Annotated in this window: 380 protein-coding genes, 3 pseudogenes and 1 riboswitch (2 of these 384 only partly in view); of the genes and pseudogenes, 157 read left to right on the forward strand and 226 right to left on the reverse strand. The window is 73.2% G+C overall.

The window, feature by feature from the left end:
- The 4 genes in view from O7613_RS11745 to O7613_RS11760 are tightly spaced (at most 55 nt apart) and all read right to left on the reverse strand, a layout consistent with a single transcriptional unit that may run on beyond the window.
- Nucleotides 1-580 carry the 5' end (the start) of an MMPL family transporter gene (locus O7613_RS11745; RefSeq protein WP_282293821.1) on the reverse strand. 1,646 nt of this gene lie to the left of the window's left edge, so the window shows 580 of its 2,226 coding nt (coding positions 1-580); it begins with the start codon at nucleotides 578-580; its stop codon lies beyond the left edge, outside the window.
- Nucleotides 580-1,293, reverse strand: coding sequence for a DUF2993 domain-containing protein (locus tag O7613_RS11750; RefSeq protein WP_282293823.1), 714 nt, complete (start codon nucleotides 1,291-1,293; stop codon nucleotides 580-582). The genes O7613_RS11745 and O7613_RS11750 overlap by 1 nt, the downstream gene beginning before the upstream one ends.
- Nucleotides 1,294-1,348: 55 nt before the next feature.
- Complete coding sequence (locus O7613_RS11755) at nucleotides 1,349-2,707, reverse strand: HAMP domain-containing sensor histidine kinase (RefSeq protein ID WP_281588792.1); 1,359 nt, start codon at nucleotides 2,705-2,707, stop codon at nucleotides 1,349-1,351.
- The gene (locus tag O7613_RS11760; protein WP_281588790.1) at nucleotides 2,704-3,390 is read right to left on the reverse strand and encodes a response regulator transcription factor; all 687 of its coding nucleotides are present in this window, start codon (nucleotides 3,388-3,390) and stop codon (nucleotides 2,704-2,706) included. Before O7613_RS11760 ends, O7613_RS11755 begins: the two co-directional genes overlap by 4 nt.
- An 84-nt stretch (nucleotides 3,391-3,474) precedes the next feature.
- Here O7613_RS11760 and O7613_RS11765 point away from each other — a divergent pair, with 84 nt between their 5' ends.
- The 4 genes from O7613_RS11765 (at nucleotide 3,475) to O7613_RS11780 (ending at nucleotide 5,672) form a co-directional block, all read left to right on the forward strand.
- Nucleotides 3,475-3,840 (forward strand): metalloregulator ArsR/SmtB family transcription factor, encoded by a 366-nt coding sequence (locus O7613_RS11765; RefSeq protein WP_281588788.1) that lies wholly within the window; start codon nucleotides 3,475-3,477, stop codon nucleotides 3,838-3,840.
- Entirely contained in the window at nucleotides 3,837-4,487 is a 651-nt protein-coding gene (locus tag O7613_RS11770) for an SRPBCC family protein (protein WP_281588786.1), read from the forward strand. Before O7613_RS11765 ends, O7613_RS11770 begins: the two co-directional genes overlap by 4 nt.
- Before the next feature lie 103 nt (nucleotides 4,488-4,590).
- The gene (locus O7613_RS11775) at nucleotides 4,591-5,151 is read left to right on the forward strand and encodes an NADAR family protein (RefSeq protein WP_282293825.1); all 561 of its coding nucleotides are present in this window, start codon (nucleotides 4,591-4,593) and stop codon (nucleotides 5,149-5,151) included.
- A gap of 11 nt (nucleotides 5,152-5,162) precedes the next feature.
- Nucleotides 5,163-5,672 (forward strand): NUDIX domain-containing protein, encoded by a 510-nt coding sequence (locus O7613_RS11780; RefSeq protein WP_282293826.1) that lies wholly within the window; start codon nucleotides 5,163-5,165, stop codon nucleotides 5,670-5,672.
- A 118-nt stretch (nucleotides 5,673-5,790) separates the two neighbouring features.
- Here O7613_RS11780 and O7613_RS11785 read toward each other — a convergent pair whose 3' ends face one another.
- The 3 genes from O7613_RS11785 to O7613_RS11795 all read right to left on the reverse strand — a co-directional run bounded on the left by O7613_RS11785 (nucleotide 5,791) and on the right by O7613_RS11795 (nucleotide 9,845).
- Nucleotides 5,791-6,339: an RNA 2'-phosphotransferase gene (locus O7613_RS11785; protein WP_282293827.1), complete on the reverse strand. Its 549-nt coding sequence runs from the start codon at nucleotides 6,337-6,339 to the stop codon at nucleotides 5,791-5,793.
- A 411-nt stretch (nucleotides 6,340-6,750) separates the two neighbouring features.
- A complete protein-coding gene (locus tag O7613_RS11790; protein ID WP_281588779.1) occupies nucleotides 6,751-7,800 on the reverse strand; it encodes an aldo/keto reductase in 1,050 nt (349 codons plus the stop codon).
- Between the two features lie 77 nt (nucleotides 7,801-7,877).
- Nucleotides 7,878-9,845, reverse strand: coding sequence for an ABC transporter ATP-binding protein (locus O7613_RS11795; RefSeq protein ID WP_282293829.1), 1,968 nt, complete (start codon nucleotides 9,843-9,845; stop codon nucleotides 7,878-7,880).
- A 214-nt stretch (nucleotides 9,846-10,059) separates the two neighbouring features.
- Here O7613_RS11795 and pgi point away from each other — a divergent pair, with 214 nt between their 5' ends.
- Nucleotides 10,060-11,694 (forward strand): glucose-6-phosphate isomerase, encoded by a 1,635-nt coding sequence (gene pgi / locus O7613_RS11800; RefSeq protein WP_282293831.1) that lies wholly within the window; start codon nucleotides 10,060-10,062, stop codon nucleotides 11,692-11,694.
- 45 nt (nucleotides 11,695-11,739) lie between these two features.
- Here the strand turns inward: pgi and O7613_RS11805 are convergent, their stop codons facing one another.
- The 27 genes and pseudogenes from O7613_RS11805 to O7613_RS11935 all read right to left on the reverse strand — a co-directional run bounded on the left by O7613_RS11805 (nucleotide 11,740) and on the right by O7613_RS11935 (nucleotide 40,148).
- Nucleotides 11,740-12,174 carry a type II toxin-antitoxin system Phd/YefM family antitoxin gene (locus tag O7613_RS11805; protein ID WP_282293833.1) on the reverse strand — a complete coding sequence of 145 codons (435 nt, stop codon included), beginning with the start codon at nucleotides 12,172-12,174 and terminating at the stop codon, nucleotides 11,740-11,742.
- 38 nt (nucleotides 12,175-12,212) lie between these two features.
- A complete protein-coding gene (locus tag O7613_RS11810; protein WP_281588771.1) occupies nucleotides 12,213-12,755 on the reverse strand; it encodes a GNAT family protein in 543 nt (180 codons plus the stop codon).
- A gap of 56 nt (nucleotides 12,756-12,811) precedes the next feature.
- Nucleotides 12,812-13,732: a carbohydrate ABC transporter permease gene (locus O7613_RS11815; RefSeq protein ID WP_282293835.1), complete on the reverse strand. Its 921-nt coding sequence runs from the start codon at nucleotides 13,730-13,732 to the stop codon at nucleotides 12,812-12,814.
- Nucleotides 13,729-14,742: an ABC transporter permease subunit gene (locus O7613_RS11820; protein WP_281588767.1), complete on the reverse strand. Its 1,014-nt coding sequence runs from the start codon at nucleotides 14,740-14,742 to the stop codon at nucleotides 13,729-13,731. The genes O7613_RS11815 and O7613_RS11820 overlap by 4 nt, the downstream gene beginning before the upstream one ends.
- Nucleotides 14,739-16,418, reverse strand: coding sequence for an extracellular solute-binding protein (locus O7613_RS11825; protein ID WP_282293836.1), 1,680 nt, complete (start codon nucleotides 16,416-16,418; stop codon nucleotides 14,739-14,741). Before O7613_RS11825 ends, O7613_RS11820 begins: the two co-directional genes overlap by 4 nt.
- Nucleotides 16,419-16,524: 106 nt before the next feature.
- Entirely contained in the window at nucleotides 16,525-17,214 is a 690-nt protein-coding gene (locus O7613_RS11830; RefSeq protein WP_282293837.1) for a dihydrofolate reductase family protein, read from the reverse strand.
- A complete protein-coding gene (ribA, locus tag O7613_RS11835; protein WP_282293838.1) occupies nucleotides 17,211-17,840 on the reverse strand; it encodes a GTP cyclohydrolase II in 630 nt (209 codons plus the stop codon). Before ribA ends, O7613_RS11830 begins: the two co-directional genes overlap by 4 nt.
- Before the next feature lie 68 nt (nucleotides 17,841-17,908).
- Nucleotides 17,909-18,844 (reverse strand): lysylphosphatidylglycerol synthase domain-containing protein, encoded by a 936-nt coding sequence (locus O7613_RS11840; protein ID WP_282294524.1) that lies wholly within the window; start codon nucleotides 18,842-18,844, stop codon nucleotides 17,909-17,911.
- Nucleotides 18,845-18,964: 120 nt separating this feature from the next.
- The gene (locus O7613_RS11845; protein WP_282293840.1) at nucleotides 18,965-19,771 is read right to left on the reverse strand and encodes an SAM-dependent methyltransferase; all 807 of its coding nucleotides are present in this window, start codon (nucleotides 19,769-19,771) and stop codon (nucleotides 18,965-18,967) included.
- Nucleotides 19,768-20,802 carry a glycosyltransferase family 4 protein gene (locus tag O7613_RS11850; protein ID WP_282293842.1) on the reverse strand — a complete coding sequence of 345 codons (1,035 nt, stop codon included), beginning with the start codon at nucleotides 20,800-20,802 and terminating at the stop codon, nucleotides 19,768-19,770. Before O7613_RS11850 ends, O7613_RS11845 begins: the two co-directional genes overlap by 4 nt.
- 4 nt (nucleotides 20,803-20,806) lie before the next feature.
- The gene (locus O7613_RS11855; protein ID WP_281588754.1) at nucleotides 20,807-21,205 is read right to left on the reverse strand and encodes a 6-carboxytetrahydropterin synthase; all 399 of its coding nucleotides are present in this window, start codon (nucleotides 21,203-21,205) and stop codon (nucleotides 20,807-20,809) included.
- A 2-nt stretch (nucleotides 21,206-21,207) separates the two neighbouring features.
- Complete coding sequence (locus O7613_RS11860) at nucleotides 21,208-22,185, reverse strand: dehydrogenase (protein ID WP_281588752.1); 978 nt, start codon at nucleotides 22,183-22,185, stop codon at nucleotides 21,208-21,210.
- 94 nt (nucleotides 22,186-22,279) lie between these two features.
- Nucleotides 22,280-22,558 (reverse strand): hypothetical protein, encoded by a 279-nt coding sequence (locus tag O7613_RS11865; RefSeq protein WP_281588751.1) that lies wholly within the window; start codon nucleotides 22,556-22,558, stop codon nucleotides 22,280-22,282.
- A 96-nt stretch (nucleotides 22,559-22,654) separates the two neighbouring features.
- Entirely contained in the window at nucleotides 22,655-23,032 is a 378-nt protein-coding gene (locus O7613_RS11870) for a DUF1622 domain-containing protein (RefSeq protein WP_282293844.1), read from the reverse strand.
- Between the two features lie 138 nt (nucleotides 23,033-23,170).
- Nucleotides 23,171-24,607, reverse strand: a complete 1,437-nt coding sequence (locus O7613_RS11875; protein ID WP_282293845.1) for a pectinesterase family protein — start codon at nucleotides 24,605-24,607, stop codon at nucleotides 23,171-23,173.
- 451 nt (nucleotides 24,608-25,058) lie between these two features.
- Nucleotides 25,059-25,595: pseudogene (locus tag O7613_RS11880) on the reverse strand (sigma-70 family RNA polymerase sigma factor); the annotation flags it as partial.
- A 103-nt stretch (nucleotides 25,596-25,698) separates the two neighbouring features.
- The gene (locus O7613_RS11885) at nucleotides 25,699-26,364 is read right to left on the reverse strand and encodes a TcmI family type II polyketide cyclase (protein ID WP_282293846.1); all 666 of its coding nucleotides are present in this window, start codon (nucleotides 26,362-26,364) and stop codon (nucleotides 25,699-25,701) included.
- Entirely contained in the window at nucleotides 26,346-27,611 is a 1,266-nt protein-coding gene (locus tag O7613_RS11890; protein ID WP_282293847.1) for a cytochrome P450, read from the reverse strand. Before O7613_RS11890 ends, O7613_RS11885 begins: the two co-directional genes overlap by 19 nt.
- On the reverse strand, nucleotides 27,608-27,904 hold the full coding sequence (locus tag O7613_RS11895) for an antibiotic biosynthesis monooxygenase family protein (RefSeq protein ID WP_281588743.1): 297 nt from the start codon (nucleotides 27,902-27,904) through the stop codon (nucleotides 27,608-27,610). The genes O7613_RS11890 and O7613_RS11895 overlap by 4 nt, the downstream gene beginning before the upstream one ends.
- A 23-nt stretch (nucleotides 27,905-27,927) precedes the next feature.
- Nucleotides 27,928-30,195, reverse strand: coding sequence for an FAD-dependent monooxygenase (locus O7613_RS11900; RefSeq protein ID WP_282293849.1), 2,268 nt, complete (start codon nucleotides 30,193-30,195; stop codon nucleotides 27,928-27,930).
- 134 nt (nucleotides 30,196-30,329) lie between these two features.
- Entirely contained in the window at nucleotides 30,330-31,490 is a 1,161-nt protein-coding gene (locus O7613_RS11905) for a glycosyl hydrolase (RefSeq protein WP_282293850.1), read from the reverse strand.
- The gene (locus O7613_RS11910) at nucleotides 31,484-33,355 is read right to left on the reverse strand and encodes a glycosyltransferase family 2 protein (protein ID WP_282293851.1); all 1,872 of its coding nucleotides are present in this window, start codon (nucleotides 33,353-33,355) and stop codon (nucleotides 31,484-31,486) included. Before O7613_RS11910 ends, O7613_RS11905 begins: the two co-directional genes overlap by 7 nt.
- Nucleotides 33,356-33,448: 93 nt before the next feature.
- A complete protein-coding gene (locus O7613_RS11915) occupies nucleotides 33,449-34,513 on the reverse strand; it encodes a glycosyltransferase family 39 protein (protein WP_281588735.1) in 1,065 nt (354 codons plus the stop codon).
- Nucleotides 34,514-34,658: 145 nt separating this feature from the next.
- On the reverse strand, nucleotides 34,659-36,983 hold the full coding sequence (locus O7613_RS11920) for a glycoside hydrolase family 3 N-terminal domain-containing protein (protein WP_282293852.1): 2,325 nt from the start codon (nucleotides 36,981-36,983) through the stop codon (nucleotides 34,659-34,661).
- Nucleotides 36,984-37,022: 39 nt separating this feature from the next.
- Complete coding sequence (locus O7613_RS11925; protein WP_281588731.1) at nucleotides 37,023-37,883, reverse strand: carbohydrate ABC transporter permease; 861 nt, start codon at nucleotides 37,881-37,883, stop codon at nucleotides 37,023-37,025.
- Nucleotide 37,884: 1 nt separating this feature from the next.
- Nucleotides 37,885-38,883, reverse strand: coding sequence for a sugar ABC transporter permease (locus O7613_RS11930; protein WP_281588730.1), 999 nt, complete (start codon nucleotides 38,881-38,883; stop codon nucleotides 37,885-37,887).
- Complete coding sequence (locus O7613_RS11935; protein WP_282293853.1) at nucleotides 38,880-40,148, reverse strand: extracellular solute-binding protein; 1,269 nt, start codon at nucleotides 40,146-40,148, stop codon at nucleotides 38,880-38,882. Before O7613_RS11935 ends, O7613_RS11930 begins: the two co-directional genes overlap by 4 nt.
- A 177-nt stretch (nucleotides 40,149-40,325) precedes the next feature.
- Between O7613_RS11935 and O7613_RS11940 the strand changes: the two genes are divergently transcribed.
- On the forward strand, nucleotides 40,326-41,330 hold the full coding sequence (locus O7613_RS11940; RefSeq protein WP_282293854.1) for a LacI family DNA-binding transcriptional regulator: 1,005 nt from the start codon (nucleotides 40,326-40,328) through the stop codon (nucleotides 41,328-41,330).
- On the opposite strand, the gene O7613_RS11945 is transcribed toward O7613_RS11940, so the two are convergent.
- Entirely contained in the window at nucleotides 41,327-42,811 is a 1,485-nt protein-coding gene (locus O7613_RS11945; RefSeq protein ID WP_282293855.1) for an RICIN domain-containing protein, read from the reverse strand. The genes O7613_RS11940 and O7613_RS11945 overlap by 4 nt on opposite strands.
- Nucleotides 42,812-42,989: 178 nt before the next feature.
- Here O7613_RS11945 and O7613_RS11950 point away from each other — a divergent pair, with 178 nt between their 5' ends.
- On the forward strand, nucleotides 42,990-44,183 hold the full coding sequence (locus O7613_RS11950; RefSeq protein ID WP_281588723.1) for an endo-1,4-beta-xylanase: 1,194 nt from the start codon (nucleotides 42,990-42,992) through the stop codon (nucleotides 44,181-44,183).
- A 7-nt stretch (nucleotides 44,184-44,190) separates the two neighbouring features.
- On the opposite strand, the gene O7613_RS11955 is transcribed toward O7613_RS11950, so the two are convergent.
- Nucleotides 44,191-44,751, reverse strand: a complete 561-nt coding sequence (locus tag O7613_RS11955; protein WP_281588721.1) for a hypothetical protein — start codon at nucleotides 44,749-44,751, stop codon at nucleotides 44,191-44,193.
- Nucleotides 44,752-44,868: 117 nt separating this feature from the next.
- On the opposite strand from O7613_RS11955, the gene O7613_RS11960 reads away from it, so the two are divergent.
- Both O7613_RS11960 and O7613_RS11965 read left to right on the forward strand, forming a co-directional pair.
- Nucleotides 44,869-46,443 (forward strand): FMN-binding glutamate synthase family protein, encoded by a 1,575-nt coding sequence (locus O7613_RS11960; protein ID WP_282293857.1) that lies wholly within the window; start codon nucleotides 44,869-44,871, stop codon nucleotides 46,441-46,443.
- A gap of 122 nt (nucleotides 46,444-46,565) precedes the next feature.
- Nucleotides 46,566-47,765 carry a sugar efflux transporter gene (locus O7613_RS11965; RefSeq protein ID WP_282293859.1) on the forward strand — a complete coding sequence of 400 codons (1,200 nt, stop codon included), beginning with the start codon at nucleotides 46,566-46,568 and terminating at the stop codon, nucleotides 47,763-47,765.
- 99 nt (nucleotides 47,766-47,864) lie between these two features.
- On the opposite strand, the gene O7613_RS11970 is transcribed toward O7613_RS11965, so the two are convergent.
- On the reverse strand, nucleotides 47,865-48,515 hold the full coding sequence (locus O7613_RS11970) for a class I SAM-dependent methyltransferase (protein WP_282293861.1): 651 nt from the start codon (nucleotides 48,513-48,515) through the stop codon (nucleotides 47,865-47,867).
- A 103-nt stretch (nucleotides 48,516-48,618) separates the two neighbouring features.
- The gene (locus O7613_RS11975) at nucleotides 48,619-49,488 is read right to left on the reverse strand and encodes an LLM class F420-dependent oxidoreductase (RefSeq protein ID WP_282293863.1); all 870 of its coding nucleotides are present in this window, start codon (nucleotides 49,486-49,488) and stop codon (nucleotides 48,619-48,621) included.
- 86 nt (nucleotides 49,489-49,574) lie between these two features.
- Here O7613_RS11975 and O7613_RS11980 point away from each other — a divergent pair, with 86 nt between their 5' ends.
- The 12 genes from O7613_RS11980 (at nucleotide 49,575) to O7613_RS12035 (ending at nucleotide 69,271) form a co-directional block, all read left to right on the forward strand.
- Nucleotides 49,575-49,682, forward strand: a complete 108-nt coding sequence (locus O7613_RS11980; protein ID WP_281588711.1) for a DUF2188 domain-containing protein — start codon at nucleotides 49,575-49,577, stop codon at nucleotides 49,680-49,682.
- Nucleotides 49,683-49,899: 217 nt separating this feature from the next.
- Complete coding sequence (locus tag O7613_RS11985; RefSeq protein ID WP_281588709.1) at nucleotides 49,900-55,365, forward strand: carboxyl transferase domain-containing protein; 5,466 nt, start codon at nucleotides 49,900-49,902, stop codon at nucleotides 55,363-55,365.
- A 144-nt stretch (nucleotides 55,366-55,509) separates the two neighbouring features.
- Nucleotides 55,510-55,902, forward strand: a complete 393-nt coding sequence (locus O7613_RS11990; RefSeq protein WP_281588707.1) for an SCO5389 family protein — start codon at nucleotides 55,510-55,512, stop codon at nucleotides 55,900-55,902.
- Nucleotides 55,903-56,059: 157 nt separating this feature from the next.
- Nucleotides 56,060-56,644 (forward strand): copper chaperone PCu(A)C, encoded by a 585-nt coding sequence (locus O7613_RS11995; RefSeq protein WP_282293865.1) that lies wholly within the window; start codon nucleotides 56,060-56,062, stop codon nucleotides 56,642-56,644.
- The gene (locus tag O7613_RS12000) at nucleotides 56,641-57,870 is read left to right on the forward strand and encodes a Dyp-type peroxidase (RefSeq protein ID WP_282293866.1); all 1,230 of its coding nucleotides are present in this window, start codon (nucleotides 56,641-56,643) and stop codon (nucleotides 57,868-57,870) included. The genes O7613_RS11995 and O7613_RS12000 overlap by 4 nt, the downstream gene beginning before the upstream one ends.
- Before the next feature lie 26 nt (nucleotides 57,871-57,896).
- Complete coding sequence (locus tag O7613_RS12005; protein WP_282294525.1) at nucleotides 57,897-58,514, forward strand: copper resistance CopC family protein; 618 nt, start codon at nucleotides 57,897-57,899, stop codon at nucleotides 58,512-58,514.
- A gap of 446 nt (nucleotides 58,515-58,960) precedes the next feature.
- Entirely contained in the window at nucleotides 58,961-60,907 is a 1,947-nt protein-coding gene (locus O7613_RS12010) for a bifunctional copper resistance protein CopD/cytochrome c oxidase assembly protein (protein WP_282293867.1), read from the forward strand.
- A 139-nt stretch (nucleotides 60,908-61,046) separates the two neighbouring features.
- Nucleotides 61,047-62,510 (forward strand): PepSY domain-containing protein, encoded by a 1,464-nt coding sequence (locus O7613_RS12015; RefSeq protein WP_282293868.1) that lies wholly within the window; start codon nucleotides 61,047-61,049, stop codon nucleotides 62,508-62,510.
- A gap of 124 nt (nucleotides 62,511-62,634) precedes the next feature.
- Nucleotides 62,635-62,846: riboswitch (cobalamin riboswitch) on the forward strand.
- A gap of 122 nt (nucleotides 62,847-62,968) precedes the next feature.
- On the forward strand, nucleotides 62,969-65,314 hold the full coding sequence (locus tag O7613_RS12020) for a ribonucleoside-diphosphate reductase subunit alpha (protein ID WP_282293869.1): 2,346 nt from the start codon (nucleotides 62,969-62,971) through the stop codon (nucleotides 65,312-65,314).
- A 38-nt stretch (nucleotides 65,315-65,352) separates the two neighbouring features.
- Nucleotides 65,353-66,330: a ribonucleotide-diphosphate reductase subunit beta gene (locus O7613_RS12025; RefSeq protein WP_281590259.1), complete on the forward strand. Its 978-nt coding sequence runs from the start codon at nucleotides 65,353-65,355 to the stop codon at nucleotides 66,328-66,330.
- Nucleotides 66,331-66,515: 185 nt separating this feature from the next.
- The gene (locus O7613_RS12030; protein WP_282293870.1) at nucleotides 66,516-68,750 is read left to right on the forward strand and encodes a hypothetical protein; all 2,235 of its coding nucleotides are present in this window, start codon (nucleotides 66,516-66,518) and stop codon (nucleotides 68,748-68,750) included.
- On the forward strand, nucleotides 68,729-69,271 hold the full coding sequence (locus tag O7613_RS12035; RefSeq protein ID WP_281588696.1) for a hypothetical protein: 543 nt from the start codon (nucleotides 68,729-68,731) through the stop codon (nucleotides 69,269-69,271). Before O7613_RS12030 ends, O7613_RS12035 begins: the two co-directional genes overlap by 22 nt.
- Here O7613_RS12035 and O7613_RS12040 read toward each other — a convergent pair.
- The 4 genes from O7613_RS12040 to O7613_RS12055 form a co-directional block, all read right to left on the reverse strand.
- Nucleotides 69,268-70,047, reverse strand: coding sequence for a helix-turn-helix transcriptional regulator (locus O7613_RS12040; RefSeq protein WP_282293871.1), 780 nt, complete (start codon nucleotides 70,045-70,047; stop codon nucleotides 69,268-69,270). The genes O7613_RS12035 and O7613_RS12040 overlap by 4 nt on opposite strands.
- 91 nt (nucleotides 70,048-70,138) lie before the next feature.
- Entirely contained in the window at nucleotides 70,139-71,365 is a 1,227-nt protein-coding gene (locus O7613_RS12045) for an MFS transporter (protein ID WP_282293872.1), read from the reverse strand.
- A gap of 39 nt (nucleotides 71,366-71,404) precedes the next feature.
- Nucleotides 71,405-72,844 (reverse strand): condensation domain-containing protein, encoded by a 1,440-nt coding sequence (locus O7613_RS12050; RefSeq protein ID WP_282293873.1) that lies wholly within the window; start codon nucleotides 72,842-72,844, stop codon nucleotides 71,405-71,407.
- 10 nt (nucleotides 72,845-72,854) lie between these two features.
- Nucleotides 72,855-73,970, reverse strand: a complete 1,116-nt coding sequence (locus tag O7613_RS12055; RefSeq protein WP_281588688.1) for a glycosyltransferase — start codon at nucleotides 73,968-73,970, stop codon at nucleotides 72,855-72,857.
- A 105-nt stretch (nucleotides 73,971-74,075) separates the two neighbouring features.
- Between O7613_RS12055 and O7613_RS12060 the strand changes: the two genes are divergently transcribed.
- From O7613_RS12060 to O7613_RS12120, 13 genes are all read left to right on the forward strand, one after another.
- Nucleotides 74,076-75,350, forward strand: coding sequence for a DegT/DnrJ/EryC1/StrS family aminotransferase (locus tag O7613_RS12060; protein WP_282293874.1), 1,275 nt, complete (start codon nucleotides 74,076-74,078; stop codon nucleotides 75,348-75,350).
- A 41-nt stretch (nucleotides 75,351-75,391) separates the two neighbouring features.
- Nucleotides 75,392-76,606 (forward strand): inositol-3-phosphate synthase, encoded by a 1,215-nt coding sequence (locus tag O7613_RS12065; protein WP_282293875.1) that lies wholly within the window; start codon nucleotides 75,392-75,394, stop codon nucleotides 76,604-76,606.
- 77 nt (nucleotides 76,607-76,683) lie between these two features.
- Nucleotides 76,684-77,904 carry an acyl carrier protein gene (locus O7613_RS12070; protein WP_282293876.1) on the forward strand — a complete coding sequence of 407 codons (1,221 nt, stop codon included), beginning with the start codon at nucleotides 76,684-76,686 and terminating at the stop codon, nucleotides 77,902-77,904.
- Nucleotides 77,901-79,397 carry an AMP-binding protein gene (locus tag O7613_RS12075; RefSeq protein ID WP_282293878.1) on the forward strand — a complete coding sequence of 499 codons (1,497 nt, stop codon included), beginning with the start codon at nucleotides 77,901-77,903 and terminating at the stop codon, nucleotides 79,395-79,397. The genes O7613_RS12070 and O7613_RS12075 overlap by 4 nt, the downstream gene beginning before the upstream one ends.
- A complete protein-coding gene (locus O7613_RS12080; RefSeq protein ID WP_281588678.1) occupies nucleotides 79,390-80,625 on the forward strand; it encodes an alanine racemase in 1,236 nt (411 codons plus the stop codon). Before O7613_RS12075 ends, O7613_RS12080 begins: the two co-directional genes overlap by 8 nt.
- Nucleotides 80,626-80,629: 4 nt before the next feature.
- A complete protein-coding gene (locus O7613_RS12085) occupies nucleotides 80,630-80,884 on the forward strand; it encodes a phosphopantetheine-binding protein (protein ID WP_282293879.1) in 255 nt (84 codons plus the stop codon).
- Nucleotides 80,881-82,038: an acyl-CoA dehydrogenase family protein gene (locus O7613_RS12090; RefSeq protein WP_282293880.1), complete on the forward strand. Its 1,158-nt coding sequence runs from the start codon at nucleotides 80,881-80,883 to the stop codon at nucleotides 82,036-82,038. Before O7613_RS12085 ends, O7613_RS12090 begins: the two co-directional genes overlap by 4 nt.
- 127 nt (nucleotides 82,039-82,165) lie before the next feature.
- A complete protein-coding gene (locus O7613_RS12095; RefSeq protein ID WP_282293881.1) occupies nucleotides 82,166-83,227 on the forward strand; it encodes an acyl-CoA dehydrogenase family protein in 1,062 nt (353 codons plus the stop codon).
- Between the two features lie 91 nt (nucleotides 83,228-83,318).
- Nucleotides 83,319-84,818: an amino acid adenylation domain-containing protein gene (locus O7613_RS12100; protein WP_282293882.1), complete on the forward strand. Its 1,500-nt coding sequence runs from the start codon at nucleotides 83,319-83,321 to the stop codon at nucleotides 84,816-84,818.
- Nucleotides 84,818-85,351, forward strand: coding sequence for a flavin reductase family protein (locus O7613_RS12105; RefSeq protein ID WP_281588669.1), 534 nt, complete (start codon nucleotides 84,818-84,820; stop codon nucleotides 85,349-85,351). Before O7613_RS12100 ends, O7613_RS12105 begins: the two co-directional genes overlap by 1 nt.
- The gene (locus tag O7613_RS12110) at nucleotides 85,348-86,190 is read left to right on the forward strand and encodes an inositol monophosphatase family protein (RefSeq protein WP_281588667.1); all 843 of its coding nucleotides are present in this window, start codon (nucleotides 85,348-85,350) and stop codon (nucleotides 86,188-86,190) included. The genes O7613_RS12105 and O7613_RS12110 overlap by 4 nt, the downstream gene beginning before the upstream one ends.
- The gene (locus O7613_RS12115; RefSeq protein WP_282293884.1) at nucleotides 86,187-87,143 is read left to right on the forward strand and encodes a Gfo/Idh/MocA family oxidoreductase; all 957 of its coding nucleotides are present in this window, start codon (nucleotides 86,187-86,189) and stop codon (nucleotides 87,141-87,143) included. Before O7613_RS12110 ends, O7613_RS12115 begins: the two co-directional genes overlap by 4 nt.
- A 101-nt stretch (nucleotides 87,144-87,244) precedes the next feature.
- Nucleotides 87,245-89,071 carry an AfsR/SARP family transcriptional regulator gene (locus O7613_RS12120; RefSeq protein ID WP_282293885.1) on the forward strand — a complete coding sequence of 609 codons (1,827 nt, stop codon included), beginning with the start codon at nucleotides 87,245-87,247 and terminating at the stop codon, nucleotides 89,069-89,071.
- A 56-nt stretch (nucleotides 89,072-89,127) separates the two neighbouring features.
- Here the strand turns inward: O7613_RS12120 and O7613_RS12125 are convergent, their stop codons facing one another.
- The 9 genes from O7613_RS12125 to O7613_RS12165 form a co-directional block, all read right to left on the reverse strand.
- Nucleotides 89,128-90,162: a hypothetical protein gene (locus O7613_RS12125; protein WP_281588662.1), complete on the reverse strand. Its 1,035-nt coding sequence runs from the start codon at nucleotides 90,160-90,162 to the stop codon at nucleotides 89,128-89,130.
- Nucleotides 90,163-90,422: 260 nt separating this feature from the next.
- A complete protein-coding gene (locus tag O7613_RS12130) occupies nucleotides 90,423-91,343 on the reverse strand; it encodes an ROK family protein (RefSeq protein WP_282293887.1) in 921 nt (306 codons plus the stop codon).
- Nucleotides 91,340-92,791, reverse strand: a complete 1,452-nt coding sequence (locus O7613_RS12135) for a lyase family protein (protein WP_281588659.1) — start codon at nucleotides 92,789-92,791, stop codon at nucleotides 91,340-91,342. The genes O7613_RS12130 and O7613_RS12135 overlap by 4 nt, the downstream gene beginning before the upstream one ends.
- Complete coding sequence (locus O7613_RS12140; RefSeq protein ID WP_281588657.1) at nucleotides 92,788-93,759, reverse strand: amidohydrolase family protein; 972 nt, start codon at nucleotides 93,757-93,759, stop codon at nucleotides 92,788-92,790. The genes O7613_RS12135 and O7613_RS12140 overlap by 4 nt, the downstream gene beginning before the upstream one ends.
- The gene (locus tag O7613_RS12145; RefSeq protein WP_282293889.1) at nucleotides 93,756-94,595 is read right to left on the reverse strand and encodes a creatininase family protein; all 840 of its coding nucleotides are present in this window, start codon (nucleotides 94,593-94,595) and stop codon (nucleotides 93,756-93,758) included. The genes O7613_RS12140 and O7613_RS12145 overlap by 4 nt, the downstream gene beginning before the upstream one ends.
- Entirely contained in the window at nucleotides 94,583-96,367 is a 1,785-nt protein-coding gene (locus O7613_RS12150; protein WP_281588653.1) for an iron ABC transporter permease, read from the reverse strand. The genes O7613_RS12145 and O7613_RS12150 overlap by 13 nt, the downstream gene beginning before the upstream one ends.
- The gene (locus O7613_RS12155; protein ID WP_281588651.1) at nucleotides 96,364-97,437 is read right to left on the reverse strand and encodes an ABC transporter ATP-binding protein; all 1,074 of its coding nucleotides are present in this window, start codon (nucleotides 97,435-97,437) and stop codon (nucleotides 96,364-96,366) included. The genes O7613_RS12150 and O7613_RS12155 overlap by 4 nt, the downstream gene beginning before the upstream one ends.
- 109 nt (nucleotides 97,438-97,546) lie before the next feature.
- Nucleotides 97,547-98,596, reverse strand: a complete 1,050-nt coding sequence (locus tag O7613_RS12160; protein WP_282293890.1) for an extracellular solute-binding protein — start codon at nucleotides 98,594-98,596, stop codon at nucleotides 97,547-97,549.
- A gap of 36 nt (nucleotides 98,597-98,632) precedes the next feature.
- Nucleotides 98,633-99,796: an ROK family protein gene (locus O7613_RS12165; RefSeq protein WP_282293891.1), complete on the reverse strand. Its 1,164-nt coding sequence runs from the start codon at nucleotides 99,794-99,796 to the stop codon at nucleotides 98,633-98,635.
- A 600-nt stretch (nucleotides 99,797-100,396) separates the two neighbouring features.
- Between O7613_RS12165 and coaD the strand changes: the two genes are divergently transcribed.
- Entirely contained in the window at nucleotides 100,397-100,906 is a 510-nt protein-coding gene (coaD, locus tag O7613_RS12170; RefSeq protein ID WP_282293892.1) for a pantetheine-phosphate adenylyltransferase, read from the forward strand.
- A 13-nt stretch (nucleotides 100,907-100,919) separates the two neighbouring features.
- On the opposite strand, the gene O7613_RS12175 is transcribed toward coaD, so the two are convergent.
- From O7613_RS12175 to O7613_RS12200, 6 genes are all read right to left on the reverse strand, one after another.
- A complete protein-coding gene (locus O7613_RS12175; protein ID WP_282293894.1) occupies nucleotides 100,920-101,162 on the reverse strand; it encodes a hypothetical protein in 243 nt (80 codons plus the stop codon).
- A 66-nt stretch (nucleotides 101,163-101,228) separates the two neighbouring features.
- Nucleotides 101,229-101,417, reverse strand: a complete 189-nt coding sequence (locus O7613_RS12180) for a DUF397 domain-containing protein (protein WP_282293896.1) — start codon at nucleotides 101,415-101,417, stop codon at nucleotides 101,229-101,231.
- 143 nt (nucleotides 101,418-101,560) lie between these two features.
- Nucleotides 101,561-102,115: a GCN5 family acetyltransferase gene (locus tag O7613_RS12185; RefSeq protein WP_282293898.1), complete on the reverse strand. Its 555-nt coding sequence runs from the start codon at nucleotides 102,113-102,115 to the stop codon at nucleotides 101,561-101,563.
- Between the two features lie 91 nt (nucleotides 102,116-102,206).
- Nucleotides 102,207-103,271 (reverse strand): Tat pathway signal protein, encoded by a 1,065-nt coding sequence (locus tag O7613_RS12190; protein WP_282293900.1) that lies wholly within the window; start codon nucleotides 103,269-103,271, stop codon nucleotides 102,207-102,209.
- 73 nt (nucleotides 103,272-103,344) lie between these two features.
- Entirely contained in the window at nucleotides 103,345-103,533 is a 189-nt protein-coding gene (locus O7613_RS12195; RefSeq protein ID WP_282293902.1) for a DUF397 domain-containing protein, read from the reverse strand.
- A complete protein-coding gene (locus O7613_RS12200; RefSeq protein WP_282293904.1) occupies nucleotides 103,523-104,371 on the reverse strand; it encodes a helix-turn-helix transcriptional regulator in 849 nt (282 codons plus the stop codon). Before O7613_RS12200 ends, O7613_RS12195 begins: the two co-directional genes overlap by 11 nt.
- A gap of 158 nt (nucleotides 104,372-104,529) precedes the next feature.
- Here O7613_RS12200 and O7613_RS12205 point away from each other — a divergent pair, with 158 nt between their 5' ends.
- The 3 genes from O7613_RS12205 (at nucleotide 104,530) to O7613_RS12215 (ending at nucleotide 106,836) form a co-directional block, all read left to right on the forward strand.
- Complete coding sequence (locus O7613_RS12205) at nucleotides 104,530-104,679, forward strand: hypothetical protein (RefSeq protein ID WP_281588632.1); 150 nt, start codon at nucleotides 104,530-104,532, stop codon at nucleotides 104,677-104,679.
- Nucleotides 104,676-105,821 carry a helix-turn-helix transcriptional regulator gene (locus O7613_RS12210; RefSeq protein ID WP_282293906.1) on the forward strand — a complete coding sequence of 382 codons (1,146 nt, stop codon included), beginning with the start codon at nucleotides 104,676-104,678 and terminating at the stop codon, nucleotides 105,819-105,821. Before O7613_RS12205 ends, O7613_RS12210 begins: the two co-directional genes overlap by 4 nt.
- Before the next feature lie 124 nt (nucleotides 105,822-105,945).
- Nucleotides 105,946-106,836 carry an SGNH/GDSL hydrolase family protein gene (locus O7613_RS12215; RefSeq protein WP_282293907.1) on the forward strand — a complete coding sequence of 297 codons (891 nt, stop codon included), beginning with the start codon at nucleotides 105,946-105,948 and terminating at the stop codon, nucleotides 106,834-106,836.
- Between the two features lie 485 nt (nucleotides 106,837-107,321).
- Here O7613_RS12215 and O7613_RS12220 read toward each other — a convergent pair whose 3' ends face one another.
- Together O7613_RS12220 and O7613_RS12225 are read right to left on the reverse strand one after the other, a co-directional pair.
- Nucleotides 107,322-107,864, reverse strand: a complete 543-nt coding sequence (locus tag O7613_RS12220) for a GNAT family N-acetyltransferase (protein WP_282294526.1) — start codon at nucleotides 107,862-107,864, stop codon at nucleotides 107,322-107,324.
- Between the two features lie 27 nt (nucleotides 107,865-107,891).
- Nucleotides 107,892-110,150 (reverse strand): annotated as a pseudogene (locus tag O7613_RS12225) (penicillin acylase family protein); the annotation flags it as partial.
- An 88-nt stretch (nucleotides 110,151-110,238) separates the two neighbouring features.
- Here O7613_RS12225 and O7613_RS12230 point away from each other — a divergent pair.
- The 10 genes from O7613_RS12230 to O7613_RS12275 all read left to right on the forward strand — a co-directional run bounded on the left by O7613_RS12230 (nucleotide 110,239) and on the right by O7613_RS12275 (nucleotide 122,998).
- Nucleotides 110,239-110,949 (forward strand): siderophore-interacting protein, encoded by a 711-nt coding sequence (locus tag O7613_RS12230; RefSeq protein ID WP_282293908.1) that lies wholly within the window; start codon nucleotides 110,239-110,241, stop codon nucleotides 110,947-110,949.
- Complete coding sequence (locus O7613_RS12235) at nucleotides 110,949-112,193, forward strand: MFS transporter (RefSeq protein ID WP_281588615.1); 1,245 nt, start codon at nucleotides 110,949-110,951, stop codon at nucleotides 112,191-112,193. Before O7613_RS12230 ends, O7613_RS12235 begins: the two co-directional genes overlap by 1 nt.
- 68 nt (nucleotides 112,194-112,261) lie before the next feature.
- The gene (locus tag O7613_RS12240; RefSeq protein WP_282293909.1) at nucleotides 112,262-113,767 is read left to right on the forward strand and encodes an aspartate aminotransferase family protein; all 1,506 of its coding nucleotides are present in this window, start codon (nucleotides 112,262-112,264) and stop codon (nucleotides 113,765-113,767) included.
- 8 nt (nucleotides 113,768-113,775) lie between these two features.
- The gene (locus O7613_RS12245; RefSeq protein WP_282293911.1) at nucleotides 113,776-115,038 is read left to right on the forward strand and encodes a SidA/IucD/PvdA family monooxygenase; all 1,263 of its coding nucleotides are present in this window, start codon (nucleotides 113,776-113,778) and stop codon (nucleotides 115,036-115,038) included.
- Nucleotides 115,035-115,604: a GNAT family N-acetyltransferase gene (locus O7613_RS12250; protein ID WP_282293913.1), complete on the forward strand. Its 570-nt coding sequence runs from the start codon at nucleotides 115,035-115,037 to the stop codon at nucleotides 115,602-115,604. The genes O7613_RS12245 and O7613_RS12250 overlap by 4 nt, the downstream gene beginning before the upstream one ends.
- Nucleotides 115,601-117,370: an IucA/IucC family siderophore biosynthesis protein gene (locus tag O7613_RS12255; RefSeq protein WP_282293915.1), complete on the forward strand. Its 1,770-nt coding sequence runs from the start codon at nucleotides 115,601-115,603 to the stop codon at nucleotides 117,368-117,370. Before O7613_RS12250 ends, O7613_RS12255 begins: the two co-directional genes overlap by 4 nt.
- Nucleotides 117,371-117,472: 102 nt before the next feature.
- Complete coding sequence (locus O7613_RS12260; RefSeq protein ID WP_282293917.1) at nucleotides 117,473-118,645, forward strand: siderophore biosynthesis protein; 1,173 nt, start codon at nucleotides 117,473-117,475, stop codon at nucleotides 118,643-118,645.
- Complete coding sequence (locus O7613_RS12265) at nucleotides 118,645-120,264, forward strand: IucA/IucC family siderophore biosynthesis protein (protein ID WP_282293919.1); 1,620 nt, start codon at nucleotides 118,645-118,647, stop codon at nucleotides 120,262-120,264. Before O7613_RS12260 ends, O7613_RS12265 begins: the two co-directional genes overlap by 1 nt.
- Entirely contained in the window at nucleotides 120,261-121,856 is a 1,596-nt protein-coding gene (locus O7613_RS12270; protein WP_282293920.1) for an IucA/IucC family protein, read from the forward strand. Before O7613_RS12265 ends, O7613_RS12270 begins: the two co-directional genes overlap by 4 nt.
- Nucleotides 121,853-122,998 (forward strand): alanine racemase, encoded by a 1,146-nt coding sequence (locus O7613_RS12275; RefSeq protein ID WP_282293921.1) that lies wholly within the window; start codon nucleotides 121,853-121,855, stop codon nucleotides 122,996-122,998. Before O7613_RS12270 ends, O7613_RS12275 begins: the two co-directional genes overlap by 4 nt.
- Nucleotides 122,999-123,021: 23 nt before the next feature.
- Here the strand turns inward: O7613_RS12275 and O7613_RS12280 are convergent, their stop codons facing one another.
- The 5 genes from O7613_RS12280 to O7613_RS12300 form a co-directional block, all read right to left on the reverse strand.
- The gene (locus O7613_RS12280; protein WP_282293922.1) at nucleotides 123,022-123,966 is read right to left on the reverse strand and encodes a siderophore-interacting protein; all 945 of its coding nucleotides are present in this window, start codon (nucleotides 123,964-123,966) and stop codon (nucleotides 123,022-123,024) included.
- Nucleotides 123,967-123,984: 18 nt separating this feature from the next.
- Complete coding sequence (locus tag O7613_RS12285) at nucleotides 123,985-126,084, reverse strand: iron ABC transporter permease (protein WP_282293924.1); 2,100 nt, start codon at nucleotides 126,082-126,084, stop codon at nucleotides 123,985-123,987.
- A gap of 5 nt (nucleotides 126,085-126,089) precedes the next feature.
- Nucleotides 126,090-127,076, reverse strand: coding sequence for an iron-siderophore ABC transporter substrate-binding protein (locus O7613_RS12290; RefSeq protein WP_282293925.1), 987 nt, complete (start codon nucleotides 127,074-127,076; stop codon nucleotides 126,090-126,092).
- A 28-nt stretch (nucleotides 127,077-127,104) separates the two neighbouring features.
- The gene (locus O7613_RS12295) at nucleotides 127,105-127,914 is read right to left on the reverse strand and encodes an ABC transporter ATP-binding protein (RefSeq protein WP_282294527.1); all 810 of its coding nucleotides are present in this window, start codon (nucleotides 127,912-127,914) and stop codon (nucleotides 127,105-127,107) included.
- Nucleotides 127,915-128,972: 1,058 nt separating this feature from the next.
- Entirely contained in the window at nucleotides 128,973-130,610 is a 1,638-nt protein-coding gene (locus tag O7613_RS12300; protein ID WP_282293927.1) for a cellulose-binding domain-containing protein, read from the reverse strand.
- A 347-nt stretch (nucleotides 130,611-130,957) separates the two neighbouring features.
- Between O7613_RS12300 and O7613_RS12305 the strand changes: the two genes are divergently transcribed.
- The gene (locus O7613_RS12305; protein ID WP_282293928.1) at nucleotides 130,958-131,791 is read left to right on the forward strand and encodes a hypothetical protein; all 834 of its coding nucleotides are present in this window, start codon (nucleotides 130,958-130,960) and stop codon (nucleotides 131,789-131,791) included.
- 111 nt (nucleotides 131,792-131,902) lie between these two features.
- Entirely contained in the window at nucleotides 131,903-134,743 is a 2,841-nt protein-coding gene (locus O7613_RS12310) for a BTAD domain-containing putative transcriptional regulator (RefSeq protein WP_282293930.1), read from the forward strand.
- 5 nt (nucleotides 134,744-134,748) lie between these two features.
- Here O7613_RS12310 and O7613_RS12315 read toward each other — a convergent pair whose 3' ends face one another.
- The 7 genes from O7613_RS12315 to O7613_RS12345 all read right to left on the reverse strand — a co-directional run bounded on the left by O7613_RS12315 (nucleotide 134,749) and on the right by O7613_RS12345 (nucleotide 145,653).
- Nucleotides 134,749-136,923, reverse strand: a complete 2,175-nt coding sequence (locus O7613_RS12315) for a peptidase domain-containing ABC transporter (RefSeq protein ID WP_282293931.1) — start codon at nucleotides 136,921-136,923, stop codon at nucleotides 134,749-134,751.
- Nucleotides 136,920-137,414: a hypothetical protein gene (locus O7613_RS12320; protein WP_282293932.1), complete on the reverse strand. Its 495-nt coding sequence runs from the start codon at nucleotides 137,412-137,414 to the stop codon at nucleotides 136,920-136,922. Before O7613_RS12320 ends, O7613_RS12315 begins: the two co-directional genes overlap by 4 nt.
- Nucleotides 137,407-140,757: a type 2 lanthipeptide synthetase LanM family protein gene (locus tag O7613_RS12325; protein WP_282293933.1), complete on the reverse strand. Its 3,351-nt coding sequence runs from the start codon at nucleotides 140,755-140,757 to the stop codon at nucleotides 137,407-137,409. Before O7613_RS12325 ends, O7613_RS12320 begins: the two co-directional genes overlap by 8 nt.
- Nucleotides 140,758-140,851: 94 nt before the next feature.
- Nucleotides 140,852-141,130, reverse strand: a complete 279-nt coding sequence (locus O7613_RS12330; RefSeq protein ID WP_281588580.1) for a mersacidin/lichenicidin family type 2 lantibiotic — start codon at nucleotides 141,128-141,130, stop codon at nucleotides 140,852-140,854.
- Between the two features lie 88 nt (nucleotides 141,131-141,218).
- Complete coding sequence (locus tag O7613_RS12335; RefSeq protein ID WP_281588579.1) at nucleotides 141,219-141,470, reverse strand: mersacidin/lichenicidin family type 2 lantibiotic; 252 nt, start codon at nucleotides 141,468-141,470, stop codon at nucleotides 141,219-141,221.
- Between the two features lie 71 nt (nucleotides 141,471-141,541).
- Nucleotides 141,542-144,871, reverse strand: a complete 3,330-nt coding sequence (locus O7613_RS12340) for a type 2 lanthipeptide synthetase LanM family protein (RefSeq protein WP_282293937.1) — start codon at nucleotides 144,869-144,871, stop codon at nucleotides 141,542-141,544.
- Nucleotides 144,868-145,653, reverse strand: coding sequence for a BTAD domain-containing putative transcriptional regulator (locus O7613_RS12345; protein ID WP_282293939.1), 786 nt, complete (start codon nucleotides 145,651-145,653; stop codon nucleotides 144,868-144,870). The genes O7613_RS12340 and O7613_RS12345 overlap by 4 nt, the downstream gene beginning before the upstream one ends.
- A gap of 326 nt (nucleotides 145,654-145,979) precedes the next feature.
- Here O7613_RS12345 and O7613_RS12350 point away from each other — a divergent pair, with 326 nt between their 5' ends.
- Complete coding sequence (locus O7613_RS12350; RefSeq protein ID WP_282293941.1) at nucleotides 145,980-147,140, forward strand: serine hydrolase domain-containing protein; 1,161 nt, start codon at nucleotides 145,980-145,982, stop codon at nucleotides 147,138-147,140.
- 51 nt (nucleotides 147,141-147,191) lie between these two features.
- On the opposite strand, the gene O7613_RS12355 is transcribed toward O7613_RS12350, so the two are convergent.
- On the reverse strand, nucleotides 147,192-147,854 hold the full coding sequence (locus O7613_RS12355) for a response regulator transcription factor (RefSeq protein ID WP_281588574.1): 663 nt from the start codon (nucleotides 147,852-147,854) through the stop codon (nucleotides 147,192-147,194).
- Complete coding sequence (locus tag O7613_RS12360; protein ID WP_281588571.1) at nucleotides 147,842-149,068, reverse strand: sensor histidine kinase; 1,227 nt, start codon at nucleotides 149,066-149,068, stop codon at nucleotides 147,842-147,844. Before O7613_RS12360 ends, O7613_RS12355 begins: the two co-directional genes overlap by 13 nt.
- Nucleotides 149,069-149,314: 246 nt before the next feature.
- Between O7613_RS12360 and O7613_RS12365 the strand changes: the two genes are divergently transcribed.
- Both O7613_RS12365 and O7613_RS12370 read left to right on the forward strand, forming a co-directional pair.
- Nucleotides 149,315-150,790: an arabinofuranosidase catalytic domain-containing protein gene (locus tag O7613_RS12365; protein ID WP_282293944.1), complete on the forward strand. Its 1,476-nt coding sequence runs from the start codon at nucleotides 149,315-149,317 to the stop codon at nucleotides 150,788-150,790.
- Nucleotides 150,791-150,884: 94 nt separating this feature from the next.
- Nucleotides 150,885-153,641: a beta-L-arabinofuranosidase domain-containing protein gene (locus O7613_RS12370; protein WP_282293946.1), complete on the forward strand. Its 2,757-nt coding sequence runs from the start codon at nucleotides 150,885-150,887 to the stop codon at nucleotides 153,639-153,641.
- 579 nt (nucleotides 153,642-154,220) lie between these two features.
- Here the strand turns inward: O7613_RS12370 and O7613_RS12375 are convergent.
- The 9 genes from O7613_RS12375 to araB all read right to left on the reverse strand — a co-directional run bounded on the left by O7613_RS12375 (nucleotide 154,221) and on the right by araB (nucleotide 166,421).
- Complete coding sequence (locus O7613_RS12375; protein WP_281588565.1) at nucleotides 154,221-155,210, reverse strand: LacI family DNA-binding transcriptional regulator; 990 nt, start codon at nucleotides 155,208-155,210, stop codon at nucleotides 154,221-154,223.
- Between the two features lie 261 nt (nucleotides 155,211-155,471).
- Nucleotides 155,472-157,538, reverse strand: a complete 2,067-nt coding sequence (locus O7613_RS12380; RefSeq protein WP_282293947.1) for an RICIN domain-containing protein — start codon at nucleotides 157,536-157,538, stop codon at nucleotides 155,472-155,474.
- A 234-nt stretch (nucleotides 157,539-157,772) separates the two neighbouring features.
- Complete coding sequence (gene araA, locus O7613_RS12385; protein ID WP_281588561.1) at nucleotides 157,773-159,275, reverse strand: L-arabinose isomerase; 1,503 nt, start codon at nucleotides 159,273-159,275, stop codon at nucleotides 157,773-157,775.
- 26 nt (nucleotides 159,276-159,301) lie between these two features.
- Nucleotides 159,302-160,294, reverse strand: coding sequence for a galactofuranose ABC transporter, permease protein YjfF (gene yjfF / locus O7613_RS12390; RefSeq protein WP_281588559.1), 993 nt, complete (start codon nucleotides 160,292-160,294; stop codon nucleotides 159,302-159,304).
- Nucleotides 160,291-161,361 carry an ABC transporter permease gene (locus O7613_RS12395; RefSeq protein WP_281588558.1) on the reverse strand — a complete coding sequence of 357 codons (1,071 nt, stop codon included), beginning with the start codon at nucleotides 161,359-161,361 and terminating at the stop codon, nucleotides 160,291-160,293. Before O7613_RS12395 ends, yjfF begins: the two co-directional genes overlap by 4 nt.
- On the reverse strand, nucleotides 161,358-162,896 hold the full coding sequence (locus tag O7613_RS12400) for a sugar ABC transporter ATP-binding protein (protein ID WP_282293948.1): 1,539 nt from the start codon (nucleotides 162,894-162,896) through the stop codon (nucleotides 161,358-161,360). Before O7613_RS12400 ends, O7613_RS12395 begins: the two co-directional genes overlap by 4 nt.
- A gap of 72 nt (nucleotides 162,897-162,968) precedes the next feature.
- Nucleotides 162,969-163,964, reverse strand: a complete 996-nt coding sequence (locus O7613_RS12405; RefSeq protein ID WP_282293949.1) for an ABC transporter substrate-binding protein — start codon at nucleotides 163,962-163,964, stop codon at nucleotides 162,969-162,971.
- Nucleotides 163,965-164,058: 94 nt separating this feature from the next.
- Nucleotides 164,059-164,742 carry an L-ribulose-5-phosphate 4-epimerase gene (locus O7613_RS12410; RefSeq protein ID WP_281588554.1) on the reverse strand — a complete coding sequence of 228 codons (684 nt, stop codon included), beginning with the start codon at nucleotides 164,740-164,742 and terminating at the stop codon, nucleotides 164,059-164,061.
- On the reverse strand, nucleotides 164,739-166,421 hold the full coding sequence (gene araB / locus O7613_RS12415; protein ID WP_282293952.1) for a ribulokinase: 1,683 nt from the start codon (nucleotides 166,419-166,421) through the stop codon (nucleotides 164,739-164,741). Before araB ends, O7613_RS12410 begins: the two co-directional genes overlap by 4 nt.
- Before the next feature lie 789 nt (nucleotides 166,422-167,210).
- Here araB and O7613_RS12420 point away from each other — a divergent pair.
- Complete coding sequence (locus O7613_RS12420; protein WP_281590253.1) at nucleotides 167,211-168,731, forward strand: ricin-type beta-trefoil lectin domain protein; 1,521 nt, start codon at nucleotides 167,211-167,213, stop codon at nucleotides 168,729-168,731.
- 50 nt (nucleotides 168,732-168,781) lie between these two features.
- Here the strand turns inward: O7613_RS12420 and mmsB are convergent, their stop codons facing one another.
- The 5 genes from mmsB to O7613_RS12445 all read right to left on the reverse strand — a co-directional run bounded on the left by mmsB (nucleotide 168,782) and on the right by O7613_RS12445 (nucleotide 175,750).
- On the reverse strand, nucleotides 168,782-170,032 hold the full coding sequence (mmsB, locus tag O7613_RS12425; RefSeq protein ID WP_281588551.1) for a multiple monosaccharide ABC transporter permease: 1,251 nt from the start codon (nucleotides 170,030-170,032) through the stop codon (nucleotides 168,782-168,784).
- On the reverse strand, nucleotides 170,029-171,567 hold the full coding sequence (gene mmsA / locus O7613_RS12430) for a multiple monosaccharide ABC transporter ATP-binding protein (RefSeq protein WP_281588549.1): 1,539 nt from the start codon (nucleotides 171,565-171,567) through the stop codon (nucleotides 170,029-170,031). Before mmsA ends, mmsB begins: the two co-directional genes overlap by 4 nt.
- Nucleotides 171,568-171,649: 82 nt before the next feature.
- A complete protein-coding gene (gene chvE / locus O7613_RS12435; protein ID WP_282293954.1) occupies nucleotides 171,650-172,789 on the reverse strand; it encodes a multiple monosaccharide ABC transporter substrate-binding protein in 1,140 nt (379 codons plus the stop codon).
- A gap of 200 nt (nucleotides 172,790-172,989) precedes the next feature.
- Nucleotides 172,990-174,312, reverse strand: coding sequence for a PHB depolymerase family esterase (locus tag O7613_RS12440; RefSeq protein WP_282293955.1), 1,323 nt, complete (start codon nucleotides 174,310-174,312; stop codon nucleotides 172,990-172,992).
- 79 nt (nucleotides 174,313-174,391) lie between these two features.
- Entirely contained in the window at nucleotides 174,392-175,750 is a 1,359-nt protein-coding gene (locus O7613_RS12445; RefSeq protein WP_282293957.1) for an endo-1,4-beta-xylanase, read from the reverse strand.
- Between the two features lie 230 nt (nucleotides 175,751-175,980).
- On the opposite strand from O7613_RS12445, the gene O7613_RS12450 reads away from it, so the two are divergent.
- From O7613_RS12450 to O7613_RS12475, 6 genes are all read left to right on the forward strand, one after another.
- A complete protein-coding gene (locus O7613_RS12450; RefSeq protein ID WP_282293959.1) occupies nucleotides 175,981-176,913 on the forward strand; it encodes an STM4015 family protein in 933 nt (310 codons plus the stop codon).
- 42 nt (nucleotides 176,914-176,955) lie between these two features.
- On the forward strand, nucleotides 176,956-178,035 hold the full coding sequence (locus tag O7613_RS12455; RefSeq protein ID WP_282293960.1) for an STM4014 family protein: 1,080 nt from the start codon (nucleotides 176,956-176,958) through the stop codon (nucleotides 178,033-178,035).
- Nucleotides 178,023-178,826, forward strand: coding sequence for an STM4013/SEN3800 family hydrolase (locus O7613_RS12460; RefSeq protein ID WP_282293962.1), 804 nt, complete (start codon nucleotides 178,023-178,025; stop codon nucleotides 178,824-178,826). The genes O7613_RS12455 and O7613_RS12460 overlap by 13 nt, the downstream gene beginning before the upstream one ends.
- Complete coding sequence (locus tag O7613_RS12465) at nucleotides 178,820-180,148, forward strand: STM4012 family radical SAM protein (protein ID WP_282293964.1); 1,329 nt, start codon at nucleotides 178,820-178,822, stop codon at nucleotides 180,146-180,148. Before O7613_RS12460 ends, O7613_RS12465 begins: the two co-directional genes overlap by 7 nt.
- The gene (locus O7613_RS12470; RefSeq protein WP_281588536.1) at nucleotides 180,145-181,014 is read left to right on the forward strand and encodes an STM4011 family radical SAM protein; all 870 of its coding nucleotides are present in this window, start codon (nucleotides 180,145-180,147) and stop codon (nucleotides 181,012-181,014) included. The genes O7613_RS12465 and O7613_RS12470 overlap by 4 nt, the downstream gene beginning before the upstream one ends.
- A 272-nt stretch (nucleotides 181,015-181,286) precedes the next feature.
- Nucleotides 181,287-182,756 (forward strand): arabinofuranosidase catalytic domain-containing protein, encoded by a 1,470-nt coding sequence (locus O7613_RS12475; protein ID WP_282293967.1) that lies wholly within the window; start codon nucleotides 181,287-181,289, stop codon nucleotides 182,754-182,756.
- 61 nt (nucleotides 182,757-182,817) lie between these two features.
- Here the strand turns inward: O7613_RS12475 and rph are convergent, their stop codons facing one another.
- Nucleotides 182,818-185,415, reverse strand: a complete 2,598-nt coding sequence (rph, locus tag O7613_RS12480; RefSeq protein WP_282293969.1) for a rifamycin-inactivating phosphotransferase — start codon at nucleotides 185,413-185,415, stop codon at nucleotides 182,818-182,820.
- A gap of 263 nt (nucleotides 185,416-185,678) precedes the next feature.
- Here rph and O7613_RS12485 point away from each other — a divergent pair, with 263 nt between their 5' ends.
- The 9 genes from O7613_RS12485 (at nucleotide 185,679) to O7613_RS12525 (ending at nucleotide 199,458) form a co-directional block, all read left to right on the forward strand.
- Nucleotides 185,679-186,782 carry a DUF4037 domain-containing protein gene (locus O7613_RS12485; protein ID WP_282293971.1) on the forward strand — a complete coding sequence of 368 codons (1,104 nt, stop codon included), beginning with the start codon at nucleotides 185,679-185,681 and terminating at the stop codon, nucleotides 186,780-186,782.
- Between the two features lie 183 nt (nucleotides 186,783-186,965).
- Nucleotides 186,966-191,120 (forward strand): SpoIIE family protein phosphatase, encoded by a 4,155-nt coding sequence (locus O7613_RS12490; protein WP_282293972.1) that lies wholly within the window; start codon nucleotides 186,966-186,968, stop codon nucleotides 191,118-191,120.
- Nucleotides 191,117-191,416 (forward strand): STAS domain-containing protein, encoded by a 300-nt coding sequence (locus tag O7613_RS12495; RefSeq protein ID WP_281588528.1) that lies wholly within the window; start codon nucleotides 191,117-191,119, stop codon nucleotides 191,414-191,416. Before O7613_RS12490 ends, O7613_RS12495 begins: the two co-directional genes overlap by 4 nt.
- 190 nt (nucleotides 191,417-191,606) lie before the next feature.
- Nucleotides 191,607-193,592, forward strand: a complete 1,986-nt coding sequence (locus O7613_RS12500; RefSeq protein ID WP_281588526.1) for an alpha-L-fucosidase — start codon at nucleotides 191,607-191,609, stop codon at nucleotides 193,590-193,592.
- A gap of 38 nt (nucleotides 193,593-193,630) precedes the next feature.
- Complete coding sequence (locus tag O7613_RS12505; RefSeq protein ID WP_282293973.1) at nucleotides 193,631-194,698, forward strand: sugar ABC transporter substrate-binding protein; 1,068 nt, start codon at nucleotides 193,631-193,633, stop codon at nucleotides 194,696-194,698.
- The gene (locus O7613_RS12510) at nucleotides 194,695-196,236 is read left to right on the forward strand and encodes a sugar ABC transporter ATP-binding protein (RefSeq protein WP_281588522.1); all 1,542 of its coding nucleotides are present in this window, start codon (nucleotides 194,695-194,697) and stop codon (nucleotides 196,234-196,236) included. Before O7613_RS12505 ends, O7613_RS12510 begins: the two co-directional genes overlap by 4 nt.
- Entirely contained in the window at nucleotides 196,229-197,269 is a 1,041-nt protein-coding gene (locus tag O7613_RS12515; RefSeq protein WP_282293974.1) for an ABC transporter permease, read from the forward strand. The genes O7613_RS12510 and O7613_RS12515 overlap by 8 nt, the downstream gene beginning before the upstream one ends.
- A gap of 24 nt (nucleotides 197,270-197,293) precedes the next feature.
- Complete coding sequence (locus O7613_RS12520) at nucleotides 197,294-198,607, forward strand: enolase C-terminal domain-like protein (protein ID WP_282293975.1); 1,314 nt, start codon at nucleotides 197,294-197,296, stop codon at nucleotides 198,605-198,607.
- Nucleotides 198,604-199,458 (forward strand): amidohydrolase family protein, encoded by an 855-nt coding sequence (locus O7613_RS12525; protein WP_282293976.1) that lies wholly within the window; start codon nucleotides 198,604-198,606, stop codon nucleotides 199,456-199,458. Before O7613_RS12520 ends, O7613_RS12525 begins: the two co-directional genes overlap by 4 nt.
- A gap of 17 nt (nucleotides 199,459-199,475) precedes the next feature.
- Here O7613_RS12525 and O7613_RS12530 read toward each other — a convergent pair whose 3' ends face one another.
- Nucleotides 199,476-200,171 (reverse strand): FadR/GntR family transcriptional regulator, encoded by a 696-nt coding sequence (locus tag O7613_RS12530; RefSeq protein ID WP_281588513.1) that lies wholly within the window; start codon nucleotides 200,169-200,171, stop codon nucleotides 199,476-199,478.
- A gap of 134 nt (nucleotides 200,172-200,305) precedes the next feature.
- Here O7613_RS12530 and O7613_RS12535 point away from each other — a divergent pair, with 134 nt between their 5' ends.
- The 6 genes from O7613_RS12535 to O7613_RS12560 all read left to right on the forward strand — a co-directional run bounded on the left by O7613_RS12535 (nucleotide 200,306) and on the right by O7613_RS12560 (nucleotide 205,727).
- Nucleotides 200,306-201,253, forward strand: coding sequence for an aldo/keto reductase (locus tag O7613_RS12535; RefSeq protein WP_282293977.1), 948 nt, complete (start codon nucleotides 200,306-200,308; stop codon nucleotides 201,251-201,253).
- Between the two features lie 33 nt (nucleotides 201,254-201,286).
- The gene (locus O7613_RS12540; RefSeq protein WP_282293978.1) at nucleotides 201,287-202,312 is read left to right on the forward strand and encodes an alcohol dehydrogenase catalytic domain-containing protein; all 1,026 of its coding nucleotides are present in this window, start codon (nucleotides 201,287-201,289) and stop codon (nucleotides 202,310-202,312) included.
- Nucleotides 202,309-203,067, forward strand: a complete 759-nt coding sequence (locus tag O7613_RS12545) for an SDR family oxidoreductase (protein ID WP_282293979.1) — start codon at nucleotides 202,309-202,311, stop codon at nucleotides 203,065-203,067. Before O7613_RS12540 ends, O7613_RS12545 begins: the two co-directional genes overlap by 4 nt.
- Nucleotides 203,068-203,125: 58 nt before the next feature.
- Nucleotides 203,126-203,953, forward strand: a complete 828-nt coding sequence (locus O7613_RS12550; protein ID WP_282293982.1) for a hypothetical protein — start codon at nucleotides 203,126-203,128, stop codon at nucleotides 203,951-203,953.
- A gap of 14 nt (nucleotides 203,954-203,967) precedes the next feature.
- Nucleotides 203,968-204,444, forward strand: a complete 477-nt coding sequence (locus O7613_RS12555) for a hypothetical protein (protein ID WP_282293984.1) — start codon at nucleotides 203,968-203,970, stop codon at nucleotides 204,442-204,444.
- 77 nt (nucleotides 204,445-204,521) lie between these two features.
- The gene (locus tag O7613_RS12560; RefSeq protein WP_282293986.1) at nucleotides 204,522-205,727 is read left to right on the forward strand and encodes an MFS transporter; all 1,206 of its coding nucleotides are present in this window, start codon (nucleotides 204,522-204,524) and stop codon (nucleotides 205,725-205,727) included.
- A gap of 58 nt (nucleotides 205,728-205,785) precedes the next feature.
- Here the strand turns inward: O7613_RS12560 and O7613_RS12565 are convergent, their stop codons facing one another.
- Complete coding sequence (locus tag O7613_RS12565) at nucleotides 205,786-207,963, reverse strand: carbohydrate-binding module family 20 domain-containing protein (protein WP_282293987.1); 2,178 nt, start codon at nucleotides 207,961-207,963, stop codon at nucleotides 205,786-205,788.
- 324 nt (nucleotides 207,964-208,287) lie between these two features.
- Entirely contained in the window at nucleotides 208,288-209,070 is a 783-nt protein-coding gene (locus O7613_RS12570; protein ID WP_282293990.1) for a methyltransferase domain-containing protein, read from the reverse strand.
- 48 nt (nucleotides 209,071-209,118) lie between these two features.
- Between O7613_RS12570 and O7613_RS12575 the strand changes: the two genes are divergently transcribed.
- Nucleotides 209,119-209,682 carry a GNAT family N-acetyltransferase gene (locus tag O7613_RS12575; RefSeq protein ID WP_282293991.1) on the forward strand — a complete coding sequence of 188 codons (564 nt, stop codon included), beginning with the start codon at nucleotides 209,119-209,121 and terminating at the stop codon, nucleotides 209,680-209,682.
- Nucleotides 209,683-209,744: 62 nt separating this feature from the next.
- Here O7613_RS12575 and katG read toward each other — a convergent pair whose 3' ends face one another.
- The 5 genes from katG to O7613_RS12600 all read right to left on the reverse strand — a co-directional run bounded on the left by katG (nucleotide 209,745) and on the right by O7613_RS12600 (nucleotide 215,854).
- Nucleotides 209,745-212,021 carry a catalase/peroxidase HPI gene (gene katG / locus O7613_RS12580; RefSeq protein WP_282293992.1) on the reverse strand — a complete coding sequence of 759 codons (2,277 nt, stop codon included), beginning with the start codon at nucleotides 212,019-212,021 and terminating at the stop codon, nucleotides 209,745-209,747.
- Between the two features lie 43 nt (nucleotides 212,022-212,064).
- A complete protein-coding gene (locus O7613_RS12585; RefSeq protein ID WP_281588494.1) occupies nucleotides 212,065-212,493 on the reverse strand; it encodes a Fur family transcriptional regulator in 429 nt (142 codons plus the stop codon).
- Nucleotides 212,494-212,612: 119 nt separating this feature from the next.
- Nucleotides 212,613-213,620, reverse strand: a complete 1,008-nt coding sequence (locus O7613_RS12590) for a glycoside hydrolase family 11 protein (protein WP_281588492.1) — start codon at nucleotides 213,618-213,620, stop codon at nucleotides 212,613-212,615.
- 432 nt (nucleotides 213,621-214,052) lie between these two features.
- The gene (locus tag O7613_RS12595; protein WP_282293995.1) at nucleotides 214,053-214,841 is read right to left on the reverse strand and encodes an aminoglycoside adenylyltransferase domain-containing protein; all 789 of its coding nucleotides are present in this window, start codon (nucleotides 214,839-214,841) and stop codon (nucleotides 214,053-214,055) included.
- Between the two features lie 44 nt (nucleotides 214,842-214,885).
- A complete protein-coding gene (locus tag O7613_RS12600; protein WP_282293997.1) occupies nucleotides 214,886-215,854 on the reverse strand; it encodes a PaaX family transcriptional regulator C-terminal domain-containing protein in 969 nt (322 codons plus the stop codon).
- 187 nt (nucleotides 215,855-216,041) lie between these two features.
- Between O7613_RS12600 and O7613_RS12605 the strand changes: the two genes are divergently transcribed.
- On the forward strand, nucleotides 216,042-217,412 hold the full coding sequence (locus O7613_RS12605) for a PHB depolymerase family esterase (RefSeq protein ID WP_282293999.1): 1,371 nt from the start codon (nucleotides 216,042-216,044) through the stop codon (nucleotides 217,410-217,412).
- A gap of 94 nt (nucleotides 217,413-217,506) precedes the next feature.
- Here O7613_RS12605 and O7613_RS12610 read toward each other — a convergent pair whose 3' ends face one another.
- Nucleotides 217,507-218,484, reverse strand: coding sequence for an aldo/keto reductase (locus O7613_RS12610; protein WP_282294001.1), 978 nt, complete (start codon nucleotides 218,482-218,484; stop codon nucleotides 217,507-217,509).
- 177 nt (nucleotides 218,485-218,661) lie between these two features.
- Between O7613_RS12610 and O7613_RS12615 the strand changes: the two genes are divergently transcribed.
- Together O7613_RS12615 and O7613_RS12620 are read left to right on the forward strand one after the other, a co-directional pair.
- A complete protein-coding gene (locus tag O7613_RS12615) occupies nucleotides 218,662-219,459 on the forward strand; it encodes a helix-turn-helix transcriptional regulator (RefSeq protein WP_281588484.1) in 798 nt (265 codons plus the stop codon).
- The gene (locus O7613_RS12620) at nucleotides 219,456-219,647 is read left to right on the forward strand and encodes a DUF397 domain-containing protein (protein WP_282294528.1); all 192 of its coding nucleotides are present in this window, start codon (nucleotides 219,456-219,458) and stop codon (nucleotides 219,645-219,647) included. The genes O7613_RS12615 and O7613_RS12620 overlap by 4 nt, the downstream gene beginning before the upstream one ends.
- A gap of 152 nt (nucleotides 219,648-219,799) precedes the next feature.
- Here O7613_RS12620 and O7613_RS12625 read toward each other — a convergent pair whose 3' ends face one another.
- The 5 genes from O7613_RS12625 to O7613_RS12645 all read right to left on the reverse strand — a co-directional run bounded on the left by O7613_RS12625 (nucleotide 219,800) and on the right by O7613_RS12645 (nucleotide 223,031).
- Entirely contained in the window at nucleotides 219,800-220,279 is a 480-nt protein-coding gene (locus tag O7613_RS12625; RefSeq protein ID WP_281588482.1) for a hypothetical protein, read from the reverse strand.
- Nucleotides 220,280-220,627: 348 nt separating this feature from the next.
- Nucleotides 220,628-220,975 carry a DUF202 domain-containing protein gene (locus O7613_RS12630; RefSeq protein WP_281588480.1) on the reverse strand — a complete coding sequence of 116 codons (348 nt, stop codon included), beginning with the start codon at nucleotides 220,973-220,975 and terminating at the stop codon, nucleotides 220,628-220,630.
- Between the two features lie 98 nt (nucleotides 220,976-221,073).
- A complete protein-coding gene (locus tag O7613_RS12635; RefSeq protein WP_281588478.1) occupies nucleotides 221,074-221,445 on the reverse strand; it encodes a DUF202 domain-containing protein in 372 nt (123 codons plus the stop codon).
- Nucleotides 221,439-222,164 (reverse strand): sulfite exporter TauE/SafE family protein, encoded by a 726-nt coding sequence (locus O7613_RS12640; protein WP_281588477.1) that lies wholly within the window; start codon nucleotides 222,162-222,164, stop codon nucleotides 221,439-221,441. The genes O7613_RS12635 and O7613_RS12640 overlap by 7 nt, the downstream gene beginning before the upstream one ends.
- Nucleotides 222,165-223,031 (reverse strand): hypothetical protein, encoded by an 867-nt coding sequence (locus tag O7613_RS12645; protein ID WP_282294003.1) that lies wholly within the window; start codon nucleotides 223,029-223,031, stop codon nucleotides 222,165-222,167.
- A 121-nt stretch (nucleotides 223,032-223,152) separates the two neighbouring features.
- Here O7613_RS12645 and O7613_RS12650 point away from each other — a divergent pair, with 121 nt between their 5' ends.
- The 11 genes from O7613_RS12650 to O7613_RS12700 all read left to right on the forward strand — a co-directional run bounded on the left by O7613_RS12650 (nucleotide 223,153) and on the right by O7613_RS12700 (nucleotide 234,527).
- Entirely contained in the window at nucleotides 223,153-223,935 is a 783-nt protein-coding gene (locus O7613_RS12650; protein ID WP_281588473.1) for a DeoR/GlpR family DNA-binding transcription regulator, read from the forward strand.
- 281 nt (nucleotides 223,936-224,216) lie between these two features.
- Nucleotides 224,217-225,383, forward strand: coding sequence for a mandelate racemase/muconate lactonizing enzyme family protein (locus tag O7613_RS12655; RefSeq protein ID WP_281588471.1), 1,167 nt, complete (start codon nucleotides 224,217-224,219; stop codon nucleotides 225,381-225,383).
- On the forward strand, nucleotides 225,380-226,831 hold the full coding sequence (locus O7613_RS12660; RefSeq protein WP_282294004.1) for an aldehyde dehydrogenase family protein: 1,452 nt from the start codon (nucleotides 225,380-225,382) through the stop codon (nucleotides 226,829-226,831). Before O7613_RS12655 ends, O7613_RS12660 begins: the two co-directional genes overlap by 4 nt.
- A gap of 1 nt (nucleotide 226,832) precedes the next feature.
- Nucleotides 226,833-227,936, forward strand: a complete 1,104-nt coding sequence (locus O7613_RS12665; RefSeq protein WP_282294005.1) for a 6-phosphofructokinase — start codon at nucleotides 226,833-226,835, stop codon at nucleotides 227,934-227,936.
- An 11-nt stretch (nucleotides 227,937-227,947) separates the two neighbouring features.
- Nucleotides 227,948-229,246 carry a sugar ABC transporter substrate-binding protein gene (locus tag O7613_RS12670; RefSeq protein ID WP_282294007.1) on the forward strand — a complete coding sequence of 433 codons (1,299 nt, stop codon included), beginning with the start codon at nucleotides 227,948-227,950 and terminating at the stop codon, nucleotides 229,244-229,246.
- A gap of 4 nt (nucleotides 229,247-229,250) precedes the next feature.
- Nucleotides 229,251-230,204 carry a sugar ABC transporter permease gene (locus O7613_RS12675; RefSeq protein ID WP_282294008.1) on the forward strand — a complete coding sequence of 318 codons (954 nt, stop codon included), beginning with the start codon at nucleotides 229,251-229,253 and terminating at the stop codon, nucleotides 230,202-230,204.
- The gene (locus tag O7613_RS12680; RefSeq protein ID WP_282294009.1) at nucleotides 230,201-231,016 is read left to right on the forward strand and encodes a carbohydrate ABC transporter permease; all 816 of its coding nucleotides are present in this window, start codon (nucleotides 230,201-230,203) and stop codon (nucleotides 231,014-231,016) included. The genes O7613_RS12675 and O7613_RS12680 overlap by 4 nt, the downstream gene beginning before the upstream one ends.
- A 5-nt stretch (nucleotides 231,017-231,021) precedes the next feature.
- Nucleotides 231,022-232,008: an alcohol dehydrogenase catalytic domain-containing protein gene (locus tag O7613_RS12685; protein WP_282294529.1), complete on the forward strand. Its 987-nt coding sequence runs from the start codon at nucleotides 231,022-231,024 to the stop codon at nucleotides 232,006-232,008.
- Nucleotides 232,005-232,865: a DUF2090 domain-containing protein gene (locus O7613_RS12690; RefSeq protein ID WP_281588460.1), complete on the forward strand. Its 861-nt coding sequence runs from the start codon at nucleotides 232,005-232,007 to the stop codon at nucleotides 232,863-232,865. The genes O7613_RS12685 and O7613_RS12690 overlap by 4 nt, the downstream gene beginning before the upstream one ends.
- Entirely contained in the window at nucleotides 232,862-233,512 is a 651-nt protein-coding gene (locus O7613_RS12695) for a GntR family transcriptional regulator (RefSeq protein ID WP_281588458.1), read from the forward strand. The genes O7613_RS12690 and O7613_RS12695 overlap by 4 nt, the downstream gene beginning before the upstream one ends.
- Nucleotides 233,499-234,527, forward strand: a complete 1,029-nt coding sequence (locus tag O7613_RS12700) for an alcohol dehydrogenase catalytic domain-containing protein (protein WP_282294011.1) — start codon at nucleotides 233,499-233,501, stop codon at nucleotides 234,525-234,527. Before O7613_RS12695 ends, O7613_RS12700 begins: the two co-directional genes overlap by 14 nt.
- Nucleotides 234,528-234,627: 100 nt before the next feature.
- On the opposite strand, the gene O7613_RS12705 is transcribed toward O7613_RS12700, so the two are convergent.
- From O7613_RS12705 to O7613_RS12720, 4 genes are all read right to left on the reverse strand, one after another.
- Nucleotides 234,628-236,280, reverse strand: a complete 1,653-nt coding sequence (locus tag O7613_RS12705; protein ID WP_282294013.1) for a class I adenylate-forming enzyme family protein — start codon at nucleotides 236,278-236,280, stop codon at nucleotides 234,628-234,630.
- 120 nt (nucleotides 236,281-236,400) lie between these two features.
- Nucleotides 236,401-237,165, reverse strand: coding sequence for an ABC transporter permease (locus tag O7613_RS12710; protein ID WP_281588452.1), 765 nt, complete (start codon nucleotides 237,163-237,165; stop codon nucleotides 236,401-236,403).
- A 2-nt stretch (nucleotides 237,166-237,167) separates the two neighbouring features.
- The gene (locus tag O7613_RS12715; RefSeq protein WP_282294015.1) at nucleotides 237,168-238,145 is read right to left on the reverse strand and encodes an ATP-binding cassette domain-containing protein; all 978 of its coding nucleotides are present in this window, start codon (nucleotides 238,143-238,145) and stop codon (nucleotides 237,168-237,170) included.
- A 60-nt stretch (nucleotides 238,146-238,205) separates the two neighbouring features.
- The gene (locus O7613_RS12720; protein WP_282294018.1) at nucleotides 238,206-239,396 is read right to left on the reverse strand and encodes a glycosyltransferase; all 1,191 of its coding nucleotides are present in this window, start codon (nucleotides 239,394-239,396) and stop codon (nucleotides 238,206-238,208) included.
- Nucleotides 239,397-239,428: 32 nt separating this feature from the next.
- Between O7613_RS12720 and O7613_RS12725 the strand changes: the two genes are divergently transcribed.
- The 4 genes from O7613_RS12725 to O7613_RS12740 all read left to right on the forward strand — a co-directional run bounded on the left by O7613_RS12725 (nucleotide 239,429) and on the right by O7613_RS12740 (nucleotide 242,641).
- On the forward strand, nucleotides 239,429-240,367 hold the full coding sequence (locus tag O7613_RS12725) for a 3-oxoacyl-[acyl-carrier-protein] synthase III C-terminal domain-containing protein (protein ID WP_282294020.1): 939 nt from the start codon (nucleotides 239,429-239,431) through the stop codon (nucleotides 240,365-240,367).
- A 175-nt stretch (nucleotides 240,368-240,542) separates the two neighbouring features.
- The gene (locus O7613_RS12730; protein ID WP_282294022.1) at nucleotides 240,543-241,232 is read left to right on the forward strand and encodes a hypothetical protein; all 690 of its coding nucleotides are present in this window, start codon (nucleotides 240,543-240,545) and stop codon (nucleotides 241,230-241,232) included.
- Nucleotides 241,233-241,253: 21 nt separating this feature from the next.
- On the forward strand, nucleotides 241,254-242,030 hold the full coding sequence (locus O7613_RS12735; RefSeq protein ID WP_282294024.1) for a hypothetical protein: 777 nt from the start codon (nucleotides 241,254-241,256) through the stop codon (nucleotides 242,028-242,030).
- A gap of 35 nt (nucleotides 242,031-242,065) precedes the next feature.
- Entirely contained in the window at nucleotides 242,066-242,641 is a 576-nt protein-coding gene (locus tag O7613_RS12740) for a GIY-YIG nuclease family protein (protein ID WP_282294026.1), read from the forward strand.
- A gap of 18 nt (nucleotides 242,642-242,659) precedes the next feature.
- Here the strand turns inward: O7613_RS12740 and O7613_RS12745 are convergent, their stop codons facing one another.
- Together O7613_RS12745 and O7613_RS12750 are read right to left on the reverse strand one after the other, a co-directional pair.
- Nucleotides 242,660-243,475, reverse strand: a complete 816-nt coding sequence (locus tag O7613_RS12745) for an aminoglycoside phosphotransferase family protein (protein ID WP_282294028.1) — start codon at nucleotides 243,473-243,475, stop codon at nucleotides 242,660-242,662.
- Nucleotides 243,476-243,650: 175 nt separating this feature from the next.
- Entirely contained in the window at nucleotides 243,651-245,120 is a 1,470-nt protein-coding gene (locus O7613_RS12750; RefSeq protein WP_282294030.1) for a glycoside hydrolase family 5 protein, read from the reverse strand.
- Between the two features lie 127 nt (nucleotides 245,121-245,247).
- On the opposite strand from O7613_RS12750, the gene O7613_RS12755 reads away from it, so the two are divergent.
- The 3 genes from O7613_RS12755 (at nucleotide 245,248) to O7613_RS12765 (ending at nucleotide 246,646) form a co-directional block, all read left to right on the forward strand.
- Nucleotides 245,248-245,571 carry a PadR family transcriptional regulator gene (locus O7613_RS12755; protein ID WP_282294031.1) on the forward strand — a complete coding sequence of 108 codons (324 nt, stop codon included), beginning with the start codon at nucleotides 245,248-245,250 and terminating at the stop codon, nucleotides 245,569-245,571.
- Between the two features lie 3 nt (nucleotides 245,572-245,574).
- Nucleotides 245,575-246,096 carry a PspC domain-containing protein gene (locus O7613_RS12760; RefSeq protein WP_282294032.1) on the forward strand — a complete coding sequence of 174 codons (522 nt, stop codon included), beginning with the start codon at nucleotides 245,575-245,577 and terminating at the stop codon, nucleotides 246,094-246,096.
- Nucleotides 246,097-246,178: 82 nt separating this feature from the next.
- Nucleotides 246,179-246,646 (forward strand): NUDIX domain-containing protein, encoded by a 468-nt coding sequence (locus tag O7613_RS12765; protein ID WP_282294034.1) that lies wholly within the window; start codon nucleotides 246,179-246,181, stop codon nucleotides 246,644-246,646.
- 40 nt (nucleotides 246,647-246,686) lie between these two features.
- Here the strand turns inward: O7613_RS12765 and O7613_RS12770 are convergent, their stop codons facing one another.
- Together O7613_RS12770 and O7613_RS12775 are read right to left on the reverse strand one after the other, a co-directional pair.
- Nucleotides 246,687-246,899, reverse strand: a complete 213-nt coding sequence (locus O7613_RS12770) for a hypothetical protein (RefSeq protein WP_282294036.1) — start codon at nucleotides 246,897-246,899, stop codon at nucleotides 246,687-246,689.
- Between the two features lie 701 nt (nucleotides 246,900-247,600).
- A complete protein-coding gene (locus tag O7613_RS12775) occupies nucleotides 247,601-248,455 on the reverse strand; it encodes a LysR family transcriptional regulator (protein ID WP_282294037.1) in 855 nt (284 codons plus the stop codon).
- 94 nt (nucleotides 248,456-248,549) lie between these two features.
- On the opposite strand from O7613_RS12775, the gene O7613_RS12780 reads away from it, so the two are divergent.
- Nucleotides 248,550-249,251: an SDR family NAD(P)-dependent oxidoreductase gene (locus O7613_RS12780; protein WP_348775407.1), complete on the forward strand. Its 702-nt coding sequence runs from the start codon at nucleotides 248,550-248,552 to the stop codon at nucleotides 249,249-249,251.
- 40 nt (nucleotides 249,252-249,291) lie between these two features.
- Here O7613_RS12780 and O7613_RS12785 read toward each other — a convergent pair whose 3' ends face one another.
- Entirely contained in the window at nucleotides 249,292-250,254 is a 963-nt protein-coding gene (locus O7613_RS12785; protein ID WP_282294039.1) for an ABC transporter permease subunit, read from the reverse strand.
- Nucleotides 250,255-250,259: 5 nt separating this feature from the next.
- The gene (locus O7613_RS12790; RefSeq protein WP_282294041.1) at nucleotides 250,260-251,147 is read right to left on the reverse strand and encodes an ABC transporter ATP-binding protein; all 888 of its coding nucleotides are present in this window, start codon (nucleotides 251,145-251,147) and stop codon (nucleotides 250,260-250,262) included.
- Nucleotides 251,148-251,264: 117 nt separating this feature from the next.
- Between O7613_RS12790 and O7613_RS12795 the strand changes: the two genes are divergently transcribed.
- The 5 genes from O7613_RS12795 to O7613_RS12815 all read left to right on the forward strand — a co-directional run bounded on the left by O7613_RS12795 (nucleotide 251,265) and on the right by O7613_RS12815 (nucleotide 254,423).
- Nucleotides 251,265-251,753 (forward strand): hypothetical protein, encoded by a 489-nt coding sequence (locus O7613_RS12795; protein WP_281588416.1) that lies wholly within the window; start codon nucleotides 251,265-251,267, stop codon nucleotides 251,751-251,753.
- A 10-nt stretch (nucleotides 251,754-251,763) separates the two neighbouring features.
- On the forward strand, nucleotides 251,764-252,918 hold the full coding sequence (locus O7613_RS12800; RefSeq protein WP_282294043.1) for a histidine kinase: 1,155 nt from the start codon (nucleotides 251,764-251,766) through the stop codon (nucleotides 252,916-252,918).
- Entirely contained in the window at nucleotides 252,915-253,568 is a 654-nt protein-coding gene (locus O7613_RS12805; protein ID WP_281588412.1) for a response regulator transcription factor, read from the forward strand. Before O7613_RS12800 ends, O7613_RS12805 begins: the two co-directional genes overlap by 4 nt.
- Before the next feature lie 59 nt (nucleotides 253,569-253,627).
- Nucleotides 253,628-254,026, forward strand: coding sequence for an MmcQ/YjbR family DNA-binding protein (locus O7613_RS12810; protein ID WP_282294044.1), 399 nt, complete (start codon nucleotides 253,628-253,630; stop codon nucleotides 254,024-254,026).
- 262 nt (nucleotides 254,027-254,288) lie between these two features.
- A complete protein-coding gene (locus tag O7613_RS12815) occupies nucleotides 254,289-254,423 on the forward strand; it encodes a hypothetical protein (RefSeq protein ID WP_281588408.1) in 135 nt (44 codons plus the stop codon).
- 140 nt (nucleotides 254,424-254,563) lie between these two features.
- On the opposite strand, the gene O7613_RS12820 is transcribed toward O7613_RS12815, so the two are convergent.
- The 8 genes from O7613_RS12820 to O7613_RS12855 form a co-directional block, all read right to left on the reverse strand.
- Entirely contained in the window at nucleotides 254,564-255,487 is a 924-nt protein-coding gene (locus O7613_RS12820; RefSeq protein ID WP_282294045.1) for an AEC family transporter, read from the reverse strand.
- A gap of 36 nt (nucleotides 255,488-255,523) precedes the next feature.
- Complete coding sequence (locus O7613_RS12825; RefSeq protein ID WP_282294047.1) at nucleotides 255,524-256,087, reverse strand: dihydrofolate reductase family protein; 564 nt, start codon at nucleotides 256,085-256,087, stop codon at nucleotides 255,524-255,526.
- A 96-nt stretch (nucleotides 256,088-256,183) separates the two neighbouring features.
- Complete coding sequence (locus O7613_RS12830; RefSeq protein ID WP_282294050.1) at nucleotides 256,184-257,200, reverse strand: aminotransferase class I/II-fold pyridoxal phosphate-dependent enzyme; 1,017 nt, start codon at nucleotides 257,198-257,200, stop codon at nucleotides 256,184-256,186.
- 6 nt (nucleotides 257,201-257,206) lie between these two features.
- On the reverse strand, nucleotides 257,207-258,475 hold the full coding sequence (locus O7613_RS12835) for an NAD(P)/FAD-dependent oxidoreductase (RefSeq protein WP_282294052.1): 1,269 nt from the start codon (nucleotides 258,473-258,475) through the stop codon (nucleotides 257,207-257,209).
- On the reverse strand, nucleotides 258,472-260,172 hold the full coding sequence (locus O7613_RS12840) for a prenyltransferase/squalene oxidase repeat-containing protein (RefSeq protein WP_282294054.1): 1,701 nt from the start codon (nucleotides 260,170-260,172) through the stop codon (nucleotides 258,472-258,474). The genes O7613_RS12835 and O7613_RS12840 overlap by 4 nt, the downstream gene beginning before the upstream one ends.
- Nucleotides 260,169-261,197 carry a UbiA family prenyltransferase gene (locus O7613_RS12845; RefSeq protein WP_281588396.1) on the reverse strand — a complete coding sequence of 343 codons (1,029 nt, stop codon included), beginning with the start codon at nucleotides 261,195-261,197 and terminating at the stop codon, nucleotides 260,169-260,171. Before O7613_RS12845 ends, O7613_RS12840 begins: the two co-directional genes overlap by 4 nt.
- Nucleotides 261,194-262,213: a polyprenyl synthetase family protein gene (locus O7613_RS12850; protein WP_281588394.1), complete on the reverse strand. Its 1,020-nt coding sequence runs from the start codon at nucleotides 262,211-262,213 to the stop codon at nucleotides 261,194-261,196. The genes O7613_RS12845 and O7613_RS12850 overlap by 4 nt, the downstream gene beginning before the upstream one ends.
- A 210-nt stretch (nucleotides 262,214-262,423) precedes the next feature.
- On the reverse strand, nucleotides 262,424-263,434 hold the full coding sequence (locus tag O7613_RS12855; protein WP_281588392.1) for a methyltransferase: 1,011 nt from the start codon (nucleotides 263,432-263,434) through the stop codon (nucleotides 262,424-262,426).
- A 138-nt stretch (nucleotides 263,435-263,572) separates the two neighbouring features.
- Between O7613_RS12855 and O7613_RS12860 the strand changes: the two genes are divergently transcribed.
- On the forward strand, nucleotides 263,573-264,436 hold the full coding sequence (locus O7613_RS12860) for a TauD/TfdA family dioxygenase (protein ID WP_281588390.1): 864 nt from the start codon (nucleotides 263,573-263,575) through the stop codon (nucleotides 264,434-264,436).
- Nucleotides 264,437-264,445: 9 nt separating this feature from the next.
- Here O7613_RS12860 and O7613_RS12865 read toward each other — a convergent pair whose 3' ends face one another.
- Nucleotides 264,446-265,618, reverse strand: a complete 1,173-nt coding sequence (locus O7613_RS12865; RefSeq protein WP_282294058.1) for a cytochrome P450 — start codon at nucleotides 265,616-265,618, stop codon at nucleotides 264,446-264,448.
- Between the two features lie 143 nt (nucleotides 265,619-265,761).
- On the opposite strand from O7613_RS12865, the gene O7613_RS12870 reads away from it, so the two are divergent.
- Nucleotides 265,762-266,937: a nucleotide disphospho-sugar-binding domain-containing protein gene (locus O7613_RS12870; RefSeq protein ID WP_282294059.1), complete on the forward strand. Its 1,176-nt coding sequence runs from the start codon at nucleotides 265,762-265,764 to the stop codon at nucleotides 266,935-266,937.
- 20 nt (nucleotides 266,938-266,957) lie between these two features.
- Complete coding sequence (locus tag O7613_RS12875; protein ID WP_281588385.1) at nucleotides 266,958-268,160, forward strand: cytochrome P450; 1,203 nt, start codon at nucleotides 266,958-266,960, stop codon at nucleotides 268,158-268,160.
- Nucleotides 268,161-268,193: 33 nt separating this feature from the next.
- On the opposite strand, the gene O7613_RS12880 is transcribed toward O7613_RS12875, so the two are convergent.
- On the reverse strand, nucleotides 268,194-269,603 hold the full coding sequence (locus tag O7613_RS12880; protein ID WP_282294060.1) for a condensation domain-containing protein: 1,410 nt from the start codon (nucleotides 269,601-269,603) through the stop codon (nucleotides 268,194-268,196).
- 66 nt (nucleotides 269,604-269,669) lie between these two features.
- On the opposite strand from O7613_RS12880, the gene O7613_RS12885 reads away from it, so the two are divergent.
- The 3 genes from O7613_RS12885 to O7613_RS12895 are packed head-to-tail and all read left to right on the forward strand — an operon-like array spanning nucleotide 269,670 to nucleotide 271,995.
- Nucleotides 269,670-270,407, forward strand: a complete 738-nt coding sequence (locus tag O7613_RS12885; RefSeq protein WP_282294063.1) for a 4'-phosphopantetheinyl transferase superfamily protein — start codon at nucleotides 269,670-269,672, stop codon at nucleotides 270,405-270,407.
- The gene (locus O7613_RS12890; protein ID WP_282294064.1) at nucleotides 270,401-270,682 is read left to right on the forward strand and encodes a phosphopantetheine-binding protein; all 282 of its coding nucleotides are present in this window, start codon (nucleotides 270,401-270,403) and stop codon (nucleotides 270,680-270,682) included. The genes O7613_RS12885 and O7613_RS12890 overlap by 7 nt, the downstream gene beginning before the upstream one ends.
- Nucleotides 270,683-270,684: 2 nt before the next feature.
- Entirely contained in the window at nucleotides 270,685-271,995 is a 1,311-nt protein-coding gene (locus O7613_RS12895; RefSeq protein ID WP_282294065.1) for a glycosyltransferase, read from the forward strand.
- Between the two features lie 13 nt (nucleotides 271,996-272,008).
- Here the strand turns inward: O7613_RS12895 and O7613_RS12900 are convergent, their stop codons facing one another.
- From O7613_RS12900 to O7613_RS12915, 4 genes are all read right to left on the reverse strand, one after another.
- A complete protein-coding gene (locus O7613_RS12900; protein WP_281588375.1) occupies nucleotides 272,009-273,253 on the reverse strand; it encodes a beta-ketoacyl-[acyl-carrier-protein] synthase family protein in 1,245 nt (414 codons plus the stop codon).
- 14 nt (nucleotides 273,254-273,267) lie between these two features.
- Nucleotides 273,268-273,528, reverse strand: a complete 261-nt coding sequence (locus O7613_RS12905) for an acyl carrier protein (RefSeq protein ID WP_282294066.1) — start codon at nucleotides 273,526-273,528, stop codon at nucleotides 273,268-273,270.
- A 39-nt stretch (nucleotides 273,529-273,567) separates the two neighbouring features.
- A complete protein-coding gene (locus tag O7613_RS12910) occupies nucleotides 273,568-274,842 on the reverse strand; it encodes a cytochrome P450 (RefSeq protein ID WP_282294068.1) in 1,275 nt (424 codons plus the stop codon).
- A gap of 107 nt (nucleotides 274,843-274,949) precedes the next feature.
- Nucleotides 274,950-275,810 (reverse strand): endonuclease/exonuclease/phosphatase family protein, encoded by an 861-nt coding sequence (locus O7613_RS12915; protein WP_282294070.1) that lies wholly within the window; start codon nucleotides 275,808-275,810, stop codon nucleotides 274,950-274,952.
- Between the two features lie 96 nt (nucleotides 275,811-275,906).
- Between O7613_RS12915 and O7613_RS12920 the strand changes: the two genes are divergently transcribed.
- Nucleotides 275,907-276,248: a GlsB/YeaQ/YmgE family stress response membrane protein gene (locus O7613_RS12920; protein WP_281588370.1), complete on the forward strand. Its 342-nt coding sequence runs from the start codon at nucleotides 275,907-275,909 to the stop codon at nucleotides 276,246-276,248.
- Nucleotides 276,249-276,544: 296 nt separating this feature from the next.
- Entirely contained in the window at nucleotides 276,545-276,763 is a 219-nt protein-coding gene (locus O7613_RS12925) for a hypothetical protein (protein WP_281588369.1), read from the forward strand.
- A 7-nt stretch (nucleotides 276,764-276,770) separates the two neighbouring features.
- Here O7613_RS12925 and O7613_RS12930 read toward each other — a convergent pair whose 3' ends face one another.
- Together O7613_RS12930 and O7613_RS12935 are read right to left on the reverse strand one after the other, a co-directional pair.
- Nucleotides 276,771-277,712, reverse strand: coding sequence for an acyltransferase domain-containing protein (locus O7613_RS12930; protein WP_281588367.1), 942 nt, complete (start codon nucleotides 277,710-277,712; stop codon nucleotides 276,771-276,773).
- A gap of 61 nt (nucleotides 277,713-277,773) precedes the next feature.
- The gene (locus O7613_RS12935) at nucleotides 277,774-278,955 is read right to left on the reverse strand and encodes a transcriptional regulator (protein ID WP_281588365.1); all 1,182 of its coding nucleotides are present in this window, start codon (nucleotides 278,953-278,955) and stop codon (nucleotides 277,774-277,776) included.
- A gap of 186 nt (nucleotides 278,956-279,141) precedes the next feature.
- On the opposite strand from O7613_RS12935, the gene O7613_RS12940 reads away from it, so the two are divergent.
- Complete coding sequence (locus O7613_RS12940) at nucleotides 279,142-280,443, forward strand: hypothetical protein (RefSeq protein ID WP_281588363.1); 1,302 nt, start codon at nucleotides 279,142-279,144, stop codon at nucleotides 280,441-280,443.
- A 73-nt stretch (nucleotides 280,444-280,516) separates the two neighbouring features.
- Here O7613_RS12940 and O7613_RS12945 read toward each other — a convergent pair whose 3' ends face one another.
- A complete protein-coding gene (locus O7613_RS12945; protein ID WP_282294071.1) occupies nucleotides 280,517-281,554 on the reverse strand; it encodes an acetylxylan esterase in 1,038 nt (345 codons plus the stop codon).
- Between the two features lie 69 nt (nucleotides 281,555-281,623).
- On the opposite strand from O7613_RS12945, the gene O7613_RS12950 reads away from it, so the two are divergent.
- The 6 genes from O7613_RS12950 to O7613_RS12975 are packed head-to-tail and all read left to right on the forward strand — an operon-like array spanning nucleotide 281,624 to nucleotide 289,551.
- A complete protein-coding gene (locus tag O7613_RS12950) occupies nucleotides 281,624-282,613 on the forward strand; it encodes an ABC transporter permease subunit (RefSeq protein WP_281588359.1) in 990 nt (329 codons plus the stop codon).
- Nucleotides 282,610-283,536 carry a carbohydrate ABC transporter permease gene (locus tag O7613_RS12955; protein WP_281588358.1) on the forward strand — a complete coding sequence of 309 codons (927 nt, stop codon included), beginning with the start codon at nucleotides 282,610-282,612 and terminating at the stop codon, nucleotides 283,534-283,536. The genes O7613_RS12950 and O7613_RS12955 overlap by 4 nt, the downstream gene beginning before the upstream one ends.
- Before the next feature lie 36 nt (nucleotides 283,537-283,572).
- On the forward strand, nucleotides 283,573-285,216 hold the full coding sequence (locus O7613_RS12960; RefSeq protein ID WP_282294072.1) for an extracellular solute-binding protein: 1,644 nt from the start codon (nucleotides 283,573-283,575) through the stop codon (nucleotides 285,214-285,216).
- The gene (locus tag O7613_RS12965) at nucleotides 285,216-286,766 is read left to right on the forward strand and encodes a xylan 1,4-beta-xylosidase (protein ID WP_282294074.1); all 1,551 of its coding nucleotides are present in this window, start codon (nucleotides 285,216-285,218) and stop codon (nucleotides 286,764-286,766) included. Before O7613_RS12960 ends, O7613_RS12965 begins: the two co-directional genes overlap by 1 nt.
- Complete coding sequence (locus tag O7613_RS12970; protein WP_282294076.1) at nucleotides 286,763-287,452, forward strand: hypothetical protein; 690 nt, start codon at nucleotides 286,763-286,765, stop codon at nucleotides 287,450-287,452. The genes O7613_RS12965 and O7613_RS12970 overlap by 4 nt, the downstream gene beginning before the upstream one ends.
- Nucleotides 287,449-289,551 carry an alpha-glucuronidase gene (locus tag O7613_RS12975; protein WP_281588350.1) on the forward strand — a complete coding sequence of 701 codons (2,103 nt, stop codon included), beginning with the start codon at nucleotides 287,449-287,451 and terminating at the stop codon, nucleotides 289,549-289,551. Before O7613_RS12970 ends, O7613_RS12975 begins: the two co-directional genes overlap by 4 nt.
- A gap of 12 nt (nucleotides 289,552-289,563) precedes the next feature.
- Here the strand turns inward: O7613_RS12975 and manD are convergent, their stop codons facing one another.
- Nucleotides 289,564-290,772, reverse strand: coding sequence for a D-mannonate dehydratase ManD (manD, locus tag O7613_RS12980; RefSeq protein ID WP_282294078.1), 1,209 nt, complete (start codon nucleotides 290,770-290,772; stop codon nucleotides 289,564-289,566).
- A 93-nt stretch (nucleotides 290,773-290,865) separates the two neighbouring features.
- Entirely contained in the window at nucleotides 290,866-292,518 is a 1,653-nt protein-coding gene (locus tag O7613_RS12985; protein WP_282294080.1) for a cellulose binding domain-containing protein, read from the reverse strand.
- Between the two features lie 257 nt (nucleotides 292,519-292,775).
- On the opposite strand from O7613_RS12985, the gene O7613_RS12990 reads away from it, so the two are divergent.
- Nucleotides 292,776-294,326: a glycoside hydrolase family 43 protein gene (locus O7613_RS12990; RefSeq protein WP_282294082.1), complete on the forward strand. Its 1,551-nt coding sequence runs from the start codon at nucleotides 292,776-292,778 to the stop codon at nucleotides 294,324-294,326.
- Nucleotides 294,327-294,367: 41 nt separating this feature from the next.
- Here the strand turns inward: O7613_RS12990 and O7613_RS12995 are convergent, their stop codons facing one another.
- Nucleotides 294,368-294,538 (reverse strand): hypothetical protein, encoded by a 171-nt coding sequence (locus tag O7613_RS12995; RefSeq protein ID WP_281588344.1) that lies wholly within the window; start codon nucleotides 294,536-294,538, stop codon nucleotides 294,368-294,370.
- A gap of 107 nt (nucleotides 294,539-294,645) precedes the next feature.
- Here O7613_RS12995 and O7613_RS13000 point away from each other — a divergent pair, with 107 nt between their 5' ends.
- From O7613_RS13000 to O7613_RS13010, 3 genes are all read left to right on the forward strand, one after another.
- Entirely contained in the window at nucleotides 294,646-295,014 is a 369-nt protein-coding gene (locus O7613_RS13000) for an SCP2 sterol-binding domain-containing protein (protein WP_281588342.1), read from the forward strand.
- Entirely contained in the window at nucleotides 295,011-297,074 is a 2,064-nt protein-coding gene (locus O7613_RS13005; protein ID WP_282294084.1) for a glycogen debranching N-terminal domain-containing protein, read from the forward strand. Before O7613_RS13000 ends, O7613_RS13005 begins: the two co-directional genes overlap by 4 nt.
- Nucleotides 297,075-297,143: 69 nt before the next feature.
- Nucleotides 297,144-298,730, forward strand: a complete 1,587-nt coding sequence (locus O7613_RS13010; protein ID WP_282294085.1) for a beta-1,3-glucanase family protein — start codon at nucleotides 297,144-297,146, stop codon at nucleotides 298,728-298,730.
- Nucleotides 298,731-298,778: 48 nt separating this feature from the next.
- On the opposite strand, the gene O7613_RS13015 is transcribed toward O7613_RS13010, so the two are convergent.
- Genes O7613_RS13015 through O7613_RS13065 form a run of 11 tightly spaced genes read right to left on the reverse strand, consistent with a single transcriptional unit; the run spans nucleotide 298,779 to nucleotide 308,336 of the window.
- The gene (locus tag O7613_RS13015; RefSeq protein WP_281588338.1) at nucleotides 298,779-299,552 is read right to left on the reverse strand and encodes an SDR family oxidoreductase; all 774 of its coding nucleotides are present in this window, start codon (nucleotides 299,550-299,552) and stop codon (nucleotides 298,779-298,781) included.
- A complete protein-coding gene (locus O7613_RS13020) occupies nucleotides 299,545-300,423 on the reverse strand; it encodes an acyl-CoA dehydrogenase family protein (protein ID WP_282294088.1) in 879 nt (292 codons plus the stop codon). The genes O7613_RS13015 and O7613_RS13020 overlap by 8 nt, the downstream gene beginning before the upstream one ends.
- Complete coding sequence (locus tag O7613_RS13025) at nucleotides 300,420-301,523, reverse strand: acyl-CoA dehydrogenase family protein (RefSeq protein WP_282294089.1); 1,104 nt, start codon at nucleotides 301,521-301,523, stop codon at nucleotides 300,420-300,422. The genes O7613_RS13020 and O7613_RS13025 overlap by 4 nt, the downstream gene beginning before the upstream one ends.
- On the reverse strand, nucleotides 301,520-302,656 hold the full coding sequence (locus O7613_RS13030; RefSeq protein WP_281588332.1) for a CoA transferase: 1,137 nt from the start codon (nucleotides 302,654-302,656) through the stop codon (nucleotides 301,520-301,522). Before O7613_RS13030 ends, O7613_RS13025 begins: the two co-directional genes overlap by 4 nt.
- Nucleotides 302,653-303,411, reverse strand: coding sequence for an enoyl-CoA hydratase-related protein (locus O7613_RS13035; RefSeq protein ID WP_282294090.1), 759 nt, complete (start codon nucleotides 303,409-303,411; stop codon nucleotides 302,653-302,655). The genes O7613_RS13030 and O7613_RS13035 overlap by 4 nt, the downstream gene beginning before the upstream one ends.
- Nucleotides 303,408-303,926 (reverse strand): heme-binding protein, encoded by a 519-nt coding sequence (locus O7613_RS13040; protein WP_281588328.1) that lies wholly within the window; start codon nucleotides 303,924-303,926, stop codon nucleotides 303,408-303,410. Before O7613_RS13040 ends, O7613_RS13035 begins: the two co-directional genes overlap by 4 nt.
- Entirely contained in the window at nucleotides 303,923-304,240 is a 318-nt protein-coding gene (locus tag O7613_RS13045) for a NifU family protein (RefSeq protein ID WP_281588326.1), read from the reverse strand. Before O7613_RS13045 ends, O7613_RS13040 begins: the two co-directional genes overlap by 4 nt.
- Nucleotides 304,227-305,273 (reverse strand): amidohydrolase family protein, encoded by a 1,047-nt coding sequence (locus tag O7613_RS13050; RefSeq protein ID WP_282294093.1) that lies wholly within the window; start codon nucleotides 305,271-305,273, stop codon nucleotides 304,227-304,229. The genes O7613_RS13045 and O7613_RS13050 overlap by 14 nt, the downstream gene beginning before the upstream one ends.
- A gap of 2 nt (nucleotides 305,274-305,275) precedes the next feature.
- Complete coding sequence (locus tag O7613_RS13055; RefSeq protein ID WP_281588322.1) at nucleotides 305,276-306,370, reverse strand: ABC transporter permease; 1,095 nt, start codon at nucleotides 306,368-306,370, stop codon at nucleotides 305,276-305,278.
- On the reverse strand, nucleotides 306,370-307,143 hold the full coding sequence (locus O7613_RS13060; protein ID WP_282294095.1) for an ATP-binding cassette domain-containing protein: 774 nt from the start codon (nucleotides 307,141-307,143) through the stop codon (nucleotides 306,370-306,372). The genes O7613_RS13055 and O7613_RS13060 overlap by 1 nt, the downstream gene beginning before the upstream one ends.
- A complete protein-coding gene (locus tag O7613_RS13065; RefSeq protein ID WP_281588319.1) occupies nucleotides 307,140-308,336 on the reverse strand; it encodes a substrate-binding domain-containing protein in 1,197 nt (398 codons plus the stop codon). The genes O7613_RS13060 and O7613_RS13065 overlap by 4 nt, the downstream gene beginning before the upstream one ends.
- Before the next feature lie 337 nt (nucleotides 308,337-308,673).
- Between O7613_RS13065 and O7613_RS13070 the strand changes: the two genes are divergently transcribed.
- Nucleotides 308,674-309,879 carry a CoA transferase gene (locus O7613_RS13070; RefSeq protein ID WP_281588317.1) on the forward strand — a complete coding sequence of 402 codons (1,206 nt, stop codon included), beginning with the start codon at nucleotides 308,674-308,676 and terminating at the stop codon, nucleotides 309,877-309,879.
- Nucleotides 309,880-309,904: 25 nt separating this feature from the next.
- Here the strand turns inward: O7613_RS13070 and O7613_RS13075 are convergent, their stop codons facing one another.
- The 5 genes from O7613_RS13075 to O7613_RS13095 form a co-directional block, all read right to left on the reverse strand.
- The gene (locus tag O7613_RS13075) at nucleotides 309,905-311,128 is read right to left on the reverse strand and encodes a multidrug effflux MFS transporter (protein WP_281590243.1); all 1,224 of its coding nucleotides are present in this window, start codon (nucleotides 311,126-311,128) and stop codon (nucleotides 309,905-309,907) included.
- Between the two features lie 174 nt (nucleotides 311,129-311,302).
- Complete coding sequence (locus O7613_RS13080; protein WP_282294097.1) at nucleotides 311,303-312,448, reverse strand: serine hydrolase domain-containing protein; 1,146 nt, start codon at nucleotides 312,446-312,448, stop codon at nucleotides 311,303-311,305.
- Between the two features lie 4 nt (nucleotides 312,449-312,452).
- Nucleotides 312,453-313,280, reverse strand: coding sequence for a carbohydrate ABC transporter permease (locus O7613_RS13085; RefSeq protein ID WP_281588313.1), 828 nt, complete (start codon nucleotides 313,278-313,280; stop codon nucleotides 312,453-312,455).
- A complete protein-coding gene (locus O7613_RS13090) occupies nucleotides 313,277-314,194 on the reverse strand; it encodes a sugar ABC transporter permease (protein WP_281588311.1) in 918 nt (305 codons plus the stop codon). Before O7613_RS13090 ends, O7613_RS13085 begins: the two co-directional genes overlap by 4 nt.
- Nucleotides 314,191-315,546, reverse strand: a complete 1,356-nt coding sequence (locus O7613_RS13095; protein ID WP_282294098.1) for an extracellular solute-binding protein — start codon at nucleotides 315,544-315,546, stop codon at nucleotides 314,191-314,193. Before O7613_RS13095 ends, O7613_RS13090 begins: the two co-directional genes overlap by 4 nt.
- A gap of 211 nt (nucleotides 315,547-315,757) precedes the next feature.
- Here O7613_RS13095 and O7613_RS13100 point away from each other — a divergent pair, with 211 nt between their 5' ends.
- Both O7613_RS13100 and O7613_RS13105 read left to right on the forward strand, forming a co-directional pair.
- Nucleotides 315,758-316,783, forward strand: a complete 1,026-nt coding sequence (locus tag O7613_RS13100; RefSeq protein WP_282294099.1) for a LacI family DNA-binding transcriptional regulator — start codon at nucleotides 315,758-315,760, stop codon at nucleotides 316,781-316,783.
- A gap of 63 nt (nucleotides 316,784-316,846) precedes the next feature.
- Complete coding sequence (locus tag O7613_RS13105; RefSeq protein WP_281588306.1) at nucleotides 316,847-317,773, forward strand: glycoside hydrolase family 68 protein; 927 nt, start codon at nucleotides 316,847-316,849, stop codon at nucleotides 317,771-317,773.
- Here O7613_RS13105 and O7613_RS13110 read toward each other — a convergent pair.
- From O7613_RS13110 to O7613_RS13145, 8 genes are read right to left on the reverse strand one after another with little or no spacing between them, the layout of a single operon-like run.
- Nucleotides 317,763-318,584, reverse strand: coding sequence for an IclR family transcriptional regulator C-terminal domain-containing protein (locus O7613_RS13110; RefSeq protein ID WP_282294101.1), 822 nt, complete (start codon nucleotides 318,582-318,584; stop codon nucleotides 317,763-317,765). The two genes, O7613_RS13105 and O7613_RS13110, sit on opposite strands and share 11 nt — an antisense overlap.
- Nucleotides 318,581-318,961, reverse strand: coding sequence for a 4-carboxymuconolactone decarboxylase (gene pcaC / locus O7613_RS13115; protein ID WP_282294103.1), 381 nt, complete (start codon nucleotides 318,959-318,961; stop codon nucleotides 318,581-318,583). The genes O7613_RS13110 and pcaC overlap by 4 nt, the downstream gene beginning before the upstream one ends.
- Nucleotides 318,958-319,737, reverse strand: coding sequence for a 3-oxoadipate enol-lactonase (gene pcaD, locus O7613_RS13120; protein ID WP_282294104.1), 780 nt, complete (start codon nucleotides 319,735-319,737; stop codon nucleotides 318,958-318,960). The genes pcaC and pcaD overlap by 4 nt, the downstream gene beginning before the upstream one ends.
- Nucleotides 319,734-321,074, reverse strand: a complete 1,341-nt coding sequence (pcaB, locus tag O7613_RS13125; RefSeq protein WP_282294105.1) for a 3-carboxy-cis,cis-muconate cycloisomerase — start codon at nucleotides 321,072-321,074, stop codon at nucleotides 319,734-319,736. The genes pcaD and pcaB overlap by 4 nt, the downstream gene beginning before the upstream one ends.
- A complete protein-coding gene (gene pcaG / locus O7613_RS13130) occupies nucleotides 321,049-321,621 on the reverse strand; it encodes a protocatechuate 3,4-dioxygenase subunit alpha (protein ID WP_281588297.1) in 573 nt (190 codons plus the stop codon). Before pcaG ends, pcaB begins: the two co-directional genes overlap by 26 nt.
- Nucleotides 321,614-322,363 (reverse strand): protocatechuate 3,4-dioxygenase subunit beta, encoded by a 750-nt coding sequence (gene pcaH / locus O7613_RS13135; protein WP_281588295.1) that lies wholly within the window; start codon nucleotides 322,361-322,363, stop codon nucleotides 321,614-321,616. Before pcaH ends, pcaG begins: the two co-directional genes overlap by 8 nt.
- Complete coding sequence (locus tag O7613_RS13140) at nucleotides 322,360-323,121, reverse strand: CoA-transferase (protein ID WP_348775415.1); 762 nt, start codon at nucleotides 323,119-323,121, stop codon at nucleotides 322,360-322,362. The genes pcaH and O7613_RS13140 overlap by 4 nt, the downstream gene beginning before the upstream one ends.
- A gap of 26 nt (nucleotides 323,122-323,147) precedes the next feature.
- Complete coding sequence (locus O7613_RS13145) at nucleotides 323,148-323,963, reverse strand: CoA transferase subunit A (protein WP_282294111.1); 816 nt, start codon at nucleotides 323,961-323,963, stop codon at nucleotides 323,148-323,150.
- 204 nt (nucleotides 323,964-324,167) lie between these two features.
- Between O7613_RS13145 and O7613_RS13150 the strand changes: the two genes are divergently transcribed.
- The 6 genes from O7613_RS13150 (at nucleotide 324,168) to O7613_RS13175 (ending at nucleotide 329,762) form a co-directional block, all read left to right on the forward strand.
- Nucleotides 324,168-325,340 carry a 4-hydroxybenzoate 3-monooxygenase gene (locus O7613_RS13150; RefSeq protein ID WP_282294112.1) on the forward strand — a complete coding sequence of 391 codons (1,173 nt, stop codon included), beginning with the start codon at nucleotides 324,168-324,170 and terminating at the stop codon, nucleotides 325,338-325,340.
- Nucleotides 325,341-325,429: 89 nt separating this feature from the next.
- A complete protein-coding gene (locus O7613_RS13155; RefSeq protein WP_281588288.1) occupies nucleotides 325,430-326,404 on the forward strand; it encodes an ABC transporter substrate-binding protein in 975 nt (324 codons plus the stop codon).
- A gap of 5 nt (nucleotides 326,405-326,409) precedes the next feature.
- Nucleotides 326,410-327,210 (forward strand): ABC transporter permease, encoded by an 801-nt coding sequence (locus tag O7613_RS13160; RefSeq protein ID WP_281588286.1) that lies wholly within the window; start codon nucleotides 326,410-326,412, stop codon nucleotides 327,208-327,210.
- Nucleotides 327,207-328,031, forward strand: a complete 825-nt coding sequence (locus O7613_RS13165; protein WP_282294113.1) for an ABC transporter permease — start codon at nucleotides 327,207-327,209, stop codon at nucleotides 328,029-328,031. The genes O7613_RS13160 and O7613_RS13165 overlap by 4 nt, the downstream gene beginning before the upstream one ends.
- Nucleotides 328,024-328,836 carry an ABC transporter ATP-binding protein gene (locus O7613_RS13170; protein WP_281588282.1) on the forward strand — a complete coding sequence of 271 codons (813 nt, stop codon included), beginning with the start codon at nucleotides 328,024-328,026 and terminating at the stop codon, nucleotides 328,834-328,836. The genes O7613_RS13165 and O7613_RS13170 overlap by 8 nt, the downstream gene beginning before the upstream one ends.
- 38 nt (nucleotides 328,837-328,874) lie before the next feature.
- The gene (locus tag O7613_RS13175) at nucleotides 328,875-329,762 is read left to right on the forward strand and encodes a PaaX family transcriptional regulator C-terminal domain-containing protein (protein ID WP_281588281.1); all 888 of its coding nucleotides are present in this window, start codon (nucleotides 328,875-328,877) and stop codon (nucleotides 329,760-329,762) included.
- Here the strand turns inward: O7613_RS13175 and O7613_RS13180 are convergent.
- The 8 genes from O7613_RS13180 to O7613_RS13215 form a co-directional block, all read right to left on the reverse strand.
- Nucleotides 329,686-331,209 (reverse strand): long-chain fatty acid--CoA ligase, encoded by a 1,524-nt coding sequence (locus O7613_RS13180; RefSeq protein ID WP_282294114.1) that lies wholly within the window; start codon nucleotides 331,207-331,209, stop codon nucleotides 329,686-329,688. The genes O7613_RS13175 and O7613_RS13180 overlap by 77 nt on opposite strands.
- Before the next feature lie 13 nt (nucleotides 331,210-331,222).
- A complete protein-coding gene (locus O7613_RS13185; RefSeq protein WP_282294115.1) occupies nucleotides 331,223-331,675 on the reverse strand; it encodes a MaoC family dehydratase in 453 nt (150 codons plus the stop codon).
- Nucleotides 331,676-331,692: 17 nt separating this feature from the next.
- Nucleotides 331,693-332,574, reverse strand: coding sequence for an amidohydrolase family protein (locus tag O7613_RS13190; RefSeq protein WP_281588277.1), 882 nt, complete (start codon nucleotides 332,572-332,574; stop codon nucleotides 331,693-331,695).
- Nucleotides 332,575-332,611: 37 nt separating this feature from the next.
- Nucleotides 332,612-333,538, reverse strand: a complete 927-nt coding sequence (locus tag O7613_RS13195) for an SDR family NAD(P)-dependent oxidoreductase (RefSeq protein ID WP_282294118.1) — start codon at nucleotides 333,536-333,538, stop codon at nucleotides 332,612-332,614.
- Between the two features lie 76 nt (nucleotides 333,539-333,614).
- Nucleotides 333,615-334,385: an IclR family transcriptional regulator gene (locus tag O7613_RS13200; protein ID WP_282294120.1), complete on the reverse strand. Its 771-nt coding sequence runs from the start codon at nucleotides 334,383-334,385 to the stop codon at nucleotides 333,615-333,617.
- A 30-nt stretch (nucleotides 334,386-334,415) separates the two neighbouring features.
- Nucleotides 334,416-335,369 (reverse strand): PDR/VanB family oxidoreductase, encoded by a 954-nt coding sequence (locus O7613_RS13205; RefSeq protein ID WP_282294122.1) that lies wholly within the window; start codon nucleotides 335,367-335,369, stop codon nucleotides 334,416-334,418.
- Nucleotides 335,366-335,572, reverse strand: a complete 207-nt coding sequence (locus O7613_RS13210) for a hypothetical protein (RefSeq protein ID WP_281588269.1) — start codon at nucleotides 335,570-335,572, stop codon at nucleotides 335,366-335,368. The genes O7613_RS13205 and O7613_RS13210 overlap by 4 nt, the downstream gene beginning before the upstream one ends.
- Nucleotides 335,569-336,612 (reverse strand): aromatic ring-hydroxylating dioxygenase subunit alpha, encoded by a 1,044-nt coding sequence (locus tag O7613_RS13215; protein WP_281588267.1) that lies wholly within the window; start codon nucleotides 336,610-336,612, stop codon nucleotides 335,569-335,571. Before O7613_RS13215 ends, O7613_RS13210 begins: the two co-directional genes overlap by 4 nt.
- Nucleotides 336,613-336,741: 129 nt before the next feature.
- Here O7613_RS13215 and O7613_RS13220 point away from each other — a divergent pair, with 129 nt between their 5' ends.
- Nucleotides 336,742-337,338 (forward strand): TetR/AcrR family transcriptional regulator, encoded by a 597-nt coding sequence (locus O7613_RS13220; protein WP_281588265.1) that lies wholly within the window; start codon nucleotides 336,742-336,744, stop codon nucleotides 337,336-337,338.
- A complete protein-coding gene (locus tag O7613_RS13225) occupies nucleotides 337,332-338,000 on the forward strand; it encodes a lysophospholipid acyltransferase family protein (protein ID WP_281588264.1) in 669 nt (222 codons plus the stop codon). Before O7613_RS13220 ends, O7613_RS13225 begins: the two co-directional genes overlap by 7 nt.
- Before the next feature lie 8 nt (nucleotides 338,001-338,008).
- Here O7613_RS13225 and O7613_RS13230 read toward each other — a convergent pair whose 3' ends face one another.
- The 14 genes from O7613_RS13230 to O7613_RS13295 form a co-directional block, all read right to left on the reverse strand.
- The gene (locus tag O7613_RS13230; protein WP_282294124.1) at nucleotides 338,009-339,193 is read right to left on the reverse strand and encodes a radical SAM protein; all 1,185 of its coding nucleotides are present in this window, start codon (nucleotides 339,191-339,193) and stop codon (nucleotides 338,009-338,011) included.
- A 91-nt stretch (nucleotides 339,194-339,284) separates the two neighbouring features.
- On the reverse strand, nucleotides 339,285-339,518 hold the full coding sequence (locus tag O7613_RS13235; RefSeq protein ID WP_282294125.1) for a hypothetical protein: 234 nt from the start codon (nucleotides 339,516-339,518) through the stop codon (nucleotides 339,285-339,287).
- Between the two features lie 113 nt (nucleotides 339,519-339,631).
- Complete coding sequence (locus O7613_RS13240) at nucleotides 339,632-340,591, reverse strand: hypothetical protein (protein WP_281588259.1); 960 nt, start codon at nucleotides 340,589-340,591, stop codon at nucleotides 339,632-339,634.
- A 64-nt stretch (nucleotides 340,592-340,655) separates the two neighbouring features.
- A complete protein-coding gene (locus tag O7613_RS13245) occupies nucleotides 340,656-343,127 on the reverse strand; it encodes a CHAT domain-containing protein (protein WP_282294128.1) in 2,472 nt (823 codons plus the stop codon).
- 52 nt (nucleotides 343,128-343,179) lie between these two features.
- Nucleotides 343,180-343,668, reverse strand: coding sequence for a hypothetical protein (locus O7613_RS13250; RefSeq protein WP_281588256.1), 489 nt, complete (start codon nucleotides 343,666-343,668; stop codon nucleotides 343,180-343,182).
- A complete protein-coding gene (locus O7613_RS13255; RefSeq protein WP_281588254.1) occupies nucleotides 343,665-344,255 on the reverse strand; it encodes a sigma-70 family RNA polymerase sigma factor in 591 nt (196 codons plus the stop codon). The genes O7613_RS13250 and O7613_RS13255 overlap by 4 nt, the downstream gene beginning before the upstream one ends.
- A 4-nt stretch (nucleotides 344,256-344,259) precedes the next feature.
- Nucleotides 344,260-345,456: a S8/S53 family peptidase gene (locus O7613_RS13260; protein WP_281588253.1), complete on the reverse strand. Its 1,197-nt coding sequence runs from the start codon at nucleotides 345,454-345,456 to the stop codon at nucleotides 344,260-344,262.
- Nucleotides 345,457-345,586: 130 nt separating this feature from the next.
- Nucleotides 345,587-346,882 (reverse strand): MFS transporter, encoded by a 1,296-nt coding sequence (locus O7613_RS13265; protein ID WP_282294131.1) that lies wholly within the window; start codon nucleotides 346,880-346,882, stop codon nucleotides 345,587-345,589.
- Nucleotides 346,879-348,144, reverse strand: coding sequence for a lysine 2,3-aminomutase (locus O7613_RS13270; RefSeq protein ID WP_282294133.1), 1,266 nt, complete (start codon nucleotides 348,142-348,144; stop codon nucleotides 346,879-346,881). The genes O7613_RS13265 and O7613_RS13270 overlap by 4 nt, the downstream gene beginning before the upstream one ends.
- Before the next feature lie 97 nt (nucleotides 348,145-348,241).
- Complete coding sequence (locus O7613_RS13275) at nucleotides 348,242-348,454, reverse strand: MbtH family NRPS accessory protein (RefSeq protein WP_281588247.1); 213 nt, start codon at nucleotides 348,452-348,454, stop codon at nucleotides 348,242-348,244.
- Nucleotides 348,455-348,551: 97 nt separating this feature from the next.
- The gene (locus O7613_RS13280; RefSeq protein ID WP_281588245.1) at nucleotides 348,552-349,772 is read right to left on the reverse strand and encodes a cytochrome P450; all 1,221 of its coding nucleotides are present in this window, start codon (nucleotides 349,770-349,772) and stop codon (nucleotides 348,552-348,554) included.
- Nucleotides 349,769-356,983, reverse strand: coding sequence for a non-ribosomal peptide synthetase (locus tag O7613_RS13285; protein ID WP_282294134.1), 7,215 nt, complete (start codon nucleotides 356,981-356,983; stop codon nucleotides 349,769-349,771). The genes O7613_RS13280 and O7613_RS13285 overlap by 4 nt, the downstream gene beginning before the upstream one ends.
- On the reverse strand, nucleotides 356,980-364,869 hold the full coding sequence (locus O7613_RS13290) for a non-ribosomal peptide synthetase (RefSeq protein ID WP_282294135.1): 7,890 nt from the start codon (nucleotides 364,867-364,869) through the stop codon (nucleotides 356,980-356,982). The genes O7613_RS13285 and O7613_RS13290 overlap by 4 nt, the downstream gene beginning before the upstream one ends.
- The gene (locus O7613_RS13295; protein WP_282294137.1) at nucleotides 364,866-371,126 is read right to left on the reverse strand and encodes a non-ribosomal peptide synthetase; all 6,261 of its coding nucleotides are present in this window, start codon (nucleotides 371,124-371,126) and stop codon (nucleotides 364,866-364,868) included. The genes O7613_RS13290 and O7613_RS13295 overlap by 4 nt, the downstream gene beginning before the upstream one ends.
- 937 nt (nucleotides 371,127-372,063) lie before the next feature.
- Here O7613_RS13295 and O7613_RS13300 point away from each other — a divergent pair.
- Nucleotides 372,064-372,582, forward strand: coding sequence for a hypothetical protein (locus O7613_RS13300; protein WP_282294530.1), 519 nt, complete (start codon nucleotides 372,064-372,066; stop codon nucleotides 372,580-372,582).
- A 47-nt stretch (nucleotides 372,583-372,629) separates the two neighbouring features.
- Here O7613_RS13300 and O7613_RS13305 read toward each other — a convergent pair whose 3' ends face one another.
- From O7613_RS13305 to O7613_RS13355, 11 genes are all read right to left on the reverse strand, one after another.
- Complete coding sequence (locus tag O7613_RS13305) at nucleotides 372,630-374,216, reverse strand: tannase/feruloyl esterase family alpha/beta hydrolase (protein WP_282294138.1); 1,587 nt, start codon at nucleotides 374,214-374,216, stop codon at nucleotides 372,630-372,632.
- 117 nt (nucleotides 374,217-374,333) lie between these two features.
- Nucleotides 374,334-375,539 (reverse strand): CoA transferase, encoded by a 1,206-nt coding sequence (locus tag O7613_RS13310; protein ID WP_281588235.1) that lies wholly within the window; start codon nucleotides 375,537-375,539, stop codon nucleotides 374,334-374,336.
- 2 nt (nucleotides 375,540-375,541) lie between these two features.
- Nucleotides 375,542-377,011: a dihydroorotase family protein gene (locus tag O7613_RS13315; protein ID WP_281588233.1), complete on the reverse strand. Its 1,470-nt coding sequence runs from the start codon at nucleotides 377,009-377,011 to the stop codon at nucleotides 375,542-375,544.
- Nucleotides 377,008-378,405 (reverse strand): FAD-binding protein, encoded by a 1,398-nt coding sequence (locus O7613_RS13320; RefSeq protein ID WP_282294139.1) that lies wholly within the window; start codon nucleotides 378,403-378,405, stop codon nucleotides 377,008-377,010. Before O7613_RS13320 ends, O7613_RS13315 begins: the two co-directional genes overlap by 4 nt.
- Nucleotides 378,402-379,046, reverse strand: coding sequence for an aspartate/glutamate racemase family protein (locus O7613_RS13325; RefSeq protein ID WP_281588230.1), 645 nt, complete (start codon nucleotides 379,044-379,046; stop codon nucleotides 378,402-378,404). The genes O7613_RS13320 and O7613_RS13325 overlap by 4 nt, the downstream gene beginning before the upstream one ends.
- Nucleotides 379,047-379,055: 9 nt before the next feature.
- Nucleotides 379,056-380,390: an MmgE/PrpD family protein gene (locus O7613_RS13330; protein WP_282294140.1), complete on the reverse strand. Its 1,335-nt coding sequence runs from the start codon at nucleotides 380,388-380,390 to the stop codon at nucleotides 379,056-379,058.
- A gap of 1 nt (nucleotide 380,391) precedes the next feature.
- The gene (locus O7613_RS13335) at nucleotides 380,392-381,093 is read right to left on the reverse strand and encodes an ABC transporter ATP-binding protein (protein ID WP_281588226.1); all 702 of its coding nucleotides are present in this window, start codon (nucleotides 381,091-381,093) and stop codon (nucleotides 380,392-380,394) included.
- A complete protein-coding gene (locus O7613_RS13340; protein WP_281588224.1) occupies nucleotides 381,080-381,811 on the reverse strand; it encodes an ABC transporter ATP-binding protein in 732 nt (243 codons plus the stop codon). The genes O7613_RS13335 and O7613_RS13340 overlap by 14 nt, the downstream gene beginning before the upstream one ends.
- Nucleotides 381,808-382,857, reverse strand: a complete 1,050-nt coding sequence (locus O7613_RS13345; RefSeq protein WP_282294142.1) for a branched-chain amino acid ABC transporter permease — start codon at nucleotides 382,855-382,857, stop codon at nucleotides 381,808-381,810. The genes O7613_RS13340 and O7613_RS13345 overlap by 4 nt, the downstream gene beginning before the upstream one ends.
- On the reverse strand, nucleotides 382,854-383,885 hold the full coding sequence (locus O7613_RS13350) for a branched-chain amino acid ABC transporter permease (RefSeq protein ID WP_282294143.1): 1,032 nt from the start codon (nucleotides 383,883-383,885) through the stop codon (nucleotides 382,854-382,856). Before O7613_RS13350 ends, O7613_RS13345 begins: the two co-directional genes overlap by 4 nt.
- Nucleotides 383,882-385,129 (reverse strand): ABC transporter substrate-binding protein, encoded by a 1,248-nt coding sequence (locus O7613_RS13355; RefSeq protein WP_282294144.1) that lies wholly within the window; start codon nucleotides 385,127-385,129, stop codon nucleotides 383,882-383,884. The genes O7613_RS13350 and O7613_RS13355 overlap by 4 nt, the downstream gene beginning before the upstream one ends.
- 204 nt (nucleotides 385,130-385,333) lie before the next feature.
- On the opposite strand from O7613_RS13355, the gene O7613_RS13360 reads away from it, so the two are divergent.
- The 11 genes from O7613_RS13360 (at nucleotide 385,334) to O7613_RS13410 (ending at nucleotide 395,204) form a co-directional block, all read left to right on the forward strand.
- Entirely contained in the window at nucleotides 385,334-386,110 is a 777-nt protein-coding gene (locus tag O7613_RS13360) for an IclR family transcriptional regulator (protein ID WP_281588217.1), read from the forward strand.
- Nucleotides 386,107-386,949 carry a CoA ester lyase gene (locus O7613_RS13365; protein ID WP_282294145.1) on the forward strand — a complete coding sequence of 281 codons (843 nt, stop codon included), beginning with the start codon at nucleotides 386,107-386,109 and terminating at the stop codon, nucleotides 386,947-386,949. Before O7613_RS13360 ends, O7613_RS13365 begins: the two co-directional genes overlap by 4 nt.
- The gene (locus O7613_RS13370) at nucleotides 386,946-387,791 is read left to right on the forward strand and encodes a cyclase family protein (protein WP_282294146.1); all 846 of its coding nucleotides are present in this window, start codon (nucleotides 386,946-386,948) and stop codon (nucleotides 387,789-387,791) included. The genes O7613_RS13365 and O7613_RS13370 overlap by 4 nt, the downstream gene beginning before the upstream one ends.
- Before the next feature lie 37 nt (nucleotides 387,792-387,828).
- Nucleotides 387,829-389,238 carry an MmgE/PrpD family protein gene (locus O7613_RS13375; protein WP_282294147.1) on the forward strand — a complete coding sequence of 470 codons (1,410 nt, stop codon included), beginning with the start codon at nucleotides 387,829-387,831 and terminating at the stop codon, nucleotides 389,236-389,238.
- The gene (locus tag O7613_RS13380) at nucleotides 389,235-390,113 is read left to right on the forward strand and encodes a DUF3891 family protein (RefSeq protein ID WP_281588210.1); all 879 of its coding nucleotides are present in this window, start codon (nucleotides 389,235-389,237) and stop codon (nucleotides 390,111-390,113) included. Before O7613_RS13375 ends, O7613_RS13380 begins: the two co-directional genes overlap by 4 nt.
- The gene (locus O7613_RS13385) at nucleotides 390,113-390,634 is read left to right on the forward strand and encodes a hypothetical protein (RefSeq protein ID WP_282294149.1); all 522 of its coding nucleotides are present in this window, start codon (nucleotides 390,113-390,115) and stop codon (nucleotides 390,632-390,634) included. The genes O7613_RS13380 and O7613_RS13385 overlap by 1 nt, the downstream gene beginning before the upstream one ends.
- Nucleotides 390,631-390,984, forward strand: coding sequence for an EthD domain-containing protein (locus O7613_RS13390; RefSeq protein WP_281588206.1), 354 nt, complete (start codon nucleotides 390,631-390,633; stop codon nucleotides 390,982-390,984). The genes O7613_RS13385 and O7613_RS13390 overlap by 4 nt, the downstream gene beginning before the upstream one ends.
- A complete protein-coding gene (locus tag O7613_RS13395; protein WP_282294165.1) occupies nucleotides 390,981-391,583 on the forward strand; it encodes a hypothetical protein in 603 nt (200 codons plus the stop codon). Before O7613_RS13390 ends, O7613_RS13395 begins: the two co-directional genes overlap by 4 nt.
- Nucleotides 391,580-392,515, forward strand: a complete 936-nt coding sequence (locus O7613_RS13400) for an LLM class flavin-dependent oxidoreductase (protein ID WP_281588203.1) — start codon at nucleotides 391,580-391,582, stop codon at nucleotides 392,513-392,515. The genes O7613_RS13395 and O7613_RS13400 overlap by 4 nt, the downstream gene beginning before the upstream one ends.
- Nucleotides 392,512-393,876, forward strand: a complete 1,365-nt coding sequence (locus O7613_RS13405; protein WP_282294167.1) for an MmgE/PrpD family protein — start codon at nucleotides 392,512-392,514, stop codon at nucleotides 393,874-393,876. Before O7613_RS13400 ends, O7613_RS13405 begins: the two co-directional genes overlap by 4 nt.
- A gap of 80 nt (nucleotides 393,877-393,956) precedes the next feature.
- The gene (locus tag O7613_RS13410; RefSeq protein ID WP_281588200.1) at nucleotides 393,957-395,204 is read left to right on the forward strand and encodes a PP2C family protein-serine/threonine phosphatase; all 1,248 of its coding nucleotides are present in this window, start codon (nucleotides 393,957-393,959) and stop codon (nucleotides 395,202-395,204) included.
- Here the strand turns inward: O7613_RS13410 and O7613_RS13415 are convergent.
- Nucleotides 395,180-396,253, reverse strand: a complete 1,074-nt coding sequence (locus O7613_RS13415; protein ID WP_281588199.1) for a LacI family DNA-binding transcriptional regulator — start codon at nucleotides 396,251-396,253, stop codon at nucleotides 395,180-395,182. The two genes, O7613_RS13410 and O7613_RS13415, sit on opposite strands and share 25 nt — an antisense overlap.
- A gap of 464 nt (nucleotides 396,254-396,717) precedes the next feature.
- On the opposite strand from O7613_RS13415, the gene O7613_RS13420 reads away from it, so the two are divergent.
- The 4 genes from O7613_RS13420 (at nucleotide 396,718) to O7613_RS13435 (ending at nucleotide 402,675) form a co-directional block, all read left to right on the forward strand.
- A complete protein-coding gene (locus tag O7613_RS13420; protein ID WP_282294170.1) occupies nucleotides 396,718-398,796 on the forward strand; it encodes a cellulase family glycosylhydrolase in 2,079 nt (692 codons plus the stop codon).
- Between the two features lie 114 nt (nucleotides 398,797-398,910).
- Entirely contained in the window at nucleotides 398,911-400,167 is a 1,257-nt protein-coding gene (locus O7613_RS13425) for an ROK family transcriptional regulator (RefSeq protein ID WP_281588197.1), read from the forward strand.
- A gap of 21 nt (nucleotides 400,168-400,188) precedes the next feature.
- Complete coding sequence (locus O7613_RS13430; RefSeq protein WP_282294174.1) at nucleotides 400,189-401,049, forward strand: substrate-binding domain-containing protein; 861 nt, start codon at nucleotides 400,189-400,191, stop codon at nucleotides 401,047-401,049.
- Between the two features lie 75 nt (nucleotides 401,050-401,124).
- Entirely contained in the window at nucleotides 401,125-402,675 is a 1,551-nt protein-coding gene (locus O7613_RS13435; RefSeq protein WP_282294175.1) for a cellulase family glycosylhydrolase, read from the forward strand.
- Nucleotides 402,676-402,730: 55 nt separating this feature from the next.
- On the opposite strand, the gene O7613_RS13440 is transcribed toward O7613_RS13435, so the two are convergent.
- Both O7613_RS13440 and O7613_RS13445 read right to left on the reverse strand, forming a co-directional pair.
- Nucleotides 402,731-403,852 carry a glycosyl hydrolase 53 family protein gene (locus O7613_RS13440; protein WP_282294176.1) on the reverse strand — a complete coding sequence of 374 codons (1,122 nt, stop codon included), beginning with the start codon at nucleotides 403,850-403,852 and terminating at the stop codon, nucleotides 402,731-402,733.
- 23 nt (nucleotides 403,853-403,875) lie between these two features.
- Complete coding sequence (locus tag O7613_RS13445) at nucleotides 403,876-405,066, reverse strand: cellulose binding domain-containing protein (protein WP_281588193.1); 1,191 nt, start codon at nucleotides 405,064-405,066, stop codon at nucleotides 403,876-403,878.
- Nucleotides 405,067-405,210: 144 nt separating this feature from the next.
- Between O7613_RS13445 and O7613_RS13450 the strand changes: the two genes are divergently transcribed.
- Nucleotides 405,211-409,437 carry an FG-GAP-like repeat-containing protein gene (locus O7613_RS13450; protein WP_282294177.1) on the forward strand — a complete coding sequence of 1,409 codons (4,227 nt, stop codon included), beginning with the start codon at nucleotides 405,211-405,213 and terminating at the stop codon, nucleotides 409,435-409,437.
- 59 nt (nucleotides 409,438-409,496) lie between these two features.
- Here O7613_RS13450 and O7613_RS13455 read toward each other — a convergent pair whose 3' ends face one another.
- A complete protein-coding gene (locus O7613_RS13455) occupies nucleotides 409,497-410,270 on the reverse strand; it encodes a hypothetical protein (protein ID WP_282294178.1) in 774 nt (257 codons plus the stop codon).
- A 103-nt stretch (nucleotides 410,271-410,373) separates the two neighbouring features.
- Entirely contained in the window at nucleotides 410,374-411,840 is a 1,467-nt protein-coding gene (locus O7613_RS13460; RefSeq protein ID WP_282294180.1) for an endo-1,4-beta-xylanase, read from the reverse strand.
- Between the two features lie 536 nt (nucleotides 411,841-412,376).
- Here O7613_RS13460 and O7613_RS13465 point away from each other — a divergent pair.
- Together O7613_RS13465 and O7613_RS13470 are read left to right on the forward strand one after the other, a co-directional pair.
- Complete coding sequence (locus tag O7613_RS13465; protein WP_282294181.1) at nucleotides 412,377-413,261, forward strand: RNA polymerase sigma-70 factor; 885 nt, start codon at nucleotides 412,377-412,379, stop codon at nucleotides 413,259-413,261.
- Nucleotides 413,262-413,345: 84 nt separating this feature from the next.
- Nucleotides 413,346-413,702, forward strand: a complete 357-nt coding sequence (locus O7613_RS13470) for a nuclear transport factor 2 family protein (protein WP_281588188.1) — start codon at nucleotides 413,346-413,348, stop codon at nucleotides 413,700-413,702.
- Between the two features lie 649 nt (nucleotides 413,703-414,351).
- Here O7613_RS13470 and O7613_RS13475 read toward each other — a convergent pair.
- The gene (locus tag O7613_RS13475) at nucleotides 414,352-415,086 is read right to left on the reverse strand and encodes an NAD(P)H-binding protein (RefSeq protein WP_281588186.1); all 735 of its coding nucleotides are present in this window, start codon (nucleotides 415,084-415,086) and stop codon (nucleotides 414,352-414,354) included.
- Between the two features lie 269 nt (nucleotides 415,087-415,355).
- Nucleotides 415,356-416,192, reverse strand: coding sequence for a methyltransferase domain-containing protein (locus tag O7613_RS13480; RefSeq protein ID WP_282294182.1), 837 nt, complete (start codon nucleotides 416,190-416,192; stop codon nucleotides 415,356-415,358).
- Between the two features lie 140 nt (nucleotides 416,193-416,332).
- Between O7613_RS13480 and O7613_RS13485 the strand changes: the two genes are divergently transcribed.
- Nucleotides 416,333-416,962 carry an XRE family transcriptional regulator gene (locus O7613_RS13485; RefSeq protein WP_282294531.1) on the forward strand — a complete coding sequence of 210 codons (630 nt, stop codon included), beginning with the start codon at nucleotides 416,333-416,335 and terminating at the stop codon, nucleotides 416,960-416,962.
- A 79-nt stretch (nucleotides 416,963-417,041) separates the two neighbouring features.
- Here the strand turns inward: O7613_RS13485 and O7613_RS13490 are convergent, their stop codons facing one another.
- From O7613_RS13490 to O7613_RS13550, 13 genes are read right to left on the reverse strand one after another with little or no spacing between them, the layout of a single operon-like run.
- Entirely contained in the window at nucleotides 417,042-418,130 is a 1,089-nt protein-coding gene (locus O7613_RS13490; protein WP_282294184.1) for an alpha/beta hydrolase, read from the reverse strand.
- Nucleotides 418,131-418,135: 5 nt separating this feature from the next.
- Complete coding sequence (locus O7613_RS13495; RefSeq protein WP_282294186.1) at nucleotides 418,136-419,134, reverse strand: LLM class flavin-dependent oxidoreductase; 999 nt, start codon at nucleotides 419,132-419,134, stop codon at nucleotides 418,136-418,138.
- Nucleotides 419,131-419,460 (reverse strand): TIGR04076 family protein, encoded by a 330-nt coding sequence (locus O7613_RS13500; protein WP_281588182.1) that lies wholly within the window; start codon nucleotides 419,458-419,460, stop codon nucleotides 419,131-419,133. Before O7613_RS13500 ends, O7613_RS13495 begins: the two co-directional genes overlap by 4 nt.
- Entirely contained in the window at nucleotides 419,457-420,461 is a 1,005-nt protein-coding gene (locus O7613_RS13505) for a zinc-binding dehydrogenase (RefSeq protein ID WP_282294188.1), read from the reverse strand. The genes O7613_RS13500 and O7613_RS13505 overlap by 4 nt, the downstream gene beginning before the upstream one ends.
- On the reverse strand, nucleotides 420,458-420,871 hold the full coding sequence (locus O7613_RS13510; RefSeq protein ID WP_282294190.1) for a nuclear transport factor 2 family protein: 414 nt from the start codon (nucleotides 420,869-420,871) through the stop codon (nucleotides 420,458-420,460). The genes O7613_RS13505 and O7613_RS13510 overlap by 4 nt, the downstream gene beginning before the upstream one ends.
- Nucleotides 420,868-422,133, reverse strand: a complete 1,266-nt coding sequence (locus O7613_RS13515) for an amidohydrolase family protein (protein ID WP_281588179.1) — start codon at nucleotides 422,131-422,133, stop codon at nucleotides 420,868-420,870. Before O7613_RS13515 ends, O7613_RS13510 begins: the two co-directional genes overlap by 4 nt.
- The gene (locus O7613_RS13520; RefSeq protein WP_282294192.1) at nucleotides 422,130-423,800 is read right to left on the reverse strand and encodes a hydantoinase B/oxoprolinase family protein; all 1,671 of its coding nucleotides are present in this window, start codon (nucleotides 423,798-423,800) and stop codon (nucleotides 422,130-422,132) included. The genes O7613_RS13515 and O7613_RS13520 overlap by 4 nt, the downstream gene beginning before the upstream one ends.
- Nucleotides 423,793-425,481 carry a hydantoinase B/oxoprolinase family protein gene (locus tag O7613_RS13525; protein ID WP_282294195.1) on the reverse strand — a complete coding sequence of 563 codons (1,689 nt, stop codon included), beginning with the start codon at nucleotides 425,479-425,481 and terminating at the stop codon, nucleotides 423,793-423,795. Before O7613_RS13525 ends, O7613_RS13520 begins: the two co-directional genes overlap by 8 nt.
- Complete coding sequence (locus tag O7613_RS13530; protein WP_282294198.1) at nucleotides 425,478-427,529, reverse strand: hydantoinase/oxoprolinase family protein; 2,052 nt, start codon at nucleotides 427,527-427,529, stop codon at nucleotides 425,478-425,480. Before O7613_RS13530 ends, O7613_RS13525 begins: the two co-directional genes overlap by 4 nt.
- A complete protein-coding gene (locus tag O7613_RS13535) occupies nucleotides 427,526-429,556 on the reverse strand; it encodes an ABC transporter ATP-binding protein (RefSeq protein WP_281590237.1) in 2,031 nt (676 codons plus the stop codon). Before O7613_RS13535 ends, O7613_RS13530 begins: the two co-directional genes overlap by 4 nt.
- A gap of 2 nt (nucleotides 429,557-429,558) precedes the next feature.
- Entirely contained in the window at nucleotides 429,559-430,443 is an 885-nt protein-coding gene (locus O7613_RS13540) for an ABC transporter permease (protein WP_282294200.1), read from the reverse strand.
- The gene (locus tag O7613_RS13545) at nucleotides 430,443-431,453 is read right to left on the reverse strand and encodes an ABC transporter permease (RefSeq protein WP_282294202.1); all 1,011 of its coding nucleotides are present in this window, start codon (nucleotides 431,451-431,453) and stop codon (nucleotides 430,443-430,445) included. Before O7613_RS13545 ends, O7613_RS13540 begins: the two co-directional genes overlap by 1 nt.
- A 15-nt stretch (nucleotides 431,454-431,468) precedes the next feature.
- On the reverse strand, nucleotides 431,469-433,124 hold the full coding sequence (locus O7613_RS13550) for an ABC transporter substrate-binding protein (RefSeq protein WP_281588173.1): 1,656 nt from the start codon (nucleotides 433,122-433,124) through the stop codon (nucleotides 431,469-431,471).
- A gap of 375 nt (nucleotides 433,125-433,499) precedes the next feature.
- On the opposite strand from O7613_RS13550, the gene O7613_RS13555 reads away from it, so the two are divergent.
- Nucleotides 433,500-434,732 carry a cellulose binding domain-containing protein gene (locus O7613_RS13555; protein WP_282294204.1) on the forward strand — a complete coding sequence of 411 codons (1,233 nt, stop codon included), beginning with the start codon at nucleotides 433,500-433,502 and terminating at the stop codon, nucleotides 434,730-434,732.
- Between the two features lie 75 nt (nucleotides 434,733-434,807).
- Here the strand turns inward: O7613_RS13555 and zwf are convergent, their stop codons facing one another.
- The 3 genes and pseudogenes from zwf to O7613_RS13565 form a co-directional block, all read right to left on the reverse strand.
- Complete coding sequence (gene zwf / locus O7613_RS13560; protein ID WP_282294205.1) at nucleotides 434,808-436,301, reverse strand: glucose-6-phosphate dehydrogenase; 1,494 nt, start codon at nucleotides 436,299-436,301, stop codon at nucleotides 434,808-434,810.
- Between the two features lie 41 nt (nucleotides 436,302-436,342).
- Nucleotides 436,343-436,432, reverse strand: a pseudogene (locus tag O7613_RS30805) (MmcQ/YjbR family DNA-binding protein); the annotation flags it as partial.
- A gap of 119 nt (nucleotides 436,433-436,551) precedes the next feature.
- Nucleotides 436,552-437,379: an SAM-dependent methyltransferase gene (locus tag O7613_RS13565; protein ID WP_282294207.1), complete on the reverse strand. Its 828-nt coding sequence runs from the start codon at nucleotides 437,377-437,379 to the stop codon at nucleotides 436,552-436,554.
- 273 nt (nucleotides 437,380-437,652) lie between these two features.
- Here O7613_RS13565 and O7613_RS13570 point away from each other — a divergent pair, with 273 nt between their 5' ends.
- A complete protein-coding gene (locus O7613_RS13570; RefSeq protein WP_282294209.1) occupies nucleotides 437,653-440,256 on the forward strand; it encodes a tetratricopeptide repeat protein in 2,604 nt (867 codons plus the stop codon).
- 71 nt (nucleotides 440,257-440,327) lie between these two features.
- Here O7613_RS13570 and O7613_RS13575 read toward each other — a convergent pair whose 3' ends face one another.
- Both O7613_RS13575 and O7613_RS13580 read right to left on the reverse strand, forming a co-directional pair.
- Nucleotides 440,328-442,055, reverse strand: a complete 1,728-nt coding sequence (locus O7613_RS13575) for a VWD domain-containing protein (RefSeq protein ID WP_282294211.1) — start codon at nucleotides 442,053-442,055, stop codon at nucleotides 440,328-440,330.
- Between the two features lie 431 nt (nucleotides 442,056-442,486).
- Nucleotides 442,487-443,500: a LacI family DNA-binding transcriptional regulator gene (locus tag O7613_RS13580; RefSeq protein ID WP_282294212.1), complete on the reverse strand. Its 1,014-nt coding sequence runs from the start codon at nucleotides 443,498-443,500 to the stop codon at nucleotides 442,487-442,489.
- Nucleotides 443,501-443,685: 185 nt separating this feature from the next.
- On the opposite strand from O7613_RS13580, the gene O7613_RS13585 reads away from it, so the two are divergent.
- Together O7613_RS13585 and O7613_RS13590 are read left to right on the forward strand one after the other, a co-directional pair.
- A complete protein-coding gene (locus O7613_RS13585; protein WP_282294214.1) occupies nucleotides 443,686-446,040 on the forward strand; it encodes an AbfB domain-containing protein in 2,355 nt (784 codons plus the stop codon).
- A 195-nt stretch (nucleotides 446,041-446,235) separates the two neighbouring features.
- Nucleotides 446,236-447,771 carry a ricin-type beta-trefoil lectin domain protein gene (locus tag O7613_RS13590; protein WP_282294216.1) on the forward strand — a complete coding sequence of 512 codons (1,536 nt, stop codon included), beginning with the start codon at nucleotides 446,236-446,238 and terminating at the stop codon, nucleotides 447,769-447,771.
- Nucleotides 447,772-447,872: 101 nt separating this feature from the next.
- Here O7613_RS13590 and O7613_RS13595 read toward each other — a convergent pair whose 3' ends face one another.
- From O7613_RS13595 to O7613_RS13650, 12 genes are all read right to left on the reverse strand, one after another.
- On the reverse strand, nucleotides 447,873-448,739 hold the full coding sequence (locus tag O7613_RS13595) for a chitosanase (RefSeq protein ID WP_282294218.1): 867 nt from the start codon (nucleotides 448,737-448,739) through the stop codon (nucleotides 447,873-447,875).
- Between the two features lie 135 nt (nucleotides 448,740-448,874).
- A complete protein-coding gene (locus O7613_RS13600) occupies nucleotides 448,875-450,458 on the reverse strand; it encodes a cellulose binding domain-containing protein (RefSeq protein ID WP_282294220.1) in 1,584 nt (527 codons plus the stop codon).
- A 118-nt stretch (nucleotides 450,459-450,576) separates the two neighbouring features.
- Nucleotides 450,577-451,965 (reverse strand): metallopeptidase TldD-related protein, encoded by a 1,389-nt coding sequence (locus O7613_RS13605; RefSeq protein WP_282294222.1) that lies wholly within the window; start codon nucleotides 451,963-451,965, stop codon nucleotides 450,577-450,579.
- Complete coding sequence (locus tag O7613_RS13610; protein WP_282294223.1) at nucleotides 451,962-453,479, reverse strand: TldD/PmbA family protein; 1,518 nt, start codon at nucleotides 453,477-453,479, stop codon at nucleotides 451,962-451,964. Before O7613_RS13610 ends, O7613_RS13605 begins: the two co-directional genes overlap by 4 nt.
- Complete coding sequence (locus tag O7613_RS13615; protein ID WP_281588152.1) at nucleotides 453,476-454,345, reverse strand: homocysteine S-methyltransferase family protein; 870 nt, start codon at nucleotides 454,343-454,345, stop codon at nucleotides 453,476-453,478. Before O7613_RS13615 ends, O7613_RS13610 begins: the two co-directional genes overlap by 4 nt.
- A 25-nt stretch (nucleotides 454,346-454,370) precedes the next feature.
- Nucleotides 454,371-455,513: an aminotransferase class I/II-fold pyridoxal phosphate-dependent enzyme gene (locus O7613_RS13620; RefSeq protein ID WP_281588151.1), complete on the reverse strand. Its 1,143-nt coding sequence runs from the start codon at nucleotides 455,511-455,513 to the stop codon at nucleotides 454,371-454,373.
- 5 nt (nucleotides 455,514-455,518) lie between these two features.
- Complete coding sequence (locus O7613_RS13625) at nucleotides 455,519-456,805, reverse strand: cysteine desulfurase (RefSeq protein WP_282294226.1); 1,287 nt, start codon at nucleotides 456,803-456,805, stop codon at nucleotides 455,519-455,521.
- Nucleotides 456,802-457,590 carry a crotonobetainyl-CoA--carnitine CoA-transferase gene (locus O7613_RS13630; RefSeq protein ID WP_282294228.1) on the reverse strand — a complete coding sequence of 263 codons (789 nt, stop codon included), beginning with the start codon at nucleotides 457,588-457,590 and terminating at the stop codon, nucleotides 456,802-456,804. The genes O7613_RS13625 and O7613_RS13630 overlap by 4 nt, the downstream gene beginning before the upstream one ends.
- Nucleotides 457,591-457,854: 264 nt before the next feature.
- Nucleotides 457,855-458,577 carry a winged helix-turn-helix transcriptional regulator gene (locus O7613_RS13635; RefSeq protein WP_281588146.1) on the reverse strand — a complete coding sequence of 241 codons (723 nt, stop codon included), beginning with the start codon at nucleotides 458,575-458,577 and terminating at the stop codon, nucleotides 457,855-457,857.
- Nucleotides 458,578-458,645: 68 nt separating this feature from the next.
- Nucleotides 458,646-459,941, reverse strand: coding sequence for an AarF/UbiB family protein (locus O7613_RS13640; RefSeq protein ID WP_282294230.1), 1,296 nt, complete (start codon nucleotides 459,939-459,941; stop codon nucleotides 458,646-458,648).
- Nucleotides 459,938-460,576 (reverse strand): hypothetical protein, encoded by a 639-nt coding sequence (locus tag O7613_RS13645; protein WP_281588143.1) that lies wholly within the window; start codon nucleotides 460,574-460,576, stop codon nucleotides 459,938-459,940. The genes O7613_RS13640 and O7613_RS13645 overlap by 4 nt, the downstream gene beginning before the upstream one ends.
- Nucleotides 460,576-461,373: the 3' portion of a class I SAM-dependent methyltransferase gene (locus O7613_RS13650; protein WP_281588141.1), read on the reverse strand. The gene runs 102 nt beyond the window's last position; only the last 798 of its 900 coding nucleotides appear in the window; the start codon falls outside the window, past its right edge — the gene reads right to left on this strand; its stop codon occupies nucleotides 460,576-460,578. The genes O7613_RS13645 and O7613_RS13650 overlap by 1 nt, the downstream gene beginning before the upstream one ends.

A 461,373-nucleotide genomic window follows, 5' to 3' on the forward strand; every position in this document is an offset into this window, starting at 1 on the left:
GCGCGGCGACCGCCAGGCCGAGCAGCTCGCTGTCCCGGGAGCCGCCGCGTTCGGCCGCCGAGGCGAGCACCCCTCCGGGGGTGACCTCGATGCCGGCCGCCCCGGCGGGCGCCGCCGCGTCCGTGACCGCGCGGGCGAGCGCCTTGTCCACCTGCCGCGGCGACACGTCGAGCCGTACGGTCAGCCAGCCGGTGCGCCCGTCGGGGCTGAGCGTGCCCGCGGCGGCGTCCACCCCGTCCACGTCTGTCACGTGGGGCACCCCGGCGATCTCCCGGATTGCCCGCGCGAGCGCGTCCTGCCGGGCCGGGTCGTCGAGCCGGCCGCCGTCGGCGTACAGCACGAGCTGGCCGTCCGTGCCGTCGCCCGACCCGGCCCGGCCGAGCAGGTCCCGGGCCTGCTGGGCGTCGCTGCCGGGCAGCGCCACGTCGTTGTCGACCGGCCGGCCGAGCACCGCCGCGGCGCCGACGAGCGCGACCGCGAGGAGCAGCCATCCCGCCAGCGCCGTGCGGGGGCGGCGGGCGCAGAACCGGCCCAGCCCGCCCAGGGCGCGGTGCACCAGATTTCCGTCGTCGACCCGCATCATGCTCCTCCGCAGCGTGCGCCGGTGCGGCCACCGCCCGCCGGCAGGGTGAGATCGTGTCCATCGACCCGGACGAGGAGCCCGTCGGCGGTCGCCGTCACCGACCGGTAGGACAGGCCGGTTGGCAGGGCCGGTAGGTCGCGCCCCAGGTCGGGGCCCCCGCCGAGCCGGTCGAGCAGTTTGCCGGCCGGACGTCGGATCCCGAACACCTCCACCTCGCTCGGGGTGAAGGTGAGCCGCCCACCGGTCAACGTCGGTCGGACCAGCAACGTGACCGGCACTGTCGACATCTGCGTCTCGACGCCGAGCAGCCCGTCGGCGTAGCGGTAACGCAACGTCCGTCCCGCCGCCTCGGTGGGCAGCGCCGCGTAGCCGACGAGCACCTCCACCGCCGCGGCGCCGATCCGCGCCGGCCCGTCACCGGACCGGACGTTCCGCAGGTCGGCGTCGGCACGGGCGACCCGCAGCCCACCGGCCCGGGCGTCGGTCACGCCGACCCGGAGCCGGTCCAGCCGGCCGCCGAGCACCTGCGGCAGCACCGGGAAACCGGACAGCTCCACCGAGGGCCGGGGCACCCCGGCCGCACAGGCGAGCCGGTCGGCGAGCCGCCCGGCGACGAGCCGGGCCGCCACCCGGTCGGCGACCACCGCCGCCACGACGAGGAACAGGACCGCCGTTCCGGCCAGCAGCCGGCGGCGGGTGAATTTCCGCATGTCCCGAGCACACCAGCGCCGGCTGGGCGTCCGACCGGAGCCGGATGAGAGAACGTCAAGAGTCGGCCCCGGGCAGGCGGACCCGGACCGCCGTGCCGGTCCCCTCGACGGTGTCCAGGCCCAGCTCGCCGCCGTGCGCGGCGACGATCTCGGCGACGATGGCCAGCCCGAGCCCGCTGCCGCCGGCGCCGCCGTGGCTGAACCTGTCGAACGCCCGAGCGGCCAACTCGGGCGGCATCCCGGGGCCGGTGTCGCGGACCGTCATCTCGACCCGGTCGCCGCGACGGCGCACCTCGACGACGGTCGGGGTGCCCGCCGGGGTGTGCGCGCGGACGTTGGCGAGCAGGTTCGCCAGCACCTGACGCAGCGCGTCGGCGTCGCCGCGTACCGGGGCCGCGTCGGGTGCGTCGACCCGCAACGGGCGGCCGGGCTGCACGGCGAGCGCGTCGGCCACCGACTCCCGGGCCACCTCGGCCAGGTCGACGTCGCTGCGGTCGAGCCGGGGCTCGGCGTCCAGGCGGGCCAGGTAGAGCAGGTCGTCGAGGATCCGGCTCATCCGGGTCGCCTCCTCGTCGCCCCGGCGCAGCACCTCCGGCCGGCGCGCGGGCTCGACCATGTCCCGGCGCAGCAGGTGGAGGTAGCCGCGGATGGAGGTCAGCGGCGTACGCAGCTCGTGCGAGGCGTCGGCCACGAAGGTGCGCAGCCGTTCCTCGGACCGGACCCGGGCGGTGATCGCCGACTGGAGCCGGGCGAGCATGCCGTCGACCGCGCGGGTCAACCGTCCCACCTCGGTCCGGTCACCGCCCTCGACCGGCACCCGGCGGTCCAGGTCGCCTCCGGCGATCGCGGTCGCCGTGTCGGTGATCCGGTCCAGCGGGCGCAGCCCGCGCACCAGCAGCACCCGGGCGAACGCGGCGAGCAGCACCAGCACGGTCACGCCGCCGGCCACCTGCACCAGGACCAGGCGGCGCACCGTCTCGCGTACCGGTGCCAGTGGAAGCGCGATGAGCACGACCGTCGCGCCGGCCCGCACGGTGACCGCCCGCCAGTCCCCGTCGCCGAGCGTGGTGGCCGGGCCCGGAGCGCCGCCGGCGGGCGGCGCGGGGGCCCGGTCGAGCAACGGTACGGCCGGCGGTGACCCGCCGAGCCGGGTCAGCGTGCCGTCCGGGTGTCGGATCTCCACCAGGTAGTCCGACGGCGCGACGATCGCGCGGGCCACCCCGCCGGGCTCGCGCTGCAACACCCCGACCCGTTGGGTGGCGAGCGTCGCGCCGGCGCGGAGCTGGTCGTCGGTCCGGTCCAGCAGGTACGACCGCAGCGCCGTGACGCTGACCACGCCGGCCACCAGCAGCGCCACGGCGGTCAGCGCCACCATGCCGGTGAGCAGGCTGCGCCGCAGCGGGAGCCGGGTCATCCGCCGGCCCGGAGCGCGTATCCGAACCCGCGTTGGGTGACGATCAGGGGTGGCCCGAGCGGGTCGAGCTTGCGGCGCAGGTAGCCGATGTAGGTGTCGACCACGTTCGACGCGCCGCCGAAGTCGTAGCTCCACACCGCCTCGAGGATCTGGGTGCGGCTGAGCACCCGGCCGGGGTTGAGCATCAGGTAGCGCAGCAGTTTGAACTCCGTGGGCGAGAGCGCGAGCAGCTGCCCGGCGCGGCGGGCCTGGCAGGTCTCCTCGTCCAGCTCCACGTCGGCGTAGCGGAGCAGGCCGGCGCCGGTGTCGGCGTCCGGGCCGATCCGGCGCAGCACGGCCCGCACCCGGGCGACCAGCTCGTCGACCGAGAACGGCTTGGTCACGTAGTCGTCGCCGCCCCAGGTGAGCCCGGCGATCTTGTCTCGGGGCGCGTCCCGCGCGGTGAGGAAGACGATGCCGAACCGGTGCCCCGCGGCGCGCAGGCGGCGGCAGAGCGCGAACCCGTCTCCGTCGGGCAGCAGCACGTCCAGCACCACCAGGTGCGGCGGCTTCTCGCCGGACAGCCGCTCCGCCTCGCGCGCGGTGCCGGCGGTGACCACCTCGAAGTCGTGGAACCGCAGCACCGTCGCCACCATGTCGACGATGTTCGGCTCGTCGTCAACCACCAGGACCGTCGTACGCATCAGGGCCAGCAGAGCACAGTTCGATGAGAGTTCGATGAGATTATAGCGCTCGCTTATATAAGCCGAGTCTGATAGAAACAGGTCGTGCACGCTTTCGACGTCCTCGGCGATCCGGTCCGCCGCCGGATCCTGGAGCTGCTCGCCGACGGCGAGCAGTCGGCCGGCGCGCTCGGCGACACCGTGCGGCGCGAGTTCGGCATCAGTCAGCCGGCCGTCTCCCAGCACCTCAAGGTGCTGCGCGAGCACGGCTTCACCACCGTGCGCGCCGAGGGCACCCGCCGGCTCTACGCGGTCGACCCCGGCCCGCTGCGCGAGATCGACGCCTGGCTGGCCGGGTTCCGTCGCTTCTGGGCCCCGCCGCTGGCCGCGCTCGCCACCGAGCTGGCCCGGGGCCGCCGCGAACGGCGACTGCGCGAGGACGACACCGACGAGAGGAAGACCAACCCATGATCGACGTGACCGGGCAGATCAGCGCCGTCGAACGCCGGATCGGCGACCGTACCCTCCCCGCCGGCCAGGCGCGGGTGCTGACCATCAGTCAGACGTATGACGCGCCGGTGGCCGACGTCTTCGACGCCTGCACCGATCCGGCGCGGATCCCACGCTGGTTCCTGCCGGTCTCCGGCGACCTGAGCGTCGGCGGCCGGTACCGGCTGGAGGGCAACGCCGAGGGCACGGTCGAACGCTGCGACCCGCCGCACGGTTTCGCCGCCACCTGGGAGTTCGGCGGCGAGATCAGCTGGATCGAGGTGCGCCTGAGCGACGCCGGCCCCGACCGCACCCGGTTCGAGCTGGAACACGTCGCGCACGTCGACGACAACCGGTGGGCCGAGTACGGTCCGGGCGCGGTCGGCATCGGCTGGGACCTCGCGCTCCTCGGCCTCGCCTCGCACGTCGGCGCCGCACACGTCGCGGCCGGCACCGGCGTGGACCCGGCCGCGGCGGCCGAGTGGATGGGCTCCGACGAGGGCCGCCGGTTCGTCACGGAGTCCAGTGACCGGTGGACGGCAGCCAGCGTGGACGCCGGCACCCCGGTCGACGAGGCGCGCGCCGCCGCCGAGCGGGTCACCGCCTTCTACACCGGCGCTGAGGTGTAAGGCGGGGCCCCTTCTTAACGCATTCGGTAGGGGAAGGGGCCCCGCTTAACACCACGCCGCCAGGCGTGGCGGGGATGTCGGTGGGGGTGGGCAGAATGCCGGTGTGCTGATTCGATCCGTCGCCGAGCTGACCGTCGCGCTCGACTCCGGCGCGCCGGTCAGGTTCCTGCACTTCTGGGGGCACCGGCCGCAGCGCGACGGCGGCGTCGGCGCCGGCTGCCTGAGCCAGTGGTGGCCGGCGGCGTTCACCGTGGACGGTCGGCACTTCGCCACCGCCGAGCACTGGATGATGTGGCACAAGGCCACCCTCTTCGGCGACCACGCGATCGCCGAAGAGGTGCTCGCCGCCACGCATCCGCACCGGGCCAAGGCGTTCGGCCGCCAGGTGCGCGGCTTCGACGAGGCCGTCTGGACGGCCCGCCGCTGGGAGATCGTGGTGGCCGGCAGCGTCGCCAAGTTCGGCCAGCACGAGCCGTTGCGGCGGTTCCTGCTCGGCACCGGGGATCGGGTGCTGGTGGAGGCGAGCCCGACGGACCGGGTCTGGGGCATCGGCCTGGCCGCCGGTGACCCCCGCGCCACCGACCCGGCGACCTGGCGGGGCGCGAACCTGCTCGGCTTCGCCCTGATGGAGGCGCGCGCCACGCTGGCCCGGCGGGGCGGGTAACGTGCTGCGGCGTGACGGCGTACTCGCACTGCTCGTTCTGCGGCGCGGCCTATCCGGCGGACGCCGGGTGGCCGCGTGTCTGCCCGGCCTGCGGGGAGACGGTGTGGCGCAACCCGCTGCCGGTCGCGGTGGCGGTGCTGCCGGTCCGCACACCCACGGGGCTCGGCGTGGTGGCCGTGCGCCGCGACATCGAGCCGGCACGGGGTGAGCTGGCGCTGCCCGGCGGCTTCGTCGAGTACGGCGAGGAGTGGTCCGAGGCGCTGGTCCGCGAGCTGCGCGAGGAGACCGGGCTGCGGGCCGAGGCCGGCGAGGCGCGGCTGTTCGCGGTGTACGGCGCGCCGGCCGGCGGCACGATGATGCTCTTCGGTGTGCTGCCCGAGCGGCCGGTGGGTGACCTGCCGCCGTCCGCGCCGACCGAGGAGGCGACCGAGTGGGTGGTGCTCACCGAGCCGGTCGAGCTGGCGTTCTCCACGCACACCCGGGTGCTCGCCGACTTCCTGGCCGGCCAGCGCCCGGCCTGACCCGACCCACGCCGGCCCCGGCCGGGATGCCCTCGAACCCGGCGCCGCTCAAAACACTCGCCACGCCGGTGTCCTCCGGCCGCACCGGGAAGCACCGGGGGCGAGGCAGCCCACCCCGTCACGATGTGCTGACCGCCAGGTAGGCCGGCGGGACGGTGTCGGTCAGCCACACCCCGTTCGCGGACCGGTAGAACAGGTGGCCGTGCTCGGCCATCGCGGCGGCGTCGACCGACAACACCACCACCGCGCCCGCGCGCCGCGCGCCGACCCGCCGGGCCGTCGCCACATCTGGCGACAGGTGTACGTGGTGTCGATGGCCCCGGCGCAGCCCCTGTGCCCGGATGGCGGTCAGCACGGCCTCGCCGGTGCCGTGGAAGAGCCGGCCCGGCGGCACGGCCGGGGTCAGACCGAGGTCGACCGGAACGGAATGCCCCTGGTTGGCGCGGACCCGGTCGATCCCGTCCGGGCCGGGCTCGACGGCGAACCGCTGCTTGTCGTTGCCGGCGACCACGGCGTCCAGGTCGGCGCGGCTGATCCGCAGCGCGGCGAGCAGGTCGGCGACCGGCGCCCAGCCGGCCCGGTCGAACGTCAGCCCGAACCGGTCGGGGCGGTGGCGCAGCGCCAGCGACATCCGCTTGCTCACCCGCACCAGGTCACGGTGTTCCATCCGGACAGTCTGGGCGCTCAGCCGGCCGGCGTCGACCGGGTTCCACGACAGGCGGCGAGTGCAACGGGCGGCACCGGCGGCGGTTGGTTCCGCGGTGCCCGGACAGCTCGGCGCGCTCTCACACTCCACGATCCTCGTTCCGCCCAACAGGATTGGCGTAGATCTGACCGGTAAACAGACCCAGCTTGCACCCGTTTGGCCGTCTTGATGCCCGCGGTGCTCGGGAGACGTCGGTAGGCCGGACGCCAGTTCGGTGATGTGGCGGTATCCGACCACCGGCGATGCCCCCACTTCACCGAACTGGTGTTGATCATGGCCAAACGATCACCGCCCGCGCTTCCTCGCACGAGACCCGGCCGGAGAGCAGGCCACCGTGCGGCCGGTTGCCCGTTTTCACGCACGCGAGCGCCGTCAGGCGGCGGCGCGTTCGGACCGCGGACGGCGGCGCAGGGCGGGATCGGTGAGCGACGGCGGGGCCCACGCTCCGTCGGGCTGGTAGAGGTTCGTGCCGGGCGGCACGATCTCGTCGATCCGGTCGAGCACCGCGTCGTCGAGCGTCAGCGTCGCGCCGGCGAGCAGCGCGTCGAGCTGGTCCATGGTGCGGGGTCCGATGATGGTGGAGGTGACCGCCGGGTGCGCCGCGGTGAACGCCACGGCCAGTTCCGGCAGCGTGCAGCCGACCTCGTCGGCGAGCGCCGCCAGTTGCTCGACGGCGGCGTACTTGGCGGCGTTGCCCGGCAGCGCGGGGTCGAACCGGGCCGGGGTGAGCGCCGGTCGACCGGTGGTGAGGTCGACCGGCCGGTCGCGCCGGTAGCGCCCGGACAGGAAGCCGGAGGCCAGCGGGCTCCAGACCAGCACGCCCATCCGGTAACGGTGGCAGACCGGCAGCACCGACGTCTCGATCCCGCGCGCCAGGATCGAGTACGGCGGCTGCTCGGTGCGGAACCGGCCGAGCGCCCGCCGCTCGGCGACGTGCTGCGCCTCCACGATCTCGTCGGCCGGATAGGTCGAGCAGCCGAAGGCGCGGATCTTGCCGGCGCGAACCAGGTCGGTGAGCACGCCGAGCGTCTCCTCGACGTCCGTGGTGTGGTCGGGCCGGTGGACCTGGTAGAGGTCGATCCAGTCGGTGCCCAGCCGGCGCAGGCTCTGCTCGACCTCGTGGACGATCCAGCGCCGCGAGTTGCCGCCCCGGTTGGGGCCCTCGCCCATCGGGAAGTGCACCTTGGTGGCGAGCACCACGTCGTCACGCCGGCCGCGCAGCGCCTTGCCGACGATCACCTCGGACTCCCCCGCCGAGTACATGTCGGCGGTGTCCACCATGTTGACGCCGCGGTCAAGCGCCGCGTGCGTGATCCGCACGCAGTCGTCGTGGTCGGGGTTGCCGACCGCGCCGAACATCATGGTGCCGAGACAGTGGACGCTGACCTCGATGCCGGTGCCGCCGAGGACGCGGTAGCGCATGGGAACTCCAGGGGTGACGCCGCGCTGACCGGGCGGCGGCCGGTCCGGTCACGGTAGGGGTTCGAGTGCGCTGGAGGTCAACGGTCGGCGGCCGGCTCTCCGGCGCCGGCCAGGTAGTCGGCCGCCTGCAACTCGAACAGCTCCCGGTAGGGACCGTCCTGGGTCATCAGCGTGTCGTGGTCCCCGGACTGCACCAGCCGGCCGTGGTCGAGCACGAAGATCCGGTCGGCGTGCCGCACGTTGGCCAGCCGGTGGGTGATCAGCACGACGGCGCGGTCCGGGTGCCGGCGCAGGTGCTGGAAGAGGGCGTGCTCGGCGCGCGCGTCAAGCGCCGCGGACGGCTCGTCGCAGATCAGCAGCCGGGCGTCGCGGTAGAGGCCGCGGGCGGCCACCAGCCGCTGCCACTGCCCGCCGGACAGGTCTTGGCCGTCCTTGAACTGCCGGTCCAGCAACGTGTCGTACCCGAACGGCAGCTCGCTGATCATGTCGTGCGCGGCGGCGTCCCGGGCGGCGGTCTCCACGCTGGGGCCGGGCCGGCCGGCCCGGTCGTGGCGGCCGACGCGGATGTTCTGCCGGGCGGTGAACGGGAACTTCCACCAGTCCTGGCTCATCACCGCGACCTGGGCGGCGATCTGGCGCGGGTCCAGCTCGGCGGCGTCCACCCCGTCCCACCGGATCGTGCCGCCGGTGGGCCGGTAGAGGCCGGCGATCAGCTTCGCGAGCGTGGTCTTGCCGGAGCCGTTCTCGCCCACGAGCGCGACCACCTCGCCGCGCCGGAAGCTGAGGCTGACCTCGTCGACGGCGGCGCCGTCGGTGTCCGGGTAGCGCAGGCTGACCCGGTCGAGGTCCATCCGGTCGAACCCGTCGACCGGCCGGTCGCCGCCGGACGGGATCCGCCGCCCGGCCCGGTCGAGGAAGTCGCGGTAGTCCTGGTAGTAGAGGGCGTCCTCGTAGAGCGAGTTGGTGGCGAAGATCGCGGTGCGCAGGTTGCCGCGCGCGGACTGTAGGGCGAGCAGCGCGGTGGCCGCGGCGGCGAGGGCGACCACGCCGCCGGTCAGCAGCGTGCCGAGCACCAGGTAGAGCCCGAACGTGGCGATCCCGGTGACGGACAGCCCGATCCCCCGGGTGATCGTCTGCGCGCGGGCCAGGCGCAGCTCGGCCCGCGTCTCCAGGCGCGTCATCAGGCGGTATTCCGAGAGCAGGAAGTCGCGCATCTGGTAGGCGCGGATCTCGGCCGCGGTGTGCCGGTTGGCCATCAGGTCGCCGAGCATCCACTTGCGGCGGCGTCGGGTGATCCGGGCCAGCCAGTCGACGTGCTGGCGGCGGGCCATCCGCACCGCCGTCACCGCCTCCGGCGCGGCGGCGACCAGCAGGCAGGGCAGCAGCAACGGGTGGATGATGGTCACCGCGGTGGCGGTGGCGACCACGCCCACCACGCCGGTGACCAGGTTGACCGTGTCGTTGACCAGGGCCCCGGCCTCGACCAGCCCGCGGTCGCGGGCGCGGTCCATCTCCTCGGCGAAGCCGGCGTCGTCGAAGGCCGCCAGCTCGACCTCGGAGGTGGTCTCGAACAGCCGCCGCTCCACCGCGAAGTTGATCTGCGGGATGAGTCGGGCCTGCGCCCACCCGGCCGCGACGGTGAGCGCGCCGCGCCCGGTCACGGCCGCCGCGGCCACCGCCAGGGCGGGCAGCGCCGCCCGGATCCGCGCCGGGGTCGGTCCGGCCGCGAAGAGCTGCTGGAGTACGCCGGTGGTGGCGAGCAGGCCGAGCGTGGTGAGCACCCCGGCGGCGATGTTGAGGCCGAGCGACGCCGCCGTGTCCCGCCGGCTGGTCGACCAGGCCAGGCTGGTCGCCTCGCGCACCAGCGCGGGCAACCGCCGCGCCACCGACCAGAAGCCGGTGTGGGCCAGCTCGGTGGCCCGGTGCATCCAGTGCGGATCGACGAGCTCCGGCAGCGCCGACCCGCCGACCGGCTCGCCCGGGTCGGACGGATCGACCGGATCAGCCGGGTCGGACGGGGGACGAGGGTGGGCGACCCCGGCCATGGCACCTCCCGCGAGTGGTCGAGCAGCAGGATCTTACTGTCGGCAATCGTGGACTGTCAGCTAGTAGTCGGCGTGTCGAACGGGTGTCCGAAGCGCGTGTCGTGCCGGTCGCGCGACGCGGGTCGCGTCGCGGCGGCCGGCGCCGGGTGGCAGGCTTGTGGGGTCGTGGGCGGATGCCCGCCGACCGCCCGTCGTGAAGGAGAAGATCGACCCGATGGCTGTGGACGTCACCACCACCGACGAATGGCAGGCGCTGCGCAAGCACGCCGAGGCGATGCGCGGCACCCACCTGCGTGAGCTCTTCGCCGCCGACGGGCAGCGGGGCGAACGGCTCACCGGCGAGGTCGCCGACCTGCACGTGGACTACAGCAAGAATCTGGTCACCGACGAGACGGTCGCGCTGCTCGTCGCGCTCGCCGAGCGGGTCGGCCTGACCGGGAAGATCGCGGCGATGTTCGCCGGCCGGCACATCAACGTCACCGAGGACCGGGCCGTGCTGCACACCGCGCTGCGCCTGCCCCGGGACGCCTCGCTCACCGTGGACGGCCAGGACGTCGTCGCCGACGTGCACGCCGTGCTGGACCGGATGTCGGCCTTCGCCGAGCGGGTCCGCTCCGGCGCGTGGCGCGGTCACACCGGCGAGCGGATCACCACCGTGGTCAACATCGGCATCGGCGGTTCCGACCTCGGCCCGGTGATGGCGTACGAGGCGTTGAAGGCCTACCGGGACGCCGGGATCAGCTGCCGGTTCGTGTCCAACATCGACCCGACCGACATCCACGACAAGACCGCCGACCTGGACCCGGCGAGCACCCTGTTCGTGGTGGTCTCGAAGACCTTCTCCACGCAGGAGACGCTCGCCAACGCCGACCAGGCGCGGCGCTGGCTGCTCGCCGGGCTGGACGCCGACGACGATGCCGTCGCCCGGCACTTCGTCGCGGTCAGCACCAACGAGCAGCGGGTCCGCGACTTCGGCATCGACCCGGAGAACATGTTCGGCTTCTGGGACTGGGTGGGCGGGCGTTACTCGCTGCCGTCGGCGGTCGGGCTGTCGGTGATGCTGGCGGTCGGCCCGGACCGGTTCCGCGAGATGCTCGCCGGCTACCACGCCGTCGACGAGCACTTCCGCGCCAGCCCGGTCGAGCGCAACGTGCCGGCGCTGCTCGGCCTGCTCAACGTCTGGTACACGGATTTCCTCGGCGCGGAGACCCACGCCGTGCTGCCGTACGCGCAGTATCTGCACCGGTTCCCGGCGTACCTCCAGCAGTTGACGATGGAGAGCAACGGCAAGTCGGCGCGGGTCGACGGCTCACCCGTGACGTGCCCGACCGGGGAGATCTTCTGGGGTGAGCCCGGCACCAACGGTCAGCACGCCTTCTATCAGCTCATCCACCAGGGCACCCGGCTGATCCCGGCGGACTTCATCGCGTTCAGCCACCCCAACCACGACCTGGGCGACATGCACGACCTGTTCATGTCGAACTTCTTCGCCCAGACCGCCGCGTTGGCCTTCGGGCGGACCCGGGAGCAGGTGGAGGCCGAGGGCACCGCGGCCGACGTGGTGCCGCACCGGGTGATGGCGGGCAACCACCCGACCACCTCGATCCTCGCGCCGAAGCTCACCCCGGCGACGCTGGGGCAGCTCATCGCGCTCTACGAGCACATCGTGTTCACCGAGGCCGCGGTCTGGGACATCAACGCGTTCGACCAGTGGGGCGTGGAGTTGGGCAAGGTGATGGCCAACCAGCTCGCGCCGAAGCTCACCGGGACCGACCCGGACCTCGCCGAGGTGGACACCTCCACCGCCGAGCTGATCCGCCGCTACCGCGCCGAGCGCGGCCGGGGCTGACCCCGCGTCCGCCGTCTCCGGCCGAAAGCGGCCGGGGACGGCGGGTCAGGGGCGCAGCAGGTCGGCGTGGGCGGCGCGGAGCCGGTTGAGCGCCGGATCGCCGGCCGGCGCGCGTCGCTCCAGCTCGGCCCACGCCTCGGCGAGCGCGTCGGTGAGCGCCCGCAGCTCGGCGGCGTGCCGCCGGCTGGACTGCCGGTGCAGCTCCTCCAGGCGACGGGCCCAGCCGGCGCTGACCGCGGCGACCCGATCGGCGCTGACCGCGGCGACCCGATCCGCGTCGGCGCGGGCCTGGGCGCCGGTGCGGGCGGCCGGGGCGGGCACGATCGCGGCGATCGGGCGGGGGTCGCCGTCGCGGGTGACGAGGGTGACGGTGTCGGTCAGCTCGGCCAGGGAGACGAGCTGGGTGAGCCGGGTGCGGACCTCGCGCAGCGGCAGGGCGCGCGGCTGCGGGGACCGGTCGGCCAGTGCGGGAACAGCCATGGACACATGTTGACGTCCGGGTGTGACAAGAATTCGCCTCAGGCCGTCCACTCCGGCGCCAGCACCGACCAGACCTCCATGTCGGCCCGGCCCTCAGGCGTCGGCGCGGCACCCCGGAGCACGCCGTCGCGGCGCATGCCGAGCCGCCGGGCGACCGCGATGCTGCGTTCGTTGCCGGCCCGGGTCACCCACTCGACGCGGTGGATGCCGCGCTCGACGACCGCCCAGTCGATGACCACCCGGGCGGCGCGGGTGACCAGGCCCTGCCCCTCGGCCTCCGCCTCCAGCCAGCAGCCGGCCTCGCAGACCCCGCGCGCGGTGCTCAGCGACACCAGCAGCACTCCCCCGACGAGCGTGCCGCGCTGCCAGATGCCCCAGATGCCGCCGTCGTCGCGGGCCCAGCGGTCGGCGTAGTTCTGGAGCACCCGGCGGGCCGAGTCGGCGTCGGTGGCCACGAAGGACGCGCCGACCCAGGGGGCGATGTGCTCCCGGCAGCGGTCCAGGTTGGCGAGGAACTCGTCGGCGTGCCACGGCTGGAGTGGCCGCAGCTCGGCGTCGTCGGTGAGCGCGATCGCGAACATGCGTGCAACCTACCGGCCGGGCCCCCGGGAGGCCGACCGCCCGGTGCGCGGGCGGCTCAGCCCTTGACCGCGCCGATCAGCACGCCCTTGATGAAGTGCCGCTGGACGAACGGGTAGACCGCGACGATCGGCGCGACGGTCAGCACCACCACCGCCATCTTGACCGCCTCGGTCGGCGGCATGTTCACCCCGGTGGTGCCGCCCGCGGTGTGCGGCGCCTGCCCGGCCAGCAGGTAGCTCTGGAGCACCCGCTGGATCGGGTACATGTCGTTGCGGTCGATGAACAGCAACGCGTCGAACCAGACGTTCCAGTAGCTGACCGCGTAGAAGAGGCCGACCACGGCGATGACCGCGCGGGACAGCGGCAGCACGATCCGGGCCAGGGTACGGAAGTCGCTGGCCCCGTCGATGCGGGCGCTGTCCAGCAACTCCTGCGGGATGCCCTGGAAGAAGCCGCGCACCACGACGAGGTTGAACACGCTGATCGCCGGCGGGAGGACCAGCGCCCAGATGGTGTCCTTGAGCCCCAGCCCGGTGACCACCAGATAGCGGGGCACCAGCGGGGGGTAGACCAGGAACGGGATGAGGAAGTAGGCGAGCAGCCAGCGGTGCCCGAGCGACCCCGGCCGGGACAGCCCGTACGCGGCCAGCACGGTGACGGTGAGCGCGATCGCGGTGCCGCAGACGGTGACGAGCGTGCTGACCCACAGTGCCCGGGTGACCGCGCCGCCGGCGAGGATGGTCTGGTAGGCCGAGGTGTCGATGCCCTTCGGCACGATCACCAGGCCGCCGGCGTCGGCGATGGTCTGCCGGGAGGAGAGGCTTGTCACCAGCACCACCCAGAGCGGGAAGAGCACCCCGAGCACCAGCAGCGTGAGCACGAGGGCCTTGAACCCCTGACCGACCGGGGTCGGGGGCTCCTCCCAGATCGGGCGGCGGGCGCGGGCGCCGGACGGCCGGCGGGTGAGCACGGTCATGACTTCGAGTAGACCCCTCGCTCGCCGAGCATGTGCGCCACCCGGTTGGCGGCCAGGATCAGCACGAGGCCGATGACGGCTTTGAACAGCCCGGCCGCCGCGCCGTAGCCGTAGTTTCCGGTGGCGATGGAGAAGTGGTAGACGAAGGTGTCGAGCACCTCGGCGGCCTGCCGGCCGACCGCGTCGCGTTGCAGCAGGAACTGCTCGAAGCCGACCGAGAGCGCGTCGCCCAGACGCAGGATGAGCAGCAGGACGATCACCGGACGCAGGCCGGGCAGCGTGATGTGCCACAGCCGCCGCCACCGCCCGGCGCCGTCCGCGGCGGCTGCCTCGTAGAGGTTCTGGTCGATGGTGGACAGCGCGGCCAGGAAGACGATGGTGCCCCAGCCGACGTCCTTCCACACCGCCTCCGCGGTGACCAGGACGATGAACGTGTCCGGGTTGGTCATCACGTGCCACGGCTGCATGCCGGCTTCGCGCATGGTCTGCGCCAGCAGCCCGGCGCCGCCGAGCATGGCGACGAAGAAGGTGACCACAAGCACCCAGCTGAAGAAGTGCGGCAGGTAGACGACGGTCTGGACGAAGCCGCGCAGCCGGCTGGAGAGCAGGTTGTGCAGCATGACCGCGAGCAGGATCGGCAGCGGGAAGAAGAACACGAGTTGGAACGCGGTGATGGCGAGCGTGTTGCGGAACGCGTCCCAGAACGCCGGGTCGTCGAAGAGGAGCTGGAACTGGCCGAACCCGATCCAGTTGCTGTGCGTGAACGCCTGCCAGGGGTTGTCGCCGAGGTAGGGGTTGTAGTCCTGGAACGCGATGACGTTGCCGGCGATCGGCAGGTAGCTGAAGACCAGCAGGATCCCGAAGCCGGGCGCCACCATGGCCAGCAGTTGCCAGTCGCGCCGCAGCCGGGTGCCCAGCGGCACCCGACGACGGCGGGGCGCGCGTACCGGTGGGGCCGGCTCGTCGGGTCGGGCCCGCTCGGGCCCGACCACGACGGCCGGCTCGCTCACTTGGCCGCCTTGGGCAGCGAGTCGGCGAGCAGCTTGCGGGCTTCCTCCCCGCCGTTCGACTTCCACTCCGCGACGATGGCGTCCGCGTCGCTGAGCGGGCGTCGGCCGCGCAGGACGTCGGTGAACTTGTCCTCGGTGGGCACCTGGTTGGCCTTGAAGGCGGCCGGCATCTCCAGCTTGACCCCGGCCCAGGGGTTCTTCTCCAGGAACTTGACCATCTGGTTGGAGTAGTTCAGCACGTCCGGCACATAGCCGGGGGTTTCCGGGTACGGCCCGATGGTGGGGTTGCGACCGCTGATGAAGAAGTATTGATTCGCGATCTCCTTGAACGCCAGGTCGGTCTTCACCGGCCCGTTCGGCGACGTGGTGTGGTGCTTGCCCTCGACGCCGTAGTCGCGGAGCTGGGCCTCCTGGCTGCCGAGCGGCGCGGAGCACCAGTTGATGATCCGCAGCAGCTCCTGGACCCGGTCCTTGCCGAGGCCCTTCTTGACGAAGGTGTAGGAGATCGGCTTGTCCTCGCCCCAGACCAGCGGGTCGCCGCCGGTGGCGGAGAAGATCGGCACCGGCTGGATGTTCAACTTCGGGTTGGTCTTCTGGTGCTCGGCCTGGGCGCCCTGCCACATGCCCATGCCGTCCTGCTTGAACACGATCGCGCCGTTCTTGGCGAACAACTGCTTGGCGTCGGCGCCCCGGCTGGCCACGATGTCCGGGTGGACCAGGCCGTCCTTGTAGATCTTGGCCATCACCTCAAGCGCCTGGCGGAACTCCGGAGTCTCGTACTTGAACTCCGGCGTCCCGTCGGAGCGCAGCCGCCATCCCTGGTTGGCGCCGGGCACCCGGTGGAACATCTGGATCATGGCGAAGACGTCGTCGAACGCCCACACCTTGCGGGCCGGGTCGGTGACCTGCTTGGCGATGGTGAGCAGGTCGTCGAGGTTTGTCGGTATCGACAGGCCGCGCGCGTCGAGCACATCCTTGCGGGCGAACAGCGCCCACGGGAACGGCGAGTCGGTGGGATTGGGCACGGACACCAGTCGCTCGTTCCACACCGCCTGGCGCCAGGCCCCGGTCGGGAAGCTCGCCAGCATCGGGTACGCGGACACGGCGTCGCCCTTGAGGTGGTCGGTGAGATCCTCGAAGAGCGCCTTGATCGCCTCGGCGAAGCGCGGGATCTTCTCCACCTCCCAGCTCGGCACGCAGAGCAGCTCCGGCACGTCCCGGGCGCTGAGCATCGCGTTGAGCTTGTCGGCGTAGGTGATGCCGTCCTGGATGGTGAAGTTGACGGGCGTGCCCAGCTCGGCGTTGACGGCCTGGAGGTAGGCGCTCTGCGCGATGCCGGTCGGCGCCGGCCCCCACGCGGGCGTCATCGCGGTGACCTGCTTGCCGCTGGTGCCGGGCTTGTCGGTGATCGCGTCGACGAGGGTGGCCGGATAGCTGGTGTAGCCGTCGGCCACCGGGCGGGTGCCGACGATGTCGGGCTTGATGGCGCCGGTCAGGTCCTTGTGCGTCGGCAGCAGGCCGGAGACGGCGTCGAGCTGCTGGGCGCCGCCGGAGCCGGCGGGTTTCTCGGAGCAGCCGGCGAGCAGCGGGCCGGCGGTGGTGGCGGCCACGCCGAGGCCGACCAGGCCGAGGAAGCGGCGACGGGAGGAGCCCGGATCGGGGTGGTGCTCGCTCATCGGTCCCCCTTCGGGAGGGATGCACGGTGGAGTGTTCGTATGGATGGTCAACAAACTAACTTCGACCGTGAGCTTGCACAAGAGCGAACCGGGAGCGGCGTTGTGGTCAGGCCGGACAGCGGTCGGACAGCGCGTAACGGGTGAGCACCACGTCGCCGATCTGGCGTACCTCGATCACCCGGGCGCGGCGGCCCGGATGCCACGGGAAGCGGCCCTCCCCGACGAACCGGGGCGCCCGGCCGTCCCCCACGAAGAACGGCGCGACCACCAGATGCAGCTCGTCGGCGAGGCCGGCGGTGAGGAACTGGCGGTGCATCATGCCGCCGCCCTCGACCATCAACCTGCCGATCCCCCGCCCGGCCAGGTCGGCGACCACCACGGCCGGGGTGGCCGGCTCACCGGCGTCGACCACGGTGGCCACGGCGCCCACCTGCTCCCGGGCCTTCTCCACCACCCCGCTCGGGCAGTAGACGAGCTTGAGCCCGTCGCCTGTGGTGAAGAACCGGGCCCCCGGGTCGAGGTCGCCGCTGCCGGTGACCGTCACCTTCACCGGCGACGGCGGCAGGCCCCGGGCGACCCGGACGGCCCGCCGCCGCTCGCTGCGCACCAGCAGCCGGGGATCGTCGCGGCGGACCGTGGCCGCGCCCACCATGATCGCGTCGCAACCGGCCCGCGTCGCGTCGACCCGGTCCAGGTCGTCGTCGTTGGAGAGCAGCAGCCGCTCGGTGGTCGCGTCGTCGATGTAACCGTCGATCGACATCGCGCAGCTCAGCAGCACGTACGGGCGGGTGGTCACGGCACGAACGGCAGGTCGAGGGCATGGTCGGCGCGGGTGACCTTGGCGGCCAGATAGCCGGCGTTGGCCGGGGACAGGTGCACGCCGGTGGCGACCCGGTCGGCCACGGTGATGCCCAGCCGCTCGATCTGGTCGGCCTTGTCCGGGTTGTTGCTGAGCAGGGCCACCCGGTCCACACCCAGCGCGGCGAGCATCTGCGCGGCCACGGTGTAGTCCCGCTCGTCCGCGCCCCGGCCCAGGGCCAGGTTCGCCTCGTACGTGTCGAGGCCGTCGTCCTGGAGGGCGTACGCGTCGAGCTTGGCGTACAGGCCGATCCCCCGCCCCTCCTGGCGCAGGTAGAGCAGGTAGCCGCCGGCCTCGGCGATCCGCTCGACCGCCTCGCGCAACTGCGGGCCGCAGTCGCAGCGCTGGCTGCCGAACACGTCACCGGTGAGGCACTCGCTGTGCGGGCGGACCAGCGGCGGGGCGGCCCCACCGGGCTCGCCCAGCCCGAACGCCAGATGCTCCCGGCCGTCCACCAGGCCGTGGAAGGTGTGCACCCGCGCGGTGGTCACATATCCGTCGGGGAACCGTAGCGGGACCGTGACCCGGGTCCGGATCGTCGCGCTGGGCAGGGGCTCGTCCATGGTTCTCCTCCGTTCGGTCGCCGGGCAGGCCCGACGACGCACACCTCGCACCCTCACCGTATGCGGGATCACCGACAGTTGCCGGGCTCCCGGGTCGGCAGCCTGCGGGCCAGCAGCACCACGGCGCCGGGCAGGCTGGCCACCAGGACCAGCGCCCCGTAGACGGTGCCGGTGGCGACGCCCTGCGCGGCGGTCAGGCCGGCCGCCGCGAACGCCCAGGCGGCCACGCCCTCCCGCGGCCCGAAACCGCCCACGTTCAGCGGCACCGCCATGGCCAGCAGGGCGAGCAGGGTCAGCGGCAGCAGGCGGGACAGCGGCGCGTCGACCCCGGCGGTGCGGGCCGCCACCAGGAACGTGGCCAGGTGACCGGCGAACACCACGGTCGAGGCGATCACCACACCGGCCCAGGTGCGCCGGGCCAGCAGCCCGGAGCGGACGTCGGCGAGCGCGGTCCGGGCCAACCGGGCGGGCCGGGACGCCCCCGACCGGGGCACCGCGCGGGCGGCCAGCACCAGCGCCACGGCGACCACCGCCAGGACAACCGCCAGCACCGGCAGGTAGGGGCGGACCGGCGACGGGAACGCGGCAAGCACGGTCACCGCGATGACCACCTGCACCACCTGTCCCGCGGTGCGCTCCCACACCACGGCCCGCACTCCCCGGGCCACGTCACCGGCGTCCCGGCCGTGCCGCACCGCCCGGTGCACGTCGCCGAGCACACCGCCGGGCAGGGTGGAGTTGAGGAAGATCGCCCGGTAGCAGTGCGCGACGGCGGCCCGCATCGGCAGCCGTACGCCCAGCCCGCCGGCGACCAGCGACCAGCGCCAGGCGCAGCACACGGTGGTGACCACACCGATGGCGAGCGCGGCGGCGAGCGCCGGGGCGTCGATCAGCCGCAGCCCGGCCAGGAACGGGCCGGTGCCCACGTACCCGACGAGCGCGACGAGCACGGCCAGCCCGGCGGCCGGACGGACCCAGGCCCCGCGTACCCGGGTGGTGCGCATCCAGGCCGGTCGCGCCCGGAGCCGGCGGAGCCGGGCCGGTACGGGCGCGGCGATGGCGACATGTGACAAACGGTCCTCCCTCGTTCCCACCGGATGTCACGTGTCGGCGGGCCGTACGGTTCACCCGGCGAGCAGGTCGGCATGGTGCAGCACCACCTCGACCCGGCCGGCGGCGGCCTCGGCGAGCCGCCACTTCCTATACGTCGCGGCGGGGCCGGCCAGATGCGGGCGTTCCTCGACGGCCGCGTCGACCCAGCCGGACAGCCACTCGGCGGTCAGCGCGGCCCGCTCCGGGCCGAGCCGCCACGGGGTGGACCGCACCGCCACCCCGACGCCGTGGCGGCCGAACGCGGCCACGGTGGCGTCCACCGCGTCCGGCCCGAGCAGGACCCGCCCGTCGACGGTGCGCCGCTGGTGGGCGTTGAACGCGTCGGCCAGGTCGGCGTCGAGCGGGTCGGCCGGGGTGAACTCGGCCCGGCCGGACACGCTGAGCGCGAACAGGGTCGGGTGGCCGGCGCAGGCCGTCACCATCCGGTCGACCTCGTCGGCGGTGAGCATGTCCAGCAGCGCCGACGCGGTCACCAGGTGGGCGTCGGCCAGGTCGGCGGCGGTCAGCCGGGTGATGTCCGAGCCCCGGGTGGTCACCGTGACCGGGGCGCCGTCGGCCGCGGTGAGCCCGCCGCCGGCGAGCGCCAGCAGGTCCCGGTCGCGCTCGTGCAGCATCCAGTGCTGCGGGCCGGGCAGCCGGGGAGCCAGCCAGCGGGCCATCGAACCGGTGCCGCTGCCCAGGTCGTGCACGACGAGCGGCCGGTCGGCGGGCAGCCGGTCGCGGACCGCGTCGACCAGCTCGACCGAACGGGCGTCGGCGTCGGCCGGCTCACGCAGCCGCAACCAGTCCGCGAAGTCGGGTGGGAGCGAGGTGGTCATGCGGTCGCCTCCTTCAGCGCCGTCGCCAGCCGGTCCACGGTGACCGGCCAGCCGGTGAGGGTGTCCCGCCGCTGCCGGGCCGCGCGACGCAGCCGGTCCCGCAGGCCGGGGTCGGTGAGCCAACGGCGCAGCGCGCCGGCGGCGGCGCCCGCGTTGTCCGGCGGCACCAGCAGGCCGGGCCGGTCGCCGCCGGGGGCGCGCCCGAGGGTGGCCGGCAGGCCGCCGGTCTCGCTTGCCAGCACCGGTACGCCCCGGGCCAGGGCCTCGGTCACCACCATGCCGTAGGTCTCCCGCCGGGACGGCAGGACCAGCAGATCGGCGGCGGCGTACGCGTCGGCCAGGTCTGCTCCGGCGCGCGGGCCGGCCAACCGGACCCGCCCGGTCAGTCCGGTGGCGGTGAGCCGCCGGCGCAGCCGGTGCACGAACGCCGGGTCCCGGTCGAGCGGGCCGATCCAGTCGCAGGTCCAGTCCAGGTCGGCGATCTCGGCGAGCGCGGCGGCCAGCAGGTCGTGCCCCTTGATCGGGGTGACCGCCGCGACGCAGAGCAACCGGCCGCCGCCGGGCGTGCCGGGGGCGAGCGGCGCCGGGTCGACCCCGGGCGGGGCGACACTCACCCGGTCGGGGGCGAGCGGATAGCGCGCCAGCAGCCGGCGGCGGGTCCACTCGCTCGTGGTGACCACCGCGGTCGCCGCCGCGAGAGCCCGCCGCTCGGCCTCGTCCTCGATCGGCAGGTGCACGAGCACCGCCAGGCGCAGCCGGGCGGCGTGCGGGGCGAGCACGTCCGGCACGGTCGAGGCGACCAGGCCGTCGAGCAGGACCGTCGCGCCGTCGGGCAGCGCGCCGAGCAGCCCGGCCAGCGCGGTCCGTTCCGGCTCGCCCGGGTGCGGCCAGCCGCCCGGCACCTGGTGCTCGCGCACCGTCCAGCCGAGCGCGGCCAGCCCCCGGCAGACGTGCCGGTCGTACGCGTTGCCGCCGCTGGGGTTCGCCGGGTCGTCGATGTCGCCCGGCAGCACCACGTGGACGGCGGTCATCCGGTCACAGCGACCGCTCGTAGCTCGCCCACGCGACGTGCGACTCGTGCAGGGTGACGGTGATCCCGGCCAGGCCCCGCGCCCCCTCCCCCAGCCGGCCGGCGTGCGTCGCGTCGGCGAGCCGGTCGGCGACGGTGCGGGCCAGCACCTCGGTGGTGGTGTTCACCCCGGCGAAGGCCGGCTCGTCGTCCAGGTTTCGGTAGGTCAGCTCGCCGAGCACCGCCTTGAGCTGCTCGGTGGCCAGCCCGATGTCGACCACGACCCCGTCGGCGTCCAACTCCGGCCGGCGGAACGTGGCGTCGACGACGAAGGTGGCGCCGTGCAGCTTCTGGGCCGGGCCGAAGACCTCGCCGCGGAAACTGTGGGCCACCATCATGTGGTCCCGGACGGTCACGCTGAACACGATCACTCCTCGCCGTAGGTGATGAGATGGCAGAGCGCCGGCAGCTCGCCCGAGGCGAGCCGGTCCAGCACGTCGGGCAGGTCGGTGAAGCGGGACCGGCCGGTGAGCAGCGCGTCGAACGCCGGGTCGGCCAGCAGGTCCAGGGCGAGGGCGAGCCGGTCGGCGTAGCTTCGGTCGGCGCGCCGGGGCGACACGGTGCCGACCTGGCTGCTGCGGATGCCGAGCCGCCGGGAGTGGAACGCGCCGCCGAGCGCGAGGGTGACCGGGCGGTCGCCGTACCAGCTCAGCTCCAGCACGGTGCCCTCCGGGCGGAGCAGTTCCAGCCCGCGTTGCAGGCCGGCGGCGCTGGCGCTGGCGTGCACCACCAGGTCACGGTCGCCGGTCGCGTCGGCGGGCGAGGCGAAGTCGACCCCGAGCGCCGCGGCCACCGCGGCCCGGGCCGGGTCGGCGTCAACGAGCTCGACCCGCACGCCGGGGAAGCGGGCCAGCAGGGCGGTCACGCTGAGGCCGACCATCCCGCCGCCGATCACGGTGACCCGGTCGCCGACCAGCGGCGCGGCGTCCCAGAGCGCGTTCACCGCCGTCTCCACGGTGCCGGCCAGCACGGCGCGCTCCGCCGGCACGCCGTCCGGCACGACCACCACGGCGTCGGCCGGGACCACGTACGCGCTCTGGTGCGGGTACAGGCAGAAGACGGTACGGCCGAGCAGCCGTTCGGCGCCGGCCTCGACCGTGCCGACGCTGAGGTAGCCGTACTTCACCGGCGCCGGGAAGTCGCCCTCCTGGAAGGGTGCGCGCATGGTGGCGTGCTGGTCGGCGGGGACCCGGCCGGTGAAGACGAGTGTCTCGGTGCCCCGGCTGACCGCGGAGAACCGGGTGCGGACCAGCACCTCGCCGGGGCCGGGCGGGGCGAGCCGGACCGGCCGGAGCTCGCCCTCGCCGGGGGCGCGGAGCCAGAAGGCACGGGCGTCGACGGTCACGAACCCTCCTCAGGTCCCGCATTCCGGTCAGGTTGTCGATCATAAACACGGGACCGGGAGGCACATGGTTCAGACCGCCCGACGGGCCGGCCGTTCAGGCGGCCCGCCGCCGTTCCCCGGCCGCACGGCCGGTCGACTCGTCGCGGCCGGCGCGGCGGCCGGTGTCCCCGGCCAGTCGCATCGCCCGCCGGGCCGAGTCCAGCGGCTCGCAGGGCGCCGGCCGGCCGGCGCAGAGCAGGCTGGAGCACCGGCCCTGGGCGTCGGGCCGGTGGTTCGCGGCCACGTCGTACGCGGCCCGCCACAGCAGTGGGTCGGTGACGCCGTACGGCAGCGCGGCGTCCTGACTGGACCTGGTCCGGATCGTGTCGGGCACCGGTGTCCCCTCTCGGTCGTCACTCCCGGTATCAGTGACCCGGTGAGCCGGGATCAAACCTCTCACCTGCGCAGTTGTGCCCGCCAGCGAGCAATGTCACGTCCGGCCCGCGCCCGGGGCGCTGCCCACCGGGGGCTTGCCCTGCCAGGGCCAGCGACCGTCCAACTCGACCTCCAGCGAGAAGCTGAGGAACGTCCGGACCGCCACGATCAGCGCCAGCACGCCGACGCTGGTGAAGGTGGGCGACACCGCGACGGTGCGGATGATGTCGCCGCCGACCAGGAACTCCAGGCCGAGCAGGATGGCCCGCCCCACCCCCTGCCGGTACGCCCGGTAGTGCGCCACCACCTGCCGGGTCCGGCCGCAGCGCACCGCGTACACCACCGTGGCGACCATGACACCGACCCCGATGACAAGCACCCCGGCGAGGTCCAGCAGCGCCCCGATGTGCTGGATGATCTGCTTGGTCGGCACCCGACACCCCCGTACGCCTCGGCCTCAGCCTCGCGCATCCGGCGCCGTCGGCGGGCCGGTTTGCCGGTGACGGACGATCGGCCGGGACGGCGGGGAGCTGACCCGCCCGCCGTCCCGGCCGCCGACCTCAGGCGACGGTCACATCGGGTTCCAGCCGTCGGTGCCGGCCAGGTACCTCTGCGGGGTGTAGTTGGCGGCCTGGGCGTCGCTCATCTGGGGGCGGTTGCCGTTGACGGTCGCGCCGGGGCCGGTGTTGCGGTATTCGGAGAAGCGGGCGTTCTGCCAGGTGTTGCCGCTCATGTCGGTCCATGGCTGGCTGGTCTTGATGGTGTTGCTGAGCGTGGACTCGCGGTAGAGCACCTGGGCGCCCTGGCCCCAGGGGCGGCCGAGCGTGGTGTTGTTGCTGCCGGTGCCGGTGATGGTGGACCGGTAGATCAGGAATCCGTAGGGCTTGGCGGGGTCGGTCCGGGCGGCGGTGATGGGGGCGCCGGTGGAACGCTTCTCGTGGATGGTGGAGGCGTGGATGACGACGGTGCCGTCGCCGAAGATGAAGTCGACGGTGCCCTCGATGTAGGAGTCGACCACGTAGGCGCGGGTGCGCACGTTGACCAGGAAGGTGTCCTGGTCACCGAGGAGCCGCACGTTGCGCAGCACGGCCCGGTCGGCGTTGAGGTGCAGCGCGACGGCCTGCTGGTCGACTGTCGTGTTGTTCTCGACGTAGTCGTTGGCGATGGTCAGGTTCTCCGCGACGAAGTTCGCGCCGTCGACGAACACGCTGGCGCTGGCGAAGGTGCCGTTGCTGCCCGCGGAGTTGTTGAACACGAGCACCGTGTTCGACGGGGACGAGCCGAGGCCCTGGAAGGTGATGTTCGGCTTGTTCGACGGCACGCGCACCACCTGCCGGTAGGTGCCGGGCTTGATGGTGATGACCCGCCGGGTGGTGTTGTTGGCCGGCACCGCGTCCACCGCCTCCTGCACGGTGCGGTAGCTGCCGCTGCCGTCCGCGGCCACGGTCGGCCTGCCGGCCGGCGGGGTGGTCGGCGGCGGGGTGGTCGGCGGCGCAGTGGTCGGCGGCGCAGTGGTCGGCGGCGCAGTGGTCGGCGGCGCAGTGGTCGGCCCGGAGGTCGGGGTGGATGTCGGTGTGGGGGTGGACGAGTCGCCGCAGGCCACGCCGTTGAGCGTGAACGCGGTCGGGCTCGGGTTGGTGGTGCCGCTGGACACGCCGTTGAAGCCGACGTCGACACTCGCGCCGGCGGCGATGGTCGCGTTCCAGTCGACGTTCGTGGCGACCACGGCCGCGCCGGACGACGTGGCGGTGAAGCCCCACGACTGCGCGACGGTCTGCCCGGCCGGGAACGTCCAGCCGAGACGCCAGCCGGTGAGCGTGTCACCGAGGTTGCGGATGGTGATGGCCGCGCTGAAACCGCCGGGCCACTGCGCGGTGACCCGGTAGTCGACCTGGCAGCCCGCGGCGGCCTGGGACGGGCGGGCGGTGACGACGCCCACGGCGGCGATGGCGGTGGTGACGAGGACGGCCAGTACGGCCGCCGTCTGTCGTCGGACGAGATGTCTCACGGTTCTCCCGGGTTCGGTGCGGATGCGGTGTGGTCGCCCCCACCGGCACCGCCATCGCTGGCGGCGGCCCTCGCGGCGGGGAGCGGTGCCCGGAACGGGTGCTGCCCGGCGACCCGTCAGCACACAGACGGGCCCACCGCGACCGCGACAACGGGTTTCCGCGGATTTCCCAGAAGGCGGTCGGGCCGGCGCCGGTCCCGGCCGGCCGGACCCCGACCGCGGCGCGCCGCCCGGCCGGGGCCGCCGGCCCGGCAGGCACCGGCCGCGCCTGCTCCGGCCCGGCCCGATGTCCGCCGGCCGCGAGGCAGCGCGGGCAGGCAAGCACGTGCCGGCCCAGCCGCTTGCGCCAGAGCGGGGCGAGCGCACCGTCCCAGCCCCGCGCGGCGAGGGCCAACTCCGGGCAGCGCGGCGTGGCCCGCCACGCGCCCAGCACGGTGTACGCCTGCGCCAGACGGGTGCGCATCCGCTGGATCCGGACCGCCGCGTGGGCCGGGCCGACCGCCAGCGCCGCGGCCAGGTCGGCGCGGTTGAGCTCGCCGTTCAGCTCCCGCCACCACAGGGCGAGCACCTCGCGGTCGTCGGGGTCGAGCCACTCGACGGCGCAGTGCACGTCCCGCCGCTCCGCGTCCCGGCCCACCCCGGCCAGCGCCGCGCCGGCCACGTCCGCGGCCGGGTCCGGCGGCTCCGCGGACGGATCCAGCGGCACCTGCCGGGACGCGGCCCGCCGGCGGGCGTGTTCCCGGACCTGACGGATGGCGATGGTGACCAGCCAGGCCCGGAAGCGTTCCGGGTCGCGAAGCGCGGGCAGCCGCTCGACCACCCGCAGCATGACCTCCTGGGTCACGTCGTCGACGTCCGCGTGCCCGGCGAGCGCGCGTCCGACCACGCGGTACACGAGCGACAGGTGCGCGGCGAGCAGCGCGGCGAGCGCGCCCCGGTCGCCCCGGCGCGCGGCCGTCACCAGCTCGACGTCCACCGGCGCCGCCACGACGCACCGCCCTCCGGCCCCCGGGGATGCCGACCACCGGCGATCGTGGGAGCGCGCCCAGAGGCTGACACACCGTCACCGGCGTGTAAACCTCCGGCGACGCTCAGTCCTGGGCGCGCCAGCGGTAGAAGACGGTTGCCACCTGGTCCTGCGGGCCGCGGCAGAGATCCGGCCGGTACGGCTCGACGTACGGGCCGAGGTCCTGCATCACCTTGCCGAAGGCCGGCTTGGCGGCGTGCTGGTCGCGGGTGGCCTCGGCGGCCGACGACTCCTGCTCCAGCAGGTGGACGTAGACGTCGTCGATCGAGTAGAGCCAGCGGCCGGTGACGCCCAGGTCGGTCGGGAGCGACCCGGCGTCGGACTCGCCGAACACCCGGGCCACGTCCGGTTCGGCGCCCGGCTTGATCCGCCCGACGATCACGGTGAGCGTGGTGTCCGCCGGTGGCTGGCCGGCGGGCGTCCAGTGGTAGAACTCCTTGGCCACCGAGTCCGACGGGTTCTTCCAGTACCGCGGGTACGGCGTCACGTACGGGCCGATCTCCTCGGCGATCTTCTGGAACGCGGGCAGCCCGCGGGTCTGCCCGGAGATCCGCGGGTCCTGCTCCCGCTCGATCACGTGCAGGTAGAGGTCGTGGTGGGAGAGCAGGTAGCGCCCGACGACCCCGAGGTCCTGCGGGCGGGTGACCTGGTCGTAGTGGCCGAAGACGTTGCCGACGACCTCGTCGCTGCCGGGGACCATGTGGCAGACGATCACGTTCCGGAAGACCATGACTGCTCCTTGGGTGAGTGCGGCACGGAGAAGGTGACGGGCAGTTCCAGCAGGCCGCGGAACGGCGAGGCGGCGGGCAACCGGCGCACCTCGGCGGGCGGGACGGCGAGGCGCAGCCCGGGCAGCCGGCGCAGCAGCGCGGAGAGCGCGAGCAGCGCCTCCATCCGGGCCAGCGAGACGCCGAGGCAGTAGTGCACGCCGTGCCCGAAGCCCAGGTGCGGTCCCCGGACCCGGCGCAGGTCGAGCCGGTCGGGGTCGGTGAAGTGGTCCGGGTCGTGGTTGGCCGCGTTGATCGCCACCCCGACGATGGCGCCGCGCGGGATGCGTACCCCGTGGTAGTCGAGGTCCTCGGTGGCGATGCGCGGGCTGGCCACCGGCAGCGGGCCGTCGAACCGCAGCAGTTCCTCGATCGCGGTGGGCAGCAGGCGCGGCGTGGTGCGCAGCAGGTCGAGTTGTTCCGGGTGGGTGAGCAGCGCCAGCACCGCGTTGCCGAGGAAGTCGGCGGTGGTCTGGTGCCCGGCGAACAGCAGCAGGAAGGTGGTGGTGACCAGCTCCGCCTCGGACAGCGTCCGGTCCCGGTCGACGGCGTCCACGAGCGCGCCGATGATGTCGTCGGCCGGGTCGTCGCGCTTGGCCCGGACCAGGTCGGCCAGGTAGTGGTGCAGCCGCAGCTGGGCCTCCTGCACCGCGGCGCGTTCCTCGGCGGGCGGCCGGCTGGTGGAACCCGAGGTGCGGATGACCTGGGTCCAGTCGAGCACCCGGTCGTGGTCGGCCGGCGGCACGCCGAGCAGCTCGCAGATGACAGTCATCGGCAGCGGGATGGCGAACTCGCGCATCAGGTCCGCCTCGCCCCGCGGGATCATCTTGTCGATCAGGTGGTCCACGATCGTGGCCACCCGGGGGCGCAGCGCCTCGATCCGCCGCGGCGCGAACGCCTGCGACACCACCCGACGCAGCCGGGTGTGCTCGGGCGGGTCGGAGTTGAGCATGTTGCGGTTCAACCCCTCCGAGTTCGGGCCGAAGATCCGCAGGTAGTGCTGGTCGGGCCCGTAGAGGTCCTTGGACAGGCGCGGGTCGGTGAGCGCCGCCCGCGCGTCGTCGAACCGGGTGATCAGCCAGGAGTCGAAGCGCGGCGAGCCGACCGGGCAGACCGGTCGGTGCGCGCGCAGCCGGGCGAAGGTCGGGTAGGGGTCGGCCGCGAACGCGTCCGTGTACAGCTCGGCGGCGGGCACGACGTCCTCGGTCATCGGGCCTCCTCCCCCGGCTCGCCGGACACGCTGTGCAGCACCTGGTATGTGTGCCGCTGGGCGGACTCGCGCAGCTCGCGGACCACCCGCAGCAGCCGGTCCCGGTGCGCGCTGCGGCCGAACGCGTCCAACCGTTCCCGGTCCGCCCAGTCGCTGATGATCAGATAGCTGCGCGGGTCGTCGGCGTCGCGGACCAGGTCCTGGTGCAGGCAGCCGTCCAGGGTGCGGATCTCCTCGGCGGCGGTGCGCCACTCGGCCTCGAAACGCTCCGCGCAGCCCTCCCGGGTCCGCATCGCCAGGACCGTGCGGACCCGGCTCACCGGGCGCCGCCGAACACCAGGCCCAGGTGCTTGCGGAGCGCGTCGGCGTCGACCGGGGCGCCCCGGAAACCGACGTGCCCGTCCGGGCGGATCAGGTAGAGCCCGGTGCCGGCCAGGCCGTACCCGGCCCGGAACCGGCGGTCGGCGTCGCGCAGCACCGGCGGGTCGGCCAGTCGCGGCTCGTCGACGTCCGGGTCCAGCAGCAGGTACGCGTCGAGCTCCCCGCCGGCCTGCCGACGCGCGTCGGCGCAGAGGTCGGCGAGACCGGCCAGCTCCGCCGCGCCGGCCGTGGCGTCGGCGTAGAGCAGCAGCGTGTGCCGGGTTCCCCGGGTCAGGTCCCGGAGCCGCAGCGGGTGGCCGACGCCGCGCCGGCGCAGGCCCTCGACGTCCGGCGCGCGGTCGCCGGGCCGGGGCGCGTCGCCGAGCGCGGCCGGGTCCGCGACGGTCTCCCCGACCAGCGGGCTGCCGGCGTAGCTGAGCAGCAGCGACATCTCCTGGCGGAACTGCCGTTCCAGATCGGCGCGGTCCAGTTCCTCGGTGCCCGCCAGCCGCACCGCCCGGCCGACGATCTCCTCGCCCTCCGGGCGCCGCTCGGCCTCGTAGCTGTCGAGCAGCCCCGGCGCGGCGAGCCCGCGTACCGCCAGGGCCAGCTTCCAGGCCAGGTTCCAGGCGTCCTGGATGCCGGTGTTCATGCCCTGCCCGCCGGCCGGCGGGTGCAGGTGGGCGGCGTCGCCGGCGACGAAGACCCGGCCGTGGCGGTAGCGGTCGACGATGCCGTGGCTGATCCGGAACACCGACGACCAGCGCAGGTTCGACGCCCGGGTGCCGGGCGGCGCGAGCCGGTCGAGGGCGGCCTGCACGTCGTCGAGGGTCGGTGAGGCGAGTTCCTCGCTGAACCCGGGCGGGGCGTCCTGCCCACCGGTCTGGGCGAAGAACCGGGGCGGGGCCAGGGTGGCGATGCGGTAGCGGTGCTCGCCGCGCAGCGGCACGCAGACGAGCATCCCGTCCATCTGCCCGTCGGTGGTGTGCAGGAACCGCAGCAGGTGCCCGTCCGGCATGTCCCAGTCCACGTCGACGTCGACGAGCATGAACAGTTGCGGGAAGCGGCCCAGCCCGCCGGTGAAGGTGAGCCCGAGCCGCTCGCGCACCCGGCTGTGCGCGCCGTCGCAGCCGACGAGGTACGCCGCCCGTACCGTCTCGGTGGCGCCGTCGGCGGTGCGGACGGCGGCGGTCACGCCGTCGGCGTCCTGGGTGAAGTCGACGAGCTCGGCGCCGCGTCGCGGACGGACGCCGAGCGTGGCGAGCCGGGCGGTGAGGATCCGCTCGGTCTCGTACTGCGGCAGGCCGAGGTGGGCGTAGGGCAGGCCGGGCAGCTCCCAGCTCATCCGGTGGGTCTGCACGCCGTTGACGAAGACCATGTTGCCGGTGAGCCAGATGCCGGCGTCCATCGCCTCCCGGACGACGCCCTGCTCCTCCCAGATCTCCATGGTGCGGCAGTGCACGCCGATCGCCTTGTCGGCCTGGCCCGGCGGGGCCGCCAGCTTCTCGATCACCTGGCAGTCGACGCCGCGGCGGGCCAGCTCGACGGCGGCGGTCAGCCCGGTGGGGCCCGCCCCGACGACAAGTACGTCAGTTGTCCTCTGCACGTCGGCCTCCCTGACCGTGGTGTGGTGTCGGCGGTCCCCACCGTCGGGCACGACGTGGAAGAGGCGGCGCCGGATGTCCAGCAGGAACGGTGCGATCGGCCCGGCCTGCGCCGAGGCGTGGGCCGGATCGGCGATCCAGTCGAGGAACTCGGCCGCGCCGTCCCACTCGGCGACGATGTGGTGCGTGTCCGAGCCGGGTTCGCGGAGCAGTTGCTCGCGCCGGTAGCCCGGCACGGCGGTCATCCGCCGCACCACCTCGGGGTAGCCGCGGTGGAACTCGGCGAGTCGGGCGCACGGCACGGTCAACTCCACGTCCACGTAGACCGGGCCGGCGCCCTCCTCCGTCTCGGTCAGCAGCGGATAGTCGGGCGGCCCGGCCGGGTCGGTCAGCGGCCGGAGCAGGTCGGCCAGGCGCGTCGCCACCGGACCGTCCCGGTACGCGCGCAGCGCCGCCTCGTCGGTCCACTCGGTGACCACGACGAAGCCGTACGGGTCCAGGGCGTCGCGGAGCAGCTCGTGGCGCAGGCCGCCGCTGAGGGCGCGGAGCTGCCCGACCACGTCCGCCCAGGCCGGACCCACCGCCGGCGCGCAACCGGGACGCGCCCGAAGCCGACGCATCGTCCTGATCATGCCGCCCCCTCGCGCCGTGCCGTCCTCGTGCCGCGACCCTGCCGCAGGCCGCGTCACCAGGTCGTCACCGGCACGACGGGACGTGTCGCCGGGCGGTGACGCCACCGAAACGACCGCGCCTGTCAGTCCGCCGCGGTCCGTGGCCGCATCGCCGGTGACCAGGTCACGTCGTACCGGTCGGCGGCGACCGACTCGGCGAACGCCGCCGAGGCGTCCGGCGAGCCGGCCACGCGCCAGTCCTGCTCCTTGTCCACCTCGAACCAGATCAACCCGATCAGGTACGGATAGCGGGGCAGCGCCTCGAACGTGTCCCGGATCCACCGGGCCTTGCGCCCGCCGGTGTCCGCGGCGCCGGTCTCGGTGACGACGAGCGGCCGGCGCGTCACGGCGCGGATCTCGGCGATGGTCGGCCCGAAGATCTCATCGAAGGTCGAGTAGGACGTGGTGAACGCGCCCATGCCGTAGTAGCCGGTGACGCCGACCCAGTCGACGTAGTCGTCGCCCGGGTAGAGCCCGGTCAGCCCGGCGGTGGTCTTGTCCCACCGCGCGTTCGGGCTCCACACCCAGGTCACGTTCGTGGCCCCGGCGGCGGTGAAGACGTCGTGCACGTGCCGCCAGGCGCGCACGTAGTCGCCCGGGTGGTTGCCGTTGGCCCGCTCGCACCACGGGTACCAGTCGCCGTTCATCTCGTGCGCGAACCGGATCGCCACCGGATAGCCGAGCGACCGCACGCCCTCGGCCCACGACCGCAGGTAGCCGTCGAAGTCACCGGCGGCGATGCGGGCCAGCCGGTAGTCCGGCTGGGTGGAGCGGAGCCGGTCGACCTGGCGGGCCGGCAGGCCGGTGTCCCGGGCCGCGACGTCCACCGCGTGGTCCCACGGCTCCCAGCCCAGCATCGGCATCATGTGCCGCTCGGCGATCCGGTCGAACAGGCTCCGGTCGAAGGCGGCGGACGCCCAGCCGGCGCTGAAGAGCATCACCTGCGGCGCCCGCCCGGCGGCGTCGGCGAACCGGTCCACGGCGGTCAGGTCGTACGGTCCCTTCTCGGTCATCACCCCGACGAACGTCCGGCCGGCCGGCGGGAACACGCCGGCGGGACCGGTCGTGGCCGCCGCCGGGGCGTCGGCCGTCGCCACCGCCTCCGGCGCGGTTCCCCCGGCGCGCCGGTCCGGTACGTCCGCGCCCGGGCCGCGCCACACGCCGGGCGCCACCACGAAGGCGTACGCCAACAGCAGCGCGCCGGCCAGCGCCAGGCCCACCCGGGGCACGCTCAGCCTCAGCACGGCGCACCCCCGCCGGTCGGCGCCGACGACCCCGGCGGGTCGTCCCGCCGGGAGCGCACGTTCTCCGCCCAGGCGATCAGCGGTGGGGCGAGACCGGTGACGAGCGTCAGCGCCGGCCACACCCGCAGCAGCGGGTGGCCGTGGTCGAACGCGAAGCTCGCCGCGAGCAGACCGGCGGACGCGCCCGCCCAGCACAGGTGCAGCCGGAAGGTGCGCAGCGACTCCGCGGTGCGCAGCGACCCCTTGGCGGTGACCACGAAGCCGAGCCGGCGGCGCAGCACCGCGCCGGCCGCGGCGGCCAGGTAGACCGGCCCGGCGAACAGCGCCAGCGCCATACCGACCATGCCGACCTCCTCCCGTTCGTGCGGCGCGATGTTGAAGCGGCGCAACCACAGCCAGAGCAGGAACCAGGTGCCGATCGTCGCTCCCCACAGCGTCGCCCACATTCGCGGGTCGAGCCGGCCCGCCTCGACGCCGGTGAGCAGGTACAGCGCGGTGGCGGCGTTGCCCAGCAGCAGGCTGACCGCGACGCTCGGGTAGTAGAACTGGAGCAGGCGGTACTGCCAGCGGCGGCGCGACGGCAACTCGCGCGGGGCGCGCAGGTTCCGCCGGAGCAGGATCTCGCAGACGCCGGCCGCCCAGCGTCGCTGCTGGTTGAAGTAGTCGGCCCAGGAGGTCGGGCCCTCCCCCAGCGCCACCACGTCCGGGGTGTAGACGCCCTTCCACCGGCGGCCGGTGGCCGGGTTGACGGCCGCGTGGATCCGGATGCTCGTCAGGTGGTCCTCGATGATCGAGTCCTGGTAGCCGCCGATGGTCCGCCACGCCGCCGGGCGGTAGAGGTGGCCGGTGCCGGTGAGCAGCGGCGCGTCCAGCCCGTTGCCGCCCCGGGCGATCAGGCCGTTGTAGAGGTACTGCTGCACCGAGGCGCCGTGGGCGACGAAGTTCTGGTGCATGTTGCCGTACACCTGGGGGGTCACCACGAACGCCACGTCGGGGTCGCGGAAATAGCCGAGCGTGCGTTCCAGGAAGTGGGGCAGCGGCACGTGGTCCGGGTCGACGTTGGCGACCACGTCGTAGCGGTGCTCGTGCTCGGCCCGCCAGGCGTTGTGGTTGCCGGACTTGGTCCGGGCCCGGAACTCCCCGCGCGGCTGGTTGTACTCCGGCCGGCCCCGGCGGCTGAAGTGGCGGACGCCCAGCCGCGCCGCCATCGCCCGCACCGCCGGGTCGTCACCCTCGTCGAGGATCCACACGTCGACCTGTCCGCAGTAGACGATCTCCCGGAGCCGGCGCAGCGTGCGCTCCGCGACGGCGAGCGGCTCCCGGCTCGGCACGATGGTGGTGAGCAGGGCCACCCGCAGGCCGACCGGCGGATCGACGGGCACCGGATCCTTGGCGTGGAAGGCGAACACCCACACCACCAGGTTCTGCGCCAGCCGGATCAGCTCGATGCCGACGACCACGCAGAACGCCAGCCGGGCGGCGACCGTCGACCAGCCGCCGAGCCCGATCACCCCCGGGCCGGGCACGTGCCGCGGCAGCAGCAGCCAGCCGACGAGGAGCAGGCCGGCGGCGCTGTTGACGAGCACCAGCAGGGTCAGCACCAGCCGCGCGGCGACCGAGGCGGCCGGGCGCAGTTGCACCGTCGCGTCGGGGTGGCGGGGTGGGCGCAGCGGCCCGGCGACGGCGCCGCAGCGCGCGTACGCGAGGCGGGCCCGGATGTTGCGCTGCCGGCGCTCCGGCGCCGGCCGGCCGGCCGGTCCGGGCGGCGCGGCCGGCGGCGGACCGACCGGCGGTGGCCCCGGCGCCCTCGGCGTCGCGGCGCGGGACAGGCGTGAATCGGCGGCGACGGCCAACGTTTCCCCCATGGTCTGCATCGGGCTCGCCCGGAACCCCGACCGATGCTAAGCCGGCAATAACCACCAAAGTGGGCGATCAGCCGCATCCGGACCGTTCGGCCGTCAGGAGGAGGCCGCCCCGGGGCGCAGCCGGGCCAGGGCGACCGCGCCGAGCACCGCCCAGGCCGGCACCGTGAAGAGCAGGGCGTCCGGCGACCAGACCGGGGCCGCCCGGGCGACGACGAGCAGGCCGAGCGCCGGCACCAGCGCCCACGCGGTGCAGATCGCGGCGGCGTACCGGAGGGGAAGGCTGAACAGGGCCAGGCCGGCGAGCGTCGCGCCGAGCGCGGCGGCGCCGAACAGCTCCCGGGGCGTCGCCGCCAGCGCGGCCGGATCGATCCGCACGCCCGGCGGGAACAGCCCGTCGGCGCGCACCCCGGACCCGACCAGCGCGGCGACCGCGAGCACCCCCGGCGCCGCGGCGGCCAGCCACCGGCCGGCGGCGCGGCGACGGAAGGCGAACACCACCCAGCCGTGGCCGGCGAGCAGCAGCAACGCGCCGACCTGGCACAGGCCGAGCAGGACCACCGCGCCGGCGTAGGCGGCGAGCCGGCGCGCGCGCGGCCGGTCCAGGACCGGCAGCAGCAGCCAGGTGGCGAGCACGGCCGCGAACACCGCCAGGGCGTACGGCTGGGCCTCGCGCGCGCACCGCGCCGAGACGGGCAGCGCCGCGAGGAGCACGCCGGCCAGCACGCCGGTGCCGGGCGCGAACATCCGGGCGGCAAGCGCGCCGACGAGCGCGGCGGCCCCGACCATCGCCAGCAGCGAGGGTACGCGCAGGGCGACGGGGTCGGCGCCGAAGAGCGCCGCCCAACCACGCATCAGCAGGTGGTACGGCACGAGCGGGACCGGACCACCGCCCAGCGCGTCGGGCCACGGCGACGTGGCGGCGCGCCAGGTGGCCGCCTCCCCGGCCCGCGGCCCCGCGGTCCCGAGCCCGGCGCCGCCGAGGCCGCCCATCAGCAGCGCCGGCAGCAGCCACGCGGCCACCCGCCACCGGGCGGCGCGGGCCGCGGCGCGGGCGGTGGACCGGCGCGGACGGGGCGGCCCGTCCTCACCCCACGGGTCCTCGACGCCGACCTCGGCCGACCCGAGCCGGGGCAGGACCATGGTGTCCGCGTCGTTCACGGTGACTCACGCATCCCTTGAGGGCCGGCGCCGGCTGACACCCAGGAGCCTACGGAGACAAAACGGGCCATATGGCCGATATGCCGCTAAACCGCTCAGGGAACGAGGGTCCGCCGGCCGCCCCGAGACGGCCGGCGGACGGACGTCAGCCCAGCTTCGTGGTCGTCCAGCGCGGAGAAGCGTTGGTGACCTCGACGACGTCGCCGACGAGCGTGGTCGACGCCTGCGTGTCCTGCCGGACGCTCGTGCCCACCCACAGCTCGACGTCGCCGGGCTCCACCACCCGGGTGAGCGTGCGGTCGGAGAAGGCCAGGCGGGTGGTGGGCACCGTCAGCTCGACGGTCACCGACTGCCCCGGCTCCAGGCGCACCCGCTGGTAGCCCAGCAGCTGCGCCACCGGCCGGGTCACCGAGGCCACCACGTCGCGGCCGTAGAGCTGGACCACGTCGTCGCCGGCGACCGCCCCGGTGTTCGTCACCCGCACCGTCACGCGCAGCGCCCCGTCGGCCGGCACGGTGGCCGGCACGGTGAGGTCGGAGTGCGCGAACGTCGTGTACGACAGGCCGTGACCGAACGACGCCACCGGCGTCGCCGGTAGGTTGGTGCCGTTGCTGCCCTCGCCGAGCGTCGGGTGCAGATACGAGTACGGCTGCGCGCCGGCCGAGCCGGGCAGGCTCACCGGCAACCGGCCCGACGGGTTGACCCGCCCCGACAGCACCCCGGCGATCGCGCCGGCGCCCTCCTCGCCGGGGAAGAACGTCTGCACCACTGCCGCGCACCGGGACAACGCCCAGCCGACCGCGTAGGGCCGGCCGGTGAGCAGCACCAGGACCACCGGAGTGTCCGTGGCCAGGACCGCCTCGACCAGCTCCCGCTGGACGCCGGGCAGCTCCAGGTCGTCCCGGTCGCAGCCCTCCCCGACCGTGCCGCGCCCGAAGAGGCCGGCGTGGTCGCCGACGACCAGGACGGCGACGTCGGCGGCGGACGCCGTGGCGACCGCCTCGTCGAAACCGGACCGGTCGTCGCTGTCCACGTCGCAGCCCCCGGCCCAGGTGACGTGGTCGGCGCCGAACTCGCCCCGCACCGCGTCGAGGACGGTCGGCACCTCGATGCCGGTCTCCACGCCGGGGTGCTGGACGAGCACGTGGTTGAGGAAGGAGTAGCACCCGAACAGCGCGCCCTGCCGGTCGGCGTTCGGACCGACGACCGCCACCCGCCGACCCGCGGGCAGCGGGAGGACGCCGTCGTTGCCGACCAGGACGACCGACTCCTCGGCGAGGCGGCGGGCGATCGCCCGGTGCTCCGGCGGGTCGAGGTCGATCGCGCCGGGCGGCTCCTCGGTGAACGTGGCGTCGAGCAGCCCCAGCTCCAGCTTCTGGCGCAGGATCCGCAGCACCGCCCGGTCGACGAGCGTCTCGTCGACCACTCCGGCCCGCACCGACGCCGGCAGCGTCAGGTAGGCGTCGCCGGTCGGCAGCTCGATGTCCAGGCCCGCGGCCAGCGCCTGCGCTGCCGCGTCCGCGTTGTCGGCCGCGACGTGGTGCAGCAGGTTCAGGAAGGCCACCCCGAAGTAGTCGGCCACCACCGTGCCGTCGAAGCCCCACCGGTCCCGCAGCACGCCGGTCAGCATCGCCGGGTCGGCCGCCACCGGCACGCCGTCGACCTCTGCGTAGGAGTGCATGACGCTGCGCGCGTCGCCGTCGAGGATCGCCATCTCGAACGGCGGCAGCAGCACGTCGGCCATCTCGCGGGGGCCGGCGTGGACCGGGGCGAAGTTGCGCCCGGCCCGGGAGGCGGAATAGCCGGCGAAGTGCTTCAACGTCGCGTGCACCCCCTGCGACTGGAGGCCCCGCACGTACGACGTGCCGATGGTGCCGACCAGGTAGGGGTCCTCGGCGATGCACTCGTCGACCCGGCCCCAGCGCGGATCCCGGATCACGTCCAGCACCGGGGACAGGCCCTGGTGGATGCCGAGCGCCCGCATCGACGCCCCGATCGCCGCCGCCATCTCGGTCACCAGATCGGGGTCGAACGCGGCGCCCCAGGCCAGCGGCGTGGGGAACGTGGCCGCCTTCCACGCCGACAGGCCGGTCAGGCACTCCTCGTGGACGAGCGCCGGGATGCCCAGCCGGGTGCCGGTCACCAGGTCCCGCTGGAACTTCCACAACCACGCCGCCCGGGCGGCGGCGTCAACCGGGCGGGTGCCGTAGGCGCGGGTGAGGTGACCGAGCCCGTGCCGGGAGAAGTCCTCGAGTCGGCCGCTGTCGGCGAACTCGCCCTGCAGGGGCGCGACCGCCTCGCCGTCCTCCTTCTCCCAGAACCCGACGAGCTGCGCGACCTTCTCCTCGATCGTCATCCGGCCGAGCAACTCCCGGACGCGGGCCTCACCGGCCGGTGCGTCCCGCCGGTCGTGATCCGGACCTGCCTGGGCCGGCACCGGCCCGCCCACCACCGCGTGGACCTCTGTCATGGTGTGCCTTTCCCTGTGTTGTGCGCTGACCGCTGCCGCTCAGCCCTTGACCGCGCCCTGGAGACCGCCGACGATCTGCTTCTCGGCGAGCGTGAAGAAGAGCAGCGCCGGCAGCATTGCCAGCGAGGTGAAGGCGAGGACGCCGGCGGTGTCGGTGGTGTACTGGCTGGAGAAGTTCTGCACGCCCAGCGGCAGGGTGTGCAGGTTGACGTCGCCGAGGACGAGCAGCGGCAGCAGGAACGCGTTCCAGCTCGCCACGAACGCGAGGATGCCGACGGTGACGAGCGCCGGTCGGGACAGCGGCAGCACGATCCGCCAGAGGAACCCGAGGCGGTCCGCGCCGTCGATCGCGGCGGCGTCCTCCAACTCCCGCGGGATGGCGGACAGGAACGGCCGCAGGATGACGATCGTGATCGGCAGCGAGAACGCGACCTGCGGCAGGATCACCGCGTAGTAGGAGTTGATCAGGTTCAGGTCCCGCAGCATCAGGTAGAGCGGCAGGATGGCCGCGCCGGCCGGGAAGAGCAGGCCGAGCGTGAAGAACGTGTGCAACGCCTCCCGGCCGCGGAAGGTGTAGCGGGCGATCACGAACGCGGCGCAGAGGCCGAGCACCACGACACCGAGCGTGGTGCCGAGCGCGATCACCGCGCTGTTGAACGCCTGCCGCCAGAAGTCGCTCTGGGTGAGCACCCGGGAGTAGTTGTCCCAGACCCAGGGGTCGGGCAGGCCGGCCGGATCCGCCACGATCTGCGGCGTGGTGCGGAAACCGCCGATGATGACGTAGACGATCGGCGCGATCGACACGGCCGCGACCGCGAGCGCGAGCGCGTACGTCAGCGGGGTGCCCCAGGACAGCGGACGGCGGCCGGCGGGCCGGGAGACGACGGTGTTAGCGCTCACGTCAGTTCGCCCTTCTCGTGATGGCGCCCTCGATGTCCCGACGGAGCAGGAAACGCTGGAACAGCAGCGCCGCGACGAAGGAGATGACGAACAGGATCACGGCAATCGCGTTGCCGTAGCCCCAGAGCCGGGCGAAGAACCCGTTGTCCACCATGTACGTCGCCATGGTGGCCGACGCGCCGAGGGACCGCACCGCGGGCACGGAGGTCACCCAGACCACGTCGAAGACCTGCAACGAGCCGATCATGGACAGGAACATCCAGATCCGGATCGTCGGGCCGAGCAGCGGCAGGGTGATGTGGCGCTGGATCTGCCACCAGCTCGCGCCGTCGATCGCGGCGGCCTCGGTCAGCTCGTCCGGCACGTTGGACAGGCCGGCGAGCAGGAGGATGATGGCGAAGCCGACGTACTTCCAGGTGAGGACGGCGAGCAGCGTCCAGATGACCACGTCGAGGTCGGCCAGCCACGCCTGCACCAGGCCGCCCAGGCCGACCGACCGCAGTAGCACGTCGACGGTGCCGTCGCCGGTGAGGATCAGCTTCCACATGATGCCGACGGTGACCTCGGCGAGCACGTAGGGCACGAAGGCCAGCAGGCGGAACGCGGAGCGCCCGCGGAAGCGGCGGTTGAGCAGCAGCGCGACGCCGAGCGCGACCGGCCCCTGGATCAGCAGCGAGCCGAACACCACGATGGCGTTGTTGCGCAGCGCGTCGAGGAAGATCGGGTCCTGGAAGGCCAGGGTGTAGTTCTTGAAACCGATGTACTCGGTGGGTGGGCCCACCCCGCGCCACCGGAAGAGGCTGTAGTAGAACGCGAAGCCGATCGGCACCAGCACGAACATCACGTAGATGATCAGCGCCGGCGTGGTCAGCCCGATGATCTCGTACCACTTGCGCCGGGTCTGCGCCCGGCGGTTGGACGGGCGTGCGGCGGGCCGGAGGCCCGCCGGCGGCGCGGAGACGCCGCCGGCGGGGAACCGGGTCTGGTCGGTGGAGGTCACTTGCTCGCGGCCGCCTTCATGGCGTCGACGACCTTCTCCGGCGTGCCGTTGCCGGCGAAGATGGCGATGATGGCGTCGTTCATCGCGGTGCCGACCGTGCTGCCGAAGGCGGTGTCCAGCCAGAGCTGCACGTAGGTGGCCTCGGACGTGGCGGTCAGGATCGACTTCAGGGCCGGATCGCTCACCCCGTCCGCCGCGGCCTTGACCACCGGCAGGCCGGTGCCGGTCGCCGCGTAGCCCTTCTGCACCTCGTCGCTGACCAGGTACTTGAGGAACTCGACGCACTCGGCCGGAGCGTTCTTGGCGCAGGAGAAACCGTCGCCGCCGCCGAGGGCCGCCTTCGGGTCACCCGCCGAACCGGAGATCGCCGGCACCGGGAACCAGCCGAGGAACTTGGCCAGCTTCTCCTTGTCCGTGGCGACGGTGTCGAGCGTGCCGCGGTTCCAGTCGCCCATCAGCTCCATCGCGGCCTTGCCGTTGGCCAGCAGGCCGTTGGCGCTGGTCGGGTCGTTCTGCCCCGGCGTGGCGATGAAGTTGTTCTGGAACGGCTTGGTGTCGATGAAGGCCTTCAGGTCCTGGCCGGCCTTCACGAAGCACGGGTCGTCGAAGTTGCGGTCGGTGGACGCCTTCTTCAGCGTGTCGACCGAGCAGGCGCGCAGCGCGAAGTTGTACCACCAGTGGGCGGCCGGCCACTTGTCGCCCGCGCCCAGGGCGATCGGGATGACGTTGATGGCCTTGAGCTTGGTGACCGCCTCGTTGAGCTCCTCGAAGGTGGTCGGCGGCGCGCTGATGCCCGCCTGGGCGAACATGTCCTTGTTGTACCAGACGCCTTCGATGCCCATCCGGAACGGCAGGCCGTACTGCTTGCCGTTCACCTGCCAGATCTCCGCCGCGCTGCCGATGTCGCCGACCTCGTCCTTGACCTGGTCGGTCACGTCCTTGAGGTAGTCGGCCTCGACCTGCTCGCGCATCTCGCCGCCGCCCCACGCCTGGAAGATGTCCGGCGGGTCGTTGCTCAACAGCGCGGCGGGAAGCCGGGTGCGCTGGAGCTGGTTGGTCTCGATCGCCTCGATCTCGATCGTGACGGTCGGGTGGGCGGTGGAGAAGTCCTTGGCGACCTTCTCCCAGTAGGTCTTGCCGGGGCCGTCCTGGGAGGCGTTGTGCCACCAGGTCAGCGTCACCGGGTCCTTGTAGAGCTCGCCACCCTTGTCCGCGTCGTCCTCGCCACCGCCGCCGCATCCGGCGGCGACGAGAGCGGTGGTCATAAACAGTGCCAGGACCGCGCCGGCACGTCGTTTCATCACCATAGAGATTGTCTCCTCGACCACAGTCGGGTTACCTGACGGGGAGTGTTACAGCCACGTAACTCGAAGTCAATCGGTATCGATAACGTTTTCGACACCGTCGGGACACGCTCCCTGACGCCCTCTATCATCGTCGGCGTGGCCTACCCGCAGCGCGTCAAGATGTCCGACGTGGCACGTACCGCCGGCGTCTCGGTGGCGACCGTATCAAAGGTTGTTAATGGCCGGTACGGCGTCGCCCAAGCCACCGTCGAGCGCGTGCAGCAGGTCATCCGCGATCTCGGGTACGAGGCCGACCTCGGTGCGCAGAGCCTGCGCAGCCACCGCACGCACGTCCTGGGCATCCTGGTCGCGGAGTTCGAGCCGTTCTCCACCGAGTTGCTGAAGGGCGCCTCCCGGGAGGTCGCCGGCAGCGGCTACCAACTGCTCGCCTACTCCAGCGGCGACGGCGAGGCCGCCGCCGTCGGCTGGGAACGGCGCTCCCTGGCCCGCCTGTCCGGGACGCTCATCGACGGCGCCGTGATCGTGACGCCGACCGTGGTCGAGACCAAGCACGGCTTCAACGTGGTGGCCGTCGACCCGCACACCGGCCCGTCCGGCCTGCCCACCGTCGACTCGGACAACTTCGCCGGGGCCGTGCTCGCGACCAACTACCTGCTCTCCCTCGGCCACCGCCGGATCGGGCACATCAGCGGTCGACCCGACCTGGAGTCGGCCCGCCTGCGGGAGGCGGGTTACCGGCAGGCCATGGCGGACGCGGGCGTCGCGGTCGACGAGCGGCTCGTGCGCGTCGGTGGCTTCCGGATCGAGGGCGCCGCCGGCACGGCGGCCGAGCTGCTCGCGCTCCCCGACCGGCCGACCGCCATCTTCGCCGGCAACGACCTGTCGGCGATCTCCACGCTCGACGTCGCCCGCACCATGGGCATCCCGGTGCCGGACGACCTGTCGGTGATCGGCTTCGACAACGTCCCGGAGTCGTCGCTCGTCAACCCGCCGCTGACCACGATCCGGCAACCACTGCAACGCATGGGCGCCGAGGCGCTGCGCCTGCTGATCGACCTGATCGCCGGCGTCGACCGCGACGCGCACATCCGGCTGCCCACCGAGCTGGTGGTGCGGGCCTCCTGCCGGTCGCTCGACTAGACAGCCGCGCGTGACCACTGCTGGTTGGCGCCGGCGTTGCACGTGTACTGCTTGAGCACCACGCCGTCCGCGGTCGACAGGGCCGGCACGTCCACGCACTTGCCGCTGTGTCGCGCCCGGAGCTGGAACCACCCGCCGTTGGCGACCATCTGGAACTGCTGGTTCGCGCCGCCGCCGCAGGTGTACTGGATCAGCTCGGCGCCGTCGGCGGTGGACGCGCCCACCACGTCGAGGCACTTCCCGCTGTTGCGGCTGACCAGACGCCAGTAGCCGCTGCCGGCGTCGGCGAACTGCCACTGCTGCCACGGGTTGCCGTTGTAGGTGTACTGGCCGACGCGGGCGCCGTTGTCGGTGTTGGGCGACTGGACGTCCATCGCCTTGCCGCTGTGGCGCACGGTGACCCGGTAGAACGTTCCGGTCGTCGGTGGCGGCGTCGTGGTGCCGCCGTCGACGGTGTCGCCCCATCCGTAGCGGATCCGGTCGGCGCCGGAGGCGTTGCGGACGGTCAGGTTCAGGTCGGTGCCGCCGCCGCTGAGCGAGTACATCGAGTACCAGTCGTACCCGATGGTGCCGGGCTTGCCGCCGAGCGCGGGCCAGTAGGTGCCGCCCATCCGGTTGTCCCGCATGACCTGGGCCATGGCGCGGATGTACCGCACGAAGTTGTCGGTGCTGCCCGCGTCGGCGTAGTTGCGGCCGTCGTTCATCGGCGCGCCGAACTCGGTGGCGACCGCGCGGGAGGCGCAGTTGCCGAGGCGGGTCTGGATGTGGCTGCGGAAGGCGTCGTAGGTCATCTCGCCGTAGAAGAACGCGTAGTAGTGGAACGAGAGCAGCGTCGCGTTGAAGCGGGAATCGTTGCAGATGTCCCGCAGGTCCTGGCTGAAGCCGGTGCCGCCGATGAGCACCCGGCCGGGCACCGCCGAGTAGTGGTAGCTGAGCCAGTCGGCCGCGACGTTGCGCCACTCCGCCGAGCTGTAGCCGTGCGGCTCGTTCATCGGCTCGAAGTAGACGTTGGGGTTCGCCCCGTACGTGTTGGTCACGGTGGACCACATCGCGTTCCACGCGGCGAGGTTGGTGATCCGGCCGCCGGAGGCGGCGCCGTCCTCCCAGTAGGCGAGGATGACCTTGAACCCGCGGGCGGTCGCGGCGTCGATGGCGCCCCGGTACGCCTCCCACCACGCCGTCCCCACCGTGTGGGTGTTGATGGGCAGCCGGACGGTGTTGACCCCCATGGTGGCGGCCATGTCGTCGTAGAGGGCGTTGGCCTTGGCCCGCACCGTCGCGTTGCTGTCGGACGAGCTGAGGCCCTGCACGACGAGGGGCCCGGTGCTGAAGTTGTCACCGAGCACGGCCCAGTTCATGCCCCGGAACCCGTCGGTGGCGGCGGCGGCCGGCGACGACGACGCGACGACGACGCCCACGAGCGCGGTCACCACGGCCACCAGCGCGACAAGCAACCGGCGTGTCGGCCTGCTGCACGTCATCTCGTCCACGCGAACGACCCCCTTAGACAGATGAGTATCGATGTTTGCGTTAACAACGCGACATGTCAAGGTTTCGGGCCGACGAATTGATTGACGTGAGCACGTCACCCGTCGTAACGTGCCGATCGAGTTTCGGAAATGTTCCCGGAAGTTTCGCCACGCTTACCGGAAGGCACCCATGAAGCCGAGCCGCTGGATCGCCGCCGGCGTCGTCGCCGTCGCGACCGCCGCCGCCCTGAACGTCGCCCCCGCCACCGCCGGCAAACCGTACGACCCGACCGCGCAGAGCCTGCGCGACCTAGCCAAACGCCACGGCCTGTACGTGGGCACCGCGGTCGACATGGACACCCTGGGCAACGCCGCCGAGCCGCGCTACCGCGAGCTGGCCGGCTCCGAGTTCTCCACCGTCACCGCCGAGAACGTGATGAAGTGGGAGAGCCTGGAACCCACCCGGGGCACCTACAACTGGGGTCCGGCCGACGAGCTGGTCGCCTTCGCCCGCCAGCACCACCAGCGGGTCCGCGGCCATGTGCTGGTCTGGCACAACCAGCTACCGACATGGCTGACCAGCGGCGTCGCGGACGGCTCGATCGACACCGCCGAGCTGCGCCGGATCCTGCGCGACCACATCACCGCCGTGGTCCGGCACTTCAAGGGCCAGATCTGGCAGTGGGACGTGGTGAACGAGGCGGTCAGCGACCCCTGGGACACCCCGTCCACCCTGCACTACAAGGGTTTCTGGGCCGAACACCTCGGCCCCGGCTACGTCGCGGACGCGTTCCGCTGGGCCCGCGCCGCCGACCCGAAGGCGCTGCTGTTCTACAACGACTACAACATCGAGGCGTTCGGCTCCGGCAACCCCGCCGACGACAAGACGCAGTTCGTCTACGAGATGGCGCGGGACCTGCGGGCCCGGGGCGTGCCGATCGACGGCGTCGGCAGCCAGGGCCACCTGGGCACCCAGTACGGCAACTACGACACCCTCCAGGTCGTCGCCGCGCTGCGGAAGTTCGCCGGCCTGGGGCTGGCGACCGCGTTCACCGAGGTCGACGTGCGCAGCCAGATGACCGACGGCGTCCAGGCCGGTGACTCCGCCGAGATCAACCCGCGCCTCCAGGCGTCCGCGGCCAACTTCAGCACGCTGCTGCGGGCCTGCCTGGCCGAACGGCACTGCCTGTCGTTCACGCTCTGGGGCTTCACCGACAAGCACTCCTGGGTGCCGGGCGCGTTCTCCGACCCGCCGGAGGGCCTGGCCACCGTGTACGACGAGAACTACCAGCCGAAGCGGTCGTACCAGGAGTTGAAGGCCGACCTCATCTACTCCGGGCCGCCGTTCGTGCTGCCCCGCGTACCGCAGCGGCCGCACCGGTAGGCCGTGCTCACGCTGACCGGCGGCGACCGAGTTCCGACTCCAGCCGCCGGATCAGCGTGCGGCGGGCCTTGCCGCGGCGCTCCCGGCGCAACGCCGCGTCGAGCTGGCGTTTGTCGAGACCCCGCACCAGCTTGACCCCCTCGGCCACCGGCAGCTCGTCCACCCGCGCGGCGGCGGTCGCGTCCCGGCGCGCCCGCTTCGCCGGGCCGGTGTTCGACACGTACTGCCGGCCGGAGCGGGAGGCGCGACGCTTGCGGGTGTCGGTGGCGCGCCGGTCGGACTCCGACAGCTCCTCCCATGCCTGTTTGGGCAGGTAACGCTCGGTTTCGCCGTCGTGTCGCGCGCGCGTGCCACCCGATCGGGTCTGCCACCGCTCGCCGCCCCACCGTTGCAGGGAGCGCTGCCGCGCGTCCTTCGGCCCCTCGAAGCCGCCGCCCTGTTTCTTGTACTCGTTCGTCAGCAGTTGCGACTTGCGGGCCGACCACTGCCCGGGCCGCCCGCCCTTGTCGGCGGCCTTGATCTCCTCCTTGAGCCGCTCCCGCAGTTCCGGCTTCGTGTACTTCGCCATGGCGCAGCGTTACCCGCACCGGGCGCGGCCATGCCCCGCCTCACCTCCGCGGCACCGCCCATGCCGGCCGGGTTCCCGCCGAGTTTGACCGGCGGCCGGGGCGGAAAGAGAGGCGGGATGAGCTGGGCCAGAAGAGCCGTACCCACCGCCGTCGCCGCCGTCGCCGCACTCGCCGCACGGGACCTGCTGCAACGTGACCACGCGCTGCGGCGCAACTTCCCCGTCCTGGGCCGCGCCCGCTACCTGCTCGAGTCGATCGGACCCGAGCTGCGCCAGTACATCGTCGCCGGCAACGACGAGGAACGGCCCTTCACCCGCGACCAGCGGCGCTGGGTGTACGCCTCGGCGAAGCAGGAGAACAACTACTTCGGGTTCGGTACCGACAACGACATCGAGCACACCCGCGGCTACCCGATCGTCAAGCACCGCACGTTCGGCCGGGCCGTGCCGCCGTCGACGCCCGCCGCCGGGCACGACGTGGCGCTGCCCTGCGCCAAGGTGCTGGGCGCGGCCCGTGGGCGGGCGCGGGCGTTCCGGCCGGAGTCGGTGGTCAACATCTCCGGGATGAGCTTCGGTTCGCTCTCCGGCAACGCGGTCGAGGCGTTGAACCGGGGCGCCGCGCTCGCCGGCTGCCTGCACAACACCGGCGAGGGCGGGCTGTCGCCGTACCACCGCCACGGCGGTGAGCTGGTTCTCCAGCTCGGCACCGCCTACTTCGGCTGCCGGGACGAGCACGGCCGGTTCAGCCTGGACCGGCTCAAGGACCTGGTGGCGGGCGCGCCGGTGCGGGCGCTGGAGATCAAGCTCAGCCAGGGCGCCAAGCCGAGCCTGGGCGGCCTGCTGCCGGCGGCGAAGGTCTCCGCCGAGATCGCCGCCACCCGGGGCATCCCGGTGGGCCGGGACTGCGTCAGCCCGTCGCGGCACGCCGAGTTCTCCGACTGTGACAGCCTGCTGGACTGGGTGGAGCTGCTCGCCGCCGAGACCGGCCTGCCGGTCGGCATCAAGTCCGCCGTCGGCGACCTGGGTTTCTGGGACGAGCTGACCACGTTGATGCGCGACACCGGCCGGGGCGTGGACTTCGTGACCGTGGACGGCGGCGAGGGCGGCACCGGCGCCGCCCCGCTGATCTTCAGCGACTCGGTGTCGCTGCCGTTCCAGCAGGGCTTCTCCCGCGTCTACCGGACGTTCGCCGAACGCGGCCTGCACGAGCAGGTGGTGTTCGTCGGGGCCGGCAAGCTCGGCCTGCCGGACAACGCGGTGGTCGCGTTCGCGCTCGGCGCCGACATGGTCAACGTCGGCCGGGAGGCGATGCTGGCGATCGGCTGCATCCAGGCGCAGAAGTGCCACACCGACACCTGCCCGACCGGCGTCGCGACCCAGAACGCCTGGCTGGCCCGGGGCCTCGACCCGGCCCGCAAGTCGGTGCGGGCGGCCAACTACATCCGCACGTTGCGCCGCGACCTGGTCAAGGTGGCCGAGGCGTGCGGCGTGGAGCACCCCGGCCTGATCGGCACCGACTCCGTCGAGATCGTCGACGGCCGGACCGCCTCCACCCCGCTGGACCAGGTGTACGGCTACCGCCCGGAGTGGGGCCTGCCCTCTCCCGCCGACCAGAAGGAGATCGCCGCGCTGATGACCCCCGCCGCACCGCGCGGCAGCAGCGCGCCCCCCTCCCCCACCGCCGCCGGCTGAGCGGTAAGGCGGGGCCCCCGCTTAACGCCTTTTGCATAGGCGGGGGCCCTTCTTAACGTCCGGTCCCGCAGGGCCGGGAAACCGCTTCGGTCCGCGCGGGGTCAGCGCGTAGCGTGCGCCGCATGGCTCTGGACACCCGGCCGGCGGTGCGCGCCGGCCCCTTCCGGCTGCTGCCGCTGGCCCTGCTGTTCCTCACGGTCGGCCTGTCCGTCGCCGTGGTCATGCCGTTCCTGTCGCTGTTCCTCAACACCGAGGTCCAGGCCGATCCGGTGCGGGTCACCGTGATCCTGGTCGTCGCGCCGCTGTCCGGGGTGGTGGTCGCCTCGCTCGTCGGGCGCCTGTCCGACCGGTGGCCGATCCGGCGCAGGCTGCTCATCGGGGCGGCGCTGGCCGGGGTGGTGGGCACCGGCCTGATCGCGGTCGTCCGCGACTACTGGATCCTGCTGGCGCTGACCGTGACCGCCATGGCGTTCGCCAACTCGACGTTCCCGCAGTCGTTCGCGTACGCCCGCCAACTCCTCGACCGGGACAGTCCCGGGCGGGCCGCGCTGGGCATCAGCGCCATGCGTACCGTCTTCTCGCTGGCCTGGGTCGCCGGGCCGCCGCTGGCCGCGGTGCTGCTCTCGAGCGGCGGCTTCCGGCTGCTCTACGCCACCGCCGCCGCGATGTACGCGCTGGCCGCGCTCGTGGTCGTGGCCCGGCTGAAGGAGCTCCCCCTGCCGCCCCGGCCGACCGCCGACGAGCGGGGTGCCCTCCCGGCCGAGGCGTCGCGGTGGCGGCTGGCGCTGACCGTGGTCACCTTCACCATGTTGCAGTGCCCGATGACGCTCGGCGTGCAGGTGCTGCCGCTGTTCATCGGCCGGGACCTGCGCGGCGACCCGGCGGACGCGGGTCTGGTGCTGGGCCTCTGCGCGGCGCTGGAGATCCCGCTGATGCTGGGGCTGGGCGCGCTCACCGCGCGGTTCAGGCTGCGCGCGCTGATCCTGGTCGGCGCCGGCTGCGGCGTCGTCTACTACCTGATCGCCGCCGGGGCGTCGAGCGTCGGGGTCCTGCTGCTCGCGCAGCCGGTCAACGCGCTGTTCATCGCCGCGGTGTCCGGCGTCGCCATCGCCTACGTGCAGGACCTGTTGCCGGGGCAGCCCGGCCGGGCCACCACGCTGTTCACCAACTCGTTCCCGATCGGCGCCATGCTCGCCGGCCCGTTGCTCGGGCTCTCCGCGCAGGTCGGCTTCCGGTGGGCGTACGGCATGAGCGCGGCGTTGTGCGCGGGCGGCCTGCTGGCCCTGGCGCTGACCCGGCCCCGGCCGCCCGTGCCGGCCTGACGGCGCGCCGCGGCCCCACCGCGCCGGCCCGACCGCCCGGGTTCGGGTACGTCGGTGGTCGCCGGGGCGACCATCGACGCGGCCGGACGGCGTGCGCGGTCAGCGGCGGCGGGCCAGCACCACGTGGTCGACGAGTTCCCCGGTGTGGCCGTCGTGGGTGGCGATGCGGCGGAACTCGCCCAGCCGCTCGGTCTCCCAGCTCTCCGGGTCGAGGGCCATCGCGGCCAGGATCTCGTCCGGGGTGGCGAACCGCGGGTCGTCGGGGTCGAGCCCGGACCACGGCGGCGGCGCGCCGTGTTCGACGACGAGCAGCCGCCCGCCGGACGCGACCGCCCCGGCCGCCAGGGGCAGCACCTGCTCCCGGGGCAGGATCAGCGGGGACTGGAAGAACTGGGCCGACACCAGGTCGAAGCGGCCGGCCGGGAAGTCGTGCAGCACGTCGTGCCGGGCGGTGGTGATCCGGTCCGCCACGCCGGCCCGCGCGGCCTCCACCGCGAGCCGTTCCAGCGCGACGGTCGAGATGTCCACGGCGGTGACCCGCCAGCCGCGGGCGGCCAGCCAGATCGCGTCGCCGCCCTCACCGCAGCCCAGGTCGAGCACGGTGCCGGGGGTCAGCTCGGCGGCCACCTCGGCGAGCACCGGGTTCACCTGGCCGCTCCAGATCCGGTCCGACTGTCCGTAGCGCTCGTCCCAGAACCGGGTCGGATCGGTGTCCGCCGGCGGGTTCTGCTGGTGGTGGTGCCCGGTCATGCCTGCCTCCTTCGCCCCGGGCGCTCCAGCGGCCCGGCCCCGCCATCGTGCGCCCGGGTAAACCCGGCGGCAAGGATCCTTGCCGTTCCGGCAAATACCGCGCTCAGGGAAGGGCGGTGAGCCTGGGGAGGACGTCGTCGGCCAGGCGGCGGGTGAACTCCACCGGATCGCGGTCCGGCACCGTCTGCACCTCGGTCACCCCCAGCTCCGCGTACGCGGCGACGTCGGCGAGGAACGCGTTCACGTCATCCAGCGGTGAGCGGCTGACCAGGACCGTCTTCTCGATCTCGTGGTAGTCCCGCCCCTCGTCGGCGCAGTGCCGGCGCAGCACGTCGAGCTTGTGCGCCACCTCGTCGCGGCCGGCGCCGAACAGGTTGCAGGCGTCGCCGTAGCGGGCCACCAGCAGCAGCGTCTTCTTCTCGCCGCCGCCCCCGACCATGATCGGCGGGTGTGGGCGGGTCAGCGGCTGCGGCGAGTTGAGCGTCTCGGCGAGGCGGTGGTGGCGGCCCTCGAACGGACCGTCGTCGTCGCTCCACATCTGCTTGCAGATGCGCAGCGTCTCCTCCAGGCGCTCGAACCGCTCCGCCATCGGCACCACCGGCACGCCCAGGCCACGCTGCTCGCGTTCGTACCAGGACGCGCCGATGCCGAGCCGGGCCCGGCCGCCGGAGAGCACGTCGAGCGTCGACACGATCTTGGCGAGCAGGCCCGGGTAGCGGTACATCACGCCGGTGACCAGCACGCCGAGTGTCATCCGCCGGGTCAGCGCCGCCACGTACCCGAGGGTCGTGTACGCCTCGAGCATCGGCTCGCTCGCCGGCGCCATCGCCTCCATCTGGAAGTAGTGGTCCATCACCGTGAACGAGGCGACCCCGGCCTCCTCGGCCAGGGTGGCGGTCTGGGCCAGGGTCGGCGCGATCGCCGCCGGGTCGGCCGGCGTGGAGTAGGTCCAGTAGTGCAGTCCGAGCTTCATCTTCGGCACCTCCGGATCGAGCCTAGGCAGGATTAGCCCACCGCGCGCGGGGGCAGACATTTCCCATCGACCACGGATCGAGGGACATGGCGGCCGACCGTGGCACCGAGCACGTGATCAAGAAGCAGGACGGCACGATCGGGGAGAAGAACACGTACCCCCGCAGCCGCGACCCTCGGGAGATCCCGGGCTGAACCGGTACGTCCCGACCGCCGCGCGACGCCGGACCCGATGGGGCCCGGCGTCGTCCGCGTTTTGGCTAAAAAGTTTTGTGCGGTTCCTACAACGGTCCCCGCTCCGGTTCGGCGGTTACGGCATGGCGCCGCCCGCTGGCAGACGGAAAGGTGAGGCAGGCCGGAGCATCGCCGCCACCCGGCGTTCCACCGTGGGTCTACCGAAGGGGACGGTCACGTGTTCACCCGTGTCGCCATCGTCAACCGGGGTGAGGCCGCCATGCGGCTCATCCACGCGGTCCGTGAGCTGGCCGCGGAGACCGGCAGCCGGATCGAGACCGTCGCGCTCCACACCGACGTCGACCGCACCGCCACCTTCGTCCGCGAGGCGGACGTCGCCTACGACCTGGGGCCCGCGTCCGCCCGCCCGTACCTCGACCTGAAGGTGCTGGAGCGCGCGTTGGTGGAGACCGGCGCGGACGCCGCGTGGGTCGGTTGGGGTTTCGTGGCCGAGGATCCGGCCTTCGCCGAGCTGTGCGAGAAGGTCGGCGTCACGTTCGTCGGGCCGAGCCCGGAGGCGATGCGCAAGCTCGGTGACAAGATCGGCTCCAAGCTGATCGCCGAGGAGGTCGGCGTGCCGGTCGCGCCGTGGAGCCGAGGCGCGGTGGAGAGCCTGGAGGCGGCGCTGGCCGCGGCGGCGCAGATCGGCTACCCGCTGATGCTGAAGGCGACCGCGGGCGGCGGCGGGCGCGGCATCCGGGTGATCCGCAGCGACGACGAGCTGGCCGACGCGTACGAGCGCACCAGCCAGGAGGCGGCGCGGGCGTTCGGCAGCGGCGTGGTGTTCCTGGAGCGCCTGGTCAGCGGCGCCCGGCACGTCGAGGTGCAGGTGATCGCGGACGGGCAGGGCACGGCGTGGGCGCTCGGCGTCCGGGACTGCTCGGTGCAGCGGCGCAACCAGAAGGTGATCGAGGAGTCGGCGTCGCCGGTGCTCGCCCCGGAGCAGGTCGCCGAGCTGAAGGCGTCGGCGGAGCGGCTGGCGGTGGCGGTCGGCTACCGGGGCGCGGCGACGGTGGAGTTCCTCTACCACCCCGGCGACCGGCTCTTCGCCTTCCTTGAGGTCAACACCCGGCTCCAGGTCGAGCACCCGATCACCGAGGCGACCACCGGCTTCGACCTGGTCAAGGCGCAGCTGCACGTGGCCGGTGGCGGTCGGCTCACCGGCGGGCCGCCGGCCGAGCGCGGGCACGCCATCGAGGCGCGGCTCAACGCCGAGGACCCGGACCGGGACTTCGCCCCCTCCCCTGGCCGGATCACCCGGCTGGACCTGCCCGCCGGGCCGGGCATCCGGGTGGACACCGGGGTCAGCGAGGGCGACACCATCCCGGCCGACTTCGACTCCATGATCGCCAAGATCATCGCGTACGGCCGGGACCGGGACGAGGCGCTCGGCCGGCTGCGCCGGGCGATGGCGAACACCACCGTGGTGATCGCCGGCGGCGCGACGAACAAGAGCTTCGTGCTCGACCTGCTCGACCAGCCCGAGGTGATCGACGCCAGCGCGGACACCGGCTGGATCGACCGGGTCCGCGGCGAGGGCCGGCTCGTCGCGCACCGGCACTCCGCGGTGGCGCTGGCCGCCGCCGCGATCGAGGCGTACGAGGAGGACGAGGCCGCCGAACGGCAGCGGCTGCTCTCCACCGCGGCCGGCGGTCGGCCCCAGGTACAGCACCGCAGTGGCCGGCCGCTCGACCTCAAGCTGCGCGGCGCGACCTACCGGATGCGGGTCGCCCGGGTCGGCGCGCACCGGTTCCGGGTCGGCGTGGAGGCCGGCGGCGACACGGTCACCGCCGATGTCGAGCTGGACCGGTTCGACAGGCACACCGGGCAGATCGTCGTCAACGGCGTCCGCTACCGCCTGCTCACCGGCACCCACGGCCCGGTCCACCTGGTCGAGGTGGACGGCGTCACCCACCGGATCAGCCGCGACGAGGGGGGCGTGCTGCGGTCCCCGATGCCGGCGCTCGTCGTCGCCACCCCGCTGGAGATCGGCGCCGAGGTGGAGGCCGGCGCGCCGGTGCTGGTGCTGGAGGCGATGAAGATGGAGACGGTGCTGCGGGCGCCGTTCCGGGCCCGCCTCAAGGAGTGCGCCGTCGCGGTGGGCACCCAGGTGGAGGCCGGCGCGCCGCTGCTGCGCCTGGAGCCGGTCGCCGAGGAGGAGGCCGGGGCCGTCGCCGCGGTCGAGCCGGCGGCCGAGCTGGACCTGCCCGCCGCCGCCGGGGACGTGCCGGCGCGGAGCCGGGCCGAACGCGGCCGGGAGGACCTGCGCGCCCTGCTGCTGGGCTTCGACGTCGACCCGCACGACGAGCGCCGGGTGCTCGACGACTACCTGGACGCGCGGCGGGCGGCCACCGACGCCGGGCACCGGCCGCTGGCCGAGGAGCTGGAGCTGGTCGAGGTCTTCGCCGACCTGGCCGAGCTGAGCCGCAACCGGCCCGGCGGCGAGGACGTCCCGAGCGGCCACCTGCACAGCGCCCGCGAGCACTTCCACACCTACCTGCAGAGCCTCGACGTGGAGCGGGCCGGGTCACCGGAGTCGTTCCGGGCCCGCCTGGCCAAGGCGCTGGGCCACTACGACGTCACCGAGCTGGACCGTACCCCCGCCCTTGAGGCCGCGGTGTTCCGGATCTTCCTGGCCCAGCAGCGGGCCGCCGTCGACGCCACCGCGATCGCCGCGCTGCTGCGGTCGTGGCTGCGGGAGCCGCCGCCGGACGAGGCGCTGCGTGAGCCCGCCGGCCTCGCGCTGGAACGGCTGGTCTCGGCCACCCAGGTCCGCTTCCCGGTCGTCGCCGACCTGGCCCGGGGCGTGGTGTTCGCCTGGTTCGCCCAGCCGCTGCTGCGCCGCAACCGGGCCAAGGTGTACGCGCGGGTCCGGGCGCACCTGCGGCACCTCGACGACCGGCCCGACGCGCCGGACCGGGCCGAGCGGATCGCCGAGATGGTCCGCAGCACCGAGCCGCTGGTCCGGCTGCTCGGCCAGCGGCTGGTGCGGGACAACCTGGACAACGTGCCCATGCTGGAGGTGCTGACCCGGCGCTACTACGGCAACAAGGCGCTCACCGGCGTGCGCACCCACACCGCCGGGGACTGCGTGTTCGTGGTCGCCGGCCGGGCCGAGTCGACGGTGGTCTCCACGGCGGTACGGTTCGACGCGCTCGGCGACGCGCTGCGCGGCCTGGCCGAGGTGGCCGGGGACGCCGAGGCGGTCGACGCCGACGTCTACCTGGCCTGGGAGAGCCAGCCGGAGGACCTGGCCGCCATCGCCGCCGCGCTGCTCGACGTGATCAACGCGCATCCGCTGCCGGACCGGGTCCGCCGGCTCACCATCACCGTCGCCGGTCGCAGCGGCGCGGTCATGCACCACCACTTCACGTTCCGCCCGGACGGGTCCGGGAGCCGGATGGTCGAGGAGCGGCTGATCCGCGGCCTGCACCCGTACATCGCGCAGCGCATGCAGATGGAGCGGCTGCACGGCTTCGACCTGACCCGGCTGCCGTCGCTGGACGAGGAGGTCTACCTCTTCCAGGCGGTCGCCCGGGAGAACCCGTCGGACCAGCGGCTGGTGGCGTTCGCGCAGGTGCGCGACCTGACCGGGCTGCGGGAGCAGGACGGGCGACTGGTCGCGCTGCCGACCGCCGAGGACACGGTCGCCGCCTGCATCGACTCGATCCGCCGCGCGCAGTCCCGGCGGCCGTCGAAGGTCCGGTTCCCCACCAACCGGATCGTCATCTACGTGTGGCCGCCGAGCGAGCTGACCCGCGAGGAGATGGAGTTGATCGCCGGGCGGATGCGCCCCACGACGGTCGGCGCCGACCTGGAGGAGGTCCTGTTCATCGCGCGGCAGCGCGACCGGCGCACCGGCGAGCTGACCAAGGTCGGCGTGCGGATCACCTTCGACGTCACCGGACGGGCCGAACTCACCATCGGCGAGCCGCCGACCGGGCCGGTCGAGCCGCTCGACGACTACCGGCTCAAGGTGCTGCGGGCGGCCAGCCGCAACACGGTCTACCCGTACGAGCTGACCGGCCTGCTCGGTGACTTCGCCGAGCACGACCTGGACGCCGACCACGTGCTGGTGCCGGTGGACCGCCCGAAGGGACGCAACGCCGCGGCGATCGTGGCCGGCGTGGTGACCACGCCGACGCCCCGGCATCCGCAGGGCGTGACCCGGGTGGTGCTGCTCGGCGACCCGACGAAGTCGCTCGGCGCGCTCTCCGAGCCGGAGTGCCGGCGGGTCATCGCCGCGCTCGACCTGGCGGAGCGGTTGGGGGTGCCGCTGGAGTGGTACGCGCTCTCCGCCGGCGCCCGCATCTCGATGACCTCGGGCACCGAGAACATGGACTGGGTGGCCGCCGCGCTCAAGCGGATCGTCGAGTTCACCCAGGCCGGCGGTGAGATCAACATCGTGGTGGCAGGCATCACCGTGGGCGCCCAGCCCTACTGGAACGCCGAAGCGACGATGCTCATGCACACCAAGGGCGTGCTGGTCATGACGCCGGACTCGGCCATGGTGCTCACCGGCAAGCAGTCGCTCGACTTCTCCGGCGGCGTGTCCGCCGAGGACAACTTCGGCATCGGCGGCTACGACCGGGTGATGGGCCCGAACGGTCAGGCCCAGTACTGGGCGCCGGACCTGCCGGCGGCGCGCGACGTGCTGATGGCGCACTACGACCACACGTACGTGGCGCCGGGCGAGGACGCGCCACGCCGGGCCACCACCACCGACCCGGTGGACCGGGACGTCTCCACCTTCCCGCACACGGTGGCCGGCAGCGACTTCGCCACCGTCGGCGAGATCTTCTCCGCCACCGCGAACCCGGACCGGAAGAAGCCGTTCGACATCCGTACGGTGATGCGGGCCCTGGCCGACCAGGACCACCCGGTGCTGGAGCGGTGGGCCGGCATGGCCGACGCGGAGACCGCGGTGGTGCAGGACGTGCACCTCGGCGGCATCCCGGTGTGCCTGCTGGGTATCGAGTCGCGGTCGGTGCCCCGGCGCGGTTTCCCGCCCACCGACGGCCCGGACACCTACACCGCGGGCACGCTGTTCCCCCGGTCGTCGAAGAAGGCGGCGCGGGCGATCAACGCGGCAAGCGGCAACCGGCCGCTCGTGGTGCTGGCCAACCTGTCCGGCTTCGACGGCTCGCCGGAGTCGATGCGCAAGCTGCAACTGGAGTACGGCGCCGAGATCGGCCGGGCGATCGTGAACTTCCGCGGCCCGATCGTCTTCTGCGTCATCTCGCGCTATCACGGCGGCGCGTTCGTGGTGTTCTCCAAGGCGCTCAACCCGAGCATGACGGTGCTGGCGATCGAGGGTTCGTACGCCTCGGTGCTCGGCGGCGCGCCGGCCGCCGCCGTGGTGTTCGCCGGCGAGGTCGCCGCGCGCACCGCCGCCGACCCCCGGGTACGCGACCTGGAGGGCCGGGTCGCGTCCGCCGCCGGCACCGAACGCGCCACGCTCACCGCGGAGCTGGACGAACTTCGCTCATCGGTACGCGCCGAGAAGCTGGGCGAGGTGGCCACCGAGTTCGACCGGGTGCACAGCATCCAGCGCGCGGTCGAGGTCGGCTCGGTGGACGCGGTGATCCGCGCCGCCGAGCTGCGTCCCCGGGTCATCGAGGCGATCGAGGCGCGCCGGGGCTGATCTCCGCTGACACCGCTGCGGCGGACGGGCCCTGGCCCGTCCGCCGTTTCGGCGTGTGCCGGTGCCTGACCGCTCCCCGTCCCCGTGGTGTGCTCGTCACAACAGATGGAAACGATTTCCATTACCGAGTAGTGGAGGACCGCCATGTCGCTCACCGTTCCGCCCGCCCTGCTGCACGCCGCCGAGACCGGCGCGATCGACGAGGAGGCGTTCGTCACCTGCGTCCGCGACTCCCTGCCGTACGCCTGGGAGACGGTCAGTCGGGTGGTCGCCGACCTGGAGACGTCCGACGCCGACTTCACCGACAACCTCGTCCCGCCGCCGGGCGAGACCGAGCGCGGGCAACTGCTGCGCGCCCTCGCCAGCGACGCGATCCGCGCCGGCCTGGAACGCCACTTCGGGGTGAAGCTGGCGTTCCAGAACTGCCACCGGGTGGCCGCGTTCCGGCCGTCCGCCGCCGACTCCGAGGCGTACCGCCGCTTCACCTCCAGCCGCGGCCAACTGCTCAACCAGTCACCGACGCTGCGCAACTGCTGACCGGCGGCTCTGGGTGCGTCTGTTGTCGCCCGGGCGACAACAGACGCACCCGGACCTCGCCCGGGCTGTGCGTGAGGTGATCGAGCGCACCGGGCGGAACTAACCGCCCCTCGACCTCGACCAACGGTACGAAGACTCATCGTCGAGGGGAAACATCATGCCCAGCACCACCAGCGGCCGGCTCCGGCGCCCGGCGGCCCTGATCGGCGCCGCCCTGCTGGCCGCGTCCGTCGCCGCCTGCGGCTCCGCCGACGGCTCGACCACCGCCGCACCGTCGGCGACGGCTTCGGCTTCGGCGAGCGCGGCAGCCGGGGTGCTCGGCATCAGCGACCCGTGGGTGAAGGCCGCCGACAAGGGCATGACCGCCGCGTTCGGCACCCTGGTCAACGACGGCGACGCGGATGTGACGATCACCAAGGCGGCCACCGAGGTCTCCCCGATGGAGCTGCACGAGATGACCATGAAGGACGGCAAGATGGTCATGCAGCCCAAGGAGGGCGGCATCGTGGTCAAGGCCCACTCGCGGGCCACGCTGGAGCCCGGCGGCGACCATCTGATGCTGATGAACATCGCCAAGCCGGTGCAGGCGGGCGACGAACTCAGCTTCACGCTCACCTTCGCGGACGGCCGCACCCAGACGTTCACCGCCGTGGCGAAGCCGTTCACCGGCGCCCAGGAGTCCTACGCCCCCGGCGACGGCGAATCCCCGATGCCGGAGATGAGCATGAGCCCGGCCTCATGACCGAGGGCTCCGCCACGGCCCGCCCGGTGAGTCGGCGCGGCCTGCTCGCCGGCGGCGCGCTCACCGTCGGGGGCGCGCTGGCCGGCGCCGGCGCGGTCGCCGCCGCCGGTCCCGCCGATCCCGGGGTACGCCCGGAGCCGGTTCCGGTCGCCCGGGTCGGTGACGCGGTCGAGCCGTTCCACGGCGCCCGGCAGTCCGGCGTGACCACCGAGCCGCAGGCGCACGCCGCGTTCGTGGCGTTCACCCTGAAGCCCGGCACCGACCGGGCCGCGCTCGGGCGGATGCTGCGGCTGCTCTCCGACGACGCGGCCCGGCTCACCCAGGGCCGGCCGGCGCTCGCCGACACCGAACCGGAACTCGGCCTGCTGCCGGCCCGGCTGACCGTCACATTCGGCTTCGGCCCCGGCCTCTACGCCGCCGCCGGGCGCGACGACCGCCGGCCGCCGTCCGTGGCCGAACTGCCGGCGTTCCGCGTGGACCGGCTGCAACCGCGCTGGTCGGGTGGGGACCTGCTGCTCCAGATCTGCGCCGACGACCCGCTCACCGTCGCCCACGCCCAGCGCGTCCTGGTCAAGGACAGCCGCCCGTTCGCCACCGTGCGCTGGGTGCAGCAGGGCTTCCGGCGGGCCGCCGGCGCCGAACCGGGCCGCACCCAGCGGAACCTGTTCGGGCAGCTCGACGGCACCGCCAACCCGAAGCCGGGCACGCCGTCGGACACCGCCGTGTGGGTCACCGACGGGCCGGACTGGCTGCGCGACTCCACCACCCTCGTGGTGCGGCGGATCAGCATGAACCTGGAGACCTGGGACCTGCTCGGCCGCACCGACCGGGAGGTCGCGGTGGGCCGGCGGCTGGACACCGGCGCACCGCTGACCGGCGTCGCCGAGCACGACGAGCCGGACTTCGCCGCGCTCGGCGCGGACGGGCTCACCGTCATCCCGGACTTCTCGCACCTGACCCGGGCGCATGTCACCGACGACCGGCAGAAGATCCTGCGCCGGCCCTACAACTACGACGGCGCGCCGACCGCCGACGGGCACGCGGACAGCGGGCTGGTCTTCGCCGCGTACCAGGCCGACATCACCCGCCAGTTCCTGCCCATCCAGCGCCGGCTGGCCGAACGGGACCTGCTCAACGAGTGGACCACCCCGATCGGCTCCGCCGTGTTCGCCGTACCGCCCGGCTGCCCCGACGGCGGCTGGATCGGCCAGCAGGTGCTCGGATGACGACGACCCGGAAGGCCCGGTCCGACATGCGTACCCGTACCGTCGCCACCCTCGCGGTGGTGCTCACCGCGCTGCTGCTGGCACCCGCCGCGCCCGCCGCGGCGCACAACTCGTTGCAGGCCGCCACGCCGGCCCAGGACGCCCGGCTGACCGCCGCGCCGACCACTGTCACGCTGCGGTTCGCGCAACGGCTGAACCCCGAGTTCACCACCATCGTGCTCAGCGACGCCGACCGGCGGAAGGTGCCCACCGGCGCGCCCACCGTGGACGGTACGGCGGGCCGCGTCACCATCGACGGACCGCTGCCCAACGGCGCCTACACGGTCGCCTACCGGGTGGTCTCCGCCGACGGCCACCCGGTGCAGGGGTCGTACCGCTTCACGGTCGCCGACCCGGCCGCGCCCACGCCGCCGGCGGTGCCGGGCGGGTCCGGGGCTTCCGGAGCGCCTGGCGCGTCCGGGCCCGGCGGGGAGCCGGCCGCGTCCGGGGCGCGCGCGAGCGGCGTCGACGCGGCGGGGAGCCCGGTGTCCGGCGGTGACGCCGGGGACGGCCCGCCGGTGGTCCTGCTGGCCGGTGGGGTGCTCGTCGCCCTGGCCCTGGCCGGCGCGGTCGTGCTGCTGCTCCGGCGTCGCCGCGCCTCCTGAACACCGAGGCCGGGCCGCCCCCGGCCGACCGATCCGAAACCAGGTTCCGCACCGTGTACCAGTCCACGTCATCGTCCCCGCAGTCCCCCGAGCGGCCCGACCGGGCCGAACCGGTCCCCGCCGAGACGCTTCCCGCCGAACCGGCGACCGCCGAACCGGGACCGACCGAACCGGCGACCGCCAAACCGGGACCAACCGAACCGGGACCAACCGAACCGGGACTGACCGAACCGGCGACCGCCGAACCGGCGACCGCCGAACCGGGACCGATCGAACCGGCGACCGCCGAACCGGGACCGACCGAACCGGCGACCGCCGGACCGAGACCGACCGAACCAGGATCGATCGGACCGGGAACGGCCGGACCGGGAACGGCCGGAAGGACGACCGCCCGACCGGGGGCAGGTGGTGGGACGGGGCCGGTCGGCGGCTGGCTCGTCGGGCTGGTGGCGGTCGGCTCGGCGGTGGCCGTACTGCTGCTCGCGCTGCGGGCCGGCGGCGCGCTCGCCGCCGCGATCCCCGGTCTGCCCGACCCCGGGCCGGTCACCACCTGGGCCCTGCCGCCGGTCCGGCTGCTCGTCGACGGGCTGGCCACGCTCACCGTCGGGTTCGCGGTGACTGCCGCGTTCCTGCTGCCGGGCGACGGTACGAGCGTGTCCGCGCACGGCTGGCTGCTGCTGCGCCGCGCCGGGCTGGCGGCGGCCGGCTGGGCGGTGGCGGCCCTGGCGTTGCTGGTGCTCACCGTTTCCGACCTGCTCGGCGTACCCCTGGACCGGCTCGGCACGGCGAGCGTGGTCAGTTTCGGCACGGACATCTCGCAGGGGCAGTCGCTGCTGGTGCAGGCGGGCCTGGCGGCGGTGGTGGCGGTGGCCGCCCGGGTCGGCGTGTCCCGCCGGACGGCCGCGCTGGTGTCGGCGCTCGCGCTGGTCGGGCTGCTGCCGCCGGCGTTGACCGGGCACGCCGCCGGGGCGGGCAACCACCAGATCGCGGTGTCCAGCCTGGCCCTGCACGTGCTCGCCGCCGCGCTGTGGGCCGGCGGCCTGGCCGCGCTGCTGACCATCAGGCGCAGCCGGCACCTGCCCGGGGCCGCCGCGCGCTACAGCCGGCTCGCGCTCGCCTGCTTCGGGACCGTCGCGGTCAGCGGGCTGGCGAACGCCGCGGTGCGCCTCGGCGCCGTCGACCAGCTCTGGCGGTCCGGGTACGGCGCGCTGGTGCTCGGCAAGCTTGCCGCGCTCGTACTGCTCGGCCTGCTCGGCGCCGCGCACCGGCGGCGTACCCTGCCGGACCTGGCCGCCGGGCGACGCGGCGCGTTCATCCGCCTGGCCGCCGGGGAACTCGTCGTCTTCGCCGCCACGATCGGCCTGGCGGTGGCGTTGTCCCGCAGCCCGACGCCGGTGGTGGAGCCGGCGGACGCCGACCCGGTGACCGCGGTGCTCGGGTTCGCGATGCCGGCCGCGCCCACCGCGGCGCACCTGCTCGGGCAACCGCTGCCCGACCTCTTCTTCCTGACCGTGACCGTGGTCGGCGTCGGCGGCTACCTGGCCGGGGTGCGCCGGCTGCGCCGGGGCGGGCACCACTGGCCGGTGGCCCGCACCGCGAGCTGGATCGGTGGTCTGCTGGTGCTGGCCGCCGCCACCGGCCTCGGCTTCGCCCGCTACGCGTACGTGCTGTTCAGCGCGCACATGGCCCAGCACATGGTGCTGTCCATGGTGGTGCCGGTGCTGCTGGTCGGTGGCGCCCCGGTGACGCTCGCCCTGCGGGCGCTGCGCCGCCCGACCGAGCCGGGGGTACGCGGAGCCCGGGAGTGGCTGCTGCGCGCCCTGCACAGCCGGGTAACCCGCCTGCTCACCCATCCGCTGGTGGCGCTCGGCGTCTACGTGGCCGGGCTGTTCGGCCTCTACTTCAGCGACCTGCTCGGCACGCTGATGCGGTCCCACCTCGGCCACCTGGCCATGCTGGGTCACTTCGTGCTCTCCGGTTACCTGCTGTTCTGGGTGCTCATCGGCATCGATCCGGGGCGGCCCCGGCTCCCCCACCCGATCCTGGTGCTCCTGCACCTGGCCGCGATGATGGCGCACGGCTTCTTCGGCCTGGCGCTCATGCAGACCACCACCGTCATCGCCCCGGACTGGTATCTCGGCGTCCACCCGGACTGGGCGTCGTCGCTGCTGACGGACCAGAAGCTGGGCGCGGGCATCGCCTGGGCGTTCGGTGAGATCCCCGCCGCCGTCGTGATGGTCCTGCTGGTCCGGCAGTGGATCCGGGCCGACCAGCGCGAGCAGCGCCGGGTCGACCGGGCCGCCGACCGGGCCGAGGCGACCGGCGAGGACGACGACCTGGCCCGGTACAACGCGTTCCTGGCCGCCACCGCCCGCGGTGACGACCGGAACTGATCGGGACATCGGCGGGAACTTCCGCCCGGCGCGGGCCGACCATTCCACCGGGAGGCGGCAACCGCGCACCACGGCACGGCTCGACGGGCAGCGGGCCGGCCCGTACCCCAATTCCTTTTTCCCGATCGGAGTTGCCCAGATGTCCGTGACCGAACTGCCCGGCGACCGCGCGCCGGACTCATCCACCACCCCGGCCGGTCCCGTCCGGCCGGCGCGCCGATCCGCGGCGGTGGCGCTGCTGACCCGCCTGCACTTCTACGCCGGCGTCCTGGTCGCGCCGTTCCTGCTGGTCGCCGCGCTCACCGGGCTGGCCTACACGCTCACCCCGCAGCTCGACGACGCGCTCTACGGCGACAAGCTCACCGTCTCGACCGTCGGCGGGCAGCCCCGGCCGCTCGCCGAGCAGATCGCCGCCGCCCGCGCCGCGCACCCCGACGGCACGCTCACCGAGGTGCAGCCCGGCGACGGCGACCGGACCACCCGCGTGGTCTTCGCCCGGGACGACCTCGGCGACCGGCAGCACACCGTCTACGTCGACCCGTACACCGCTCGGGTGTCCGGCCGGTTGACCACCTGGTTCGGTTCGACGCCGGCCACGACCTGGCTCGACGACCTGCACCGCAACCTGCACCTGGGCGCGGTCGGGCGGCACTACTCGGAGATCGCGGCGAGCTGGCTGTGGGTGCTGGCGCTCGGCGGTGTGGTGCTGTGGTGGCGCCGGCGCGCGGCGGGCCGGTCCCGGGCCCGGCACCTGCTCGTGCCCGACCTGTCCGCCGCCCGGGGCGTGCGCCGGACCCGGGGCTGGCACGCCACCACCGGTGTGTGGCTCGCCGTCGGCCTGCTTTTCCTCTCCGCCACCGGCCTGACCTGGTCCCGCTACGCCGGGGCGAACTTCGGCGCCGGGCTGGACGCGCTGCGGGCCCGTACCCCGGAGATCTCCACCGCGCTCGCCGGCGCGCCGCCGGCCACCGGCGGCGGCGAGCACCAGCACGGCGGCGCGGCCACCGCGACGGCGACGGACCCGGCGACGTACGACCGGGTGCTCGGCGGCGCCCGCGCCGCCGGCCTGTCCGGCCCGGTCGCGATCACCCCGCCCGGCGAGGCCGGTGCCGCGTGGACGGTCGCCCAGACCGACGACAGGTGGCCGGTCGGGTACGACCGGGTCGCGGTCGACCCGGCCACCGGGACGGTGACCGCGCGCAGTGACTTCGCCGACTGGCCGGTGCTGGCGAAGCTCAGCAAGCTCGGCATCCAGGCGCACATGGGCCGGCTGTTCGGGCCGGTGAACCAGATCCTGCTCGCCGCGCTCGCGCTCGGCCTGCTCTGCGTCGTCGTCTGGGGCTACCGGATGTGGTGGCAGCGCCGACCCACCCGCGCCGACCGCCGCGCGCCGCTCGGCGCGCCGCCGGCCCGCGGGGCGGTACGCGGGCTGCGCTGGTGGACGCTGCTTGTCGGCGTGCCGGTCGTGGTGGCGCTCGGCTGGGCGCTGCCGTGGTTCGGTGGCCCGCTGCTCGGCTTCCTCATCATCGACGCCGTGGTCGGGTTGCGCCAACGTCGCCGCCGCCCGGCGGTCCCGGTCTCGCCCGCCCCGGCCGGCAGCTGACGCGCGCGCCGGGGTGTTAAGCGGGGGCCCCGCCTCTACCGAATGCGTTAAGCGGGGCCCCTTCCTTCGGGTTGACACGCCGGGGGGCGACATGTGGTGTTGCGTGCGGGCCTTCATCGCCATATATGGTGGTGCCGCAGCTGGTTCGGCCGCGCCTTCGGGGGTGGTCGAGGCAAGAGGGAACCCGGTGCGAGTCCGGGACTGCCCCGCAGCGGTAAGTGGGAACGACCGCCGTCATCAGCACTGGGCCACCGGCCTGGGAAGCGACGGCCAGTAGGCGACCGAACCCGGTCCGGCCCGCGAGTCCGAAGACCTGCCAGCGCGCCGCGCGCCACCGCGCGCGGCGGTCGAAGGTCGCGCGGGACGACCGACGCCAGCAGCCGGGCCGGCCGTCGTGCCGCGCCCGTTGGCGTTCTCCCGCCGTCCGAGGCCATCGCCAGTGACAGCGAGGAGAGGTCATGACGGTCGTGCGGGAGAGCCCCCCGGAGCAGCGCCGGTCGGCGATGCGGGTCCGCAAGCGGGACGGCGACACCGAGCCGGTCGACGTCAACCGGATCGTCCGGGCGGTCGAACGCTGGGTCGCCGACCTGGACCAGGTGGACCCGTTGCGGGTCGCCACCAAGACGATAAGCGGGCTGTACGACGGGGCGAGCACCGCCGAGCTGGACCGGTTGTCGATCCAGACCGCGGCGGAGCTGATCGGCGAGGAGCCACAGTACTCGAAACTGGCGGCCCGGCTGCTTGCCGCGTACGTGCACGAGGAGGTCCGCGGGCAGCAGGTGGCGACCTTCAGCCAGTCGATCGCGTACGGGCACGCCCTCGGGCTGGTCGGTGACGACACCGCCGCGTTCGTGGCCCGCCACGCCGGCGAGCTGGACGACGCCGTGGACCCCGCCGGTGACCTGCGCTTCGAATACTTCGGACTGCGCACGGTGGCGGACCGCTACCTGCTGCGGCACCCGGAGTCGCGGCTGGTGGTGGAGACACCGCAGTACTGGCTGCTGCGGGTGGCGTGCGGGCTGTCGCACACGCCGGCCGAGGCGGTCGGCTTCTACCGGCTGATGTCCGCGCTGGCCTACCTGCCCAGCTCCCCCACGCTGTTCAACTCCGGCACCCGGCACACCCAGATGTCGTCGTGCTTCCTGGTCGACTCGCCGCGCGACGAGCTGGACTCGATCTACGAGCGCTACCACCAGGTGGCGAAGCTGTCGAAGTTCTCCGGCGGCATCGGCATCTCCTGGTCGCGGATACGCGGCCGGGGCGCGTTGATCCGGGGCACCAACGGGCGCTCCAACGGCATCGTGCCGTTCCTGAAGACGCTCGACGCCGGGGTCGCGGCGGTCAACCAGGGCGGCCGGCGCAAGGGCGCGGCCTGCGTCTACCTGGAACCGTGGCACCCGGACGTGGAGGAGTTCCTGGAGCTGCGGGACAACACCGGCGAGGAGTCCCGGCGGACGCACAACCTCAACCTGGCCAACTGGATCCCGGACGAGTTCATGCGCCGGGTCGAGGCCGACGAAGACTGGTCGCTGATCGACCCGTCCGACGCCCCGGAGCTGCCCGACCTGTACGGGGAGGCGTTCGACGCCGCGTACCGGGCGGCGGAGAAGAAGGCGGTCCGCACGGTGAAGGCCCGGGACCTGTACGGGCGGATGATGCGCACCCTGGCGCAGACCGGCAACGGCTGGATGACGTTCAAGGACGCGGCGAACCGGCTGTCCAACCAGACCGGCGAGCCGGGGAACGTGATCCACCTGTCCAACCTGTGCACCGAGATCCTGGAGGTCAACGACGACGCCGAGACGGCGGTGTGCAACCTCGGCTCGGTCAACCTCGGCGCGCACGTCACCGCCGACGGCGTCGACTGGGAGAAGCTGCGGGCCACGGTGCGCACGGCGGTGGTCTTCCTCGACCGGGTGATCGACATCAACTACTACCCGGCCGCGCAGGCGGCGGCGTCGAACCCGCGCTGGCGGCCGGTCGGGCTGGGGCTGATGGGTCTTCAGGACGCGTTCTTCACGCTGCGCCTGCCGTTCGACTCGGCGCGGGCGCGGGAGCTGTCCACCCGGGTGCAGGAGGAGATCTTCCTGACCGCGTTGGAGACGTCCGCCGGGCTGGCCGAGCGGTTCGGCCCGCACCCGGCGTACGACCGGACCCGGGCCGCGAAGGGCGACCTGCACCCGGACCTGTGGGGCGCGGAGCCGGCGCGGACCGCCCGCTGGACGGCGCTGCGCGAGCGGATCGCCGCGCACGGGCTGCGCAACTCGCTGCTGGTGGCGATCGCGCCGACCGCCACCATCGCCTCGATCGCCGGCTGCTACGAGTGCATCGAGCCGCAGGTGTCCAACCTGTTCAAACGCGAGACCATGTCCGGCGAGTTCCTCCAGGTCAACACGTATCTGGTGCGGGAGCTGAAGGCACGCGGGCTCTGGACGCCGGAGATCCGGGACCGGATCAAGCGGGCGGAGGGCTCGGTGCAGGGCATCGACGAGTTGCCCGCCGAGGTGCGGGAGCTGTTCCGCACCGCGTGGGAGCTGCCGCAGCGGGCGCTCATCGACCTGGCCGCCGCGCGGGCGCCGTTCGTCGACCAGTCGCAGTCGCTGAACCTGTTCCTGAGCGCGCCGACGATCGGCAAGCTCTCCTCGATGTACCGGTACGCCTGGCAGGCCGGGCTGAAGACCACCTACTACCTGCGGTCGCGTCCCGCGACCCGGATCCAGCAGGCCACGGTGCTGGCCCCGGTCGTGGACGCGGCGGCGGCCTGTTCCCTGGAGAACCCCGAGAGCTGCGAGGCCTGCCAGTGACGCACACCGAGACCCGGCCCCTGCTGCTCGACCCGGGCATGAACCTGACCCTGCGACCGATGCGCTACCCGCACTTCTTCGACCGCTACCGGGACGCCATCCGCAACACCTGGACCGTCGAGGAGGTGGACCTGCACGCCGACCTGGCCGACCTGGACCGGCTCTCGCCGGCCGAGCGCCACCTGGTGTCCCGGCTGGTGGCGTTCTTCGCCACCGGCGACACCATCGTCGCCAACAACCTGGTGCTCAACCTCTATCAGCACGTCAACTCCCCGGAGGGCCGGCTCTACCTGTCCCGGCAGCTGTTCGAGGAGGCGGTGCACGTCCAGTTCTACCTGAACCTGCTGGACACCTACGTGCCGGACGAGACCGAACGGTTCGCCGCGTTCGCGGCGGTGGAGAACATCCCGTCGATCGCCCGCAAGGCCGAGTTCTGCTTCCGGTGGATCGACTCCATCTTCGAGCTGCGGGAGCTGCGCACCCGGGCGGACCGGCGGGCGTTCCTGCTCAACCTCATCTGCTTCGCCGCCTGCATCGAGGGGCTTTTCTTCTACGGCGCGTTCGCCTACGTCTACTTCCTGCGTTCCCGGGGGCTGCTCAACGGGCTGGCGTCGGGCACCAACTGGGTGTTCCGCGACGAGTCGATGCACATGGCGTTCGCCTTCGACGTGGTGGACACGGTGCGCGCCGAGGAGCCGGACCTGTTCGACGACGAGATGGAGCGGCAGGTCCGGGACATGCTCGCCGAGGCGGTGGAGTGCGAGGCGCAGTTCGCCGAGGACCTCCTCGGCCAGGGCGTGTCCGGGATGTCGCCGACGGACATGCGCGCGTACCTGCAACACGTCGCCGACCGTCGGCTGGCCGCGCTGGGCATCGCGCCGATGTACGGCAGCGGCAACCCGTTCGCGTTCATGGAGTTGCAGGACGTGCAGGAGCTGTCGAACTTCTTCGAGCGGCGGGTGTCGGCGTACCAGGTCGGGGTGACCGGCAGCGTCACCTTCGACGACGACTTCTGACCGTCGTCGGTCGTCCCGGCCGCGCCCGCGGCGGCCGGGACGACCGACCGCACACCGCCGCCGGGTCCGCAGTCCGGCCGGCGACATCCCCGGTACGCGCATGCGCGTATCGCCCGCGTCCACGCCGATCCGCACAGTTGTCTGCGCCGGTCCCGGGCGGGCGTCGGCGGACGAGGGGGGAACGCGTGAAACGGATACGTCAACGGCTGCGGCCGTTCCTGGCGGCGGCGCTGGCCACGGTGGTCGGGGTGGCGTTCGCCGCCGCGCTGCCGGCCGCGCCGGCCGTGGCCAGCTACGGCTCCACGGTCACCGTCACGGTCGACGAGATGCACACCACCGAGTGCCTCGACCGGGTCTGGTTGGTCATCTGCGACCCGCCGGAACTGTTCGGCGTCGCCGTCATCACCCAGGACAACGGCCAGCAGCAGCGCTGCGAGATGGCGCTGCCGGCCACGTCGGGGACGGACATCGTCACGCCGAGCACGGTCTGCGCCGGGCGTTCGGTCACCGGCGACTTCCGGGTCACCTTCGAGCTGTGGGAGGACGACTCCACCGAGGGCGGCAGCCGCGAGCAGGCCGACCTCAACCCCGGCGCGGCGAAGGACTGGGCGACCACGAGCCTGCTCGGCGGCCGGAGCGGCACGTCCCGGTGGAGCACCAGCGGCGGGCCGTCGCGGGCGATCTTCACGGTGACGGTCGCGCCCCGGCCGACCACGATCGGCATCACGTCGCCGCCGCCGACCGGCACGCCCCGGGAGTTCGACCCGCGGCTCGGCGAGCGGCTGACGATCAGCGGTTCGCTGTCGGTGCCGTCGGCGCTGCGGTTCACCGTCACCGCGCAGGCGACAGGCGCGTCGTTCACGCTCTACGAGGCCCCGTTCTACGGCGGCGCGTTCAACGTGGACTGGGACGGCCGCTGGTCCGACGGGTCGTACGCGGCGGTCGGCGGGTACGACATCACGGTCGTCGACCCCATCGACGCCGGCTCGGCGAAGCGCACCCAGGCGCGGGTGATCCAGCGGGTCGCGCTGGCCTTCACCGACATGTCGAGCCAGCCGGCCACCAACTGGCAGTACCGCAGCGGTCCGATCGTGGTCAGCGCGGTGGTGCCGACGGCCGGCACGTTCCGGATGCGGGTGCTGCGCGGCGGCGTCGAGGTGTTCCGCAGCCCCGACGTGCGCCGTGCCGCCGGCCCGCTGTCGTTCTCCTGGACCGGCCGGCACGCCGACGGCTCCTGGGCCACACCCGGCAGCTACGTGTTCACGCTCGAGGGCGCCGCCGACGACGGGCGGACGTTCCCGGCCGCCTCGCGTACCGTGCCGGTGTCCGACCCGCCGCCGGGCCTGGAGGTGTACGCGCTCGCCGAGCCCGGTGTCCCGGCGGTCAACCCGCAGGCCGTGCCCGGCACGTCGATCCGGGCCAGGGTGGTCGCGACCGACCACACCGCCCGGCCGGCGGCCCGGATCACGGTGGAGATGAGCCCGGCCGGCTGGATCGGCCGGCCGGTGGCGCTCGCGCCCCGCGTGGTGCGGACCTGTGAGCAGGTGAGCGAGTGCCAGGCGGTGATCCCGGCGGACATCCTCGCCGGCGCGGCGGTGGCCTACCGGGTGACCGCGAGCGAGGCCGACGGGGTGCCGGAGGCGCGCACGGCGGTGGCGGACTGGCGGATCACCGACCTGAACCCGCCGGAACCGTCGCAGACGCCGGAGGTCACCCTGGTGCCGCTGTGGCGGGCCAGCGTGCCGGCGGTGGTGGACGCGGGCGGGCGGGTGAACACCCGGCCGCTGAACCAGACCATCGACGTGGCGTACGCGCCGGGCACCGGTTACGACACGTCCACGCTGACCGGCGCGCGGCAGTTCGGCAACGCCGTCGACGACAACGCGTGGCAGTTGCTCGGCATCCGCTCCCGGGTGTTCCCCAGCTCGATCGGCACGCACTGGTCGCAGGTGGGGATCTGGGTGCAGAACGTGCCGGTCGAGGTGACGGTCAGCCCGGACGGCGACGCGCTGTGCCGGCGCGGCGGGTTCAGCCCGGTCAGCTTCGCCGAGACCAACGGCGTGCTGCACACCGTGAACTGCCGGGACAACGCCTCCGGCAATTCGTTCAGCGCCGACTCGCCGATCGTGGGTTGGCACGAGCTGCACCACAGCGCTTACCACGAGGGCGACGAGTACTGCTGCGACGGCGGCTACTGGTACGGCGAGGGCAAGAACACCTACCACTCGCTGCGGGACTGCCAGCGGGGCGGGTCGGACCCGAGCACCTGCAACGAGATCACCGACGGGGTGAGCCCGACCGGCTGGTGGCGCAGCGACGGGCCGATGGCCGACGTGATGATCAACAACTCGGTCGAGCGGGCCGACGACATCCGGGCCGCCGAGGCGACCTTCGCACGATGCGGGAGTGGACAGTGCTGAACCGACGGATCCGTACCCTGGTGGTGGCGGCGCTCGCGCTGCCGTTGCTCGGCGTCGTCGCGGTCGCCGCGCCGGCCGCCCCGACGCCGGCCGGCGCGGCGCCCGTCGTGCCCGCGCCGACAGTCGACCCGGCGAACCCGACCACCGGCACCCACCTGCGGCTCGGGCTGCGGGTGTCGACGCGGAGCGCCACCGCGAACCTGTTGGAGATCGACCGGGGCTTCCCGTCGTCGCTGCGCGGCGCCGGCGGGCCGCTCCAACTGGTCGTGCGCGACACCGCCGGCGGCGTGCTGGACACGCTCGCGCTCGACGACCCGCTCGCGGTCCGGGTGTACGGCAGCAAGGAGAACGCGCACGACACCCCCCGGGTGAAGGAGGCGGACGTGGTGGTGGACCTGCCGGTCGGCGACACCGCGGCCGTGGTGGACGTGGTCCTGTCCGACAGGCGGATCGGCCGGGTCGAGGTCGACGCGCTGATCCGGGCCTGCCGGGGCGCGCCGCTGCCCTGCGCCACCATCTAGGACCGCGGGCCGGGCACCTCCAGGATGCCGAGTTCGACCGCCCTCATCACGGTGGCGACCGGCCCGGAGGTGCCCAGCTTGCGGTGCACGTTCTCCAGGTGCTTGCGGGCCGTGCCGGCGGCCAGGCCGAGCCGGCGCGCGGTGGCCGGCACGGTCAGCCCGTCGGCGATGCCGCGCAGCACCTCCACCTCCCGCCCGGTCAGCGCCGCGCCGCCGGGAAGAGCCGCGCCGCCGGGAAGAGCCGCGCCGGGCCGGCAGTCGCGCCCGTGCACCGCGATCAGCGCCGGTTGCAGGCGGGTGAGCAGGTCCATCTCGCGCGGGTCGAAGGCACGGTCGCGGTTGAACTGGTACCAGCGCAGCACCGGGGTCGGACCGACCACGAGCGCGACCGTGTGCGCCCCGATGCCGCGCGGCGCGAGCACCTCCCGGTAGAGCGCGTGCTGCCGCCACCGCCGCTCCGACACCACGTCGGTCACCTGCGTCGGCGGCCCCGGGTACGGATGCGACAGGCGCACGGTCGGCGCGAACAACGGATGGTCGGTCACCTGGTGGTGCATCCGGCGCACGAGCGCCCGGTCCACCGGCCGGTCGGCGGCGAGGTCGGGCAGCCGCAGCGTGGCCAGGTCGAGTTCGGCGTACGTGGACAGCTCGCTGTCGAGACGGCGGGCGACGGCGGCCAGGACCGTGTCGACGAGCGCCCGGCCGCGCAGCGCCCCGATCCCGGTCGCCGTCTCGCGCACCCACGCCTGGTCCGCCGCGGTGGTGGAAAGCGTCACACGGGGACCATAGAAGACCGCGCGGGATTCCCACGTCAGCAAATGGACACCGGTCGCCTTTTCCCCACCGCGCGGGCCGGAGCCGCGCCGGTCAGGCCGCCGTGCTCTCGCCCGGCAGCGCCCGGGCCTGGACCCGGCCCATCAACGCCACGATGGCGAGCGCCAACACGGCCACCACCACGAACGCGGTACGCAGGTCCAGCGCGCCGGCGAGCAGGCCGATCACCGGCGCCGCGAGCAGCGCACCCGGCCACTGCCCCATCGCCACCACCGAGACGCCCTCCCCCGAGGTCAGGCCGGGCTGCTCGCCGGCGAAGCCGAGCACCGTCGGGGTCACGCAGGCCAGCCCGAACCCGAGCAGCCCGAAGCCGGCCATCACCGCCGCGGGATGCGGGTACGCCACCGGCAACGCCACGCCGGCGGTGGCGACGAGCGCCGACGCCCGGACGAAGCGGACCCTCCCGATCCGGCCGGCCAGCCGGTCGCCGACGAGCCGGGCCACGGTGGCGGCGAGCGACAGGCAGGTGTACGTGGCGGCGGCCAGCACCGCCGCGGCGCCGGCCACCTCGGTGGCGTAGAGCGCGCTCCACTGCGCGCCGGCCATCTCGACGAACGAGGCGAGGAACGCGATCGCCGCGAGCAGGACGAGCTGCGGGGTGAACCGCTCGCGTAGCCCGCGCCGGGCCTCGCCGTCCTTCGGCTCCTGGCGGGGCGTGTCCGGCAGCCAGCGCTGGGTGCCGATGAGCAGCGCGCCCAGCAGCACGCTCGTGACGGCCATCTGCGCCGACGGGGACAGGCCGACCGCGGCGGCGCCGGTGCCGCAGAGCCCGCCGGCGAGCATGCCGATGCTGAAGCCGGCGTGGAAGGTGGACAGGATCGGCCGCCCGTAGCGCTTCTGCACCTCGACCGACTGGGCGTTCATCGGGGTGGCCAGCAGGTTCGCCGCGAAACCCCAGACCGCGAGCCCGGCGACGAGCGCCACCAGGCTTGTGGACGCCGCCAGCAGCGGCGCGTTGACCAGGATCAGCGCGGCCCCGGCCAGCGCCAACCGGCGGGTGTTGATCCGGCTGATCAGCACCGCGACCACGACCAGGGAGATCAGTTCCCCCGCGTTGGTGGCGATGTTGGCCAGGCCCCAGCCGGTGTTCCCGACGCCGACCGCGTCGCGGACCTCGGGCACCCGGGCGGACCAACCGCCGATGGCCAGGCCCATGATGACGAAGAGCAGCACCACCGACCAGCGGGCCCGGACAGCCGTCCGGGGCACCGGTGGCGTGGGCGACTCCGTCGTGTGCGGGTGCGTCGAGGTGTCCGTCATGGTCGTCGTACCTCTCTCGGATCGGTCCCGGTCAGTGTCCTACCCCGTGGCGTGGTCGAAGAAGCACGCACCGTCAGGCAGGCGCAGCCGCGCCGGGGGCAGGTCGGGGTCGGTGACGAGCGCCGACACCACCGCCACGTAGTCGTCGATCAGCCCGGCCACGAGGTCGTCGCCGAAGACGCCCCGGTTACGGATGATCACGCCGCCGGCCCGGTCGTCGTCCACCACCACGATGGGCGAGCCCCGTTTCACCCAGACCGGCAGGCAGTCGGGTGGCACGTCGGCGGCGAGCACCGGGGGCGGGGTGCCGGGCGCGGGCCGGGCGGTGATGTCGACCGGCTCGACCCGCAGCTCCGGGCAGCTCAACACCGGCGAGGCGGACGCGGCGGACTGGAACCAGGCGTCGAACAGGTGGTTGTCCGGCCAGGGGCGCACGCGCGGGAAGTCGGGCCGGACCGCCCGGGCCACCCGGTGGAACGGGGCGGCGTGGTCGATCGCCTCGGCCAGGGCGGCGTGCGCGGCGGCGACCACGGCGCGCATCGGCGCGTCCGGGTCGACGGTGGCCGGCAGGTAGACGTTGTTGGTGAACTGGCCGATGAGCTGCCGCGACAGCGGGCTCTCCCGGCCCAGCGTGGTGGTGCCCAGCACCACCCGCCGCCGCCCGGCCCGCGTCGACAGCACCACCAGGTAGGCGGCGAGCAGCAGGACGTACGGGCTGGTCCGGGCCCGGCGGGCGGCCGGGCGCAGCCGCGCGGTGACCTCCGGCGGGAACGCGAAGCGGGTGGCCACCTCGGCGCTGAGTTCGACGTCGGGGCCGGGTGGCGGCGCCGGGAAGAGCTGGTACGGCTCCACCGGGCGCAGCCGGTCGGCCCAGTAACCGGCTCGGGCGGCGGCGTCGATCCCGCCGCCGGCCAGCTCCGCCTCCTGGAGCGCGGCGAGCCCGGCGAAGTCCACGCCGAGCGGCGGCTGCGGGTCGGCCGCGCCGAGCCGGGCCGCGTACGCGTGGCAGAGGTCCTCCACGAACACCCGGCAGGACCAGCCGTCGGAGACCATGTGGAAGAAGCAGAGCGCGAGCACGTGTTCGGTCGCGGAGAGTCGGACCAGCGCGGCCCGCCACAGGGGCGCCCGGCCCGGGTCGAACGCGACGTTGCGGTGCGCGTACGCGATCTGCTCGACGCGGGCCTGCTGCTCGTCCGGCGGGAGGCCGGACAGGTCGACCTCCTCCAGCGGCGAGTCGACGTGCGGCAGGATCGTCAGGGCCGGTTCGGGGCCGATGCGGTCGAACCGCATCCGCAGCGCGTCGTGCCGCCGCACCACGTCCCGCATCGCCTGCCGCAGCGTGTCGACCCGCAGCGTGCCGCGCAGCCGGCGGAACTCCACCACCACGAGCCGGGCGTCACCCGGGTGGGCCGGGTCGAGCGCGGTCATGAACTCCCACATCATCTGCTGGCTCGGCGCCAGCGGCAGCGTCGTCGGCATGGCGTCCCCCTCAGGCCGCCACCGGCTGCGCCGCCGCGGGCGTGACCGGCTGGTAGTCGGCCTCGTCCGGCGCGCGGAAGCCGGTGAAGAGCAGGTCGGGCCGGCCCAGGCGGAGCGCGGTGACGAACGCGGCGCCGTCGAAGAGCGTCTCGATCGCCGCGCAGGCCGCCGACTCGGCGACCGCCCGCGGCCCCCGGTCGCCGCCGAGCCGGCCGGGTGTCTTCGCGGCGATCACGGCCGCCGCGACGGCCGGCACCGCGAGCAGGCTGCGCCCGGAGCTGCGCCGGGCGGTCAGCAGCCCGGCCAAGGCGGTGGCGGCGAGCAGGCTCGCGGTGTTGAGCACGAACCGGCGCCGGCGCGGGTGGGCCAGGCAGAGCCACTGCTCGGAGCGGCCGTACGTGGTGAACCGGTAGGCCACCGCGCGGAACGAGTCGGCGACGCCGGTGTCGTGGGTGACCACCCCGTCCGGCTCGGCGAGCAGCACGTAGCCGGCGTCGGTCAGGAGCAGCCCGAGGTGCAGGTCCTCCCCACCGATCGGCATCGGGGAGTCCTCCGGGAACCCGCCGACCGCGTCGAACGCGGCGCGCTTGAGCGCCGTGTTAGCCCCGGCGCCCCAGGAGACCCGCTCGTGGTGCAGCGGTCGGGTCAGGTCGCCGAGCAGCAGGTAGGAGCGGCTCATCACGCGGAAGAACGCGCTGTCACCGGGGTCCACGAGCACCGGGCCGGCGACACCGGCGACCTCCTCGCCGCTGGCGCGCAGCCGGGCCGCGTACCTGGTGATCAGGTCGGCCGGTACCCGGCAGTCGGAGTCGGTGAAGAGAAGCAGGTCGTGGCGGGCGTGCCGGACACCCAGGTTGCGCTTGGCGCCGACGTGCCGTGGCCCGCGCACGTAGCGGGCGCCGTACTCGGCGCAGGCGGCGCGGTGCGCGGCGGCGGCGGCGGGCGCGGAGTCGTCGACCACCACCACCTCCACCGGCTCCGGACAGTTCGGGGCGGCGTCGCGCAGGCTGCGGAGCTGGCGGCGCATCTCCGGCACCCGGTCCTTGACCGGGATGACGACGGAGACGCCGCGCGTGACGGCGCGGGGTTCGGTCGGTTCGCCCACGGGCGATGCGGATCGGCTCATGCCTGAAGCGTCGGCCACATCGATACAGGATTGATACACGGCAACCTCTTGCGCAGGTATCCGGCGTGTATCGCCGATGTATCGACGGCCATCAAGGTCGAAGGCATGACGACCTCCATTCCGCTCGACCGGCGGCTCGCCGTCGACGGCGGCCGGCCGGTCCGTCCGCCGGACCGACCGTGGCCGCGCTGGCCGATCCCCGCACCGGACGCCGCCCCCAACCTCGCCGCCGTGCTGCAGGGCGGGCGGTGGGCGATCAGCAGCCCGACCGTCGGCGACGGCGTCCTGTTCGAACGCCGCTTCGCCGCCGACTTCGCCCGTTACGTCGGCACCCGGCACTGCGTGCCCGTCGACCATGGCTCCAGCGCGCTCGTGGTGGCGCTGGAGTCGCTCGGCCTCGGCTACGGCGAGACCGTGCTCGTCCCGGCGCTGACCTGGACCGCCTCCGCCACCGCGGCGCTGCGTGCCGGCCTGGTGCCGGTGCTCGTCGACGTGGACCGCGACACCGGCTGCGTCGGGCCGGACGACCTCGACCTGTCGGTGGACCCGCGGGCCGTGGTGGCCGTGCACTGGGCCTCGAACATGGCCGACATGCCGGCGCTCGACGCGGTCACCGGGCCGCGCGACATCTCCATCGTGGAGGACTGCGCGCAGGCGCACGGCGCCACCTGGCAGGGCCGCCAGGCCGGCTCGTTCGGCCGGCTGGGCTGCTTCAGCTTCCAGCACGGCAAGGTCCTCACCTGCGGCGAGGGCGGGGCCGTGGTCACCGACGACGACCGCCTGGCACCCGTCCTGGAGGAGTTGCGGGCCGACTCGCGTCGCTACCGCGGCGACCGCACGCCCCCGGGTGAGCTGGATCTGGAGGAGAGCGCCGGGGTGCAGGGCGCCAACTTCTGCCTGAACGAGTTCTCCGCCGCGGTGGCGTGCGCCCAACTGGCCACCCTGGACGCCCAGCACGAGGTGCGCAACCGCAACTACCGGCTGCTCGCCGAACTGCTGGCCGACGTCGACGGCGTCCGGCTGCTGCAACCGGCGACGGCGCAGACCCGCATCTCGATCTACGAGGGGACGCTCGTCCTCGACGACCTGCCCACCGGCATGGACAACGCCGCCGTGGCCGCCGCGCTCACCGCCGAGCTGGGCAGGCGGTTCTACCTCACCGACGAGCCGCTGCACCGCAGCAAGCTGCTCCAGCCGTGGACCAAGCCGCTGCTCGCGCCGCTCGCCGAGCGCTTCGCGGCGATCCACGCCGACCGCACCTACCCCAAGACCGAGTGGCTCGCCGCGCACACGGTCCAGACGCACCACAGCACCTTCCTCGGCACCGAGCAGGACATGCACGACGTGGCCACCGCCGTCACCAAGGTGCTGACCCGCTGATCCGCGCCACCGCCGGCGCACCCACCAGAAGGGACCTTCCCGTGACCGTCACCCAGCGTGAGACCTCGCACAATCCGACCCCCGAGGCCGACGGACCCGTCGGCGTGTGGCTCAACGGCGCCCGCGGCTCGGTCGCCACCACCGCGATCACCGGCCTGCTGGCGCTGCGGGCCGGCATGACCGACTCGACCGGCTGCGTCACCGACACCGGCATGCTGCGCGACGCGCCGCTCGCCGACTGGGCCGACCTGCTCGTCGGCGGGCACGACATCGTCGACACCCCGCTGGAGAAGAAGGCCGAGTCGCTCGTCGACTCCGGCGTCATCCCGGCCCCGGTGCTGGCCGCCGTGCGGGGCAGCCTGCCCGAGGTCGAGCGCGACCTGCGCACCGGCTACGACGCGCGGACCGAGACCGGTCCGCTGGCCGAGGTGATCGACCGGCTGGCCGGTGACATCGAGGAGTTCCGCACCCGCCACGGCCTGTCCCACGTCGTCGTGATCAACGTGTCGTCCACCGAGCCGCCGGTCGAGCACCGGCCCGAGCACGACGACCTGGACGCGCTGACCCGCAGCCTGGCCGACCCGGCGGACCGGGCGCTGCCGGCCAGCGCGGTCGTCGCGTACGCGGCGTTCCAGGCCGGATGCGGCTTCGTTGACTTCACCCCGTCGACCGGGGCGCGGCTGCCCGCGCTGGAGATGCTGGCGCAACGCGAGCGGGTGCCGTTCGCCGGCTCGGACGGCAAGACCGGGGAGACGCTGCTGCGGACCGCGCTGGCGCCGATGTTCACCTGCCGCGCCCTGCACGTGCTCTCCTGGGCCGGAGTCAACCTGCTCGGCGGCGGTGACGGCGCCACGCTTGAGGACCCGCGCAACGCCCGGAGCAAGCTGAGCTCCAAGTCGGGCGTGCTGCCGGCGCTGCTCGGCGAGGACGTCACCGCCCCGCTGCACATCGACAACGTGCCGGACCTCGGCGACCACAAGACCGCCTGGGACCACGTCTCGTTCGAGGGGTTCCTCGGCGTCCGGATGTCCATGCAGCTCACCTGGAGCGGGGTCGACTCCACCCTGGCCGCCCCGCTGGTGCTCGACCTGGCCCGGCTGACCGCCGCGGCGCACCGCGCCGGGCACGTGGGCGCGATCGAGGAGCTGGGGTTCTTCTTCAAGGACCCGATCGGCTCCGACGAGCACGCCCTCGCCGAGCAGGCGTCGGTGCTCTCCGCCTGGGCCAGCGGGCTGGACGGCCGTACCAACCGCTGACCTTCGTCCCGGCCGCCGGCGCGGTCCGTTCCGCGTCGGCGGTCCCCGCCCCCTGTATCCGTTCCGAGGAGCCCTCCATGTCACACGTCCCGAACGCGCCCGACCCGCCGACCACGGATCCGGTGTGGACACCGATCCTGACCGGCCTGCGCGCGACCGCGCTGGACTGCCTCCAGACGAGCTTCGCGCTGCTGGCCGACCACGTGAACGGATCCGGCAGTCACCTCGCCCTCGGCGCCCGCTTCGGGTTCGCCACCCGGGAGCGGGACGGCCTGGTCACCGTCGAGGCCACCTCGGACGACCGGGCCGCCGAGGCGGCCGACCTGCTGGGCCTGTGGGTGGAGGGCCGGTGGATGCAGCTCGACGGCCCGCAGGTGCGTCAACTGTGCGGCCCGGGCCAGCCGCTCTACGTCATCGCCGACGCCTACGACCTGCCCTGGTGCCCCTATCACGGGCACGAGCACATGCGGCACAGCTTCCTGGTCACGGCCGCCACCACGGACGAGGTCACGGTGGTCGACGCCTACCACAACGACACCGCCTGGGGCGCCGCCCGGCCGGGCGTGTGGCGGCTGCCCACCGCCGGGTTCGACGCGGCGCTGGCCGGCGGCGCGCACACGCCCGCCGTGGCGGTGCACCCGGCGCCGGCGATCGACGTGCCGGCCATGCTCGCCGGCAACGCCGACCGGGCCCGCCGGGCCCGCCCGGAGATCGCCGCCTACCTGGACCGGACCGCCGCCGCCCTGGGCACCGTGGCCGGGCTGCACCGCTTCGTGCTCGACGTCTGGTTGCTGGCACGCGGTCGCGACCTGCACGAACACTGGCTCGCCGCGGCGGCGCCGGACGCCGCCGCCGCGCTGGCCGGCCAGGGCCCGCGCTGGCAACAGCTCGCCACCCGCAGCTACGTCGCGCTGCGCCGCGCCCAGGCGGGTCGACCCGCCGCGCCGGAGCTGGCGGACGCGCTCGGCACCCTCGTCGAGAGTCACCTGACAGCGCTGGAGTCGGTCGGCGCCGACGCCGCGCCGGCCGGCGCGGGTCCGGCGGGCGGGGACGGCGTACGCGCGGCCGTGCTCGGCGCGCTCGGCGACACCCTGCACCTGGACGGGTCCGAGCTGCACAGCACCGACGTGCTGCGGGAGCTGCCCGGGTTCGACTCGTTCCGGCTGGTGGACGTCATCGACCGGGTCGAGCAACGCCTCGGCGTCGAGGTGCCGGCGACCGCGCTCTCCGCCGCCGACCTGCGGGACGTCGGCTCGCTGTGCGCCATGTTCGGCGCCGCCGCCGGGGGTGCCCGATGAGTGCCGACCTGCTGCCCGACCTGCTCGACGGCACGGCCGCCGCGCGTCCCGACGCGCCCGCCGTCGACGACGGCACCGCCTGCCACACGTACCACGAGGTCCGGACCGCGAGTTTGCGCCTGGCCGGCTGGCTGCGCGCGGCGGGGGTCCGGCGCGGCGACCGGGTGCTCGTCGCGCTGCCGACCGACGCGACGCTGCCGGCGCTGCTGTACGCGGTCGCCCGGGCCGGCGCGGCCTTCGTGGTGGTCCGGACCCCGGCCCCGGAGGTCGCCCTGGCGCACGTGCTCGACGACGCGGAACCGGCCCTGGTCCTCACCGACGACGCCCCCCTCGGCGAGCTGTCCCGGGCCCGGGGCGTCCCGGCGCGTGGCGCCGCCGACGTGGCGCACGCGGCGGCGACCGGCGACGGGGACGCGCCGGCCGGCGACGGCCCGCTCCCGGTCGACCCGGTCTGCCTGATCTACACCTCCGGCAGCACCGGGATGCCGAAGGCGGTGGTCTCCACGCACGCCCAGGTCACCTTCGCGGTCCGGGCGATCCAGTCGGAGCTGCGTTACCGGCCCGACGACGTGGTGCACGACGTGCTGCCCACCTCGTTCGACTACGGCCTCTACCAGATCTTCCTGAGCACCGTGGCGGGCGCCCGGCTGCGCCTGGGTGACCCGGCCGAGACCGGCGGCCGGCTGCTGGCGAGCCTGGTCGGCTCCGGCGCGACAGTGCTGCCGTGCGTGCCGTCGCTCGCCATCAACCTGCTGCGGCTGCTCGGCCGGCCCACCGCGCCGCGCCCACGGCTGCGCCTGCTGACCAACACCGGGGCGGCCATGCCGCCGGAGGTGCTGGCCGGCCTGCGCGAGCTGCTGCCCGGCCTGAGCGTCCAACTGATGTTCGGCCTCACCGAGTGCAAACGCGCGGCGATCATGCCGCCGGACGAGGACCTGCGCCGGCCCGGCGCCTGCGGCCGGGCGCTGCCCGGCACCGAGATCTTCACGGTCGACGCCGACGGGCGGCGCCAGCCGGCCGGGAGCACCGGCGAGCTGGTGGTCCGCGGCCCGCACGTGATGGCCGGCTACTGGCGGCGGCCCGAGCTGACCGCCGAGCGGTTCCGGCGCGTGCACGGGCTCTTCCCGCAACTGCACACCGGCGACCACGGCCACGTCGACGCCGACGGGTACGTCCACTTCGCCGGCCGGCGCGACGACGTCTACAAGGAGAAGGGCACCCGGGTCAGCGCCACCGAGGTGGAGGCCGCCGCCCACCGGGTCGACGGCGTGGACGCGGCGGGTGTGCTGCCGCCGGCCGCCGGCTGCGACGGAGCGACGCTGTTCGTGGTGGCCGAGCTGACGCCGGGCGACGTCCTGCGCCGGCTGCGGGACCAGTTGGAGGAGATGAAGGTGCCGGCGCGCTGCGTCGTGCTGCCGGACCTGCCACTGACCGGCAACGGCAAGGTCGACCGACGGGCGCTGGCCCGGCTGGCCGGTGAGCGCCGTGGCTGACCTGCCCTTCGACACCCCCGCCTACCGCTACGACCTGGCCGGGGTACGCGCCAACCACGCCACGCTGCGCGCGGCGCTGCCCGCGCCCAGCCGGCTCTACTACTCGCTGAAGGCCAACCCGCACCCGGCGGTGGTGGCGGCGCTGCACGAGGCCGGCTGCGACGCCGAGATCTGCTCCCCCGGTGAGCTGGCCGCGGCGCTGCGCGCCGGGGTGCCCGGCGACCGGATGCTCTACACCGGCCCCGGCAAGCGGGACGCCGAGGTGGCCGGCGCGGTCCGGGCCGGCGTCCGCTGGTTCTCCGTCGACTCGCCGGTCGGGCTGGACCAGGCCGACCGGATCGCCGCCGCGCACGGCGTGGATCTGCGCTGCCTGCTCCGGGTCAACGACCGGGTGCCGAACCCCGGCCAGGGGCTGACCATGACCGGTGTCGCCTCGCAGTTCGGCGCCGACGTCGACTGGATCGAGCGGGCACCGGAGAAGTTCCGCTCCCGCCCGTCGGCCCCGGTACGCGGGTTCCACCTCTACACCGGCAGCAACGTCGACTCGGTGGACGCGCTCGTCGCGCAGTTCACCACCGCCGCGACCACCGCCCGCCGGCTGCGCGACCTGCTCGGCGTCGACCTGACCGTGCTCGACCTGGGCGGTGGCTTCGGCGCGCCGTTCGCCCGGCCGGGCCGCAACGCGGACCTGTCCGGGCTCGCCGACGCCGTCGGCGCGGCGCTCGACGGGCTCTTCCCCGGCTGGCGCGACGGGACGCCGACCGTGGCGTTCGAGTCGGGGCGGTTCCTCACCGCCACCGCCGGCACGCTGCTGACCCGGGTGCTCGACGTCAAGCGGTCGCAGGGCACGCCCGTGGTGGTGCTGGAGTCCGGCATCAACCACCTGGGCGGGATGTCCGGCCTGCGCCGGCTGCCGCCGCTCGTGCCCGCGCTGCACGCCGCCGACGACCGCGACGGCGAGCCGCTCGACGCCGCGATCGTGGCCGGTCCGCTGTGCACGCCGCTCGACACCTGGGCCCGCGCCGCGAGCCTGCCCGACGTACGGCCGGGCGACGTGCTCGCCGTGCCGAACGTCGGCGCGTACGGGCTCTCGGCGAGCCTGCTGGCGTTCCTCGGCCATCCGGCCCCGGTCGAGGTGATCTGCGACGGCGACCGGATCGTCGAGACCTCCCGGCTGACGCTGACCCGGCAACCCGCCGGCCACGAAGACCCACGAGATGAGAGGTGACGTCATGAACGCCGAATTCACCGAGTTGCTGCGGCCGTTCCTCAAGTTCGCCGGCCCGGACGAGATCACCGAGGAGGCGCGGCTGCGCGACCTGGGCCTGGACTCGATGCGCGAGATCGAGCTGCTCTTCACCATCGAGGAGACGTTCGGGGTGGCCGTGCCGGACGACAAGCTCGTCGACTCCACGTTCGCCACCGCGGGCGGGCTGTGGGGCGTGATCGAGGAGCTGCGGACCCCCGTGGGCGGTGGTACCCGATGACCGCCGCCGGGTGGGCCCCGGCCGTCGAGACCGTGTCCGAGGTGGCGGCGGCGCACGCGCGCCAGTCGGACGAGAACGCCACGTTCCCCACCGAGGCGCTCGCGGCCATGCGGCGTACCGGGCTGTTGGGGCTGCTCGTCCCGACCGCCGAGGGCGGCGCCGGCGGCACGCTGTCCGACCTGGTCGACGTCACGCTGGCGCTGGGCCGGGTGGACATGTCGGTGGCGATGGTCTTCGCCATGCACTGCCAGCAGGTCGCCGCGATCACCGCCTTCGGCGGGGAGAAGCTGCGGACCGAGGTGCTGCCGGCGGTGGCCCGGGGCGAGCGGTATCTCGGCTCGGTCACCACCGAGGCCGGCAAGGGCGGTCACCTGCTGACCGCCGAGTCGGCCCTGGCACACGACGGCGAGATGCTGCGCGTCGACCGCCAGGCGCCGATCGTGACCGGCGGCCCGTACGCGGACGCCTTCCTCATCACCACCCGCGCGCCGGGCGCCGAGTCGGCGTCCCAGGTGGACCTGGTCTACGCCGCCCGCGACCAACTTGAGGTCGAGGTGACCGGCGGGTGGCGTCCGCTGGGCATGCGGGCCACCCACAGCGTGCCGATGCGACTGCGCGGCGCGGTGCCGCAGTGGCAGGTCGTCGGCGAGCACGGCGGGTTCCGGGAGATCGCCACCACGGTCTTCGCGCCGCTGGCGCACGTCGGCTGGGCCGCCGCCTGGCTCGGCACGGCGGCCGGGGCGTACGAGCGGTTGCTGCGGCACGCGCGCGGCGAGGCGGGCCGGCGACAGTTCAACCCCTCCTCGGAGCTGGTGCTGCTGCGGCTGGCCGGGATCCGCATCCGGCTGGACGCGGCGCACGCGCTGCTGCGGCACACCGTCTCGGTGGTCGCCGACGCGCCGGACATGTCCGCGGCGCCGGTGCAACTCCTGCTCAACACGTTGAAGATCCGCGCGGCGGAGGAGTCGTTCGCCGCCGCCGACGAACTGGTCGAGCTGTCCGGGCTGCGTCACGGCTACCTGACCGACTCGCCGCTGGCCCTGGAGCGCACGTTCCGGGACCTGCGCTCGGCGTCGCTGAACTACGCCAACGACCGGCTGCGGCTGGCGAACGGGGCGCTGGCGCTGCGCGACCAGGCGGTGCGTCTTGCCTGAGCCGACGCCGACGCCGAGGGCTGCGACGCCGACGCCGACGCCGAGGGCCGCGACGCCGACGCCCCTGACGCCGACGCCGACGCCGACGAAGGCGTCCGCGACGCCGGCCGGGAACCATGCCGCGCGGGTGCGCGTGGCCCTGGCCGGCGTGGACGTCGCCGACCCGCGCGCCGTGTGGCGGGCACTCGGCGCCGGCGGCGTCACCGCGGCCCTCTACCCGGACGGCGAGCAGCCGGACCCGGTTCGGCTGTCGGCGCTGCTCACCGAACTGGACGCCCACTGCCCGCTGGGCGTGACGCTGTCGGTCTGCGTCCAGGTCGCCACCGTACTGCCGCTGCTGGCCGGCGCCGGTGGGCCGGCGGAGACCGCGCGCCGTGGCATGTTGCGCGGCGAGACCGTGGTGGCGCTCGCCGTCACCGACGCCGCCGGGTCCGGCTCGGACCTGCTCGACGCCACCACCCGGGTGAAGCTGGGCGAGGGCACGGCCACCCTGGACGGCGGGAAGACCTGGATCACCAACGCGACGACGTGCGACGCGGCGCTGGTGCTCGCCCGGCACCGCGAGGCGCGCCACTTCACCAGCTTCTGCTGGCTGCTCACCCCGGCCGCCGCGCCGGGCGTGACGGTCTCCTCCGCCGGACGGGCGTTCGCCGGCGCCGGCACCGGTCACCTGCGGTTCGCCGCCGTCGCGCTCGACCCGGACGCCGTGGTGGGCCGCCCCGGCCGGGCGCTTGCCGGCTTCGCCCGGCAGGCCGGCGTGGAGCGGCTGGCGAGCGCGCTGTGGGCGCGGGCGATGTGCCACCGGATGCTCGCCGGCCTGCGCGACTGGCTGCGCGGCCGGCCGGCCGCCGAGGGGACGCTGTGGGACCGCCCGGCGATCCGGGAGCGGTACGCCCGCTGCCTGGTGGCGGTCCGGCAGCTCGACGCGCTGTGCGCGCCGCCGCTGGCCGCGCCGGACGCCGTCCCGTCCCCGGTGACCGGCATGCTTCTCAAGATCACCGCCGCCGAGACGGTCGAGCGGGTCGCCGCCGAGGCCGTGCACCTGCGCGGCGCGGACGCCTTCCGCGACGGCGGCGAGGCGCACCTGCGCACCGAGGCGGCCATGTTCGGCATCGCCGGCGGTGCCACCGGCGCAATGCTCGCCGGCATCGCCGACCACGCCGACGAACTTGTCGACGCCGGGCGCTGACCGACGACGCCAACCGCGCCGGCAGCACCGACAACGCGGACCGCACCGACCGCACGAGGAAGGCCGACAGCACGAGGAAGGGAGTACCGCCGTGAGTCTCTACAAGTGGTTCCAGTGGAGTGTGGAGCGCGCGCCCGAGGCGGTCGCGTTGGAGGTCGACGGGCAGTCGGTGACGTACCGCCGGCTGCACGACCTGGCCGGCGGCCTCGCCGGGCGGATCCACGCCGAGGTGGGGCGGCGTCCCCGGGCGGTCGGCCTGCTGGCCGCCCGCAGCCTGCCCGCGTACGCCGGTTATCTGGCCGCGCTGCGTGCCGGCGCCGTCGTGGTGCCGCTCAACCCGGCGTTCCCGACCGCCCGCAACGCCGGGCTGTGCCGCGACGCCGGGGTGGACGCCGTGGTGGTGGACGCCGCCGGCGCGCAGGTCGCGGCCGGGGTCGCGGGCGGCGCCGCCACGGTACGGCTCGACGACGCGCCGGCCGGACCGGCGCCGGAGCCGGCGAGCGGTCCGGACGACGTGGCGTACCTGCTGTTCACGTCCGGGTCGACCGGGCGGCCCAAGGGTGTGCCGATCCGGCACCGCAACGTCGACGCCTACCTCGCCCACTGCCTCGACCGCTACCCGGTCGGCCCGGGCGACCGGCTGTCGCAGACCTTCGACCTGACCTTCGACCCGTCGGTGTTCGACATGTTCGTCGCCTGGGGCGGCGGCGCGACGCTCGTGGTGCCGCAGCCGGACGAGGTGCTGACGCCGGTGCGGTTCGTCAACGAGCGGCGCATCACCCACTGGTTCTCGGTGCCCTCGGTGGTGTCGCTGGCCCGCCGGATGCGGATGCTCTCCCCCGGCGTCATGCCCGGCCTGCGGCACAGCCTGTTCGCCGGTGAGCAGCTCACGCACGAGGCGGCGCGGGCCTGGGCGGTGGCGGCGCCGAACAGCGTGGTGGAGAACCTCTACGGCCCCACCGAGCTGACCGTGACCTGCGCCGCCCACCGGCTGCCGGCCGACCCGGCGGACTGGCCGGCGACCTCGAACGGCACCGTGCCGATCGGCGACGTGTACGACACCCTCGACGCGATCCTGCGCGACGAGGACGGCGGCACCGGCGGCGACGACGGCGAGCTGTGCGTCCGGGGGCCGCAGCGCTTCGCCGGCTACCTCGACCCGGCGGACGACGAGGGCCGGTTCGTCACGCACGCCGGGCAGCGGTACTACCGCACGGGCGACCGGGTCCGCCGCGAGCACGGCACGCTCGTGCACCACGGACGCCTCGACGACCAGGTGAAGCTGCGCGGCTACCGGATCGAGCTGGGCGAGATCGAGATGGTGCTGCGCGGCCACCCCGGCGTGGAGGACGCGGTGGTGCTGGCGCTCGGTGAGGGCGACGCCGTCACCCTCCAGGCGGTCTACACCGGCGCCGCCGGGATCGCCGCCGAGCTGGCCCGCCGCTGCGCCGACCGGTTGCCCGGCTACATGGCGCCGGCCCGGATCCACCACGTGGCCGCGTTGCCCACGAACGGCAACGGCAAGACCGACCGACGCCGCACCGCCGCCCTGGTCGGCGACGGGGCCGGCGGGACGAGAGGAGAACGGTGATGACCGGGATCAGCGAAGCGGACGAGCAGCAACTGGCGTTCCGGTCCGTCGCCGGGCGGTTCGCCACCGGAGTGGCGGTGACCACGGCGGTCGGACCCGACGGGCCGCTCGGGATGACCGTCAACTCGTTCACCACCGTGTCCCTGTCCCCCCGGATGCTGCTGGTCTGCCTGCGGCGGGACTGCCGGTTGCTCGGCGCGGTCCAGCGCACCGGCCGGTTCGCGGTCACCGTGCTCGCCGACGACCAGCGCGAGGACGCCGCCTGGTTCGCCAGCCGGGGCCGACCGACCGGCGCCGAGGGTTTCGCGGGTGTCGCGTACGACGCGGAGCGGGCGACCGGCTGCCCCCGGCTGACCGACGGGGTGGCGTACTTCGGGTGCGAGGCGGTGTCGGCCGAGCCGGTCGGTGACCACGCCGTGCTGATCGGGACCGTCCGCGCCGCCGGCCTGCTCCGGTCCGCGCCGCCGCTGCTCTTCGTGGACGGCCACTACGCGCAGGTCGCCGACCTGCGGGAAGCGGAGGTGGCGCGATGAGCGTCGGCGGCGCCCCCGGCGACCTGCGCCATCTCAGCCTGCGCGCGGCCCGGGCCGGCGCGGACGCGATCCGCCAGACACGCCACCACGGTTTCCGGACCGCCTACAAGGGAGGCGCGGCCCAGGATCCGGTGACCACCGCGGATCACGCGAGCGAACGTGCCATCCTCGACCTGCTGGCCCGGGACCGCCCGCAGGACGCCGTGCTGGCCGAGGAGTCCGGGCTCAGCGCCGGTTGCTCCGGCCTGCGGTGGATCGTCGACCCGCTGGACGGCACGTTGAACTTCAGCCACGGCGCGAGCCGGTACGCGGTGAGCGTGGCCGTGGCGGCCGGTTGCGACGTGGGCGACGGCGACGGCCGGGTGGTCGCGGCCACCGTCCTGCAACCGGCCAGCGGCGCCTTTCTGGTGCTCGACGGCGACGGCCCGCACGACGGCGACGCCCCGGTGGCGGTCAACCGGGAGGCGACGCCGGGGCACGCGCTGGTGGCGTTCGCGGTGCCCAACGCGCCCGCCCCCCGGCGGCGGGCCTACCAGGCGCTGGTCGACCTCGCGCCGCGCGTCGCCGACCTGCGCAACTCCGGCTCCACGGTGTGCGACCTCGCCTCGGTGGCCACCGGCGAGCTGGACGCGTTCGTCAGCTTCGACCCGGCCCCGTGGGACATCGCCGCGGGCACCGCGCTGGTCGAGGCCGGCGGCGGGGTGAGCCGGCGGTGGCGCCGGGACCGGACGACCGTCTTCGCCACCGGCGCGCCGGCCGTGGTGGAGGCGCTCGCCGACTGGCTGGGACCGGACCGTACCGGCCCGGAGGGCACCGACGAGGAAGGGGAACGACGATGACCAGGAATGACGAGTTCCGGCTGGCGCTCGTGGGCGCGGGCCGGATGGGCCGGCACCACCTGGCGGCGCTGGCCGGCAACCGGACGGTCCGGATCGGCCACGTGGTCGATCCGGTGCCGGCGGCGCGCGCGGCGGTCACCGCCGCCGGGCTGCGGGCGTACCCGAGTGTGTCGGATCTGCTCGCCGAGACCGTGCCGGACGGGCTGCTGGTGACCGCGCCCACCGGCCGGCACGGCGAGCTGGCCGCCGCCGCCGCGAAGGCGGGGGTGCCGGTGCTGTGCGAGAAGCCGGCGGGGCTGGACGCGGCCGAGGCCGCCGAGGCCGGGCGGGTGGCCGCCACCGCCGGCATCGGGTTCCAGGTCGCCTACTGGCGACGGTACGTGCCCGAGCTGCGGCGACTACGCGAGCGGATCGCCGGCGGCGACCTCGGTGAGGTGCTGTTCGTGGCGGCGTCGCAGTGGGACGGCGAGCCGCCCGCGGCGGCGTTCCGCACCGGCAGCGGCGGGATCTTCGTGGACATGGGCGTGCACGAGTTCGACCAGATCCGCTGGCTGACCGGGCAGGACATCGTCCGCGTCGCGGCGCAGCCGGCCGGGCCGGTCACCGACCCGGCGGTACGCGGACACGACGTGGACAGCGCGCAGGCGTTGCTCGGCCTCGCCGCCGGCGGCACCGCGCTCGTCTCGCTCGGGCGGCACTTCCCCGGCGGGGACATGGCCACGGTGGAGGTCTTCGGCACCCGGGGCCACCAACGGCTGATGTTCCTCGACCCGGCCGACGGCGACGCCACCATGTACGCGGCGCTGGCCCGCCAGGCGGAGGACTTCGCCGAACTGGTCCGCACCGGCCGGTCCGCGGGGGCCGGGGTGGCGGACGCGGTCGCCGTGCTCGACGCGGCGCACCTGGCGACGGCCCAGCTCACCCGGGCTCAGGAAGATAGCCCCGATCGGTGAGTCCTTTCACCATCTGGGGGCGGGTTAATCCCTAGTCACAGGTGGGAATTTCATCCGCCACAACACTGTGGACGGTACCGCGGAGCGAGGGACCAAAACCCATGCAGTTCAGTGTTCTCGGTCCGCTGACCCTGTCTGCGGACGACCACGCGATCACCCTGACCGGCACGAAACCACGCCTCCTGCTCGCCGTGCTGCTGCTCAGCCCGGGTCGTACCGTCTCCACCTCCCGGCTGGTCGACGGCCTCTGGCCGGACGCGCCGCCCGCGTCGGCGGTGCGCAACCTGCGCACGTACGTGCACCGGCTGCGGCAGTCACTCGAACGCGGCGGCGACTCGGCCGACCGGCTGGTCCACGACGGCCCCGGCTACCACCTACGGGTCGACGAGCACGAGCTGGACCTGCTCCGGTTCACCCGGCTCGCCGACGACGCGCGCCGGGCCGCCCGGGAGGACCGGCCGGAGGACGCCGCCGACCTGTTCGAGCGGGCGATCGAGCTGTGGCGCGGCCATCCGCTGGAGGACCTGCCGGAACTCGGCACCGAACTGGACGCCACCGTCACCGCCCTGCGGGAGCAGCACCGGGAGATGACCACCGAGCTGACCGACCTGCGGCTGCGGCTGGGCCAGCCGGCCCGGGTCATCCCGGCGCTGCGCCGGATGGTGACCGAGGAGCCCCTCGACGAACAGCGGCAGGCGCAGCTCGTCGTCGCGTTGACACTCGAGGGGCGCGTCGCCGAGGCGCTGGCCGCGTACCAGCAGGCCCGGCGCGGCATCGTCGACGAACTCGGCGTCGAACCCGGTCCCACGCTCCAGGGCGCGCTGCGCGTCGCGCTGGACGCCGACTCGGCCGCGATCCGGCCGCCGTCCGGCTGGCCGGCCGTGGTGGCCGGCCCCGGTCCCGCCGCGCCGCCGCCCGCCCCGCCCGGCGGCCGGCAGGCGCTGCCGATGAAGCCGCCGGCCCTGGTCGGCCGGGACACCACGGCCAGCCAGCTCCGCGCCATCGCCGAGGGGATCGCGGATCCGACCGGCGCGGACGAGCACGCCGGCGTGGTGCTCGTCTCCGGCGCGCCGGGGGTCGGCAAGTCCTCCTTCTCCGTGTCCAGCGGCTACGACCTGGCCGATCTCTTTCCCGACGGGCAGCTCTTCGTCAGCTTCGACGGTGGCGGGGAGCCGGCCCGCGGCAGCGGCGAGCTGATCCGGGAGCTGCTGGTCGAGCTGGGCGTGCCGCTGACGGACATCTCCGACGACCTCCGGGAGCGGGCCGCCGTGCTGCGCTGCGCGCTCGCCGGTCGTCGCCTGCTGCTCATCATCGACGACGTCGACTGCGCGCAGCAGGTGCGCCCGCTGCTGCCGGGCGCGGGCCGCAGCCTGGTGCTGGTCAACAGCCGGCAGCGCCTGCTGGACCTGGACGTCGGCTGGCGGCTGACGCTCGGCGCGCTGGACCGGGCCGAGGCGGTGGAGCTGCTGGCGGCGATCGCCGGCGAGGGCCGGGTCCGGGACCAGCCGGAGGTGTTCGGCCGGATCGCCGACGCCTGCGACCAGTTGCCGCTGGCGTTGCGGATCGTCGGCAGCCGGCTGGTCGCCCAGCCGGACGGGGCGCTGTCCGGCTTCGCCGAGCACCTGGAGGACGAGGAGCACCGGCTCGCGGAGCTGGTCGTCGGCGACATCTCGGTGCGGGACAGCCTCTCGGTCAGCTACCGAGGGCTGGACGTGGACGCCCGCCGGGCGCTGCGCGCGCTGGCCGCCGCCGACGCGCTGATCACCGCGACCAGCGCGGTGGAGATCCTGCGCCTGCCCCGGCAGCAGGCCAACCGGCTGGTCGAGCACCTGGTCCACCACAACATGCTGCTGCCGGTCGACTCCGGGTCCGGCCAACGCTTCCATCTGCCGGAGCTGCTGCGCATCTTCGCCAACGAGTGCGTGTAAGGAGGGGGCCCCGCTTAACGCTTCGCGTATAGGCGGGGCCCCCGGTTAACACTCGTCTACTTCAGGAAGCGGTCGAGCGCCGCCTCGATGGTGCCGCTGTCCGGCGCCGCGTACGACTTCATCGTCGTCTTGTTGTAGGAGATGAAGCTGGGGCAGCGGGCGGTGGGCGCGGTGACCGTGCCGCCGTCGCCGATCTTCTCGCCGGTCTTGGCGGCGTGGAACGTCAGCGTGTAGCGGGAGGAGATGTAGTCGACCGTGACGATCTTGCCGTCGGTGGCCTTGTACTGGCACTTCTTCGGCGTGCCCTCGCTGCCGTCGACCACCTTCAGGCAGCCGATCACCGACGCGCTGGCGAAGTCCGCCGACTTGACGTAGTAGCGCTTGTCCGAGCTGAACGACTTCTGCGACCAGTATGTCGGCCGGTCCGGGGCGTTGGAGAAGACGTACGCCTTGGCGTTCGACGGCCCGGTGTACGGGGCGGCGTTGAGGATCGAGCCGCCCTCGCACACGGCGGACATCTCGCTCGAGTAGCGGGCGGTCAGCGCGTCGTTGCTGGACGGCTCCTCCGGCCCGGTCGACTCCGGCGCCGACTCGGTGGGGGCCGGCGTCGAGCCGTCCGGCCCCGGGGTGGTGCTGCCGGACGCGACGGGCGTCGGGTCGTCCTTGTCGTCCCCGCCGAACGCGACGTAGGCGAGCCCACCACCGCAGCAGAGCAGCGTCAACGTCACCGCTCCGGCGGCGAGGCCGACGATCAGACCCTTCTTCGACCGGCCGGGCGGCGGGGCCGGCGCGAACGGCGCCGGCTGCCCCGGGTAGCCGGGCTGGCCCGGGTACGGCGCGCCGGCCTGCGCGCCGAACGGCGCGCCGGACCCCGGCTGCGCGCCGTACGGCGCACCGGAGGCGGGCGGCGTGCCGTAGGGCGCACCCGACGCCGGCTGCTGGCCGTACGGCGCGCCCGAGGCGGGCGGCGTGCCGTAGGGGGCGCCGGAGGCGGGCTGCTGGCCGTACGGGGCGTTGGGGTCGGGCTGGTTGCCCCACGCTCCGGCGTTCGGGTCCGGATAACCTCCGTAGGGAGGGTGATTGTCACTCATCTGAGGTTCTTCCACCTGTCGTCCGTGGTTCCGGCGATCAACCACCCGCAGCGTAATGACGGCTGCAAACTGACGCTCGCCGAAGTTCGATCACTCTTCACCGGCGGTGCCGGAGCCGTTCCGGTGCGTGCCCGACCGGCCTCCGCACCGGCCCGGCATCCGGGTGTCACCTGGTGGGATCCGTTGTCGCGCAACGGATCCCGGGTCCAGCGGCGGACATGTTCTGTGTCAGAAATGTGACGCACTTGACACCGGCCCGGTCAACGCGGCACCGGCACCGTGTCCCGCGCCAGGGCCAGCGCGCCGTACAACGCGGCGTCGTCGGCGAAGCGGGACCGCACCACGTCGGGCGGGTGCGGCAGGGCCTCGGTCAGCCGGTCGACGAGCATCCGCCGGATCAACGCGCTGCGCGTCACGCCGCCGACCAGCACGATCCGCTGCGGGTCGAGCAGCAGGCAGCAGGTCGCCAGCGCGCGGGCCGCCTCGTCGACCCGGGCGGCGAGCGCGTCGCGGGCCGCGCCGGGCCGCTCGGCGGCGGCGGTGAGCCCGGCCGCCCCGTCCGGCACGCCGAGGTCGGCGGCGAGCCGGTCCAGCGCCCGGCCGGAGAAGTCCAGCTCCAGCATCGTCCCCGGCCAGGGCGCGCCGGCCACCGCGTACCCGATCTCGCCGGCCGCGCCCCGGTGGCCGGGCAGCACCGCGCCGCCCACCGTGACGGCCGCCGCGATGCCGGTGCCGATCCCCACCACCAGGCCGGGGTCGACGCCGCGCAGGTCGCCCAGCCGCAGCTCGGCCAGGGCGGCGGCGTTCAGGTCGTTGTCCACCGCGACCCGCGGCACGTCCAGCGCCTCGCCGACCGCGTCGGCCAGGCGCAGCCGCTCCCAGCCGGGCACGTTCGGCGCCAGGTCGATGCCGTCCGGGCGGACCACGCCGGGCGAGGCCACCCCGGCCGCCGCGAGCGGGCCGCCGACCTCGCCGACCAGGTCACCGGCGAGCGCCAGCGCCCGGGCCAGCGCCTGCGGCGCGCCCTGCTCGGCATGGGTCGGCACCCGGCGGTGGGCCAGCAGCCGGCCGTCGGCGTCGGCCACTCCGACCGCCATCTTCGTGCCGCCGAAGTCGATGCCGAGCAGCAGTCCCGCGCCGCGCGTGTCGGCGGCCGGCGGGCCGGACAGCCGCACGCTCACCGGATCGAAATCTCGGCGGCGACGGCGTCCAGTTCCTCATCCGCCCGGCGCAGCAGGTCGCGTACCCCGGCCAGCCGGTCCGCGACCGGGTCCAGCGCGGACCGCAGCACGCCCACCTGGGCGCGGACCGCGGCGGCGCCCGGCCCGTCGGCCTGCGCCCGCTGGAGCACCAGCTCCGGCCGGACGGCGGCGGCGATCAGGTCGGCCACCGCCGCGTCGTCCAGCTCACCGGTGGTGTCGGCGGCGGCGGCGCGTACGCCCTCGGCGGTCCAGGTGTCCGGCCCGCCGGCCCGGACCAGCCGCCCGACGAGCGAGTGCGCGGCCCGGAACGGTACGCCGTGGCGGGTCAGCGCGTCCGCCGCGGCCGTGGTGGTGGCGCCGGAGGCGACGATCTCCTCCCGGCTGGGCGGGTTCAGCGGCGCGATCTCGGCGAGGAAGCCACCGACGAGCGCGAAGAAGCGTTCCGCCCGCTCGTTGCTCTCCCAGAGCCGCACCTGCACGTCGGTGGTGGCGTTGTTGGAGTCCTCCCACCAGGCGGCGCCCACGTTGTTGAGCACCGAGGCGGCGTCCGCCGCGGCCTGCCCGGCGTAGGAGACCAGGTGTTCCAGCACCACCGGATTGCGCTTCTGCGGCATGATGCTGCTGCCCTGGGTGAAGTCGCCCGGGGTGGTGACCCACTGCCAGCTCAGCCAGTCCATGAGCGTGCGGGCCAGCCGCGCGCCGGTGGCGAGCGCCCGCGCGTTGATCGTGCCGACCCGGACCAGGTGGTCGGCGCCGGCGACCGCCTCGTACGAGTTGGTGACCAGGCCGGCGAAGCCGAGCAGCTCGGCCAGCCGGGCCGGGGAGATGTCCAGGTCGGTGCCGGCGAACGCGCACGAGCCGAGCGGCGAGACGTTGAGTTGGTCGATCACGTCGGCGTAGGTGGCGGCCTGGCCGGCGAGCGCCTCGGCGTAGCCGGCGAGCGCGTGCCCGATGGTGGTGGGCTGGGCCGGCCGGCGGTGGGTGTAGCCGGTGATGACCACGTCGGCGTACCTGTCGGCCTGGTCCAGCGCGGCGCGGCCGGTGTCAAGCACCCGCTGGAGCACCTCGACGAGCTGGTCGCGCAGCAGCATCCGGAACACGCCGGCGTCCAGGTCGTTGCGGCTGCGGGCGAGCTGCACGTCCAGCTCGGACGTGGGGATGCCGCACGCCGCCGCGAGCCGCTTCTCCAGCAGGTAGTACGTGTCCTCGAAGCTGCCGTCGTACGCCGGCGGGGCGGTGGTGTCGGCGCGCAGCTCGGCCAGCCCGCGCAGCAGGCGGGCGCCGCGCTCGGCCGGGATCAGCCGCTGTTCGGTAAGCATCACCACGTGCGCCTGGCTGGCGCGCACCATCGCCGGGTAGAGGTGCCCGACGTGGTGGTCGTACGTCGGCGCCAGGTGGTTGCGCTGGTAGGTGGTCAGCGTGCTCATCGGGTTTCCTTCCGGTTCGCGGTCGGGCCGAGCAGCCGCTCGGCGTTCCCGGCGAAGATCGCGCGCAGGTGGTCCTCGGGCAGGCCCAGCTCGTGGCAGACGCGGAGCTGGTCGTCGAGGTAGCGGGTGACGTAGCCGCGCGGGAACCAGGACGAGTCGCTGCCGTAGACGATGCGCTGCGGCCCGATCGTCTCGTAGCAGCGGCGGAACAGGTCCTCGAGTGTGAGCTTGTACGGCATCCAGCGCACCCACTGGTTCGAGCCGGACGTGTCGATGTGGATGTTCGGGCAGCCCCAGGCGGCGAAGGACAGCTCCTGCACGTGCTGGACGCCGAAGTGCGGCACCACCACGGCCAGCTCGGGGAAGCGGCGGGCCATCCGGACCAGCTCGTCCGGCCCGCCGTACCGGCCCACGGGCAGGCCACCGGCGCTGCCGTAGTGACCGATGTGGATCAGAACCGGGACGCCGAGGCGCTGGGCGGTGGCCCAGAGCGGGTCGAGGTCGGTGTGGTCGAGCGGGCCGCGCAGCAGCGGCGCGAACAGCTTCAACCCGCGCAGCCCGCGCTCGGTGACCGCGCGGTCCAGCTCGGCGGCGGCGTCCGGGCCGTACGGGTCGTGGTGGGCGAAGCCGAGCAGCAGGTCCGGGTGCCGGTCGACGACGTCGGCGAGCGCGTCGTTGCCGCCGCCGGTGACGAAGACCGCCCGGCGCACCCGCGCCGCGCGCAGTTCCTCGGCCCACCGGTCCGCCTCGTCCTCCCAGCGCTCGGCGGGCGGCTCCGGGTCGGGGAAGCTCCAGGCCCGGCGCCACTGCCGGGAGTACGGCGCGGACCCGGCGGCCCGCACCGCGCGCTCGGGTGCGCCGCCCGGGTGCATCCCGGCGGCCTCCTCGCAGGCGTGGATCGTCTCGTCGGCGCCGATGCGGAAGTGCATGTGGAAGTCGACGACGTCAAGCCCCCGGTCGACGGTCATGCGCGCTCCTCACCCGATGAGTCGGGCAGCGGGTCGGCGGTGGGCGGGGCCGGCATCGGGGCGGCCACCCAGGCGGTGACGATCTCGCGCAGCCGCTCGCCGGCCGTGGCGCGCACCGTGCGGCCGGCCTCCTCGGTGGCCCGCGAGACGTGCCCGGACCAGCCCTGCCACGGGTCGGGCCGGGACTCGACGAGCACGTACGGGTGGGTCACCGGCAGCTTCGGGCGCGGCGGCAGGTCGGTGGCGGCGTCCAGGCGTACCGTCTCCGGCGCGAAGCCGAGCACTCCGGACGTCTCGTACGCGCCACCGTGTCCGCGAGCGATCACGTCGCCGTACAGCTCGCCGGTCTCCGCCGGGGTGACCAACTGGAACCAGTTGACCAGCAGCAGGCTCGCGGTGCGCCGCCCGGAGACCCACTCCATCGCGGCCCGGACGGTGGACATGTTGGCGTCGTGGCCGTTGACCACGAGCAGGCGGGGGAAGCCGGCGGCCACGATGCCCTCGATCACGTCGGCGAGGTAGCCGACCGCGATCTCCGGTCGGATCGCCACCGTCCCCGGCCAGGGCCGGGTCTGCCCGGGGCAGGCCGCGTAGGCCACCGGCGGGAACAGCACGCCGCGCGGGCCGGGGCCGGGCGCGGCGCTCTCGGAGGCGAAGCCCTCGGCGAGGATGAGGTCGGCGCCGAGCGGCAGGTGCGGTCCGTGCCACTCGACCGCGCCGACCGGCAGCACCGCGAAGTCGGCCGCCGCGACGACCGCGGCGAGTTCGCCGCCGGGGATCCCGGCGGCGGGCAGCAGCCCACCGCCGGCCGGCCAGAGGTTCGTCACGCTGTCCATTTCACTGCCTCCCGGGCCGCCCGGCCGCCGCTCTGGAGCCGGCCGGAGATCACCATCACCACGAAGATCAACACCACCTGGAGCATGCCGTACGCGGCGGCGGTGCCGACCTCGAACGAGTACATCCGGTTGTTGATCTCCACCGAGATCGGCGCGGTCTCCGAGGTGTAGATCAGCACCGAGGCGACGAACTCCCCGACGCCGTTGACGAACGCGAGCAGCGCGCCGGCCAGCACGCCCGGCAGCATCAGCCGCAGCGTGACCGTGCCGAACGCCCGCCACCAGGACGCGCCGAGGTTGCGGGCGGCCTCCTCCAGCGACGGGTCGAGCTGGGCCAGCGTGGCCGAGCTGGACCGGAACACCAGCGGCAGGAACCGCACGAAGTACGCCAGCGGCATGATCCAGAAGGTGCCGATCAGCACCTGGCCGAAGCTGAACGCGTTGCCGGTGCTGAACGCCGAGATCAGGTTGATCGCGACCACCGTGCCGGGCAGCGCCCACGCCAGCATGACCGCCACGTCGAGCAGGCCACGCCCGCGGAAGTCCAGCCGGCGCACCGCGTACGCGATGAGCACGCCGACCACGACGCAGCCGAGCGTGGCGAGCAGGCTCATCTGGAGCGAGTTGACGATCGGCCGGTAGGCCCCCGGGTCGGAGAAGATGGTGGTGAAGTTCTGCGTGGTGTAGCCGGACGGGATGACCTCGGTGGTCCACGAGCCGTCCTGCGAGAACGCCACCAGCGCGATGGTCGCCACCGGGGCGAGCAGCACCACGACGGCGAGCAGCGAGGCGGCCAGCGCCAGCCAGCGGGCGAACGGGTTGGTCAGCTCGCGGCGGTGACTGGCGACGCCCTTCGACTGGGAGCGGTAGCTGCGCCGCCCCTCGTACCAGCGCATGCCGAGCAGGAACAGCACCGACACCACGGCCAGCACCGACGCGTAGGTCGAGGCCATCGGCAGGTCACCGTTGGTGCGGTTGATGTAGATCTGCATGGTCATGGTGCGGTCCACCCCGAACAGCAACGGAGCGGTGTACGACGCCAGCGACGTCATGAAGACCAGCAGCGAGGCGGAGACCAACGCCGGGGTGAGCATCGGCAGCAGCACGGTGCGCCACACCCGCACCCGGCCCGCGCCCAGGTTGTAGGCGGCCTCCTCCACCGACGGGTCCATGCCGGTCAGCGCGGCGGACGCGGCCAGATAGAAGAACGGGTACATGGTGAACGTGTGCACCACGAGCACACCGGCGATGCCGCTGAACGGCAGCACCGGGTTCTCCGTGCCGAAGAGCTGTTGCAGCGCGCGCGGCAGGATGCCGGTCTCGCTGTAGAGGAGCTGGAACGAGATCGCCCCGATCAGCGGCGGCAACGCCGCCGGCACCAGGATGATCGCCTCGATCAGCCGGCGGCCGGGGAAGGAGAACCGCTTGAGCAGGAACGCCATGGCGACGCCGACGATGCCGCAGAGCAGCACGCTGGCGGCGGAGATCAGCAGCGAGGTGAGCAGCGCGGAGCGGGCCACCCCGTCGCCGGTGAGGAAGCGGGACCAGTTGTCCGGCCCGTCCACCCCGACGCTCTCGCCGAACGTGGCGAGCATCGGCTGCACCACGTAGCCGAAGAGGATCAGCACCAGCGGGAACACCAGGACGTACGGGAACCAGCGCGAGTTGGCGCCGATCGTCGGGCGGCGGAAGCGCCGGCCGCCCGGGGGCGTGGGGTCCTCGGTGACCGGCGGGACGGTGGCCGCGCTCGGGGTCGCGGGGATGGTGCTCATGCACTCACCACCCACATCCGCTCCGGCGGCAGCCGCAGCCCGACCTGGTCGCCCACGGCCAGCCCGCCCGGCACGTCGATCGCGGCCACCTGGACCGCCTCGCCGCCCACGTCGACGAGCAGGTTGGTGGCCATGCCGGTGAACTCCAGCTCGGTCACCCGGCCGCTGAGGATGCCGTCGTCGGTGGGCGGGCCGAGGGTGATGTGCTCGGGGCGTACCGACACCAGGGCGGTGGCGCCCTCGCGGAGCCCGTGCTCGGCGGGCGCGGCGACCGGGACCTGCCAGCCGCCTGGTAGCGCCACGGTCACCGTGTCCGGTCCGGCGCTCACCACCGGCAGGCTGAGCACGTTGCTGCGGCCGATGAACCGGGCCACGAACGAGGTGGCCGGCCGGTGGTAGATCTCCTGCGGCGTGCCGACCTGCCGGACCCGCCCGGACTCCATCACCGCGATCCGGTCGGACATGGCCATCGCCTCGGACTGGTCGTGCGTGACGTAGAGCGCGGTGGTGCCGGAGTCCTTCTGGATGCGGCGGATCTCGACCCGGGTCTCCTCGCGCAGCTTGGCGTCGAGGTTGGACAGGGGTTCGTCGAGCAGCAGCGTGCGGGGCCGGATCACCAGCGCCCGGGCCAGCGCGACGCGCTGCTGCTGGCCGCCGGAGAGCTGGTCGATCCGCCGGTCACCGTAGCCGCCCAGGTGGACCTCGCCGAGCACCTCGTCGACCCGCCGCTTGGCGTCGGCCCGGCCGACCTTGCGGATCTTCAGGCCGTACGCCACGTTCTGGGCGACGCTCATGTGCGGGAAGAGCGCGTAGTTCTGGAACACCATGCCGGTGTCGCGCTTGTTCGGCGGCCGGTTGGTGACGTCCTCGGCGCCGAAGCGGATCCGGCCCGAGCTGGGGAAGTAGAAGCCGGCCACCATGCGCAGGGTGGTGGTCTTGCCGCAGCCGCTCGGGCCGAGCAGGGTGAAGAACTCCCCCGCGCCGATGCGCAGGTCGACGTCGTCGACCGCCGCGGTGTCGCCGGCGCGTGGGAAGCGCTTGCTCACCGACTCCAGCGTGACATCGATCATGATGTCTCTCCTTGCGTCCGGTAACCGGGTCCGACCGGTGACGGGTGGGGGCGGTTCGGGAGGCGACGGCGGTACGCCGGGCGCGTGGTGCGCCCGGCGTACCGTCCGGTCAGCCCTTGTTCTTGATCTCGCTGTTCCAGTGGTTGATCCACTCGGTCTCGTTCTTGCCGACCACGTCCCAGTCGACGTTCATCGGCTTGAGGTTGAGCTGGGCCAGCCACTCCGGCTTCTCGGCGATGTCGATGGCCGGGATCTGGAAGTAGTCCTTGGCCAGCTCGGCGCGGAGCGAGTCGTCGAAGAGGAACTCCAGGAACTTCTGCGCGCCCTCGCTGTTGCCGCCCTTGACCTGGGCCAGGCCGTCGACCAGCACCGGAGCGCCGGAGGCCGGCATCACGTAGCCGAACGGCATGTTCGCCTGGTTGGCCTGGAGCAGGATGTCCTGGAGGTTCCAGGCGCTGAGCGTGCCCTGCTGGCGGGACAGCTTGAGGTAGAGGTCGGTCGGGTTGGCCGCGTACGCGCCGGTGTTGGCGTCGAGCTTCTTCAGCCAGTCGTAGCCGGGCTGCGGGTTGCTGCCGTCGGGCGACTTCTGCTGGATCATCGAGGCGTAGATCGACCGCATGGTGCCGGACGCCGCCACGTCCCGGATGATGATCTTGTCTTTCCACTCCGGCTTGAGCAGGTCGTCCCAGTCCTTCGGGGCCTGCTCCGGGGTGAGCGCCTTGTTGTTGTACATGATGACCTCGGGCAGCAGGATCTCGCCGAACCACCGGCCCTGCGGGTCCTTGTACGCCTCGTCCATCTTGTCGGCGAACGCCGGCTGCCAGCCGGTGAGCAGGTCCTCGGACGCGCCCGCCGCGAGGCCCTGCTGGGTGCCGCCCCACCAGACGTCGGCCTGCGGGTTGGCCTTCTCCGCCCGGACCCGCTCCAGGATCTCCTGGGCGCCGAGGTTGAGCACCTCGACCTTGCCCTGGTACTCGGGGTACTTGGCGGTGAACTTGTCGACGACGAAGGTGGTCACCTTCTTGTCGCGGGCCGTGTAGATCGTCAGCTTCTCGGCCTCGCCGGAACCGGAACCGGAGTCACTGGAGCCGCCGCCGCAGGCGGTGCCGGTGGCGAGGACGGTGGCGAGCGCACCGGCGAGCAAAAGTCGACGTCTCATGGGGTACCTCCGAGGGTGTTTTGAGTGGTCAGGCGGTCAGGGAGCGGGTAACAGGGTGGACAAACCGGACGCGGCGGCGGAGAGCGCGTAGCTGATCGCGCCGTGCAGCACCGCCTGGTCACCGAGGACCGCACGGCGGACCTCGGTCGGGCTGGGCGCGCCGAGGGACACCAGCGCCTGGAGCCGCTCCACGGCGTCGTCGTCGAGGTCGGCCGCGGCGCCGCTGAGCAGCACCCGTCCGGGGTCGATCACGCACGCGCAGGAGACGATGAGTCGGGCCCAGGCGGTGAGCACCTCGGCCAGGTACGCGGCGGCCCGCTCGTCGGTGGCGGCCAGCTCGACGAGCGCCCGCACCGGCGCGGACGGCCGGCGGCCCGGCGCGAGGGCCACCACCCGCTCGGCGATCGCGCCGGCCGACCAGCGCGCCTCGAACGGGCCGATGCCGTCGTGCCCCCGGTCGGCCGGGTCGAGCGGCAGGAAGCCCACCTCGCCGGCCGCGCCGCCGGCACCCCGGCGGACCTGCCCGTCGAGCACCAGGCCCGCGCCGATGCCGTCGGCGACGTGCAGCAGGAGCAGGTCTGCCACGTCGGTCCCGGCGCCGGCGGCGTGCTCACCGGCGGCCATCAGGTTCACGTCGTTGTCGATCACCACCGGCACGCCCAGCCGCCGCTGCACCGACTCCCCCACCGGGCGCGCCTCGACCAGCCCGACCGAGGGGGCGAGCCGGACCGCGCCGCCGGTGGAGACGCCGGGCGCGGCGATGGCCACGCCGCGCAGCGCGGGCAGCCCGTCGCCGGCCAGTTCCGGCACGGCGGTGCAGATGAGGTCGACGATGTCACCGGTACGCCGCACCGCGCGGTGGCCGATCACGGCGCCGTCGCTGTCGGCGATCTCGCAGCTGATCCGGGCCGGCTCCAGCGCGACGGCGGCGACCAGCTCGGCCCGGGGGTTGAACTCCAGCATGGCGCGGGGACGGCCGGCGCGGGAGGCGCCGGGGCCGCGCTCGATCAGGTAGCCCTCGGCGATCAGGTCCCGCACCAGCGGGGTGAGCGTGGCGGGGCTCAGCCCGGTCAGCTCGGTCAGCTCGGCACGGGACAGCACCCGGGCCGAGCGGGCGGCGGAGATCACGCTGCTGCGCTTGATCTCCTTCGACCGCTCTCGGCTCACCGGGCTCGTCGGTGGGGTCACCACGTCTGTCACACTTCCTTCCTACGGCGAACGAACTATTGCGTCAAGTCACGATCTGGTCTCGCGGGCCCGGCACCTCGGCCCGCGAACTGGACAAATGGCAGCGATGAGCGCGTCCGGACGAGTCTGGCTCCGCCGATGCCACCACCTCGGCACCCACGATCAACCCGCCTTTAGTTCGCGTCACGAAGAAATACCGTCGCGCCCTTCTCCTGAGCGCCGTGATGACCCTGCCATTGAGGACAGTCACCCTTCCGGCCGGGGCGTCGACCAGCCGCCGGCAACTCTCCGGCGCCCGGCTCTCCGGTGCCCGGCTCTCCGGTGCCCGGCGCCCGGCGCCCGGCTCTCCGGTGCCTTTCGAGCTGAGAGCAGAAACGACTCACCCGACCGCACCCTCGACCAGGCCCCCTTTGGGTGCGCTTGTTGTCGCTCCCGCGACAACAAGCGCACCCAAAGCCCTCGCTCGTCGCCGCCCGCCCCCCGCTGCAAGAAACGGGCGATGCCGCCCGCACCGCTACCGTCGCGACCGAGATCCTCGCCGGTCCCTGCCTCACGCCGGCCGGCGATCAGGTCGGGACACCAACCGCCGGTGGCGGCACCTACAGTCGGGCCATGCGGACCGAGACAGCCGAACCGGTGACACGCTCACGCCCGGCGCGGCGGACCGCGGGGCGCGCGCCCGTCCGGGCCGTCTATCCCGGCACCTTCAATCCCTTCACGCCCGGACACCTGGACGTGGTGGAGCGGGCACGCGCCCTCTTCGACGAGGTGATCGTGCTCGTCGCGGTCAACGGTGACAAGCAGCCGGGCAGCGACCCGGAACAGCGGGCCGCCGCCGTTCGGGCCGTCCTGCCGACCGGGTGGACCACGGTGACCGTGGCGGCGTGGAGCGGGTTGACCGCCGCCTACTGCCGTCGACACGGCGCGGGAGTGATCGTGCGAGGTGTGCGGAACACCACCGACCTCCAGGCCGAACAACGGCTCGCCGCGATGAACCAGTCGTTGGGCGTCCCCACCGTCTTCCTACCGGCGCGGCCCGAGCTGGCCGCCACATCTTCCACTGCGGCACGAGCGACCGGACAGGGGACTCTCCGAGGTCATCGCCGTCGAGGCGCCGCTTGACGTACCTGTGGAACTATGCGGATGGGATCGTCCGGGTGGCTTGGACGGCGCGGCGCAGCCGACCGTCGGCAGCCAACTCCCCGAACATGTAGACGGTCAGCATGTCCCGTACCGCGTCGATCTCCCGGGGACCGACGGCGACGTTGCCACCCTGCGCACGCCGGCCCCGATCCGCGATCTCCTGCCAGGATTCCAGTGGAACAGCGAGCGCCGCCAGCGAGTACAGGGCGGTGAGCCCGAACGCTCGTCGCTCCAAGTTGGCTCCCGACTGTCAGAAGATCGTGGGGACCGCGAACAAGCGCTCTGCAAGGCGGTAGTCAGGCTACGGGCGCTCGCCTCGCAGCTTCAGGTTGTCGACGAACGCGCCCCAGGCCGCGGTGTCGAAGCTCAACATCCCGGCCGCGGGGGCCTTGGAGTCGCGCACGTCGACCACGACGCCCCGGTCCCGCACCTCGACGCACTGCCCGTTGCTTCCGGATCGGCTCGACTTGCGCCAGGCGTCACGTTCCATGCTTGCTCAGCTCCTTGATGAACGTCACCGACTCGGCCGGCGACCGTGCCAGCGTCTTCAGATTGTCGTACGCCGCCGACAGCCACACCAGGTCACGGCTCGATCCTCAGGCAGATCACGCATCGACGGATGACTCGGCCCGCTCAGGCTGCCTCGGTCTTGAGTCGGCCGTCCCGATAGGGCTGGGAAGGCCGCTGAAAGCACGCACCGGAGACGCGCGACTCGATGGTGCGAACGTGCCGGAAGCTCTGTCGGCGGTAGTAGTCATGCAGGCGGCGGTTCGTGGTCCAGGCGTCGAGCCGCAGCCAGGTCAGCCCGGCGTCGTACGCCCGACCGCCGGCCCAGTCCAACAACTCGCCGCCGAGATTCTGGCCCGCATGAGCGAGTGGGATGATCATTTTGGCTGCGTACAGCGCGTCGGCCGGGTCATCCTCCGGATACCACAGCGCCTCCGGATCCCGGTCCGGCTTCCACAAGCCGTCCACGTCCACATAGGCGGTGAGCGTGATGGTGGCTACCGGCTCGTCACCGTCCCAGACCATCCACGTCTGCCCGGCGGAGACGGTAGCCGCCACAGCAGTTCGCGGTAGCGCGATCGACCACTGCTCCTCGCCCCGACCGGACAACCATGCCACCCGCTCGCGTCGCCAGCGCATGATCTGGTGGACTTCCCTCAGAAGCGCCGGCGCGATGATCATTTGCTCATCGCCCGGGGAGTAGGGTCTGCGAACCGGCCGGACCGCAGCACCCGCGCTTGGAGACATCAACTTCGGTACTCCCCTCCTGGCTTCAGGGCGTCACCTGCCCTCCCGTGGTCGTTCCCTTGGCGAACGCGGCGGCCCGCTGATCGAGTCGCTTGGCGAAGGAGGGCAGCCGTGCGCCGAGGCTGCCGAGTCGCGTCCTGATGTTCTTTACCGCTGCGGACGCCCGCCCGGACTGAACCCCCGCCATCGCGTCCATTGCACGGTTCCAGTTCTCGACCGCGCCCCGCAGCCGTCCCTGAGCGCATTGGACGTCGGCGAGGTTGGCAAGGGTCAACGTGTGAGTGCGGCGGTACGCCTCGGTGTCCCGGGTCGCGATCGACCGCCGGAGTTGGGCCTCGGCCGCCGGGAGGTCGCCAAGGTCCCGCAAGGCTTGACCGGCTTGGCTGGCGAGGGAGGTTTCGGTGAACCCGCTGGTCCTGATCCAGGTCGGCTCGTCATCGGGTGAGGCGTCCGCGAGATGCGCTTCGGCCGCACGAATCGCCGCCGACGTGCGGGTGCTGTCGCCCGTTGCCCCATGTCCCCGGGCGCTGACGATGGTGAACAGCGCGGTCGCGGCCGGCGTTGTCCTACCCTTCGACCATTCGATGGACGAGTTGGCGAGTTGAAGGGCCTCCTGGCCATGGCCGAGGTCGACCGCCTGGTGTGCCATCGCGCGCAGCGTGAAGCCGGCGAGGGCGCGATCGTCTGCTTCGTTCGCGAGGCGCAGCGACTGGACGTAGTAGCGCTGGGCGAGCCCGTGCAGGGATGAGTCGAAGGCTTTCCAGCCGGCGAGGTAGGTCATCTCGGCGGCGGCACTGAACATCGCCACCCGGTCGCGGTCGGAAGAGAACCGCCCCTGGAGAAAGCCAGCCACGTCGGAGGTGAGGTATTGGACCACGGCGAGCCGGGCGTGTCCTCCCCCGAACCGTTCGTCAGCGTTGCTGAACACGGTCAGCATGTCCCGTACCGCGTCGATCTCCCGGGGACCGACGGCGACGTTGCCACCCCGCGCACGCCGGCCCCGGTCCGCGATCTCCTGCCAGGATTCGAGTGGCACAGCGAGCGCCGCCAGCGAGTACAGGGCGGTGAGCCCGAACGCTCGTCGCTCCACAGAGGCCCTCCCTACTGTCAGGAGACCGGTTGGGGGACCACCAACACGCGCTCTACAAGAGCGGTGGGCAAGGCTACGGACGCTCGTTTCGCAGCTTCAGGTTGTCGACGAACGCGCCCCAGGCCGCGGTGTCGAAGCTCAACATCCCGGCCGCGGGGGCCTTGGAGTCGCGCACGTCGACCACGACGCCCCGGTCCCGCACCTCGACGCACTGGCCGTTGTTTCCGGAACGGCTCGACTTGCGCCAGGCATTACGTCCCATGCTTGCTCAACTCCTTGATGAACGTCACCGACTCGGCCGGCGAACGTGCCAGCGTCTTCAGATTGTCGTACGCCGCCGACAGCCGCGCCAGGTCGCGGCTCGATTCAAGGAACAACTCCCCCGCCAACGTCTCGATGTAGCCCAACGGCGGGTCATCCTGCTCGAAGGTGAGCAGCGCGAAGCCGCTGCTGATCGCCAGGTGCGCGCCGGCCTCGAAGCGCAACACCTGGATCGTGACGTTCGGCAGGCGACTCAGCTTGACCAGGTGGTCGAGCTGCTCACGCAGCACGTCCGGACCGCCGACCTCGGTCCGCAGGGACGCCTCGGACAGGATCGCGTGCATCCGCAGCGGCCTTGGCTTCCGGCGCAGCACCTCCTGCCGGGTCATCCGGGCGGCAACCCGCTCGTCGACGGTCTCCGGGTCGGTCTCCCGGCCGATGACGTTGACCTCGCGGGCGTAACGCTCGGTCTGGAGTAGACCGGGCACCAGCATCGGCTCGAAGTTCTTGAGTTCGGCGGCCTCCGTCTCGTACGCGATGTAGGTCGCGTACTTGCCGCCCAGGCGTTGCCACCAGCCGTCCTCGCGCAGCCCACGCGCCTGCTCCAGCAGTGCGACGCCGGGCTCCTGGTCAATCTTGACGCCGTACGCGACCAACAGCTCCATCACGTCGCCGACGCGGGGCCTGATCTCGCCGGACTCGATCCGGCTGATCCGTGACGGTGAGCAGCGGACGACGTCGGCCGTCGCCTCACCGGTCAGACCGCTGGCTTCGCGGAGCTTGCGGAGTTCCCGGCCGAGTCTGCGGGAGCGCGGTGTCGCGGGCGTGAATCGAGGCATGTCATCGATTCTGCACCCCTGAGCCTCTGCTCACATAGCACGCCGCACGTGCGTGTCGATGTGGATCACGCAAGGAAGCTTGATTTGCATCATGTGATGCGAAAAGCTGTGAAGCGCACACTACAGAACGTCATCACGATCCCCGGAGGTGCGCGCTCGTGGTTTCCCACGCCGTGTCGGTGGTGTTCGGTGGGCTGGTGCCGGGTTTCCTGCTCGGCCTGCTCGCGTTCCGGGTGAAGTCCCGCTGGTGTCCGCGCTGTGGACAGTCCACCGAGGCCATGCGCCCGCCCGTGGAGCGGCAGCGGTGACCGGACAGCGGCTGCGGGACACCGACGAGGCGCCGATCGGGCGGCGGGTGGCCCGCTGGCGGGCCCGCCGGCGGATGACCCAGCAGATGCTCGCCGACCGGCTCGGCAAGTCGAAGAGCTGGGTCGACAAGGTCGAACGCGGCGTGCGCGCCCTGGACCGCTACTCGGTGATCCAGGAGATCGCCGAGGTGCTCCGCGTGGACCCGGCGGTCCTGCTCGATCCGCGCCGGCCCGCGCCGGCTGCGGCGTCCGGGTTGGACGGCGTGGAGGCGGTCCGCGCCGCGCTCGCCCGCTACCACCGCCCGGCCGAGCCGACCGCATCACCGGACACGGTCCAACGGCACGTCGCGCACGCCTGGCTGACCTACCAGCACGCCCACTATGCCCAGCTTCTGCGCGCGTTGCCCGCCCTGCTGGACGCCGCCCACGGCACCCCCGCCCTGCTGCCGCCGGCGTACCGGCTCACCGCCTCGGTGCTGGTCAAGCTCGGCGAGGCCGACCTCGCCTGGCTGGCCGCCGACCGGGCCGTCGCCGCCGCCGGTGATCCGGCTCGCGCCGCCGCCGCGGCCATCGCCGTCGCCGAGGCGCTGCGCGCCCTGGGCCGCGACCACCTCGCCCGCACCGCCGCCCTCGCGGCCGTCGACACCACCACCGATCATGGGGTACGCGGAACGCTGCTCGTCCAGGCCGCCGTAGCCGCTGCCGGTGGTGGCGACCGCCGCCACGCCGACGACCTGCTCGGCCGCGCCGCCGCGCTTGCCGATCGGGGTACGGCCGACGACGGCCCGCATCACACCGAGTTCAATCCCACAGTCGTGCTGCTGACCCGCTTCCTCGCCGCGCTCGCACTCGGCGAGCACGCCGAGGCGGTGCACCGGCACGAGCATGCCGTGCGCACCGACGGGTGGCGTCGACTTCCCGCCGAGCACCGGGCCGCCCACCTGGTCGACACCGCCCGCGCGTACCTCCAGGCCGGTGATCTCACCGCCGCCGGGCAGGCGCTCGTCGACGCCGACCGGATCGCGCCCGCCGAGGTCCGGTGCCGGCCGGTCGCGCGTACCCTGCTCGCCGAGATCGCCCCGCGCGACCCGGCGGCGGCCGACGTGGCCCGGCTCGCGGCCCTCGTCGGCCTGGCCCGCTGAACGAGCCCCGACGGCCCACATACCCGGCTCGCATTTAGTGAGGGCCATCTATATTGACGGATCTCATAGGCGCGGACAGACTCTCGGCACCACCACCCCCATGATCCCGCTCCGGGAGGGCGCCATGAACCGTCCCCGCCTGCCGTTCGCGCGTACGGCCGCACGACTGGCCGCGCTCGCCGCGGCCACCGCCGGCGTGCTGCTCGCCGTCACCGCACCCGCGCACGCCGCCGTGCCCTCCGGGCGGTACGTGGCGCTCGGCGACTCGTACACCGCCGGCCCGCTCATCCCCACCCAGGTCGACCTGAACTGCCTGCGGTCCAACCGCAACTATCCGTCCCTGGTCGCCGCGTCCGCCGGCTCGTCGTCGTTCGCGGACGTGAGCTGCTCCGGCGCCACCACCGACGACATCCTGTACGGCGGGAGCGGGCAACTCGGCATCAACCTGCCGCCGCAGCTCAACGCCGTCACCTCGAACACCGCTCTGGTGACGGTGCAGATCGGCGGCAACGACATCGGATTCTCGGGGATCATCAGCGCCTGCGCGGAGGACAGCCTCAGCAGCCCGCTCGGCTCACCGTGCAAGAACCGGTACACCGCCGGCGGCACCGACCAGCTCCGGGCCCGGATCGCCGCCGCCGCCCCGAAGGTGACCACGGTGCTGCGGTCGGTGCGGCAGGCCGCGCCGAACGCGCGGGTGGTGGTGCTCGGCTACCCGGCGATCGTGCCGGACAGCGGGTACGGCTGCTGGCCGGTGGTGCCGATCGCCTACCAGGACGTGCCCTACCTGCGCGGCGTCGCGAAGGCGCTCAACACGATGCTGTCCGACACCGCGGCGGCGAACGGCGCGAGCTACGCCGACGTCTACACCCCGTCGATCGGGCGGGACGCGTGCAAGAGCAGCGGCACCCGCTGGGTCGAGGGCCTGGTGCCGCAGAACTCGGCCGCCCCGTTCCACCCCAACGCCCGAGGTGAGCAGGGCATGGCCACCGCCCTGCTGGCACACCTGAACTGAGCGGGTTCCTGGAGCCGGTCCCGCCGCGCTGCGGGACCGGCTCAGACCGGGCTCGGACCGGGCTCGGACCGGCTCGGACCGGGCCTGGCCGGCGCAGGGTGGCCGCAGCACGACGCCTCCCGCCCACAATGAGGGATTTCCCTCCCACTTTCCAGGACGCTTGTAGATCTTGGAAGCAACGTGCCCCCATAGGGGCCAGCTCCTTCCAAGATCCTTAGACGACGGGTGTCGTCGCGTCACCGCGAGACGCCGGACCCAGCCGAGGAACCGGTCGTGGAGCGCCGCTCCAGGTGTGACCTCCCGGGACGGGTCGGGTTCGCGGATGGCGCCCCGTCCCGCCGGGCGTCGCCTCCAGCGGCACGGGGCAGGGCTGAGCGCGCCCTCGACACCAGCTCGGCGAAGTGGCGGGGTCGGAGGGGCCGGGATGCCACCACCTCGCCGGAGTGGAGTGGATCAAGGGAACGCGCTCGCCGGACCGGCTTCGGTCAGGTGGTCTCGAAGCGCTCGCGGGTGAGGAACGCCAACTGGGCGCGCTTGTCCGGCATGTCGATCTCGTCGGCGAACGTGAAACCCTCCGTCCGCAGTCGACGCAGCGCCGCCTCGTTGCGCACGTCCGGCTCGACCACGATGCGCCGCGCCGCCGGGTCCCGCAGCAGGAAGCGGGCCAGCGCCGGGGCGACGGCGGCGGTCAGCCCGCGCGCGTACCGCCGGGGCGGGTTCAACAGCAGGTGCATTCCCACGTCGCCGGGCTGGACCGGGTACCGCTCCCCCACCGGGTCCGCCTCCGGGCGGTAGGTCTGGAACAGCCCGATCGGTTGCTCGTCGAGCAGGATCAGGTAGGCGTGGTGGGTGTCCAGCCCGTCCAGGAACGTGTAGACCTCGCGTACCTCGTCGAGGGTGTGCGACCCCATCCCCCAGAACGCGTTGCGGGGCAGCGTGACCCAACTGTGCAGCAGCTCGGCGTGCCGGTCCGGCCGCACCGGCTCCAACGCGAGGTCGCCGAGGGGAGTCCGTTCCAGGGGGATCACGATGGTGTCGTCCTTTGCGAGAGGGCCGGTGGGCACCGGGATCAGCGTCCCGGCCGCCCAGTGGGTCAGTTGGTCGGTGAAGTGCGCGTCTCCGGGCCGTCCGGACGCGCCGAACGGGACGATCCAGCGGCTGGCCGCCCGGTCGGTCAGGTCCCACACGTAGCGGGCGACCGGGCCGCGCCAGCAGTCGTCGGAGACACCCGGCACGCTGGCGGTGGCGAGAACGCAGTCGGTGTCACCGGCGAGCGCCACCCGCTCCCGCATCGCCGCGACGGCGTCCACCGTTGCGGCAGCCACGCCCAGGTGCACCGGGTGCGGCAGGTGCCGCCGGCCCCACGCCCCGGGCGGCGGCGCGGCGGCCACCTCGACAAGCGCGTCGCCACCGAGCGACCCGACATCGAACCCGGCAATCCCAGGCGACCCGACATCGAACCCGGCAGCCCCGGGCGACCCGACATCGAACCCGGCAGCCCCGGCATCGAGCCCGGCAGCGCCGGCATCGAACCCGACAGCCCCGGCATCGAGCCCGGCAGCCCCGGCGTCGAGCCCGGCCTCGACGAGCTGGTCCAGGGCCAGGCCGATCCGGGTCGCCGGGTCGGTCCAGGGGGTGAACAGCTCGTCGTACCCGGACGGTTGGTGCAGCGCCCGCAGCGACGGGTGGGCGGCCAGCCGGCGGGCGAGCGCGGACCGCCAGGCCGCGTACGCGCCGGCCTCGATCGAGTCGGCCGCCATCTCCCGGTCCCAGGACAGCAGCCGGTCGCGCAGCGCGCGGGCCGGCGCGTCGAGCCGGGCCGGGTCGAGCCGGCGTAGCAGCCGGTACGTCGGTGTCTCCGGGAGTCGGGCGTCGGTGTGCACGGTGGACGACCCGACGCCGTCGGCGAGCAGGGCGCGGATCCGCCGGGCGCGGTGCGGCGGCGCGAAGTCGACCCCGTGTCCGGCGACATCCGCGCGCCGGTCGTTGGCGCAGACCGCGACACCGCCGAACGCCGGGCCCGCGCGACCATCGACAGCGCCGCCGAACGCCGGGCCCGCACGACCATCGACAGAGCCGTCGAACGCCCGCCCCGCGCGACCGTCACCGCCCGACACGGTCTCGTCCACCATCGGCAGGTGGTCGCCGCGCCAGTGGTGTCGCGGCTCCCAACCGGGCACCGGCTGCCGGCGGCACCGCTCGTCGCGTACCGGGACCAGGCCGGCGACCAAGCGGCGGACCGCGCCCCCGGTGTCGGCGGCGAGCACGCTGTTGACGGGCTCGACCCAGCCGCGCAGCGCGTCGGCCACGTCGCCGGCCCGGCGGGCGCGCAGCAGCGGCAGCAGCGCCTCGAAGCCGAGGCGGGCCTCGACCCGGCTCGGCGTGCGCAGGCTGATCGCCTCGCCGGTGACCCGGTCGTGGTCGATCACCGGGCCGCGCGGCGTCTCGATGATCTCGACGGTCTCCGGGGCGCCGCCGCGCACGGCGATCTCTTCGACGTGACGTGCGACCGGCAGCCAGCCGGACGGGCCGCGTGCCAGCACCCGGTCGCCGTCGCGGCGGAGTTGCTCGCGGTAGAGGTCCTGGTAGTCGGCCATCGCGTTGGTGACGGCCCAGGCCACGTGCCCGGCGTGGCCGAAGTGCGGCAGCCCGGGTACGCCGGGGAAGGCGAGCCCGACCACGTCGAACTCCGGGCAGGCCAGCCGGATCTGCTGGTAGATGCCGGGGAGTTCGAGCAGCCGGTGCGGGTCGCCGGCGAGCACCGGGCCGCGTCCGGTGGCCGGGTCGGCGGGCAGCGCCCAGGCGTTACTGCCGGACGACGCCGGCCCCTCCACGGCGAACAGGCCGACCGCCTCCGGGCCGAGCGTGCGGGCGACGTGCGCGTGCCAGAGCTTGTTCGGGAAGGTGGAGAAGAGCACGTGCTGGACGAGGAAGACGCCCAGCGGGGTCCACGGCTGCCAGGGTTCGGGGGCGCTGCCGGTGGCGGCGAACTCGGGTGCGGCGGCGGCGCCCTCGGCGAGCCCGGAGTTGACGCCGTCGACGTACGCCCCGACCCACCGGCGGGTGTCCGGGTCGAGTCGTTCGTGGCAGCGCCGGGCCGTGTCGTCCAGCCGGGCCCGCCGGGCGAAGCGGTCCCAGGCCAGCTCGGTCGGGCCGACCCGGGCGGCCAGCCGGCCCTCGGCGCGCCACCGCTCCACGCAGATCTGCCACGCCCGGTCCAGGGCGGCGACGCGGCCCTGGAGGCGGGCCAGCGCGTCGGTGTCGCCGGCCCAGAGTTGGGGCACGCCCCACCGGTCGCGATCGACGCGCGTCACCGGCTCGGCCCGACCGGACGGCAGTTCCCTCGACTAGACACTTAGGTTACCCTCCCCTAACTGAGGTCGACCTTACCGGGAGGGATTCGTGAAACGGAACTGGGAGGGCCTGGTGCTGAGGGCCATGGGCGGCCGGGACTTCCGGCTCACCGTGCTGGGCACCGAGTCGGTCGACGGGCACTACCAGCGCCTGCTCCTCGACGACGGCGGCCTGCTCACAGCGCACGGTACGCACCCCACCATGTGGATCCGGCTCTGGTTCGACAACGGCGGGCGGGCGCACCAGCGCGCGTACACGCTCGTCGACCCGGATCCGGCGACCGGACGGTTCACGCTGGAGTTCGCCCTGCACGACGGCTGCGCCGCCAACTGGGCCGCCGCCGCCACGGTCGGCGACACCATCGACGCGACGCTGCAGGGCAGCGCGTTCCAGTTTCCCGATCCGGCCCCGGAGCACCTCTATCTGGTCGGCGACGCCGCGTCGCTGCCGGCGGTCAACAGCCTGCTCGACGCGGGCGCCGACATCCCGGCGACGGTCTGGTTGGAGTACGCGCACGAGGGCGAGAAGGCGTTGACCCCGCGCGCCCGCGCCCACCACGACGTGACCTGGGTGCCACGGCGCGACGCGGGGCGGCACCTGGTCGACACGGTCCGCGCGGCGCTGCCCGCCGCCGGGTCCGCGCACTACTGGCTGGCCTGCGAGGCGGCCACCACCCGCGACCTCACCCGGCACCTGCGGCGCACGCTCGGCGTCGGCAAGCACCAGCTCACCTCGCTCGGCTACTGGCGGGCCGTCTGATGGGGCGTCTCGGCACGCTGACCGCGCTCTACGTCACGCAGTATCTCGGGGTCGGCTTCATCACCGTCGGGCTCACCGCCATCCTGCGCGACGGCGGCACCTCGCTGGACACGCTCGCGCTGGTGCAGGTCGTCGGCCTGATCTGGCCGATCAAGTTCCTCTGGGCGCCGATCCTGGACCGGTACGGCTCCCGGCGCCGCGGCCACTACCGGTCCTGGCTGCTGGTGTTGCAGACCGCGCTGGTGCTGACGTTGCTGGCGCTGCTGCCGTTCTCCCGCCCGGCGGACCAGCTCGGCCCGGTCGTGGCGGTCTGCGCCGCGTTCGTGTTCTTCTCGGCCACCCAGGACATCGCCGCCGACGCGGTCGCGGTGCGGCTGCTGACCGCCGCCGACCGGGGCACCGGCAACGGCATCCAGGTGGCGGCCAGCTATCTGGGCAACCTGCTCGGCGGTGGCGCCTGCGTGCTGGTGTACGACATGTTCGGCTGGGCGCCGGCGATCGGCCTGCTGGCCGCGCTGACCGCGGTCGGGCTGCTCGTGGTGTGGCGGTTCCGGGAGCCGGAGCGCACCGACCGGGCGGTCCGGATCGGCGCCGCGTACCGGGCGCTGGTGTCGGTGTTCGGCCAGCCCGGCTGCCGGTGGTGGACGTTCGGCGTGGTGCCGCTCGTCTACGTCGGCGCCGGCATGGCGTACGCGCTCGTGACGCCCGCGCTCGTCGACGCCGGCTGGTCATTGGGGCGGATCGGCGTGGTGACAGGCGTGGTGACGAGCGTGCCGGCGATCGTGGCCGGGCTGGTCGCGGGGATCGGCGTCGGCCGGTTCGGCCGGGCCGGTGTGCTGGTCGCAGGCGGGGTGACCCTGGCGCTGTCCACGGTGGCGCTGCTGCCGCTGATGAACGGTCGCGCGCCCCTTGGTGGCACGGTCGCCGCGCTGTCCTTCTTCCTGGTCGCCTACACGATCGCCAACGTGGTGCTCTACACGGTCAACATGGACTACTCCCGGCCCGGCAGCGGCGGCACCGACTTCACCGTGTTGTCGTCGTTCGGGCTGGTCTGCTCGTTCGTGGCCGCCTCGGTCGGGCTCGCCGCCGCCGAGCGGTTCGGTTATCCGGCGGTGGCGCTGGCGTCCCTTGTGCTCGTCGCCGCGGGAGTCGTGGTGGGTGTCGCACACCAGCGGCGGTTCCCGCCCTCCGGGGCGGTGTCGCGGCCGACTTCCGTGCGGGAGCCGGACTTGATTGTTAGGTAAGGCTACCCTAACCTGATGTCCGCGTGGCCATGGCCGCGTTCCTGTCCGCACGACTACCGGGAAGTCGCATGAGTTCGATCGGCACCGCAGCGCGCGCCCACCTGTTCAACGCCGACTCGCTCGGGCGATACCGGGACGTGCTGGCGCGCGGCGTCGACCGGGTCGCCCGCCGGGTCGGCGAGGTGGACCGCCCGTGCACCGGCATCACCCCGGAGGCCCTCGCCCCGCTGGTCGGCGGCATCGACCTGGACCGACCGCTCGGTGACACCGACGCCGCCCTGGACGAGCTGCACGACGTCTGGTTGCGCGACGCGGTGTACTTCCACCACCCGCGCTACCTGGCCCACCTGAACTGCCCGGTGGTCATCCCGGCGCTGCTCGGCGAGGCGGTGCTCAGCGCCGTCAACTCCTCACTGGACACGTGGGACCAGAGCGCCGGCGCCACGCTGATGGAACGGCGGCTGATCGAGTGGACGGCCGGACGGATCGGCCTCGGCGCCGCCGCCGACGGCGTGTTCACCAGCGGCGGCACCCAGTCCAACCTCCAGGCGATGCTGCTGGCCCGGGAGGAGGCGTACCGCCGGGAGGTGGGCTCCGCGGCCACCCGCCCGGCCCGGCCCGAGGTGCTCGCCCGGCTGCGGATCATCACCTCCGCCGCCGGCCACTTCAGCGTGCAGAAGGCCGCCAAGCTGCTCGGCCTGGCCGCCGACGCGGTGCTCACCGTGCCCACCGACGCCGGCCGCCGGATGCGCACCGACGAGCTGGCCCGCGCCATCGACCGCTGCCGGCGCGACGGGCAGGTGGTGATGGCCGTGGTCGCCACCGCCGGCACCACCGACTTCGGCACCATCGACCCGCTGCCGGAGATCGCCGACATCTGCGTCGCCGCCGGCATCTGGCTGCACGTGGACGCCGCGTACGGCTGCGGGTTGCTGGTCTCCCCCACCCGCCGGCACCTGCTCGACGGCATCGAGCGGGCCGCCTCGGTGACCGTCGACTACCACAAGTCGTTCTTCCAGCCGGTCAGCTCCAGCGCGCTGCTGGTACGCGACGGCCGCACGCTGCGGCACGCCACCTGGCACGCCGACTACCTCAACCCGGCCCGGGCGGTCGAGCAGGGCATCCCGAACCAGGTCGACAAGAGCATCCAGACCACCCGTCGGTTCGACGCCTGCAAGCTCTGGCTGACCCTGCGGATCATGGGACCGGACGCGGTCGGCGCGCTCTTCGACCAGGTGGTCGACCTGGCCGCCGACGCCTGGCGGCACCTCGACGCCGACAGCCGCTTCGAGGTGGCGGCCCGGTCCGCGCTCAGCACCGTGGTCTTCCGGTACGCGCCGCCCGGCGCGGCCCCGAACCTGGTCGACGAGGCCAACCTGCACGCCCGCGAGGCCCTCGCCGCCTCCGGCGCGGCGCTTGTCGCCGGCACCAAGGTCGACGGCGCGCACTGGCTGAAGCTGACGCTGCTCAACCCGGAAACCACGGTGGACGACATCGCCGCCGTGCTCGACCTGATCGCCGAGCACGCCGCCTGGTACGCCGGGACCGCCGCCACGCTGTCCCCGGTCGGGTGAGGAGAGACATGCCGGACTTCATCGCGATCGGCCTCGGCCCGTACAACCTCGGCCTGGCCTGCCTCACCGCGCCGCTCGACGACCTGGACGGGCTGTTCCTGGAGGCCCGCGACGGCGTCGACTGGCACCCGGGGATGATGCTCGACTCGACCCGGTTGCAGACGCCGTTCATCGCCGACCTGGTCACGCTCGCGGACCCCACCTCGCCGTACTCGTTCCTCAGCTATCTGAAGGAGACCGGACGGCTCTACCCGTTCTACATCCGGGAGAGCTTCTTCCCGCTGCGCGCCGAATACAGCGACTACTGCCGCTGGGCCGCCGCGAAGCTGCCGAACCTGCGTTTCCGGCACGCCGTCACCCGGGTCGAGCACGACGGCGACCACTACGTGGTGCACGCCGACACCCCGGACGGGCCGGTCACCCACCGGGCCCGGCACCTGGTGCTCGGCACCGGCACCCCGCCGTACCTGCCGCCGGCCTGCGCCGGCCTCGGCGGCGACCTGATCCACAACTCCCGCTACCGGGACCACCGGGAGGCGCTGCGCGCCAAGGGCAGCATCACCGTCGTCGGCAGCGGCCAGAGCGCCGCCGAGATCTACGCCGACCTGCTCGCCGACATCGACACGTACGGCTACCAGCTCACCTGGGTCACCCGCTCGCCCCGGTTCTTCCCGCTGGAATACACCAAGCTGACGTTGGAGATGACCTCACCGGACTACGTGGACTATTTCCACGCGCTGCCCGAGCCGACCCGCTACCGCCTGGAGGCGGCACAGAAGCCGCTGTTCAAGGGCATCAACGCCGACCTGATCAACGACATCTACGACACGCTGTACGCCAAGAGCCTGCGCGGGCCGGCGCCGACCCGGCTGCTGACGAACACCGAACTCGTCGACGCCGAGCACGTCGACGGCCGCTACCGGCTCGGGCTGCGCCACACCGAGCAGGACCGGGCGTTCACCCTCGACACCGAGGGCCTGGTGCTTGCCACCGGCTACCACTACCGGGTGCCGGAGTTCCTCGCGCCGGTGCGCGACCGGCTGCGCTTCGACGCCCACGGCCGTTTCGACGTGGCCCGCAACTACAGCGTCGACCACACCGGCCGGGGCGTGTTCCTCCAGAACGGCGGCACGCACACGCACAGCATCACCTCCCCCGACCTGGGCATGGGCCCGTACCGCAACTCGTGGATCATCCGGGAGCTGACCGGCCGGGAGCACTACCCGATCGAGAAGACGATCGCGTTCCAGGAGTTCGGGGTGGCCTCGTGAGTACGTTCTCGCATCGGGACGACCGGCTCGGCGCGTTCACGCTGCGCCCGCTGGACGCCGACGCGGACGCGCCGCTGCTGCACCGCTGGGTCACCCATCCGAAGGCGGCGTTCTGGCTGATGGGCGACGCCGACGTGGCGGGTGTGGCCGAGGCGTACCGGCTCATCGCCGCCCATCCGCACCACGCCGCGTACCTCGGCTCGTGGCGCGGCCGGCCGGCGTTCCTGGCCGAACGGTACGACCCGGCCCGGGTCGAGCTGGTCGGGTTGTACGACCCGGAGCCCGGCGACGTCGGCATGCACTTCCTCTGCGCACCCACCGACACCCCGGCGCACGGCTTCACCCACGCGGTCCTCACCACGATCATGGCCTGGCTGTTCGCCGACCCGGCGACCCGCCGGGTGGTGGTGGAGCCGGACGTGCGCAACACCGCCGTGCACGCGCTCAACGCCGCCGTCGGCTTCACCGTCGTCGGCGAGATCCGCAAACCGGAGAAGGACGCGCTCCTCAGCGTCTGCACCCGCGAGCGGTTCCGGAAAGCCATCGAAGGAGACCAGCGGGCATGATCGACCACCTGACCCCCGAGGCGTGGGCGACGGCCAACCGGCTGCTGGTGCGCAAGGCGCTCGCCGAGTTCGCCCACGAACGCCTGATCGTCCCGGAGCCGGCCGGGCCCGGACGGTGGGTCGTGCGCGGCGACGACGGCACGGTGGAGTACCGGTTCGCCGCGCGGCGGCTGGCGCTGGACCACTGGCAGATCGACGCCGCCAGCATCACCCGGCACCGCGACGGCGCGGAACTGCCGCCCGACGCCGTCGACCTCTGCGTGGAGCTGCGCGGCGCGCTCGGCCTCACCGACGCGGTCCTGCCGGTCTATCTGGAGGAGATCACCTCCACCCTCGCCGGCACCGCGTACAAGCTCGGCAAGCCGCCGGTCACCGCCGCCGAGCTGGCCGCCGCCGACTTCCAGGCCATCGAGACGCAGATGACCGAGGGACACCCCTGCTTCGTGGCGAACAACGGCCGGCTCGGCTTCGGCGCGCACGACTACCACCGGTACGCCCCGGAGGCCGCCGCCCCGGTCCGGTTGCTCTGGCTGGCCGCGCACCGCGACCACACCACGTTCACCGCCGCCGCCGACCTCGACTACGACACGCTCGTCCGCGCCGAGTTGGGCGACGAGACGCTGGACCGGTTCGCCGCCACGCTCACCGGGCTCGGCCTCGACCCGGCCGACTACCTGCTCATCCCCGTGCACCCGTGGCAGTGGTGGAACAAGCTCGCCGTGACGTTCGCCGGCGAGGTGGCCACGCGGCGGCTGGTCTGCCTCGGCGAGGGGCCGGACGAGCACCTCGCCCAGCAGTCCATCCGTACCTTCTTCAACGTCACCGACCCGGCGAGGCACTACGTCAAGACCGCGCTGTCGGTGTTGAACATGGGCTTCATGCGGGGCCTGTCCGCCGCGTACATGGAGGCCACGCCGGCGATCAACGACTGGTTGGCCGCGCTGATCGACGGCGACCCGGTGTTCCGCCGCGCCGGCCTGACCATCCTGCGGGAGCGGGCCGCGGTCGGCTACCGGCACCGGCAGTACGAGGCGGCCACTGACCGCTCCTCGCCGTACCGGAAGATGCTCGCGGCGCTCTGGCGGGAGAGCCCGGTGCCCGGCCTGCCGCCCGGCCGGCGGCTGGCCACCATGGCGTCGCTGCTGCACCTCGACCGGGACGGTCGCCCGCTGGCCGGCGCGCTGATCGACGCCTCCGGGCTGCCGCCGGCGGACTGGCTGCGCCGCTACCTGGACGCCTACCTGGTGCCGCTGCTGCACAGCCTGTACGCCCACGACCTGGCGTTCATGCCGCACGGCGAGAACGTCATCCTGGTGCTCGACAACGGCGTGGTGGAACGGGTGATCTTCAAGGACATCGCCGAGGAGATCGTGGTGATGGACCCGGACGCGGAGCTGCCGGAGCAGGTCCGGCGGGTCCGGGCGGCGATCCCGGAGGACGAGAAGATCCTCGCCATCTTCACCGACGTGTTCGACTGCTTCCTGCGGCACCTGAGCGCCGCCCTGCACACCTGCGGCGTGCTCGACCAGGACGACTTCTGGCGCACCGTGGCCGAGTGCGCCACCGGCTACGCCGCGACGGTGCCGCACCTGGCCGACCGGATGCGCCGGCACGACCTGTTCGCGCCGGAGTTCACCCTGTCCTGCCTCAACCGGCTCCAGCTGAGGAACAACAGGCAGATGGTGGACCTGGCCGACCCGTCCGCCGCGTTGCAGTTCGCCGGCACCCTCGCCAACCCGCTGGCCCGGTTCGCACCGCCCCGATGACCGACGCCCCGGTGACCGATGCCCCCGACGGTCGACGTGGCGAACCTCGCAGAATGGGATGTTTAGGATAGGCTTGCCTAAACGTGAGCGCGAGGAGGCGGGATGCGGCTGTACCTGACCGCGTTGAACCCCACCGACGCCGTCCTGGAGGGCTTCCTCCCGGCGGCCGACGCGCTCGACCGGCCGGTCACCGTCCTGACCGACCGGCCGGGCGAGTGGCCCACCGGCACGCCGGTGCGGCGCTGCGCGGTCCGCGACGCGGCGGCTGTCGTGGCGGCCACGGCGGCCGAGCCGCCCGCCGCGTTGCTGTCCAACAGCGACCACCTCCAGGAGGCGACCGCCGTCGCCGCCGGCAAGCTCGGCCTGCCCGGCAAGGACCCGGACGCGGCCCGGCGGTGCAAGGACAAGGCGGCCATGCGCCGCGCGCTCGCCCGCGCCGGCCTGGACCCGGTCCGCGTGGTGACAGTCGACCCGGGCGCGCCGCCCGACGTGCCGGACGGCCTCCTCCCGGCGGTGGTCAAGCCCCGCGACGGGGTGGCGAGCGAGGACGCGTACCTGGTCACCGACCGGGCCGACCTGGCGGCCCGGGTCGCCGCGATCCGCCGGCGACGACCGGAGGTGGCTCTCGTCGTCGAGGAGTACCTGACCGGGGACCTGCACACCTACGACACGCTCGGCGACGGACGCTCGCTCGCGACGCTTGGCGGCTGGCACACCGGCCTCGGCCCGCCACCCACCTTCACCGAGGTCAGCCTCGACTGGTCACCCCCGCCGCCGGCCCACCGCGCCCGGCTCGGCACGCTGCTCGACGCGCTCGGCGTCGGCTTCGGGGCCTGCCACACCGAGTACGTCGTGCGGGGCGACCGGATCCGGCTGATCGAGGTGAACGACCGTCTGATCGGCGACCGGATGGACCTGATCCTCACCGACCTGCTCGGGGTGCCGCTGTTCGCCCACGTCATCCGGCTGCACCTGGGCGAGCCGCTGGCCGCGCTGGACCTGCCCGACCCGGCCACGCTCGACCGGCACGCCCGGGTCGAGTACGTCTGCGCGGACCGGTCCGGCCGGCTCGTCGCGGCACCCGGACGGCGGGACACCGTCCGCGACGGCGTCCGGCTGTCCTGCCGGCCGATGCGTCAGGTGGGCCGGGTCGCGGAGCACACCGGCACCAACCGCGACTACCTGGCCGCGCTGCACGGCATCGGCCCCGACCCGGACGGGGTGCGGGCCGCGCTCGCCGCGTTCCGCCGCGAGCTGAGCTGGACCATCACCTGATGATCGACGCCAGCGAGCGGCAGGTGTTCGCCCGGGTGCTCGACGCCCTGCTCCGCGAGGACCACCTCGGTCTCCTGCGTCACGGCCGGCTCGTCGGCGACCGGTGGGAGACCCCGTGCCCGGCCGGGCTGCTGCGCGTACCGGTCCGGGTGGACGGTTTCCAGGCGGCGCTGCGCTGCGCGACCGCCGCCGTGGACGTCCGCGTCGCGGGCGGCGGCGACCGCCGGGTGGACACCCTCGACGGCCTGCTCGTGCTGCTCACCCCGAGCGGCGACGCCGAGGCCGAGGCCGGGTGGCGCACGTTCGCCGCCGAGTGCCACGCCGACCTGCAAGCCCGCCGGCTCGCCGCCCGGGTCCGACCGGCGGTGTTCGCCGCGGTGGCCGCCGAGCGGGCGACCGCGCCGGCCGGCATGGCGGCGGCGCTGCTCGACGACGTGCTCGCCGCGCACGCCGGCCACCCGGTCTACCCGACCGACCGCTGCCGGCACGGGCTCCACGACGACGACCTGATCCGGTACGCCCCGGAGCACGCGCCCCGCTTCACGCTGCGCTGGCACGCCGCGCCCCGGGCGGCGGTGCGGCTCACCGGCCCGCTGCCCGCCTGGTGGCCGGCGGCGGAACGGGCCGGCGACCTGCTGCTCCCGGCGCACCCGCTCACCGCGGCCCGGCACGCGCTGCCGGTGACGGACCGGCCGGCGGTGACCGTGCGGCCCACCCTCTCGATGCGGACGGTGGCGCTCGCCGACGACCCGTACACCCACCTCAAGCTGCCGCTGCCCACCGCCACGCTCGGCGCCCGCAACCGGCGCGGCCTGCGACCGGACACCCTCGCCGACGGCGCGGCGGTGGCCGGGCTGCTCGACCGGATCGCCGCCGCCGAACCCGCCTTCGCCGGCCGGATCCGGCACGCCGACGAGCACACCTACGGTCACCTCGGCGACGCCGACGGACCGGCGTTCCTGCTCCGCCGGTTCCCCCGGGACCTGTCCGGCACCCGGGTGGTGCCGGTGGCGGCGCTCGCCGCGCCGGACCCGGCGGGCGGCACCGTGCTGGAGCGGATCGGCGGCGACCGTCCCGTGGCCGTGCTGGAGTCCTATCTGGACCTGCTGCTCGACTGGCACGTCTGCCTGTGGCTGCGCTACGGCGTGGCGCTGGAAGCCCATCCGCAGAACATCCACCTGCTGCTGCGGCCGGACGGGACACTCGGCCTGCTCTACAAGGACGACGACGGCGCGCGGCTCGACCGGCGGCACCGGGACGGGGTGACCCTGCGGGACGCCCGGATGTGGGCGGCCGACCCGGGCGAGCTGGCCGACGTGTTCGTCACCATCACGCTGCACCTGGCCGCCGCCGCGCCGCTGCTGGCGCTTGCGGCCCGGGGCGTGCCCGTGCCGTCGCCGGCCGCCGCGCTGGCCCCCCGGCTCGTCGCGGCGCGGGACCGGTGGGGCGACGGGCCGGCGGCGCGGACCTTCACCGAGCGGGTGCTGCGGGCCGACCGGTTGCCGGTCAAGGCGATGGTCACCGCCGGCACCCTGCTGCCGAAGCAGCGGCTCGGCTGCGCCGACGTGAACAAGTACTACCGGCGCACCGGCCCGAACTACCTGCGGGAGACGCGATGACGAGCACGGGCCTGCGCCGCCGGGCGGCGCCGCACACCCGCCCGGCGGACCTGGCCACCGCGCACGCCGTGTTCGGCTGCCTGGTCCGCGAGGTCGCCGCGCCGGCCGGCGCGGTCACCGTGACCCCCGACGAGGTACGGGTGCGGCTCGGCGCGACCGGGGTGGTGCTGCGGTGCGCGGTGACCCGGGTGTCGCCGGTCGGCGCGCACCGCTACCACGGCCCGGTGCGACACCGGCTCGACGGCGGCCGGTGGGCCGGGGTGGACGCCGAGCGACTGGCCGGGCTGGTGGCGGCGGAGCTGACCGCGCGCACCGGCCGCGACAATCCCGAGTTCATCGGGCAGGTGCTAGCCAGCCGGGACGTCGTGGCCCGGCTGCTGGCCGGGCGGCCGGCCGCCGACCCGACGCCGACCGGTGACGCGGCCCTCGACGCCTACGTGGCGTCCGAGCAGTCGCTCGTCCTGGGCCACCCGCACCACCCGACGCCGAAGTGGCGCAGCGGCGATCCGGACGGCTGGCGGGCGTACGCGCCGGAGCTACGCGCCGCGTTCCGGTTGCACTGGCTCGCCGTGCCGGACGACCTGGTGGCCGAGGCCGGGCCGGTCGAGGAGCTGCTGGCCGCCCTGGACCCGCCGCGCCCACCGGCCGGGCACCTGGTGCTGCCGGTGCACCCGTGGCAGCTGACCCTGGTGCCGCCGGCGGATCCCCGGGTACGCCGGCTCGGCCCGGCCGGCGCGCCGGTGCGGCCGACCGCGAGCGTCCGCACGCTCTACTCCCCCGACGCGGACCTGTTCGTGAAGACGAGCCTGCACGTGCGGATCACCAACTGCCTGCGCAAGAACGCCAGGTACGAGCTGACCGGCGCGGTCGCGCTGACCGGACTGCTCGCCGGGATCCCGCTGCCCGACGGCGTGGCGTTGCTCGCCGAACCCGCCTACCGGACCGTCGACTGCCCCGGCGCGGACGAGGCGTACGGGACGATCCTGCGCACCGGGCTGCGCGCCCACCTGCGGCCCGGGCAGACCCCGGTGCTGGCGGCGGCGCTCGCCGCCGCGCCGCTGCCGGTCACCGACCCGGTGGGCTGGTGGCGGCGCTACGTCGGGCTGCTGGTGCCGGCCGTGCTGTGCGCCTGGCTGCGGCACGGCGTGGTGCACGAGCCGCACCTGCAGAACGTGGTCGTGGTGCGCGACGCCGACGGTCACCCGGCCCGGATGCTGCTGCGCGACCTGGAGGGGGTGAAGCTCGACACCAGCCGCTGGACCGCCTGGCCGGACGGGGTGCCGCGGCAGGCCGGGTACGGCCCGGACGACGCCCGCCGCCGCGTCGTCTACTGCCTGTTCGTCAACCACCTGGCCGGCGTCTGCGGCGCCCTGGCCGACGCCCGGCCGGGGATCGAGCCGGCCCTGTGGCGGGAGGTGCGCGCGGTGGTCGCGGCGGTGGCCGCCGAGCTGGGCGATCCGCCGGAGTTGCGCGCGCTGCTTGCCGGTGATCCACTTGTGGCGAAGGCGAACCTGCTGGTGCGGTGGCGGCGGGACGCGGACCGGGCCGCGCCGTTCGTGCCGGTGCCGAACCCGTTCGGCGGTCCCCGGTGACCCGTCCGGTGTACGTGCACGACCTCGACGCGCTGACCGGGCACGCGCGGGCGATCCGCGCGGCGCTGCCCCGGCCGGTCGAGCTGCTCTACGCGGTCAAGGCCAACCCGGAGCCGGACGTGCTGCGCACGCTCGCGCCGGTCGTCGACGGCTTCGAGACCGCCAGCCGCGGCGAGCTGTGCCGCCTCGCCGAGGTGCTGCCCGGCCGGCCCGCCGCCGGGTACGCCGGGCCGGGCAAGACCGACGCGGACCTGCGCGCCGCGCTCGGCGCGGGGGTGGCGCGGATCCACGTGGAGTCCCCGGCCGAGCTGCGTCGCCTCGGCGCGCTTGCGGTGGCCACCGGCCGGACGGCACGGGTGCTGCTGCGGGTGAACCTGCCCCTGGACGTGCCCGGGGCGAGCCTGGTGATGGGGGGACGGCCCAGCCCGTTCGGGATGGACCCGGCGGACGCGGTGGCGTGCGCCCGCCGTCCCCCGGCCGGGGTCGAGGTGCACGGCGTGCACGCCCACCTGGCCAGCGGGCTGGACGCCCCGCTCGCCGGGGCGGTGGCCGAGGCAGTGGTCCGGTGGTCGGTCGCCGAGGTCGGGGCGCGGGAGGTCGACGTGGGCGGCGGCATGGCCGTCGACTACGGCGACCCGGCGGCCCGGTTCGACTGGGCCGGTTACGGCCGGGCGCTCGGCGACGTGCTCGACGCGTACCCGGGGGTGCGGCTGCGGATCGAGCCGGGCCGGTCGGTCACCGTCCACTGCGGCGCGTACCTGACCGAGGTGATCGACGTGAAGCGCTCGTACGGCGAGTGGTTCGCGGTGGTGGCCGGCGGCACGCACCACCTGCGGACGCCGGCGGCGAAGGGGCACGCGCAGCCGTTCACCGTGCACCGGCGGCGCGACGGCGGTGGCCCGCGCACCGACGGCGGGCCGGTGACCGTGGTCGGGCAACTGTGCACGCCGAAGGACGTGTTGTCCCGGTCGGCGGACGCCGGCCCGGTGGGCGTGGGCGACGTGCTGGTGTTCGCCATGGCGGGCGCCTACGCGTGGAACATCAGCCACCGGGACTTCCTGCTGCACGAGCCGCCGGAGTTCCGGGTCGGCGACCCGGACCGGATCGCGGCGGAGTGGGCCGCCCGGCCCGTCGACGGCTGACCGGCGACGGTGGCCCGACCGCCTCAGCTCTCGGCCCGACCGGCCCGCCAGTAGCCCATGAACGCCACCGCCCGCCGGTCGAGCCCACGTTCACTGACCAGATGCCGGCGCAGGCCGCGGATCACCGCCGCCTCACCTGCCAGCCAGGCGTAGAGCGCCGCGCCGTCGGCCCGGTCCGGCACCTCCCAGAGGATCTCCGGCTCCGCCTCCCCGCCCCCGCCCGCCGGCGCGTCGGCGGACGGACCCGCCGGCCGGTCGGCTGACGGCGCGGCGGGCGCGGCGGTCGGCGCGGGCAGCAGCCGGGCCGCGAGGGCGGTCACGGCCGGGGTGAGCCGACTGCCGTGCGGGGCCCCGTCGCGCGGCAGCCAGGTCACGGTCACGCCGACCGGCGCGCGGCACGGCAGCTCGTCCCCCGCCGCCGGCACCTCCACCACCGCGTGGCCGCGCGCGCCGGCCGGCAGCCGGTCCAGGATCGCGCAGATCGCCGGCGCGGCGGTCTCGTCGCCGGCCAGCAACAGCGTCGCGTCGGCCGGCGGCCGGAACTCGACCCCACCGTGCTCGCCCGCGTAACCGGCGTCCGGGCCGACCACCGCGAGCCGGTCACCGAGGCGGGCCCGCCGCGCCCACCGGGTCGCCGGGCCGCCGTCGCCGTGCAACGCCATGTCCACGTCCATCTCGTACGCCTCCGGGCGGACCGCCCGGACCGTGTAGGTGCGGATCGGGCTGCGCCGCTCCGCCGGCAGGTCCCGCCACCGGGAGAACCAGTCCGGCCCGTCGGGCAGTTCCCCGGCCGCTCCGTCGACCACCGGCAGGGCCAGCTTGATCCGCTGGTCGTACCCGTTGTCGGCGAACCGGTCCAGGTCCGGCCCGGTGAACGTGACCCGTAGGAACGACGGGCCGAGCCGGCGCAGCGCGCGGACCTCCACGGTGAACACGCGCCACGGCGCGACGGCGAGCGTGCTGGTCATGATGACGTCCTCTCGGTCTCAGTGGCCACTGGCCGCGGTGCGGGAACGCCACAGCAACCAGACGAAGTAGGGAGTGCCGATCATGGCGGTGACCAGGCCGGCGGGGATCTGCGCCGGCGCGATGACGGACCGGCCGAGCGTGTCCGCGAGGCTGACGAGCGTGGCGCCGAGCAGCACCGCCACCGGCAGCACACGGGTGTGCCGGCCGCCGACGAGCGCCCGCGCGGCGTGCGGCGCGACCAGGCCGACGAAGCCGATCACGCCGACCGCGGACACGGCGGTGGCGGTGAGCAGCGCCGCCAGGCCGAGCGCGACCAACCGGGCGCGCTCCAGCCGGACCCCGAGCACCCGGGGCGTGTCGTCGTCCAGGGCGAGCAGGTCCAGCTCCCGGCGTACCGCGGCCACCACCGGGACGGCGAGCAGCAACGCGAGCGCCACCGGCAGGACCTGCGGCGCGGTGCGCCCGTACGTGGAGCCGGACAGCCAGGTCAACGCCTTGCCGGTGTTCCACGGGTCGGAGGACACCACGATGAACGTGATCACCGCGGCGCCGCCCTGCCACACCGCGAAGCCGATCAGCACGAGCCGGTCCGAGTTCAGCCCGCGCCGCCGGGCCAGCCCGTAGACCAGCGCGAACGCGGCGACCGCACCGAGCCCGGCCGCGCCGGAGAGCGCGAGCACGCCGGCCATCGGGGCGAACGTCAGCAGCGACACCGCGCCGATCCCCGCGCCGCCGGTGATGCCGAGGATGCCCGGCTCGGCCAGCGGGTTACGGCAGACCGCCTGCACGGTGGTGCCGGCCAGGGCGAGCGCCGCGCCGGCCAGCAGCGCCGCCGCGACGCGCGGCCACCGCGCGTCCAGCACGAAGGTGTACGCCGGCCCGGTGCGCCCCTGCACCCAGTTGACGATGTCGCCGAGCAGCACCCAGGTGTCCCCGGCGAGCATGCCGAGCGCCAGCGCCGCGACCGCCGCCACCGCGACGGCCACCACCACGGCGGTGTGGAAGGCACGCGAGCGTACGGCGGCGTGGCCGCCCGGCGGTTGCCGGGTGGGCCCGGCGTCGCGGTGCCGGCGGGCCAACCAGACCAGCAGCACCGCGCCGAAGAGCGTGGTGACCACGCCGGTCGGCACCTCCACCCCGGCCTGCCCACCGAGCACGGCGCGCAGCAGGACGTCGGAGCCGAGCACGACGATCACGCCGACCATGCCGGACAGCGGCAGCAGCACCCGGTGCCGGTGCACCTCGGGCACCCAGCGGCCGAGCAGCCGGACGATCACCGGCGCGCCGAGCCCGACGAACCCGATCGGGCCGGCCAGGGTGACCGCCGCGGCGGAGAGCAGCACCGCGAGCAGCACCACGCCGAGCCGGGTGCGGCGCACGTCCAGCCCGAGCACGGTGGCGGTGTCGTCGCCGAGGGCGAGCAGGTCCAGCTTGTGCCCGAGCGCGACGAGCAGCATCGCGCCGACCCCGATCACGGGGGCGAGCTGGGTGAACGCCACCAGGTCGCCCTGCACGAGCGAGCCGTTGCCCCAGGCGAACAGCCCGATGGTGGCCTGCTCGAAGAGAAGCAGGAGCAGCATGGTCAGCGAGGCGAGCGCCATCGCGGTGGCCGAGCCGGCGAGGATCAGCCGGGTCGTCGCGGCCTGACCGCCGGCCGACAGCAGCATCACCAGTCCGGCCGCGGCGAGCCCGCCGCAGAACGCGAGCCCACCGGCGGGCAGCGCCGGCAGCGCGATGCCGAACGCGGCGGTGGCCACGATCGCCAGGTGCGCCCCGGCGTTCACCGCGAGGGTGTCCGGCGAGGCGAGCGGGTTGCGGGTGGTCGACTGGAGCGCCCCACCGGCGAAGCCGAGCGCGACGCCGACGGCCAGCCCGGTCAGCAGTCGGGGCAGGCGGGAGGCGACGAGCACCCGGGCGGTCTCGTCGTCGCCGCCGGTGAGCAGCCGGAGCAGGTCCAGCGCCCCCACCGCGGAGGTGCCCTGGGTGAGGTGGACCGCGGTGATCGCCACCAGCAGCGCGGCGGCGAGGGCGAACGCGCCGGCGACCCGGCGGCGGGCGGGTGGCGGCCCGACCGGGGCCGGCCGGGTGGCCGGCTCCGGCGGGGCGGTGGCGATCATCGGGCTCAGGCCGTGTAGACGGCGACGAGCTGGTCGACGTACTGCTTCGCGGAGAGCGTGCCGCCGAAGGTCCAGATGCCGTTCGGCATCTTGTGCAGCTTGTTCTGCTGCACGAACGGCAGCGAGCGCCAGATCGCGTTGCCGGCGAGCCCGTCGGCGAAGACGTCCTCGCCGTCCGAGGCGTTGTAGAAGAAGTGCAGGTCCTGGCCCTTGAGGACGGTCAGCCCCTCGACGTCGGTCTGCCCCAGCCCCCACATCGGGTCGGTCTTGCCGGTCCACGCGTTCTTCAGGCCGAGCTGGATGCCGAGCTGGGAGACGAGCGCCCCCTGGCCGAACATGCGGATCGACACCGTGCTGCCCTCCTTCCAGCCGTCGGCGAAGGCGAACTGCCGACCGGCCGCGCCCGCGTCGGCGATCTTCTTCCGCCCGTCGGCGAGCGCGGCGTCGAAGTCGGCGAGCAGCTTCTCCGCCTGCGCGGTGCGGCCCGTGGCGGTGGCGATCATGGTGAGGTCGGACCGCATCCGGCCGAGGTTGTCGGTGGCGTCACTGCCCTTGGTGACAAGCACCGGGACGTACTTCTCCAACTGGGTGACGATCGCCGCGCCGCGTTCGGCCTCCATCACCACCAGGTCCGGCTGGAGCGCCACGATGGAGTCGACGCTCGGCTCGCCGCGCGTACCCACGTCCTTCACGCCCGGGTCCAGCGACGCGGCGGTGACCCAGGTGGCGTACCCCTTGGGGTCGGCCACGCCGACCGGCATCACGCCGAGGCCGACGAGCATCTCGACCTCACCCCACTCCAGGCCGACGACCTTGGCCGCCGGGCTCTTCAGGGTGATCGCCTTGCCGCGGCTGTCGGTGACGGTGACCGGGCCGGTGGCCGGCGCGTCCGAGGCGGAGGGGGCGGCGGCGGGCGCCTCGGTGGTGCCGCAGCCGGCGATCAGCAGCGCGGTCGCGGCGGCGGCCAGCAGGGTGAATCGGGTACGCAACATCGGTTTCTCTTCTGTGGCAGGGATGGATTCAGTGGGTGGCGCGGCTGGTGTGCCGGCCGACGGGGCGGGTGGAGAGCAGGCCGGTGACCGCGTCGACGGTCACCTCGACCCGGATGCCGTACGCCTCGGTGAGCGCCGCCTCGGTGAACACCTCGCGCGGGACGCCGGCGCCCCGCACCCGGCCGGAGTGCAGAAGCACGACCTGGTCGGCGACGGCGGCGGCCTGGTTGAGGTCGTGCAGCACCACGCCGACGGCGACACCGGCGGTGTCGGCGAGCTCCCGCAGCAGGTCGAGGATCTCCACCTGGTAGCGCAGGTCGAGGAAGGTGGTCGGCTCGTCCAGCAACAGCACCGCGGTGTCCTGGGCCAGGCAGGTGGCCAACCAGACCCGCTGGAGCTCACCGCCGGACAACTCGTCGACCGGACGCCCGGCCATGCTGTCGACGCCGGTGACGGCCATCGCCCGAGCGATCGCGGCCGGCCCGTCCGGGTCGCCGGCCCGCCACCGCTGCCGGTACGGGTGCCGGCCGTAGCCGACCACGTCCCGCACGGTGACCCCGCTCGGGGTGGGGCGGCTCTGCGCCAGCAGCGTGACCCGGCGGGCGAAGTCCCGGGCGGACAGCGCCCGCGCCGGGGTGCCGTCGGCGAGCACGATCTCGCCGTGCTCCAGCGGGTGCAGCCGGGCCAGCCCGCGCAGCAGCGTCGACTTGCCGCTGCCGTTCGGACCCACGAGCGCGGTCACGGCCGCCGGCCGTAGCGTGATCGCGGCGTCGTGCACCACCGTGGTCCCGTGGTAGCCCAACCGCAGCTCACTGCCCCGCAGGCCGTCCGCCCGCACCGTTCCGCTCGTCACGAAGGTTAGGCTAACCTAATCCCCAAGAGCGATGTCAAGCCGCCCTCGGCCTTCCCTCATTCCGCCGACCCGACTCGCCCGGCTGATCGACGTTGCACCCCTCCCTCCCCCGAAGCGCGCGGGCGCTCGTCCCGCCAGGCCGACAGCGGAACCCACACCACCCTCGCCAGCGGGCCGCCCTCGCCACCCTTGCCAGCGCCACCCTCTCGCCGGCGCAACCCTCCTCGCCCCGCCCGCGCCGACCCACACCCGGACTCGCGCGCGGTCACGGAGAGTAGCATTGACAGAGAGTAGCGCCCCGCCGGAGCACCTCCCGAATTCAGCGCGGACAGATAACCCACAAAGGACAAAAACGCTCGACGCCGGCCCGCGCGCCCCTCCCCTCCCGCTGCCTTTGCTCTGCACCCATAGACGCATCGCTAACGGAAGGTGTCCGATGCGTCTATGGCTGCAGAGCAAAGGCGACGGAGGAGGAGTCAGCCGTCCGGAGGAAAAGTTACGCAGGGTCACAGTCGCCCGAGGACTGCCGGCCCCGTGACCCGCCCGGCCCATTCACTTGCTCGGCCGGAACGTGGCCGGCGCCGGCTACCGTGATGCGGGAGCCAGTGCCGCGAGCCGCTCCGAAACCACGGCACGGCGCCATGCTCGACCCTCCCCCGCCCGACCCCGCCGCCCCTCGCCGCCGTCCCGCCCCGCCGCACCGCCGCACCGCCGCGCGGGAGCACCGCCGCGCGGAGGGGGGCGGTCCGTGCCACGATTCGGGCCACTGGACGATCTGACCGGTAAAACAGGCCCCACCTTGTACCCATTTGCCCCGTCTTGATGCCCGTGGTGTCGGGGAGACATCGGTAGGCCGGACGCCAGTTCGGTGAAGTGGCGGTATCCGACCACTGGCGATACCACCACTCCACCGAACTGGTGCCGATCACTGGCCAAACGATCGCCGCGCACGAGACCCGGCCGGAGAGCAGACCACCCCGCGGCCGCCCGTCGATGGGACCGACGGGACGGCGGTGGGACGGGATGGCACCAGGGGGAAGGGGCTACAGGGAGACCACCCGGCCGCCCAACGTCACGACCAGGCGCCCGTCCGAGGCGAACGACCAGCCGAGCGCGCCCGACCAGCCGGAGCAGCGGGAGCCGTTCGAGCCGGACCAGAACTGGTTCGAGCTGTCCACGTTGCCGACCGTCTTGTCGTTCGAGCCGCTGCCGCTGCGGCAGGACGTGTTGCTCCGGAAGACCGAGGTGCCGGCGTCGAACGAGAAGTTGCGCTCGCCGTTGTCGATGCTCAGGTTGTTGGAGATCGTCATCGAGCCCGGGTTGCGGTTGTAGGTGAAGCCGTGCTTGCCGTTGCGGTACGCGATGGTGCGCCGCACGGTGTGGTTGACCGCGATGTCCTCGCCGCCGAGCTTGAAGCCGTTGCGGTCACCGTTGGTGTTCTGGGTGCCGTTGCTGAGCGTGCCGTTGTTGTAGGACAGCGAGTCCTCGATGGTCACCGGCCCGATCGCGCCGGTGTCGGTCTTGGTGTAGAGGTCCCAGCCGTCGTCGATGTTGTTGTGCGAGACCGCGTACCGGAACGTGTTGCCACTGCCGACGGTGAGCTTGGCGGCGAACCCGTCGGCGTCCTCGCCGTCGGAGTCGGCGTTGTCGTGCGACTCGACGCTGATCATCAGGTTGTTGGCGGGCCACTGGTCGCGCGGAGTGCTGGAGGAGATCCGGGACAGTTGCAGGCCGGTGTCGCGGTTGAACCGGGTCACCGTACGCTCGATGATGTTGTTGCTGCCGCCGACGGCGATGCCGTTGTCGCCGGCGCGTTCCACCACGATGCCCCGCACGTGCCAGTAGGACGCGTTCAACGCGAGGCCGCGGTTGGCCGAGTCCTCGCCCATCGCGGAGAAGTTGAGGATCGGCGTCTCGCCCGGGTAGGCGTACAAATTCTTGCGGGCGCTCGCGGTGCCGTTGTTGCCGGCGGCGATGGTGACGGTCTGGGCCAGGCTGTAGGTGCCGCCGCGCAGGTAGATGGTGCCGCCCGCGCTGACCCGGGTGATCGCCGCGGCGATCGTGGTGGGGCTGGCCTGGGTGCCGGGCGCGCTCGCGCTGCCGTTCGGCGCGGCGTACACCGCTCCGGTCGTCGGCGGCGGCGTGGTCGGCGGCGGAGTCGTGGGCGGCGGCGTGGTCGGCGGCGGAGTGGTGGGCGGCGGGGGTGCGGTGGTCGGTCCCGGCGGCGGGGTGTTGGTCCCCCCGGGGTCGGTGGGTATCGCCCCGCCGCAGGTGACGCCGTTGACCGCGAACGACGTCGGCTTCGGGTTGCTGGCGTTGTTCCAGGTTCCGTTGAAGCCGAACGACGTGGTCGCGTTGGTGCCGAGGCTGCCGTTGTAGCTGACGTTGGCGGCCCGGACCGAGGCGCCGGTCTGGGTGATGTCGGCGCTCCATGCCTGGCTGACGGTCTGTCCGGCATCGAAGGACCAGGTGACGGTCCAGCCGTTCAGCGGGTCGCCGAGGTTGGTGAGGTTGACGTTGGCGGTGAAGCCGCCGGACCACTGCGCGGCCACCGTGTAGTCGACCCGGCAGCCGGGCGCCGCCTGGGCGGCGGTCGCGCCGAGGGCCAAGCCGGAGGCGACGAGCGTCGCCGCCGCGGCGGTGGAGGTCCACAACGCCGTACGGCGCTGTCGGTTGATCATGAGGTTCTCCTGCGGGTGGTGGTACGGTGCCAAGCCGACATCGACACCGATGCCCTGTCGGTGTCGCCGGCTGGCCTTCCAGCCCGGACGCCAGTCCCCTCGCGCGCCTCTCGCGCAGAAAGCGCTTTCAGCGCAGACTACTGACGTACCTCGATGCGGTCAATCGGATCAGCGGACGGTGAACGATCCGGCCGCCGCGCCCGTACCCATGCCCGACAGGGACATCGTCCGGAACCGCGATGCCGGAGCGGGCACGAGCACGATTCCTGCGTCTCACTTCGCACCGCGGAGTGGCGGAGCGGCACGCACGCCGCGCCGACCCTCCAGGTCAACCAAAGGAGAGGTGCATGGCCAGGGGTACGCGCAACAACGCGGTCCTGAAACTCGGTGGGGTGGGCGCCCTCGCGGCGCTCCTGCTCGCCGGCGGGCTCCAGCTGGCGTCCGCCGACGAGAACGGTGGGTCGGCCGCGTCGGCCGCCGCGCAGACCGTCAACTGCCCGACGGTACGCGACAAGCTGCCCGCGGTGCCCGCGGCGGCGAACGCCGAGGTGGAACGGGAACTGGCCAACCTGGACCAGGAGATCGCCCGGCAGAACGAGCGGCTGGCCCGGCTCGCGGTCCGGCCGGAGGGCGGGCCGGCCTTCATCGACAACGCCATCCTCGGCCCGCTGAAGAGCAAGCGCACCGCCGCGCTCGACCGGATCGAGATCGCGTTCAACCGGATCGGCGCGCAGCGCCCCAACCTGGACGCGCTTGCCACCTGCGGACTCAACGCCGCCGGCGTGCCGAGCGCCGTCAACGGCAACGCTGGCCAGAACGGCGGCGCTGGCCAGAACGGCGGCGCTGGCCAGAACGGGGGCGCGCAGAACGGTGCGGCGGCGCCCGGGCAGGCCCGGACCGTCAACTGCCCCGGCGTACAGCTCGCCGCGGTCCCCGCGGCGGCGGCCGGTCAGGTGCAGGCCGAGCTGGCCGCCCTGGACAAGCAGATCGCCGAGGCGAACGCCCGGCTGGCCCAGCTCGCGGTCCGGCCGGAGGGCGGGCCGGCCTTCATCGACAACGCCATCCTCGGGCCGTTGAAGGACAAGCGTGGCGCCGCGCTCGACCGGATCGAGATCGCGTTCAACCGGGTCGGCGCGCAGCGCCCGAACCTGGACGCGCTGGCCGCCTGCGGCCTGAACTGAGGTGTAAGGAGGGGCCCCCGCTTAACGCATTCGGTAGAGGCGGGGGCCCTTCTTAACGCACGCCGGAAATGGGACCGCCGAGCCGGGGTGGTCCGCTCGCCGTACGCTGCGATGACCATGCATCTCCACTTCGCGTTGCTCGGGCCGTTGACGCTGGCGAAGGACGGCGTCCTGGTCGCGCTCGGATCGGCGAAGCAACAGCTGGTACTGGCGGCGCTGCTGCTGCGCCCGGGCGAGGCGATCCCCGCCGACGAGCTGGCGGCGATGGTCTGGGGTGACCGACCGCCCGCCTCGGCCGCGGCCAACATCCGCACCTACCTGCGTGGCCTGCGCATGGTTCTCGGCGGTGCGGCCGGCACGGACCGGATCCGTACCACGCCGGGCGGCTACCTGCTGTGGGTCGGACCCGGCGAACGGGACCTGGACCGGTTCGACGCGGCGGCGGCCCGGGGCCGGGCGGCGCTGGCGGCGGGTGACCCGGCGGGGGCGCAACCGGAGCTGGCGGACGCGCTCGGCCTGTGGCGCGGGCCGGCCCTGAGCGGCCTTCCGCTGCCCCGGGTGCTCGCCGGCCGGGTCGACCGGCTGGAGGAGCGGCGGCTGCTGGTCGAGGAGGACGCCGCGGCGGCGGGACTATCGCTTGGCGACGCGGCCCGGGTGGTGCCGAGGCTGCGTGCGCTGCTCGACCGTCACCCGCTGCGGCAGCGCGCCTGGGCCCAGCTCATGACCGGTCTCTACCAGCTCGGTGACGTGTCCGGGGCGCTGGCGGCGTTCCGGCAGGCCCGGCAGGTGCTGGTGGAGGAGACCGGGATGGATCCGGGCCCCGAACTCACCCGGCTGCACGACGACATCCTGCACCACCGCCTCGGGCAGCGGCCCGCCACGACCGGGGCGGCCGGGGCGACAGTGGTGCCGGCCGGCGCGACGATGGTGCCGGCCGGCGCGACGGTCGTGCCGCCGCGCCAACTACCACTCGCGGTCGCCGGGTTCGTCGGTCGCGGCGCGGAGATCGCCGTGCTCGACGCGGCACTCGGCCGCCGGATCGAGCAGCCCGGCGCCGTGGACATCGTCACCGTCAGCGGCATGGCCGGCGTGGGCAAGACGACGCTCGCGCTGCACTGGGCGCACCACGCGGTGGACCGTTTCCCGGACGGCCAGCTGTACGTCAACCTGCGCGGCTACGACGACGGTGACGCGGTGCTCCCGGCCGATGCCCTGCTCGCCTTCCTGGAGACGCTCGGCGTGCCGACGGGTCGGATGCCGAGCAGCATCGACGCCCGGGCCGGACTGTTCCGCAGCCTGCTGGCGTCGCGCCGGATGCTCGTGCTGCTCGACAACGCGCGGGACGCCACGCAGGTGCGCCCGCTGCTGCCCGGTGCGGGCCGGTGCGCCGTGCTGGTGACGAGCCGCGACCAGCTCACCGGGCTGGCCGCGGCGGAGGGTGCCCGACCGGTGACGCTCGGGGTGCTGACCGCCGGCGAGTCGACGCTGCTGCTGCGCCGCCGGCTCGGCGACGGCCGGGTCGCCGCGGACCCGGCGGCGACCGCTGAGATGATCGAGTCGACCGGTCGGCTACCGCTCGCCCTCTCGATCGTGGCGGCGCGCGTCGCCGCCCGGCCGGCGTTTCCACTCGACGCCGTGGCGGCCCAGCTACGCTCGCCCGACAGCCGGCTGCGGCTGCTGGCCGGCGGCGACGTCAGGCGGGTCTTCTCGTGGTCCTACCGGGCGTTGAGCGCCGACGCGGCCCGGCTGCTGCGGCTGCTGGGCCTGCACCCCGGTCCGGACCTGACCGGTGACGCCGTCGCCGCGCTCGTCGGTGGCCCCGGGGCCGCGGTCGCGCCGCTGCTGGCGGAGCTGACCCGCCTGCACCTGCTGACCGAGCACCGACCCGACCGGTACGCGCTGCACGACCTGCTCCGGTCGTACGCGGTCGAGCTGACGCAGTCGTACGACCGGCCGGAGGAACGGCGGGACGCCCGACACAGGATGTTCGACCACTACCTGCGCGTCGGGCTCTCCGCCGCGGCGCTGCTCCAACCGACGTGGACGCCGGTCGGGCCGATGCCGCCGCAGCCGACGGACGTTTCGGTGCCGATGTCGGACCGGGCCGCGGCGGAGGCGTGGTTCCAGGCCGAACGGTTCGTCCTGCTGCGGGTGCTGCGGCAGACCGCGGCGACCGGTTTCGAGCGGCACACCGGCCAGTTCGCCTGGGCGCTGGCCGCCTACCTCGCGCCCCGTGGCCTCTTTCAGGACCAGTTGGCGGTCCAGCGGGTGGCGCTGGACGCGGCCAAACGGGTCGGTGACCTGGGGGCGCAGGCGCTGGCGCGACGCATGCTGGCCCGCGCCCTGATGCGCCTGGGCGACCAGGACACGGCCGAGCACCACCTGCGGCGGGCGATCGAGTTGTACGAGCAACTCGGCGACCTGGACGGTCTCGCGCTGATCCTGCGGCACCGCACCGAGCTCTGCACCCAGACCGGCCGGCTGGCGGAGGCGCTCGGGCACAGCGTGGAGGCGCTGCGCGTGTCCCGCCTCATCGGCAACGACTACGCCGAGGCGCGGGCGTTGAACAACAAGGGTTATCTGCACGCGCTCACCGGCGACCACCGGCAGGCGGTCGTCGACTGCACCGAGGCGCTGGCCCGGCAGCGACGATCGGGTGACCGGGTGGGGCAGGCGTCGACGTTGGACAGTCTCGGCTTCGCCTATCACCGGCTCGGCGACCCGGCCCGGGCCGCGGCCTGCTACGAGCAGGCGGTCCGGCACTTCGTCGAGTCGGCCAACCGGTTCCACGAGGCGCTGACCCTCATCCGTCTCGGTGAGGCCCGCGCGGCGATGGCGGACGTGACCGGGGCCGTCGAGGCGTGGCAGCGGGCGCTGCGGATCTACGACGACCTCGGTGATCCGGCCGCCGAGGAGATACGGGGACGGCTGGCCGGACTGCCACCCGGCTGACCCGGTCAACCGGGTCGGGCGGTCTGGAGCTGGTCGCGGATCAGCGCCTCGTAGTGGCGCCCGTGTGCGATCAGCTCCTGGTGGGTGCCCTGCTCGACCAGCTGCCCGTCCTCCATCACCCCGATCAGGTCGGCGTTGACCACGGTGCTGAGCCGGTGCGCGATCACGATCCGGGTGCACGACAACGCGGTGAGCACCTCGTCCACCTGGCGTTCGGTGACCACGTCCAGGTGGCTGGTCGCCTCGTCGAGCAGCAGCAGCGGCGGCTTGTGCACGAGGGCGCGGGCCAGGGCGAGGCGTTGCCGTTGCCCACCGGAGAGCCCGCCGCCCCCCTCGGTCAGCTGCGTCTCGTACGCCATCGGCATCATCATGATCTCGTCGTGGATCTGCGCCCGCTGCGCGGCGAGGACGACCTCCTCGTAGGTGGCGGAGGGGTGGCCGAGCGAGATGTTGTCGCGGATCGAGCCGGCGAACAGGGCGGGCTCCTGCGTCACCATGCCGCACGACCGGCGCAGGTCCCGGAAGTCGAGGTCCTGCAGGAGGCGGCCGTCGAAGCGGACCTCCCCCTCGGTGGGCACGTACAGCCCGATGATGGTCTTGGCCAGCGTCGTCTTGCCGGATCCGGTCCGGCCGACCAGTGCCACCTTCGCGCCGGCCGGGACGGCCAGGTCGATGCCGCGTACCGCCCACGGCGCGTTGGTGCTGTAACGCATGCCGACGCCGGTGAGGGTGACCTGGCCGGTGATACGTCGCGTCGGGCGGCTCGTCGACGCGTCCTGTTCGACGGCCTCGTCCATGACGTCGCGGATCCGTTCCAGATGGGTGCCGACGGTCTGCAACTGCCGGGCGGTGTTGACCAGGCCCATCAGCGGGGTGAGCACCGCGGCGGCGAGCGCGTTGAGCGCCAGCATGGTGCCCAGCGACATCCGTCCGGCCACGACCTGGTGGGCGCCGACCCACAGCAGCAGCATCGGCGAGCCCATCCGGAACGCGGTGAGCAGCGCCTCGACGCCGGTCTCCAGGCGGCGGCGGTGCAGGGACGCGAACTGGCGGCTCTGGAACAGCCCGGACCAGCGGCCGAGGACCTGCTGCTCGGCGCCCATCGCCTTCACGGTCTCGGCGCCGGCCAGCACCTCGACCGCGTAGTTCTGCTCGTCGGCCTGGGCGGCGATGTCGCGGTGGGTACGTTCGCGCATGGCCCGGTAGGTGGCCACGATGGCGGCGAGCTGGGCCAGGCCCAGCCCCAGCACCAGCGCGGCGTAGAGCGGGGTGAGCGCCAGCAGCAGGCCGACGTAGGCGACCACGAACAGCCCGTCGAGGACCAGCGACATGGTCTGACTGGTCAGCATGTCGCGGATGACGGTGTTGCTGGACATCCGCATGAGCAGGTCGCCGCTGCTGCGGAGCTGGAAGTAGGAGTACGGCAGGGCGAGCAGATGGTCGAAGAAACGCCGCATCATGGTGTCGTCCATGCGGGCGTGCAGCACGTTGAGCGCCAGGCCCCGGGTGTAGGTGCCGACACCCTGGACCGCCAGCAGCAGCACCATCCCGGCGCCGAGGACGGTGAGCGCGTCCACCTGCCCCTGCCCGATCACCACGTCGACGGCGAACTTGGTCACCAGCGCGGGCAGCAGCACCGCCAGTTGCAGCAGCAGCGAGACGAGCAGGACGAGGCCGAGCAGCGGGCGGGAGAAGGTGAGCATGCCGTGGGCGAACCGCAGCGAGGCCAGCCGGCCCGGTCCGGGGCGACGCGCGAACCGTTCGTCGGGGGTGAGCTCGATGGCGATGCCGGTGAAACCGGCACCGAACTCCTCCCGGCTCAGCCGCCGCCGGCCCATCGCCGGGTCGACGACGACCGCGCCACGTTTGTCCCAGCGTTCCAGCACCAGGTAGTGGCGGAAGTTCCAGTGCACGATCGCGGGCAGTTCGAGCTGTGGCAGCGCGTCGAGGTCGACGCTGACGCCGCGGGCCCGCATGCCGTTCTCGCGGGCGAACTGGGCCATCTGCAACGCGGTGGCGCCGTCGCGGCCGACGCCGAGCCGGTCGCGGCACTCGGCGACCGAGGTCCAGCGGCGGTGGTGGGTGAGGACCATGGCGAGGCACGCGGCGCCGCACTCGGTGGCGCTCATCTGGAGCATCACCGGCACCCGGCGGCGCGGCCGGGGCGGGGTCCCGCTCACCGCAGCGCCCCGGTGACCTCGGGCAGCATCTGCAGCAGGGTGGGTTCGGCCACCACGAGGCTGAGCCGGCCGTAGGCGTGACCGGCGGGCGCGCCGGACAGCAGGACGACGGTGGCCGGGCGGGCCACCTCGGTGGGGATCCGCCAGCGCCGGGCGGCTGCCTCGTCGTCGACGATCTCCGAGCGGACCACGCGCACCGTGGTCCGTCCGGTGTCCTGGTTGAGGGTGACCTCGGCGCCGGGCGCCGGGTCGACGCGGCCGGCGAACACCGCGACCAGGTGCGGCCCGTCGGCGCTCAGGACGGCGCCGTCGACCGCCCTGGGCACCCGGGTGACCGCCGCGAACCCCACGCAGACCATCAGCAGGGCGGCGAGCGCGACGAGCGGCCGGCGCGAGGACCGGATCGTACGCCGGGCCGGTTCGCCGGGCGGGCGGTGGTGGTAGGTCGCGAGCGCCTGTGGACGGTAGGGCCAGATCGGCGCTTCAGCCACGGTTGTCACGCTCCCCGGCCGGTCGTGGCGGTTCGACGAGCAGCACCGACGGGACCCGGTCGGGCGCGGCCAGGCGGAGCAGGTTGTAGCCGATTCCCGCGATGCCGCTCATCAGGCCGGGCGTCTCCGCGCCGAGCGGGACTCCGCACAGCCAGCCGTCCTGGTCGATGTAGTCGAGGATGCTCGCCGCGACCAGTTCGGCCTGCCGGGCGGCGGCGTCGTCGCCGAGGACCCGGGCGGCGGCCAGCACCGCCTCGATGTTGCCGAGGTCGCCGTGGCAGATGCTGTGGTTGCCGGTGCCGGTGATGACCTCGCCGGTCAACCCGAAGCGGAGCATGCCGGCCAGGGCGTCGCGCAGGTCACGCTCGACCGGTTCGCGGTCGTCGACGTAGCCGGCCAGGTCGGCGCGGGCGAGCGCGATCCCGGGACCGCCGTGGCACCAGGCGATCATCGAGTATCCGTCCGGTGTGGTGTCGCGCAGGTCGAGCCAGCACGTCTGCTCGGGGTCGAAGGCGGAGCGCTCGTAGCGGATCGCGCCCTCGACCAGCGGCAGGTGGTCGCGGTGGCCGAGGACGCGGTCCAGCCGGGCCAGGGCGACGGCGATGCCGGACCCGCCGTGCGAGAAGCCGGCAAGCGGACGGCTGGGGTTCACCGAGCCGGCCCAGCCGACCCCGTCACCGGCCGGCTCGGCCTTCGCGCGCAGGATGGCGGCGAACGTGCCGGCCGCGTCGAGCAGGTGCGGCGACGGGCGCGCCGCGTGCAGCGCCAGCAGCCCCAGGATGGCGCCGGCCGAGCCGCTGATCACGTCGTACGCGTCGTCGGCGGGGGCGAGGTGCAGCAGCACCGGCACGATCCGCTCGGCGGCGTCGAGCAGGTCCTCCCGCCGCCACAGCGCGCCCAGGTGACTCAGCGCGTACAGCGGGCCGCCCAGCTCGTTGAACGCGCCGACGGTGAACTTCTCCAGGTTCGCCTTCGGCGTCTCGTCGAGCAGGTCGACCTGGCGGGTGAGCATGGTCGCGACGACCTCGGCCGCCGCCCGGAACCGCTGCTCGCCGGTGACCTCGCCGAGCTGGCCGAGGAACAACGCGATCCCGGACAGCCCGTTGTAGAGGTCGATCCCCACCGGGCCGAGCTGCCAGATCCGGTCGGCGACCAGGGTGTGCCCGAGCCAGGCCAGCGAGTCGTCGCCGGCGTCGGCGGTCAGCAGCAGCCGGTCTCCGGCGGCGCGGGCGGCGGCGAGGAACCGGTCGGCGGGGGCCGGGGTGGTGGCGGCGGTGACCCGGTACTGCGACCACTGGCCCTGGCTCTCCACGCCCATCGTCAGCGCGGCCAGGGAGCTGCGCAGGATCCACGTCTGCTGGGCCAGGTGCGCCTCGGAGAGCCCGCCGATGCGCTGCCGGGAGCGGTCCAGGCCGCTCGTGGTGAGCACGTCGGCGATGACCGTGCCGTCCCCGGCGACGAAGTCGCGCGAGGCGGGCGTGGTGCCGAAGATGGGGATGTCGCCGCGGCTGAGCTGCGCCTGCTCGGCGGCGGCGATCCGGGTCTCGGCGCCGGGCCAGTCCTCCTGGAGCCAGAGGAAGCTGAGGAACCGCTCACGGTCCAGCGCGTTGCGCAGCAGGTCCGGGTGCCGGCTCTCCTGGAGCAGGTTGCCGTAGGTGCGGGTGGCGCGCAGGATCACCCGTACCTCGTCGCCGGCGAACGCCGCGACCGGCCCGTCCGGGGCCAGGAGGTCGTCGCGGTGGCGGTGCAGCAGCCGGTACGTCCGGTCGAAGCCGGCCAGGATGTCGTCGCTGAAGTCGAGCGTGTGGTGCGTCGCGCCGTCGAGGCTGGGGAGGTTCTGCCCGCCGCCCATCTCGATCCGCTTGCGGACCAGGCGCATCCGGTCGGTGCCGGACTCCTCCCAGGTGGCCACCGGGGCGGGGGTGAGCTGACCGGCGGTGCCGGCCAGGCCGCTGAAGTCGACCCCGCCGATGCCGTCGTCGTCCTGGTAGATGATCGGCCGGGGCAGGAGCCCGACCTCGAGCACGGACTCGCGCATGGTGCGGAACGACTCCACCGAGACGCCGACCTGCCGGTCGGTGTGCTCGCTCTCGGGGTGGAACAGGGCTTCCAGGTCGACGAGCATCGGGTGCTCGCCGGCGGCGATGACGTTCTCCAGGTGGAAGTCGACGGCGGCGAGGCTGTGCAGCAGCGCCAGGTAGCCGCCCTGGCGGGTGTAGAAGCGGCGCAGCGCCTCCTGGTCGGCGCACGGCCCGGCGGCGACGAACTCCGACCAGCCGTACTCGCCCCGGTCGAGCACCCACATGGTCCGCAGCGGCGGCTGCGCGCCGCGGTCGTTGAGCCAGTCGAGCAGTTGCTGGAAGTGCAGCTCCACCTGGAGTCCGCGCGGCTTGTAGACGGCGCGGGCGCCGTTGGCGAAGCGGACGAAGCCGACCGAGCGCCCGCCCCGGTGCGAGTCGCCCGCCCCGAAGGACACGCCGGTCACGGCGCCGAGCCCGGCCGGGTCGCCGAGCCGGTCCGCGAGCGCGGCCTGGTCGGCGACGAGGCGGCGGGCGAACTCGACCCGGGCGTCGACCCAGTTGTCGACCAGGACGGTGGCGTCCCGGGCCAGCACCGGGTATTCCATCAGGACGTCGAGGGCGTATTTGGGGTCGCGCAGGCGTCGGGTGAAGTCCTGGAATCGTTCCTGCGGCGTGTCGCCGGTCAGTTGTCCCTGGACCCGCAGCACGTTGAGTTCGAGCACCAGCACCCGGCCGACCAGCAGGTTGATCGCCGCGGTGGGCGGGTCGCAGAGCTGGTCGGCGAGCAGGTCCGCGTCGACGTGCGGTCCCGGTGCGGCGGCGCACGCCTCGCGCACGGCCGCGCGTACCCGGCGCAGCCCGTCGTCGACGAGCGGGCGGACCAGTTCCACGAAGGCCGCGTGCGGGTGCGGGTCGTGCCGGTGCTCGTGGTCGTGGTCGTGGTCATGCTCGTGGTCGTGGTGGTGCTCCTGGTCGGCGGCGGTCCCGCGGGGGCGGTGGTCGTGCCAGGCCCGCTCGATGGTGCGCACGTGGTCCGGCACGTCGGCGAACCGGCTGCGGACCGTCTCCGGCATCTCCCCGAGCACCCGGACCAGGGCGGGCTCGTCGAGGCCCAGCGCGCGCAGCCAGCTGTCGAACAGCTCCGAGTCGCCGGCGAAGACCGGCTCCTCCCGCCACCGCCGCAGCCGCAGCCGGCCCCGCTCCTCGTCCACCGGACCGACCGGCGCCCCGGCGCCGAGCCGCTCCGACAGGGAGTACGCCAGATACCAGTCGGGGTGGGAAACGTCCACCGGTCCATCGCCGGTCAGGTGCGACTGCGTCATCGGTGCTCTCTCTCGCGCGGCGGTCGGGTCTCGCGGGTCCGACGGCGCCCGGGCGCGTCCCGTACGCCCGGGCGCCGTCGGTGTGGTGGATGGATCAGGCGGTGCACAGCCCGCAGGTCGACTGCGTCTGGCAGGTGCCGCAGGTGGTGCCGCCGCAGGTGGCGCCGCAGGAGCCGCACGGCGTCTCGCGGGCGGTGAAGCCGCCGCAGCAGCCGAGCGTCAGCAGGTACTCGGTGCGCGCGCCGGCGATGTGCGCGAGCACCTCGTCACCCAGCTCGACCACGCCGCAGGGGTGCTCGGGCAACGCCGCGAGCTGCTCGGCGGACAGGCTCGCCCGGTACTCGGGGTCCTTCCAGGCTTGCACGATGTTCATCGGGGTTCTCCTCGGTGAATTCTTCGATGGCCGGCGGCGGAACGCGCCGTGGAGGGCGGGTGCGCGTCGGGCCGCCTCGGTGGATCGGTCAGCCGCAGCAGCCGACGGTCAGCGCCGCGCAGGTGCCGTTGCAGACCGTGCCGTTGATGGTGAAACAGCCGGCGACCCCGGTGACCGCGGTGATGGTCGGGGTCGGGGTCCACGTGCCACCGGGTGCGGTGTCGAGTTCCTGGTCGCTCAGTTCGACGAAGCCGGCCGGGTTGGCCGGCAGGGCCGCCCGCTCCTCGTCGCTGAGCGACGCCCGGTAGACCGGGTCCTTCCACGCCCTGATGTAGTCCATACGAGTCTCCGATCGAAGTGGTGATGCATGGTGTCCGGGTGGGCCTCCACGGCCGGAACCGTAGGGCCGGCCTATGGCAGATCGATGGCACCGCGATGGTCACGCGGCGGCTCCAGCAGCAACACCGACGGCACGCCCGCCGGATCCGCCCGGCGCAGGAACGCGTAGCCGACGCCGGCGAGGCCGCTCATCAGCCCGGGCGTCTCCACGCCCCGGGGTACGCCGCACCGCCAGGCGCCCGCCTCGACGTCCGCCACCGCCCCGGCCGCGACCGTGGCGGCGTGCCGGGCCGCCGCGTCGTCGCCGAGGACCGCCGCCGCGGCCGACCCGGCCTCGGCGTTGCCCAGGTCGCCGTGGCAGATCGAGTGGTTGCGCAGCAGGTTCCGCGGATCACCGAGGGCCGTCAGCGCGTGCCGCAGGTCGGCGCGGACGAGCGCGTCATCGCTGGCGTAGCCGAGCAGCTCGGCGCGGGCCAGCGCGATCCCGGCCGCGCCGTGGCACCAGGCGACCATGCCGTCGCCCGTCGGGGCGTCCGGGCGCAGGTCCCGCCAGTTGCCGGCGGCGTCGTCGTAGACCGTGTGTTCGTAGCGCAGCGCCGCGTCCACGGTCGCGCGATGCTCGTCGACGCCGCGGTGACGGTCCCAGCGGGCCAGCGCGGTGGCGATGCCGGACGCGCCGTGGGAGAAGCCGGCGAGGGGCCGGTCGCCGGAGAGCGCGCCGAGCCAGCCGAGGCCGCCGGCCACCGGGGACGCGCCGCCGGTCAGGTGCCGGGCCATCGCGCCGGCGCCGGCCAGCAGGTCCGGGTCGTCGGTCATCCGGTGCAGCGAGAGCAGGGCGAGCAGCCCGCCGGCCGTGCCGCTGATGATGTCGTACTCCCGGCTGTCGGCGGTGTGCGCGACCATCGCGGCGGCCAGCCGGGTGGCGACGTCGAGCAGGTCGTCACGGCGCAGGTCGGCGGCGAGGTGGCTGAACGCGTACACCGAGCCGCCCAGGTGGTCGAAGCCGCCGACGCCGAGGGTCTCGGCGACCGGCGCGGCGAGCCAGGCCCGCGCCTCGCGGAGCATCATCGTGGCGGCCCGGTCGGCGGCCCGCCGGTAGGTCGGGTCGCCGGTGACGGAGGCGAGCCGGCCGAGGAACAGGGCGATGCCGCTGATGCCGTTGTAGAGGTCCATGGCGCTGGGCCCGAGCACCCACACCCGGTCGGCGACCAGGCCCAGGCCGAGCCAGCAGATCCGGTCGCCGTCCTCGAGCGCGGTGGCCAGCAGCCGGTCCCCGACGAGGCGCGCCGCGTCGACGTACCGTTCGGGTGGGACCGGTCCGGGCGCCGGGCTCGCCGGGCTCGCCGAAGCCGGCGGTCGCCAGGTGCCCGCGTCCCCCATGATCAGGGCGGTCAGGGAGGCGTCGATGATCCAGCTCTGCTGAGCCAGGTGCTCCTCCGACATCCCGGCGAGGCGGTCCCGGACGGCGTCCAGCCCGGTCTTCCGCAGCGCGCCCGGCAGCACGGACCCGTCCCCGGCGACCAGATCCGTCGACGACGGCGTGGTCACGAAGATCGGCACGTCACCGGCGTGCATTTGCGCCAGTTCCGCGGCGACGAGCGCGTCCCGCTGCGGGCGCCGGTCGTGTCCGGCCCAGAGGTTCTCGAACCAGCGGTCCCGGTCCAGGGCATCGCGCAGCAGGTCGGGGTGGTGCGCCTCGGTGAGCAGCCGGACGTACGACTCGGTGGCGCGCGCGACCACGCGGACCTCGTCCCCGGCGAACGCCGCCAGCGGGCCGGCCGGGGCGAGCAGCTCGTCGCGGTGCGCCAGCAGCAGCCGGTAGAGCCGGCGGTAGCCGTCGACGATCTCCGGCGCGAACTCGGTCACGTCGACCGCGCCGTCGCCGAGCGTGGGCAGGTTCGCCGAGCCGGGCAGCGCCACCCGCCGCCGCTCCAGGCGCATCTCGTCGGTGCCGAGGCCGTCCCAGACCGCCACCGGCCGGGCGGTCAACTGCCCGCCGGCGCCGGCCATCCCGCTCATGTCGAAGCGGTTGACCTGGTTGCCCTCGGTCCAGATCACCGGGGCGGGAAGCAGCCCCACGGTGACCGCCGAGCGGCTCATCAGCTCCACCCCGACGGCCTGGAGGTAGCCGGCCTGATCGTCGTCGCCGGCCGGCCGCTCCCACTGCCAGTTGTGCAGCATCGCCTCCAGGTCGATGAGCATCGGGTGCTCACCGGCGGCGATCACGTTCTCCAGGTGGAAGTCGGTCGCGCCGAGCGTCTGGAGGAGGGCCAGCAGGGCGCCCTGCCGACGGTGGAACCGGCTCAGCGCGTCCCGGTCGGCGCAGGGTCCGCCCGCCACGAACTCGGTCCAGCCGTACGCGCCGCGGTCGAGCACCCAGAACGTCCGCAACGGCGGCTGCGCGCCGCGCTCGTCGAGCCAGCGCAGCAACTGCTGGAAGTGCCGGTCCACCTGGAGGCGGCGGGGCTTGTACATGACCCGTACGCCGGAGGTGAAGCGCACCACCGCGACGGAGCGTCCGCCGCGGTGGCTGTCGCCCGCGCCGAAGCTGACCCCGGCCAGGTCGCCGAGGGCGTCCGGGACGCCGCAGCGGTCGGCGAGGGTGGCGTGGTCGGCGACGAGACGCCGCGCGAACTCCAGCCGGGCGGCCTCCCAGTTGTCGACCACCCGGACCAGGTCGCGGGCGAGCACCGGATACTCCCGCAGCAGGGCCAACGCGTGCTCCGGTTGCCGCAGCCGGCGCAGGAAGTGGTGGAAGCGTGCGTGCGGGTCGTCGCCGGGCAGGTCGCCGCGCACGCGCAGCACGTTGAGCTCCAGCGCCATGACGCGGGCCAGCATCCCGTTGAGCGTGTCCGACGGGCCGGGCCCCAGGTGCGCGGCGAGCGCCGGCGCGGTCAACTGTGGATGGCCGGCGACGAGGGCGTCGATCCGGGACCGGAGCCGGTCCCGGGCGCTCGCGACGAGCGGCGCGGCGATCGTGGCGAACCCCGCGGCGTCGTCGTCGCCCTGGTCGGCCGGTGGGTGGCGGCGCCACGCGTCGGTCAGCCGGCGCGCGTACCCGGGCTCCTCGTCGAACCGCTCCCGGACCGTCTCCGGCGCCTCGCCCAGCATCCGGGCCAGGCCGTCGGAGTCGAGGCCGTGCTCGGCCAGATGCCGCGCCATCAGGTCGGGCCGCCTGGTGTGCACGGGCTCGTCCCGCCACATCTTCAGCCGGATCCGGCCGACCTCGACGTCGACGGGTCCGGCGGGTGACCGGCCGGTCAGCCGCTCCCGCAGGGAGTGCCCCAGGAACCAGGCGGCGTCCCCGGGCCGCACCGGGTCGGTGCTGTCGTGCATCTGCTCCGCCTCACTGCGCGGTTCGTCGCGCGTCACGTGCCGGCCGCCCGGATCCGGGCGGCTCATCTCGGGATGGGACCGGACGGCGCGGCGAGACCGCCGCGAAGCATCGAGGTGTACGCGTCGCTGAGCGCCGGGGTCGGCTCGACGCCGAGTTCGGCGTCCAGGCGGCTGCGGAAGGCGCCGAAGACCTGGACCGCCTCGTCCTGCCGGCCGGCCTGGTAGAGCGCCGTCATCAGCATGATCGCCAGCCGCTCCCGCAGGGGATATTCGGTACGCAGCGCGAGGAGCGCCGGGATCGCCTCGTGGAAGTTGCCCAGCCGCAGGTGCAGTTCCATCCGGTGTTCCAGGCACACGACGCGGCGTTCCAGCAAATGGTGTCGGCGGCTCTGCGCGTACGGACCGGGCAGGCCGGCGAGTGGCTCACCGGCCCAGATCTTCTCCGCCACGGCGAGCGTCGCGGCGGCGGCGGCCAGGTCGCCGGACGCCTCCGCCGCCGCGGCGCGCTCCACCGCCTCGTCGAAGTCGCCGAGGTCGATCCGGGCGCCGCCGAGGCGCAGGCGGTAACCGATGCGCAGGGTGTCGATCACCGGCCCGTCGGGACCTGCGGAGGCCGCCCGCAGGGTGCGCCGAAGCCGGTAGATGTAGGGCGGGATCAGCTTCGTGCCGGTCGGCGGGGCGTCACCGCCCCAGACGCCCTCCAGGATCGACGTCGGGGTCACCACCCGGCCGGCGTTGAACAGCAGCAGGGCGAAGACCGCCTGCTGGCGTACCGGCCCGAGGTCGAGCCACTCGCCGCCGACCTGGGCGTGCAGCGGGCCCAGGACGAAGAACCGGGTCCGCGTCACGGATTCGCACCGCTCACACCTGGCACCGCCATCGCTTCTCCTCCCCTGACCGCGAACCTGGCCGCCCCCCGGCCGCCACGAAGATCAATGCGTTCGGGGATGCTACGGGGGCCCGCGTACAGCCCGTGCACAATGCGCGTACGAACGGCGCGCGTGGACGACGTCGACCTGCTATGCAATTGATGCTTCTTGATGGCTGCCGCCATTCCCCGACGGTGTCGGTAGTGCCTGCGCCACCATCGCTCCGGCAGCAGGCGGGATGGAGGACGGACGCCGGCCCGACAAGGCTGGAAGCCGTACCCGTTTCCCGCCGACGAGGAGTTGCGATGAACCGCCGAACCTTTCCGGTCGCCGGCGCGGTGGCCGTGCTGACCGCCACCGCCCTGGGCGTGCCCACCGCGTCCGCCGCGCCCACCCACGCCGGGCGGCCCGACGCCGTGCAGGGACACCTCGACCGGCTGGTCTCCGACCAGGGCTTCCCCGGGGCGCTGGCCTCCGTCCGGGGCGCCGGCCACCGGGTGCGTGACTACACCGCCGGGGTCGGCGACCGCACGACCGGCCGCGACGTGCCCACGAACGGCACGGTGCGGATCGGCAGCAACACCAAGACCTTCACCGCCGTGGTCGTCCTGCAACTCGTCGGCGAGGGCCGGATCGACCTGGACGCCACCGTCGAGCGCTACCTGCCCGGGATGGTGCGGGGCCACGGCAACGACGGGCGGCGGATCACCGTACGCCACCTGCTCCAGCAGACCAGTGGGCTGCCCGACTACGACGAGGTGCTGTTCACCGGGCCGCAGGACCTGGTGGACCGCGCGCACGCGTACCTCGAGCCGCGTTCTCTGGTGGACGCGGCGCTGACCCGGCCGTCGCGGTTCGCCCCGGGCGCGAAGTGGGAGTACAGCAACACCAACTACGTGCTGGCCGGCCTGATCGTCGAGCGGGTCACCGAGCGTCCGGTCGGCGAGGAGATCACCCGGCGGATCATCGAGCCGCTGCGGCTGCGCGGCACCTCCTGGCCCGGCGTCGGCGAGCAGCGCCTCGCCGGCCGGCACCCGCGGGGCTACGTGGCGGTCGCGCCGGGCGCGCCGTGGGTCGACGTGACCGAGATGGACCCGTCCTTCGGCTGGGCCGCCGGTCAGCTCGTCTCGACCCCGGGCGACCTGCGGACGTTCTTCGAGGCGCTGCTGGCCGGCCGGCTGCTCAAGCCCGCGCAGCAGGCCGCGATGATGCGGACCGTGCCCGCGCCGGAGTTCGAGCCGGGCGGCGTCTGGGCGTACGGGCTGGGCATCGCCCGGCACGACCTGCCCTGCGGCGGGCACGCCTGGGGGCACGGCGGCGACATCCAGGGCTTCGAGACGCGCAACCTGGCCACCACGGACGGACGCAGCGCCGTGGTCGCGGTGACCGGGCTCCCGACCTCGCTGGAGATGACCGAGGCGGTCTCGGACAGCGTGGACGCGGCGATCTGCGCCACGCCCCGCTGACCCCCGCGCCACGCCACACCGCACCGCGTCACGGCCGGCGCGTCGCCTCGCTCAGGCGGCGCGCCGGCCGTCGTTCAGGTAGCGCAGCACGGCGGTGACCCGGCGGTCGGCCCGGTCGTCCGGCGGCAGGTGCAGCTTGGCGAAGATGTTGCGGATGTGCTTGTGCACCGCGCCCTCGGTGACGAACAGCCGCTCGGCGATCGCGGTGTTGCCGAGCCCCTCCGCCATCAGCGCCAGCACCTCCTGCTCGCGCGGCGACAACTGGGCCAGCGCGCCGTCGTCCCGGCGGTTACGGGCGAGCAGCTGCCCGACCACCTCGGGGTCGATCACGCTGCCGCCGGCCGCCACCCGGTGCAGCGCGCCGAGGAACTCCTCGACCCGCCCGACCCGTTCCTTGAGCAGGTAGCCGAGCCCGGTGGCGCCGACCGAGAACAACTCGGTGGCGAACGCCTGCTCGACGTACGCGGAGAGGACCAGCACGGCGAGGCCGGGCCGGCGCCGGCGGGCCTCGACCGCGGCGACGATGCCCTCGTCGGTGTGGGTGGGCGGCATCCGCACGTCGACGATCGCCACGTCGGGCCCGTGCGCGTCGACCGCGGCCAGGAACTCGTCCGGGTCGCCGGCGGTGGCCACCACGTCCAGGTCCTCGGCCCGCAGCAACAACGCCAGCCCCTCGCGCAGCAGCGCGTCGTCCTCGGCGATCACGATCCGCATGGCAGCTCCACGTGCATTCTCGTCGGCCCCCCGGTGGGGCTGGTCAGTGTCATCCGGCCGTCGTACGCCTCGACCCGCCGCCGGATGCCGGTCAGGCCGGACCCGCGGGTCTCGTCCGCGTCGCCGTGGCCGTTGTCGGAGACGGTCACCAGCAGCCGGTCCCGCTCGCGGCGCACCGCGACGTCGACCGCGCTCGCGCCGCTGTGCCGGACCACGTTCGTGAGCGCCTCGGCCACCACGAAGTAGGCGGTGGCCTCGACCGCGGCGGCGCAGCGCACGGAGACGTCCACGGTGAGCCGGCACGGCACCGTCGATCCGCCGGCCAGGCCGGCGAGCGCGCCGGCGAGCCCCCGGTCGTCGAGCACCGGCGGCAGGATGCCGCGCACCACCGTACGCAGTTCACCGAGCGCCTGCTCGGCGGCGTGCTGCGCCCGTTCGAGGATCTCGTCGGCCCGGGTCGGGTCCCGCCGCAGGGCCCGCCGCGCCGCCCCGAGCAGCACGTTCACCGCGACCAGCCGGTTCTGGGTGCCGTCGTGCAGCGACCGTTCGATGCGGCGCAGCTCCACCGCGTGCGCGTCCAGCGCGGCGGCCCGGGTGGCGGTGAGCTGGGCGACCCGCATCGACAGGTCGACCCCGGGTGGCGGGGCGAGCAGCCACCGGCCCGGCCACGCCTGGACGCGCGCCAGCGCCGGGCCGACCGCGACGCCGAGGACCAGCCCGGCCAGGCCGAGCAACCCGACCGCCAGGGCGTCGGGCAGTCCGTCGATCCGCCACCAGACGATCCCCGGCGCGCCGTCCTCGGGTCGCAGCAGCCGGAACCACAGCGGGAACGTGACGTCCTGCACGGCGGTGAGCGGAAGCGCGAGGCCCACGATCCCGGCGCCGAAGCCGAGGGGCGCGTGCAGCGCGGTCCAGCCGAGTTCCCGCCGCACGACCGGGTCGCGCAGCGCCGCGCGCAGGTCGGTCGGCGCCGGCCCCGGCGTGGGGAGCGGGCCGCCCCAGCGGGACAGCCGGGCGCGTTCCCGGTCGGCCACCGAGCGCACCCCGCGCAGCGCGCCGGGCGCCAGCAGCAGCCCGACGCCGACCAGGCAGGCGGCGGCCACCGTGAGCGCCCAGAGCAGCACGCCCCACGCCAGCACCGCGGTGCCCAACCCGCCGACGAGATGCTCAAGCGCGTCCACCGCGGCGCGGACCCGCCTCCGCACGTACCCCACGTCGGCCCACCCCCGGCGTCACGATAGGTGATGGCGGCCGTCGCCGGCAGCGTCGGCGGCGGAAAGTACAGCCTGCTGTACCAGCAGCGGTACGTGAGAGCGCTAACATCGCCGCCTTTGGATCTTTTGTCGCGCCCGGCACCGCGTCCATCCGATGACCGACGTGTTGACAGTCGCCTATATGAACGCCAGGCTAAGGGCAATTGTTAGCGTTAACTCGATCGTCATCTCCGTGGAGGAGGATCGATGGGCCCCACCACCCGTCGCCATCGCCTGGCCGTCGCCCTCGCACCCCTGGCCCTGTTCGTCGCGGTCACCGCGGCGGTGGTCGCTCCCAGCGCCGCGGCGCGTGCCGCCGGGACCGGCCCCTGCGACATCTACGCCTCCGGCGGCACCCCCTGCGTCGCCGCGCACAGCACCACCCGCGCGCTCTACGGCGCCTACGCCGGGCCGCTCTACCAGCTGCGACGCGCGTCCGACAACACCACCCGCGACGTCGCCCCGCTCGCCGCCGGCGACGTCGCCAACGCCGCCACCCAGGACGCGTTCTGCGCCGGCACGAGCTGCCTGATCAGCGTCATCTACGACCAGTCCGGCCGCGGCAACCACCTCACCCAGGCCCCACCCGGCGGGTTCTCCGGCCCGGCCGCCGGTGGCTACGACAACCTCGCCGACGCCACGCTCGCCCCGGTCACGCTCGGCGGACGCAAGGCGTACGGCGTCTTCGTCGCGCCCGGCACCGGCTACCGCAACAACAACACCAACGGCATCGCCAAGGGTGACCAACCCGAAGGCATGTACGCCATCTTCGACGGCACCCACTACAACGGCGGCTGCTGCTTCGACTACGGCAACGCCGAAACCAACAGCCGCGACAACGGCAACGGCACCATGGAGGCCATCTACTTCGGCAACATCAAGGTCTGGGGGTACGGCACCGGCAACGGCCCCTGGATCATGGCCGACCTGGAGAACGGACTCTTCTCCGGCGTCAACCCCGGCTACAACGCCAACGACCCGTCGATCAGCCACCGGTTCCTGACCGCCATCGTCAAGGGCGAACCCAACCACTGGGCGATCCGCGGCGGCAACGCCCAGTCCGGCGGCCTGTCCACCTTCTACGACGGCAAGCGCCCCAACGCCTCCGGCTACAACCCGATGAAGAAGGAAGGCGCGATCATCCTCGGCATCGGCGGGGACAACAGCATCGGCGCAGCCGGCACCTTCTACGAAGGCGTGATGACCTCCGGCTACCCGTCGAGCGCCACCGAGGACGCGGTCCAGGCCAACATCACCGCCGCCGGTTACGCGGCGAGCACCGGCGGCAGCCGGCAGAACGTCGAGATCGTGGGCGGCCAGTCCGGACGCTGCGTCGACGTGCCGAACGGCACCACCACCAACGGCACCCAGACGCAGCTCTACGACTGCCACGGCGGGACCATGCAGCGCTGGACCTACACGTCGGCGCGGCAACTCCAGGTGTTCGGCAACAAGTGCCTCGACGCCAACGGCCAGGGCACCAGCAACGGCACCGCCGTGATCATCTGGGACTGCCACGGCCAGGCCAACCAGCAGTGGAACGTCAACAGCAACGGCACCATCACCGGCCAGCAGTCCGGCCTGTGTCTCGATGCCAACGGCGCCGCCACCGCGAACGGCACCAAGCTGATCCTCTGGGCCTGCAACGGCGGCGCCAACCAGCAGTGGAGCCTGCGCAACTGAGCCACCGGCCGGGCGGAGCACCTCCGCCCGGCCCCGGCCCGCGCCGCCGGCCCGTACCCCCGCCACCAGCCCGTCCCGTCACGAAAGGCCCCTCATGCCCGCTCCTTCGATGAACCGCCGGATGCTCCTGCGCGCGACCGGCGCCACCGCCGTCGCGACCGCGGCCGGCGCCGCCGTCGGTTCCCTCGCCGGCGGCGGCCCGGCCGGCGCCGCCCTGGCCCCGGCCCGTCCGGACCTCGGCGTCTCCGCCTACACGTTCGACCCCGGCCAGGTACGACTGACCGCCAGCCGCTGGTTGGACAACCAGAACCGCACGCTGAACTACCTCCGGTTCGTCGACGTCAACCGGCTGCTCTACAACTTCCGCGCCAACCACCGGCTCTCCACCGCCGGCGCCGCCACCAACGGCGGTTGGGACGCGCCGAACTTCCCGTTCCGCACCCACATGCAGGGCCACTTTCTCACCGCCTGGGCGCAGGCGTGGGCGGTGGCCGGCGACACCACCTGCCGGGACAAGGCGGTCACCATGGTCGCCGAGCTGGCGAAGTGCCAGGCGAACAACGGCGCGGCCGGCTTCAGCACCGGATACCTGTCCGGCTTCCCCGAGTCCGACTTCAGCGCGCTCGAAGCCCGGACGCTCAGCAACGGCAACGTGCCCTACTACTGCATCCACAAGACGCTCGCCGGCCTGCTCGACGTGTGGCGCCTGATCGGCAGCACGCAGGCCCGCGACGTGCTGCTGGCGCTCGCCGGCTGGGTCGACTGGCGCACCGGCCGGCTCAGCTCGGCCCAGATGCAGGCCATGCTCGGCACCGAGTTCGGCGGCATGAACGCGGTGCTGACCGACATCTACCAGCAGACCGGCGACGCCCGTTGGCTGACCACCGCCCAGCGCTTCGACCACGCGGCCGTGTTCAACCCGCTCGCGGCCAACTCCGACCAGCTCAACGGGCTGCACGCCAACACCCAGGTGCCCAAGTGGATCGGCGCGGCCCGGGAGTACAAGGCCACCGGCACCACCCGCTACCGCGACATCGCCACCAACGCCTGGAACATCACCGTCGGCGCGCACACGTACGCCATCGGCGGCAACAGCCAGGCCGAGCACTTCCGCGCCCCCAACGCCATCGCCGGCTACCTGAGCAACGACACCTGCGAGGCGTGCAACACCTACAACATGCTCAAGCTGACCCGGGAGTTGTGGCAGCTCGACCCCGACCGCGTCGCGTACGTCGACTTCTACGAGCGGGCGCTGCTCAACCAGATGATCGGCCAGCAGAACCCGGCCGACAGCCACGGCCACATCACCTACTTCACCCCGCTCAAACCGGGCGGGCGGCGTGGCGTCGGCCCGGCCTGGGGCGGCGGCACGTGGAGCACCGACTACAACTCCTTCTGGTGCTGCCAGGGCACCGGGCTGGAAACCAACACCAACCTGGCCGACGGCATCTACTACCACAACGGCACCACGCTGACCGTGAACCTGTTCCTGCCCTCGGTGCTCACCTGGAGCGAGCGCGGCATCACGGTCACCCAGAGCACCACGTATCCGGCCTCGGACACCACGACGCTCACCGTCACCGGCTCGGTGGGCGGATCCTGGACGATGCGGATCCGGATCCCGTCGTGGACCACCGGGGCGACGGTGAGCGTCAACGGCACGGCGCAGGGCATCGCCACCACGCCGGGCAGCTACGCCGTGCTGACCCGCGACTGGGCCTCCGGCGACGTGGTCACCGTGCGGCTGCCGATGCGGGTGACCACGGTCGCCGCCAACGACGACGCGGCCGTCCAGGCGGTCATGTACGGGCCGGTGGTGCTCTCCGGCAACTACGGCAACACCACGTTGAGCGCGCTGCCGACGCTGGAGACCGGCTCGGTCACCCGGACCGGCGCCGACTCGCTGGCGTTCACCGCCCGGGCCAACGGCGCCACCGTCAACCTCGGGCCCTTCTACGACGCGCACGGATTCAACTACACGGTCTACTGGCGGGCCGGCACGAGCAGCGGCGGTGGCGGCGAGGCAAGCTTCCGGCTGGCGAACGCCGCGAGCGGTCTCGTGCTCGGCGTCCAGAACATGTCCACCGCCGACGGCGGGCTCGCCCTCCAGTGGGGCGACACCGGCACCGCCGACCACGACTGGCAACTCGTCGTCGACGGGTCGGCGCTGAAGCTGCGCAACGTCAACAGCGGCAAGGTGCTCGGCGTGGAGAACATGTCCACCGCGGACAACGCGCGGATCCTCCAGTGGGCCGACAACGGCACCGCCGACCACCTCTGGACCGTGGTCGACGTCGGCGACGGCACCCACAAGCTGCGCAACTCGCACACCGGCAAGCTGCTCGCCATCTCCGGCGGCTCGACCGCGCAGGGCGCGATGGCCGTGCAGGACCCGGACAACGGCAGCCCGGACAACCAGTGGCGGTTCCTGCCGAACGGGGCCCGCCGGTTGCAGAACCTCGGCAGCGGGCTCGTGCTCGGCGTGCAGAACATGTCCACCGCCGACGGTGGCCTCGTCATCCAGTGGGGCGACACCGGCACCGCCGACCACCTCTGGACCGCGCTCGTGGACACCGGCGGCTACCTGCGGCTGCGTGCCTCGCACAGCGGCAAGGTGCTCGGCGTCGAGGGCGCCTCCACCGCCGCCGGCGCCCGGATCGTGCAGTGGGCCGACAACGGCACCGCCGACCACCGGTGGCGGCTGCGCCACGGCGGCAACGGCTACTTCCGGATCCAGTGCGCCAACGGCGGCCGGGTCCTCGGCCTCAGCGGCGGCTCCGGCAGCCAGGGGGCGCAGGCCGTGCTCGCCGACGACACCGGCGCCGCGCACCAGCGCTGGCGGTTCGTCTGAGATCCCGGGTACGCGGGTCCGGCCGTCGCGGCCGACCCGCGTACCCCCGGAGACGCCGTCGTCGCCGGGCCGGGCGACCCGGCGACGACGGCTCCGCCCCACGGTCGACGGCTCGGGCTCGGGCTCGGGCTCGGGCTCGGGCTCGGGCTCGGGCGGGATCTTGGTACGAAGTGGCCCTCATGGGGGCCATTTCGTACCAAGATCTACTTTCGTCCCATTCAGTGGAACACGGTCCCGAAGGGCGGGAGTTTCAGCGCTGATCAACTCCACTTCGCCGAGGTGGCGGGGTGGAGGCATCTGGGATCACGCCACTTCGCCGAGGTGGAGTCGATCAACTGCTGGACGCCGGTGACCGTGGGCCGGCATCGACAGCGTGAGTCGATTCACGCCATCAGCTCTCAACGCACCGAGCGGGCCAGCACCATCCAACCGGCACGGCGGCGAGTCAGATCGCCGTAGCGAGGTCAGAACGATCTCGACGACCTCCGGGTGGACGTCGGCCGCCGGACGGAGTGCCGCCGGAGCAGGGTGGAGCCGACCGACAAGGATGGGAGCTGACGACCGCCACCCGGCGAGGGGTCAGCGCCGGGGCGGCGGCCCGACGCTGCGCCGGGGCACGAGCGTCGGGGCCACGGTCCGCCGCAGCGGCCCCACGCTTGCCGACTCGATCTGCGCCAGCAGCAGGCCGAGACTCGCCCGGGCCACGGCCGCGAAGTCGGGTCGCACAGTGGTCAGCGGCGGGATGAAGTAGGCCGCTTCGGGCACGTCGTCGAACCCGACCACGCTGAGGTCGTCGGGCACCCGCCGGCCGTGCTCGTGCAACGCGCGCAGCACCCCGAGCGCCAGGTGGTCGTTGGCGGTGAAGACCGCGGTGACCTCCGGCATCCGGGCCAGCATCTGCCCGCACCGGTAGCCCGCCGCCGCCGACCAGTCCGCCGGGACCAGCGGGGGCACCTCGGCCCCGGCGAGCCGCAACGCCTCACGCCAACCCTCGATCCGGCCGGCGCTGTCGAACCAGTCCGACGGGCCGGACACGTGCCATACCGTGCGGTGCCCGGCGTCGAGGAGATGCTGGGTGGCGGCCCGCGCGCCGGCGACCTGGTCGACCGTCACGAGCGGGATCGGCCGGCGGGGATCGCCGTCGACGGTCACCAGCGGCACGTCGTGGGGCAGCCGTTCGAGCGCCTCGCCGGCCGACTCGACCGGCGCGATCACCACGATGCCGGCCACCCGGTGCGCGAGGTGGCGTTCCACCGCCTCGGAGATGGATCGGTGGTCGAGGTCGCTGACGCTGCCGATGCTGACCGCGAAGCCGGCTTCGGCGGCGGCCTGTTCCAGCGCGGCCAGAAGTGAGGCCGGGCCGTAGAGCGTGGTGTTCTGCGCGACCACACCGATCACCTGGGACCGGCCGGTCACAAGCGTCCGGGCCGCACGGTTGGGCCGGTAGCCGAGTTCGGTGATGGCCGCCTGCACCCGGAGCCGGGTCTGCTCACGCACGTTCGGATGCCCGTTGAGAACCCGGGAGACCGTCTGGTGCGAGACACCGGCGAGGCGAGCCACATCAGTCATCGCAGGACCGCGCACGGCCACCTCACTTTCGCACATGCCCGCGTGGCCGAGACGGGTCGCCGTCGACCGGGTCGACCCGGGTGGCGACAGTCTACGCCAGAGGTCGCGCCGGTCACGGTGCGATCGATCACCATTCGAGTGGCGGCATCGGAATGTCGGGGAATTGACGGCCGAACCCGGGGCGGGGCAATTCCGATAACTTCGGAACCCCCGCCCCGGGCAATTACCGGACGACTCAACGGCGGATAGCGGTGGCCCGTGTCACGGCGTCGTCAGCGAGAACTGCCGCACCGTCACCGCGCCGCCCAGCGCCTGGGTCGCGTAGTTGAACATGCCGAACCGGTATCCCATGAAGAACTGCCATGCGTTGTTGAGCGTCAGCGCGTTCCCCAGCGGCACGAACGTGACCCCGTCGGTGCTGTAGGAGAACGTCGCCTGCCGGCCGGAGCCGGGCCGGATGTCGGCCTTGGCCCGCAGCCATATCCGCCCGCCGGAGACCGGAGCGCTGGCGATCTCCGACCCGGTGGAGGTGGTGTTCCAGGCGCCGCTGGCCATGGTCAGGCCGTTGGTCATGACCACCCGGGTGGCGCCGTTGTCCCGCCGGACGCCGATCCACGCCGAACTGTCGCGCAGCATGGCGAGTCCGGACCGGTCGCCGTCCCGCATGGCCGAATAGTCCAGCTCGACGGTCGCGGTCGAGGTCGGGCCCTGGATCCGGTGGGTCAACGTGTTGCGGGCCTGGTAGAGGTCGTTGGTCACGCTGGCGGTCTGCAGGCGGAGGCCGTTGTTCACCGACCACCGGCTGTTGTCCGGGTTGTGGTTCCACTCGTACTGCACGCCGAGCGTGGTGCCGGCGAACGTGTCGGTGCCGGTGAGCGGCTTGACCGGATGCAGCGGCAGCGGGTTGGGGTAGCTCGCCCCCCACGCCCCGTTCACGGTCTGCACCTGCGGCCAGCCGTCGGCGGTCCAGGTGATCGGCGCCAGCGTCGGCATCCGGCCACCCGGGTACGCGTCGGTGAAGGCCATGTAGTACCAGGAGCCGTTCTGCGTCTGCACCAACCCGCCCTGGTGCGGCACGCCGCCGCCGGAGATCGGGCCGGGCAGGTTGAGCAGCACCTGCCGCTGCTCGTACGGGCCGAACGGGCCGTTGGTGGACTTGAGCACATACTGGCCGTTCGCCGGCCGGGTCAGCCAGATGTAGTAGGCGCCGTTGCGCTTGTAGAAGCGTGCGCCCTCCAGCGTGCCGATGTTCGACGGGGTCTGGTAGACCTGCTGGGCCCGCACCTGGGTGCGGCCGTCGGCGGAGAGCTGCGCGACGCTGATCGTGCCGTTGCCGTACGCGACGTACATGGTGTCGTTGTCGTCGATCAGCATGCCGGCGTCGTAGTAGCAGTTCGGGATGGTGGTGAGCTTGCTCCACGCGCCGTCGACCGCGCCGGCGGTGTAGATGTGGGTCTGGGCGAAGTCGATGCACCCGGCCCAGTAGTAGGTACGGTTGCTGGGCCGGTAGTTCAACGTCGAGGCCCAGATGCCGTCCACGTACGCCCGGCTGCCGGGAGGCAGGTCGTACTTCGTGCCGAAGTCCAGCCGGGGCACCGAGTGCCCGGCGAACTCCCAGTTCACCAGGTCCCACGAGCGCAGGATCGGAGCGCCGGGCGAGTAGTGCATGGTGGAGGCGGACATGTAGTAGACGTCGCCGACCCGGATGATGTCGACGTCGGCGAAGTCCTGCCAGACCGCCGGGTTGGTGAAGGTGCCGCCGGGCGGCGGGTCGGTCGGGGTGCCGCCGCCGTCGACGCGGACGAGCTGCCACTGCTGGTTCGCGCCGTTCCAGTCGTCGTACTGGACGATGTTGCCGCCGTCGGCGGTCGAGGCGTTCTGCACCTCCAGCGCCTTGTTCGAGTTGCGGTTGATCAGCCGGACGTAGCCGCCGTCCGAGTCCGCCAGCCGGAACTGCTGGTTGGTCCCGCCGTGGTCGCTCCACTGCACCACGGCCGTGCCGTTGGCCGTGGAGGCGCCGGTCACGTCCAGCACCTTGCCGGAGTGCCGCGAGCGCACCCGGTAGTAGCCGCCGCCGGAGTCGACGAACTGCCACTGCTGCCAGGCCCCGTTGTTGCGCGTCCACTGGGTGATCCGCGCCCCGTCGTTGGTGGCCTGGTTGTACAGGTCCAACGCCTTGCCGCTGTTGCGGTTCACCAGCACGTAGTACGCGGTGGTGTCCACGGTCGCCGCCGAGGCCGGCCCGGGGGCCACCCCCACCAGCACCCCGCCGACCACCATCGCCACCAACCCCGCCAGGAGCCGGGACAGCCGACCTGTCGCCACCATGACCCTCCTCATGTGATCGTTAACAGCGGCCCCCGCCTGAGGGGAAACCGGACGCACGGCAACCGCGGCGCATGCTGAGCACGGAACGGCCCGCGGAAGGCGCCGGCGATCCCAATGCATCGACTGTGAGCGATAACATGCCGTACGTCAAGCCGTAACGTCCCGGACACGAACCGGGTGGCGCGCCCCGACGCGAACGTCGGCGCACGCCACCCGTGGCGGTGGTCCCGGCGGTCAGAAGCCGCGAGCGAGCCGGTAGTACGCCTGGTTCCAGCGCAACTCGTCGGCGAACCGGTGCGGCTCGGTGTCGCCGTCGATGACCGCCAGCTCGGTACGCGCCATCTCGGCCAGATCGCGCAACTCCTCCACACCCACCGCCTGGGAGAGCACGGTGTGGTGCGGCGCGCCCGCGGTGATCCACGCCTCCGCCGAGCCGGCCAGGTCGGGGCGGGGCCGCCAGACCGCCCGGGCCACCGGCAGCCGGCGGAGCGGCTGCGGCGGCGGCACCACGTCGACCACGTTGGCCACGAGCCGGAACCGCTCCCCCATGTCGGCCATGCCGAGCACGACGGCCGGGCCGGACGCCGCGTCGAAGACCAGCCGGACCGGGTCCTCCCGGCCGCCGATGCTCAGCGGGTGGATCTCCGCGGTCGGCACGTCGGCGGCGATGCTCGGGCACACCTCGAGCATGTGCGCGCCGAGGACCACCTCGTGTCCGAACGTCAGGTCGTAGGTGTAGTCCTCCATGAAGGACGTGCCGCCCTCGACGCCGACCGCCATCGTCTTCAGCGTCCGCACCAGGACCGAGGTCTTCCAGTCACCCTCGCCGCCGAACCCGTACCCGTCGGCCATCAGTCGCTGCACCGCGATGCCGGGGAGCTGGCGCAGGCCGCCGAGGTCCTCGAAGTTGGTGGTGAACGCCCGGAAGCCGCCGGCGTCCAGGAAGGAACGCAGACCGATCTCCTGGCGCGCGGCGTACCGCAGGGAGTCGTGCCGGTCCCCGCCCGGCCGCAGCGCGGCGTCCAGCCGGTAGGCGTCGTCGTACTCCTTGACCAGGTCGTCCACCTGCGCGTCGGCGACCTGGTCGACGGCCGCCACCAGGTCGTTCACGCCGTAGGTGTTGACCGAGACGCCGAACCGCAGCTCCGCCTCGACCTTGTCCCCCTCGGTCACCGCGACGTCGCGCATGTTGTCGCCGAAGCGGGCCAGCCGCAGCGTCCGCAGCGACGACCAGCCGATGGCCGCGCGGGCCCAGGCCCCGACCCGACCCACCACCCGCGGGTCGGTGACGTGCCCGGCGACGGTCTTGCGGGCCACCCCCAGGCGGGTCTGGATGTACCCGAACTCCCGGTCGCCGTGCGCGGCCTGGTTCAGGTTCATGAAGTCCATGTCGATGGTGTCCCACGGCAGCGCCACGTTCGCCTGGGTGTGCAGGTGCAGCAGCGGCGTCTGCAACGCGTCCAACCCGGAGATCCACATCTTGGCCGGCGAGAACGTGTGCATCCAGGCGATCACCCCGACCGCGCCCTGCACCGCCGCGTCCCGGCAGGCCGCGAGGATGTCCGTGCTGGTGGTGAGGACCGGCTTCCAGACCACGCGGACGGGGATGTCCGGCGACTCGTCCAACCGGGCGGCGATCTGCCGGGACTGGTCGGCGACCTGCCGGAGCGTGTCCTCGCCGTAGAGGCCCTGGCTCCCGGTGAGGAACCAGACCTCGGGCTGGGGGTGAGTTGCCATGTTGTTGCCTTCCGCGCTAGTTGCCGTCACTTGAACCGGATGCCGATGAGGCGCTGGAGGAGGATGAACGCGAAGAGCAGCCCGCCAATCACGATCTTGGTCCACCAGGAGTTGAGGCTGCCGTCGAAGGTGATCAGGGTCTGGATGACGCCGAGCACCAGCACGCCGAGGACGGTGCCGAAGACGTATCCGGACCCGCCGGTGAGCACGGTCCCGCCGATCACCACCGCCGCGATCACGTCCAGCTCCATGCCGACGGCGATCAGCGGCGCGCCGGACAGCGTGTAGAACGACAGCAGAAGGCCGCCGATGGCCGAGCAGAGCCCGCTGATCGTGTAGACGGCGATCCGGGTCCGCCCGACCGGCAGGCCCATCAGCAGCGCCGACTGCGCGTTGCCGCCGACCGCATACACGTTGCGGCCGAACCGGGTGTACGCCAGCACGTACGCGGCGACGAGCACCACCGCGAACGCGATGAGCACGCTGATCGAGACGAAGTTCCCGGCCGGGTTGCCGATGCGCTCCTGGGACATGCCGGTCCAGAAACCGTCGGTGATGGAGATCGAGGAGCCGCTGATGAACGTGCACATGCCCCGGGCGAAGAACATCCCGGCGAGTGTGACGATGAACGGTTGGATCTCGAAGAAGTGGATCGCGCAGCCCATCAGGAACCCGAGCGTGGGGCCGATGAGCAGCGCGATGACCAGCACCAGGGCCGCCGGCATGCCGTCGCGGAGCAGGGCGGCCGACACCATCGCGGTCATCGCGACCACCGAGCCGACGGACAGGTCGATGCCGCCGGTGAGGATCACGAACGTCATCCCGACCGCGACCACGAGAACGAAACCGTTATCGATGAAGACGTTGAAGATCACCTGGACGTTGGAGAAGGCGCGGTACTGGGACACGCCGATGCCGTACATGACCAGCAGCAGCGCGAGCGTGGCCAGGACCGGGACGTGTCGCCGGGGCAGGCTGGGCCGCCAGGACCGGACGGCGGACAACGACGTGCTGCTCATGCCGAAACCTGCTCCTTCTCCCGCTGCGGCGTGGCCGGACCGGGCTCGACGCCGCGCCGGCGCCGCCGGAACCGGGCCCGGAACGCCGGGGCCTGCACCAGGCAGACGGCGATGACGACGACGGCCTTGAACAGCAGCGACGTCTGTGGCGAGATGTTCATGGCGTACACGGTGGTGGTCAGGGTCTGGATGATCAACGCGCCGAGGACGGTGCCGCCGAGGGAGAACCGGCCGCCGGCCAGCGAGGTGCCGCCGATCACCACCGCGAGGATCGCGTCCAGCTCGATCCAGAGCCCGGCGGCGTTGCCGTCGGCGCTCGACACGTTCGCGGTGACCATGAAGCCGGCGAGCGCGGCGCAGGCGGCGCTGACCACGTAGACGAGGAAGACCACCCGGCGCGACCGGATGCCGGCCAGCCGGCTGGCCTCGGCGTTGCCGCCGACCGACTCGACGATCAGCCCGAGCGCGGTGCGGCGGGTGAACGCGGCCACCAGCAGCGCCGCGGCGAGCGCGATCAGGATGGCCAGCGGCAGGGTCAGGAAGTGCCCGAGCCCGATCGCCCGGTAGGGCTCGGAGTTGATCGTGATGATCTGCCCCTCGGTGACCAGCTGGGCGATGCCCCGGCCGGCCACCATCAGGATCAGCGTGGCGATGATGGGCTGGATGCCGATGACGGAGACCAGCACGCCGTTCCACGCGCCGAGCACGAGCGCGGCCCCGAAGGCCAGGGCCAACGCGGTGAGCACGGTGGACGGGCTGTTCTGGTCGGCCGACTCACTGATGTGCAGGCAGGCGATCGCGCCGCTGATGGCACAGAGCGAGCCGACGGACAGGTCGATGCCGCCGGTGGCGATGACCAGGGTCATGCCGAGCGCGACCAGGATCAGCGGCGCGCTCAACCGGAGGATGTCGATCGGCGTGCCGTACAGGTGGCCGCTCTTGACCTCCACGGCGAGGAAGCCGGGCCGGTAGACGGTGTTCGCGGCGAGCATCACCACGAGCACCAGGACCGGCCAGAACAGGCGGTGCCCGGTCAGCGGGCGGAGGCGGTCGGTGACGGTGTTCATCGGTTCACCTCCTCCCGGGGGGTTCCGCTGGCGATGGTGCGCATGACGCGGTCCGCGTCGAGCGAGCTGTCGTTGTCGAGCTGGGCGACCATCTCACGGTCGCGCATGACCGCGACCCGGTGGCTCAGGCGCAGCACCTCCTCCAGCTCGGCGGAGATGAACAGCACCGCCATGCCGCCGTCGGAGAGCTGCACCACCAGCTTCTGGATCTCGGCCTTGGCGCCGACGTCGATGCCGCGGGTGGGCTCGTCGAGGATGAGCAGGCGCGGCTCGGTGATGAGCCAGCGCGCCAGCAGCACCTTCTGCTGGTTGCCGCCGGACAGGTTGCGCACCGGCAGCTCCGGGTTCGCCGGCCGGATGCTGAGCGCCTCGACGTACTTCTGGACCAGCTCGTCCTGCCGGCGGCGCGGGATCGGCCGCAGCCAGCCGCGCGCCGCCTGCATCGCCAGGATCATGTTCTCCCGGACCGACAGCTCGGGCACGATGCCCTCGGCGCGGCGGTTCTCCGAGCAGAAGCCGATCCCCCGGCCGATGGCCTGGATCGGGGTACGCAGCGGGGCCCGGCCGCCGTCGACGAGGACCTGACCGTGGTCGGCGCGGTCGGCGCCGAAGAGCAGCCGGGCCACCTCCGTCCGGCCGGAGCCGAGCAGACCGGCCAGCCCGACCACCTCACCGGCGTGGATGCGCAGGCTGAACGGGGCGACCGCGCCACGGCGGCCCAGCTCGGCGGCGTCCACGAGCGGGGCCTTGTCCGACGCGACGGTGGCGCGCTGCTGCTGCACGTCGAGCCCTTCCAGCACGTCCAGCTCCTGGCCAATCATCTTTTCCACCAGGCTGAACTGCGGCAGTTCCTCGGTCCGGTACTCCCCCACCAGGCTGCCGTTGCGCAGCACGGTGATGCGGTCGGCGATGTCGTAGACCTGGTCGAGGAAGTGGGTGACGAACAGGATCGCGATCCCGTCGTCCCGCAACTGGCGCATGATCCGGAACAACTGGGCGACCTCGCCGGCGTCCAGACTGGACGTCGGTTCGTCGAGGATGAGCACCCGGGCCTGGACGTCGATGGCGCGGGCGATGGCGACCATCTGCTGCACGGCGAGGGAGTATGTCCCGAGCTGCGCGCCGACGTCGAGGGCGAGGTCGAGCCGGGCCAGGAGCTGACGCGCCCGCCGGCGCATCTCGCCCCACCGCACGGCGCCCAGGCGGCGGGGTTCGCGGCCGATGAAGATGTTCTCCGCCACCGACAGGTTCGTGCAGAGGTTGACCTCCTGGTAGACGGTGCTCACACCGGCCGCGGCGGCCTGCATCGGCCCGCTGAACGACACCTGGTCACCGGCGAGCGTGACGGCGCCGGCGTCGGTGCCGTAGACACCCGTCAACACCTTGATCAGGGTGGACTTGCCGGCGCCGTTCTCACCCATGAGCGCGTGGACCTCGCCCGGGAACAGCCGGAAGTCGACGTCGTGCAGCGCGCGGACGCCGGGGAAGGACTTGCTGATTCCGGTCATGGTCAGGACCGGACGGTCACCCGTCATGCCATCGGACCTCTTCTGGGAACGTGGTGGCACGGGGGCCGCCGTCGGTGTGACGGCGACCCCCGGTGTGGATCAGTACTTGCGGTTGGGGAGGGCTTCCTTCGCCGTCGTCTGGGTGAAGGTGGTCTCCTCGGTCTCGATCCGGGCCGGCACCTCCTCGCCGGCCTTGACCTTCTTGGCGAGGTCCATCAGCTGCGGGCCGAGCAGCGGGCTGCACTCGGCGATGAAGTTGAACTTGCCGTCCGCCAGGGCCTGCATGCCGTCCTTCACCGCGTCGACGGTGATGATGGTGATGTCCTTGCCCGGCACCTTGCCGGCCGCGGTGATCGCCTCGAGCGCGCCCAGGCCCATGTCGTCGTTGTGCGCGAAGAGCACGTCGATCTTCGGGTTGGCCTTGAGGAACTGCTCCATCACCTGCTTGCCGCCGGCGCGGGTGAAGTCACCGGACTGCGACGCGACGATCTTGAGGTTGGGGTTGGCCGCGATGGCCTCGCCGAAGCCCTTCTTCCGGTCGTTGGCCGGCGCCGAGCCGGTGGTGCCCTGAAGCTCGACGATGTTCACCGGGCCGGTGGCGGACTTCTTCTCCTCCACCAGCCACTCGCCGGCGAGCCGGCCCTCCTTGACGAAGTCGGAGCCGAGGAACGTCTTGTAGAGCGACTTGTCGGCCGAGTCGACCGCGCGGTCGGTCAGGATGACCGGGATCTTCGCGTCCTTGGCCTCCTTGAGCACGGTGTCCCAGCCGGACTCCACCACCGGCGAGAAGGCGATCACGTCGACCTTCTGCTGGATGAAGTTCCGGATCGCCTTGATCTGGTTCTCCTGCTTCTGCTGCGCGTCGTCGAACTTCAGCTCGATGCCGGCCTCGCCCGCCGCCTCCTTGATCGAGGTGGTGTTGGCGGTACGCCAGCCGCTCTCCGCGCCGACCTGGGAGAAGCCCAGGACGAGCTTGTCGTCGCCGCCGCCGGAATCGCCGCCGGTGTCGCTGTTGCCGCAGGCGGCCATGCTGCCGGCGAGCAGCACGCCGGCAAGGGCCGCGATGACCGTACGGGTCATACTCCTGGTTCGCATCGTTCTCCTCGTGGGTGGGGTGATCCGGGCGCGCGACCGGCGGGGCCGGGGCGACCGGTTGTGGTGGTGGGATGAGAGGTGGTGCTGGTCGGGGTCACCCGGTGGGCGGGCGCTGGCCGTACACGTTCTGGTAGCGGTCGTGGAGCGCGTCGATGTCGGCCGGCGCGATCGGCAGCGGCTGCCCGAGCGCGCGGGCCAGGTGCGCCGTGCGGGCGACGTCCTCGCACATCACCGCGGCCTTGACCGCCGCGCGCGCGTCCTTGCCGATGGTGAAGACGCCGTGGTTGCGCATGAGCACCGCGGGTGACCGGTGCCCGGACAACGTGCTGACGATGCCCTTGCCGATGTCGTCGCCGCCGATCAGCGCGAACGGCCCGACCGGGATCTCGCCACCGAACTCGTCGGCCTGCGCGGTCAGCCAGCACGGGATCGACTCGCCCCGGGCCGCCCAGGCGGTGGCGTACCCGCTGTGCGTGTGCACGACGCCGCCGACCTCGGGCATCGCGCGGTAGACGTAGGCGTGCGCGGCGGTGTCGCTGGACGGCGAGCCGCCGCCGTCGACCACGACGCCGTTCAGGTCGCAGAGCACCATGGTGTCGGCGGTCAGGTCGTCGTAGTCCACCCCGCTCGGCTTGATCACCATGAGGTCCTGCCCGGGGACCCGCGCGGACACGTTGCCGGCGGTCCAGGCGACCAGGTTGTAGCGGGTCAGCTCGCGGTGCAGGCCGGCGACCGTCTGCCGCAGCGCGGCGATCTGCCGGGCGACGTCGGTGTTCATCCGACCACCTCCAGGGTCGAGTCGTGCGGCGCCGCGGCGGCGTCCACCGCCGCGTTCCGGATCGCCCGCAGGCGGAGCATGACGTCGTTCCCGCCGCGACCGAAGTGGTCGTGCAACGCCCGGTATTCGGCGTAGAGCGCGTCGTAGGCGCGGACGTTGTCCGGGATCGGCCGGTAGACGCCCTCGTCGACCCGGCCCATGGCCGCCGACGCCTCGTGCACCGTCGGGTACGCCCCGGCGGCGACCGCGGCGTGGATGGCGGACCCGAGCGCCGGCCCCTGGGCCGAGCCGATGATGCCGAGCGGCCGGTTGGTGACGTCGGCGTAGATCTGCATCAGCAACCGGTTCGAGGTCAGCCCGCCGGCCACCACCAGGTCGTCGACCGGCACGCCCGCCTCGGCGAACGCCTCGATGATCATCCGGGTGCCGTAGGCGGTGGCCTCCAGCAACGCGCGGTAGACGTCCGCCGGGCGGGTGGCCAGGGTCAGCCCGACGACGAGCCCGCTGAGGTCGTGGTTGACAAGCAGCGAGCGGTTGCCGTTCCACCAGTCCAGCGCCACCAGGCCGTGCACGCCGACCGGCTGGGCGGCGGCCAGTTCGGTGAGCCGCTCGTGCGAGTCCAGGCCGGCCGGGGCGGCGTGCCGCACGAACCAGCCGAAGATGTCTCCCACGCCGCTCTGCCCGGCCTCGTAGCCCCAGGCGCCGGGGCTGATGCCGCCGTCGACCACACCGCACATCCCGGGCACCTCGGCCGGGTGGGTGCCGTTGAGCACGTGGCAGGTGGAGGTGCCCATGATGGCCACCAGCCGGCCCGGGTGCAGCGCCTGGGCGGAGGCGGAGGTGACGTGCGCGTCGACGTTGCCGACCGCGACCGCGATGCCCTCGGGCAGCCCGGTCCAGGCGGCGGCGCGCGCGCTGAGCGTGCCGGCCCGGTCGCCGAGCGGCAGCAGCGGGCCGTCCAGCTTGGTCACGAAGTCGGTGAAGTCCGGGTCGAGCGCGGCCAGGTAGTCCTGTGACGGGTACTGGCCGTCCTGCCGGATGCCCTTGTAGCCGGCGGTGCAGGCGTTGCGGGTCTCCGCGCCGCACAGCTCCCACACGATCCAGTCGGCGGCCTCGATGAAGCGGTCGGCCCGTCGGTAGACCTCGGGGTCCTCGGCCAGGATCTGCAACCCCTTGGCGAACTGCCACTCGGCGGAGATCTTGCCGCCGTAGCGGCCGATCCACGGCTCGCCCCGCTCGTGCGCCAGCGCGTTGATCCGGTCGGCCTGCGGCTGCGCGGCGTGGTGCTTCCAGAGCTTGACCCAGGCGTGCGGCCGGTGGCGCAGCTCCGGCACCTCGCACAGCGGGGTGCCGTCGGCGAGCGTCGGCAGCACGGTGCAGGCGGTGAAGTCGGTGCCGATCCCGATCACCCGGGCCGGGTCCACGCCGGCGGCGGCCAGCGCGGCGGGCACCGCCTCGCGCAGCACGTCCCGGTAGTCGTCGGGATCCTGCAACGCCCAGTCCGGCGGCAGCGGCGGGCCGCCGTCGGGCAGGGCCGTCTCGATCACCCCGCGCCGGTATTCGTGCACCGCCGTGCCGAGTTCGGCGCCGTCGCGGACCCGCACCACGAGCGCCCGCCCGGACAGCGTGCCGAAATCGACCCCGATCACGTACCGGTCGGCCGCGTCCACCTCGCTCATTTGCACCTCTCCCGTGTCACGGAGTTAGTGTTAGCGCTCACATATACATCCGTCAAGACACCCGAACGCAACGGCTACGTAACGGGAACGGTCGCCGCGCGACACCCGCCGCGGACGGCGCGGGTACCGGCCCGCCCACCCCTCGCGCGAGATCCACGAGAGCGACCGGCGGTCGGCGGATCCGGACCCGCGCGCCGCAGTGTTAGCGAGAACAATCGATGCCTTGCGTGGACACTCGTCGATCATCCGCCCGCGCCCCGGTACGGACACCGGGCCAGCCGCCCGGCGGGCCGGCAGAGGGGCTCTCAACGGCACTTTTTCCGTCCGGCCGGGTTCCCGTCGACCCGGTCGGCAAGCGTTGCGAGACGCCTTCAACTATTTACACAGTTTGATGTCAGCGATAACATCCGCGGCATCACTGCACCGGCGTGCCGATCCCCGGGCGGACGCAACCGGCACGCAGCGAGGTGGCGGCCGGCGGCGTCCCGGCCATCGCCGAATCCACCACCGAAGAGCGGCTGCCGGCGGTCCACCGGTCCCCTCGACGCCACGGCCTCCCCGGTGCCCACCGACGATCCGTGGCACGGGCCGCGGCCGGCGGTCGCTCCCTGAAGGACGCCGGCTTCGTCGGCGCCCGTCAACCGAGGAGGACCTGTGCGCAGAAGGACACGATGGATGCTCGCCGCCCTGGGAGTGGCGGCGGTCGCCCTCGCGGCCACCGTCACCGACGGGGTCGTCACCCCGCACCCGGCGCGGGCGCTTGACAACGGTGCGGCTCGTACGCCGCCGATGGGGTGGAACAGTTGGAACACGTTTGGTTGCAATATCAGTGAGTCGTTGATCCGGCAGATGGCGGACGCGATGGTGAGTTCCGGTATGCGGGATGCCGGGTATGAGTATGTGGTGGTGGATGACTGTTGGATGAACCCGAATCGGGATTCGGCGGGGAATCTGCAGGGGGATCCGGGTCGGTTTCCGTCGGGGATGAAGGCCCTGGGTGACTACATTCATGCGCGGGGGTTGAAGTTCGGGATCTATCAGGGTCCGTTGACGAAGACGTGTGCGCAGTATTTCAACAGTTATCCGGGGTCGACGGGGGCGCAGGGGCATGAGGTGCAGGACGCGCGGCAGTTCGCGTCCTGGGGGGTGGACTATCTGAAGTACGACTGGTGTTCGCCGTCTGGGTCGATCGATGAGCAGGTGCGGGTGTTCAACCTGATGCGTGATGCCCTGGCGGGGACGGGTCGGCCGATCGTGTACAGCATCAACTCCAACAGTGTGCATTCGAAGACGGGTCCGCAGCGGGACTGGGGTGATGTGGCGAACATGTGGCGGACCACGGAGGACATCACGAACACGTGGAACTCGGGGCAGACCAACGGGTATCCGATGGGGATCCAGAACATTGTGGACGTGACGGTGCCGCTTGCGGGGCGGGCGAGGCCGGGGGCGTTCAACGACATGGACATGTTGGAGGTGGGTCGGGGTGGGATGACCGACACGGAGATGCGGAGTCATTTCGCGTTGTGGGCGGTGTTGGCGTCGCCGTTGATCGCGGGTAACGACCTGCGGAACATGAACGCGGCGACGCAGACGATCTTGAAGAATCCGACGTTGATCGGGATCAGTCAGGATGCGTTGGCGTTGCAGGCGGCGCAGGTGTCGTTCGACGGTACCCGCCGGGTGTTGGCGAAGCGGTTGGCCAACGGTGATGTGGCGGTGGCGTTGTTCAACCAGGGCAGTGGCACCACCACGATCTCCACCACCGCGGCGGCGGTGGGTAAGAGCGGCACCTCGTTCACGCTGCGCGATGCGTGGACCGACACGACGAGCACCACCTCCGGCGCGATCTCGGCGAGCGTCCCCGGCCACGGCACCGTCGTCTACCGGGTCAGCGGGGGCGGCACCACCACCCCGCCGCCCACCCCGACCACGTTCCGGCTGCGCAGCGAGTCGGCCGGCCGGTGCCTCGACGTCGACAACGGCGGCACCGCGAACGGCACCGGCACGCTGATCTGGGACTGCCACGGCAACCCGAACCAGCAGTTCACCGCCAGCGGGCAGACGCTCCAGGTGCTGGGCAAGTGCCTCGACGTGCCGACCAACGCGACCACCGGCACCCGGGTGCAGATCTGGGACTGCAACGGCGGCACCAACCAGCAGTGGACGTTCAACAGCAACGGCACGGTGAGCAACGGGCGCTTCCCGTCCCTGTGCCTGGACGTCGACGGCGGCGCCACCGCCAACGGCACCCGGGTGATCCTCTGGACCTGCCACGGCAACACCAACCAGCGGTGGAGCCGGGCGTGACCGTGCGGCCGGCCGGACGGCTTCCCCGCCGTCCGGCCGGCCGGCCGGGCTCAGCGGCTGCCCGCGGCGCGGCGCTTGTTCCAGATGTCGAACGCCACGGCGGCGAGAAGCACCAGGCCCTTCACCACCGACTGGATGGACTGGTCGACGCCCATGAGCTGCATTCCGTTGCTCATCACCGCCATGATCAGGCCACCGACCATCGCGCCGACGACGGTGCCGACCCCACCGGTCACCGCCGCGCCGCCGATGAAGGCCGCCGCGATCGCGTCCAGCTCGAACATGTTGCCGGCCGCCGGTTGGGCCCCGTTGGAGCGGGACGAGTAGATCACCCCGGCCACGGCGGAGAGGAAGCCCATGTTGACGAAGACCCAGAAGTTGACCGTCTTCACCCGCACACCGGACAGCGTCGCCGCCGGCAGGTTGCCGCCGATCGCGTAGACCTGACGGCCGAAGACGGTGCGGCGGGTGAGCAGGCCGTAGATGAGCACCAGCACGGCCAGGATGATCAGCACGATCGGCAGGCCACGCGCGTGGGCGAGCTGCCAGGCGAACCACATGACGACGGCGCCGACCACCACCACCCGGACGACGAACAGCGGGAACGACTCCACCGGCTGCTCGTGGCGGATCCGGGCCAGCCGGGTCCGGAAGACGCTCGCCGCGTACCCGACCACCGCGAAGACACCGATCAGCAGCGTGAAGGCGTCGAAGCCCTGCCCACCGAGGAGCCCGTTGAGGAAGCCGGCGGCGACCCGCTGGTATTCGGACGGGAACGGCGACAGCGAGATGTTGTCGAGCACACGCAGGGTCAGGCCGCGGAACAGCAGCATGCCGGCCAGGGTGACGATGAAGGCCGGGATCCCGGCGTACGCGACCCACAGGCCGTGCCAGGCGCCCACCGCGACGCCCACGGCGAGCGCGGCCAGGATGCCGACCCACCAGGGCATGCCCTCGCGGATCACCAGCACGGCGGAGACCGCCCCGGTGAGCGCCACCACCGAGCCGACAGACAGGTCGATGTGCCCGCCGATGATCACGATGACCATGCCGATCGCGAGCACCAGGATGTAGGAGTACTGAAGGACGATGTTGGTGAGGTTGCCGGGGCTGAGCGAGACGCCGTCGGTGAGGATCGCGAACAGCGCGACGATCACCACGAGGGCGATGTAGATGCCGCTCTGACGCAGGTTGCCGAGGATCAGCGTCCGCGGGTCACTGGTCCCGGTGTGCAGGGTGGCGCCCGCCCCGGCGTCGGGCGCGGTGGCCTTCGGCGAGGTGGAGGGCTTCGTGCTGGTCATCCGACGAGATCCCTGTCCTTGGTCATGAGTTCCATCAGGTTCTCCTGGGTGGCCTCGCCCACCGGCAACTCCCCGGTGATCCGACCGGCCGCCAGGGTGTAGATGCGGTCGCACATGCCGAGCAGCTCGGGCAGCTCGGAGGAGATGATGACGACGGCCTTCCCGGCCGCCACCAGGCGGTTGACGATCGTGTAGATCTCGAACTTCGCGCCGACGTCGATGCCCCGGGTCGGCTCGTCGAGGATCAACACGTCCGGGTCGGTGAACAGCCACTTCGCCAGCACGACCTTCTGCTGGTTGCCGCCGGAGAGCTTGCCCACCACCGACATGACGGTGGGCGCCTTGATGTTCATCTCGCGCCGGCCCTGCTCGGCGACCTTGATCTCCTCGTTGCCGTCGATCCAGCCGTTGCGCGCGAGCTTGCCCAGCGCCGCGGCCGAGATGTTGCCCCGCACGTCGTCGATCAGGTTGAGGCCGTAGTGCTTGCGGTCCTCGGTCGCGTACGCGATGCCGTTGGCGATCGCCTCGGCCACCGTCCTGGTCCGCACCTCGCGGCCGTTGACGAAGATCCGGCCGGAGATGTCCCGGCCGTACGCGCGGCCGAACACGCTCATCGCCAGCTCGGTGCGGCCGGCGCCCATCAGCCCGGCGATGCCGACCACCTCGCCGGCGCGGACCGAGAGCGAGGCCCGGTCGACCACCAGCCGGTCCTGGGTCGGATGGCGCACCGTCCAGTCCTCGATCCGCAGCACCTCGTCGCCGGGCGTCGAGGTGCGGGTCGGATAGAACGCGGCGAGGTCGCGGCCGACCATGCCACGGATGATCCGCTCCTGGGTCGCCGTGCCGTCGCTCATGTCGAGCGTCTCGACCGTCCGGCCGTCCCGGATCACCGTGGTCGAGTCCGCGATCGCGGTGATCTCACCGAGCTTGTGGGAGATCATGATGCAGGTGATGCCCTGGTCCCGCAGCCGGCGCAGCAGGTCCAGCAGGTGCGCCGAGTCGACCTCGTTCAGCGCCGCGGTCGGCTCGTCCAGGATCAGCAGCCGCACCTTCTTGGACAGCGCCTTGGCGATCTCCACCAGCTGCTGCTTGCCCACGCCCAGTTGGATGACCGGGGTCAACGGGTTCTCGTCCAGCCCGACCGACCGCAGCAGCGCCGTGGCCTCGGCGTTGGTGCGGTGCCAGTCGATCAGCCCGCTGCGACCGCGCCGCTCGTTGCCGAGGAAGATGTTCTCCGCGATCGACAGGTACGGCACCAGCGCCAGCTCCTGGTGGATGATGACGACGCCGCGGGACTCGCTGTCCCGGATGCCCCGGAACTCGACCGGCTTGCCGTCGAGGACGATCTCGCCGTCGTAGCTGCCGGTCGGGTACACCCCGGACAGCACCTTCATCAGGGTGGACTTGCCGGCGCCGTTCTCGCCGCAGATCGCGTGGATCTCGCCGCGCCGGACGGCGAGCGAGACGTCCTGGAGCGCGGCCACTCCGGGAAAGGTCTTCGTGATGTTCCGCATTTCGAGGATGTGATCGCTCATGGAAACCGTCCTGCTCGTGGCCGTCGCGTCGGTGCGCCGGTGGACCCGGTGACGCGGTGCGCCACCGGGTCCGCCGCACGGATCAGCCGGCCCGGCCGGCGGCGACTTCCTGCTCGGTCAGGTAGCCGGAGTCGATCAGCGCCGACTTGATGTCTTCCTTGTAGACGGTCTGCACCGGCAGCAGGAACGCGGGCACGACCTTGACACCGTTGTCGTACGCCTTGGTGTCGTTCGCCTTGGGCTCCTCCTCCTTGAGGAACGACTCGGCGGCGGCCACGGCCTGTTCGGCGAGCAGACGGGTGTCCTTGAAGACGGTCGAGCTCTGGACGCCGTCGTTGATGAGCTTGACCGAGGCGACCTCGGCGTCCTGGCCGGTGATCACCGGCATCTTCTTGGCCCCGCCGCGGTAGCCGGCGTTCTGCAGGGCGGTGATGATGCCCCGGGAGATGCCGTCGAACGGCGACAGCACACCGTCGATCTTGGTGCCGTCGTTGTAGCTGGAGGTGAGCAGGTCCTCCATCCGCTTCTGCGCGGTCTCCTGCTGCCAGCGCAGGATGGCCATCTGCTCGATCTTCGTCTGACCCGACTTCACCTTCAGCGTGCCGGCGTCGAAGTACGGCTTGAGCGTGTCCATCGCGCCGTTGTAGAAGAAGTGGGCGTTGTTGTCGTCGAGCGAGCCGGCGAACAGCTCCACGTTGAACGGACCGGTCGCGCTGCCCTTCGAGCCGTCCTTGTTCTGCAGCCCGAGGCCGACCAGGAGCGCGTTGGCCTGCGCCACGCCGACCTTGTAGTTGTCGAAGCTGACGTAGAAGTCGACGTTGGGGCTGTTGCGGATGAGCCGGTCGTAGGAGATGACCGGGATCTTCGCCGCCGCGGCGGCCTGGAGCTGACCGCTGAGCGCGGTGCCGTCGATCGGGGCGATCACCAGCACGTCCGCGCCCTGCGTGATCATCTGGTCGATCTGCTGCGACTGGGTGGGGATCTCGTCCCCGGCGTACTGCAGGTCGACCTTGTAGCCCTTGGCCTGGAGCTTCTCCTTCACCGAGTTGCCGTCGGCGATCCACCGCTCCGAAGTCTGGGTCGGCATCGACACGCCGATCGTCAGGTCGCTGGGCTTGGCCGAGCTCTTGTCCTCGCCGCCACCCGCGCCGTCACCGCTGCACGCGGCCATGCTGACGGCGATCGCGACGCCGCCCAGCGCGGCCAGAAATCGTCTGCGCACGAGCTTTCCTCTCCCCTACGTACTCCACGAACCGCACAGGTATTCCTCCCGGCGAGTGTTAACGCTCACAAGTTGCAACGTCAACCGATCGGGCGAAACGCGCATGTCTCGTTCTCGTAACAAGACCGCCGTGCGGAGGAGAGGAAGCCGCGGGGCGGCGCGACGACGGGCCGTCGCACCGCCCCGACGGGCCGGTGGATTCAGGAAGCCGCGCAGGTCGGGGTCAGGCCCGACGCGCTGCCGTTGCCCTGGAACCCGAACTCGGCGCTCTGGCCGGCGCCGAGCTGGCCGTTGTAGTCCACGTTCGCGAACCGCACCGTGCCGGTGCTGCCACTGGCGGTCGCGCTCCACGTGTTGGTGACACTCGCGCCACCCGGCAACGTCAGGCTGACCGTCCAACCCCGGGTACCACCGGAACCGGCCGTCACCTTCACCGAAGCCACGAAACCACCGGTCCACGAGTTCACCGACACCGACGCCGAACAACCACCCGTGCTCGGCGGCGGGGACGTCGTGCTCGGCGGCGGCGTGGTGGGACTCGGCGGCGGCGTGGTCGGGCTCGGCGGCGGGGTCGTCGGGCTCGGCGGCGGCGTGGTCGCGCCGGTGCCGTCGAAACCGAGGAACCGCACCGCCTGGGCGGCGTCGAACGGGATCGAGTGGCCGTAGCCCTGGAGGCTGATCGCCTCCACCGGCGGCATGCCACCGGTGCCGCCGTAGCGGGTCCGGGTGGCGCTGGCCTGCGGATAGTCGGTCATGCTCGGCGTCTGCGACACGCCCAGCACGTTCGTCCACTGCTTGATCTGCTCGCCGAAGTTGACGTAGCTGAGCGTGGTGTCCGTGGTGCCGTGCCAGATCTGCATCCGGGGCCGCCGGCCGGTGTAACCGGGGTAGGCGTTGCGGACCAGGTCGCCCCACTGCTGCGGGGTCTTGGTGATCCGCCCGCCGGAGCAGTCGCTGTTCCACTCCGAGCCGTTGGTGGTGGCGAAGCAGCCGTACGGCACACCGGACGAGCTGACCCCGGCGTGGAACACGTCCGGGTACACGCCGGCCATCACGTTGGTCATCATCGCGCCGGACGACGCGCCGGCGACGCCGATGCGGGCCGGGTCGACCGGGTAGCGGCTCGTCACGTAGTCGATCATCGACTTGAGACCGACCGGGTCGCTGCCGCCGCCGCGCCGCAGCGCCTGCGGCGACGACACGTCCCAGCACTTGCTGCTGCGGGTGACCGACGGGTAGATCACGATGAACCCGTAGCGGTCGGCCAACGGGCTGTAGCCGGAACCGGTGTGCATCGCCGGACCGCTGCCGGTGCAGTAGTGCAGGACCAGCAGCAGGGCCGGCCGGGCCGGGAGCCGGTCCGGCACGTACAGGTGCATCTGAAGGTTCGTCGGGTTGGTGCCGAAGTTGGTGACCTGGGTGAGCGCGGCGGCGGACGCCGGGCCGGCGGCGGTGACGACGGCGACCGCCGTCGTCAGGACCGTCGCCAGCACGGCCGCGAGCAGCGCGATCTTCGCTCTCATCGGCGGTTCCTCCATGGTGGGGTACGGACGGAGGCCGCCGGCCCGGCCCACGGTGACGTGGGCCGGGCCGGCGGGTGGATCAGCTGGCGGAGCAGGTGGGCGTGATGCCCGACGCGCTGCCGTTGCCCTGGAACCCGAACTCGGCGCTCTGGCCGGCGCCGAGCTGGCCGTTGTAGTCCACGTTCGCGAACCGCACCGTGCCGGTGCTGCCACTGGCGGTCGCGCTCCACGTGTTGGTGACACTCGCGCCACCCGGCAACGTCAGGCTGACCGTCCAACCCCGGGTACCACCGGAACCGGCCGTCACCTTCACCGAAGCCACGAAACCACCGGTCCACGAGTTCAGCGTCACCGACGCCGAACAACCACCACTGCTCGGCGGCGGCGTGGTCTGGTTCGGCGGCGGCGGCGTGGTCGTGTTCGGCGGCGGCGTGTTGGTGCCGCCCGCGTTCAGCGCGTTCAGCACCGACGTGTACGCGGCCTTCTTGTTGCCGGAGCAGTCGAAGAGCAGCGCGTTGTCCGAGCCACGCCACGAGTCGCAGTCCCGCACGCCCCACACGGTGATGCCGGTGCAACGCGACACCGCCAGGCAGGAGCGGGTGACCGTGCCAAAGATGTTGGCCTGGTTCCCGCCGGTCATCACGTCCAGCTCGGTGATCTGCACGTCCACGCCGAGGTCGGCGAAGCGCTGGAGGTTGGCCTGGTAGTCACCGGGGATCGTGGTGCCCAGGTGCGACTGGAAGCCGACGCAGTCGATCGGCACGCCACGGGACTTGAAGTCCCGCACCATGTTGTAGACGCCCGTCGACTTCGCGTTGATGCCGTCGGTGTTGTAGTCGTTGTAGCAGAGCTTCGCGCCCGGGTCGGCGGCCCGCGCGGCCCGGAAGGCCGCCTCGATCCAGTCGTTGCCGGTGCGCTGGAGGTTGGAGTCGCGACGCCCACCGCTGCCGCCGTCGGCGAACGCCTCGTTCACCACGTCCCAGGCGTAGATCTGGCCCTTGAAGTGGGTGGCCACCTGGGTGACGTGGTTGATCGCCGCGTTGCGCAACGCGGAGCCGGACATGCCCTGCGCCCAGCCCGGCTGCTGCTGGTGCCAGAGCAGGGCGTGGCCGCGGACGCTCATCCCGTTCGCCCGGGCGTGGCTGACCAACCGGTCGCCGCCGGAGTAGTTGAACCGCCCCTGCTGGGACTCGGTGGCGTCCCACTTCATCTCGTTCTCGGCCACCACGGAGTTGAACTCACGGTTCAGCACCGTCACGTACGTGTTGTCGGACAGCTTGTTGGTGGCGACCGCCGCGCCGAAGTAGCGGCCCTTCTCGGCCGCCGACGCGCGCAGGGTGGTGCCGGCGCTGGCGGTGGGGGCCAGGGCCACCGCCATGCCGGCGGCGAGCACCCCGGCCAGCAGGCCGGTGGACAGCAGGGCTCTCGTGGGTCTCATGCAGGATTCCTCTTCCGGGTTACAGCGGTGGTGACACGACCAGCGCGGCTCGCCCGGAGAGCCTGTGCTGCGGATGCCCTGCCATCGACTGTGAGCGATAACATGCCCCGCGTCAAGTCCGGCGTCACGGGTGTGCGCCCTCGTGCGCCCGCCGATGGTCGGCCGACAATCGTGTCGGGGCAGCCTGTTACGGTTCCGCCGCCCTTGCCGCTGCCGCACCGGAGGTTGGTGTGATCAACTCTCACGTCTCGTCGTTCGCCGGGTTGCCGGTGCTGCCGTTCACACCGGGGGCCCCGCTGCCGGCGGATCCGTCCGCCGTCGCCTGGCGGCTGGAGGTCGAGGAGTTCGACGCCGATCCGGCCGAGTTCGCCGGCCTGCTCGCCGCCATGCTGGACGAGGTGCCGGCGGAGGCGGTGCGGGCCGTGGTGGTGGGCGAGTGGGGCGAGGCGTACGAACGCCCGTTGCCGGTGGACGTGCTTGTCGACGCGGCGCGGCGGTGGACCGGGCTGCGGGCGCTGTTCCTCGCCGACCTGGTCGCCGAGCAGTGCGAGATCTCCTGGCTCACCCACGGGGACGTCACCCCGCTGCTGGCGGCCTGCCCGGCGCTGGAGGTGCTGGGCATCCGCGGCGCCCAGGGCCTGCGGCTGGAGCCGGTCCGGCACACCGGGCTGCGCGAGCTGCGCATCGAGTCGGGCGGCCTGCCGGGCACGGTGGTGCGCGCGGTCGGGGAGTGCGACCTGCCGGCGCTGCACCGGCTCGACCTGTGGCTCGGCGTCGCCGACTACGGCGGTGACGCCAGCGTCGACGACCTGGCGGCGGTGCTGGCCGGCGACCGGCTCCCGGCGCTGCGGCACCTCGCGTTGTGCAACGCGGAGCACGCCGACGCGATCGCCGCCGCGGTGGCCGACGCGCCGGTCGTCGACCGGTTGGACGTCCTCGACCTGTCCATGGGCGTGCTGGGCGACACCGGCGCGGCGGCGCTGCTGGCCGGTCGGCCGCTGACCCACCTGCGCCGGCTCGACCTGCACCACCACTTCCTGTCCGACGAGGTGGCCGCGTCGGTGGTCGCCGCGCTGCCGGGCGTCGAGGTGGACGTCTCCGACCCGCAGACCGCCGACAAGCACGACGGCCGGTTCTACTACTTCACCGCGGTCGGGGAATGACCGCCGCCGGCCGCCGCCCGCGCGAGCGGAAACGCCTGTGACATGCGGCTGACCGTCGTGGGTAACCCCGCCAACCGCCGGGTGGCGATGTTCACCCGGGCGGTGTGCGGCGCGGGCCTGCCCGCCCCCGACGTGCTCCCCTGGGCCGACGTGCTGACCGGGGCCGCGCCCCCGCCGGCCGGCGCGGTGGTCCGGGTGGACTCGGCGGGCGAGGACCCGACGGTCGACCGGCTGCTGCGGGGTGCGCCCACCGCCGCCCGCCACGGTGAGCTGGTCGGCCTCGCCGGCGCGTACGCCGGTCTGGTCGCCGGCCTCGCCCGGGTCGCCGCCGGCGGCGCGGAGCTGCTCAACGCGCCGGCGGACGTCGCGACGCTGTGCGACAAGCGACGCTGCCACGCGGTGCTGTCGGCGGCCGGCGTGCCGGTGCCGGCCGCGCTGCCGCCGGTCACCGGCTACGCCGCGCTGCGCGACGCGATGGCCGCCGCCGGCTGGCCCCGGGTGTTCGTCAAGCCGGCGCACGGCTCGTCGGCCGCCGGGGTGCTCGCGCTGGCGGTCGGCCCGCGCGGCGTGCGGGCCGACACCACTGTCGAGTCCACCCCGGACGGGCTGTTCAACTCACTGCGGGTGCGCCGCCTCACCGACGAGTCGACGGTCGCCGCGATCGTCGACCAGTTGGCGCCGGACGGGCTGCACGTCGAGCGGTGGCTGCCCAAGGCCGGTCTGCGCGACCGGGTGGTCGACGTGCGGGTGCTCGTGGTCGCCGGCCGGCCCACGCACGCGGTGGTCCGCGCCGCCCGGGGGCCGCTGACCAACCTGCACCTCGGCAACGCGCGCGGCGACCTCGCCGAGCTGCGGGCGGCGGCGGGGCCGGCGGCCTGGTCCGCGGCGATGGAGACCTGCGAGCGGGTGGCCGCCTGCTTCGCCGGCTCGCTGCACGTCGGTGTCGACCTGATGTTCCGCACCGGGTGGCGCCGGCACGCCGTCGCCGAGGCCAACGCCTTCGGCGACCTGCTGCCCGGCGTGGTCACCGACGGCCGGGACAGCTACGCCGAGCAGGTGCACGCGCTGACAAGCGGCCGATGGCGGCAGTGGCGGGCGGAGGTGGCCGGGTGCGCGGCCTGATCGGCAGCCACGACCTGCTCCTGGTCACGCTCGACACGTTGCGTTACGACGTGGCGGCCGAGCTGGCCGCGGCCGGGCGCACGCCACGGCTGGCGCGGGCGCTGCCCGGCGGCCGGTGGGAGCGGCGGCACTCCCCCGCCAGCTTCACCTACGCCGCCCACCACGCCTTCTTCGCCGGTTTCCTGCCCACCCCGACCGTGCCGGGGCGGCACGAGCGGCGGTACGCGGCGGCGTTCCCCGGCAGCGAGACCGCCGGCGCCGACACCTGGGTGTTCGACGCGGCGGACCTGCCGACCGCGCTCACCGGCGCCGGCTACCACACGCTCTGCCTGGGCGGGGTGGGCTTCTTCAACCGGCGCAGCCCGCTGGGGTCGGCGCTGCCCGACCTGTTCGCCGAGGCGCACTGGGAGCCGGAGTTCGGGGTCACGTCCCCCACCTGCCTGGACGCGCAGCTCGACCGGCTGGGTGAGGTGCTGACCCGGCTGCCGGCCGGCCGCCCGCTGTTCACCTTCCTCAACGTCGCCGCGCTGCACCAGCCCAACCGGCACCACCTGCCCGGCGCCGAAGCCGACAGCCGGGCCACCCACGCCGCCGCGCTGGAATACGTGGACGGGCGCGTCGACCGGCTGTTCCACCTGGTGACCGGCCGGGGCCGCCCGGTGTTCGCGATCGTCTGCTCCGACCACGGCACCGCGTACGGGGAGGACGGCCACACCGGTCACCGGATCGGCCACGACGTGGTGTGGACCGTCCCCTACGCCGATTTCGTCCTGCACCCGGGAGCATGGTGACAAGCACCGATCCGAGCCTCGACGGCTCCGCCTACCAGCAGTACCTCTACGCCTACCCGCACAAGACCTCCTACCGGCCGCTGCGTCCCCGGCCCCGGCTGGCCGACGTGTGGCGAGCCGAGGCACGCGAGGCGCTCTTCCTCTACCTGCACGTGCCGTTCTGCGAGATGCGGTGCGGCTTCTGCAACCTGTTCACCCGCGCCAACGCGCCGGCCGAGCAGGTCACCGCCTACCTGCGGCAGCTCCGCCGGCAGGCCGGGCAGGTCGCCGAGGCGCTCGGCGACGACGCCGGGTTCGCGCGCGCGGCGTTCGGCGGCGGCACCCCCACCTACCTCACCGCCGACGAGTTGACCGAGCTGTTCGCCATCGCCACCGGCACGCTCGGCGCCGGCCTGCCGGGCGTACCGCTGTCGGTCGAGACATCGCCGGCCACCGCGACCCCGGACCGGCTCGCGGTGCTCGCCGCGCACGGCGCCACCCGGGTGAGCATCGGCGTGCAGAGCTTCCTCGACGTGGAGGCGCGCGCCGCCGGCCGGCCGCAACGCCGGGTCGAGGTGGAGGCGGCGCTGGCCGCGATCCGCGCGGCCCGGTTCCCGGTGCTCAACATCGACCTGATCTACGGCATCGACGGGCAGACCGCCGACACGTGGCGGCAGAGCCTGGACGCGGCGCTGGCCTGGCAGCCGGAGGAGTTGTTCCTCTACCCGCTCTACGTCCGGCCGCTGACCGGCCTGGGGCGACGCGCGCACGCCCGCGCCGACTGGGACGCCCAGCGGCTGGCGCTCTACCGGCAGGCGGTGGAGACGCTCGGCGCGGCCGGCTACCGGCAGGAGTCGATGCGTCAGTTCCGCCGCGCCGACGCGCCGACGCCGGACGGCCCGGGCTACTGCTGCCAGGACGACGGCATGGTCGGCCTGGGCTGCGGCGCCCGTTCCTACACCACGGCGCTGCACTACTCCTTCGACTACGCGGTGAGCGTCACGCAGGTACGCGCGGTGCTCGACGACTACCTCGCCCGCCCCGCCGCGGATCTCGCGCACGCCGAGTTCGGGTTCCGCCTCGACGGCGCGGAGCAGCGCCGCCGCTGGCTGTTGACCTCGCTGCTGCGCGCCGAGGGCGTCGACGCCGCCGCCTACCGGGCCCGCTTCGGCCGCCCGCCGTCCGAGGACTTCCCGCAGCTCGGCCGGCTCGTCGAGCGGGGCTGGGCCACCGACGGGGGGCTGCGGCTCACCGCCGCCGGGTTGGCCCGCTCCGACGCCGTCGGCCCGTGGCTCACCTCCGCCGAGGTGCGGCACGCGATGACCGGGTACGCGCTGCGGTGAACCTGTCCATCCTCTATCGGGGGCCGTTGGCGAGCTGCAACTACGACTGCCCGTACTGCCCGTTCGCCAAGCGGCGCGATCCGCCGGAGCTGCTGCGCGCCGACCGGGCGGCGCTGGCCCGCTTCACCGACTGGGTCGCCGCGACCACCGACGTGCGGCTGTCGGTGCTGTTCACGCCCTGGGGCGAGGCGCTGACCCGCAGGTGGTACCGGGACGCGATGGTGTCGCTGTCCCACCTGCCGCACGTCGACCGGGTGGTGGTGCAGACCAACCTGGCGGCCCGGGTCGACTGGCTGGCCGACGCCGACGCCGGCGCGGCGGCGTTGTGGACGACCTACCATCCGGGGCAGGTCGACCGGGCGCGGTTCCTGCGTCGCTGCGCGCGCCTGGCCGAGTTGGGCATCCGCTACTCGGTCGGGGTCGTCGGCCTGCCGGAGCACCTCGACGAGGCGCGGGCGCTGCGCGCCGCGTTGCCGCCCGCCGTCTACCTGTGGGTCAACGCGGCCGAGGGGCGCCGTTACACCGCCGACGAGGAGGCGGTGTGGACCGCCCTGGACCCGCACTTCGGTCACAGCGTCCGCCCGCACCTGTCCCTCGGGCAGCCCTGCCACGCCGGCGAGACGGCCGTCTCGGTGCTCGGCGACGGCACGGTTCGGCGCTGCCACTTCATCGCCGAGCCGATCGGCAACCTCTACGACGGGTCGTGGCGGGCCGCGCTGCGACCGCGGGCGTGCGGCAACGCGGTCTGCGACTGCCACATCGGATATGTCCACCTGAAGCCGCTCGGGCTGCGCGAGGTGTTCGCCGGTGGGGTGCTGGAGCGCATTCCGGCCGCCTGGCCGCCGAGGGCCACGGCGCCGCGCTGACCGGCGACGCCCGGCGCGGCGCGCCGTTGACATCCATGCAATGTTAACGCAAACATAGATGAGCGGGCCTCCCGGAGAGGCCGCCGGGAGCTTGCCACCTCGCACCACCGCCGGTCCAGGGCAGACCGGTGCCGTTCGACGCGCATGGCTGACGGGCCGCCGGGGTCGACACCCGGCCGCCTCCGGAGCGCGATCCACATCGGACCGACGCACGTGAGCGTCAACCGTGGTCAGCCGGGCGTGCCGTCCCCCTCACGGACCGGGAGGTCCCCGTGCCACTCACCAGCCGTTCCCGCCGACGCTGGGCGTCGATCGCCGCCGCCGCCGCGCTCACCCTCACCGCCGGCCTCACCGGCACCCAGCTCGCGTCCGCCGCCGCGGCCGGCTGCTCCGTCACCTACACCGTCTCCTCGTCCTGGCCCGGCGGCTTCGGCGCCAACGTCACCGTCACCAACCTCGGCGACCCCGTCAGCAGCTGGCGTCTGACCTGGAACTTCACCGCCGGACAGACCGTCACCCAGTACTGGAACACCACCCTCACCCAGACCGGCGCCGCCGTCACCGCCGCCAACGTCTCCTACAACGGCGCCATCCCCACCGGCGGCAGCACCAACTTCGGCTTCAACGGCGCCGCCACCGGCAGCAACCCCGCACCCACAAGCTTCGCCCTCAACGGCACCACCTGCACCGGCGGCGTCAGCACCCCACCGACGACAACGCCACCGACGTCGACGCCACCGACCAGTGCCCCGCCCACGACGCCACCACCCACCACGCCGCCGCCGACCGCCAACGGCCCCTGCGACATCTACGCCGCCGGCGGCACCCCCTGCGTCGCCGCGCACAGCACCACCCGCGCGCTCTTCCGCGCCTACAGCGGCCGGCTCTACCAGGTCCGCCGTTCCTCCGACAACACCACCCGCGACATCACCACGGTCAGCGCCGGCGGCCCCGCCAACGCCGCCGCGCAGGACTCCTTCTGCGCCAACACCACATGCGTCATCACCTGGATCTACGACCAGACGACCCGGGGCAACAACCTCGGCTACCAGGGCTCCGGCGGCATCGGCGGCGCGGTCCAACCGGCCGTGGCGAACCGCGAGTCGATCACGGTCGGCGGGGCCAAGGCGTACTCGCTGTTCATCCCCGGCAACAGCAGCTACTGGCGGAACGGCCGGGACACCGGCATCCCCACCGGCAGCGCGCCCGAGGGCATGTACATGGTCACCAGCGGCACCCACGTCAACAGCGGCTGCTGCTTCGACTACGGCAACAGCGAGACCACCCGCCGGGCCGACGGGGCCGGGGCGATGGACGCGATCAACTTCAGCACCAGCTGCTGGTTCGGCGGCTGCTCCGGCAGCGGCCCCTGGGTGCAGGCCGACCTGGAATGGGGCCTCTACCCCGGCGGCAGCCAGTCCTGGAACCCCAACCAACGCGCCTTCACCAGCAAGTTCGTCACCGCCACGCTGAAGAACAACGGCACGTCGCGCTTCGCCATCAAGGGCAGCAACGCCCAGTCCGGCAACCTCTACACCCTCTACGACGGATCGCTGCCCCCCGGCTACAGCCCGATGAAGAAGCAGGGCGCGATCATCCTGGGCAGCGGCGGCGACTGCTGCATCGACAACCGGAACCAGAGCGTCGGCACCTTCTACGAGGGGGCCATGGTGGCCGGTTATCCCTCGGACGCGACCGAGAACGCGGTCCAGGCCAACGTCGTGGCCGCGGGTTACCGCTGAGCCGACCCGGCCGTCGCCTCCCGGGCGGGGGAGGCGACGGCCGGGTCCCACCGGACCGGGGTCAGGACAGCAGCTCGACGTACCCGCCGGAGCCGTGCACCCGGATCCGCTGGCCGTCCCGGATCAGCCGGGTGGCCCCCGGCACGTTCACCACAGCCGGCAGGCCGTACTCCCGGGCGATCACCGCGCCGTGGGTCATCTGGCCGCCCACCTCCGTGACCAGGCCGGCCACGGCGACGAACAGCGGCGTCCAACTGGGGTCGGTGTGGGCCGTGACGAGGATGTCGCCCGGGTCGAGGTCGGCCCGGGCCAGGTCCAGGACGACCCGCGCCCGCCCCTCGACCGTCCCGTGCGAGACCGGCAGGCCGGCCAGGGCGCCGCTCGGCACGTCGTCACGACGGTACGCCCCGGTGACCGCCTCGCCGTCGGAGGTGAGCACCCGGGGTGGCGTCAGCGCCTGGTGGGTCCGGAACGCGTCCGCGCGCTCGCGGATCAACCGCCGGTCCACCCGCCGCGTGCGCACGGCGTCGCGGAACTCCGGGAAGGTCAGGAAGAAGACGTCCTCCCGGTCGGCCAGCACGCCGGCGCGCACCAGCGTGTCGGCCTCCGCCATCAGCGCCTGCTTGTAGACGAGGTAGCGGCTCACGATGCCGTACTTCGGATACTCCCGGTAGCCGATGAAGGTCCGGACCCGGTCGATCATCCGCCGCGCCTGGTCGGCCTTCTCCGCCCCGTCCGGCAACGCCCGCAGTCGCGCCAGCACCTCCCGGGCCTTCCGCTCCGCCGCCCGCCGGCCCTGCTCGAAGCGCCGCGCGGCGGCCCCGGGCGCGAAGTTCCGGACGTGGTCGAGGATCAGCGGTACGAGGGTGTCCGGCCGCTCGCTCCACCGCGGCCTGGTGATGTCGATCTCGCCGACGCAGCGCATGCCGTACCGGTCCAGGTAGGCCGAGATGGCGTCGCGCGCCTCGACCCCGCCGGGGAGCTTCGGCAGCTCGTCCAGGAAGCCGCCCCCGCCGGCGTCGCGCAGGAACGCCACCACCTCGGGGTACGGACGGATGACGTCGGCGACGTCGAGCAGCGCCAGCCCCATCTCCGAGGTGACGTTGCCGGGGGCGGACAGCGTGAGCGTGTCGGCCGCGTTGGGCTCGCCCAGCCACTCCCCCAGCTTGTCGTTGAGCCACCAGGTGGCTTCCATGCCCGCCATGATCGCCTGAATGCTCAGTGGATCGGTGAGCACCCGCTTGTGCTCCTCGAACGCCTCGGTCAGGAAGTCGAACAACGCGGGCCCGGACCGGGTCCGGATGTCGCGCCGCAACGCGGCGAGGCTGTCCTGGCTGCCCTCGATCAGCGCCGTGACGATGGCCGGATCCGTCTCGATCGTCGCCGGCGGCAGACCGGCCGGCGGACCGGCGGGACCCGCGTCCGGCACCGTCGGCACGAAGTCACCACGTTCCAGGATCGTCTCCAGCGCGTCCCGGGTCAGCGGATCGGACCGCGTCATGAGGTCCAGGAAGGCGGCGCGGCCGGCGGGCGTCGCCAGGTGCCGGGTGGCGTCGACGAACAGCCGGCCGCCGGCGGAACGCATGGGCGCCATGGCGGTCAGCTGCCACATCGACAGGCCCAGCGGCTTCATCGCGTCGGTCATCATCTGCTGGTGACCGACCGACAGGTAGACGTGGTTCTGTCCGTCGTCGACGGCCGGGACGGGGAACAGCGTGGTGATCGGCCGGCTCTGGAGGATCTGGAAGTCGCCGTCGACCAGACCCCACTCGATGTCCTGCGGGCGACCGAACCGGGCCTCGATCAACCGGCCGAGCCGGACCAGCCTCAGGACCTGCGCGTCGGTGAGCGCGGGCCGCTCCTGGCGGGCCGGGTCGATCGTCTCGATCCGCGTGCCGCCACCGGGCACGGCGCGTACGGCCCGCCGCTTGACGGCGATCGTCCGGCGCTCGATCGCGCCGTCACGCACCGTGAACACATCCGGGTTCACCAGCCCCGAGGCCAGCGCCTCGCCGAGGCCGACGCCGGCGTCCACCGAGGCGACCTTCCGGTTGCCGGTGACCGGGTCGGCGGTGAACAGGATCCCGGCCGCCTCCGGCAGGACCATCCGCTGCACCACCACGGCCATCCGCACGGAGCGGTGGTCGATGCCGTTACGGAGGCGGTAGGTCACCGCCCGCTCGGTGAACAGCGACGCCCAGCACCGGGCGACGTGGGTGCGGATCGCGGCCGGACCCACCACGTTGAGGTAGGTGTCCTGCTGCCCGGCGAACGACGCCGTCGGCAGGTCCTCCGCGGTGGCGCTGGACCGGACCGCGTAGGCGGCGTGCTCGCCGAGGTCGGCCAGGGCGCGGGTGATCGCCGCCGCGACGTCGTCGGGAACGCCGAGGCCCTCGACGACGCGGCGGATCTCCGCGCTGATCGTGCGGATGGTCTCCCGGTCGTCCGGCCGCGTGCGGCAGAGCTGGTCGAGCCGGTCGTCGAGCGCCGGCACCTCGGCCATGGCCCGCCGGAAGGCGTCGGTGGTCACGCAGCAGCCGGCGGGCACGCTCACCCCGTCCGTCCGGGACAGCGCCCCGAGATGCGCGCCCTTGCCGCCGACGACGGCGACCTGCCCCTCATCGATCTCGTCGAATCCGACCACATAGCGTCCGGTCATTCCGTGCCCCCGTTTTCCCAGGTGAACCGCGTCCGGCCGACGATTCTGCGGCACCACCCGGGTCTTGCCGCAAGACCCGGGGTGCGATATACGTTAGAGGTGGCAGGGAGTGGTCTCCCTGCCTTTGCCGTGTGCGGCGCGGCCTTTGCCGTGTGCGGCGCGGCCTTTGCCGTGTGCGGCGCGGCCTTGCCGTGTGCGGCGCGGTCGGCCTCCGACGAGGAGCGGCGAAAATCCGTCACCGGCAGCCGGTCCGCGTTGCGAGAATGCCGAGCGTGCCCGTGGACTTCATGCCCGGCGTCGAGCTGTCCCGCCGGCTTCACGACGACGCGGTCCGGCCCCTGTTCTCTCGTCACCTGCCCGACCTCACCTACAGCGCGGCGTTGATCGGCACCGGGTCCGAGGTCCTCGGCTTCGACACCCGGCGGTCCACCGACCACGACTGGGGTCCGCGACTGCACCTGTTCCTCACCGCCGATGACCTCGCCCGCCACGGCGCCCGGGTCGACCACCTGCTCGGCGAGCGGCTGCCCGCCACGATCGCCGGCTATCCCACCAGCCTGGTCCGCACCGGGCACGGCACCCGGCACCTGCGACACACCACCGGGCCCGTCCAGCACGGCGTCGTGATCGCCGAGTTCGGCGACTGGCTGACCGGCCACCTCGGCTTCGACCCGCTGAGCGGCGTCACACCGGAGGACTGGCTTGCCACTCCCACCCAGACCCTGGCCGAGGTCACCGCCGGCGCCGTGCACCACGACGGACTCGGCGTCCTGGCCGCGGCGCGACGCGCGCTGGCCTGGTATCCCGACGACGTGTGGCGCTACGTGCTGGCCTGCCAGTGGCAGCGCGTCAGCCAGGAGGAACCGTTCGTCGGCCGCTGCGGCGAGGTCGGTGACGAACTGGGCTCGGCGGTCGTGGCCGCCCGCCTCGTCCGCGACCTCATGCGGCTACGCCTGCTGATCGACCGGACCTACCCGCCCTACAGCAAGTGGCTCGGCACCGCCTTCGCCCGCCTCCCCGACAACGACCAGCTCGCCGCCACGCTGGCCGCCGCCCTGGGCGCCGACAACTGGCGCGACCGCGAGCGCCACCTCGTCACCGCCTACGAGACCATCGCCGCCCGGCACAACGACCTCGGCCTGACCGCGCCGGTCGACCCGCGTACCCGGCACTTCCACGGCCGGCCCTTCCGCGTCCTGCACGCGGAACGCTTCGCCCGGGCGCTGATCAACGCCATCGAGGACCCCGCCCTGCGCGCGTTGCCGTTGACCGGCGCCATCGACCAGTTCGTCGACAGCACCGACGTGCTCGGCCACCGCACCCGCAGCCGTAAACTCACCGCCGCCCTCTACCCGCCCGACCGGTAGCCACGCGCCCGCGCGGCCCGCCCGGCCAGCGGGGACGTCCGCGAGCGGGCCGCCGCTCCGGCCGCACGGCCGAACTGTGGCACTCCCGACGCCGGCCGGCGGCATGGCGGGTACGCCGTCGGGGCAAGACCCACCCGGAGAGCTGATTGGGCACGACCCGAGACGGTGAGGGAGACTCAGGCGATGACCGGCGCTGGCACCGACCCGCGGGCACGTGCCGACGTGTTCGCCGTCGACGGTGAGATCGGCCCGGACCTGGCCCGGGTCGACTGGTCGGCCCACCCGCTGGGGCAGCCCGGCGACTGGCCGCACAGCCTGCGCACGGCGGTACGCATCCTGCTGTCCTCCCGCTTCCCCATGTGGATGGCCTGGGGACCGGAGCTGACCTTCTTCTGCAACGCCGCCTACCGGCGCGACACGCTGGGCCGCAAGTATCCGTGGGCGCTGGGCCGACCGGCGAACGAGGTGTGGGCGGAGATCTGGGACGACATCGGCCCGCGCATCGACACCGTGCTGCGCACCGGCGAGGCGACCTGGGACGAGGGGCTGCTGTTGTTCCTGGAGCGCTCCGACTACCGTGAGGAGACCTACCACACGTTCTCCTACAGCCCGCTGCGCGACGACGACGGCGCCCTGGTCGGGATGCTCTGCGTGGTGAGCGAGGAGACCGAGCGGGTGATCGGCGAGCGGCGGATGGCCACGCTGCGGGATCTCGGCTCGGACCCGAGCGTGATCCGCACCGAGCAGGAGACGCTCGCGTTCGCCGGCCGCCAGTTGGCGCGTAACCCGCAGGATCTGCCGTTCACGCTGACGTACCTGTTCGGCGACGACGGCGACGCGCGACTGGCGGAGGCGACAGGCGTCGCCGCCGATCACCCGGCGGCCCCGGCGACGCTGTCGCCGGACGACCCCGGGGCGCTCTGGCCGGCCCGGGCCCTGACCGAGGGGGAGTCGGTCCGGGTGCCGCTCGACGGCGACGCGTTCGCCGGCCTGCCGACGGGCGGCTGGCCGGACCCGCCGACCGAGGCGCTGCTGGTGCCGCTGCGCCAGCAGGGCGGCACGCCGTACGGCTTCCTGGTGGCCGGGCTCAACCGCTACCGGGCCCTCGACGACGGCTACCGCGGGTTCGTGGAGCTGACCGCCGGGCACGTGGCGACCGGGATCGCCAGCGCCCGCAGCTACCAGGCCCAGCAGCGGCGGGCCGAGGAACTCGCCGAGCTGGACCGGGCCAAGACCGCGTTCTTCTCCAACATCAGCCACGAGTTCCGCACCCCACTCACGCTGATCATGGGCCCGGTGGACGAGCTGCGCGGCCGGCTGCGGGACGCCGACGGGCCGGTCCGCGAGGAGCTGGAGGCCATCCGCCGCAACGGGCTGCGCCTGGGCAAGCTGGTCAACAGCCTGCTCGACTTCTCCCGCATCGAAGCCGGCCGGATGCAGGCCCGCTACCAGCCGGTGGACCTGGCCGCGGTGACCGCGGACCTGGCCAGCGCCTTCCGCTCCGCGATCGAGCGCGCCGGCCTGGCGTTCGAGGTCGACTGCCCGCCCCTGCCCCAGCCGGTGCACATCGACCCGGCCATGTGGGAGAAGGTGGTGCTCAACCTGCTCAGCAACGCGTTGAAGTTCACCTTCCACGGCGCCGTACGGGTGGTGCTGCGCGCCGAGGACGGGCAGGCCGTGCTGCGGGTCGTCGACACCGGCATCGGCGTCGCCGAGGACGAGATGCCCCGGCTGTTCGAGCGGTTCCACCGGATCGAGAACGCCCGGGCCCGCTCCGACGAGGGCAGCGGGATCGGCCTGGCGCTGGTCAAGGAGCTGATCGGCCTGCACGGCGGCACGATCAGCGCCACCAGCGCGCCCGGTCGCGGCACGGAGTTCACGGTCCGGCTGCCGTTCGGCGCCGCCCACCTGCCCGGCGACGCGATCACCCCGGCCGCCCCGGGTCGGCCGACGGTGTCCGCCGAGCCGTTCGTGCAGGAGGCGCTGCGCTGGCTGCCCGACGACCCGACCGCCGAGATGGTCCCGGCGGACCCGCCGCCGGTCGACGGGCCGACACCGGCGATGCCCGGGCAGGCGCCGGCCCGGGTCCTGATCGCCGACGACAACGCCGACATGCGGGAATATCTCACCCGCCTGCTGCGCTCCGCCGGCCACCGGGTGCAGGCCGTGGCGGACGGGCAGGCCGCGCTCGACGCCGCCCGTACCAACACGCCCGACCTGGTGGTCAGCGACGTGATGATGCCCCGGCTCGACGGCCTGCAACTGGTGTCGGCGTTGCGCGCCGAGACCCGGACGGCCGGCACCCCGGTGCTGCTGCTGTCCGCCCGCGCCGGGCAGGAGGCCGCGATCGAGGGGCTGGAGGCCGGCGCCGACGACTACCTGGTCAAGCCGTTCCCGGCCGCCGAGCTGCTGGCCCGGGTGCGGGCGAACGTGGAGCTGGCCCGGCTGCGCAACCACCACGCCCGCTGGCGCACCGCGCTCGTCGACTCGTTGCAGGAGGCGTTCTTCGTCTGCGACTCCGACGGCTCGGTCGTCGAGATCAACGCGGCGTTCACCGACATCCTGGGCTACGGTCCCGAGGGTCTTCCGTACCGGCCGGTGCAGCCGTGGTGGCCGGACCCGGACGCCGAGCCCGAGGCGCACCGTCAGGTGTCCGCCGCGTTCTCGGAGTTGATCGGCCAGCCCCGGGGCAGCTACACCATCCCGGTGACCCACCGCAACGGGCACCGGCTCTGGACCGCGGCGGCGTTCAACCAGGTCGACGACCCGGACACCGGGCGCCGGGTGATCGTGGGGACGTTCCGCGACGTGACCGCCGAGCACTACGCCGTGCAACGCGAGACCGCCCTGGCCGGGCTGAGCGTGCGCCTGTCCCGGGCGGACGACCTGGCCGACGCCCTGCACGGGGCGCTGGACGAGATGCGCAAGCTGTGGCGGGCCGCCGGCGTGGTGACCGCCGTCTTCAGTGACGCCGCCGTGCCCGAGGTCCTCGCCACCGACCCCGCGCTGCGCTGGGAGTCGCTGCCCGACGAGCGCCGGCAGGCGCTGCTCGCGCTGCGGGACACGCCGCTGCTGACTCCGGTGGCGACCCGGGCGCACGGTGCCGGCATCGCGGTGGAGCACCCGTACGGCACCATGGGGCTCTGGATCGACCTGGGTGAGAAGCGGCCCTTCACCGAGCAGGACCAGACGTTGCTGGCGCTTCTCGCCGGCCACCTCGGTCAGGGCCTGCACCGCGTGCACCAGATCGACCAGCAGCGCGAGACCGCGCTGGCGCTGCAACGGGCGATCCTCGGACCGGCCCGGTTGCCGGCCGGCTTCGCCGTGCGCTACTCCCCCGCCACGCTGCCGCTCAAGGTCGGCGGCGACTGGTACGACACGGTCGAGTTGCCCGACGGGCGGATCGGCATCGTGGTCGGCGACTGTGTCGGCCACGGCCTCCGGGCCGCCACCGTGATGGGGCAGTTGCGCAGCGCCTGTCGGGCGCTGCTGCTCCAGGACGCCAGCCCCGCCCCGACGCTGATGGCTCTGGACCGGTTCGCCGCCCTGCTGCCGGGCGCGCAGTGCGCCACCGTCTTCTGCGGTGTCCTCGACCCGGCCACCGGGCTGCTGCGCTACTCCAGCGCCGGGCACCCACCGGCCATCGTGGTGCACGCCGACGGCACGCCCCGGTTCCTCGACCAGGGTCGGTCCCGGCCGCTCGCGGTGCGTACCGGGCGGGAACGCCCGGAGGCCGAGACGGTCGTGCCGGCCCGGGCCACGCTCATGCTCTACACCGACGGTCTCGTCGAGCGCCGACGCCAGCCGCTGACCGCCGGCATCGACCGGGCCACCACCGCGATCCAGGAGGGTCGGAGCATCCCGGTCGAGGCCCTGGCCACCGAGGTGATGGAGCGGCTCACCCCGGCGGGCGGGTACGACGACGACGTGGCCCTGCTCCTCTACCGTCATCCGGGTCCGCTGGAGTTGGACTTCCCCGCCGAGTCGACCCGTCTGGCCGAGGTCCGCACCGCGCTGCGCGGGTGGCTGGACCGGTGCGGGCTGGCGCCGGCGTACTCCTACAACGTGCTGGTGGCCGCCGGGGAGGCGTGCGCCAACGCGATCGAGCACGGCCACCGGGACAGCCCCGGCGGCCGGATCCGGCTGCGCGCCGCCGCCACCGCCGACGCGCTGCGGCTGAGCGTGACCGACAGCGGGCACTGGCGGGAGCAGAACCGGCCCGCCGACCCGAGTCGCGGTCGGGGGCTGGCGCTCATGCGTGCTCTCATGGACAGCATCACCGTGACGCCGGGAGCCACCGGCACGACCGTCGACATGCAGGCAAGGATCATCCGATGAGCACGGCCCTGAAGCTCACCACAAGCAGCGGTCCCGATGGCGCGCGCGTGCTGATCGCGGTCGGCGAGATCGACCTGAGCAACGCGGCTTCCTTCGCCGCCGCGCTCGACGACGCCCTACGGCCCGACGGGAAGCCCCTGGTGGTGGACCTGACCGAGGTCGAATATCTGGACAGCGCCGGCCTGGCCGTGCTGTTCCCGCACGCCGAGCGCATCGCGCTCGTCGCCGGCCCGTTGCTGGAGCCGCTGCTCACCATCTCCGGGCTCGCGGACCTGACGACCGTGCGGAGTCGCTGACGCGTCGACGAGCCCGATTCCGATGCTTTTAGAATCGTCGATGTTAACGTTAACCACGATGGTCCAGCTCACCGGTGAGACATAAGATGTATGACCGGGCTTTTCCCTCAATCCATCATTGACGTTACCTGCCGGAAACGCTTAACGTCTGATGTCTGAGACACCATCACCGTGTTCTGGAGGGATCCCCATGTCCCGTCCGCACTACCCCCGTCGCTCGATTCTGACCGCCCTCGGCGCGAGCGGCGCCGCGATCGCCGTCGGCGGCGTCCTCCGCCCCGGGTCCGCCGCCGCCGCCATCCCCGGCCCGTCCTCCTACGCCGAGACCTGGGCGTCGGTCGGCCAACACCCGGCCGCGCCGGAATGGTTCCAGGACGCCAAGTTCGGCGTCTACTTCCACTGGGGCGCGTTCAGCGTTCCGGCGTACGCCAACGAGTGGTACCCGCGCAACATGTACAACAACGGCTCGAACGAGAACAACCACCACAAAGCCGTCTACGGCGACCCGTCTGCCTGGCCGTACCACAACTTCATCAACGGAGCCCGCGACAAGGCCGGCAACCTCGTCCAGTTCGCCCCGAAGCTGAAGTCCGCCGGTGGCAACTTCGACCCGAACGAGTGGGCGCAGTTGTTCGCCGATGCCGGGGCGCGCTTCGCCGGCCCGGTGGCCGAGCACCACGACGGCTTCTCCATGTGGAACAGCCAGGTCAACGAGTGGAACTCGGTGGCCAAGGGCCCCCGCCTCGACCTGCTCCGCCTGCACACCGACGCGATCCGCGCGCGTGGCCTCAAGGTCATGGTCGCCATGCACCACGCGTACAACTTCACCGGGTTCTACCAGTGGGCGCCGCAACAGTCCGACGCCAGCCTGCGCAAGCTCTACGGGCAGCTCGGCACCGCCGCGCAGGAGCAGCTCTGGTACGACAAGCTGCGCGAGGTCATCGACCAGGCCCAGCCGGACATGATCTGGCAGGACTTCAACCTCACCCGGATCAGCGAGGCGCAGCGGCTGCGGTTCCTGGCCTACTACTACAACCGGGCGGTGGCGTGGGACAAGGAGGTCGTCGCCACCTACAAGGACGGCCTGGACCTCGGCGGCACGGTCTTCGACTACGAGCGCGGCGGTCCCGCCGCCCTGCGCCAGCCCTACTGGCTCACCGACGACAGCATCAGCAGCTCCAGTTGGTGCTACACGGTGGGGATCGGCTACTACTCGCTCCACCAGATGCTGCACTCGCTGCTCGACCGGGTGAGCAAGAACGGCAACATGGTGCTCAACATCGCGCCGATGGCCGACGGCACCATCCCCGCCGGGCAGCGCACCGTCCTGCTCGGCATCGGCGACTACCTGGCCCGCTTCGGCGAGTCCGTCTACGCCACCCGGGCCTGGACCACGTACGGCGAGGGCCCGACCCAGATGGGCGGCGGATCGTTCAGCACGCCGCGGGCCGGCACCGCCCAGGACATCCGGTTCACCCGCAGCAAGGACAACCGGGTGCTGTACGCCACCGTGCTCGGCTGGCCGGGCAGCACGGTCACCATCACCACGCTCGCCTCGAACCGGATCGACCTGAGCAGCCTGGCCGGCGTGCAACTGCTCGGGTCCACCGCCGGCAGCTACGTCAACCTGCCCACCCGGAGCCAGGACACCGGCGGCCTGCGGATCACCCTGCCCTCGGCCGCGGCGCCGTTCAGCGCGCCCGCGTACGTGCTCAAGCTGACCTTCAACGGCCCGATCCCGGCGTTGGGCGGCGGCAGCACGACCACCTGGCGGCGGATCACCAACGTGACGAACGGCCTCGCGCTGGACAGCGGCGGCAACGTCGCCTCCGGGTCCACGCTCAAGCAGTGGAGCTGGGACGGCAGCCCCAACCTTCAGTGGCAGCTCGTCGACCTGGGCACCGGCTACCACCGGATCGTCAACCGGACCAACGGCATGGTCGTCGACGGCTTCGGCCGCACCGGCAACGGCGTCGCCGCCGCACAGGCGCCGTGGAACGGCGGCAACACCCAACAGTGGCAGCTCACCGACCAGGGCAACGGGCGGTACCGGATCGCCAACCGGGCGACCGGCCTGGTGCTCGACGGTGGCGGCCAGGTCGCCTCCGGGTCCCCGGTCAAGCAGTGGACCTGGGACGGCAGCGCCAACCTGCAGTGGACGATCACCGCCGTCTGAACCGCGTGACGACTCCCCCGGAGGATGGAGGCAGCACCATGACCCGTAGGGCTCTCCTGAGCGCGGGCCTGACACTGATGCTCGCCGCGTCGGTCGTGTCCGCGGCCGGCTGCGGTGACCGCACGACCGGCGGCGGATCGGACGGCTCCCGTCCCCTCGTCGGCGTCGACTACCCGCGCTCCGACACCGACTTCTGGAACTCGTACATCAGATATGTGCCGCAGTTCGGTGCCGAGCTGAAGGTCGAGCTGAAGACCACCAACTCGCAGAACGACATCGCGAACCTCATCTCCAACGCCCAGACGTTCATGAGCCAGGGCGTCCGGGGCGTGGTGATGGCGCCGCAGGACACCGCCGCCATCGCGCCGACGCTGAGCCAGCTGGAGAGCAAGAAGATCCCGGTGGTCACCATCGACACCCGGCCGGACACCGGCAAGGTCTTCATGGTCGTCCGCGCCGACAACCGCGCCTACGGCACCCGGGCCTGCCAGTTCCTCGGCACCAAGCTCGGTGGCAAGGGCAAGGTCGTGATGCTCCAGGGCGGCCTCGACTCGATCAACGGTCGGGACCGCACCGAGGCGTTCGGCGAGTGCATGCGCAAGGACTTCCCGGGCATCACCGTGTTCGGCGAGGCCACCGACTGGAAGGCCGACGTGGCCGCGACGAAGTTGCAGACCCGGTTCGCCTCCGACCCGGACGTCAGGGGCGTCTACATGCAGTCGTCGTTCGCGCTGTCGGGCACGCTCCAGATCCTCAAGCAGCGGGGCCTCCAGGTGCCGCCGACCGACCCGAAGCACGTCTTCGTCGTCTCCAACGACGGCATCCCGGAGGAGCTGACGAACATCGGCAAGGGGCTGATCGACGCCACCGTCAGCCAGCCGGCCGACCTGTACGCGAAGTACGGGCTGGAGTACGTGCGGGCGGCGATCGAGGGAAAGACGTTCCAGCCCGGCCCCACCGACCACGACAGCACCATCATCCAGGTCCGGGACGGGCTGCTGGAGGACCAGCTCCCGGCGCCGCTCGTGACGCTCGACGGCGCCCCGGTCGGGGGTCAGCCCACGCTGAAGTTCGACGACCGGTCACTGTGGGGCAACCAGGCATGAACGCCGACCCGCGGACTCTCGACGACGGGCCGGTAGGCGAGCGCCGGCCCGTCGTCGAGGCGGTACGCGTCACCAAGCGCTTCGGCTCGACGGTCGCCCTGTCCGACGCGGGCATCGTGGTCCGGGCCGGTGAGACGCACGCGCTGGTCGGGCGCAACGGGGCCGGCAAGTCGACGCTCGTCGGCATCCTCACCGGGTTGCAGGCCCCGGACGGCGGGGCGGTGGCGTTCGACGGCCGCCCCGCGCCGCCGCTCGGTGACCGCGACGCCTGGCGGCGGCGGGTGGCCTGCGTCTACCAGAAGTCCACCATCATCCCCACGCTCACCGTCGCGGAGAACCTGTTCCTCAACCGGCACGCGCGAGGCCGGGACGGGCTGATCCGCTGGTCGCGCCTGCGCCGCGAGGCGGAGCGGACGCTCGCGGCGTGGTCGGTCGAGGTGGACGTCCGCAGGCCCGCCTCGACCCTGTCGGTGGAGCAACGGCAGTTCGTGGAGATCGCCCGGGCGCTCTCCTTCGGCGCCCGGTTCATCATCCTCGACGAGCCGACCGCGCAGCTCGACGCCGCGGGCATCAGCCGGCTGTTCACCCGGATCCGGGACCTGCGCGCCCAGGGGGTCACGTTCCTGTTCATCAGCCACCACCTCCAGGAGATCTACGACATCTGCGACCAGGTGACGGTCTTCCGCGACGCCCGGCACATCGTCACCGCGCCGGTCGCCGAGCTGAGCCGCCCGGCGCTGGTGGCGGCCATGACCGGCGAGGACGTGACGTTGCCCCGGGCGGACCACCGGCCGCTGCCGGCCGACGCGCCGGTGCGCCTGTCGGTGCGCGACCTGGTCACCGCCTCCGGCGTCGAGCTGTCGGTGCAGGCCCGGGCCGGCGAGGTGGTCGGTCTCGCCGGCGGCGGTGGCAGCGGCAAGGTCGAGGCCGCCGAGGCGATCGTCGGGCTGGCCCGGCGCGCGGGCGGGACGGTGCACGTCGACGGGCGCGCGGTGCGGCCGGGCAGTGTGCCCGACGCCCTCGCCGCCGGCGTCGGGTTGGTGCCGCAGGACCGGCACCGGGAGGGCCTGGTGCCGTCGCTGTCCATCGCGGAGAACGTCACCATGACCGTGCCGGACCGCATCGCCCGGCGTGGGCTGATCTCCCCCGAGCGGCGCGACGCGCTGGCCCGGCGGACCATCGCCGACCTGGCGGTCAAGGCGGGCGGGCCGCACGTCCCGGTCGCCGACCTGTCCGGCGGCAACCAGCAGAAGGTGGTCATGGGCCGGGCCCTGGCCAGCGAGCCGAAGGTGCTGGTCCTCATCACCCCGACCGCCGGGGTCGACGTGCGGTCCAAGCAGACGCTGCTCGGGGTGGTGGAGGGCGTACGCCGGCGCGGCGCGGCCGTGCTCGTCGTCTCCGACGAACTCGACGACCTGCGGATCTGTGATCGCGTGCTCGTCATGTTCCAGGGCCGGGTGGTCGGCGAGCTGGCGCACGACTGGAGCGACAACGACCTGGTAGCCGCCATGGAAGGGGTGGATCTCCACCATGTCTGAGACGCTGTCCGCCGCCACCCCGTCCCCGGCCCCGCCGGCGTCGCCACCGACGCCCTCGTCGCGGAGCCTGGCCGTCGCCCGGCTCCGCGACCTGGCCCTGGTGCCGGCGATCGTCGCGGTCGCGATCGTCGGGTGGGTCGTCAGCCCGGTCTTCCTCAGCCCCGACAACATCATCAACGTGCTGCAGAGCATGTCGGAGATCGCCATCGTGGTCCTCGCCCAGACGATCGTGCTGATCGCCGGCAAGATGGACCTGTCGTTGGAGTCCACCTTCGGCCTCGCGCCTGGCATCGCGGCCTGGCTGACCGTCGACCCGGCGCTCACCCGAGGGCTGGGGCTGGATCTGCTGCCCGGCGCCTGGGCGGTGCCGGTGGTCCTGCTCGTCGGCGCGCTCGTCGGCGCGTTCAACGGGCTGCTCATCGTGCGCTTCGGGCTGAACGGGTTCGTCGTCACGCTGGGCATGCTCATCGTCCTGCGCGGCCTGCTCACCGGCATCTCCGGCGGGCAGACCTTCTTCGCGCTGCCGGAGTCGATGACGTACCTCGGCTCCACCACCTGGCTCGGGGTGCCGGCGTCCATCTGGGTGTCGCTGCTGCTGTTCGCCGCCGGAGTGGTCGTCCTCGGCTTCACCCGCGCCGGTCGGGCGCTCTACGCGATCGGCGGCAACACCGATGCGGCCCGGGCCGCGGGCATCCGCACCGACCGGGTGCTGTGGATCGCCCTGATCGTGGCGAGTGTCCTCGCCGCGCTGGCCGGTCTGCTGATCAGCGGTCGACTCGCGGCGGTGCCGGCCGCCCAGGGCAGTGGCGCGATCTTCCAGGTCTTCGCCGCCGCGGTGATCGGCGGTGTCAGCCTCAACGGCGGCCGGGGCAGCGTCTTCGGCGCCTTCACCGGCGTCCTGCTGCTCTTCATGATCATAAATGTGCTGACCCTGGCCGGGGTGCCCGCGCAGTGGACCAACTTCCTCAACGGCACCGTCATCCTGGTGGCCCTGGTGGTCTCCCGCATCACCGGTGGCAAGGCACAGACCTGAGACCGTCCGACCCCAGGAGACCCGTTGAGCGAGCGCATCACGTCCGTAGAAGCCATCGACGTACGGTTCCCGACGTCCCGCCAGCGCGACGGGTCGGACGCGATGAACCCCTTCCCCGACTACTCGGCCGCCTACCTGCTCCTGCGCACCTCGGCCGGCGCCGAGGGTCACGGCCTGGTGTTCACCGTCGGGCGGGGCACCGAGCTCGTGGTCGCGGCGCTGCGGTCACTCGCGCCGATGGTGGTCGGTGAGCCGGTCGACCGGCTCCTCGCCGACCCCGGCGCGCTCGCCCGCCGGCTCGTCGGCGACAGCCAGATGCGCTGGCTGGGCCCGGAGAAGGGGGTCGTGCACATGGCCGCCGGCGGCCTGGTCAACGCGGTGTGGGATCTCGCCGCCCGGCGCGCCGGCAAGCCACTGTGGCGGCTGCTCGCCGACCTCACCCCGGAACAGGTGGTGGCGCAGGTCGACTTCCGCTACCTGCGCGACGCCCTCACCGAGGAGGACGCGCTGGGGCTGCTCCGGGCCGCCCGGGACGGACGCGCCGAGCGGGAGCGCCGGCTGCTGTCCGAGGGCTACCCGGCCTACACCACCACACCGGGCTGGCTCGGTTACGACGACGACAAGCTGGCCCGGCTCTGCAAGGAGGCGGTCGACGCCGGATTCCGCCTGATCAAGCTCAAGGTCGGCGCCGACCTCGGCGAGGACGTCCGCCGCCTGGGCATCGCCCGGCAGACCGTCGGGCCGGACGTCCGCATCGCGGTCGACGCCAACCAGGTCTGGGGCGTGCCGGAGGCGATCCGGTGGATGCGCGCGCTCGCGCCGTTCGACCCGTACTGGATCGAGGAGCCGACCTCGCCCGACGACGTGCTCGGGCACGCCGCCGTCCGCACCGCCCTGGCGCCGGTGAAGGTCGCCACCGGCGAGCACGCGCACAACGCGGTGATGTTCAAGCAGTTGTTGCAGGCCGGCGCCGTCGACGTGGTGCAGATCGACGCCTGCCGGGTCGCCGGCGTCAACGAGAACCTGGCGATCCTGCTGCTCGCCGCGAAGTTCGGGGCGCCGGTCTGCCCGCACGCCGGCGGGGTGGGGCTGTGCGAGTTGGTGCAGCACCTGGCCATGTTCGACTTCCTCGCGCTCAGCGGCAGCACCGAGGACCGGGCCATCGAGTACGTCGACCACCTGCACGAGCACTTCGCCGACCCGGTGGTCGTCCGGGACGGCCGCTACCACGCGCCCCGGGCGCCGGGCATGAGCGCGGAGATGCTCGCCGCCTCGCGGGCCGCGTACCGGTTCCCCGACGGCGCGCGGTGGGCCGCGGCGAAGGAGGCCCGCACGTGATCATCGACGCGCACCACCACCTGTGGCGGCCCGAGCACGGGTACGACTGGCTCGACGGGCCCGGGCTGGACGCCATCCGCCGTCCCTTCACCCCGGCGGACCTGACCGCCGAGCTGAGCGCGTCCGGCGTGGACGGCACCGTGCTTGTCGAGGGCGGCCGGTGCCACCGCGACGAGGCGCCCGAGTTCCTCGGGTACGCCGCCGACACGCCGCCGATCCTCGGCGTGGTGGCCTGGCTCGACGTCGCGGCCGACGACGTCGCGGCCACCGTCGCGCGCTACCGGGGGTTGCGCGGGGGCGAGTTCCTCGTCGGCGCGCGCTCCCAGGTGCAGGGAAAGGCGGACCCGGACTATCTGGACCGCCCCGAGGTGCTGCGGGGTCTCGCCGAGGTCGCCGCCGCCGACCTCGCGTTCGACCTGGTGATCCGCGCCGACCAGTTGCCGGCGGCGGCCCGGGCCGCGCGCGCGGTCCCCGGGCTGCGCCTCGTGCTCGACCACCTCGGCAAGCCCCGGATCGACCAGGGCGCGGCGGGGCTGCGGAGCTGGCGCGACCCGCTCGCCGCGCTCGCCGCGAACGCCAACGTCACCGCCAAGCTGTCCGGCCTGGTCACCGAGGCCACGCCGGGCTGGGCACCGGCCGACCTGGCGCCCTTCGTCGACGTCGCGGTGGACGAGTTCGGCCCGGATCGTCTGATGTTCGGCTCGGACTGGCCGGTCTGCCTGCTGCGGTCCGACTATCCGGGGGTGCGCCGGGCGTTGGAGAGCGCGCTGCCGCCGCTGCCGACCCGGGACCGCCAGGAGATCTTCGCCGGCACCGCCGTGCGGACCTACCGCCTGGGGTCACCGGCGTGACCACACGCCGCCGCGCCTCACTCGGCCGCCGCCTTGGCCGCCAGCACCGTACGCAACCACGCCTCGGAGGTGTTCACATGCAGCAGCGCGCTGGCCTGGGCGAGCAGTTGGTCCCGCGACCGCAGGGCGAGGTAGATCGCGTGGTGCTCGTCGATCGTCGTGTGCGCGGCGTTGGCCTCGATCAGGCCGCGCCACACCCGGGCCCGCAGGGTGCGGCCGGACAACCCGTCCAGCAGCGAGGTGAGCGTCTCGTTGCCGGTCGACGCCACGACGGTGTGGTGGAAGGCGGTGTCGAAGGTGATCAGCTTCTCGGCGTCGCCGGCCGCCGCGCGCATGTCCTCCAGGATCCGGGCCAGCTCGTCGAGGCCGGCGTCGGTCATCCGCAGCGCCGCCATCCCGGTCGCCACCGGCTCCAACATCCGGCGTACCTCCATGACCTCCAGCAGCGTGTCGTCGCGCAGCAGCTCCACCGCGACGCCGAGGCCCTCCAGCAGCAGCCGGGGCGCGAGGCTCGTCACGTACGTCCCGTCGCCGCGGCGCACGTCGAGCACCCGGGCCGACTCGAGCACCTTCACCGCTTCCCGGACACCGCTGCGCGACAGGCCCATCTGCGCCGCCAACTGCGGCTCCGGTGGCAGCCGCGCGCCCGGGGGCAGCTCACCGCTGGAGATCATGCCGCGGATCCTCGCGATCGCGTCGTCGGTAAGTGCCATCCACGCCCCCTCCGGACCGGCTCGCCGTGCGCGGTAGCCCCGACCGCGTGCGGGGTGGCGAGCCTCGGCGACGCTCCCCACTATAGAGACGTCGGATCTTTGACCCGGTCGTGGCCGAAGGGAGCGTGATCGGCGTGCGGTACCGCCCCCTCGGCCGGACCGGCCTGGACGTGTCGATGCTCGGCTACGGCGCCTCGCCCCTCGGCGGGGTCTACGGCCGGATCGACGAGCGGGACGGCATCCGCGCCGTCCGTACCGCCCTCGACCTGGGCGTGAACATCATCGACGTCTCGCCCTACTACGGCGCCACGGTCGCCGAGACGGTGCTCGGCCGGGCGCTGCGCGGCGTCGACCGGTCCGGCTACGTCCTGGCCACGAAGGTCGGCCGGTACGGCGACGCGGCGTTCGACTTCTCCGCCGCGCGCGTCACGGCGAGCGTGGAGGAGAGCCTGGGCCGGCTCGGCACCGACCACCTCGACCTGATCCAGTGCCACGACATCGAGTTCGGCGACCTCCACCAGATCATCGCCGAGACGCTGCCCGCGCTGGAGAAGCTGCGCGAGGCGGGGAAGGTCCGTTTCCTCGGCGTCACCGGCTATCCGCTGGCCGCGCTCACCCGGGTCGCCGCGGCGACGCCGGTGGACACCGTGCTGTCCTACTGCCGCTACACGCTGCTGGACCGCGCGCTCGCCGACAGCGCGCCCGGGTTCGCCGCCCTCGGCACGGCGGTGATGAACGCGTCGCCGCTGGCCATGGGGCTGCTCTCGCAGCGGGGCGCGCCCGACTGGCACCCGGCGCCACCACCGGTGCGGCGGGCCGCCGCGACGGCGGCCGAACTCTGCGCCCGCCGGGGCGTCGACATCGCCCAGGTGGCGCTGAGCTTCGCCGCCGCGCCGTCGGCGTTCGCCACCACCTTCGTCGGGACCGCGAGCGCCGGGAACATGGCTCGCAACGTGCGCTGGGCGCTCACCGAGACCGACCCCGACCTGCTCGGCGAGATCGAGGCGGTGCTGGCCCCGGTGCTCGGCTACGCCTGGACCAGCGGTCGGGACGAGAACAACCCGGCCACCGGAAGGGCGTGACGTGCGACGACCAGGCGACATCGAGGAGGCGGCGTGAACCGCAGCGCACACTACGTCGGCGAGCGGAGCTTCGTCGTCGAGGACACCGAGTCGGTGCCGCCCGGCCCCGGCCAGGTGCGCATCGCGGTCGCGTACACCGGGATCTGCGGCACCGACCTGCACATCGCGCACGGCGCGATGGACCAGCGGGTCCGCCCGCCGGCGGTGCTCGGCCACGAGATGTCCGGCCGGATCGCTGAGCTCGGGCCGGGCGTGGACGCGTACCGGGTGGGCGACCCGGTGACCGTGATGCCGCTGGACTGGTGCGGGCAGTGCCCGGCGTGCCGCGCCGGCCACCCCCACGTCTGCCACCGGCTCACCTTCGTCGGCGTCGACTCGGCCGGCGCGATGCAGCGCTCCTGGACGGTCCCGGAGCGCATCGTGGTGCCGCTGCCGGCGGACCTGTCCCTGCCGCGGGCCGCGCTCGTGGAGCCGACCGCGGTGGCCGTGCACGACGTCCGCCGCTCCCGTCTCGCCGCCGGCGAGCACGCGGTCGTCATCGGCGCCGGGCCGGTGGGGCTGCTCATCGGCGTGGTCGCCCGGAACACCGGCGCCACGGTGACGGTCCTGGAGATCGACCCGGACCGGCGTGCGCTCGCCGCCGACCTCGGGCTCACCACGCTGGACCCGGCGGCGGTCGACGTGCCGGAGGCGATCCGGGAGGCGACCGGCGGCGCGGGCGCCGACGTGGTGTTCGAGGTGTCCGGCTCGGCCAGCGGGGTACGCCTCGCCACCGACCTGCTGGCGGTACGCGGACGCCTGGTGGTGGTGGCGATCCATCCCACTCCGCGGCAGGTGGACCTGCACCGGGTCTTCTGGCGGGAGCTGGAGCTGATCGGTGTGCGGGTGTACGAGCCGGACGACTACGCCGAGGCGGTCCGCCTGGTGCACGGCGGCCGGGTGCCCGCCGACCGGCTCATCTCCCGGATCGTGCCGCTGGACGAGGTGTCGCGGGCGTTCGAGGCGCTTGCGGCCGGCGGCGACGTGAAGGTGCTCGTCGACTGTGGAGGGGACGCGTGAACCCGTTCGATCTCAGCGGCCGGGTGGCGGTCGTCACCGGCTGCCGGCGGGGCATCGGCCTGGCCATGGCGGAGGCTCTGGCCGCGGCCGGCGCCGACGTGGTCGGGGTGAGCGCCGCCCTGGAGAAGACCGGCAGCGAGGTGGCGGAGCGGGTGGCGGCGCACGGGCGGGAGTTCGTGCCCCGCCGCGCCGACCTGTCCGACCGGGCCGCCGTGCGTGAGCTGGCCGAATGGCTGCTCGCGCGCGGCCCGGTCGACATCCTGGTCAACAACGCCGGCACGATCCGCCGCGCGCCGGCCGCCGAGCACTCCGACGACGACTGGGACCACGTGCTGGAGGTCGACCTGTCCGCGCCGTTCGTGCTGGCCCGGGAGGTCGGCCGGGCCATGGTCCGACGTGGCTCCGGCAAAATCATCTTCACCGCGTCGATGCTCAGCTTCCAGGGCGGCGTGACCGTGCCGGGTTACGCCGCGGCGAAGTCCGGCATCGCCGGGCTGACCCGGGCGCTGGCGAACGAGTGGGCGCCGCACGGCGTGAACGTCAACGCGATCGCACCCGGCTACATCGCCACGGACAACACCCGCGCGCTGCGCGAGCAGCCGGAACGCAACCGGGCGATCCTGGACCGGATCCCGGCCGGACGCTGGGGGCGACCCGACGACCTCGGCGGCGTCACCGTCTTCCTCGCCTCCGACGCGGCGGCCTACGTGCATGGCGCGGTGATCCCGGTCGACGGCGCCTGGCTGGCCCGCTGACCGCGGCCCGCGGTGGCCGGGACCGCTGCGGTGGCGGCGCGGCGGTAGCGTGTCGCCCGTGAGCGGGGCATGGGTACGCGAGACGCCGGGATCCGGCCGACGAAGGCTGGGTGCCGTCGCGGTGACCGTCGCGCTGGCGCTTCTCGGGTGCGGTGGGCACCGCGGCGCCGGCCAGGAGAGGGACGACGCGTGGATGTCGGACGCCGCGCGGAACACCGACCCGGCGACGGACGCGGCGGAGCGTCTCAACCAGTCGCTCGGGCACCGTGACCGGATCCGGGACGCCGCGTCGATCGCCGCCACCGAGGTCGTGACGGACGTCGCGACGCCGCCGCCGGGCGCCGACCCGGCCGTCCGGCAGGAGGCCCTGGCCTGGTCGGGTCGCGTCTACGCGGACGAACTGGCGACCATCGACGTCCGGTTCGTGTCCCTCGGGGAAGGGCCGACGGCCCGGCCCGGCGAGAGCAGCCAACCCGCCGGCCGGACCACCCGCTGCTACCGCTACGAGCTGCGGCTCTACCGCTACACCACCTACCGGGAGATCGACTGCCCGCCCGGGGCCGCTCCCCCGCCGCCGAGCGCCGCGCCGGTGCCGGCGCTGCCGGCGGACGGACGCAAGCGGCTCACGACGGTGCTGCGCGCCGCCACCCCCGCGACGCTCGCGGGCGCGGTGCGGGCGGCGTTCCCGCAGGAGTGGATCACCGTGGACACGGTCACCCACGAGGGCGCGCTCGTCGCCGCCGTGGGCGTACCGCCGGAACGGCAGTGCCTCCTGCTGGTCCGCACGCCGGCTGGCAAGATCGAGGAGCCCGGGTACGACCGGATCTGGTTGGAGCCCGGCGAGACGGGCTGCAAGACCGGCCTGTACGTCGCCCCACCGCGCTGACTGTCACGGTGGCGGTGACGGATCTGTCCCTCCTGTCCGAGATCGGGGTCGCCCGCGCCCGGCTGGACGAGCGGGAGCTGGAGCTGATCGACCGGGCCCGGCACGACGGCGTCACCTGGGCGGAGATCGCCGGCGCGCTGGGGTTGAGCAGCCGGCAGGCCGCCGAGCAGCGCCGGCAACGGCTCGTGGCGGCCCGGCGCGCGCGGCTGGGGCGACTCGACCGGGCCTGGTCGACAGAGGTGGTGGCGCTGCGGGTCGCCGTGACCGACCTCGGCCGGTGGATCGGGGCGGACCGGGCGTGGGACGGCCGCTTCCGCCGGGCGGCGCTGGTGCGTCGTACCTGCGCGTCGGCCCTGGACGCCGCGCCGGGACCGTTGTTCGCGCTGGCCGCGTACCTCGTCGGGGACCTGGCCGGGGTCGGACCGCGACTGCCGGCGCCGGCCCGCGAGGCCGCCGGACGGATCGCCGCCGCGCTGTCAACGAGAGATTGACATACGCCAGCAGTATTGCGTCGATTCCACTCAGGATTTGAGGATGTGAGTCTTCCCCGCTCAACTCCGGAGGGCTCATGCGCCGCAACGCCGTGCTGTTCGTGGCCATCTCGGTGCTCTCCGGGCTGGGCGGCAGCGCCATGGCGCTCGTCGCCGGCATCTGGGTGCTCGACCTCACCGGCTCGACCGGCCTGGCCGCGCTCGCCGGGCTCTGCGTCTACGCCCCGGTGCTCGCCGGTCCCTGGCTCGGCGGGCTGCTCGACCGGGCGCCCCGGCGACCGCTCGTCGTCGCCGTCAACCTGGCGCTGGCCGCCGCCCTGCTCAGCCTGCTCGCGGTGCGCGGGCCGGGCCAGACCTGGCTGATCTTCGCGGTCACGCTCGCCTACGGCGTCAGCTACGTGGTGATCGACGCCGGCGAGACGGCGTTGCTGCCGGCGGCGCTGCCCCCGGCGCGACTCGCCGACGTCAACGGCTGGCGCTCCAGCGCCCAGGAGGGCATGAAGCTGGTCGCGCCGCTGGCCGGGGCGGGCCTCTACGCCTGGCGGGGCGGGCACCCGGTCGCCGTGCTCAGCGCCGCCGTGCCGCTGTTGGTCGCCGTGCTCTACGGCGCGCTGCGGCTGCGGACCACCGACGCGGCCCCGGCCGACCGGCCCGCGGCGGGCGACCCGGCGCCGGCCCGTCCGCCCGGCCTCCGGGTCGGGCTCGCCGTCCTCCTCCGCCGGCGCGCGGTGCGCGTACCCGTGGCGTTGGCGGCGGTGTCGATCGCGATGTCCGGCTTCACCACCGCGGCGCTCTACGCCGTGGTGACCGAGGAGCTGGCATTGCCGTCCACGTTCCTCGGCGTGCTGGCCAGCGCGCAGGGCGCCGGTTCGGTGCTGGCCGGGCTGGTCGTCGGCCGGCTGGTCCGCCACCGGGGCGCGTCCGCCGTCGGCGTGACCGGCGCGGCGCTGTTCGCCGCCGGCTGCCTGGGCCGTTGCCTGCCCTGGTGGCCGGCCACGGTGGCCGCCTCGGTGGTGATCGGGGTCGGCCTGCCGTGGACGCTCGTCGCCGCCGTCACCGCGGTACAGACGCACACGCCGCCGGAGCTGCTCGGACGGGTGTCCGGCACCGCGAACACGGCGATGTTCGGGCCGATCACGCTGGCCATCCCACTCGGTTCGGTGGCCGTGCACGCCGGCGGCCGACCCCCGTTCGTCGCCGCCGCCGCGGTGTGCCTGGCCGCCGCGCTGGTCGCGGTCGTCGGACGGCCGGTGGCCCGGCTCCGGACGCGTGCGGGGGCATGACCTCGGGGTACGACGCAGCCCGCCCTCGACGAAGGAGGACGGGCCGCGCCGTCGGCCGCTACCGCCAGGTGTCGGTGTTGGCGCGGGTGCCGCCGGCCGGGGTGGTGAAGGTCCGGTTCGCGCCGGACTCCCAGGTCACCGTGCCGTCCGGGTTCTTCTTCACGTACTTGTACGCGACCGCGGTGTTCGGCGGCAGGTCGACGGTGGCCCGCCAGACCGGGTAGGTGGCCGGGGAGAGCGCGACCGCGTTCGCCGGGTTCCACCCGCCCAACGCCGCGACGTCACCGACCACGAACACGTTCTGGCCGTACGTGGTGGTCGCGGTGACCGCGAACGAGGTGGCCACCGCCGTGGAGACGGTGTCGCCACGGAACGTCCCGGTCACCGCGTACGTGCCGGCGGCCGGCGTGGTGAAGCTCCGGTTCGCGCCGGACTCCCAGGTCACCGCCCCGGCCGTGCTGATCTTGACGAGCTTGTACTCCACGGCCGTCGACCGGGGCAGGTCGACCGTGGCACGGTACGCGCCGCCGCCCTGCGCGGCGAGCTTGACGCCGTTGGCCGGCGTCCACGAGCCCAGCTCGGCGACGCTGCCGACGACGTACACGTCCTGGCCCGCGGCCGGGGACGCGCTCACGGTGAACGTGGTGGCGACCCGGTCGGTGGGGTTGCCGGTCGGGCTGGTCGTCGGCGACGCGGTCGGCGACGGACCGGTGCCAGGCCGCGCGTTGACGTGGACCGCGACGGCGTTGTTGGCCGGGATGGTCACGGTCGCCCGGCCACCGGAGACGGTGATCGTGCCGCCGGTGCAGCCACCGGCGGTGGCGCTGCCGGAGACGACGTCACAGTAGCTGCCGTCGGCGAGACCCGTGGTGAACGTGGCGGTGGCGGCGGAACCGGAGTCGTTGATGCCGATCCAGGCCCGGTCGCCGCGGTGGAAGCCGATCACGTTGCTGTTCACGGTGGTGAAGTCCGAGACCGTCTTCACCTGCCGCGCCGCGTTGGCCCAGCCGACCATGCCCTTGATGCCGGCGCTGCGGGTCAGGCAGTTCCACGCGGCGCCGCAGACCGTGTCGGTGACCCGCCCGGTGCCGTCGCTCGGCGGGGACTGGTTCCGGTTCGACCAGGTGAAGCTGTCGTAGACCGACGGCTTGCCGTGCGGGTAGGCGAGCGCGAAGTAGTTGGCGAGCACGTAGTCGGCGCCGTTCTGGTACGACAACACCACCCCGTCGCGCTCCAGGTCGTGGTTGGTGACCATGGCGAAGACGTTGGCGCTCGGCGCGTCGAGGTTCCAGTTCGGCACGTTCGCCAGCGTGGAGATGGAGCCGAGGAACGCCGAGCGGATGCCCTTGGCGTACCCGAAGTCGAGCACGTCGCCGTTGCCGACGTACGCCCGGGCCTGCAACGCCGGGTTGCTCGCGCCGTCGAAGATCTCCTGGGCGACGTACGGGCGGCGGCCCTCCGCGACGGTGTTGCTCAGCTTGCCGAGGATCGCCGCGAAGTCGTCCTTCTTGACGTGCTTGACCGCGTCCACCCGGAACCCGTCGACCCCGAGGCCGATCAGGTCGTTCAGGTAGCCGGCGATCTTGGTGCGGACCGCCTCCTTCTCGGTGTAGAGGTCGGACAGGGAGAGCAGCTCACAGCTGGTCACCTGGGCTTCGTTGTTCCAGTCGCTGATCCCGCCGCCGGTCGGGCAGTTGTCCCCCGGTCGGTGGAAGTCCCCGCTGCCGTAGGGCACCGCCGGGTAGCTGTAGCCGGAGAACTCGGTGCCGGCGTAGCCGCGCGTGCCGGCCGGGTTGTTGGTGCCGGCCATGTGGTTGACCACCGCGTCGACGTAGACCCGGACGCCGGCGGCGTGGCAGGCGGTGACCATGGCGGCGAACTGCTGCCGGTTGCCGAACCGGCTGTCCAGCTTGTACGACACCGGCTGGTACACCTCGTACCAGGGGTGCACGCCGTCGGGGCTGTTCGGCAGGCTCACCGACTCCTGCGGCGGGGCCACCTGCACCGCGCCGTACCCGGCGGGGCCGAGGTGGTCGGTGCAGGCGGCGGCGATCGACGTCCAGTTCCATTCCCAGAGGTTGGCGGTCACCTCGCTGTCGTTGAGGACGGTGGCGGCGCGGGCGGGGGTGGCGGTGGTGGCGGCGGCGACGACGGCCGTGCCGCCGGCCGCGACGAGCGCGGCGGCGAGCAGCAGACGACCGGCGCGGCCACGGGGGTGTGGCCTGACGGATTCCATGACAGGGGGACCTCTTCCGGTGCTCGAAAGGGCTCACAGGGGGAAGGACGGCCGTCCAGGTGCGACCACGATGCGGCATCCATGAAAGTCTTTGCAATACCTTGCGGCAAACTTTTTGAAACTTGCAAGCAACACCCGCGCCCGCCTTCCCCGCACTCTTTCCGTGAATCTGCACGGAGGTCAGCCGAAGAAGGGGGTGATCATGAAGTTGACGCCGCCTACGGAGATCAACGCCGCCGTCAACCTCATGATCGCTCCCCGGCGGCCACCACACCCACCGGTGCGGCGTTCGTGCCGTTCGCGGCATCGGCGGCGGGCCGTCAGTCAGGTGACCGTCGCGGCGGTCAGGAAGAACGTCACCGCGTAGGTGAACCGGCGCGCAGCGACGGCATCGTCGAACTGGTCTTCGAACGCGCGGGCGTCGGCCGGGTCGAGTGCTCCGCGTCGCGCGGCTGTGGCGGCCCAGCTGCGGAGGCCGAGCACGTTGTCGACGGCGGTCGGGTTCCGCACCACCAACGTCCGGGGCTCCACGGTGACGTCGACCAGGCCGTGCGCGGCCAGAAGGCCGGCATGCTGGTGAGCCAGCGCGCCGTTGCGCAGGAGGACGTCGGCCCGGAACCTCAGCACGCGCCGCGCCAACCCCTGGTCGGCGATGTCGAGCGCCTGGGTGTCGTAGTCCGGGTCGGCGAGGACGACACGGCCACCCGGGCGGACGACCCGGACGAGTTCCCGGATCGCGGCGTGGGGATCGGCGAGGTGTTGCAGCGTGCGGTCGGCCCATGCCCCGTCGCAGGAGTCGTCGGTGAACGGCAGGTGATGGGCGTCGGCGACGGCGCACCGGGGCAGACCGCGCGCCCGCATGGCGGCGGCCATGGTCCACGCGTGATCGACGGCCACCACGCTGACGTCGTATTCGTCCGTCAGGGAGGCCGCGCCTGCCCCGGTGCCGGCGCCGACGTCGAGGTAACGACCACCGGGCAAGGGGTCGAGCAGCTCCCGGACCCGCCGCTGGTACGACCGGTAGAAGGGCTCCTCGCCGAGACGGTCGAGCACGCCGACCCAGGCGTCCGGGGTCGGTTGACGGTCGACGTCGGTGAACCCGTGCATGCGCGAAAGCCTATTGGCTGCCGGACGCGCTTCCCGCATGATCGACTCGTGGACACCTACCTGGAGACCGAGCGCCTGGTCCTGCGCCGTTTCACCGCCGACGACGCGGAGCTGCTGATCGAGCTGGACAGCGACCCGGCGGTGATGCGCTACCTGACCGGCGGCACACCGACCGCGCCGGAGATCATCCGCGAGCGCTATCTCCCGAACATCCTCGCCGGTTACGAGAGATGGGGCGGCGACCTCGGGTTGTTCGCCGCGCACGAGAAGGACGGCGGCGCGTTCATCGGCTGGTTCATCCTGCGTCCCGCGCCGCAGGGCCCGCTGGACGAGGTCGAACTCGGCTATCGGCTGCGGCAGGCGGCCTGGGGCAACGGCTACGCCACCGAGGGCTCGCGGGCGCTGCTGGGCACGGCGTTCACGAAGCTCGGCATACGCATGGTCTGGGCGGAGACGATGGCGGTGAACCACGGTTCGCGCCACGTCATGGAGAAGCTCGGCATGACGCTCGTGGGCACCCTCCCCACTCCCCCGGACCTGGAAATGATCGAGGGCGCCGAGCACGGGGACGTACGGTACGAGATCACCAAGGAGCGGTGGGAGCGGCAGTAGCCGGACGAGCCCCGATCGGTCCGTGACGGATCGACCGGGGCTCGTCGGGTGGAACAGGCGGATCAGGACCTGTCGAACCGGTCCAGCTCCATCACCTTGGTCCAGGCGGCGACGAAGTCGGTCACGAACTTCTCCCGCGCGTCGTCGCTGGCGTAGACCTCGGCCAGCGCCCGGAGCTGGGAGTTCGAGCCGAAGATGAGGTCGACCGCGGTGGCGGTCCACTTCACCGTGTCGGTGGCCAGGTCGCGGACCTCGTACACGTGCTCCTCGGACTCCGACGCCTTCCACCGGGTGCCCGGGGAGAGCAGGTTGGTGAAGAAGTCGTTCGTGAGCACGCCGGGCCGGTCGGTGAGCACGCCGTGCGCCGCGCCGTCGACGTTGTTGCCGAGGGCGCGCAGGCCACCGACGAGGACGGTCATCTCCGGCGCGGTCAGGCTGAGCATGTACGCCCGGTCGACGAGCAGCACCTCCGGCTCGGTCTTCTCGCCCGGCCGCAGGTAGTTGCGGAACCCGTCGGCGCGCGGCTCCATCACCCGGAACGACTCGACGTCGGTCTGCTCCTGGGTGGCATCGGTGCGCCCCGGGTGGAACGGCACCGTCACCTCGACCCCGGCGTCCCGCGCCGCCTTCTCGACCGCGGCCGAGCCGGCCAGCACGATCAGGTCGGCCAGCGAGATCCGGGCGCCGCCGGCGGCGTTGAACTCCCGCTGGATGCCCTCCAGGGCCGCCAGCACGGTGGCGAGCTGCTCGGGCTGGTTGACCTCCCAGTTACGCTGCGGCTCCAGCCGGATCCGCGCGCCGTTCGCGCCGCCGCGCTTGTCGGTCGAGCGGTAGCTCGCGGCCGAGGCCCAGGCGGTGGAGACGAGCTGGGCGGTGGTGAGGCCGGAGTCGAGGACCTTCGCCTTGAGCGCGGCGACGTCGGCGTCACCGACGAGCTCGTGGTCGGCGGCCGGGACCGGGTCCTGCCAGAGCTGCGCCTCCGGCACCCACGGGCCGAGGAAGCGGCTGACCGGACCCATGTCGCGGTGCAAAAGCTTGTACCACGCCTTGGCGAACGCCAGCGCGAACTCGTCCGGGTTCTCCAGGAAACGACGCGAGATCTTCTCGTACGCCGGGTCGACGCGCAGCGACAGGTCGGTCGTCAGCATCGTCGGCCGGTGCTTCTTGGCCGGGTCGTGCGCGTCCGGGATGATCGCCTCGGCGTCCTTGGCGACCCACTGCTTGGCCCCGCCCGGGCTGGTGGTGAGCTCCCACTCGTAGCCGAAGAGGATCTCGAAGAAGCGGTTGCTCCACTGCGTCGGCCGGTCGGTCCAGGTCACCTCGAGGCCGCTGGTGATCGTGTCACCGCCCTTGCCGGTGCCGTGCGTGCTCAGCCAGCCGAGGCCCTGCGCCTCCAGCGGGGCGCCCTCGGGCTCCGGGCCGACGTGGTCGTCGGCGACGCCGGCGCCGTGGGTCTTGCCGAACGTGTGGCCACCGGCGATGAGGGCGACGGTCTCCTCGTCGTTCATCGCCATCCGGCGGAAGGTCTCCCGGATGAAGTGCGCCGCCGCGAGCGGGTCCGCGTTGCCGCGGGGGCCCTCCGGGTTGACGTAGATGAGGCCCATCTCGGTCGCGCCGACGCCGGCGGTCATCTCCTTGTCGGAGGCGTAGCGCTCGTCGCCGAGCCAGGTGTCCTCCGGGCCCCAGAAGATCTCCTCGGGCTCCCAGACGTCCTCGCGGCCGAAGCCGAAGCCGAAGGTCTTGAAGCCCATCGACTCCAGCGCGACGTTGCCGGCCAGTACCAGCAGGTCGGCCCAGGAGATCTTCTGGCCGTACTTCTGCTTGACCGGCCAGAGCAGCCGGCGGGCCTTGTCCAGGTTGGCGTTGTCCGGCCAACTGTTCAGCGGGGCGAACCGCTGGCCGCCGTCACCGGCGCCACCGCGGCCGTCCTCGATGCGGTAGGTGCCCGCCGCGTGCCAGCTCATCCGGATCATCAGCCCGCCGTAGTGGCCGAAGTCGGCCGGCCACCACTCCTGCGAGGTGGTGAGCACCTGGGTGATGTCGCGCTTGAGCGCCTCGACGTCGAGCTTGGCGAACTCCCGGGCGTAGCTGAACTCCGGCCCCAGCGGGTTGCCCTTGGACGAGTGGGCGTGCAGCACCGACAGGTCGAGCTGGTTGGGCCACCAGTCCCGGTTGGTGCGCGGGCGGCCACCGGTCTTCGGGGTCGGCGAGTCGATCGCCGGGTTCTCGCTCTCGCTGCCCTGGGCGGTCACGGAGTCGTGCGCGACCGGGCAGCCGGCCGCCTCCTTGGCGTCCACGCCCTGGGCGCTGACGGGCCCGTTGTCCTGGGTGTCGCTCATCTGTTTCCTTCCGAACTGGCGGATCACTGGCCGAACTGGCTGATCACTTGGTGGTGCGGTCGGTCGCGCAGTCGGGGCAGGTGCCCCAGTAGACGACTTCCGCCTCGTCGACCACGAACCCGTGGTCGTCGGCGGCGGTGAGGCAGGGGGCATGACCGACGGCGCACTCGACGTCGGCGATCGTGCCGCACGAGCGGCACACGATGTGGTGGTGGTTGTCCCCCACCCGCGACTCGTAGCGGGCGACGGCGCCGGCGGGCTGGATGCGGCGCACCAGCCCGGCGTCGGTGAGCGCCCGGAGCACGTCGTAGACCGCCTGGTGGGAGACCGTGGGCTGGTCCGCCCGGACCAGTGCGATCACGGTGTCGGTGTCGACGTGCGGATGGTCCCGCAGGGCGGCGAGCACCGCCAGGCGAGGCCGGGTCACGCGCAACGAGACCGCCCGCAACTGGGTCTCGAAGTCGGACGTCATGCCACGACCTTAGTCCAGTCTTCTGGAATCAATCAAGTTTCGGCCCGGGTGTGTCGGCCGGCACACGCGACGGTGGGGGCGCCGCTGTCGCGGCGCCCCCACCCGGGCGAAAGGTCGGCTCAGCTGGCCGAACAGGTCGCCGTCGGCGTGTTGCTGTTGCCGTTCTTGTAGAGCGTGATGCCGAAATTGTTGCCGTTGCCGTTCGGACGTGCCGTGAGCGTGCCGCTGTTGCCGCTGATCGACGCGTTCCAGCTGTTCTGCAGGCTCTGCCCGCCCTGGGTCTGGATCCGCACCGTCCAGTTGCTGCTGCCGCTGACCGAGAACGTCGTGTTGAACCGGTCACCCCACTCCTCGGCCCGGTTCACGCTGACCGTGCAGCCGCCACCGTTGTTCGGCGGCGGGGTGGTCGGGTTCGAGCCGCCGGTGCCGTCCACCGTGACGTTGGAGTTTCCGCTGCTCTGGTAGCCCTCGGTGGCCAGAATCTGGTAGTCGTGGTTGCCGAGGTTCATGCCGAGCCGGGACCAGGCGCTGAAGTGGTTGCCCGCGGAGATGGTGCCGCCGACCCGCTTCGACTGTCGGACGCTCCAGTACTGGTAGAAGGTCTTGTTGTCGCCCTCGATCGACGGCGCGTTGACCCGCTGGGTGCGGTAGATGTCGTACGTGCCGCCGTCCGAGCTGACCGAGCCCATGTAGCCGCTGCCCGGCGGGCGCCAGCTGCCCCAGCTGTCGACGATGTAGTACTCGACCAGGGGGTTGTGGGTCCAGCCGTACAACGTGAGGTAGGCGTTGCCGGACGGGTTGAAGCTACCGGAGTACGTGACGTTGCGCGCGGTGCCGGGATTCCAGCCCTTGCCGGCCACGAAGTTGTTGATGCCGCTCCACTGGGTGCTGTACTGACCGCCGTTCCCCATGGTCATGGAGACGTTGCCACTGTCCTTCCAGAAGGAGAAGAAGTAGCCGTTGTTGGTGCCGGTCTGGTTCGACGTGACGGTCGTGTCGGCGTAGGCCGGACTGGACAGGACCGCCGTCGTGCCGGCGGCGGCGAGCGCCACGGCGCAGGCGCCGCCGAGGAGCATCCTGAGGCGTCCGCGCCTGCGGCTGCCCGAGCGGACGGGGGCGTCGTTCATGGGCGTGTTACCTCCCTGTGGTGGCGGGGCGCGGCCGGCGGGTGGCAGCACCACGACCGGCCGACGAACCTCGATCGCCATCGAGGCGAGTCGATGGCCACAGTATTGGAGACGTCGTTCATTGTGTCAACAACTTCCGGAAACATCATGGAAACCGATGACCGCGGCAGAGGGGCCATGGAGACGGCATAGGTGCTGGCAGACGGTCAGGTGAAGCGCTTCGACACCGCACGTCCGGTGGGCCCTGACGGAGATCAGGTACCGAAACTTTCGGAGACTTTCCGGTCCAGAAGATCGGGACCGGGGCCTTCGGTCGCCTGCCGCTCCGGCCGCCGCGCTCACCGCGGGTCAGCCCGCCTGACCGGGCCGCGCCGGCCGGCGTGCGGGGACGCGAAGCCCGCGGACGCCGGCCCACGTTCGGTACCCGGCTGATCAGCGAACACGGTCTCGAATGTCGGGTTCTCCGGCCAGGACGGCGGCGCTCACCTCGCGCACGAACGCGGGCACGTCGCCGGCCCGGCCCGGATCACTGTCCAGCCCGGATTCGTACCACCAGTCGCGCGCCCAGCCGATGAGGCCCGCCCAGTGCGGGAACGCGGCGGCGGTCGGTTCGGCGGCCTGCCGCTTGGACAACTGCCGACCGCACCGGAGGCGCTGGTAGGCACGGCACAGGGTGAGCACCGCGTAGGACTGCGCGCCGACGCCGGTCATCTCGACCACCCAGTCCGGCCAGTCGCGCACGTGGTCGAGCAGGGCCGCGCGGACGCGACCGGGATCGATCTCCGGCAGCAACGCGTCGGCCGCCGGGCCGAGCAGCGTACGGCCATGCTCCCGCACCGATGACCAGGTGACCACGCGATGGCTGGTGGCGGGCAGCAGGTGCAGCAGTTCGCCGGGACTGACCCGGGCGATGACGTGCTGCCGGTCGGCCTGCCCGCGAGCGGCGTCGCGGACCGCCGCCACCGAGACGTACTCCACCTCGATCCGGCCGGCCCACTCCGGATGCCGGCGGTCCAGGTCGGCGTGCAGCACGGCGAGCACGCCGAGGAGCGGCTCGTCCGGGTCGCGGTCGAGCACCGCCAGCAGGTCGAGGTCGCTGCGCCCCGGGGCGAAGTCGCCGCCCACGAGCGACCCGTGCAGGTAGAGACCGGCCAGCCGGTCGGAGAGCTCGTGCGCCCAGGCGGTACGGAGGTCGGTCAGAACGGGTTCTGGCGAGATCACTTCGCCATCCTGCCCGACGCCGGAGCGACGGGACCCCGCGCTCGTCACCCCGGCGGTGCGGCGCACGGGTTCGCGCGTACCCCGGCAAGCAGGTCGGCGGTGGTGTGCGCCCGGACCTCCGGCGACGCGCCGCCGGCGTGCCCCGCGACGACGTCCCGGACGTGCCGCTCGGCGGGTTCGGCCAGGCCGTCGTAGACGGCCGCGAACAGGTCCCGGGCCGCCTGCCGGGGCCAGCCGGCCGGCAGCAGCTCCAGCGGCAGTTGCGGGTCGAGCGTGGGGAACCGCCGGTAGGTGTCCATCACCTCGGTGCGCGCCCGCACCGCCGCCGCGCCGTCGACCGACCCGGTCCGGGACGCCAACGGGGTCCACCGGCGCAGGAACTCCTCGTACTGCCGGCTGATGGCGGTGATGTCCCAGGCTTCGATCGGCGGGCGTCCGCCGGCCGCGTCCAGCTCCGCGTGCCGACCCCGGAACACCGTGACCGCGCCCAGGGTGAGCTGGGCCAGCCGCGCACGCGCCGCCCGGGTCAACTCGTGCGGCGAGATCCACAGCCCGTCGTACAGCGGCGCGTAGCCGAGCCAGCGGAGCTGGCCGCGCAGCGCCCGCCGCTGCGCGCTGTGATCCTGCGGCAGCGAGAAGGCGACGATCGTCCAGCACCCGTCCCACGGCGCCGCGGGCGAGGTGGAGTCGAGGATCCAGTGCCCGCCGGCGGAGAGGTTCGCGGCGACGGATTGGCTGAGCCGGTAGGAGCTGTTGCGGCCCGCCCGGCTGCGCTCCAGCACGCCGCGGCGGGCCAGCCGGCTGATCGCGGTCCGGGCGCCGGCGCTGCTCACCCCGGCCTCCGCGAGCAGTGCCACGATCGCCGCGGACGGAAGAGCCGCCCGGGTACGCAGGGTGTAGTCCGCCATCAGCGTCACCGCGACGCCCTGCGGCGCGGTGCCGGACTGCCTCCGGGGCAGCCGCACCGACGGCTCGTCCGGGTAGATCTCCTCGATGTCGAACGCGCTGGCCACGGGCGCTCCGGACTCGGCTCGGGGATGGGACCTCGACTGTAGACGGATCACGCCGGTGTCATGCACATCGTGATACGTCGATTGACACTTCGCGGACCGGCGAGAACACTATGTGCTACCCGACGCGGAGCCGGGCAGGGCGCACCACCGACGACCCCAACCTGCACAGGTGATCGAAGGAGTCTCCGTGAAAATCAGAGGGAAGATGCTGCTCGCGCTGGCCGCCACGCTGGCGGGCGCCGGCCTGGTCATCCCGGCCATGCAACCCGCGTACGCGGCGTCGCTGACCGAGGTGACCAGCTTCGGCGACAACCCGGGGCGGATGCGCATGCACGTCTACGTCCCGGACAACCGGCCGGCGCGACCGGCGACCGTGGTGGCCATGCACGGCTGCGGCGGCTCCGGACCGGGCTTCTACTCCGGCAGCGAGTTCGCCTCGCTCGCCGACCGGTACGGGTACATCGTGATCTACCCCAGCGCGACCCAGCAGGCCGGCTTCGGCAACTGCTTCGACACCTGGTCCGACGCCGCCAAGCGCCGCGGCGGCGGCAGCGACCCGGTGTCGATCGTCTCGATGGTCCGCTATGTCCAGCAGCAGTACGGCGCCGACCCGGACCGGGTCTACGCCACCGGCAGTTCGTCCGGCGGCATGATGACCAACCACATGCTGGCGCTCTACCCGGACGTGTTCAAGGCCGGCGCGGCATTCATGGGCGTGCCCTACAACTGCTTCGCGAACGCGGCGGACTACCCGCCGGGCAGCAGCCAGTGCACCGGCGGCAACATGAACCGGACCCCGCAGCAGTGGGGCGACGCGGTCCGCGCGGCGTACCCCGGCTACTCGGGGCCCCGCCCCCGGGTGCAGCTCTGGCACGGCACCGCCGACACCCTCGTGCCGTACTCGCTGCTCCAGGAGACCATCGAGCAGTGGACGAACGTGTTCGGCCTCAGCCAGACGCCCACCTCCACCGACACGCCGCAGGCCAACTGGAACCGGCGGCGCTACGCCGACGCCAACGGCACCGTCCAGGTCGAGGCGTACAGCGTCCAGGGCGCCGGGCACAGCCTGCCGTCCGGCGGCATGGCGGCGGTCGCCATCGCGTTCTTCGGCCTGACCGGCACGAACCCCACCACGTCGCCGACCGTCTCGCCCAGCCCGACCGTCTCGCCCAGCCCCACCACCTCGCCGAGCCCGACCACCTCGCCGACGCCGCCCCCGACCACGCCGCCGCCGGGCTCCGGCGCCTGCCGGGTGAGCGTCGACCTGAACGCCTGGAACACCGGGCTGACGGAGAACATCACCATCACCAACACCGGATCCGCCGCGGTGAACGGCTGGTCGCTGGGGTTCACGCTGCCCGGTGGACAGAACATCACCTCGGGCTGGAACGCGTCGTACTCCCCCAGCTCCGGCCAGGTGACGGCGCGCAACGTCAGCTACAACGGCACCATCCCGGCGAACGGATCGACCACGATCGGATTCCAGGCCACCCACACCGGTAACACCGGCCGCCCGAGTTCCTTCACCCTCAACGGCGCCACCTGCACCCTCGCCTGACCCCGTCCCGCTGATTCCCGGAAAGAGTGGCTGTCCAGGCTCGGACAGCCACTCTTTCCGGGAATCCGGCAATGGCGCGCGGGGGCACGGGGTGTCAGGGCAGTGGGGCGCCGCGGGCGGTAACCCAGAGGTCGTACCAGTCCTCGCGGGTCAGTTCCGGGTCGCGGCGGGCCGCGTCCCGGCAGGCGCGGATGCGGTCCGGGTCCGCGGTGCCGATCACCGGCGCCACCCGCGCCGGATGCCGCTGGATCCACCACAGGACGATCGCCTCCGGCGTGGTGCCCTTGGCGCCGGCGAGCGCGGCGACCCTCTCGGCGGTCTCCCGGTCGGCCGGGGTACGCCCGGCGCCGGTGAAGCGCCCGCGCGCCAGCGGACTCCATGCCTGGACGCCGATCCGGTGCGTCCGGCAGTGCTCCAGGGTGCCGAGCGGGAACCCGGTGCCGGTGGACTCGGCGGTGTTCACCAGGACGCCGGCCTCGACCCAGTCGCGGCGGGCGAGGCTCATCTCCAACTGGTCGACGACCAGCGGCAGGTCGAGCGACGCCTGGAGGTGGGCGATCTGCGCCGCCGCCATGTTCGACACGCCGAACTGCCGCACCAGGCCCTGCCGGTGCAGCGAGGTCAGCGCCTCGGCCACCTCGTCCGGGTCGGCCAGCGGATCCGGCCGGTGCAGCAGCAGCACGTCGAGCACGTCGGTGCGCAGCCGGGCCAGGCTCCGTTCGACGCTGTGCACGATGTGCGTGCCGCGCAGGTCGTAGCGGCCCGGCCCGTCCTCGCCGGCCAGGCGGATGCCGCACTTCGTCTGGATCACGACGCGCGAGCGGAGTTCCGGCGCGCGGGCGAGCACCTCACCGAAGACCGCCTCGGCCTTGCCGTTGCGGTAGATGTCCGCGTGGTCGAACGCGGTGACGCCGATCTCCAGGGCGGCCTCGACGGCCGCCTGGGCCGCCGCGATCTCCGGCGCGCCGTACGGTTCGTCGTCCCACCCGCCGCCCAGCCCCATGCAGCCATAGATCAGTCGGTGGTCGCGGATGTCGGCACCCGCGGGGAAAACGTGCTGGTCGTCGGCCATGCGTCGTGGATAGCACAGGGCGGTCCCGCACCAAGATCTCGGGGACACGATCCACGACGGCTCGCCTCGATGACATTTGGTAATTGTTCGACTACCGTGGATCAACGCCCGGTGCGTCCGTACGGGTCAGGACCGGCGGCATCGGGGCAGTCGGGCCGGGCGGAGATCGGGGAGACGATGGGGAACGCGACGAACTATGTGATCGGCGAGCTGCGCCTGTTCCGGGCGTCGGTCGAGATGAGCCAGGAGGAATTCGCCCGGAAGATCGACTACTCGGGGTCGCACGTCAGCGGGGTGGAGACCGCCGGACGCGCCCCGACCAAGGAATACATGCGGACGATCGACGAGCGGTTCGGCACCGGCGGCCGGTTCGAGCGGATGCTGCGCGCGCTGGGGTCGCTCGACGCCGATCCGGCGTGGCTGCGGGAGTGGATCGTGTTCGAGCGGGAGGCGACCACGCTGCGCTGGTTCGAGCTGGCCTACCTGCCGGGCCTGTTCCAGACCGAGCGGTACGCCCGCGCGACGCTTGCCGGCGGCCGGTTCACCCCGGAGGAGTGCGACCGCATCGTGACGAGCCGTCTCGGTCGGCAGGCGGTCCTGACCGGGCCGCATCCGCCGCAGCTCATCGCCGTCATCGACGAGTCGGTGCTGCGCCGGCCGGTGCTCGACGCCCCAGGGCTGATGGCCGAGCAGTTCGACCGGCTGGTGGAACTGGCCGTGCTGGAACACGTCCAGGTGCACGTGGTGCCGGTCGACGCCGGCATGTACCTGGGCCTGGCCGGGCAGTTCATCATCGCGGAGCTGCCCGACGGGAGCCGGGTGGTTCATGCGGACAACCAGCTCACCGCGCAGATCGTCGAGGCGCCGGCCGACGTTGCTAGGCTCGCGAAGACGTGGGAGATCGTGCGGAACGAGGCACTCCCCCGCCGGCAGTCCCTCAAGCTGATCAAGGAAGTGGCGAAGTCATGGAACTGACCACCCCTCAGTGGCGGAAGTCGACCCGGTCCGGCGGCAACGGTGGCTCCTGCGTCGAGGTCGCCGACAACCTGCCGGGCGTCGTGCTGGTCCGCGACACCAAGGACCGCGACGGCGGCACCCTGCACGTCGACGCCGCGTCCTGGCGGTCCTTCGTGGACCTGGCCAAGCGGCTCGGCCCCGCCTGACCCGTCCGCGTCGATGCCCTCCGGCGTCACACCGGAGGGCATCCTTGCCGTCGGGTCGGCACCGACCACATCGACCTCCCGACCCGGCCGGAGCAGCGCTCGCGCAGACCTACGCCGTGGTCACCGCGCCGGCTCGGGCGGCTTCGGGTCGGTCAGGTGGAGGTGAGGCCGCCCGAAATCAGCCCGACCACTCCGCAGCAGAGCGGCACCATGACGGCCAGCGCGACGAGCGCGACGGTGTAGTTCGACCAGAGGCCGAAGCGGGTCACGTCGGTGCCGTAGCCGTCGTGCACCCGGTTGCGCCACGCGCCGAAACGGAACGACAGGTGATGCGCCGCCCCCGGCTGGGCCACCAGCGACGTGGTGACGATCGGGATGCCCATGAAGTCGGTGTACCGGACGTCGTGCGGGCCGGGCGGGACCGCGATGTGCCAGGTGCCCTCGCCGGGGATCGGCACCGCCAGCTTGTCGACCTTGAAGCGGCTGGTCGTCGGCACCGGGATCGCGTACGGCCCCCGGTTCACCGAGACGACGAGCACCGCGTGGCCCGGCGGCGGCGTGATCGGTTGCGGGTAGGCGGTCAGTGGGGCGGCCGGCATCGGCTGGTACGGCTGTGCGGGTAGGTAGGACACGGCTGCCGATTCTGGCACGTCCGCGCACCCCACGACCGATCAGTGGTCGGTCGGAACCTTGAGCGCGGGCCCGGTGCGTTCGTCGGTGGGGGGTCGGGAACCCACCGCGCGTGCACCGGATTGCCGACCTCCCGCCCGGGGCCAGCGCCGTGGCCGCATTCCCGCGCCGCAGACACCCATGACGTTCCACCCACCCTCCGATCAACCCACGAGTGGAACGCCACGGGTGCATCAGGCCGCCCAAGACACCCATGACGTTCCACCCACCCTCCGCGCAGCCCGCGAGCTGGTGACGCCGGTCGGCGTGGCCGGTGGCCGTCCATCGGGACGCGGACTGTCCGGCTCCGGTCAGGGTGAGCCGACGAGGACGGCGAGCGCGACGCCGAGCCCTCCGACGAGAGTGGCGACCGTCACCGCTGCCAGCCAGCGGGCGGGTGTACGGGCGGCGTCCGGGGCCGCCGGCAGGTCGGTGACGGGGTGGCGGCGGCGCAGCGCCACCGCCGCGGCGACGACGATCGCGGTCGCGCCCGTGACGGCGGCCAGGAAGAGCCACCCGCCGCGGTGCGGCAGCAGGAGCCGGCCGGCCACGGCCGCCGCCACGACGAACGCAGCCGCGGTACGCCGCCAGGCCAGCACCGTCCGTTCCACCTGGAGCCCCCGGTCGGTGGGCGCGTTGGCCGCGGGGCCGGACGACACAGGGCCGGACGACGCACGGCCGGACGACGCACGGCCGGACGACGCACGGCCGGACGACGCACGGCCGGACGAGACGGGTGGCGGGAGGCCGGGTCGGGTCACAGCACGAGCCCGAGGAGAACCAGGACGCCGACGAGCAGGAGACCGGCGCCGAGCGGCACCGCCATCACCGGTGGCGGCAACCCGCTCCCCCGCCGCAGGGCCAGCTCGGTGCGGAGCCACCCCAACCACGCCTGGGCCGGGGCGGCGGCACCCAGCACGATCAGCGTGATCGCGGCGGCCCGGCGCAGCCCGGGCACCATCGGCAGGTGCACCGCCTCCAGTGCCACGCCGGCCGCGAACAGTGCGAGGGAGGTGCGGATCCAGGCCAGGAACGTGCGTTCGTTGGCCAGGCTGAAGCGGGGGTCCGGGTCGCTGCCCTGCCCGAAGACGCGGTGCGGCCAGCGGGTCGCCGGTGATCGTCTCACCACGCTGCCACCCCCTTGCCGATCGCGATGACGCTGCCGGCGAGAGCCAGGGCCAGCATCCAGCGTCGGGCCGCCCGCTCCGGCAGCCAGCGTCCCAGCCAATGCCCGCCGCCGATGCCCACGGCCATGGCCGCCCCGCAGGCCAGCAGCATCCGCCAGGACAGGGTCGGTGGGCCCTTCGCGGCCAGCGACAGCACGTTGGTGACCAGCCCGACCAGTTGCACGGTCGGGACGAAGCTGCGGTGTTCCCAGTCGGTGGTTGCGGCGTACACGGCCAGGGGCGGTCCGCCCGTGCCGGCGGTGGTGTTGAAGAAGCCGGACGCGAAGCCGGACGCCACCGCCCCGCCCCGGTTCCGCAGGAACGGCATGCTCTGGCCCAGCGCCACCCAGCCCACGGAGCCGGCGGTGATCAGGCCGATGCCGACGAGCAGGACCGGACCGGGGAGTTCCCGCACCACCCAGACGCCGAGCGGCAGGGCCAGGATCACTCCGGCGATCATCTGGAGGGCGAGGCGACGGCGCAGCGCCCGGGCGGTCACGCAGAGCACGATCAGGTTGATCACCGCGGAGAGCAGGTTGGCCAGGGTCACCCCGGAGAACGGCCCGAGGATGACGACCAGGAACGGCGCGGCGACCAGGGCGAAGCCGAGACCTGTCGCGCGCTGCATGGCGGCGCCGACCGCGACGGCGCCGACGGCGAGCAGGTCACCGACGGGCAGCATCTAGCGCGACACGGCGTCGTCGACCACGTCGGCCAGGCGGCGCAGCCGGTCCACGGAGATCGTCCGGAGGTCGTCGGCCATGGTGGGGCTGCCGACCACGGAGGCCCAGACGGCCCGGCCGGCGAGGAAGCCCGAGGCCCCGGCCCGGCAGGCGAGGCGCACCGCGTCGGGGAAGACCTCGGCGGGTACGCCGGAGGACAGCACCACCCAGGGGCTGCTGATCGCGGACGTGAGCGCCGCGCAGCCGGCGGTGATCTCGTCCGGGGTGCCCTTGCCGTGCGTGGGCACCTCCGACTTGTAGAGGTCGGCGCCGAGGTCGCCCAATTCGCGGGCGGCGGCGAAGATGCCCGCCTCGTGGTCGTAGGCGCCGCCGTCGCGCGGGCCACGGGACACGGGTTCGACGATGCTCACCAGGCCGGCCTCGCGGCAGCGGGCGACGAAGTCGGTGACCAGGGCGACGCGGGGCTCCGGCGCCTCGTCGGGCCGGTAGAGCACGAGCAGCTTGAGGGCCTTCGCGCCCTCCTCGCGGACGGTCGCGGGGTCGACCTCGGGGTCGATGGTCACGTCGGCCACGAACTCGGTGGCGCTGGGCGTGAACGCGTCGGCCGCCGCGATCAGGGCGCAGCCAGGGTCGACGGCGTCGTTCGCGACGACCGCGTCCCAGCCGAACTGCTTGTCGACGAGGAGCGCCGACGCGTAGGGGCTGAGGGCGCGCGCGGCGTCGACCTTGAACGCGGTGAGCTGCGCGTCGGACACCGGCTCGTCCTGGTGAGCGGCGAACATGGCCCGCAGCGCCTCGCGCTGGTCGACGGCGAGCATGGCGTAGCCGCCGGACGGGCGGGCGAGGATCGAGGGGTCGACGGTCACGGTTCCTCCAGGGGACGGCCGCGACGCCGCCGGGGGTCGGCGACGTCGAGTCGGCTGAATCAACGGTTGTTCGAAAAATAACATCCGTTGGTAGTCGAAGAACAGGGGCTACACTACCGCCGTGTCCCTGGAAGCCATGCGCTACGACGGCGCCCCGCAGCGTCGGACGCACATCATGGCGGCGCTGCGCCGCGCCGGCTTCCTCTCCGTCGCCGACCTCAGCGCACAGCTCGGCGTCTCCCAGATGACCGTCCGCCGTGACCTGCGGCGACTCGCCGACGGTGGCGAGGTCCTGCTGGTGCACGGCGGGGTCAGCCTGCCGCCGGGCGGCGCCGTGGGCCAGGGGTACGCCTCCCGCGCGCTCAGCCACGCCGGCGCCAAGCGGGCGATCGGCGCCGCGGCGGCCCGCCTGGTCCAGCCGGGCGACACGATCGGCGTCGACAGCGGCACCACCGCGGCCGAGGTGGCGCACGCGCTCCCCGAGGACTTCGACGGCTGCGTGCTCACCCACTCCGTGCCGGTCCTCGCCCACATGCTGTCCCGGCCCAGGTCACGGGTGATCGGCATCGGCGGGGAGCTGCTGCACGACAACCAGGCGATGGTCGGTTTCGCCGCGCTCGACCTGGTCCGGCGGATGCGCGTGCGCCTGCTGTTCCTCGGCGCGAGCGCGATCGACGAGCGGGGCGCGTACGTGCGCTCGGAGGTCGAGTTGAGCGCCAAGCACGCCCTGATGGACATCGCCGACGAGGTCGTGCTGCTGGCCGACACCAGCAAGCTGACGGCCACCGCGCCGGTCCAGGTGTGCGGGTTCGACCGGATCGACACACTCGTGGTGGACGGTCCGCTGCCCGAGCCGGTGGCCACCGCGGCCCGGCGCACCGGCACCCGCGTCCTCACCGCCTGACCTACCGTCCCGCCGCGGCCAGCGGCAACGCCGCATCCTGAGCACCACCATCGGCCCGGTCTGGGACACCGCCAGCAGCGAGCTGCGGCGCAGCGGCGCCACCAGCAGCGCCACCGGCAGCAGCGTCACGCCCCGTCGAGGATCACCCGGAAGCGCCCACCCCGGCACGGATCTCCCCCGGCGGGCCGCCGGCCGGCGAATTCTTTGTTTCCGGCTCTTGACGTTCCGGTCACGCACGTTCAACACTGCATGCAGTTAACGTCGAACGTGAGAGAAGGCACATGGACCTCGATGTCAACCCCGCAGTCGGGCGGAGCCGCGCCGTCGCGCTGCCCGACGCCGCGGTGGTGGACGTGCGGTGCCGCGTCTTCCGGGCGCGTCCCGCCGAGCGGATCGCCATGTCGTTCGCGCCGCTCACCCACCGCGTGATGGTCCTGGTCGAGGTCGAACTCGCCGACGGCTCGGTCGGCGTCGGCGAGAGCTGGGCGAACTACCCGTCCTGGGCGTGGCGCGAGCGGGACGCCACGATCCGCCACGGCATCGCGCCACTGATGACCGGCCACCGCTTCCCCGACCCGGCCACCGCCCAGCGGGCGCTGCTCGCCCGGCTGGTGCCGCTGGGCCGCCAGTGGGGCGCGCCCGGCCCGGTCCACCAGGCGGTCAGCGGCGTCGACATGGCGCTGTGGGACCTCGCCGCCCGCCACGCCGGCACCAGCCTGGCCCGGCTGCTCAGCGCGAGCCCCCGCACCGAGCTGCCCGTGTACGGCTCCAGCCTCGGGCCCACGGGCGTCGCCGAGGTGGCCCACAGGTGCGCCGCGCTCGGACTCACCGCCGTCAAGGTCAAGGTCGGCTTCGGCGCGGACACCGACCTGACGAACGTCGGCGCCGCCCGCCGGATCCTCGGTGACCGGGTCCAGATCTTCGCCGACGCCAACCAGGCGTGGACGCTCCCGGACGCGCTGGAGATGGTCCGCGCGCTCGCCGACCTCGGCGTCGCCTGGGTCGAGGAGCCCCTCGCCGGCGACCGCCCCGCCGACCTGGCCGAGCTGCGGCAGCGCACCGGCATGCCGTTGGCCACCGGCGAGAACCTCTACGGCGCGGCGGCGTTCACGCCGTACCTGGAGGCGGTCGACATCGTGCAGCCCGACCTCGGCAAGGTCGGCGGCGTCACCGAGTATCTCGACGTGCTGACCGCGGCGGAGGCCGCCGGACGGACCGTCAACCCGCACCTCTACAACGGCGCCGTCGCCACCGCCACCACCGTCCAGGCCGGCGCGATCTCCCCCGCCACCCGGCTCATCGAGTGGGACATCCGCTCGAACCCGCTGCGTCGGGCCGCCGACGACCTGCTCACCGACCACGGCACGGTCCGCGTGCCGGACGGGCCCGGCTTCGGCATCGCACTCGACACGCACCCGCTCGACGCCTACGAGGAGCAGCTACCGTGACCGACCCCATCGTCAACGACGTGCTCGCCGCCGCCACCGCCGTCCGGGTGGCCGACCGGACGGCCGACGGGCCACGCCTCGCCGTCCTCGACCCGGCCACCGGCCAGGCGTACACCGAGGTCACCACCGGGTCCGGCGCGGACGCGAGCGCCGCGCTCGACGTCGCGCGGCGGGCCCTGCCGGCCTGGGCGGGCACCCCGCCCCAGGCCCGGTCGGCGGCGCTGCGGGCGATCGCCGCGGACGTGGAGACGCTGGCCGCCGAGCGCGAGTGGCCCGCGCTGATCACCCGGGAGACCGGCAAGCGGCTCGCCGAGTCCACCGCCGAGCTGGGGCTGACCGTCGCCTACTTCCGGATCATGGCCGACCTGCTGGACCGGCAGGAGACCGAGCGCCTGTCCGTCGTACCCGGGATCGCGCACCGGGTGACCGCCCGGCCGGCCGGCGTCGCCGCGGTGCTCACCCCCTGGAACTTCCCCGTCTCCATCCCGGCCCGCAAGATCGCGCCGGCGCTCGCCGCCGGGTGTCCGGTGCTCTTCAAGCCCTCCGAGCTGAGCCCGCTGTCGTCGGTGGTGCTGGCCTCGGTCGTGGAACGGCACGTGCCCGCCGGCGTGCTGTCCACCGTGCTCGGCGCCCCGGGTGACGTGGTCGACCCGTGGCTCGCGGACCCGGCCGTCGGGGTGGTGTCCTTCACCGGGTCGACCCGGGTGGGTCGGCTGGTGGCCGCCGCCGCGGCGCCGCGCTTCCTGCGCACCGTGATGGAGCTGGGCGGCTGCGCGCCGTTCCTGGTGCTGCCGGACGCGGACCCGCAGGCCGCCGCGCAGACGCTGCTGGTCGCGAAGTACCGCAACAACGGCCAGTCCTGCATCGCCGCCAACCAGGTCCTGGTGGCCCGCGAGGTGGCGGCCGAGTTCACCGAGGCGTTCGTCGCGGCCACCGGGAAGATGGTCGTCGGCGACCCCACCGACCCGGCCACCGACCTCGGTCCCCTGGCCCCGGCCGGCGACCCGGCCCGGATGGCCGCGCTCGTCGACGAGGCGGTCGCGAAGGGCGCGCGCCGGATCAGCGGCGGCGCGCTCCCCGACCGGGGGCACTTCGCCCCGGCGACCGTGCTGCTGGACGCGCCGGTGCACGCCCGGGTGATGACCGACGAGATCTTCGGGCCGATCGCGCCCGTCCACGTCTACGACGACCTCGACGACGCGCTGGCCCTGCACCGGGCCACCGGGTACGGCCTGGCCGGTTACGTCTGCGGCACCGACCTCGACCGGGCCCACGCAGTGGCCGAGCGGCTGCGCGCCGGGATCGTGGGCATCAACACCGGCACCCCGAACACGCCGTGGATCCCGTTCGGCGGGGTGGCCGACTCGGGGCTCGGCTACGAGGGCGGTCGCCCCGGCCTGGAGGCGTTCCAGACCTTCCTGTCCGTCGGCGCGAAGGCGCAGGTGTGACATGCGCCTGCTGATCGGACAGACCGGCGCGCCGACGAGCGTCGTCAACGCCAGCCTCCGCGGCTTCCTGGAGGCGGCGGCGGAGCACGACGTGCTGGCGTTGCGGGGCGGCCCGGACGGTCTCGTCGAGGGCCGGTTCACCCCGGTCACCGCCGCCGACGTGCCGGTCGCGGTCACCCGGCACGGCGGGTCCTGGCTCGGCGCCGGGCGACGGGCGGTCACCGGGGCCGACCTCGACACCGCCCTCGACGTGCTGACCGCCAACGGCGTCGACGGCCTGGCCCTGATCGGCGGCAACGGGACCATGGCCCTGCTGCACGCGCTCGCCGGCCGGGCCGCCGCGACCGGCCGCGACCTCGCCGTCGTCGGCGTCCCGAAGACCGTCGACAACGACCTCGTCGGGGTGGACCACTGCCCCGGGTACGGCTCCGCCGCGCGCTACCTGACGACAGTCGTCCCGGACCTGGCCCGCGACCACGCCGCCATGTCCGGCATCGAGCCGGTCCGGATCGTGGAGACCCTCGGCCGTTCGGTCGGCTGGCTGGCGCTGGCCGCGACCTGGCACCGCGACGACCCGGCGTACGCGCCGCACCTGGTCCTGATCCCGGAGCTCGCGTTCGACCGGGCGGCGTTCCTCACCGCCGTGCAGGACGCCCTGCGCGTCCACGGCCGGGCGTTCGTGGTAGTCAGCGAGGGCGCGGCGAGCGGGCTGACCGACGATCCGTTCGAGGCCGTCAACCATGCCCGGATCATCGTCGGCGGCGTCTCCCGGGCGCTCGCCGGGCTGGTCGGCGCCGAACTGGGGGTCACCGCCCGCGGCGAGGTGCTCGGCATGGTCCAGCGCAGCAGCGGCGCGCTGGCGAGCGACGTCGACCGGGCGGAGGCGACGCAGGCCGGGCGGCACGCGGCCACGCTGCTCGCCGACCGCGCCACCGGACTGATGGTCGGCCTGCACCGCAGCGCCGGCGCCACCACGTACGACCCGGTGCCACTCGCGGAGGTGGCCGGCCGGACCCGGCCGGTGCCCCCGCGGTGGCGCAGCACCAACCCCGCCGACCTCGGCGACTTCCATGACTGGCTCGCCCCACTCCTCGGTCAGAACTGAAAGGCACACTGATGCGGAACAAGATTCTGAGCGCCGGGTTCGCCCTGGCCCTCGTCGGCGGGCTCGCCGCCGGCTGCGGTGGCGGCGACGCCTCGGGCGACGGCGCCGACGAGATCACCCTCGTCATGTCCAACCACCCGTGGCAGAAGGCCATCGAGCCGCTGATCCCCGAGTTCGAGCAGGAGTCGGGCGTCCGAGTGAAGGTGCAGACCTTCGCCGAGCAGCAGGCCCGCGACAAGATCTCGCTGACGTTGCAGTCGCGCAGCTCGTCCATGGACGTGTTCATGACGCTGCCGTCGCGGGAGGGCCTGCAGTTCAGCAAGGCCGGCTACTACGCCCCGCTGGACGACTACATGAACAAGTCGGCGGAGTACGACGTCGCCGACTTCCCGGCCGCGGTCAAGACCGGCATGACGATCCAGGACAAGACCATCGCCGCGCCGGTGAACGTCGAGGGCGTCGTCCTCTACTACCGCACGGACCTGTTCGAGAAGTACGGCATCACCCCGCCGAAGACCCTCGACGAGCTGCCCACGGTCGCCGCCGCGATCAAGCAGAAGTCCGACGGCAAGATCACCCCGATCGCCCTGCGCGGCCAGTCCGCCGCGCTGCCGTTCACGTTCGGCCCGTTCCTGCACTCGCAGGGCGTGGAGTGGACCAAGCCGGACGGCACCCCGAACTTCGACTCGCCCGGCGCCGCCGACGCGATCGCCCGGTACGCGACCCTCGCCAAGGACTTCGGCCCGCCCGGCGTGGTCAACAACACCTTCACCCAGTCGTCGGCGCTCTTCGCGGCCGGCAACGCGGCGATGGAGCTGGAGTCCAGCAACGAGATCAGCGCCATCAACGACCCGAAGACCTCCAAGGTCGTCGGCAAGATCGGCGTGCTGGACTTCCCGGCCGGCTCGGCCGGCTCGAAGTCGACGGTCCTGAACTGGGGCGTCGCGATGTCGTCGTACTCCAAGAACAAGGACGCCGCCTGGAAGTTCATCGAGTGGGCGACCGGCAAGGCGACCCAGCTGAAGCTCACCGAGGGCGGCATCGCCCCGCCCCGGACCTCGGTGGCGCAGGACAAGAGCTACACCGACACGCTCGACACCGACACGCTCAAGCAGTGGAGCGCTGCCCTGGCGAACGTGCAGGCCAACGGCTCCACCGAGGTCGGCCCGGTGGGTGTCGCCGCGCCCGAGATGCGCAAGGTCGTCGGCGACGCGGTCGGCAAGGCGATCCTCGGTCAGGCGGACGCGGCCACCGCCGCCAAGGAGATCCAGGACGGACTGACCCCGCTGCTGGCGAAGAACGCCGGATAGCGCCATGAGTGACCTGATGACGAAGCCCTCCGCCGCCTCCGGACCCGCCACCGCGGGCCCGGGGGCGGGGGCGGCCCGCCGTAGGCGCCGCCGGCACGATCCGACCGCGCGGGGCGTGTGGCCGTTCGCGCTCCCGGCGGTGCTGGTCACGGCCGTGCTGGTGCTGGTGCCGGTGGGGTACGCGATCTGGCTCTCGGTGAGCGACCGGCAGGCCGACGGGACGAACTCGGGCTTCCTCGGGTTCGCCAACTACGCCGATATGTTCGGCAACCCCGAGTTCTGGAACTCGCTGAAGATCACGCTGTTCCTCTTCGTGGTCTGCCTGCTCGTGGAGACCGTCCTGGGATTGGCGCTCGGCTACGTGATGAGCCTCGACGTGCCCGGCCGGCGGATCTTCCAGGGCATGATGCTGATCCCGGCGATCACCGCGTCGGTCGCGGTCGGCCTGGTCTGGTTGCTCATCATGGACCCGACGCTCGGCGCGGCCAACCAGCTCCTCGGCAAGGTCGGCATCGACCCGGTGGTGTGGCTCGGCGACCCGGACATCGCGCCGTGGTCCATCGCGCTCGTCGACATCTGGCAGTGGACGCCGTTCATGGCGCTGATCATCGCGGCCGGGATCCGGTCGCTGCCCGAGGAGCCGTTCGAGGCCGCCGCCATCGACGGGGCGAGCGGCTGGCGTACGGCCTGGAACATCGGCCTGCCGCTGCTGCGCCCGGTGCTCACCGTGGCGATGCTGCTGCGCACCGTGGACCTGGTGCGCTTCTTCGACACGATCTACATCATGACCCAGGGGGGTCCGGTGAACTCCACGAACACCCTCAACGTGTACGGCTACAACGCCGGCTTCGTGGACCAGGAGCCGAGCTACGCCGCCGCCCTCCAGATCGCGCTGCTCGCCCTGGTGGTCGTCATCGCCGGCGCGTTCACCTGGTTCCGGCAGCGGGCGTCGCAATGAGCAAGCGACTCAGCGGCGTGTACGCCGCGTACCTCGTGTTCACCCTCGTGTTCTTCGGCCCGGTCCTGTTCATGCTCTGGTCGTCGCTGCGGAACAACGTCGACATCACCGGCTCGCTGTTCGACGTCGGGTCACCGCTGACGCTCGAGAACTTCACCAACCTCTTCGAGCGCTTCACCTTCGGCCGCTACATCGCCAACAGCTTCATCGTGGCCGGCGGCTCGACGATCCTCGGGCTGGTCCTCGGCGCGCCGGCGGCGTACGTCATCGTGCGCCGCAAGCTGGCCGCGCTCGGCTTCCTCACGCTGCTGGCCCGGATGGCGCCCGGCGTGCTGTTCGTGCTCCCGCTGTTCGTGCTCTCGGTGCGTGTGGGCGGCCCGGACAGCGTGGCGCTCAACTACACCCTGCTGATCGTCGCGCACCTGATCATCACGCTGCCGCTGTGCATCTGGCTGCTGGTGCCGTTCTTCGAGGAGATCCCGATCAGCATCGAGGAGTCGACGCTCATCGACGGCGCGAACGCCTGGCAGCGGTTCCGCCGGATCGCGCTGCCGCTGGCCCTGCCCGGGGTGTCGGTCGCGCTGACGCTCAGCTTCGTCTTCAGCTGGAACTACTTCCTGTTCGCGCTGGCCCTGGCGAACGACCGGACGCTGCCACTGACCGTGATCGCGTTCAACTTCATCGGCCAGGGATCCAACGACTTCGGCGGCCTGATGGCCGCGAGCACGCTCATCTCCGCGCCCGCCCTGCTGCTGACGATCTTCGCGCAGCGCTGGTTGGTGCGCGGCATCACCGGAGGAGCCGTCAAGTGACGTCCATGCGGGCCCGGTTCCGGGGCCACGGCGAGATCGAGTTCGAGAAGGCGCCGCTCGGTGACATCGCCGACGGCGACGTACGCCTACGGGTCGACGTCTGCGCGCTCTGCGGATCGGACAAGCGGCTGCTGCACAGCGGCTCGCCGGTCGTACCGGGCCACGAGATCGGCGGCACGGTCGTCGGGGGCGCGCTGCCCGAGGGCACCCGGGGCATCGTCTACATCCCCGTCTTCTGCGGCGCCTGCGTCCGCTGCGTCGCCGGCCGCACCAACCAGTGCCTGCACCTGTCGGAGCTGATCGGCTGGCAGCGCGACGGCGGTTTCGCCGAACACGTGGACGTGCCGGCGCGGTGCGTCCTGCCGGTGCCGGACGACATCCCGCTGTCCGTCGCGGTCCTCGGCCTGGACACGGTCGGCACCGCGGCGCACGCCCTGCGGCTGGCGCTGCGCACCCAGGACACGGTGGACCGCGCGCTCGTCGTCGGGGCCGGGCCGCTCGGCCTCGGTGTCGTCGCGGTCGCGCAGGCCATGGGCGTCGCCGTGGACGCCTTCGACCCGAACCCGGCGCGCCTGGCGACCGCCACCGCGCTCGGCGCCCGCCCCGCCGGCGACCTGTCCGCCGAGAACCAGTACGACATGGTCGTCGAGGTCAGCGGCGCCGACGCGGCCCGGGAGACGGCACAGCGGGTGGTCCGGCCCGGCGGCACGGTCGTCGCGCTCGGCGAGTCGAACGAGCCGTACACCATGCCGGCGACGCCGCGCTGGCGGCGGACCGACTGCTACACGGTGCGGTCGTTCTACTTCCCCGTCGACGAGGTCGACGCGAACTGGGACCTGCTGCGGGGCGTCGGTGCCGCCCTGCGCGACCTGATCGTCAAGCCCCTCACCCTGCCCGAGCTGCCCGAGGCGTTCGCCCGCTTCGTGGCCGGCGACCACGTCAAGCCCTGCATCGTGTCGACGGACGCCCATCTCACGGAGGTAACCCGATGAGCCTGTTGATCCTCGCCGTCGACCAGCGTCCCTGGCTCACCCAGGCGCTCTACGGTCACACCCGGACCGCGCTGCCGGCCGAACGCGCCGCGGTCACCGACGGCAAGCACATGGTCCTGGACGGGCTGCTCGCCGCGCTCGACGCCGAGCCCCGGCTGGCCGAGCACGCCGGCATCCTGGTCGACGAGCAGCTCGGCGCCGGCGTACCCGAGCGGGCCCGGGCCCACCACGTGACGCTGAGCATGCCGGTGGAGCGTGGTGGCCGCGAGCTGTACGAGACCGAGCCGGACGACCTGCCGGGTTTCCTCGCCCACTTCCGACCCGAGCTGCCCAAGGTGCTGGTCCGCTACCAGGTCGAGGGATCGGCCGCGGACAACCGCGAGCAGCGGTCCCGGCTCGCCAAGGTCGCCCAGGCGGTACGCGACGCCGGCGGTCGGTTCCTCTTCGAGCTGCTCGTCCCGCCGACGGCGGAGCAGCGGGCCGTCCCGACCGAGGTGTTCGAGACCGAGGTACGGCCGGCGCTCATCCACCGGGCCATGACGGAGATCGCCGAGGAGGTGCCCGTCGACGTGTGGAAGCTGGAGCACCTGGGCGCGCCGGAGCACTACCGGACCGCCGCCGCCCTCGCCGCGCAGGCCGGCGGCGAGTGCATCCTGCTCGGCGCGAACGCGCCGCGGCCCACCCTGGACCGGTGGCTCACCGACGCGGCGGACAACGGATTCACCGGCTTCGCGATCGGCCGTAGCATCTGGTGGGAATCGTTGCGCGGACTTCTGGCCGGCGAGTTGACGCGGCCCGAGGCGGTCGCGGCGGTCGCCGCCAACTACCGCCACTTCGCAGGGACGTTCCTCAGGTGACAAGTCTTCTCCAGGCCGACCAGCAGCGCGTCGGCGAGGTGCTCTACAAGACCCTCCGCGACCGGATCATCTCCGGTGAGCTGCGGCCGGGCACCCGGCTGAGCGTCCCGGCCCTCGCCGAGGAGTTCCGGGTCAGCCGCAGCCCGGTCCGGGACGCGGTGATCCGCCTGGTGCAGGAGAACCTGGTCACCGAGACGATGAACCGTGGCGCGGAGGTCGCCCGCATCTCCCCCGCCGAGCTGGTCAGCCTCTACGAGGCGCGCGAGGTGCTGGAGGGCGCGGTCGCCCGGCTGGCCACCGGGAAATACCACGCGACGCTGCGGCGGACGCTGCTCGCGCTGCTCGCCGAGCACCGCACCGTCGCCGCCACCGGCGACTTCGCCCGCCACATCGAGCTGGACGCCGCGTTCCACCGGGAGATCCGACAGGCGGCGCAGAGCCCGGTGCTGGCGCAGATGCTCGACAGCGTCCAGACCCGGGTGCTGGTGGCGATGCGCTCGACCAGCCTGACCGGGGGCATGGTCCAGGCCGTCCACGACCACCAGGCCATCTTCGAGGCGATCGGGTCCGGCGACGCGGAAGCCGCCGAGGAGGCCGCCCGCGCCCACATCCGGCGACTCAAGGAGCTGCTGCGTGCTGCTGACTGAGGCCCGTTTCTTCGGCGCCGGGGACGTCCGGCTGCTCCGGTCCGCGCCGCCGCCGCTGGGCCCGGCCGAGGTGGCGATCGCGCCGCTCGCGGTGGGCGTCTGCGGCACCGACAGCCACATCGTCGCCGGCAGCTTCCCGGCCGCGCCGCAGGTCGTGCTCGGGCACGAGGTGTGCGGCCGGGTCACCGAGGTGGGCGCCGAGGTCGACGAGCTGACCGTCGGCGACCTGGTCACCGTCGAGCCGCACGACTACTGCACCAGGTGCGCCTACTGCCGCCTCGGGCAGGAACACCTCTGCGACCGCAAACGCGGCTACGGCGTCAAGCTCGACGGCGGGATGACCGAGCGGATGACGGTGCCGGCGCGGATCGCGTACCGGCTGCCGGACGGGACGCCGCCGTGGATCGGGGCGCTCACCGAACCGCTCGCCTGCTGCCTGCACGGGGTGGACCAGTTGGACCCGCGTTCGGGGCTGCCGATCCTCATCTTCGGCGCCGGACCCGCGGGCGCCATGATGGTCGCCCTGGCCCGGGCGCGCGGGCTCGCCCCGATCGTGGTGCTCGACCCGCGCGCCGACCGGCGCGACGCCGCCCTGCGGATGGGCGCGGACGCCGCCCTCGACCCGGCGGCCCTCGCCGAGGCGGTCGCGCTCACCGACGGCCTGGGCTTCCCGCACGTGATCGACGCGGTCGGGTCCGGCCGGATCCTGGAGTCGGCGGTCACCGCGTCGTCGCGCGGCGGCCGGATCCTCGTCTTCGGGGTGGCCCGGCCCGACGACGAGGCCCGGGTACGCCCGCACGACATCTTCTCCCGGGAGCTGACGCTCGTCGGCGCGGTGATCAACCCGTACACCCATCACCGTGCCGTGCGGATGCTGCCGACCCTCGGCCTGGACCGGCTGCGACCGGCGTTCTACGGCCTGGACGACCTTCCGGCGGCCCTGGACGCGCAGCGCGCCGGCACGGCCGACAAGGTGTTCGTCGCGCCGCACGGCGTCGCCGCCGCGCGCGGCTGACGGCGACTTCGGAGCGGACGCCGGCTGTCCGCGCGCGGCTGACCGGGCCGACGCCGGCTGTCCGCGCGCGGCTGACCGGCGGGTCCGGGGCCGACGCCGGCTATCCGGCGGCCGGCGCCCCGGCGTCGGCCAGCAGGCGCTGGCGCATGAGGAACTTGCGCACCTTGCCGGTGGGTCCCATCACCACGCCGTCCTCGGGGACGGTCACCACCCGCCGCAGCGTCGCGGCCACCGCCGGGCCCAGCGCCGCCCGGACCCGCTCGGTGCGGTCGAGCGTGGGATCGGCGTCGTCGGCGAGCAGGAGCAGCACGTCGGTGACCGTCCCGCCGCCGTCGGCGGTGGCGGCCACGACCGTGCAGTCCCGCACGTCCGGGCAGTGCGCGAGGATGCGCTCCTCGGACAGCGCGGTGTAGAGCCACGCGCCGTCGCCCAGGTCGACCGCGTCGCTGGCCCGGTCGACGTGGTGGTAGTCGCCGTTCGGATCGCGGTACATCAGGTCGCCGGTCAGGTAGTAGCCGTTCAGCCGGGTCCGCCAGGTGGTGACCGAGTCGTTCCAGTAGCCGATCGCCAGCGTCGGCGACTTCAACCCGACGTGCCCGACCTGCCCCTCCGGGACCTCCTCGCCGGTGCGCACGTCCAGCAGGGCGATCTCGGCGAACGGGTACGGCTTGCCGACGCAGCGGTCGTAGCGGTCGCTGCCGAGCCGGTGGGTGATCCGGAACGCGCCGTGGCCCATCTCGGTGGAGCCGAGCATGTCGACGAACTTGGAGCCGGGCACGTCGACCATGCCGTCCCGGGTCCAGGTGGGGTGGCTGCCGACGGCGACCAGCCGGCGTACGTGCGACTCGTGCGCGCAGTCGCCGGTGTTGAACCAGTTGCGCACCGAGCTGAGGTCGCGGGTGCTCAGGTCGACGCGGGCCAGCTCCGACCAGGTCACGGCGAAGCCGAACACGCCGGTCGGACGCCACCGCTCGATCGCGTCGAGGATCGTCTCGGCGCTGCGCGCAAACGGGCCGCCCTGCGCCGACAGGCAGAGCAACTGGTAGCCGTTGCAGAGCGCCTGGTTGAGCGTGATGATGCCGGCGGCGTGCGCGGCCGGCAGCGCGGACAGCTCCCGCACCTCGCCGTACGGCCGGGACTCGGTGAGCCGTACCGCGCGGATCGCGGCGAACAGGCCGTGGTGCGAGTGGACGATCGCCGCCGGCACCCGGGTGGTGCCCGAGGAGTGGGTGATGACGACCGGGTCCTCCGGGTGGTGGCGGTGGTGCGGCGGGGCCTGCGCGGGGTCACCGGCGCCGATCTCCGCCGCGTCGCCGAGGATCGGCACGCCGAGGTCGTGCTCGCGCAACGCGGCGTGGTCGGCGTCCACCACGACACCGACGCCGCGCAGCCGGCGGACGAACTCGGCGGCCAGCTCGACCGGCATATTGCCGTTCATCAGCGCCGGGATGGCACCGAGCCAGGTGAGGGCCAGGAAGGTGAGGAACACGTCCGGCGCGGAGGTCACGTACACCGCGACCGGGTCCCGCCGGCCGATGCCACGCGCGGCGAACCAGGCCGCCCGGGCGGCCACCCGCTCGGTGAGCGTGGCGAGTGACAGCGGGGTCCAGGCGGGGATCCCGTCCACGTCGACGTCGAACGTCACCCGGGGCATCCGCATGTCAGCCCCGTGCTCGGCCAGCCGCAGCAGGACGTTGCCCGCGCCCAGTTCCTGGTCCGCCGCCAGGGTCGCCCGGAAGTTGTCGGCACCCAACGCGTTGCCTCCTCTGTGTGACACGCCCACCGAAGCCACGCCCCCGCGCGCCCTCACCGCGCGAGGACACGATCAGGCTAGAGCGCCCGTCACGGCGAGACAATGGTCTATATAGGACGGTCAGGAGACCTCGCGGTTGAACAGGTGCGACGACCAGAGGAGGCTCGCGGCGGCCAACCCGACCATGATGAGCGCGCCCTGCCACACCACGGTCTGGAAGATCTGGCCGGCGAACAGCGCCCGCATCCCGTCGGTGGCCCAGGCGAACGGGTTCCAGAGCGCGACCCGCTGGATCCACATCGGCGCGAGCACCAGCGGAATGAGCACGCCGGCGAGCAGCGAGATCGGCTGACCCACGGTGTTCACCAGCACGCCGAGGCTGTTCTCGTTGCGGACCAGCAACGCGATGTCGTACGAGATGGACGTGCTCAGCAGCACCATCACGCCCAGCAGCCCGTACGAGACGAGCAGGTTGACCAGGTGCACGCGCAGGCCGAACGGCAGCGCCACAAGCGTGACCACGACCGCCTGCGTCACGTTGAGGCACACGTGCATCAGCGCCCGGCCGAGCAGCAGCGCGGTGCGGCTCACCGGCGTCACCCGGCACCTGTCGATGATGCCCGCGCGCAACGCGCTGAGCAGCCCGTAGCCGGCGAACAGGCCGCCGAACAGCCCCATCGCCACGAACAGGCCGGGCACATAGATGCGGTAGGCGTCGGCGTACGTGGACGCGCCCCGGTCGACCATCACCACCTTGAGGAACGGGGCGAAGAGGATGAGGTAGGTGATCGGCTGGGCCAGGCTGAACGCGACCATCACCGGGTTGCGCACCATCAGGCCGGCTTCCTGCTGGAAGATCAGCCAGGTGTCACGGACGAGTCGCACCGTCACTCCTCAAGCGAACGGCCGGTCTTGGCCAGGAACACGTCGTCGAGGCTGGGCCGGCGGGTCTCGATCGCGGCCGGCTCGACGCCCCGGTCGTAGAGCGCCCGCATGATCTGCGGGATGGCCGTGGCGGCGCTGTCGACGTAGAGCCGCAGGGTGGCGTCGACCGGCTCCGCCGCGCGGACGTAGGGCGCCTCGGCCAGCAGCTTCGTCGCGGCCGGCAGGTCACCGCCGGCCGCGTCGACGAGGTCGGGCGCGGCGAAGTCGATCGCGACCACGTCGCCGGAGATCTCGCGCTTCAGGTCGGACGGCGTGCCCTCGGCGACGATCCGGCCGGCGTCGATGATGGACACCCGGTCGCACAGGCTGTCCGCCTCGTCCAGGTAGTGCGTGGTCAGGAAGATCGTCATGCCCTCGTCACGCAGCCGCCGCACCTCCTGCCACATCCGGGTCCGGCTGGGCGGGTCGAGCCCCGCGGTGGGCTCGTCCAGGAACATCACCTGCGGCGAGTGGATGACGCCGAGCGCCACGTCGAGCCGGCGGCGCTGCCCACCCGAGTAGGTCCTGATCTTCCGGTCGGCGAAGTCGTCGAGCTGGAACGCGCGGATCGCCGCCGCCGCCAGCTCCTGCGCCACGCTCTTCGACCGGCCGTGCATCCGCGCCTGGAGCACCAGGTCCCGGCGGGCCGTCGAGTCGTCGTAGGTGCCGCTGGCCTGCGCCACGAACCCGATCCGCCGCCGCACCTGGGCGGGCGAGCGCAGCAGGTCGACGCCCGCGATCGTGGCCGCTCCCCCGCTGGGCTTCAGCAGCGTCGCCAGCATCCGCAGGGTGGTGGACTTCCCCGCGCCGTTGGGGCCGAGGAAGCCGACGATCTCGCCGCGCCGCACCGCGAAGTCGACCCCGCGTACCGCCTCGACCGTGTTGGCGCCACGGCCGCGACCCACCTGGAACGACTTGCGAAGGCCGGTGGCCTCGATCATCGAGCCTCCTCGTGCGGCGGCCACGCCGGGCCGACCCGCCACGGCGCTCGCGCGGGTGCGTCAGGTCAGGCTAGTGGGGCCCGGAGCGTTGGACAACGGTCGATGTGCGCGGGCCAGCTCGGCGAGGTGCGCGGCGGCGGCCCGGGCACCGCCCGCCGCCGCGAACGACTCCCCCACCCGACACGCCCCGGCCCGGTACGCCGGGTCGTCGAGCACGGCGGTCACCGCCGTGGTCAGCTCCGCCGGGGTGGCCGCGTGGAAGGACACCTCGACGCCGGCCCCGGCGCGCGTCACCTGCCGCGCCACGGCCGGATGGTCGTGCCGGATCGGCGCGACCACCACCGGCACGCCGTGCGCCATCGCCTCGGTGACCGTACCCAGCCCGCCGTGCGACACCACGGCGTCCAGGCGCGGCATCAGCTCCAGCACCGGCACCCGGGGCGCGACGAGCACGTGCGCCGGCGGGTCCGGCACCAGCTCCGGCGAGGCGGTAAGGACCACCTGGAGGCGGTCGGCGAGCGGCGCCGTGGCGGCGAGCGTGCGGTGGAAGAAGTCGCGGGCCAGGTGCTCGGCCATCGTCCCGACCGTGACCAGCAGATGCCGACGGTCCGGATCCCAGGCGTCCCAGGCGAAGCCGGGCGCGTGCGGGCGCCGGCCCAGGGCCGGCCCGACGAGCACGCACCGCGCCGGCATCGCCGCCGGACCGGTGAGCGCCGCCGTGGTCAACCCGATCACCAGGTACGGCGAGAAGCGCAGATCCAGCGTCCCGTCGACGGGCAGGTCGGTCATCGCCCACACCCGCGTCAACTGCGCCCGCACGTAGTCGGCGAACTCCGGCATCTCCTCGCCCGGCGGCGTCAGCTCCAGCATGCCGACGCAGAACGTCGCCCACGGCAGCCCGTGCCGGTGCGCGGCGAGCGCGCCGGCCAGCGCGTACTGGTCGGCGACCACCACGTCCGGCCGGTAGTCGACGACCGCCCGCTCGGCGGCGTCCCGGATGAAGCGGTTGGCCGGCAGCACGTGCCCCTCCCAGAGGCTGCGCACCGAGGCCATCCCCGTCCCGCCGTCCGCCCGGTAGTGACGCTTGCCGGTGGGATAGAGCGTGGCGTCCGCGCCGATCATCGGCCGCAGGTCGCTGCGCGGCCCGCACCACGCCACCTCGTGCCCGGCGGCCTCAAGCTGCTGGGCGATGGCGTAGGGCGCGTTCAGATGCGAGTGCACCGGCAGCACCACGAAAAGGAACCGAGCCACGTCGATATGATGGCACGCGTGACGGTGTACGGATGACGGCGATCGACGCCGTCTCGGTGTTCCTGCCGAGCCACCGGGTGCCGATCGAGACCCTGGCCGCGCCGCTGCGCCTGACCGAGATGCAGATCCGGCTGTTCCGGCGGTTCCACGGCCTGACCGAGGTGCGCCGCGACCCCGCCCGGTCCCTGCCCGACCTGCTGCTGCGCGCGGCCGACGGCCTCACCGCGCTGCGCGGCGCCGAACACCGGGTGCGGTTCGTCCTGTACGGCCGCGCGTTCCCGGTGGTGGCCCCGTACCCGGCCAACCCGCTGCACGACGTCTGCCGGGCGCTCGGCCTGGGCCACGCGCTCGCGTTCACCCTGACCCAGCAGTCCTGCGCCAGCGCGCTCACCGCGATCGAGGTGGCCGGCCGGCTGCTCGCCGCCGAACCGCACCAGCCGGGCGAGGAGCCGCTCGCGCTCGTCCTCACCGGCGAGAAGGCGTTCACCCGCGACGCCCAGTTCATCCCGGAGACCTCGGTGTTCAGCGAGGGCGCGTCCGCCTGCCTGGTCAGCGCGCACGGCGACCGGGACCGGCTGCTGGCGTACGCCTGCGCCCAGCGCGGCGAGTTCGACGTGGCCGGCGGCGAATCCCCGGCCCGGTTCCAGCGCGCGTACCGCCCGGCGCTGGCCGACGTGATCGGCCGCGCCCTGGCCGACGCCGGGGTGGGGCTGGCGGACCTGCGGCTGGTGCTACCGCACAACGTCAACCTGATGACCTGGAAGCGGCTGTGCAAACTGATCGGGCTGCCGCTCGACAAGGTGCTGCTGGACAACATCACCGGGGCCGGGCACGTCTACTGCGCGGACGCGTTCGTCAACTACCGCACCGCCCGGGAACGCGACCTGCTGCGCCCCGGCGACCGCTACCTCGTCGCGGCCGTCGGCGCCGGCGACGGGGCGACGTTCGCCGCCATGGTGTTCGAACACTGACCTGGGAGGCGTCCTGCTGCACCTGATCCGCGCCGCGCGCCGGGAGTTCACCGGCGCGGCCGACCTGCTCGCCGACCCCGACCTGCGGGACCGGACCGCCGAATACCTGACGGACCTGACCCGCCCGTACGGCCTGCCGGTCGACCCGGCGGCGCTCGGCCAGTCCTACGGGGAGATGGCCGCTTCGCTGATCCCGGCGCTCGTGCCCGACGACGAGCCGGTGGACCTGCTGGTGCTGGCGTTCGCCGTGCACGACGCGCTGCCCGGCCGGGCCACCGCCGCGTACCTCAGTCACGTCTGCCCGGGCACGCCGATGTCGTTCGCGCTCTGCGACCAGGGCTCGGCGGCGGCGTTCACCGGGCTACGGATCGCTGGCGCCCAGCCGGCGGGCCGCCGTTCGTTGGTGCTCGCCGTCGAGCAGTCCGTCCTGCCGTACGACCCGGGGGTTGCCGTGCCGGAGCGGCACCGGGCCGTGGCGCTGCTGCTCGGCGGCGGCCCGGCCGTCGGGGGTGACATGGCGCCGGGCGACGGGCCGGCTGCCGGCGCGGGCGCGCGGGTGACCGCGTTGCGGCAGCACGCGGACGTCGGGCCGGACGACGTGGCCGGGCTGGCGGCGGCCGAGCTGCGCGGGCTCGGCGCCGGCCGGGCGGATGTGGCGGTGGTGCTTGGCGCGGGCCTCGCCGGGGTCGCGACCGGTGCGAGTCCGGTCACGGTCGTGCCGCCGGGGCAGCCGATGACCGGCGTGTGGTGGGCGCTGCTGGACCGGCTCGACGAGGGCCCGGGACGGGACGGGACGGTGGTGGCCGCCGACTACGACCCTGAGCTGCGCTACCTGTGCCTGGCCAGAAGCGAGGGCGGCGTATGACCACCACGATACTGTCGTGAGATGATCTCCCCTGCTCGTCCGCCGTTGCCACCCGATGTCGACCCGCATTTGTGGTTCGACACCGAGCGATGCGGACGGCACTACCTCCTCGATGGCAACCCGCACACGTTCGCCGGGCGCATGCTTGCCTATTGTGCGGAGCGCGGCATCCGCACCGCGGTGTCGAGGGGAGAGATCGGCGCCTGCTCCGAGCAGACCCGGTACTTCGTGCGAGGGTTCCTGTCCGGCAACGAGCCGGCACCGCCAGAGTCCGGCGACATCGAAACCGCCGCGTCGGAGGAGACCGAGGCGCATACCGCTGGCGGGGTGGCCAGCGAGGCGGAGTCGGAACTCCCCGACGAGTTGCGGGCCGTGATGCGAGAACAGGCGACCGCGCGGGTGGCACTCGTGGTCGACGTGCCGAACAGCGACGCGGACCGCGCCGTCGAGGTGGCCACGACACTCGCCGAACGGGTTGGTAGGCGGGCCTGTGACGGTCCCGGTCCGGTCGAGATCAGTCGGCCGGTGTCGTTCGCCCGGGTGTACGCGCTGGTCGGCGTCACCGGACACCGCCCGTGGGTGGCGGTGCAGGCGGCGGTGACGGCACTGGGCCGCAGCGGCTGGGCTCCCTCGACCGCGGTCGAGGGCGAGCAGTACGTGACGGCGGAGTTCAAGGCGCACCGCGCACTCAACCGAGGTCTCGACGCGCTGGGAGTCAGCGCGGTGGAGATTCACGCCGGATATGGAGTGGGCCACGACCCGTCGCGTACGCCGGGGAGTCGGTGGCCGGGCGAGTGACGGCGGCGGTCGGGCCCGGACCTACGATGGCCTCGATGACCATTCCTGCACGTCGACCCGACGACGTACCGACCGACGAAACCCGGATCGACGAGGCCCTACGGCTGCTCTCCGGCATGCCTGTCGAACTCGATGTCGCCGTCAAGCGGCTCAGCCGTGGCAGCGGTCTCTATGCCTGGTGGGCTGCTCCTTCGGTCTTTCCCGGCCTTCCCGGGCCGCCGAACGAGAACATCCCGTCGTTACGGCTGCTGTACCTCGGACGGGCGACCAGCCTGCGGGGGCGGATCCTGCGCAACCATCTGCGGCGTTCGGGCAGCTCGACTCTGCGCCGTACCCTGGCGGGACTCCTTGTCTCCGAGGGATACCGAACGACCTGGACCGACCGGGTCGTCCTGGTCCCCGAGGATGAGGCGCGGCTGACCGCGTGGATGCACACGCACCTGCGCCTGACGTGGGCGGAGGATGCGGAACCCGCAACGATCGAGGCCGAAATCGTCAGGCGTGTGCACCCGCCGCTCAACGTCCACGGAGTGGATCCCGAGCACATCCAGGCGGCCGTCGTCGCCGCCAAGAACTCGTACAACGCCAGCAGCAGCCCGACCGAGCCATGACCTCCTCACGCCATGGGCTCAGTCGTGGGCGCGGATCTGGCGGAGCCACTCGGCGGCGAGCCGGCGTCCGGCCGGGAGCCGGTCGTGCCGGTCCCAGCGCCAGGTGGTGACCATGGTCAGCGTGAGCGTCCGGCAGGCGCGCAGCAGGTCGTGGTCGACATCCGGATAGTGCTCGGCCACCTCCTCGGGCGCGTGCGCGAGATCGAACTCGACCGGTCCCCGGCAACAGGTCTCCAGGTCGATGAAGAGCGGCCCGGTCCCCGTCGACACCAGATTGCCCGGGTGCGGCTCGCCGTGCAGGATCTGCTCGACACGGCCGCGTTCGGCGACAGCGCGACGAAGCCGGCGCAGGGTCGCGTCGAGAAACTCACGGTCCGCGTCGACGAGGTCGGGCGTGCGATCCCGGTCGGCCACCAGCCGCTGTGCCTGCTCGACCCGGTCCGTGTAGTGCGGTGTCGGAAGGCGCAGGTCGCGCATCCCGGCGTGCAGCCGTAGGAGCGCCCGGGCGTAGTCGGGCGGCGGGATCGTACGAGTCGACGGCTCGTAGTAACTCCACAGCGTGACCGCGTAGCCGTCGTGTTCGTGGACGCGTGGCCGCACGCGGGGATCGGGAACCGCGACCGGGCTTCCCTCGGCGGTCAGTCGCCGTGCGATGTCGAGTTCGAACCGGGCGGCGCCGTGGTCCGCCGCCGGTGACACCCGGGCCACCACGTCACTCGGCAGCAGGCGCAGCGTGGTCCGGTTCGAGTCCTGGAGGATGATCGCATCCCGACTCGGCAGACCGAGCGACGACGCAACCGATCGAGCCGCGGCTACGGCATCCGTCGTCGCCAAGTCAGACTCCGGGACGCGTGGCCCGGTGCCACGACGATGCGGCACGGGCGACGAACGCGTTGTCGAGATCGAGCAGGATCACTCGCACGCACCGATGGTAGCGGCCTCGGCAGTTGACCGGGACCGCGCGGCCCGGATCCGGCAACCGGGATCCGGGCCGCGCGCCGTCGGGCGATCAGCCGTTCGGGTTGCCGACGCCGGTGAGGATCCGGCTGCGGAGATATCGGCCCGCCTCGGTCAGCACGCCGTTGCCGGCGAAGCTCGTACCGGCGCAGGTACCCTGCTGGAACGCCGAGTTGGTTTCCCGGCCGTCGGAGAAGCTCCACATCCCGTACGAGATCTTGTTGCTCTTGAGCAGGTCCAGCCAGGCGGTGGTGCTGGCGAAGTCGTTGGTGCCGTCGCCGGTGAAGGTCTGCGTGCCGAACTCGCTGACGAACAGCGGCAGGCTCTTCGCCGCCCGAGCCACCACCGCGCGCCGGTCGGCGCCGTGCGAGGCCGCGTAGAAGTGGAACGTGTACATGACGTTCTCGGCGTCGACCGGATCGTTGACGACCTCGGTCTCGTCGCTGCCCTCGCTGAGGCCCAGCGACGAGAAGCCGCGGGTGCCGACCAGCACGACGCTGTCCGGCGAGTTCTTCCGGATCACCGGGATCACCTGCTCGGCGTACGTCTTGATGCCGTCCCAGCTGACCCCGTTCGGCTCGTTCGCGACCTCGTAGAGCACGTTGTCGTTCGCCGCGTGCCGGGCCGAGACGTCCGCGAAGAACGTCCTGGCCAGATTGAGGTTCACGTTGGGGTCGCCCGGGGTGAGGATGTGGAAGTCCACCAGGACGTAGAGCCCGAGCCGGGTGGCCTCGTCGACGAGGCCGTTCACCTTGGCGGTGAAGCCGACCGGGTCGGTCTCCAGGCCACCCTCCTGCACGTACATCGACAGCCGGATGAAGTCGGCGTTCCAGTCGGTGCGCAGCGCCGCGAGCGAGTCGGCGTTCACGCAGTTCGGGAAGAACTGCAGGCCGTGGCTACTCATGCCGCGCAGTTGGATCGCCTCGCCGGCCTCGTTGCACAACTGCACACCGCACACGCTGAGCTGACCGTTGACCGCCACGGGCGTACCGGCCGGCGCGGACGTGGATGCCCCCGGCACGGCCGCGGATTCGGCGGGTGCCGGCTCGGCCGCCGCGCCGGTCGTCGGGGCGGTGGTGGGCTTGGTGACCGGTGCCGCCCTGGTGCCGTCGCTGAGCGCACAGGCCGACAAGCCCTCGGCGTCGAGGTCGGGCTTCGCGGCGTTACGGCCGATCGCCGTCTCGATCCGGTTGATGGTGGCGAATCGCTTGTCCCGCAGCGGGCCGAGGACCGCGTTCCGGGCGAAGTCGGGACCGCCCTGACCAACCGCGTCGCGCAGCCGCTTGTCGGCCTCGGTGATCTGGGTGTCGAGCAGTTCGAGGTTGCGCTGCACCTCGGCCTGCTGTGGAGCCGGGATGTTCACACCGACGGTGACCTTCGGGCAACTGACGGTGGGCGCCGACTCGTCGGCGGAGGCGATGCCCAACCCGACGCCGACGGCGAGAACCGCGACCCCGGCGACGGCGCCGAGCCGCCAACGACGCTCTGAACTGCGTGACCTGCCGAACCTCGAACTGCCCATCGGAACCGCCACCTCTCGCCGGGTGTCTCACATCCGTACCGAGGGGTTTACGGGAGCGCTCCCGCCACGGATCAGCCCGCACCCTTGTCATGTTGCGACAGGTACCTTGTTATGGCAAGGTATTGGTATGCAGACCGATCCGAAGCTCGTGGCGCTGCGGCGCGGCCTGCTGGAGCCACTCGTCCTGGCCGCGGTCGAGTCCCGGCAGCGGTACGCGGCGGAGATCCTCGCCGCGCTCCAGGAGGCAGGCTTCCCCACCCAGGAGGGCACGCTCTACCCGCTGCTGAGCAGGCTCCGACGAGACGGCCTCGTGCACCACGAGTGGCACGAGTCGCCGTCCGGGCCGCCCCGGAAATACTTCTCCCTCACGGATGCCGGCAGAAGCCAACTCACCGCGTTCCGCGACTACTGGAACGAGCTGACCCACATGATCAACACGATGGGACGATGACCCGTGAACGAGCCGACAGCCATTCGTCTCACCGGTCACGTCGCGGCCTATCCCGCCACCCGCGAAGCACACGACGCCCTGCGGCACTATCTCGACGAGGCGCGGCGCGCGCTGCGCGGCGACCCGGACGCCGACGAGATCGTCCGAGATCTCGAATCCGCGATCGGCGACCGGTTGGGCGCGCTCACCGGCCCGGGCCACGAGCCGGTGACCGGCGCCCAGATGGCGACGGTCCTGGCCGAGCTGGGGCCGGTGAGCCCGGCACGCCCCGCGCCGCCCTCCCCCGCCGAGGGACGGCCGCGTGGGCGGTTCTGGTGCCGGATCGACGAGGGTAAGTGGTTCGGCGGCGTCTGTCTCGGCATCGCAGCGTACGGCGGGTTCGGCGTCGACTGGGTACGAACCGTCGTGTTGCTGCTGACCCTGCTCACCGGCGGCGCGCTCGCCGTGCCGTATCTGGTCCTGCTGCTCCTGCTCCCCGTCGTCCCGACGGTTGCCGACTACGAGCGCCAACGCGACGGCAGGTGACCAGGGCCGGGCGGACGCCTGGACGCGGCCCGGCACCGAACTGCCTCGTTGAGCACGTCCTGTCGGCGGCTACCGTGCCCTGATGGCCATGTCGTCGCATCTCGCCCGGCTGCGGGCCATGATCGGCCACGAGTTGATCCAGCTCCCGTCGGTGTCGGTCCTCGTCGTCGACGACCACGCCCGGCTCCTGCTGGTGCGCCATGCCGGAAACGCGGACGGATGGGCGGTGCCCGGCGGCGCGGTCGACGTCGGCGAGTCACCGGCCCAGGCGGCCATCAGGGAGATCCGCGAGGAAACCGGCATCCAGATCAGCACGCCGCGACTGCTGGACGTGCTCGGCGGCGCCGACTACGAGGTGACCTATCCCAATGGCGACCGGGTCGCCTACGTCACCGCCGTCTACCAGGCCGGCATCACGGACGGGACACCGGCGCCCGATCACGACGAGATCAGCGAGCTGGGCTGGTTCACCCCGCCGCAGCTTCCCGGCGTCGACCTCAACCGGTTCGCCCGCGCGCTGCTGTGGGCCACCGGCCACCTCACCACCTGATGACGGCGAGCCGCACGGCATAGGGAATTCCGCGGAACCGTCAGGGCTGCTCGTCGTCTCCGCCGCGGAGTTGGTTCGGCCGATACTGCCTGATCCACGCTTCCACGTCGGCGCGGTCCCACACACGGACCTTGCCGCTCGCCACCGTGTCGATGGGTGCCGGGAAGGTCGACCGGTTGGTGATCTCGGTCGCTCGCGTCCGCGACACGCCGCCGAGCATGTCCGCGATATCGGAGAGCGCCACAAGCCTCACGTCGTGACCGTATGCACGTGGCTCCTGCGCACGTTGCCACTTCCAACCTTGACGGTGTGCACGTTGAAGGGGAGGCTGGTGAGGCACATCCGGTGAGCGGTCCGGGTATCTGAACGGGGTTCGGTGCCCGGATCTGCCTGTCTCGGGAGACAGCCATGATCGAAAGGGAAGCGCCCCGGTCGGAGTGGGTGCCGGACCTGGCGAAGCGGATCATCCGGCGACACTGGATCCTGGGCTACTGCCATCGGTGCCCGGACAGGGCGGGCGAATGTTCGTCCCTACGCTGGGCGCGGGACCGCCTCAAGTCGCGGCGACTGGACGGCAACGCCCGGGCTCAGCCCTGACTGAGCGGACCGCACCGCCGCCTGCATGGCAAGCGTGCCGCCGGCAAGGCACTCTCATGCCGATGAGCGCGCACGTGATCTTGGCTGGATGGGCTGTCCGGCGTTCGGGATCGGACCGCGCGTGCCACGTCGTGTCGGAGAATGCGTTGATGTCGCACCCACGGGTCCTCGTCTCCCCTTCGTCGTTGGGCGCACGTGCGCAGAAGTTTTGACCGCGCACGCGCGGGTGGTGCCAGTCGAGGCGGGCCCGAGTGACGACGAGTGCCGGGATGCGATGCGCTCGGCGCTCGGGTACAGCGACGAGAGTGCCCTCGCCACGTTCCGACGCACTGAGGTTCCGCCGAATCGGACGCACCGTCAGGCGCGGGCGTGGGCGTGGTCGGCCGCGGCGGCGCGGGCGGCTCGCACGAAGGCCGCGACGTGCCGTGACCGGCTGCCCTCCGGCCACGCCACGACCAGCGTCGCAGGCGGGGCGTCTCGCACCGCACGGTACGTCACGCCGCGGTGCGGCCGGTCCAGCGCCGACTCGCCCACCATCGCCACCACCCGACCCAGCGCGACGAGCTGCATCAGCTCGCCGACGTCGCCCACCACCGGTCCGGGGCCGCGGTCGACTGCCTCCGGCCACTGCGGCATCGTCTCGCCGGCCAGGTCCGCCAGGCACACGCTGTCACGGGCCACAAGCCGATGCCCCTCGGCCAGGGCGACCACCCGCCGCTCCACGCTGAGCGCCTCGCTTGCCAACCCCTGTAGGTCATTCTGCGGATGGTGCAACAGGCCCACGTCGGCTCGCCCGCTGTGCAACATCGCGGCCCGCTCGCCCAGCGAGAACGCGAACTGCACCGGCAGCGCGTCCGGTTCCGACTCGTACGCAGCCAGGATCCGCGGCAGCAGGCCCCCGTCGCCGCCGGGCTTCATCGCGATTACCAGCGAACGCTGCGCAGCGCCGGCCCGACGCGATCGGCGTACCGCCGCCGATATCGCATCCAGCGCCACGCGGGCCTCGTCGAGCAGCACCTCACCCGCCGCGGTGAGTTGATTGCCGCGGCTCGTGCGCTCCAGCAGCGCGACACCCATGCGGTGTTCCAGCCGCCGGATCGCGCGGGACAGCGGCGGCTGCGCGATGCCGAGGCGGGCCGCGGCCCGGCCGAAGTGCAGTTCCTCGGCGACTGCCACGAAGTACCGCAGCTCGCGGGTCTCGACGTCGTCCATACCGCAACGGTATCGGCACCCACCCGATCGGTCTTGGACGGCGATCTCGCCGCGCTGGTCGGATAGGGGTATGTCGACAACAAGGATCGCCCTGGTGACCGGGGCCAACCGGGGTATCGGCGCGGCGATCGCGCAAGGGCTCACCGAGCGCGGCATGACCGTGGTCGTCGGGGCGCGCGACGCCGCCTCCGGCGAGCAGACCGCGCAACGTCTCGGCGGCCGTGCGGTGCCGCTCGACGTGACCGATGACGGCTCGGTGCGCGACGCTGTCGCTCAGGTGGAGCAGTGGTACGGACGGGTCGACGTGCTCGTCAACAATGCCGGCATCTCGGGCGGTCCCGCAGGTCAGCTCGCCGGCGAAGTGGACTTGGCGGTCATGCGTGCGGTGTTCGACACGAACCTGTTCGGCGTGGTGCGGCTCACCGACGCGTTCCTACCGCTGCTGCGCAAGGCGGCTGGCGCCCGCGTCATCAATGTCTCCAGCGGCACCGGCTCGATGGCCTGGCAGTCCGACCCGGGCCGTGTATTCGGCTCGTCGCAGATCGCGCTCGCCTACCCGGCGTCGAAGGCGGCGCTGAACATGCTCACCGTGCTGTACGCCAAGGCCCTGGCCGCCGACGGGATCACGGTCAACGCAGTGGCGCCCGGCGCATGTGCCACGGACTTCGCCGCCGCACTGGGCCTGTCGCTGGAGCGTACCGCTGAACAGGGCGCCGCGATCGCCGTACACCTGGCAACCGTGTCGGACAGCCCGACCGGCGCATTCCTGCAGGACGACGGGCCCGTCCCGTGGTGAGCCGAAGAGCCCACGCCCCGTCCGCGGCACTCAGCCCGGGCTAGCTGACGCGGCGTTGGATGCGCCACAGGCCGACCGCTGCGAGCAGCGCGCTGAGACCGAGATACAGCGCCAGCTCGATCCACTGGAAGGGCCAGAATCGCCGGTTGGGCTGGTAGACCAGGTCCACGTGCAGGTCGAGCTTGCCGAGACATACCGCAGTGTCACCGAACGTCCCGGTGGCGCCGGTCTTCGGGGCGTTGGTGAAGCACTCGTCGAAGGCGGCGTCGGACAGTTGCCGGCCGTCGGGTGTCAAGAGCTTGCTGGTGTCCGTGACCCAGGCGTCCGGTACCTCCAGCCCTCCGACGACCGGCCCGCCGGTGATGCTGCCCAGCATTCGGGCCTCATTGATGGCGTCGGCACGCATCGCCACGGTGACCCGCTCGGCGGGCAGGTAGTGCGGTCGAAGCAGGTTCGGCACGGCGACCTGCACCGCGATCACGGCGAGGAACACCATCGCCATCGCCGGCAGGGTGCGGCGGACCAGAAGCCCGGTGACGGCGCCGAAGGTGAAGCCGAAGACGGCGTACCCGATGGGCGCGATACCGCGTGCGCCGAACAGGAGGGTGCTGAACCGGTCGCCGGTCACCTGGTCGACTGGGGTCGCCGCCCAGGTCAGCAGGGCGCTGAGTGTGCCGGCTACGGCCATGCTGGCAAGGCCGAGAACCGTCAGCTTGACCGCGAACCAGCGGCGGCGGGGCACACTTTGGTTCCACACCAGCCGATGGGTGCCGGTCTCCAGTTCCCGGGCGATGAGCGGCGCACCCCAGAACGCACCGATGAGCGCGGGTACCAGACCGGTGCCGGCGGCGAGGAACAGCATCGTCTGCCCGTACCGGCTCGGAAGCTGGGATGTGTCACGTGCGGCATGGATGTCTCCGCCGAGTTGGAGCAAATAGATGGCGGCCAGGACCAAGAGGATCGCTCCGACGAGCGCCTGGATGCGGAACTGCCGCAGGCTCATCCTGATCATCGTGGCACCGCCGCACTCGCGCGGGGCGCGGCACCCGTTCCGGCGGCCCGCGACATGTAGGCGAGGACCAGCTCCTCCAGCGTGACCGGCTCGGCGTCCCCGGCCCGTACCGCTGCGTCGCCCCGGACCAGGGCGCGGCCGTGCTCCGCCCAGATGACCTCGACCCCGGCGGGTATCGTGGCCGGCATCTTCGCCGGATCGCCGACGATCCGGCGGTGCGCGGTGAGCAGGTCCCGGACCGGACCGGCGATCTGGATGCGCGAGGCGCAGAGCACGACGAGGTAGTCACAGACCTGCTCGACGTCGCTCAACAAATGCGACGAGAGCACGGCACTGGCGCCGAGATCGCCCACGAACTCCACGAGTCCGCGCATGAAGTCCATGCGTGCCAGGGGATCCAGCGCGGCGGCGGGCTCGTCGAAGATGAGCAGCTCGGGTCGCTTCGCAGCGGCGATGGCCATCGCGAGCTGCGCGCGCTGGCCGCCGGAGAGCCGGCCCGCCTTCTGTGCGGGGTCCAGGCCGACCTCCACGATCCGCCGCTCGGCCAGCGCCGGGTCCCAGGACGGGTTCAGCCACGCACCCATCTTCAGATGGTCGGCGACGGTGAACGCGGCGTACACCGGGGTGTCCTGGGCGACGAAGCCGACCCGGGCCAGGTGCGCCGCGTCGGCTGCCGGTCTGGACCCGAGGACGGACAACGTACCTGAGGTCGGTCCGATCAGGCCGCAGGCCAGTTGGAGGAGTGTGGACTTGCCGGCACCATTCGGGCCGACCAGCCCGACGACATGCCCGCGCGGGATTCTCAGGTCGCAGTCGGTCAATGCGGTGCGGCGGCCGTACCGTTTGGTCAGCCGCTCGGCGTGCAGGACGAGTGGTGTTTGCATAGGCTCATCCTGCGAACGGCGGGCGGGCTGCGCATCGCTCCAAAGCGTGGGTCGGTACGCCGACGACCCTACTTTTGACCGGTTCGCGTTGGGCGGCGATTTCCTAGCGTCCTCGGCATGAACACGACACACCGAATGGCGATGAACGCCATGCTCGGGTTGGTCTCCGTCACCGGGCTCGGGCTCACGGCGTACCTGATCGCGGACAGTTGGGGCGGGCTCTACTGGCTGTTCGACTGCGTGGCCGGGACGGTGGCGGGGGTGCTCGCGCTGCTGCGCGGGCCGCGGCGGACCTGGCCGGTGGCGGGCGGGCTCGCGGTCGCGGCGGTGGCCGTCGTGGTGGCCCGGGTCGCCGGCCTGCCGCAGGAGCCGGGACCGGTCAGCGCACTCGCACTGGCCGTACTCGTCGGATCGGGGATCCGGACGCTGCCGGGACCGCGCGCCGCGGCCGTCGCGGCGGGCGGGTTCACGGTGGTGGTGGGTACCTGGCTGACCGCGCTTCCGGACGCGGCGGGCTTCACCGTGGTGACCGTCGTGAACACAGTCACCTGGCTGGTTGCCGTGGCGCTCGGGACCAGCCTGCGTGCGGCCGGAGGGGCCTCGTAACTTGAACAGGGTGAGCATCTGTCACCGGCTGTTCCGGGCCGCGGCCACGGCGGGACTCGCCGTGGTCTTCCTCGCCGCGATCGGCATCGAGGCCGCGGCGATCGCCCAGACCTGGGGCGTCCGGTACTGGCTGGCGGGCGGTTCGGCCGCCGTCGTGGTCTGTGTGCTGGCGCTGGTACGACGGCGGCAGCGGGCGTGGGCGGCGATCGCCGGTCTTGGGATCGCTGGACTGGCCATCGCGGGGGCCCGGCTGTTCCACCTCCCGACCGAGCCGGGACCGGCCATGGCGCTGGCGCTCGCCGTCCTCGTCGGGTCGGCGGTGCGAGCCCTGCCTCCCGTACCGGCTGGTGTACTTGCCGCCGGAGGGCTCGCGGTGGTCGGCGGCGCCTGTCTCGCCGCACGGCCGCATGCCTCGGACACCACCTCGGGCGCCTCCGGGGTCGTGTTGATGAATGTCGTGGCCTGGCTCGGCGCGGTCACGGCCGGGCTGGCACTGCGGCTGCTGGACGACCGGGCGGCGGCAACCGCCGAGAAGGTGCGCCGGGACGAGCGGCTGGAACTGGCCCGGGAACTGCACGACGTGGTGGCCCACCACATCACCGGCATGCTGATCCAGGCGCAGGCCGCCCACGTCGTCGCGCGCAAAGACCCGGGGCAGGTGGCCGAGTCGCTGACGGGGATCGAGGCCGCCGGCACCGAGGCGATGCGCGCGATGCGCCGCGTGGTCGGGTTGCTACGCGATGCCGAGGACGCTCCACCCGCCTCGGCCGGGCCGGAACAGCTCGGCGTACTCGTCGAGCGCTTCAACCGGCAGGGCCCGCCGGTGCGCCTGCGGATGCCCGAGCAGAGGACGGCATGGCCACCGGAGGTGACCAGCACCGTGTACCGGATCGTCCGGGAGGCGCTGACGAACGTGGCCCGCCACGCGCCGCACGCCCACGGCGTCACCGTCACCGTCGACCAGAACCCCGCCGGCGTCAGGGTCGAGGTGGTCGACGACGCGCCACCGGGCCCCGCCCGCGCCGCCCACCGGGGCGGGTACGGCCTCGTCGGCATGCGCGAACGCGTCGAAACCCTCGGCGGTTCGCTCGCCGCCGGTCCCCACCCCGACGCCGGCTGGTCGGTCCTGGCCACCCTGCCTATCAATGAGGGACGGCCGCGATGACAATCCGCGTACTGCTCGCCGACGACCAGGCGATGATCCGCAGTGGCCTGAAGCTCATCCTCGAAGACCAGTCGGACATCAGCGTCATCGCCGAGGCGTCAGACGGTGTCGACGCGATCGCCCAGGCCCGCCAGTTGCGCCCCGACGTCTGCCTGGTGGACATCCGAATGCCCCGGCTCGACGGCATCGAGGTGACCCGGGCACTGGCCGGGCCCCGCGTACCCAACCCGATGCGGGTCATCGTCGTCACCACATTCGACCTCGACGAATACGTGTACGGGGCACTGCGCGGCGGCGCGGCCGGCTTCATCCTCAAAGACGCCGGCCCGGCCCTGCTGGTCGAGGCCGTACGCGCCGCCCACAACGGCGATGCGCTGGTCTCCCCGTCGGTCACCGTACGGCTGCTACGCCACCTGACCGCGCCGAAACCAGAACCCGACAAGTCGCTGCCGTCGTTGTCGGAACGCGAGATCGAGGTGGTACGGGAGATCGCGCGCGGCCGGACCAACCTGGAGATCGGGTCCGAGCTGTTCATCTCCCTGAGTACGGTCAAGAGTCACGTCTCGACCATCCAGACAAAGCTCGGCCTACGCAACCGCACCGAGATCGCCGTTTGGGCCTGGGAACACCGGATCGTCGAAGCTGCTTGAACGGCAGCCACGGCAGCGGTACCGCGCCGTGGCCGCCCAGGATGTGCTTACCTTCTGGTATGCCGCACCCCATCATGTTCGACGAGGCGGACCCGCTCCTGGGCCGGCTGCGAACGCTCGCCCTGGCCTTCCCCGACGCGGCCGAGAAGATCTCCCATGGGCGTCCCGCCTTCCACACCACCAAAGTCTTCGCCTACTACGGGGGATCGGTGAAGGTCGACGGCGTCTATCAACAGCACGGACAGTCGGTGATCGTGCTGGTCGACCCCGACGAGCGCACGGCGCTGCTGGCAGAAGACCGTTGCTTCGTTCCGGCCTACCTGGGGGCCTCCGGGTGGGTCGGTGTGGACCTCACCGATGACATTGGCTGGGATGAGGTCGGCGAGCTACTCGACGCCAGCTACCGACGTACGGCCGGGGCACGCAGGATCACGCTGCTCGACTCCCGACGGCCCTGAGCAACCCGACGCTGCTCGGCAGCCAATCTCAGTCGACGATGCCGTCTGATGCGCTCCTGCCGGCAGACCAGTGACGAGGGCGACGGTCATCTGCGGCGCGGCGTTAGGCTGCGGCGGTGCGCCCTGTCCTGATCGCCGACGTCGCTCTCCCGCCGGTGGGATGGATCAGCGAAGTCGCTGGAGTCGGGTGGATGGTCACTCACCCGACAGAGTCGTCGGCGACCGTTTGCGGTGGCAGGCTGACGTCGACTACGGCCTCGACATGACCCAGAACGCCATCGCGGCCAACAACGGCCAAGGCCGTTGGCTCACCAAAGGGCCGGACGCCACCGTGCGCCTGTGGCAACTCCCTGACCGCATCACCGACGAGGTTCCCGGACAACTCGACCTCTGGTGAAACCGATGCCGTCAACCCGCGCAGTCGGGCATCCGGATCTACCGCGAGTCGCGCGCCGCGGGAACTCGCGGCCACCGGAGGCGTGGACCCGTCTGGTCGACGTGAACCACCATGATCGCTGGACGGGTCACCTGACGGACCTACCCGAGCAGCGCCGCCGCCGCGGCCAGGGTGGCGAGCGACAGCGTCGTGGTCACCGCCACCGCCCGGTTGGCCACCGCCTCGCCGACGCCGTACTCCTGGCTGTAGATGAACGTGTTCTGCGCGGTCGGCAGGCCCGCGCACACCACGACGGCGAGCAACTGCGGCGCGGACAGGTGCAGCGCCAGCCCGGCCGCGTACGCGAGGACCGGCTGCGCGACGAGTTTCAGCGCGGTGATCAAGGCAAGCTCGGCCCACTCGGCCGGCGCGGCCCGCGACGGCGCCGGGCGGTGCAGGGACGCGCCGAGCGCGACCAGGGCGGCCGGAACCGCGGCGCCGGACAGCAGGGTGAGCGACGCGCCGACGGCGGCCGGCGGACGCAGGCCGGCGGCCGAGCACGCGACACCGAGCAGCGACGCCAGGATCACCGGGTTGCGTACCGGCAGCGAGGCGATCCGGCGGACCCGGGCTCGCGCGGCCGGGTCGCGGTGTCGGTCCAGGGGGACCAGGATCACCGGCGTCACCACAAGCACCTGCAACAGCACCACCTCCGCGAGGAACGACACGTCGCCGAGGATCTGCGTGGCGATCGGGATGCCGAGGTTCGCCGAGTTCACGTACCCGGCGGCCATGCCCCAGATCGGCCGTTCGCCGGGTCCGCGACCGAACAGCCGGCTCGCGCCGGCCCAGCCGAGCCCGACGACCGCGACGGTGCTCGCCGCGAAGGCGAGCAGCGAGCGGCCGGCGAACCCGGCCAGCGGCGTTCGGGACAGGGCCAGGAACAGGGCGGCCGGCATCGCGAGGTGGAACACGAACCGGCCGAGCACTGACGCCGCCGCCGCGCCCAGCAGCCCCCGACGACAGGCCGTGTAGCCGACCGCGGTGAGGATCCAGATCGGCACGAACGCCGACACCAGGCTCATCCGGGCGTCACCGGCGGACGGGCCGGGTGGCCCCGGTCAGTCGGCGAGCGGGCGGTAACGGAGGAGGACGACGCCGTTGCGGAACCGGCGTTCGCCGAGGAACTCGTAGTCGGTGCGTACGCCGGTGGGCAGTCCCGGCTTGCCGCCGCCGACGGTCGTGGGCCAGACGATCAGCTGGCACTCGTCGACGAGTCCGGCCCGGATGGCCTGCGCCGCCAGGTCGGCACCGCCGATGGTGATGTCGCTGCCGGCCGTGGCCTTCAGCCGGCGCACGGCGGCGGGGTCGAACCGGCGCTCCACGCTGGTGCGGGCCGTGGCCGTCGTGGTGAGGGTCGTGGAGTAGACGATCTTGTCGGCCACCTGCCAGACGCTCGCGAACTCGGCCATCAGGTCGGACCGCGCGGCCAGCGAAGCGTCGGTCTCCCAGACGGCCATCGACTCGTACAGGCGCCGCCCGTAGAGGAAGGTGCCCGCCGACCGCAGGAGATCGGTGGTGAACGTGAAGACCTCGTCGTCGGGTGGCAGCCAGGCGAAGACTCCTTTCTCGTCCTCGATGTAGCCGTCGATCGACACGTTCGTCACGTAGATCAGCTTCGCCATGCCTCCGCCTTCCGGTGCGCGTGGGACCCGATGGGATCGTCTCGCCTGTTCTACGAACGACCCGGCCGGAATTCGACGGCACGGCGGGAAGAAATTCTAGAAGCCCTCGGCGAGCAGGTCCCGGACGAACGTGCGGAGCCGGTCGTTCGCCTCGTCCGAGCCCACGGTGATCCGCACCCCGGCCCCGGGCAGCGCCATCACCAGGATCCCGGCCGCCCGGGCCCGGTCGGCGAACGACACCGCCCGCTCCCCCAGCGGCAGCCACAGGAAGTTCGCCTCACTGGCCGCCACGGTGAGCCCGAGGTCGCGCAGCGCGTCGGTCAGCCGGGTACGCGCCGTCACCAGGTCCGCGCACCGCCGGGTCAGCTCCGACTCGACCTCCGGCGTCAGGCTGGCCACCGCCGCCGCCTGGGCGAGCGCGTTGGGGAAGAACACCGCGCCGGTCATCGCGGCCGGCGGGACCAGCCGGGGTGGCAGCACGGCGTAGCCGATCCGCAGCGCGGCCAGCCCGTACGCCTTGGAGAAGGTGCGCAGCACGCAGACGTTGTCGTACGCCCGGTACAGCTCCATCCCGTCCGGCGCGGCCGGGTCGGTGACGAACTCGCGGTACGCCTCGTCCACGATGACCGGCACGTCGGCCGGGATCCGGTCGAGGAACGCCTCCACCCGGTCCCGGCGCAGCGCCGCCCCGGTCGGGTTGTTGGGGTGGCACAGCAGCACGCACCGGGTCCGCTCGGTCACCGCGTCCGCCATCGCGGGCAGGTCGTGGTCGTACCCGTCGAGCGGCACCGGCACCGAGCGGGCGCCCGCGTTGCGGATGATCAGCGGGTAGCCCTCGAACGACAGGGCCGCGTGCACGACCTCCGGCCGGGGGCCGAGGGACTGCACGAGGTGTTGGCACAGCCCGGCCGAGCCGGGGCCGACCAGGATCGCCTCCGGCCCCACCTCCAGGCGCGCGGACAGCGCGGCCACGAGCGCGGCGGCGGTGCGGTCCGGATACCGCTGGAGGGCGGCGGCGCCGTCGGTGACGAGCCGAAGAACGCCGGGCAGCGGCGGGTACGGCGTCTCGTTCATCGACAGGTCGACCGGGGCGATGGTGGTGGCAGGTGTCATGGTGGCTCACTTCTCCGACGGCGCCGGTGCGGAACGGGTGTGTGCGTGCCGGTCGGTGAGCACGCCGAGCTGGTGGAGCCGGTCGACGAGGGAGAGCGGTCGCAGGTCCGTGCCGGAGAGGTTGCCGGCGGTGAGCCCGAGCAGCCGGGGGTTGGCGGCGGTGCGGCGCATCATCCGCGCGCCGAGCAGCTTCGGCAGCCCGGCCACGCTGGTGATCATGCGGGAGGCGTTGTGGCTGACGGTCGCCACGTGGTCGAGGCGGGGCCGGCGCGCGGCCTCGTACGCCCGCAGCGCCCGATCCACCGCGGCGGGTTCCGGCGTGCCGCCCTCGGCGGCGAGGCCGGCGGCGAGCGTCTCGGCGTCGCCGAGGGAACTGTTGACGCCCTGCGCCGCCATCGGGTGCACCGCGTGCGCGGCCTCGCCGACGAGCGCGAGACCGGGCACGGTCAGGCGGGCGGTGCGCAGCCGGTAGACGGCGAGGAGCTGCCGGCGGTGCAGGCTCGCCCGGATCGCCGGCTCCAGCGGCCGGACCGCCGGCACGTCGGCGAGCAGCCGGTCGCACCAGCCGCCCAGGTCGGCCCGGCCCCGGAACTCGTCCGGTGCCACCTGGACGTAGAGGCGACACCGGCTGCCCGGCAGCGGATAGACCAGGCAGAGGCCGCGGCCGGTCCGGTAGGCGGTCACCTCGTCGGCCACCTCGGCGTCGGCCACGTCGAAGGCGACCAGGCCGTGCGGGTACTCGCTGCGCCGCGCCGCGATGCCGGCGGCCCGGCGCAGCGGCGAGGACATGCCGTCGGCGGCCACCACGAGCGCCGCCGGGATCTCCTCGTCGGTCCCGTCGCCGGTGACCCGGACGCCGGTGACCCGGCCGGCGTCGTCGCGCCGCAGGCCGGTGACCCGCCGGCCCCACCGCAGGTCCACCGTGGCGGGCAGCCCGTCGGCGAGCACGCCGCGCAGGTCGCCGTAGTCGGCGCAGAGGATCTCCCGGTACGCGCCGGGCAGGCCGGTGTAGTCGAGGCAGAGCAACGGTTCGCCGTACGGGTCGCGGATGGCCAGCCGCCCGACCGGGCGGGCGCCGGTGGCCCGCAGCGGGTCGAGCGCGCCCCAGGAGTCGAGGATGCGGACGGTCTCCGGCTGGAGGATCTCGCCCTTGGCGATGGCCGCCGGGGTGCGCTGCCGGTCGAGCACCACCACCCGCAGGCCGAGCGCGCCGAGCGCGCGGGCGCTGGCCAGCCCACCGGCGCCGGCGCCCACCACCACGACGTCGGCGCTCATCGGGCGACCGCCCCGGGCGCGACGTCAGGTCGCCCGGCGGTGGCCCGGCGGTGGTCGCCGAGCGCCCGCAGCGCGAGCGCCTGGGTGATCACCGCGTTCGGGTAGCGCATGTGGTGGCGGATGTAGTTGCACACCCGGGCCGCCGGCCACCCGCCGTCCGGCCCGGCGGCCGACACCAGCCAGGCGACGCCCCGGTCCGCCGCGGCGGCGACCTCGGGATCGCCGGTGGCGAGCAGGCCCTGGACGGCCCACGCGGTCTCCTCGACCGTGCCGGGCGTGCCGTCGCCCGGCCCCCACGAGCCGTCCGGCAACTGGGTGTCGCGCAGCCAGCGGACCGCGCGGCGGACCACCTCGTGCCGGGCGTGGCCGACGCGCGACAACGCGCCCACCACCACTGCCGTGCCGGAGGTGTGGTCGCGGTACCAGAGGTTCTCGAACGTGCCGTCGGGCGCCGCCCGGGTCAGCAGCCAGGCCGCGGCGCGCGCGATCGCCGGGTGGTCGTCCGGGTGCCCGGCGTCGTGCAGCGCGAGGACGGCCTGGCTGGTGATGGCCGGGCAGGGGCCGTCGTTGGCGAGTTGGGTGTCGCGTACCCACAGGCTCCAGGAGCCGCGGCTGTCCTGGCGGTCGACCAGCCAGGACAGGCCGGTACGCAGGACCGGGTCGGTGTCGGCGTCGGGGAGGCCGGCGAGCGCGGACAGGATCTCGGCCGACTCCAGCGTCACCGGCCAGCCGCCCACGTTGGAGTAGCTCCACCCGCCCGGCGGCACGTCCAGCACGTCGAACGCGGTCGGCTTCTGGGTGGCGTGCAGGAAGTCGCGGGTGGCACGCAGGCGTGGGTCGGCGGCGTACCCGGCGGCGACCAGCCCGGTCACCGCGTAGCCGGAGCGGGTCAGGTCCAGGTTCGCCACCGCGTCCCAGGCGCCGTCGGGGCGTACCGCCCGTCGCAGCCAGCCGACGACGGCCCGCGCGATGTCCGGCGCCTCGCCGCTGCGGGCCAGGCCGAGCAGCACCAGGGCGGCGGGCCACGGGTCCTCGCTCAGCGCGCCGGTGCGGCCCTCGTGGTCGAAGATGGAGCGCAGCAGGCCGACCGCCACCGGCCGGGCCCGGCGCAGCGTGGCGCGGCGCAGCCGGCCGGCGGGCAGCAGGTCCGCCTGCATCAGGGCGAGGCCGACGAAGGGCGCGGTGCGGAACGACAGCCGCCGGCGACGGACCCGGTCGAACAGGACGATCTCCAGCGGCAGCCGGCGCAGCGGGCCGGCCTCGGCGGTCATCCCGGCCATGGTGAGCAGTTGCCGGCAGAGCAGCGAGATGGCCCGGTCGGTGACGGCGTCGACGCCGCCGAGGGCGGCCAGCCGGGCCCGGCCGGCGGCGATCGCCTCGACGCTCGCGGCCGGCGCGCCGAGCGCGAGCGCCGCGACCGCGACGGCGGTGGGCACCACCTCGCTGTCCGCGCCGACCACGCCGCCCCAGCCGCCGTCGTCGTGCTGCTGCCGACGCAGCCACGCGGCGCCGGCGTCGACGAGGTCGGCGCTGCCGGTCGGGTCGGCCGCGTGCAGCGCGGCCACCGCGCCCGCGGTGCCCAGCACCGACGCCGGCGGGTCGTCGCCGAAGGCGCCGTCGGGGCGTTGGCGACGCAGCAGCGCCTCGGCGCCGGCGGCGATCGCCTTGCCGACGGCCTCGGCGGTCACCTCGGTCATGTCGCGTCCTCCAGGGGCACTCGACGGTGGGCGGCCAGGGCCAGGCCGGCGGTCGGCGGGCCGAGTTCGTGCCGGACGCGCATCCCGCGCTGCGCCCACCAGGTGAACGCGAGCATCGGCAGCGCCAGCAGGAGCTGCACGGCGACGCCGAGGCCGAGCCCGACCACGGCCGAGGCCAGCACGACCCGTTCGACGACCAGGACGGAGTGGGCGCGCAACGCCACCAGGACGGGCATCCCGGCGCCCCGGGCGACAAGCGGCGTCCACGCGGCGACGCCCACGACCACGACGACGAGCAGCGTGGCCAGGTAGGCGGGCCGCGCGTCGCGGTCGGCCAGCAGGCCGGCGGTGAGCGCCGCGCCGATGGCGACGGCGTGCAACGCCACCACGGTCCGGACCGCGAACGGTACGCCCCGGCGCACCGGCAGCGTCTCGTAGCCGCCCGCGCGGTCGCCGTCGATGTCGCGCAGCGCCCCGACCAGGTTGGACATCGCGTCGTGCGACCAGAAGGCGACGATCAGCGCCAGCAGGACGGGCAGCGCCGGGAACGGGTCGGCCGGCAGGCCGACGGCGAGCGCGCCGTAGAGGAGCGCGACCGCGCCGAGCGCGCCCCGGACCAGGTTCCCGGCGATCCCCCGCGCCTTCAACCAGCGGCTGTACGCGACGATCCCGCCCCCGGCCAGCAGCGCCGCCGCCGTGGTGCCCCAGCCGCCCGCGACGGCCAGCGCCGCGAGGACGGCGAAGCAGGCGCAGCCGCACGCCAGTGCCGTCCGCGCGCCCAACCGGCTCGACGGGATCGGCCGGTGCGGTTTGCTGCCGGCGTCCAGCTCACGGTCGAACCAGTCACCGAGGTAGTGGCCGCCGAGCCAGCCGGCGGTGGGCGCCGCCCAGGCCGACAGCAGCCGCCACGGGTGGTGCGGGCCGGCGGCCACCGCCGCGCCACCGAGGCCGACCAGCCCGACGTACCAGAGCGTGTAGGGCCGCCAGGTCTCGACGTGCGCCCGCAGTGCTCGGGCGACGCTCACCGCGTCTCGCTCGTCATCCAGGCCGCGATGCCGGCGAGCACGTCCGCGCTCGCCGACGGCGCGAGCACGGCCAGTTCGGCGCGGGCGCGTTCGGCGTGCTCCACCATCCGGCGGCGGGCCCGCGCCACCGCGTCGACCTCGCGCAGCAGCGCGGTGACCCACTCGACGTCGCCGGGTCCGGCGCCGCGCCGGTGCAGCACCGCCATCAGCTCGACCCGGGCCGTGTCGGTGGCCGCGTCGTACGCCAGCAGCAGCGGCAGCGTCGGCCGGCCGTTGTTGAGGTCACTCGTCGCCGGCTTGCCGGTCTGCTCCGGCGTGGCCACGTAGGACAGCAGGTCGTCGCGGATCTGGAACGCGATGCCGAGGTGCTCGCCGTAGCGGGCGAGCGCGGACGCCACGGCCGGTTCCGCGCCGCCGAGGAGCGCGCCGATGTGGCACACCGCGCGGAACAGCGAACCGGTCTTCAGGCGGATCATCTCCGGATACCACCTGGCGCCCGCGTCCAGGTCGCCGACGAGCTGCGCCTCGATCGCCTGCCCCCGGCACAGGTCCTGCCCCGCCTCGGCGAGGGCGGTGAGCGCGGCGACGACCTGGCCCGGCGGGACCGCGCCGCCACCGTCCACGATGGCCCGGAACGAGGAGAAGATGAGGTGGTCACCGGCGACGATGGCATTCGGGATGCCGAACGCGACCGGGACGGCCGGGCGGCCCCGGCGCATCGTGTCGGCGTCGATGATGTCGTCGTGCACGAGCGTCGCGACGTGGAGGTATTCGGTGCCGAGCGCGGCGGCGAGCACGTCCCGGGGTGATCCGCCCACCGCCTCCGCCGCGTGCAGCGTCATCATCGGGCGCAGCAGCTTGCCCGGCGGCAGCAGCGCGTACCGGGCGATCGTCACGAGCTGGTCGGTCGTCTCCGGCCAGCGGCGGCCGAGTTCGGCGTGCAGCAGTCGCCCGGATTCGCTTCGGGCCAGGTCGTCGATGAAGGGCGGATATCGCGTAAATCCAGCAACGGTCATGACGCGTCGACCCTTTCACGAAGGCTCGGCTAGTCGCCACGCGAGACGTTACCGGCCGGAACTCCGGTGAACAACCATCGATAAATGCGCCAATCCGTCGGCGGCGGTGAATGCGATGACGATAATCTTCGCCAAATTGGCCGATGCGCCGCCAAATGCCTCAATGGCCGCGCGCACCGGTGGGTATGGGACGTCCCGTCGCGGCGCGGCTCAGGCCGCGGCGAACTCCATCAGGGTGAGCCCGCCGGAGCCGTGGAAGGTGCGCCGGGGCGCCAGCCCCGCGGCGGCGGCCAGCGCGGCGTGCTCGGCCACCCCGCGCTCCCGGCCACCGACAAGCACCAGCATCCGCAGGTCGTACGGGGACAGGTGCGGCACGTGCGGCATGGTGGGCAGCACCTCGATGACGAGCACCCGACCGGTGTCGCCGGCCGCCTCGGCGCAGCGGCGCAGGATCGCCGTCGCGTGGGTGTCGCTCCAGTCGGTGAGCGCGCGGGACACCACGTACACGTCGCCGCCGGTCGGCAGCGCGGCGAAGAAGTCACCGACCACGGCGTCGACCCGGCCGGTGAGGCCGTGCTCGGCGAACGTCGCGGCGGCGGTCGCCACCGGCTCGTCGCGGTCCACCAGCGTGCCCCGCAGGTGCGGGTGCGCGCACAGCAGCTCCCGCAGCAACCCACCGGAGCCGCCGGCGACGTCGACCACGTGCGTCACCTCGGCCCAGGGATAGCACGCGGCCACCTCCGGGGCGGTGATCCGCTGCTGGCTGAGCATCACCGCGTCGAAGTAGGCGCGCTGCTCCGGGTGCGCGTCGAGGTCGGCCCAGAAGTCGCGGCCGTGGACCGCCGCGTAGCCGGGGCCGCCGGTGCGGATCGCGTGCGGCAGCCCCGCGAAGGCCAGGTCCATCCGGGCGCCGAGACCACCCAGGTCCAGGTCGGCGCCGTGGCCGCCGCCGTCCCGGTCGCACAGCAGCGCGCCGACGTCGGTCAACCCGAACACGTCCGGCGACACCTCGGCGAACACGCCCCGGTGGGTCAGGTAGCGCAGCAGGCGACCCAGCGCGGCCGGGTCGGCGTCGCACGCCGCGGCCAGCTCGGTCAGGCCGGTGACGCCGGCCGCGATCCGGTCCGGCACCCGCAGCGTCACCGCGGTACGCACGGCGAACGGGGTCGCCAGGTCGGTGAGCCGGTCGAGCCGTGCCGCCGCGTCCCCGTCGATCGCCACCAGTTTCCTCCCCCGGTCCACCGGCCCCGAATGATCCCAAGTTCGCGGCCGGCACGTCAACGCCGACGGTGGTGAGGACATTCACGATCGTGGAACAATGCGCGGACGGGCCGTCGCGCGCAGACCGGAGGATCATCGATGACCACTTCCACCGCCGTCGACGTCCGGCCCGTGACCGGCGCGCTCGGCGTCCAGGTGCGCGGCCTCGATTTGAACACGCTCACCGACGAGGGCTTCGCGCACGTCCACGACCTCCTGCTGAAGCACCACGTGGTCTTCCTCGCCGGCCAGGCCGGACTGACCCCGGAGGCGCACGTCGCGTTCGGTCGCCGCTTCGGCGAGGTGGAGCTGCACCCCTACCTGCCCCGGCTCGACGGGCACCCGGAGATCGTGGTGATCGACTCCGAGGACGGCGGGAAGGTAGACGTGTGGCACACCGACATGACGTTCCACCAGAGCCCGCCGATCGCCTCGGTGCTGCACCTGATCCAGTTGCCGGAGGTCGGCGGCGACACCATGTGGACCAACCAGCACCGGGTCTACGAGGCGCTCTCCGCGCCGCTGCGGGACCTGCTCGACGGGCTGACCGCCATCCACGTCATCCGGATCGGCACCGAGTTCACCAGCCGGGCGGAGCATCCGGTGGTGCGCGTGCACCCCGAGACCGGACGCCGCTCGCTCTACGTCAACCGCCTGTTCACCTCGCACATCCCGCAGCTCACCCGCAACGAGAGCGACGCGCTGCTGGAATACCTGTTCGGGTTCTCCGAGAGCCCGCAGTTCACCTGCCGGTACCGCTGGCAGGCGGGTGACGTCGCGGTGTGGGACAACCGGGTCACCCAGCACTACGCGGTGAACGACTACGACGGCATCCGGCGCGGGCAGCGCATCACCGTGCTCGGCGACCACCCGACCGGCGACCCGCCCCGGTGGGAGCACCACGTCCCGGCGCCCGGCCAGCGCTACTGGCCGGACCGGGTCAACGCGGTGGAGAGCTACTGAGCGCGCCGGTCACCAGGTGACCGGGAACCACTCGATGCCGCCGTTCATCCGGTCGTGCCGCCACGGGATCTCGTCGATCGGCACCGCCGGCGCCAGCCCCGGCATCCGGGCCAGCAACGCGCCGAGCGACAGCTCCACCTGCATCCGGCCCAGCGCCGTGCCCAGGCAGAAGTGCGGCCCGAAGCCGAACGTCAGGTGCGGGACGGTGGGCGTCCGGTCGATGTCGAAGACGTGCGGCTCGGGAAACTGGCGGGGATCGCGGTTGCCGGCCCACGGGACCGCCATCACGCAGTCGCCGGCCCGCATCGCGACGCCGCCGAGGACCAGGTCCTCCCGCACCACCTGGACCCGGAACATGGCGCTCACCGACGTGTAACGCAGGATCTCGTCGGTCGCCGAGGCGAGCTTCTCCGGGGCCGCGCGCAGCTTCGCCAACTGCTCCGGGTGCTGGAACAACGCGCGCAGGCCGGCGCTCGTGGAGTTGATCTCCAGGCCACCGAGCAGCACGCCCATGGCCAGCTCGACCAACTCGGCGTCGACGAGTTCGTGCGCGTCCTGACCGTGCACCCACGCCGAGAGCAGATCGTCGCCGGGCTCCGCCCGCTTGCGCGTCAGCTGCCCCGCCAGGTAGGCCCGCAGCTCCGCCTGCGCCCGCGCCGCGCCGTCCGAGCCGTACGCGGTGACCGAGTTCAGGCCGGAGATCCAGGCGTAGAACCGGGGCCGGTCGGCGGCCGGCACGCCGAGCACGTCGCACACCACGAACACCGGCAGCGGCGCCACCAGCCCGGCCACCACGTCGGCCGGGCGGGGACCGGCGAGCATGGCGTCGACGAGCCCGTCCACGATCCGCCGTACCCGGGGACGGAAGGTGGAGATGCGGCGCGCGGTGAACGCGCGGCCGGCGACGCGGCGCACCGCCGCGTGCGCCGGACCGTCCATGTTCAACTCCCGGGGGCCGGCGGCGCCCGGCGCCGAGGTGGCGCCCGGCGGGAGGCGGGAGAACCGGGGATCGGCCAGGACCGTGCAGCAGTGCTCGTAGCTGAGCACCAGCCAGGCCGGCCGCCCGTCGGGCAGCCGCACCCGACTGACCGGGTCGGTGACGACCATGTCGAGCAGGTCGGCGGGGAGGTCGCCGGTGAACGGCGCGAACGGATAGGGGCGCAGCGCGGAATTGACCGGCACCGGGTAAGACTCCACCACCCGTTAGTCCGGCGTCAATATCTATTGACGACGCGACGACCTTCCGCGGACGGACTCCGATCGCCTAGCATCTGTGGTCCAGGACTGCCGTTTCGCGCGCGGATTGGTGGCATTTGACTGCGGCCATGCGAATTCTGATGTCGACGTGGGGCTGGCGGTCGCATTTCTACGGCCTGGCCCCGCTCGGGTGGGCGCTCCAGGCCGCCGGGCACGAGGTGCGGGTGGCCAGCCATCCCTCGATGGCCGCCACGATCACCGCGGCCGGGCTGGCCGCCGTGCCGTTGGGCGCCGACGTCGACTTCGCCGAGGCGTTCGCCGGCCGGATCGGCGCGGTGGGCCCGCTGGACCGGGCCGCACCGCCGGGCCACGTCGAGCCGGAGATCACCGCCGACGGCGGCGTGGTCCGGTTCGCCGACGCCCTCCTCGACGAGCTCGTCGAGTTCGGCCGGGCCTGGCAGCCGGACCTGCTGGTCTGGGAGCCGTTCAACCTGGCCGCCCCGGTGGCCGCCGCCGCGCTCGGCGTACCCGGCGTGCTGCACCTGTGGGGGCCGGACTCCTCGGTGACGCTCCGGCTCGACCCGGAGTCGGTGATCGGGCCGCTCGCCGCCCGGTTCGGCCTCGCCGCCGGCGACGTGGCGCTGAACGGCGCCCTGACGCTCGACCCGGCGCCGCCGCCGCTGCAGGTGCCGATGACCCGCCCGGGCCGACCGGTGCGCTTCGTGCCGTACAACGGGACGGCCGTGGTGCCGCCCTGGCTGCGCCGCCCGGCGGACCGGCCCCGGGTCTGCGTCACCGCCGGCACCATGATGGCCGGCGTCGGGCTGCACGACCGGCTCGACCTGGCCCGGGTCGTCCGGTCCGTCGCCGAGCTGGACGTCGAGGTCGTGGTGGTGGTCGAGCCCCGCCAGCAACGCGGCCTGGGACCGCTGCCGGCCAACGTGCGGCTGGCCGACGCGCCGCTGGCGTTGCGGCTGGTGCTGCCGACCTGCGCCGCGCTCGTGCAACAGGGCGGCGCCGGCACCACCATGACAGCGCTCGCGTACGGCGTGCCGCAGCTCATCCTGCCGCAGGTGACCGACCACCACTTCAACGGCGAACGGCTGACGGTCACCGGCGCCGGCGCCTGCCTGCCGCCCGCGCACGCCGGTGACGCCGTGCTGCGGGACACCGTCGGGGACCTGCTCGGCGACGGGCCCGCCCGGACGGCGGCGACGCTGATGCGGGACCGGATCGCCGCGCTGCCCAGCCCCGCCGACGTGGTGCCGGCGCTGGCCGCCCTCGCCGAGCGCACCCCGACCTGACCACCACAAAGGAGTCGCAGATGACGCAGCAGCAGCCTGTCCCGTACCCGCTCGCTCCGGCTCCCACCATCTACCACCCGTCACCTGACTACACCCGGCTGCGCGAGACCTGCCCGGTGGCCCGCGTCGAGCTGCCCGACGGGGCGTCGGCCTATCTCGCCACCCGGCACGCCGACGTGCGGCGGGTCTTCACCGACCAGCGGTTCAGCCGGGCCGCCGCGGCCGGACCCAACCGGCCGACCCGGGAACTCGGCTCGCTCGCCGAGGACTCGCTCATCGGCATGGACCCGCCCCGGCACACCACGATGCGCCGGGCGGTGTCGCACGCCTTCACCGTCCGCCGGGTGGAGGAGCTGCGCCCCACGGTGGCCGCGCTCGTGGACGCGATGATCGACCGGATGGAGGCGGCGGGACGCCCGGCCGACCTGATCACCCACCTGTCCGCGCCGCTGCCGATCTACGTGATCAGCAAGCTGTTCGGCATCCCGGAGGCGGACCAGGAGCGGGTGCGGGAGTGGTCCGACGCGCTCGTCGGCGACTGGGACGCCGACCCGGCCGCGCCGCAGGCCGCGCTCGACGCCTTCCGCGAGATGATCGTCGAGCGCCGCCGCCGGCCCGGCGACGACCTGATGAGCGCGCTCATCGCCGCCTGGGACGAGCACGACGACCTCACCGAACGGGAGCTGGTGTCGGTCACCGCCGGCATCTTCGTCGGCGGGCACGAGACCACCACCAACCAGCTCAACCTGTTCCTGCTCGTGCTGGCCCGCCACCCCGAGCAGTTGGCCGGGCTGCGCGGCGACGACCCGGTCGCGGTAGCCCGCGCGGTCGAGGAGCTGTCCCGCTTCATCCAACTCGGCGACAACGGCGTGCTGCTGCCCCGGGTGACCACCGAGGAGGTGGAGCTCGGCGGCGTACGCCTGCCGGCCGGGTCGGCGGTGATGCCGGCGATCGCCTCGGCCAACCGGGACACGACGGTGTTCCCCGGCGCGGACACGCTCGACCTGGACCGCGCGCACAACCCGCACCTGGCGTTCGGCGCCGGCCCGCACCACTGCCTCGGCGCGGCGCTGGCCCGGATGGAGTTGCAGGAGGCGCTGGGCGCCCTGCTGCGCCGGCTGCCCGGCCTGCGGCTCGCGGTCGACGAGGCGGAGCTGCGGTTCCGGCCCGGCCTGGTGGTACGCAGCCTGGAGTCGCTGCCGGTAACCTGGGACGACAGGTGAGTGGCCGACCGGCGGTCAGCGCCGACCGGCCGGTCAGTCGCCGGTCGACCCGGGGGTGACCCGGGTCGGCGCGCCGGCGTCGAAGGCCGCCTCCACGGCCACCTCCTCCACGCCGCGCAGCAGCCGCTCCGCCTGCGCCTCGGTGAAACACGCGAAGTCGAAGATCACCTGGAGGAACACCGTGTCCGGCTGGTCCTCGACGGTCAGGAACACCTGCTCGTGGAGGTGGTCCAGCGGACCGTCCCAGACCAGGAACGTCTCGTCCGCCTTACGCCGGACCGCCTCCACGGTCACCGGCTCGTCCCGGACGCCACCGTCGGCCGCCGCGCGGGTGGTCACCCGCCGGTCGTTGATCCGGCAGGTCACCCGCGCCGGATAGCCGCGCTCGGTGTCCAGCCCGGCCTCCAGGTCGGTGAGCCCCACCGGGTCGTAGTAGGCGTACATGCCGGCGGTCACCGAGGCCCGGCGGGCCCGGGCCACCACCTCGTCCACCGTGGCGCCGGCGGTGTCGACGGTCAGCACGCCGTTCTGGCTCAGCGGCGCGATCGCCTCGGCGAAGCCCGGCCGGAACCGGTTGCCCACGATGAGTTTCGCGGTGAGCGGGCTGACCCCGGTGGCCCGGCCGATCGCCACGGCGATGACCGCCAGCAGGACGCGCGAGGTGTCCGTCCGGGTCCGCCGTGCGATGGCCCGCACCGCCAGGTACGCCGCGGGCGAGCTGAACCGGCCATGCCAGTACCGGTGCCCCTGCCGGCCGCCCGCGGCGGGCTCGCCGAACGTCAGCGGCGGGATGGACCGCAGGTGCGACGACCAGTGCCGGACCGCGCGGTCGCTCACCCGCCGCAACGGCGGGGTCGCCTCCCGCCGCCCCAGGTCGAGGATCTGCACGGTACGCGGGTCGCGGGCGCGACGGACCGCCGGCTCGGCCAGCCCGAGGTCGGCCAGGAGCAGCGAGGTGGCGGTGCCGTCCACCACGAGATGGTCGAACGTCAGCACCCGGTGCACGAGCGCGCCCCGGTGCCGGACCACCGCCATCCGCACCGACCAGTCCCGGTAGAGGTCGTACGGGGCCAGCAGGCGGGCGTGACCGAGCTGGTAGGCGAACGCGGCCACGTCGGCCGGGTCGGCGTCGTCCGGGACGTCCACCACGTCCAGGACCGTCTCGCCGGAGCCCGACACGACCTGGCACGGCCCGCCCCGGTCGTCGACGCCGAGCCGCATCCGCAGCGCCGGGTGCCGGGCCATCAGGTCGGCCAGCTCCGCCGCCATCTGCTCGACCGTGACGCCCGCCGGCAGCGGGTGCGCGCCGGAGACGTTGTGCGTCCACCCGGTCTCCCGCATGTCCTGCATGATCGCCTTCTGTCCCCAGGTCAGGGGCGCGGCGCCGGCGCCCGCACCGGCGAACGGAACGGGGACCTGCGCCTCGGCCGTCTGCGCGATCATCGGCCTATCAGAGCAACGCGTATCGGCCGATGTCAACGTCCGATCGGAGCCGTTACGCTGCCGTCCATGCGGGACGCCGTACGGGTCTGGGTGCTTCCGGTCGCGGCGTCGCCCGCCGAGCTGGCCCGGTGCCGGGCGGTGCTCGACCCGGCCGAGAAGGCGCGCGGCGCGCGGCTCGGCGACGAGGCGCTGCGGGACCGGTTCGCGGTCGCGCACGGCGCGCTGCGGCTGCTCACCGGCCGGGCCGTGGGCGCGCCGCCGGAGGCGCTCACCTGGCGGCCCGGCCGGCACGGCAAGCCGGCGCTGAGCGGGCCGTACGCCGGCCCGCACACCAGCCTGTCCTACTCCGGCGACCTCGTCGCGGTGGCGGTCAGCGCCGACCGCCCGGTCGGGGTGGACCTCCAGCACCCGCCCGCCGGTCGGGACCCGGTGTCCCTGGCCGCGCGCTTCTTCCACCCCGGGGAGGCGCAACACGTGGCCGGCGGGGCCGACGCCGCCGAGCGGGCGCACCGGTTCACCCGGCTGTGGGTCCGCAAGGAGGCGGCGGTCAAGGCCGCCGGGGGCCGGCTCTGGCCCAACCTGGCGGTGCCGGTGCACCCGGACGACATGGTCGCCTGCGTCGACGTGCCCGCCCGGCAGCGCCTGACCGACCTGGCCACGCCGGCCGCGTACCGGGCGGCGGTGGCGCTCGCCGGTGACGCCCCGTACGCGGTCGAGTTCCACCCGTTGACACTCACCGATCTTCTTTGCTCTGATGACTCCATGTTGGAGCGCACGCGCGACCCGCGGGGCCATCGGTGCTAGGGCACGACACGTCGACCACGTCCCCGTCGCGCGAGCGGATCGTCGCCTGCCTGACGGCGTTGCTGACCCGCATGCTCAGGCCAGCCACCCCGGTCACCGAGCGGACCCAGTTGATGGACGAGCTGGGCCTCAGCTCCTCGCTGGCGCTGGAGCTGCTGCTCGAGCTGGAGGACGAGCTGGAGATCCAGATCGACGTGGAGGATCTGGACGAGGACCAGATGGCCACGCTCGCCGACCTGGCCGACCACATCGTCGCCAACTCCACCCCGCGTTGAGCATGCCCACCAGCCTGAGCGTGGTGGTGCCCGCGCACGAGAACGGCGCCGCCCTCGACGCCACCCTCGACTCGCTCACCCGGCAGACCCTGCCGCGCGACGACTTCGAGGTCGTCGTCGGCGACGACGGCTCCGCCGTGCCGCTGCGCCCGATCGTCGAGAAGTACGCCGACCGGCTCACCGTCGACTACGTCCGCAGCGAGCACAACCGGGGGCGCAGCGCCAACCGCAACGCGGCGGCGGCCCGCGCCCGCGCCGACACGCTGCTGTTCCTGGACGCCGACACGGTGGCCCACCCCCGGCTGCTGGAACGGCACCGCGACTTCCACGCCGCACGCGCCGGCCGACCCGGGGTCCTGCTCGGGGCACGCCACGACCTGGACTGGGCGGGCGCGGACGCGCTGCGCCGGGGCGAGCCGGTCGAGCCGGCGATGCTGGACGCCGAACGCGGCGACCCGCGCCTGGAGGACACCTCCCACCCGCAGCGGATGCGGGACTTCCCGAGCGCGCCCTGGGTGCTCGGGTTGACGCACAACGCCTCCGTCGACCACGAGTCGTTCCGCCGGGTCGGCGGCTTCGACGAGGCCATGGTCAAGTGGGGCTTCGAGGACCTGGAGTTCTTCTACCGGGTCTTCCACCTGCACGGCGCCCCGCCCGAGCTGTTCCGGCTCGACGTCGACGCGCTCTCCTACCATCTCCCGCACTTCCGCCGGACCACGAACGGCCTGGCCTCGATGGACAACATGAAGTACCTGCTGCGCAAACACCTGCGCTACGACGTCGAGGTGCTCTACGCGATCAACACGTTCGGCCGGCACCTGGGCCGCATCCGCCTCTACGGCGACGCGATCGACGCGTACCGCCGGGGTGGGCTGGGGCGACCGGCGGCGCTGCCCGCCGCGGTCCGCGACGAGCTGGCGACCGCCCGGGCACTGGTCGTCGGCAACGGCGTGTCCGCGCTGACGCTCGGCGCGGGCTCGCACACGTTCGACCACGCGGCGCCGCCCGACGACACCAACTCCCACCTGCTCGGCACCGTCCTGCAACAGTTCAAGACCGGCTCGCTGGACCTGATCGTCAACGTGGACCTGTGGCGGTGCCTGCTCCCCGAGGACCTGCCGGCGTTCCTGACCCGGGGGCTGCTCAAGGCCGACCGGATCGAGCTGGTCGCCACCCACAGCGACCTCGACCAGCGGGCGCTGCTGCCGGTGCCGTTCGTCGCCGACCTCGACTACGTGGTCGACATGCTGACCCCCCACTTCACGCTCACCGCAACCACCCACCCCACCGCCACCGTCCTCACCCTCCGCTGACCCGGCCGGGGGTTCAGCCGGGCGACGACGCCGGGTGGCCCAGGACGAGGCTCACGTTGTGGCCGCCGAAGCCGAACGAGTTGGACAGGACGGCGTCCACCGCGGCCTCCCGGGGCTTGCCGCGGATGTGGTCGACGTCGCCGGCCGGGTCCGGGTCGTCCAGGTTGTGCGTCGGCGGCAGCAGGCCCCGCCGCAGCGCCTCGACGCCGATGGCCGCCTCGATCACGCCGGAGACGCCGAGCATGTGCCCGGTCACGCCCTTCGTCGAGCTGAGCGGCGGCGAGTGCGCGCCGTACACGTCGGCGAGCGCGGCCAACTCGGCCGCGTCGCCGGCCTTGGTGCTGGTGCCGTGCGCGTTGACGTATCCGATGTCGTCGGGACGCAGGCCGGCGTCGCGGACGGCCATCCGCATGCAGTGCGCCGCGCCCGCGCCGTCGGGCCGCGGCGTGGTCGGATGGTACGCGTCGTTGGTCGCGCCCCAGCCGAGCACGTCGGCGTGGCGGCGGGCACCCCGCGCGGCGGCGTGCGCGGCGCGTTCCAGCACCAGCACCCCGGCGCCCTCGCCGAGGACGAGGCCGTTGCGACGGCGGTCGAACGGCCGGCTCGCGACCGTCGGGTCGGCCCAGCCGCGAGCAAGCGCCCGGGCGTTGCCGAACGCGTCGGCGAACGCCGGGAACAGCGGCGCCTCCGCGCATCCACAGAGGACCACGTCCGCCTCGTCGGCGCGCAGGATCCGCAGGGCCTCGCCGACGGACTGGGCGCCGGCCGCGCACGCCGTACCGATGGACGAGGTGTAGCCGCGGATGCCGTACGTGATGGCGATGCGTGCCGCACCCATGTTCGGCAGCGTCCCGGGCAGCATGTACGGGCTGACCCCGAACCGGCCCCGCCCGGCTCGCTGGAGCACCTGGTCGGCCAGGGTGGACAGGCCGCCGACGCCGGAGACGATGACCGCCGCCCGGTAGGGGTCCACGTCCCGGCCGATGCGCAGTCCCGCGTCGGCGAGCGCGTCGCCGGCCGCGCGCAACGCCATGACGATCGAGCGGTCCACGACCCGGGACTCCGGGCCGGGCAGCACGCTCGCCGGGTCGATCGGCGGGGCGAACGCCGCGACGTCGACCACCCCGTGGACCGGGTGGTCGGCCGGCGGCCGGGACAGCCCGGACCGCCCGTCGCACACCGCGTCGAACACCTCGCCCGAGGTCGCGCCGACCGGGCTCACCAGCCCGATGCCGGTGACCGTCACGGGCTCGCGCACGCCGCGACGCCCGGTCAGTGCGCCGACGCCGGTTGGATGCGCTGGTCCACCGCCCGGCAGAACTCGGCGAGGGTCATCATCGCGAGCATCTCCGCCTCGTCGTCGTCGAACGCCACCCCGAACCGGTCCTCCACCCGCACCGCCAGCTCGGCCAGGCCGAGGGAGTCCACGTCGAGGCCGGCCGGGCCGAACACGGTGTCGTCGTCGACGTCACCGACGTCGTACTTCATCTCGGTCAGAGCGGCGAGCAGGAACGCGCGGATCTCATCGGTCATGGCCGGTGTGTCCTTTCCACAGCGTGAAATTGACCTTACTCAATCGGCATGGTTTGGCAAGGCGCCGATCGGCCGGTGCCGGGCCGGCGCGGTCACTCGCACCGGCAGGCGGTCGTACCCGCGCAGCATGAGCTGGCGTCGCTCGCCGGGCTCGGCGGCGAGCGCCAGCGCCGGGAAGCGGTCGAGCAGGCGGGGCAGGACCAGCCGGCCCTCCGCCCGGGCCAGGGCCGCGCCGAAGCAGTGGTGCGGCCCGGCGCTGAACGCCAGGTGCCGGTTGTCCGGCCGGGACGGGTCGAACGAGTCGGGATCGGGAAACCGGCGCGGATCCCGGTTGGCGGCGCCGGTCAGCACCACCACCGTCGCGCCCGCCGGCACCGGCAGGCCGGCGACCTCGGTGTCGGCGGCGGCGTACCGGAGCGCGAAGTGCACCGGCGGCTCGTACCGCAGGATCTCCTCCACACAGGACGCGGCGAGCGACGGGTCGGCGCGCAGCGCGGCCACCGTGTCCGGACGCTCCAGCAGCAGCACCAGGCCGCTGCCGAGCAGGTTCGCGGTGGTGCGGAACCCGGCGTTGTACATGATGATCAGGTTGGCCAGCAGCTCGTCGGCGGAGAGCTGGTCGGGGTCGCGATCGCGGATCCCCACCAGGGCCGAGACGAGATCCTCGCGCGGGCGCGCCCGGCGCTCGGCCAGCAACCCGGTGAAGTACGCGGTCAGCTCCGTCGCCGCGACGTTCGCGGCCCGCACCTCCCGCATCGAGCGGCGGCCGATCTCCAGCACCGCGTCGAACGTCCGGACCCGGGCCGGGAACCACGCCCGGTCCCGCTCCGGCACACCGAGCAGCTCCCCGACCACGTCACTCGGCAGGCGCAGCGCGAACGCCTCCATGAAGTCGACCGGCCGGCCGGCCGCGCCCGCCGCGTCGAGCCCGTCGAGCAGTCCGTCGGCGATCCGCTCGATCGCCGGCTCCAGCGCGACCACCCGGCGCGGGGTCAACGCCTGGCTGAACAGTTGCCGGACCCGGAGGTGGTCGCCCGGCGCGGCGTTCAGCATCGACGTCTGGAGGATCCGGATCGCCGGGTGCGCGCGCCAGCGGATGCCGGCCCGGTCCAGGTAGTCGCCGCCGAGCACCCGGAAGACCGGATCCCGCAGCACCCGGTTGACCGCCCGGTAGCCGTGCACGACAAGGGCGTGCGGGTCGTCGGGCCGCAGCGCGACCGCCTCACCCAGGTCGTGCAGCCGGGCGTAGAACGGGTAGGGGTCGCGCCGCACCTCCTCGCCGAGCAGGTCGTCGAGGGAGATGGAGACACCCATGGCCGCTCCTCGTGAGGCACCGACGTGCCGTGACCCTAGAGTCACCGACACCGATGTGTCCACGGGGTCCCACGATCGGTCCCGTGGCCCGCCCGATCCTGGATCGGTCAGCGCGGCGGCCGGCCGATCGTCAGGGTGGCCAGCAACGCCGGATGGTCGGTCGACCCGCGCATGTCCACCGACCGGCGGCAGCAGATCGTCACGCCGGTCGTGGTCAGCAGATGCTGCCGCGCGCCGTCGTCGATCCGCCGGTAGTCCGGCGGCACGCACGCCCGCACGTCCGGCTCGCCGCCGGCCCGCAGGTTGAGGTCGCCACCGAGCACGGTCGGCGCGGGACCGGCGTCGTGGCGGACCGCCGGGACCACCGCGTCGAGCAGGTGCCCGCACTGGGCCAGCGCGACCGCCCCGCTGGTGTTCGCCAGGTGGGTGGTGCAGGCGTGCAGCAGTCCGGCGGACCCGACGCAGAGCCACACCCGCTCCTCCGGGTCGGCGCGGTCCTGCGTCGGGTAGGTGCCGCGACGCACCACCGGCCGGGCCCCGCCGGTGTCGAGGCGGACCAGCACGCCGATCCCGTACGGCTGCCCGTTGTGGCAACGGGTGGCGGCGCCGCTGGGCCGGTCGCCGGCCGCCTGGAACGCGGACACGACCGTACCGCCATGGTGGACGGCGGTGAGCGACCGTTCCAGCGCGCCCACGTCGTCCCGGCAGATCTCGTTGAGGGTGACCACGTCGGGCCGTTCGGCGGCGATCACCTCGCCGGCCCGGGACACGGCCCGACCGGTCCAACAGCCCGCACGTCCGCTGTTGCAGAGGTTCATCTGGAGCACCCGGAGCGTCCCCGGGCCGGTGGCGCCGGCCGTCGACGACCCGGCGGGCAGGCCGGCCACGACGAGCAGGCACACGACGGCAAACGCCCGGCGGATGCGCCGGGGGGCGCGGGTGGCGGGCTGCGGGGCTCCGGCGGGCATCGGTGGGATGCCCATGATCCTACTGCCGGCCCACGGTGGTTTCCGAGGGTGCGCCGCGCGGGCATGAATGCCGTACCGGTGGGAGGAGTGACGGCAGTGATCGTGAGTGGATATCTGGGCGCGGTGCTCATCGGCGCCCTCATGGGCCTGCTCGGCCGGCTGGTGCTGCCCGGGCGGCAGCGCATCGGCGTCTTCGCCACGTTCGTCATCGGCGTCGGCGCGGCGGTGCTCGGCACCGTCGTCGCCCGCTGGGCCGGCGTCGCCGACGACGCCCCGGTGCGGCTCTGGGTGCTGCGCTGGGACTGGATCGTCCTCGCGCTCCAGGTCGGCTTCGCGGTCATCGGCGTCGCGGTGGCGAACGTGCTCACCTACACCCGGCTCGCCGGCGGTGACGAGGAGACCCGCCGCCGGACCAGCCGGGGCCGGGCCCGGAGCTGACCCGGGGCCGGTGGGCGGGACCGGCGGCGGTCTGCAACAGCGTGCTCTTGCCGGAGCCGGACGGCCGTGTCGGTGGTCGTCATCGGACTTGCGGTCAACATCCTGGTGGCCTCTCTCCGTGTCCTCGCAGGGGGCGGGGACACACCAGGAACGCTAGGGAGACGGCGGTCCGATCACGATCCCGCGAGCTGGTACAGCCTGCGGTACCGCCGACTGTCGTGCCTGCGGGATCGTCCGCGCCGCGCGGCCGGCCTAGCGTCGACGGTGTCGTCCGGACATCCCCGAGGGAGGCCACCATGACTGATCCGTATCGCATCACCGAGGCTCCGGCCGCCGCGCCGGGGAGGCCGGGCGCCCGGCTGCGCCCGCTGCTGTGGCTCGCGCTCTTCGTCAGCGCGGCGGCCAACGCGGTGCTGACCACCGCCCTGGACACCCCGTGGGTGGGCTCCGGGTTCGGCCTGGTGGCGATGCTCTGCGCGGCGGCGCTGATCGTGCACCACCGCCGCCACCGGTGACCGACGGTCAGATCGGGAACCGGCCGGTGCACCAGCGCCAGTGCCGGCCGGCGGTCAGGTGGTCGACCACCGCGCGTTGGAGCGCGGTGTGGCGGGGCAGCCGGTGCAGCGGCGTGTCCAGGGTGCGGAACACGAACCGCACCACCTCGACGTCGGCGTCGATGCCCTCCGGCTTCTCGTAGGGATCCAGCGTGAAGCGCCGCTGGAACCGGACGATGTTGGAGTCCGCCGGCAGGTATTCGCGCAGCTGCGGGTCGAGCAGCCAGGAGCCGCAGGAGAACTCGGTGTGCGACTCGTCGGGAAAGTGGCGCGGGAAGAACGCGCGGGCCTCGTCGAGCGACGCGTCGATCGCCTCGGGGGTCAACGGCCCCGCCTCGGGGATGTGCAGGCCGATGGTGTCGCCGCGCTGGTGCTGCAACCGGCCCAGCTCGTAGAGGCCGCCGCGCAGGTGCAGCGTCAGCCAGCTCTGCATGACCGGCCAGCCCGTACCGCCCATCCGCCGGTCGACGGCGAGGTTGCGGCCCAGGTCCGCGAGCGTCGCCCAGGACACCGCGTCCGGGACGCCGTGGTCGCGGTGGTAGGCCCGGACGACGTCGACCAGGGCCAGGTACGCGTACACGTAGAGGTGCCGCCAGGCGGGACCGCGCTCGCGTGGCAGCGCCGGGCCGGGCGGCAGCCACTCGTGGCCCCCGAGGTCGGCGCGGACCAGGGCGGTCGAGCGGTCGAGCAGCCAGCGCAGCTCCGGGGTCCACAGCGGAGAGTCGGGCTCCGGCCAGCCGGCCATGATCTCGTCGGCGTCGTCCGGCGGCACCCCGAGCCGGCGCAGGAGCGCGGGCGCGTCGGCGCGGGCGGGCAGCGGGGCCGACGGCCGGTCGGCGGCGAGCCGGCGCACCCGGTCGACCTCCTCGACCGGCACCCCGAGCCGGACGGCGGTGTCCTCGGAATCCACGCCCACGACCCTACCGACGCCGGCGCCGCGCCCGGCGGGCCGGGGCCACGTGATGCGCGGATCAGGGCCGGGCGGCGTCGAGGAGGTTCTCCGTCCGGGCCAGGGCCGCGGCCCCCAGCAGGTGCGCGGACGCGCCCAGGGAACCGGAGGAGATCCGGACCGAGGCGGCCATCATCGGCGGGGTGTACTGGTCGACCGCCTCCCGGATGCCCGCGGCGATGATGTGCGAGGCGGCGCCCAGCGCGGCGTCCACGACGACGGCCTGGGGGTCGACGAACACCACGAAGTCGGCCACGCGACGGCCCAGGGCGCGGCCGAACCCGCGTAGCGCCCGCATGATCCCGAGTTCTCCGGCGGCGGCCGCCGCGTCGAGGTCACCCACGGTGAAGGTGCGGCCGTGCGCGGTGGCCAGTTCGCCGAGCAGCGCCGGGATGCTCGTGCTCTGCCAGAAGCAGCCCCGGGCCCCGCACTCGCAGAGCTGTCCGCCGTCGTCGGCGTGGAGGTGCCCGATCTCGCCGGCCAGGCGGGAGCCGCCCCGGTGCAGCCGGCCGCCGATGACCAGGCCGGCGCCGGTGCCGTTGGTCAGGGAGATGTGCAGCACGGTGTGCGCGCCGGCGCTGTCCCCGTGGACGGCCTCGCCGAGCGCGGCCAGGTTGGCGTCGTTCTCGCCGAAGACGGGCCGGCCGAGGTGTTCGGCGAGGACCTCCACGGCGGGCCGCCCGCCCCACTCGCGGAAGCGCCGCAGGTGTGACCCGCCGAGCGGGTCCGCGCCGGGCGGCGCGGCGAGCGGGGACGGGCCGGGCAGGCCGAGAACCGCGAGCGCGATGTCGCGGGCCGTCACCCCGGCGTCGGCGAGGGCCTGATCGAGCAGGCGCAGGGCAGCACCGGGCGGGGCGGAGTCGGCCGGGCCGGGCACGGCCGCCAGGACCTCGCCGTCGGGCCGCACGACCCCGCCGAGGAAGCCGTGGGCCGAGGCCACGACGACGGCGAGCAGGCCGGGTGACGTGGCGAGCGACCACGCCCGCGCGGGCCGCCCGCGCGTCGCCCGCTGGACCGGATGTTCCACCACCAGGCCGGCCACCCGCAGGCGGCGCAACGCGTGCACGGCGCTGCTGCGTGCCGCCGGCAGCTCGGCGCAGAGCTCGGCGACGGTGCGTCGTCGGCCGTCGGACAGCGCCCGCAGGACCGCTCGCGCGGTGCCCGTGGCGCCGCTGTCGAGGTCCGCGTCGGAGGTCAGGGCCACAGCCGCATTTATAGCTGCTCCACCGGAATGGCGCTATCGCCAGCCTCCATTTACGACAACTTCGTCGTAAATAAAGCGGCCTGACCAGGCCCTTTTCGTCTATTGATTGTTTCTGGGGTGTTGCGTACCGTCCCTGCCAGGGCGCCCCCTTCCCGAAGCGGCGCGCACCGATCGGAGGGACCAGCAGTGTCGAAGCGAGCATTCCTGAGCGGGGCGGCCGTCATCGCCGGCGTGGCCCTGATCGCCCCCGGCAGCGCCGTCGCCAAGCCGCCCGGCGGGCACGGCGACGGAATCCGGAACGTCATCCCGATCACGCAGATCCTGTCCTACGGTCAGAAGGTCACGGCCGTCGCCGTCGAGTACTCGGCGACGGTCAACCCGCGGACCCTGGACGAGGACACCTACACCGTCTCGGACAGCCTCTACAACTTCCGCTTCAACCCGGTCGCGGACCTCACCGACCCGGCCAAGCGAGCGGACCGCACCATCACCGCCGTCTACACCAACGACACGCCGAGCCTGAACGGGGACCGGCAGTCCGACCGCGGCAGGTTCGTCGTCATCGAACTCGACAAGCGGGACCCGGGCGGGAACACCGTCATGGCGACCGGCAACTTCGTGACGATCAACAAGGACCTCCAGACGCGGGTCACGCAGAAGAAGGACGTCCACGCCCAGCCAGGCAAGGGCAAGGGGAACGGCCCCCGCCTGGCCGCCGGCTCCACCAAGGCCCACGGACCCACCCGACCCGCCGTCAACCTGCTCGCCGACGACTTCGTCTACAAGCGGTTCACCACCACCGGCGGCACGATGATCCCCTACGCCTACCACCTGCCCAAGGGCTACGACCCGGCCAAGCGGTATCCGGTCGTGGTGATCCTGCCCGGGCAGGGCATGGGCTTCAACGGAAGCAACGAGGGCGTCCAGGTCGCCGCGGACATTCCCGCCACCGCCTGGCTCCAGGAGGAGTGGACCGGCAGCACCGAGGACGTCATCGTGCTGGCGCCGCAGAACCAGCGGGTCGGCACCGCCGCCGCCCAGGCGGAGGTCATGGTCGAGCTGCTCACCGCCTTCACCGGGCAGTTCGCGGTGGACCAGGACCGGATCTACGCGTCCACGGTGTCGTACGGCTCGACCCTCGCCTGGTCGGCGCTCGCCACCCACCCCGGGCTCTTCGACGGCGCGCTGATCACCGGCGGCTTCGGTGCCAGCGAGGCGCAGGCCACCGCCATCGCCGCCTCGGCCACACCGGTCTGGGTCACCCACGGCACGCACGACCACCTGCTCAACGTGGTCACCACCGGGCAGGCCTCCTACAACCGGATCTGGAACGCGTACATCGCCCTGGGCAAGACCCCGGCCCAGGCCAACGCCCTGGTCAAGTACACCGAGTACGCCGACTCGGCGTTCTACGAGCCGGATCACCACCTCGCCGCCGCGCCCACCTACGAGGACCGCACCATCCTGCGCTGGCTGCTGGCCCAGTGACCCCCCACGCCTGACCCGCACCACCACGCCGGCCCCGACCGCTCCCCCGCGCGGTCGGGGCCGGCGTGGCACGTCAGCCGGCGGACACCGCTCCGACCGGGGACCGGAGCACCGCGCCGAGCCAGCGCAGTTGGCGCCGGACATGTACGGCCTCCCCGCCCTCGTGGCCGTTGAACGGGTAGGTGTGCAGCTCCCGGGCCGGTCGGTCCGCTCCCCCGGCGGACACGCCGTACTGGTCGTACGCCGCGAGACCGCCGCTCGGCGGGCAGACGGTGTCCCGCAGACCGATCCCGAAGTGCGCCGGCGCGGTGGCCCGCCGGGCGAAGGTGACGCCCTCGACGTAGGACAGGGTGCGCCGCACCGCCTCCTCCGCCTCGCGGTGCACGGCGAGATACCGGCCGATCTCACCGTAGGGCGAGGCGTCGGTCAGCTCGATGGCCCGCTGGATGTCGCACAGGAACGGGGCGGTGACAAGCAGCGCGGCCAGGCCGCCGACGAGACCCGCCACCGCGAGCGCGAGCCCGCCGCCCTGGCTGTTGCCGACCGCGACGACGCGGGTCGGGTCGACGCCGGGCAGGGCGCGGGCCGCGTCGACCGCGCGGACCGCGTCCGTGATCAGGCGGCGGTAGTGGTAGTCCTCCGGGGTCAGGATGCCCCGGGTGGCGATGGTGGGACCGCCGGGCGCGGCGTGCGGATCCGGGGTGTCCCCGGAGGCGTACAGGCCGGCCTGTCCACGGTTGTCCACGAGCAGGTGGGCGTATCCGGCCACTGGCCAGGTCAGCCGCTCGCCCGGCAGGCCCCGGCCACGGCCGTAGCCGGCGTACTCGACCACCGTCGCCAGTGGCGCGGGCACGCCCGCGGGACGGGTGTACCAGGCCCGGACCGGTTCGCCCGCGAAGCCGGCGAACGTCACGTCCCACACGTCGACCAGCCGCAGGTCGGTGGGCTCCGGCCGGACGTCGACGAGGACCGGCGTGGCCGCCGCGTCGGCGAGGGCGGCTTGCCAGAACCGGTCGAAGTCGGCGGGCTCGACGACCGTCGGCGGGTCGCGCCGGAGTTGGTCCGGGGAGAGATCGATCGACGCTCTTGACACGCTGACGACGATACCCATAAATTTCCGAAAGGCTTACGGGGCATTACCGGAAAGTATCGGTCGCGCGCTCCGGTCAGGAGGGTGCGGGTGTTGTCCGAAACCGTGCGGCCGTCGCCCGAGGCGCGGCCCGGCACGTCGCCCCGGACGACGCGCGCCCCCGGCCGCCGGCCCGGGCGTCCGCCCTGGCGGCGGGCCCTGCGCCGGGACTGGCAGCTCTACTCGCTGGCGGTCGGGCCGCTGCTGTTCTTCCTGACGTTCCGCTACCTGCCGATGCTCGGCAACGTGATCGCCTTCCGGCGCTTCCAGCCCGGCGGCAGCCTGTTCGGCGAATACTGGACCGGCCTGCGCTACTTCCGGCTGTTCTTCACCGACCCCACGTTCTGGAACGTCTTCACCAACACACTCGTGCTGGGCGCGCTGACCCTGCTGTTCTGCTTCCCGCTGCCGATCGTGCTCGCGCTGCTGCTCAACGAGGTCCGCAGCCGCGTCCTCAAGCGATTCGTCCAGTCGGTGTCCTACCTGCCGCACTTCCTGTCGATCGTGATCGTGGCCGCCATGGTCATGCAGTTGCTGTCGGTGGACGGCACGGTCAACCAGATGGTCGGCGCCGTGGGCGGGAAACCGGTCCAGTTCCTCCAGCAGGCCGACTGGTTCCGCACGATCTACGTGTCGTCCGAGGTCTGGCAGACCGTGGGTTGGGGCACCATCCTCTACCTCGCCGCGCTCACCACCATCGACGGCGACCTCTACGAGGCGGCCCGGATAGACGGCGCCAACCGGTGGCGGCAGACCTGGCACGTCACGCTGCCCGGCATCCGGCCGACGATGATGACGCTGCTCATCCTCAACATCGGCACGTTCATGGCGGTCGGCTTCGAGAAGATCCTGTTGCTCTACAACCCGCTCACCTACCCGACCGCGGACGTGATCTCCACGTACCTCTACCGGGTGGGCATCGTCTCCGGCAACCTGAGCTACGCCGCCGCGATCGGCCTGTTCGAGGCCGTGATCGGGCTGACGCTCGTGCTGTCCGCGAACGCGATCTCGCGACGCACGGTGGGGACGAGCCTGTGGTGACCACGGCCGCCCGCGCACGGGGGCGGGCGAGCCGGCCGCGGGGTCCCCGGCCCACCCGGGGCTACCGGATCTTCCAGGCGGTCAACGCCGTCGTCCTGACCGGCGTCGTGGTGATCACCCTGTATCCGTTCCTCACCATCGTGGCCCGGTCGCTCAGCGACAACGCGTACATCGTCGCGGGTGAGGTCAATCTGGTGCCGCGCGGCTTCAACCTCACCGCCTACCGGGTGGTGATGTCCGACCCGACGTTCTGGGTCAGCTACCGCAACACCGTCTTCTACACCGTGGTCGCCACGCTCATCTCCGTCGTGCTGACCACCTGCTACGCGTACGTGCTGTCGAAGAAGCACCTGCGGGGCCGGACCGCGCTTGTCGGGATCGCCGTGTTCACCATGTTCTTCACCGGCGGCCTGATCCCCAACTACGTCCTGGTCACCAGCCTCGGGCTGAAGAACACCGTCTGGGCGATCGCGCTGCCGAACGCCATCAACGTGTTCAACCTGCTGGTGATGAAGGCGTTCTTCGAGAGCCTGCCGGTCGAGTTGGAGGAGGCCGCCGCGGTCGACGGGCTGAACACCTACGGCACGCTGCTGCGGATCGTCCTGCCCCTGTCCAAGGCGATGGTCGCCACCATGGTCCTGTTCTACGCCGTCTCGTTCTGGAACTCCTGGTTCGCCGCGTTCCTCTACATGGACCGGCAGGACCTGCTCCCGGTGACCGTCTATCTCCGCAACCTCCTGGCCGGCGCGACCGACGCCACGCAGACCGGCGGCGGCCTCGGCAGCGCCAGCGACGTCGTGCAGTCCGCCGCCACCATCCAGTCCGTGACGATCGTGCTGACGGTCCTGCCGATCCTCGCGGTCTATCCGTTCATCCAGCGCTACTTCGTCTCCGGAATCATGCTCGGCGCCGTCAAGGGATAGCCGCGCACGCACCAGCCCACCACTGGAAGGAACACCATGGTCCAGCTGTCCCGACGCCAGGTGCTGTTCGCCACCGGCGCAGCCGCCGTCGTCTCCCTGGCCGGTTGCGGCGACGACACCCCCGAGAAGAAGGACCTCGACCGCAACCGCGCGGGCGCGATGGACAAGTACGGCGTCGGGGACCAGTTCACGGCCACCGAGCCGCTCACCTTCTCGATCCTCTACAACAACCACCCGAACTATCCGCTCAAGACCGACTGGTTGTTCTGGAGCGAGCTGGCCAAGCGCACGAACGTCAAGCTGGACCCGGTGGCGGTCCCGCTCAGCGACTACGAGCAGAAGCGCAGCGTGCTCGTCGGCTCCGGCGACGCCCCGCTCATCATCCCGAAGACCTACCACCCGCAGGAGAACCAGTACGTCTCCTCCGGCGCCATCCTGCCGGTCAGCGACTACCTCGACCTGATGCCGCACTTCAAGGAGAAGCTGGAGAAGTGGAACCTCCAGCCGGAGATGGACACGCTGCGGCAGGAGGACGGCAAGTTCTACCTGCTGCCCGGCCTGCACGAGAAGCCGTGGCAGGACTACACGCTCGCGGTCCGCACCGATGTCCTGGAGCAGCTGAACATCCCGTCGCCGACCTCGTGGGACGAGGTCTACACGATGCTCAAGGCGATGAAGGCGGCCCACCCGGACCTCTATCCCTTCTCCGACCGGTTCGGCAAGCCCAACCCGGCCGGCAACCTGCTGAACATGCTCGCCCTCGCGTACGGCCTCCAGGGCGCCGGCTGGAACTACCAGCCGACGAGTTGGGACGAGAGCGCCGGGAAGTACGTCTTCACCGGCGGCTCGGACCGGTGGCGCCAGGTGGTGGAGTATCTCCACAAGCTGGTCGCCGAGGGGCTGCTCGACCCGGAGACGTTCACCCAGACCGACGACCAGGCCCGCCAGAAGCTCGCCAGCGGCAAGTCGTTCGTGATCAGCGCCAACGCGCAGTCCATCGTCAACGACTACCGCCCGGACAGCGCGAAGCTCAACCCGAACGCCCGCTTCAAAAAGATCATGTTCCCGATCGGTCCGGCCGGCCCGGTCAACCCGGCGAGCCGGCTGGAGAACGGCGTGATGATCTCCAGCAAGGCCCGGGACAGCAAGAACTTCGTGGCCATGATGCAGTTCATCGACTGGCTCTGGTATTCCGAAGCCGGCGAGGAGTTCGCCAAGTGGGGCGTCGAGGGCACCACGTACTCCCGGGACGCCTCGGGCAAGCGCACCCTCGCGCCGGACGTCGACGTGCTCGGGCTCAACCCCACCGGCAGCAAGCACCTCCAGAAGGACTTCGGCTTCTACAACGGCGTCTTCGCCTACGGCGGCAAGCTCGACCTGGTGCAGTCGTTCTTCTCCCCCGAGGAACTGGAGTTCCAGAAGGAGATGAACGCCCGCAAGCCCGCGCCCTGGGTGACCCCGCCGCCCGCGCCGCTCAGCGACGAGGAGCAGGAGCAGACCACGCTGTGGGCCACCGCGCTGAAGGACCACGTCACCGCGAACACGCTGAAGTTCGCCCTCGGCCAACGGCCGCTGAGTGAATGGGACGCCTACGTCGCCGAACTGAAGGGCAAGAACGCGGAGGCGTACACCGAGTTGGTCAACAAGGCGTACGAGCGGTACCGCAAGAACCACGGCTGATGCGCGTCACCGTTCCCGAGCGGCCCACCGGCCGGCTGCCCGGTGCCTGGCGCGCGTGCGTCGGCACCGGGCGGTTCGACCTGGCCCTTCGGCGCGACTATCAGGACTCGCTGGCCCTCGTGCAGCGGGAGATCGGCTTCCGGCACATCCGCGGGCACGGCCTGCTCAGCGACGGCGTCGGTGTGCACCGCCCGTACGAGCACCGGGGCGAACGCCGGGTCCGGCACGCCTTCACGTACGTCGACCAGGTCGTCGACGCGTACCTCGACCTGGGCATCCGGCCCTTCGTGGAGCTGGGCTTCATGCCCTCGGCGCTCGCCTCCGGCGAGCAGACGGTGTTCTGGTGGCGGGGCAACGTCACGCCACCGCGCAGCCTCACCGAGTGGAGCGACCTGGTCCGGGCCACGGTGGCCCACCTGGTCGACAGGTACGGCCTCGACGAGGTACGCGGCTGGCCGATCGAGGTGTGGAACGAGCCCAACCTGACCGACTTCTGGCAGGACGCCGACCGGGCCGCCTACCACCGCCTGTACGAGGTGTCGGCGCACGCGGTCAAGGACGTCGACGCGGCGCTCCAGGTCGGCGGCCCGGCCATCTCCCCCGGGGCCGACGAGTGGTGGGTACCGTTCGCCGAGTTCGTCACCGACCGCGGGGTGCCTGTCGACTTCGTCAGCCGGCACGCCTACACCTCCGGCCCGGCGCGGCATGTGCCGTTCGGCACCCGGCAGGCGTTGGCCCCGGCGGCGGAGTTGCTCGACCAGTTCGCCGCGCCCCGCCGGCACCTGGCCGGGACCGCGCTCGCCGACCTCCCGGTGCACATCACCGAGTTCAACTCCTCCTACCGGCCGGACAACCCGATCCACGACACCGCCTTCCACGCCGCCTACCTCGCGCCGGTGCTGGCCGGCGGCGGGGACCTGGTCGACTCCTTCTCGTACTGGACCTTCAGCGACGTGTTCGAGGAGGCGGGCATCCCCACCGCGCTGATGCACGGCGGCTTCGGCCTGCTCACCCACCGGCAGGTCAAGAAACCCACCTACCACCTGTACGCCTTCATGGCCCGGCTCGGCGACGCGGTGCTGGCGCGCGGGCCGGACCATCTCGTCACCCGCCACCCGGACGGCCGGGTCGCGGTGCTGGCCTGGGCGCCGGTGGACGTCACCGGCCGGGAGCCGGCGCCCGAGCGGCACACCCTCGCGTTGTCGGTCCCGCTCGGTCCGCCGGGCACCGCGTCGGCGTTCCAGCTCCGGTCGTCGGTGAGCGAGGACGCCGGCAACGCCTGGGCGGCCTGGCGGGAGCTGGGCAGCCCGCAGTCGCCGCGTCCCCGGCAGCTCGACGTGTTGCGGGAGACCGCCGAGCCGGCCCGCAGCCACCGGGCCCTGCCGGTCACCGCCGGGCGGGTCGACCTCGACCTGACCCTCGGCCGGCACGAGGTGACCCTCGTCGAGCTGACCCCCGTGGTGGACGAGACCCCGCCGTGGTGGGACGACCGGCTGCTCGACCCCACCGACGACCCGCCGGCCGGCCCGGGGCCCGAGGTGCGGCCGTGAGCGACGCGGCGGGCAGCCGGCGGGAGTTCGGCGACGGGCCGTTGTCGCGGGCCGCCGCGGTCGTCTACACGCTGCTCGCGGTGGAGCTGTGGCTACTGCTCGGCGTGCTGCCCGGGCTGGTCGCGCTGGTGCTGCTCGACCGCGACGCCAGCAACCTCCCGCTGGTCGCGGTCGCGCTGCTGCCGGTCGGCCCGGCCGTCTCCGCCGCCCTGCACACCCTGCGCCACCAGCGGCCCGACCTGACCGACCTGCGCCCCGCCGCCGCGTTCCGCCGGGCCTACCGGGCCAACCTGCCGGGCGTGCTGCGGGTCTGGGCCCCGACGCTGCTGTGGCTGGCCGTCATCGCGGTGAACCTCGCCCACCTGCCCGCCGCGGCCGTACCGGGTTGGTGGGCGGCGCCGCTGGCGCTGGTCGGGGCGGGGGTGCTCCTGGCCGGGGTCAACGCCCTGGTGATCGTCTCGCTGTTCGACTTCCGCACCCGCGACGCGGTCCGGCTGGCCCTGTACTTCCTGGTCCGCCGGCCGGGCGTCACGTTCGGCAACGCCGTGCTGCTGGCCGCGGTCGCCGGCGTCACCGCGGTCCTGTCCGAGGTGACGCTCGCGTTGCTCGCCGCGCTCGTCGTACTGGCGCTCCTGCGGATCAACGAGCCGATGATCGACGACGTCCGGAGGGAGTTCACCTCGTGAGCGTGCCCACTGGCCAGGCCACCGCCCACCCCGGCGAGGTGACCTGGCACGCCGCCTGGCTGCCGCCGGAGGCGTTCCGGGCCCTCGGTTCCCGGGACGTGCTGGTGCACGGCGACGGTCCGCTCGTCGACACCGTCCTCGACGAGGTGACGCGGGCCTGCGCCAGGTACGGCGGCCGGGTCTGGCACTCCCCGCCCTGGGACGTGGACGCCGACCTGGTGCTCGCCTCGCGCGACGACGGTCCGGTCGCGAACGCGGCGGCGGAGGCGGCACGGCTCCGCGCCACGCCGGCCGTGGACGGTGTCGGCGACGGGTCCCTCGGCGACGAGGGCTTCCTGCTGGCCCGGGTGAACGGCGTGACGGTGGTGCTGGCCGACGCGCCGGCCGGCCTGCTGTACGGGCTGTTCCACGTGGTCCGGCTCGGCGCGGCGGCCTTCGACGACGACCGTCCCGCACGGCGGCACCAGCCCGCCCTGGCCCGGCGGATGCTCGACCACTGGGACAACGTCGCCGTGCACCAGGTGTCGGGGCAGATCGAGCGCGGCTACGCCGGCGGTTCGATCTTCTGGCACGACGGCGCCGCCCGGCGCGACCTGACCCGGCTGCGTGACTACGGGCGTCTGCTCGCCGCCTGTGGTGTCAACGCGATCTCGGTGAACAACGTCAACGTGCACGACACCGAGGCGCGGCTGCTGACCGACCGGCTCGACGACGTGGCCGAGATCGCGGACGTGCTCCGCCCGTACGGCGTCCGGGTGCATCTGGCGGTGACCTTCGCCGCCCCGGTGGTCCTCGGCGGCCTGCCCACCGCCGATCCGCTGGACGACCGGGTACGGGCCTGGTGGGTCGCCGCCACCCAGCGGGTCTACCAGCGGATCCCCGACTTCGGCGGCTATCTGGTGAAGGCCGACTCCGAGGGCCGTCCGGGCCCGTTCACCTACGGGCGCGACCACGCCGAGGGGGCGAACCTGCTCGCCGACGCGCTCGCCCCGCACGGCGGCGTGGTGCGCTGGCGGGCGTTCGTCTACGACCACCACCAGGACTGGCGGGACCGGTCGACGGACCGGGCCCGGGCCGCCCACGACCACTTCACCCCGCTCGACGGGCGGTTCCGGGACAACGTGATCCTCCAGGTGAAGTTCGGTCCGCTGGACTTCCAGGTGCGCGAGCCGGTGTCGCCGGTGATCGCCGCCATGCCGGCCACCCGGGTGGCGGTGGAGTTGCAGGTGACGCAGGAGTACACGGGCCAGCAGCGGCACGTCTGCCACCTCGGGCCGTGGTGGGCCGAGGTGTTGCGGTTCCCGCCGTGGGGCGAGGGCGGCGCAACGGTCGCCGACGTGGTCGCCGGGGACGCCGGTGGCGGCCTGGTCGCGGTGGCCAACGTGGGCGACGACCCGTTCTGGACCGGGCATCCGCTGGCCCAGGCGAATCTGTACGCCTTCGGCCGGCTCGCCTGGGATCCCCGGCTGGACCCGGACGCGATCCTCGACGAGTGGATCGAGCTGACCTGGCTGCCGACGACCACGGGCGATCCGGAGTTGGTACGCCGGACGCTGCACGCGATCATGGATGACTCCTGGCGCACCTACGAGCGCTACACCGCGCCGCTCGGCGTCGGCTTCATGGTGCGGCCCGGCCACCACTACGGGCCGGACGTGGACGGGTACGAGTACACCGCGTGGGGCACCTACCACTTCGCCGACCGCGACGGTGTCGGGGTGGACCGCACCCGGGCGACCGGGACCGGCTTCACCGGCCAGTATCCGAAGCCGTGGTCGGAGGTGTACGAGTCACTCCAGCGGTGCCCGGACGAGCTGCTGCTCTTCTTCCACCACGTCCCCTACCGGCACGTCCTGCACAGCGGGCGCACCGTGATCCAGCACATCTACGACACGCACTTCGCCGGTGTCGAGGAGGTGGCGGTGATGCGCCGGCGGTGGCAGGCGCTCGCCGGGGCGGTCGCGCCGGCGGTGTACGAGCGGGTGGCCGAACGCCTCGACGAGCAGTTCCGCAGCGCCGTCGAGTGGCGGGACCAGGTCAACACGTACTTCTTCCGCAAGTCGGGGGTGCCGGACGCCCACGGTCGCCGCATCCACTGACCCCGGACGCGCTCACCAGGGGTGGACGGTGCCGTCGGTCAACCGGTTCACCGGCAGGTAGGCCGGCGCGTACGGGTAGCGGGCCGCGGCCTCCTCGTCGATGTCCACGCCGAGGCCGGGGGTCTCGGCGGGATGCAGGTAGCCGTCGTCGAAGTGGTAGCCGTGCGGGAAGACCTCGTCGGTGAGCGCGGTGTGCCGCATGTATTCCTGGAGGCCGAAGTTGGGGATGGCGAGGTCCAGGTGCAGCGCGGCGGCCATGCAGACCGGGGAGAGGTCGGTGGCCCCGTGCGAGCCGCTGCGGACGTGGTGCAGCGCGGCGAGGTCGAAGATGCGGCGCAGGTGGGTGAGACCGCCGGCGTGGACCACGGTCGTCCGGACGTAGTCGATGAGCTGTTCCCGGATGAGCTGGGCGGTGTCCCAGACGCTGTTGAAGACCTCGCCGACGGCGATCGGCGTGGTGGTGTGCTGCCGGATGAGCCGGAAGCCCTCCGGCAGGTCCGCCGGGACCGGATCCTCCATCCAGGTCAACGCGTACGGTTCCAGGCTCTTGCCGAGCCGGGCCGCCTCGATCGGGGTGAGCCGGTGGTGCACGTCGTGCAGCAGCCGGAGGGTGGGGCCGAACTCGTCGCGGACCCGGGCGAACACCGTCGGCACGTGCGCCAGGTACGCCTCGGTGGACCAGGTCGTCTCCGTCGGCAGCGCGGCGTCGGCCGGCTCGTAGAACATCTTGTCGGCGCTGACGCCGTACGTCCGGGGCAGGCCGGGCACGCCGCACTGCACGCGCACCGCGCGGTAGCCGAGGTCGACGAAGCGGGCGACCTCGGTGAGCACCTCGTCGACGGTCTCCCCGTTGGCGTGGCCGTAGACGGTCACGCCCTCCCGGGACCGGCCGCCGAGGAGCTGGTAGACGGGCAGCCCGGCGACCTTGCCCTTGATGTCCCACAGCGCGGTGTCGACCGCCGCGATGGCGCTCATGGTGACCGGCCCGCGCCGCCAGTACGACCCTTGGTAGAGGTATTGCCAGGTGTCCTCGATCCGGGCCGGGTCGCGCCCGACCAGCAGCGGCACGACGTGGTCTCGCAGGTAGGACGCGACGGCCAGTTCCCGGCCGTTGAGGGTGGCGTCACCGACGCCGGTGACCCCGTCGTCGGTGAGGATCTTCAGGGTCACGAAGTTGCGGCCGGGGCAGGACACGATCACCCGTGCGTCGACGATCCTCATCCGTGCATCATCCCTCAGTTATCGGTCAAGGTCGATTCGGGCCGGGAGGCCGGTCGTGGCGCTGCGCCGCGACCGGCCCCCGGCCGCATCGGGTCAGGCGACGTCGCAGCTCTGGCCGTTGAGGGTGAACGCGGTCGGTTTCGAATTGCCACCGGACCAGCCGGCGAGGAAGCCGAAGGTCACGGTGCCGCCCGGGCTGATGGCGCCGTTGTAGGCGACGTTCGTGGCGGTGACCTGCGCGCCGCTCTGGGTGTAGGTGGCGCCCCACGCCTGGTTGATCTGCTGGCCGTTGGCGAAGGACCACCGCAGGGTCCATCCGTTGACCGCTGTGGTCCCGGTGTTGCGGACCGTCACGTCGCCCTGGAACCCGTCCGGCCACTGGCCGGTGATCGCGTACGTGACCTGGCAGGCGCCGGTGGACGGCGGCGGGGTGGTCGGCGGGACGGTGGGCGACGGGCTGACGGTCGGCGTGACGGTCGGCGTGGGGGTGGGAGTGCCGGTCCCCCCGCTGACCCGGTAGACGACGGTGCCGTGGCCGGGCACGCTCGCCGAGATCGCGCCGGTGCTGCTGGAGGTGGTGTTGGTCCACGCGTCGCGTAGCGTGAAGTTGCTGCCCGACAGCCCGACGGCCGCCGCGGTGGTGGAGATCGTGGTGGTGCCACTGCCCTGGTTGAACAACGCCACCGCCACATCACCGTTGGCCAACCGCTTCGCCAACACCCGGCGGGTACCGTCGAACGACACCTGCGCCGCCTGCAACGCCAACGCATCCTGACTGATCCCGATCAACGTCGGATTCTTCAGAATCGTCTGCGTCGCCGCGTTCATGTTCCGCAGGTCGTTACCCGCGATCAACGGCGACGCCAACACCGCCCACAACGCGAAATGACTCCGCATCTCCGTGTCGGTCATCCCACCCCGACCCACCTCCAACATGTCCATGTCGTTGAACGCCCCCGGCCTCGCCCGCCCCGCAAGCGGCACCGTCACGTCCACAATGTTCTGGATCCCCATCGGATACCCGTTGGTCTGCCCCGAGTTCCACGTGTTCGTGATGTCCTCCGTGGTCCGCCACATGTTCGCCACATCACCCCAGTCCCGCTGCGGACCCGTCTTCGAATGCACACTGTTGGAGTTGATGCTGTACACGATCGGCCGACCCGTCCCCGCCAGGGCATCACGCATCAGGTTGAACACCCGCACCTGCTCATCGATCGACCCAGACGGCGAACACCAGTCGTACTTCAGATAGTCCACCCCCCAGGACGCGAACTGCCGCGCGTCCTGCACCTCATGCCCCTGCGCCCCCGTCGACCCCGGATAACTGTTGAAATACTGCGCACACGTCTTCGTCAACGGACCCTGATAGATCCCGAACTTCAACCCCCGCGCATGAATGTAGTCACCCAGGGCCTTCATCCCCGACGGAAACCGACCCGGATCCCCCTGCAGATTCCCCGCCGAATCCCGATTCGGGTTCATCCAACAGTCATCCACCACCACATACTCATACCCGGCATCCCGCATACCAGAACTCACCATCGCGTCCGCCATCTGCCGGATCAACGACTCACTGATATTGCAACCAAACGTGTTCCAACTGTTCCACCCCATCGGCGGCGTACGAGCCGCACCGTTGGCGAGGGCGAGCGCCTCGGGTGTGCGCAGCACGGTGGCGGCTCCGGCCGTCACCAGCAGCAGTCCGGCCGCCAACGCGGTGGCCGTCCGGCGACCGCGAGCGAGCATCCTCATGCCTACCATCCCTTTCGGAGCAGGTGGCGCACCGCTCGCCGAGACGCACGGGGGCGACGCGGCGCGCGAGCGCGTTCGCTGTTAGCGCTAACAGGTGCCGCCCGTCCGCACCATGAATGTTGATGTCCCGCATGGGGTCGGCCACCGGACTCCCGGCGGTTGCCGCCTCAGATCCATAGGGTTTCGTGGATGGGTCAGCGGCGTCAAGACGTCTGACGTTATCGTGAACATTTTGTCGGGGGTGGTCGCTCGTGTCCGCAGGCTCGTCCTACCGCAATCCGGTCGTGCCCGGCTTCCACCCCGACCCGAGCGTCTGCCGGGTCGGGGCGGACTACTATCTGGTCTGCTCCAGCTTCGAGTACGTCCCGGGGGTGCCGCTCCTGCACAGCCGGGATCTGGTCAACTGGCGGCAGATCGGCAACGTCCTGGACCGGCCGAGCCAGCTACCGCTCCCGCCGGACACCGTGGCGTCCCAGGGCATCTTCGCGCCCACCATCCGCCACCACGACGGCCGGTTCTGGGTGGTCACCACGAACGTCAGCGTGGGCCGGCACCTCATCGTCTCCGCCCCGGATCCCACCGGCCCCTGGTCCGAGCCGGCCTGGTTCGACCTGCCGCACGTCGACCCGTCGCTGGCCTGGGACGACGAGGGCAACTGCTGGCTGACCACCTCCGGCGTGGACCTCTACCGGATCGACCCGGAACGGGGCCGGGTCCTGGAGGGCCCGATCCACCTGTGGTCGGGCACCGGCGGCCAGTATCCGGAGGCCCCGCATCTCTACCCGATCGACGGTTGGTGGTACCTGCTGCTCTCCGAGGGCGGCACGCACACCGGGCACGCCGTCTCGGTCGCCCGGTCGCGCAGCCCCCGGGGCCCCTACGAACCGGCGCCGGTCAACCCGATCCTCACCCATCGGAGCACCGACCTGCCGGTGCAGGCCACCGGGCACGCCGACCTGGTCCAGGCCGCCGACGGCAGTTGGTGGATGCTCCTGCTCGGCATCCGGGCCCGGGGGCAGTGGCCGCCCTACCACGTCCTCGGCCGGGAGACCTTCCTCGCGCCGGTGCGCTGGGTGGACGGCTGGCCGGTCGTCGACCCCGTCCGGGAGGTCACCCCCGCGCCCGCCGGCACCGCCCCGGCCGGCGCGATCCAGGTCGAGACCGCTCCGCACCGCGACGACTTCGACTCGGCCGTCCTCGCACCGGAGTGGATCTCGCCCCGCGCCCGGCCCGACGCGGCCTGGTCGCTCACCGCCCGGCCCGGATGGCTGACCCTGCACGCCACCGGGACGACCCTTGACCGCGCCGGCGCGACGATCGTGGGGATGCGCCAGCGGCACCACGACTGCCGCGCCAGCGCACGCCTGGACCCGGGTGGCGGCACCGCCGGGCTCACCATCCGGATCGACGAGGCACACCACTACGACCTGGAGGTCCGCGACGGCACCGTGCGGGTCGTCGGCCGGGTCGGGCCGTTCCACCAGGTCTTCGCCACCCTCGCGGTCGACGGCGGTCCGCTCGTCCTGACCGTCGCCACCCGGACCCACGACCTCCGCCCGCCGACCGTGACCTCGGCCGCCGAGCCGGCGGCCGGCGTCGCGCCCCTCGGCGTACGGCCCGCCGGCTGCGACATGGTCACGTTCGAGGTGGCCACCGCCGACGGCACCCACCTGCTTGCCGAACTCGACGGCCGTTACCTGTCCACCGAGGTCGCGGCCGGCTTCACCGGACGGGTCATCGGCATGTACGTGACGGCCGGCACCGCCGCGTTCGACTGGTTCGAGCAGCGCCCGTCGGCGTAGCGGGCGTGTTCGGCGGACCGGGGCGGCCCGCCGGCCGCGGGTCAGGCCGGTTCGGGGACGCCTCCGGGCTCCCCGTCGTCGGGCATCGGCTCGACCGGCGCCTCCGGCAGCTCGTCGGGCGTCTCCGGGAGGAGTTCCCCCGGATCGTCCGGCACGTCCTCGCGCGGGTCCAACGGCGGGTACACCTCGGGGTCGAGGTCGGGATTCGTCATCGACCCATTATCGGACGAGATCGCCGGCGTCGCTCGACGAGCAGGTTAGCGTGCCGGCGCAGGGGGTACGCGCCGAGCGCTCCGGCAGCCGCTCCCGAGGAGGCCAGATGACGTCTGCCGACGCCTTCTTCGACCAGTTGTCGGCGATGGGGTACGACGCCCGGCTCGGCAAGGTCTGCGGCAGCGTCCGGATCGACATCCGCGGCGACGGCGGACTGCGGCACTGGCGACTCGACATCGACCGGGGACACCTTCGCGTCAGTCACGACGCCGGCCCCGCCTCCACCGTCATCACCACCTCGGAGCGGACCGCCGAGGCGATGGCGGCGGGCGGGATGAACGGGCTGGCCGCGATCAGCCGGGGCGAGATCCTGGTCGACGGGGATCTCGGCCTGGCCCTGCGGATCGGGCGGCTCTTCCCGTCGCGGGCGGAGGCGGGCGCCCGGCCGGGCGGGCCCGACGGCGGTGTCGGATGAAGGACGCGCCGGGCACGGTGTCGTGCATCGACGGCAACACGTTCATCGTGTCGGACAGCTCCGGCGACATCGAGTCCTCGACGGCGGCGCCGGTCGGCCTGTTCACCGTCGACAGCCGATACCTGTCGCGCTGGGTGCTCACGGTGGACGGTGAGCGGATGACGGCCCTGTCGGTGGACGACAGCCACTACTTCGAGGCGGCGTTCTTCCTGGTCCCCGGCGGTCAGATGGACTACGTGCAGGCGGACGTGTCGGCCATCCGGCGACGGCGCATCGACGCCGACCTGACCGAGTCGATCACCGTCTTCAACTTCGGCGAACAACCGCGGGAGGTGGACGTCCGGCTGGAGGTGGCGGCCGACTTCGCCGACATCTTCGAGATCAAGTTCGACGTCGGCGTCAAGACCGGCGAGCTGTACACCGAGGTCGCGCCGGACGGGTTGCGGCTGGGCTACCGCCGCGACACCTTCCACCGGGAGGTTTCCATCACCGCCGACCGGCCGGCCACGTTCACCCCCGACGACATCCGGTTCACGGTCCGGCTGGAGCCCGGCGCCGACTGGTCGGTCGAGCTGCGGGCGGAGATGCGGGCGTGGCGGCCCGACGGCGTCGACCTGCGGGCCGGGCCCCGCTCCCTGCGGTCGGACGCGTCAGTCCTGCCCGAGAGCGTGCGGGCCTGGGTGGCCGCGGCGCCGACGCTGGACACCGACAGCGCCACCCTGCGGCAGGTGTACCACCGCAGCCTGGTGGACCTGGCCGCGCTCCGCTTCGCGCCGCTCTCGCTCGGCGGCGCCACCGTGCCGGCCGCCGGCCTGCCCTGGTTCATGACGCTGTTCGGCCGCGACAGCCTGCTCACCTGCCTCCAGACGCTCCCGTTCACGCCGGCGCTGACCCCGCCGACGTTGCGCATCCTCGCCTCGCTCCAGGGCGCGCGGAACGACGACGTGTTGGAGGAGGACCCCGGGCGGATCCTGCACGAACTGCGTTACGGCGAGTCCGCGGCGTTCGAGGAGCAACCCCACTCGCCGTACTACGGGACGGTCGACGCGACCCCGCTGTTCGTGGTGCTGCTCGACGAGTACGAACGGTGGAGCGGGGACACCGCGCTGGTCCGGGAACTCGAACCGGAGACACGCGCGGCGCTGACCTGGATGGCTGGTCCCGCCGACCTCACCGGCGCCGGTTACCTCTCCTACCAGCGACGCAACGTGGAGACGGGGCTGGAGAACCAGTGCTGGAAGGACTCCTGCGACAGCATCTCCTACGCCGACGGCCGGTTGCCGGGCTTCCCCCGGTCGACGTGCGAGGCCCAGGGGTACGCCTACGACGCGAAGATCCGCGCGGCCCGGCTCGCGCGCGAGATCTGGCACGACGCGGCCTTCGCCGACCGGCTCGAACGGGAGGCGGCGGCGTTGTACGAGCGCTTCAACCGCGACTTCTGGCTGGAGGATCGCGGTTGGTACGCGGTGGCCCTCGACCCGGACGGCACCCCGGTGGACAGCCTGACCTCCAACATCGGGCACCTGTTGTGGAGCGGCATCGTGCCACCGGAGCGGGCCGCCCGGGTGGCCGAGCATCTGATGAGCCCGGCCCTGTTCTCCGGCTGGGGCGTCCGCACGCTGGCCGAGGGGCAGGGCCGCTACAACCCGCTGGGTTACCACACCGGCACCGTGTGGCCGTTCGACAACTCCTTCATCGCCTGGGGGCTGCGGCGCTACGGCTTCACCGACGAGGCCGGCCGGATCGCCGAGGCCATCATCTCCGCCGCCGCCTACTTCGAGGGACGCCTGCCGGAGGCGTTCGGCGGCTTCGACCGCCGGACCACCCGCTACCCGGTCCGCTACCCGACCGCCGGCAGCCCGCAGGCCTGGTCCAGCGGGGCTCCGCTGCTGCTGCTGCGCACCCTGCTCGGCCTCGATCCGCACGAGGACCATCTCGCCACGATCCCGGCGCTGCCGCCGACGTTCGAGCACATCGCCCTGCTGAACGTGCCCGGCCGCTGGGGCCGGATGGACGCCTTCGCCCGGTACCGGCCGGACAATTCGCCGGAAACGTATTGACAAACTTTGTTTCCAGATAGACGCTGAGAGAGCGCTCTCCGCCGCTCTCCGCCACCAACGAGGTGTCCCATGCGTCTTCGGAAACGGCTGCTCGCCGCCGCGTCAACCCTGCTCGTCGCACTTGGTAGCGGCCCGCCCCTCGCCGCGCCCGCGCAGGCGATCGGCCCGAGCCTGCTGCCCGTCACCGTCACCAACACCACCGGCCGCGCCGACGCCGTGCACCTGTACGTCATCGGCACCCAACTGTCCACCGGCCGGCTCGGCTACGTGACCGCGTCCGGCGCGTTCGTGGCCTGGACCGGCGGGCAGATCCCGCCGTCGCCGGCGCCGGACGCCTCCATCCCCGGCCCCGGCAACGGCGGCAGCACCACCCTCCAGTTCCCGCGCGGCTTCTCCGGCCGCGTCTACTTCGCGCTCGGGCAGAAGCTGAAGTTCCTCCTCACGCCCGACGGCCTCGTGCAGCCCGCGCCGTGGGCGGCCGGCGACGCCAACCGCGACATCCTCTTCGACTGGAGCGAGTTCACCTACAACGACTCGGGCCTGTGGCTGAACAGCTCGCAGGTCGACATGTTCGCGGTGCCGCACGCGGTGACCGTGACCGGATCCAACGGCGTCACCCGGCGGACCGGCGACGTGGTGGCGAACGGGCGCAACGCGGTCATCGACGGGATCCGGGCCCAGTCCGGCTGGGCCAACACGGTCCAGACCCGCTCGGACGGCACCGTATTGCGGGTGCTCGCCCCGGGCAAGGCGGCCGGCGCCGGCCTGCTCAGCGCCACCTACCTCGACTCCTACATCGCCGCCGCCTGGAACGCGTACACCACGAAGACGCTCACCGTGGCGCCCTTCGCCGACCAGCCGTCCGTCCGCTACTACGGCCGCACCTCGGGCACCACCATGAGCTTCACCAACGGCAGCGGTCAGGTGGTCGCCTCGTTCAAGCGGCCCTCGTCGGCGAGCGTGTGGGGCTGCGACGGCGACCTGCCCGCGCCGAACGACCAGGTGGTCGGCCCGATCTCGCGTACGCTCTGCGCGGCGCTGAACCGCGGCACGCTCGGCACCGTCGACACCCAGCCCAGCACCGACGCCGCCGCCTTCTACCGCAACTCCCCCACCAACCAGTACGCCCGGCTGATCCACGCCAACATGGCCGACGGCAAGGCGTACGCGTTCGCCTTCGACGACGTCGGCGCGTTCGAGTCGCTCGTGCACGACGGCGACCCCCGCTCCGCCGGGCTGATCCTCAGCCCGTTCGGCGGCGGCTCGACGAGCACCGCGACCGCGCTTGTCAGCAGCCTCAACAACAAGTGCGTCGACGTGCCCAGCTCGAACTTCGTCGACCGCGCCCCGCTGCAGATGTGGAACTGCAACAACACCAACGCGCAGAAGTGGACGTTCAGCGGTTCGGCGCTGCGCAGCCAGAACGGCAAGTGCATGGACGTCGACGGCGGCTCGACCGCCAACGGCGCGACCGTCCAGCTCTACGCCTGCAACGGCACCGGCGCCCAGCAGTTCACCCTCACCGCCGCCGGTGACCTGGTCAACCCCCAGGCCAACAGGTGCGTCGACATCAAGGACCGCAACACCGCCGACGGGGCCCGGCTCCAGTTGTGGGACTGCAACGGCACCACCGGCCAGAAGTGGCGCAAGGGCTGACCCGACGGCAGGCGCGACGGGGGCCGGCGGCCCCCGTCGCGCCAGGCCCTAGATCGACGCCGTCGAGCCCGCGTTGACGGAGTACTCGGCGCCGGTCACCTGGCGGGAGGCCGGGCCGGCGAGGAAACGCACGACGGCGGCGACGTCCGCCGGCTCGTTCATCCGGCCCAGCGCCAGCCGGCGCATCTCGTGCACGAAGTGGTCCGCCGCCGCCTCGGTGTCGATGCCGAGCCGCTGTGCGAGCGAGGCGAGGAAGACCTCCATGGTCGACGTGCGGGTCGGACCCGGCGCCACCGTGTTGACCCGGACCCCCGCCGGGCCGTACTCCATCGACAGCGCCTTGGCCAGGGCCAGCAGCGCGGCCTTGCTCACCGCGTAGTCGACCAGGTACGGCTTGGGGTGCCGGGCGGCCTCGGAGCCGATGTTCACGACGCTGCCGCCGCCGCGCTCGGCCATCCTCGGGACGATCGCTCGGCACAGGCGTACGCACGACATCACGTTGATTTCCCACGTGCGCTGCCACGCCGCGTCGTCGATAGCGGTGAACGAGTCGCGATACGGTGCCACGGCCACGTTGTTCACCAGGATGTCGACTCCGGTGAAGGCGGTGGCGGCGGCGTCGGTGACACGTCGCACGCCCTCCGCCGTACCCAGGTCGGCGGCAACCACCGTGACGCCGGGTAACCGCTCACACGCGGACGGGTCCAGGTCGGCGACCACGAGGTGACAGCCCTCGCCGGCGAACCTCTGCGCGATCTCGAGGCCGATACCGGAACCGGCTCCGGTCACGACGGCCGTCCGGCCGGTCAACGAGTCATCCATCAGCACTCCAGAAGTAGTCTTCCCCGCGCGCGGCCACGCCGGCCGTGAGGACGCGCTCGACCGCGAACTCGGGCTGCCACAGGTCCCGCCACGCCCACAGTCGCCGGGTCAGCCGCTCCAGCCCCAGTTCCTGCGTCACGCCGATCGCCCCGTGCACCTGGTGCGCGATCCGCGCGACGACACCGGCGGCCCGCGCCGCGACCGCGTGCGCGCTCAGCACCGAGGCCGGGTCATCCGTCTCGGTCAGCGCACGGTCGAGCACGGCCGCCGTGAGCACCGACTGGGCGTGCGCCTCGGCCACGAGTGACGCCACGGCCTGGAAGCGGGCGATCGGTCGGCCGAACTGCACCCGGGTCTCCGCGTAGGAGGCGGTACGCCCCACCGCCGCCTCGATCGCCCCGGCCAGCCGTGCGGTGTGCAACACCCGCCAACGCGCCAGCACCGACCCGCCCGCCTGACCCGAGGCAGGTACGGCCATCTCGTCGACCGGCTCCCCCGCGATGTTCCACCCCTCCCGCAGGTCCCGAACCGGCACCACGGCGTCGCTTCCGTCGAGCACGAGCACATCGGCGCACCAGCGCCCCCACGGCGTCAGCGCCTCCCCCGGCCCGATCGGCAGTGCCACCCCGACGGCGCCGCCCAGCGCCCCGGCGTACAGCTCCGGCACCGGGGCCGACAGCCCGGCGGCGGCGATGGCCCGTACGACAGCGGCGAGGTCGGCGAGCGATCCCCCGTACCCACCGTCGGTCTCGGCCACGGCCAGCAGGTGCCACTGTTCCTCCCGGGTGATGCGCCACACCGCGGCCATGTCCACGGCGGTACGCAGCCGCGCCACCGCGGCGTCCGCCACCGGATCGGCCGTCGACGTCATCGCGCCTCCTTCAGGGCGGCCCGGGCGACGAGCACTCCGAGCACCTCCGTCGTGCCGCCGCGCAGCGTGAAACCGGGCGCGGACAGCTGCGCGTCCGCGAGCATCGCGACGAACCGGGGCCATGCCGCCGCGCCCACCTCGGCACGGGTCAGTCCGCGAGCCGCCTCGATGACGTCGGCCTCGAACCGGTTGCCGAGCAGCTTGAGCGTCGCGGCGGCGGAGACCGGCGCCTCCCCCGCGTCCATCCGGGCCGCCACCTGCCGGCCGAGGGCCCGCAGCGCGGTGAGCCGGGCGACGAGTTCGCCGCACCCCCCGTTGCCGGCGGCGGCGAGCATCAGGCGCAGCAGGGGGTACGTGCTCAGGACGCGCTCGGGCCCGCCCCGCTCGAACGAGAGCTGGTCGGTCACCTGGGACCAGCCGTTGCCGACGACGCCGAGCACCCAGGCGTCGGGCACGACGGCACCGTCGAGGAAGACCTCGCAGAAGTGACCCGGACCGCGCAGATCCGGGATCGGCCGGACGGTGACGCCCGGCTGGTCGAGGTCGAGGACGAACTCGGTCAGCCCCTCGTGCCGGGCCGGACCGGTCGGTGTGCCACCGGTGCGGGCCAGGACGTAGGCATGGGTGGCCCGGTGGGCGTGACTGGACCACACCTTCTGCCCGGTCAGCGCCCAACCGCCGGGGACCCGCTCGGCGCGGGTACGCACGGCGGCGAGGTCGGAGCCCGCCTCGGGTTCGCTCATGCCGAGGCAGAACCGCGCCTCGCCGGCGGCGATCCGGGGCAGGACGTCCGCCTTCAGCTCCTCGGTGCCCCACCGCGCCACGGCCGGACCGATCTGCCGGTCGGCGATCCAGTGCGCGGCGACCGGGGCGCCGGCCCGCAGCAGTTCCTCGGTGAGCACGAACCGGTCGACGAAGCCACGACCGTGCCCGCCGTACCGTGGCTCCCAGGTGAGCCCGATCCAGCCGTGGGCGGCGAGCAACCGGCTGAACTCCTCGTCGTACCCGAGCAGCCACGAGTCGCAGCGCGGCTCGAAGCGGCCCGCGCGCCGCCACCGCTCCAACTGGTGCCGGATCTCGGCCCGTTCGACGGACGTCACGGCGTACCCAGAACGTCCGCCTGGTGCTCACCCAGCATCGGCGCGGGACGGTACGGCGCGAGCGGGGTGGCGGACAGGTTGATGGGTGCGGCGATGCTGCGCAGCGTCCCGACAGCCGGGTGGTCGACGAGCGAGACGACACCACGGGCGGCGAGATCCGGGTCCCGTAACAGCTCCTCGTAGCGGGCCAGCGGCGCGCACGGCACGTCGAGGTGGTCGAGGATCGCGAGCCACTCGTCGGTGGATCTGGTGCTCATGATCTCGGCGACGATGCCGTACAGCGCGTCGGCATTGGCGATCCGCCTGCCGACGGTGTTGAAGCGCGGATCGTCAAGCACCGCGCCGCGACCGGCCCGGTCGAGGAACCGCCGCCACTGACGCTCGGTGTAGATCATGACGCAGAGGTGTCCGTCACGGGTGCGGTACGGACGGCGGTTGGCGGCGGCCGTCCGCGGATAGACCGGCGGCGCCACGGGTGGCTCGAACGTCCAGCCGTCGAGTTGTTCGAGCAGGCCGAAGGCGAACATGGTGTCGAACATCGGGACCTCGACCCGCTGTCCCTGACCGGTCTCGTCCCGGTGGCGCAGCGCGGCGAGCACCCCGACGACGGCGGTGAGACCGGCGAGCTTGTCCGCGACCGGGGTGACGACGTACCCGGGCTCGTCCTGGTTGATGCTCTGGAGCGCGGCCAGGCCGGAGGCGCCCTGGATGATGTCGTCGTACGCCGGGCGGTCGGCGTGCGGGCTGTCGCCGCTGAACCCGGGGATCGCGCAGTAGACCAGCCCGGGGTGCAGACCCGCGCAGTCCGGGTAGGACAGGCCGAGGCGCTCGGCCGCGCCGGGCCGCATGTTGTGCACGAGCACGTCGGCGGTCGGCACGAGTCGGGCCAGTTCCGCCCGCCCCTCCGGCGTCCCGAGGTCGAGCACGACACTGCGCTTGCCCCGGTTCATGTTCAGGAACACCGCTGCCATGCCCGGCACGGTGCTGGCGCCGAGGTGCCGGGCGATGTCGCCGCCGGGTGGCTCGATCTTGACCACGTCGGCGCCCAGGTCGGCGAGCATGAGGGTGCAGTACGGACCGGAGAAGGTACTGGTCAGATCCAGCACCCGTACGCCGTGCAGCGGGCCGCTCACCGCACGGCCCGCCGGCGCAGCGACCACATCTGCGCGGCCCGCTCCGCCTCCATCGCCTGCTCCCACGCGTCGGCGCCGGGGCCGGCCGAGCGGCGGAAGGACGCGGTGATCTGACGGCTCAGCTCCGGGTCGGCCGGGGCTTGCGCGGCCAGGGCCAGGGCCCGCGCGTCCACCTCGTCGTCGGCGACGCACTCCCAGGCCAGTCCGGTCTGCGCCGCGCGCCGTCCGTCGATCTCCTGGTTGAGCAGTGTCATGGCAGCCGCGCCGGAACGACCGAGCGCGGTGGCGGCGAGCAGCAGGTGCCCGCCGCCGGGATGCAACCCGATCGCGCCGAAACCCGCGACGATGCGGGCGTTCTCGGCCACGACCCGGACGTCCGCGGCGAGCAGCAGGTTGACTCCGGCGCCGACGGCGGCGCCCCGGACCGCCGCGACGACCGGGACGCCGAGCCGACCCAGCCGGTGGAACGACTCGTAGACGACGCCGAGGTCGGCGTAGCGACGGGGGTCCGCGGGATCCTCCGCCACGTCGTCGAGCAGGGCCCGGTGCGCTCCGGCGCAGAAGTGCCCGCCGCCGCCGCGCACCACGGCGGCGCGCACCCGCGGGTCGGCGTCGACCCGCGCGACCGTCTCCACCAGCTCACGCGCCATCGCGAGGGTGAGCGCGTTGCGACGCCGCGGCGCGTCGAGCGTGATGACCGCGACGCCGTCGACGACCTCCAGGCCGACCTCGGACCGGTCCACGGCCGCCGTCACCCGAGCACCGCCAGACCGGCCTCGGCGACCTCCATGTCCTGGGTGTAGTGGCCGCCGCTGACCCCGATCGCGCCCACGACCGCTCCGTCGACCCGGATCGGGAAACCGCCGCCGAACGTGACCAGCCGGTCGATGCCGGCGGGCGCCCCCATGGCGAGCGGCCCGTCGTCCTTGATGAAGTCGTACCATCCGTCGCTGCTCAGCCCGAAGCCGACCGCGGTGTACGCCTTGTCCTGGGCGAGCTGCACGGTGACCAGCGGGGCGCCGTCCATCCGCTGGTACGCCTTCAGCACCCCGCTCTCGTCACAGATCGCGACCGTGACCGGAAGCCCCATCGACTCGGCCCGCGCCACCGCGGCGTCGAGCGCGGCGCGGGCCGCCGCGTGCGCGATCGTCGGCCGGTTGACCACGGTGGACGGCACGGACGACGTCGGCGCCTCGTCCTGGTACGGCAGGAACGGATCCCGCCGGCGATATCCGTTGCGGCGCGGGGCCCGACCGGTGCGACCACTCATGACTGCTCCTCCTCGTCCGGACGATGGCTGCTGATGCCGAACATGCGGGCGATCCGCTCCTCGGCGAAGCGGGACACGCCGCCCTCCCGGGACACCGAGCGGACGCCCTCGACCTGCAACAACGCCGGGCGCACCAGCGCGCCCATGGTGACCGGGGCGGACGGACACGCCCGACACCGGCCCTTGAAGCTGACCCGGGCGTCGCCCGCGTCGTCGACCGCGACGGTGATGCCGCCGCCGTGCGCCTCGACGAGCTGCCGGACCTTCCCCTCCAACGCCTGGTCGGCCGCACGGCTCAGGTCAGCGGCGGCCACGGCGCACCGCCTTGCGGGCCGGGGTGGCGGCCCCGGCGCCGTACAGGGCCTCGGTCTTCGCCTCGATGTCGATCCCCATCAGCCGGGCGAAGTTGCGACCGAAGATCTTGTCCTTGACCTCGTCGGTCAACTCGGGGTAGCCGTAGCCGTCCTGTAGGTCCTCCGGCATCGTCATGTCCGCGAACAGGTCGATGTACGCCTGCACCTTGGGCCACACGAACGCCTCCGAGCCCCAGAGCAGCCGGTCCGGGCCGACGTGGAGCAGACACTTGCCGATCGCGTGCAGCGCCGCGCGGGGCGCGACCGGGTACTGGTTGATCCAGGCGGTCAGCGCCAGGTGGATGTTCTCGTAGCGCGAGGCGATGTTGATGGTCTCGTCGATGAACGGCTCGCCGAGGTGGTGGACGATGAAGTTCATCTCCGGGAAGTCCTGGGCCGCGCGCTCCAGGTCGTAGGGGGCCAGGTCGGCGATGTGCTGGGTGTTGAACGCCAGCCCCTTGTGGAACTGCACGTTCGTCACCCCGTGCTCCAGGCACGCCTCCCAGATCGGATACGCCACGTCGGGGTCGTCGATGCGCCAGGACACGCCGCCGGAATGGGCCTGGTAGAACTTGAAGCTGACCGCGCCCCACTCCCGGATCTGCCGGATCGCCTCGGTGACGGCGCCGTACCGCCCGTGCGTGATCGGGTCGACGCCGCCGCAGAAGAGCACCCGGTCGGGATATGCCTCCTTCAGCTTGTAGTTGTTCTCCGCCGGGGAGAAGCCGAGCTTCCAGCCGCCGTGGCTCGGCACCGTCTGCGCCATGGCGATGTCGGTGTCGGACTCCTCGAAGATGAGGCGGTAGGCGTCCTCGACGGAGAGCTCCCGGTCGGAGATGTCGTCGTAGGGGAAACCCGGCTTCGAGTACTTCTTCGCGTACTCCACCAGGGCGTTCGTCGACTTGCGGCCACCGCCGTACGTCTCGTCGTAGTTGTCCTCGGTGAGCTTGTACATGTGGATGGCGTTGTCGAAGATGAAGTGGTTGCCCTTCACGGTCAGCCCCTCTCGCTGGTCTGGTCCTGCGGTGGATCGGGATGTTCGGCCTCGAGCCGCTCGACGTGCCGGACGGCCAACCGGCGGCGGCGACGCACCGCCAGGCCGGCGACGGAGACGCCGACGATGACGGCGACGCCGTTGAAGACGCTCTCGATCCAGGTCGCCGCGCCGAGGTGCTGGAGACCCGCGATCGTGAAGCTCACGAAGTAGGCGGCGATGAGCGTGCCGAGCATGTTGACCCGCCCCGGGCGCAGCACGGCCGCGCCGAGGAAGGCCGCGGCGAACGCCGGCAGGAGGAACTGCTGCCCCACGGCCGGCTGGCCGGAGCCGATCCGGGACGCCAGCAGCAGCCCGGCGATCGAGGCCAGCACCGCGGCGCCGACGAAGGCCCGCAGGGTGTACGAGTTGACGTTGATGCCGGCCCGCGCGGCGCCGCGCAGGTTTCCGTCCATCGAGTACATCCGCTGCCCGAAGGGCGTCCAGACCACGGCGATCTCCAGCACCACGACCACCACGAGCAGGTACAGCAGCGGCAGCGGAATGCCGCCGAGATCACCGCGGGCGATTCCGGTGAAGCTCTCCGGGACGTTCTGGAAGATGACCCGGCCACCGGTGACCAGGTAGAGCAGGCCCATGAGCACGCTGCCGGTCGCCAGGGTCGCGATGATGGACGTCATGCCGAAGCGCAGCACCAGCAGGGTGTTGAGCGCGCCGACCACGACGGCGACGGCGATCACCAGCACCACGGCGAGCCAGATCGGCGTCCCGTGGACCGCGATCAGCCACACCGCGAGCCCCTGGGCCAGGCCCAGCATGGGCCCGACCGAGGCGTCGAGGTAGTGGGCGAGCAGCGGCAGGGTCGCCGCCAGGGCCACGATGACGGTGACGGTCTGGTTGACCAGCACGAGTCGGAAGTTGGTGACGGTGAAGTACGTCGACGGGCTGAGCGCCGAGAACGAGGCGATCACCAGCACGAGCAGCCCGATGAGCCCGAACCTGCCGATCGCCCCGACGAGCCACTCGGACCGGCTCTGCCGGGACCGGTCGGCGCTCTGCCGGACGAGGACGGGCGGGGTGGTCAGGGTGTCGGGCATTATCCGGCGCTCCTCTCCAGCGCTGCGGCGCCGCGGACGATGAGCTGCACGCACCGTTCGACGTCGAGATCCCGGGTCGGCCCGTGGTGGACCTGCCGGCCGCCCTTCATGACCAGCAACCGGTCGGCCAGTTCCAGCAGTTCGGGGATGCGGTGGCTGATCACGACCACGGCGTAGCCGGTGTCCCGCAGCCGGACGATGAGGTCGTTGACGACGCGGGACTCCGACGTGCCGAGCGCCGCCGTCGGTTCGTCCATCACCATCACCCGGGGCTCGTGGGCCGCGACGAGCGCCCGGGCGATGGCGACCATCTGCCGCTGGCCGCCGGAGAGCCCTTCGACGAGCACGTTCATGTCGTGCAGGTCGATGCCGAGGCTCTCCAGCACGGCCTGGGTGCGGACCCGCATGGCCTTCTTCCGCAGGACCGGCAGCACCGCGGGGCCGCCGGTCCACTCGCGGCCGAGGAAGACGTTCTCCACCACGCTGAGGTTGTCGCTCAGCCCCAGATCCTGGTAGATCATCTCGATGCCGGCGGCGCGCGCCTGTCCGATGGTGTGCGGCGTGAGCTGCCGTCCCGTCACCCGCAGGTGCCCGCTGTCCGGGGCGATCGCCCCGCTCACCACGTTCATGAGCGTGGACTTGCCGGCGCCGTTGTCGCCGACGATGCCCAGGATCTCGCCCGGCCGCACGTCGAAGGAGACGTCCACCACCGCCCGCACCCGACCGTAGGACTTGCTGATCCCGACGGCCTCCAGAACCGGTGCGTCAGTCACTGCGCGGCGCTCCACATCCGGGTGTACCGCTCGGCGAAGTCGACGTACGAGTCCCAGTCGACCTTGCCGTCCTCGGGGGCGTTCGACTGCCGGAAGATGGTCGCCGGGATGCCCTGCTCGGCGTCGGGCAGCGCGGGCTTCCCGGCCAGGAGCCGCACCACCTGGTCGATCGCGGCGTAGGCGTTCCAGCCGCGCACCGCGCCGAAGTCGGCGAACTGGTCGCCCGCGGCCACGCTGCTCAGGCGTTCCGGCTCGGCGTTCTTCGACAGCACCTTGACGTCGGTCCGGCCGGCCGCCTTCAGCGCGGCGATGATGGACTCCACCCCGTTGCCGTAGGGCGTGAAGATGTACTGCAGGTCGTCGCCGTACTTCTGGATCAACGAGGTGGCGATGTTCTGCATCTCGATCGGGTCGCCCGCCTGGGCCAGCGTCCGCTCGCGTACCTCGAGCAGCTGGCACCCGGTGCACGCCGCGAACACCTTCTTGCTGGTGTTCAGCGCCTCCACCAGGTGGGGGTAGCCGACGTCCCAGAGGAAGACGGCCTTCGCGGTGCCCTTGCTGTCGGCGATCGCCTGGGTCACCTGGAGCACCGACTGGAAGGTCTCCCGGCTGGAGACGTTGGCGTCGAAGCCGACCGTTCCGCCTTCCTTGACGGCCGAGATGCCGACCACCGGGATCTTCGCCTTCTGCAACTCGGCGATGCCGTCGGCGGCCTGGTTCTCGGGGATCGCGACGGTGATGACGGCGCTGGGCTTGTGGGTGGCGGCGGTGGCGAGCGCCTTCTGGAAGCCCTCCGGCGTGCCCTGGCCGTCGATGACCTCCGCGGTCCACCCGATCTGCTGGGCGATCGCGGCGGCCTTGCGACCGACCTCCTCGCACGAGGTGCCGATCTTGCACACGATGATGTCGACCTTCGCGCCCGCCACCGGCTTGGCCGACTGCGTCGGGCCGGACCAGTCCTCGTAGACCTTGATCTTGTCCAGGGTGATGTCGGCCTCGGCGCCCTCGAAGTACAGCAGGCCGCCGGTGCCCACCTTGATCAGTTCGGCGGCCTGGGCGGTATAGGCGTCGTCGACCGGGCCGGGCGTGTCGCCGCCCGAGGACGAGTCGCCGCACGCGGCGGCACCCAGCAGCAGGGCGGCGCTCAGGGCCGCGGCGGCGGAGCGGCGGAGCGCTCTCGGGAACGTGAACAAGATGCCACTCCTCAGGAGACGGCCCACGAGGGACGAGGGAATGTATGCAAAAAGCGGTGATGGCGGTCTGGCATCGAGCGGTTCGTGGTCCCTGTCGTCCGCATCCCGCGGTGACTCAGGAACCTCGAAGTGACGACTTCCTGTGCACAACCGAAGGTAGTTCGACGTTTCGTGCAGTGTCAAGCATCACCTCTGAACAGGAGATAAGCCGTTACCTCCCTGGGAGGTTGCATGCAGGTCTTGACTTTCGGTACGCAGACGATTCCGCCGTGAGACGTTGTCGGATCGCTCCTCGCACCCTAGATTGCATACAGTTACGTCTGACGTTGGAGGTCGCATGGCGACGAACACCGCGCTGCCGCTGGCCGATCTGCGCGTGATCGAGATGGGCCAGCTGCTGGCCGGTCCGTTCTGCGGGCAGCTCCTCGGCGACTTCGGCGCCGAGGTCATCAAGATCGAAGACCCCAGGGCCGGGGATCCCATGCGCCAGTGGGGCCGCGAGAAGCCGCACGGCATGTCCCTGTGGTGGCCGGTCGTGGCCCGCAACAAGAAGTCGGTCACCATCAACCTGCGCGACGCCGACGGGCAGGAGCTCGTGCGGCGGCTGCTCGCCGAGGCCGACGTGCTCGTCGAGAACTTCCGTCCCGGCACGCTCGAACGCTGGGGGCTGTCCCCCGAGGCGCTGTGGGAGCTCAACCCCCGCCTGGTCGTGACGCGGGTCAGTGGTTACGGCCAGACCGGCCCGTACGCCGGCCGCGCCGGCTTCGGTTCGATCGGCGAGGCGATGGGCGGCATCCGATACGTCACCGGCGACCCCGACCGGCCACCGGCCCGCTCCGGCATCTCCCTCGGCGACTCCCTCGCCGCCGTCTTCGCCGCGCTGGGGACGCTCGTGGCCCTGCACGAACGGCTCCGTACCGGCCGCGGCCAGGTCGTCGACGCGGCCATCTACGAGGCGGTCCTGGCCATGATGGAGTCACTGCTGCCGGAGTGGTCGCTGGCCGGCTACCAGCGCGAGCGCACCGGCGCGGTGCTACCGAACATCTCCCCCAGCAACGTCTTCCCGACCAGCGACGGTGAGAGCGTGCTCATCGCGGCCAACCAGGACAGCGTGTTCCGCCGGCTCACCGAGGTCATGGGCCGGACCGAGCTGGCCGACGACGACCGGTTCCGCGCGCACGACGCGCGCGGGCGCAACATGTCCCTGATCGACGGCATCATCGCCGAGTGGTCGGCGACGGTGCCCGCCGACGAGCTGCTCGACCGCCTCAGCGCCCACGGGGTGCCGGCCGGGCGCATCTACACGGCGCCCGACATGCTCGCCGACCCCCACTTCGCCGCCCGCGAGGCGATCGTCCGCCTGGCGGCGCCGGGCCTCGGCGACGTACCGATGCAGAACGTCATGCCACGGCTGAGCCGCACTCCCGGCGCGGTCCGCCACACCGGCCCGGACCTCGGTGAGCACAACGACGAGGTGTTCGGGAAGCTTCTCGGGCTGGACGCCGACCGGACCGCCGAGCTTCGAGCGGCCGGGGTCATCTGATGCCCGTCGAGAGCGTCGAGGTCCGTCAGTGCGCGACCACGACCCCCGGGGCGGGCTCCAGGTCGGCGAGTCGGGACGGCCGCACCACGAGCAGCAGCACCGCCAGCGCCGCCACCATGCCACCGGTCACCACCAGGGCCATCGCCACCGCGCCGGTGCCCAGCACGCCGACCAGCGGCGCGGCCACCGCGCCCACCCCGAACTGCACGGCACCGAGCAGCGCGGACGCGGTGCCGGCCGCCTCGCCGTGCCGGGACAGCGCCAGCGCCGGGGCGTTCGGCATCGCCAGGCCGGCCGCCGCCAGCACCACCCACAACGACACCAGCAGGGCGGGCAGCCCACCGACGTTCGTCGCGGCGAAGCCCAGCAGGGCCAGGCCGGCCAGCGTTCCCACGCCCAGCGAGACCACGAGGATGCGCTGCGGCGGGAAGCGGCGCAGCAACCGCACGTTGTACTGGGTCGCCCCGATCAGGCCCACCGCGCCCGCGCCGAACGCCAGCGCGAACTCCTGCTCGTCGAGCCCGTACCCCTGCTGAAGCACGAACGACGAGCCGGCCACATACGCGAACAGCGCCGCCATGGCCAGGCCGGCGACCAGGACCAGGCCGACGAACACGCGGTCGCGCAGCAGCGAGCCGTAGAGGCGGGCGGTGCCGACGACGCCGCCGCGACGGCGGCGCTCGGGCGGGAGCGTCTCCGGCAGGCCGAGCGCGGCGACCACGGCCAGCAGCACGCCGAAGACGGCCAGCACGACGAAGACACCCGGCCAGTCCGTCCAGCGCAGCACGGCCCCGCCCAGGGTCGGGGCGAGGATCGGCGCCGCGCCCATCACCAGCAGCAGCCGGGAGAGCAGGGTGGCGAACGCCGCGCCGCTGAACAGGTCACGGACCACTGCCATCGCGACCACCGCGGTGGCGGCGACGCCGAGGCCCTGCACCACCCGCAGCACCCCGAGGACGGCGACGTTCGGCGCGACGACGCAGAGCGACGACGCCATGACGTGCAGCACGAGGCCGGCGATCAGCGGACGGCGCCGCCCGACCGCGTCCGACAGCGGACCGATCAGCAGCTGGCCGACCGCGAGCCCGGCGAGCGTGCCGGTGAGGGTGAGCTGGACCGCCGCCGAGGTGGTTGCGAAGTCCGCGACGATCGCGGGCAGCGCGGGCAGGTACATGTCGATGGTCAGCGGACCCACCGCGATCAGCGAACCGAGGACCAGCACGAGCCGCAGCCGCTGCCCCCGGCCCATCAGGTCCCCGGGTGTCGAGGTGGTGGTCGGCCGCCGGTCGGTGGCGACATCGGTCATCGGGGGGACCTCCGCCCGGTCAGGACGCGGCCGGGCGGAATTCGGTAAGACAGTCACACCTGGGTTCAGGTCCCGTCCCGCCGGCCCCATTCCCGTCTGCGCGAGAGGTTACCCGGGTCACAGGCAGTCGCGCACCGCCGCGCTGAGCAGGTTGGCCCGCTCGTCGTCGATGCCGCCCATCTGGTTCACCACGTAGCCGAAGCCGAGCTGGTGGGTGTCGTCGGCGAAGGCCAGGTGCCCGCCGGCGCCGTCGTGGCCGAAGCTGCGTACCCCGAGCATCGGGCGCGGCGCCGCGTGCACCAGGAATCCGGTGCCCCAGCGGTGGCCGGCGTCCGGCAGCCCGTACACCTGCTGGCCGGCGGCGCGGACGGCGAGGGCGTCGTCGACGGACGCGGGGGTGAGCAGGCGCGGGCCGGCGGCGGACCCGGCGACGCAGGCGGCGTAGAGGCGGGCCAGGCTCTCGGCGGTGCTGACCGCGCCCGCGCCGGGGACCTGCGCGGCCTGGATGGCCGGGTCGTTGAAGCTGACCAGGCCGGTGTCGTCGGCCGGGAAGGCGAACGCCCCGCCCATGGTGATGCCGCGTTCGGCGACCGGGTCGCCGGCCGGGCCGGGGTCACCGACCGGGGCCAGCATCCAGGCGACCGTGTCGCGCTCGGCCGCCGGCAGGCCGATCCAGGTACGCAGGCCGAGCGGCTCGCCGATGGTGCGGGCGAACCAGGCGCCCGGGAGTTCCCCGGTGATCCGGCGGATGACCTCGCCGATCAGCCAACCGTAGGTCATCGCGTGGTAGCTGTGCGCCGTGCCCGGTCGCCACAGCGGGGCCTGCGCCTCGATCGCCTCGATCACCGGGTCCCAGGCGAGCACCTCGTCGAGGGTGAAGGGCCGGTCCAGCGCCGGCAGGCCGGACTGGTGGGTGAGCAGCCAGCGGACCGGGATCTCGTCCTTGCCGTGCCGGCCGAACCCGGGCCAGTAGCGGGTGACGGGCGCGTCCAGGTCGAGCCGGCCCTCCTGCGCCAGCCGGTACGCGCAGATCGCCATGATCCCCTTGGTGACGGAGAAGACGACCGCGGGCGTGTCGGCGGTCCACGGCCGGCCGGACCGGGGGTCGGCCGTCCCGCCGTACAGGTCGACGACCGCGCGGCCGGCGACGTGGACGGCGACCGCGGCGCCCACCTCGCCCCGGTCGGCGAAGTTGGCCCGGAACACGTCGGCGACCCGACCGAAGCCGTCGTCGGCGTGCCCGTGGATCTGCGGGTCGGTCACCTCGTCATCCCTTCACGGAGCCCTGGAGCAGGGCCTTGATGAACTGACGCTGGAAGATCACGAACACGATGAGCGTCGGGGTCATGATGAGCAGCGAGCCGGCGCAGAGCAACACCAGGTCGGTCCCCCACTGGCCCTGGAACGCGCCGAGCGCGCCGGCCATCGTCCGCTTGGTGGCGTCGTCCACCAGGACGATGGCGAGCAGGAACTGGTTCCAGGTCCAGAGGAACAGCAGGATGGTCAGCGACGCGACGGCCGGGCGGGCCAGCGGCACGTGCACGCGCCAGAACAGTTGCCAGGTGTTGCTGCCGTCGACCCGGGCCGCCTCGGACAGCTCCCGTGGCACGTTGATGAAGTGCGCCCGCATCCAGAACACCGCGAACGGCATGTAGAGGCCGACCAGCGGCAGGATGATCGCCCATCGGGTGTTGAGCAGGCCGAGGTCGCGGATCTGGTAGTAGAGCGGGGTGACCACGGCCTCGAAGGGCAGCGTGAGGCCGAGCAGCAGCAGCCCGAAGGCGAGGTGGCCGCCGGGCACCCGCAGGTGGCCGAGGCCGAAGCCGGCCATGGTCGCGATGAGCACGGCGAACGGCACCACCCCGGCCACGATCAGCATGCTGGACTTCAGCAGGGCGCCCATGTTCGCGGCGGTGAAGGCGTCGGCGAAGTTGCCCCACTGCGGGTCCGAGGGCCAGGCCAGGCCGGTGGGTACGGTGCCGCGCGGTTGCAGGGCCGCGGACAGCATGCTGAGGAACGGCAGCAGGGTGACGACCACGAGCGCGATCAGGAAGATCCGCCCGGTCAGTCGCTCACCGCGACCGGTCAGGTTCATGGTTTCTCTCCCCGGGTCAGCCGTTGGATCGGCAGCACGCACACCAGGACCAGCAGCATCAGCACCACGCCCAGGGCCGAGGCGAGCCCGACCTGGCGTTGGGAGAAGGCGAGCCGGTAGATCTCCAGGCCCGGCACGGTCGTCTCGATGCCCGGGCCGCCGCTGGTGGAGATGTAGACGATGTCGAAGCTGGCAAGCGCCGCGATGACGGTCACCGTGAGGCAGATGCCGATCTCCTGGCGCAGGCTGGGCAGGGTCACCGCGAAGAACTCCCGGATCGAGCCGGCGCCGTCCATCCGGGCCGCCTCGTAGAGCGACGGGTCGATCTTGCTCATGCCGGTGACCAGCAGGATGGTGCAGAGGCCGAGCATCACCCAGGCCCCGATCACGCCCACGGCCGGCAGCGCGGTGTCGAACTCGCCGAGCCAGGGCCGGGTGACCGAGCCCAGCCCGACCGCCCGCAGCGCCTGGTTGACCAGGCCGCTGGAGGACATCATCCAGCTCCAGGCGATGCCGGCCGCCACCAGCGGGATCACCTGGGGCAGGAAGAGCACGGTACGCACCATCGCGCCGGCCGGGCCGGTGGCGATCCGGCGGACCAGGCTGGCCACCACCAGGCCCAGCACCACCGGGACGAAGCTGAAGAAGACGATCAGGACGAACGCGTTCCCGATGATCTTCAGCAGGTCCCGGTCGGTGAAGACGGTGACGTAGTTGTCCAGCCCCGCCCAGGTCGCCGCCCCGATGCCGTTCCAGCGGTAGAACGAGTACTGCACGGTGAGCAGGAGCGGGCGCAACACGAAGAACCCGTACATGAGCAGCGCGGGCAGGACCCACAGCCACCCGCTCCACCGGGCCGCGCGGCCCCACCGCTTCCGGTGGGGCCGCGCGGGTGCGCCGAGGACGGTCGTCACCGGGACAGTTCCTTCTCGTACTCGGCCTGGACCGCCTTCACGTACCCCTCGGGCGTCTGCTGTCCGGCGATCAGCTTCTGCATCTCGGGCGTGATCGCCGCGGCGAAGATGCCGCCGGTCGCGTTCGCGGTGAAGTCGACCGCGCCGTTGTCGGCCCCGAGCTGCTGCGACGCCTTCAGCGTCTCGGCCAGCACGGTGCCCTCCTGCACCGGCGGCAGGGACAGCTCGGCCGGACCGCCCGGGGACGAGCCGCCGACGTTCACCGAGATCTCCCGGGCCTTGTCGTTGGTGTGCACCCAGTTGAGGAAGAACGCGGCGGCGTCGGGGTGCTTGGCCTTCGCGCCGACCCCGAAGGTGTTCGGCGCCGACATCGCCACCCGCTTGGCGTCGGCGGTCTCACCCGGGAAGAGGAAGAACCCGACCTTGCCGGGGAGCTGCTTGTCCAGGTTCGCCGACTCCCAGTCGCCGTTGAACATGAACGTGCCGTTGCCCTTGCCGAACTCGCCCATCATCGCGGTGTAGTCGACGGCGTTCGCGTCCTTCGGGAAGTAGCCCGCCTGCGCCCACTTCTGGATGGTCTGGGTGGCCTTCAACGCGGCCGGGGTGTCGAAGGTGGCATCCGGCTTCTGGAAGATCCAGTCGGCGATCCGGGCCGGGTCGCCGTACTGGTTCTGCAGCGCCTGGTGCGGGAAGTTGATGCCGGCGGTGTTCTTGTTGAACTGCATGATCGGCTGGAGGTTCGCCGCCTTCGCCTTGGCCAGCAGGTCCTCGAACTCGGCGATGGTGGCCGGCGGCTGGGTCATGCCGATCTGCGCGGCCTGGTCCTTGTGGTAGAACACGCCAGTCACGCTGTAGCCCAGCCCCATGCCGTACAGGGAGCCCTCGCCCCGGACGCCGCCCTCGCCGATCCGCAGCTGAACCAGTTGCGAGGCCGGGAACTTGTCCCACCCGTACGCCTCGAAGTAGGGGTCCATGTTCTTCAGCAGCCCGTCCTTGACCAGGTCGACCATGGTGGGCAGCCGGATGATGTCGGGCGCGTTGTCCGAGGCGAGGACCCGGGGCGCGTTCTCCACGATGACGGTGAACTGGTCCTCGCGGACGTTGAACGTGACGTTGGGGTGCTGCTTGGTGAACTCGTCGGCGAGCGCCTTGGCCAGCGGGAAGCCGGTCTCGGCGTACATCTCCAGGGTGATCTTCTCCGACCCCAGCTCGGTGCTGACCTTGGCGTCGGCGTCGTTCGACGTGGTCTGCTCCTCGCCGGGTGGGCTGCAGGCGGTGGCGGCCAGGCCGGCGGCGAGCAGTGGCGCCAGCACTGCGAACCGGCGGCGGGTCATCCTCGGGAACTCCGGCACGTCGGGCCTCCTATGTCGCGGCGGAACGGCTTCGCTAAACTGATTTAGCAGAGCATGCGCGGGTGAGCTGGGGCTGTCAAGAAGCAGTCGGCAACGGTCCGGAAACGACGCGTTCACGAATCGGGCCGCCGGGAGACCGGCGACGCAGGCCGCGACCGGACGCATCATGATGGGCAGCAGCGGCGGACGGATCGCCGGGATCGGAGGACTGATGGGCCGCAACCGCGCCACCCTGGCCGACGTCGCCGAGCGCGCCGGGCTGTCCAAGACCGCCGCGTCGATGGTGCTCAACGGCCGGGAGGGCACCCGGCTCTCCGCCGAGGCGCACCAGCGGGTCTTCGCGGCGGCCGAGGAACTCGGCTACCGGCCCAACGTGGCCGCCCGCAGCCTGCGTACCCGCAAGACCGCCACCATCGCGTTCGTCTCCGACATCGTCGCCACCACCCGCTTCGCCGGCGGCCTGATCCGGGGCGCGCTGGACGCGGCCCGCGAGCGCGACCACGTCCTGCTCATCACCGAGACCCAGGGCGACGCGGCCTTCGAGCGGTACGCGATCGAGGCGATCCTCGACCGCCAGGTCGACGGCGTGATCTACGCGGCCATGGCGACCCGCCGGCTGACGGTGCCGCCGGCGATCCTCGGGGGCCGGGTGGTGCTGCTCAACGCCACCAGCGCGGAGCACCTGCCGTGCGTGCTGCCGGACGACGAACGGGCCGGCGCCACGGTCGCGGAGACCCTGCTCGCGCGCGGCCACCGGGACCGGATCGCGCTGATCGGGCGCAACCGGCAGAAGGAGAGCGACCCGGAGATCTCCCTGGCCGCCGCCGCCCGGCTGCGCGGCATCCGGGGTGCCCTCGCCGCCGCCGGCGTCTCGCTGCTGACCGAGGGCTTCTGCCCGGAGTGGCAACCGGAGCACGGCTACGCCGCGACCCGCGCGCTGCTGCGGCAGCCGGTCCGGCCGAGCGCCGTCATCTGCATGAACGACCGGCTCGCCTTCGGCGCCTACCAGGCGCTCGGCGAGGCCGGCCTGAGCGTTCCGGACGACCTCTCGGTGATCTCCTTCGACGACGATCCGATCGCCACCTGGCTGCGCCCGAAACTGACCACCGCCGCGCTGCCGCACGAGCAGATGGGACGCCGGGCGGTGGAGTCGCTGCTCGACGGCGACGGGCACGAGCCGGCGTACGTGCCGATGCCGCTGCGCCGCCGCCGCTCCGTCGCCGCGCCGGCCGGCTGAGCACCGGGCGGCTCACCACCCGGGCGGTAGCCGCTAAACCGATTTACTGATAGCTTTCCCGCCATGTTACGTCTGCCCGACCACTGGGTGTGGGACAGCTGGTACGCCCAGGACGACGACGGTTCGTGGCACGTGTTCTTCCTGCGTGCCTCCCGGGCCCTGCTCGACCCGCACCGCCGTCACCGGCGCGCCTCGATCGGCCACGCCGTCTCCACCGACCTGCGCTCCTGGCGACTGGTCGCGGACGCGCTCGTGCCCGCCGACGCGCCCGGCTGGGACGACCTGGCCACCTGGACCGGTTGCACGGTCCGCGGCCCGGACGGGCGCTGGCACCTGTTCTACACCGGCGTCGGGCGGGCCGAGGACGGGCTGGTCCAGCGGATCGGGCTGGCCGTCTCCGACGACCTGGTCACCTGGCGGCGGCACGGCGACGGTCCGGTCGTCGAGGCCGACCCCGCCTGGTACGAGGTGCTCGACCGGGAGATGTGGTACGAGCAGGCGTGGCGCGACCCCTGGGTGTTCCCCGACCCCGACGGCGACGGCTGGCACATGCTCGTCACCGCCCGCGCCAACCAGGGCCCCGCCGGTGAGCGGGGTGTCATCGGCCACGCCACCTCACCGGACCTGCTCGACTGGACCGTCCGGCCCCCGCTGTCCGCGCCGGCCGGCTTCGGCCACCTGGAGGTGCCGCAGGTCGCCGTGGTGGACGGGCAGCCGCTGCTGCTGTTCTGCACCAACGCGGTCGCCGCCGGCCGGGGACCGGCGCACCAGCTCTGGGTGGCAAGCGCGCCGACGGTCCGCGGGCCCTGGGACGTGCCGGCGGCCCGACCGGTGACGCTGCCCCACCTGTACGCGCCGCGGCTGGTCCCGGACGCCGGCGGCTGGTCCCTGATCGGGTTCGTCGACCACGTCGACGGCGAGTTCGTCGGCGAGCTCAGCGACCCGATCCCGGTCCGCCACGACCCCGCCGCCGGGCTCGTCACCCGGTGACGACCCCGGCCGCCGTCGAGGCCCGGCCCGCGCCGGCCCGCAGATCCTCCTCGATCCGCCTCGCGGCGGCCAGCAGCGGCGGGAGCAGATCCCGCCGGATCACCTCGAACGACCCCCGGGTGGCGTGCGCGGAGACGTTCACCGCCGCCACCACCGACCCGTCCTCGCCGTGGATCGGCGCGGCCAGCGACCGCAGCCCCTCCTCCAACTCCTGGTCCACGATCGCGTACCCCTGGGCGGCGACCTTCGTCAGCACGGCGCGCAGCTTCACCGGGTCGGTGACGGTGCGGCGGGTCAACGGACGCAGCTCCGCGGTGGCCAGGTAGTCGCCGAGCCAGTCCGCCGGTTGCGCGGCGAGCAGCACCCGGCCCATGGACGTGGCGTACGCGGGGAAGCGGGTCCCGACGCTGATCCCCACCGTCATGATCCGCTTGGTCGGCACGCGGGCCACGTAGACCACCTCGTCGCCGTCGAGCACCGACATCGAGCAGGACTCGCGCACCTGCGCGACGAGCGCCTCCATGTGCCGGCGGGCGATCTCGGGCAGGCCCAGGCCGGACAGGTAGGCGTAGCCGAGGTCGAGGATCCGCGCCCGCAGCGAGAAGAGGCGGCCGTCGGTGTGCACATAGCCCAGCTCGACCAGGGTGAGCAGGAACCGGCGCGCCGCGGCCCGGGTCAGGCCGGTCCGCCGGGCCACCTCGCTGAGCGTGAGCTGCGGATGGTCGGCGTCGAACGCCCGGATCACCGCGAGGCCGCGCTCCAGCGACTGGACGAACTCCGGCGACCTCGCCACCTCGCCGCTCACGCTCACCCGGCCTCCCGCCGCAACGTCTCCCGGGCCACCGTGAACGCCCGGTTCGCCGCCGGTACGCCAGCGTAGACGCCGACCTGGAGCAGGACCTCCGCCACCTCCTGCTCGCTCAGCCCGTTGCGCAGCGCGGCCCGGACGTGCATCGCCAGCTCCTCGTCGTGGCGCAGGGTGGCGAGCACGGCGAGGGTCACGCAACTGCGGGTACGCCGGTCGAGACCCGGCCGGCTCCACACCTCGCCCCAGGCGTAGCGGGTGATGAAGTCCTGGAAGTCGTCGGTGAACCCGTCCGTGCCGGCGACCGCGCGGTCGACGTGCGCGTCACCGAGCACCTGCCGGCGTACCGTCATGCCCTGCTCGTGCCGCTCGCGGTCGTTCATCGTTCACGCGGCCTCTCGTCGAAGTGGTCCAGCAGGAGCCGGCACACCCGCTCGGGTTGCCCGACGTTCGCCAGGTGCGCCGCCTCCCCGACGACGGCGAGCCGGGCCCCGGGGATCCGCCCGGCGATGTCGCGGGCATGCCCGACCGGCGTCGCCGCGTCGTCCGCGCCCGCGATCACGAGCGTCGGCGCGCCGATCCGGCCGAGGGCGGGGCGCAGGTCCATCGCGGCGATCGCCTCGCAGCAGGCGGCGTACCCGGCGGGGGACGTCGCGGTCAGCATGGCGCGGAACGCGGCGACCACGTCCGGCCGGGCCACGGCGAAGCCCGGGGTGAACCAGCGGGCCACCACCGCGTCGGCGATCGCCGGCAGGCCGGCGGCCCGGACCGTCGCCGCCCGCTCCCGCCACTGCTCCGGCGGGCCGAGCGACGCCGACGTGCACAGCAGCGCCAGCCGCCGCACCCGGTCGGGCGCGTGCGCGGCCAGCCACATGCCGACCATGCCACCGAGCGACAGCCCCGCGTAGTGGACCCACGGCACGCCCAGGCCGTCGAGCGTCCGCAACAGCTCCCGGCCCAGCAGATCCAGCGAGTACGGCCCCGGCGGCACCGCCGAGCGGCCGTGGCCCAGGTGGTCGTACCGGATCACCCGGAACCGGGCGGCGAGCGCCGCCACCTGGGGTTCCCACATCGCGCCGGCGGTGCCGAGGGAACTTCCCAGCAGCAGCACCGGCGCGCCGGCCGGGCCGTCGGACGTGGTGTGCAGCCGGGCGGTCACCGCGGCACGTCCCGAACGGCGGTCAGGGCCCGGTCGACGAAGTGACCGGCCGAGCCGAGCCAGCGGTACGGGTCGAGCGCCTCGTCGACCTGCGCCTCGGACAGGTGGGCGCGGATCTCGGGGTCGGCGAGCAGCGCGGCGCGGAACGACGGCGCGGCGGCGGCGCGGGCGACCAGGTCGTGCGCGACGCCGCGGCCGACGGCGGGGGCCAGCCGCGCGGCGACGGCCTCGGCGAGCACGACGCCGCCCGTCACGTCGAGGTTCGCCCGCATCCGCTCCGGACGGACCCGCAACCCGGTGAGCATCCGGGCGCAGCGGGCGGCGGCGCCGCCGGCGACGTGCAGCAGGTCGAGCAGGGGTTCCCACTCGGCGTGCCAGCCGCCGGCGGCCCGCTCGTGCTCCTGCGCCGCCGCGGCGAACAGGGTGGCGACGAGACCCGGGCCGCGCCGGGCCGCGGCGGTGACCAGGATCGAGTCCACCGGGTTGCGTTTGTGCGGCATGGCCGAGGAGCCGCCCCGCCCGTCGCCGCCCTCGGTGACCTCACCGATCTCGGTCTGGGCGAGCAGCCCGACGTCGAGCGCGACCTTGCCGGCGGCCACCAGGAGCCCACCCAGGGCGGCGGCCAGGTCGAGCCGGGGCTGGCGGCGGGTGTGCCAGGGCAGCGGGCTCCCGGGCAGGCCCAGGCGCGCCGCGAACCGCTCGGCGACCTCCGGACCGGCCGGGCCGAACGCGGCCAGGGTGCCGACCGCGCCGCCGAGTTGCGCGGGTTGCGCGGCGCCCGCCTGCCGCAGCCGGTCCCGGGCCTCGACGAGACCGGTCAACCAGCCGGCCGCCTTCAGCCCGAACGTGGTGGGTGCCGCCTGCTGCCCGAGGGTCCGGCCGACCATCACGGTGTCCCGGTGGGTGTCGGCCAGCCCGGCGGCGGCGTCGACGGCGGCGTCGAGGTGACCCGACAGCGGCCCGAGCGCCCGCACGGTGACCAGGACCAGCGCGGTGTCCAGGACGTCCTGACTGGTCGCGCCGGCGTGCACCCAGGCCCGGGCGTGCTCGGGCACCGCGGCGGTCAACTCGCGGACCAGCGGGACGACCGGGTTGCCGGCGGCCTCCGCGGCCCGGCCGAGCGCCGCCGGGTCGAACCGCTCGGCGCGGCACCGGCCGCCGATCGCCTCCGCCACCGCCGGGGGCACGATGCCGGTGTCGGCGGCAGCCTGGGCGAGCGCGGCCTCCACGTCGAGCATCGCCTGGAGCAGGGACACGTCACCGAGTTCCGCGTCGACGTCCGGGCTGCCGGAGAGACCGCCGAGCAGGCCGTCAGACGGCGAAGAAGACGGTCTCACGGTCGCCCTGGAGGTGGATGTCGAAGCGGAACCCGTCCGGCGCGGCGCTCGCCAGCAGCGTGTCCCGGCGATCCGCGTCGACGCCGCGCAGCACCGGATCGGCGGCGTTCGCCGCCGGCTCGTCGGGAAAGTAGAGCCGGGTGACGAGACGGTGCAGCAGCCCCCGTCCCAGCACCGACAGGGTCAGGTGGGGGGCCTCGACGCCGCCGTCCGGGTCGGGCAGCGCGCCGGGCCTGACGGTCAGCAGCCGGTAGCAGCCCTGCCCGTCGGTCTCGCTGCGGCCGAACCCCCGGAAACCCGGGAGCGCGGGCGGCCGGGCCCCGCGCGGGTCGTCCGGGTGGTCGAACCGGCCGTCCGGGTCGGCCTGCCAGCTCTCCACCATCGCGTCGACCACCGGCGCTCCGGCGCCGTCGACGATCCGGCCCCGGATCCAGAACGCGCCAGGCGTGCCCTCGGGCACCACGTACGGGCCGTCGGGCCAGCGCAGACCGATGTGCAGGTACGGCCCGACCGTCTGCGCGGGCGTGACGCCCAGCCGTTCAGTCATCGTCGTCACCGTCCTCGAAGGGAGTGCTCTCCCGGCCCCGCAGCACGATGTCGAACTCGTACGCCAGGGCCCACTCCGGCACCGTGGTGGCGTGGTCGTACCGGGCGACCATCCGTTGGCGGGCGGCCGGGTCGGTGACCGCGTTGAAGATCGGGTCCTGGAAGAACAGCGGGTCGCCCGGGAAGTACATCTGGGTCACCAGCCGCTGGGTGAACGCGCGGCCGAAGAGGGAGAAGTGGATGTGCGCCGGCCGCCAGGCGTTGTCGTGGTTGCGCCAGGGATAGGCGCCGGGCTGCACGGTGACGAACCGGTAGCGCCCCCGGGCGTCGGTGAGCGCCCGGCCCACCCCCTCGAAGTGCGGGTCGAGCGGCGCCGGCCAGGTGTCCGACGCGTGGCGGTAGCGGCCGGCGGCGTTGGCCTGCCAGATCTCCACGAGCGTGCCGGCCACCGGACGGCCGTCGCCGTCGCGGACCCGGCCGTGCACGACGATCCGCTGCCCCTGCGGCTCGCCGTCGTGCTGGCGGGTCAGGTCGTGGTCGAGCGCGCCGAGACGCCCCTCCCCCAGCAGCGGCCCGGTGACCTCGGTCAGGCGCTGCGGCAGGTAGGCGAGCGGCTGCTGCGGCGCCCGCGCCACGGTGGACCCGTAGCCGGGGCTGAGCAGGGGCGGATGGGCGTCGACGTCGTCCCGCCGGTAGCGCGGCAGCACCAGGCCGCCCTGGTGGGCGGTGTCCCGGGTGGTCATGTTCCTCTCCCGTCCGGCTCGGCGCGGCCGATCCTGGTCGCCTCCAGCGCTCGCAGCGCCGTGAGTTCGCGCGCCGTCGGCGGCTCCCCGGTGACCAGCCGCCCGGCGACGGCCAGGTCCCAGCCGGTGGCCGCCCGGGCCCGCTCCACGGTCACGCCCGGATGCAGCCGGGTCAGCGTCAGCTCGCAGGTGACCGGGTCCGGTTCGAGGACGCCGAGGTCGGTGATCACCAGTCGGGGACCGCCGCCGCGCAGGCCGAGCCGCTCCCGGTCGCCCGGCCCCGATCCGTAGCCGACCGAGGTGACGAAGTCGACCCGCGCGGTGAACGTCCGCGGGTTCTGCCGGACGATGACCACGACCTCGCCGCAGGAGGCGGCGATCTCCGGCGCGCCACCGGCGCCGGGCAGGCGGACCTCCGGGACGTCGTAGTCGCCGCCGATGACCGTGGTGTTGATGTTGCCGTACCGGTCGAGCTGCGCGGCGCCGAGGAAGCCGACGTCGATCCGGCCGGGTTGCAGCCAGTAGTTGAACACCTCGGGCACCGACACCACCGCGTCGGCCGTGTCGGCGAGGACACCGTCCCCGATGGACAGCGGAAGCCGGTCCGGCTTCGCGCCGAGGCAGCCGGACTCGTAGACGAGCACCAGGTTCGGGGCGTGGGTGGCCCGGGCCAGGTTCGCCGCGGTGCTCGGCAGCCCGATCCCGACGAAGCAGGCGGCGCCGTCGCGCAGTTGCCGGGCGGCGGCGACGGTCATCATCTCGTCCGCCGTCCACTCCGCCGCGCTCACGGGGTGCCGACCAGGTGCACGTGCCGGTCCAACCAGGCGCGGAAGGTGTCGCGGTCCCGGCTGACCGCGTCCCAGGCGCGGTAGAAGTCGTTGTCCCGGGTCGAGTAGCCCTGGGCGTAGGAGGGGTGCGCGCCGCCGGGCGCCTCGGCCACCGCGGTGACCGCCCATCCGGGCAGGACGACCTGACCGGGCACGGGTGCCAGCTCGTCCACGATCTCCTCGACGGTGACCAGGGACCGGCGGGCGGCGAGCACCGCCTCCTTCTGCACCCCGGTGATGCCCCACATCTGCACGTTGCCGGCCCGGTCGGCGCGCTGCGCGTGCACCACCGTCACGTCGGGGCGCAGGGCGGGCACGGCGGTCAGGGTCTCCCCGGTGAAGGGGCAGGTGATCGGCCGGATGTTCGTGGTGTGCCGGGGCAGGTCGGTGCCGGTGTAGCCGCGCAGGACGGCGAACGGCAGCCCGGACGCCCCGGCCACGTAACGGTTCGCCATGCCCGCGTGGCTGTGCTCCTCCAATTCGAGCGGACCCGGCCAGGCGTGCCGCACCGCGTCCCGGAAGCGGTGCAGCGACCCGACGCCCGGGTTGCCGCCCCAGGAGAAGACCAGGCGGCGGGCGCACCCGGCGCCGATGAGCTGGTCGTAGATGACGTCGGGAGTCATCCGCACCAGGGTCAGATCGCGCCGCCCCTGCCGGATGATTTCGTGACCGGCGGCGAACGGGATGAGGTGGGTGAACCCCTCCAGGGCCACGGTGTCGCCGTCGTGGACCAGGTCCGCCACCGCGTCGGCAAGTGGGACGAGCGTCGCCATGAGCCTCCCCCGACGTGTTCGGCACGCGGACGGTCGTGCTGAGAACGAACGTACGGCGGAGAATGACATCCGTCAACGCCGTTGACGCGGGCCGGGTCACGTGCCAACGTTCAGAAGGAGAACACCCGTTCGGTGAACGAACACGGCGACGGCCCTGACCGATCGGATCCCCGCCCGTTCTGACCTGCGGAGAGGAGCCCGGAGATGCGTACCCAGGTCGGCATCGTCGGCGCCGGGCCGGCGGGGCTCATGCTGTCGCACCTGCTGCACCTGCGCGGAATCGACTCGGTGGTGCTGGAGAGCCGCAGCCGGGACCACGTCGAGCACCGGGTCCGGGCGGGCGTCCTCGAACAGGGCTCGGTCGACCTGCTCCGCCGCACCGGCCTCGGTGCGCGGCTGGATCGGGAGGGGCTGCGGCACGAGGGCATCGAGCTGCGCTTCGCCGGGGAGTCGCATCGGGTGCCGATGACGGAGCTGACCGGACGGGCGATCACCGTCTACGGGCAGCAGGAGGTGGTCAAGGACCTGATCGCGGCCCGGCTCGCGGCCGGCGGCGCGATCCGGTTCGAGGCCGAGGCGGTCCGCCTGGACGGCCTGGACACGGACGCGCCGACCGTCCACTTCCGCCGGAACGGGCGGGAGGAGGCGCTGCGGTGTGACTTCGTGGCCGGCTGCGACGGGTTCCACGGGGTCAGCCGCGCCGCGGTGCCCGACGGGGTGCTGACCACGTACGAGCGGACGTACCCGTTCGCCTGGCTGGGCGTGCTCGCCGCCGCCGCGCCCGCGGTGGAGGAACTCGTCTACGCCCACCACGACCGCGGTTTCGCCCTCTACAGCATGCGTTCACCGGAGATCTCCCGGCTCTATCTTCAGGTCGCTCCGGACGAGGACATCGCCGCGTGGCCGGACGAGCGGATCTGGGCGGAGCTGCGGACGCGGCTGGAGACGGTGCCGGGCTGGTCGCTCCACGAGGGGCCGGTCCTGGAGAAGTCGATCACGCCGATGCGGAGCTTCGTGGTCGAGCCGATGCGGTGGGAGCGGCTGTTCCTGGCCGGGGACGCGGTGCACATCGTGCCGCCGACCGGCGCGAAGGGCATGAACCTGGCCCTCGCCGACGTCGCGTTGCTCGGGGACGCCTTCGCCGCGTGGTACGACCGGGGGCGCACGGACCTTCTGGCGGGCTACTCGGCGACGGCGCTGCGCCGGGTCTGGCGGGCCCAGCACTTCTCCTGGTGGATGACCTCCATGCTGCACCGGTTGGAGCGGGACGACCCGTACGAGGCGAAGCTGCAGACCGCCACGCTGCGATACGTCGCCACCTCCCGCGCCTACGCCACCAGCCTGGCCGAGAACTACGTCGGACTGCCCGTCGTTTAACTTATCCATGACGGGCGTCAGATTTTCTTGACTTTCGATATCGACGTGGCTGACCATTTCCCCACCCCCGCCCAGGAAGGGTCCCGTCCATGAAGAAGGTCATGGCACTCGGGCTGATCGCCGCCACCGCGATCGCCCTCACCGGATGCACCGACTCCGACGCGCCACCCCCGTCCGACCAGGGCTCGGGCGAGTTGCGCCAGGTCCGGGTCGCGGCGCTGCCCATCACCGAGACCGCCGCGCTGTGGGGCGGCATCAAGGCGGGCATCTTCGCCGCGCACGGCCTCAAGGTCGAGGTGCTGCCCGCCCAGGGCGGCGCGCAGGCCATTCCCGCCCTGACCAACGGCGACATCGACTTCGCGATCGGCCAGCCCTTCGGCCCGTTCCGGGCCGACCTGAGCAACCTCGGCGTCGTCATCATCGGCAACTACGCCTCCTCGTACGCCGACGGCGACGACATCAACGCGGTGGTGGCCTCGGCGAAGTCCGGCATCAAGCGCCCGGCCGAGCTCGCCGGCAAGCGGGTCGCGGTCAACAGCCTCGGCGCCGCCGGTGACGTGACGATCATGGCGGCGGTGGAGAAGGACGGCGGCGACCCGTCCAAGGTCAAGTTCGTCGAGGTCGCATTCCCGGACACCCCGGCCCAACTCCAGGCCGGCAACATCGACGCCGCGTGGGTGCCGGAGCCCTTCGTCACCCAGCTGAAGAACCGCGGCGACACGATCGTCGTCGAGCCCTACCAGGCGGTCGTGCCCGGCCTGGCCACCCTCACCACGATCACCACCAAGGAACGCACCGAGAAGGACGCCGAACTGGTCGCGGACTTCTCGGCCGCGATGAAGGAGACGCTTCAGTGGGCCGAGGACCCGGCCAACGAGCCGGCCGTCCGGCAGGCCATCAAGGACAACCTCGAGTTGCCCCCGCCGGTCGCGGAGTCGGTGCGGCTCCCGGCGTTCGGGTGGGAGGTCGACCGGGCGAGCCTGCGCACGCTCGCCGAGCTGGCACAGAAGTACAAGGTGCTCGACAAGCAGCCCGACTTCGACCGCCTGATCCAACAGCAGTAGCCGGCATGGGCGTCCTCTCCGGCCGGGGCCGGCGCGCGTCCCGCAAGGCGTTGCTCGGCGTCGCCGGCCTGGCCGGGTTCCTCGCCATCTGGCAGTCGATCCCCACGTTGGGCCTGATCGACCCGCAGTACCTGCCGTACGTGACGGACGTGCTGGCGCGGCTGTCCGAACAACTCGTCGACCTCGCCTTCTGGCGTCGGCTGGGCAGCACCATGACGTCCTGGGCGATCGGCCTGAGCCTGGCGACTGTCGCCGCCGTCGTCCTCGGCACGGTCGTCGGCCTGGTGCCGTTCCTGCGGCGCGCCACCCACACCGCAGTCGAGTTCCTGCGACCGATCCCGTCGGTCGCCCTCATCCCGCTCGCCGTGCTGATGTTCGGCATCCAGATGCGGGCCGCCCTCGTCATCATCGTCTACGCGTCGTTCTGGCAGGTGTTCGTGCAGGTGATCTACGGGGTGGCCGACGTCGACGCGGTCGCCCGCGACACCGCCCGCAGCTTCGGCCTGACCCGGCGGGAGCGGTTGACGCACCTCGTCCTGCCGACCGCCCTGCCGTACCTCATGACGGGTCTGCGGCTCGCGGCGGCGGTCGCGCTGATCCTCGCCGTCACCGCCGAGATGGTCATCGGCAACCCCGGCCTCGGACGCATGATCGAGCTGTCCCGGTCCGCCGGGGACGCGACCGGCCTGTACGCCCTGGTCGTGGTCACCGGCCTGCTCGGGCTCGCGGTGAACCTGGTCTTCCGGTTCGTCGAACGCCTGACGCTGTCCTGGCACCAGTCGGTACGCGGCGAGGAGGCGCGGTGACCGCGTACCCCGGCCGGATCGCCGCCACGCCGCGCGGCCCGGGCGTCGGCGCCCGGCTCGGGGCGGGTCTGCTCCACGCGCTCGGGCTGCCGATGCTGCTCCTGGTGGCGTGGGGACTGGTGGCGACCAGGGCGACGAGCGGGTTCTTCCCCGGCCCGGCGGAGATCGGCCGGGCCTTCGTGGACACCTGGGTCGGCCCGGCCTTCGTCGAGGACGTGCTGCCGAGCCTCTACCGCCTCGGCCTCGGTGTCACCGGGTCGATCGTGCTCGGTGTCGCCGCCGGCACGGTGATCGGCCTGTTCCCCTGGCTGCGCGACCTGCTCGAACCGCTGCTGGAGTTCTTCCGGGCCGTCCCGCCGCCGGTGCTGATCCCGGTGGTCATGCTCCTGCTCGGCATCACCGACACGATGAAGGTGGCGGTGATCGTCTCCGGCGCGCTCTGGCCGATCCTGCTGAACACGATCGAGGGGGTCCGGGCGACGGACAGCGTCATGACCGAGACCGCGGCCTCGTTCCGGATCACCTGGTGGGAGCGGTTGTGGTTCCTCGTGCTGCCCGCCGCCGGCCCCCGCATCATGACCGGTGTCCGGCAGGCCCTGTCGGTCGCGCTCATCCTCATGGTGATCTCCGAGATGTTCGCCTCGTCGTCGGGGCTCGGCTACCGGATCGCCTACTTCCAGCGCAACTACCTCATCGCCGAGATGTGGAGCGGCATCCTCCTGCTCGGCCTCGTCGGCGTCTTCCTCGCCGTCGTGTTCGGTCTCGTCGAACGGCGCGTCCTGCGCTGGTACCACGGAGTCAGGGAGGCCAGCCGTGCCTGATCGGAGCACCCTGCTGCGGGTGGAGCACCTGCGGAAGGTCTACGGGTCCACGACCGGGGACGTGGAGGCGATCGGGGACCTCAGCTTCACCATGGACGCCGGTGAGCTGGTCTGCATCGTCGGGCCGTCCGGGTGCGGCAAGACCACGCTGCTGAAGTGCCTCGCCGGTCTGCTGCGGCCGACGAGCGGCCTGGTCGAGATGGACGGCGCGCCGGTGACCGGGCCGAGCCCCGCCATGGCCGTCGTGTTCCAGGAGTACGGTCGCAGCCTCTACCCGTGGCTGACTGTGCGCGGCAACGTCGAGCTTCCGCTGCGGCACAAGAAACTGCCCCGGGCCCGACGGGACAGGCTTGTCGCCGACGCGATCGACGCGGTCGGCCTCGCGCACGCCACGCGCAGCCACCCGTGGCAGCTCTCCGGCGGGATGCAGCAGCGGGTGGCAATCGCGCGGGCCATCGCGTACGAGCCGGAGATCCTGATCATGGACGAGCCGTTCGCCGCGGTGGACGCCCAGACCCGCGCGGACCTGGAGGACCTGGTCCGCGAGCTGCACGCCAGCCGCCGGATCTCGACGCTGTTCGTCACCCACGACATCGACGAGGCGGTGTATCTCGGCCAGCGGGTTCTAGTATTGTCCACCTCGCCGACCCGGGTCCGGGAGGACCTGGCGATCGACCTGCCGCCGGAGCGCGACCAGATCACGACCCGTGCCCTGCCCCGTTTCACGGAGCTGCGGACGCACGTCTACGGCCAGATCCAGCGGGCTCGGCGCGGACCGGCGGTGGCCCCGCGATCCGCTCGGTGACCCGGGCCGCCACACCGGCATCGCCGAGAGGGAGGGCTGTGCGTAGTCGTCAACCGAAGCAACTGCTGCTCGCGTTCTTCGGCGAGCACGTCGTCGACGCCGCCACCGGGCCGATCCGGGCGAGCGTGCTGATCGGCGTGCTGGAGGGCGCCGGCGTCGCCGCGCCGGCGACCCGCGCCACCCTCGACCGCCTCGTGCACAGCGGCATCCTCGCCCGCGCCCGCAGCGGTCGGGAGACCCTGTTCTCGCTGACCGAGCACGGGGCCGCGGTGCTGCGCGAGGCGAAGGACCGGGTCCGCGGGCCGCGGCCGTTCGATCCCCAGGGCAGCGGATGGACGCTTGTCACCTTCTCCATCCCGGAGGGCCAGCGGATGCTGCGGCACCGGCTGCGCTCGACCCTGACCTGGGAGGGCTTCGCGCCGCTGCGGGACGGGCTCTGGCTGGCGCCCGGCGAGGTCGACCTCGCCGGGTCGTTGGAGCCGCTGCGGCAGGACCTCCCGCCGCACGCCGTGGTGGCGTTCCACGCCCGTGAACTCGACGGTTTCCCGATCGGCGAGAGCGTGCGCGCGGCGTGGGACATCGAGGCGATCCGGCGTCAGCACCTCGCGTTCATCGAGGTGTGGGACGACCCGGCCGCGACGACGACGGCGCCCGGCGCGCTCACCGTGCGGACGATGCTCGTGGCGGACTGGCTCGCGCTGCTGCGCGCCGACCCGAGGCTGCCGGCCGAGTTCATGGACGCGCAGTGGCCGGCGACCCGCTCGGCGGAGACCTACCGCCGCACGCATGACACGCTGGCCGAGGCGTCCGCCGCCGAGTTCGCCGACCTCGTCGCGGCGCCGGGCGGGGTCAGGCGCCGAAGCGGGCCCGCAGCTCGGCCTTCCGCACCTTCCCCGACGCGGTCCGCGGCAACTCGTCCACGATGACGACGTTCTTCGGCAGCTTGTAGCGCGCGAGCCGGCCGTCGAGGTGGTCCCGCACGGCGTCGGTGTCGAGGGACACCCCCGGGCGTACGGTCACGACCGCCCACGGCACCTCCCCCCAACGTTCGTCCGGCACCCCGATGACCGCCGCCGAGGTCACCCCGTCGATCTCGGCGAGCAGCTGTTCGAGTTCGGCCGGGTAGATGTTCTCGCCCCCCGAAATGATCATGTCCTTGAGCCGGCCGGAGATGTGGAGGTAGCCGTCGGCGTCCAGGTGGCCCAGGTCGCCGGAGCGGAACCATCCGTCGGCGGTGAACGCCTCGGCGGTCGCCTCCGGCAGCCCGTGATAGCCGGGGAAGACGTTGGGGCCGGCGATCTCGATCTCACCGACGTCGCCGCCGGGCACCACGGCACCCGTCCCGTCGGTGATCCGCACGTCGGTGAAGAAGTGCGGCAGGCCGACGCTGCCCTGCTTGGCGCGGGTCATCGCCGGCGGCAGCGCGGTGACGCCGGGCGCGGCCTCGGTCATGCCGTAACCCTGCGAGAACGACAACCCCCGCGCCTCGTACGCGTCGAGGACGCGGGTCGGCACCGCCGAGCCGCCGCAGGTGAGCTTCGCCAGCGTGGACAGGTCGGTCGCGGCCCACGCCGGATGGTCGGCCATCATCTGGTAGGTGGTCGGCACCCCGCTGAGCATGGTCACCCCGTGCCGCTCGATCCGGGCCAGCGCCCGGCCCGGCTCGAAGCCCTTCTCGAGGACCATGGTGGCGCCCTTGAGGAAGACCGGCAGGGCGCCCATGCCGAGCGAGGCGACGTGGAACAACGGCGAGATCATCAGCGCCACGTCGGTCGAGACGACGTCGTAGTCGACCACGCAGTTGAGCGCGACCCAGGTGAGGTTCCCGTGGGTCAGCACGGCACCCTTGGCCCGGCCGGTCGTGCCCGAGGTGTAGATGATCGCCGCCGGGTCGTGGAGGTCCGTGCGGACCGGGCCGGCGAAGCCGGCGGCGGCCCGCGCCAGCCGGGCGAGCCCCGGCCGGTCCGCGGTCCCCTCGCCGGTGACGATGACGTGCCGGGTCCCGGCGGCGAGCCCGGCGGCGGCCACCGGCCCGGTGAACTCCGGGTCGTGGATGAGCACCCGCGTGCCGGAGTCCGTGACGACGTGGGCGATCTCGGGTGGCGCGAGCCGGGTGTTGACCGGCACGAAGACGGCGCCGAGTTGGGCCGCGCCGAACATCACCTGGAGGAACTCCGGGCTGTTCTCGCCGAGGTAGGCGACCGCGTCGCCGACGCCGACGCCCCGCTCCCGCAGCGTCGCCGAGACCCGGTCCGCGGCGTCGGCGAACTGGCCGTACGTCATGGTCGACAGCTCGCCGTGGATGAGGGCGACCTTGTCCGGGGACCTGAGCCGGCGCCTGGCCACCCAGGCGCCGATGCCGTGCTGACGCATCGTCGCCCCCGGCTCAGGCGTGGAAGCGGTACAGCCCGCGCGCGACGACCGCGGGCTTTTGCCCGCCCTCGATCTCGATGGTCTGGTCGACGGCGAGCTGGTAGCCGCCGCGGACCTCGGTGACCTCGACGACGGTGGCCCGCATGCGCACCCGGGAGCCGACCACGACCGGCGCCGGGAAGCGCACCCGGTCGAGGCCGTAGTTCAGCTTGGTGGACACGCCCTTGACCTCGAGCAGCTCGGTCCAGAGGGGAACGGCGAGCGAGAGGGTGAGGAAGCCGTGCGCGATCGGCGCGCCGAACGGGCCGCTCCGGGCCCGCTCGGGGTCGACGTGGATCCACTGGTGGTCGTCGGTGGCGTCGGCGAACAGGTCCACCTGGTCCTGGGTGACGGTCCGGTAGGCGGTGTGCCCGAGATCGGCGCCGGCCAGGTCGGCCAGCTGGTCGTAGGCGATGGTGGTCGTCATGGCGCTTCCTCTCGTCGTCACCGGGCGAGGCCCAGCAGCCGGACCGCGTTGTCCTTCAGGATGCCGGGGAGCACGTCCGGCTTCAGGTCGGTGGCGGCCACGTCGCGCAGCCACCGGTCGGGGGTGAGCAACGGGTAGTCGGTGCCGAAGAGCACCCGCTGCCGGAGCCGGGAGTTCGCGTGCCGCACCAGCTCGGCCGGGAAGTATTTCGGGCTCCAGCCGGACAGGTCGATCCAGGTGTTGTGCTTGTGCGTGGCGACCGAGAGCGCCTCGTCCTGCCACGGCACCGACGGGTGCGCCATGATGATCTGAAGGTCCGGGAAGTCGGCCGCGACCGGGTCGAGCAGGATCGGGTTGGACAGGCCGAGCCGCAGGCCGTAGCCGCCCGGGAGGCCCGCGCCGATCCCGGTCTGTCCGGTGTGGAACAGCGCCGGGACGCCGGCCCGTTCGAGGAGACCCCACAGCGGCGCGTACTCGTCGTGGCTCGGGTCGAACCCCTGCACCGTGGGGTGGAACTTGAAGCCGCGTACGCCCTCCTCCTCGATCAGCCGGGCGGCGAGGTCGAGGGCCGCCGCGCCGGTGCGCGGATCGACCGAGCCGAAGGGGATGAGCACGTCGGCGTGCTCGGCCGCCGCGCGGGCGATGTCGACACTCGACAGCGGCGGATGCCTCAGCTGCGTGCCCGCGTCCACGGTGAAGACGACGGCGGCCATGTCGCGCTCGCGGTAGTACCGCGCCACCGCGTCCACCGCCGGCCGGGGCCCGTCCGTGCGGAAATACTTCGACACCGCCGCGACGAGCGGCTCGGGCAGGGAGGCGTGACCGTGGTCGTCGACCTCGATGTGCACGTGCATGTCGATCGCCGTGACGGTGTCCAGGTCGATCGCGGGTCGGTACATGGGCGGCAACCTCCGTCGGGCGGGCCGGTCGGCCGGGTCAGGAGGTCGCCGGCGCGAACTCCGCGGGGAGTTCCGGGAAGTGTTCCCCGACGCTCTGGGTGACGCCGGCGAAGGTCGTCGGCCACGCCTCGACCAGGGCGTCGTAGGTCCAGCCGCCCTCGCGGTGGGCGGTCAGCGCCGCCTCCGGGTGGGTCCACACCTGGAGCCGGTCACCGCCCACGCCGATCACCTGCCCGGTCACCGAGGCCGCCGCGTCGGAGCCGAGGAACGCGATCAGCCCGGCCACGTCGTCCGCCGTGCCGAAGCCGAGATCGTGCCGGAAGAACGCCGGCATCGGCTCGCCGTCCGCCTCGGCCCGCACCGCCGCGGCGAAGTAGGGAACGGTGGCGGTCATCGCGGTCGCGGCGACCGGTACGACGGTGTTGGCGGTGATGCCGGCCCGCGCGAGTTCGAGCGCCCAGGTGCGGACCATGCCGACGATGCCCGCCTTGGCCGCCGCGTAGTTGGTCTGCCCGATGTTGCCCCGCTGCCCGGTGGGCGACCCGACGCAGATGATCCGCCCGCCCGCACCGGCGGGACGCATGTGCCGCACCGCCTCGCGCACGGTGGTGAACGTGCCGCGCAGGTGCACCTCGATGACCGTGTCGAAGTCGTCGTCGGTCATCTTCCACAGCATGGTGTCGCGCAGGACGCCGGCGTTGGTGACGAGGATGTCCAGCCGCCCGAAGTGCTCGACCGCCGTGCGGACGAGTTCCTTCGCGGTCTCGGTCGGGCCGACCGGTGCGACCACCGCGACGGCCCGTCCGCCGGCCGCCTGGACGGTGGCGACGGCGTCGGCGGCGGCCTGCTCGTCGACGTCGTTGACCACGACCGCCGCGCCGCGCCGCGCCAGCTCCCGCGCGTAGGCGAGGCCGAGGCCCCGGCCGGATCCGGTGACGATGGCGACCTTGCCGTCCAGTGACATGGGTGCTCCTCCCGGTGACACGCGCAGGGGCAACGTAATGCAAATTCTGGCCGGGCGTCAACGTTTTGCAATATGTCTATGTCGCCGGCCGCCCGGCGTGGCGGGAGTCGCCGAGCGCCCGGGACAGCGCCCGGCCCGCCGCCTGGACCAGTGGCGCCAGGGCCACCGGATCCGCCCGGTCGTACGCGACCACGAGCGAGATCGCCGCCGCCACGCCCTGCGGGCCGGAGATCGGCGCGGCCACCGAGAGGGCGTCCATGGTGACCTGGCGGTCGCTCACCGCGTACCCCGTCCGGCGCACGTCGGCGAGGCAGCGGCGCAGTCGACCCGGTTCGGTCACGGTCAGTTCGGTGTACCGCTCCAGCGGCGCGGCCAGCACCTGCTCCTGGACCTCGGCGGGCGCGTGGGCGAGGAGGACCAGTCCGACGCCCGTGGCGTGCAACGCGAAGCGACCGCCCACCCGGGTGAGCACCGGCACCGCGTCCCGTCCGGCGAGGCGTTCGATGAAGACGACCTCCAGGTCCTGCCGGACGGCGAGCTGGACGTTCTCGTGGGTCACCTCGTACAGGTCCTCCATCACCGGCAGGGCCAGTTCCCGCAGCCCCAGGCCCCTCGGCGCGAGCGAACCCACCTCCCACAACCGCAGGCCGATCCGGTAGCGCCCGTCGTCGCCACGCTCCAACGCCCCCCACGCGACGAGTTCCGCCACCCGCCGGTGGGCCGTGGGCAACGGCAGCGCGGCGCGTCGGGCCAACTCGCTCAGGGTCAACGCCGGCACGGCCGGACTGAACGCGCCCAGCAGCGCCAGCACCTTGCTGGTGACCGACCGCCCCGGCTCCGCGCGCACCCCGCCATCATCGCCGTCCACGCCGGCCGGTCACAGCTCCAGCACGAGCCGGGGCGTACGGGCCCGGGAGACACAGATCATCATGGTGTCCCCGGCGGCGCGTTCCTGCTCGGTGAGCAGGCTGTCGCGGTGCTCCGGCACGCCGGCGAGCACCGGCGTCTCGCAGGTGCCGCAGGTGCCCTCCCGGCAGGACGAGAGGACCGGCACGCCGGCTTCCTCCACCGCCCGCAGGATCGGCGTGCCCGGTGGCACGGTGACGGTCCGCCCGGAGCGGGCCAGCTCGACCTCGAAGGCCGTCTCCGCGCCGCCGGGGGCGGCCACCGGCGAGAAGCGCTCGACGTGCAGGCGGCCCGGCGGCCAGCCGCGACAGTGCTCCGCCACGGCGTCGACGAGCGACTCCGGACCGCAGCAGTAGACCACCCCGTCGTCGGGTCGGCCGAGCAGCCCGGCCAGGTCGAGCAACCCGGTCTCGTCCCGCGGATGCAGGCTCACCCGGTCGCCGTACCGCTCCCGCAGGCCGGTGGCGAACGCCATGGTGGCGCGGCTGCGTCCCCCGTACACCAGCCGCCAGTCCGCGCCGGCGGCGTCGGCGGCGGCGACCATCGGTCGGATCGGGGTGATGCCGATGCCCCCGGCGACGAAGAGGTAACGCGCCGCCGCGACCAGCGGGAAGGTGTTGCGGGGCCCGCGCATCCGCACCGTCGCGCCGACCGTCAGCCGCTCGTGCACCAGCCGCGAGCCGCCGCGCCCGTCCGGTTCCCGCTGCACGGCGATCCGCAGCGCGGACCGGTCCGCCGGGTCGCCGCAGAGCGAGTACTGGCGGAGCAGCCCGGCGCCCACCTCCAGGTCGATGTGCGCGCCCGGCGTCCACCCGGGCAGGTCGCCACCGCCCGGACGGCACAGGCGCAGCTCGACGACCCCGGTCGCCACCGGGTCCCGGCCCGCGACCAGCAGCTCGACCCCGGCCTGCTCCGCCCCGGTCACACCGGCACCGCCGGCCGGCTCGCCGGCCCGGGCGTCGGCGCGGTCGCGCCCCGGTGCCCGCGCGGGTGGGCGAGCAGCCACTCCCACAGCTCGACCGGCTCCTCGGCCACGCGCTCGGCCCCGCAGTGGCAGACCCCGCGCAGGGCGTCCGTGCCGGGCATCCAGTGGATCCGGTAGACCCGGTCCCCGGGGCGGGCGCTCACCGCGCCGCTCCCGCCTTCCCCGACTCGACCAGCCGGGCCAGCAGCCGCCGGGCGGCCAGGCCACCGGTGTCGATGTTGATGCTCAGCTCCTGGTACCGGTCCGGTTCGGCCGCGATCACCCGCTCCAGGATGTCGAGCGCCGCCACATCCTGCATGACCACCGTGTGGTTGCTCCGGTGGAGATACTCGCTCACCGACTCGTCGTCGATCGCGAAGTCGCGCGCCACCGCCCAGAAGTCGTACGTGGTGTGCTCCGTCGACGGGGTGATGGCGTACACGATCTCGGCGTGGAAGGCCGCGCTGTCCTCGCCCTCGGCGGGCGGGTAGTGGCCCTGCGGCGCGATCCGGCTGTGCAGGAGATAGAGGCAGGGCGGGTGGTACTCGATGTCCTGCCACCTGGTGATCCGGCCGGTGATCCCGGTGGAGCGCGCGTAGAACGGCGGGCACTCGGCGTCGTCCATGTGCCGGCTCACGTGGACGACGCCCCGCTCGTCGTCGACCTCGGTGGTGATCGGGGTGTTCGCCACCTCGGGCGTGCCGATGTAGCCACCGTGCAGGTAGGTCTCGTGGGACAGGTCCATGAGGTTGTCCACGAGCAGGCCGTACCGCGCGTTCAGCGGCGCCATCCCGCGCACCACCGCGTACCGCGGGTCGGCAAGCCACGGCGCGCGGGGAATCGCGGCCGGATCGGCCCGGTCCCGGTCGCCGATCCACACCCAGACGAGCGAGTCCTGTTCCACCACCGGGTAGGACGGGACCCGGGCGGTACGCGGGATGCGCTGCTGCCCCGGTACGAAGACGCACGCGCCGGTCGGGTCGTAGGTGAAGCCGTGGTAGCCGCAGACGATCGTGTCGCCGTCGAGCCGGCTCTCCGACAGCGGGTAGCGCCGGTGCACGCACCGGTCGGCGAGCGCCACCGCCGCCCCGGCCCCGGTGCGGTAGAGCACCAGCGGCTCACCGAGCACCGTGCGGGCGAGCAGGTCCCGCCCGACCTCGTTGCCGTAGGCCGCCACGTACCACTGGTTGCGCGCGAACACCATGCGGTCGACCTCCTCGCGGACGAACGTCGATGTGTTCGCGGATCCTCCCGCGCGGCGGCCCCGACCGGGAGCCGGGCTTTCACTGAGTGGAAGGTAGACAGTGTCTACACACCGCGGTAGACACTGTCTATGCCGCCGCCGGACAGCAGCCTCCGCACCCGCCTGGTCTCCGCCGGCGTGGACCTGCTCGCCCGGGAGGGCGCCGAGGCGCTGACGCTGCGCGCGATCGCCCGCCGGGCCGGGGTCTCCCACGGCGCGCCGCGCCGCTACTTCCCGACCCACCTCGCCCTGCTGGCAGCCATCGCGCGGGAGGGCTACCAACAGCTCGGCCGCGAGGTCGCCGAGACGCTCGCCCGCCAGGGTGACGCCGACCCACACCGGCAACTGCTCGCCCTGGGCCGGCTCTACCTGACGTTCGCGCGCACCCACCGCGGCATGTTCGAGCTGATGTTCCGGCACGACCTGCTCCGGGGCAACGGCGTCGGGCTGCGGGAGGCCAGCGAGGGACTCTTCGGCGTCCTGGTCGACCTCGTCACCCGGGCCCGGCCCGAGGTGCCCGGCTCCCCCGCGCCACAGGTCGTCGCCGGCGCGCTCTGGGCCAACCTGCACGGCATCGCCGAGCTCGGGCAGTGGGGCAGTCTCCAGCTCATGGTGCGCGACGACGATCTCGAACCGCTGCTGCGCGCCGCGCTGACGGCCCACCTCGATCGGAGGATCACGTGCTGACGCAGACCGGCACGCGGCTGCTGCTGGCCCCGCTGGGCCGGCTCGCCTTCCGGCCGGCGGTCGAAGGCCGGGACAACGTGCCGAGGCACGGGCCGGTGATCCTGGCCGCCAACCACCTGTCCTTCCTCGACAGTGTGGTGATCCCGCTGGTGGCCCCCCGACCGGTCGCCTTCCTGGCCAAGGCCGAATATTTCCGGCAGCCCGGCGTGAAGGGATGGCTGACCCGGACCTGCCTCACCGGGATCGACGCCATTCCGGTGGAGCGGGGCGGCCACCGCTCGGCGCAGGAGTCGCTGCGGGTGGCGCTCGACGTGCTCGCCGCCGGGCGCGCCTTCGGCATCCACCCGGAGGGCAGCCGGTCCCGCGACGGGCGGCTCTACCGCGGCCGGACCGGCGTCGCCTGGCTCGCGCTCGCCTCCGGCGCCCCGGTGGTCCCGGTCGCCCTGCTCGGCACCGACCGGATCCAACCCGTCGGCGCCCGGCTGCCCAGACCTGGGCGGATCACCGTGAGGTTCGGCACACCGCTGCGCTTCACCCGGCAGCCCGCCGGCAGCGGCGGGCAGGCCCGACGGGCGGTCACCGACGAGATCATGACCGCCATCCAGAAACTGTCCGGCCAGGAGGTCGCCGACCGGTACAACGATCCGCCGACCGTCGGATGACATCCGGGTCACAGGCGACCGGTTGTGTGCAGGTAGTCCAACAGCCGGCCGTCCACCCGGTCCTGGAACGAGTCGAACCGTGCCCGGTCGGGTTGCTCGTACTCGTACCCGCAGGTCACCCAGCGCTCCGGGACACCTGCCACGTCCAGGTAACCCTCGTCGACGTCACCCACCTCGAAGCCGGGTTTCCCGGCCGACTGCCAACAACTGAAGAGCTTGCCGTCGGCGTTGACCACCGCGCCGTAGCGGCCTCCGGGCACCGAGCAGATCTGGCAGGTGGTCCTCATCCCGGGCCGGGCCATCCGGAACCCCGCCTCCAACGCCGCGATGCTCCAGCTCACGAAGGCGTCGCTCACCTCGTCCAGATGCCGCATGGTGTTGCGGTAGCCGAAGCCCGCGTCACCCACCCAGGCGAACGTCACCGTGCACCGGTCGGGGATGAGGTCGGCGGCCAACTCACCGACCAGGTCACCGATCCGGTCGACGTTGTGGTGCGACACATTGACCCGCAGATTCCAGTTGAGCCCGGTCACCTCGGTCGCACGGGCCACGTTGCGCATGATGGTGTCGAAGGTGGGCGCCCCGGACCGCTTGACCCGGATCCGGTCGTGGTCCGCCCGGCTCCCGTCGAACGTCACCTGCGCGCCGTGGAGACCCGCCGCGTACAACTCACGCGCCAGCCTCGGAGTCAGCAGCACGCCGTTCGTCGTCATCGCGCACCTGTCGAGGCCGATCGTGCGGGCCCGGTCCAGCAGGTTGAGGCAGCCGCGCGGGTTGAGTAGCGGCTCACCGCCGAACAGCAGCAGGAAGAGGCGGTCCATCTCGCACCGACGCATCCGGTCGCGGGTGAACGCGATGACGCGGTCGATCACGTCGTCGTCAAGCCAGGCCCGCCCGATCCGCGGCGGCCGTGCGCCACCCGTCTCGTCCAGTCCGGTGTTCTGGAAGCAGTAACCACAGCCGAGGTTGCAGGTGGTGGTGGTGAGCACGGTCAGGGAGAACGAGGTCGGCGTGCGCGGCCGGAACGCCCCGACGCGGCGAAGGAAACCGACGGCGTCGCCGTCCACCGTCCCGTCGGGCCCCACACACTCCGGACGCAGCAGAGTCCAGGTCTGGTTCCCGATGAACCACCAGCCGTACGCGCCGCGGATCAGGCGCGGCGCGTCAACATCGTCCAGGCGAGTGCCGATCATGGCTTTCCTTCCGTACGGATTGTGGGGTACCGCGGTGGTGGGGCCCGCCGGCCGTGCGGCGGACGGCGGGCCCCGCGAGTGGTGCGTCCGGCTAGGCGGCCGGATCGGCGTCGCGCGGCAACGCGACGTTCTCCGGCGCGCCGACCTGGATTCCGCAGGCCGCCTCGGCCGCGAGCGGCGCGGCCTTGCGGTTGGCCAGGATCCGGCTCAGCTCCGGCGCCCCGACCTGGACTCCGCACGCGGCAGCCTCCTCACCGGCGATGTCCGGCCCTCGGCTGGCGAGGATGTTCTCCAGATCCTCGGCACCGACCTGAATGACACACATCGGTCCTGCTCCCTTCCCCGGCTGGGACGGCTTCCCGCCGGCCTTGCTCATGTGTGGCGGCGGGGCCGCCGCCAGATACCGAGCCGCCGGATTCCGTTCCGACCGGCTGCCGCTCAACCGTCCGAGCAGACGGGGGCGCTCCGGATCGGCAGGGAGCTGTCCAGGTACGCCGCCGCGATCCAGCCCGTGTCGCCGAGGACCGTCGCCCGCGCCCAGGCGTCCTCGCCGTCGACGGCTTCGCCGCGGCGGTAGCAGGTCATCCGGCCCAGCGTGCCGCCGGGCACCTGTCGCAACGCCCGGGCTGAGGTGCCCGGACCCGAGCGGAGGGACGCACCGGTCCGGGCCGCCACCGCGACGAGCCGGCCGTCGCCCGGGACCAGGCCCTCCTGGAGCCCTCGGCAGGTCAACGAGGACGAGCCGATCCACATGATGGTGTAGTCCTCGCCGCCCCGCCGTTGGTGGGTGGTGTCGAAGCAGTACGCCGGAGCGTCCCGGCGCGGTCCGTCGCCCTGGGTGGCCAGGCCCAGGAGTGGGATCTGCTGGATCAGGAAGCAGGCGGTGGTGTCGGCGACCGCGCCGAGGCGGCCCCGGACGACCGCCACGACGCCGACGGCCCACGAGTCGCGCCGGCTCTGGTAGATGCGCACCGCCAGCCGGTCCGTCCGGTACGCGCACTCGACGGCGTCGTTGACCTGACCGAGCCGGTCGGCGAACCGGCCGAGGTGGTCGAGGAACTGCCCGGCCTGGGCCCGCTGCCCGGGAACGATCCGCCCCGTCACCTCGCTCACCAGATCCGTGTAGGGCAGGCAGGGGTTCTCGATCGAGGTGTAGTCCTCCTCGCCCAGCTTCGGCAGCAGCCCGCCGGTCCGGGTGCCGGCCGCCGGGCAGCCGCCACCGGCGACCTTCGCGAGGCCGTCGGCCGCGCCGGCGACCGAGCCGTTCGCGGCGCCGCCACCGGACGCGCCGCCGTTCGTCCGGCACCCGGCCAGAGGGCTGGCTGCCAGCGTGAGCACGGTGAGGCCGGCGGCGAGAGCCGCACGGCGTGGGAGCCTTCTCATGGTGTGGTCAGTCATGCCTGGATGGGGGACGGAGCCGCCGACTGGATACCCGCGGCCGACCCGCTCCGGCTCGCGTGGCTCAGCCGGCGCCGAAACACACGAAGGCCGAGGGCTGGTCGCCGGTTGCCGCCTCGGCCAGCGCCGCGGCCGGGCTCCGGCCCGCCACGACCGCGCGGTGATAGGCCACCATCGCCTCCGTCGCCGCCTCGTCGCCGACCCGGGCGACGCTCGCGACGACCGTGGCGGTGCCCGCGGCGAGCAGGGCGGTCGGCATGCCGAGCGCCTCGTCGCCGTGCCGCACGTCGGTCAGGCCCAGGTCACAACAGGACAGCACGACGGTACGCGGCGCGACCCGCAGCCCCTGCACGTCGTAACCCATAAGCGGGCCGCCGGTCAGCTCCAACGTGGAGAACAACGGGTTCTCGGTCTGGTGCTGTCCGTGCGCGGCGACGTGGGCGACGCGGGCGCCGGCCAGCGCGATGAGCGCCGCGGCCGGGGTCGCCTCCGCTCCGGTCAGCACCACCGCGCCCGGATGCAGCGATGCCACGGCCCGGGCCTCCGCCTCACCCCGGTGGATACCCGGACCCGACACCACCACCGCGCCGCCGGTGGGGGCGCCGGCGTGCAGGCGACGCCGGGCGGCCAACCAGACCGCGACCGACGGCGCCACCGTGACCGGCCGGGACGCGCACGCCGGCAGTGTGTGCCACGGCGTGGTCAGCAGCATCCCGGTCGGAACCACCACCAGTTCCCGATCGCCGACCAGGGGAAGAACCGGGTCGAGCACCGTCGCGCCCACCAGGTCGGCATCCCGTCGAGTTGCGGCGCGGACCACCGCGGCCAGCCGTCCGGGCATGGCGCGGCCCGCCTGCGCGTCGAGGTCGGCGCGCAACCGCCGGACCGCCTCCTCGGCCGTGGCGCGCCGGCCGAGCGCCACCACCGAGGCCGCCCGGTCGGTGACCACGAGCGCGTGCAGGATGTCCCCGGCGTTCACGTACAGCACGAGCGCCGCGCCGGCCAGCTCCGCCGTCACGGCGGCAAGCGGCGCCGGCGCCGAGGGCACCGCGTCCCGAGGGCCCGGGGTCGCCCAGGCCCGCTCCCGGATCACCCGCTGGAGCTCCTCCGACCGGCTGCGGAAGCTCCGCGTCGGGCGGCCGGCGAGTTCGGCCTCACGGAGGCTGTGCCGCAACTGGCGCAGTTCCTCCAGGGCCTCGGCGGCGATCGGGTCATCGGGGGGTCGTACCGGCGGCAGCAGCAGCGCCTGAGCCCGAACGCGCTCGGACCACCGGTAGACGGCGTTGGCCGAGCCACCGGACAACGCCGCGGCAAGCCCGGCCCGGGCCAGGTCGCGGCCGTGCACCGCGGCCCCCGTCTGAAGATCGGCGCAGCCGAACCGGGCGCGGTACCGGTGCAGCGCGGTCACTCCGGCCAGCAGGCTCCGCCGAGCCTCACCGGCCCGGCCGGCGGAGGCCGCCACCTCCGCCCGGGTCAGGTGCCAGAGCAGGCGCGTGTCGAGCCGGTCGGTCCGCCGTGGTCCGGCCTGTCGCCCGATCTGCTCCGCAGCCCGCCGCGGTCGTCCCGCGGACACCAACGCCCGGATCTTGACCAGGTGGGCGACCCGGGCGTCCTCCGTCAGCCCGAGCCGGGTCAACCGCCCGGCCAGCGCCCCGGCTCGCCGTACCACCGTCTCCTGGTCGACCGCGCCGGCCGCCTGGTCGGCGCGCAGCTCGAGCAGCGCGGCGAGAGCGGCCCGGCGGACGTTGGCCCGGCCGAGGAACGCGGCCCGGGCTCGCGACGCCCACCGGGCGGCAGCGATCGGCTCGCCGGCGAGCAGGGCCGCCTCCGCGCGGACCTGGAGCGCATCGGCGTACGTGTGTCCGAGCTGCTGCTGCGTCGCCCGCTGCACCGCATCAGCCAGTTGCCGGTCCGCCTCCCGGTAGAGCCCGGCCGCGACAAGTGCGCGGGCCCGTTCCACGGCCAGGTTCGCGAGCCGGCCCGGCGCGAGCGACCGGTAGTCGGCGTCGGACAGGGTGAACGCGCGCAACGCGGAGGGCAGGTCACCGGCGATCACGTCGAGACAACCCAGGTTCGTCCGCGCCATCGCCACATGCAGGGTGAACCCGTGTCGTGCGGCGATCTCGACGCAACGTCGCAGGTCGGCCCGGGCCAGCCGGACGTGGCCCGCCTCCAGGTGCACGAGGCTGCGGTTGTTGAGCGCCTTGACCAGGTCGGACGGATGCGCCATGTCGTTCAACAGGCCGACGGCCGCGTCGTACTGACGCAACGCCTCCGCGTTGCGACCGCTGCGCTTGAGCAGGAGGGCTCGCTGGCCGAGCAGGATCGGCCACTGCGGCGCGGCCACGAGCGCCTCGGCCTCGTCGAGCAACCGGAAGCCCAGCTCCACCCGACCCCGTTCGGACTCGGCCCAGGCGAGACTGATCAGCAGCCGGACGTGGACCTCGCGCAGGGCCGGGTTGTGCCTGGCCAACCGCAGGCCCGCCCGCAGTTCCCGGGCGGCCCGACCCGGCTGGCCGGCGTCGCTCGAAGCCACGCCCGCCGCGTGCCAGCGGGCTGCCCGGCGGGCGAGCACGGCCGGCTCCACGTCACAGGGCGAGGGCCGGCGTGACCACCTGCGGCGTGTGTTCGCCCGGCGCCGGGTGCACGACGAGCTGCGCCAAGCCGTGCGGCACGCCGTCCAGCACGAACCGCCCCTCCGCGTCGGACTCCACGGTCTGGGCCGGGTCGGGAGCCGGGTGCCGCAGTTCGACGCGCACGGCGGCGCCGGGCGCGAGCCAGCCGTCGACCCGTACGAGGCCGTCGGGCCGGTCCACGATCGTGATCATCACGGTCCGGCTCTCCGAGTCGAACGTCAGGGTACGGCTCCGTTCGGTGCCCCGGACCGTGCCGACGAGGTGCTCGTCGCGCAGCCGGGCGACCTCCCGGTCGACGTCGTCGAGGTCCAGCACGAGGCGCACCCGGTCGTCGAGATCGGCGGGCGGCGGGTCGAGTCGGGTGAGCACCGCGGCCAACTGGTCCAGGATCGCCTGGTCCAGGTCGTCGAGCGGCTGGTCGGCGGAGTGCGGGGCGGTCATGTGGGGCTCCACGTCGAGTCGGCGGCCAGCAACTCCCGCAGCTTCGCCAGGCACCGGCCACGGGTCGGTCCGATGCTGCCGCGTGGCATGCCCAGCGCCTGGGCCACCGCCGCGTAGTCGGGACGATCGACGTGGGCGACGATCCGCAGCAGCGTCCGGCACCGCTCCGGCAGTCGCGCGACGTGCCGCCACAGCGCCCGGTCACGTTCCTCGGACAGCAGCACGTCGACCGGGCCGGGATCCGGGTCGGGCGAGGATTCGAGGTCCGCCGCGGGGTGCGGGGCCTGCCGCTGCGCGAGCCCGCGCACCCGCCAGGCTTCCCGGCGGGTGGTGGTCACCAGCCACGCGGCGAGCGACGTCGAGGACCGGATGGCGTGCAGTCCGCGTACCAGCTCCAGCCAGGTCGTCTGCACGACGTCGGCGGCCTCCTCGGCGGTCAGACCCTGGGCGCGGGCGACGCGCCACAGCAACGGGTTGAGCTCCCGGACCACCTCGTCGAGGGCGCCCCGGTCGCCCGCCCGGGCCCGGTCGAGGCACTCGCCGAGCCGGGTCGCGCGGTCCACCGGGCTTCCGGACACCGTGGACACGACGTCACTCCGGGAGCCGCACGGGCGCGGACGCCGGCGCCAACCGGTGGGCGAGCCGGCCCGCGCACCTCGCCGCCGCGAACGACGTGCCGCTCCAGTAGGCGTACGCGCCCCCCGTCGCGGCGGGGGTCGTGGCCAACGGCATGGTGCTCACCGCATGGGTGCCCTCGTGCCACCGGCTCACCCACACCCCGTGATTGCTGTAGGGCGCCCGCACGGTCGGCGAGGAGCGGGCCCCGACGCTGATCACCGTGAGCGTCGGGTCGGCCGCGAACGCCGCCGGATAGACCGGATCGTCGGCGCCGCCGTTGCCGGCCGAGGCGACCACCTGGACGCCGAGGTCCGCCAACCGCTCCAGTGCTTTCCGGACCGGTCTCAGCTCCTCGTCCCCATCCGAGCCGGGACGGCCGAACGCGGTCAGCACCACGTCGAGCCGACGGCCGTCGCCGGCCCGGTCGGCCAGCCAGTTCAGTGCGTGTGCCGCGTTCAGGTCGCTGACCCGACCGGCGTCGCTCATCACCCGTACCGAGAGGATCTTCGCGTCGGGCGCTTCCAGCCGCATCAGTCCGGTGAGGAACGTGCCGTGCCCCCAGTGGCTGCCGAAATCCACCTCGTCGCTCTCGTCGCCGCGACCGTCCTGACCCGCGATCTCCGGAATGGCGCGCGGCGGCGTCCACCCCTCCGCCTCCTCCCAGCACGGCTCGCCGTCCGCCTCCACCAGCCAGTCGTGCTCCCGTACCCCGGTGTCGAGCAGCGCCACCACGGGCCGTCCGGCCGGGAAGTCGCGGTCCGGACGGCGTCGGGGTTTCGGTGGCATCACGTGGTCGGGCGCCGGGAGCCAGGCGACGGTGCCGTGGCCGCTCTTGCGCCCACCAGCCCGGTAGTTGGGGTAGAGGTTGGCTTCCCGCCGGGCGCCGTCCTCCACGGTGGCGGCCGTGCACTCGTAGTCGGGCAGGCACTCGGGCACGCCCTCGGCACGGCCGGACAGCCAGCGGCTGGCCCTGGCCACGGCCACCGGGTCACCCTGGACGGGCACCTCGATCAGTGCGACGTCAGGGGGCGCAGGGGCGGCCGGCGGCGACAGCGGACGACCGAAGCCCGCGTCGGCCAGCAACTCGTTGAGCCGGTCGATCGTCTCGGGGCGCTCCGCCACCCACGCCGGCGCGAGCACGACGTCGGGGCGGTACGGGAAACGGGACACCTGACCTCCCGGTGGGACGGTGGTCACCCGTTCAGTCCAGCACGTTCCCCCACCCCCGCCAAGGGCCGGCCGGTACGTCCGTACTGACCGTTCGACGTGTATCTGGCGCGCCCGTCCGGCCTCTGCCGAGTCAGTCGACTGTGCTCATCGACCTGATGCCGCTGCTCAGCGTCGCGGTGACCGCCGAGACCGCGACCAGGCCGGCGAAGACAAGCATCGTCACGGCGGCCGACAAGTGGGCCAGTAGCAGCCCCGCCAGGCCGGGCGCGAGCGCGGCGGCCGAGGTGGCGGCCAGGAAGATGACGCTCACCACCCGCCCCTGGAGCCGGTCCGGGGTGATCGCCGCCTGATAGCCGAAGAGCACCGCGTTGGCGGTCGGGCCGAGGAACACCGCCGCCGCCAGTGGCATCGCGGCCAGCACGCTCGTCGACACGAACGCGCTGCTCGCCATCAACACGGTGGTGGCCCAGCACAGCACGATCACCAGCGCGGGCAGTCGCAGCCAGCGCTGCACCGCCGGCGCGGCGAGCGCGCCCAGGAAGCCGCCCAGCCCGAAGATCGTGCTGGCCAGGCCGACCAGGACCGAGGGGGTGCCGGAGCGCTGAAGGGACACGATGATCGTGAAGATCATCCCGGTGAAGGCCATGTTCAGCGGCGCCGCGATCACCAGCAGCGCCCGCAGAAACGGGTTGGCCAGCACGAACCGGATGCCCTCGGCCACCGCGGCGCCGCCGGACTGCCGGGCCTGCTCGGTGCGGGGCTGCTCCATCGGCCGGCGGATGAGCAGCACCGCCAGCAGGGAGAGCAGATAGGACAGCGCGTTGCCGACGAACGGCAGGGACCGGCCGAGCCCGTAGAGCAGGCCACCCAACGGCGGCCCGGCGAGCTGGGTGCCGTAGGAGCGGGCCTCGTTGCGCGCGACGGCGGTGGACAACTGCGCACCCGGCACGAGGTTGCGCACCGCGGCGTGCTCCGCGGTGCCGAAGACCGCGTTGGCGGCGGCGCCGATCACGGTGACCACCAGGACCATCGGCAGGTTGGCGATCCCGGCGAGCACCGCGCCGGCAAGCGCCAGGTAGACCACCAGCCGGATCACGTCACAGGCCACCAGCAGCGTACGGCGGGAGAAGCGGTCGGCCACCACACCGGCCGGCAACCGGCAGGCGAGCGTGGTGAGCAGCCCCGCGCTGCCGACCAGACCGGCCTGGGCGGCCGAGCCGGTGAGGAAGAGCACCAGCAGCGGCATCGCCAGATTCGACATGGCGGCGCCGAGGTCGGAGAAGCACTGGCTGATCCAGAGCAGGTTGAAGTCGCGGTTGCGCCAGAGGCTGGCCGGGCGCTCGGCGCCCGGCACCGGCGGATCGGTGACGGTGGGCATCGGCTCCTCGTCGGATGTGGTCGGGGCCGGCTGCGTGGCGGCGCTCATGCCGGCCACCAGGAGCCGTGCGCGGGACGCAGGTCGTCGAACCATTCCGCGGTCGGATCGTACCGGGCGAAGAACTGCCGACCCACGTCGCCCGCGTCGCGGGCCTGGAGCATGCGCAGGCTGAACAGGTCGGCCCCGCCGACCCGCGCCACGCCGTCGACGAGCACCTTGCCCGGCGCGGCCGACATGACCGGGCCGCGCGCGGTGCGGGCCAGCCCGGAGACCGACCGGACCGCGTCGGTGTAGACCTGCCAGGCCCGCTCCAGCGGCACGCTGAAGTAGCTGCGCGCGCCGGTGTCCCGCTCCACGAACATGTAGTACGGGACCATGCCCAGCTCCACCGACCGCTGCCACATCGCCGCCCAGTCCCCCGCCCGGTCGTTGACGTGCGCGATCAGCGGGGCCTGGGTGCGGATCACCGCGCCGGTGGCCCGGATCCGGGCGATTGCCCGGCGCACCTCGTCGGTGGCCAGCTCCCGGGGGTGGGAGAAGTGGGCCATCACGGCGACGTGGCGACCGCCGGCCACGATCCGCTCGAAGAGGCGCAGCAGGTCGCCGGCGTCCGGGTCGGTGGTGAACCGGGCCGGCCAGTACGACAGCGCCTTGGTGCCGAAGCGCAGCGTGCGGATCCGCTCCAGCGCCGGGTCGAGCAGTGGGGACACCCACCGGTCCAGCACCGCCGCGCTCATGATCATCGGGTCGCCACCGGTGAACAGGACGTCGGTCACGCCCGGCTGGTCGGCGAGGTATCCGGCGACGTCCGCGACGTCCGAGGCGGCCTGCCGGATCTCCGCGTTACCGACGAACTGGGCCCAGCGGAAGCAGTAGCCGCAGTACGAGTGGCAGGTCTGCCCCTGCGACGGGAAGACGAGCACGGTCTCGGCGTACTTGTGTTGCAGGCCGAGCAGCCGGCGTCCCCGGTGGGTGGGCACGTTGGCCTCCAACTGGGCGCCCGGGTTCGGGTTGAGCCGCGCGTGGGCGTCCCGGGCCGCCTTCCGGATCACCCCCGGATCGGCTGCGGACAGGTGCAGCGCCGACAGGTGGTCGTAGAGCTCCGGCGGCAGCATGTCCCGGTGCGGGAAGGTGAGCCGGAAGATGGGATCGTTTGGGACGGCCGACCAGTCGATGAGTTCGTCCACGACGTACTGGTTGACCTTGAACGGCAGCACCGAGGATACGACCCGCAGGTCGTGCACGTACTCCTCGGGCATGCCCCGCGCGCCGGCGAGCCGCGCCAGGCGTTCGTGGGAGTAGACCTTCATCACCGTCGCCTCGTTGTCAGCGGGATGGGACAGGAACGGCCGCCGTCGGACGGCCGGGTCGGGACGGTCACCCGGACCGCCCCGACCCCGGTACGGGTCAGCCCCGCGCGGCGGCCATCCGCTCGCGCAGGCTCTTCGGCCGCATGTCGGTCCACACCTCGTCGATGTGGGCCAGGCAGTCCGCGCGGGCGCCGGAGAAGCCCGTGGCGGTCCAGCCCGCCGGCAGCTCACGGTCGGCGAACCAGATCGAGTACTGCTCCTCGTGGTTCATCACGACCCGGTAGGTGCGGTCGTCGTCGTCGACAGCCATCGTCGTTCTCCTTCTCGTTCGGTTAATCGGTCTGACCCCGGTCGGGCGACCGGGAGGTGTGCGGCGCGGGCGGCCCGGCGGTGGGCCCCCGCGGGAGCTACAGGCGGACCGGCAGCGCCTGGAGGCTGCGGTTGAGCAGCGAGGGCTGCCAGCGCGCCCCGGTCGTGGCGAGCGCCAGTGCGGGCGCGGCGGCCAGCAGGTCGGTGAGGGCCGCGCCGGCCACCAGCCGGGCCAGCGGCGCGCCCAGGCAGAAGTGGCCGCCCTGCCCGAAGCCCAGGTGCGGATTCGGCTGCCGGCGCAGGTCCAGCTCGTCGGGGCGGTCGAAGCGGGACGGGTCCCGGTTCGCCCCGGCGGTGACCACGTAGAGCCGCTGCCCGGCCCGCAGCCGCGCACCGGCCAGCTCGACGTCGTCCCGGACGTGCCGGATGGACATCTTGGACGGTCCGTCGAAGCGCAGCAGCTCCTCCACGGCCACCGGCGCCAGCTCCGGATCGGCCCGCAGCAGGGCGAGCTGGTCGGGGTGGCGCAGCAGGTTCCAGGTGCCCACGGCGATCAGGTTGCTCGTGGTCTCGCCGCCGGCGAACGCCACGTGGGTGAGCATGGCCACGAACTCGTCCTCGCTCACCGACTCCCCCACCAGGCCGTTGGCGAGCGCGGCGCTGATCAGGTCCTCGCGGGGCGCGGCCCGGCGGGCCCGGACCAGCGCCCGCAGGTAGTCGAAGAGGTCCAGCAGGGCCCGCTGCGAGCGCTCGTGCTCCTCCGGCGACTGCACCGCGCCGAGGGCGAGGTCACCGACCTGGATCGCCCAGCGCTGGAACATCGCGGTGTCCTCGACCGGCACGCCCATCCAGGCCGCCGCGACGGTCGCCGGCAGCGGCCGGGCGAACTCGGTGACCAGGTCGATGACGTCGCCGGCGCCGGCCCGGACGGCCAGCCGGGTCACCGCCTCCTGCACCATCGGGCGGTTGCGGCGCACCTGCCGGGCCCCGAACGCGCCCCGGAAGACGGCGCGCAGCCGACGGTGCTCGGGCGGGTCGACGAAGACCATCCACCCCGCCATGATCGAGAAGGCGCGGGCGGCCTCCGGGCTGAGCAGGTCCGGCGGGGTCTGGGCCAGCATCGGCCCGATCCGGTCCGCGGAGATCGCCGGCTCGGTGTAGCACGCCGTCGCCGCGTCGTAGCCGGTCACCAGCCAGGCCCGGTGCACCGGGCTCCAGTGCACCGGCTCGGCGGCCCGCAGCTCCGCCAGGTACGGGTACGGGTCGGCGACGAGGTCGTCGTCGAGCAGGTAACGGTCGGTCCGGGTGGCAGTGGTCATGGGGTGCGCTCCAGCAGCTCGGCGGCGAGGTCGGCGACGGCCGCCACGCCCGGGTCGGTGACCATGCTCCGGTGGGTGCCGGGCAGGTGGTGCACGGTGAGCGCGCCCGGGAACATCTCCCGGCAGCGCTGTTCGTAGCCGGGCCCGTCCTCGCCGGCGACCACCGACGGGCGGCCCGGGCCGGCGGTGGCCGCCTCGGCGGTGACCAGCAGGTGCGCCGGCCCCCGGTAGGGCTGGGGGCGGTAGCCGGCGGCGGCGCGCAGCAGCGCCGTCCACATCGCCACCGGCCAGTCCGCGCCGAGTTCCGCCTCGGCCTCGTTGACGCCGGCCGCCACCAGCGTGGCGACCAGCTCCCGTTCCTGGCTGAGTCGGGCCGGGGTGCCCGGGGTCAGCTCGCGGATCGCCGCGCGCATCGCCACCGCCTTCTCCAGCAGGTCCAGCGCCTCGGTGACGGCGAACGTCCCGGCCTCGTCGGGCACCGCCGGTTCGAGGAGCAGCAGCACGTCCACCCGCTCGCCGGCGGCGGTCAGCCGGACCGCCATCTCCTGGGCGATGTTCGCCCCCATCGACCAGCCGAGCAGCGCGTACGGGCCGTGCGGCTGGTGCGCCCGCAGCTCGCGCAGATAGTCGTCGGCCAGCCCGGTCATGGTGTCGGCGTCCACGCCGCCGTCGATGCCCCGGGCCTGGAGGCCGCGCACCGGCCGGCCGGCGGGCAGCGCCTGGGCCAGCGGCAGGTACCAGGCGACGCTGCCGCCGCTGGGGTGCACGCACCACAGCGGACGGTGGCCGGCGGTCCCGTCGCGCAGGGTCACCACCACGCCCGCGTCGCGGCGTGCCGCCGTGCCGGCCGGGCCGGGTCGCCGGGTGGCGAGCACGCCGGCCAGCGCCGCCACCGTCGGGTGCTCCACCAGGTCGGCCACCCCGACCGGCAGGCCCAGGTCGCAGGCGCGGGCGGCGAGCCGCACGATGGCCAGCGAGTGCCCGCCGAGGTCGAAGAAGTCGTCGTGCACGCCGACCCGGTCCAGCCGCAGCGTCTCCGCCCACAGCTTCGCCAGCGTCACCTCGACCTCGGTCCGCGGCTCCAGGTACGGGCGGTCCGGCTCGCTCGCCGCCGTCGGCGCCGGCAGCGCGGCCCGGTCGAGCTTGCCGTTGCCGGTCACCGGCAGCGCGTCGAGCGTGACGAACGCGGCCGGCACCAGGTAGGCGGGCAGCCGGTCCCGCAGCCAGCGGCGCAGTTCGGCGGCGTCGGGCAGGTCCAGCCCGGCGGCCGGCACCAGGTAGGCGACGAGGCGGGCGTCGCCCGGCCGGTCGGCGTCGGCGGCGTGGGCGGCCACCGCGGCCACCGCCACGTCCGGCCGGGCGGACAGCACCGCCTCGATCTCACCAGGTTCGATCCGCCGGCCCCGGATCTTCACCTGCCCGTCGACCCGGCCGCCGAAGTCCAGGCTGCCGTCGGCGCGCCACCGCCCCCGGTCACCGGTGCGGTACAGCCGACGTCCGCCGCCGGCCGGGTCGGGCACGAACCGGTCCGCGGTCAGCCCGGGCTGCCCGAGGTAGCCCCGGGCCAGGCACTCGCCGCCGAGGTAGATCTCGCCGGCCACGCCGACCGGCGCGGGCCGCAGGGCGTCGTCGAGCACGAGCACCGTGGTCCGGGCCAGCGGCCGGCCGATCGGCACGCTCACCGCGTCGACCGGCAGGTCCCGGACCTGGTGCGCGGTGACCACGAAGATCGCCTCGACCGGCCCGTACCCGTTGACGATCCGCAGGTGCGGCCAGCGGGCGGCCAGGTCCCGGCAGTGCGGCGCGGACGCCGCCTCGCCACCGAGGACAAGCTGCCGCAGCTCGCCCAGCCCGGCCGGCTCCTCCTCGACCGTCAGGTTGAACAGCGTGGTGGTGAGGAACGCCGTGGTCACGCCGTGGCGGCGGATCGCCGCGCCGATGCCGGCGGGGGTGACCGGCTCGGCCGGGTAGAGCGCGCAGGTGCCGCCGTGCAGCAGCGGACCGAAGATCTCGAAGATCGCCGCGTCCCAGTTGACGCTGCTCACGTGCAGCACGGTCTCGTCCGCGCCGAGGTGGGCGAAGTCCTGCCGCAGCAGCGAGTCGACGACGGACCGGTGGGTCACCGCGATGCCCTTGGGCCGCCCGGTGGAGCCCGAGGTGTAGAGCACGCACGCCAGGGCGTCGGCGTCCGGCGCCGCCGCCGGCGGGTCGGCCGGCTCGGCGGCGAAGGTCTCCTCCGCGAGCGTGAGCACTGTGGTGATCCGCTCGGGCACCTGGTGCCGCCAGGCGGGCTGCGCCAGGACCAGGTCGGCGCCGGCGTCCGCCGCGAGCAGGTCGAGCCGGCGGCGCGGGTCCCGCGGGTCCATCGGCAGGTACGCCGCGCCGGCCTTGAGGATGCCGAGCATGCCGACGATCAGGTCCACGGACCGCTCGGCGCAGAGCCCGACCACCCGCTCCGGCCCGACGCCGTGGCGGCGCAGGTGGTGGGCGACCCGGTTGGCCCGCGCGTCCAGCTCGGCGTAGCGGACCGGACCGTCCGGGGTGACCAGCGCGACCCGCCCAGGCTGGGCGGCGACCTGGGCGGCCAGCACGTCGACCAGGCTGCGCGGGTCGTGCGTCGCGGCGGCGACCGTGGGTCGGGTCCGCTCGGTCGGGGTGGGCACCCCGGGCGCCGACTCCGGGTCGGCGACCATCCGCGCCAGCAGCGCGCAGTACGCGTCGGCCAGCCGCGCCACCTCGCCGGGGGACATCCGGCCGGCGTCGGCCTCGAAGGAGACCCCCTGCGGGCCGGTGGTGACCATCAGCCCGAAGTTGGTCCGGGCGATCTCCTCGATCTCCTCCTTGTGCTCGCTGCCCAGGGCGTGGAAGTGCACGTAGTTGAAGGCGGTGTCGACGAGCACCTCACCGGCCCACCGGCCCCGTTGCAGCTCGGCGAGGGGGAACCGCCGGTGCGGCAGGAGGTCCCGCTCGGCGGCGAAGACGTCGCGCAGCAGCCCCACCCAGCTCGTGGCGGACGACCGCAGCCCGAACGGCACCACGTTGAGGAAGAGCCCGCGCATGCCCTCCGCGCCGGCCCGCTCCAGCCGCCCGTTGGTGGCGAAGCCGGTGGCGTACGCCGCGCCGTCGGCGAGCTGCCCCATCAGGTGGTGGTAGGCGGTGAACAGGACCGTCTTGCGGGGCACCCCGGCGCGGGCGGCCAGCGCGTCGATGCCGGCCGTCAGGTGCCGGTAGTCGCGCAGCACCTCGCAGGTGGACTTGTCGGCCGGCTCCGCGCCGACCGAACGCGGCACCCGCACCGGCGGGAACTGCTCCACCATGGCGTCCCAGAACGCCCGGGCGGCCGGGTCGGCGACCGCGGCCCGTTCGAGCGCCACGTACTCGGCGAAGCGGGGCACCGGACCGGCCGGTGGCTCCTGCGCCGCGCCGTTGACCGACCGGCGGTGCCGGTCGACCAGCTCGGCGATGAGCGAGGTCAGGCTCCAGCCGTCCAGGACGGCGTGGCAGTCGGTGATGGTGAGCCGGTACTCGGCGTCGTTGAGCACGTGCACGTGCAGCCGGATCAGCGGCGGCTCGGCCAGCTCGAACCAGCGCACCGACTCGGCGTGCAGATGCTCCCGGACCCGCTGGAGCTGGACCTCCTCCGGCAGGCCCCGCAGGTCGTCCACCCCGACCGGCAGCGTGGCCCGCTCGTGCACCAGTTGCAGCGGCTCCTCGTAGGAACTCCAGTCGAACCCGGTGCGCAGGATCTCGTACCGGTCGACGACCGCGTCCGCCGCGGCCCGCATGGCGGTGGCGTCGAACCCGGCCGGCTCCTGCACCCGGAAGCTCGTCACGTTGTGGTAGGCGCCCTTGCCGGCGTCGGCGAGCAGCTCGTAGAGCATGCCCTGCTGCATCCGGGTCAGCGGGTAGGCGTCCGCGAGCCCGGCCGGCAGCCGGCCCCGGTCGGCGGGCGCGACCATGGCGAACCGCTCCACCGACGGCGTCCCGGCCGGGTCGGCGGCGCGCCGGTCGGCAGCGGCGTCGACGGCCCGGGCCAGCTCGCCGAGCGCCTGGTGGGCGAAGACGTCGCGCAGCGACACGGTGACGCCGCGCCGCTCGGCGAGCCCCACCACGCGCAACGCGAGGATCGAGTCGCCGCCGAGGTCGAAGAAGCGGTCGCCGACGCCGACCCGGTCGACGCCGAGGGCCGTGCACCACACCTCGGCCAGCAGCCGCTCGGTGAGGGTGGCCGGCGGCACGTGTTCGCGGGCGGCGTCCAGCGTCGCGCCGTCGGCGTCCGGCAGCGCCCGCCGGTCCACCTTGCCGTTGGCGGTCAACGGCAGCGCCGGCAGCACGGTGAAGGTGGCCGGCACCATCGCCTCCGGCAGCCGCTCCCGCAGCCAGCGCCGCAGCTCGTCGCCGGTCAGGTCGCCGTCGACGACCAGGTAGGCGTGCAACCGGTGCTCGCCGCTGCGGTCCCCGCGGGCCACCACGGCGGCCTGACCCACCGCGTCGTGGCGCAGCAGGGCGGCCTCCACCTCGCCCAGCTCGATCCGGTGCCCGCGGATCTTCACCTGGTCGTCGGCGCGGCCCCGGTACTCCAGCTCGCCGCCGGGCAGGTGGCGGGCCCGGTCGCCGGTGCGGTAGAGCCGGGCGCCGGGGACGGCGGAGAACGGGTCCGGCACGAACCGTTCCGCGGTCAGCCCCGGCCGGCCGAGGTAACCGCGGGCCAGGCCGGCGCCGCCGACGTACATCTCGCCGGTGGCGCCGACCGGGACCGGCCGCAGGTGCCGGTCGAGCACGTGCACGGTCAGGTCGCCGAGCGGCCGTCCGATCGGGGAGGTGGCGTCGCCGGCCAGGTCGGCGGCGGTGACCAGGCGGTGCGTGACGTGCACGGTGGTCTCGGTGATGCCGTACATGTTGACCACCCGCACGCCCGCGCCGGGGCCGTCCAGCCAGCCGTCCAGCTCGGGCAGGTCGAGCTTCTCGCCGCCGAGCACCACGTGCCGCACGCCGAGGTCGGCCAGCGGCCGGTCGCCGAGCGCGGCGCGCAGGTTGCGGAACGCGCCGGGCGTCTGGCTGAGCATCGTCACCCGCTGGTCGGCGAGCAGCCCGGCGAACCGCCGCGGGTCGCGGGCGGTGGCCTTGTCCACCACCACGACCGTGCCACCGCGGGTCAGCGCGCCCCACAGCTCCCACACCGAGAAGTCGAAAGCGTACGAGTGGAACAGGCTCCACACCCCGCCGGGCGGCAGGTCGAGCGCGTCCACGCAGGAGTCCAGGAGACGGACCACCTGCCGGTGCGCGACCCCCACCCCCTTGGGGCGGCCGGTGGAACCGGAGGTGTAGATGACGTAGGCGAGGTGGTCGGCGTCGGTGACCGGCGTCGGGTCCTCGGTGGACGCGGAGGCGATCGTCGGGTCGTCCAGGCGCAGCAACCCGGCCGGCGCCACGGGCACCCGGTCGGCGAGGTCCGGCGAGACCACGGCCAGGCGTACCCCGGCGTCGTCGACCACGTAGGCCAGCCGGTCGCGCGGGTGGTCCGGGTCCAGCGGCACGTACGTCCCGCCGGCCTTGAGGATGCCGAGGATGCCGACCGCCAGGTCGGCGTCGCGGCGCACGCAGAGCGCCACCGGGGTCTCCGGCCCGACGCCGGCCGCGCGCAGCCGGTGGGCGAGCTGGTTGGCCCGCGCGTTGAGCGTGCCGTAGTCGACGCGCTGCCCGCCGGCCACCACGGCGACCGCGTCCGGCGTGGCGGCGACGTGCCGGGCGAACCGTTCGTGCAGCAGGTCCGACGAGGGGTAGTCGCCAGCCGGGGCGCCCCAGGCGGCGAGCTGCCGGCGCTCCTCGTCCGGCAGCAGGTCCAGGTCGGCAAGCGGGGTGTCCGGGTGCGCGACGACCTGCTCCAGCAGCCGCCGGTACTGCGCCGCCCACCGCCGGACCGTCGCCGGCCGCCACAGGTCCGACCGGTGGAAGAACGCGGCGGCCAGCCCGTCGGGGCGGCGCGCGGTCTGCAGGATCAGGTCGAACTTGACCGCGTCGAGGTCCAGGTCGAACCGCGCGCCGGTGACCGCGCCGAGGCGTACCGGCCGGTCGTCGTCGGCGTCGTCGAGGCTGAACATGGCCTGGAACAGCGGGGTCCGGTCCAGGCTGCGGTCGGGGGCGAGCAGGTCGACGACCCGCTCGAACGGCGTCTCCTGGTGGTCGTACGCGCCGAGCGCGTCGGCGCGGACCCGGTCGAGCAGGTCGGTGAAGGACGGGTTCCCGGCCAGGTCGGCGCGCAGCACCAGGGTGTTCACGAAGAAGCCGACCACCTGCTCGACCTCGGACCGGTCGCGGCCGGCGACAGGCGTGCCGACGCCGAAGTCGACCTGACCGGCGAGCCGGCCCAGCACCGCCTGGAACGCCGCGAGCAGCGCCATGTAGAGGGTCGCGCCGCGCTGCCGGGCGAACCGCTCCAGCGCGTCGACGAGCTCCGCCGGCACGGTGAGGTCGCAGGCCGCACCGGTGGTGGACCGGCGGGTTGAACGCTCGCCGTCGGTGGGCAGCTCCAGCGGCGGCAGCCCGCCCAGGCGACCCCGCCAGTACGCCAGGTCCCCGTCCCGCCGATCTCCGGTGGCCGTGCGGCGCTGCCAGGCGGCGTAGTCGGCGTACCGCACCGGCGGCTCGGGCGTGGGCGTCCCGGCGTAGAACGCCTCCAGGTCACGGGCCAGCACGCCGGTCGACCAGCCGTCCGCGACGACGTGGTGCAGGGTCAGCAGGACCACGTGGTCGGTCGGTGTGAGCCGCCACCCGGTGACCCGGAACAGCGGCCCGGTCTCCAGGTCGAACGGCTCCGCCGCCACCTGCCGGGCCGCCTCGGCGACCTCGGCGGCGTCGCCCGCGTCCCGCCAGTCGACGCCCGGCCAACCGGCCACGATCTCCTGCCGGACCACGCCGTCGTCGACGGTGAACCGGGTCCGCAGCGACTCGTGCCGCTCGACCAGGGCGGCGAACGCCGCGTCGAGCCGGTCGCGGTCGAGCGGCCCGGTCAGCCGCCACGCCACCGGGATGGTGTACGCCGCGCCGGCGCCGTCGAGCCGGTCGAGGAACACCAGCCGTTCCTGGCCGAACGAGACCGGCAGGTCGCGGGTGCCGTCGCCGCGGGTGATCCCCGCCGGGGCGGCACGCCCGGCGTCTCCGGCGAGCCGCCGGCGGAGCAGCTCCTGCTGGGCGGGGGTGAGCGCGGTCATCGGGTTTCCTCCAGTTTCCGGGCGAGCCGGGCGATGGTGCGGGCCTCGAAGAAGATGCGCAGGGTGAGCGGGGCGGTCAGTCGGTCGCGCAGCCGGGAGATGACCCGCAGCGCGGTGAGCGAGTGGCCGCCGAGGGCGAAGAAGTCGTCCTCGACGCCGACGTCGGGCCGGTCCAGCAGGTCCGCCCAGACCTCGGCGATGACCCGTTCGGTGTCGGTACGCGGGGCGACCCGGGTCGCGCCGGTCCGCCCGGCACCGACCTCGGGCAGCGCCGACCGGTCCACCTTCCCGTTGCCGAGCAGCGGCAGCGCGTCCAGGACCAGCAGTTCGGCCGGGATCATCGCGTACGGCAGGGCGGCCTCCAGGTGGTGGCGCAGGTCCGCCTCGGTGACGTCGCCGCCCGGGGCGCGTTGGGCGTAGCCGGCGAGCCGCCAGCCGTTCGGCCCGTCCGGGCGGGCCACCACGGCCGCCGCTCCGACCGCCGGGTGGCCGGCGAGCGCGGCCTCCACCTCGGCCGGCTCCACCCGGACGCCACGCACCTTGACCTGCCGGTCCAGCCGGCCCCGGAACTCCAGCGTCCCGTCGGCCAGCCAGCGCGCCGCGTCGCCGGTGCGGTACATCCGCGCGCCGGGCGGTCCGGCCGGGTCGGGCAGGTAGGCGGCGGCGGTGAGGCCGGGCCGGTTGCGGTAGCCGCGGCTGACCCCGGACCCGCCGATGTGCACCTCGCCGAAGACGCCCACCGGCGTCGGGCGCAGCGCCGCGTCGAGCACCCGCACGGTGGTCCCCGGCATCGGTACGCCGATGCCCACCGACTCGTACCGCCGGCCCGGGTCGAGGTCGGCGACGGTGGTGGTGACCGTGGCCTCGGTGGGGCCGTACTGGTTGACCACCCGGCGCAGGCCGGGCAGCGCCTCGTGCACCCGGGCCAGCAGCGCCGGGGTGCACGGCTCCCCGCTGAGCACCAGCAGCCGCAGCGCGGGCAGGGTCGCCGCGCCGACGTCACCGGCGTCGAGGAGCTGGTGCAGCAGCGACGGGACCATGCTCAGCAGCGCGGTGGGCGCGGGCCGGCCGGGCAGGTCGGCGGCGAGCGTGGACAGGTCGGACCGGTCGGCCATCAGCACTGTCGCGCCGACGGTGAGCGGGCCGACGCAGTCGCGCAGGAACGCGTCGAAGCTGGGTGCGGCGCGTTGCAGGACCACGTCGTCGGCGTCCAGCCGGTAGTGGGCGGCGATGGTGTCGAGGTAGGCGGTGACGCCGCCGTGCTCGGCCAGCACGCCCTTCGGCTCGCCGGTGGAGCCGGAGGTGTAGACGACGTAGGCGAGCTGCTCGGGCCGGGTGTCGACGTCCGGCGCGGTGGCCGGGTGGGCGGTGAGCGCCGCGCCGGAGACGGAATCCGGGTCGAGCACCAGCCGCACCCCGGCGTCCCGCTCCAGGTGGGCCAGGCGACGCGCCGGCAGCTCCGGGTCGAGCCCGACGAACGCCCCGCCGGCCTTCCACACGCCGAGCACGGCGACCACGGTGTCGACGCACCGGGGCAGCCGCAGCCCGACCCGGTCCTCCGCACCGATCCCCCGCTCCCGCAGGTGGTGGGCGAGCCGGTTGGACCGCCGGTCCAGCTCCGCGTAGGTCAGCTCCCCGCCGGGGCCGACCACCGCCACCGCGTCCGGCGTGGCCCGCACCTGACCGGCGATCCGGTCGAGCAGCGAACGGAACGGCGCGGCCGGCCGGACCACCGCCGGGGCGGTGGCGGCCTCGACCAGCGGCAGGTCGTCGATCCGGGCCGTCGGGTCGGCGGCGACCGCCCGCAGCAGCCGGACGTACGCGTCGGCCATCCGCTCGATCGTGGCGGCGTCGAAGATGTCGGTGGTGTAGTCGAGCGCGCCGGCCAACCCGTCCGGGCCGTGCACCAGCTCCAGGGTCAGGTCGAGCTTGGCGGCCCCCCGGTCCACCGGCTGCGCGACACCTGTCGTGGCGCCGAGCCGCAGCGTGTCGAGCGTCCAGTCGTTGTAGCTGAACAGCGCCTGGAACAGCGGTGAGCGGCTGAGGTCGCGGTCCGGGCTCAGCTCCTCGACGAGCCGGCCGAACGGCAGCTCCTGGTGCTCGTACGCGGCGAGCGCGTCGTCGCGGACCCGGTCGAGCAGGGCGGCGAAGGCGGGCCGGCCGGACAGGTCGGCGCGCAGCACGAGCGTGTTGAGGAAGAACCCGACCACGTCGCGGACCTCCGGGCGGCCCCGACCGGCGACGGGCGTGCCGACCGCGAAGTCGGCCTGCCCGCTCCACCGGCCCAGCAGCGCCTGGTAGGCGGCGAGCAGCGTCATGAACAGGGTCGCGCCGTGCGCCCGGCTGAGTCGTTCCAGCGCGGCGAGCAGGTCCGGTTCGACGGTGAACCCGACGCTCGCCCCGGCGCCGCCGCGCGCCTTGGGGCGGGGCCGGTCGGTGGGCAGCTCCAGGGTGGGCAGGTCGGCCAGCCGCCGGCGCCAGTGGTCCAGCTCGCCGGCCAGCCGGTCACCGGCGAGCCGGTCGCGCTGCCAGGCGGCGAAGTCGGCGTAGCGCACCGGCGGGCGGGGCACGTCCACCCCGTCGTAGCCGGCCTCCAACTCGCGCACCAGCACCGCCGCCGACCAGCCGTCGGAGACCGCGTGGTGCATGGCGAGCAGCAGCAGGTGGGTGTCGCCGGCCCGCCACAGGACGGCCCGGAACAGCGGCCCGGTGGTCAGGTCGAACGGCCGGCGGGCCACGTCGGCCAGGTCGGCCTCCGCGGCGGCCACGGTGGCCGCGTCGCGCCGCTCCAGGCCCGCCCAGCCGGGCGTGACGTCCTGCCGGACCACGCCGTCGACAAGCGTGAACCGGGTCCGCAGCGACTCGTGCCGGTCGACGAGCGCATCAAGCGCGGCGGCCAGCCGGTCGGCGTCCACCGGCCCGGTCAACCGCCAGGCCAGCGGAACGGTGTACGCCGCCCCGGCGCCCTCCAGCCGGTCCAGGAAGACCAGCCGTTCCTGTCCGAAGGAGACGGGCAGCCCGGCGGTCTCCTCGCCCCGGCTGATCGGGGCGAGCACCGGGTCGGCGTCGGCGAGCAGGCGGGCCAGCCCGGCGATGCTGCGGGCGGTGAACAGATCCCGGAAGGTGATCTCCCGGCCGGTGCGGGCGGCCACCGCGCCGACCACCCTGATGGCCAGCAGCGAGTGCCCGCCGAGGGCGAAGAAGTCGTCGTCCATGCCCGGGTCGGCGACGCCGAGCACCTCGGTGAAGATCTCCGCGAGCTGGCGTTCCCGTTCCGTCGCCGGCTCCCGCCGGCCCGCCCCGGTGGCGTACGTCGGCTCGGGCAGGGCGGCCCGGTCGACCTTGCCGTTGCCGGTCAGCGGTAGCTCGTCGAGGACCACCACGGCGGCCGGCACCAGGTACGCCGGCAGCGTCCGCCCCAGGTACGCCCGCAGGTCGCCCAGCTCCGTCGGGTCGGCGGCGACGTACGCGACGAGGCTCAGCGCGCCGGCGCGGTCCGGCCGGGCGAGCACCACCGCGTCCCGGACCGCCGGGTGGCGGCGGGCCGCCGTCTCTACCTCGCCCGGCTCCACCCGGAAGCCACGGACCTTCACCTGCCCGTCGGCGCGGCCGACGAACCCCAGCGCCCCGTCGACGGTCCACCGCACCAGGTCGCCGGTGCGGTAGACCCGGCCGCCCGGCGCGCCGAACGGGTCGGGCAGGAACCGCTCGGCGGTGCGGGCCGGCGCGCCGACGTACCCCCGGGCCAGTCCGGCGCCGCCGAGCAGCAGCTCGCCGACCACCCCGACCGGGACGGGCCGCAGCTCCCGGTCCACCACGTAGGCCGTGGTGTGGTGGATGGGCCGGCCGATCGGCACCCGGCCGGCGTCGCCGGTCGGCGCGGTCACCGGGTGCCAGGTGGCGAACGTGGTGCACTCGGCCGGGCCGTACATGTGCCGCAGCCGGTCGGGACCGACGTGGGCGAGCAGCGCGTCCACGGTGGCCGGGTCGGCGGCCTCGCCGCCGAAGAGCACGTGCCGCAGCCCGCGCAGGGCGTCCGGGCGTTCCCGGGCGACCTGGTGGAACAGCGCGGTGGTGAGGAACAGCGTGGTGACCCGGTGCCGCGCCAGGTGCTCGGCGAGCGCGGCGGTGGAGAGCGCCACGTCGGGCGGGGTGACCACGATCGTCGCGCCGGCGACCAGGGTGGCCCAGACCTCGAACGTGGCCGCGTCGAAGATCGGGTTGGCGGCGAACGCCACCCGGTCCTCCGGCGTCAGGTCCAGGTATCCGCCGTCGTGGACGGTGCGGACCAGGCCCCGGTGAGTGATGCCGATGCCCTTCGGGCGGCCGGTGGAGCCGGAGGTGTGCACCACGAAGCCGAGCTGCCCAGGGTCGACCGCGACCGCCGGGTCGGCCGCCGGTCGCCGGTCCACATCGGCGGCGTCCCGGACCAGGTCGACGACGCGGCAGTCCAGCCCCGCGCCGTCGTGGTGCCCGGCGACGGTGACCAGCAGGGCGGCGCCGGCGCCGGCGACCATGTGCCGGCTGCGCTCGGCCGGCTGGTCGGCGTCCAGCGGCAGGTAGGCGCCGCCGGCCCGGAGCACGGCGAGCTGCGCGCGGACCAGTTCGGCCCCGCGCGGCAGGCTGACCGCCACCACGGTCTCCGGGCCCACCCCGAGGTCGACCAGGTGGTGGGCGAGCTGGTTGGCCCGCCGGTCCAGCTCCGCGTACGTCCAGACGGTCGCGCCGTCGACCACGGCGGGTCGGGCGGGATCGGCGGTGACCCGGTCGGCGACGAGGTGGTGCAGCGGTCGGGTGGGCAGCGCCGGTGTCGCCGCGGTGCCCGCCGCCAGCAGGGCGTCGCGCTGCGCGGGGTCGAGCACCGGCCAGTCGCCGAACCGGCTGCCCGGGTCGCCGGCCAGCGCGTCGAGCAGCCGGACGTACGCCTCGGCGAGCCGCGCCACGGTGGCCGGGCCGAACAGGTCGGTGGCGTACTCGAACAGGCCGGTCCGGGTCCCGTCCGGCGCCTCGTCGACGAAGAGGGTGAGGTCGAACTTGGCGGTCCGCCAGCCCAGCGGCAGCTCGGTGACGGTCCGGCCGGGCAGCCGCAGCGCGGTGACCGCGGTGTCCCGCAACGCGAACATGGTCTGGTAGACGGGTGTCCGGCTGAGGTCGCGCTCGGGGCGCAGCTCCGCGACCACCTGTTCGAACGGCACGTCCTGGTGTTCGTAGGCACCGAGGGTGGCCTCCCGGACCCGCCCGACCAGCTCGGTCAGGGTCGGGTCGCCGGTCAGGTCGGCCCGCACCGCGAGCGTGTTGACGAAGAAGCCGACGACGTTCTCCACCTCGGCGCGGGACCGGCCGGCCACCGGCGTGCCGACGGCGAAGTCGTGCTGCCCGCTCCACCGGCCCAGCAGCGCCTGGAACACCGCCAGCAGCACCGTGTGCACCGTGGTCCGCTGCTCCTGGGCGAACGCGGCGAGCCGGCGCAGCGCGTCCGGCGGCAGCGCGAAGCGGTGGGTGGCGCCGTCCGCGCCGAGCACCGCCGGGCGGGGCCGGTCGGTGGGCAGTTCCAGCGCGGGTACGCCGGCCAGGGCGTCCCGCCACCAGTCCAGCTCCGCGGCGAGCCGACCCGGGTCGAGGTCGGCGCGCTGCCAGCGGGCGAAGTCGGCGTACCGCACCGGCGGCGCGGGTGGCGTCGCGCCGGCGTAGAGGTCGCCGAGTTCGCGGGCGACCACGCCGAGCGACCAGCCGTCGGCGACGACGTGGTGCAGCACCAGCAGCAGCACGTCGTGGTCGGGCAGGCGGACCAGCGTGGCCCGCCACAGCGGCCCGGTGGCCAGGTCGAACGGCTCGCGGATGCGGGCCGCCGCCAACTCGTCGGTCCAGGTGTCCGCGTCCACCCGGGCCAGCTCCACCGCCGGTTCCGGATCCACCACCGGCACGTCGCCGGCGAACCGGGTCCGCAGCGCGTCGTGCCGCACGGCGAGCCGGTGCAGGGCCCGGCGCAGGGTGGTCTCGTCGAGGTGACCGTCGACCCGCCAGGCGACCGGGATGACGTAGCTGGGGCTGTCCGGGTGGATCCGCTGGAGGAACAGCAGCCGTTCCTGGCCGAACGAGGCCACCGCGGGCGCGTCGTCGCCGCCGGCCACGAGCGCCGGCGCGGTGTCCCCGTCGGGCGCGGCGGTGACGGCCTCGGCCAGGTCGGCGACGGTCAGCCCGCCGAACAGGTCCCGGATGGACACCTCGACGCCCAGTTCCTCGCGGAGGCGGGCGATCAGCCGCACGGCCAGCAGCGAGTGCCCGCCGAGGGCGAAGAAGGTGTCGTCGACACCGACCCGGGCCACCCCGAACACGTCGGTCCAGACCTTGGCGAGGCGTTCCTGCGCCGGGTTCTCCGGGGCCCGGTACGCCACCGCCAGGTCGGGCCGGTCCGGCGCGGGCAGCGCCTTGCGGTCCAGTTTCCCGCTCGGGGTCAGCGGCAGTTCGGCCAGCGGCACGAACGTCGACGGCACCATGTAGCCGGGCAGCCGTTCGGCCAGCCGGTCCCGCAGCGCGTCCAGGTCCGGCCGGTCCCCCACGACGTACGCGACGAGCCGCTTCTCGGCGGCCTCGCCGGTGGCCACCACCACCGAGGCGCGGACGCCCGGCTGGTCGTCGAGCACCGCCTGGATCTCGCCCAGCTCCACCCGGTTGCCGGCGAGCTTGAGCTGCTCGTCGACCCGGCCCAGGTAGTCGACCACGCCGGGGCGGTGCCAGCCGGCGAGGTCGCCGCTGCGGTACATCCGCCCGCCCGGCTCGCCGTACGGGTCGGGCAGGAACCGCTCGGCGGTCAGGCCGGGCTGGCCGAGGTAGCCGCGCGCGAGCTGCACCCCGGCCAGGTACAGCTCCCCCGGGCCGTCGCCCGGTGCCGGGCGCAGCTCGGCGTCGAGGATGTGCAGTTGGGTGTGGTCGACGGCCGCGCCGATCGGCACGCTCGCCCCGGACCACTCCGGTTGGCAGGCCCACGCGCTGACCTCGATGGAGGCTTCGGTCGGGCCGTAGAGGTTGTGCAGCTCGACGTCGGGCAGGGCGCGCAGCACCCGGTTCTGCAGGTCGGTGGGGAGCGCCTCGCCGCTGGCCAGGATCCGGCGCAGGCTGTGGCAGTCGGCGACGCCGGGTTCGCCGACGAACAGGGCCAGCATGGTCGGGATGAAGTGCGCGCTGGTGATGCCGCGCCGCCTGATGGTCTCCACCAGGTAGCGGGTGTCCCGGTGCCCGCCGGGCCGGGCGATGACCAGCCGGGCGCCGACCATCAGCGGCCAGAACAGCTCGTGCACCGACACGTCGAAGGCGTACGGGGTCTTCTGGAGCACCCGCTCGTCGGAGGTCATGCCGTACTCGTGCTGGCCCCAGCGCAGCCGGTTGACCACGCCCCGGTGCTCGACCACCACGCCCTTGGGCCGGCCGGTCGAACCGGAGGTGTACATGACGTAGCAGGCGTTGCGCCCGTCGACGGCGACGTCGCACGGCTCGTCGGACTCTGCCCCGGTGTCGGCGAGCGTCAGCTCGGGCAGGCCGGGCAGGCCCAGGTCGACGTCCATGCCCGGGCCGCGGACCAGGACTTTCGCGCCGCCCTGACCGGCCATGTAGGTCAGCCGGTCGGTGGGCAGCTCCAGGTCCAGCGGCAGGTAGGCGGCGCCGCTCTTGAGCACGCCGAGCAGCGTGACCAGCAGGTCCAGGGACCGCTGGGCGCCGACGGCGACCACCGTCTCCGGACCGGCGCCGGCCCGGCGCAGGGCGTGGGCGAGCCGGTTGGCCCGCCGGTCCAGGTCGCGGTAGGTCAGCTCCGCGCCCTCGAACTCCAGGGCGACCGCGTCCGGGGTACGCCGGACCTGTGCCTCGACCAATCCGTGGATCGTGCTCACTGGTTCTGCTCCTTCAGTGCCTGCTCGACGTCCTCGCTGCTCATCGCCGCGATCTCGGCCATCAGCCGGTCCTCGACGGCGGCGGCGAGCCGGGCCACGGTGGGCTCCTCGAAGAGGGTGCGGACGGCCACCTCGCAGCCGAAGGCCGCGCGCAGCCGGATGGCGACCCGGGTGGCGAGCAGGGAGTGGCCGCCCAGGTGGAAGAAGTTGTCGTGGATGCCGATCCGGTCGACCCGCAGGACCTGCCGCCAGATGTCGGCGACCGTCTCCTCGGTCGGGGTGCGCGGCGGTTCCGCGTCGGCGGCGGGCGCCGGCCGGTGTCCGGCCGGGTCGGGCAGCCGGTCCCGGTCGACCTTGCCGCCGACGGTGCGCGGCAGCTCGTCGAGGACGATCAGCACGGCCGGCACCATGAATCCGGGCAGCCGTTCGGCCAGCCGGTCCCGCACCTGCGCGCCGGTGACGCCGTCGCCGGTCAGGTAGGCCACCAGCCGGTCCTGCCAGGCGACCACCACCGCGTCCCGCACGCCCGGGTGCTCCCGCAGCCGGGCCTCGACCTCGCCCACCTCCACCCGGAACCCGCGCACCTTTACCTGGCCGTCGGCCCGGCCGTGGAACTCCACCTGCCCGTCGGCCCGCCAGCGGACCAGGTCCCCGGTCCGGTACAGCCGGCCGCCGGGCTCCGGCCCGTACGGGTCCGGCACGAACCGCTCGCCGGTCAGCCCCGGGCGGCCCAGGTAGCCCCGGGCGAGTTGGGTGCCGCCGACGAACAGCTCGCCGACCGCGCCCACCGGCACCTCGGCGAGGTCACCGTCGAGCACGTACAGCGCCCGGTCCCCCACCGCGCGGCCGATCGGCACGACGCCGTCCACGTCGGCCGGCACGTCGTAGACGGTGGCGCTGATCGTGGTCTCGGTCGGTCCGTACGTGTTGACCACTGACACGTCCGGGTGGTGCCGGCGCCACCACGCCAGGTCCGCGGGGCGGACCGCGTCCCCGCCGAGCACCAGCAGCCGCAGCCGGGCCGGACTCCAGGTGGGCGCGGTGGTGCCGTCGCCGGTGACCTCGGCGATCAGCTCGGTGAGGTAGCCGGGGACCACCTCCATCACGGTCACCCGGTGGCGTTCCACGTCGGCGACGATCTGGGCCGGCGCGACCAGCCCGTGCTCGGGCAGCACCAGCGCCGCGCCGCAGGACAGCGCCGGGAATATCTGCTCGATCGAGGCGTCGAACGCCAGCGCGGCGAACTGCAACACCCGGTCGGCCGGACCCAGCCCGAACCGCCGCCGCATCCGCGACACGTGCGCCGCCATCGCCCCCCGCGACACCCCGACCCCCTTCGGCCGACCCGTCGACCCCGACGTGTAGATCACGTACGCCAACTGCGCCGGATCCACCGCCACCGCCGGGTCGTCCTCCCGGCCACCGTCCGGCAGCGGCCCGTCCAGCACCACGGACGCGCCCACGTCGGCGGTGACCAGGTCGGCCCGCTCGGCCGGCCACGTTGGGTCGACGGGCACGTACGCCCCGCCGGCCTTCAGCACCCCGAGCACGGCGGCGAGCATGTCCACCCCGCGCGGCAGGCGGACCACCACCGGCGTCTCCGCCCGCACGCCCCGCGCCCGCAGCCACCACGCGACCCGGTTGGCCCGCGCGTTCAGCTCCGCGTACGACAGGACGCCGTCGGCGGCGATCGCGGCGAGCGCGCCCGGATCCCGGCGGGCCCGGCCCTCGAACGCCACCGCCGGGTCGGTCACCCGGCCGGGCGTCTCGGCCGCGCCGAAGCGCCGCAGCAGGGCGGTCTCGTCGGCCGGCAGCGCGGTCGCGCCGAGCCGGGTGTCCGGCGCGGCGGCCACCGCGGCGAGCAGTTCCTGACCCCGCCGCACCAGCCGGTCGATGGTGGCCGCGTCGAACAGGTCCGTGCGGTACTGCACGAACCCGCCGGCCGCGCCGGGTTCGGTGGTGAACGTGACCATCAGGTCGAACTTGGTGACGTCGAACGGGATCTCGGCGGGACGCAGCCGGGCGGCGCCGAGCCGGGGCGCGGCGATCGCCCGCGCCTCCAGGTCGAACATGACCTGGAACAGCGGGGACCGGCCGGACTCCCGGTCCGGCCGTAGCTCCTCCACCACCCGCTCGAAGGGCAGCTCCTGGTACTGGTAGGCGTCGAGCGCCCGGTCCCGCACCCGGCCCAGCAACTCGGCGAAGGTCGGGTCGCCGCCGGTGTCGGCGCGCATGACGAGGGTGTTGACGAAGAACCCGATGACGTTCTCCACCTCGGGCCGGGTACGTCCGGCCACCGGCACCCCGACGCCGAAGTCGTGCTGCCCGGTCCACCGGGACAACAGCGCCTGGAACGCCGCCAGCAGCGTCATGTAGAGCGTCGCGCCGTGCCGGCGGCCCAGCCGTTCCAGCCCGGCCACCAGCTCGGGGTCCAGGGTGAACTCGTGGGTCGCGCCGGCCCAGGAGGGGCGGGCGGGCCGGGGACGGTCGGTGGGCAGTTCGAGCGCCGGCAGGTCGGCCAGCCGTTCGCGCCAGTGCCCCAGCTCGGTGGCGAGTCGGTCACCTGTGAGTTCCCGACGCTGCCAGCCGGCGTAGTCGGCGTACTGCACCGGCAGCTCCGGCAGGGCCTCGCCGGCGTACGCGGCGCCCAGCTCGCGCACCAGCACGCCCATCGACCAGCCGTCCGAGACGATGTGGTGCATGGCCAGCACCAGCAGGTGGTCCGCCGGCCCGAGCCGCCAGACCAGGGCCCGGAACAGCGGGCCGGCGGCCAGGTCGAACGGGCGGTGCAGCTCCGCCCCGGCCCGGGCCACGGCGGTGGCGTACGGGTCGGTCTCCGCGGTCACGTCGTGCCAGTCGGCGGCCACCTCGCCGGCGGCGGCGACCCGCTGCGTCGGCGCCGTGTCGACCACCGGGAAGGTGGTCCGCAGCGACTCGTGCCGGTCGACGAGCTGCCGCAGGGCCCGGTCGAGCCGACCCCGGTCGAGCGGCCCGTCCACCCGCCAGGCCAGCGCCGCCATGTAGTCGGGCGCGTCCGGCTCCAGCCGGTTGAGGAACCACATCCGTTCCTGGGCGAAGGAGAGCGGGAAGTCGCCGCTGCGGCGCAGCCGGGTGATCGCGGGCGCGGGCTCGGGGCCGGGGCCGGCGGCGGCCGGTGGCAGGGCGGCGGCGAACTCGGCGATGGTCGGGTGGGCGAAGAAGGACCGGACGTCGACCGGCCGGTCGAGCGCCTTCACCAGCCGGGCCACCGCGAGCGTGGCGAGCAGCGAGTGGCCGCCCAGGTCGAAGAAGTTGTCGTGGACGCCGATCCGGTCGACCCGCAGCACCTGCCGCCACACGTCCGCGATCGTCTCCTCGGTCGGGGTGCGCGGCTCGGTGAAGCCGTCGGTCACCTCCGGGCGGTGTCCCTCCGGGTCGGGCAGGCGGCCCCGGTCCACCTTGCCGCCGACGGTGCGCGGCAACTCGTCGAGCACCACCACCACGGCCGGCACCATGAACTCCGGCAGCCGTTCGGCCAGCCGCTCCCGCGCCTGCGCGCCGGTGACGCCGTCGCCGGTCAGGTAGGCCACCAGCCGGTCCTGCCAGGCGACCACCACCGCGTCCCGCACGCCCGGGTGCTCCCGCAGCCGGGCCTCGACCTCACCGACCTCCACCCGGAACCCGCGCACCTTCACCTGGCCGTCGGCCCGACCGTGGAACTCCACCTGCCCGTCCGGCCGCCACCGCACCAGGTCCCCGGTCCGGTACAACCGGCCGCCGGGTGTCCGCCCGTACGGGTCCGGCACGAACCGCTCGCCGGTCAGCCCCGGGCGGCCCAGATAGCCGCGCGCGAGCTGCGTGCCGCCGACGAACAGCTCACCCACCGCGCCCACCGGCACGTCGCGCAGCGCGGCGTCGAGCACGTACAGGTCGCGGTCGGCGAGGGCGCGGCCGATCGGCACGGCGCCGCTGAGGCCGCACGGGACCTCGGCGACCGTCGTGGTGACGGTGGTCTCGGTCGGCCCGTACGCGTTGAGCACCGCCACGTCGGGGCAGCACGTGCCGAAGCGGTCCACGTCGGCGGGTCGGACGACGTCACCGCCGAGCACCACCGTCCGCAGCGCGCGCGGCACCGTCCCGCCCCGCTCGGTCAGTTCGGCGACCAGCTCGCCGAAGTACGCCGGCGGCAGGTTGACGAGCGTGACGCCGTGCCGGTCCAGCAGCGGCAGCAGCGTGGCGGGCGCGACGAGGCCTTGTTCGGGCAGCACGAGCGCCGCGCCGCAGGACAGCGCCGGGAATATCTGGTCGATCGAGGCGTCGAACGCCAGCGCGGCGAACTGCAACACCCGGTCGGCCGGACCCAGCCCGAACCGCCGCCGCATCCGCGACACGTGCGCCGCCATCGCCCCCCGCGACACCCCGACCCCCTTCGGCCGACCCGTCGACCCCGACGTGTAGATCACGTACGCCAACTGCGCCGGATCCACCGCCACCGCCGGGTCGTCGTCCCGGCCGCCGTCCGGCAGCGGCCCGTCGAGCAGGATGTCGAGGCCGGCGTCGGCGCGGACGACGTCGACGCGCTCGGCCGGCCAGGCCGGGTCCAGCGGCACGTACGCCCCGCCGGCCTTCAGCACCCCGAGCACGGCGGCGAGCATGTCCACCCCGCGCGGCAACCGGATCCCGACCGGACTCTCCGGCCTCACCCCCCGCTCCCGCAGCCACCACGCGACCCGGTTGGCCCGCGCGTTCAGCTCCGCGTAGCTGACCGTCGCGTCGCCGGTCAGGGCGGCAGCGGCGGCACCGTCCCGCCGGACCCGGTCGGTGAGGGCTGCCACCGGGTCGACCACCCGGCCGGTCACCTCGGCCGCGCCGAACCGTCGCAGCACCGCCGTCTCGTCCGCCGGCAGCTCCACCGCACCGACCCGGATCCCCGGATCGGCCACCACGGCCGCCAGCAACTCCCGGCACCGCCGCGCCAGGCGGTCGACGGTCGCCGCGTCGAACAGGTCCGAACGGTAGACGACTGTCATCGCCAGTTCGTCGCCGCGAGGCTGGGCGAACAGCGACACCGCGAACAGCGCCTTGGGCCGGTCGACCTCGAAGTCGGTGAAGCGCAGCGGGCCGGCCGACGGGCCGTCGCCGGGCACGTTCTGCATGGCGAACCAGGCGTCGATGAGCGAGTCGGTGTCCGGCCGGTCGGGGCGCAGCTCCTGGACCACCCGTTCGTACGGGACCTCCTGGTGGTCGAGGGCGTCGAGGGCGTCATCGCGGACCCGGGCGAGCAGTTCGGCGAAGGTCGGGTCGCCGGCCAGGCGGGCCCGCAGGACCACGGTGTTGACGAACAGGCCGATGAGGTTCTCCACCTCCGGGGAGTTCCGGCCGGCCACCGGCGAGCCGATGCCGAAGTCACGCTGCCCGCTCCACCGGGACAGCAGCACCTGGAAGGCGGCCAGCAGCGTCATGTAGAGCGTGACGCCGTGCTCCCGGCCGAGCCGGTGCAGCCCGGCCACCAGGTCCGGGCCGAGGACGAACTCGGTCGTCGCCGCCGCGTGGGAGGGATGCTCCGGGCGCGGCCGGTCGGTGGGCAGGGTCAGCGCGGGCAGGCCGGCGAGCTGGCGCCGCCAGTGGTCCAGGTCGGCGGCGAGCCGGTCACCGTCGAGTTCCCGACGCTGCGTCTGGGCGAAGTCGACGTACCGGACGGGCAGGTCGGGCAGCGGTTCCCCGGCGTACGCGGTGGCCAGCTCGCGGGCCAGCAGGCCCACCGACCAGCCGTCGGAGACGATGTGGTGCGTCGCGGCCAGCAGCACGTGCTCGGTGTCGGTGAGCCGCCAGGCGACCACCCGCAGCAGCGGACCGGTGGTCAGGTCGAACGGCCGCTCGGCCTCGGCGCCGGCCTGCCGGGCGATCTCGTCGGCCGAGGTGGCGTCCCGCCAGTCGATGGTGAGGTCGACCGACGGGGTCAGGACGACCCGGGGCGTGCCGTCGCGTTCCAGGAAGACCGCGCGCAGCACGTCGTGCCGGGCGACCACCGTGTCGAGCGCGGCCTGGAGTCGCGCCCGGTCGAGCGGGCCGTGCACCCGCCACATCGGGGTCGTGACGTACGCGGTGCCGTGGCCTGAGTCCAACCGATCCAGGAACCACATACGATGCTGGGAAAACGACGCAGCGTATTCATTCTGGACGCAGTTCGCTAGCTGTCGCAATTCAAATTCCCCTCGGCTGGAAACTGGCAGGCGACGGGCTTGTTCACGATCCGACAGGGCAGCCCGGCGCACCATTCAGCCGGGCCGTCGAAGCCCAATGCCGCCCATTCACCATTAGGCAGAAGGTGTGGCGAAGCGGAAATGCCACACGAGCAACTCATTCCGCCGGTCAGGTTGATCTAGAAAGTGGCCAGGTCACACACTGTGCTGTGTCACCAAGTGTCGGGATTTACCCCGCTACGACCACACCGCAGAGATCATCTACCCACTCCCCCAAGACCTTTACGATCCTTAAGTTCGTCAACCGCAGTGGATCCCCCGACATCTGCGGACAGCACTCATTCTGCAACGCCCGACAGCCATTCCGCAAACTCTCGGCTGTCGGGAAGCGGATGATCAGGAGGCCGATCGGGCGGGTCCGGGCGCTAATGACGGAGCCCTATTCAGGGTCAAGTTTTCAACGTTGCACCAGTTGAGCGGCGGGATGCGGACGACGCGGGCGGTGTCGGCCCCCGGCCGCGACGACGGCACGCTCGCCCGACGAAAAAATTCTTCGCGTTCGGCGTGTCGCACGGCGCTCAGGAACACCGCCCCGCGATCCCCCGGCGACGGCCGCCCCCGCCCGCGCGCCCAGCCCCGCCCGCGCCCGGCACCCGCGATGGGTGGAACGGTATGGGTGTCCGACGCGTCTTCGGTGCCGGCGGGATCGCCCGTGAGCGCCTACGAACCTGAGGGCGTAGACGGATCACGGTCCAGCCGTCGGCCCTGCTGCGCCGGGCCCGGCTTGCGACCGGCCACCGACGACCTCGGCGCCACCGACCAGGTTACGAGGTCGCCCGTGCGATCTCGTCACCGTTGACCGCTACGGTCGTCGCGGGCGCCGCGTCCGCCGCCGCGCCCACCACGCCCGCAGCCGTCCGGAAGGTAGACCCGTCACGTGCCCGCCCCCGCCTCCGCCCGAGTGGCCCGGGCCGTCACCGAGATCTGCGCGCCGGCCGTTCTCGCGGCCGTGATGCCGCTTGTCATCGCGGTGCACAGCACCGCGCCCGCCGTCGCGGCCGGTCTCGGCTGGGCCCTGCTCGCCGTCCTGTTCTGCTCCGTCGTCCCGTACGCCGTCATCTGGGTCAGCGTCCGCCGGGGCCGGCTGACCGACCACCACATCGGGGTACGCGAGCAGCGCCGCATGCCGCTCGTCTACGGCATGTTCTCCGTCCTGGTCGGTCTCGCCCTGCTCGTGGTGGCCGGCGCGCCCGCGCCGCTCGTCGCCATGGTCGTGGTGATGTTCGCGGTGCTGCTCGTCGTCACCGCGGTCAACCAGGTGTGGAAGCTCAGCGCGCACGCCGCGGTGGTCGCCGGTTCGACGGCCGTGCTCGTCGTCGTGCTCGGGCCGGCGCTGCTCCCCGCGCTGGCGCTCGTCGCCCTGGTGGGCTGGTCCCGGGTCCGACTGGGTGACCACACGACCGGCCAGGTGGTGGCCGGCGCGCTCGTCGGCGCCCTGATCGCGGTGCCGACGTTCCTGCTCCTGTCCTGAGACCGGCCGCGGGGCCCGCGCGCGACGCACGGGCCCCGCGGTAGCGGTCAGCGCCGGCCGCGCGGGCCGGGCGCCGGCCGCCAGTTGGCCGCCGCGTTCGGGTCGCCGCTGCCGTCGTAGCGGGCCCGCAGCGGGTACGCGTACACCGGCCGTTCCATTGTGGTCGCGCCGCCGCTCACCTTGGCGGCCAGCACCGAGGCCGGCGCCCGGCCCCGCTCGGTCCAGGCGCGGATCGCGCCGAGCCAGTCGACCCGGTCCGGACCGGGACCGCCGGCGCAGTGGTAGACGCCGGGCAGCAGGTACAGCCGGGCGAACTGCTGCGTCCGGGCCAGTGAGCCGTACCGCCGCACCACGTCCTCGTAGTACTGGATGGTGCCGAACGGGGTGATCAGCGGGTCGGCCAGGCCGTGGTAGAGCATCAACTTGCCGCCCGCGCGGCGGAACGCGTCGAGGTTCGTGGTGTCGGCGTTGTAGACCTTCGCCATCGCGGCCAGGCGGGCCGCGTCCCGGCCCGGGTCGAAGTCCCGCAGCGAGTAGGTCGGCCCCGGATCGGTCGGGAACGCCAGGTAGCGCAGGACCTGCTCGGCGTACGCGCCACCGCCGCTGAGCCCGGTCGGCGAGGTGCTGATGTCGGCGCCGACCCAGCCGCCCTCGGAGCCGAGCGGCAGCCCGCCCGGGTAGAGCTCGCGACCCCGGTCGTCGCGGGGACTGTCGTACCACTTCCGCGCCACCGCGACCTGGGCGGCGCTGAGGCAGTCCGGCGCGGCCGTGCCGCCCGGGCAGAGCACCGTCGCCGGGTCGAACCGGCAGGTACGCGGGTCGTCGACCACGCCGTCGCGGACCACCCCGTCGCAGGCCGCCAGCACGCCCCGGGCCAGCACCGCCGCCGCGGACGCGTCGACGATCTGCCGGAAGTCGGCGTCCCGGTTCTGCAACTCGCGTGTCCCCTGGGAGAGGGGCGCGAGGTAGTTCTGCCGGTTGGCCGGCGCGCCGGCCACGATCCCGTCGAAGTCGCCGGGCCAGCGCTGCGCCTCGATGAGGGCCTGCCGGCCGCCGGTCGAGCAGCCGACGAAGTAGGCGTACGCGGTCGTCTGCCGGGTCACCGCCTTGAGGATCGCCTTGGCCGCCAGCGCGGTCAGGTGCTCGGACAGGTAGCCCCAGGTGTTCTGGGCGGCGGTGTCGTCGTACGCGAACGAGGCGTCCGAGCCGCCGCCGACGTGCCCGGTGTCGTCGGAAGCGACCGCGTAGCCGAGGTCGACGGTGCCGTCGCCGGACGTGCCGGCGGTGGGGATGCTGCCGCAGAAGCCGCCGCCGCCCAGTTGGACGTAGCGGCGGTTCCAGTCTGTTGGCACCTGGAGGCGGAGCTGGACGACCGAGGTGCTGCGGTCGTGGGCGCGGACCGTGATGCCGGCCCGCACGTCGCAGTAGGACGTGCCGGCCGCGGTGGCGCCGGTGGTGGCGGAGGTGACGGTCGTCGGCTGGCCGACGGCGCGACTGAGCTTGCCGGCGGCGACGGCGGAGCAGTCGGGTCGGGGGTTGGGCTTGCCGTGCGCGAGGGCGGGGCCGGGGGAACCGGCGACGACGAGGCCGGCGACGACGGCCAGTCCGGTGCGGAGACGTAACCTGTGGAGCACGATGCCTCCAGTGTTTCGCTGAGCGGAACGTGGCTTGCCGACCACGGCCGGGGAGATGACGCTAGAGCTGGTAATACCGGCTGTCAATATCGAGCCCCGTCGTTCCGCTCAGCGGAACTAGCCGAGCACGCCACGCTCCCGCAGGGCCGCCAGCTCCGCCGGGGACAGACCCAGCTCGTCGCCGAGCACCGCGTCGGTGTCGGCGCCCAACGCCCGCCCGGTGAACCGGATCCGGCCCGGTGTGCGGCTCATCCGCCACAGCGCGTTCTGCATCCGGATCGGACCCAGGTCCGGGTCGTCCACGGTGGTCACCAGCTCCAGCGCCCGCACCTGCGGGTCGTCGAGCAGCTCGCTCGGCTTGTAGACCGGACCCACCGCGGCCCCCGCCTCCGCGAACTCGCGCAGCACCTCGTCGCGGGTCCGCGCCCCGATCCACTCCCCCACGTAACCGTCGAGCAGGTCGGCGTGCTGGGCCCGCTGGCGTCCGGTGGCGAACCAGGGTTCGTCGATCACCTCGGGGTGGCCGACGAGCGTCAGCACCCGCCGGGCGATACTGCCGGCGCTCGTGGAGACGGCCACCCAGTGCCCGTCGGCGGTGCGGTAGGTGTTGCGCGGCGCGTTGTTCGCCGAGCGGTTGCCGGTGCGCTGCTGGTCGATGCCGAGCTGGTCGGCGTAGATCACGCCCGGCCCGACCGCGGTCATGATCGGGCTGAGCAGGTCGAGGTCGATCTCCTGCCCGCGACCGTCCTTCGACCGCTGGAACAGCGCCATCGAGACCGCCGCCGCACCCGCCATGCCGGCGATCGAGTCAGCCAGGCCGAACGCCGGCAGCGTCGGCGGGCCGTCCGGCTCGCCGGTCAGGTGGGCGAACCCGCTCATCGACTCGACGAGCGTGCCGAACGCCGGCCGCGCCGCGTACGGGCCGGACTGGCCGAAGCCGGTGACCCGCAGCAGGACCAGGCCCGGGTTGTCGGCGGAGAGCACGTCGTAGCCGAGCCCCCAGCGCTCCAGCGTGCCGGGCCGGAAGTTCTCGATCACCACGTCGGCGGTGGCCGCGAGCTTCCGGAAGATCTCCGCTCCGGCCGGGTCGCCGAGATAGAGCCCGACCGTCCGCTTGTTGCGGGCGATCATCTTCCACCACAGCGGCTGGTCGTCCTTGGCCAGCCCGTGCCCGCGCATGCCGTCGCCGCGACCCGGGTGTTCGATCTTGATCACCTCGGCGCCGAAGTCGCCGAGCACCTGCGCCACGAGCGGACCGGCCAGGATCGTCGACACGTCGAGCACGCGCAGGCCGACGAGCGGCCCGTCGGTTCCGTCGGACATGGTCACCCCTGGTACGGACGGTGGACGTAACGGCCGCTCGGCGTGCCGACGACGTTGCCGGCGTCGAGCACGCGCCGCCCCCGGACCCAGGTGTCGGTGACCCGGGCGCCGATCTCGAAGCCCTCGAACGGCGTGTACTCCTGGGTGGACGCCGAGTCGGCCGCGCGCACGGTCCAACTGGCGTTCTCCACCAGGCACAGGTCGGCGTCGAAGCCGACCCCGATGGTGCCCTTGCCGGGCAGGCCGTAGCGGCGGGCCGGGTTCCAGGCGATCAGCTGCGCGATCCGCTGGTGCGACAGCCCCCGCTTGCGCCCCTCGGAAACCAGGCCGGGCACCAGGTACTCGGCGCCGCCGAAGCCGGACTTCGCGGCGAAGACGTCGTCGCGCGGGTCGCCGAACTTCATCTCGTCCTTGCAGCACGCGTGGTCGCTGACCACCCAGTCGACGCTGCCGTCGAGCACGTACTCCCAGAGCGCCTCCACGTCCTCCCGCGGGCGCAGCGGCGGGTTCACCTTGCCGCCCAGACCGTGCGCGGTGTCCACGTCGGCCAGCAGGTGCCCGATGGTCACCTCACGGCGGAAGTCGACGTGCGGGAACGTCTTCGCCATCAGCATCGCGGCCCGCAGCGCCTTGCGCGAGGACAGGTGCAGCAGGTTGATGTTGGGCAGGCCGGTCTCGTCGGCCAGGAACGCCGCGATCGACACCGCGAGCCCCTCCGAGTGCGGCGGTCGCGACGCGCTGTAGGCGGCGAGGCCGGACAGCGACGCGTCCTGCTCGACCAGCCTGGTGTAGGCGGTCATGATCTCGGCGGTCTCGCAGTGCAGCGACAGCGACACGTGCGGCGCGGCCTCGGTCAGCTTCTCCCGCGCCGCCTGCACGCCGCGCATCACGAACTCGAAGTGCGCGAGGTCGTAGCGCTCGTCCGGCGGGATCATCAGGAACGAACTCTGGTCGGCGGAGCGCCCGTGCAGCCCGTGGCTGCCGTAGAACATGAAGATCTTGAAGGAGGTGACGCCGAAGTTCTCCACGATCGACGGGATCTCGTCGATGTGCTCCCGCATCATCGGCGCGAGGTGGAAACCGTAGTCGATGAACGACCGGCCCTCCGACGCGGCGAGCACGTGCGGGAAGAACTCCGCGTACGAGCCGCCCCGGTTGAGGTAGTACTGCCCGGTCCGCATGTAGGTGAGCCCGGTGGTGACGCCGCCCTGCGCGCTGGCGCGGCTCTCCGTGGCGGTGTCCTCGGCCAGCGGGTTGTAGATGCCCCAGTGCTGGTGCGCGTCGACCGCGCCCGGGTACGCGAACCGGCCGCGACCGTCCACCACGACCTGCGCCTCGTCGGCCGGGATGTCCGCCGCCAACCGCACCACCTTGCCACCGGCGACGCCGATGTCGAGCCGGTCGCCGTCCGGCGAGCCGGCGTCGGGGCGTACCACGGTGACGTTCTTGATCAAAGTCTCCAGCGGTTTCATGCGCTTCCTTCCGTGGTTCGGGCTTGCGTGGTGCGGGACTGCCCGGTGGCCGCGACGTGGTTCGCCGCGAGGTAGGCGAGGCCGAGCGCGGGCAGCAGGCCGTTGCCGGCGAGGTAGCCGGCCGCGCCGTGACCGGAGATGCCGGCCGCGGCGCCGCCCGAGGCGTACAGCCCGGGGATCGGCCCGCCGTCCCCGCGCAGCACCCGGGCGTGCTCGTCGACCACCAGGCCGCCCTGGGTGTGGAAGAGCGCCGGCACCACCCGGGCGACGAGGTACGGCGGCTCCAGCGGGGCCTCGAAGAAGGCGCGGCCGAACCGGTCGGCGCGCTCGCCCCGGGCCACCGCGGCGGTCTCGGCGAGTTCCGCGTCCACCGCCTCGGCCGGCAGCCCGGTCACCGACGCCAGGGCGGCGGCGTCGGGCGCCTCCCGCAGCGCGCCGGACTCCACGCTCTGCCGGAAGTCGGTGAACGCCAGGCAGGCGTCGTGGATCCGACGGTCGAGCACCAGCCAGCCGGCCGCGTCCGGGCGGGCCGCGAGCGCGGCGGCGTACTCGGAGTAGCCGGTGGTCTCGTCCCCGAACCGCCGGCCGGTGGCGTCCAGCAGGAAGCCGCCGTGCATCACGGTCGCCCAGCCGACCAGCGTCGCGGCGCTCGCCGAGAGCGCGGCGTGCCCCTGGTAGGCGTCGAGGAAGGCGCTCTGCGCGCCGAGCGCGGCCCCGATCCGCAGCGCGTCGCCGCGGGACGTCTCGCTGCCGTGGTAGACCGCCCGGGCGATCTCCGGCAGGTGCTCGGCGACGAGCGCCCGGTCCGCGCCGTAGCCGTTGGTGGCCAGCAGCACCGCCCGGGTCGGGATCTCCTCCCGGGTGCCGTCCGGCCGCTCGACCACGGCGGCGGACACCCCGTCGTCGTCCACCAGCACGTCGACCAGGCGGGCCGGCACCAGCAGGTCGATGCCGGCCCGGCTCACCCGCTGGACCAGGTGGTCGAGCAGGACGGTGCCGTGCCGGCCCTCGACGGTGTGGCAGCGGTCGACCGAGTGGCCCGGGTAGTGGAAGTCGGTGACCAGGGACAGCTCCAGCCCGACGTGGTCGGTCAGCCACTCGACCAGCTCCGCGCTCACCGCGCCGAGCGCGCGGGCGAGCCGCTGGTCGCCCTGGCCCTTGGTCTTGCATGCGACGTCCGCGGCGAACCGCTCGGCCGAGTCGTCGATCCCGGCCGCCCGCTGCCACCGCGAGCCGGCGCCCGGGATCATCGCGGTCGACATCGAGGTGTTGTTGCCCCGGCGGAAGTGCTCGCTGGCCTCCACCACCAGCACGTCGAGGCCGAGCTGCGCGGCGCGCAGGGCGGCCACCAGGCCGCCGCCGGCGCCGGCCACCACGAGGTCGGGCCCGGTCATGAGGGAGTCACCTCCCCCGCGGCGATCAGCCGCAGCGCCAGCGCGGTCGGATCCACCACCCGGGCCGGCAGGGTGACGCCGGCCGGCACGTCCACCGCCGAGCAGCCGTTGATCACGGTACGCGCGCCGTCCGCGGCCATCGTCGCGACGACCCCGCCCAGCGCGTCCGCCCAGCGGGCGGTGTCGGCGATCGCGTGCACGTCCAGGTCCAGCACCTCGACCCCGAGCAGGTCGGCCGACCAGCCGTAGACCCGGGCCCGGGCCACCATCTCGTCGGCGATCGCCCGGTTGCGGGCCACCGCCGCGCACCGGCGGCCGGTCAGCACCGCCCACCCGAGGCTGAGCCGGAGCAACCCGAGGACCGGCACCGGCAGGGTGCCGGCGAGGTCCGCGACACCCGGGTCGAGGACGCAGTCCGGCAGCAGCGCGTCGAATCCGGCCGGCGCGCCGCGCAGCGCGGCGACGACGAGTTCCTCACTCCGGCGTACCTGCGCGTCGGTGTCCAGGGCGCGCGGCGCGTCCGGCCCGAGGTCGTGCAGCACGACCTCGACGCCGGGCGGCGCGAGCGCGGCGTAGCGCGCCTGCCGGCGGGCCAGTTCCTCGGCATCGACATGGATCGGGGTCACGGCGTAGATCCGCACGGTCTTCTCCTAGATCTCGGCGAGCCGGCGCAGGTCGGGCCCGACGTCGGCGCTGCCGGCCAGGCCGGCGGCAACCTCGCGCACGATCCCGACGGTGTCGGCGTCGAGCAGGCGGCCGAGCAACGCGAGCACGTCACCCTCGGCCATCGGGTGGTGGGCCGCGTCGCCGACCGGGTTGGGCACCTCGATCACCCGGGGCGGCGCGCCGGCGCGGCGCACGGTCACCCGGGCCGCCCGCTCGTCGGGCAGCCGCGCGTCGAGGTCGGGGGCCACCCGGAGCACCACCCTGCCGGCCAGCTCGCGTACCCGCGGGTCGTCGCGCCGGCCCTCGGCGGAGACCGCCGGGTCGACGGCGCCGTGCACAAGCGCGGCGGCCACCACGAACGGCGTCGAGAAGAGCGCGGCCAGCCGGCTGTCCCAGGTCGTCCGGGCCAGTCCGCCGGCCAGCGAATGCGTTTCGACCAGGATCTCCTCGACGGTGTCGAGGGCCAGCCCGTCGGCGCGCAGCAGCAGGGCCGCGTCGGCGGCCGGGTGGGTGAACGAGCACGCCGCGTGCCGTTTGAAATAGCCGAGCCGCACGTCCCAGCGCGTGCCGAGCCCGTCGGTGAGCGGCGCCGGGTCGAACCGGCCGAGCACGTCACCGAGCGACACCGCGGGCGTGCCGGTGTTGCGGGCGACACCGGCGGCGGCCATCCGCGCCGCCGCCAGCCCGGACAGGTTGGACGCGCCCAGCCAGGCGTCCCGGACCGGGTTGCCGTCGAGCGCGCTGGCGAAGTGACCGGCCACCGGCAGGCCGGCGCCCGCGTCGATCGCCGCGGCGACGCCCTCGCCCGACAGACCGAGCAGTCGCGCGCAGCCGGCCGCCGCGCCCGCGACGCCCCAACTGCCATGCGGATGCAGCCCGGACCGCAGGTTGGTGGCCCGGCCGAACCGGGCCGCCACCTCGTAGGCCGCGAGCAGCGCCGTCATCGTCTCCGGACCGGGGGCGCCGAGGTCGGCGGCGAGCGCGAGCACCGCGGGCAGCCCGTGCGCCGCCGGATGGCCCTTGGCGTACTTGTGTCCCTCGTCGAGTTCGAGCCGGGCCATCGCCGTCGCGTTGAGCCAGGCGGCGGCCTCCACGGTGGTGGTCGCGCCGCCGCCCACGAGCGGCGCCGGCCCGGGGCCGGGCCGCCACGCCGCGGCCAGCGCCCGCTGCTCGGCCTGCCGGGCGCCGACCGCCGTCACGCCGAGCGAGTCGAGCAGCACCAGCCCGAGCTGGTCGCGGGCGGCGTCCGGGACGTCGGCCCAGCGCAGCCCGGCGGTCCAGGCGCCGAGCCGGGCCACGGCCGCCACGGTGGAGGTCACGTCAGAGCCCCAGGTACGCGGCGCGGACCCGGTCGTCGCGGGCCAGCTCCGGCCCCGGGCCGTCGAGGACCAGGCTGCCGCTCTCCAGCACGTACGCCCGGTCGGCCAGGTTGAGCGCGTGCGCGGCGTTCTGCTCGACCAGCAGCACCGAGACGCCCCGGTCGCGGATCGCCCGGATCGCGTCGAGCACGGTCCAGGTCAGCTTCGGCGACAGGCCGGTGGACGGCTCGTCGAGCAGCAGCAGCCGCGGCCCGGCCATCAACGCCCGGCCGATGGCGAGCATCTGCTGCTGCCCGCCGCTGAGCGTCTCGGCGGCCTGGGCGCGCCGCTCGGCGAGGATCGGGAACAGGTCGTAGACCTCGCGCAGCGGCTCGTCGAGCGGCTTGCGCCCCCGGGTCCAGCCGCCCATCCGCAGGTTCTCCTCGACGCTGAGCGGCCCGAACAGCGCCCGCCCCTCCGCCACGTGCAGCAGGCCGCGGCCGACCAGTTCGCTCGGGCGTACGCCGTCGGCCCGCCGGCCGTCGAAGGTGATCGTGCCCGCGGTCGGCCTGATCAGCCCGGAGATCGCCTTGAGCGTGGTGGTCTTGCCGGCGCCGTTGGCGCCGACGATCGCCACGATCTCGCCCTCGGCGACCCGCAGGTCGAGTTGGTGCAGGATCTGCAGGCCGTGGTAGCCGGCGCTGAGCCCCTCAAGCGTGAGCATGCGGGTCCTCCCCGAGGTATGCCTCGATGACCCGCGGGTCGCGGGTCACCTCCTCCGGCGCGCCGGTGGTGAGCACCCGGCCCAGGTCGAGCACGAGCACCGAGTCCGACAACCGCATGACGGCGGCCATGATGTGCTCGACGAAGACGAGCGTCACGCCGTCGGCGGTGCGCAGCTGTTCCAGCAGCTCCATCACCGGCGCCCGCTCCGCCGGCACCAGCCCGGCCAGCACCTCGTCCAGCAGCAGCACGCGGGGCCTGCTGGCCAACGCCCGGGCGAGTTCCAACCGTTTGAGCGCGGCGGTGGGCAGGCCCTCGGTGGGTGCGTCGCGCCACCGGCCGAGGCCGACCCGCTCGATCAGCTCGGCGGCGGCGGTCCGGGCGGTCCGCTTGGCGGCGCCGCCGGCCAGCACCGCGACGGCGACGTTCTCCAGCACGGTCATCGAGTGGAACGGACGCATCAGCTGGAACGTGCGGGTCATGCCGGCGGCGGTCACCTGGTGCGGCGAGTGCCCGGTGATCTCCCGACCGGCCAGGTGCACCCGGCCGGAGTCCGGCCGCAACGCGCCCGCGATGAGGTTGAAGATGGTGGTCTTGCCGGCGCCGTTGGGCCCGATGACGCCGAGGATGCTGCCCTCGGCGACCTCGAAGCTCACCTCGTCGACCGCGCGCAGGCCCTTGAACGACTTGGAGATGTTGTCGACCCGCAGCAGCGTCATCGTCGGGACCACCTTTGCCGGATCGTTCCGTAGATGCCCTTCGGCAGGACCAGCACGATGATGATCAGCAGGGCCCCGTAGACGATCACGTCGAGCCCGCTGCGGCCCTGGAGGAACTCCAGCCCGGGCGGCGGGTTGCGCAGCAACGTCGCCGTCACGTCGTTCAGCGGACCCATCACCACCGAGCCGATCACCGGGCCCCAGATGGTCGCCACGCCGCCGATCACCGCGGGCAGGATCGCCTGGATCGACACGCTCGACCCGAACGCCAGGTCGGGGTCGATGAACAGGAAGTACTGCACGTAGAAGGTCCCGGCGACCGCGGTGATCGCGGCCGAGAGCGCCATGGTCGTCAGCTTGTAGCGCATCACCGGGATGCCGACCGCGGCGGCGGCGTCCTCGTCGTCGCGGGCCGCCTTGGTGAACTGCCCGGCCCGGGAGCGGACGTACAGCACGCTGACCACGAGCGCGGCGACGGTGAGCGCGAGCGCGACCCAGAAGTAGTTCGGCGAGCTGGGCTCGAACTGGAGCCACCACCACGAGGCGTCGGGGCGCAGCGGCACGTGGTAGCCGACCGCCCGGTTGACGAAGTCGCTGTTCGTCGCCCAGAGCCGGAGCATCTCGGCGAACGCGAAGGTGGCAAGCGCGAAGTAGGCGCCGCGCAGCTTGTAACGCAGCGCGAGGAAGCCGATCAGGGTGGCGAACGCGGCGGCGAGCACCATGCCGACGAGCATCCCGATCCACGGCGACACCTGGCGCTCGACCAGGAGCCAGGCGCCGGCGTACGCGCCGATGCCGAAGTAGGCCGCGTGCCCGAAGCTGAACAGGCCGCCGAAGCCGCTCATCATGTTCCAGCCGATGCTCATCAGCGCGAAGATGAGCACCCGCACCGCGACCGACGCCTGCGCCGGCGGCAGGACCAGCGGCAACGGCACCAGCAGCACGGCGAGCACCGCGATGGCGAGCAGGTGCCGGTTCCACGGCAGGCGGGGCAGCGGCTTGCCGGTCGCGGCCTCCGGCGCCGGCGGGGCGGTGGTGGTCGTCATGCCGACCTCCCGAAGAGTCCCTGCGGACGCAGGAAGAGCACCAGCACGAAGACGATGAACACCGACAGCAACGGCGACTGGCCGGGCAGGTAGATGCCGCCGAGCTGCTCGGCCAGCCCGATGACCAGGCCGCCGACGAGCGCGCCGACCACGTTGCCCATGCCGCCGAGCACGACCACCACGAAGGCCACGATGTTGAACAGCGCGCCGGTGGTGGGCTCGATGGTGACGAGCGGCGCGACGAGCGTGCCGGCGGCGCCCGCGCAGGCGGTGCCAAGCGCGAAGGTCACCGCGTAGATCACCCGGGTGTCGATGCCGACGAGCTGCGCGCCGGTGTCGTTGGCGGCCACCGCGCGGATCGCCGTGCCCAGCCGGGTGCGTTGCAGCAGCAGGTAGAGCAGGCCGGCCAGGAGCAGCGCGCCGACGAAGGCGAGGATCCGGGACAGGTTGGCCACCGCCCCGAGGATCTGCACGCCGCGGTCGCCGGGAAGCGACACCGAGCGCGGGTTGGCGCCGAAGAACAGCAGCAGCGCGTTCTCCGCGATCAGCGAGATGCCGAGCGTGATCAGCAACTGGTTCTCCAGCGGCTTGCCCATCGCGCCGGCCAGGATGCCGCGCTGCACCAGCACACCGAGCAGGAACATCGCCGGCACGCTGGCCGCGAGCGCGAGATAGGGATGCAGCCCGGCCTGGGTCAGCCCGAAGGTGAGGAACAGGGCCAGCGCCAGGAAGCTGCCGTGCGCGAAGTTGACGATGTCGAGGACGCCGAAGATCAGGGTGAGGCCCATCGCGATCAGGCCGTAGACGCCGCCGATCAGAACGCCGGTGGCCACCGCCTGGACGACGACCACCCCGCTGCCGGAGCGGACGTAGGCGAGCGCGACCGCGAGCACGACGAGCGCGCCGACCAGCGCGTACCGTCGCCACTGCACGGCATGGCCGGCGGGCGCGCGTACCTCGTCGGGCTCCAGGGTCGCCACGTCGCCGCCGCCGGCGGCGACGTGGCCCTGGTCGGCTGGCGACGTCACTGGTTCTTGAAGGCGGGGTAGACGGGCTTGGCCTCCGCCTTGTCGGTCGGGAACACCTGCTTGACCACGCCACCCTGGACCTGCATGAGGATCGGCGTGGCGTTCTCGTTCTCCCCGGTCGGGCCGAACGTGATCGGGCCGTTGCCGGCGATCAGGGTCGGCACCGAACCCTCGGCGATCGCGTCGCGCACCTTGGCCGGCTCGGCGTCGCCGGACCGTTCCAGCGCGTCGGCGATCACCCGGACCGAGTCGTACGCGAGCACCGCGCCGGTGCGGATCTCATCGTTGTAGCGCTCCTGGTAGAGCTTGGCCAGCGCCTGCATGTCGGGGTTGGTCATGTCGGCGTGGTAGTTCGCGTCGAAGAAACCCTCGGCCGCGGCGCCCGCCTCCTTGGGGAACTGCGGGAGGTCGAACGCGCCGTTGGCGACGCCGTAGACCGCGTTGAGGGCCGGCGGTTTCACGGTGGCGACGGCCTTGGCCGCCAGTACGCCGTCGCGGTAGTAGCCGGCCACCATCAGCACGTCGGCGCCGCTGGCCTTGACCTGGGTGACCTGTGTGGTCAGGTCGGAGACGTTCGCGGCGTCGTAGCCGATCGCCGGGCCGACCTTGATGCCGGCCTTCTCCGCCTCGGCCTTGAAGGCGTCCCGGACGGCGGTGCCGAACGGGCCCTGCTCGTGCAGCACCGCCACGGTCTTGACCGGCTGGCCGGCCGCCTTGGCCACCTGGTCGAGGAACTGCGCTCCGGCGGTGCCGAGCACGGTGGAGCTGGGCTGCACCCGGAACGTGTACTTGTAGCCCTGGGCCAGGATCGAGTCCGCACTCGACACGTCGATCACCAGCGGCACCTTGTTGCGTTCGGCCACCGTGGACACGTTCGCGGTGACCGCGCTCTGGTAGGTGCCGACCAGGCCGACCGCGCCGTCGGAGATGAGGCGCTGCGCCTCGCTCTGGCCGACCTCCGGCTTGCCCTGGGTGTCGGCACTCACCAGTTCCAGCTTCTTACCGCCCTGCGACTTGATGCCGCCGGCGTCGTTGATGGCCTCCACGGCCAGCTTGGCGCCGTTGTCCATCTGCTGCCCGTCGGCCGCGGACGCGCCGCTGAGCGGGTGCAGGGAACCGATCTTTATCGTGCCGCCCGACTGCGCACCGCCACCGTTGCTCGTGCCGGCGGGTCCCGACCCGCCGCACGCGGCGAGGGCCAGCGGCAGGGTCAGGGCGAGGCTCAGGGTCCAGGTCTTCCTCATGGCGTCAGCTCCTGGGGGTGACCGTGTTCCGCAGCACGGAACATCACATGGGGGATGATGCTGGCACCGCCCGCCTACCCGGTCAAGGGTTAGTCGAAGAATCTTCTTCATCGCAGCTTGAAGGCTTTTTTGGGGGTTGACCATCTACTTGGTCAGTGCTGGAATCGTGTTCCGCTGGCGGAAACAGCGTCTGGAGATGAACACGTGGCAGAGAGTCAGGGCACCGAGACGGCGAGCCGCGTGGCCGACGTCCTCCTCCTGTTCACCGACGGGCCGGACTTCCTCGGGGTCACCGCGATCGCCCGCAGCCTCGACCTGTCCAAGGCGGTCGTGCACCGGATCCTGCAGACCCTCGTCGAGCGCCGGCTGCTGGTGAGCGATCCCGCGAGCCGCGGCTACCAGCTCGGCCCGGCAGCCGCCGCCCTCGGCGCCCGCGCACTGCGCGAGTCCCAACTGCGCACCGTCGCGATGCCCGTCCTGCGCGAGCTGCAACTGACCACCGGCGAGACGACGACCGTGTCCGCCCGGGTGCACGGCGGCCGGGTCTATCTCGACCAGGTCGAGTCCACCCGGGAAATCAAGATGACGGTCGAGGTGGGCCGCCGTTTCCCGCTGCACGCCGGCAGCTCCAGCACCTGCATCCTGGCCTTCCTGCCCGACACCGAGCGGGAGGCGGCGCTCGCCGCCGGGCTGCCGCCGCTGACCGCCCGCACCGTGACCGACCGCGACCTGCTCCGCACCCGGCTCGGCGAGATCCGCGAGACCGGGATCGCCCACTCCGACGGCGAGCGGCAGGAGGGCGCCGGTTCGGTCGCGGCGCCGGTCTTCGGCATCGACGGCGCGGTCGTCGGCGCCCTCTCGGTCTGCGGCCCGGCGCACCGGGTCGACGCGACCGCCCGGGAACGCTACGGCCCGCTGGTACGGGAGGCCGCCGACCGCATCTCCCGGGCGCTGGGCTGGTCCGGCGGGCTGCCCAAGTGACGCCGCGATCCTGGCTCTACGTGCCCGGCCACCGCGCCGACCGGGTGGCGAAGGCGCTCGCCGCCGGCGCCGACGCGGTGGTCGTCGACCTGGAGGACGCGGTGCCGCCGGCGGCGAAGACGACGGCCCGGGAAACCGCGCTGCGGCTGGCCGCCCAGGGCGGCCACGACCGGCAGGTGTGGGTACGCGTGAACGACCCAGCCGGCCCCTGGGGCGAGGCCGACATCGACGCGCTGGCCGGACTCGACCTGTCCGGCCTGCGGGTGCCGCGCTGCGAGGACCCGGACGTGATCCGCCAGGCCGCCACCCGAGCGAGGCTGCCGCTGCAACTCCTCCTGGAGAGCGCCGCCGGACTGGCCCGGGCCACCGAGCTGGCCACCGCGCACCCCCTGGTCGCGGGGCTCGGGCTGGGCGAGGCCGATCTCTCGGCCGACCTGCGGGTGACCGGCGACGACGGGTTGGCCTGGGCACGCGGCTGGGTGGTGGTCGCGGCCCGGGCCGCCGGGCTCCCCTCCCCGGTGCAGAGCGTCTACACCGACGTCGCCGACCTCGACGGCCTGCGCGCCAGCACCGAACGGGCCCGGGCCGCCGGCTTCGTCGGCCGCTCGGTCGTCCATCCCCGACAGATCCCCGTCGTGCACGAGGTCTTCACCCCGACCGCCGGCGAGGTGACGGCCGCGCGGGCAGTCGTCTCCGCCGCCGCGCGCGCCGAGGAAGCCGGCGAGGTGGCCGTGCTCGACGCCGACGGCCGGTTCGTCGACCCCGCGGTGGTCCGCCGGGCCCGGCTCGTCCTCGACCTGATCGAACCGTCCGAACCGCCTCCAGGAGGAACGAGTTGACCATCGAGCCGCAGGCCCGCCCGGCGCGTACGGACGACGCTCTGCTCGCCGCGGTGACCGCGGGGGTACGGCTCGTCGAGCTCGGGCACCCGCACTTCACGGGCATGCCGTGCTCGCCGAACCACCCCGGCTTCCAGATGAGCCTGATCCGCCGGCACGGCGACATGGTCCGCCCGGACGGCGGCTCGGCGGCGAACGAGATGATCGTGACCGGCGGGCACGTCGGCACCCACGTCGACGCGCTCTCCCACGTCAGCCATGACGGTCGGCTGCACGGCGACGTGGACGCCGCGGCGGCGCAGACCGGCGGCCGGTTCACCGCGCTCGGCGCCGAACACACCCCCGCGCTGCTCACCCGCGGGGTGCTGCTCGACGTGGCCGCCGTGCACGGGGTCGACGTGCTGCCCGCCGGCTACGGCGTGACCGCGGCCGACCTGACCGCCGCCGCCGAACGGGCCGGGGCCGAACCCGGCCCCGGCGACGTCGCGCTGGTGCGCACCGGCTGGGCCCGGCACTTCGACGACGCGGCCACCTATCTCGGGCAGGCCACCGGCGTGCCGGGCGTCACCACCGACGCCGCCGGGTGGCTGGCCGCGCGGCGGGTGGCCGCCACCGGCTCGGACACCACGGCGTACGAGCAGATCAGGCCGGGGGTCGGGCACAGCGTGCTGCCCGTGCACCGGGTGCTGCTCGTCGACGCCGGCATCCACATCGTCGAACACCTCAACCTGGAGCACGCCGCCGCCGAGGGGCTCACCGCGTTCGTCTTCGTGATGGCGCCGCTGCGCATCGTCGGCGGCACCGGCTCACCGATCCGCCCCTTCGCGGCGGTGGCCCCGTGAGCACGCCGTCAGTTCGGCGGAGCTGGCCGCCGCGCGGATGCCCGACCGGGAGGACGTCGCCGCGGTGGTGCCGGTCGTGGCCCCCGCCCCGGACGTCGGCCGGCCTGACGGCCCGGGTGCGGGGATGATCGAGCGGCTCGCCGCGACCGCCGCGGCCACCGACTGGGCGTCCGCGCCGGCGGCCGTGCGGGACCGGGTCCTCGACCTGGTCGCGGACACGGTCGCGGTCGCCGCGCTCGGCAGCGGGCGGGCCGAGCTGCGGGCGCTGGCAGCCGGTTGCACGGGCTCGGGCGCGTCGACGGTGGTGGGTTCGCCGCACCGGCGGCCCGTCGGCGACGCCCAGTTCCTCAACGGCAGCGCGATCGCGGCGGACCAGTTGCAGGACGGGCACCGGCCGGCCCGCGGGCATCCGGCGTCGCACGTGGTGCCGGCCGTGCTGGCGCTCGCCGAGGACCGGGACCTGACCGGCGCGGAGCTGCTGTCGTCGGTGCTGGCCGGCTACCAGGTCGGGGTCCGGGTCGGCCGGGCGATGGGCGGCACGCCGGACGGCGTACACGACATCGGCACCTGGGGTCAGGTCGGCGCGGCGGCCGGGGTGGCCCGGCTGCTGGCCCCCGGCGACGTGGACGCCGCGCGCCGCGCGATCGAACTGGCCGGTTCCGCCGTGCTGCTCAGCGACGCGGCGACCGTCTTCGCCGGCCGCACCGGCGGGCACGCGTTCCTGGGCGCGTCGGTGCAGCTGGGCGCCAGCCTCGGCGCGGCGGCCGTGGCCGGCCTGGAACCGCTGCCCGGCGCGCTGGAGCGGCACTTCGCGGCGGTCGCCGCCCGCGACTGGTCGGCCGGCGGGCCGGAGCACGGCCACGAGGTGCTGGCCGGCTACACCAAGGCGCACCCCACCTGCGCCCACCTGCACGGCGTCAACGACGCGGTGGCGGACATCGTGGCCGCGACCGGCCCGCTCACGGACGTGGACCGCGTCGAGGTGCGCACGTTCGCGCACGCGGCCCGGTTCGACACGGTCGCCGGCAGCGAGCTGGCCGCCCGGTTCAGCGTGCCCACCTCGGTCGCGGTCGCGTTGCTCACCGGCGCGCTCGACGAGACCACGCTGACCACGGCGACGGTCTGCTCGGCGCCGGTGCGCGACCTGGCGGCACGGGTCGAGGTGCGGCACGACCCGGCGCTGGACGCCGGCTATCCGGCCGGTCGCCCGGCCCGGGTCCGGGTCGTCCGCGCCGACGGCAGCGAGCTGACCGGCGCCGCCGACCTGCCGCGCGGCGACGGCACGCGGGCCTTCGACCGGGACACCTCGCGGACGAAGGCCCGGCGGCTGCTCGACCACCGGTTCCCCGGGCACGCCGACGCCGTGCTCGCCGCGGTCGACGGGCTGGCCGCCGGCGGGGACGCCCGTTCGCTCGGCGCCGCGCTGCGGGCGGCGGTGGTGGCATGATCGTCACCCGGCGCGACGGCGCGCTGCACCTGGTCGAGCAGGTCGAACACGGCCGGGTCGCCGGCGAGCTGGCGACCGCGTGGGGCAACGACCGGTTCGAGCCGCCGACGCCGGGCCCGCCGGTGCGCACCGCGGCCACCCGGCACGACGAGGGCTGGCGGGCGTGGGACGCCCGGGTGCTCCTGCACGAGCTGGAGCGCCGGCCGCTGCACTTCCTGGAGATCGACGCGACCGAGCACGTGCGGCTCTACCGCCAGGGCGTCGAGCGGGTGGCGCTCGGCGACGTGTACGCCGGCGTGCTGGTCGGGATGCACTGGACCGGCCTCTACCGGGGCCGGTGGTCGACGCCGGGCGCCCGGGGCCGGCTGGACCTCGGCGCCGACGGCCGGGCCGCGCAGGACGCGGCGGTCGACGCCGAGGAACGGCGGTGGATCGCGGCGAAGCGGCTGGCCTGGACGGCGACCGAGCCGCGGGCCGCGTTCGAGACCCGGCTCTGGCACAACTACGAGCTGTTGCAGCTGTGGGACCTGCTCTCGCTCTACCTGTGCGTGATGCCGCCGCAGCCGACCGCCGAGCCGGGTCCGGCCCGGCCCTGGGGTCCGCAACTGGCCGCCCTCGACCATCCGGCCGAGGACGTGCTGCTGCCGCCGGTGCGCACGAACCCGTTCGGCCCGGTCGAGCGGATCACCGTGGGCGTCCGGGAGCCGGGCGTGCTCCGGCTGGACCCGTACCCGTTCCGCCGCCCCGGCGTGACCGTCGACGTGTGCGGCGTGGTCGTGCCGGACCGGGCGTACACGCACGCCGAACTCGCCGCCCGGGTCGGCCGCACGCCGGCCACCGTGACGACCTGGCGCCTCGCGCCGTGGAGCCGCTGATGGACGTCGCCACCGCCCGCGCCGCCGCGTACGCCTTCGTGCTCGGCGAGGCCGGCTTCGCGCAGGTGACCACGATCGACCAGGACGGTTTTCCGGTGAGCCGCACGATGACCGCGTTCCTGGAGCCGGACTGGTCGGTCAGCCTGGTGCAGCGCGCCGGCCACCGGCGGCTCGACCAGTGGCGGCGGGACCCGCACACGCTCGTCTGCTGGGTCGGCGCGCCGGCGCCGGGGGCGACGAACGAACGGCCGCACGTCTTCGACATCGGCCGGCTCCCACCCCGCGCGGTGGCCGTGCGGGGGACGGCGGCGGTGATGCCCCCGGACTGGACGCTCGCGGTCTACCGGCGGGAGGTGGCCCGGCAGCGGGCGGCCGGCTGCACCCGAGCGCCCGTGCGGACCGACGACGAGGTGGCCGCCGAGCTGGCCGGGGTCCGGATCGAGCCGGCGCGGGTGCGGTTGGAGGGGTTCGGCGTGGGCGCCGAGTCCCATCTGTGGACGGTGAGGAGAGGAAGCGCATGATCAAGACCATCCTCGGCTACGAGATCGAGGAGGGCGTCAGCCCGCAGGAGTACGAGCGCTGGCTCTTCGAGGTGCACGCGCCGGACCTGCTGGCCAACCCGCACCTCGACCGGATCGTCTTCAACAAGGTGCTGCGCCCGGTGCGGCAGGCCTCCGGCGGCACGGCGCAGGTGCCGGAGGGCCTGTCGTTCTATCGGATCGCCGAGATGCACTACGCCGACGAGGAGGCGTACGCGAACTACCTGCGCTGGTTCGAGGAGCATCCGCTGCCGGCGGAACGCGGCCCGGCCGGTCGCACGAAGTTCATGTTCTACCTGGTCACCGACAGCACCGAGGTGACCCGGGGATGACTGTCGACGCCGTGCTGGCCGGGTTGGCCGCGCTACCGCCGCCGGAGGGCTCCCTGGCCGCGTGGGCGACACGGGTCGGCACCCCGGACGGGGAGTTCCCGCTGTTCGGCGCCGGGACGCGGGCGGAGACGTACGTCGCGTTGCGGTGGAACGGCGAGCGGTGCGCGGCGCTCGGGCCGGCCGTCGGGCCGACGCTCGCCGGTCTCGCGGTCGGCGCGGCCCGGCGGCGGACGGTGGCGGAGCTGTCGGCCGCCGTCGACGCCGGGCTGGCCGCCGCGACCGCGTGGTCGGCGTCCACCGCGCCGGTGAGCACCGGTGTGCTGACCGCCACCGTCTGCGCGGCGCGGCTGGCCGGGGTGCCGGCGCACGAGCTGCCGGCGCTGCTGGACCTCGCGGCGAGCCTGATGGTGATCGGTCCGCCCGGGGTCGTGCCCGGGCACGACCCGGCCGCCGCCTGGCTCGCCCTGCGCGCCTGGGACGCGGGCATCACCGGCATGCCCGGCGGGCTGGCCCACACCCTGTCCGTGGTCTCCGACGGGCTTCCCGACGGCGTGCCGGCCGGCCCTGACGTCGCCGGACTCGTCGAGGCGCTGCGATGATCGTGCTGAACGTGGCCCGGCCGATGGGCGAGGCCGACCCGGTCGACCTGGCCGGCGCCGCGCTCGCGGCGGGGCTCGACGGGGTCGCCCTGGCCGACAGTCCACGGCTGTTCCCCGACTGCCTGGTGGAGACCGGGCGGGTGCTCGCCGCCACCCCGGCCCGCCTCGCCGGGCCGTGCGTGCTCAGCCTCGGGCTGCGGCACCCGGCCACGGTGGCCGGCGCGGTGCGCACCCTCGACGCGCACCATCCGGGCCGGCTGCTCACCGTGGTCGGCCGGGGCGAGAGCTCGGTCCGCAACGAGGGGCTGACACCGCCGCCGCTGCGGGCGTACGAGTCGGCGCTCGACACGTTGCGCGAGCTGACGCCGGCGTCGGCGCTGCTCCTCGGCGCCGCGTCCGGGCCGCGCACCATCGCGGCCACCGCCGCCCGGCTCGGCGGCGTCCTCGTCGACGCGGGCGCGGATCCGGCGATCGTCGGCAGGGCGGTGGCGCTGGCCCGTTCGGCGCGGGCGGACGTGCCGGTCTGGATGTTCGTCCGCGCGGTGGTGACCGGCGACGAGGCCGGCGCCGAGGCCGCCGCCGCGCCGGTGCTCGGCTCGTGCGCGGCCCGGCTGGCGCAGGCGCCGGACTGGTTCGACGTGCCGGAGGCGATGCGCGGCGGGGTCGCCGCCGTGGCCGAGGCGCACGACTACCGGCGGCACGGCACCGCCGGCGCCCGGGCCGGCAGCGCCGGGCCGGCCGACGCGGACCGGTTCGTCCGCGACCGGTTCGTGGTGACCGGGGACCGGCGGGCGGTCGCGGACCGGTTCGCCGCGTTCGCCGCGGCCGGCGTCGACGGCGTGGTGCTGGCCGGCGCCCTCGACGGGGTGTGGGAGCGGCTCGACGACCTGGGCCGGGCGGTCCGCGACGGGATGACGGGGGACGGACGATGACCGGAGTCGACACCGCGCGGATCGCCGCGTTCGCCCACCGGACCCGGATCGACGACGCGCCCGCCGAGGTCGTCCGCTTCACCCGCGCGCTGCTGCTCGACACGCTCGGTGCGCTGCTGGGTGGCCTGCGCTACCCGGCCGTGCGGGCGCTCGGCGACGCGCTGCGCCCGGCGGTCGGCGCCGACCTCCCGTTCGGCCGGCTGCTCACCCTCGGCACGGCCGCGACCTGGCTGGACGCCGACTCCGGCGGGTCCTTCCACCCGCAGGGTCACCGGCTGCCGCCGGTGCCGACGGCGCACCCCGCGCCGCACTCGCTGCCCGTGCTGCTGCACGCCGCCGCGAACGGGGCCGACGACCGGCGGCTCTTCGAGATCTTCCTGGTCGCCAACGAGATCGGCATGCGGTTCGGCGTCGGCACCACCCTGCGGCCCGGCCTGCACCCGCACGGCATCCACGGCCCGGTCGCCGCGGCGGTCGCCACCGCGCTGCTCGACGACCTTCCCCCGGCTGCCACCGCCACCGCCGTCGCGCTGGCCGGCTCGGCGCCGATGGCCGCGACCCTGGCCGTGCCGATGCGCGGCGGCACGGTCCGCAACCTGTGGACCGGGCTGGGCGCCTGGCACGGCGCCGCCGCCGCCCGTCGCGCGGCCGACGGCGCCACCGCGTCGACCGCCCTGCTCACGGGCCTCCTCGACGGCCTGGTCTGCACCGACCTGTCCGCCGCGGAGCTGACCTCGGGACTGGGCAGCCGGTGGCGGCTCGTCGACAGCTACCTCAAGCCGTACGCCTGCGCACGCTGGGTGCACCCGGCGCTGGACGCGTTCCGCGCCGCCGTCGCGGGCGTGCCGGACCCGGTACGCGACCACGGCGGCCTGGCCTGGATCGAGGTCGACACGTTCGCGTTCGCCGCCTCGCTGTCCGCCGCCGAGGTCTCCTCGGACCTGCACGCGCGGTTCTCGGTGCCGGTCAGCCTGGCCACCCTCGCTCTCGACGGCGAGCTGGCGGCGGCCGGCTTCCTGCCCGACCGGCTGGCCCGTCCCGAGGTCGGCGCGCTGGCCGCGTCGGTCCGGCTGCGCGAGGAGCCGACGTTCACCGCCGCCCTGCCGCACGAACGACCGGCGACGGTCACGGTCGGGTGGCGGGACGGCGTCACGGCGTCGGCCACGGTACGCAACGCGCGGGGCAACCCGAGCGACCCGCTGACCGTCGACGAGGTGGTCACCAAGTTCCGCCGCAACGCCGAGGACGTGCTCACCCCGGCGACCGCCGACGCGGTGGTGACCGGGCTCCTCGACGACACGGCCGGCGGCGACGCCCTGACCCGGGTGGCCGCCGAGGTCGTCGGCACGTTCTGCCCCTGACCGCCTGCCCTGCTGTCGGTACCGTCCTGTCTAATGGCTGAGCCACCCCTGTCCCTGGGGTGACGCCGGAGAGGACGCGCGTGAGCAGCCTGGAGTCGCTGCGGCAGTTGCTGCAGCAGTCGCACCACGCCCGCCCGGACGACCTCCCGGAGATGGCGATGCGGGCCGCGCCCCTGCTGGACGCGCGCGTGCTGGTGATCTATCTGGTCGACCACCAGCAGCGGCTGCTGTTGCCGCTGCTGGGCGGCAGCGCACCGGCCCGCGAGCCGGTCGACGTCGACGGCACCCTCGCCGGGCGCGCCTTCAGCACCGCGTCGACGTACGTCGGCGGCAGCGACGACGACGGCGTACGGGTCTGGGTGCCGGTGGTCGACGGCAGCGAACGCATGGGCGTGCTCGAGGTCGTCGCCGACGCCCCGTTGAGCGACGACGGTCTCGACGACTGTGGCGCGGTCGCGACGCTGCTCGCCGAGCTGATCACCACGCGCAGCCTGTACAGCGACCGGATCGAGCTGATCCGACGCCGGCAACCCATGCAGTTGGCGGCGGAGATGCTCCGGGCGCAACTGCCGCCGCTGACCTTCTCCACCGGGCACCTGATCATCAGCGGCATCCTCGAACCGTGCTACGACGTGGGCGGTGACGCGTTCGACTACGCGGTCAACGGCGACACCGCGCACCTGGCGCTCTTCGACGCCGCCGGTCACGGCTCCAGTGGCGGGATGCGTGCGGTGGTGCTCGTCTCCATCGCCCTGGCCGCCTACCGCAACGCCCGCCGGACCGGCCTGGACCTGACCGACACCTACCACCTCATCGACCGCACGGTCCGCGCCCACGACCGGTACGGGATGATCACCGCGGTGCTCGCCGAACTCGACCAGCGCAGCGGCGTCCTCCGGGTCATCTCCGCGGGTCACCCGAGCGGCATCGTGCTGCGCGACGGCCGGGTCGCCCGGATCCTCCCCACCCCGACTGCCCTTCCGGTCACCCTCGGCGACCGCCGTCCGCCGGTGGTCGTCGAGGAGGCGCTCGAACCCGGCGACCACGTGCTGCTCTACACCGACGGCATCATCGAGGCCCGCACCCCCGACGGCGAGGCATTCGGCATGGAGCGGCTGGTGGAGTTCACCACCAAGGCGTTCGCCGACCGCCTCCCGCTGCCCGAGACCGCTCGCCGGCTCGTGCACGCCATCCTCGACCACCAGGACGACTGCCTGCAGGACGACGCGACCGTGCTGCTCGCCGAGTGGCGCAGCCCGGCGCCCGACCGCTCGGACCTGGAGCCGGTCAGCTCAGCGGCACATCACCCGTTGCTGACGGAGTCGTGACCGCGGGCGGCCGTGCTGCTCCGCACCGTGAGCGTGGTCGCCAGCTCGATCCCGGTGCTCGGCGTCCGCTCGCCGCGCCCGAGCGCGAGCGCCAGCTCGGTCGCGGCCACCGCCATCTGGGCCAGTGGCTGGTGGACCGTGGTCAACGGCGGATCGACGAGCGCGGCGATGGGCAGGTCGTCGAAGCCCACCACGCTCAGGTCGGCCGGGATCCGCAACCCGAGCTGACGCGCGGCGTGGTAGACGCCCACCGCCTGGAGGTCGTTGCTGGCGAAGATCGCCGTCGGGCGGTCGGTGCGGCCGAGCAGGCGCAGCGCGGCGACCCGGCCGCCCTCGACGGTCAGCTCGGCCCGCTCCACCAGGTCGGCGCCGACCGGCAGCTCGGCTGCCTCCATCGCGGAGCGGTAGCCGTCGAGGCGCGCGCGGCAGCACAGGATCCGGTCCCGGCCGACGATCATCCCGATCCGGCGGTGCCCCAGGTGGATCAGGTGCCGGGTGGCCGACCGGCCACCCGCCCAGTTCGTCGCTCCGACGAAGGGAACGCCGTCGGGCAGCTCGCCCGTGGGATCGAAGACGACGAAGGGGATGCCCCGGGCGCGCAACTGGTCGCGTTGCTCGCTCGACAACTGGGCGACGGAGATGACGCAGTCCGGCCGGCGGGCCAGGGTGTCGTCGATCCAGTAGCGGACCGCACTGCGCTCCGGGCCGAACTCGGTGAGCACGACGCCCACCCGGTTCTCCCGGGCGACCCGCTCCACGCCGCGGATGACCTCGACGCCCCACATGTGTTCCAGCTGGTCGAAGACGAGTTCGACCAGGTTGCTGCGGGTGGACGCGGTCGGCCTGCGGTAGCCGTACCGGGTGATCAGCGCCTCGACGCGGGCCCGCGTCTCGGACGCCACGCCGGAACGCCCGTTGATGACCTTCGAGACGGTCGGCACCGACACCCCGGCGGTCTCCGCGATGTAGGAGATCGTCACCGGCCGGCCGGGAGCGCCGCCCGCGTCGGCCCGCTCGGCGACCACCTCGTCCGACTCGGCGTGCGACAACCTGACTCCCCCCACGCCGGTCCCGACGGTTCGCGCCGCAAGGATATCGCCCTGTCCAGTCCCCGTGTCCGACCGCCGTCCGCGGTGCCGGAAAGTTTCTCGGGCGAGGAGACGGCCTTCCGGTTCGTAGGCATCTCCGACGCGAACGGAGTAGCCGTGCGATGCATTGACGCTCGTCATGGAGGGGCGTAGCGTTCGGCCCGAAACTTTCCATCGTGTATGGAAAGTTTCCATGGCTTGCGGGAGCCGTGCAGCGTTCGGCGGAGACAACGGGCAGTCTCCGCGAGAACCCACCCTGCGCGCGTCGCGCGCGTCTCCGCTCGCTTCCGACGTGGAGACCTCTGACGCACCGCAACCCACGCGGCGCCCCGGGTCGGCGATCGACCCGCGGCGCGCCGCCCACAACGGCAAGAGAGAACGCGATGAGTCTGCAACGCATACGAAGAATCCGCCTCCGTGCCGGCATGCTCGCCGGCAGCGTGGCAGCGGTGCTTGTGGCATCGATGATGGTGCCCGTCGGCGCCCAGGCGGCCGCCGGCTGCCGGGTGTCGTACGCGGTGTCGTCGCAGTGGCCGGGCGGGTTCACCGCCGCGGTGGACGTGACGAACCTCGGCGACCCGGTCAACGGCTGGCGCGTGGGGTGGACGTTCCCGTCCGGGCAGCGGGTGACCCAGGCGTGGAACGCCACGGTCACCTCGTCGGGCAGCCAGGTCACCGCGACCAACGTCAGCTACAACGCCGCCATCGGCACGAACGCCACCGTGTCCTTCGGCTTCAACGGGTCGTGGTCGGGCAGCAACACCGCGCCGGCCGCCTTCACCCTCAACGGCGTCGCCTGCACCGGCACCGGCGGCACGCCGTCGCCGAGCGCGAGTCCGTCGACCACGCCGTCGACCACCCCGTCGCCCACCGCCACCGCGTCGCCGTCGACGCCACCGACCACGCCTCCCCCGGCCGGCGACCCGATGGCCACGGTGGCCGCGATGCAACCCGGCTGGAACCTCGGCAACACGCTCGACGCCATCCCGGACGAGACCGCCTGGGGCAACCCCCTGACCACCCAGGCGCTCCTGCGCCACGTACGGTCGCAGGGCTACCGCAGCATCCGGCTCCCGATCACGTGGAGCAACCATCACGGCCCGGCGCCCGACTACACCATCGACGCGACGTGGTTGAACCGCGTCCGCCAGATCGTCGACTGGTCCCTCGCCGAGGACCTCTACGTGATGATCAACCTGCATCACGACTCCTGGCAGTGGCTCAACACCTATCCCGCCGACCGGACGGGCGTGACGAACCGCTACCGGGCGCTCTGGACCCAGCTCGCCACCACGTTCCGCGGCTACTCACCGAAGCTGGTCTTCGAGAGCATCAACGAGCCGCAGTTCACCGACACCACCGACGAGCAGGGTGACACCGCGATCCGGGAACTCAACGCCGAGTTCGTCCGCCTGGTGCGCGCGACCGGCGGCAACAACGCCACCCGGCTGCTGGTCCTGCCCACCCTGCACACGAGCGGCGAGCAGGCCCGGCTGGACGCGCTCGCCGCCGGCATCGACCAACTGGACGACCCCAACCTCGCCGCCACCGTGCACTTCTACGGGTGGTGGCCGTTCAGCGTGAACATCGCCGGCGGCACCCGCTACGACACGAACGTGGAGCAGGACCTCGTCGGCACGTTCGACCGGGTCCACGACACCTTCGTCGCCCACGGCATCCCGGTCATCATCGGCGAGTGGGCGTTGCTCGCCTGGGACCACACCCGACCCGGCATCATCGAACGGGGTGAGTTCCTGAAATACCTCGAAGCGGTCGGCTACCACGCCCGCACGCGAAACCTCACCACGATGCTGTGGGACGCCGGCCAGTTCCTCAACCGCGCCGAGCTGCGCTGGCGCGACCAGGGCGTGTACGACATGCTCAAGGCGAGCTGGACCACCCGCTCCGGCACCGCCTCCACCGACCAGGTGTACGTGCCGCGCACCGGCACGATCAGCGCCAGGTCGATCACGCTCAACCTCAACGGCCTGACCTTCCGCGGTCTCTGGCAGGGCGGCACGCAGTTGGCCAACGGCGCCGACTACACCGTCTCCGGCAGCACCGTCACGCTCACGTCGGCGGCGCTGACCCGCCTGGCCGGCAACCGGGCGTACGGCGTCAACTCCAGCATCGAGGCCCGCTTCTCCCAGGGCGTGCCCTGGCGGATCGACGTCATCAGCTCGGAGCCGCCCACCCAGTCGGCCGCCACCGGCACGACCAGTTCCTTCGCCATCCCCACCCAGTTCCGCGGCGACCAGCTCGCCACCATGGAGGCCACCTACGCCGACGGCAGCCCCGCCGGCCCGGCCAACTGGACGCCGTACAAGGAGTTCTGGGGCAACTTCCAACCCGACTACACCGCCGGCACCATCATCCTGAAGCCGGAGTTCTTCGCCGAGGTGAACGACGGCACGGTCACCCTCACCTTCCACTTCTGGAGCGGCACGAAGATCACGTACCGCATCACCAAGTCCGGCACGACCGTGACCGGCGCCGCCACCTGATGCCCGGCGGTGCCGCGGAACTGTCCCGCCGCGGCACCGCCGTCGGCGGGCCCCACGGCATCGGGATCCCTGTATGCTTCCCTCGGCCGACCCACCAGCCGTGGCAGAGAAGCAGTGAGCGGACCAGCAGCGAGCAGCAAGTCAGTCGTTCTCGACGCGATCCGGGCGGCCGGCACGATCAGCCGGGTCGGCCTGATCAAGGCCACCGGCTTCACCGCGCCGACGATCTCCAACCTGGTCCGGAAGCTGATCGACGAGGGCCTGGTGGTCGAGACCGGTCACGCGAAGTCGACCGGGGGCAAGCGGCGGGTCCTGCTCCAGCTCGACCACACGTCCCGGTACGCCGTCGGCGTGCACCTGGACCACGGCGTCATCACGTACGCCCTGACCAACCTCGGCGGCACGGTGGTGGCCCGGATCTCCCGGCCGGGCGCCGGCGCCGAGAAGCCCGCGGTCGTCGTCGCGCGGATCGCCGCCGAGATCGCCGCGCTGATCGACGGTGTCGGCGTGGACCGGGCCCGGATCCTCGGCGTCGGCCTGGTGTTTCCGGGCCCGGTCGACGCCGCCCGGGGCATCGGCGGCCCGCCGGACGTGGGCCTGGCCCCGGCCATGCGACAGTGGACCGGGTTTCCGCTGGCCTCGGCGCTGGGGCAGGTGACGACGCTGCCGGTCATGCTCGACAACGACTCGACCGCGGCGGCGCTCGGCGAGCACTGGACGGGCGGGTTCGGCGCCGCCACCTCGGCCGCCGCGCTCTACATGGGCACCGGCATCGGCGCCGGACTGGTCATCGGCGGCGTCACCTACCGGGGGCCGAGCGGCAACGTCGGCGAGTTGGGGCACGTGTGCGTGTCCGCCGACGGCCCGCGGTGCTGGTGCGGCGCCCAGGGGTGCGTGGAGGCGCTGGCCGGGCCGGCCGCCGTGGTCGCCGCCGCCCGGTCGGACCCGGCGGCGGCCCGCGCGACGGGTCTCGCCGTCGCGGGCCGGCGAGGCTCGGTGGTCGCCGACTTCGCCGCGATCAGCCGCGCCGCGCGGCGGGGCGAGCCGCACGCGCTGGCGTTGCTGGAACGGTCGGCCCGGCACGTCGGCGTGGCCGCCCGGACCCTGGCGAACCTGATCGACCTGGAGGTGCTCGTGCTGACCGGGCCGAGCCTGGCCGCCGCCGGATCGGTGTATCTGCCGATCGTCCGGCACGAGCTGCGCGCGTCCTTCTCCCGGGGCACGCACACCGTCGACGTACGCCTCTCCCGGTCCGCCGCCACGGCGTCGGCCGTCGGAGCCGCCGCCCTGGTCCTCGAATCCGAACTCGTCCCGCTGGGTTATGGTCCACGCCCGCCCGAGCGGGGCCGGCTCACCGAGTCGGCGAGCTGACGAACCCGGGAGGCGTACGCAATGGACGACGTGTGGCGGACGAGCGCGGTGGGTCTGGTGCTCGCCCGGCCGCCCCGCCTGCTCGGCACCGAGCCGTTCTTCATGGAGTTCATCGCGGGCATCGAGGAACGGCTCGCCGAGCACGGACGGTCGGTGTTGCTGCACGTCGTCACGCACCACGCCGCCGAGATCGAGGCGTACCGCAGGTGGGCACGGCAGCGCCTGGTCGACGCGGTGGTGCTGGTGAACCCGTCGGTCGACGACACCCGGCCGGCGGTGCTGCGGGACCTCCGCCTGCCCGTCGTGGTGGCGGGTGAGCCGACCCCCGACACCCCGGCGGTACGCCGGGACGACGTCGGATCGATGCGGGCGGCGCTGGCGCACCTGGTAGACCTCGGGCACCGCCGGATCGCCCGGGTCACCGGACCCGGCGCCCTCCTGCACACCCGCACCCGCACCGCCGCCATGCGCTCGGCCGCGGCGGTGGCCGAGGTCGACGTCGTCGTCGTGGAGGGCGACTACTCGGAGGAGGCCGGGGCGATGTTGACCACCAGGTTGATGGACGATCCCGAGCCGCCCACCGCGATCATCTACGACAACGACCTGATGGCGGTCGCGGGCCTGCGCGCGGCCACCGAGTCGGGCCGACAGGTGCCTCGTGACGTCAGCCTCATCGCCTGGGACGACTCCAGCCTCTGCCGCCTGGCTTCGCCCGCGCTCACCACGATGAGCCTGGACGTGCACACGTTCGGCGGGTTGGTGGGCGAGTCCGTGCTGCGGCTCGTCGGCGGCGCGGCGGTGCCGGAACGATGGTGCGACACCGAGACCGTGGTCGCCCGGGGGACGACCGCCGCGCCCCGGCCGCCACATCGATCAACTTGACTTAGTGAGGTTAATAAACAAAGCTCCGAGACGCGCTCCCATCGACGCTCCCCTCTAGCACTCAGGAGAGCATCAATGACACGTCGTCATGCCCTGCTGGCATCGGCCGCAGCCGGCACGCTGGTGGCCGCCAGCGTGGTCGCGGTCACCCTGCCCGCCTCGGCCGCGACCACCGGATGCACTGTCGCGTACACCGTGCAGAGCCAGTGGACCGGCGGATTCACCGGCAACGTCGCCATCACCAACCTCGGCTCCGCGGTCACGAGCTGGACCCTGACGTTCGACTTCCCCACCGCCACCCAGCGGGTCACCCAGGGCTGGAGCGCCACCTGGTCCCAGTCCGGCGCGCGAGTGTCGGCGGCCAGCCTGAGCTGGAACGGCTCCCTGGCCACCGGCGGTTCGACCACCATCGGCTTCAACGGGTCGTGGAGCGGCGCCAACCCCGTACCCACCTCGTTCGCGCTCAACGGCACGACCTGCACCGGCTCGGTCAGCCCGTCCCCGACGACGACGCCCACCGGCCCACCGACCACCACCCCGCCCACGACCACGCCGCCGACCACCACTCCCCCGACGACCACGCCCCCGACCACCACCCCGCCGGGCGGGGTCGCGCCGAGCCTGCGCGTCTCCGGCAACCGGCTGCTGACGGCGGGCGGCGCCACCTACCGCCTGCTCGGCGTCAACCGGTCCAGCGGTGAGTTCGCCTGCGTACAGGGCAAGGGCATGTGGGACAGCGGCCCGGTCGACCAGGCGTCCGTCGACGCGATGAAGGCGTGGCACATCCGCGCGGTCCGGATCCCGCTCAACGAGGACTGCTGGCTGGGCCTCTCCGGCTCGCCCAGCGGCGCCACCTACCAGCAGGCGGTCAAGGACTACGTGAAGCTGCTCGTCGCCAACGGGATCAACCCGATCCTCGACCTGCACTGGACCCACGGCCAGTACACCGGCAATATCTCGGCCTGCTCCGACGTGAACGCCACCTGCCAGAAGCCGATGCCGAGCCGGCAGTACACGCCGCAGTTCTGGACCGGGGTGGCGAACGCGTTCAAGGGCAACGACGCGGTCCTGTTCGACCTGTTCAACGAGCCCTACCCGGACGCCGCCAACAACTGGTCGGACATGACCGCCGCCTGGAAGTGCCTGCGCGACGGCGGCGCCTGCACCGGTATCACCTACCCGGTCGCCGGCATGCAGGAACTGGTCGACGCGGTACGCGCCACCGGCGCCACGAACGTGCTGCTGGTGCCCGGCCTGACCTGGACCAACGACCTGAGCCAGTGGCTGACCTGGAAGCCGACCGACCCGCGCGACAACATCGTGGCCTCGTGGCACTCGTACAACTTCAACGCCTGCGTCACCGAGACCTGCTGGGACAGCCAGATCGGCGCGGTGGCCGCGCAGGTGCCGGTGCACGCCGGTGAGATCGGCCAGGACACCTGCGCGCACGACTACATCGACAAGCTGATGACCTGGCTGGACCGCAACCGGCTGGGCTACACCGCGTGGACCTGGAACCCGTGGGGTTGCAGCGGCGGCAACGTGCTGATCGAGGACTACAACGGCACCCCGACGAAGAGCTACGGCGAGGGCTACCGCGCCCACCTGCTCACCGTGACCCCGTAGGGAAACCTCAGCCGCGGGGTGTGGGTGCACCGCCGCACCCACACCCCGCCGGCGGTCAGGGCGTCCAGCGCACGTTCGGGTTGATCCGGCCGGACCAGTCGAAGACGGCCATGTTGTCCCACTGGTTCCCGGTGCCGTTGATGTTCGCCGGGTCCCAGCCGTTACCCCGCACGGCGTACCAGGTCGGCTCCCAGTAGAAGACCCCGATCGCCCCGGCGTTGCGGGCCGTGTTCTGGACCCAGTCGAACTCCTGGGCCTGCCCGGACCAGGTCGCGCCGATGCCGTCGCAGGTCGCGTCGCCGATGGCGTTCGGCTCGCTGTCCGCGTTGGCCCGGGTGAAGGGGTACGCGGTCTCCACGATCACCACCGGCCTGCCGTAGCGACCGCGCAGGTCGACGATGTTGTTGTAGAGGTTGGCCAGGGTGCCGTGCCACATGCAGTAGTACGACAGCGCGGTGATGTCCCACTGCACGCCCTGGGCCCGGATGCCGTCGTAGAACCAGCGGGCGTTGGCGTTGCTGTCGGCGTCGGCGGTGTGGATCATCACCGGGATGCCGCCGCCGCACGCCTTGGTGGCGTTGTAGCCCTGCTTCAGCAGGCTGGCAAGCGGGGCGAAGTCGTTGTTGACGACCTTGCCCTCGTTCCAGAGCATCCCGACGTTGATCTCGTTGCCGATCTGCACGCTGTCCGGCGGGGTGCCCTGCCCGCTGAGGCTGGCGCAGACGTCGTAGGTGAAGTTGTACACGTCGGCGCGCAGCTGGCTCAGGTTGTGCCCGGCCCAGGCGGCCGGCTTGTACTGCTTGCCGGGGTCGGCCCAGGTGTCCGAGTAGTGGAAGTCGATGAGCACCTTCAGGCCCTTCGCCCGGGCCGCCCGCGCCTGGGTCAACACCTTGCTCTTGTTGTTGTAGCCGCTGACCGGGTTGTTCCAGACGCGCAGCCGCACGTAGTTGACGCCGACGGACCGCAGGATGTCCAGCGGGTCACGGGCGACGCCGCCGGCGTCGTAGTATCTCGCACCGAGATCCAGGCTGCGCTGCAACGAGGAGACGTCGGCGCCCCGCATGCTGAGCGTGTTCGCGGCGGAGACGGGCGTGGGCGTGCCGCCGAGCGTGGCGCAGACGGCGAGGACGCCGGCCGTGACGGCCCCGACCAGGGCCCGGGGGTGGCGTGTGCGCACCGGAACTCCTTCCAGGACCGGACTCAGCCCACGGCGCAGGGAGCGCCGTTGAGCGTGAAGGCGGTCGGCGGCGCGTCGCTGGCGCCCCACCGCCCCTGGATGCCGAAGGTCGCGGAGCCGTCCGGCGCGAGCACGCGGTTCCAGTCGACGTTCCGGGCGGTGACGGCGGCGCCGGTCTGGCCGACCGTGGCGTTCCACGCGGAGGTGACCTGCTGGTCGCCCGGGAAACCGAAGCTGACGATCCAGCCGTCGATCGGCGCCGCCCCGGTGTTCTCGACCGTCACCGTGGCCACGAAACCGCCCCGCCACTCGGACTGGTTCCGGTAGGTCACCCGGCAGGTCGCGGGGGGCGGTGGCGGCGGGGTGGACGTCGTCGGCAGGGAGACCGTGTTGGACGCGATCGACACGTTGCCCGCCGCGTCCCGCGCCCGGACGTAGTACAGGGTCCGCAGCGGCGTCGACGGTGGCAGCGACGCCGTGTACGTCGTTCCCGGCACGGTGGCGATCAGCGTGGAGGTGAACCAGCCGTCGAACCGGTAGACGTTGTATCCGAGCACGCCGACGTCGTCCGTCGACGGCGACCAGGACAGCGTGCCGGTCGAGGCGGTCACCTCGCCGACGGTCAGGTTCTGCGGCGCGCTCGGCGGCGTGGTGTCCGGGCCGGTGTCCGTCACCGGGGTGACCACGGTCAGCGTGTCCGACGTGGCCGAGCGGTGTCCCAGGCTGTCCCGGGCGGCCAACCGGAACGAGAACTGCCGGCCCGGCGAGAGGTAGTTGGTGATCGTGGTGGTGGTGACGTTTCCGACGCTGGCGCTGTAGATGACGTCGCTGAACGCCTGGTAGTACGTGATGTCGTAGCCGACGACGGGACAACAGCCGGGCTTGGCGGCCGTCCAGGTGAGGGTGACGGATCCGGTCCGTACCTCGCTGGCGGTCAGGTCCGTGGGCGCGGTCGGCGGGAACGGCGACGTGTTCGGCGTGCTGGGCGCCGTGGTCGGCGTCGACGGCGGGGTTCCGCTCGGGTCCGCGACGGCCACCGCGGCCCCGCCGGGCGCCGGGGCGACCCCGGGGTACGCGGCGGAGGGCACGGTGCCGGCGGATGCCTCCGGCACGACGCTCAGGGCGGTGGCGAGCACCGCCGTCGACAGCACGACGGCGGCCAGCGGGCCCGGCCGCAGCCGGCGGAACAGTGTGGACGGGGAGACGCCTGTCATACCTCGACGATGCCGGCAATATATCGATGATCGCCAACGTGTCTCACGCCTCGGTCAGCGCGGCGCCTCGATTGTCGAGCAGCGCTGCGAAATTGTTCATCGCGGCGACACGGCCGAACAACATCCAGGCAGTTGGATACCGCTGTGCAGAAGCTTCGGTTCGTGATATCCATGCTGCTCTCCGTGGTGCTGGTGGTGGCCGTCGGCGTCGCGCCCGCACGGGCCGCCACCGACCTCACGCTCACCCTCACCGCGTCGGACATGGGGCTGGACCCAGCGGTCATCCGTCAGGTCGTGCCGCAGATCCAGGCGGAGATCCGCCAGGACGGCGGGCTCGGCGCGTCGATCAAGAAGGACCTGCGGGACCATCCACCAGGTGGGGTGGCCGCCCTGGACATCTCCTCGGTGCCGGACTTCGACGGCGCGCTGACCCTGACCCCGGACGGTGCCGGGATGACGATCACGGTGCCGGCCACGGAGGTGCAGTCGTCGTCGTGGTGGAGCCAGCTCGTCGCGCTGACGCTCGGCGCTCTCGCCGGCTACGGGCTGCGGGTGCTGTGCATCGGATGGCTCACGGCCTCCGGCGTGGGCGCGGCGACCGTGCCGCTGATCTGCACCCCGATGCAGGGGGCCGTGACCGGTTTCGTCAGCGGCCTGATCGCGCACGCCTTCGCGGGCGACCTGGCGACCAGCGGGGCGTGGGTGGACATCATCATCCGCACGATCGTCGGTCTGGTCGTCGGCTTCGCCTGGGAGAAGTGGGCGTCCGGCTTCGCGAAGAACTATCTGCCGGGCGCGCTGAAGAACATCGGCCAGTGGATCCTCACCAAGGTCCCCGCGCTCCAGGCGGTCTTCGGCGCGCCGATCGCGGTCGCGGCCGAGGAGGCCGCCGAGCTGGCGATCGAGCTGGAGGAGCAGCTCGCCTGGGAGATGCGCGGCTGGAACGTCGAAGGTCGGCCGCTTCCGGACATGCTGCCGCCGCCCACCCCCGGGCGGCTGTTCGTCCGGGGCGCCGACCCGAGCGTGATCCGGGTCGGCAACACCTATCACTCGGTGGAGTCCGGTGGCGACGGCCTCTACACGAGGTCGGCGCCGAGCCTGGCCGGGCTGGGCGACGTGCCGCCCCGCAAGATCTGGAGCAACCCGGGCCTGGCCGAGCTGTGGGCGCCGCAACTCGTCGCCGTCGGTGGCCGCTACCACATCTACTTCTCCGCCGGGGCGGGCGCCGCCCACCGGATGTACGTCATCAGCTCGTCCGCACCCACAAGCGGCTACGGCGCCCACCAGAAGCTGAGCCTGCCCGACGACAGGTGGGCGATCGACGGAGCACCGTTCACCTTCGACAACCAACTGTGGTTCGTGTGGTCGGGCTGGGAGGGCACCACGAACGTCGAGCAGAACCTCTACCTCGCCCGGATGAGCAACCCCACCACCGTGACCGGGCCGCGGTACCGGATCTCGCAGCCACGCGAGTCGTGGGAACGGGTCGTCGGCGAGCCCTTCGTCAACGAGGCGCCGGAGCCGATCGTCGACCCGAACGGGCAGTTGCACATCGTGTACTCGGCCAACGGCTCGTGGAGCGAGCAGTACTGCCTCGGTGACCTGCGGCTGCGCAAGGGCGGCGACCCGACGTACGTGTGGGACTGGTACAAGTCGAACGGCTGCGTGCTCGGTTCGGACGCGGCGACCATGATGTCCGGGTCCCGTGCCCTGCGCAACGCCGACGGTCCCGGTCACCACAGCTTCGCGCTGCCCGGCGGCGACGCGCGCAACGGGGTGCCGGCCGGGTCGAGGGGCCGGTTCCTCTATCACGGCGTGCCGGCGGGCATGACCTACAAGTGGGACAACCGGGTCTGGTACGAAGGTGCCTTCACCTGGTGGAACGCCATCCCCTACGCCCGGCAGAACGTGCCGGGCGCCACTGTCGACACCGGGTACAGCCTCGGGATGACCGAGGATCCGGACGGCCCGTTGCCGGCGCCGCCGCCGGTGCCGACGCCGGCGCCGGGCGGCGTGGACCTGCGCGTGCTCCCCCTCGGTGACTCCATCACCTTCGGGGTCGGTGGCACCCCGGCCGGGACCGGTTACCGGGCCCGCCTGTGGGACCAACTGGCGGCCAAACCCGGCGCGCTGGACTTCGTCGGTTCGGTGGACTCCGGGCAACTGCCCGACACCGACCACGAGGGGCACCCGAGATGGCGGATCAGCCAGATCGACCAGCTCGTCGGCGACTGCACGGTGCGCCGCTACCGGCCCAACGTGGTCACCCTGCACATCGGCACCAACGACATGGCCTACGGCGACGACCTCGCCGCGGCGCCGGCGCGGCTCAAGGCGCTCATCGAGCACATCCTCCGGCTGGCTCCGGAGACCACCGTGCTGGTGGCCACGCTCGTGCCGTCGTCGACGAGCGTGACCAACACCCGGATCCAGCAGTACAACGCCCGCATCCCCGGCATCGTCGACGAGCTGCGCGCCGAAGGACTGTCGGTACGGCTGGTCAGCATGAACGCGGTGACCACCGCGGACCTGACCGACTCGTTGCACCCGAACAACACCGGCTACCGCAAGATGGCGGACGCGTTCGGCCGGGCCGTCACCGACGCCCTGGCCGAAGGCCTCATCCGGCCCCCGGTCGCCGGCGACTCCGCCCCGTGCGGCAGCCCGCCCGGCAACCTACCCGAGGGGCCCCGCCCGCCCGGTTGGAACTGGGTCGGTGAGATCGCCGCCGGCACCGGCCCCCGCGAGCAGGTCCGCTTCGCCGACCTCAACGGCGACGGCCGCGACGACTACCTGCTCGTCGGCGACCAGGGCCAGGTCCGCTTGTGGCTCAACCGACGTAGCGGTGACGGCTTCGGCTGGCAGTACCGGGGCGAGGTCGCGGCCGGCGCCGGCCCGCGCACGCAGGTCCGGTTCGCCGACCTCGACGGCGACGGCCGCGACGACTACCTGGTCGTCGGCGACCAGGGCCAGGTGCAGGCATGGCTCAACACCGGCGCCGGCGACGCGGTGTCCTGGACGGCCGCGGGCACGGTCGCCCCCGGGGTCGGCGCCACCCGCGACCAGGTGCGCTTCGCCGACATCGACGTGGACGGCCGCGCGGACTACCTCGTGGTCGGTGATCAGGGCCAGGTACGGGCCTGGCTGAACGCGTACGGCGCCGGCGGCTGGGGGTGGAGTTACCAGGGTGAGGTCGCCTCCGGGGTGAACTCGACCCGGGACCGGGTCCGGTTCGCCGACCTCGACGGCGACGGCCGCGACGACTACCTGACGGTCAGCGACCAGGCGCAGATCCGTGGCTGGTTGAACGACGTCGGCGGCGCGCGGCCGTGGATCTATCAGGGCGACGTCGCCGGCGGCGTCGGCGCGACGAGCGCCGAACTCGTCCTGGCCGACGTCAACGGCGACGGCCGCGACGACTACCTCGTCGTCGGCGAGCAGGGGCAGGTCCGAGCCTGGCTCAACGACAGGTACGGCCGCCCGGACCCGTGGGACTGGCAGGGCCTGATCGCGACCAGCGGCGTCGGCCGGGAGCAGGTACGCCTGGCCGACCTCAACGGCGACGGCCGCGACGACTACCTCGCGGTGGGTGCGCAGGGTCAGGTGCGGGCCTGGCTCAACGTGCGCGACGGTGACCGGGTCGGCTGGGACTGGCGGGACGAGGTCGCCGCCGGCGCCGGCCCGCGCGAGCAGGTGCGGTTCGCCGACCTCAACGGCGACGGCCGCGACGACTACCTGCTCGTCGGCGACCAGGGGCAGGTCCGGTTGTGGCTCAACACGGGCACCGGCGACGGCGTGGCCTGGACGTCAGCGGGTCAGGTCGCCGCCGGCGCCGGCCCCCGCGACCGGGTCCGGTTCGCCGACCTCAACGGCGACGGCCGCGACGACTACCTGGTCCTCGGCGACCTCGGGCAGGTCCAGGGCTGGCTGAACACCGGCACTGGCAACGCCGTGGCCTGGACGGCGCAGGGTGAGGTGGCCGCCGGTGTCGGCGCGGCCGGAGACACCGTCACCTTCGCCGACCTCGACGGCGACCGCCGCGACGACTACCTCGTCATCGGCGCGTACGGGCAGGTCCGCGCCTGGGTCAACAACCGGGGTGGGCCCGGCTCGGCCTGGCTGTCGCGCGGCGAGGTCGCCTCGGGGGCCGGCTACCCGGGCAGCCGGGTGGAACTCGCCGAGATCAACGGCGACCGGCGGGCCGACTACCTGGTCCTCGACGACCAGGGCGGCATTCGGGCCTGGTTCAACAACGGTGCGGCCGGCGGGCCCGCGGCCGGTAACCCGACCCCGCTGCCGGGCGACCCGAGCCCGCCGGTCCCCGGGGACGGCACGGACCCGCCGCTCTGCGTCGCCAACCGCTGTTCCTGACCGACCACGTCGCCGGCGGGGCGGGCACGGAGCCGATCCGTGCCCGCCCCGCCGGCCGCTCAGCAGCCGAGCCGCCTGCTGGAGAGGGCGATGTCGTCGATCCAGAGGTCGAACGCGCCGGGCGTCGTGCCGCCCTGGTAGAGCTGCCAGCCGATCTTCACCGTGTCGACGGTCGGCAGGACGAAGGGCACGTCGGCGCCGCCGTGCTCGGTCGTGGAGGCGGTCAGCTCCGGGTTCGCCACGCCGTCGATCCACACCGCGACGCGGTTGTCCGCCGCGTCGAGCTTCCACTCGACGCACTGCCAGGTGTCCTCGGTGACCGGGGCGGACTCCCGCCAGTTGGTCCAGTCGCCGGTCGGGCCCCCGTCGGCGCCGATCCCCCAGAAGGTCCCGGGGACGGTGGGCGCGTACTGGCCGCCGATCGGGCGGACGACCTCCGCGCTGCCGGCGCCGGTCGCCTCCACGAGGGTGAAGTGCGCCCAGTCCGGGGCGGTGGGAAAGGCGTCGACGCGCAGGCGCATCCGGCCGTAGAAGCGGTTACCCGGCGCGGCGAAGTCGTCGACCCGCAGGAAGGCGCGTCCGTTGTCGACCGTGTGGACGTGCAGCACCTGGTTGCCGCGGCGGGCGCGCTCGACGGTGAGCGTGCCGTGGCGGGTGTCGACGCCCCACTTCAGCGTGCTGGGCCCGCCGGGCGGCAGCCGCTCGAAGTCCTCACAGAAGAGCACGTCCCGGGGGCACGGGCGCGGGACGGCACCGGACGCGCCGGCCGGAACGCTGCCGGCGGCGGTGCCGAGGATCAGGGCGGCGCCGAGCACCGCGAGGAAACTACGCATGTCGTCCTCCATGGGTTGACGGCCGGTCGCGCACCCGGGCCCGGAGCCGGTGGCTCCGGGCCCGGTAGGCGTCCCGGCACGGGGCGCTGGTGCCTGTCGTCGGTCAGGGGCTGGTGCAGGAGAGGTTGCCGGGCGCCGCGTTGCTGCTGCCGTTGACCAGGAAGCCGAAGGTGGTCGAGGCGTTCCCGCCGAGGGACCCGTTGTAGTCGGCGTTGCGGACGCTCACCGTCCCGCTGGTGCCGGTGTTGATGCCGTTCCAGATGTTGGCAAGGGTCTGCCCACCGGCAAGCGTCAGCCGTACGGTCCAGCCGTTGAGGGTGGCGGAGCCGTTGTTGGCCACGGTGACCTCGCCCTGGAAGCCGCCGCCCCAACTGTTGACCATCCGGTACGTCGCGCTGCAGGCGCCCGGCGGCGTACTGGTCGGCGGGGCGCTGGTCGGCGGGGTGCTCGTGGGTGGGGTGCTGGTCGGCGGCGTGCTCGTCGGCGGGGTGGTGGTCGGCGGGGTGCTCGTGCCGGGCACGGTGGTGGAGGCGGCGTTGAGCGCGTTGAGGACCGCCGTGTACGCCGCCTTGGGGTTGCTGTTGCGGTCGAACAGCAGCGGGTTCTCGTTGCCGCGCCACGAGTCGCTGTCCCGGATGCCCCATGTGGTGATGCCGACGCAGCGGGGGACGCTCGCGCAGGCCTGGGCCATGCCCTGGTACTGGCTGGTCGAGGCGTTGGTGACGTCGGCCTCGGTCAAGGCCACGTCCACGTCGAGGGCGGCGAAGCTCGACAGCGTCTGCTGGAAGTTGCCCGGCAACGAGCTGCCGCCGGTGAAGTGGGTCTGGAGTCCGACGCAGTCGATCGGGACGCCACGGGCCTTGAAGTCCTTGATCATGTTGTAGACGCCCTGCGTCTTGCCGTACGACCAGTTCTCGATGTTGTAGTCGTTGTAGCAGAGCTTCACGCTCGGGTCGGCGGCGCGCGCGGTCCGGAACGCCACCTCGATCCAGTCGTTTCCGGTGGACTGCAGGTTCGACGACCGCCGGCTGCCGTTCTCGGCGAACGCCTCGTTCACCACGTCCCAGTAGGCCAGCTTGCCCTTGTAGTGGGCCATCACCCCGTTGATGTGGTCGATCATCGCGGTCCGCAGGGCGCTGCCGCTGAGGCTGCCCCAGAACCTCGGCTGCTGGGCGTGCCAGGCCAGGGTGTGACCACGGACCCGCATGCCGTGCTGGACGGCCCAGTTGTAGATCGCGTCACCGGCGCGGAAGTCGAACTGACCCCGGTTGGGCTCGGTCGCGTCGGGCTTCATCTCGTTGACGGCGGTCATCATGTCGAACTCGCGGTTCGCGATGGTCAGGAAGCCCGAGTCGTTGAGCCGGTCTCCCCCCATGGCGGCCCCGAAGTACCTGCCGCTGCGTTCGGCGGCGGCCTTCAGCGTGGTCCCGGGCGGTCCGCTGAGGTCGGCGCTGGCGAAGGTCGCCACGGCCATCGAGGACACGGTGATCGCCAGCGCGCAGGCTCCGCCCAGAAGCAGCCTGGTGGCGGCCCTGGTGCGGCGTTTCGGTCGAGCGGGTACGTCGTTCATCTGTGCTTTCTCCTCGGTGTTCTGTCCGGCCCGCTGTCGCTGGACCGGCAGGCCGCAGGGGACGCCGAGCCGGCGTCAGCCGGCCGCGCCCGAATCGGTGGCCACCGGCCGGCTACCCGGTCCGTCCGGTGGATGGCGAGCACTCCACGTGGTGCGCCCGGGCGGAGTGACGCTGCCCTGTCGCGATGCTATATCGAATCAATTCGATCTGCGACGGGTGTCCCCGATCGTGCGACGACCGCCTGGTCCCGCCACCGCCGCCGAGGCGGTTCGCCCGGTCCGGCCCGCGACACCATCGCACGCGTGCCGGTCGCTGTGTCGCGGCCAGCACGGCGGCCTCCGACGCAGACAGGTCGGCGGCGAACTGGCCGTGGAACGCGCGTCCGTCCGGTTCGCCGGGTCGGTCCGGCCGAGCGCCGTCCGTGCCGGATCGTCTGCCCTGCCTCTGGGCGTCGGCCGTATCGTCACCCATGACCTGACAGGCCACCGGATCGTGACAGCCCGCTAGCCTGAGCCGAGCGACCTTGGGGGTTCGGGTGACTGATCTGGACGAGGCGGCGTCGATCTTCCAGGGCGTGCGTCGGCGCCTGTTCGGGATCGCCTACCGGATGCTCGGCAGCGCCGGCGAGGCCGAGGATCTGGTGCAGGAGGTCTGGCTGCGCTGGCAGGCGACCGACCGCAGCGTGGTGGAGCACCCGGGCGCCTTCCTGGCCACGACGGCGACCCGGCTGGCCATCAACGAGTTGCAGTCGGCGCGGGTCCGTCGGGAGACGTACATCGGACCCTGGCTGCCGGAGCCGGTGGACACCAGCGCCGACCCGTTCCTGGGCGCCGAGCGCGGGGAGGCGCTGGAACTCGCGGTGCTGATGCTGATGGAGCGCCTCACCCCGCACGAGCGGGCCGCGTACGTGCTGCGGGAGGCGTTCGACTATCCCTATCCGCAGATCGCCGAGATCCTGCAGTCGACCGAACCGGCCGTCCGTCAGCTGGTCAGCCGGGCCCGCCGGCATATCGCCGAGGAGCGGAGGATCCCGGTTTCGCCGACCGCCCAGCGGCAGCTGCTGGGGACCTTCCTGGAGGCCGCCCGCAGCGGTGACCTGGCGGCGCTCGAACGGCTGTTTGCGGCCGACGCGACGAGCGTCTCCGACGGCAACGGCGCGCGGCGGGTCGCCCGCAAGGTCATCTCCGGCGGGGATCGGGTGGCGCGGTTCGTCGTCACGGTGTCGTCCTGGTTCTGGACGGGCGTGGAGGTCCGGTGGACGGACGCGAACGGACAGACCGGCGCCGTCCTGTGCCGGGACGGGACGCCGTTCGGCGTGATCACGGTCAGCGCGTCCGAGGCCGGCATCGAACGGCTGCTGTGGATGATGAATCCCGACAAGCTGACCGCTGTCACATCTGCGCCGCCCGCCAGGCCGTAGCGGTGCGGATCCGGGGACTGGGGGCGCGCGGAATGCGGACGATGCTGATCGTCGGCGGGGGCGCGGCGGGCGCGTCGTCAGGCGATGTCGGACGCGCATGACGACGCCGTACGCCGGCTCGCCGCCGCCTGCCGCGACGGTGCCGTCGCGGCGATCGGGGCCGCCCTCCATCCGGACGCCGTGGCGGTGTGCGACGGCGGCGGCCGGGTGCCGGCTCCGGCCGGCCCGCGGCACGGCGCCGCCGAGGTGGCCCGGCTGCTGCGCGCCCTCCTGCCCGGCACGCAGGTGACGGTCGAGAGCGTCAACGGGCGGGCCGGCCTGGCCCTTCGCCAGGCCGGCACCGCCGTGGCCGTGATCGCCGTCAGCCGGACGGAGGACGCCGCCGCGGTCCTGTGGGTCGTCGTGAACCCGGCGAAACTGCGCGGCTGGCACCGTCCCTGAACCCCGGTCCGGCGGTGCCCGCGCGGGCTCGTGGCCACGTCATCGGTCCCGTGCCAGCTCGGCGAGCGCAGCCGGGCTCCCGGTCGGGGCGACCTCCAGGAACGCCGCCAGCAGCCGCAGTTGATCCGCGGCGGAGGCCGGCCGGCCCGGGCCGACGGTCAGCCGGCGAGCAGCAGCAGCGCCGCCCGCAGTTCGTCGGCGCGCTCCACCGTCGCCGCCGGATCCTCGCCGTGGCCCGGCGGCTCGACCGGAAACCCGCCGGGCTGCGGTGGCGGCGTACGCGGTCTGGATCGCGTTGATGGCCTGCTTCTGCTGACGTGACAACTTCGTCCCCGCGGCGGCTGTTGGTCGCCGCGGGGACATTTAGCCGGAATGCTTAAGACATGCGCACTCGCATCATCGCGATCGTCGTAGCCGGACTGCTCGCCGTGCAGGGTTGTGCTGCCGGGCATCCCGCCCCCGCCAGGCATCCGCCGACCACGGGCCACCCCGTGGTGTTGGACGCGCGTATACCCGGCTGGGAGACCTCCGCCTGGTTGGCCGAGGGCGCGTTCTGTGTACGCGCGGCCCGCGCCGGAGGACCGCGCCCGGCCCGCTGGAGGCGTTGTCCGTGCCGGAGCACGGCCTGCCCCGGCGTGCGGCGTCGGCCCTAGCGGGCCAGCCAGTCCCGGTAGGTGGTGGTGGCCAGGACGGCGTCGCGCGGGGCGATCAGGACGTCACCGGGCACCGCGCCGAACATGCCCGCGGCGCCGTCGGTGACGACGGTACGGGGGTCGCCCTTGGCCGCCAGGGTGATCCGGCCGAGTTCGTCGAGCGGGAAGACCTCCGGGCCGGCCACGTTACGGACGCCGTTCAGCGGCTGCCCCACGGCGACCTCGGCCACCGCCCGCGCCACGTCGGCCGAGGCCATCGGCTGCACCGGGGTGCCGGGCAGTCGTACCGTCTCTCCCTCGGTGGTCATGGCCAGAATCGAGTCGACGAACTCGAAGAACTGGGTGGCGCGGACGATGGAGTACGGCACCGGGCCGGCCTTGAGCAGGTCCTCCTGCAGGACCTTGGCGCGGTAGTAGGCAAGGTCCGGCACCTGGTCGACCCCGACGATGGAGAGGACCGCCGCGTGCCCGACGCCCTCGCGGTCGGCGGCGGCGAGCAGGTTGTCCATGGTCCTCCGGAAGAACGTGGCCGATGCCTCGTCGAAGGTGGGCGAGTTCGTCAGGTTGAGCACGACGTCGGCGCCCTTCAGCCCGGCGTCGAGGCCGTCACCGGTGAACAGGTCCACCCCGTTGGACGGCGACAGCGGCGCCGCCTCGTGCCCCCCGTCCCGCAGGATCCGTACGACCTGCGAGCCGATGAGCCCGGTGCCACCCAGTACGGCGATCTTCATGTCTCACACCTCGTGTCTCGGTCGGACCGTCGGGCGTTCGCCCGGCTACACCCGCAATGACCGGACAGCGCCGCCGATCGTGACGGCTTCACCGCGGGTGGTGTCCCGGATCACTCGCCGCCAGCCGGTGGGTGCCCGATCCGGACGCCCAGCAGCGCGACGTCGTCCGCGCGCTGGAGCTGCAGCCCTCCGACGGCGTCCGTGAGCAGACCGTCGAGACCGTGGCGTCGCTGCGCGTCCGGGTGACGCCCGGTCCGCCGGCCCGCACCCTAGGACGGTGGGCGGCGTCCCCACGCCGAGATCAGTGGCGCGAGCGTCAGGTCGAGCGCCCCGGCGTCGACGGCGGCCAGGTGCGCGTCGATCTCGGCGTCGTCGGCCAGCCCGGCGGCGAGCAGGTCGGCGCGGACCATGCGCACCGTCGCGGCCTCCAGCCGGTCGCAGGCCACCCCGCCGACCGGGAAGCACCCGGCCGCCGCGACGTCGACCAGGCCCGCCGCGCGCAACGCCCGGGGCAGCGTCCGGCCGAAGCGCAGGTCGGCGCCCCGGCGGGTCATCAGCTCCCGGACCGCGCGCCGCAACCGGTTGGCACGTAGCTGGGCCGGGCCGACCTCGTCGAGGCAGGCCAACGGCTGAAGCTCGGTGTCGGCGTCCTCCACCAGCAGCCAGCCGCCGGGCCGCAGCGCCGCCGCCATCGTCGCCAACGCGCGGGCCCGGTCGGGCACGTGGACGAGGACGAGCCGCGCATGGACCAGGTCGAACGTGCCGGGCTGCGGCGGCGGGTCCGCGACGACGTCGTGCCGGCGCACCTCGTACCCGCCGTGCGGGTCCAACCAGGCCGGGTCGATGTCGGTGGCCAGCACGTGGCCGGTCGGCCCGACGGCCGTGGCGAGCGCCTCGGGAATGCTGGGGCCGCCGGCGCCGATCTCCCAGCAGCGCCAGCCCGGCCGCGCGCCGAGCCGGTCGACGTGCCCCCGTGTGACGCCGTCGAACAGCTCGGCCAGCCAGGTGAACCGTTCGCCCGCCTCCGCCCGGGCGTTGTCGAGCAGGTAGCGGTGATCCGCGGTCGGGTCCGGCCCGGGGTCGACGCCGGGCTGCGATGAACTCATGACCGCATTCTCGCGCCGACCGCCGCGGCGAGGGGAACTGCGGGCCGGCTACCCCTCGCACACCCGCGGGCATGTTCGATAGCATCGAACATCTCGGGCGGGCTCCCCCGCCACGGCGACAGGAGGTCCACGTGCGGTCCATGGACACCCGGCCGCAGCCGGCCGGCGCCGGTGGCGCCGTGGACGAGAGCACCCCGGCCGGCGTGGTCGGGGCCCGGATCCGGCGCTACCGCAAGGAGCGCGGGCTCACCCTGCGCGGCCTCGCCTCCCGCGCCGGCCTGTCGATCGGTTTCCTGTCCCAGGTCGAGCGCGGGATCTCCTCGATCGGTCTGACCGCGCTCGGCAGCGTCGCCAAGGCGCTGGACCGGTCGGTGGCCGACTTCTTCGACGCCGGCACCGGCGCGTCGGACAGCAACGTCTCCCCGCTCCCCCGGCATTTCACGCTCACCAGGGCGGAAACGTCTGCCACGCAGTACGTGTCGGGGCAGCAGACCTATCGCATGCTCTCCGACCGGGGGCCGGACCTGGTGCTGGAGCCGATGCTCGTGCACATCGCGCCGGGCGGGCGGCGGGAGAACGCGTACGGCCACCGGGGGGAGGAGTTCGCCTACGTCATCTCCGGTGAGCTGCTCTACGAGGTGGAGGGCGTGGAGCACCGGCTGCGCCCGGGCGACAGCGTGCACCTGCGCTCGTCGGTGCCGCACCAGATGTACAACGACACCGACGCGGTGACCACGGTGGTCTCGGTGGTCACGCCCCGCCTGTTCTGAGGTCATCACCGGGCACCACGAATCGCCCTCCGATTTCACGTAGGTGAACACGAAGGGCGATTCGGTACCGGGCCCGGCGTCAGCGACCCAGGTGGGCGTCCACGGCGGCCATCGTGTCCCGCCAGATGTCCGCGCCGCTGTCGATGACGGCGAAGTGGTCCCCCGGCTGTTCGAGATGGCGGACGTCGTCGCCCGCGTCGCGGGCCGCCGCGACGTACCGGCGGTTGCTGTCGACCAGGTCGGGGCTGTCCGCGGTCCCCTGCACCAGGAGGGTGGGCACGCCGGCCGGCAGCCGCAGCATCGGGTCGCTCTCGGCGTACCGCCGGGGGGCCGTCGCCGGGGAGCCGCCCAGGGCCGCGGCGATCGCTCCGTCGCCGAGATAACGCCGCTCGCCCTCGGTGAGGTCGAGCACCCCGGCCAGCGACACCGCCAGGGCCACACGTGGGCCGCCCGCGCGGCCGGCGAGGTCCGCCGCGGCCCGCAGGGCGAGCTGCCCGCCGGCCGAGTGGCCCAGGACCACGATCCGATCCAGGTCCAGCGGCCGGTCGGCGGCGAGGCCGCGCAGCGCGGTGAGGCCGGCCTCGACGTCCTGCGTGGTGGCGTCCCAGCCGTGCCGGTCCGGGCGGCGGTACTCCACGTTCCAGGAGGCGTAACCGCGGTCGGCCAGGTCGACGGCGAGGGCGTCCATCAGGTCCGCGCCCCAGACCGACCGCCAGAAGCCGCCGTGCAGCAGCACCGCGACCGGCGCGGGCGCGTCGTGCGGGACCGGCAGCCGCAGGTCACCCCACTGCTCCGGATGGGACCCGTAGGCGACCCGGGTGGCGGGCGCGCGGAAGCGGTGCACGGCGTGCCGGACCGCCCACACCACGCCCCACAGTCCCCGACCGGCCAGGTGGGCCGCGCCGGGCACCGGCGGCTCGACGGTGAGGTCGTACCAGACCGCGTGCGGCGGCTGCGCGCCGATCAACGCGCGGACCGGCGGGGTGGGACCGGGCAGCACCACCACCGGCCGGTCCGACGCGGCCAGCAGCGACCGCAGCTCATCGGCCGAGGCGGCGGTCACGACCTCGCCGGTGACGTCCAGTTCGGCGCAGGCGCCGGCGACGAGCGACGCCAGCAGCGCGGTGTCGGCCACCAGGCCGGGGCCGACGACGACGGTGAGCGGCATCGGGCTCACCTGCGCAGCAGGGGCAGGACGGCGGAGCCGAGCAGGTCCACGCCGCGCTCGTCGGTCAGTCCGTGCGGCGTGCCGAACTCGACCCGGCGGACGCCGGCGTCGATGAGCGCCTGTGCCTGCGCGGCCACCTGTTCCGGGGTGCCGGAGAAGGCGAACCGGTCCAGCACGTCGTCCGGGATCGACCGGCCGGCCGCCGCGTGCTCGCCCGCGTCGACGAGGTCGCCGACCCGCTTCACCAGGTCGTCGGGGAGCGCCACGGTCGGGTCCAGCTCCGCCACGACCGCCAGGTACATCGCCACCTCGGTGCGAGCCTTCGCCCGGGCCGCCTCGCCGTCGGTGTCGACCACGGTCACCGCGCCGAGCACGATGCCGACGTCGGCGACATCCCGCCCGGCCTTCTCCGCGCCGGCCCGGAGCCGCTCGCGGATCACCGGCACCATATCGGGGTTGGCGCTGCCGCCCACCTTGATCTCGTCGGCGATCCGGCCGGCCAGGGCCGCGCCCTGCGGGCCCCACGCGCCGAGCAGCAGCGGCGGGTCGGGCCGGTGCACGGCGTAGCGCAGGGCGGTGCCGGCCGCCAGCGAGAAGACCCGGCCGTCGAAGCCGCTCCGGTCGCCGCGCAGCAGGCGGCGGACGACCTCGACGGCCTCCTCGATCGTGGTAAGCGGTCGCGGCTGCGGAAGGCCGACCGCACCGAGCCAGGTCCCCCGGGCCAGCCCCAGGTAGGCCCGCCCGTGCGAGGCCAGGTCCAGAGCGGCGAGCTGACCGGCGATCTCGTACGGGGCCATCGAGTACGGGTTCAGGCAGGCCGCGCCGAGGCGTACCCGGTCGGTGGCCTGGGCCATCTCCAGCAGCGGGAAGATCGGCGGCTGGTACATCAGGTCGCCGAAAACGGTGAGCACGTCGAAGCCGTGCGACTCGGCGGCGCGGGCCAGCCGGGCGTAGGCGCCGGCGGGCTTGTCGCTCTGCAGGCCGAGTCCGATCTCGACGGTCACGTCAGCTCCGCCGAGTCCATTCGTCGCCGGCACGTCCGTTCCACCTTCATGACCAGCCGCTCCTCCGGGTCGGGGCAGATGAAGTGGGAATCCTGGTCCAGCCAGTCCCCCGGCGCCAGGTCCCGCTGCTTCGCGGCGAGGAAGGGCAGCACCGACGCGAGCGCGTACACGCAGAAGTGCTTTCCCTCGGGGATCCGCAGGTGGGCGCTGTTGGTCAGGTCGAAGTGGTCGCCGACGGCCATGCCGCACACCGACCGGCCCTCGATCCGGTCGACGGTCACCCGCAGGTCGTAGATCTCCATGTCGCCGTCCGCGTTGTCACTCACGGCCCCTCCCCTTCGTCGATCCGCACAATGATCTTGCCGGTGGTCCGGCGTCGGGCCAGTTCGGTGAGCGCCGCGGGCGCCCCGTCCAGCGACACCACGCGGCTGACCGGCGGCCGGACCGCGCCGGAGGCGCACATGTCGAACAGTTCCTGGTAGGCGGACTCGACCGCGGACGGCCGCTGCCACGGATACTGCGACCCCCAGGAGAGGCCGACGAGCGTCGCGTTCGCCGCCATCAGCCGCAGCGGGTCGACGGCCGGCGGCGCGCCGCCGGCCGCGCCGACCGCGACGAGGCGGCCCTCGAAGGCGAGGCAGTCCCAGGAGCGGGCGAACACGTCGCCGCCCACCGGGTCCACCACGACGTCCACGCCCCGGCCGCCGGTGGCCTCCCGCACGACCGGCACGAAGTCCCCGGCCGTGTAGTCGACGGCCACCTCGGCGCCGTGGCCGCGGCAGATCGCCGTCTTGGCCGGGCCGCCCGCGGTGGCGAGGACCCGGGCGCCGCGCGCGACCGCGAGCTGGGTGGCGGCGATGCCGACACCGCCCGCGCCGGCGTGCACCAGGACGCTCTGCCCGGCGGTGACGCCGGCTCGTTCCAGCGCGAACCACGCCGTCTGGTAGGTGACCGGCAGCGCCGCCGCGGTCACCGGGTCGACGGTGGACGGTCGCGGCACCACCACGGCGGCGTCCACCGTGACCGTGGTGCCGAGCGCGCCGCGCGGCAGCGCCGGGCACGCAAGCACCTCCTGGCCCAGCAGGTGCTCGGCCCCGGCGCCGGCGTCGACGACCCGCCCGGCCACCTCCACGCCTGGCGTCATCGGCGGGTCCGGCCGCACCGGATACTCGCCCCGGCACAGCATCACGTCGAGGAAGTTCAGGCCCACCGTCCGCACGGCGAGCCGCACCTCGCCGGGGCCGGGCGGCGGGTCGTCGGGCAACTCGGCGACCGACAGCACGTCGGCCGGCTCGCCGGTGCGCTGCGCGACCAGTCGGCGGATCATGCCGCGCCCACCGGGTCCCGCACCAGCTCGGCGTGGTGGTGCACGATCACCCAGCGGCCGTCGATCCGGCGCACCACGTCGGTGACCCGGGTCAGCTCCGGCTCGTCGTCCGGCCCGAGCTGCGAGACCAGCACGTACCTGGCGACGCCGGAGTCGCCCCAGACGTCGATGCGCTTGTCCCGCGCGGCGAGCACCGCCAGCCGGGGCCGCTGACCCGCGGCGTCCCGCCGCGCGCGGTAGTCGTCCAGTTCGGCCCGGGTCCGCAGCGGCCCCGGCAGGTGCGTCTCCCAGGTGGTCACCTCGGGATGCAGGTGCGCGTCGAACCGCTGCCGGTCCCCGGCGAGGAACGCGGCGTACATGTCATCGATGCCGGCGGCGATCTCCGCCGCGCCCGCCTCCGCGAACGTCATCGCGTCTCCTCCTGGTTGCGGTCGTCGCGGGCGATCTGCCCGCCCTTCATCACCCACCGCACGTCGCGGAACGCCGAGGTGTCGGCAAGCGGGTCGGCGTCCGTCGCGATCAGGTCGGCCAGCTTGCCGGCCTCGACCGTGCCGAGGTCGGACTCCGCGCCGAGCCACCGGATCGGGCCGAGCGTGCCGGCGTGCAGCGCCCGGGCGGCGCCGATCCGCTCGGCCATGAACTCCAACTCCCGGATCGAGGCGGTGGTGCCCTCGAACTGCCAGAACGGGGGCATGTCGCTGCCGAGCAGCACCTCCACCCCGGCGGCGACGGCCAGGTCGAAGCTCTCCAGGTGGCGGGGGCCGGCGCCGAGCGAACGGCACTGCATCCACTCCGGCACGCCCAGCTCGTCGAAGAACTCCTTGCAGCGGGTCACCAGCAGCGTCGGTACGAGCGCGGTGCCCCGCTCGGCCATCCGCGCCGCGACCTGCGGGGTGAGCTGGTAGCCGTGCTCCACGCAGTCCAGCCCCAGCTCCACCGCTGCGCCGATCACCTCGGCCGGCCCGGCGTGCGCGGTCACCTTGCGGCCCCACGCGTGCGCGGTCTCGATCACCGCGGTCATCTCGTCGGCGAAGAGCTGCGGCGTATGGATGCTCTCGTGCTCGCCGGCGATGCCACCCGAGATCATCACCTTGATCAGGTCGGCGCCGGCCTTGATCTGACTGCGGACACCCTGGCGGAACCCCACCGGGCCGTCGCACTCAAGCGTGTCGTTGCTCTCGTGGCCGTGCCCGCCGGTGCAGACGAGCGCCCGGCCGGCGGTGTGGATACGCGGGCCCGGGGTGCGGCCGGCGGTGATCGCCCGTCGCAACGCGAAGTCGGCGTGGTCCTTCTCCGCCACGCAACGCACCGTGGTCACGCCGGAGTGCAGCGTGCGCCGCGCCCCGTCGGCCATGTAGTGGGCCAGGTCGTACGGACCCATCCCCTTGACGTTGTCGCCGCCCGCGCCGGGCAGCGACAACGAGAAGTGGGTGTGCATGTTGACCAGGCCGGGCGTCAGGTACGCGCCGTCGAGGTCCACCTCGGTCAGCCGGCCGGCGGTCCGCGCCTCGGCGGCCACCTCGGCGTACGGCCCGACGGCGGCGATCCGGTCGCCGCGGACCCACACCCCGGCCCCGGTCACGGGCCCCATGCCGGTCACCACGCGGGCGTCGAGCACGGTGCAGTTGCCGAGCAGCAGGCTCGACGGTTCGGGGGAATAGGCGGCACTCACGCGATCACTCCATAGACGTCTCGGGCGGCCCGCGGGGAGACGTAGCCCTCGGCCACGTCCCGCCGTACCGCCTCCGGATCCCTCGACCCCGGGTCGCCGTGCCCGCCGCCACCGGCGGTCAGCACCGTCACCCGGTCCCCCACCGCCACCGGCGTCCGTTTGGTGCTCACCCGGTGCTCCCGGTCCGTACCGGGGAAGACGATCACCTGGTTCGGCTCCGGCTGCGCGCCGCCGGCCAGCGCCCACGGTGCGCTCTTCGTCTTCTTGATCACCATCAGGAACTCGCCTGGAGTCACGAATCGGATGTCCCGCCGCAGGCCGCACCCGCCGCGGAACCGGCCGGCGCCGCCGGAGTCGGTGCGGATCTCCACCCGTTCGAAGAACATCCCCGTCTTCGCCTCCAGCACCTCGACGGGCGTGTTGCGCGCCTGGGTCTGACACAGGTGGTTCGCCGGTCCGATCCCGTCGTGCCCGGGCGTGCCGCCCCACCCGACCGGGTCGTTGTTGCTGACCGCGAACATCTGCCCGGTGTCCGGGTGCCGGCCGACCATCATGAACCCGGGCACGTCGCCGCCGGAGGAGGCGGCCAGCCGGTCCGGCATGCCCTGCGCCAGCGCCTTGAGGATCAGCTCCACCGCGACCGTGCCGGTCCACTGGGTGAACGTGGCGGCCGGATATTCCGCGTGGAACAGCGAGCCGGGTTCGGCGCGTACCCGCAGCGGCGCGAAGTGCCCGGCGTTCGTCTGCTCGTGCGGCGTGGTGACGCCCTTGAACGCGACCCGGCAGGTGGCGATGGTGGCGCCCAGCGGCAGGTTCACCGGCCCGGGCACCGCCGGCGACGACCCGGCGAAGTCCACTGTGAACTCGCCGTCGGCGACGGTGACGGTGACCCGCATCCGGATCGGGTCGTCGGAGACGCCGTCGTCGTCGAGCCAGTCCTCGGCGGTCCAGGTGCCCTGCGGCAGCGCGGCCACCGCCTCGGTGGCGCGTTCGGCGGCGACGTCGATCACCCGGTCGACCACCGCGTCCACCACGGCCGGGCCGTAGTCGCGGTACAGCTCGGTGATCCGCCGCTCACCGGTACGCAGCGCGGCGATCTGCGCGTTGAGGTCGCCGATGACGAGGTCCGGCATCCGCGAGTTGAACCGGATCAGCTCGTGGATCTCGGGCACCGGCTCGCCCCGGGCGTACACCTTCGTGCCGGGGAAGACGATCCCCTCCTGGTGCATGTCCGTGGAGTCGAGCACGTAACCGGGATCCTTGGCGCCCAGGTCCATCCAGTGCGCGCGGATGCACAGGAAGCCGATCAGCTCCTCGCTGCCGGGCAGCACGACCGGCGCGAACATGGTCGCGTCGTAGGTGTGCGCCGCGTTCCAGTACGGGTAGTTGAGCAGCACCACGTCGCCCCGGTGCAGGTTCTCCCGGCCCACGTACTCCACGCCCCGGCGCAGCGAGTAGTCGTTCGCGCCGAGGAAACGGGACAACCCGGTCGACTCCGCGACCAGCCGCAGGTGCCGGTCGTAGACGGAGATGCCGAAGTCGTACACCTCGTAGATGACCGGGTTGAACGCGGTGCGCACCAGCGCGGCGCGCATCTCCTCGGCCGCCGAGACCAGGTGGCTGCGGACGACCTCGACGGTCGCCCCGTCGACCGTCGGCTCACCCATCGACGTCCACCCCGTACACGTCCCGGGCCGCCTCCGGCGAGACGTAGCCCTCGGCCACGTCCCGCCGTACCGCCTCCGGGTCGCGGCTGCGCACGTCGCCGTGCCCACCGCCACCGGCGGTCAGCAACGTCACCCGGTCCCCCACCGCGACCGTGGTGCGCTTGGTGCTCACCCGGTGTTCGCGGTCGGTGCCCGGGAACACCACCACCTGGTTCGGCTCCGGCTGCGCGCCGCCGGCCAGCGCCCACGGCGCGCTCTTCGTCTTTTTGATCACCGTGAGGAACTCGCCAGGCGTCACGAACCGGATGTCCCGCCGCAGCCCGCACCCGCCCCGGAACCGGCCCGCGCCGCCGGAGTCGGTGCGGATCTCCCAGCGCTCGAAGAACATCCCCGTCTTGGCCTCCATCACCTCGATCGGGGTGCCCCGGCCGGTGCTGCCGGAGACGTGGGTGGCGGCGTCCATCCCGTCGTGCCGCGCGGTGCCACCCCAGCCCACCAGGTCGTTGTTGCTGACCGCGAACATCTGCCCGGTGTCCGGGTGCAGGCCGACCATCATGAACCCGGGCACGTCGCCGCCGGAGGAGGCGGGCAGCAGGTCCGGCATGCCCTGCGCCAACGCCTTGAGGATCAGCTCCACCGCGACGATGCCGGTCCACAGCGTGAACGTGGGCTGCGGGTAGACGGCGTGGAACAGGCTGCCCGGCTCGGCCCGCACCTCCAGCGGCGCGACCGTGCCGGCGTTCGACGGCTCGTCGCGCGAGGTGAGCGACTTCAGCACCACCTTGCAGATCGCCTCGGTCGCGCCGAACGGCATGTTGATCGGCCCGCGGGTGGCGGCGGCCGAGCCGGCGAAGTCGACCACGAAGCGCCCGTCGGCGATGGTCACGGTGACGCGCATCTTCACCGGGTCGTCGGTGATGCCGTCGTCGTCCACCCAGTCCTCGGCGGTCCAGGTGCCCTGCGGCAGGGTCGCCAGCGCCGCGCGGGCCCGGCTCTCCCCGTCGGCGATGATGCGGTCGATCGCCTGGTCGACGCTGTCCCGGCCGAACTTCTCGACGATCTCCAACATCCGGCGCTCGCCGGTACGCAGCGCGGCGATCTGCGCGTGCAGGTCACCGAGCACCGCGTCGGGCATCCGCGAGTTGAACCGGATCAGCTCCTGGATCTCCCGCACCGGCCGACCCCGGGAGACGACCTTGGTGCCCGGGAAGATCAGCCCCTCCTGGTGCATGTCGGTCGAGTCGAGCACGTAGCCGGGATCCTTGGCGCCCAGGTCCATCCAGTGCGCGCGCACGCAGAGGAAGCCGACCAGGTCGCCGTCCGCGTCCGGGTCCGCCGGGTCGGGCCGGAACACCGGGGCGAACAGCGTCGCGTCGTACGCGTGCGCCGCGTTCCAGTACGGGTAGTTGAGCAGCACCACGTCGCCCCGGTGCAGGTTCTCCCGGCCCACGTACTCCACGCCCTTGCGCAGCGAGAAGTCGTTCGCGCCGAGGAAGAACGTCAGCCCGGTGGCCTCGGCGACCAGCCGCAGGTCGGCGTCGTACATCGACAGGCCGAAGTCGTGCACCTCGTAGATGACCGGGTTGAACGAGGTGCGGATGAGGGTGGCCCGCATCTCCTCGGCCGCCGACAGCAGATAGCTGCGGACGACCTCGACCTGGGCTCCGTCGAGCGTGGTCATGCGGCCTCCTCCAGGGTGACGAGCAGGTAACCGTGGTCGTCGACGGTGACCCGCTGGCCGCTGGGCACCACGGTGGTGGAGGTGCCCTCGTCGATCAGCGCCGGCCCGCCGAAGGTGTCGCCCGGCTCCAGGCCGGCCCGGTCGTAGACGGCGAACGGCACCACCGCGTGCCGCCCGAAGTCGTAGGCGTCCCGGTGGGTCAGCAACGCCTGCGACGGGTCGCCGTCCCCGCGCGGGCGGGTCGGCAACTCGGGCCGGTCGGTACGGCCGATGCCGCGTACCCGCAGGTTGAGGATCTGCAACGGGTTGCCCATGGTGTGGCCGTACCGGGTGCGGTGCGTCTCGTCGAACGCGGCGCGGACCGCGTCGCGGTCCAGCTCGCGCCCGACGGTGACCATCAGGCTGTGTTCCTGGCCGAGGTAGCGCAGCTCGAACTGCCGCTCCAGCACCGCCTCGCCGGCCGGCACGCCCTGCGCCCCGAGCGACGCCACCGCCTCGGCCTCGACCGCCTTGAACAACTGCTCCAGCTCCGCCAGGTCCGCGTCGTCGAGGGTGGCCATCACGGTACGGCTGAAGTCGTTGACGATGTCGGCGGAGAGCATGCCCCACGCGGAGAAGCCGGACGGCGCGAACGGGACGATCACCTCGCCGATGCCCATCTCCCGGGCCAGCAGCGGGGCCAGCAGCGGCCCGGCGCCGCCGAACGCGAGCAACGCGAACCGCCGGGGGTCGTGGCCCCGCTCGACGGTGATCTGCCGGACCGCGCCGACGGTGCGGGCCAGCAGCACGTCGAACACGCCTGCCGCCGCGTTCTCCACGGTCAGACCGAGCGGCTCGGCGAGCTGCTCGGCGATGGCGGCGCGCGCCTCGGCGTCCCGCAGCCCCATGGTGCCGGCGAGGAACCGCTCCGGGTCGACGTAGCCGAGCACCACCGCCGCGTCGGTGACTGTCGGCTTCGTGCCGCCACGGCCGTAGCAGACCGGACCGGGGTCCGCGCCGGCGCTCTGCGGGCCGACCTTGAGCAGCCCGTGGTCGAGCCAGGCGATCGAGCCGCCGCCGGCGCCGATGGTCCGGATGTCGTAGGTGGGGATGAGCAGCGGGAAGTGCTCCAACTGGGCCTCGTACGCGGCCACCGGGCTGCCGCGCTCGATCACGCAGGCGTCGAGCGAGGTGCCGCCGATGTCGAACGTGAGCACGTTGTCCCGGCCCAGCTCGGAGGCGACGTAGGCGGCGCCGACGATGCCGCCGGCCGGGCCGGAGAGCACGGTGTGGGTGGGTGCGGTCTTGGCCACCGCGCTCGTCATCGAGCCACCGCCGGAGCGCATGATCAGGAAGCGTCCGGCGAAGCCGCGCCCGGCCAGCCCGGCCTCCAGCTCGTCCACGTACCGCTCGAAGATCGGCCGGATGTACGCCTCCAGCACGGTGGTGCTGGTCCGCTCGTACTCCCGGTACTCGCGCACGATGTCCGTCGACAGCGACAGGCTGACCTCGGGGAACTCCTCGTGGATGAGACGCGCCGCCGCCCGCTCGTGGCTCGGGTCGAGGAACGAGTGCAGGAAGCAGATGGCGATCGAGGTGACCTGCTGGTCCACCACGAGCGTGCGGGCGGCGGCCCGGACGCTCTCCGGGTCCAGCGGCTCCACCTCCTGCCCCCGGTGGTCGAGCCGGCCCCGCACACCGGCGGTGAAGCGGCGCCGCACCAGGCTCTCCGGCCGCTGGTACTGGAAGTCGTACATGTGCTCGGACGGCACGTTGCCGCGACCGATCAGGAAGATGTCCCGGAAACCCTCGTTGGTGATGATGCCGGTGCGACCGCCCCGGCGTTCCAGCACCGCGTTGAGCCCGAGCGTGGTGCCGTGGATGAACAGCTCCACCTCGGACAGGTCGGTGCCGAGCGCGGTGATCGCGGCGAGCACGCCGTCCGCGGGCCGGGCCGGGGTCGTCGCCGCCTTGCGGAAGCGGACCCGGTTGGTGCGCGTGTCGAGTTCCATGGCGTCCACGAACGTCCCGCCGATGTCGACGGCGAGCCGGATGGGGCGACGGGTCATGGCGTGAGGGCCTGCCTTCCGATGAGGGCGGGAAGCTCGGGTACGCGCCAGCAGGCGGCCCGGCTCTCGCCGTACGACTGAAGCTCCTGCCGCTCCGATCGGCACCTGTCGGTGACGAACGGGCACCGGGCCGCGAGCGGGCACCCGGTGGCGGCGTCGGCTTCCTCCAGGTCCTTGACCAGTTCCACGGCCCCGCCGTCGCCGGCCGTCCCGGCGAGCCGGGGGGCGCTGGTCAGCAGCGCCCGGGTGTACGGGTGCCGGGGCGTGTCGAAGACGACGTCCACCGGCCCCTCCTCGACGACCCGGCCGAGGTAGAGCACCACGACGCGGTCGGCGAATCCCCGCACGGTTGCCAGGTCGTGGGAGATGAACACCGAGGCGCGGTCCGCGTCGGCGGCCACGTCGGCGATCACGTCGAGGATCTGCGCCTGGACGGTGACGTCCAGGGCCGAGGTCGGCTCGTCGAAGACGATCAGGTCCGGCTCGCCGACCAGGGCCCGGGCGATGCCGATCCGCTGGGCCTGGCCGCCGGACAGCTCGTGCGGATACCGCTGGAGAATTGCGCGGTCCAGTTCCATCCGGTCCAGCACGGCGGCGACGCGCGCGGTGCGCTCCGCCGGGGACAGGCCCGCGGCGCGCAGCGGCTCGGCGATGGAGTCGCCGACGGTACGGCGCGGGCTCAGCGAGCCGATCGGGTCCTGGAACACGAGTTGGGCCCGGGTCCGCGCCCGGCGCAACGCCCGGCCGCGTGGCCGGGACCGGCCGGGTTGCTTGACCAGGGCCTGCCCGGCGACGGTGACCGTGCCGGATGTGGGCGCGACCAGGCCCATGACGAGCTTCGCGAGCGTGCTCTTGCCGCAGCCGCTCTCGCCCACCACGCCGAGCGTCTCGCCCGGGCCGAGCCGCAGCGTGACGCCGCGCAGCGCGTGGTGCCCGCCGGAGCCGAACCGGCTGCGGTAGACCACGTGCGCGTCCTCGATCTCCAGCACGGCGGGCTTGGGGTCCGGCCCGGCCGGCGCCCCGCCGGCCGGCGGCGGGACCGACCCCGACGGCTGGTCCGCGTCGAGCGGTCGGGTCTGCGGGTGGAAGCACGCGAGCGACCAGTCGCCGGCGGCGCCGGCGAGCGGCCGGGTGGCCGGACGCTCGGCCGAGCAGGTGCCGTCGGCGTGCGCGCAGCGGGCGACGAACGGGCAGTTCTCCGGCGGCCGGGTCAGCAGGGGCATGGCGCCGGGCGTGGCGACGACCGGTCGCCCGCCGACGTCCGGCACCGAGCGCAGCAGGGCCCGGGTGTACGGGTGCGCGGGCTCCCGCAGCACCTGCGCGGCCGGTCCGCTCTCCACCACCGTGCCGGCGTAGAGGACCACCACCCGGTCGCAGACCTCGGCGATCGAGGCGAGGTCGTGGGAGATCAGCAGCACGCCCCGGCCGTCGGCGTCCGCCGCCTGCCGGAACTGGCGCAGGATCTCCCGGGTCAACGTCACGTCCAGGCCGGTGGTCGGCTCGTCGGCGATCAGCAGGTCCGGGGCGCAGCCGGTGGCCAGCGAGATCATCACCCGCTGGGCCATGCCGCCGGACAGCTCGTGGGCGTACGCGTCGAGCCGCCGCCGCGCGCTGCGGATGCCGACCGACTCGAACAGCTCGCGCGCCGCCTCCCGGGCCCGGTCGCCGGACATCTCCTGGTGGGTGGCGAGCCGGTCGACGAGCTGCTTGCCGACGGTGCGGGTGGGGCTGAGCGCGCCGCGCGGGTTCTGGAAGCAGATCGCCGCCCCCCGCCCGCGGTGGGCGGCGAGCGCGGCGTCGTCCATGCGCAGCACGTCCGCGTCGCCGACGAGCACCCGGCCGGTGGCGTGCGAGCCGCCGGGCAGCAGCCCCACGACGGCACGGGCCACCATGCTCTTGCCGCCGCCGCTCTCGCCGACCAGGCCGACGACCTCGCCGGGGCGTACGGCGAAGGTCACGCCGCTGAGCGCGGCGACCTGCCGGCCGGGTCGCCGGATGGTCACGGAGAGGTTCTCGATCGACAGCATGGTCACCGCCGCTTCGCGTTGGCGCGGTCCTGCAGGCCTTCGCCGAGCAGGCTGAACCCGAGGACGCAGACGAACAGGGCCAGGCCGGGTGGGACCGAGGTCCACCACCGGCCGCCGACCACGTCCGCGGCGCCCAGGCTGATCATCGCGCCCCACTCCGCCTCGGGGATGTTCACGCCCAGGCCGAGGAAGGAGAGCCCGGCCAGGGTGAGCATCGCCCAGCCGCAGTTCAGTGGCGCGATCACCCGCACCGGGGTGAGGCTGTTGGGCAGCAGGTGCCGCCAGAGCACACCCACCGGTGACGCCCCGGAGGTGATCGCGGCGTCCACGAACGGCAGTTCCCGCAGCGACCGCACCTCGGCGCGGACCAGCCGGGCGTACGCCGGCGCGTTCACCGCCGCGATCGTGATGATCAGGTTGATCGTGCCGTTGCCGAGCAGGGCGGCCACCGCCAGCGCCAGGATGAACGTCGGGAACGACTGGAAGATGTCGACCACCCGCATCAGCACGTCGTCGAGCCAGCCGCCGACGTAGCCGGCGACCAGGCCGAGCAGGGTGCCCACGACCACGGCGAGCGCGACCGCGGCCAGCGCGATGCCCAGGTCGAGCCGGGCGGCGTAGAGCATCCGGCTCCAGATGTCCATGCCGTTGCCGTCGGTGCCGAGCAGGTGGCCGCCGCCCGGGGCGACCAGGGTGTTCGCCGGGTCGATCTCGGTCTCGCCCCAGGTGCTGAGCAGCGGCGCGAACACCGTCACCACCGCGACCACCGCGAGGATGGTCGCCCCGACGATGATCATGCGGCGGGCGAACCGGCTGTCCCGCTCACCGCCGGCGACGACCGTCGGCGCGGCTGCGGCGCCGTCCGCGACGGTGCGCGACTCGGCCATCAGAGCCTCACTCTCGGATCGAGGATCGCGTGGACCACGTCGGCGACGAGGAACACCAGCACGTAGCACAACGCGATGACCAGCACCGACGCCTGCACCACCGGGTAGTCCCGGTAGAGCAGGCCGCGCAGGGCCCACTGGCCGAAGCCCTGCCACGAAAACACGTACTCGACCAGCACGGTGGAGCCGATCGCCGTGCCGAAGACCAACGCCGCCAGCGACGGCAGCCGGACCAGCGTCGCCCGCAGCAGGTAGCCGCGGTGCAGCGTCCGGTCGCGCAGCCCGTGCGCCTTCGCCGCGGTGTACGACTCGGAGTGCAGCACCTCCAGCGCGGAGGCGCGGACGCTGCGCAGCAACGGCGCGACCACACCGACGACGAGGGTGAGCACCGGCAGCACCAGGTACGCCGCGGCGGAGGCGATCGCCGGCCCGTTGGCGGTGAGGACGGCGTCGACCAGGTCCGCCCCGGTGAGCGGGGTGAGGCCGGTGTCCGGGTCGACCCGCCCGCTCGGTGCCGGGAACCAGCCGAGGACGCTGTAACCGACGAGCACCAGCACCAGGCCGAGCCAGAACTCCGGGACGGAGTTGCCGGCCAGGGCGAACATCCGGACGCTGTGGTCGCCGACCCGGTTGGCCCGCTTCGCCGACCAGATCCCCAGCACGGTGGCCACGACGAGCGCGATGGTCACCGAGATGACGACGAGTTCCAGGGTCGGCCCCACCCGCAGCGCCATCTCCGAACCCACCGAGCCGCCGCTCTGGATCGAGGTGCCGAAGTCACCGGTGAGCAGTCCCCGGAGGTAGTCCAGGAACTGCTGCCACAGGGACTGGTCCAGCCCGAAGCGGGCGCGGGCCGCGGCGGCGTCCTCCTCGGTGGCGTTCTGCCCGAGGATGCTGCGGACCGGGTCGCCGGGCAGCACCCGGACCAGGAGGAACGCCAGGACGACCACGCCGAGCAGAACGGGGATCAGCTGGAGTAGCCGCCTGACGACGAACCGGAGGATTCGCATGGGTGGGTGACGTTCCTAGGCCGATGCGCTCAGGTAGCGCAGGCGGGCGAGACCATCCATCGGCTGCACCCAGCCGGCGACGGACTCCCGGACGGGCAGGTTGAAGTTGGGCTGGCAGATCACCACCCACGGCACGTCGGCGGCGAGGATCTCCTGGACCCGCTTCCACAGCGCGTTGCGGGCGCCCGTCTCGACGGTGGTGTGCGACTTCTCGTAGATCTGCTCGATCTCCGGGTTGCTGTAGTTGGAGTAGTTGAGGTTGGCGCCCTTGACGAAGCTCGTGGCGAGCATGTATTCGACGTCGTCCACCCAGAGCTGCCCGGAGGTGAGTTGCAGCGGGATGTTCTTCTTCGTCCGCCGCTCGCCGAGCGTGGCCGGGTCGAGCGGGGTCAGCTTGAGCCGGATGCCCGCCTTCGCCGCCTCGCCCTGCACCTGGACGGCGATCTTCTGCTGCTCCTCGTTGTCGGCCTCGAAGACCAGCTCGGAGTCGAGCGACGCCTGACCGGCGGCGGCCATGGCGGCCTTCGCCTTGTCCAGGTCGTGGGTGAACGGGTAGCCGACCTCGTCGTACCCGGGCATGTCCAGCGGCACCGGGCTCTTGGCCGCGCGGGCGTCGCCGCCGTACACGTTGGTGATGATCTGCTCGTACGGCACCGCGTAGGCGAGCGCCTTGCGCACGTTCACGTTGTTGAACGGCGCGGCGGTGACCGACATCTGGATGGCGACCTGGCGGTTGCTGGCCGCCGAGATGACCTTGATGCCGGCCGCCTTCTTGAGGTCCTGGATGTCGCGCTGGCTGATGCCGAGCGCGATGTCGATGTCGCCGGCCTGCAACTGGAGCCGCTGGTTGGACGCGGCCGGCACGACCGAGATCCGGATGGTCGACGTCTTGGCCGGGTCCGGGCCCGGGTAGCCGGTGTTCGCGCTGAGTTCGATCTCCTGGCCCTGGGTGGCCTTCGCGACGTTGAAGTAGCCGCCGGTGGGCGGGTTCTTCGCGAACCACTCCTTGGCCCAGGGGTCGCTGGCGCCGGCGCGCTTCTTGGCCTCGACGGAGTCGAAGACGTACAGCGAGATCGCCTGGATCTGCCGGGTGAGGGCGCTGGGGAACGCCTGGTGGAACTCGACCGTGTAGTCGTCGACGACCTTGACCTGGTCGGCCTCGGTCAGCCCGATCGTGCGGTAGATGCCGGCGACGTTGGCCTGGGCGGCGAACGCGCGGTCCTTCGACCACTTCACGTCGGCGGCCTTCATCTCGTTGCCGCTGGCGAACTTCACGCCGCGACGCAGCTTGAGCGTCCAGACCTTCTGCTCGGCGTCGGGCTCGAACGACTCGGCGAACGTCGGGATGATGTTCTGGGTGTCGAGGATCTTGCTGCCGCCGGCGTCGGTGACCCCGTAGTCGATCAGGTAGGGGAAGACGTTCTTGTAGAGCATCAGCGCGGTCAGGTCGAAGCCGACGAAGTCCTGGTCCCAGCTCGACAGGTAGCTGGAGACGGCGATGCGCAGCGTCTTGGCGGCGGCGCCGCCCGGCTTGCCGTCGTCGGACTTGTCGCCGCTGTCCGCGGCGCAGGCGCCGGTGGCGAGCAGGAGCGCGACGCCGCCACCCAACTGCAGGACGCCGCGGCGGGAGAGCGCGGGCGAGGAGGCGCCCGGACGAGGTGAACGAGCCATGAGTAGTCCTCCCGGAAGCACGAGGCAGACGGCCCGAGCTGCGGACCTTCCTGGTGTTCTACCGGATTTAGCAGCAGTGAACAAGAGGGTGAACGCCGTTCACCGAGACGTCTACCGAATCGACACCTCAACGTGCTCGAACTGCGGGATAACTCATGCGGCCGGTGTTCACCAAAGTTCACACAATCGTTACCCGCCACGGTCGAGTCCCGCCAGCCGGACAAAATATTGACACTTGTCTCTATCGCGGGGATGGTGACCGCATCCCGTTCCCGCCGGCGCGCATGTGGGCGACCCACGTCGGTCGAGGCGCGAACGGCCGACCGCCACCGGCACCGCAGGCAGCGCCGTGGCGACACACCTGCGGGAGGGCGTATGAGACGGACATCGAAGATCTGGGCGGGGCTGGCGGCCGTCGCCCTCCCGGTCACCGCCGTGGTCATGGTGCTCGGCGGGACGCCGGCCGACGCCGCGGTCGGCGGATCCGGCCCCTATCCCGCCGACTACGAGACCTCGACCACCCTGGCCAACCACACCATCTTCCGGCCCCAGACGCTCCCGTCCGAACGCCTTCCCATCCTCGCGTGGGGCAACGGCGGCTGTTCGGCCAACGGGCTCTCCCAGGGCAACTTCCTCCGCGAGATCGCCTCCCACGGCTTCCTCGCCATCGCCAACGGCGCGCCGAACGGGTCCGGCTCCACCACCTCCCAGATGCTCACCCAGTCCATCGACTGGGCCGTCGCGGAGAACTCCCGGGCGGGCAGCAAGTACTACAACCGGCTCGACACGTCCAAGATCGCGGTAGCGGGCTTCTCCTGCGGTGGGCTGGAGGCGTACGCCGTCTCCGCCGACCCACGGGTCACCACGACCGGCATCTTCAGCAGCGGCCTGTTGAACGATGCCGATGACTACCAGCTCCGGAGACTGACCAAGCCGATCGCCTACTTCATGGGCGGACCCAGCGACATCGCCTACCCGAACGGGATGGACGACTGGGGCAAGCTGCCGGCCGGACTGCCCGCGTTCATGGGCAACCTCAACGTCGGACACGGCGGCACCTACGACCAGCCCAACGGCGGCGAGTTCGGCCGCGTGGCCGTGCTCTACCTCAAGTGGCGTCTCAAGGGCGACACCACCGCCGGGCGCACCTTCGTCGGCTCCGACTGCGGTCTGTGCCACACCCAGTGGACCGTGCAACAGAAGAACCTGACGCTCGACGACGACCCGCCGCCCACCAGCCCGCCGCCGACCACCGCCCCGCCCACCACCGCCCCGCCGACCACTCCGCCGCCCACCACTCCCCCGCCCGGCGGGGGGAGCTGCGCCGCGGTCTACGCCGTCCAGGACCAGTGGAACGGCGGATTCGTCGCGAACGTCACCGTCACCGCCGGCGCCGCCGCGCTCACCGGCTGGCGGGTGACGCTCAACCTGCCCGGCGGAGCGTCGATCACCTCGCTGTGGAACGGCGTGGCCAACGGCGCCAGCGGGACGGTCACCGTCACGAACCAGAGCTACAACGGACGACTGGCCGCCGGTCAGTCCACCAGCTTCGGGTTCCAGGGCACCGGAAACGGCAGCGGAACCACCGCCACCTGCGTCGGAAGCTGACGCCCGACGGCACCACCCGACGCCGTACCGGTCCGGCCGAACGCCCGGGCCGGTACGGCGCCTCGCCCGGCCGGGCTACGCCGAGTTGCGCCACCTGCGGCCGTGCCGGCCGATGAGCCGGTCCGCGTCGGTCGGGCCCCAGGAGGCGGCCTCGTAGGTGGGGATCGGCGAGTGGTCCTTCGCCCAGTTCTCGATGATCGGGTCGACGATCCGCCAGCACTGCTGCACCTCGTCGCTGCGGATGAAGAGCGACGCGTCGCCCACGAGCGAGTCCAGGAGCAGACGCTCGTACGCCTCCGGGGACTCCTCGGCGAACGTCTGGTCGTACGAGAACTCCATGGTGGCCGTGCGGACGCGGAAGGAGTGACCCGGCACCTTGGCACCGAACCGCAGCGAAATGCCCTCGTTCGGCTGGATCCGCAGGATCAGCGCGTCCGCGTCGAGGCCGGTGAGCTGGTCGGTCGGGATCGGCAGGTGCGGCGGACGTTGGAACTGCAACGCCACCTCGGTGAGCCGGGCCGGCAGGCGCTTGCCGGTGCGCACGTAGAACGGCACCCCGGCCCACCGCCAGTTGTCCACGTTGAGCCGCATCGCCGCGTAGGTCTCCGTCCGCGACAGCGGGTCGACGCCGGGCTCCTCCCGGTAGCCGGCCATCAGCTCCTCCCGGGTGCCGCCCCGGGTGTACTGCCCGCGGACCGCGGCCTCGGCGATGTCCCGGTCGGTGGGGAGCCGGATGGCCTGCAGCAGCTTCACCTTCTCGTTGCGCAGGCCCTCGGCCTCGAACGAGGCCGGCGGCTCCATCAGCGCCAGCGCGAGGACCTGGAGCACGTGGTTCTGCACGATGTCCCGCATCGCGCCGGCGTCCTCGTAGAAGCCGCCGCGAGCGCCCACGCCGAGGGTCTCGGCGACGGTGATCTGCACGTGGTCGACCCAGGAGCGGTCCCAGATCGGCTGGAAGATCGAGTTCGCGAAGCGCAGCGCCAGCACGTTCTGGACGGTGTCCTTGCCCAGATAGTGATCGATCCGGAACACCTGGTGCTCGCCGAACGCGCCGTGCACGACGCCGTCGAGCTCGCGGGCCGTGACCAGGTCGCGCCCGTACGGCTTCTCGATGACCAGGCGGGCGAACGAGCCCTCGCGCGGCTGGTTGAGCCCGACCCCGGCCAGCCCGTTGATCACCGGCTTGAAGGCGCCGGCCGGCGTCGACAGGTAGAACAGCCGGTTGCCGGACGTGCCCCGCTGCGCGTCCAGCTCGTCGAGGGTCTCCACCAGCCGCTTGTAGGTCTCCGGGTCGTCGTAGCCGCCGGCCACGTACCGCACGCCGCCTCGGAGCTGGCGCTTGCTGGCGAGGGTGCGCCCGCCGAGGGCGCTCTCGGCGAACTGTTCGTCGGTCATCGGCGTACGGGCGACGCCGACAAGCGCGAACTGGTCCGGAAGCCGCTCGTGCCGAGCCAGGCTCTCGACCGCGGGCAGGAGCTTACGCCGGGTCAGGTCACCGGAGGCGCCGAAGATCACCAGCGTGGCCGGCGGGGCACTCCGCTCCTGGATGAGCTGCGGTGCGTGGTCCATGGTCTGCGTTCCTCCGGGCCTCAGGGGTATCGGGTCGGGTGGACCCGGAACTTGACGCGGTCACGGACCAGGTGCTCGCCGCTGCGCGGCAGTGTCCGTGCCAGCGCTCGTACGTCAGCCATGGTGACCATGGTGCAACCGTACGCAAGAGGCCCGGCGTCGCGCTGCACCGGCCGGCGGACCCACCCGGGACGACAGGACACCCGGCGTAGCCGCCGACGATGACGATCGGCGGCTGTGCCGCGACGGCCTATGGTTTGCGGGCGAGCAGTCCGACGAAGGTGTGGTAGGTGTCGGTCTGCTTCGGCGCGGCGGTGCCCGGCTCCGGACGCCACTCGGCCAGCGGCACCAGCCCCGGCTCCAGCACCGTGAGCCCGTCGGCGAAGGAGAGGATCTCCTCGTCGGTGCGCCAACGGCCGGTGCCCAACGACTCGTTGAAGACCCGCTCGACCTCGCGGGCCTTACGGGAGCCTTCCGGGTCCCGCTCACCCGGATCACGGAAGTGCGAGATCGCCACGTAACTGCCCGACGGCAGCGCGTCGATCAACTCCGCCGACACCGCGCGCGGATCCTCGTCGTCGCCGAGGTGGTGCAGGATCGCGAAGAGCAGCAGCCCGACCGGCCGGTCGAAGTCGAGGAACCGGCGGACGTCCGGATCGTCGAGGATCTCCTGCGGTCGCCGGATGTCGGCCTGGATCACCGTCGCCGTGCCCTCTGCGGCGAGCAGGGCCCGCCCGTGCGACAGGACGATCGGGTCGTTGTCCACGTACACCACCCGGGCGCCCGGGTTGTGCGCGATGGCAACCTCGTGCACGTTGCCCTGGGTGGGCAGCCCGGACCCGATGTCGAGGAACTGGTCGACACCGGCCTCGGCGACGAGGAACCGGATCACCCGGCGCAGGAAGGCGCGGTTCGCCCGGCCGGCGGCCGGCCCGTCCGGCGTGATCCGCAGGGCGTGCTCGGCGACCTTCCGGTCGACCTCGAAGTTGTCCTTGCCGCCCAGGAAGTAGTCGTAGACCCGGGCCACGCTGGGAACGCTGAGGTCGATTCCGGGGGGTGCGGCCTTGTCGCGGGTCAACTGCGTCTCCATCCGATTCGAATCAGCGCACCGGGCTCCGTGGGCGCTTCCGGACCTTGTCCGAGAGTGTAGCGACCGGCCGGTGTGGACCGTCGCCCCACTGGTACCGCTCCCAGCGGATCCACCGCATGACCAGGAAGCACGCCGTTTTGGCGCGGACCGGCGTGTCGGGCGCGGTTCGCACAACCGGGCATCCCCACCGGGAACACGCCACGCGCCCTTTCCGATACGATGAGCGACATCTTCTTGTGTCGATGAATGCCTGAGATCTCGATGACCGCTACCCGAGCGGACGATCCGTCCGCCGTGATGCCGGACCCGGGTCGGGCGCGCACGCTCGACGAGCTCACTGCGGCGTTGAGGTCCCTGAAGGTGTGGGCCGGGAACCCGTCATACGAACGGATCACCGGCCAGGTCAACACCGCGTGGCGGGCCGCCGGTCGCCCGGCCGGTGAGTTGACCAAGCGGCCCACGGTCGTGGACTGCTTCAAACCCGGTCGGCGGCGGCTGAACGCCGACCTCGTCACCGCCGTCGTGCAGGCCCTGCATCCGGACGAGGGATACGTGCACCAGTGGCGCCAGGCGCTACGGATGGTCGGCGGGGAGGCCCGGGCCGCCGCGGTGGTACGGGTCCAGGACCGGCTACCACCCGACCTGGCCGGATTCACCGGCCGTACCACCGAGATCGACCAGCTCCGGCACGCCCTCAGCCACCACCCACCCACCGGCGGGGCGACCGGGGTCGTCGCGATCGAGGGGATGGCCGGAGTAGGCAAGACCCGGCTCGCCGTCCACGCCGGGCACCTCCTGGTCCGCGAATCCCGCTTCGATCGGACGCTCTTCGTCAACCTGCGCGGATTCTTCCCCGACCCCGCCCGGCCGCCCGCCGATCCGGCCGCCGTCCTGGACGGCTTCCTGCGCCTGCTCGGCGTACCGGCCCACCGGATCCCGCACGATCTGCACGCCCGCACGGCGGCCTACCGCGAGCGGCTCACCGGCACCCGTACCCTGATCGTGCTGGACAATGCCGCCGACGTCGACCAGGTCCGGCCGCTCCTCCCCGAGGTGCCCGGGTGTCTCACCCTGATCACCAGCCGGCGGATCCTGTCCGACCTGCGCCCAACCACGCGCCTGGTGGTCGACGTGTTCGCCGCGCACGAGGCCGTCGACTATCTTGTCCAGGTCGTCAGCCACGTCCCCACGGGCGACGATCCCGGGGCGGCGGCGCGCATCGCACGGCGCTGTGGCTATCTCCCGCTTGCCCTCGACCTGACCACCGGACACATGCGGGCCACATCCGGCTGGACCCTCACCGACCACGCCGACCGGCTCGACGAACGCCACCGCCAGCGACGCCTGGAAACCGGCGTCGAACTCGCCCTCGACCTCTCCTACCATCATCTGCCCGCCGGCCAGCGCCGGCTGCTGCGGCTGCTGGCGCTGCACCCCGGTCAGGACAGCGACGCCTACGCTGCCGCCGCCCTGACCGGCACCGACCTGGACACCACCCACGCCCACCTGGACCACCTGTGCCGCGACCACCTCCTCCAGCAGTCCGCCTCGGGCCGGTACACGTTGCACGACCTCGTCCGCGCGTTCGCCATCAGCCGCGCGCACGACGAGGTCCGTCCCGCCGACCGCCGGGAGGCTCTGACCCGCCTGTTCGACCACTATCTCGCCACCGCCGCCGCCGCGATGAACGCGCTCCACCCCGCCCAGGCGCATCTTCGGCCGCACATTCCGCCGACCGGCACGCCCGCCCCCGAACTGGCCGACCCGGACTGCGCTCTCGCCTGGCTCGACGTCGAGCGGCCCACCCTGGTCACCGTCGCGGTCCACACCGCCAGCAACGGCTGGCCCACCCACACGACACGTCTCTCCCGCATCCTGTACCGCTACCTGGCCGGCGGCCGTGGCAGCGATGCCGTGACCGTCCACAGCCACGCCCATCACGCGGCCCGGCAGACCGGCGATGTCACCGAGCAGGCCCACGCCCTGACCGACCTCGGCGTGGCTCACCTCTGGGTCGCCCGGTACGACGCCGCCGTCGAACACTTCACCGCGGCCCTGCACCTGTTCCGCGAGGCCGGGCACGAGTTCGGGCAGGCCCGGACCCAGACCAACCTCGGCGTCGCCGAGCAGCGGCTGGGCCACTACCGCAAGGCCGCCGCCCACTTCAGGCGGGGCCGGACCGCGCACCTGCTCGCCGGCAATCAGATCGGTCAGGCCCTCGCGTTGAGCAACCTCGGCGACGTGGAACAGCGGCTCGGCCACTACCGCGGGGCCGCCAGGCACCTCCGAGAGGCGCTCGCCCTGTACCGACAGAGCGGGGACCAGGCCGGCGAGGCGGTGTCGCTCGCGAACCTCGCGGAGGTCGACACCCGATCGGGCCGGTACGACACGGCCGCGGCGAACCTCGCCCAGGCGCTCGTCCTGTTCCGTCAGGCCGGTCACCGCAACGGCGAAGCCTGGACCCTGGACGGGCTGGGCACCCTCCACCGCCATCTCGGGCAGCCCGTCGAGGCCGCCCGGCACCACCGGCAGGCCCTGGCGATCCTGCAGACGACCGGCGACCGGCACGGCGCCGCGTGGGCGCTCAACGGGCTCGGCGAGGCCATGCTCGCCGCCGGCCACGCCACCGACGCGCTCACCCATCACACCGCCGCCCACGCCACCGCCGCCGAGATCGGCGCCCGGGACCAGCAGGCCCGCGCCCAGGCCGGGCTCGCCGGCGCCCACCGCGCCCTCGCCGACCGCGACCGGGCCCGTGCCCACTACCGGCACGCCCTGACCATCTACACCGACCTCGGCACCCCCGAGGCCGACCAGATCCGCACCTGTCTCGCCGCCCTCGACGACGCGGACGCCCGCACCTGACCGCGAGGTCTCCGGGGATGCCCGGTCGGTGGACCCATCCCCGGAGACCGCACGTTCCGTGCCGACCGGGGTTACCCGCCGGCCCGGCCACATCCCGCCGGGGAACACGTCGGTGTCGGGCAGACCGGAACTCCGGGTACGCAGACCGGCGGCTGCTGGGGGTTGGCGTCGACATCCGGCCGCTGGAGTCCGACATAGACGATGGCGGCGGACGCGCTGCCGAACACGCCGACGTCCAGGGTGCACGTGTCCAGCCACAGCGTGTTGACCTGCCTGTTGCGGCAGGCCTCCTGCGCCCACGCGCGGGTGGCCGTGCTCAGGTTGCCGGCGTAGAACGGCGCCGTCGGGTTGCCCGGGGTGACGGCGGTGCAGGGTTGCAGCAGGGTGGCCGACGGGCTGACCCGCCAACTGTTGCCGAACGTCTCGTAGAGGGCGGTATGGGTGACCGGAACGCGCAGCGGGTTGCCGCCCCTGACATCGAGGTAGTGCGGATCGTCGTTGGGGTTGCCCAGGAGGCCGCGTACCGTCGACGCCCCGGGCCCGACGCCGACGCCCAGGTCGAGGTATCCGCTGTTGGCGGTGGCGCGGACGCTGTTGCCCGACGGGTCCGTGAAGGTGTACACGTTGTTGACGCGGTCGATCGCCACCCCGTTGGGCAGGAGCAGTGAGTCGCCGGCCGGCAGGCTGGTGGTGGTGCCGTTCACCACCAGGCGGGTCCCTTCGCACAGCGCCAACCTCGAGGTGCCCATCCGCATGGCGACCGACCGGTTGACCGAGGTGTTGGGCCAGTTCGGGGCACCTGACGCCTTGCGGGTCTGCACCTCGAACGTGGAACCGGCCTGCGCCTCGACGAAGTCGCCGGTCGCCTGGAAGTCGTAGAACAGACCGCCGAAGGTGTACTGGTGGGTGTCGCCGATGACCGCGGCGACGCGGCAGGCCGACGGCGCGGCCGGCCCCATGACCGACTCGTTGATGACCACTGCCGGCGCTGGAGTCGACGGAACCGGACCCGGAGGTCCGAAGTTGAGGTTGTTCCGCTCACTGCTGAAGCCGAAGTTCTGGCAGCCGGGCTTGACCGGGCTGCCGTCCTCGACAGTCGTACGGACGTTGAAGCTCGCCTCCGGATTGAACCTGGCCGTCGCGCCGTGACCGTAGCCGAACACGTTGAACTCGACCTGGGTCCACTCCGACGCGGGCTCCTGGGGCGCCGGCGGCAGCACGTGGAGGACGCCCACCCCGGTGGACGAGTAGATCCGGCCCGACCCGTCGTTGAAGGTGGCGGTGTCGGTCTCCTGCCCGTCGGCAGTCGTCGTGGTCGCGCCGTCCAGGCGCAGGGCCGGCCTCGCGATGCTCTGGATCGACAGGTACGGCAGCTCGACCGCGTCGGACTTCCGGGTGCAGTGGACTTCCCCGTCGTCCGCGACCTCGGTCCACCCGGACGGGCACGGCTGGCCCTGGCCCGGGTCCGGGTTGTAGTGCAGCAGCCAGTACTCGACGTAGAGGCGGCTGGGGCTGGGATCGGGATTCGGATTGCCGCCCTTGGTGCCGTCGTTGGCGAACACGAACTGCTTCCAGCCCCGGCACAGGCCGGCGGTCGGCGACCCGCTGCACTCCTGGACCCTCAGGTGGTTGGTGTTGAGCTGGAACGAGTAGCTGCCCGCCATCGTCTGCCCGCTGGGCTCCCCGGGCGGGGCAGCCTGCGGAACGCTCGTCACGCTCAACAGGTTCTGCTGGTTCACCTTCTCGAAGCTGCCGTACGCGCGGGTGATCGGACCGGCCCCCGTGGGCCGTTCCGTCACGATCCCGATCCCGCCACCGACGTCCCGCCGCGGGGCCTGTTCGAGGTTCGGGGCCATCGGGACCGACGGCGGGGCCACACACCCGGTCTCCCGCCACGCCAGTTCGGGATAGGCCCCGGTGGAGCAGCCCTGCGCCGACGGCCGCGGTATCTTCACCATTCTGGCGTGCCAGGTCCGCAGATCCCCCTGGCTGGCCGCTGACGTCTCGTCGCCGCTTGTGTACACCCCCATCCCCACCAGGACCGCCGCGATCGTGATGCCCGCGAGCCTGGACCGGGACCGGCGTTCTCGCGGTAGCAACCTCATCATCGTTTCCTCCCACCGACTGTGGAGTCGCCTGACGCCCGCCCTCGGGACGGGCCTGGCTGATGAGCGTCGCGCGACCTCGGGCCGGGCGGGGAAACCCCATACAAACCCATACCCGGGTGCTCTCACCCCGTCAGCGGGCCGGTGCTCTCCCGCTCGACGAGATGGAAGGAGGGCTGCACGTGCGTCGGCGGGCCCGCCTCGCCCTCGATCCGGGCCACCAACCGCCGGACCGCCAACCGACCGATCGCCCGCTTGTCCGGGGCGACTGTGGTCAGCGTGGGGTTGCTGAAGCGCCCCTCCTCGATGTCGTCGATGCCGGCCACCGCCACGTCGTCGGGCACTCTCCGGCCGGTCCGGGCGAGCGCCCGCAGGGCGCCGACGGCGATCAGGTCGTTGTACGCGAGCACGGCGTCGGGCGGACTGTCCAGGGTCAGCAGTTGGCGCACGGCGTGCTCACCGTCCGCCCGGCCGAAGTGCTCCGTGGGTACGACGAGGCGGAGGTCGTACGGGATCCCGGCCGCGTCGAGCGCCTCCCGGTAGCCACGGATGCGCAGGTGCGCGGACTGCCGGTCGTCCACAGGTGACGCGCCGACGAACGCGATCCGCCGGCGGCCCAGCGCGACCAGGTGCGCGGTCGCCGTCCGACTCGCCGCGACGTTGTCGATCGCGACGTGGTCGTACGGCACGTCGTAGACCCCCTCCCCGATCAACACCAGCGGCGTCCTGGCCCGCCGGGCCAGCACCTCCGCCCGACCGATCGCCACCGGGCTGAGGATGAGCCCGTCGATGACGTGCCGCTGCGCTCCGTCCAGGAGCGTCAACTCCTCGCCGCGCCGGGCGGCGGTGTTCTCCATCAGCAGCGTGTAGCCGAGGCCGGCAGCCTCGCGGATGGCCACCTCGGCCAGCTCGGCGAAGTACGGATTGGTCAGCTCGGGAACGGCGAGCGCGATCAATCCGGTGCGCCCACGGCGCAGGTGCCGCGCGCTCAGGTTGGGGGTGTAGCCCAGTTCGTCGACGGCCTGCTGCACCCGCCGTCTGGTGCGCTCCCCCACCGGCCGATAGCCGTTGACCACGTTGGAGACGGTGGCGAGTGAGACGCCCGCCCGCTCGGCGATGTCCTTCAGGCTGACCCCCATGGGCCGTCCCTCCCGTGCGGGATGAGGTGGATGACGCGACGCAATATATCGATGGATGGGGATTGACGGCCTGTCCGTCGGCGCTCTATAACGTTATACGAACGGCACGATCGGCCACCCCGACACCCACCGCCCCGCCGCCAGCGGCGCAGCTCGGCCCTGACGGCCCGTTCGATGGAGACGGCATGACACGTCCCGCCCCCGTCCGCCTCGCCGCCCCCCTACTGGTCGTTCTCACCCTGGTCGCCGGCCTGCTCGCCGCCCCGGCCACGCCGGCGCGCGCCGTGCCGGCCAAGAATCCGCCGCTGACCACCCCCTGGACCACCCAGGCGCTCGCCGGCACGCCGCTGCCGGACTACCCGCGACCGCAGATGACCCGGTCGGACTGGCTCAACCTGAACGGCGAGTGGCAGCTACGCCAGTCCGCCACCGACGACGCCCCTCAGTTCGGCACCGATCTGCCCGAGCGGATCAACGTGCCGTTCCCGGTGGAGAGCGCGCTGTCCGGGGTGCGGCGCGCCGCCGGCGACAACCGCAACCACCTGTTCTACCGGCGGACCGTGACGGTGCCCACCAGCTGGAACGGGCGCCGGGTGCTGCTCCACTTCGGCGCCGTCGACTGGCAGACCACCGTCTGGGTCAACGGCGTCGCGGTCGGCGGCCACACCGGCGGCTACGATGCCTTCACCTTCGACGTCACTCCGCAGTTGCGGGCCGGCGCGAACGAGATCGTGGTGAAGGTGTGGGACCCGACGGACAGCCGGCAGAACGGGAGCCTGCCGCCGATCGGCAAGCAGACCAAGCAACCCGGCGGCATCTTCTACACGCCGAGCTCGGGCATCTGGCAGACGGTGTGGCTGGAACCGGTGCCGGCGGCCTCGATCAGCCGGGTCGACCTCTCGCCGAGCCTGGCCGACAACACGCTGCGCATCCGGGTCCTCACCCGCGGGGACGTCAGTGGTCACCGGGTCCTGGCCGAAGCGCTCGACGGCGCCACCGTGGTCGGCTCCGCCACCGGCGGCTTCACCGAGTTCAAGGTGCCGGTGCCGAACGCCCGCCGCTGGTCGCCCGACGACCCGTTCCTCTACCACCTGCGAGTCACGCTGCGTAACGCCGCGGGTGATCAGGTCGACCGGACCACGCACTACTTCGGCATGCGCGAGATCAGCACCGGCGTGGTCAACGGCGTCCTACGACCCAAGCTCAACGGCCAGTTCGTCTTCCAGACCGGCACGTTGGACCAGGGATTCTGGCCGGACGGGCTCTACACCGCGCCCACCGACGCCGCGCTCGCCTTCGACCTGCAGAAGCACAAGGACCTCGGCTTCAACATGGTGCGCAAGCACATCAAGGTCGAACCGCAGCGCTGGTTCTACCACGCCGACCGGCTCGGGCTGCTCGTGTGGCAGGACGTTCCGTCACTCACCGCGCAGGACATCAACGCGACCGACGCGCAGCAGGCGCAGCTGGAGACCGAGGCCCGCGAGATCGTGGACGAGCACCGCAGCTCGCCGGCCGTCGTCACCTACACCGTCTACAACGAGGGGTGGGGGGAACGCGCGCTGGCCGACACCCGCCGGGTCGCCCAGAATGTCAAGAACCAGGACCCGGCCCGGCTGGTCAACGCGCACAGCGGCTACAACTGCTGCCAGTCGTTGGGCAACCCCGGCAACGGCGACATCGACGACTGGCACGTCTACCTGGGGCCGGACTCGCCGGCGCCGTCGAGCAGCCGGATCGCCGTGCTCGGCGAGTTCGGCGGCCTGGGCCTGCGCGCGCCCGGACACGAGTGGAGCCCGAACGGCAGCTTCTTCGCCTACGAGTGGCAGCCGAGCTCCACCGCGCTGACCGACCGCTACGTCGGCCTGGTGCAGGGCACGCAGAACCTGATGCTCGGCAAGGGGCTGAGCGCCTCGGTCTACACCGAGATCGCCGACCAGGAGGGTGAGCTGAACGGATTTCTCACCTACGACCGGCAGGTGGTCAAGATGGACCAGGCCCGGGTACGGGCCGCCAACCTGGCCCTGATCGACGCGTCGAGGTCGGTCGGCAGTTCGGCGCCGGTGGCGCTGCCGTTGAACACCAGGCGATCCGTCCAGGTGACGACTCCCGGGTTCACCAACCGGTTCCTGCGGCACCGGGACAGCCTCGCCTACACCGAGATCGTGGACGCGAACAGCCCGGCGCTGCTCAAGAACGACGCCACCTACACGGTTCGGGCCGGTCTGGCCGACGCGGCGTGCTACTCGTTCGAGTCGGTCAACTTCCCCGGGCAGTTCCTCCGGCACCAGGACTCGCGCGTACGCAACTCGCCGAACGACGGCTCGGCGTTACTCCGCGCGGACGCCACCTGGTGCGCCCGGGTCGGTCTCACCGGGAGCGGGGTCTCGTTGGAGTCCTACAACTTCCGCGGCAGGTATCTGCGGCACTACAACTCCGAGGTCTGGTTGAGCAACGGCACCGGCGGCGAGGCGTGGAACTCCCCCGCGCTGTGGGCCGCGGACAGCACCTGGAACATCACCACGCCCTGGGCGCCCTGAGCGGCACGGTCCGGGGCGCCGGTGCCGCACCGGCGCCCCGGACCGCCGCCCCGGACCGCCGCCTCGCCGACGTCCACGCGGCCGACACATGATTGAGGCACGTCTATTGACAAAGACTCTTTACGGTTTCAGGCTGAGAGCGCTCTCTCGCGCCCTCTGGCACGGCGCGACGCCGCACCGACCGGAAGGAGTTCGATGATCAGGACCATGGCGCTGCTCACCGCCGCGACGCTCGCCCTGCCGATTCCGGCCGCCGCACCAGCGACGGCTCCCCCCGCCCCTCGGGTGCAAGCGCAGCCGTCCGGCCTGCCGGCGGAGATGGCCGCGGCGATGCGCCGCGACCTGCACCTGACCGACGACCAACTCACCGCCCGCCTCACCACCGAGGCCGCCGCGGCGGTGGTCGACCGACGCCTGCGCTCCCGCCTCGGCACCCGGTACGCCGGCTCGTGGCTGGACCCGAGCGGCCCGCTCACCGTCGCCGTCACCGACGCGTCCGCCGCCGCCACGGTACGGGCCGAGGGCGCCCGGCCCCGGCTCGTTCCCCGGACGCTCACGACGCTCACCTCGGCCCGCAGCACGCTGGACCGGCACGCGCGCAGCCATCCGCCCGGCGCCGCCGTGCGCGGTTGGTACGTGGACGCCACCACCAACGAGGTCGTGGTGCGGGTCGCGCCGGGCCAGGAGCGCACCGCCCGGGCGTTCGTCGACGACAGCGGCCTCGCCGGCGCACCCGTCCGCTACACGGCGGCTCCCGACGCGCCCCGCCCCCTGTACGACATCCGGGGCGGCGACCAGTTCCTCATCAACGGCAACGTGCTCTGCTCGGTGGGCTTCGCCGTCACGGGCGGTTTCGTCACGGCCGGACACTGCGGGGCCACCGGCAGTCCCACCCGTGGGTTCAACAACGTGGCGCAGGGCACCTTCGCCGGCTCGTCGTTCCCGGGCAACGACTACGCCTGGGTCCGCACCAACGGAGACTGGACGCCGCGCCCCTGGGTGAACAACTACGCCGGGGGGAACGCTCCCGTCGCCGGCTCCCGGGACGCGGTGATCGGCAGCTCGGTCTGCCGGTCGGGACGGACGACCGGCTGGCGCTGCGGCACGCTCCTGGGTCGGGACGAGACGGTCAACTACGCCCGGGGCGCGGTCTACGGACTCAGCCGCAGCAACGCCTGCGCCGAGGGCGGTGACTCCGGCGGTGCCTGGCTCTCCGGCGACCAGGCCCAGGGGGTGACCTCGGGCGGATCGGGCAACTGCACCTCCGGCGGCACCATGTGGTTCCAGCCGGTCAACGAGATCCTCGGCGCCTACGGGCTGAACCTGGTCACCACCGGCGGTGGCGGCACCGGGACCCGGATCATCAGCAACTGGAACAACAAGTGCATCGACGTGCCGAACTCGAACTTCTCCGACGGCGTCCCCCTGCAGACCTGGAACTGCAACGGCACGGCGGCGCAGAGCTGGACCTTCACCGGCGGTAGCCTGCGCACGCAGAACAGCAAGTGCATGGATGTCGCCTGGGGCTCCCGGGACAACGGCGCGGTCATCCAGATCGCCAACTGCAGCGGCAACCCCGCGCAGCAGTTCGTGTTGTCCGCCGCCGGGGACCTGGTCAATCCGCAGGCCAACAAGTGCGTCGACATCAAGGACTGGAACGGCAACGACGGCGCGCGGTTGCACCTCTGGGAGTGCGGTGGCACCGCCAACCAGAAGTGGCGCACCGGCTGAACCGTCAGCCCTCCGACGGCGTCCCGTCCGGCCGATCCGAGGGCCGGGCGGGACGCCGTGCCGCGCCGGTCGGATGATGCGCCACCGCCGCACCCCGACGGTCAGCCGATGCGGAACCGCATGCCGTAGACGGCGAACACCAACGGCGTGTGCAGGTCGACGTTGCCGTTGTCGAGGAACACCCGCTGTGCCGTGTCGACGCGGGAGGTGTCCGAGTGGGCGTCCTCCTTCCGCATCTCGGCGACCCGCTCGTCGAGGAACGCGTCGAGCCAGATCCGCTCGTCGCCACCCTGCGCCGGGGGCGTTGCCCGGGCGAGGGCGCGGCTGCGGATCTGACGCAGTCCCGCGTACCCGTGCATGACCGCCGCGTCGTAGTAGGCGAACTGGCCCAGGGCCCGGACCCCGTCGTTCCTGCCGTCCCGGACCGACCGGTTGAAGTAGATCCGGTCGCGTTCGGCCTCCTGCACGGCCCGGAACACCGGGTCGGCGGCGGCGGCGCGCCAGTCGCGGGGAAAGTCCGGGTCGAGGCCCTCGTGCGACGCGGTGCCGTTGACGGCGCGCAGCGCCGGCAGGTAGCCGGCCAGCACGTTGCCGGGCCGGGCCTTCGCGTACGCCTGGACCAGCGCGAGCATGTCGCCGGTGCCGGAGCAGAAGCCGATGATGCCGGCGGTGTAGCCGCGACCGTCGCCGATGTCCTCAAGGTAGGAGAACTGGGCGCGCCAGTCGAGCGAGGAGTTCTCCGCCGCCGAGACGAGCTGCATGGCGACGTCCTTCTTCGCCGGGTCGTCGAGATCGGCGGCGGCCGGAACGCTGGAGGTCGGGGCGGTGGTGGTCGGGGCGGTGGCGGTCGCCGTCGGGACGGTGGGGGTGGGGGTCGCGGGGTCGGCCGGCGGCAGGACGTATCCGGCCGCCGCGATGCCGATCAGCAGGGCACCCGCGACGTGGGCGCCGGTTCCTCCGCGCAGCATGGCGTCCTCGGGCCGGGGGCAGGTGCTTCGGTCAGGCCCCGCTGGTGCTCGCACGGAGCGACCGTGCGAGCACCAGCGGGGCCACGACCAGTATGCGACGCCCGCAGACGTACGCCAAAGGCACCGGGCCGCAGGTCAGGGCAGTGTCTTGAGGAACGGGCCGTGGTTGAGCCGGAATTCCCAGGCGTAGTAGCGGTCCCAGTTGATGGACCAGGTCATGAGGCCCCGGAGGGTGGGGTTGGTTCCGCTGCGGGGGGCGTACGCGCCACAGTTCTGGCCCCGGACGAGGCAGGTCACCGCCTGTTGCACGCCGGCCGGGGCGAGGTAGCCGTTGCCGGCGCTTGTCGAGGAGGGCGCGCCGAACGCGACCTGGTCGGCGCGCAGCGCGGGGAAGACCGCGTTGGCGTTCCCGGCGACGGGGAAGCCGGCCAGCAGCATGTCCGTCATCGCGATGTGGAAGTCGGCGCCGCCCATGGTGTGGTACTGACCGTCGAGCCCGACGATGGGGCCGGAGTTGTAGTCCTGGACGTGCAGGACGGTGAGGATGTCGCGCAGCGCGTGGATCACCGGCAGGTACGACCCGGCCCTGGGGTCCTGGCCGCCCCACGGGCCGGAGCCGTAGAACTGGTAGCCGAGCTGCACGAAGAACGTCTCCGGGGCCATCGTGAGCACGAAGCCGGCGCCGTAGCGCTGCTTGAGGGTGCGGATCGCCGCGATCAGGTTCACCACGACCGGGGTGGTCGGGTTGCGGAAGTCGGTGTCGCCGGTGTCGAGGTAGAGGGAGTGGCCCTCGAAGTCGATGTCCAGGCCGTCGAGGCCGTACCTGTCGATGATCGCCGACACCGAGCGGACGAAGGTGTCCCGGGCGGCGGTCGTGGTGAGTTGCACCTGACCGTTCTGGCCGCCGATCGAGAGCAGCACCTTCTTGCCCTGCTGCTGCTTGGCGCGGATCGCCGCGGTGAACTGGGCCTCGGTCTCCACGTTGGGGCACTCGGCGACCGGGCAGAGCTGGAAGCGGATGTCGCCGGAGGTGACGGAGGTGGGTTCGCCGAAGGCGAGGTTGACGATGTCCCAGTCGTCGGGCACGTCGGCCATCCGTAGGTATCCGGCGCCGTTGGCGAAGCTGGTGTGCAGGTAGCCGATCAAGGCGTGCTTCGGCAGCCCGGTGGTCGGTGGCGCGCTGGTCGGCGGCGCGCTGGTCGGCGGCGCGCTGGTCGGCGGCGCGCTGGTCGGCGGCGCGCTGGTCGGCGGCGCGCTGGTCGGCGGCGCGCTGGTGGGGGGTGCGCTGGTCGGCGGCGCGCTGGTGGGGGGTGCGCCACCGCCGCACGGCGCGCCGTTCAGCGTGCAGTCGGCGGGCGAGCCGGAGCCGGTGGCGAGGAAGCCGAACGACGCCGACGCGCCGGGGGCCAGAGTGCCGTTCCAGGCGCGGTTGGTGAAGGTGTGCCGCTGCCCGACGCTGCTGACCGTGGCGTCCCAGTACGAGCCGAGGGTGGTGCCGGCCGGCAGGGTGAAGGCGACCTGCCAGCCGGTGATCGTGCTCGACCCGCCGTTGGTGATTGTGTAGCGGCCCTCCCAGCCGGCACCCCAGTCGGAGGTCTTGGTGAACGCGGCCGTCGGGCCGGCGGCCAGGGCCGGACCGGCGAGGATCAGGGTCGCCGCGGCGGCGGTGACCAGGGCCGCCACGGCGGCCAGGAACGGTGTTCGGAGTTGGCGCGCCATCCGGTCCTCCCGAGGGGTGCCCGACCGAGGGGTATCGACGGGAGGCTAATTATTAGGTTTGTTAACTGAAATTGTCCAGCATCCGGCGCGACGGCGGACGCGCGGACCTCACGCCGCCTCATACTGCCGGGCTCACCTCCGAGACGGCGAAATCAGCCACCCGCAGCGTCGGCATCGCCATCCGGGTGAAGTAGTCACCCCACTCCCGGGGCAGCGTGCGCTCGGTCGCGCCCACCTCGGTCACCCGGCCGAGCAGCGCCACCGGGCTCTCGTTGAACCGGAAGTTGGGCAACGCGGCCACCACCTCGCCGTCCTCCACCAGATAGACGCCGTCCCGGGTCAGGCCGGTCAGCAGCAGCGTCCGGGGATCCACGTCGCGCAGGTACCACAGGCAGGTCAGCAACAACCCGCGCCGGGTGCCGGCGACCATGTCGGCAAGCGTCCGGCCGCCGGCCGGACCGGCCAGGACCAGGTTGTCGACGAACGGGGTGAAGGGCTGACCGGCGCGGCGGGCCGAGTGCCGGGTCTGCACCAGCGCCCGCAACTGTCCGTCGACCATCCACCGGGTGGCGGCCAGCGGCAGGCCGTTGTCGAAGACACTGCCGGCCGAGCCGGACGCCCGGGCCACCAGGAACGGCGCGCACGCCAGGCCGGGCGCCGCCGGGTCGCTCCGCAGCGTCAGCGGGGACGCGGTGAGCCGCTCCCCGATCCGGGTGCCTCCGTCCGCGCCGCCGAACACCGTCCGTCCGTCGAGGGCGTCGGCGGCACCGGCGTTCAGGTAGAGGTGCAGCATCAGATCGGCGACGCAGGCCGGCGGCAGCAGCACCTCGTACCGGCCCGGGGCCAGGGTGTCCCGGCGCGGCACGCCGGCCAACCGGTCCCGCAGCCGCGCCGCCGTCGCCGGCAGGTCGGTGTCGGTCAGGTCGGTGCCGCCGACCCCCGCCCAGGCCGACGCCGTCCCCCCGCCGCGGGCGGTGAGGTCCAGCACCGACGTCGGTTGGACGTGCCGCAGCCGCAGGCCGCCGGTGGAGGCCAGCCAGGTGGTGTCGACCCGCTGCTCGGCGTACCCGTACAGGTCGTGCCCGGCGGCGCGGGCGGCGGCGAACGCGTCGCCCAGCCCGGCCGAGAAGCCGTGCAGCCGGTGCACCGGCACCTCCGCCGCGGGGTCGTCCCAGGACGCCGCCGGCAGGCCGGTCGCGACGGCCAGCGGAGCCGCGTCCTGAGCCGGCTCGCCGGCCCGGGCGGTGTGCCGGGCCCGGGCCACCAGCTCGGCCAGGTCCCGGTCGGTCGGCGCGCCGCCGGAACCGACCACGCCCGCCGCCGTGCCGGACCCGGCGTCGGCGAGGGCGACGACCGTCAGCCGGCGTCGGCGCGCCGCGCCCGACGTGGTGAGCGTGTTGCCGGCCCACCGCAGGTGAGCCGTCGCGGTCTCGTCGACGATCACCAGCAGCTCCCCGCCCCGCCCGGCCCGGGCCAGGACCCGTTCCGCGAGTTCGGCTCCGCTCACCGTGGCCCCTCCCCGCTCGTGTCCACCACGCGCACGCCCCGGAAGACCGCGGTCGGCGCGCCGTGGCTGGCCGCCGCGGCCTGCACCGGCTGGCCCTTGCCGCACAGGTCCGCGCCGAAGCACCGGTAGGTCCCCGGGCCGCCGAGGCCGACAAGCGACCCCCAGAAGTCGGTGGTGTCGGCCTGGTAGGCGACCCCGGAGAGCTGCTCGCCGAGACGCCCGTGCCGGATCCGGTACGCCAGTTGCGCGGTGAACTGGAAGCGGCGCCGCTGGGTGTCGATGGACCAACTGTCCGAGCCGACCAGGAAGATGCCGTCCGTCACGCCACCGATCAGGGCCGCCGTGTCGGGCCCGTCGGGCGCCGGCCGCAGCGAGACGTTCGGCAGTCGGGAGATCGGCACGTGCTCCGCCGACTCGGCGTAGGCGCAGCCGGTGGAGCGGGCCGCGCCGAGCCGGACCGCCGTGTGCCGGTCGGTCTGGAACCCGGTCAGGACCCCGTCCCGGACCAGCGTCCACGCCCCGGTGGCCACCCCCTCGTCGTCCCAGCCGACCGTGGCCAGCCCGTGCGGATCGGTCCGGTCGGCGGTCACGGTCATCAGCTCCGAGCCGTACCGGAGCGTGTCGACGTCGGCCGGGGTGGCGAACGTGCCACCGGCGTAGCCGATCTCGTGGCCGAGCGCCCGGTCCGCCTCGGTGGCGTGCCCGACCGACTCGTGGATGGTGAGCCACAGGTGCGACGGGGCGGTCACCAGGTCGTACCGGCCCGGCCGCACCGGCCGGGCGCGCAGCTTGCCGGCCAGCTGGTCCGGCATCTCCGCCAGCTCCGCCGCCCAGTCCCAGCCCGATCCGTGCAGGTATTCCCAGCCCCGCCCGGTGGGCGGCCCGAGCGTGCGCAGGGTGGCGGTCGTGCCGCCCGCCGCGCCCACGGCGAGGACCTGCGGGTGGACCCGGACCCGCTGCTGGAGCACGCTGGTGCCGGCCGTGTCGGCATACCAGGTCGTCTCCCGGACGGCGCTGACCTTGGCCAGCACGTGTCGCACGACCGGCGCGGCGAGCAGCCCCCGGCTCCAGTCGGCGAGCAGCGCCACCGCGTCGGCCTCCGGGACCGCGAACGGGTCCACCCGGCAGTGCGACGTCCACCGCCGGTCGGCGTACACCGGCTCCGGAGCCAGCTCGACCGGCTCCGCGCCCACCTCCCGGCACACCCGGGCCACCTGCACCGCGCGGCCGACCGCGTCGACCGCGGCGGCCGGGTCGACCTCGGGCACCGCCGCGAAGCCCCGCGCGCCCTCGTGCAGCACGCCGACGCTCAGGCCCAGCTCGGTGTCGTCCCGGCTGCCGCGCAGCCGCCCGTCGTGCAGCAACAACCGGCGGGCCCGGTTGCGGACCACCCGCACCGCGGCGTGCCGCGCGCCGAGCCGACGCGCCTCACCCAGGACCGCGTCGGTCACCTCGGCCAACGGCAACGCCAGGAAGGACGGCTCGATCCCGGCGGCGGTGTCCGCCGCGGTCACGCGCCGAACCGGTCGGTCATCGCGGCCAGGTGCTCCGGGGTGGTGCCGCAGCAGCCGCCGGCGAGCGCCAGGTCGTACTCGTCGCGCCAGCGGGCCATCAGCTCGCCGAACGACTTCGGGTCGAGGGCCGGCCCGTCGCCGTCCCGGCCCTCCAGGTTCGGGTACGCCCCGACCGGGCCGGAGACCTCCGCCCGCAACGCGCGCAGGCACTCCTCGGTCCGCGCCGGATCGGTGCAGTTGACGAGCACCGCCTCCGCGCCGTCGGCCAGCACGGCGCGGGCGGCCCCGACGAGCGGCTCCCCGGAGAGCAACCGGGCGTCGTCGCCGCAGACGAAGCCGACCCAGGCGGTCGCGCCGGTGGCGAGCACCTCGGCCAACGCGGCGCGGGCCTCCCGGGCGGTGTTCATGGTCTCGATCAGCATCGTGTCGACACCGGCCCGGGACAGCTCGGTGGCCAGCCAACGATGTTCCACGCGCAGCGTGTCGTCGTCCGGCACCAGGTCCGGGCGGTACGCGTCGGCCACCGGCGCGATCGACGCCACCACCCGGGTACGCGGACCGCCGGCGGCGTTCCGGGCGGCCAGCGCCACGCCGACGGCGGCGTGCACCATCCAGCCGAGCCCCGCGTCCGTCAGCCCGGCCGCCTGCAGGGCCCGCAGGTTGCACCGGAACGTGTTGGCGGTGATCACGTCGGCGCCGGCGGCGAGGAAGCGTTCGTGCACTCCCCGCAGGACCCGGCGCCGTTCATCGGACAGCAGTGCCCGGGTCATCCACCAGGGCGGCGACAGCGGCATGCCGGCGCGGTGCAGCTCGGTGGCCACTCCCCCGTCGAGCCGGATCGTGGACCCGTCGGTCAGGCGTCCCATCGGTACCGTTCCTCCCCCGGGCCGGTCACGCCGGTCCCGCCCGTAGCGCACGCACGAGGTCGTCGACGAGATCCGCCGGGTCCTCGATGCCCATCGACAGTCGTACGAGGTCGTCCCCGATGCCGAGCCGCAGCCGCGTCTCCCGGGGCACCGGCCGGTGCGTCATCAACGCCGGGCACTCGATCAGCGACCGGACCCCGCCGAGGCTGACCGCCGCGGCGAACAGCCGTACCCGTTCCATCAGCTTCACCGGGTCGCCGCGGTAGGTGAAGGCGACGAGCGCGCCCGGCGCGCTCATCTGCCGCGCCGCCACCGCGTGCCCGGGGTGGTCGGCCCGGCCCGGATAGTGCACGACGCCGACGGCCGGCTCGGCCGCCAGCGCGGCGACCACCCGCCGGGCGTTGTCCACCTGGCGGCCCACCCGCAGGGAGAGCGTCTTCAGGCCCCGCTGCACCAGGAAGCAGTCGGGCCCGCCGGGCGCGGTGCCGACGGTGGTCCGGTGCGCCAGCAGCCGCTCGTGCAGCTCCGGGTCGTCGTGGACCAGCGCGCCGCCGAGCACGTCGAGGTGCCCGGCGAGGAACTTGGTGGTGCTGTAGAGCGTGAGGTCCGCGCCGAGCCGTAGCGGCTGTTGCAGGGCCGGGCTGGCCAGGGTGTTGTCCACGAGCAACCGGGCGCCGCGGCGGTGCGCGAGCCGGGCCACCTCGGCGATGTCGGTGATCTTCAACAGCGGGTTGCTCGGGGACTCCACCCAGACCAGGTCCACCGGGCGGCCGTCGTCGACGAGCGCCCGGTCGCGCTGCCGCGGGTCGGCCAGGTCGACCTGGTCGACGGTCACCCCCCGGGCCCGGACGAGATCGAACAGGGTGTGCGTGCCGCCGTAGACGTCGTCGCCGGCGAGCACCCGCTGCCCGGGGGCGAGCAGCGCCAGGGCGGCCTCCGCGGCGGCCTGCCCGGAGGTGTACGCGGCGGCGAAGCGCACCTCCTCGAGCGCGGCCAGGCAGCGCTCCAACTGCTCCCGGGTCGGGTTCTCGCCGCGGCCGTAGAAGTAGCGCAGCGGCTCCTGGACGGACCGCTCGTAGGTGACCGCGAGGTGCACCGGCGGCACCAGGTCGCCGGTGCCGGGGGTGGGTTGCTGTCCCTCGTGGACGAGGCGGGTGTCGAACCGCATGCCCGTCACAGGAACCGGGTGGTCGGGTGGTCGATGGTCCACGACCCGGGGCGGACCCCGGCCACCGCGTCACGTACCCGGTCGATGTCGTCGAGCGTGTTGTAGACGCCGAAGGAGAGCCGGACGGTGCCGAGCAGTCCCAGTCCGTCGAGGAAGACGCTGGCGCAGTGCACGCCGCAGCGGGCGGCGATCCGGTGCCGGTCGAGTTGTCCACCGACGTCGTACGGATGGATGCCCTCGACCACGAAGGAGACGATCCCGCTGGGGTCGTGCGCCGGGTCGCCGACCACCCGGACCCGGTCGAGCGCGCCGAGCGCCGCCACCGCGTGCCGGACCAGGGCGCGGTCGTGGGCGCGGATCTCACTCCAGCCGAGCCGGTCCAGGTAGGCCAGGGCCGCGGCGAGCCCGACCGCGCCGGCGACATCCGGGGTGCCGGCCTCGAAGCGGGGCGGCCCGGCGAGGTAGCGGACCGGCTCGGCGAGGGACACCCCCTTCACGGTCCCGCCGCCGACCTGGTAGGGCGGCAGCTCGGCGAGCAGGTCGCGGCGCCCGTACAGCACACCGACCCCCATCGGGCCGTAGACCTTGTGCGCGGAGAAGCAGTAGAAGTCGGCGTCCAGCGCCCGGACGTCGACCGGGCGGTGCGGCACCGCCTGCGCGCCGTCGACGACCACCGGCACGCCCCGGGCGTGGGCCGCCGCGATCATCTCGCGCACCGGGTTGACCGTGCCGAGGACGTTCGACACGTGCGCCACCGCCGCCAGGCGCACCCGGGGGCCGAGCGCCGCGGCGAAGCCGTCGGCCGGGACGCGCCCGTCCGCGCCGGCCGGCACCGTGACCAGCTCCGCGCCGACCTCCTCGCACAGGCGCCGCCACGGCAGCAGGTTGGAGTTGTGCTCCATGCCGGTGAGCAGCACCTGGTCGCCCGGACCGACCAGCCGCCGGCCCAGGGTCGCGGCGAGCAGGTTCACCGCATCGGTGGTGCCGGAGGTGAACAGGACCTCGTCGGCGTGCCGGGCGTTGATCGCCCGGCGGACCCCCTCCCGGGCCTCGTCGAACCGGTCGGTGGAGGTGCGGCTCAGCCGGTAGTAGCCACGCCCGACGTTGCTGTTGGCGGTCGTGTAGTAGTCGGTGACGGCGGCGAGCACGGCCGCCGGCTTCTGGGTGGTGGCGGCGTTGTCGAGGTAGGCCAGGCCGGTCCCCTCGGCGCCGCGGAAGAACGGGAAGTCGTCGCGCACGGTCGTCGGGAGCGGGCGGTTGTCGACGTCGCCCTGCCAGGTGGTGCCGGTCATGCTGTCTCCCCTCGATGGAACAGGGTGCGGAACTCCTCGAACAGGTGGTCGTCGAGCCGGACCACCTTCTGCTCCGGGTAGGGCCGACGGCTCGGTGGGAGGTAGCCGGGGTCGCCCGGCCGGCGCGGCCGGCCGTCCGGGCCGAGCAGGTGCGGGCCGTAGAAGAACCAGCAGATCTGCCCGATCTGCTCGGCGAAGAGCACCTGGTGCGCCTCGGGCGGATACATCCCCAGGTGGCACCAGGTGGCGCGGAACTCTCCGCCCGGCCCGAAGCTGGCCCCGAGCAGCACGTGGCCGAAGAGGTCGTGCACGGCCCGGAACACGTCGTTGTGGGTGAAGTCGACACCGTCGACGGTCACCGGGCTGGGCTCGCGCATCGGGTGCGGGTCGGTGGCGGGCCCGGGACCGTGGCCGTCGCGGGTCAGGTAGACGGCCAGGGTGCCGGTGCGCCGGACCCGCTCGCGCAGGTCGGCGGAGTCGGCGTACGGCTGCCCGTGGCCCCGCCACGGCACCACGCGGACCCCGGCGCGGACCGCCGCGTGGTAGAGCGCGAGATTCTCCGCCTTCAACAACCGGTAGCCGGCGAGCGTGACCCGGTCCGGCGGGCCGGCGGCCCGCTCGTAGGCGGCGGCGATGCGCAGGCCGAGATCCTCGCAGGCGTGGGCCGGGGGGTCGACCGGTCGGGGGTCGACCGGACCGTGGGCCGGCCGCCACCATCGCCCGGCCAGGTGGCGGTCGGCGGCGGCGGCCAGGATGAGCAGCGCATCCGACTCGCGCTCCGCCATCGCCGCCTCCGGTGGATGTTCGCAGCCGACGCCACGTCCGTGTGACGTGCGATGCCGCTCGGGCAGCCCGGGCGGCAGTCGCGCCGGCTGGCCGGCTCCATCGAGGGGGATACTACCTGTTGTTCAAGCTGAAGACGAGACCGTGATCGATGTCCGGCACCCTGCCACGATCGTCGTGGCTGCTGAACGACGGCAGGCCGGGGCGCACGGCGTCGCAGCCACGGAGAAGAGCGCTTAAGAATCGACTACCGCGTGAGCGAAGGGTCAGCGGCGCGGGGCGGCGGCGCGGGTGGCCGCGGCGCGCGGCGCGGCCACCGGGCCGGCCTCCAGGCCGAGCAGGTCGCAACAGCGCAGCACCGCCTCGGTGTCACCCTCGAGCTTGAGCCGGCCCTGGATCATCGCGAGCAGCGGAGTGAGCCGGCCGGAGCCGATCTGCACGAAGGTGGCCGCATCGGTGGTGGCGAGCATCGCCGGCCGTTCCGCCTCGCCCCGCACCGGGCGCGCCTGGCCGCCCCGAACCGCAAGGTGGAACGACTCGCCGTCCACCCGGAACTGGTAGTCCTCGTCGACGTCGGGGGCGTGGTCGGGCCGGATCATCGCCTCGACCGCGAGGAAGCCCCAGTGCGGCCGGACCGTGTCCCCGTCGGACAGCTCACCGACGAACTCCATCCCCCAGTGCGCCAGCCCGAGCACCATCGGGCGCAACCGCTGCCCGACCTCGGTCAGCTCGTAGGCCAGCCGGGACCCGGTGCCGCGCAGGTCGGTCTGCCGGACCACGCCCCTCTCGGTGAGGAAGCGGAGCCGCTCGGCCAGCAGGTTGGTGCCGACGCCCGGCAGGTCGCCGAGGAGTTCGCCGTAGCGCCGGGGACCCATCAGGAGCTCCCGGACGATCAGCAGGGTCCATCGCTCGCCCAGCACGTCGAGCGCACTGGCGAGCCCGCAGTATTGGTGATAGGCGCGCTTGCCGCCGGCCGACGAGGTTTCCACCTCACTACTGTATCGGATAGCGTGACTGTCCGGAATCGCGCCCGACACCACTGTTCGTAACAGTATCGTCACCCCGCTTTGCGCTGACCGAACAGCCCCTTCATCAGCACCGGCTTGGCGACCTCTTGAAAGTCCATCCCCGGGTCGAGTTCCCGCACCGTGCCCTCGATCACGAGCAGTGACAACAGCGGAAAGATCAGCTCTGGCGCCGCGTGCACACCGTAGCGGCGCTGGAGATCGAACATCTCGCCGGCGAACGCGATCAGGCTGAACTCCCGGGCCGGCAACCCGTGGCTGCGCTCCACCAGATCGGCCATCCGGGTCAGGAACCCCGCCACGTCGGCGTCCGGCCGGAGCCCCGTGCCGCTGCGCACCACGATCTCCGCGCAGTATCGGCCCCTCCCGATGGACATGTTCATGAAGAACTCGGCGAAGAGCCGGCGCAGCTCCTCGGTGAGCTGGACGCTGAACCCGGCGTCCAGGACCACCACCTGCCCGCGCCGGGTGAAGTAGAGGTTGCCCGGGTGCATGTCGCAGTGCACGAAACCGTCGACGAAGAGCATGTGGTAGATCGCGGTCAGCCCGGACGACGCGAACCGCCGCTGCAACGCCGGCGGACAGCGGCGGGCCGTGTCCACGTCCAGGTCGGAGATGAACTCCATCACGATGCAGCGCGGCCGGCAGGCGGCCTCGTGCACCTTCGGCACCCAGACCCGGGGCACGGTGGCCAGGTTGACGCGCAACCGGCGCAGGTTGGCCGCCTCCCGGGTGAAGTCGAGCTGGCCGAGCACCGCCCCGGACATGTGCGCCATCACCTCGGCGACCGGCACGTCGCGGAAGACCGGCAGCCGGGCGGCAAGCGCGGCGCCGGCCCGCATCAGGGCCAGGTCGAGCGTCATCAACCGCTCCACGCCCGGCCGGCGCAGCTTCACCGCCACCTGCTCGCCGGTGCGCAGCCGGGCGCGGTAGACACAGGCCACACTGCCGCTGGCCACCGGACGGCGGTCCAGCTCCGCGAAGATCTCCGGCTCCGCCACGCCGTACGCCTCGCGCAACGCGCGCCGGGTGCCGGTCGCGTCCAGCGGGGCCACCGCGTCCTGCAGCACCGCCAACTCGTCGCAGAACGCCGGCGGTAGCAGGTCACGGCGGGTGCCGAGCACCTGCCCGGCCTTGACGAAGGTCGCGCCCAGCCGGGTCAGCAGCACCGTGGTCCGGCGGTAGAGGTGCCGCCGGCCCGCCTCCCCTCGCCGGACGAGGGCCAACGCGCCGCCGGTCAACAGCGCGGGCAGCAGGAGGGCCAGGCTGAGCGCCACCACCCACACCGCACGGGCCGCCAGCATCGCCCTGCCGCGCACGGCGCTCACCTCCTCACGATGCCGGGCACCTCGATCGCCCGCAGTTGCAGGGTGCCGTGGTCGCAGTACCAGATCCGGCTGCCGTCCCAGGTCACGCCGGTCGGGTTGCCCGCCACCGAGTAGGCCGCGACGTCCCGGCGCTCGTCCAGGTCGTAGACGTTGATGGCGGCGTTGGTGTAGTCGGCGTACACCAGGAAGTTGTCCGAGACGGTCAGGCCGGCTGGGGCGTGCCGGACCGGGAAGGTGTCGATCAGTCCCATCCCGCGCGGATCGCGCAGCTCCACCAGCCGCAGGTCCTCGTAGCCGAGCCAGAGCCCGTGCCGGGTGGCCTCGATCCCGCGCAGCACGTTGCCGGGGCGCGGGTTCGGCAGCTCGGTGACCTCCTCGCCGGTGGTCGGGCTGAGGCCGCGCAGACACCGCTGCGCACCGCAGACCTGGAGCAGGTATCCGTCGAGGGTGGTCAGGTCGGTGGCGACCTCCGGGCAGGGAATCCGGTGTTCGACCTGCCCCGTGTGCGGATCCAGCGCCATGATCTGGTTGGACACCGCCTCGGAGAACCAGAGGAACTCACCGAACCAGGTGAGTCCGCAGAGCTTGAAGGCGCGTACCGGGATGTCGCGGACCGTGCCCGCCGCGAACGGCATCACGACCTCCCCGCGCGGACGATGCCGCAGTCGAGCCGCCAGTCGGTGGCCAGCCGCACCCCGGTGCCGGCGCGGGGACGGCGCAGGTCCAGCCGCAACTCGTCGCCCTCGGCCACCCGGGTGTGTCGCAGCGGCCAGATCCACACCGCCCAGTTGCACCCCGGGTACGAGGGGAAGTTGGACAGTTCCACGCCGTCTGCCATGTCCGCGGTGAAGTAGCCCATGACGGCGTGCAGGGTGCCGGGGCGGACGACCCGCAGCCGCTGGCTGGGTCGGGGCCGGGTGGAGCCGGCCCGGCCCAGGGCCGAGTCGGCGACCGGGACCGGCTCGCTGAGCAGCCGCGGCGGTCGCTGGAAGAAGTGCAGATGGGCCTGGGGCTCGACAAGTTCCTGCACCACGTCGAGACGGTGGCCCAGGAAGTCGGAGCTCCACAGCCCCCAGCCCTCGGCGTCGAACTCGATCGCCGCCAGCCGGGTGACCAGCCGCCGGGGCACCACCCGCCCGTCCGGCCGCAACACCCGTCGGGCGACCACGCCGAGCACCTCGGCCATCTCCTCCTCCGGCCCGAGGTTGCCCATCATCTCCGAGACCAGGACGTCGGCCCGGTCGGGCAGGCGCAGGGTGCGCGCGTCGCCGACGATCAGGGTGAGCCGGTCCTTCAGGTCGTTGGCCTCGATGATCCGGGCGGCCACCTCGGCCATCCGCGGGTCGGCCTCGACGGCGTAGACGTGGCCGGCGCCGTGCCGCAGGGCCAGCAGCGACAGCGCCAGCGTCCCGGCGCCGACGTCGACCACCAC

Source organism: Micromonospora sp. WMMD975, assembly GCF_029581215.1.
Taxonomy (GTDB): Bacteria; Actinomycetota; Actinomycetes; order Mycobacteriales; family Micromonosporaceae; genus Micromonospora.

Excerpts from the sequence above, each read along its gene's own strand:
- O7613_RS11750 (WP_282293823.1), bottom strand. The coding sequence starts at position 1,293 with ATGCGGAAATTCACCCGCCGCCGGCTGCTGGCCGGAACGGCGGTCCTG.
- O7613_RS11755 (WP_281588792.1), bottom strand. The coding sequence starts at position 2,707 with ATGACCCGGCTCCCGCTGCGGCGCAGCCTGCTCACCGGCATGGTGGCG.
- O7613_RS11760 (WP_281588790.1), bottom strand. The coding sequence starts at position 3,390 with ATGCGTACGACGGTCCTGGTGGTTGACGACGAGCCGAACATCGTCGAC.
- O7613_RS11770 (WP_281588786.1), top strand. The coding sequence starts at position 3,837 with ATGATCGACGTGACCGGGCAGATCAGCGCCGTCGAACGCCGGATCGGC.
- O7613_RS11785 (WP_282293827.1), bottom strand. The coding sequence starts at position 6,339 with ATGGAACACCGTGACCTGGTGCGGGTGAGCAAGCGGATGTCGCTGGCG.
- O7613_RS11790 (WP_281588779.1), bottom strand. The coding sequence starts at position 7,800 with ATGCGCTACCGCGTCCTCGGCGGCACCGGCATCGAGGTCAGCGTCCAC.
- O7613_RS11795 (WP_282293829.1), bottom strand. The coding sequence starts at position 9,845 with ATGGCCGGGGTCGCCCACCCTCGTCCCCCGTCCGACCCGGCTGATCCG.
- pgi (WP_282293831.1), top strand. The coding sequence starts at position 10,060 with ATGGCTGTGGACGTCACCACCACCGACGAATGGCAGGCGCTGCGCAAG.
- O7613_RS11805 (WP_282293833.1), bottom strand. The coding sequence starts at position 12,174 with ATGGCTGTTCCCGCACTGGCCGACCGGTCCCCGCAGCCGCGCGCCCTG.
- O7613_RS11810 (WP_281588771.1), bottom strand. The coding sequence starts at position 12,755 with ATGTTCGCGATCGCGCTCACCGACGACGCCGAGCTGCGGCCACTCCAG.
- O7613_RS11815 (WP_282293835.1), bottom strand. The coding sequence starts at position 13,732 with ATGACCGTGCTCACCCGCCGGCCGTCCGGCGCCCGCGCCCGCCGCCCG.
- O7613_RS11825 (WP_282293836.1), bottom strand. The coding sequence starts at position 16,418 with ATGAGCGAGCACCACCCCGATCCGGGCTCCTCCCGTCGCCGCTTCCTC.
- ribA (WP_282293838.1), bottom strand. The coding sequence starts at position 17,840 with ATGGACGAGCCCCTGCCCAGCGCGACGATCCGGACCCGGGTCACGGTC.
- O7613_RS11840 (WP_282294524.1), bottom strand. The coding sequence starts at position 18,844 with ATGCGCACCACCCGGGTACGCGGGGCCTGGGTCCGTCCGGCCGCCGGG.
- O7613_RS11845 (WP_282293840.1), bottom strand. The coding sequence starts at position 19,771 with ATGACCACCTCGCTCCCACCCGACTTCGCGGACTGGTTGCGGCTGCGT.
- O7613_RS11850 (WP_282293842.1), bottom strand. The coding sequence starts at position 20,802 with ATGACCGCCGTCCACGTGGTGCTGCCGGGCGACATCGACGACCCGGCG.
- O7613_RS11885 (WP_282293846.1), bottom strand. The coding sequence starts at position 26,364 with ATGGTCTTCCGGAACGTGATCGTCTGCCACATGGTCCCCGGCAGCGAC.
- O7613_RS11890 (WP_282293847.1), bottom strand. The coding sequence starts at position 27,611 with ATGACCGAGGACGTCGTGCCCGCCGCCGAGCTGTACACGGACGCGTTC.
- O7613_RS11895 (WP_281588743.1), bottom strand. The coding sequence starts at position 27,904 with ATGCGGACCCGGGAGGGCTGCGCGGAGCGTTTCGAGGCCGAGTGGCGC.
- O7613_RS11900 (WP_282293849.1), bottom strand. The coding sequence starts at position 30,195 with ATGCGTCGGCTTCGGGCGCGTCCCGGTTGCGCGCCGGCGGTGGGTCCG.
- O7613_RS11910 (WP_282293851.1), bottom strand. The coding sequence starts at position 33,355 with ATGGGGGAAACGTTGGCCGTCGCCGCCGATTCACGCCTGTCCCGCGCC.
- O7613_RS11920 (WP_282293852.1), bottom strand. The coding sequence starts at position 36,983 with ATGACAGAGGTCCACGCGGTGGTGGGCGGGCCGGTGCCGGCCCAGGCA.
- O7613_RS11935 (WP_282293853.1), bottom strand. The coding sequence starts at position 40,148 with ATGACCACCGCTCTCGTCGCCGCCGGATGCGGCGGCGGTGGCGAGGAC.
- O7613_RS11945 (WP_282293855.1), bottom strand. The coding sequence starts at position 42,811 with ATGACGTGCAGCAGGCCGACACGCCGGTTGCTTGTCGCGCTGGTGGCC.
- O7613_RS11950 (WP_281588723.1), top strand. The coding sequence starts at position 42,990 with ATGAAGCCGAGCCGCTGGATCGCCGCCGGCGTCGTCGCCGTCGCGACC.
- O7613_RS11955 (WP_281588721.1), bottom strand. The coding sequence starts at position 44,751 with ATGGCGAAGTACACGAAGCCGGAACTGCGGGAGCGGCTCAAGGAGGAG.
- O7613_RS11960 (WP_282293857.1), top strand. The coding sequence starts at position 44,869 with ATGAGCTGGGCCAGAAGAGCCGTACCCACCGCCGTCGCCGCCGTCGCC.
- O7613_RS11965 (WP_282293859.1), top strand. The coding sequence starts at position 46,566 with ATGGCTCTGGACACCCGGCCGGCGGTGCGCGCCGGCCCCTTCCGGCTG.
- O7613_RS11970 (WP_282293861.1), bottom strand. The coding sequence starts at position 48,515 with ATGACCGGGCACCACCACCAGCAGAACCCGCCGGCGGACACCGATCCG.
- O7613_RS11975 (WP_282293863.1), bottom strand. The coding sequence starts at position 49,488 with ATGAAGCTCGGACTGCACTACTGGACCTACTCCACGCCGGCCGACCCG.
- O7613_RS11980 (WP_281588711.1), top strand. The coding sequence starts at position 49,575 with ATGGCGGCCGACCGTGGCACCGAGCACGTGATCAAGAAGCAGGACGGC.
- O7613_RS11990 (WP_281588707.1), top strand. The coding sequence starts at position 55,510 with ATGTCGCTCACCGTTCCGCCCGCCCTGCTGCACGCCGCCGAGACCGGC.
- O7613_RS11995 (WP_282293865.1), top strand. The coding sequence starts at position 56,060 with ATGCCCAGCACCACCAGCGGCCGGCTCCGGCGCCCGGCGGCCCTGATC.
- O7613_RS12000 (WP_282293866.1), top strand. The coding sequence starts at position 56,641 with ATGACCGAGGGCTCCGCCACGGCCCGCCCGGTGAGTCGGCGCGGCCTG.
- O7613_RS12005 (WP_282294525.1), top strand. The coding sequence starts at position 57,897 with ATGCGTACCCGTACCGTCGCCACCCTCGCGGTGGTGCTCACCGCGCTG.
- O7613_RS12015 (WP_282293868.1), top strand. The coding sequence starts at position 61,047 with ATGTCCGTGACCGAACTGCCCGGCGACCGCGCGCCGGACTCATCCACC.
- O7613_RS12020 (WP_282293869.1), top strand. The coding sequence starts at position 62,969 with ATGACGGTCGTGCGGGAGAGCCCCCCGGAGCAGCGCCGGTCGGCGATG.
- O7613_RS12025 (WP_281590259.1), top strand. The coding sequence starts at position 65,353 with ATGAACCTGACCCTGCGACCGATGCGCTACCCGCACTTCTTCGACCGC.
- O7613_RS12035 (WP_281588696.1), top strand. The coding sequence starts at position 68,729 with ATGCGGGAGTGGACAGTGCTGAACCGACGGATCCGTACCCTGGTGGTG.
- O7613_RS12045 (WP_282293872.1), bottom strand. The coding sequence starts at position 71,365 with ATGACGGACACCTCGACGCACCCGCACACGACGGAGTCGCCCACGCCA.
- O7613_RS12050 (WP_282293873.1), bottom strand. The coding sequence starts at position 72,844 with ATGCCGACGACGCTGCCGCTGGCGCCGAGCCAGCAGATGATGTGGGAG.
- O7613_RS12055 (WP_281588688.1), bottom strand. The coding sequence starts at position 73,970 with ATGAGCCGATCCGCATCGCCCGTGGGCGAACCGACCGAACCCCGCGCC.
- O7613_RS12060 (WP_282293874.1), top strand. The coding sequence starts at position 74,076 with ATGACGACCTCCATTCCGCTCGACCGGCGGCTCGCCGTCGACGGCGGC.
- O7613_RS12070 (WP_282293876.1), top strand. The coding sequence starts at position 76,684 with ATGTCACACGTCCCGAACGCGCCCGACCCGCCGACCACGGATCCGGTG.
- O7613_RS12075 (WP_282293878.1), top strand. The coding sequence starts at position 77,901 with ATGAGTGCCGACCTGCTGCCCGACCTGCTCGACGGCACGGCCGCCGCG.
- O7613_RS12085 (WP_282293879.1), top strand. The coding sequence starts at position 80,630 with ATGAACGCCGAATTCACCGAGTTGCTGCGGCCGTTCCTCAAGTTCGCC.
- O7613_RS12090 (WP_282293880.1), top strand. The coding sequence starts at position 80,881 with ATGACCGCCGCCGGGTGGGCCCCGGCCGTCGAGACCGTGTCCGAGGTG.
- O7613_RS12105 (WP_281588669.1), top strand. The coding sequence starts at position 84,818 with ATGACCGGGATCAGCGAAGCGGACGAGCAGCAACTGGCGTTCCGGTCC.
- O7613_RS12110 (WP_281588667.1), top strand. The coding sequence starts at position 85,348 with ATGAGCGTCGGCGGCGCCCCCGGCGACCTGCGCCATCTCAGCCTGCGC.
- O7613_RS12115 (WP_282293884.1), top strand. The coding sequence starts at position 86,187 with ATGACCAGGAATGACGAGTTCCGGCTGGCGCTCGTGGGCGCGGGCCGG.
- O7613_RS12120 (WP_282293885.1), top strand. The coding sequence starts at position 87,245 with ATGCAGTTCAGTGTTCTCGGTCCGCTGACCCTGTCTGCGGACGACCAC.
- O7613_RS12125 (WP_281588662.1), bottom strand. The coding sequence starts at position 90,162 with ATGAGTGACAATCACCCTCCCTACGGAGGTTATCCGGACCCGAACGCC.
- O7613_RS12135 (WP_281588659.1), bottom strand. The coding sequence starts at position 92,791 with ATGAGCACGCTGACCACCTACCAGCGCAACCACCTGGCGCCGACGTAC.
- O7613_RS12140 (WP_281588657.1), bottom strand. The coding sequence starts at position 93,759 with ATGACCGTCGACCGGGGGCTTGACGTCGTCGACTTCCACATGCACTTC.
- O7613_RS12145 (WP_282293889.1), bottom strand. The coding sequence starts at position 94,595 with ATGGACAGCGTGACGAACCTCTGGCCGGCCGGCGGTGGGCTGCTGCCC.
- O7613_RS12150 (WP_281588653.1), bottom strand. The coding sequence starts at position 96,367 with ATGAGCACCATCCCCGCGACCCCGAGCGCGGCCACCGTCCCGCCGGTC.
- O7613_RS12155 (WP_281588651.1), bottom strand. The coding sequence starts at position 97,437 with ATGATCGATGTCACGCTGGAGTCGGTGAGCAAGCGCTTCCCACGCGCC.
- O7613_RS12160 (WP_282293890.1), bottom strand. The coding sequence starts at position 98,596 with ATGAGACGTCGACTTTTGCTCGCCGGTGCGCTCGCCACCGTCCTCGCC.
- coaD (WP_282293892.1), top strand. The coding sequence starts at position 100,397 with ATGCGGACCGAGACAGCCGAACCGGTGACACGCTCACGCCCGGCGCGG.
- O7613_RS12180 (WP_282293896.1), bottom strand. The coding sequence starts at position 101,417 with ATGGAACGTGACGCCTGGCGCAAGTCGAGCCGATCCGGAAGCAACGGG.
- O7613_RS12185 (WP_282293898.1), bottom strand. The coding sequence starts at position 102,115 with ATGATCATCGCGCCGGCGCTTCTGAGGGAAGTCCACCAGATCATGCGC.
- O7613_RS12195 (WP_282293902.1), bottom strand. The coding sequence starts at position 103,533 with ATGGGACGTAATGCCTGGCGCAAGTCGAGCCGTTCCGGAAACAACGGC.
- O7613_RS12200 (WP_282293904.1), bottom strand. The coding sequence starts at position 104,371 with ATGCCTCGATTCACGCCCGCGACACCGCGCTCCCGCAGACTCGGCCGG.
- O7613_RS12215 (WP_282293907.1), top strand. The coding sequence starts at position 105,946 with ATGAACCGTCCCCGCCTGCCGTTCGCGCGTACGGCCGCACGACTGGCC.
- O7613_RS12235 (WP_281588615.1), top strand. The coding sequence starts at position 110,949 with ATGGGGCGTCTCGGCACGCTGACCGCGCTCTACGTCACGCAGTATCTC.
- O7613_RS12240 (WP_282293909.1), top strand. The coding sequence starts at position 112,262 with ATGAGTTCGATCGGCACCGCAGCGCGCGCCCACCTGTTCAACGCCGAC.
- O7613_RS12245 (WP_282293911.1), top strand. The coding sequence starts at position 113,776 with ATGCCGGACTTCATCGCGATCGGCCTCGGCCCGTACAACCTCGGCCTG.
- O7613_RS12255 (WP_282293915.1), top strand. The coding sequence starts at position 115,601 with ATGATCGACCACCTGACCCCCGAGGCGTGGGCGACGGCCAACCGGCTG.
- O7613_RS12260 (WP_282293917.1), top strand. The coding sequence starts at position 117,473 with ATGCGGCTGTACCTGACCGCGTTGAACCCCACCGACGCCGTCCTGGAG.
- O7613_RS12265 (WP_282293919.1), top strand. The coding sequence starts at position 118,645 with ATGATCGACGCCAGCGAGCGGCAGGTGTTCGCCCGGGTGCTCGACGCC.
- O7613_RS12270 (WP_282293920.1), top strand. The coding sequence starts at position 120,261 with ATGACGAGCACGGGCCTGCGCCGCCGGGCGGCGCCGCACACCCGCCCG.
- O7613_RS12280 (WP_282293922.1), bottom strand. The coding sequence starts at position 123,966 with ATGACCAGCACGCTCGCCGTCGCGCCGTGGCGCGTGTTCACCGTGGAG.
- O7613_RS12285 (WP_282293924.1), bottom strand. The coding sequence starts at position 126,084 with ATGATCGCCACCGCCCCGCCGGAGCCGGCCACCCGGCCGGCCCCGGTC.
- O7613_RS12290 (WP_282293925.1), bottom strand. The coding sequence starts at position 127,076 with ATGTTGCGTACCCGATTCACCCTGCTGGCCGCCGCCGCGACCGCGCTG.
- O7613_RS12300 (WP_282293927.1), bottom strand. The coding sequence starts at position 130,610 with ATGATCAACCGACAGCGCCGTACGGCGTTGTGGACCTCCACCGCCGCG.
- O7613_RS12305 (WP_282293928.1), top strand. The coding sequence starts at position 130,958 with ATGGCCAGGGGTACGCGCAACAACGCGGTCCTGAAACTCGGTGGGGTG.
- O7613_RS12310 (WP_282293930.1), top strand. The coding sequence starts at position 131,903 with ATGACCATGCATCTCCACTTCGCGTTGCTCGGGCCGTTGACGCTGGCG.
- O7613_RS12325 (WP_282293933.1), bottom strand. The coding sequence starts at position 140,757 with ATGACGCAGTCGCACCTGACCGGCGATGGACCGGTGGACGTTTCCCAC.
- O7613_RS12330 (WP_281588580.1), bottom strand. The coding sequence starts at position 141,130 with ATGAACATCGTGCAAGCCTGGAAGGACCCCGAGTACCGGGCGAGCCTG.
- O7613_RS12335 (WP_281588579.1), bottom strand. The coding sequence starts at position 141,470 with ATGGACTACATCAGGGCGTGGAAGGACCCGGTCTACCGGGCGTCGCTC.
- O7613_RS12340 (WP_282293937.1), bottom strand. The coding sequence starts at position 144,871 with ATGAGCCGCCCGGATCCGGGCGGCCGGCACGTGACGCGCGACGAACCG.
- O7613_RS12350 (WP_282293941.1), top strand. The coding sequence starts at position 145,980 with ATGAACCGCCGAACCTTTCCGGTCGCCGGCGCGGTGGCCGTGCTGACC.
- O7613_RS12355 (WP_281588574.1), bottom strand. The coding sequence starts at position 147,854 with ATGCGGATCGTGATCGCCGAGGACGACGCGCTGCTGCGCGAGGGGCTG.
- O7613_RS12365 (WP_282293944.1), top strand. The coding sequence starts at position 149,315 with ATGGGCCCCACCACCCGTCGCCATCGCCTGGCCGTCGCCCTCGCACCC.
- O7613_RS12370 (WP_282293946.1), top strand. The coding sequence starts at position 150,885 with ATGCCCGCTCCTTCGATGAACCGCCGGATGCTCCTGCGCGCGACCGGC.
- O7613_RS12375 (WP_281588565.1), bottom strand. The coding sequence starts at position 155,210 with ATGACTGATGTGGCTCGCCTCGCCGGTGTCTCGCACCAGACGGTCTCC.
- O7613_RS12380 (WP_282293947.1), bottom strand. The coding sequence starts at position 157,538 with ATGGTGGCGACAGGTCGGCTGTCCCGGCTCCTGGCGGGGTTGGTGGCG.
- araA (WP_281588561.1), bottom strand. The coding sequence starts at position 159,275 with ATGGCAACTCACCCCCAGCCCGAGGTCTGGTTCCTCACCGGGAGCCAG.
- yjfF (WP_281588559.1), bottom strand. The coding sequence starts at position 160,294 with ATGAGCAGCACGTCGTTGTCCGCCGTCCGGTCCTGGCGGCCCAGCCTG.
- O7613_RS12395 (WP_281588558.1), bottom strand. The coding sequence starts at position 161,361 with ATGAACACCGTCACCGACCGCCTCCGCCCGCTGACCGGGCACCGCCTG.
- O7613_RS12400 (WP_282293948.1), bottom strand. The coding sequence starts at position 162,896 with ATGACGGGTGACCGTCCGGTCCTGACCATGACCGGAATCAGCAAGTCC.
- O7613_RS12405 (WP_282293949.1), bottom strand. The coding sequence starts at position 163,964 with ATGCGAACCAGGAGTATGACCCGTACGGTCATCGCGGCCCTTGCCGGC.
- O7613_RS12410 (WP_281588554.1), bottom strand. The coding sequence starts at position 164,742 with ATGAACACCGACGTCGCCCGGCAGATCGCCGCGCTGCGGCAGACGGTC.
- araB (WP_282293952.1), bottom strand. The coding sequence starts at position 166,421 with ATGAGCGAGGTGGACGCGGCCGACCGGTACGTGATCGGGGTCGATTTC.
- O7613_RS12420 (WP_281590253.1), top strand. The coding sequence starts at position 167,211 with ATGGGGTGGAACAGTTGGAACACGTTTGGTTGCAATATCAGTGAGTCG.
- mmsB (WP_281588551.1), bottom strand. The coding sequence starts at position 170,032 with ATGACCAGCACGAAGCCCTCCACCTCGCCGAAGGCCACCGCGCCCGAC.
- mmsA (WP_281588549.1), bottom strand. The coding sequence starts at position 171,567 with ATGAGCGATCACATCCTCGAAATGCGGAACATCACGAAGACCTTTCCC.
- O7613_RS12440 (WP_282293955.1), bottom strand. The coding sequence starts at position 174,312 with ATGAGAGCGAAGATCGCGCTGCTCGCGGCCGTGCTGGCGACGGTCCTG.
- O7613_RS12445 (WP_282293957.1), bottom strand. The coding sequence starts at position 175,750 with ATGAGACCCACGAGAGCCCTGCTGTCCACCGGCCTGCTGGCCGGGGTG.
- O7613_RS12455 (WP_282293960.1), top strand. The coding sequence starts at position 176,956 with ATGCGGCTGACCGTCGTGGGTAACCCCGCCAACCGCCGGGTGGCGATG.
- O7613_RS12465 (WP_282293964.1), top strand. The coding sequence starts at position 178,820 with ATGGTGACAAGCACCGATCCGAGCCTCGACGGCTCCGCCTACCAGCAG.
- rph (WP_282293969.1), bottom strand. The coding sequence starts at position 185,415 with ATGACCGGACGCTATGTGGTCGGATTCGACGAGATCGATGAGGGGCAG.
- O7613_RS12485 (WP_282293971.1), top strand. The coding sequence starts at position 185,679 with ATGCCGAGCGTGCCCGTGGACTTCATGCCCGGCGTCGAGCTGTCCCGC.
- O7613_RS12490 (WP_282293972.1), top strand. The coding sequence starts at position 186,966 with ATGACCGGCGCTGGCACCGACCCGCGGGCACGTGCCGACGTGTTCGCC.
- O7613_RS12495 (WP_281588528.1), top strand. The coding sequence starts at position 191,117 with ATGAGCACGGCCCTGAAGCTCACCACAAGCAGCGGTCCCGATGGCGCG.
- O7613_RS12500 (WP_281588526.1), top strand. The coding sequence starts at position 191,607 with ATGTCCCGTCCGCACTACCCCCGTCGCTCGATTCTGACCGCCCTCGGC.
- O7613_RS12505 (WP_282293973.1), top strand. The coding sequence starts at position 193,631 with ATGACCCGTAGGGCTCTCCTGAGCGCGGGCCTGACACTGATGCTCGCC.
- O7613_RS12510 (WP_281588522.1), top strand. The coding sequence starts at position 194,695 with ATGAACGCCGACCCGCGGACTCTCGACGACGGGCCGGTAGGCGAGCGC.
- O7613_RS12515 (WP_282293974.1), top strand. The coding sequence starts at position 196,229 with ATGTCTGAGACGCTGTCCGCCGCCACCCCGTCCCCGGCCCCGCCGGCG.
- O7613_RS12530 (WP_281588513.1), bottom strand. The coding sequence starts at position 200,171 with ATGGCACTTACCGACGACGCGATCGCGAGGATCCGCGGCATGATCTCC.
- O7613_RS12560 (WP_282293986.1), top strand. The coding sequence starts at position 204,522 with ATGCGCCGCAACGCCGTGCTGTTCGTGGCCATCTCGGTGCTCTCCGGG.
- O7613_RS12565 (WP_282293987.1), bottom strand. The coding sequence starts at position 207,963 with ATGGAATCCGTCAGGCCACACCCCCGTGGCCGCGCCGGTCGTCTGCTG.
- O7613_RS12570 (WP_282293990.1), bottom strand. The coding sequence starts at position 209,070 with ATGCACGGGTTCACCGACGTCGACCGTCAACCGACCCCGGACGCCTGG.
- katG (WP_282293992.1), bottom strand. The coding sequence starts at position 212,021 with ATGAGCGACACCCAGGACAACGGGCCCGTCAGCGCCCAGGGCGTGGAC.
- O7613_RS12585 (WP_281588494.1), bottom strand. The coding sequence starts at position 212,493 with ATGACGTCCGACTTCGAGACCCAGTTGCGGGCGGTCTCGTTGCGCGTG.
- O7613_RS12590 (WP_281588492.1), bottom strand. The coding sequence starts at position 213,620 with ATGAACGACGCCCCCGTCCGCTCGGGCAGCCGCAGGCGCGGACGCCTC.
- O7613_RS12610 (WP_282294001.1), bottom strand. The coding sequence starts at position 218,484 with ATGGCCGACGACCAGCACGTTTTCCCCGCGGGTGCCGACATCCGCGAC.
- O7613_RS12615 (WP_281588484.1), top strand. The coding sequence starts at position 218,662 with ATGGGGAACGCGACGAACTATGTGATCGGCGAGCTGCGCCTGTTCCGG.
- O7613_RS12640 (WP_281588477.1), bottom strand. The coding sequence starts at position 222,164 with ATGCTGCCCGTCGGTGACCTGCTCGCCGTCGGCGCCGTCGCGGTCGGC.
- O7613_RS12655 (WP_281588471.1), top strand. The coding sequence starts at position 224,217 with ATGGACCTCGATGTCAACCCCGCAGTCGGGCGGAGCCGCGCCGTCGCG.
- O7613_RS12665 (WP_282294005.1), top strand. The coding sequence starts at position 226,833 with ATGCGCCTGCTGATCGGACAGACCGGCGCGCCGACGAGCGTCGTCAAC.
- O7613_RS12670 (WP_282294007.1), top strand. The coding sequence starts at position 227,948 with ATGCGGAACAAGATTCTGAGCGCCGGGTTCGCCCTGGCCCTCGTCGGC.
- O7613_RS12675 (WP_282294008.1), top strand. The coding sequence starts at position 229,251 with ATGAGTGACCTGATGACGAAGCCCTCCGCCGCCTCCGGACCCGCCACC.
- O7613_RS12680 (WP_282294009.1), top strand. The coding sequence starts at position 230,201 with ATGAGCAAGCGACTCAGCGGCGTGTACGCCGCGTACCTCGTGTTCACC.
- O7613_RS12685 (WP_282294529.1), top strand. The coding sequence starts at position 231,022 with ATGCGGGCCCGGTTCCGGGGCCACGGCGAGATCGAGTTCGAGAAGGCG.
- O7613_RS12690 (WP_281588460.1), top strand. The coding sequence starts at position 232,005 with ATGAGCCTGTTGATCCTCGCCGTCGACCAGCGTCCCTGGCTCACCCAG.
- O7613_RS12715 (WP_282294015.1), bottom strand. The coding sequence starts at position 238,145 with ATGATCGAGGCCACCGGCCTTCGCAAGTCGTTCCAGGTGGGTCGCGGC.
- O7613_RS12725 (WP_282294020.1), top strand. The coding sequence starts at position 239,429 with ATGACGGCGATCGACGCCGTCTCGGTGTTCCTGCCGAGCCACCGGGTG.
- O7613_RS12730 (WP_282294022.1), top strand. The coding sequence starts at position 240,543 with ATGGCCGCTTCGCTGATCCCGGCGCTCGTGCCCGACGACGAGCCGGTG.
- O7613_RS12735 (WP_282294024.1), top strand. The coding sequence starts at position 241,254 with ATGATCTCCCCTGCTCGTCCGCCGTTGCCACCCGATGTCGACCCGCAT.
- O7613_RS12740 (WP_282294026.1), top strand. The coding sequence starts at position 242,066 with ATGACCATTCCTGCACGTCGACCCGACGACGTACCGACCGACGAAACC.
- O7613_RS12750 (WP_282294030.1), bottom strand. The coding sequence starts at position 245,120 with ATGGGCAGTTCGAGGTTCGGCAGGTCACGCAGTTCAGAGCGTCGTTGG.
- O7613_RS12755 (WP_282294031.1), top strand. The coding sequence starts at position 245,248 with ATGCAGACCGATCCGAAGCTCGTGGCGCTGCGGCGCGGCCTGCTGGAG.
- O7613_RS12765 (WP_282294034.1), top strand. The coding sequence starts at position 246,179 with ATGGCCATGTCGTCGCATCTCGCCCGGCTGCGGGCCATGATCGGCCAC.
- O7613_RS12775 (WP_282294037.1), bottom strand. The coding sequence starts at position 248,455 with ATGGACGACGTCGAGACCCGCGAGCTGCGGTACTTCGTGGCAGTCGCC.
- O7613_RS12785 (WP_282294039.1), bottom strand. The coding sequence starts at position 250,254 with ATGAGCCTGCGGCAGTTCCGCATCCAGGCGCTCGTCGGAGCGATCCTC.
- O7613_RS12790 (WP_282294041.1), bottom strand. The coding sequence starts at position 251,147 with ATGCAAACACCACTCGTCCTGCACGCCGAGCGGCTGACCAAACGGTAC.
- O7613_RS12795 (WP_281588416.1), top strand. The coding sequence starts at position 251,265 with ATGAACACGACACACCGAATGGCGATGAACGCCATGCTCGGGTTGGTC.
- O7613_RS12805 (WP_281588412.1), top strand. The coding sequence starts at position 252,915 with ATGACAATCCGCGTACTGCTCGCCGACGACCAGGCGATGATCCGCAGT.
- O7613_RS12810 (WP_282294044.1), top strand. The coding sequence starts at position 253,628 with ATGCCGCACCCCATCATGTTCGACGAGGCGGACCCGCTCCTGGGCCGG.
- O7613_RS12815 (WP_281588408.1), top strand. The coding sequence starts at position 254,289 with ATGACCCAGAACGCCATCGCGGCCAACAACGGCCAAGGCCGTTGGCTC.
- O7613_RS12820 (WP_282294045.1), bottom strand. The coding sequence starts at position 255,487 with ATGAGCCTGGTGTCGGCGTTCGTGCCGATCTGGATCCTCACCGCGGTC.
- O7613_RS12825 (WP_282294047.1), bottom strand. The coding sequence starts at position 256,087 with ATGGCGAAGCTGATCTACGTGACGAACGTGTCGATCGACGGCTACATC.
- O7613_RS12830 (WP_282294050.1), bottom strand. The coding sequence starts at position 257,200 with ATGACACCTGCCACCACCATCGCCCCGGTCGACCTGTCGATGAACGAG.
- O7613_RS12835 (WP_282294052.1), bottom strand. The coding sequence starts at position 258,475 with ATGAGCGCCGACGTCGTGGTGGTGGGCGCCGGCGCCGGTGGGCTGGCC.
- O7613_RS12840 (WP_282294054.1), bottom strand. The coding sequence starts at position 260,172 with ATGACCGAGGTGACCGCCGAGGCCGTCGGCAAGGCGATCGCCGCCGGC.
- O7613_RS12850 (WP_281588394.1), bottom strand. The coding sequence starts at position 262,213 with ATGACCGTTGCTGGATTTACGCGATATCCGCCCTTCATCGACGACCTG.
- O7613_RS12860 (WP_281588390.1), top strand. The coding sequence starts at position 263,573 with ATGACCACTTCCACCGCCGTCGACGTCCGGCCCGTGACCGGCGCGCTC.
- O7613_RS12870 (WP_282294059.1), top strand. The coding sequence starts at position 265,762 with ATGCGAATTCTGATGTCGACGTGGGGCTGGCGGTCGCATTTCTACGGC.
- O7613_RS12875 (WP_281588385.1), top strand. The coding sequence starts at position 266,958 with ATGACGCAGCAGCAGCCTGTCCCGTACCCGCTCGCTCCGGCTCCCACC.
- O7613_RS12880 (WP_282294060.1), bottom strand. The coding sequence starts at position 269,603 with ATGATCGCGCAGACGGCCGAGGCGCAGGTCCCCGTTCCGTTCGCCGGT.
- O7613_RS12885 (WP_282294063.1), top strand. The coding sequence starts at position 269,670 with ATGCGGGACGCCGTACGGGTCTGGGTGCTTCCGGTCGCGGCGTCGCCC.
- O7613_RS12895 (WP_282294065.1), top strand. The coding sequence starts at position 270,685 with ATGCCCACCAGCCTGAGCGTGGTGGTGCCCGCGCACGAGAACGGCGCC.
- O7613_RS12905 (WP_282294066.1), bottom strand. The coding sequence starts at position 273,528 with ATGACCGATGAGATCCGCGCGTTCCTGCTCGCCGCTCTGACCGAGATG.
- O7613_RS12910 (WP_282294068.1), bottom strand. The coding sequence starts at position 274,842 with ATGGGTGTCTCCATCTCCCTCGACGACCTGCTCGGCGAGGAGGTGCGG.
- O7613_RS12915 (WP_282294070.1), bottom strand. The coding sequence starts at position 275,810 with ATGCCCGCCGGAGCCCCGCAGCCCGCCACCCGCGCCCCCCGGCGCATC.
- O7613_RS12925 (WP_281588369.1), top strand. The coding sequence starts at position 276,545 with ATGACTGATCCGTATCGCATCACCGAGGCTCCGGCCGCCGCGCCGGGG.
- O7613_RS12945 (WP_282294071.1), bottom strand. The coding sequence starts at position 281,554 with ATGGGTATCGTCGTCAGCGTGTCAAGAGCGTCGATCGATCTCTCCCCG.
- O7613_RS12960 (WP_282294072.1), top strand. The coding sequence starts at position 283,573 with ATGGTCCAGCTGTCCCGACGCCAGGTGCTGTTCGCCACCGGCGCAGCC.
- O7613_RS12965 (WP_282294074.1), top strand. The coding sequence starts at position 285,216 with ATGCGCGTCACCGTTCCCGAGCGGCCCACCGGCCGGCTGCCCGGTGCC.
- manD (WP_282294078.1), bottom strand. The coding sequence starts at position 290,772 with ATGAGGATCGTCGACGCACGGGTGATCGTGTCCTGCCCCGGCCGCAAC.
- O7613_RS12985 (WP_282294080.1), bottom strand. The coding sequence starts at position 292,518 with ATGCTCGCTCGCGGTCGCCGGACGGCCACCGCGTTGGCGGCCGGACTG.
- O7613_RS12995 (WP_281588344.1), bottom strand. The coding sequence starts at position 294,538 with ATGACGAATCCCGACCTCGACCCCGAGGTGTACCCGCCGTTGGACCCG.
- O7613_RS13000 (WP_281588342.1), top strand. The coding sequence starts at position 294,646 with ATGACGTCTGCCGACGCCTTCTTCGACCAGTTGTCGGCGATGGGGTAC.
- O7613_RS13005 (WP_282294084.1), top strand. The coding sequence starts at position 295,011 with ATGAAGGACGCGCCGGGCACGGTGTCGTGCATCGACGGCAACACGTTC.
- O7613_RS13010 (WP_282294085.1), top strand. The coding sequence starts at position 297,144 with ATGCGTCTTCGGAAACGGCTGCTCGCCGCCGCGTCAACCCTGCTCGTC.
- O7613_RS13015 (WP_281588338.1), bottom strand. The coding sequence starts at position 299,552 with ATGGATGACTCGTTGACCGGCCGGACGGCCGTCGTGACCGGAGCCGGT.
- O7613_RS13020 (WP_282294088.1), bottom strand. The coding sequence starts at position 300,423 with ATGACGTCGACGGCCGATCCGGTGGCGGACGCCGCGGTGGCGCGGCTG.
- O7613_RS13040 (WP_281588328.1), bottom strand. The coding sequence starts at position 303,926 with ATGAGTGGTCGCACCGGTCGGGCCCCGCGCCGCAACGGATATCGCCGG.
- O7613_RS13055 (WP_281588322.1), bottom strand. The coding sequence starts at position 306,370 with ATGCCCGACACCCTGACCACCCCGCCCGTCCTCGTCCGGCAGAGCGCC.
- O7613_RS13070 (WP_281588317.1), top strand. The coding sequence starts at position 308,674 with ATGGCGACGAACACCGCGCTGCCGCTGGCCGATCTGCGCGTGATCGAG.
- O7613_RS13075 (WP_281590243.1), bottom strand. The coding sequence starts at position 311,128 with ATGGGCCGGGGGCAGCGGCTGCGGCTCGTGCTGGTCCTCGGTTCGCTG.
- O7613_RS13085 (WP_281588313.1), bottom strand. The coding sequence starts at position 313,280 with ATGAACCTGACCGGTCGCGGTGAGCGACTGACCGGGCGGATCTTCCTG.
- O7613_RS13100 (WP_282294099.1), top strand. The coding sequence starts at position 315,758 with ATGGGCCGCAACCGCGCCACCCTGGCCGACGTCGCCGAGCGCGCCGGG.
- O7613_RS13105 (WP_281588306.1), top strand. The coding sequence starts at position 316,847 with ATGTTACGTCTGCCCGACCACTGGGTGTGGGACAGCTGGTACGCCCAG.
- pcaC (WP_282294103.1), bottom strand. The coding sequence starts at position 318,961 with ATGAACGACCGCGAGCGGCACGAGCAGGGCATGACGGTACGCCGGCAG.
- pcaG (WP_281588297.1), bottom strand. The coding sequence starts at position 321,621 with ATGACTGAACGGCTGGGCGTCACGCCCGCGCAGACGGTCGGGCCGTAC.
- pcaH (WP_281588295.1), bottom strand. The coding sequence starts at position 322,363 with ATGACCACCCGGGACACCGCCCACCAGGGCGGCCTGGTGCTGCCGCGC.
- O7613_RS13140 (WP_348775415.1), bottom strand. The coding sequence starts at position 323,121 with ATGATGACCGTCGCCGCCGCCCGGCAACTGCGCGACGGCGCCGCCTGC.
- O7613_RS13145 (WP_282294111.1), bottom strand. The coding sequence starts at position 323,963 with ATGGCGACGCTCGTCCCACTTGCCGACGCGGTGGCGGACCTGGTCCAC.
- O7613_RS13150 (WP_282294112.1), top strand. The coding sequence starts at position 324,168 with ATGCGTACCCAGGTCGGCATCGTCGGCGCCGGGCCGGCGGGGCTCATG.
- O7613_RS13155 (WP_281588288.1), top strand. The coding sequence starts at position 325,430 with ATGAAGAAGGTCATGGCACTCGGGCTGATCGCCGCCACCGCGATCGCC.
- O7613_RS13160 (WP_281588286.1), top strand. The coding sequence starts at position 326,410 with ATGGGCGTCCTCTCCGGCCGGGGCCGGCGCGCGTCCCGCAAGGCGTTG.
- O7613_RS13180 (WP_282294114.1), bottom strand. The coding sequence starts at position 331,209 with ATGCGTCAGCACGGCATCGGCGCCTGGGTGGCCAGGCGCCGGCTCAGG.
- O7613_RS13185 (WP_282294115.1), bottom strand. The coding sequence starts at position 331,675 with ATGACGACCACCATCGCCTACGACCAGCTGGCCGACCTGGCCGGCGCC.
- O7613_RS13190 (WP_281588277.1), bottom strand. The coding sequence starts at position 332,574 with ATGTACCGACCCGCGATCGACCTGGACACCGTCACGGCGATCGACATG.
- O7613_RS13195 (WP_282294118.1), bottom strand. The coding sequence starts at position 333,538 with ATGTCACTGGACGGCAAGGTCGCCATCGTCACCGGATCCGGCCGGGGC.
- O7613_RS13215 (WP_281588267.1), bottom strand. The coding sequence starts at position 336,612 with ATGGTGTTCGCGCGCAACCAGTGGTACGTGGCGGCCTACGGCAACGAG.
- O7613_RS13220 (WP_281588265.1), top strand. The coding sequence starts at position 336,742 with ATGCCGCCGCCGGACAGCAGCCTCCGCACCCGCCTGGTCTCCGCCGGC.
- O7613_RS13230 (WP_282294124.1), bottom strand. The coding sequence starts at position 339,193 with ATGATCGGCACTCGCCTGGACGATGTTGACGCGCCGCGCCTGATCCGC.
- O7613_RS13235 (WP_282294125.1), bottom strand. The coding sequence starts at position 339,518 with ATGTGTGTCATTCAGGTCGGTGCCGAGGATCTGGAGAACATCCTCGCC.
- O7613_RS13240 (WP_281588259.1), bottom strand. The coding sequence starts at position 340,591 with ATGACTGACCACACCATGAGAAGGCTCCCACGCCGTGCGGCTCTCGCC.
- O7613_RS13250 (WP_281588256.1), bottom strand. The coding sequence starts at position 343,668 with ATGACCGCCCCGCACTCCGCCGACCAGCCGCTCGACGACCTGGACCAG.
- O7613_RS13265 (WP_282294131.1), bottom strand. The coding sequence starts at position 346,882 with ATGAGCGCCGCCACGCAGCCGGCCCCGACCACATCCGACGAGGAGCCG.
- O7613_RS13270 (WP_282294133.1), bottom strand. The coding sequence starts at position 348,144 with ATGAAGGTCTACTCCCACGAACGCCTGGCGCGGCTCGCCGGCGCGCGG.
- O7613_RS13275 (WP_281588247.1), bottom strand. The coding sequence starts at position 348,454 with ATGGCTGTCGACGACGACGACCGCACCTACCGGGTCGTGATGAACCAC.
- O7613_RS13280 (WP_281588245.1), bottom strand. The coding sequence starts at position 349,772 with ATGACCACTGCCACCCGGACCGACCGTTACCTGCTCGACGACGACCTC.
- O7613_RS13285 (WP_282294134.1), bottom strand. The coding sequence starts at position 356,983 with ATGACCGCGCTCACCCCCGCCCAGCAGGAGCTGCTCCGCCGGCGGCTC.
- O7613_RS13295 (WP_282294137.1), bottom strand. The coding sequence starts at position 371,126 with ATGGTGCGCCGGGCTGCCCTGTCGGATCGTGAACAAGCCCGTCGCCTG.
- O7613_RS13300 (WP_282294530.1), top strand. The coding sequence starts at position 372,064 with ATGCCGCTTGTCATCGCGGTGCACAGCACCGCGCCCGCCGTCGCGGCC.
- O7613_RS13310 (WP_281588235.1), bottom strand. The coding sequence starts at position 375,539 with ATGTCCGACGGAACCGACGGGCCGCTCGTCGGCCTGCGCGTGCTCGAC.
- O7613_RS13315 (WP_281588233.1), bottom strand. The coding sequence starts at position 377,011 with ATGAAACCGCTGGAGACTTTGATCAAGAACGTCACCGTGGTACGCCCC.
- O7613_RS13320 (WP_282294139.1), bottom strand. The coding sequence starts at position 378,405 with ATGACCGGGCCCGACCTCGTGGTGGCCGGCGCCGGCGGCGGCCTGGTG.
- O7613_RS13335 (WP_281588226.1), bottom strand. The coding sequence starts at position 381,093 with ATGCTCACGCTTGAGGGGCTCAGCGCCGGCTACCACGGCCTGCAGATC.
- O7613_RS13340 (WP_281588224.1), bottom strand. The coding sequence starts at position 381,811 with ATGACGCTGCTGCGGGTCGACAACATCTCCAAGTCGTTCAAGGGCCTG.
- O7613_RS13345 (WP_282294142.1), bottom strand. The coding sequence starts at position 382,857 with ATGACGACCACCACCGCCCCGCCGGCGCCGGAGGCCGCGACCGGCAAG.
- O7613_RS13355 (WP_282294144.1), bottom strand. The coding sequence starts at position 385,129 with ATGAGGAAGACCTGGACCCTGAGCCTCGCCCTGACCCTGCCGCTGGCC.
- O7613_RS13375 (WP_282294147.1), top strand. The coding sequence starts at position 387,829 with ATGCCCGACCGGGAGGACGTCGCCGCGGTGGTGCCGGTCGTGGCCCCC.
- O7613_RS13380 (WP_281588210.1), top strand. The coding sequence starts at position 389,235 with ATGATCGTCACCCGGCGCGACGGCGCGCTGCACCTGGTCGAGCAGGTC.
- O7613_RS13385 (WP_282294149.1), top strand. The coding sequence starts at position 390,113 with ATGGACGTCGCCACCGCCCGCGCCGCCGCGTACGCCTTCGTGCTCGGC.
- O7613_RS13390 (WP_281588206.1), top strand. The coding sequence starts at position 390,631 with ATGATCAAGACCATCCTCGGCTACGAGATCGAGGAGGGCGTCAGCCCG.
- O7613_RS13395 (WP_282294165.1), top strand. The coding sequence starts at position 390,981 with ATGACTGTCGACGCCGTGCTGGCCGGGTTGGCCGCGCTACCGCCGCCG.
- O7613_RS13400 (WP_281588203.1), top strand. The coding sequence starts at position 391,580 with ATGATCGTGCTGAACGTGGCCCGGCCGATGGGCGAGGCCGACCCGGTC.
- O7613_RS13405 (WP_282294167.1), top strand. The coding sequence starts at position 392,512 with ATGACCGGAGTCGACACCGCGCGGATCGCCGCGTTCGCCCACCGGACC.
- O7613_RS13420 (WP_282294170.1), top strand. The coding sequence starts at position 396,718 with ATGCTCGCCGGCAGCGTGGCAGCGGTGCTTGTGGCATCGATGATGGTG.
- O7613_RS13430 (WP_282294174.1), top strand. The coding sequence starts at position 400,189 with ATGGACGACGTGTGGCGGACGAGCGCGGTGGGTCTGGTGCTCGCCCGG.
- O7613_RS13435 (WP_282294175.1), top strand. The coding sequence starts at position 401,125 with ATGACACGTCGTCATGCCCTGCTGGCATCGGCCGCAGCCGGCACGCTG.
- O7613_RS13445 (WP_281588193.1), bottom strand. The coding sequence starts at position 405,066 with ATGACAGGCGTCTCCCCGTCCACACTGTTCCGCCGGCTGCGGCCGGGC.
- O7613_RS13455 (WP_282294178.1), bottom strand. The coding sequence starts at position 410,270 with ATGCGTAGTTTCCTCGCGGTGCTCGGCGCCGCCCTGATCCTCGGCACC.
- O7613_RS13460 (WP_282294180.1), bottom strand. The coding sequence starts at position 411,840 with ATGAACGACGTACCCGCTCGACCGAAACGCCGCACCAGGGCCGCCACC.
- O7613_RS13470 (WP_281588188.1), top strand. The coding sequence starts at position 413,346 with ATGTCGGACGCGCATGACGACGCCGTACGCCGGCTCGCCGCCGCCTGC.
- O7613_RS13475 (WP_281588186.1), bottom strand. The coding sequence starts at position 415,086 with ATGAAGATCGCCGTACTGGGTGGCACCGGGCTCATCGGCTCGCAGGTC.
- O7613_RS13480 (WP_282294182.1), bottom strand. The coding sequence starts at position 416,192 with ATGAGTTCATCGCAGCCCGGCGTCGACCCCGGGCCGGACCCGACCGCG.
- O7613_RS13485 (WP_282294531.1), top strand. The coding sequence starts at position 416,333 with ATGGACACCCGGCCGCAGCCGGCCGGCGCCGGTGGCGCCGTGGACGAG.
- O7613_RS13490 (WP_282294184.1), bottom strand. The coding sequence starts at position 418,130 with ATGCCGCTCACCGTCGTCGTCGGCCCCGGCCTGGTGGCCGACACCGCG.
- O7613_RS13505 (WP_282294188.1), bottom strand. The coding sequence starts at position 420,461 with ATGATCCGCCGACTGGTCGCGCAGCGCACCGGCGAGCCGGCCGACGTG.
- O7613_RS13510 (WP_282294190.1), bottom strand. The coding sequence starts at position 420,871 with ATGACGTTCGCGGAGGCGGGCGCGGCGGAGATCGCCGCCGGCATCGAT.
- O7613_RS13520 (WP_282294192.1), bottom strand. The coding sequence starts at position 423,800 with ATGGGTGAGCCGACGGTCGACGGGGCGACCGTCGAGGTCGTCCGCAGC.
- O7613_RS13525 (WP_282294195.1), bottom strand. The coding sequence starts at position 425,481 with ATGACCACGCTCGACGGAGCCCAGGTCGAGGTCGTCCGCAGCTATCTG.
- O7613_RS13530 (WP_282294198.1), bottom strand. The coding sequence starts at position 427,529 with ATGACCCGTCGCCCCATCCGGCTCGCCGTCGACATCGGCGGGACGTTC.
- O7613_RS13535 (WP_281590237.1), bottom strand. The coding sequence starts at position 429,556 with ATGCTGTCGATCGAGAACCTCTCCGTGACCATCCGGCGACCCGGCCGG.
- O7613_RS13540 (WP_282294200.1), bottom strand. The coding sequence starts at position 430,443 with ATGGCCGAGTCGCGCACCGTCGCGGACGGCGCCGCAGCCGCGCCGACG.
- O7613_RS13545 (WP_282294202.1), bottom strand. The coding sequence starts at position 431,453 with ATGCGAATCCTCCGGTTCGTCGTCAGGCGGCTACTCCAGCTGATCCCC.
- O7613_RS13550 (WP_281588173.1), bottom strand. The coding sequence starts at position 433,124 with ATGGCTCGTTCACCTCGTCCGGGCGCCTCCTCGCCCGCGCTCTCCCGC.
- O7613_RS13555 (WP_282294204.1), top strand. The coding sequence starts at position 433,500 with ATGAGACGGACATCGAAGATCTGGGCGGGGCTGGCGGCCGTCGCCCTC.
- zwf (WP_282294205.1), bottom strand. The coding sequence starts at position 436,301 with ATGGACCACGCACCGCAGCTCATCCAGGAGCGGAGTGCCCCGCCGGCC.
- O7613_RS13570 (WP_282294209.1), top strand. The coding sequence starts at position 437,653 with ATGACCGCTACCCGAGCGGACGATCCGTCCGCCGTGATGCCGGACCCG.
- O7613_RS13580 (WP_282294212.1), bottom strand. The coding sequence starts at position 443,500 with ATGGGGGTCAGCCTGAAGGACATCGCCGAGCGGGCGGGCGTCTCACTC.
- O7613_RS13585 (WP_282294214.1), top strand. The coding sequence starts at position 443,686 with ATGACACGTCCCGCCCCCGTCCGCCTCGCCGCCCCCCTACTGGTCGTT.
- O7613_RS13590 (WP_282294216.1), top strand. The coding sequence starts at position 446,236 with ATGATCAGGACCATGGCGCTGCTCACCGCCGCGACGCTCGCCCTGCCG.
- O7613_RS13595 (WP_282294218.1), bottom strand. The coding sequence starts at position 448,739 with ATGCTGCGCGGAGGAACCGGCGCCCACGTCGCGGGTGCCCTGCTGATC.
- O7613_RS13600 (WP_282294220.1), bottom strand. The coding sequence starts at position 450,458 with ATGGCGCGCCAACTCCGAACACCGTTCCTGGCCGCCGTGGCGGCCCTG.
- O7613_RS13615 (WP_281588152.1), bottom strand. The coding sequence starts at position 454,345 with ATGGGACGCCTGACCGACGGGTCCACGATCCGGCTCGACGGGGGAGTG.
- O7613_RS13620 (WP_281588151.1), bottom strand. The coding sequence starts at position 455,513 with ATGCGGTTCGACACCCGCCTCGTCCACGAGGGACAGCAACCCACCCCC.
- O7613_RS13625 (WP_282294226.1), bottom strand. The coding sequence starts at position 456,805 with ATGACCGGCACCACCTGGCAGGGCGACGTCGACAACCGCCCGCTCCCG.
- O7613_RS13630 (WP_282294228.1), bottom strand. The coding sequence starts at position 457,590 with ATGGCGGAGCGCGAGTCGGATGCGCTGCTCATCCTGGCCGCCGCCGCC.
- O7613_RS13645 (WP_281588143.1), bottom strand. The coding sequence starts at position 460,576 with ATGCCGTTCGCGGCGGGCACGGTCCGCGACATCCCGGTACGCGCCTTC.